395 protein-coding genes, 30 tRNA genes, 2 rRNA genes, 1 other RNA gene, 2 pseudogenes and 1 riboswitch (2 of these 431 cut by a window edge) are annotated in these 410,000 nt (G+C 61.7%); of the genes and pseudogenes, 244 read left to right on the top strand and 186 right to left on the bottom strand.

Features of this window, described 5'->3' with window-relative positions; genetic code table 11:
* The 4 genes from AHA_RS19915 to AHA_RS19900 form a co-directional block, all read left to right on the top strand.
* Positions 1 to 985: ribosomal RNA gene (locus tag AHA_RS19915) — 23S ribosomal RNA — on the top strand (it extends 1,904 nt beyond the left edge of the window).
* Positions 986 to 1,063: 78 nt separating this feature from the next.
* Positions 1,064 to 1,178: ribosomal RNA gene (rrf, locus tag AHA_RS19910) — 5S ribosomal RNA — on the top strand.
* 294 nt (positions 1,179 to 1,472) lie between these two features.
* Complete coding sequence (tmaR, locus tag AHA_RS19905; protein WP_016352207.1) at positions 1,473 to 1,790, top strand: PTS system regulator TmaR; 318 nt, start codon at positions 1,473 to 1,475, stop codon at positions 1,788 to 1,790.
* A gap of 216 nt (positions 1,791 to 2,006) precedes the next feature.
* Entirely contained in the window at positions 2,007 to 5,090 is a 3,084-nt protein-coding gene (locus AHA_RS19900) for a transglycosylase domain-containing protein (protein WP_011707626.1), read from the top strand.
* An 85-nt stretch (positions 5,091 to 5,175) separates the two neighbouring features.
* On the opposite strand, the gene yjgA is transcribed toward AHA_RS19900, so the two are convergent.
* Positions 5,176 to 5,700, bottom strand: coding sequence for a ribosome biogenesis factor YjgA (gene yjgA, locus AHA_RS19895; protein ID WP_010635921.1), 525 nt, complete (start codon positions 5,698 to 5,700; stop codon positions 5,176 to 5,178).
* 113 nt (positions 5,701 to 5,813) lie between these two features.
* Here yjgA and pmbA point away from each other — a divergent pair, with 113 nt between their 5' ends.
* On the top strand, positions 5,814 to 7,157 hold the full coding sequence (pmbA, locus tag AHA_RS19890) for a metalloprotease PmbA (protein ID WP_011707624.1): 1,344 nt from the start codon (positions 5,814 to 5,816) through the stop codon (positions 7,155 to 7,157).
* An 85-nt stretch (positions 7,158 to 7,242) separates the two neighbouring features.
* Here the strand turns inward: pmbA and murA are convergent, their stop codons facing one another.
* The 7 genes from murA to mlaF are packed head-to-tail and all read right to left on the bottom strand — an operon-like array spanning position 7,243 to position 11,763.
* On the bottom strand, positions 7,243 to 8,499 hold the full coding sequence (gene murA / locus AHA_RS19885) for a UDP-N-acetylglucosamine 1-carboxyvinyltransferase (protein WP_011707623.1): 1,257 nt from the start codon (positions 8,497 to 8,499) through the stop codon (positions 7,243 to 7,245).
* A gap of 17 nt (positions 8,500 to 8,516) precedes the next feature.
* On the bottom strand, positions 8,517 to 8,774 hold the full coding sequence (gene ibaG, locus AHA_RS19880; RefSeq protein WP_005306001.1) for a BolA family iron metabolism protein IbaG: 258 nt from the start codon (positions 8,772 to 8,774) through the stop codon (positions 8,517 to 8,519).
* Entirely contained in the window at positions 8,774 to 9,046 is a 273-nt protein-coding gene (locus tag AHA_RS19875; RefSeq protein ID WP_016352203.1) for an STAS domain-containing protein, read from the bottom strand. Before AHA_RS19875 ends, ibaG begins: the two co-directional genes overlap by 1 nt.
* The gene (gene mlaC, locus AHA_RS19870) at positions 9,043 to 9,675 is read right to left on the bottom strand and encodes a phospholipid-binding protein MlaC (RefSeq protein ID WP_011707621.1); all 633 of its coding nucleotides are present in this window, start codon (positions 9,673 to 9,675) and stop codon (positions 9,043 to 9,045) included. The genes AHA_RS19875 and mlaC overlap by 4 nt, the downstream gene beginning before the upstream one ends.
* Before the next feature lie 9 nt (positions 9,676 to 9,684).
* A complete protein-coding gene (gene mlaD, locus AHA_RS19865; RefSeq protein ID WP_011707620.1) occupies positions 9,685 to 10,176 on the bottom strand; it encodes an outer membrane lipid asymmetry maintenance protein MlaD in 492 nt (163 codons plus the stop codon).
* Between the two features lie 7 nt (positions 10,177 to 10,183).
* Complete coding sequence (gene mlaE / locus AHA_RS19860) at positions 10,184 to 10,963, bottom strand: lipid asymmetry maintenance ABC transporter permease subunit MlaE (RefSeq protein WP_011707619.1); 780 nt, start codon at positions 10,961 to 10,963, stop codon at positions 10,184 to 10,186.
* On the bottom strand, positions 10,963 to 11,763 hold the full coding sequence (gene mlaF / locus AHA_RS19855) for a phospholipid ABC transporter ATP-binding protein MlaF (protein WP_011707618.1): 801 nt from the start codon (positions 11,761 to 11,763) through the stop codon (positions 10,963 to 10,965). Before mlaF ends, mlaE begins: the two co-directional genes overlap by 1 nt.
* A 207-nt stretch (positions 11,764 to 11,970) precedes the next feature.
* Between mlaF and AHA_RS19850 the strand changes: the two genes are divergently transcribed.
* The 10 genes from AHA_RS19850 (at position 11,971) to npr (ending at position 18,785) form a co-directional block, all read left to right on the top strand.
* The gene (locus tag AHA_RS19850) at positions 11,971 to 12,966 is read left to right on the top strand and encodes a KpsF/GutQ family sugar-phosphate isomerase (RefSeq protein WP_011707617.1); all 996 of its coding nucleotides are present in this window, start codon (positions 11,971 to 11,973) and stop codon (positions 12,964 to 12,966) included.
* Positions 12,966 to 13,520, top strand: a complete 555-nt coding sequence (gene kdsC, locus AHA_RS19845) for a 3-deoxy-manno-octulosonate-8-phosphatase KdsC (RefSeq protein ID WP_011707616.1) — start codon at positions 12,966 to 12,968, stop codon at positions 13,518 to 13,520. The genes AHA_RS19850 and kdsC overlap by 1 nt, the downstream gene beginning before the upstream one ends.
* On the top strand, positions 13,517 to 14,077 hold the full coding sequence (gene lptC, locus AHA_RS19840; RefSeq protein WP_011707615.1) for an LPS export ABC transporter periplasmic protein LptC: 561 nt from the start codon (positions 13,517 to 13,519) through the stop codon (positions 14,075 to 14,077). Before kdsC ends, lptC begins: the two co-directional genes overlap by 4 nt.
* Positions 14,064 to 14,591, top strand: coding sequence for a lipopolysaccharide transport periplasmic protein LptA (gene lptA / locus AHA_RS19835; RefSeq protein WP_164927812.1), 528 nt, complete (start codon positions 14,064 to 14,066; stop codon positions 14,589 to 14,591). The genes lptC and lptA overlap by 14 nt, the downstream gene beginning before the upstream one ends.
* 3 nt (positions 14,592 to 14,594) lie before the next feature.
* Positions 14,595 to 15,320, top strand: a complete 726-nt coding sequence (lptB, locus tag AHA_RS19830; protein ID WP_011707613.1) for an LPS export ABC transporter ATP-binding protein — start codon at positions 14,595 to 14,597, stop codon at positions 15,318 to 15,320.
* Positions 15,321 to 15,385: 65 nt separating this feature from the next.
* A complete protein-coding gene (locus AHA_RS19825; protein ID WP_011707612.1) occupies positions 15,386 to 16,825 on the top strand; it encodes an RNA polymerase factor sigma-54 in 1,440 nt (479 codons plus the stop codon).
* A gap of 21 nt (positions 16,826 to 16,846) precedes the next feature.
* Complete coding sequence (hpf, locus tag AHA_RS19820; protein ID WP_005305957.1) at positions 16,847 to 17,134, top strand: ribosome hibernation promoting factor; 288 nt, start codon at positions 16,847 to 16,849, stop codon at positions 17,132 to 17,134.
* A gap of 2 nt (positions 17,135 to 17,136) precedes the next feature.
* A complete protein-coding gene (ptsN, locus tag AHA_RS19815; RefSeq protein WP_005305951.1) occupies positions 17,137 to 17,583 on the top strand; it encodes a PTS IIA-like nitrogen regulatory protein PtsN in 447 nt (148 codons plus the stop codon).
* Between the two features lie 42 nt (positions 17,584 to 17,625).
* The gene (rapZ, locus tag AHA_RS19810) at positions 17,626 to 18,492 is read left to right on the top strand and encodes an RNase adapter RapZ (protein WP_011707611.1); all 867 of its coding nucleotides are present in this window, start codon (positions 17,626 to 17,628) and stop codon (positions 18,490 to 18,492) included.
* A 20-nt stretch (positions 18,493 to 18,512) separates the two neighbouring features.
* Positions 18,513 to 18,785 (top strand): PTS phosphocarrier protein NPr, encoded by a 273-nt coding sequence (npr, locus tag AHA_RS19805; protein ID WP_005305943.1) that lies wholly within the window; start codon positions 18,513 to 18,515, stop codon positions 18,783 to 18,785.
* Between the two features lie 15 nt (positions 18,786 to 18,800).
* Here npr and AHA_RS19800 read toward each other — a convergent pair whose 3' ends face one another.
* The 12 genes from AHA_RS19800 to AHA_RS19745 all read right to left on the bottom strand — a co-directional run bounded on the left by AHA_RS19800 (position 18,801) and on the right by AHA_RS19745 (position 29,678).
* On the bottom strand, positions 18,801 to 20,705 hold the full coding sequence (locus AHA_RS19800) for a BglG family transcription antiterminator (RefSeq protein ID WP_011707610.1): 1,905 nt from the start codon (positions 20,703 to 20,705) through the stop codon (positions 18,801 to 18,803).
* A 104-nt stretch (positions 20,706 to 20,809) separates the two neighbouring features.
* Positions 20,810 to 21,550: a 2-dehydro-3-deoxy-phosphogluconate aldolase gene (gene dagF / locus AHA_RS19795; RefSeq protein ID WP_011707609.1), complete on the bottom strand. Its 741-nt coding sequence runs from the start codon at positions 21,548 to 21,550 to the stop codon at positions 20,810 to 20,812.
* Entirely contained in the window at positions 21,550 to 22,665 is a 1,116-nt protein-coding gene (locus tag AHA_RS19790; RefSeq protein WP_011707608.1) for a DgaE family pyridoxal phosphate-dependent ammonia lyase, read from the bottom strand. The genes dagF and AHA_RS19790 overlap by 1 nt, the downstream gene beginning before the upstream one ends.
* A complete protein-coding gene (locus tag AHA_RS19785; protein ID WP_011707607.1) occupies positions 22,649 to 23,788 on the bottom strand; it encodes an amidohydrolase/deacetylase family metallohydrolase in 1,140 nt (379 codons plus the stop codon). The genes AHA_RS19790 and AHA_RS19785 overlap by 17 nt, the downstream gene beginning before the upstream one ends.
* A 43-nt stretch (positions 23,789 to 23,831) precedes the next feature.
* A complete protein-coding gene (locus tag AHA_RS19780; protein WP_011707606.1) occupies positions 23,832 to 24,482 on the bottom strand; it encodes a DUF4310 family protein in 651 nt (216 codons plus the stop codon).
* Positions 24,483 to 24,493: 11 nt separating this feature from the next.
* A complete protein-coding gene (locus tag AHA_RS19775) occupies positions 24,494 to 25,270 on the bottom strand; it encodes a DUF4311 domain-containing protein (protein WP_016352193.1) in 777 nt (258 codons plus the stop codon).
* A gap of 40 nt (positions 25,271 to 25,310) precedes the next feature.
* Positions 25,311 to 25,607: a DUF4312 family protein gene (locus tag AHA_RS19770; protein WP_011707604.1), complete on the bottom strand. Its 297-nt coding sequence runs from the start codon at positions 25,605 to 25,607 to the stop codon at positions 25,311 to 25,313.
* Positions 25,607 to 25,972 carry a glycine-rich SFCGS family protein gene (locus AHA_RS19765; RefSeq protein WP_011707603.1) on the bottom strand — a complete coding sequence of 122 codons (366 nt, stop codon included), beginning with the start codon at positions 25,970 to 25,972 and terminating at the stop codon, positions 25,607 to 25,609. The genes AHA_RS19770 and AHA_RS19765 overlap by 1 nt, the downstream gene beginning before the upstream one ends.
* Positions 25,973 to 26,335, bottom strand: coding sequence for a transcriptional regulator (locus AHA_RS19760; RefSeq protein ID WP_011707602.1), 363 nt, complete (start codon positions 26,333 to 26,335; stop codon positions 25,973 to 25,975).
* Between the two features lie 308 nt (positions 26,336 to 26,643).
* Complete coding sequence (gene degS / locus AHA_RS19755; protein ID WP_011707601.1) at positions 26,644 to 27,765, bottom strand: outer membrane-stress sensor serine endopeptidase DegS; 1,122 nt, start codon at positions 27,763 to 27,765, stop codon at positions 26,644 to 26,646.
* Positions 27,766 to 27,854: 89 nt separating this feature from the next.
* Positions 27,855 to 29,216: a Do family serine endopeptidase gene (locus AHA_RS19750; RefSeq protein WP_011707600.1), complete on the bottom strand. Its 1,362-nt coding sequence runs from the start codon at positions 29,214 to 29,216 to the stop codon at positions 27,855 to 27,857.
* An 81-nt stretch (positions 29,217 to 29,297) separates the two neighbouring features.
* Positions 29,298 to 29,678 carry a YhcB family protein gene (locus AHA_RS19745; protein WP_011707599.1) on the bottom strand — a complete coding sequence of 127 codons (381 nt, stop codon included), beginning with the start codon at positions 29,676 to 29,678 and terminating at the stop codon, positions 29,298 to 29,300.
* A gap of 140 nt (positions 29,679 to 29,818) precedes the next feature.
* Between AHA_RS19745 and zapE the strand changes: the two genes are divergently transcribed.
* The 8 genes from zapE (at position 29,819) to AHA_RS19705 (ending at position 35,992) form a co-directional block, all read left to right on the top strand.
* A complete protein-coding gene (gene zapE / locus AHA_RS19740) occupies positions 29,819 to 30,913 on the top strand; it encodes a cell division protein ZapE (protein WP_011707598.1) in 1,095 nt (364 codons plus the stop codon).
* Between the two features lie 266 nt (positions 30,914 to 31,179).
* On the top strand, positions 31,180 to 31,608 hold the full coding sequence (rplM, locus tag AHA_RS19735) for a 50S ribosomal protein L13 (protein WP_005336289.1): 429 nt from the start codon (positions 31,180 to 31,182) through the stop codon (positions 31,606 to 31,608).
* Positions 31,609 to 31,623: 15 nt separating this feature from the next.
* A complete protein-coding gene (gene rpsI / locus AHA_RS19730; protein WP_005336286.1) occupies positions 31,624 to 32,016 on the top strand; it encodes a 30S ribosomal protein S9 in 393 nt (130 codons plus the stop codon).
* A gap of 295 nt (positions 32,017 to 32,311) precedes the next feature.
* Entirely contained in the window at positions 32,312 to 32,902 is a 591-nt protein-coding gene (gene petA / locus AHA_RS19725; protein ID WP_011707597.1) for a ubiquinol-cytochrome c reductase iron-sulfur subunit, read from the top strand.
* Between the two features lie 2 nt (positions 32,903 to 32,904).
* Positions 32,905 to 34,122: a cytochrome b gene (locus tag AHA_RS19720; RefSeq protein WP_011707596.1), complete on the top strand. Its 1,218-nt coding sequence runs from the start codon at positions 32,905 to 32,907 to the stop codon at positions 34,120 to 34,122.
* Positions 34,119 to 34,853, top strand: coding sequence for a cytochrome c1 (locus AHA_RS19715; RefSeq protein ID WP_011707595.1), 735 nt, complete (start codon positions 34,119 to 34,121; stop codon positions 34,851 to 34,853). Before AHA_RS19720 ends, AHA_RS19715 begins: the two co-directional genes overlap by 4 nt.
* A gap of 87 nt (positions 34,854 to 34,940) precedes the next feature.
* Positions 34,941 to 35,570, top strand: coding sequence for a stringent starvation protein SspA (sspA, locus tag AHA_RS19710; RefSeq protein ID WP_011707594.1), 630 nt, complete (start codon positions 34,941 to 34,943; stop codon positions 35,568 to 35,570).
* Complete coding sequence (locus AHA_RS19705) at positions 35,567 to 35,992, top strand: ClpXP protease specificity-enhancing factor (protein WP_017409380.1); 426 nt, start codon at positions 35,567 to 35,569, stop codon at positions 35,990 to 35,992. The genes sspA and AHA_RS19705 overlap by 4 nt, the downstream gene beginning before the upstream one ends.
* A 52-nt stretch (positions 35,993 to 36,044) precedes the next feature.
* Here AHA_RS19705 and dolP read toward each other — a convergent pair whose 3' ends face one another.
* Genes dolP through AHA_RS19685 form a run of 4 tightly spaced genes read right to left on the bottom strand, consistent with a single transcriptional unit; the run spans position 36,045 to position 39,328 of the window.
* The gene (dolP, locus tag AHA_RS19700) at positions 36,045 to 36,623 is read right to left on the bottom strand and encodes a division/outer membrane stress-associated lipid-binding lipoprotein (protein ID WP_077392297.1); all 579 of its coding nucleotides are present in this window, start codon (positions 36,621 to 36,623) and stop codon (positions 36,045 to 36,047) included.
* A gap of 4 nt (positions 36,624 to 36,627) precedes the next feature.
* Complete coding sequence (locus AHA_RS19695; RefSeq protein WP_011707591.1) at positions 36,628 to 37,218, bottom strand: D-sedoheptulose-7-phosphate isomerase; 591 nt, start codon at positions 37,216 to 37,218, stop codon at positions 36,628 to 36,630.
* Positions 37,219 to 37,227: 9 nt separating this feature from the next.
* On the bottom strand, positions 37,228 to 37,620 hold the full coding sequence (locus AHA_RS19690) for a YraN family protein (RefSeq protein WP_011707590.1): 393 nt from the start codon (positions 37,618 to 37,620) through the stop codon (positions 37,228 to 37,230).
* Positions 37,541 to 39,328, bottom strand: coding sequence for a penicillin-binding protein activator (locus AHA_RS19685; RefSeq protein ID WP_077392298.1), 1,788 nt, complete (start codon positions 39,326 to 39,328; stop codon positions 37,541 to 37,543). The genes AHA_RS19690 and AHA_RS19685 overlap by 80 nt, the downstream gene beginning before the upstream one ends.
* Before the next feature lie 199 nt (positions 39,329 to 39,527).
* Between AHA_RS19685 and rsmI the strand changes: the two genes are divergently transcribed.
* The 21 genes from rsmI (at position 39,528) to mutT (ending at position 63,498) form a co-directional block, all read left to right on the top strand.
* A complete protein-coding gene (rsmI, locus tag AHA_RS19680) occupies positions 39,528 to 40,361 on the top strand; it encodes a 16S rRNA (cytidine(1402)-2'-O)-methyltransferase (RefSeq protein ID WP_011707588.1) in 834 nt (277 codons plus the stop codon).
* 125 nt (positions 40,362 to 40,486) lie between these two features.
* Positions 40,487 to 40,873, top strand: an RNA gene (gene rnpB / locus AHA_RS19675) — RNase P RNA component class A.
* Between the two features lie 450 nt (positions 40,874 to 41,323).
* Positions 41,324 to 41,782, top strand: coding sequence for a division/cell wall cluster transcriptional repressor MraZ (mraZ, locus tag AHA_RS19670; RefSeq protein ID WP_005305730.1), 459 nt, complete (start codon positions 41,324 to 41,326; stop codon positions 41,780 to 41,782).
* A complete protein-coding gene (rsmH, locus tag AHA_RS19665) occupies positions 41,783 to 42,721 on the top strand; it encodes a 16S rRNA (cytosine(1402)-N(4))-methyltransferase RsmH (protein WP_011707587.1) in 939 nt (312 codons plus the stop codon).
* A gap of 3 nt (positions 42,722 to 42,724) precedes the next feature.
* Complete coding sequence (gene ftsL / locus AHA_RS19660) at positions 42,725 to 43,039, top strand: cell division protein FtsL (RefSeq protein WP_005305726.1); 315 nt, start codon at positions 42,725 to 42,727, stop codon at positions 43,037 to 43,039.
* On the top strand, positions 43,036 to 44,790 hold the full coding sequence (locus AHA_RS19655; protein ID WP_011707586.1) for a peptidoglycan glycosyltransferase FtsI: 1,755 nt from the start codon (positions 43,036 to 43,038) through the stop codon (positions 44,788 to 44,790). The genes ftsL and AHA_RS19655 overlap by 4 nt, the downstream gene beginning before the upstream one ends.
* Positions 44,771 to 46,255, top strand: a complete 1,485-nt coding sequence (gene murE / locus AHA_RS19650) for a UDP-N-acetylmuramoyl-L-alanyl-D-glutamate--2,6-diaminopimelate ligase (protein ID WP_011707585.1) — start codon at positions 44,771 to 44,773, stop codon at positions 46,253 to 46,255. Before AHA_RS19655 ends, murE begins: the two co-directional genes overlap by 20 nt.
* Positions 46,252 to 47,607, top strand: a complete 1,356-nt coding sequence (murF, locus tag AHA_RS19645) for a UDP-N-acetylmuramoyl-tripeptide--D-alanyl-D-alanine ligase (RefSeq protein WP_011707584.1) — start codon at positions 46,252 to 46,254, stop codon at positions 47,605 to 47,607. Before murE ends, murF begins: the two co-directional genes overlap by 4 nt.
* Entirely contained in the window at positions 47,601 to 48,683 is a 1,083-nt protein-coding gene (mraY, locus tag AHA_RS19640; protein WP_011707583.1) for a phospho-N-acetylmuramoyl-pentapeptide-transferase, read from the top strand. The genes murF and mraY overlap by 7 nt, the downstream gene beginning before the upstream one ends.
* A 3-nt stretch (positions 48,684 to 48,686) precedes the next feature.
* A complete protein-coding gene (gene murD / locus AHA_RS19635) occupies positions 48,687 to 49,970 on the top strand; it encodes a UDP-N-acetylmuramoyl-L-alanine--D-glutamate ligase (protein WP_011707582.1) in 1,284 nt (427 codons plus the stop codon).
* On the top strand, positions 49,967 to 51,148 hold the full coding sequence (gene ftsW / locus AHA_RS19630; protein ID WP_016352178.1) for a cell division protein FtsW: 1,182 nt from the start codon (positions 49,967 to 49,969) through the stop codon (positions 51,146 to 51,148). Before murD ends, ftsW begins: the two co-directional genes overlap by 4 nt.
* The gene (gene murG, locus AHA_RS19625) at positions 51,148 to 52,233 is read left to right on the top strand and encodes an undecaprenyldiphospho-muramoylpentapeptide beta-N-acetylglucosaminyltransferase (protein ID WP_011707580.1); all 1,086 of its coding nucleotides are present in this window, start codon (positions 51,148 to 51,150) and stop codon (positions 52,231 to 52,233) included. The genes ftsW and murG overlap by 1 nt, the downstream gene beginning before the upstream one ends.
* Entirely contained in the window at positions 52,230 to 53,684 is a 1,455-nt protein-coding gene (gene murC / locus AHA_RS19620) for a UDP-N-acetylmuramate--L-alanine ligase (protein ID WP_010635950.1), read from the top strand. The genes murG and murC overlap by 4 nt, the downstream gene beginning before the upstream one ends.
* A 97-nt stretch (positions 53,685 to 53,781) precedes the next feature.
* Positions 53,782 to 54,534 carry a cell division protein FtsQ/DivIB gene (locus AHA_RS19615; protein WP_017409434.1) on the top strand — a complete coding sequence of 251 codons (753 nt, stop codon included), beginning with the start codon at positions 53,782 to 53,784 and terminating at the stop codon, positions 54,532 to 54,534.
* The gene (gene ftsA, locus AHA_RS19610) at positions 54,515 to 55,774 is read left to right on the top strand and encodes a cell division protein FtsA (RefSeq protein WP_005305690.1); all 1,260 of its coding nucleotides are present in this window, start codon (positions 54,515 to 54,517) and stop codon (positions 55,772 to 55,774) included. Before AHA_RS19615 ends, ftsA begins: the two co-directional genes overlap by 20 nt.
* Positions 55,775 to 55,814: 40 nt before the next feature.
* Positions 55,815 to 56,966: a cell division protein FtsZ gene (gene ftsZ / locus AHA_RS19605; RefSeq protein WP_005305686.1), complete on the top strand. Its 1,152-nt coding sequence runs from the start codon at positions 55,815 to 55,817 to the stop codon at positions 56,964 to 56,966.
* 101 nt (positions 56,967 to 57,067) lie between these two features.
* Positions 57,068 to 57,991 carry a UDP-3-O-acyl-N-acetylglucosamine deacetylase gene (lpxC, locus tag AHA_RS19600; protein WP_011707578.1) on the top strand — a complete coding sequence of 308 codons (924 nt, stop codon included), beginning with the start codon at positions 57,068 to 57,070 and terminating at the stop codon, positions 57,989 to 57,991.
* 140 nt (positions 57,992 to 58,131) lie between these two features.
* Positions 58,132 to 59,037 (top strand): M23 family metallopeptidase, encoded by a 906-nt coding sequence (locus AHA_RS19595; RefSeq protein ID WP_011707577.1) that lies wholly within the window; start codon positions 58,132 to 58,134, stop codon positions 59,035 to 59,037.
* A gap of 59 nt (positions 59,038 to 59,096) precedes the next feature.
* Positions 59,097 to 61,817: a preprotein translocase subunit SecA gene (secA, locus tag AHA_RS19590; protein ID WP_011707576.1), complete on the top strand. Its 2,721-nt coding sequence runs from the start codon at positions 59,097 to 59,099 to the stop codon at positions 61,815 to 61,817.
* Between the two features lie 74 nt (positions 61,818 to 61,891).
* Complete coding sequence (locus AHA_RS19585) at positions 61,892 to 63,076, top strand: tetratricopeptide repeat protein (protein WP_011707575.1); 1,185 nt, start codon at positions 61,892 to 61,894, stop codon at positions 63,074 to 63,076.
* Positions 63,077 to 63,084: 8 nt separating this feature from the next.
* Positions 63,085 to 63,498, top strand: coding sequence for an 8-oxo-dGTP diphosphatase MutT (gene mutT / locus AHA_RS19580; protein ID WP_016352173.1), 414 nt, complete (start codon positions 63,085 to 63,087; stop codon positions 63,496 to 63,498).
* A 60-nt stretch (positions 63,499 to 63,558) separates the two neighbouring features.
* Here mutT and yacG read toward each other — a convergent pair whose 3' ends face one another.
* The 9 genes from yacG to AHA_RS19535 all read right to left on the bottom strand — a co-directional run bounded on the left by yacG (position 63,559) and on the right by AHA_RS19535 (position 71,256).
* A complete protein-coding gene (gene yacG / locus AHA_RS19575; RefSeq protein WP_005305661.1) occupies positions 63,559 to 63,753 on the bottom strand; it encodes a DNA gyrase inhibitor YacG in 195 nt (64 codons plus the stop codon).
* 9 nt (positions 63,754 to 63,762) lie between these two features.
* Positions 63,763 to 64,485 (bottom strand): cell division protein ZapD, encoded by a 723-nt coding sequence (gene zapD / locus AHA_RS19570; protein WP_024945431.1) that lies wholly within the window; start codon positions 64,483 to 64,485, stop codon positions 63,763 to 63,765.
* Positions 64,486 to 64,522: 37 nt separating this feature from the next.
* Positions 64,523 to 65,137, bottom strand: coding sequence for a dephospho-CoA kinase (coaE, locus tag AHA_RS19565; protein WP_011707572.1), 615 nt, complete (start codon positions 65,135 to 65,137; stop codon positions 64,523 to 64,525).
* A 19-nt stretch (positions 65,138 to 65,156) separates the two neighbouring features.
* Positions 65,157 to 66,029 (bottom strand): prepilin peptidase, encoded by an 873-nt coding sequence (locus AHA_RS19560; RefSeq protein WP_011707571.1) that lies wholly within the window; start codon positions 66,027 to 66,029, stop codon positions 65,157 to 65,159.
* 22 nt (positions 66,030 to 66,051) lie between these two features.
* Positions 66,052 to 67,293: a type II secretion system F family protein gene (locus AHA_RS19555; RefSeq protein WP_011707570.1), complete on the bottom strand. Its 1,242-nt coding sequence runs from the start codon at positions 67,291 to 67,293 to the stop codon at positions 66,052 to 66,054.
* Positions 67,294 to 67,408: 115 nt separating this feature from the next.
* Positions 67,409 to 69,124, bottom strand: a complete 1,716-nt coding sequence (gene tapB / locus AHA_RS19550; protein WP_011707569.1) for a PilB family type IVa pilus assembly ATPase TapB — start codon at positions 69,122 to 69,124, stop codon at positions 67,409 to 67,411.
* Positions 69,118 to 69,600 (bottom strand): type IVa pilus major pilin TapA, encoded by a 483-nt coding sequence (gene tapA, locus AHA_RS19545; protein WP_011707568.1) that lies wholly within the window; start codon positions 69,598 to 69,600, stop codon positions 69,118 to 69,120. The genes tapB and tapA overlap by 7 nt, the downstream gene beginning before the upstream one ends.
* A gap of 322 nt (positions 69,601 to 69,922) precedes the next feature.
* Positions 69,923 to 70,780, bottom strand: coding sequence for a carboxylating nicotinate-nucleotide diphosphorylase (gene nadC / locus AHA_RS19540; protein WP_011707567.1), 858 nt, complete (start codon positions 70,778 to 70,780; stop codon positions 69,923 to 69,925).
* Between the two features lie 5 nt (positions 70,781 to 70,785).
* On the bottom strand, positions 70,786 to 71,256 hold the full coding sequence (locus AHA_RS19535; protein ID WP_024944772.1) for a retropepsin-like aspartic protease family protein: 471 nt from the start codon (positions 71,254 to 71,256) through the stop codon (positions 70,786 to 70,788).
* Between the two features lie 147 nt (positions 71,257 to 71,403).
* Between AHA_RS19535 and ampD the strand changes: the two genes are divergently transcribed.
* The 5 genes from ampD to lpdA all read left to right on the top strand — a co-directional run bounded on the left by ampD (position 71,404) and on the right by lpdA (position 79,342).
* Positions 71,404 to 71,976 (top strand): 1,6-anhydro-N-acetylmuramyl-L-alanine amidase AmpD, encoded by a 573-nt coding sequence (gene ampD, locus AHA_RS19530; protein WP_011707565.1) that lies wholly within the window; start codon positions 71,404 to 71,406, stop codon positions 71,974 to 71,976.
* A 275-nt stretch (positions 71,977 to 72,251) separates the two neighbouring features.
* Positions 72,252 to 73,016 (top strand): pyruvate dehydrogenase complex transcriptional repressor PdhR, encoded by a 765-nt coding sequence (pdhR, locus tag AHA_RS19525; protein ID WP_011707564.1) that lies wholly within the window; start codon positions 72,252 to 72,254, stop codon positions 73,014 to 73,016.
* A 79-nt stretch (positions 73,017 to 73,095) separates the two neighbouring features.
* The gene (aceE, locus tag AHA_RS19520) at positions 73,096 to 75,756 is read left to right on the top strand and encodes a pyruvate dehydrogenase (acetyl-transferring), homodimeric type (RefSeq protein WP_011707563.1); all 2,661 of its coding nucleotides are present in this window, start codon (positions 73,096 to 73,098) and stop codon (positions 75,754 to 75,756) included.
* Positions 75,757 to 75,869: 113 nt separating this feature from the next.
* On the top strand, positions 75,870 to 77,765 hold the full coding sequence (aceF, locus tag AHA_RS19515; RefSeq protein ID WP_011707562.1) for a pyruvate dehydrogenase complex dihydrolipoyllysine-residue acetyltransferase: 1,896 nt from the start codon (positions 75,870 to 75,872) through the stop codon (positions 77,763 to 77,765).
* 149 nt (positions 77,766 to 77,914) lie between these two features.
* Positions 77,915 to 79,342 (top strand): dihydrolipoyl dehydrogenase, encoded by a 1,428-nt coding sequence (gene lpdA, locus AHA_RS19510; RefSeq protein WP_011707561.1) that lies wholly within the window; start codon positions 77,915 to 77,917, stop codon positions 79,340 to 79,342.
* A gap of 67 nt (positions 79,343 to 79,409) precedes the next feature.
* Here the strand turns inward: lpdA and AHA_RS19505 are convergent, their stop codons facing one another.
* The 3 genes from AHA_RS19505 to AHA_RS19495 form a co-directional block, all read right to left on the bottom strand.
* The gene (locus AHA_RS19505; protein ID WP_011707560.1) at positions 79,410 to 79,592 is read right to left on the bottom strand and encodes a hypothetical protein; all 183 of its coding nucleotides are present in this window, start codon (positions 79,590 to 79,592) and stop codon (positions 79,410 to 79,412) included.
* Positions 79,593 to 79,735: 143 nt separating this feature from the next.
* Positions 79,736 to 81,382 carry a methyl-accepting chemotaxis protein gene (locus AHA_RS19500; RefSeq protein WP_162901784.1) on the bottom strand — a complete coding sequence of 549 codons (1,647 nt, stop codon included), beginning with the start codon at positions 81,380 to 81,382 and terminating at the stop codon, positions 79,736 to 79,738.
* Between the two features lie 133 nt (positions 81,383 to 81,515).
* The gene (locus AHA_RS19495; RefSeq protein WP_164927754.1) at positions 81,516 to 83,423 is read right to left on the bottom strand and encodes a methyl-accepting chemotaxis protein; all 1,908 of its coding nucleotides are present in this window, start codon (positions 83,421 to 83,423) and stop codon (positions 81,516 to 81,518) included.
* Between the two features lie 237 nt (positions 83,424 to 83,660).
* On the opposite strand from AHA_RS19495, the gene AHA_RS19490 reads away from it, so the two are divergent.
* The 3 genes from AHA_RS19490 (at position 83,661) to AHA_RS19480 (ending at position 90,484) form a co-directional block, all read left to right on the top strand.
* Positions 83,661 to 85,919, top strand: coding sequence for a patatin-like phospholipase family protein (locus tag AHA_RS19490; protein WP_011707557.1), 2,259 nt, complete (start codon positions 83,661 to 83,663; stop codon positions 85,917 to 85,919).
* 228 nt (positions 85,920 to 86,147) lie between these two features.
* Positions 86,148 to 88,745, top strand: a complete 2,598-nt coding sequence (gene acnB / locus AHA_RS19485) for a bifunctional aconitate hydratase 2/2-methylisocitrate dehydratase (RefSeq protein WP_011707556.1) — start codon at positions 86,148 to 86,150, stop codon at positions 88,743 to 88,745.
* A 164-nt stretch (positions 88,746 to 88,909) separates the two neighbouring features.
* Positions 88,910 to 90,484: an EAL domain-containing protein gene (locus AHA_RS19480; protein WP_011707555.1), complete on the top strand. Its 1,575-nt coding sequence runs from the start codon at positions 88,910 to 88,912 to the stop codon at positions 90,482 to 90,484.
* A 4-nt stretch (positions 90,485 to 90,488) separates the two neighbouring features.
* On the opposite strand, the gene AHA_RS19475 is transcribed toward AHA_RS19480, so the two are convergent.
* A complete protein-coding gene (locus AHA_RS19475; RefSeq protein ID WP_011707554.1) occupies positions 90,489 to 91,397 on the bottom strand; it encodes a LysR family transcriptional regulator in 909 nt (302 codons plus the stop codon).
* 76 nt (positions 91,398 to 91,473) lie between these two features.
* Between AHA_RS19475 and AHA_RS19470 the strand changes: the two genes are divergently transcribed.
* The 4 genes from AHA_RS19470 (at position 91,474) to mdtD (ending at position 96,196) form a co-directional block, all read left to right on the top strand.
* Positions 91,474 to 92,091, top strand: coding sequence for a LysE family translocator (locus AHA_RS19470; RefSeq protein WP_011707553.1), 618 nt, complete (start codon positions 91,474 to 91,476; stop codon positions 92,089 to 92,091).
* Between the two features lie 123 nt (positions 92,092 to 92,214).
* Entirely contained in the window at positions 92,215 to 93,609 is a 1,395-nt protein-coding gene (locus AHA_RS19465) for a D-arabinono-1,4-lactone oxidase (RefSeq protein ID WP_011707552.1), read from the top strand.
* A 9-nt stretch (positions 93,610 to 93,618) separates the two neighbouring features.
* Positions 93,619 to 94,746 (top strand): CobW family GTP-binding protein, encoded by a 1,128-nt coding sequence (locus AHA_RS19460; RefSeq protein WP_164927753.1) that lies wholly within the window; start codon positions 93,619 to 93,621, stop codon positions 94,744 to 94,746.
* Positions 94,747 to 94,807: 61 nt separating this feature from the next.
* Positions 94,808 to 96,196: a multidrug transporter subunit MdtD gene (gene mdtD / locus AHA_RS19455; RefSeq protein ID WP_011707550.1), complete on the top strand. Its 1,389-nt coding sequence runs from the start codon at positions 94,808 to 94,810 to the stop codon at positions 96,194 to 96,196.
* Between the two features lie 9 nt (positions 96,197 to 96,205).
* Here mdtD and AHA_RS19450 read toward each other — a convergent pair whose 3' ends face one another.
* From AHA_RS19450 to folB, 3 genes are all read right to left on the bottom strand, one after another.
* Positions 96,206 to 96,688, bottom strand: a complete 483-nt coding sequence (locus AHA_RS19450; RefSeq protein ID WP_011707549.1) for a YbaK/EbsC family protein — start codon at positions 96,686 to 96,688, stop codon at positions 96,206 to 96,208.
* A 121-nt stretch (positions 96,689 to 96,809) separates the two neighbouring features.
* On the bottom strand, positions 96,810 to 97,319 hold the full coding sequence (folK, locus tag AHA_RS19445) for a 2-amino-4-hydroxy-6-hydroxymethyldihydropteridine diphosphokinase (RefSeq protein WP_011707548.1): 510 nt from the start codon (positions 97,317 to 97,319) through the stop codon (positions 96,810 to 96,812).
* Positions 97,319 to 97,690 (bottom strand): dihydroneopterin aldolase, encoded by a 372-nt coding sequence (gene folB / locus AHA_RS19440; protein WP_011707547.1) that lies wholly within the window; start codon positions 97,688 to 97,690, stop codon positions 97,319 to 97,321. The genes folK (AHA_RS19445) and folB overlap by 1 nt, the downstream gene beginning before the upstream one ends.
* 176 nt (positions 97,691 to 97,866) lie before the next feature.
* Between folB and plsY the strand changes: the two genes are divergently transcribed.
* The 6 genes from plsY (at position 97,867) to AHA_RS19410 (ending at position 100,582) form a co-directional block, all read left to right on the top strand.
* Positions 97,867 to 98,529, top strand: a complete 663-nt coding sequence (plsY, locus tag AHA_RS19435; protein WP_016352149.1) for a glycerol-3-phosphate 1-O-acyltransferase PlsY — start codon at positions 97,867 to 97,869, stop codon at positions 98,527 to 98,529.
* Positions 98,530 to 98,576: 47 nt separating this feature from the next.
* A tRNA-Phe gene (locus AHA_RS19430) sits at positions 98,577 to 98,652 on the top strand.
* A 52-nt stretch (positions 98,653 to 98,704) separates the two neighbouring features.
* A tRNA-Thr gene (locus AHA_RS19425) sits at positions 98,705 to 98,780 on the top strand.
* Positions 98,781 to 98,783: 3 nt separating this feature from the next.
* Positions 98,784 to 98,859: transfer RNA gene (locus AHA_RS19420), tRNA-Phe, on the top strand.
* Positions 98,860 to 98,904: 45 nt separating this feature from the next.
* Positions 98,905 to 98,980: transfer RNA gene (locus AHA_RS19415), tRNA-Asn, on the top strand.
* A 258-nt stretch (positions 98,981 to 99,238) separates the two neighbouring features.
* Positions 99,239 to 100,582 carry a potassium channel family protein gene (locus AHA_RS19410; protein ID WP_011707545.1) on the top strand — a complete coding sequence of 448 codons (1,344 nt, stop codon included), beginning with the start codon at positions 99,239 to 99,241 and terminating at the stop codon, positions 100,580 to 100,582.
* A 27-nt stretch (positions 100,583 to 100,609) separates the two neighbouring features.
* Here the strand turns inward: AHA_RS19410 and AHA_RS19405 are convergent, their stop codons facing one another.
* Positions 100,610 to 100,942: a hypothetical protein gene (locus AHA_RS19405; RefSeq protein WP_077392300.1), complete on the bottom strand. Its 333-nt coding sequence runs from the start codon at positions 100,940 to 100,942 to the stop codon at positions 100,610 to 100,612.
* Between the two features lie 112 nt (positions 100,943 to 101,054).
* On the opposite strand from AHA_RS19405, the gene AHA_RS19400 reads away from it, so the two are divergent.
* Positions 101,055 to 101,570 (top strand): ClbS/DfsB family four-helix bundle protein, encoded by a 516-nt coding sequence (locus AHA_RS19400; protein ID WP_011707544.1) that lies wholly within the window; start codon positions 101,055 to 101,057, stop codon positions 101,568 to 101,570.
* Between the two features lie 343 nt (positions 101,571 to 101,913).
* Complete coding sequence (locus AHA_RS19395) at positions 101,914 to 103,086, top strand: CD0519/CD1768 family membrane protein (RefSeq protein ID WP_029302089.1); 1,173 nt, start codon at positions 101,914 to 101,916, stop codon at positions 103,084 to 103,086.
* 60 nt (positions 103,087 to 103,146) lie between these two features.
* Here AHA_RS19395 and AHA_RS19390 read toward each other — a convergent pair whose 3' ends face one another.
* On the bottom strand, positions 103,147 to 104,160 hold the full coding sequence (locus AHA_RS19390; RefSeq protein WP_011707542.1) for a chemotaxis protein: 1,014 nt from the start codon (positions 104,158 to 104,160) through the stop codon (positions 103,147 to 103,149).
* Positions 104,161 to 104,366: 206 nt separating this feature from the next.
* Here AHA_RS19390 and AHA_RS19385 point away from each other — a divergent pair, with 206 nt between their 5' ends.
* The gene (locus tag AHA_RS19385) at positions 104,367 to 105,086 is read left to right on the top strand and encodes an SDR family NAD(P)-dependent oxidoreductase (RefSeq protein ID WP_011707541.1); all 720 of its coding nucleotides are present in this window, start codon (positions 104,367 to 104,369) and stop codon (positions 105,084 to 105,086) included.
* On the opposite strand, the gene AHA_RS19380 is transcribed toward AHA_RS19385, so the two are convergent.
* Both AHA_RS19380 and AHA_RS19375 read right to left on the bottom strand, forming a co-directional pair.
* Positions 105,073 to 107,139, bottom strand: coding sequence for a tRNA(Met) cytidine acetyltransferase TmcA (locus tag AHA_RS19380; protein ID WP_011707540.1), 2,067 nt, complete (start codon positions 107,137 to 107,139; stop codon positions 105,073 to 105,075). The genes AHA_RS19385 and AHA_RS19380 overlap by 14 nt on opposite strands.
* Entirely contained in the window at positions 107,136 to 107,447 is a 312-nt protein-coding gene (locus AHA_RS19375; RefSeq protein ID WP_011707539.1) for an HlyU family transcriptional regulator, read from the bottom strand. The genes AHA_RS19380 and AHA_RS19375 overlap by 4 nt, the downstream gene beginning before the upstream one ends.
* A gap of 137 nt (positions 107,448 to 107,584) precedes the next feature.
* Here AHA_RS19375 and AHA_RS19370 point away from each other — a divergent pair, with 137 nt between their 5' ends.
* From AHA_RS19370 to AHA_RS19355, 4 genes are all read left to right on the top strand, one after another.
* Positions 107,585 to 107,791, top strand: a complete 207-nt coding sequence (locus AHA_RS19370) for a bacterioferritin-associated ferredoxin (protein ID WP_016352142.1) — start codon at positions 107,585 to 107,587, stop codon at positions 107,789 to 107,791.
* A gap of 142 nt (positions 107,792 to 107,933) precedes the next feature.
* Entirely contained in the window at positions 107,934 to 108,413 is a 480-nt protein-coding gene (bfr, locus tag AHA_RS19365) for a bacterioferritin (protein WP_011707537.1), read from the top strand.
* A 202-nt stretch (positions 108,414 to 108,615) separates the two neighbouring features.
* On the top strand, positions 108,616 to 110,721 hold the full coding sequence (locus AHA_RS19360; RefSeq protein ID WP_011707536.1) for a DUF885 domain-containing protein: 2,106 nt from the start codon (positions 108,616 to 108,618) through the stop codon (positions 110,719 to 110,721).
* 88 nt (positions 110,722 to 110,809) lie between these two features.
* The gene (locus AHA_RS19355; protein WP_010635987.1) at positions 110,810 to 111,268 is read left to right on the top strand and encodes a methylglyoxal synthase; all 459 of its coding nucleotides are present in this window, start codon (positions 110,810 to 110,812) and stop codon (positions 111,266 to 111,268) included.
* Positions 111,269 to 111,328: 60 nt separating this feature from the next.
* Here the strand turns inward: AHA_RS19355 and AHA_RS19350 are convergent, their stop codons facing one another.
* Complete coding sequence (locus tag AHA_RS19350) at positions 111,329 to 111,916, bottom strand: superinfection exclusion B family protein (protein WP_010635988.1); 588 nt, start codon at positions 111,914 to 111,916, stop codon at positions 111,329 to 111,331.
* Between the two features lie 194 nt (positions 111,917 to 112,110).
* A riboswitch (yybP-ykoY riboswitch) is annotated at positions 112,111 to 112,218 on the top strand.
* An 88-nt stretch (positions 112,219 to 112,306) separates the two neighbouring features.
* On the opposite strand from AHA_RS19350, the gene AHA_RS19345 reads away from it, so the two are divergent.
* Complete coding sequence (locus tag AHA_RS19345) at positions 112,307 to 113,293, top strand: sodium:calcium antiporter (protein ID WP_043126998.1); 987 nt, start codon at positions 112,307 to 112,309, stop codon at positions 113,291 to 113,293.
* A gap of 90 nt (positions 113,294 to 113,383) precedes the next feature.
* Here the strand turns inward: AHA_RS19345 and ansB are convergent, their stop codons facing one another.
* The 3 genes from ansB to AHA_RS19330 form a co-directional block, all read right to left on the bottom strand.
* A complete protein-coding gene (gene ansB, locus AHA_RS19340) occupies positions 113,384 to 114,442 on the bottom strand; it encodes an L-asparaginase 2 (protein ID WP_011707533.1) in 1,059 nt (352 codons plus the stop codon).
* Between the two features lie 132 nt (positions 114,443 to 114,574).
* A complete protein-coding gene (locus AHA_RS19335; protein ID WP_011707532.1) occupies positions 114,575 to 114,769 on the bottom strand; it encodes a heavy-metal-associated domain-containing protein in 195 nt (64 codons plus the stop codon).
* 67 nt (positions 114,770 to 114,836) lie between these two features.
* Positions 114,837 to 115,787, bottom strand: coding sequence for an AEC family transporter (locus AHA_RS19330; protein WP_011707531.1), 951 nt, complete (start codon positions 115,785 to 115,787; stop codon positions 114,837 to 114,839).
* Positions 115,788 to 115,997: 210 nt separating this feature from the next.
* Between AHA_RS19330 and treR the strand changes: the two genes are divergently transcribed.
* The 4 genes from treR (at position 115,998) to AHA_RS19310 (ending at position 120,906) form a co-directional block, all read left to right on the top strand.
* Positions 115,998 to 116,945, top strand: a complete 948-nt coding sequence (gene treR / locus AHA_RS19325) for a trehalose operon repressor TreR (RefSeq protein ID WP_011707530.1) — start codon at positions 115,998 to 116,000, stop codon at positions 116,943 to 116,945.
* A gap of 191 nt (positions 116,946 to 117,136) precedes the next feature.
* Positions 117,137 to 118,567: a PTS trehalose transporter subunit IIBC gene (gene treB / locus AHA_RS19320; RefSeq protein WP_164927752.1), complete on the top strand. Its 1,431-nt coding sequence runs from the start codon at positions 117,137 to 117,139 to the stop codon at positions 118,565 to 118,567.
* Between the two features lie 68 nt (positions 118,568 to 118,635).
* On the top strand, positions 118,636 to 120,297 hold the full coding sequence (gene treC / locus AHA_RS19315; RefSeq protein ID WP_011707528.1) for an alpha,alpha-phosphotrehalase: 1,662 nt from the start codon (positions 118,636 to 118,638) through the stop codon (positions 120,295 to 120,297).
* 3 nt (positions 120,298 to 120,300) lie between these two features.
* A complete protein-coding gene (locus AHA_RS19310) occupies positions 120,301 to 120,906 on the top strand; it encodes a sugar O-acetyltransferase (RefSeq protein ID WP_011707527.1) in 606 nt (201 codons plus the stop codon).
* 118 nt (positions 120,907 to 121,024) lie between these two features.
* Here the strand turns inward: AHA_RS19310 and AHA_RS19305 are convergent, their stop codons facing one another.
* Positions 121,025 to 121,483: an Lrp/AsnC family transcriptional regulator gene (locus AHA_RS19305; protein WP_011707526.1), complete on the bottom strand. Its 459-nt coding sequence runs from the start codon at positions 121,481 to 121,483 to the stop codon at positions 121,025 to 121,027.
* Positions 121,484 to 121,586: 103 nt separating this feature from the next.
* On the opposite strand from AHA_RS19305, the gene AHA_RS19300 reads away from it, so the two are divergent.
* Positions 121,587 to 122,453 carry an EamA family transporter gene (locus AHA_RS19300; protein ID WP_165444140.1) on the top strand — a complete coding sequence of 289 codons (867 nt, stop codon included), beginning with the start codon at positions 121,587 to 121,589 and terminating at the stop codon, positions 122,451 to 122,453.
* Positions 122,454 to 122,788: 335 nt separating this feature from the next.
* On the top strand, positions 122,789 to 123,121 hold the full coding sequence (locus tag AHA_RS19295) for a hypothetical protein (protein WP_011707524.1): 333 nt from the start codon (positions 122,789 to 122,791) through the stop codon (positions 123,119 to 123,121).
* A 156-nt stretch (positions 123,122 to 123,277) separates the two neighbouring features.
* Here the strand turns inward: AHA_RS19295 and AHA_RS19290 are convergent, their stop codons facing one another.
* From AHA_RS19290 to nhaC, 7 genes are all read right to left on the bottom strand, one after another.
* Positions 123,278 to 124,708, bottom strand: a complete 1,431-nt coding sequence (locus AHA_RS19290; RefSeq protein ID WP_011707523.1) for a gamma-aminobutyraldehyde dehydrogenase — start codon at positions 124,706 to 124,708, stop codon at positions 123,278 to 123,280.
* Between the two features lie 29 nt (positions 124,709 to 124,737).
* The gene (locus tag AHA_RS19285) at positions 124,738 to 125,553 is read right to left on the bottom strand and encodes an ABC transporter permease (protein ID WP_011707522.1); all 816 of its coding nucleotides are present in this window, start codon (positions 125,551 to 125,553) and stop codon (positions 124,738 to 124,740) included.
* A 98-nt stretch (positions 125,554 to 125,651) separates the two neighbouring features.
* Positions 125,652 to 126,620 (bottom strand): ABC transporter permease, encoded by a 969-nt coding sequence (locus tag AHA_RS19280; RefSeq protein WP_011707521.1) that lies wholly within the window; start codon positions 126,618 to 126,620, stop codon positions 125,652 to 125,654.
* The gene (locus AHA_RS19275) at positions 126,617 to 127,630 is read right to left on the bottom strand and encodes an ABC transporter ATP-binding protein (protein ID WP_011707520.1); all 1,014 of its coding nucleotides are present in this window, start codon (positions 127,628 to 127,630) and stop codon (positions 126,617 to 126,619) included. The genes AHA_RS19280 and AHA_RS19275 overlap by 4 nt, the downstream gene beginning before the upstream one ends.
* 72 nt (positions 127,631 to 127,702) lie before the next feature.
* Positions 127,703 to 128,848 carry an ABC transporter substrate-binding protein gene (locus tag AHA_RS19270; RefSeq protein ID WP_011707519.1) on the bottom strand — a complete coding sequence of 382 codons (1,146 nt, stop codon included), beginning with the start codon at positions 128,846 to 128,848 and terminating at the stop codon, positions 127,703 to 127,705.
* A gap of 199 nt (positions 128,849 to 129,047) precedes the next feature.
* Positions 129,048 to 129,971 (bottom strand): LysR family transcriptional regulator, encoded by a 924-nt coding sequence (locus AHA_RS19265; RefSeq protein WP_011707518.1) that lies wholly within the window; start codon positions 129,969 to 129,971, stop codon positions 129,048 to 129,050.
* A gap of 105 nt (positions 129,972 to 130,076) precedes the next feature.
* A complete protein-coding gene (nhaC, locus tag AHA_RS19260) occupies positions 130,077 to 131,486 on the bottom strand; it encodes a Na+/H+ antiporter NhaC (protein WP_011707517.1) in 1,410 nt (469 codons plus the stop codon).
* A gap of 299 nt (positions 131,487 to 131,785) precedes the next feature.
* On the opposite strand from nhaC, the gene AHA_RS19255 reads away from it, so the two are divergent.
* Complete coding sequence (locus AHA_RS19255; RefSeq protein ID WP_011707516.1) at positions 131,786 to 131,995, top strand: hypothetical protein; 210 nt, start codon at positions 131,786 to 131,788, stop codon at positions 131,993 to 131,995.
* Here the strand turns inward: AHA_RS19255 and AHA_RS19250 are convergent.
* The 9 genes from AHA_RS19250 to rsmC form a co-directional block, all read right to left on the bottom strand.
* Positions 131,990 to 132,262 (bottom strand): late competence development ComFB family protein, encoded by a 273-nt coding sequence (locus AHA_RS19250; RefSeq protein WP_016352123.1) that lies wholly within the window; start codon positions 132,260 to 132,262, stop codon positions 131,990 to 131,992. The two genes, AHA_RS19255 and AHA_RS19250, sit on opposite strands and share 6 nt — an antisense overlap.
* Before the next feature lie 109 nt (positions 132,263 to 132,371).
* Positions 132,372 to 132,457: transfer RNA gene (locus AHA_RS19245), tRNA-Leu, on the bottom strand.
* A gap of 71 nt (positions 132,458 to 132,528) precedes the next feature.
* Positions 132,529 to 132,614, bottom strand: a tRNA-Leu gene (locus tag AHA_RS19240).
* 45 nt (positions 132,615 to 132,659) lie between these two features.
* A tRNA-Leu gene (locus AHA_RS19235) sits at positions 132,660 to 132,745 on the bottom strand.
* A 44-nt stretch (positions 132,746 to 132,789) separates the two neighbouring features.
* Positions 132,790 to 132,875: transfer RNA gene (locus AHA_RS19230), tRNA-Leu, on the bottom strand.
* Between the two features lie 55 nt (positions 132,876 to 132,930).
* Positions 132,931 to 133,016 (bottom strand) — tRNA-Leu (locus AHA_RS19225).
* A 116-nt stretch (positions 133,017 to 133,132) separates the two neighbouring features.
* The gene (gene glgA, locus AHA_RS19220) at positions 133,133 to 134,593 is read right to left on the bottom strand and encodes a glycogen synthase GlgA (RefSeq protein WP_011707514.1); all 1,461 of its coding nucleotides are present in this window, start codon (positions 134,591 to 134,593) and stop codon (positions 133,133 to 133,135) included.
* Positions 134,583 to 135,800: a glucose-1-phosphate adenylyltransferase gene (glgC, locus tag AHA_RS19215; RefSeq protein WP_011707513.1), complete on the bottom strand. Its 1,218-nt coding sequence runs from the start codon at positions 135,798 to 135,800 to the stop codon at positions 134,583 to 134,585. The genes glgA and glgC overlap by 11 nt, the downstream gene beginning before the upstream one ends.
* A gap of 149 nt (positions 135,801 to 135,949) precedes the next feature.
* The gene (rsmC, locus tag AHA_RS19210; RefSeq protein ID WP_011707512.1) at positions 135,950 to 136,978 is read right to left on the bottom strand and encodes a 16S rRNA (guanine(1207)-N(2))-methyltransferase RsmC; all 1,029 of its coding nucleotides are present in this window, start codon (positions 136,976 to 136,978) and stop codon (positions 135,950 to 135,952) included.
* 280 nt (positions 136,979 to 137,258) lie between these two features.
* On the opposite strand from rsmC, the gene dapA reads away from it, so the two are divergent.
* The 4 genes from dapA (at position 137,259) to AHA_RS19190 (ending at position 141,630) form a co-directional block, all read left to right on the top strand.
* Positions 137,259 to 138,131: a 4-hydroxy-tetrahydrodipicolinate synthase gene (gene dapA, locus AHA_RS19205; RefSeq protein ID WP_011707511.1), complete on the top strand. Its 873-nt coding sequence runs from the start codon at positions 137,259 to 137,261 to the stop codon at positions 138,129 to 138,131.
* Positions 138,132 to 138,225: 94 nt separating this feature from the next.
* A complete protein-coding gene (locus tag AHA_RS19200) occupies positions 138,226 to 139,866 on the top strand; it encodes a GGDEF domain-containing protein (RefSeq protein WP_011707510.1) in 1,641 nt (546 codons plus the stop codon).
* A gap of 4 nt (positions 139,867 to 139,870) precedes the next feature.
* The gene (locus AHA_RS19195; protein ID WP_011707509.1) at positions 139,871 to 140,974 is read left to right on the top strand and encodes an EAL and HDOD domain-containing protein; all 1,104 of its coding nucleotides are present in this window, start codon (positions 139,871 to 139,873) and stop codon (positions 140,972 to 140,974) included.
* Positions 140,975 to 141,039: 65 nt separating this feature from the next.
* The gene (locus tag AHA_RS19190; RefSeq protein ID WP_016352117.1) at positions 141,040 to 141,630 is read left to right on the top strand and encodes an HAD family hydrolase; all 591 of its coding nucleotides are present in this window, start codon (positions 141,040 to 141,042) and stop codon (positions 141,628 to 141,630) included.
* A gap of 139 nt (positions 141,631 to 141,769) precedes the next feature.
* Here the strand turns inward: AHA_RS19190 and hfq are convergent, their stop codons facing one another.
* Entirely contained in the window at positions 141,770 to 142,132 is a 363-nt protein-coding gene (gene hfq, locus AHA_RS19185) for an RNA chaperone Hfq (protein WP_011707507.1), read from the bottom strand.
* 177 nt (positions 142,133 to 142,309) lie between these two features.
* On the opposite strand from hfq, the gene AHA_RS19180 reads away from it, so the two are divergent.
* Genes AHA_RS19180 through AHA_RS19170 form a run of 3 tightly spaced genes read left to right on the top strand, consistent with a single transcriptional unit; the run spans position 142,310 to position 145,798 of the window.
* Complete coding sequence (locus tag AHA_RS19180) at positions 142,310 to 143,590, top strand: paraquat-inducible protein A (protein ID WP_011707506.1); 1,281 nt, start codon at positions 142,310 to 142,312, stop codon at positions 143,588 to 143,590.
* Positions 143,583 to 145,229: an intermembrane transport protein PqiB gene (pqiB, locus tag AHA_RS19175; protein WP_011707505.1), complete on the top strand. Its 1,647-nt coding sequence runs from the start codon at positions 143,583 to 143,585 to the stop codon at positions 145,227 to 145,229. Before AHA_RS19180 ends, pqiB begins: the two co-directional genes overlap by 8 nt.
* Positions 145,229 to 145,798: a PqiC family protein gene (locus tag AHA_RS19170; protein WP_011707504.1), complete on the top strand. Its 570-nt coding sequence runs from the start codon at positions 145,229 to 145,231 to the stop codon at positions 145,796 to 145,798. Before pqiB ends, AHA_RS19170 begins: the two co-directional genes overlap by 1 nt.
* Before the next feature lie 85 nt (positions 145,799 to 145,883).
* Here the strand turns inward: AHA_RS19170 and ompA are convergent, their stop codons facing one another.
* Positions 145,884 to 146,942, bottom strand: coding sequence for a porin OmpA (gene ompA, locus AHA_RS19165; protein ID WP_011707503.1), 1,059 nt, complete (start codon positions 146,940 to 146,942; stop codon positions 145,884 to 145,886).
* A gap of 233 nt (positions 146,943 to 147,175) precedes the next feature.
* On the opposite strand from ompA, the gene AHA_RS19160 reads away from it, so the two are divergent.
* Entirely contained in the window at positions 147,176 to 147,910 is a 735-nt protein-coding gene (locus tag AHA_RS19160) for a substrate-binding periplasmic protein (RefSeq protein ID WP_043127047.1), read from the top strand.
* A 60-nt stretch (positions 147,911 to 147,970) separates the two neighbouring features.
* Here the strand turns inward: AHA_RS19160 and AHA_RS19155 are convergent, their stop codons facing one another.
* Positions 147,971 to 148,987 carry an SGNH/GDSL hydrolase family protein gene (locus tag AHA_RS19155; RefSeq protein ID WP_039214012.1) on the bottom strand — a complete coding sequence of 339 codons (1,017 nt, stop codon included), beginning with the start codon at positions 148,985 to 148,987 and terminating at the stop codon, positions 147,971 to 147,973.
* 237 nt (positions 148,988 to 149,224) lie between these two features.
* Here AHA_RS19155 and AHA_RS19150 point away from each other — a divergent pair, with 237 nt between their 5' ends.
* Positions 149,225 to 149,605: a YgiW/YdeI family stress tolerance OB fold protein gene (locus AHA_RS19150; protein WP_011707500.1), complete on the top strand. Its 381-nt coding sequence runs from the start codon at positions 149,225 to 149,227 to the stop codon at positions 149,603 to 149,605.
* A gap of 66 nt (positions 149,606 to 149,671) precedes the next feature.
* Here the strand turns inward: AHA_RS19150 and mltC are convergent, their stop codons facing one another.
* The 5 genes from mltC to exeA all read right to left on the bottom strand — a co-directional run bounded on the left by mltC (position 149,672) and on the right by exeA (position 154,735).
* The gene (gene mltC / locus AHA_RS19145) at positions 149,672 to 150,772 is read right to left on the bottom strand and encodes a membrane-bound lytic murein transglycosylase MltC (RefSeq protein WP_005305423.1); all 1,101 of its coding nucleotides are present in this window, start codon (positions 150,770 to 150,772) and stop codon (positions 149,672 to 149,674) included.
* A gap of 93 nt (positions 150,773 to 150,865) precedes the next feature.
* Positions 150,866 to 151,138 carry an oxidative damage protection protein gene (locus tag AHA_RS19140; RefSeq protein WP_005305420.1) on the bottom strand — a complete coding sequence of 91 codons (273 nt, stop codon included), beginning with the start codon at positions 151,136 to 151,138 and terminating at the stop codon, positions 150,866 to 150,868.
* A gap of 8 nt (positions 151,139 to 151,146) precedes the next feature.
* Positions 151,147 to 152,208: an A/G-specific adenine glycosylase gene (gene mutY / locus AHA_RS19135; protein WP_011707498.1), complete on the bottom strand. Its 1,062-nt coding sequence runs from the start codon at positions 152,206 to 152,208 to the stop codon at positions 151,147 to 151,149.
* A 197-nt stretch (positions 152,209 to 152,405) separates the two neighbouring features.
* On the bottom strand, positions 152,406 to 153,089 hold the full coding sequence (gene exeB / locus AHA_RS19130) for a GspB family T2SS assembly factor variant ExeB (RefSeq protein WP_011707497.1): 684 nt from the start codon (positions 153,087 to 153,089) through the stop codon (positions 152,406 to 152,408).
* The gene (gene exeA, locus AHA_RS19125; RefSeq protein WP_164927751.1) at positions 153,089 to 154,735 is read right to left on the bottom strand and encodes a type II secretion system protein ExeA; all 1,647 of its coding nucleotides are present in this window, start codon (positions 154,733 to 154,735) and stop codon (positions 153,089 to 153,091) included. The genes exeB and exeA overlap by 1 nt, the downstream gene beginning before the upstream one ends.
* Positions 154,736 to 155,006: 271 nt before the next feature.
* On the opposite strand from exeA, the gene AHA_RS19120 reads away from it, so the two are divergent.
* Positions 155,007 to 156,245 carry a multifunctional CCA addition/repair protein gene (locus AHA_RS19120; protein ID WP_011707495.1) on the top strand — a complete coding sequence of 413 codons (1,239 nt, stop codon included), beginning with the start codon at positions 155,007 to 155,009 and terminating at the stop codon, positions 156,243 to 156,245.
* A gap of 86 nt (positions 156,246 to 156,331) precedes the next feature.
* On the opposite strand, the gene AHA_RS19115 is transcribed toward AHA_RS19120, so the two are convergent.
* From AHA_RS19115 to AHA_RS19100, 4 genes are all read right to left on the bottom strand, one after another.
* Entirely contained in the window at positions 156,332 to 157,210 is an 879-nt protein-coding gene (locus AHA_RS19115; RefSeq protein ID WP_011707494.1) for a type 2 periplasmic-binding domain-containing protein, read from the bottom strand.
* A 76-nt stretch (positions 157,211 to 157,286) separates the two neighbouring features.
* On the bottom strand, positions 157,287 to 158,201 hold the full coding sequence (locus tag AHA_RS19110) for a hypothetical protein (RefSeq protein WP_011707493.1): 915 nt from the start codon (positions 158,199 to 158,201) through the stop codon (positions 157,287 to 157,289).
* Between the two features lie 96 nt (positions 158,202 to 158,297).
* Entirely contained in the window at positions 158,298 to 158,987 is a 690-nt protein-coding gene (locus AHA_RS19105) for an LrgB family protein (RefSeq protein ID WP_011707492.1), read from the bottom strand.
* Positions 158,980 to 159,381 carry a CidA/LrgA family protein gene (locus AHA_RS19100; protein ID WP_011707491.1) on the bottom strand — a complete coding sequence of 134 codons (402 nt, stop codon included), beginning with the start codon at positions 159,379 to 159,381 and terminating at the stop codon, positions 158,980 to 158,982. Before AHA_RS19100 ends, AHA_RS19105 begins: the two co-directional genes overlap by 8 nt.
* Positions 159,382 to 159,508: 127 nt before the next feature.
* On the opposite strand from AHA_RS19100, the gene AHA_RS19095 reads away from it, so the two are divergent.
* The gene (locus tag AHA_RS19095; protein ID WP_011707490.1) at positions 159,509 to 160,402 is read left to right on the top strand and encodes a LysR family transcriptional regulator; all 894 of its coding nucleotides are present in this window, start codon (positions 159,509 to 159,511) and stop codon (positions 160,400 to 160,402) included.
* A 15-nt stretch (positions 160,403 to 160,417) separates the two neighbouring features.
* Here the strand turns inward: AHA_RS19095 and pdxR are convergent, their stop codons facing one another.
* Positions 160,418 to 161,854: a MocR-like pyridoxine biosynthesis transcription factor PdxR gene (gene pdxR, locus AHA_RS19090; RefSeq protein ID WP_011707489.1), complete on the bottom strand. Its 1,437-nt coding sequence runs from the start codon at positions 161,852 to 161,854 to the stop codon at positions 160,418 to 160,420.
* A gap of 128 nt (positions 161,855 to 161,982) precedes the next feature.
* Here pdxR and AHA_RS19085 point away from each other — a divergent pair, with 128 nt between their 5' ends.
* From AHA_RS19085 to AHA_RS19070, 4 genes are all read left to right on the top strand, one after another.
* Positions 161,983 to 162,450: an OsmC family protein gene (locus tag AHA_RS19085; protein WP_011707488.1), complete on the top strand. Its 468-nt coding sequence runs from the start codon at positions 161,983 to 161,985 to the stop codon at positions 162,448 to 162,450.
* A 17-nt stretch (positions 162,451 to 162,467) separates the two neighbouring features.
* Complete coding sequence (locus tag AHA_RS19080; protein WP_011707487.1) at positions 162,468 to 162,905, top strand: rhodanese-like domain-containing protein; 438 nt, start codon at positions 162,468 to 162,470, stop codon at positions 162,903 to 162,905.
* Positions 162,895 to 163,617, top strand: coding sequence for a GNAT family N-acetyltransferase (locus tag AHA_RS19075; RefSeq protein WP_011707486.1), 723 nt, complete (start codon positions 162,895 to 162,897; stop codon positions 163,615 to 163,617). The genes AHA_RS19080 and AHA_RS19075 overlap by 11 nt, the downstream gene beginning before the upstream one ends.
* 224 nt (positions 163,618 to 163,841) lie before the next feature.
* A complete protein-coding gene (locus AHA_RS19070) occupies positions 163,842 to 165,104 on the top strand; it encodes a DUF1479 domain-containing protein (RefSeq protein ID WP_011707485.1) in 1,263 nt (420 codons plus the stop codon).
* Positions 165,105 to 165,143: 39 nt separating this feature from the next.
* On the opposite strand, the gene ybaK is transcribed toward AHA_RS19070, so the two are convergent.
* The 3 genes from ybaK to AHA_RS19055 all read right to left on the bottom strand — a co-directional run bounded on the left by ybaK (position 165,144) and on the right by AHA_RS19055 (position 167,722).
* Complete coding sequence (gene ybaK / locus AHA_RS19065) at positions 165,144 to 165,605, bottom strand: Cys-tRNA(Pro) deacylase (RefSeq protein ID WP_011707484.1); 462 nt, start codon at positions 165,603 to 165,605, stop codon at positions 165,144 to 165,146.
* Positions 165,606 to 165,752: 147 nt separating this feature from the next.
* Entirely contained in the window at positions 165,753 to 167,018 is a 1,266-nt protein-coding gene (locus tag AHA_RS19060; RefSeq protein ID WP_011707483.1) for an inorganic phosphate transporter, read from the bottom strand.
* A gap of 23 nt (positions 167,019 to 167,041) precedes the next feature.
* On the bottom strand, positions 167,042 to 167,722 hold the full coding sequence (locus tag AHA_RS19055) for a TIGR00153 family protein (RefSeq protein ID WP_005305357.1): 681 nt from the start codon (positions 167,720 to 167,722) through the stop codon (positions 167,042 to 167,044).
* A 170-nt stretch (positions 167,723 to 167,892) separates the two neighbouring features.
* Between AHA_RS19055 and AHA_RS19050 the strand changes: the two genes are divergently transcribed.
* Positions 167,893 to 168,852, top strand: coding sequence for a CYTH domain-containing protein (locus AHA_RS19050; protein WP_011707481.1), 960 nt, complete (start codon positions 167,893 to 167,895; stop codon positions 168,850 to 168,852).
* Positions 168,853 to 168,961: 109 nt separating this feature from the next.
* Here AHA_RS19050 and AHA_RS19045 read toward each other — a convergent pair whose 3' ends face one another.
* Both AHA_RS19045 and lpxL read right to left on the bottom strand, forming a co-directional pair.
* Positions 168,962 to 169,429 carry an energy transducer TonB gene (locus tag AHA_RS19045; RefSeq protein ID WP_011707480.1) on the bottom strand — a complete coding sequence of 156 codons (468 nt, stop codon included), beginning with the start codon at positions 169,427 to 169,429 and terminating at the stop codon, positions 168,962 to 168,964.
* Between the two features lie 152 nt (positions 169,430 to 169,581).
* Complete coding sequence (gene lpxL, locus AHA_RS19040; protein WP_011707479.1) at positions 169,582 to 170,505, bottom strand: LpxL/LpxP family Kdo(2)-lipid IV(A) lauroyl/palmitoleoyl acyltransferase; 924 nt, start codon at positions 170,503 to 170,505, stop codon at positions 169,582 to 169,584.
* Between the two features lie 305 nt (positions 170,506 to 170,810).
* On the opposite strand from lpxL, the gene hldE reads away from it, so the two are divergent.
* Positions 170,811 to 172,238 carry a bifunctional D-glycero-beta-D-manno-heptose-7-phosphate kinase/D-glycero-beta-D-manno-heptose 1-phosphate adenylyltransferase HldE gene (hldE, locus tag AHA_RS19035; RefSeq protein WP_011707478.1) on the top strand — a complete coding sequence of 476 codons (1,428 nt, stop codon included), beginning with the start codon at positions 170,811 to 170,813 and terminating at the stop codon, positions 172,236 to 172,238.
* A gap of 103 nt (positions 172,239 to 172,341) precedes the next feature.
* Here the strand turns inward: hldE and tolC are convergent, their stop codons facing one another.
* Positions 172,342 to 173,667: an outer membrane channel protein TolC gene (gene tolC / locus AHA_RS19030; protein ID WP_024944694.1), complete on the bottom strand. Its 1,326-nt coding sequence runs from the start codon at positions 173,665 to 173,667 to the stop codon at positions 172,342 to 172,344.
* Between the two features lie 304 nt (positions 173,668 to 173,971).
* On the opposite strand from tolC, the gene nudF reads away from it, so the two are divergent.
* The 12 genes from nudF to AHA_RS18970 all read left to right on the top strand — a co-directional run bounded on the left by nudF (position 173,972) and on the right by AHA_RS18970 (position 186,301).
* Positions 173,972 to 174,613, top strand: a complete 642-nt coding sequence (gene nudF, locus AHA_RS19025) for an ADP-ribose diphosphatase (RefSeq protein ID WP_016352088.1) — start codon at positions 173,972 to 173,974, stop codon at positions 174,611 to 174,613.
* 46 nt (positions 174,614 to 174,659) lie between these two features.
* On the top strand, positions 174,660 to 175,061 hold the full coding sequence (locus AHA_RS19020; protein WP_198426826.1) for a DUF1249 domain-containing protein: 402 nt from the start codon (positions 174,660 to 174,662) through the stop codon (positions 175,059 to 175,061).
* 26 nt (positions 175,062 to 175,087) lie between these two features.
* The gene (gene cpdA / locus AHA_RS19015) at positions 175,088 to 175,906 is read left to right on the top strand and encodes a 3',5'-cyclic-AMP phosphodiesterase (RefSeq protein ID WP_011707475.1); all 819 of its coding nucleotides are present in this window, start codon (positions 175,088 to 175,090) and stop codon (positions 175,904 to 175,906) included.
* Between the two features lie 9 nt (positions 175,907 to 175,915).
* Positions 175,916 to 176,503 carry a YqiA/YcfP family alpha/beta fold hydrolase gene (locus tag AHA_RS19010; protein ID WP_011707474.1) on the top strand — a complete coding sequence of 196 codons (588 nt, stop codon included), beginning with the start codon at positions 175,916 to 175,918 and terminating at the stop codon, positions 176,501 to 176,503.
* A gap of 2 nt (positions 176,504 to 176,505) precedes the next feature.
* Complete coding sequence (locus tag AHA_RS19005) at positions 176,506 to 177,129, top strand: NUDIX hydrolase (RefSeq protein ID WP_011707473.1); 624 nt, start codon at positions 176,506 to 176,508, stop codon at positions 177,127 to 177,129.
* A 37-nt stretch (positions 177,130 to 177,166) separates the two neighbouring features.
* Positions 177,167 to 177,568 (top strand): GFA family protein, encoded by a 402-nt coding sequence (locus tag AHA_RS19000; protein ID WP_011707472.1) that lies wholly within the window; start codon positions 177,167 to 177,169, stop codon positions 177,566 to 177,568.
* Between the two features lie 66 nt (positions 177,569 to 177,634).
* Entirely contained in the window at positions 177,635 to 177,904 is a 270-nt protein-coding gene (locus AHA_RS18995; RefSeq protein ID WP_011707471.1) for a DUF1656 domain-containing protein, read from the top strand.
* Complete coding sequence (locus AHA_RS18990) at positions 177,897 to 178,763, top strand: efflux RND transporter periplasmic adaptor subunit (protein ID WP_011707470.1); 867 nt, start codon at positions 177,897 to 177,899, stop codon at positions 178,761 to 178,763. Before AHA_RS18995 ends, AHA_RS18990 begins: the two co-directional genes overlap by 8 nt.
* A gap of 1 nt (position 178,764) precedes the next feature.
* A complete protein-coding gene (locus tag AHA_RS18985; RefSeq protein ID WP_011707469.1) occupies positions 178,765 to 180,774 on the top strand; it encodes an FUSC family protein in 2,010 nt (669 codons plus the stop codon).
* Positions 180,775 to 180,888: 114 nt separating this feature from the next.
* Positions 180,889 to 182,784: a DNA topoisomerase IV subunit B gene (parE, locus tag AHA_RS18980; RefSeq protein WP_005305312.1), complete on the top strand. Its 1,896-nt coding sequence runs from the start codon at positions 180,889 to 180,891 to the stop codon at positions 182,782 to 182,784.
* A gap of 83 nt (positions 182,785 to 182,867) precedes the next feature.
* Positions 182,868 to 185,162: a DNA topoisomerase IV subunit A gene (gene parC, locus AHA_RS18975; RefSeq protein WP_011707468.1), complete on the top strand. Its 2,295-nt coding sequence runs from the start codon at positions 182,868 to 182,870 to the stop codon at positions 185,160 to 185,162.
* 122 nt (positions 185,163 to 185,284) lie between these two features.
* Positions 185,285 to 186,301, top strand: a complete 1,017-nt coding sequence (locus AHA_RS18970; protein WP_164927750.1) for an alpha/beta hydrolase family protein — start codon at positions 185,285 to 185,287, stop codon at positions 186,299 to 186,301.
* Between the two features lie 93 nt (positions 186,302 to 186,394).
* Here AHA_RS18970 and AHA_RS18965 read toward each other — a convergent pair whose 3' ends face one another.
* Positions 186,395 to 187,303 carry a LysR family transcriptional regulator gene (locus AHA_RS18965; RefSeq protein WP_011707466.1) on the bottom strand — a complete coding sequence of 303 codons (909 nt, stop codon included), beginning with the start codon at positions 187,301 to 187,303 and terminating at the stop codon, positions 186,395 to 186,397.
* A gap of 87 nt (positions 187,304 to 187,390) precedes the next feature.
* On the opposite strand from AHA_RS18965, the gene AHA_RS18960 reads away from it, so the two are divergent.
* The gene (locus AHA_RS18960) at positions 187,391 to 188,635 is read left to right on the top strand and encodes an MFS transporter (RefSeq protein WP_011707465.1); all 1,245 of its coding nucleotides are present in this window, start codon (positions 187,391 to 187,393) and stop codon (positions 188,633 to 188,635) included.
* Positions 188,636 to 188,827: 192 nt separating this feature from the next.
* Here the strand turns inward: AHA_RS18960 and AHA_RS18955 are convergent, their stop codons facing one another.
* From AHA_RS18955 to AHA_RS18905, 11 genes and pseudogenes are all read right to left on the bottom strand, one after another.
* Positions 188,828 to 189,202: a hypothetical protein gene (locus AHA_RS18955; protein WP_011707464.1), complete on the bottom strand. Its 375-nt coding sequence runs from the start codon at positions 189,200 to 189,202 to the stop codon at positions 188,828 to 188,830.
* Between the two features lie 58 nt (positions 189,203 to 189,260).
* Entirely contained in the window at positions 189,261 to 189,512 is a 252-nt protein-coding gene (locus AHA_RS18950) for a hypothetical protein (protein WP_026080289.1), read from the bottom strand.
* A gap of 236 nt (positions 189,513 to 189,748) precedes the next feature.
* Positions 189,749 to 190,651: a cold adaptation protein AtcC gene (gene atcC / locus AHA_RS18945; protein ID WP_011707462.1), complete on the bottom strand. Its 903-nt coding sequence runs from the start codon at positions 190,649 to 190,651 to the stop codon at positions 189,749 to 189,751.
* Between the two features lie 11 nt (positions 190,652 to 190,662).
* A complete protein-coding gene (gene atcB, locus AHA_RS18940) occupies positions 190,663 to 191,430 on the bottom strand; it encodes a cold adaptation protein AtcB (RefSeq protein WP_005343119.1) in 768 nt (255 codons plus the stop codon).
* 12 nt (positions 191,431 to 191,442) lie between these two features.
* On the bottom strand, positions 191,443 to 191,985 hold the full coding sequence (gene atcA, locus AHA_RS18935; RefSeq protein WP_011707461.1) for a cold adaptation protein AtcA: 543 nt from the start codon (positions 191,983 to 191,985) through the stop codon (positions 191,443 to 191,445).
* A 23-nt stretch (positions 191,986 to 192,008) separates the two neighbouring features.
* Positions 192,009 to 192,293: a cold adaptation protein ActJcold adaptation protein ActJ gene (gene atcJ, locus AHA_RS18930; protein ID WP_005305278.1), complete on the bottom strand. Its 285-nt coding sequence runs from the start codon at positions 192,291 to 192,293 to the stop codon at positions 192,009 to 192,011.
* 279 nt (positions 192,294 to 192,572) lie between these two features.
* Positions 192,573 to 193,100: a protein disulfide oxidoreductase gene (locus AHA_RS18925; RefSeq protein WP_115586426.1), complete on the bottom strand. Its 528-nt coding sequence runs from the start codon at positions 193,098 to 193,100 to the stop codon at positions 192,573 to 192,575.
* Between the two features lie 3 nt (positions 193,101 to 193,103).
* Positions 193,104 to 193,253: pseudogene (locus AHA_RS18920) on the bottom strand (copper resistance protein); the annotation flags it as partial.
* A gap of 14 nt (positions 193,254 to 193,267) precedes the next feature.
* Positions 193,268 to 194,023 (bottom strand): DsbA family protein, encoded by a 756-nt coding sequence (locus AHA_RS18915; protein ID WP_011707457.1) that lies wholly within the window; start codon positions 194,021 to 194,023, stop codon positions 193,268 to 193,270.
* Positions 194,024 to 194,033: 10 nt separating this feature from the next.
* The gene (locus tag AHA_RS18910) at positions 194,034 to 196,076 is read right to left on the bottom strand and encodes a protein-disulfide reductase DsbD family protein (RefSeq protein WP_164927749.1); all 2,043 of its coding nucleotides are present in this window, start codon (positions 196,074 to 196,076) and stop codon (positions 194,034 to 194,036) included.
* Positions 196,077 to 196,131: 55 nt separating this feature from the next.
* Complete coding sequence (locus tag AHA_RS18905) at positions 196,132 to 196,512, bottom strand: membrane protein (RefSeq protein ID WP_011707455.1); 381 nt, start codon at positions 196,510 to 196,512, stop codon at positions 196,132 to 196,134.
* A gap of 176 nt (positions 196,513 to 196,688) precedes the next feature.
* On the opposite strand from AHA_RS18905, the gene AHA_RS18900 reads away from it, so the two are divergent.
* The 4 genes from AHA_RS18900 (at position 196,689) to pspG (ending at position 198,757) form a co-directional block, all read left to right on the top strand.
* Positions 196,689 to 197,417 (top strand): 1-acylglycerol-3-phosphate O-acyltransferase, encoded by a 729-nt coding sequence (locus AHA_RS18900; RefSeq protein ID WP_011707454.1) that lies wholly within the window; start codon positions 196,689 to 196,691, stop codon positions 197,415 to 197,417.
* Between the two features lie 207 nt (positions 197,418 to 197,624).
* Entirely contained in the window at positions 197,625 to 198,287 is a 663-nt protein-coding gene (pspA, locus tag AHA_RS18895) for a phage shock protein PspA (protein ID WP_011707453.1), read from the top strand.
* 2 nt (positions 198,288 to 198,289) lie between these two features.
* On the top strand, positions 198,290 to 198,496 hold the full coding sequence (locus tag AHA_RS18890) for a PspC domain-containing protein (protein ID WP_011707452.1): 207 nt from the start codon (positions 198,290 to 198,292) through the stop codon (positions 198,494 to 198,496).
* A gap of 42 nt (positions 198,497 to 198,538) precedes the next feature.
* A complete protein-coding gene (gene pspG, locus AHA_RS18885; RefSeq protein WP_010636066.1) occupies positions 198,539 to 198,757 on the top strand; it encodes an envelope stress response protein PspG in 219 nt (72 codons plus the stop codon).
* 84 nt (positions 198,758 to 198,841) lie between these two features.
* On the opposite strand, the gene AHA_RS18880 is transcribed toward pspG, so the two are convergent.
* Complete coding sequence (locus AHA_RS18880) at positions 198,842 to 199,252, bottom strand: GIY-YIG nuclease family protein (protein ID WP_011707451.1); 411 nt, start codon at positions 199,250 to 199,252, stop codon at positions 198,842 to 198,844.
* 44 nt (positions 199,253 to 199,296) lie between these two features.
* On the opposite strand from AHA_RS18880, the gene AHA_RS18875 reads away from it, so the two are divergent.
* Positions 199,297 to 200,031 carry a substrate-binding periplasmic protein gene (locus AHA_RS18875; RefSeq protein ID WP_011707450.1) on the top strand — a complete coding sequence of 245 codons (735 nt, stop codon included), beginning with the start codon at positions 199,297 to 199,299 and terminating at the stop codon, positions 200,029 to 200,031.
* Here the strand turns inward: AHA_RS18875 and rarD are convergent.
* Entirely contained in the window at positions 200,013 to 200,915 is a 903-nt protein-coding gene (gene rarD / locus AHA_RS18870; RefSeq protein WP_011707449.1) for an EamA family transporter RarD, read from the bottom strand. The genes AHA_RS18875 and rarD overlap by 19 nt on opposite strands.
* Positions 200,916 to 201,017: 102 nt before the next feature.
* Between rarD and AHA_RS18865 the strand changes: the two genes are divergently transcribed.
* Positions 201,018 to 201,599: a uracil-DNA glycosylase family protein gene (locus tag AHA_RS18865; protein WP_011707448.1), complete on the top strand. Its 582-nt coding sequence runs from the start codon at positions 201,018 to 201,020 to the stop codon at positions 201,597 to 201,599.
* Positions 201,600 to 201,609: 10 nt separating this feature from the next.
* Here the strand turns inward: AHA_RS18865 and AHA_RS18860 are convergent, their stop codons facing one another.
* On the bottom strand, positions 201,610 to 202,467 hold the full coding sequence (locus AHA_RS18860) for a DMT family transporter (protein WP_011707447.1): 858 nt from the start codon (positions 202,465 to 202,467) through the stop codon (positions 201,610 to 201,612).
* A gap of 91 nt (positions 202,468 to 202,558) precedes the next feature.
* Between AHA_RS18860 and AHA_RS18855 the strand changes: the two genes are divergently transcribed.
* Positions 202,559 to 203,476 (top strand): LysR substrate-binding domain-containing protein, encoded by a 918-nt coding sequence (locus tag AHA_RS18855; protein ID WP_011707446.1) that lies wholly within the window; start codon positions 202,559 to 202,561, stop codon positions 203,474 to 203,476.
* Positions 203,477 to 203,566: 90 nt separating this feature from the next.
* Here the strand turns inward: AHA_RS18855 and znuB are convergent, their stop codons facing one another.
* Positions 203,567 to 204,346, bottom strand: coding sequence for a zinc ABC transporter permease subunit ZnuB (gene znuB, locus AHA_RS18850; protein ID WP_011707445.1), 780 nt, complete (start codon positions 204,344 to 204,346; stop codon positions 203,567 to 203,569).
* Positions 204,347 to 204,367: 21 nt separating this feature from the next.
* Entirely contained in the window at positions 204,368 to 205,132 is a 765-nt protein-coding gene (znuC, locus tag AHA_RS18845) for a zinc ABC transporter ATP-binding protein ZnuC (protein WP_011707444.1), read from the bottom strand.
* A gap of 94 nt (positions 205,133 to 205,226) precedes the next feature.
* Between znuC and znuA the strand changes: the two genes are divergently transcribed.
* Entirely contained in the window at positions 205,227 to 206,141 is a 915-nt protein-coding gene (znuA, locus tag AHA_RS18840) for a zinc ABC transporter substrate-binding protein ZnuA (RefSeq protein ID WP_011707443.1), read from the top strand.
* A gap of 85 nt (positions 206,142 to 206,226) precedes the next feature.
* The gene (locus AHA_RS18835; protein ID WP_011707442.1) at positions 206,227 to 206,901 is read left to right on the top strand and encodes a transglutaminase-like cysteine peptidase; all 675 of its coding nucleotides are present in this window, start codon (positions 206,227 to 206,229) and stop codon (positions 206,899 to 206,901) included.
* Here the strand turns inward: AHA_RS18835 and AHA_RS18830 are convergent.
* On the bottom strand, positions 206,896 to 207,837 hold the full coding sequence (locus tag AHA_RS18830; RefSeq protein WP_011707441.1) for a TAXI family TRAP transporter solute-binding subunit: 942 nt from the start codon (positions 207,835 to 207,837) through the stop codon (positions 206,896 to 206,898). The two genes, AHA_RS18835 and AHA_RS18830, sit on opposite strands and share 6 nt — an antisense overlap.
* Positions 207,837 to 209,129, bottom strand: coding sequence for a LapD/MoxY N-terminal periplasmic domain-containing protein (locus AHA_RS18825; RefSeq protein WP_011707440.1), 1,293 nt, complete (start codon positions 209,127 to 209,129; stop codon positions 207,837 to 207,839). The genes AHA_RS18830 and AHA_RS18825 overlap by 1 nt, the downstream gene beginning before the upstream one ends.
* 260 nt (positions 209,130 to 209,389) lie before the next feature.
* Here AHA_RS18825 and mepM point away from each other — a divergent pair, with 260 nt between their 5' ends.
* A complete protein-coding gene (gene mepM, locus AHA_RS18820) occupies positions 209,390 to 210,727 on the top strand; it encodes a murein DD-endopeptidase MepM (protein ID WP_011707439.1) in 1,338 nt (445 codons plus the stop codon).
* Between the two features lie 66 nt (positions 210,728 to 210,793).
* On the opposite strand, the gene AHA_RS18815 is transcribed toward mepM, so the two are convergent.
* Complete coding sequence (locus tag AHA_RS18815) at positions 210,794 to 211,738, bottom strand: D-2-hydroxyacid dehydrogenase (RefSeq protein WP_011707438.1); 945 nt, start codon at positions 211,736 to 211,738, stop codon at positions 210,794 to 210,796.
* Between the two features lie 162 nt (positions 211,739 to 211,900).
* Here AHA_RS18815 and AHA_RS18810 point away from each other — a divergent pair, with 162 nt between their 5' ends.
* Positions 211,901 to 212,482, top strand: coding sequence for a YjaG family protein (locus AHA_RS18810; protein WP_011707437.1), 582 nt, complete (start codon positions 211,901 to 211,903; stop codon positions 212,480 to 212,482).
* Positions 212,483 to 212,530: 48 nt separating this feature from the next.
* Here AHA_RS18810 and AHA_RS18805 read toward each other — a convergent pair whose 3' ends face one another.
* Positions 212,531 to 213,010, bottom strand: coding sequence for a MarR family winged helix-turn-helix transcriptional regulator (locus AHA_RS18805; protein ID WP_011707436.1), 480 nt, complete (start codon positions 213,008 to 213,010; stop codon positions 212,531 to 212,533).
* A 163-nt stretch (positions 213,011 to 213,173) separates the two neighbouring features.
* On the opposite strand from AHA_RS18805, the gene AHA_RS18800 reads away from it, so the two are divergent.
* Positions 213,174 to 213,701 (top strand): hypothetical protein, encoded by a 528-nt coding sequence (locus AHA_RS18800; RefSeq protein WP_011707435.1) that lies wholly within the window; start codon positions 213,174 to 213,176, stop codon positions 213,699 to 213,701.
* Positions 213,702 to 213,710: 9 nt separating this feature from the next.
* Complete coding sequence (locus AHA_RS18795) at positions 213,711 to 215,309, top strand: BCCT family transporter (RefSeq protein WP_011707434.1); 1,599 nt, start codon at positions 213,711 to 213,713, stop codon at positions 215,307 to 215,309.
* 93 nt (positions 215,310 to 215,402) lie between these two features.
* On the opposite strand, the gene mutS is transcribed toward AHA_RS18795, so the two are convergent.
* On the bottom strand, positions 215,403 to 217,985 hold the full coding sequence (mutS, locus tag AHA_RS18790) for a DNA mismatch repair protein MutS (RefSeq protein ID WP_011707433.1): 2,583 nt from the start codon (positions 217,983 to 217,985) through the stop codon (positions 215,403 to 215,405).
* Between the two features lie 234 nt (positions 217,986 to 218,219).
* Between mutS and pncC the strand changes: the two genes are divergently transcribed.
* From pncC to AHA_RS18730, 12 genes are all read left to right on the top strand, one after another.
* The gene (gene pncC, locus AHA_RS18785; RefSeq protein WP_011707432.1) at positions 218,220 to 218,711 is read left to right on the top strand and encodes a nicotinamide-nucleotide amidase; all 492 of its coding nucleotides are present in this window, start codon (positions 218,220 to 218,222) and stop codon (positions 218,709 to 218,711) included.
* 79 nt (positions 218,712 to 218,790) lie between these two features.
* Positions 218,791 to 219,855, top strand: coding sequence for a recombinase RecA (recA, locus tag AHA_RS18780; RefSeq protein ID WP_011707431.1), 1,065 nt, complete (start codon positions 218,791 to 218,793; stop codon positions 219,853 to 219,855).
* A 41-nt stretch (positions 219,856 to 219,896) separates the two neighbouring features.
* Entirely contained in the window at positions 219,897 to 220,397 is a 501-nt protein-coding gene (locus AHA_RS18775; protein ID WP_011707430.1) for a regulatory protein RecX, read from the top strand.
* 450 nt (positions 220,398 to 220,847) lie between these two features.
* Positions 220,848 to 223,472, top strand: a complete 2,625-nt coding sequence (alaS, locus tag AHA_RS18770; protein WP_011707429.1) for an alanine--tRNA ligase — start codon at positions 220,848 to 220,850, stop codon at positions 223,470 to 223,472.
* Positions 223,473 to 223,488: 16 nt separating this feature from the next.
* On the top strand, positions 223,489 to 224,736 hold the full coding sequence (locus AHA_RS18765) for an aspartate kinase (protein WP_011707428.1): 1,248 nt from the start codon (positions 223,489 to 223,491) through the stop codon (positions 224,734 to 224,736).
* Positions 224,737 to 224,829: 93 nt separating this feature from the next.
* Positions 224,830 to 225,018 (top strand): carbon storage regulator CsrA, encoded by a 189-nt coding sequence (gene csrA, locus AHA_RS18760; RefSeq protein ID WP_005305164.1) that lies wholly within the window; start codon positions 224,830 to 224,832, stop codon positions 225,016 to 225,018.
* 214 nt (positions 225,019 to 225,232) lie between these two features.
* A tRNA-Ser gene (locus AHA_RS18755) sits at positions 225,233 to 225,325 on the top strand.
* Positions 225,326 to 225,328: 3 nt separating this feature from the next.
* A tRNA-Arg gene (locus AHA_RS18750) sits at positions 225,329 to 225,405 on the top strand.
* 99 nt (positions 225,406 to 225,504) lie between these two features.
* A tRNA-Arg gene (locus AHA_RS18745) sits at positions 225,505 to 225,581 on the top strand.
* A gap of 26 nt (positions 225,582 to 225,607) precedes the next feature.
* A tRNA-Arg gene (locus AHA_RS18740) sits at positions 225,608 to 225,684 on the top strand.
* 28 nt (positions 225,685 to 225,712) lie between these two features.
* Positions 225,713 to 225,789 (top strand) — tRNA-Arg (locus AHA_RS18735).
* Between the two features lie 28 nt (positions 225,790 to 225,817).
* Positions 225,818 to 225,894 (top strand) — tRNA-Arg (locus tag AHA_RS18730).
* Positions 225,895 to 226,261: 367 nt separating this feature from the next.
* On the opposite strand, the gene pbpG is transcribed toward AHA_RS18730, so the two are convergent.
* From pbpG to pepA, 6 genes are all read right to left on the bottom strand, one after another.
* Positions 226,262 to 227,089, bottom strand: a complete 828-nt coding sequence (gene pbpG, locus AHA_RS18725; protein ID WP_011707427.1) for a D-alanyl-D-alanine endopeptidase — start codon at positions 227,087 to 227,089, stop codon at positions 226,262 to 226,264.
* Positions 227,090 to 227,228: 139 nt separating this feature from the next.
* The gene (locus AHA_RS18720; protein WP_011707426.1) at positions 227,229 to 227,894 is read right to left on the bottom strand and encodes a DedA family protein; all 666 of its coding nucleotides are present in this window, start codon (positions 227,892 to 227,894) and stop codon (positions 227,229 to 227,231) included.
* 18 nt (positions 227,895 to 227,912) lie between these two features.
* Positions 227,913 to 229,205, bottom strand: a complete 1,293-nt coding sequence (locus tag AHA_RS18715; protein WP_029302168.1) for a hemolysin family protein — start codon at positions 229,203 to 229,205, stop codon at positions 227,913 to 227,915.
* A gap of 186 nt (positions 229,206 to 229,391) precedes the next feature.
* Positions 229,392 to 232,244, bottom strand: a complete 2,853-nt coding sequence (locus tag AHA_RS18710) for a valine--tRNA ligase (RefSeq protein WP_147296088.1) — start codon at positions 232,242 to 232,244, stop codon at positions 229,392 to 229,394.
* Positions 232,245 to 232,309: 65 nt separating this feature from the next.
* On the bottom strand, positions 232,310 to 232,765 hold the full coding sequence (locus tag AHA_RS18705) for a DNA polymerase III subunit chi (RefSeq protein WP_011707423.1): 456 nt from the start codon (positions 232,763 to 232,765) through the stop codon (positions 232,310 to 232,312).
* Positions 232,766 to 232,927: 162 nt separating this feature from the next.
* Positions 232,928 to 234,436 carry a leucyl aminopeptidase gene (pepA, locus tag AHA_RS18700; protein WP_011707422.1) on the bottom strand — a complete coding sequence of 503 codons (1,509 nt, stop codon included), beginning with the start codon at positions 234,434 to 234,436 and terminating at the stop codon, positions 232,928 to 232,930.
* 172 nt (positions 234,437 to 234,608) lie between these two features.
* On the opposite strand from pepA, the gene lptF reads away from it, so the two are divergent.
* Positions 234,609 to 235,721 carry an LPS export ABC transporter permease LptF gene (gene lptF, locus AHA_RS18695; protein ID WP_005305138.1) on the top strand — a complete coding sequence of 371 codons (1,113 nt, stop codon included), beginning with the start codon at positions 234,609 to 234,611 and terminating at the stop codon, positions 235,719 to 235,721.
* 141 nt (positions 235,722 to 235,862) lie between these two features.
* Complete coding sequence (lptG, locus tag AHA_RS18690) at positions 235,863 to 236,933, top strand: LPS export ABC transporter permease LptG (protein WP_011707420.1); 1,071 nt, start codon at positions 235,863 to 235,865, stop codon at positions 236,931 to 236,933.
* Positions 236,934 to 237,087: 154 nt separating this feature from the next.
* Here the strand turns inward: lptG and AHA_RS18685 are convergent, their stop codons facing one another.
* A complete protein-coding gene (locus AHA_RS18685) occupies positions 237,088 to 237,609 on the bottom strand; it encodes an RDD family protein (RefSeq protein WP_164927748.1) in 522 nt (173 codons plus the stop codon).
* Between the two features lie 142 nt (positions 237,610 to 237,751).
* On the opposite strand from AHA_RS18685, the gene AHA_RS18680 reads away from it, so the two are divergent.
* The 3 genes from AHA_RS18680 to rlmD all read left to right on the top strand — a co-directional run bounded on the left by AHA_RS18680 (position 237,752) and on the right by rlmD (position 241,413).
* A tRNA-Leu gene (locus tag AHA_RS18680) sits at positions 237,752 to 237,837 on the top strand.
* Between the two features lie 452 nt (positions 237,838 to 238,289).
* On the top strand, positions 238,290 to 239,726 hold the full coding sequence (gene amt, locus AHA_RS18675; RefSeq protein WP_011707418.1) for an ammonium transporter: 1,437 nt from the start codon (positions 238,290 to 238,292) through the stop codon (positions 239,724 to 239,726).
* Positions 239,727 to 240,060: 334 nt separating this feature from the next.
* Positions 240,061 to 241,413 (top strand): 23S rRNA (uracil(1939)-C(5))-methyltransferase RlmD, encoded by a 1,353-nt coding sequence (gene rlmD, locus AHA_RS18670; protein WP_011707417.1) that lies wholly within the window; start codon positions 240,061 to 240,063, stop codon positions 241,411 to 241,413.
* Positions 241,414 to 241,778: 365 nt separating this feature from the next.
* Here rlmD and tppF read toward each other — a convergent pair whose 3' ends face one another.
* Positions 241,779 to 242,396 carry a type IVa pilus pseudopilin TppF gene (gene tppF, locus AHA_RS18660; protein ID WP_011707416.1) on the bottom strand — a complete coding sequence of 206 codons (618 nt, stop codon included), beginning with the start codon at positions 242,394 to 242,396 and terminating at the stop codon, positions 241,779 to 241,781.
* 40 nt (positions 242,397 to 242,436) lie between these two features.
* On the opposite strand from tppF, the gene AHA_RS18655 reads away from it, so the two are divergent.
* The 7 genes from AHA_RS18655 (at position 242,437) to deoD (ending at position 249,630) form a co-directional block, all read left to right on the top strand.
* Positions 242,437 to 243,225, top strand: coding sequence for a TatD family hydrolase (locus AHA_RS18655; protein ID WP_011707415.1), 789 nt, complete (start codon positions 242,437 to 242,439; stop codon positions 243,223 to 243,225).
* 213 nt (positions 243,226 to 243,438) lie between these two features.
* A complete protein-coding gene (locus tag AHA_RS18650; RefSeq protein WP_011707414.1) occupies positions 243,439 to 244,713 on the top strand; it encodes a NupC/NupG family nucleoside CNT transporter in 1,275 nt (424 codons plus the stop codon).
* Positions 244,714 to 244,836: 123 nt separating this feature from the next.
* Positions 244,837 to 245,007, top strand: coding sequence for a XapX domain-containing protein (locus AHA_RS18645; protein ID WP_005305103.1), 171 nt, complete (start codon positions 244,837 to 244,839; stop codon positions 245,005 to 245,007).
* A 391-nt stretch (positions 245,008 to 245,398) separates the two neighbouring features.
* Positions 245,399 to 246,172, top strand: a complete 774-nt coding sequence (deoC, locus tag AHA_RS18640) for a deoxyribose-phosphate aldolase (RefSeq protein ID WP_011707413.1) — start codon at positions 245,399 to 245,401, stop codon at positions 246,170 to 246,172.
* Positions 246,173 to 246,281: 109 nt separating this feature from the next.
* Complete coding sequence (deoA, locus tag AHA_RS18635; protein ID WP_011707412.1) at positions 246,282 to 247,613, top strand: thymidine phosphorylase; 1,332 nt, start codon at positions 246,282 to 246,284, stop codon at positions 247,611 to 247,613.
* A 14-nt stretch (positions 247,614 to 247,627) separates the two neighbouring features.
* On the top strand, positions 247,628 to 248,836 hold the full coding sequence (locus AHA_RS18630) for a phosphopentomutase (RefSeq protein WP_011707411.1): 1,209 nt from the start codon (positions 247,628 to 247,630) through the stop codon (positions 248,834 to 248,836).
* Between the two features lie 77 nt (positions 248,837 to 248,913).
* Positions 248,914 to 249,630 (top strand): purine-nucleoside phosphorylase, encoded by a 717-nt coding sequence (gene deoD / locus AHA_RS18625; protein ID WP_011707410.1) that lies wholly within the window; start codon positions 248,914 to 248,916, stop codon positions 249,628 to 249,630.
* A 69-nt stretch (positions 249,631 to 249,699) separates the two neighbouring features.
* Here deoD and AHA_RS18620 read toward each other — a convergent pair whose 3' ends face one another.
* Both AHA_RS18620 and AHA_RS18615 read right to left on the bottom strand, forming a co-directional pair.
* On the bottom strand, positions 249,700 to 251,946 hold the full coding sequence (locus AHA_RS18620; RefSeq protein WP_011707409.1) for a sensor domain-containing diguanylate cyclase: 2,247 nt from the start codon (positions 251,944 to 251,946) through the stop codon (positions 249,700 to 249,702).
* 53 nt (positions 251,947 to 251,999) lie between these two features.
* Positions 252,000 to 252,608, bottom strand: coding sequence for an AhpA/YtjB family protein (locus tag AHA_RS18615; RefSeq protein WP_016351986.1), 609 nt, complete (start codon positions 252,606 to 252,608; stop codon positions 252,000 to 252,002).
* A 120-nt stretch (positions 252,609 to 252,728) separates the two neighbouring features.
* On the opposite strand from AHA_RS18615, the gene serB reads away from it, so the two are divergent.
* Together serB and AHA_RS18605 are read left to right on the top strand one after the other, a co-directional pair.
* Positions 252,729 to 253,739, top strand: a complete 1,011-nt coding sequence (gene serB, locus AHA_RS18610) for a phosphoserine phosphatase SerB (protein ID WP_011707408.1) — start codon at positions 252,729 to 252,731, stop codon at positions 253,737 to 253,739.
* Positions 253,740 to 253,788: 49 nt separating this feature from the next.
* Positions 253,789 to 254,694, top strand: a complete 906-nt coding sequence (locus tag AHA_RS18605; RefSeq protein ID WP_011707407.1) for an alpha/beta fold hydrolase — start codon at positions 253,789 to 253,791, stop codon at positions 254,692 to 254,694.
* A gap of 128 nt (positions 254,695 to 254,822) precedes the next feature.
* Here the strand turns inward: AHA_RS18605 and AHA_RS18600 are convergent.
* Positions 254,823 to 257,095, bottom strand: a pseudogene (locus AHA_RS18600) (PilZ domain-containing protein).
* Between the two features lie 100 nt (positions 257,096 to 257,195).
* Between AHA_RS18600 and radA the strand changes: the two are divergent.
* Positions 257,196 to 258,560, top strand: coding sequence for a DNA repair protein RadA (radA, locus tag AHA_RS18595; protein ID WP_011707405.1), 1,365 nt, complete (start codon positions 257,196 to 257,198; stop codon positions 258,558 to 258,560).
* A gap of 71 nt (positions 258,561 to 258,631) precedes the next feature.
* Here the strand turns inward: radA and AHA_RS18590 are convergent, their stop codons facing one another.
* Together AHA_RS18590 and AHA_RS18585 are read right to left on the bottom strand one after the other, a co-directional pair.
* On the bottom strand, positions 258,632 to 259,012 hold the full coding sequence (locus tag AHA_RS18590; RefSeq protein ID WP_011707404.1) for a PilZ domain-containing protein: 381 nt from the start codon (positions 259,010 to 259,012) through the stop codon (positions 258,632 to 258,634).
* A 101-nt stretch (positions 259,013 to 259,113) separates the two neighbouring features.
* The gene (locus AHA_RS18585) at positions 259,114 to 259,596 is read right to left on the bottom strand and encodes an Rsd/AlgQ family anti-sigma factor (protein WP_011707403.1); all 483 of its coding nucleotides are present in this window, start codon (positions 259,594 to 259,596) and stop codon (positions 259,114 to 259,116) included.
* 97 nt (positions 259,597 to 259,693) lie between these two features.
* On the opposite strand from AHA_RS18585, the gene AHA_RS18580 reads away from it, so the two are divergent.
* From AHA_RS18580 to AHA_RS18570, 3 genes are all read left to right on the top strand, one after another.
* Positions 259,694 to 259,879, top strand: coding sequence for a hypothetical protein (locus AHA_RS18580; protein ID WP_130631666.1), 186 nt, complete (start codon positions 259,694 to 259,696; stop codon positions 259,877 to 259,879).
* A gap of 58 nt (positions 259,880 to 259,937) precedes the next feature.
* Positions 259,938 to 260,210, top strand: coding sequence for a nucleoid-associated protein HU-alpha (hupA, locus tag AHA_RS18575; RefSeq protein ID WP_005305063.1), 273 nt, complete (start codon positions 259,938 to 259,940; stop codon positions 260,208 to 260,210).
* A gap of 101 nt (positions 260,211 to 260,311) precedes the next feature.
* Positions 260,312 to 260,737 carry a hypothetical protein gene (locus AHA_RS18570; protein ID WP_011707401.1) on the top strand — a complete coding sequence of 142 codons (426 nt, stop codon included), beginning with the start codon at positions 260,312 to 260,314 and terminating at the stop codon, positions 260,735 to 260,737.
* A gap of 74 nt (positions 260,738 to 260,811) precedes the next feature.
* On the opposite strand, the gene AHA_RS21735 is transcribed toward AHA_RS18570, so the two are convergent.
* Positions 260,812 to 260,961: a hypothetical protein gene (locus AHA_RS21735; protein ID WP_011707400.1), complete on the bottom strand. Its 150-nt coding sequence runs from the start codon at positions 260,959 to 260,961 to the stop codon at positions 260,812 to 260,814.
* A gap of 2 nt (positions 260,962 to 260,963) precedes the next feature.
* Positions 260,964 to 261,950, bottom strand: coding sequence for a tRNA dihydrouridine(20/20a) synthase DusA (gene dusA, locus AHA_RS18565; RefSeq protein ID WP_011707399.1), 987 nt, complete (start codon positions 261,948 to 261,950; stop codon positions 260,964 to 260,966).
* Positions 261,951 to 262,088: 138 nt separating this feature from the next.
* Between dusA and zur the strand changes: the two genes are divergently transcribed.
* From zur to AHA_RS18550, 3 genes are read left to right on the top strand one after another with little or no spacing between them, the layout of a single operon-like run.
* Entirely contained in the window at positions 262,089 to 262,547 is a 459-nt protein-coding gene (gene zur, locus AHA_RS18560; RefSeq protein WP_011707398.1) for a zinc uptake transcriptional repressor Zur, read from the top strand.
* A complete protein-coding gene (locus AHA_RS18555; protein WP_011707397.1) occupies positions 262,537 to 262,998 on the top strand; it encodes a chemotaxis protein CheX in 462 nt (153 codons plus the stop codon). The genes zur and AHA_RS18555 overlap by 11 nt, the downstream gene beginning before the upstream one ends.
* Positions 262,999 to 263,002: 4 nt before the next feature.
* Positions 263,003 to 263,233: a hypothetical protein gene (locus AHA_RS18550; RefSeq protein WP_016351978.1), complete on the top strand. Its 231-nt coding sequence runs from the start codon at positions 263,003 to 263,005 to the stop codon at positions 263,231 to 263,233.
* A 70-nt stretch (positions 263,234 to 263,303) separates the two neighbouring features.
* On the opposite strand, the gene brnQ (AHA_RS18545) is transcribed toward AHA_RS18550, so the two are convergent.
* The 3 genes from brnQ (AHA_RS18545) to AHA_RS18535 form a co-directional block, all read right to left on the bottom strand.
* Entirely contained in the window at positions 263,304 to 264,581 is a 1,278-nt protein-coding gene (brnQ, locus tag AHA_RS18545; protein WP_237702015.1) for a branched-chain amino acid transport system II carrier protein, read from the bottom strand.
* Between the two features lie 393 nt (positions 264,582 to 264,974).
* Positions 264,975 to 266,282 carry a branched-chain amino acid transport system II carrier protein gene (brnQ, locus tag AHA_RS18540; RefSeq protein WP_011707394.1) on the bottom strand — a complete coding sequence of 436 codons (1,308 nt, stop codon included), beginning with the start codon at positions 266,280 to 266,282 and terminating at the stop codon, positions 264,975 to 264,977.
* 191 nt (positions 266,283 to 266,473) lie between these two features.
* Complete coding sequence (locus AHA_RS18535; protein ID WP_011707393.1) at positions 266,474 to 267,184, bottom strand: tRNA1(Val) (adenine(37)-N6)-methyltransferase; 711 nt, start codon at positions 267,182 to 267,184, stop codon at positions 266,474 to 266,476.
* Between the two features lie 128 nt (positions 267,185 to 267,312).
* Between AHA_RS18535 and srmB the strand changes: the two genes are divergently transcribed.
* A complete protein-coding gene (gene srmB, locus AHA_RS18530; protein WP_011707392.1) occupies positions 267,313 to 268,536 on the top strand; it encodes an ATP-dependent RNA helicase SrmB in 1,224 nt (407 codons plus the stop codon).
* Between the two features lie 176 nt (positions 268,537 to 268,712).
* On the opposite strand, the gene yaaA is transcribed toward srmB, so the two are convergent.
* From yaaA to tapT, 3 genes are read right to left on the bottom strand one after another with little or no spacing between them, the layout of a single operon-like run.
* Positions 268,713 to 269,486 carry a peroxide stress protein YaaA gene (gene yaaA, locus AHA_RS18525; protein ID WP_011707391.1) on the bottom strand — a complete coding sequence of 258 codons (774 nt, stop codon included), beginning with the start codon at positions 269,484 to 269,486 and terminating at the stop codon, positions 268,713 to 268,715.
* Positions 269,487 to 269,517: 31 nt separating this feature from the next.
* Positions 269,518 to 270,627, bottom strand: a complete 1,110-nt coding sequence (gene tapU, locus AHA_RS18520) for a type IVa pilus ATPase TapU (protein ID WP_011707390.1) — start codon at positions 270,625 to 270,627, stop codon at positions 269,518 to 269,520.
* 28 nt (positions 270,628 to 270,655) lie between these two features.
* Positions 270,656 to 271,690 (bottom strand): type IVa pilus ATPase TapT, encoded by a 1,035-nt coding sequence (tapT, locus tag AHA_RS18515; RefSeq protein ID WP_011707389.1) that lies wholly within the window; start codon positions 271,688 to 271,690, stop codon positions 270,656 to 270,658.
* A gap of 39 nt (positions 271,691 to 271,729) precedes the next feature.
* Between tapT and AHA_RS18510 the strand changes: the two genes are divergently transcribed.
* The 5 genes from AHA_RS18510 to AHA_RS18490 are packed head-to-tail and all read left to right on the top strand — an operon-like array spanning position 271,730 to position 274,643.
* Entirely contained in the window at positions 271,730 to 272,431 is a 702-nt protein-coding gene (locus tag AHA_RS18510; RefSeq protein ID WP_011707388.1) for a YggS family pyridoxal phosphate-dependent enzyme, read from the top strand.
* Between the two features lie 58 nt (positions 272,432 to 272,489).
* Positions 272,490 to 273,314: a pyrroline-5-carboxylate reductase gene (gene proC / locus AHA_RS18505; RefSeq protein WP_011707387.1), complete on the top strand. Its 825-nt coding sequence runs from the start codon at positions 272,490 to 272,492 to the stop codon at positions 273,312 to 273,314.
* A gap of 40 nt (positions 273,315 to 273,354) precedes the next feature.
* The gene (locus tag AHA_RS18500) at positions 273,355 to 273,906 is read left to right on the top strand and encodes a YggT family protein (protein WP_011707386.1); all 552 of its coding nucleotides are present in this window, start codon (positions 273,355 to 273,357) and stop codon (positions 273,904 to 273,906) included.
* A complete protein-coding gene (gene yggU / locus AHA_RS18495) occupies positions 273,906 to 274,205 on the top strand; it encodes a DUF167 family protein YggU (RefSeq protein WP_011707385.1) in 300 nt (99 codons plus the stop codon). The genes AHA_RS18500 and yggU overlap by 1 nt, the downstream gene beginning before the upstream one ends.
* Positions 274,206 to 274,223: 18 nt before the next feature.
* Positions 274,224 to 274,643 (top strand): DUF4426 domain-containing protein, encoded by a 420-nt coding sequence (locus tag AHA_RS18490; protein WP_011707384.1) that lies wholly within the window; start codon positions 274,224 to 274,226, stop codon positions 274,641 to 274,643.
* A 54-nt stretch (positions 274,644 to 274,697) separates the two neighbouring features.
* Here AHA_RS18490 and AHA_RS18485 read toward each other — a convergent pair whose 3' ends face one another.
* Both AHA_RS18485 and AHA_RS18480 read right to left on the bottom strand, forming a co-directional pair.
* On the bottom strand, positions 274,698 to 275,009 hold the full coding sequence (locus AHA_RS18485) for a hypothetical protein (protein ID WP_042064670.1): 312 nt from the start codon (positions 275,007 to 275,009) through the stop codon (positions 274,698 to 274,700).
* A 112-nt stretch (positions 275,010 to 275,121) separates the two neighbouring features.
* On the bottom strand, positions 275,122 to 276,726 hold the full coding sequence (locus tag AHA_RS18480) for a peptide ABC transporter substrate-binding protein (protein ID WP_011707382.1): 1,605 nt from the start codon (positions 276,724 to 276,726) through the stop codon (positions 275,122 to 275,124).
* Between the two features lie 172 nt (positions 276,727 to 276,898).
* Here AHA_RS18480 and AHA_RS18475 point away from each other — a divergent pair, with 172 nt between their 5' ends.
* Positions 276,899 to 277,606 (top strand): ParB-like protein, encoded by a 708-nt coding sequence (locus AHA_RS18475; RefSeq protein WP_011707381.1) that lies wholly within the window; start codon positions 276,899 to 276,901, stop codon positions 277,604 to 277,606.
* 51 nt (positions 277,607 to 277,657) lie between these two features.
* Here the strand turns inward: AHA_RS18475 and AHA_RS18470 are convergent, their stop codons facing one another.
* Entirely contained in the window at positions 277,658 to 278,323 is a 666-nt protein-coding gene (locus AHA_RS18470) for a CatB-related O-acetyltransferase (protein WP_011707380.1), read from the bottom strand.
* 290 nt (positions 278,324 to 278,613) lie between these two features.
* Between AHA_RS18470 and AHA_RS18465 the strand changes: the two genes are divergently transcribed.
* Complete coding sequence (locus tag AHA_RS18465; protein ID WP_011707379.1) at positions 278,614 to 279,042, top strand: DUF2753 domain-containing protein; 429 nt, start codon at positions 278,614 to 278,616, stop codon at positions 279,040 to 279,042.
* 3 nt (positions 279,043 to 279,045) lie between these two features.
* On the opposite strand, the gene AHA_RS18460 is transcribed toward AHA_RS18465, so the two are convergent.
* Positions 279,046 to 279,795, bottom strand: coding sequence for an enoyl-CoA hydratase-related protein (locus AHA_RS18460; RefSeq protein WP_164927747.1), 750 nt, complete (start codon positions 279,793 to 279,795; stop codon positions 279,046 to 279,048).
* A gap of 89 nt (positions 279,796 to 279,884) precedes the next feature.
* On the opposite strand from AHA_RS18460, the gene AHA_RS18455 reads away from it, so the two are divergent.
* The 3 genes from AHA_RS18455 to AHA_RS18445 all read left to right on the top strand — a co-directional run bounded on the left by AHA_RS18455 (position 279,885) and on the right by AHA_RS18445 (position 281,792).
* Complete coding sequence (locus AHA_RS18455; protein WP_011707377.1) at positions 279,885 to 280,325, top strand: copper chaperone PCu(A)C; 441 nt, start codon at positions 279,885 to 279,887, stop codon at positions 280,323 to 280,325.
* Between the two features lie 95 nt (positions 280,326 to 280,420).
* On the top strand, positions 280,421 to 281,050 hold the full coding sequence (locus AHA_RS18450; protein ID WP_011707376.1) for a TIGR04219 family outer membrane beta-barrel protein: 630 nt from the start codon (positions 280,421 to 280,423) through the stop codon (positions 281,048 to 281,050).
* Between the two features lie 64 nt (positions 281,051 to 281,114).
* On the top strand, positions 281,115 to 281,792 hold the full coding sequence (locus AHA_RS18445; protein ID WP_011707375.1) for an SDR family oxidoreductase: 678 nt from the start codon (positions 281,115 to 281,117) through the stop codon (positions 281,790 to 281,792).
* A gap of 86 nt (positions 281,793 to 281,878) precedes the next feature.
* Here the strand turns inward: AHA_RS18445 and AHA_RS18440 are convergent, their stop codons facing one another.
* Together AHA_RS18440 and AHA_RS18435 are read right to left on the bottom strand one after the other, a co-directional pair.
* Positions 281,879 to 283,603, bottom strand: a complete 1,725-nt coding sequence (locus tag AHA_RS18440) for a proline--tRNA ligase (RefSeq protein WP_011707374.1) — start codon at positions 283,601 to 283,603, stop codon at positions 281,879 to 281,881.
* Between the two features lie 135 nt (positions 283,604 to 283,738).
* Positions 283,739 to 285,748, bottom strand: coding sequence for a methyl-accepting chemotaxis protein (locus AHA_RS18435; protein WP_011707373.1), 2,010 nt, complete (start codon positions 285,746 to 285,748; stop codon positions 283,739 to 283,741).
* A gap of 238 nt (positions 285,749 to 285,986) precedes the next feature.
* Between AHA_RS18435 and ruvA the strand changes: the two genes are divergently transcribed.
* The 27 genes from ruvA (at position 285,987) to AHA_RS18300 (ending at position 298,989) form a co-directional block, all read left to right on the top strand.
* Positions 285,987 to 286,601 carry a Holliday junction branch migration protein RuvA gene (gene ruvA / locus AHA_RS18430; RefSeq protein ID WP_011707372.1) on the top strand — a complete coding sequence of 205 codons (615 nt, stop codon included), beginning with the start codon at positions 285,987 to 285,989 and terminating at the stop codon, positions 286,599 to 286,601.
* Between the two features lie 8 nt (positions 286,602 to 286,609).
* Positions 286,610 to 287,620 (top strand): Holliday junction branch migration DNA helicase RuvB, encoded by a 1,011-nt coding sequence (ruvB, locus tag AHA_RS18425; RefSeq protein ID WP_011707371.1) that lies wholly within the window; start codon positions 286,610 to 286,612, stop codon positions 287,618 to 287,620.
* Between the two features lie 936 nt (positions 287,621 to 288,556).
* Positions 288,557 to 290,113, top strand: a complete 1,557-nt coding sequence (gene cydA, locus AHA_RS18420) for a cytochrome ubiquinol oxidase subunit I (RefSeq protein WP_011707370.1) — start codon at positions 288,557 to 288,559, stop codon at positions 290,111 to 290,113.
* A 12-nt stretch (positions 290,114 to 290,125) separates the two neighbouring features.
* Positions 290,126 to 291,262: a cytochrome d ubiquinol oxidase subunit II gene (gene cydB / locus AHA_RS18415; protein WP_011707369.1), complete on the top strand. Its 1,137-nt coding sequence runs from the start codon at positions 290,126 to 290,128 to the stop codon at positions 291,260 to 291,262.
* 14 nt (positions 291,263 to 291,276) lie between these two features.
* The gene (gene cydX, locus AHA_RS18410) at positions 291,277 to 291,393 is read left to right on the top strand and encodes a cytochrome bd-I oxidase subunit CydX (RefSeq protein WP_005304933.1); all 117 of its coding nucleotides are present in this window, start codon (positions 291,277 to 291,279) and stop codon (positions 291,391 to 291,393) included.
* Positions 291,380 to 291,691, top strand: a complete 312-nt coding sequence (locus AHA_RS18405) for a cyd operon YbgE family protein (protein ID WP_039213707.1) — start codon at positions 291,380 to 291,382, stop codon at positions 291,689 to 291,691. The genes cydX and AHA_RS18405 overlap by 14 nt, the downstream gene beginning before the upstream one ends.
* A gap of 105 nt (positions 291,692 to 291,796) precedes the next feature.
* Positions 291,797 to 292,204: a tol-pal system-associated acyl-CoA thioesterase gene (gene ybgC, locus AHA_RS18400; RefSeq protein ID WP_011707367.1), complete on the top strand. Its 408-nt coding sequence runs from the start codon at positions 291,797 to 291,799 to the stop codon at positions 292,202 to 292,204.
* Entirely contained in the window at positions 292,194 to 292,883 is a 690-nt protein-coding gene (tolQ, locus tag AHA_RS18395; protein WP_011707366.1) for a protein TolQ, read from the top strand. Before ybgC ends, tolQ begins: the two co-directional genes overlap by 11 nt.
* A complete protein-coding gene (gene tolR / locus AHA_RS18390; protein WP_011707365.1) occupies positions 292,883 to 293,329 on the top strand; it encodes a protein TolR in 447 nt (148 codons plus the stop codon). The genes tolQ and tolR overlap by 1 nt, the downstream gene beginning before the upstream one ends.
* 5 nt (positions 293,330 to 293,334) lie before the next feature.
* Positions 293,335 to 294,498 (top strand): cell envelope integrity protein TolA, encoded by a 1,164-nt coding sequence (tolA, locus tag AHA_RS18385; RefSeq protein WP_011707364.1) that lies wholly within the window; start codon positions 293,335 to 293,337, stop codon positions 294,496 to 294,498.
* Between the two features lie 94 nt (positions 294,499 to 294,592).
* On the top strand, positions 294,593 to 295,918 hold the full coding sequence (tolB, locus tag AHA_RS18380) for a Tol-Pal system beta propeller repeat protein TolB (RefSeq protein ID WP_011707363.1): 1,326 nt from the start codon (positions 294,593 to 294,595) through the stop codon (positions 295,916 to 295,918).
* A gap of 49 nt (positions 295,919 to 295,967) precedes the next feature.
* The gene (gene pal / locus AHA_RS18375; RefSeq protein ID WP_005304908.1) at positions 295,968 to 296,492 is read left to right on the top strand and encodes a peptidoglycan-associated lipoprotein Pal; all 525 of its coding nucleotides are present in this window, start codon (positions 295,968 to 295,970) and stop codon (positions 296,490 to 296,492) included.
* A 158-nt stretch (positions 296,493 to 296,650) separates the two neighbouring features.
* Complete coding sequence (gene ybgF / locus AHA_RS18370; protein WP_162516510.1) at positions 296,651 to 297,454, top strand: tol-pal system protein YbgF; 804 nt, start codon at positions 296,651 to 296,653, stop codon at positions 297,452 to 297,454.
* A gap of 174 nt (positions 297,455 to 297,628) precedes the next feature.
* Positions 297,629 to 297,704, top strand: a tRNA-Lys gene (locus AHA_RS18365).
* 31 nt (positions 297,705 to 297,735) lie between these two features.
* Positions 297,736 to 297,811: transfer RNA gene (locus AHA_RS18360), tRNA-Val, on the top strand.
* A gap of 48 nt (positions 297,812 to 297,859) precedes the next feature.
* Positions 297,860 to 297,935, top strand: a tRNA-Lys gene (locus tag AHA_RS18355).
* 21 nt (positions 297,936 to 297,956) lie between these two features.
* Positions 297,957 to 298,032 (top strand) — tRNA-Val (locus tag AHA_RS18350).
* 23 nt (positions 298,033 to 298,055) lie between these two features.
* Positions 298,056 to 298,131: transfer RNA gene (locus tag AHA_RS18345), tRNA-Lys, on the top strand.
* Positions 298,132 to 298,148: 17 nt separating this feature from the next.
* Positions 298,149 to 298,224: transfer RNA gene (locus AHA_RS18340), tRNA-Val, on the top strand.
* A 22-nt stretch (positions 298,225 to 298,246) separates the two neighbouring features.
* Positions 298,247 to 298,322 (top strand) — tRNA-Lys (locus tag AHA_RS18335).
* Positions 298,323 to 298,338: 16 nt separating this feature from the next.
* Positions 298,339 to 298,414 (top strand) — tRNA-Val (locus AHA_RS18330).
* A gap of 24 nt (positions 298,415 to 298,438) precedes the next feature.
* Positions 298,439 to 298,514: transfer RNA gene (locus AHA_RS18325), tRNA-Lys, on the top strand.
* A gap of 16 nt (positions 298,515 to 298,530) precedes the next feature.
* Positions 298,531 to 298,606 (top strand) — tRNA-Val (locus AHA_RS18320).
* 23 nt (positions 298,607 to 298,629) lie between these two features.
* Positions 298,630 to 298,705, top strand: a tRNA-Lys gene (locus AHA_RS18315).
* Between the two features lie 17 nt (positions 298,706 to 298,722).
* Positions 298,723 to 298,798, top strand: a tRNA-Val gene (locus AHA_RS18310).
* Between the two features lie 22 nt (positions 298,799 to 298,820).
* Positions 298,821 to 298,896 (top strand) — tRNA-Lys (locus AHA_RS18305).
* 17 nt (positions 298,897 to 298,913) lie between these two features.
* A tRNA-Val gene (locus tag AHA_RS18300) sits at positions 298,914 to 298,989 on the top strand.
* Positions 298,990 to 299,039: 50 nt separating this feature from the next.
* Here AHA_RS18300 and AHA_RS18295 read toward each other — a convergent pair.
* Complete coding sequence (locus AHA_RS18295; RefSeq protein ID WP_011707361.1) at positions 299,040 to 301,145, bottom strand: methyl-accepting chemotaxis protein; 2,106 nt, start codon at positions 301,143 to 301,145, stop codon at positions 299,040 to 299,042.
* A gap of 140 nt (positions 301,146 to 301,285) precedes the next feature.
* On the opposite strand from AHA_RS18295, the gene nadA reads away from it, so the two are divergent.
* Positions 301,286 to 302,359 carry a quinolinate synthase NadA gene (nadA, locus tag AHA_RS18290; protein ID WP_164927746.1) on the top strand — a complete coding sequence of 358 codons (1,074 nt, stop codon included), beginning with the start codon at positions 301,286 to 301,288 and terminating at the stop codon, positions 302,357 to 302,359.
* Positions 302,360 to 302,428: 69 nt separating this feature from the next.
* Here the strand turns inward: nadA and AHA_RS18285 are convergent, their stop codons facing one another.
* Together AHA_RS18285 and gap are read right to left on the bottom strand one after the other, a co-directional pair.
* The gene (locus AHA_RS18285) at positions 302,429 to 303,295 is read right to left on the bottom strand and encodes a D-hexose-6-phosphate mutarotase (protein ID WP_011707359.1); all 867 of its coding nucleotides are present in this window, start codon (positions 303,293 to 303,295) and stop codon (positions 302,429 to 302,431) included.
* Between the two features lie 115 nt (positions 303,296 to 303,410).
* Positions 303,411 to 304,406 (bottom strand): type I glyceraldehyde-3-phosphate dehydrogenase, encoded by a 996-nt coding sequence (gap, locus tag AHA_RS18280; RefSeq protein ID WP_011707358.1) that lies wholly within the window; start codon positions 304,404 to 304,406, stop codon positions 303,411 to 303,413.
* 346 nt (positions 304,407 to 304,752) lie between these two features.
* Between gap and malQ the strand changes: the two genes are divergently transcribed.
* The 4 genes from malQ to msrB all read left to right on the top strand — a co-directional run bounded on the left by malQ (position 304,753) and on the right by msrB (position 311,792).
* The gene (gene malQ / locus AHA_RS18275; RefSeq protein ID WP_043127315.1) at positions 304,753 to 306,942 is read left to right on the top strand and encodes a 4-alpha-glucanotransferase; all 2,190 of its coding nucleotides are present in this window, start codon (positions 304,753 to 304,755) and stop codon (positions 306,940 to 306,942) included.
* An 82-nt stretch (positions 306,943 to 307,024) separates the two neighbouring features.
* Positions 307,025 to 309,202 carry a 1,4-alpha-glucan branching protein GlgB gene (glgB, locus tag AHA_RS18270; RefSeq protein ID WP_011707356.1) on the top strand — a complete coding sequence of 726 codons (2,178 nt, stop codon included), beginning with the start codon at positions 307,025 to 307,027 and terminating at the stop codon, positions 309,200 to 309,202.
* The gene (gene glgX, locus AHA_RS18265) at positions 309,202 to 311,343 is read left to right on the top strand and encodes a glycogen debranching protein GlgX (protein ID WP_011707355.1); all 2,142 of its coding nucleotides are present in this window, start codon (positions 309,202 to 309,204) and stop codon (positions 311,341 to 311,343) included. The genes glgB and glgX overlap by 1 nt, the downstream gene beginning before the upstream one ends.
* Before the next feature lie 56 nt (positions 311,344 to 311,399).
* Entirely contained in the window at positions 311,400 to 311,792 is a 393-nt protein-coding gene (gene msrB / locus AHA_RS18260; protein WP_011707354.1) for a peptide-methionine (R)-S-oxide reductase MsrB, read from the top strand.
* A gap of 80 nt (positions 311,793 to 311,872) precedes the next feature.
* Here the strand turns inward: msrB and chrA are convergent, their stop codons facing one another.
* The 4 genes from chrA to AHA_RS18240 all read right to left on the bottom strand — a co-directional run bounded on the left by chrA (position 311,873) and on the right by AHA_RS18240 (position 315,334).
* Positions 311,873 to 313,045 (bottom strand): chromate efflux transporter, encoded by a 1,173-nt coding sequence (gene chrA / locus AHA_RS18255; RefSeq protein ID WP_172583088.1) that lies wholly within the window; start codon positions 313,043 to 313,045, stop codon positions 311,873 to 311,875.
* A 205-nt stretch (positions 313,046 to 313,250) separates the two neighbouring features.
* Complete coding sequence (locus AHA_RS18250; protein WP_011707352.1) at positions 313,251 to 313,694, bottom strand: nucleotide triphosphate diphosphatase NUDT15; 444 nt, start codon at positions 313,692 to 313,694, stop codon at positions 313,251 to 313,253.
* Positions 313,695 to 313,800: 106 nt separating this feature from the next.
* Positions 313,801 to 314,805 carry an NADP-dependent oxidoreductase gene (locus AHA_RS18245; protein ID WP_011707351.1) on the bottom strand — a complete coding sequence of 335 codons (1,005 nt, stop codon included), beginning with the start codon at positions 314,803 to 314,805 and terminating at the stop codon, positions 313,801 to 313,803.
* A gap of 82 nt (positions 314,806 to 314,887) precedes the next feature.
* Positions 314,888 to 315,334, bottom strand: a complete 447-nt coding sequence (locus tag AHA_RS18240) for an organic hydroperoxide resistance protein (protein ID WP_164927745.1) — start codon at positions 315,332 to 315,334, stop codon at positions 314,888 to 314,890.
* Positions 315,335 to 315,476: 142 nt separating this feature from the next.
* Between AHA_RS18240 and AHA_RS18235 the strand changes: the two genes are divergently transcribed.
* The 3 genes from AHA_RS18235 to AHA_RS18225 all read left to right on the top strand — a co-directional run bounded on the left by AHA_RS18235 (position 315,477) and on the right by AHA_RS18225 (position 316,626).
* On the top strand, positions 315,477 to 315,902 hold the full coding sequence (locus tag AHA_RS18235; protein ID WP_016351946.1) for a MarR family winged helix-turn-helix transcriptional regulator: 426 nt from the start codon (positions 315,477 to 315,479) through the stop codon (positions 315,900 to 315,902).
* A 33-nt stretch (positions 315,903 to 315,935) separates the two neighbouring features.
* Positions 315,936 to 316,163 (top strand): hypothetical protein, encoded by a 228-nt coding sequence (locus tag AHA_RS18230; protein WP_011707348.1) that lies wholly within the window; start codon positions 315,936 to 315,938, stop codon positions 316,161 to 316,163.
* A gap of 145 nt (positions 316,164 to 316,308) precedes the next feature.
* Positions 316,309 to 316,626 carry a hypothetical protein gene (locus tag AHA_RS18225; RefSeq protein WP_005304873.1) on the top strand — a complete coding sequence of 106 codons (318 nt, stop codon included), beginning with the start codon at positions 316,309 to 316,311 and terminating at the stop codon, positions 316,624 to 316,626.
* Between the two features lie 89 nt (positions 316,627 to 316,715).
* Here the strand turns inward: AHA_RS18225 and AHA_RS18220 are convergent, their stop codons facing one another.
* Both AHA_RS18220 and AHA_RS18215 read right to left on the bottom strand, forming a co-directional pair.
* Complete coding sequence (locus AHA_RS18220; protein ID WP_005304871.1) at positions 316,716 to 317,192, bottom strand: Lrp/AsnC family transcriptional regulator; 477 nt, start codon at positions 317,190 to 317,192, stop codon at positions 316,716 to 316,718.
* Between the two features lie 308 nt (positions 317,193 to 317,500).
* A complete protein-coding gene (locus AHA_RS18215) occupies positions 317,501 to 318,121 on the bottom strand; it encodes a helix-turn-helix transcriptional regulator (RefSeq protein ID WP_011707347.1) in 621 nt (206 codons plus the stop codon).
* Positions 318,122 to 318,287: 166 nt separating this feature from the next.
* On the opposite strand from AHA_RS18215, the gene AHA_RS18210 reads away from it, so the two are divergent.
* Positions 318,288 to 319,529, top strand: coding sequence for an MFS transporter (locus AHA_RS18210; protein WP_011707346.1), 1,242 nt, complete (start codon positions 318,288 to 318,290; stop codon positions 319,527 to 319,529).
* A 302-nt stretch (positions 319,530 to 319,831) separates the two neighbouring features.
* Entirely contained in the window at positions 319,832 to 320,653 is an 822-nt protein-coding gene (locus tag AHA_RS18205; RefSeq protein WP_011707345.1) for a Cof-type HAD-IIB family hydrolase, read from the top strand.
* 52 nt (positions 320,654 to 320,705) lie between these two features.
* Here AHA_RS18205 and AHA_RS18200 read toward each other — a convergent pair whose 3' ends face one another.
* A complete protein-coding gene (locus tag AHA_RS18200) occupies positions 320,706 to 321,269 on the bottom strand; it encodes a DUF2799 domain-containing protein (RefSeq protein WP_011707344.1) in 564 nt (187 codons plus the stop codon).
* Between the two features lie 208 nt (positions 321,270 to 321,477).
* Between AHA_RS18200 and AHA_RS18195 the strand changes: the two genes are divergently transcribed.
* Both AHA_RS18195 and AHA_RS18190 read left to right on the top strand, forming a co-directional pair.
* Positions 321,478 to 322,317, top strand: a complete 840-nt coding sequence (locus AHA_RS18195; RefSeq protein ID WP_011707343.1) for an isopenicillin N synthase family dioxygenase — start codon at positions 321,478 to 321,480, stop codon at positions 322,315 to 322,317.
* A 214-nt stretch (positions 322,318 to 322,531) separates the two neighbouring features.
* Positions 322,532 to 323,845, top strand: coding sequence for a sodium-dependent transporter (locus tag AHA_RS18190; RefSeq protein ID WP_011707342.1), 1,314 nt, complete (start codon positions 322,532 to 322,534; stop codon positions 323,843 to 323,845).
* Here AHA_RS18190 and AHA_RS18185 read toward each other — a convergent pair whose 3' ends face one another.
* Positions 323,846 to 324,562 carry a substrate-binding periplasmic protein gene (locus tag AHA_RS18185; protein ID WP_164927744.1) on the bottom strand — a complete coding sequence of 239 codons (717 nt, stop codon included), beginning with the start codon at positions 324,560 to 324,562 and terminating at the stop codon, positions 323,846 to 323,848. It abuts the gene before it with no gap.
* 454 nt (positions 324,563 to 325,016) lie between these two features.
* Between AHA_RS18185 and AHA_RS18180 the strand changes: the two genes are divergently transcribed.
* Positions 325,017 to 326,330 carry a sodium-dependent transporter gene (locus AHA_RS18180; RefSeq protein WP_011707340.1) on the top strand — a complete coding sequence of 438 codons (1,314 nt, stop codon included), beginning with the start codon at positions 325,017 to 325,019 and terminating at the stop codon, positions 326,328 to 326,330.
* 20 nt (positions 326,331 to 326,350) lie between these two features.
* Here the strand turns inward: AHA_RS18180 and AHA_RS18175 are convergent, their stop codons facing one another.
* The 5 genes from AHA_RS18175 to AHA_RS18155 all read right to left on the bottom strand — a co-directional run bounded on the left by AHA_RS18175 (position 326,351) and on the right by AHA_RS18155 (position 332,825).
* Entirely contained in the window at positions 326,351 to 327,976 is a 1,626-nt protein-coding gene (locus tag AHA_RS18175) for a response regulator (RefSeq protein ID WP_011707339.1), read from the bottom strand.
* Between the two features lie 110 nt (positions 327,977 to 328,086).
* Positions 328,087 to 328,812 (bottom strand): DUF3142 domain-containing protein, encoded by a 726-nt coding sequence (locus AHA_RS18170; protein WP_011707337.1) that lies wholly within the window; start codon positions 328,810 to 328,812, stop codon positions 328,087 to 328,089.
* Positions 328,782 to 330,848 carry a hypothetical protein gene (locus AHA_RS18165; RefSeq protein WP_164927743.1) on the bottom strand — a complete coding sequence of 689 codons (2,067 nt, stop codon included), beginning with the start codon at positions 330,846 to 330,848 and terminating at the stop codon, positions 328,782 to 328,784. Before AHA_RS18165 ends, AHA_RS18170 begins: the two co-directional genes overlap by 31 nt.
* Positions 330,849 to 330,941: 93 nt before the next feature.
* The gene (locus tag AHA_RS18160) at positions 330,942 to 331,406 is read right to left on the bottom strand and encodes a hypothetical protein (protein WP_011707335.1); all 465 of its coding nucleotides are present in this window, start codon (positions 331,404 to 331,406) and stop codon (positions 330,942 to 330,944) included.
* Between the two features lie 42 nt (positions 331,407 to 331,448).
* Positions 331,449 to 332,825 carry an aminotransferase-like domain-containing protein gene (locus AHA_RS18155; RefSeq protein ID WP_139705912.1) on the bottom strand — a complete coding sequence of 459 codons (1,377 nt, stop codon included), beginning with the start codon at positions 332,823 to 332,825 and terminating at the stop codon, positions 331,449 to 331,451.
* 117 nt (positions 332,826 to 332,942) lie between these two features.
* Here AHA_RS18155 and AHA_RS18150 point away from each other — a divergent pair, with 117 nt between their 5' ends.
* From AHA_RS18150 to AHA_RS18100, 11 genes are all read left to right on the top strand, one after another.
* Positions 332,943 to 333,539 carry a LysE family translocator gene (locus tag AHA_RS18150; RefSeq protein WP_016351932.1) on the top strand — a complete coding sequence of 199 codons (597 nt, stop codon included), beginning with the start codon at positions 332,943 to 332,945 and terminating at the stop codon, positions 333,537 to 333,539.
* 124 nt (positions 333,540 to 333,663) lie between these two features.
* Positions 333,664 to 334,254: a LysE family translocator gene (locus AHA_RS18145; protein ID WP_011707333.1), complete on the top strand. Its 591-nt coding sequence runs from the start codon at positions 333,664 to 333,666 to the stop codon at positions 334,252 to 334,254.
* 144 nt (positions 334,255 to 334,398) lie between these two features.
* Entirely contained in the window at positions 334,399 to 335,091 is a 693-nt protein-coding gene (locus AHA_RS18140) for an aspartate/glutamate racemase family protein (protein ID WP_011707332.1), read from the top strand.
* Between the two features lie 256 nt (positions 335,092 to 335,347).
* A complete protein-coding gene (gene cueO, locus AHA_RS18135; protein WP_011707331.1) occupies positions 335,348 to 336,997 on the top strand; it encodes a multicopper oxidase CueO in 1,650 nt (549 codons plus the stop codon).
* Between the two features lie 160 nt (positions 336,998 to 337,157).
* Positions 337,158 to 338,264, top strand: coding sequence for a 1-acyl-sn-glycerol-3-phosphate acyltransferase (locus tag AHA_RS18130; protein ID WP_011707330.1), 1,107 nt, complete (start codon positions 337,158 to 337,160; stop codon positions 338,262 to 338,264).
* 310 nt (positions 338,265 to 338,574) lie between these two features.
* Positions 338,575 to 339,045, top strand: a complete 471-nt coding sequence (locus AHA_RS18125; RefSeq protein WP_011707329.1) for a YhcH/YjgK/YiaL family protein — start codon at positions 338,575 to 338,577, stop codon at positions 339,043 to 339,045.
* A 174-nt stretch (positions 339,046 to 339,219) separates the two neighbouring features.
* A complete protein-coding gene (locus tag AHA_RS18120; protein ID WP_011707328.1) occupies positions 339,220 to 340,419 on the top strand; it encodes an acetate kinase in 1,200 nt (399 codons plus the stop codon).
* Positions 340,420 to 340,552: 133 nt separating this feature from the next.
* A complete protein-coding gene (locus AHA_RS18115; protein ID WP_011707327.1) occupies positions 340,553 to 341,794 on the top strand; it encodes a mechanosensitive ion channel family protein in 1,242 nt (413 codons plus the stop codon).
* A 187-nt stretch (positions 341,795 to 341,981) separates the two neighbouring features.
* A complete protein-coding gene (locus AHA_RS18110; RefSeq protein ID WP_073351664.1) occupies positions 341,982 to 342,908 on the top strand; it encodes a L,D-transpeptidase family protein in 927 nt (308 codons plus the stop codon).
* Positions 342,909 to 343,196: 288 nt separating this feature from the next.
* Entirely contained in the window at positions 343,197 to 344,714 is a 1,518-nt protein-coding gene (gene putP / locus AHA_RS18105) for a sodium/proline symporter PutP (protein ID WP_011707325.1), read from the top strand.
* Positions 344,715 to 345,104: 390 nt separating this feature from the next.
* On the top strand, positions 345,105 to 346,124 hold the full coding sequence (locus tag AHA_RS18100) for a hypothetical protein (protein WP_237701921.1): 1,020 nt from the start codon (positions 345,105 to 345,107) through the stop codon (positions 346,122 to 346,124).
* Positions 346,125 to 346,157: 33 nt separating this feature from the next.
* On the opposite strand, the gene AHA_RS18095 is transcribed toward AHA_RS18100, so the two are convergent.
* From AHA_RS18095 to AHA_RS18080, 4 genes are all read right to left on the bottom strand, one after another.
* Positions 346,158 to 346,988, bottom strand: coding sequence for an alpha/beta fold hydrolase (locus AHA_RS18095; protein WP_011707323.1), 831 nt, complete (start codon positions 346,986 to 346,988; stop codon positions 346,158 to 346,160).
* A 309-nt stretch (positions 346,989 to 347,297) separates the two neighbouring features.
* Positions 347,298 to 349,127 carry an ATP-binding protein gene (locus AHA_RS18090; protein WP_011707322.1) on the bottom strand — a complete coding sequence of 610 codons (1,830 nt, stop codon included), beginning with the start codon at positions 349,125 to 349,127 and terminating at the stop codon, positions 347,298 to 347,300.
* A 75-nt stretch (positions 349,128 to 349,202) separates the two neighbouring features.
* On the bottom strand, positions 349,203 to 349,631 hold the full coding sequence (locus tag AHA_RS18085; RefSeq protein ID WP_011707321.1) for a VOC family protein: 429 nt from the start codon (positions 349,629 to 349,631) through the stop codon (positions 349,203 to 349,205).
* A 335-nt stretch (positions 349,632 to 349,966) separates the two neighbouring features.
* Positions 349,967 to 350,329 carry a DUF2061 domain-containing protein gene (locus AHA_RS18080; RefSeq protein ID WP_011707320.1) on the bottom strand — a complete coding sequence of 121 codons (363 nt, stop codon included), beginning with the start codon at positions 350,327 to 350,329 and terminating at the stop codon, positions 349,967 to 349,969.
* A gap of 186 nt (positions 350,330 to 350,515) precedes the next feature.
* Between AHA_RS18080 and AHA_RS18075 the strand changes: the two genes are divergently transcribed.
* A complete protein-coding gene (locus AHA_RS18075) occupies positions 350,516 to 350,722 on the top strand; it encodes a hypothetical protein (RefSeq protein ID WP_042066438.1) in 207 nt (68 codons plus the stop codon).
* Between the two features lie 96 nt (positions 350,723 to 350,818).
* On the opposite strand, the gene AHA_RS18070 is transcribed toward AHA_RS18075, so the two are convergent.
* Positions 350,819 to 351,418, bottom strand: coding sequence for an FMN-dependent NADH-azoreductase (locus AHA_RS18070; RefSeq protein ID WP_011707318.1), 600 nt, complete (start codon positions 351,416 to 351,418; stop codon positions 350,819 to 350,821).
* Positions 351,419 to 351,527: 109 nt separating this feature from the next.
* Between AHA_RS18070 and AHA_RS18065 the strand changes: the two genes are divergently transcribed.
* Entirely contained in the window at positions 351,528 to 352,457 is a 930-nt protein-coding gene (locus AHA_RS18065) for a LysR family transcriptional regulator (protein WP_011707317.1), read from the top strand.
* Between the two features lie 50 nt (positions 352,458 to 352,507).
* On the opposite strand, the gene AHA_RS18060 is transcribed toward AHA_RS18065, so the two are convergent.
* The 3 genes from AHA_RS18060 to AHA_RS18050 are packed head-to-tail and all read right to left on the bottom strand — an operon-like array spanning position 352,508 to position 355,720.
* Positions 352,508 to 353,362 carry a 23S rRNA (adenine(2030)-N(6))-methyltransferase RlmJ gene (locus tag AHA_RS18060; protein ID WP_011707316.1) on the bottom strand — a complete coding sequence of 285 codons (855 nt, stop codon included), beginning with the start codon at positions 353,360 to 353,362 and terminating at the stop codon, positions 352,508 to 352,510.
* Positions 353,356 to 353,817, bottom strand: a complete 462-nt coding sequence (locus AHA_RS18055) for a DUF2390 domain-containing protein (RefSeq protein WP_164927742.1) — start codon at positions 353,815 to 353,817, stop codon at positions 353,356 to 353,358. The genes AHA_RS18060 and AHA_RS18055 overlap by 7 nt, the downstream gene beginning before the upstream one ends.
* Positions 353,810 to 355,720 carry an ABC transporter ATP-binding protein gene (locus AHA_RS18050; protein WP_011707314.1) on the bottom strand — a complete coding sequence of 637 codons (1,911 nt, stop codon included), beginning with the start codon at positions 355,718 to 355,720 and terminating at the stop codon, positions 353,810 to 353,812. Before AHA_RS18050 ends, AHA_RS18055 begins: the two co-directional genes overlap by 8 nt.
* 153 nt (positions 355,721 to 355,873) lie before the next feature.
* Between AHA_RS18050 and AHA_RS18045 the strand changes: the two genes are divergently transcribed.
* Positions 355,874 to 356,284, top strand: coding sequence for a CBS domain-containing protein (locus AHA_RS18045; protein WP_011707313.1), 411 nt, complete (start codon positions 355,874 to 355,876; stop codon positions 356,282 to 356,284).
* Between the two features lie 82 nt (positions 356,285 to 356,366).
* Here the strand turns inward: AHA_RS18045 and AHA_RS18040 are convergent, their stop codons facing one another.
* Together AHA_RS18040 and AHA_RS18035 are read right to left on the bottom strand one after the other, a co-directional pair.
* Positions 356,367 to 356,822 (bottom strand): NfeD family protein, encoded by a 456-nt coding sequence (locus AHA_RS18040; protein ID WP_011707312.1) that lies wholly within the window; start codon positions 356,820 to 356,822, stop codon positions 356,367 to 356,369.
* Positions 356,819 to 357,739, bottom strand: coding sequence for an SPFH domain-containing protein (locus AHA_RS18035; protein WP_011707311.1), 921 nt, complete (start codon positions 357,737 to 357,739; stop codon positions 356,819 to 356,821). The genes AHA_RS18040 and AHA_RS18035 overlap by 4 nt, the downstream gene beginning before the upstream one ends.
* Before the next feature lie 197 nt (positions 357,740 to 357,936).
* Between AHA_RS18035 and cysG the strand changes: the two genes are divergently transcribed.
* The 5 genes from cysG (at position 357,937) to cysC (ending at position 364,287) form a co-directional block, all read left to right on the top strand.
* Positions 357,937 to 359,349 carry a siroheme synthase CysG gene (gene cysG / locus AHA_RS18030; RefSeq protein ID WP_011707310.1) on the top strand — a complete coding sequence of 471 codons (1,413 nt, stop codon included), beginning with the start codon at positions 357,937 to 357,939 and terminating at the stop codon, positions 359,347 to 359,349.
* A gap of 108 nt (positions 359,350 to 359,457) precedes the next feature.
* The gene (gene cysD, locus AHA_RS18025) at positions 359,458 to 360,366 is read left to right on the top strand and encodes a sulfate adenylyltransferase subunit CysD (protein WP_011707309.1); all 909 of its coding nucleotides are present in this window, start codon (positions 359,458 to 359,460) and stop codon (positions 360,364 to 360,366) included.
* Positions 360,367 to 360,390: 24 nt separating this feature from the next.
* Positions 360,391 to 361,818 carry a sulfate adenylyltransferase subunit CysN gene (gene cysN / locus AHA_RS18020; RefSeq protein WP_011707308.1) on the top strand — a complete coding sequence of 476 codons (1,428 nt, stop codon included), beginning with the start codon at positions 360,391 to 360,393 and terminating at the stop codon, positions 361,816 to 361,818.
* A gap of 4 nt (positions 361,819 to 361,822) precedes the next feature.
* Complete coding sequence (locus AHA_RS18015) at positions 361,823 to 363,547, top strand: SLC13 family permease (protein WP_011707307.1); 1,725 nt, start codon at positions 361,823 to 361,825, stop codon at positions 363,545 to 363,547.
* 146 nt (positions 363,548 to 363,693) lie between these two features.
* Complete coding sequence (gene cysC / locus AHA_RS18010; RefSeq protein ID WP_011707306.1) at positions 363,694 to 364,287, top strand: adenylyl-sulfate kinase; 594 nt, start codon at positions 363,694 to 363,696, stop codon at positions 364,285 to 364,287.
* An 80-nt stretch (positions 364,288 to 364,367) separates the two neighbouring features.
* Here cysC and AHA_RS18005 read toward each other — a convergent pair whose 3' ends face one another.
* From AHA_RS18005 to AHA_RS17950, 12 genes are all read right to left on the bottom strand, one after another.
* A complete protein-coding gene (locus AHA_RS18005; RefSeq protein WP_011707305.1) occupies positions 364,368 to 365,819 on the bottom strand; it encodes an AAA family ATPase in 1,452 nt (483 codons plus the stop codon).
* Positions 365,820 to 366,250: 431 nt separating this feature from the next.
* Positions 366,251 to 367,207 (bottom strand): alpha/beta hydrolase family protein, encoded by a 957-nt coding sequence (locus AHA_RS18000; RefSeq protein ID WP_164927741.1) that lies wholly within the window; start codon positions 367,205 to 367,207, stop codon positions 366,251 to 366,253.
* A 105-nt stretch (positions 367,208 to 367,312) separates the two neighbouring features.
* The gene (locus AHA_RS17995; RefSeq protein WP_115586425.1) at positions 367,313 to 367,711 is read right to left on the bottom strand and encodes a hypothetical protein; all 399 of its coding nucleotides are present in this window, start codon (positions 367,709 to 367,711) and stop codon (positions 367,313 to 367,315) included.
* Between the two features lie 483 nt (positions 367,712 to 368,194).
* Positions 368,195 to 369,823 (bottom strand): methyl-accepting chemotaxis protein, encoded by a 1,629-nt coding sequence (locus tag AHA_RS17990; protein WP_011707303.1) that lies wholly within the window; start codon positions 369,821 to 369,823, stop codon positions 368,195 to 368,197.
* 263 nt (positions 369,824 to 370,086) lie between these two features.
* On the bottom strand, positions 370,087 to 370,953 hold the full coding sequence (locus tag AHA_RS17985) for a TIGR03899 family protein (RefSeq protein ID WP_077392374.1): 867 nt from the start codon (positions 370,951 to 370,953) through the stop codon (positions 370,087 to 370,089).
* Between the two features lie 139 nt (positions 370,954 to 371,092).
* Entirely contained in the window at positions 371,093 to 371,572 is a 480-nt protein-coding gene (locus tag AHA_RS17980) for a DUF3299 domain-containing protein (protein WP_011707301.1), read from the bottom strand.
* Positions 371,573 to 371,601: 29 nt separating this feature from the next.
* On the bottom strand, positions 371,602 to 372,849 hold the full coding sequence (locus AHA_RS17975; protein WP_011707300.1) for an ABC transporter permease: 1,248 nt from the start codon (positions 372,847 to 372,849) through the stop codon (positions 371,602 to 371,604).
* The gene (locus AHA_RS17970; RefSeq protein ID WP_011707299.1) at positions 372,843 to 373,532 is read right to left on the bottom strand and encodes an ABC transporter ATP-binding protein; all 690 of its coding nucleotides are present in this window, start codon (positions 373,530 to 373,532) and stop codon (positions 372,843 to 372,845) included. The genes AHA_RS17975 and AHA_RS17970 overlap by 7 nt, the downstream gene beginning before the upstream one ends.
* A 4-nt stretch (positions 373,533 to 373,536) precedes the next feature.
* Positions 373,537 to 374,103: a DUF2796 domain-containing protein gene (locus tag AHA_RS17965; protein ID WP_011707298.1), complete on the bottom strand. Its 567-nt coding sequence runs from the start codon at positions 374,101 to 374,103 to the stop codon at positions 373,537 to 373,539.
* A 35-nt stretch (positions 374,104 to 374,138) separates the two neighbouring features.
* A complete protein-coding gene (locus AHA_RS17960) occupies positions 374,139 to 374,429 on the bottom strand; it encodes a hypothetical protein (RefSeq protein ID WP_011707297.1) in 291 nt (96 codons plus the stop codon).
* A gap of 44 nt (positions 374,430 to 374,473) precedes the next feature.
* Complete coding sequence (locus tag AHA_RS17955; RefSeq protein ID WP_011707296.1) at positions 374,474 to 375,016, bottom strand: YtfJ family protein; 543 nt, start codon at positions 375,014 to 375,016, stop codon at positions 374,474 to 374,476.
* 257 nt (positions 375,017 to 375,273) lie between these two features.
* Complete coding sequence (locus AHA_RS17950) at positions 375,274 to 376,152, bottom strand: hypothetical protein (RefSeq protein ID WP_011707295.1); 879 nt, start codon at positions 376,150 to 376,152, stop codon at positions 375,274 to 375,276.
* Between the two features lie 124 nt (positions 376,153 to 376,276).
* Between AHA_RS17950 and AHA_RS17945 the strand changes: the two genes are divergently transcribed.
* The gene (locus tag AHA_RS17945; RefSeq protein WP_164927740.1) at positions 376,277 to 376,639 is read left to right on the top strand and encodes a hypothetical protein; all 363 of its coding nucleotides are present in this window, start codon (positions 376,277 to 376,279) and stop codon (positions 376,637 to 376,639) included.
* A gap of 25 nt (positions 376,640 to 376,664) precedes the next feature.
* Here AHA_RS17945 and ppa read toward each other — a convergent pair whose 3' ends face one another.
* Positions 376,665 to 377,195: an inorganic diphosphatase gene (ppa, locus tag AHA_RS17940; RefSeq protein WP_011707292.1), complete on the bottom strand. Its 531-nt coding sequence runs from the start codon at positions 377,193 to 377,195 to the stop codon at positions 376,665 to 376,667.
* A gap of 178 nt (positions 377,196 to 377,373) precedes the next feature.
* Between ppa and mpl the strand changes: the two genes are divergently transcribed.
* The gene (gene mpl / locus AHA_RS17935; protein WP_011707291.1) at positions 377,374 to 378,744 is read left to right on the top strand and encodes a UDP-N-acetylmuramate:L-alanyl-gamma-D-glutamyl-meso-diaminopimelate ligase; all 1,371 of its coding nucleotides are present in this window, start codon (positions 377,374 to 377,376) and stop codon (positions 378,742 to 378,744) included.
* Entirely contained in the window at positions 378,741 to 379,352 is a 612-nt protein-coding gene (locus AHA_RS17930) for a flavin prenyltransferase UbiX (protein WP_011707290.1), read from the top strand. The genes mpl and AHA_RS17930 overlap by 4 nt, the downstream gene beginning before the upstream one ends.
* Before the next feature lie 74 nt (positions 379,353 to 379,426).
* Here AHA_RS17930 and AHA_RS17925 read toward each other — a convergent pair whose 3' ends face one another.
* Positions 379,427 to 380,041 carry a TetR/AcrR family transcriptional regulator gene (locus AHA_RS17925; protein WP_011707289.1) on the bottom strand — a complete coding sequence of 205 codons (615 nt, stop codon included), beginning with the start codon at positions 380,039 to 380,041 and terminating at the stop codon, positions 379,427 to 379,429.
* A gap of 200 nt (positions 380,042 to 380,241) precedes the next feature.
* Between AHA_RS17925 and hpt the strand changes: the two genes are divergently transcribed.
* The 8 genes from hpt (at position 380,242) to AHA_RS17885 (ending at position 386,020) form a co-directional block, all read left to right on the top strand.
* Positions 380,242 to 380,772 carry a hypoxanthine phosphoribosyltransferase gene (gene hpt / locus AHA_RS17920; protein ID WP_011707288.1) on the top strand — a complete coding sequence of 177 codons (531 nt, stop codon included), beginning with the start codon at positions 380,242 to 380,244 and terminating at the stop codon, positions 380,770 to 380,772.
* 111 nt (positions 380,773 to 380,883) lie between these two features.
* Positions 380,884 to 381,801, top strand: coding sequence for an ABC transporter ATP-binding protein (locus AHA_RS17915; RefSeq protein WP_011707287.1), 918 nt, complete (start codon positions 380,884 to 380,886; stop codon positions 381,799 to 381,801).
* A complete protein-coding gene (locus AHA_RS17910) occupies positions 381,798 to 382,571 on the top strand; it encodes an ABC transporter permease (protein ID WP_005304632.1) in 774 nt (257 codons plus the stop codon). The genes AHA_RS17915 and AHA_RS17910 overlap by 4 nt, the downstream gene beginning before the upstream one ends.
* A gap of 234 nt (positions 382,572 to 382,805) precedes the next feature.
* Complete coding sequence (locus AHA_RS17905; protein WP_115586423.1) at positions 382,806 to 383,957, top strand: double-cubane-cluster-containing anaerobic reductase; 1,152 nt, start codon at positions 382,806 to 382,808, stop codon at positions 383,955 to 383,957.
* 9 nt (positions 383,958 to 383,966) lie between these two features.
* Entirely contained in the window at positions 383,967 to 384,749 is a 783-nt protein-coding gene (locus AHA_RS17900) for an acyl-CoA dehydratase activase (protein ID WP_011707285.1), read from the top strand.
* Entirely contained in the window at positions 384,746 to 385,006 is a 261-nt protein-coding gene (locus tag AHA_RS17895) for a DUF3343 domain-containing protein (RefSeq protein ID WP_077392373.1), read from the top strand. Before AHA_RS17900 ends, AHA_RS17895 begins: the two co-directional genes overlap by 4 nt.
* 44 nt (positions 385,007 to 385,050) lie before the next feature.
* Complete coding sequence (locus AHA_RS17890) at positions 385,051 to 385,491, top strand: MauE/DoxX family redox-associated membrane protein (RefSeq protein WP_011707284.1); 441 nt, start codon at positions 385,051 to 385,053, stop codon at positions 385,489 to 385,491.
* Between the two features lies 1 nt (position 385,492).
* The gene (locus AHA_RS17885) at positions 385,493 to 386,020 is read left to right on the top strand and encodes a rhodanese-like domain-containing protein (protein WP_011707283.1); all 528 of its coding nucleotides are present in this window, start codon (positions 385,493 to 385,495) and stop codon (positions 386,018 to 386,020) included.
* 64 nt (positions 386,021 to 386,084) lie between these two features.
* Here the strand turns inward: AHA_RS17885 and panC are convergent, their stop codons facing one another.
* From panC to thpR, 8 genes are all read right to left on the bottom strand, one after another.
* Positions 386,085 to 386,942, bottom strand: a complete 858-nt coding sequence (gene panC, locus AHA_RS17880) for a pantoate--beta-alanine ligase (RefSeq protein ID WP_011707282.1) — start codon at positions 386,940 to 386,942, stop codon at positions 386,085 to 386,087.
* 187 nt (positions 386,943 to 387,129) lie between these two features.
* Entirely contained in the window at positions 387,130 to 387,924 is a 795-nt protein-coding gene (gene panB / locus AHA_RS17875; protein ID WP_011707281.1) for a 3-methyl-2-oxobutanoate hydroxymethyltransferase, read from the bottom strand.
* The gene (gene folK, locus AHA_RS17870) at positions 387,921 to 388,430 is read right to left on the bottom strand and encodes a 2-amino-4-hydroxy-6-hydroxymethyldihydropteridine diphosphokinase (RefSeq protein ID WP_011707280.1); all 510 of its coding nucleotides are present in this window, start codon (positions 388,428 to 388,430) and stop codon (positions 387,921 to 387,923) included. The genes panB and folK (AHA_RS17870) overlap by 4 nt, the downstream gene beginning before the upstream one ends.
* Before the next feature lie 11 nt (positions 388,431 to 388,441).
* Positions 388,442 to 389,941, bottom strand: a complete 1,500-nt coding sequence (gene pcnB / locus AHA_RS17865; RefSeq protein ID WP_011707279.1) for a polynucleotide adenylyltransferase PcnB — start codon at positions 389,939 to 389,941, stop codon at positions 388,442 to 388,444.
* A gap of 321 nt (positions 389,942 to 390,262) precedes the next feature.
* On the bottom strand, positions 390,263 to 391,171 hold the full coding sequence (gluQRS, locus tag AHA_RS17860) for a tRNA glutamyl-Q(34) synthetase GluQRS (RefSeq protein WP_164927739.1): 909 nt from the start codon (positions 391,169 to 391,171) through the stop codon (positions 390,263 to 390,265).
* A 113-nt stretch (positions 391,172 to 391,284) separates the two neighbouring features.
* A complete protein-coding gene (dksA, locus tag AHA_RS17855; protein ID WP_005304459.1) occupies positions 391,285 to 391,734 on the bottom strand; it encodes an RNA polymerase-binding protein DksA in 450 nt (149 codons plus the stop codon).
* Positions 391,735 to 391,853: 119 nt separating this feature from the next.
* Positions 391,854 to 392,597 carry a DNA/RNA nuclease SfsA gene (gene sfsA, locus AHA_RS17850; protein ID WP_011707277.1) on the bottom strand — a complete coding sequence of 248 codons (744 nt, stop codon included), beginning with the start codon at positions 392,595 to 392,597 and terminating at the stop codon, positions 391,854 to 391,856.
* Positions 392,598 to 392,639: 42 nt separating this feature from the next.
* Positions 392,640 to 393,167 carry an RNA 2',3'-cyclic phosphodiesterase gene (gene thpR, locus AHA_RS17845; protein WP_162517982.1) on the bottom strand — a complete coding sequence of 176 codons (528 nt, stop codon included), beginning with the start codon at positions 393,165 to 393,167 and terminating at the stop codon, positions 392,640 to 392,642.
* Between the two features lie 156 nt (positions 393,168 to 393,323).
* Here thpR and hrpB point away from each other — a divergent pair, with 156 nt between their 5' ends.
* The 3 genes from hrpB (at position 393,324) to gloA2 (ending at position 398,788) form a co-directional block, all read left to right on the top strand.
* The gene (hrpB, locus tag AHA_RS17840) at positions 393,324 to 395,771 is read left to right on the top strand and encodes an ATP-dependent helicase HrpB (RefSeq protein ID WP_077392372.1); all 2,448 of its coding nucleotides are present in this window, start codon (positions 393,324 to 393,326) and stop codon (positions 395,769 to 395,771) included.
* 251 nt (positions 395,772 to 396,022) lie between these two features.
* Complete coding sequence (gene mrcB / locus AHA_RS17835; protein WP_011707274.1) at positions 396,023 to 398,344, top strand: penicillin-binding protein 1B; 2,322 nt, start codon at positions 396,023 to 396,025, stop codon at positions 398,342 to 398,344.
* A gap of 42 nt (positions 398,345 to 398,386) precedes the next feature.
* Positions 398,387 to 398,788 (top strand): SMU1112c/YaeR family gloxylase I-like metalloprotein, encoded by a 402-nt coding sequence (gene gloA2, locus AHA_RS17830; RefSeq protein ID WP_011707273.1) that lies wholly within the window; start codon positions 398,387 to 398,389, stop codon positions 398,786 to 398,788.
* Between the two features lie 99 nt (positions 398,789 to 398,887).
* Here gloA2 and AHA_RS17825 read toward each other — a convergent pair whose 3' ends face one another.
* Positions 398,888 to 399,208, bottom strand: coding sequence for an SMR family transporter (locus tag AHA_RS17825; protein WP_011707272.1), 321 nt, complete (start codon positions 399,206 to 399,208; stop codon positions 398,888 to 398,890).
* Entirely contained in the window at positions 399,196 to 399,660 is a 465-nt protein-coding gene (locus tag AHA_RS17820) for an SMR family transporter (RefSeq protein ID WP_011707271.1), read from the bottom strand. The genes AHA_RS17825 and AHA_RS17820 overlap by 13 nt, the downstream gene beginning before the upstream one ends.
* 156 nt (positions 399,661 to 399,816) lie before the next feature.
* On the opposite strand from AHA_RS17820, the gene AHA_RS17815 reads away from it, so the two are divergent.
* Together AHA_RS17815 and AHA_RS17810 are read left to right on the top strand one after the other, a co-directional pair.
* Complete coding sequence (locus AHA_RS17815; protein ID WP_011707270.1) at positions 399,817 to 400,698, top strand: LysR family transcriptional regulator; 882 nt, start codon at positions 399,817 to 399,819, stop codon at positions 400,696 to 400,698.
* Positions 400,699 to 400,812: 114 nt separating this feature from the next.
* Positions 400,813 to 402,393: a DUF3369 domain-containing protein gene (locus AHA_RS17810; RefSeq protein ID WP_011707269.1), complete on the top strand. Its 1,581-nt coding sequence runs from the start codon at positions 400,813 to 400,815 to the stop codon at positions 402,391 to 402,393.
* A 75-nt stretch (positions 402,394 to 402,468) separates the two neighbouring features.
* Here AHA_RS17810 and AHA_RS17805 read toward each other — a convergent pair whose 3' ends face one another.
* The gene (locus AHA_RS17805) at positions 402,469 to 402,996 is read right to left on the bottom strand and encodes a DUF2937 family protein (protein WP_164927738.1); all 528 of its coding nucleotides are present in this window, start codon (positions 402,994 to 402,996) and stop codon (positions 402,469 to 402,471) included.
* Between the two features lie 175 nt (positions 402,997 to 403,171).
* Between AHA_RS17805 and AHA_RS17800 the strand changes: the two genes are divergently transcribed.
* Together AHA_RS17800 and AHA_RS17795 are read left to right on the top strand one after the other, a co-directional pair.
* On the top strand, positions 403,172 to 403,894 hold the full coding sequence (locus AHA_RS17800; protein WP_011707267.1) for a phosphatase PAP2 family protein: 723 nt from the start codon (positions 403,172 to 403,174) through the stop codon (positions 403,892 to 403,894).
* Positions 403,895 to 404,150: 256 nt separating this feature from the next.
* Entirely contained in the window at positions 404,151 to 405,053 is a 903-nt protein-coding gene (locus AHA_RS17795) for a sulfite exporter TauE/SafE family protein (RefSeq protein WP_011707266.1), read from the top strand.
* 60 nt (positions 405,054 to 405,113) lie between these two features.
* Here the strand turns inward: AHA_RS17795 and AHA_RS17790 are convergent, their stop codons facing one another.
* Positions 405,114 to 405,929, bottom strand: a complete 816-nt coding sequence (locus AHA_RS17790) for a hypothetical protein (protein WP_011707265.1) — start codon at positions 405,927 to 405,929, stop codon at positions 405,114 to 405,116.
* Positions 405,930 to 406,138: 209 nt separating this feature from the next.
* Positions 406,139 to 407,425, bottom strand: coding sequence for a glutamate-1-semialdehyde 2,1-aminomutase (hemL, locus tag AHA_RS17785; RefSeq protein WP_011707264.1), 1,287 nt, complete (start codon positions 407,423 to 407,425; stop codon positions 406,139 to 406,141).
* A gap of 222 nt (positions 407,426 to 407,647) precedes the next feature.
* Between hemL and clcA the strand changes: the two genes are divergently transcribed.
* The 3 genes from clcA to erpA form a co-directional block, all read left to right on the top strand.
* The gene (clcA, locus tag AHA_RS17780) at positions 407,648 to 409,042 is read left to right on the top strand and encodes a H(+)/Cl(-) exchange transporter ClcA (protein WP_011707263.1); all 1,395 of its coding nucleotides are present in this window, start codon (positions 407,648 to 407,650) and stop codon (positions 409,040 to 409,042) included.
* An 86-nt stretch (positions 409,043 to 409,128) separates the two neighbouring features.
* Positions 409,129 to 409,824, top strand: a complete 696-nt coding sequence (locus AHA_RS17775) for a DUF6776 family protein (protein ID WP_011707262.1) — start codon at positions 409,129 to 409,131, stop codon at positions 409,822 to 409,824.
* Between the two features lie 90 nt (positions 409,825 to 409,914).
* A protein-coding gene (gene erpA, locus AHA_RS17770) for an iron-sulfur cluster insertion protein ErpA (RefSeq protein ID WP_005304404.1) crosses the window boundary here: on the top strand, positions 409,915 to 410,000 show its beginning. The gene runs 265 nt beyond the window's last position; 86 of the gene's 351 nt are visible here — the first part of the coding sequence; it begins with the start codon at positions 409,915 to 409,917; its stop codon lies off the right edge, out of view.

The following is a 410,000-nucleotide window of genomic DNA, read 5'->3' as shown; positions in this document are numbered from 1 at the left end:
GGTCCTAAGGTAGCGAAATTCCTTGTCGGGTAAGTTCCGACCTGCACGAATGGTGTAACCATGGCCATGCTGTCTCCACCCGAGACTCAGTGAAATCGAATTCGCCGTGAAGATGCGGTGTACCCGCGGCTAGACGGAAAGACCCCGTGAACCTTTACTACAGCTTGGCACTGAACATTGAACCTACATGTGTAGGATAGGTGGGAGGCTTTGAAGGCGTGACGCCAGTTGCGCTGGAGCCGTCCTTGAAATACCACCCTTGTATGTTTGATGTTCTAACGCAGGCCCGTGAATCCGGGTCGCGGACAGTGCCTGGTGGGTAGTTTGACTGGGGCGGTCTCCTCCCAAAGAGTAACGGAGGAGCACGAAGGTTGGCTAATCCTGGTCGGACATCAGGAGGTTAGTGCAATGGCATAAGCCAGCTTAACTGCGAGACGGACAGGTCGAGCAGGTACGAAAGTAGGTCATAGTGATCCGGTGGTTCTGAATGGAAGGGCCATCGCTCAACGGATAAAAGGTACTCCGGGGATAACAGGCTGATACCGCCCAAGAGTTCATATCGACGGCGGTGTTTGGCACCTCGATGTCGGCTCATCACATCCTGGGGCTGAAGTCGGTCCCAAGGGTATGGCTGTTCGCCATTTAAAGTGGTACGCGAGCTGGGTTCAGAACGTCGTGAGACAGTTCGGTCCCTATCTGCCGTGGGCGTTGGATGATTGAAGGGAGTTGCTCCTAGTACGAGAGGACCGGAGTGAACGAACCTCTGGTGTTCGGGTTGTCACGCCAGTGGCACTGCCCGGTAGCTAAGTTCGGAATCGATAACCGCTGAAAGCATCTAAGCGGGAAGCGAGCCCTGAGATGAGTCATCCCTGACCCCTTGAGGGTCCTAAAGGGCCGTTGGAGACCACAACGTTGATAGGTGGGGTGTGTAAGCGCGGCGACGTGTTGAGCTAACCCATACTAATTACCCGTGAGGCTTAACCATACAACACCCAAGAAGTGTTTCGAGCCTTGTGACAAATACGAAACTACTTATGTCAGCTTTCTCAGATTGAAGAATTTGCCTGGCGGCCATAGCGCCGTGGAACCACCTGATCCCTTGCCGAACTCAGAAGTGAAACGCGGTAGCGCCGATGGTAGTGTGGCATTCGCCATGCGAGAGTAGGACACTGCCAGGCACCCAACACGAGAAACCCCGCTCAGATGAGCGGGGTTTTTTATTGCCTGAAATTCGTCTTATCTCACCCCTGATATGCGCCTTTGGATGGAGAGCCTGCACTGCTTTCCACCCTGTTGTTCACTCGGCTCTCTAGTGCCGAAACCCGGCGTGAGCCCTGCAATTAGGGTTGTATCTGCCTCATAACTCGGTAGAGTAAAGGCATCTTGGGTTGGCCCGTACTCTCTCATGCTGGTTTCTTTAGTACGGATGCAACTTGGCCTGCTTTTATCAACCTTACGTCAGTGGTATCGATATGGAACAAGTAAACAAGTCCACCTTCAGCGATGTACTGGAATATGTGCGTATGTCCCGTCGTCAGAACAAACTCAAGCGTGAAATTGCGGACAACGAGAAGAAGGTCCGTGACAACCAGAAGCGGGTGCTGCTGCTCGACAACCTGAGCGATTACATCAAACCGGGTATGAGCATCGATGAGGTGCAAGCCATCATCGCCAACATGCGGGCTGATTATGAAGAGCGTGTGGACGACCACATCATCAAGAATGCCGAGCTGTCCAAAGAGCGTAAAGAGCTGAGCACCAAGCTCAAGGCGATGAGTTCCAGCAAATAAGCCTGCTCACTGTCTTCTCAAAACACCGGCCATAGGCCGGTGTTTTGCTTTCTGCCATCAGCTCGGATCTCTCACTGCGCTGCAACAATCGGCTCCCCTTTTCATGATCGCCCTGTTACCATCACTACAAAGCGGTCAATAGTTTTCAAGCCATTGACTTGAAACGACTAAGCTTGAGTGAAACACAATAAATTGCGCAACCATGGTGGGGCTGATATGGGCGCATCAGAACAGACGGATTTGAACAAAGTGGCATCTCAGGATTCATCTGTCCCAAGCGCGGACGGCAAGTACAAGCGCAAGCGTCGTTCCTGGTGGCGCTGGTTGTTCTGCTTTTTCTTTTTGCTGTGCCTGGCTGCGGTGATTGCTCTGGTCGGTTATGAGATGCAGACTTCCCGCCTGCAGTCGCAGGAGATCTCCCGCTATGCGGCCAAGCTGACCTATCAGGTCGAACCGGGTCCCAGCAAGCAGATTGCCTTCCCCGAAGACGGTCCCTTCGACAAGCGGCTCGGCTATGTGCTGTTGCCCATGATGCAGGAGCGCTTGCTGCAACGGGGTTATCAGGTCAGCGAGCAGGTACATTTCTCCGATGCCTTGTATGACTATGCCAGTCGCGGCTTTTTCGTGCCTTATACCGAGAAGGTGCAAGCCGGCCTGACCCTGCACGACTGCCGGGCGGAGCCCTTCTATCAATTCAAGTATCCGACCCACTATTACCCGGATTTTGCCTCCATCCCGCCGCTGGTGATCCAGTCGCTCCTGTTCATCGAAAACCGTGACCTGCTCAGCAACGAGCAGCCGCTGGCGAACCCGGCTGTGGATTGGCCCCGTTTTGCCAAGGCGGCCATGTCCCAGGTCGGCAAGGCGCTCGATATGCAGGATCAGTCGGCCGGCGGCAGCACACTGGCGACTCAGGTCGAGAAGTATCGCCACTCGCCGGATGGCCTGACGCTGTCCCCCACCGAGAAGATCCGCCAGATGGCGTCTGCCAGTGTGCGGGCCTACCGGTTGGGACCCAAGACGCTGGAGGCGCGCAAACTGGTTGCCTGGGCCTATCTCAACTCGGTCCCGCTCTCTGCGGCTCCTGGCTATGGAGAAGTGCACGGCCTGGGGGATGGTCTCTGGGTATGGTTTGGCGCCAATGTGGACGAGGTAAACCGGCTGCTGGACCCTGCGCGCAACCAGGATGCCTCGCTGGCAGAGCAGGGCCTGGCGCTGCGCCAGGTGGTCTCGCTGATGATTGCCCATCGCCGACCCTCCTACTATCTGGCGCAGGGGCGTGATGCACTGGCGACCCTGACCGACAGCTATCTGCGGCTGTTCGTACAGGAGGGGATGATCACGCCGCCGTTGATGGAGGCCGCGCTGAAGGCCAAGATCTCGTTCCGTGATTTCCTGCAGTCCCCGGCGGTGACCAAGGTCAACAACAACAAGGGCCTGCAAGTTGCCCGCACCCGTTTGAGCCGTCAGCTCGGGGTGCAGCTCTACGATCTGGATCGACTCGATCTGACGGCCGACACCAGCCTCAACATGCCGCTGCAAAACGAGGTCTCTCGCTACCTGCAGCAGCTGGCCGACCCGACGTTTGCAGCCCAGGTGGGGCTGTTTGGTGAGCGCCTGCTCTCGCCGGAGAAGACGGGAGACGTGAAGTACAGCTTCACGCTGTTCGAGAAGTCCCCGCAGGGCTTCAAGGTGCGGGTGCAGACCGACAACACGGATCAGCCGTTCGACATCAACGAGGGCAGCAAGCTGGAGCTGGGGTCAACCGCCAAGCTGCGGGTGCTGACCACCTATCTGGAGATCGTCTCCGAGCTGCACGATAACTACGCGGACATGTCGGCCGAGAGCCTGCGCAAGATAGAGGTATCGGAGCAGGACAACATCAGCCGCTGGGCCGTCTCCTACCTGATGACCGCCAAGGACAAGAGCCTGCCACCCATGCTGGAGGCGGCGCTCGATCGCAAATACTCCGCCAGCCCGAACGAGGGATTCTTCACCGGCGGTGGCATGCACACCTTCAACAACTTCCGGCGTGAGGACAATGGCCGCATCCCGGCCATTCGCGACGCGCTGCGTGAATCCATCAACCTGCCGTTCGTGCGCCTGATGCGTGACATCGTTCGCTACAGCCTCTACCGGGAGGGCAACCGTGCCCAGTTGCTCAAGGATGACAAGGATCCGCGCCGTACCGAGTATCTGGCCAAGTTTGCGGATAAAGAGGGGCAGACCTATCTGCTGCGCTTCTGGCGCAAATACCGTGGCAAGACTGCGGATGAGCAGCTCGATACCTTCCTGGATGGTCTCAAGCCCAGCGCCGTGCGCCTGGCAGCCGTACACCGCTACCTGATGCCGGATGCGTCGCAGGAGACGTTCGCTGCCTTCCTGGCGAAGCGCCTGCCGCGGGAGAAGTTGAGCGATCGTCGTATCGAGCAGCTCTATACCAGCTATGGTCCCGGCAAGTATTCGCTGCCGGATCAAGGCTATATCGCCCGGGTGCACCCGCTGGAGCTGTGGCTGCTCTCCTATCTCAAGGAGTTCGACAAGGCGACCTTCGCCGATGCCGTCGAGGCGAGCCGGGACGAGCGGCAGGAGGTCTACAGCTGGCTGTTCAAGACCCGCCACCGTAGCGCCCGCGACAGCCGGATCCGCACCATGCTAGAGGTCGAGGCCTTCCTGGACATCCATCAACGCTGGGCCAGACTGGGCTACCCGTTCGATCACCTGGTACCATCGCTGGCAACGGCCCTGGGCAGCTCGGGCGATCGCCCTGCTGCGTTGGCCGAGCTGATGGGGATCATCCAGAACGGTGGCATTCGTGCGCCGACCCTGCGCATCGAGCATCTGTCGTTTGCCAAGGGCACGCCGTTCGAAACCGAGTTCCAGCCAGCGCAGACCGAGGGGACCCGGGTGCTGCCGGTCGAGGTGGCCACCGCGCTGCGCAACGCGCTGTCGAAGGTGGTGGAAGGGGGCACGGCTAGACGGATTGCCGGCGCCTTCGCCCTGCCGGATGGTACCGTGCTGCAGATGGGTGGCAAGACGGGGACGGGCGACAACCGGATTGAAACGGTCGGCCGCTACGGCAACGTGACCAGCTCGCTGGCTCGCAACCGGACCGCCACCTTCGTCTTCTATCTGGGAGAGGATCACTTCGGCACCCTGACGGCCTATGTGCCGGGCAGCCAGTCCGACAAGTTCCGCTTCACCTCCGCCCTGCCGGTGCAGGTGCTCAAGGGGATGGCCCCGCTGCTGATGCCGTATCTGCAGCCAGGCACTCATACCCAGTGCATGGCGGGCAGCTGACTGCTGCAGTGACACGAAAACGGGGCCATATCGGCCCCGTTTTATTTGTACTGTTCATCGCCGGTCGGCGACGGTGAGTCATCACTTACAGCAGATCTTCGATCTCGCCGCGCAGGTACTGGTACATCTCGCGATAGGCCACCGGCGGCTTGTTCAGCTCCCGCTCCTTGTTGGCGGTGCGGATCAGCTGGCGCAGCTTCTGGCGGTCCAGTTCGTGGAACTGGGACATCAGCTCGTTGAGGGCGCTGTCGCCTTCATTGATCAGTCGCTCACGCCACTGCTCCAGCCGGTGCAGGCGGGCGTTTACGGTGGAGTGGCGATTCTTGATGATGGAGAGCGCCTCGACGATGGGCTCCACATCGCGGCTGCGCATCAACCGGCCGATGAACTGCAGGTGGCGACGGAAAGACTCGTCCTTCTTCGGCTTGAGCTTGCGGCCCAGCTCGACCGCTTCGGCCAGCTCTTCATCCAGCGGGATCTTCTCCAGCTCGCTGTGGCTGAGGGAGACGATCTCTTCCCCCATTTTCTGCAAGGCTTCGGCATCGCGCTTGAGCTGGCTTTTACTGGGGCCCCAGTCTTCCCACTCGTTGTCGTCTTGATATTGACTCATCGGTCTCTTGATTCCTGTCATTCACGTTTGGTGGATATGTTACCAGCTTCTCCCGCTGGGCGCAGGGGTCTGATATGCTTAGCCCCTTTCCTTCCTTCATACAGATGTGAGTTATGGATCAGCAAGACCAAATCCGCCAGGATCAAGCCCATCTTGAAGCCGTAGTTGCCGAGGCCCTGGAGATTGCCAAGGGACTGGGCGCCGGGCTTGCCGAAGTCTCCATCAGCAAGCAGACCGGGTTGTCGGTGAACACCCGGGGTTGTGAACTGGAAAGCATCGAATTCAACAAGGACGGGGCGCTCGGCATCGCCGTCTATCGCGATGGCTGCAAGGGTTCCTCCTCCACCACGGATCTGAGCCCGTCGGCCATTCGTGCCGCCGTCGAAGCGGCCATGGAGATTGCCCGGCACACCTCGCCGGATGCCTGCGCCGGTCTGGCTGATGCCGAGCTGCTGGCCTGGGACGCCCCGGATCTGCAACTGTGTCATCCAATCGAGCTGGATCCGCAGCGCGGCATCGAACTGGCCATCGAGTGTGAACGACTGGCGTTGGGCCGCGATACCCGTATCAAGCACTCCGACGGTGCCGGTTTCTCCAGTCACCTCGGCATCAAGGTGTATGGCAACAGCCATGGCTTCGTCAAAGGCTACGCGGCATCGCGCAACTCTCTGAGCTGCGTGCTGATCGGCGAGCAGGACGGCGACATGCAGCGCGATTACGGCTACTCCTCCAGCCGTACCCTGGACGGGCTCTGGAGCCCGCAGCGGATCGCCGACGAGGCGGTGGAGCGCACCCTCTCTCGTCTGGGGGCCCGCAAGATCAGCACTCGCCACGCTCCCGTGCTGTTCCATCCCGATACGGCGGCCGGTCTGTGGGGTCATCTGGTGATGGCCATCAGCGGTGGCAATCTCTACCGCAAGTCGAGCTTTCTGCTGGACAAGCTGGGCAAGCAGATCCTGCCCGAGTGGCTCACCATCCAGGAGTTTCCCCACCTGCTGGGGGGGCTCGCCAGTACCCCGTTCGATGGCGAAGGTGTGCTGACACGCGACATGGACATAGTGCGCAATGGCGAGCTGATGAGCTGGCTGCTTACCTCCTACTCCGCCCGCAAGCTGGGGCTCACCACCACGGGCCACGCCGGCGGCATCCACAACTGGCAGGTCTCCAGCACCGGTCAGGATTTCAATGGCATGCTCAAGGAGATGGGCACCGGCCTGCTGGTGACTGAACTGATGGGGCAGGGGGTCAACATCGTCAATGGCGACTACTCCCGCGGCGCTGCCGGTTTCTGGGTGGAGAACGGCGAGATAGCCTATCCGGTCGAAGAGATCACCATCGCCGGCAATCTGGCCGAGATGTTCAGCCATATCGTGGCGGTGGGCAGCGACGAAGATGAGCGTTCCAGCCTCAAGACCGGCTCGGTGCTGGTCGAGAGCATGAAACTGGCCGGCCACTGATCCCGGCATCAGCGGATTGCAGCCATGAAAAAGGCCCCTCGCAGTGCGAGGGGCCTTTTTGTATCGGCGTGCGCAGGGGCGGCAATCAGCCCTTGATGCGCTCGATACGGCCGCCAAGGCCTTGCAGCTTGTGCTCGATGTCTTCGTAGCCACGGTCGATGTGGTAGATGCGATCGACGATGGTGGAGCCTTCGGCGACGAAGCCGGCCAGCACCAGACTGGCGGAGGCGCGCAGGTCGGTTGCCATCACCTGGGCACCCTTGAGCTGCTGGGTGTCGCGGCAGATGGCCACATTGCCCTGCAGTTCGATGTCGGCGCCCATCCGTACCAGCTCGGGTACGTGCATGAAGCGGTTCTCGAAGATGGTCTCGGTGACCATGCCGGTGCCCTTGGCCACCGCGTTCAGCACGGTGAACTGGGCCTGCATGTCGGTCGGGAAGGCCGGGTAGGGGGCGGTCTTGATGGTGACCGGCTTGAGGGTACGACCGGTCATGTCGAGAGTGATCCAGTCTTCCCCCTTCTCAATCAGGGCGCCAGCCTCTTCCAGCTTGACCAGTACCGCTTCCAGCAGGGTCGGGTCGGTCTTGCGGCAGGTGATCTTGCCGCCGGTGACCGCTGCACCCACCAGGAAGGTACCGGTTTCGATACGGTCTGGCTGGACGCTGTAGCTGCCGCCATGCAGACGCTCGACACCGTCGATGGTCAGGGTGTCGGTGCCCGCGCCCTGGATCTTGGCGCCCAGCGCGTTGAGGAAGTTGGCCAGATCGACCACTTCCGGCTCGCGCGCGGCGTTTTCGATCACGGTGCGGCCGTCAGCCAGGGTGGCGGCCATCATCAGGTTCTCGGTACCGGTGACGGAGACCATGTCCATCAGGATGTGAGCCCCCTTCAAGCGGCCGTCGACACGAGCCTTGATGTAACCATCCTCGATGGCAATCTTGGCACCCATCAGCTCCAGACCGTGCACGTGCAGGTTGACCGGACGGGCACCGATGGCGCAGCCGCCGGGCAGGGAGACGTCAGCCGCGCCAAAACGGGCGGCCAGCGGGCCCAGCGCCAGGATGGAGGCGCGCATGGTCTTCACCAGCTCGTAGGGGGCGACATGGTTGTTCACCGCACCGGTCAGCACGGTGACGTTGCCGTTCACCTTGGTGGTGGCACCCAGCATCTCTAGCAGCTTGATGGTGGTGCCCACGTCTTTCAGGCGCGGCACGTTGGAGAGGTGGATCTCCTCATCACACAGCAGGGTGGCGAACAGGATCGGCAGAGCGGCGTTCTTGGCGCCAGAGATGGTCACTTCGCCGTTGAGAGTACAACGACCATCGATCTTGAATTTGTCCATTTACGTTTGATACCAAATCAGGAGGGCAGTAGGAATTTACGTTCGCGTTTCCACTCGGCATCGGTAAAAGCCTTGATGGAGAGTGCGTGAATGGCGTTGCTGGCGATCTTGTCCATCAGCGGGGCATAGATGGCCTGTTGCTTCTTGACCCGGCTCATGCCGTCAAACATGTCGCCGACGGCGATCACTTGGTAGTGACTGCCGTCTCCTTTGACATGGACTTCGGACAATGGCAGAGCCTCGAGGAGTATCGCTTCAATTTCAGAGACTTGCATTATGCGTCCTCAGTTGTGAGCGGAGTTGACTGAAACAATCCGGCCACCCCGTAGAGGTTGGCCAGGGTATAAAAATCAGTGGAGGCGCCCACCAGTTGCGGTGTGGCGCCTCGTGCCAGAGCGGCTTTGGCCCATTTGACCAGCAGGGCAAGCCCTGCCGAATCCAGGGTGGTGACGTCGCCGAGCTCGATCTGGTCTTCCTGCCACCAGTCGGCTCGCCGTTGCCACAACTCAACGACCTGGGCTGCCTGCAGCTCGCCGCTCAGTCTCATTTCTTGAGTACCAGCGGCTTGGCATTGTGGGCGCGCAGCTGGGCGATCACCGCATCGATGCCGTTCTGGCGGATGAGGCCACCCAGCTCGTTCTGCTTGGCAGAGAGCAGGCTGATCCCTTCGGCAACCATGTCGAAGGCTTTCCATTCGCCGGTCTTGTTGTTCTTGCGCAGCTTGAACTCGAGGAAGATGTCCGGCTTGCCGGCCTCTTTCACGCTGACGTTGACGGCGGTGATGTTGCTGTCACCGGCGGCCTTGCCCGGCTCGACCTTGACGGTCTGCTTGTCGAAATGGGCCAGGGCGTCGGCGTAGGAGCTCACCATGTACTCGGTGAACACCTCGACGAAGGCGTCACGCTGGGCCGGAGTGGTCTGCTTGATCTGGTTGCCGAGCACCTTGTAGGCGGCGAAGCGGTTGTCCACGTAGGGCAGCAGCTCTTCGCGGATGATCACCCGCAGGTGGTCCGGATTGCTCTTCACCTGGGCCTGATCGGCCTTCAGGCGGGCGAAGGTCTGCTTGGCCGCCTGATCCACCAGGGCATAGGGATCGGTGGCATCGGTGGCTTGCGCGGTCAGGGAAAACAGCATGCTGGTCATCAGGCCCAGCAGCAGGGCGATCTTCTTGAACATGGTTACTCCTTACTTGCTGTCTGATTTTGTGTCGGAAGACTGGCTGTAGAGGAACTTGCCAATCAGGTCTTCCAGCACAATGGCGGATTTGGTGTCTTCAATCATGTCGCCATCCTTGAGCATGCTGGTGCCCATCTCCTCATCGGTAAAGCCGGGCATCAGGCCTATGTACTGCTCGCCGAGCAACCCCGAAGTCAGGATGGAGAGGGTACTGGTCTCGGAGAACTCACCGGCGCTCTTTTGCATCTGCAAAGAGACGATCGGCACCTGGCTCTTGGCGTCCAGAGTGATGTCGCTGACCCGACCGACGACCACGCCACCCACCTTGACCGGTGAGCGCACTTTCAGGCCGCCGATATTATCGAAATGGGCGCGCAGGGTATAGGTTTCTCCTTCCGGTTTGAAACTCAAACCTGCCACTTGCAGTGCCAACGCCAGAATGGCACCGATGCCGGCCAGCATGAAAGCGCCAACCAGGAATTCTACTTTGCTGAACTTCATCTTTACCTTATCCAAACATGACTGCGGTGAGTATAAAATCCAGGCCGAGCACGGCCAGGGAGGAGTGGACCACGGTACGGGTCGTGGCCTGACTGATCCCGGCCGAGGTCGGCTTGGCATCATAACCGTTAAAGAGCGCAATCCAGGTGACCACCAGGGCAAAGATCAGGCTCTTGATGGCCCCCTGCATGATGTCATCCTGCCAGTCGACGGAGGCCTGCATGGCGGACCAGAAGCTGCCTTCGTCCACCCCCAGCCAGTCCACGCCGACCAGCTTGCCGCCGAAGATGCCGATCAGGCTGAACATGAAGGCCAGCAGCGGCATGCTGATGACCCCGGCCCAGAAGCGCGGCGCGACCACCCGGCGCAGCGGATCCACCGCCATCATCTCCAGGCTGGAGAGCTGTTCGGTGGCCTTCATCAGGCCAATTTCGGCGGTGAGGGCCGAGCCGGCGCGGCCGGCAAACAGCAGCGCGGTCACCACGGGGCCCAGCTCCCGCAGCAGGGAGAGGGAGACCAGCGGCCCCAGGCTTTGCTCGGCACCGAAGTCCTTCAGTACGTTGTAGCCCTGCAACGAGAGCACCATGCCGATGAACAGGCCCGACACAAGAATGATGGCGACCGACTGTACCCCGACCACATACAACTGCTGCACCAGCAGCGGGAAGTGCTTGCGCGGCGCGGGTTTTCCCGCCAACGCGTGAAACAACATGATGGTGGCGCGGCCGATGGCGCTGATGAATCGCACCCCGCTTCGCCCCAGTTTGCTTACCTGGCTTGTCAACATCAGAGATCCTGTAGCAGGTCGCCTGCCGGAAAATGAAACGGAACAGGACCGTCGGGCAATCCTTTCAGGAACTGCTCGACCTCGGGATTGTGCTCCTCGCGCAGCTGGGCCGGCGTGCCGTGCGCCACCACCTTGCGGTTGGCGATGATATAGGCGTAGTCGGCAATGCTCAGCACCTCTTTCACGTCGTGGGTGACGATGACGGAGGTGATGCCGAGGGCATCGTTCATATCCTTGATGAGCTTCACCAGCACCGCCATGGTGATGGGATCCTGGCCGACGAACGGCTCGTCATACATGATGAGGTCCGGATCCAGGGCGATGGAGCGGGCCAGCGCCGCGCGCCGGGCCATGCCGCCGGAGAGCTCGGAAGGCATCAGTCTTGCCGCGCCGCGCAGGCCGACCGCCTGCAGCTTCATCATGACGATGGTGTGGATCAGCTCCTCGGGCAGGCCGGAGTGCTCGCGCAGCGGGAAGGCCACGTTGTCGTACACCGTCATGCCGGTAAACAAGGCGCCGCTCTGGAACAGCATGCTCATCCGCTTGCGTACCTCGTACAGGCGCGAGCGGGAGAGGGTGGGGATATCTTCCCCGTCAAACAGGATATGACCGGATTCGGGCTTGAGCTGGCCGCCGATCAACCGCAGCAAGGTGGTCTTGCCGATGCCGCTGGGGCCCATGACCGCAGTGACCTTGCCACGGGGAATGGTCAGGTTTATCCCGTCGTATAACAGCCGATCTCCGTGACTGAAGGTCAGGTCGGAGATGGTGATCAGGTCATCGTTCAAACAATTGTCCATCCGGTGTAAATGAAGAGCGAATTTTATGGGCTAGTCTAGGTCTAAGCAACAGCAAGGAACAACTATTGAACAGCCTGCCTGCCCAGACGCGCGACAGTTTTTTGTAACCAATTGTCTCTCTTTTCAGGTCGGGAAGTATCCGATTCGCTTATCTCGACAGACTTTTTTATAATCCCGCAGCAAATTTCAGCCCGGAGCTGTGCCTTTATGTCTGTAAAGTCTGAAAAAGTGTCTGAACTGTTCGATTTTCGTCGCAGCGCCCGTACCGTGCTGGACATCGAGAAACAAGCGATTGATGGACTCTACCAATACCTGAACGATGCCTTCGATCAGGCGTGCGAGATGATACTGCGCTGCAGTGGCAAGATAGTGGTCACCGGCATGGGCAAGTCAGGTCATGTCGGAAGCAAGATTGCGGCCACCCTGGCCAGCACCGGCACTCCCGCCTTCTTCCTCCATCCGGGTGAAGCCAGCCACGGCGATCTGGGGATGATTTCCGGCGGCGATCTCATCATCGCCATCTCCAACTCCGGCGAAAGCGACGAGATCCTGGCCCTGTTGCCGGTGCTCAAGCGCCGTGGTATCCCGCTCATCTGCATGACCGGCAACCCGGCCTCCACCATGGCGAAAGAAGCCAACGTGCACCTGTGCATCAAGGTAGAGAAAGAAGCCTGCCCGCTGGGGCTGGCGCCCACGTCCAGTACCACCGCGACCCTGGTGATGGGCGATGCGCTGGCGGTGGCCCTGCTGGAAGCCCGCGGCTTTACCGCCGACGATTTTGCCCTCTCTCACCCGGGCGGCTCCCTTGGCAAGCGACTGCTGCTGCGGGTCGGCGATCTGATGCACAGCGGCGAGCTGTTGCCCCAGGTGGGGATAGATGCCACCATCAGCCAGGCACTGCTGGAAGTGAGCCGCAAGGGACTCGGCATGACGGCCGTGGCCAATGCCGATGGCCGCCTGGCCGGCCTGTTCACCGACGGTGACCTGCGCCGCATTCTGGACCTGCAGGTGGATATCCACCACACCCCGATCAGCCGTGTGATGACCGTCAACTGTGTTACCGTGGGACCTGAGATGATGGCAGCCGAGGCCGTCAAACTGATGGAAACCAGAAAAATCAACGGATTACTGGTTGTGGATGGCGACAAGCGCCCGCTGGGTGCCTTCAACATGCACGACCTGCTGAAAGCCGGAGTAATTTGATGCAAAACGTACCGACCCTCTATGGTCCGGTGACGCGCAGCCAGTTTGAGAAGGCGGCACAGATCCGCCTGCTGGTGTGCGATGTGGACGGGGTGCTCTCCAACGGCCTCATCTACATGGGAAATGACGGCGAAGAGCTGAAGACCTTCTGTACCCGCGACGGTGCCGGCATGCGGGCGCTGCTCAACGCCGGGATCGAGATTGCCATCATCACCGGGCGCAACTCCCGCATCGTCAGCGATCGGATGAAGAGCCTGGGGGTGCAGCACCTGGTTCAGGGTGCGGATCAGAAGCTGCCCCACTTCGAGGCGCTGCTGAGCAAGCTGGCACTGACCCCCGAGCAGGCGGCCTACATCGGCGATGACACCATCGATCTGCCGGTGATGCAGGCCTGTGGTCTCGGCATCGCCGTGGCCGATGCCCATCCGCTGGTGCTGGCGCGGGCCGACATGGTGACCCGGCTGGCCGGCGGTGTTGGCGCGGTGCGCGAGGTGTGCGATCTCATTTTGCAGGCTCAGGGGCTGGGTGACTATCAGCCAGAGGCCTCGGTATGAGCAGACAGACCCTGTTGTTCGCCCTGCTGTTCCTGGTTGCGCTGGCTGCCTGGCAGCTCGGTGACATTGAGCTGGCGCCGGAGCCGACCACCAAGGTGGAGAATTATCAGCCGGACTTCACCGCCAAAAATCTGGTGACGACCCGCTTCGATGTCGAGGGGCGTCGCACCGAGCGGCTGGAGTCCCGCTATGCGGAGTACTACCAGATCCTCGAGCAGGCCACTTTTGACAAGCCGGTGGTCTACATGTTCGACAAGCAGGGTGAGGCCGAGTGGAAAGTCACCGCCGATACCGGCGTGCTCAACACCGATGACAACGTGATCCTGCGGGACAAGGTGCATCTGGACGGCTTGCTGCCCACCTCTTTCATCTCCACGCTGGATACCCCCTATCTGGAGCTGGATCTGGTGACCCAGAACGTGAGAAGCAATCAGCAGGTCAGCATAGTGGGTAAGGATTTCCAGACCGAGGGCGTCGGCCTGAAGGGTCATCTGGAACGCAAATATTTTGAATTACTGGATCAGGGCCATGCCATCTATTTCAATGAAAAACGCTAATCTGGCCCTCGCGGGCCTGCTGCTGTGCGGCACCGTGAGCGCCAAAGAGTCCGACTTTGCCGAGAAGGTCTATGTGGATGCGGTCAAGCAGGTGGCCGAGATGCAGGACAACCGTATCACCTTCGAGCAGGATGTGACCATTACTCAGGGCACCATCAAGATCAAGGCGGACAAGGTGGTGGTGATCCGCTCCGGCGAGAAGGGTGCCGAGGTGATGACGGCCTATGGCAAGCCTGCCACCTTCTTCCAGATCCTGGACAACGGCAAGCCGGTCAATGCCCATGGCAACAGCATCCGTTATGAGCTGAAGAACCGTCTGGTGACCATCACCGGCAACGGTCAGCTCAAGCAGGAAGACAGCCAGGTCAATGGCGACCTGATCCGTTACGACATCGTCAAACAGAAGATGATTGCCGAGAGCAAGACCCCGAACCAGCGGGTCAAGACGGTGTTCCTGCCGGATCAGGTAGAGAATTTCGACAAGCCGGCCGATCAGAAGAAGCAGGGAAAATAAACCATGGCAGTGTTGAAAGCAGCCGGCCTGCAAAAAAGTTACAAGCGCCGCATGGTAGTGAGCGATGTGAGCCTGGAAGTGGGGACCGGCCAGATCGTCGGGCTGTTAGGTCCGAACGGCGCCGGCAAGACCACCTCCTTCTACATGATCGTGGGGCTGGTGCAGAGCGATGCCGGCCTCATCACCATCGATGATCAGGACATCAGCCTGCAACCCATGCATATCCGTGCCCGCAACGGTATCGGCTATCTGCCGCAGGAGGCCTCCATCTTCCGTCGCCTGTCGGTGTTCGACAACCTGATGGGGGTCATGCAGACCCGCAAGGGGCTGAGCCGCGAAGAGCGGGAGGACAAGGTCCAGCAACTGCTGGAAGAGTTCAACATCACCCATATCCGTGACAGCCTGGGGCAGAGCCTGTCGGGCGGGGAGCGGCGCCGGGTCGAGATCGCCCGGGCACTGGCTGCCGAGCCGCGTTTTATCCTGCTGGATGAGCCCTTTGCCGGGGTCGACCCCATTTCTGTGATAGACATCAAGAAGATCATCCAGCATCTCAAAGATAGAGGCCTGGGTGTCTTGATCACCGACCACAACGTCAGAGAGACTCTGGACGTATGTGAGAAGGCCTATATCGTCAGCCACGGCAAGATGATTGCCGAAGGTGCACCGGCCGACATACTGGCCGACGAACAGGTCAAGCGCGTCTATTTGGGCGATCAATTCAGTCTATAGTAAGGGGGCATCTCTTCATTTCCTGTGACGACTGCCTCGCTGAACATAAGGATATCCCGACGTAGATGAAGCCGACATTACAGTTGCGTCTCGGCCAGTCCCTGACCATGACGCCGCAATTACAACAAGCGATTCGTCTGCTCCAGCTCTCCACTCTGGAACTCCAGCAGGAAATTCAGCAAGCGCTCGACAACAACCCCTTGCTGGAGCAAGAGGAAAATGATGTGCAGGAGACCAGCCCGGAAGAGCCGGTCGATGCCAGCCAACTCGACTCCAGCGATGCCATGTCTCAGGACAACATGCCGGACGAACTGCCGGTAGATACCACCTGGGAAGAGGTCTACTCGGCCGGCACGGCCCAGAGCGCGGGCCCGATCCACGACGGTGAAGACAGCATCTATCAGGGCGAAACCACCGAAAACCTGCAGGATTATCTGTTGTGGCAGATGCGCCTGACGCCGTTCAGCGACGTGGATGCCGCCATCGCCCTCGCCATCATCGACGCCATCGACGAATCCGGTTATCTGACGGTATCGCTGGAAGATATCCAGACTGCGGTAAGCAGCGAGGATGTCGAGGTGGAGCTCGATGAAGTGGAGGCGGTGCTCAAGCGAGTGCAGCACTTCGATCCGGTCGGCATTGCCGCCCGCTCGGTACAAGAGTGCCTGCTGATCCAGCTGGGCCAATACTCCCCCGACCTGCCCTGGCTCAACGAGGCCAAGGAGGTGATCCTCGAGCACATGGACTTGCTCGGCAATCGCGACTACCGCACCCTGGCGCGCAAGACCCGGCTCAAGGAGAGCGACCTCAAGGAGGTGCTGGATTTGATCCAGCAGCTGGAGCCGAGACCCGGCAACGGCGTCATCCAGAGCGAATCCCAGTACGTGATCCCGGATGTTTCCGTGGTCAAGAAGGGCAACAAGTGGGTGGTCGAGCTCAACCCGGACTCGGCCCCGCGCATCCGGGTCAACGAGACCTATGCCGCCATGGCCCGTCAGGCGCGCACCAGCCAGGATACCCAGTTCATCCGCTCCCACCTGCAGGAAGCCAAGTGGTTCATCAAGAGTCTGGAGAGCCGCAACGACACCCTGCTCAAGGTGGCCAGCTGTATCGTCGAGCAGCAGCAGGGCTTTTTCGAATACGGTGAAGAGGCCATGAAACCCATGGTGCTCAACGACATCGCCGAAGCGGTGGAGATGCACGAGTCAACCATCTCGCGGGTTACGACCCAGAAGTACATGCATACGCCGCGCGGCATCTTCGAACTGAAGTTTTTTTTCTCCAGTCATGTCAACACGGAGGGAGGAGGAGAGTGCTCATCGACCGCAATTCGCGCGCTCATCAAGAAGCTGGTCACGGCGGAGAATCCCGCCAAGCCGCTAAGTGATAGCAAGATCGCGGATTTGCTGGCCGAACAGGGTATTATGGTGGCGAGACGCACGATCGCAAAGTACCGTGAATCCTTGTTGATCCCGCCATCCAATCAGCGCAAACGCCTGGTTTAGGCAAAACAAAAGGAAGACGTTATGCAAATTAACCTGACCGGACACCATGTCGAGATCACCGAAGCTCTGCGTGATTATGTGAACAATAAATTTGCCAAACTCGAGCGTCACTTTGACCACATCAACAATGTTCATGTGGTGTTGAGCGTAGAAAAACTGAACCAGATCGCCGAAGCCAAGCTGCATGTCAGCGGGGGTGAGGTGTTCGCCAATTCGCAGCATGCCGACATGTACGCTGCGATTGATACCCTGCTGGACAAGCTGGATCGGCAGATCATCAAGCACAAAGATAAGTTAAATCAAAAATAACCATGCAACTTGAACACATACTGAGTCGGGACTGCACCAAAAGTGCGGTCCCTTGTACCAGCAAGAAACGCGCCCTGGAGATCATCAGCGAGTTAGCCGCTGAGCGCCTGGGGACCTCTCGTCAGGTGCTCTTCGAGTGCCTGCTGGCGCGAGAAAAAATGGGCAGTACCGGGATCGGTGCCGGTATCGCCATTCCCCACGGCCGGATTGGCGACGAGTTTCCGCCGACCGCCATCCTGATGACCTTCGCAGAGCCGATCCCCTTCGATTCCATCGACAATCAACCGGTTGACCTGCTGTTCGCCCTGCTGGTGCCGGAAAGCGAGTGCAAGCAGCACCTCAAGACCCTTTCCCTGATGGCATCCAAACTGGGCGACAAGGCGGTATGCCGCCAGTTGCGCCAGGCAACCAGCGACGAAGAACTCTATCAGATCATGACATCGGCCTGAGATGCAGGCCCTTGCAATGACGCCAAGCGGTGAGGGAACAAGATGCAATTAATAGTGGTGAGTGGGCGCTCCGGCTCGGGCAAGACAGTTGCCCTGCGTGTGCTGGAGGATCTCGGTTATTACTGCGTGGATAACCTGCCGGTCAACCTGCTGCCCCAGCTGATCGTCTCGGTCGAGAGCCAGTATGACAAGCTGGCGGTCAGCATCGACGTGCGCAACCTGCCGGCGAGCCCGGACAAGCTGGAAACCCTGCTGGCCCAGGTTCGCAACGAGGGGCGGGTGGAGTTCTCGAGCTTCTTCTTCGATGCGGAAAACTCCACCCTGCTCAAGCGCTACGGCGAGAGCCGCCGGCTGCACCCCTTGTCACGCAATCAGCTGTCGCTGGACGAGGCGATTCGGGAGGAGACCCACCTGCTGGCACCGCTCTCCTCGACGGCCGACCTGCGCATCGATACCACCAACCTCAGCATTCACGACCTGAGCGAGCTCATCAAGACCCGGGTGCTCGGCAAGAAGGAGAACGAGCTGGTGCTGGTGTTCGAGTCGTTCGGCTTCAAGTACGGCATTCCCAAGGATGCCGACTTCGTGTTCGACGCCCGCTTCCTGCCCAATCCGCACTGGATCCCCGAGCTCAAACCCTTCACCGGCAAGGATGAGCCGGTGGCCCGCTACCTCTCCAGCCAGCCCGACGTGATGCAGTTCATCCTGCAGATCGAGAATATGCTGGCGACCTGGTTGCCTCACCTGGAGCGCAACAATCGCAGCTATGTGACAGTCGGTATCGGTTGCACCGGCGGCCAGCACAGATCGGTGTTCATTGCCGAGCAGCTGGCCGGCGCCTTCCGCCTGCTGGGCAAGAACGTCCAGATCCGCCACCGCACCCTCGACAAGAGTGCACCGCAATTTTGATGGACCAATAGGAAGATCAGATGACCGTCTCAGCCTCGGTGGAAGTGAAAAACAAGCTGGGCATGCATGCCAGACCGGCCATGATGCTGTTCGAGCTGGTGCAGGGGTTCGATGCCCACGTGTTGCTGCGCAATGAAGAGGGGGTCGAGGCCGACGCGGACAGCGTGATCGGCCTGCTGATGCTGGACTCCGCCCAGGGCAAGCAGGTGGAAGTCCAGGTGGAGGGGCCCGAGGAAGTGGAGGCCCTGGCCGCCGTGGTGGCGCTGTTCACCTCGGGCTTCAACGAGGAGTAACGCACCTCGGCATGCTCAAGGTGCGCTGCGTGCCAGCGTCTTGAAGGCGGCAAAATCCCGACAAGCCAGCAGACTCCTGCTGGCTTTTTCGTTCATCAGCGCCAGGAACAGGTCATAGAGCCCCATGGCCTCTTCGTAGTCGGCCTTGGCGATGGCCAGCACGAAGACGAGGGTAGCGCTCTCGCCGTTGCCCCAGTCGATCCCCTGCGGGGCCAGCACGGTATAGACCAGGGTGCAGCGCGCCAGCAGACCGAGGGAGTGGGGCAGGGCGATGCCGTCCCCCAGCATGGTGGAGACGATCCGCTCCCGTTCCTGCAACGATCCCCGAAAGCCGCTTTCCACCAGATCTTCCACCTCCAGCTGGCTGCAGATGCGATCAAACAGCGCCGCCTGGCTGAGCGGTTCGGTGACCACCATGAAGTGGTCGGCATCGAAGTACTTGTCGAGCAGGTAGGGGCGGGTGCGATCGACCAGCACCAGTTTGCCGAGCTGCTCCAGCTGGTACTGGGTCGGGAAGGGGGCGACCTGCACCACGGGCACGTTCTTCTCGCCGGCCTTGACGGTGCTGATGACGAAGTCCTGCTCGATCCGCGCCAGCCCTTCGTAATCCCGCACCGACTCCAGCATGGTCAGCTGCAACTGGGGATACTCCCGCTTGATGCGGGCCTCCAGCACCCGGAAGGTGGCATTGCCCGCATCGCACAGCAGCAGCGCCTGGGGACGGCGGGTGTAACCGATGTCGTAGTGACGCTCCAGTCCGACCCCGATGTGGATCACCAGGTAGCCTATCTCGTGGTGGGTCAGCCGATAGGGAGTCTGCCTGATCCACTCCGAGATGGCCGCCAGCGTGATGTCGTAGGCGAGGGGGTAGTACTGCTTGATGTGGTCCGCCAGCGGATTGTGGCTGCCGATCTGGTATTTGACCCGCAGCAGCATGGCGCTGATATGAGTCTGCAGGTCGGCCCGCAGTTGCAGATCGCCGCGCAGGTCATAGGGGTAGTGCTGGTGGATGTAGGCCAGCAGATGTTCCACCAGCTGTTCGCTCTCGGCTGCCATGGCCGGGCTGAGCTGGGGGGCATCGGCGGTGAGGCGGGCCTGGATCTGGATGGCGAGACAGGCTATCTCCTCCTCCCCCGGCGGAGTCAGGGTCGGCAGCTCGCCATAGATGTCGCGGGCGACCGCCAGCAGAGGTGCCGTGAGATCCTCGCTGGTGAATTGGCGCAGCTCGTGGCCGGCCGCCTGGCGCAGCAGGGCGACGGCGCAGTAGATGGCGAGCTGCTGCAGACTCTCGTCGGCCAGGCGCAGCTGATGACGGCCGAGCTGTTCGTGGATGTGATTGCCCACTACCTCCAGCGTCTTGCTGGGACAGAGGTTGGGCAGCAGACTCTGCAGCGGGTTGCTGTGCAGCAGTTCCTGATAGAGCAGCTGGGTGAGGCAGGCGCGGATGGCCGTCTCGCCCCCCTGGATCCGCATCCCCTGCCTGGGTTTGCTGTCGATGGCGAGTCCGAAGTGGGCGAGCCGCTCCCGTACTTCCGCCATGTCCCCCTGCAGTGCCGCCCGGCTCAGATACCAGGTGTCCGCCAGCTCGTCGAGCTTGATACCCTGCTCCGCCGTCAGCAGCAGGATCTGCAGGTGCAGCACTCGCTCGCGGCTGGTGCGGGGCAGTCCGCTCTCCTGCTCCTGGGCTGCCAGCAGCGCCTCGAACAGCTCCTGATTGTAGATCTTGAGCTGGTAGCCGCTACCGCGCTGGTGGATCAGGTGGGCGCCCTGGGTGGCGATGATCTCGTTCAGGGTCGCCACGTCGGTGCGCACGGTGCGGGTGGAGACACTGAGGCGGCGGGCCAGCTCCTCCTGCGGCAGCGGTTCGGCGTGGAGCAGGGTGAGCAGTTGATGGAGTCTGGGGTGGGGCAGCTTGATCATGAGGGGGAAACGGACTCCTGTCGCGGAATGAAAAATCGATGTTAACAAGCGGGTCATTAACAAGCCAGGCACCGGTCAGTGATCGGACCGGTGCCTGAGGGCCGTCAGGCCAGCAGCCGCTTCACCGTGGCCAGCAGGGTGCGCACGTCCTCGGGACGGGTCTGACCGCTCGCGCTGTCGATGATGGAGCTGTAGATGTGGGGGATCACCTTCTCGACCCCGGCATCCAGCGCAATTCGCACTATCTCCTCAAAGTTGTCGAGATCGATGCCGCCGGTGGGCTCCAGCCAGAAGCTGTGGCGGGCACAGGCCTCGGCCACTGCCTGATATTCGGCGCGGCAGGTCAGCCCCCCCATGGGGAAGAACTTGACCGAGCTGCCGCCCATGTCCCTGAGCAGGGCGATGGCGGTGTCGATGGGGACGATGCCGTCCGGCTGCTGGCTGCTCAGGGGTCCGGTGGAGATCTTCACCATCCCTGGGGTGCCGGTGGGGGAGACAAGGCCATTGACGAGGGTGTCAGGCTGGCCGAGCAGCGCCCGGCTGGCGCCGACGCCGGTGAACACCTGATTGACGTGCTGGGGCTGCAGCTGGCGAGCCAGCTCGGCCACCATGGCAGACTGGCGCGGATCGCCGGCCCCCAGTCCGATGGAGAGGGCGTTGTCGATAAGCTGGGCGTAGGCCTGCATGTCAGCGACGGCGGAGGGCACATCCGGGTAGTTTTTGGAGAGCACGCCGACCAGCACGTGGCCCTCGGCGGCCTCATAAATGTCGACGGCATTCTGTCGGGAGCCGGCCAGTACGTTGAGGCAGACCCGAGCGCGGTAGTAATTGGGAGTCAAAGACATCAGTTGTTCTCCTGAACGAGGTGGGCAATGGCGGCATGGATCTGGTCGAGCTGGGGCACGGTGACGCTGCGCACGTCTATCTCGAGGTGCCCCTCGTTGGCCTTGTAGCCACGGCAGTAGATGGCAGGGGTGCCCTGCTGCAGACGGGCGACGACCTGCACTGTGGTCATGCCGATCTGCTGGTGGTCGAAGGCGATATCGGTGCGGGCGATGTCGCGCCCCGCGCTGTCCCACACCACCTTGGCGCTGACGCCGGGCAACTGGTTGAGGCGCTCGATGAAGGGGGTCATCTTGGCGACCATGGCGGCGCCGCTCTCCTTCTCCTTGGCCAGGTAGCGCTCGATGGCGTGGGTGAGGCCGAGGATCCCCTCCTTGCCCACCTTCATGGCACGGCCGATACCGTTGGCCTGCTGCTTGACCCACTCCACGTACTGGCGCTTGCCGAGTACCAGCCCGCTGGTGGGCCCTTCGATGGCCTTGGCGCCGCTGTAGATGACCAGATCCGCCCCCAGGTTGTAGTAGAGACGCAGATCTTCCTCGGCCGCGGCATCGACGATGAGCGGGAGCCCGTGAGCCTTGGCTACCTCGGCCGCCTCGGCCACCGACAGAATGCTCTTCTGCACGCAGTGGTGGGACTTGATGTAGAGGATTGCGGCGGTACTGGTATTGATGGCGGCGGCCAGCTGGGCGGCAGAGCACTCGTTGGCGTAGCCGGCCTCCACCACCTTGCCGCCACCCAGGTTGACCATGGTGCCGACCGGGGCGCCGAAGTTGACGTTGTGCCCCTTGGGCAGCACGATTTCGCTCGGCACATTGTGGGCATGGGCGTGCAACTGCTCGAGGCGGTAGGGGTCGCCGCGCACGATCACCGCGGCCACCGACTGGGCGATGCCGGCGCTGGCGCAGGAGACCACCACCGCATCTTCCACGTCCAGCAAGCCGGCCAGGTAGGCGCCGGTCTTGTTGACCAGATCCTTCACCTCGAAGTAATGGCCGAGGCCGAAGTTGACCGCATCGACCACCTCCTGCTCGGGGGTGGATACGCCGAGAATGGTCATGCGTCCGGAGGCGTTGATCACCGGTTTGAGCTGATATTTCTCATACACAGAAGGCATGGTGTGATTTCCCATAGTGAGTCAGAACCAGTTCGCCACCGACCAGGGCGGCGAGGGGCAGCAACTGCCGATCGCCATTGCGGGCGCCGGCTTCGGTATCGGTAAAGAGGGTGGGGCCGCTGCTCACCTCGAACAGGGTCAGGTCGGCAGCGGCGCCCACCTCGAGTCGCCCCTTGCCGGACAGGCGCAGGGCATCGGCGGCATGGTGGGTGACGCAGGCCAGCACCTGCTCCAGGGTCATGCCGATGGCGAGAAACTTCGACATCACGTGGGCCAGGCTGTAGACCGGCCCCTTGATGCGGTTCTTGCAGTAGATGTCGGAGCTGATGGTGCGGGGCAGGATCCCCTGGGCAATGGCCAGCTCCGCCACCTCGAAGCTGAAGCTGGCGCCGCCGTGACCGATGTCGAGCAAGAGTCCCCGCTGCATCGCCTCACGCACCGCCTGGCGCAGTTCACCGGCCGGGGTCAGGATGCGGTTGGGCTTGCCGTTGAAGCAGTGGGTCAGCAGATCGCCATCGCCCAGCAGGGCGACGATCTCGTCCAGATCCGGTGGCGTGTTGCCCACGTGTACCATCAGCGGCAGCCGACCGTGGGCCTGTTGCAGTGTCTTGGCCATGCGCAGCGGTTGCAGGCCGTTCTCACCCACCACGCTGCCGCTCATCCGCGCCTTGATGCCGACGATGAAGCCGGGGTGGCGGCGGATGGCCGCGGAGGCGAGATCCATGTCGAGGTCCCGGCTGTCGGCCAGCTCGTTCTGGCGCAGCAGGCCGATGCGGGAGATGTTGAGCAGGGCGTGCACCCGGGTCTTGCAGCCGGCGGCGAGACGCTGGAAGTCATCCACGTCGTCGGCCCCGGTACTGCCGGCGTCGATGACGGTGGTGACGCCGGACTCCACGCCCACCTTGTCCGGCTCATCGTGATAGATGGGGGAGGCGGGGTAGCAGTGAGTGTGGCCGTCGATCCAGCCGGCGCTCACATGTACCCGGCCGCCGAGATCCAGGGTCTGCTGCGCCGCTGCCGTCTCCGGCAGGGTGCCGATGGCGGCTATCTTGCCCTCCATGATGGCGATATCGACGAGCTGGCCATCTCCCTGGCGCCCCGCTCTGATGATGATGTCGTACATGCTAGATGGCCTCTCGAGTGCCGCCCCGCAGGGCGGCGGATGGTTATGCAAGTGCAACCGGGAAGAAGGTGCCGAGCAGCATGGCCCCCAGGATGGCACCGCCGGTGATGGGCTTGCCCCACACGTAGAACAGCAGCGCACCCAGCAGGGAACCGATACCGATCGGAATCGAGGCGCCCATGGCGGAGAGGATGATGAGGGGGCCGAGGAAGCGGCCCGAGCTGTTGCCAGCCCCCATCATGACGTCGGCGCCGTAGGTGGAGTTGCTCTGGTTGATGGTGAACTTGCGCGCCAGAATGATGACGTAGCCGATGGCCAGACCAATCCCCATGCCGGTCGCCAGGGAGGCACCGAAGTTCTCCACCGGATAGACGATGCCGGCCCCCAGCAGCAGGGCGGGCACGCCGAGACCGACCCCGGTCTGGATGGCGCCGCCGATATCCAGGATCCCCACCAGGGAGCCCTCGATGATGCGGGCAAACAGGAAGCTGGCGCCGAAGGCCGCCACCGCGCCATAGGCACCGGTATCCATGCCTGCTTTGAGCATGGCGACGAAGGCCACCTCGTTGAAGGCGCCGACCCCGTACAGGTAGAACATGTGGGTACCGGCGAAGACCCCGGCGGAGAGCAGGCCGACAAAGATGGGGAAGGACCAGTCGGCGTACCAGAAGTTGTTTTTCAGTTTCTCATCCACGGTGTGACCCCTTATTTGCCGCTCAGCAGGTTATGGACGTTTTCCAGCCACAGGGGAACACCCAGATGGAAGGACTCGATGAGTTTCATGTCGAAGCCGCGGAAGAAGCCGCTCAGCACGAACAGCAGGACGATGGCTGCCATCATCACCTTGGTGACATGGTTCCAGCCGCTCTCTTCCACGCCCTTGCCAATCAGGATGCCGAGCACCAGGCCCGGTACCGCGTTGCCCATGATGAGCTGGGCCAGACCGCCGAAGATGGTGGCCCAGAAACCGGACTTCTTGCCCGCCTCGATGGCGGCCAGCCAGAAGATCACCGGCATGACGGTGTTGACCAGCAGGTTGGCGGCCGGTACCAGCACCTTGACCGCGGTGACCTGCAGGGCAGCCGGTACGGCGGCGGCCGTGCTGTTGAGGAAGGCAACCACGATGGCACCTATGATGCCGCCGGCAATGGCCATCTTCTTCGGGTCGTGCAGGGTGGTGGCAAGATCCCGGTTCTTGAACAGCAGTGCCGCCGTGGCCCAGTGCGGAATGATGCGGTGGTCCACATCCTGGGTGAAAGCGCCGGCCGCCACGGTGGAGGCCCAGGCGTTGAAGAAGAAGCCCAGACCAAACGAGAAGTGGGAGGCGGGGTCCCCTTCGCAGGAGTTGAGCTCACCCAGGGTACGGAAGGCGCCCATGCCCTGTACGGTCGGCGCGTGGAACATCCGTGCTGCGCCGGCCCCCACCCCGACGCCTACCAGGCCGCCGATGATGAGTGACTTGATAAATATGATTAGAAACATCCAACGTATCCTTCTTGTGGGGTGGTACCTGCGGGCGGTGTCACACCAGGGTGAACGTTACTTGCTCGGCATCCAGGCTGGTGACCTTGACCGTGATCGCCAGCTGGACCCGGAATTCGCGGCGCTGGCGCGGCAGGAAGAAGAACAGGAACTTCTCCACCCGGGCCGACTCTTCGGCCTTGAGCACCTGCACCTCGAGCGGCTCGATGCGCAGCATCACCCGCGGGTTGTCCTTGAGCAGCGTTGGCTGCACCTGGCTGAGGGCGGCGGCGAACGCCTGCTGGCGAGTCGGCCCCTTGCCGCTGACCATGACCTGGGTGGTGAAGTCCTCTTTCATCAGGCGCGTCCGTGTTTCTTGGCGAAGGCTTCGATCAGCTTCTGACCCAGCTCTTCCTTGTCCATGAAGCCGAAGCCCAGCACCACGCAGCCTTCGTTGATGGCGGTCACGCCCTCTTCGATGGATCGCATGCCGTAGCGGCATTTGTAGCCGTACTTGGTCTGGGCCGTGATGGCACCGGCACCACCGCTGCCGCAGAAGGAGATGCCGAGATCCGCCTGCTCCTTGTTCATCACGTCACCGAGCTTCATGTCGGCGGCCATGCCGGGGATGATGGTCACGCTGGCGCCGGCGGTTTCCGCGCCTGCCCCCACTTTCTGGCCCTTGCCGAGTCGATCACCGATCACGAGTTTGATGGCTGTCATTTAGCTTTCTCCTTTCACTGAGCTGAGTTCGTTTTCTTTGGCAACTTCGAAATGGACGGACAGCAGATGGGCCTCTTCATAGGCCAGCTTGTCCAGCCAGGCGACGACCTGTTCGGCCAGGCGCAGGGAGAGGGGGGAGATCTCCTCGAACAGGCTGAGATCGACCTCCGGCAGCGATTCACCGCTGTAGGAGCGCCACACCATGGCTTTGACGTGGGAGGCCAGCATCTGCTGCTGTACCTCGTTGGGGCGGATGCCCTGCTCGCCGAGCAGGGTGTGGATGCGCGCCAGCGTGTGGTCGGTCTGGCGCAGCAACGCCGGGCTATCCGGGGTCAGGTTCTGGTCATGGGTCTCTGTGTGCAAGGTCTGCTCTCCAAGGCTGGCAGAAGGGATAGCGCTACCCTAAGCCGGCAGTAGAGGAGAGAGGAGGCACTGTTTTTCCGATTCGAAGCGGAAATTCCCGCACGCTTGGGCTGAAAACGGTGATTTTTGTGGGGTGGAGGGGCAAAGGGCTGCTATCGGGGCTGACTTTGTGTGATCGAGGGCGCACTTGGCCCGTCGAGCCGGGCCGAGCAGGCTTGCTGGAAACTGTGAGTCGCCTCACGGATGGGGGAGTATGGGGGAAGCAAACAGGGGCGGTTTACCGCCCCTGTCGAAGGGGATTGGCGGGATCAGCTGGCGGTGGCGGCGCTCGCGCTGGCCCGGTTCTGGTAGCGCAGATCCTCTTCGATGGTGACCTCCACCTCCAGCGGCTTGCCGTCACGGATCACCGAGATGGTGAGCTTGGTGCCCGGCCGGCTCTCGACGATCTTGTCCATGGCGGTGCGCACGCCGCTGATGGCCTCGCCGTTGATCTTGAGCAGCACGTCGCCCCGCTTCAGCCCGCCTCTGGTGGCCGGTCCGTTGGGATCCAGGCTCTCCACCACCAGGCCGCGCAGGTCGCCCAGGTTCATCATGCGGGCCACTATGGGGTTGATCTCGACGCTGGAGATGCCGAGGTAGCCGCGGATCACCCGACCGTTGGCGATCAGCTCATCCATGATGCGCTTGGCCAGCTTGTAGGGGATGGCGAAGCTGATGCCGTAGCTCTCCTGGTTGCCGTTGAGGTGGTAGGCGGCGGTGTTGATGCCCACCAGATCGCCGCGGGCATTGACCAGGGCGCCCCCCGAGTTGCCCTCATTGATGGCGGCGTCGGTCTGCAGCAGATCCTGCCGGCCGTTGCTGTCCGGGCCCATGCTGGAGAGGCCGATGCGGCCGGTGGCGCTGATGATGCCTTGAGTGATGGTCTGGCCGACGTTGTAGGGGTTGCCGATGGCGAGCACCACGTCGCCCACGTCGGGCAGGCGCTCCGGATCCTGTGGGATCACCGGCAGATTGTCCGACTCGATGTAGAGCACCGCCAGATCGGTCAGCTGATCGGAGCCGACCAGCTCGGCGCTGAATACCCGCCCATCCTGCAGCGCGACGATGATCTGGTCCGCATCGGCGATGACGTGATAGTTGGTCAGCACGTGGCCACGCTGGCTCATGATGACGCCGGAGCCGAGCCCCTGCGGCCTGAGTTCGGCCTGATTGCCCTGGTTGCGGGCAAAGCTGCGGGTATAGATGTTGACGACCGCCGGCCCGGCGCGGTGGGCGGCGTAGGAGAAACTCAGTTCACGGGCATTGGTGATGAGGCCGGGCAACTGGGCCCCGCCACGGAAATTGGGAAACAGCAGCAACAGAAGAGCCGCCACGGTGAGACCGAAGCCGACAGACTTGCCCAAGTAACTGACTAGAGGGGGGATTTTCATGTCATTCTCATCCGTACATACAGCGCGCAGAGAATAACACTATCGGTGGATAAAAATCACCCGCGGCGAGGGCCGCGGGTGAGAGGCAGTTAACGGATCACCAGATAGAGGGAGGATTCCCCGCGCTGGATGTTCAGCGCCAGCACATCCGGCTTGTTCTTCAACGCCTTGCTCAGCTCTTCCAGCGAGTTGATGCGCAGGCGGTTGACCCCGATGATGATGTCACCCTTCTGCAGGCCGGAAGCGGCGGCAGGCGAGCGTGGATCTATGTCGGCCACGGCCACACCGGTCACCGGCTCGGCGGTGGTGCTCAGCTTGGCCCCTTCCAGTGCCGGGTGCAGGGCGCTGGCCAGGATCTCGCTGTCATCCGCCTTCTTCAGCGTGACCTTGACGGTCTGCTCCTTGCCATCGCGGATGAGGCCCAGAGCGACCTGCTTGTCAGCCCCCATGGTGGCGATCTTGGCGCGCAGCTCACCAAACGAGCGGATGGCCTTGCCATCGATGCTGATGATGATATCGCCGGCCTTGATGCCCGCCTTGGCGGCGGCGGAATCAGGCATGACCTGGTTGACGAAGGCGCCATCTTTCTTGTTGTAGCCGAAGGTCTTGGCGATTTCGGAGGTAAGCTCGGTGCCGGTGATGCCCAGTTGGCCGCGGCGCACTTCACCGTATTTCACGATCTGCTCGGACAGGTCGCGCACCATGTTGGACGGAATGGCGAAGCCGATGCCGATGTTGCCGCCGTTCGGGCCCAGGATGGCGGTGTTGATGCCGATCAGCTCGCCGCGCAGGTTGAGCAGGGCGCCACCTGAGTTGCCGGAGTTGATGGCGGCATCGGTCTGGATGAAGTTTTCCAGATTTTCGATGTTGAGGCCGCTGCGGCCAAGCGCACTGACGATGCCGGAGGTGACGGTCTGGCCGAGGCCAAACGGGTTGCCGATGGCCAGTGCATAGTCACCGACCCGCAGCTCGTCGGAGTCGGCAAACTTGATCTGCACCAGATCCTCGGCCTTGATTTGCAGCAGCGCGATGTCGGACTGCTTGTCCTCGCCGATCTTCTTGGCGGCGTATTCACGGCCATCCTTCAGGTTGACCTTGATCTCGTCCGCCTCGTGCACCACGTGGGCGTTGGTGATCACGTAGCCCTTCTTGGCATCGATGATGACGCCGGAGCCCAGCGCCTGGAAGGGCTGCTCGCTCACCTGCTCGTCGGGCATGTTGGGGCCGAAGAAGAAACGGAACTGTTCCGGCAGACGCTGGCGGGTGATCTTCTTGCCGGAGACTGAAATGTTGACCACGGCAGGGGTGACCTGCTCGAGCACCGGCGCCAGGCTCGGCATCTCCTGATTGTTCGCCAGCAGAGAGGGCAGTGCAGCCTGTACAGGGGCCGCAGACATGGCGATACCGACACTGAGGGCTAACACACTGAGCACAGAAAGAGGTTTACGCATATGAAAAACAGCTCCCAGAAAAAGTTGCAATGCAATCGTCAAGGTCTGACCACGCTACCGCGCAATTAGTTCCGCAGGGAACTAACTGGACTGCTTGAGCAGACCGGAGGCCCCTGCATAGTCACGGGGTGGTACGCCCGGTTCTTCATTGGCCGGGACATCGCTGCTCTCGTCGAGCAGGGTTTCACGGAACAGCGGCTCCTGAGCCTTGGCCAGGAACTTGCTCTGCTCCGCCATATGGCGATAAAGGGTCTGGTACTGCTCGGCCAGCTGCTCCATCAGGGCGGCGCTGTCGGCGAAGTGGGTATTGATCTGGCCCTGGTAGCTTTCCAGTTCCTTGTGAGCCTTCTTCAGTTCTTGTTCCAGACGGCCGGCATCCCGGCTGCGCACTGTGAAGCGGCCGATGATGACACCGATAATCAAGGCGGCGACAGCCAGCAGGATCCCGTTTAACAGACTCATAGATGCTCCTTGTTACAGCTAAATCAATGTGGGTTGATGCGGCCAAAGCGGCCGCTACGCCTTGATGGCACTATACCGTGCACCCCGAGAGCGTGATACCATTTTGTCCTTCATTCAGGGACTTGAAGGCAATCGACAGGATGACCCCGCAGCAAAAGTATCAGCAGGATTTGCAGCGCCCCGGCTTCGTGGCCGACCCCGCCCAGGCGATGGCAGTGGCCCGTCTGGAGCGACTCTATCAGGATTTATGCCAAACCCCGACTCCGACCAGATCCCGCGGCCTGCTGGGCTGGCTACAAAAGCCGAAGCCTCGCACGCCCATCCTGGGTCTATATATGTGGGGCGGAGTGGGCAGAGGCAAGACCTGGCTGATGGATACTTTTTTCGACAGCTTGCCGGGAGAGCGCAAGCTGCGCATTCACTTCCACCGTTTCATGCACCGGGTGCACGATGAGCTCAAGGGGCTGACCGGTCAGGCCGATCCGCTCAAGCTGATCGCCAGCAAGCTGGCCGGCGAAACCGACGTCATCTGCTTCGACGAATTTTTCGTCTCCGACATCACCGACGCCATGTTATTGGGGACCCTGTTCCAGGAGTTGTTCGGCCATGGAGTGGTGCTGGTGGCGACCTCGAACATACCGCCGCAGGATTTGTATCGAAATGGTCTGCAGCGCGCCCGATTTCTACCGGCGATTGCGCTCATCGAGCGCCATTGCGAGATACTTAACGTGGACGGCGGCACCGATTATCGCCTGCGTACGTTGGAGCAGGCGGAGATTTATCACTTCCCGCTGGATCAGCAGGCAAAATCCAATCTGGATCGTTATTTTCGGCAGTTAACCGGGCTGGAAGAGGCCCGGGCGGGCAGTGTCGAGATCAATCACCGTCAGCTGGCGTCGCTGGGGATGGGAGAAGGTGTGCTCTATATGGAGTTTGAGCAACTTTGCTGTACTCCCCGCTCACAGGGCGATTACATCGAGCTGGCCCGGCTGTTTCACACCGTCCTGCTGGCCAATGTGCAGCCAATGGGGGCGGGCACGGATGACGCGGCGCGCCGCTTCATCGCCATGGTGGACGAGTTCTATGAGCGGCACGTCAAGCTGATCATATCGGCGGCGGTGCCCATGCAGGAACTCTATGGCAACGGGCTGCTGAATTTCGAGTTCAAACGTTGTCTTTCACGGCTTCAGGAAATGCAATCGCACGAATACCTTGCCAGAGTGCACCTTCCTTAGTCACAATACCGCGCCTGCCAGTCGGATGGGCATCTGCGGCAGGTAGGGCCGGGCGACATTTGCTAGCTTCATGGCAGTGAAATTAGCAGGTGATATTTAAGGCAACTTCACTTATAATCGCCCGGCCCACGTTACAGCTGTCGATAAGACAGCAACACTTTAAGCTTTACTTGTATTCGAAGGGGTACAGGTAGGCCATCGTTTGTTGTTTGTGGGAGAGCCCCCATAAGCAATTGGGTCTGTAACAGGTAATTGGGTTTAACTTAATGAAAACTTTCGTTGCCAAGCCAGAAACCGTAAAACGTGACTGGTACATTGTGGACGCAGAAGGTAAAACTCTGGGTCGTATCGCAACCGAGATCGCTGCTCGTCTGCGTGGTAAGCACAAAGCTGAGTACACTCCGCACGTTGACACCGGTGATTACATCATCGTTGTAAACGCTGAGAAGGTACACGTAACCGGTAAGAAATTTACCGACAAAATGTACCATGCTCACTCCGGTTTCCCGGGTGGTATCAAGTCCATCAGCTTCGACAAGCTGATTCAGCGTAAACCGGAAATGGTAATCGAAGCTGCCGTCAAAGGCATGCTGCCGAAGGGTCCGCTGGGCCGTGCCATGTTCCGTAAGCTGAAAGTTTACGCAGGCGCCGAGCACGCTCATGCTGCTCAGCAACCTCAAGTACTGGATATCTAACGGGAACTGGCAACAATGGCAGAAAATCAATACTACGGTACCGGCCGTCGCAAAAGCTCCACTGCTCGCGTATTTATCAAAGCGGGTAGCGGTAAAATCGTAATCAACCAGCGCTCCCTGGAGCAGTACTTCGGCCGTCCGACTGCCCGCATGGTAGTTCGTCAGCCGCTGGAACTGGTTGAGATGACCGAGAAACTGGACCTGTACATCACCGTTAACGGTGGTGGCATCTCCGGTCAAGCTGGTGCGATCCGCCACGGTATCACTCGTGCTCTGATGCAGTACGATGAAACCCTGCGTTCCGAACTGCGTAAAGCAGGCTTTGTTACTCGCGATGCCCGTAAGGTTGAGCGTAAGAAAGTCGGTCTGCACAAAGCTCGTAAGCGTCCGCAGTACTCCAAGCGTTAATTCGCTTTTGGTACGCACTCTCGCGAGTGTCAAAAAAGCCTGGCCATGTGCCAGGCTTTTTTTATTGGTAATATTACCAACGGTATTGCTAACACCACGTCACAAAAGACAAAAAATTGTGTATTTATTGTTTTTGACCTTCGCTTCTCTTTCTTGTCAAGTTGTTATCTTTTCTTTAAAATTCCCTCGGTTTTTCTGTGACAATTGTAACTCCGCTTCCGCCGCTGTTGTCACGGAAGAAAGGGGAACAGGGACACAATAAGAATGTGCGGAGTCCACATGGGAGAGTTTTTGGATGAGCAATGCGCCAGTTGATACCGGTCGCCGCAGATTTCTTACCTGGTCAACGGTCGCCGTTGGTGGGGTAGGAGCTGCTTTTACCGCAGTGCCGTTTATTAAGTCATGGAACCCGAGTGCCAAAGCCAAAGCGGCGGGTGCTCCGGTAGAAGTGGATATCAGTAAGTTGGAACCAGGCCAGCTCATCCGTGTTGAGTGGCGAGGCAAGCCGGTCTGGGTGGTGAAACGCACCAAGCAGACGCTGGATGCCCTGGCCGCGCACGACGACAAGTTGCGCGATCCGGCTTCCGACGAGCCCCAGCAACCCGACTATGCCCACAACGGTTACAGATCCATCAAGCCGGAGATCTTCGTGGCCGTCGGTATCTGCACTCATCTGGGCTGCTCCCCCTCCTATCTGCCGGACAGCTTTGGCGAGCAGGTGCAGGGCGTGACCTCAGGCTTCTTCTGCCCCTGTCATGGCTCCAAGTTCGACATGGCTGGTCGAGTGTTCCAGGGGGTGCCAGCACCCTTGAACCTGGTCATTCCGCCGTACAAATATCTTAGCGACACCACCATCCTGGTCGGTGCCGATGGCAAGGAGGCCTGACCATGTTTGCCAAACTGATGGGCTGGATTGACTACCGCTTTCCGCTCACTGCCATGTACAACGACCACATGGCCAAGTACCCGGCGCCCAAGAACCTGAACTTCTGGTACTTCTTTGGCTCGCTCGCCATGCTGGTGCTGGTCAACCAGATCATCACGGGTATCTGGCTGACCATGAACTACAACCCCTCCGCCGAAGGTGCCTTCGCCTCCGTGGAGTACATCATGCGGGATGTGGACTACGGCTGGTTGCTGCGCTACATGCACTCCACCGGCGCGTCTGCGTTCTTCATCGTGGTCTATCTGCACATGTTCCGCGGCATGATCTACGGCTCCTACCAGAAGCCGCGCGAGCTGCTATGGATCTTCGGCATGTTGATCTTCCTCTGCCTGATGGCGGAAGCCTTCATGGGCTATCTGCTGCCGTGGGGTCAGATGTCGTTCTGGGGTGCCCAGGTCATCATCTCGCTGTTTGGTGCCATTCCGGTCATCGGTGACGATCTGACCCTGTGGATCCGCGGTGACTACGTTATTTCCGGCGCTACCCTGAACCGCTTCTTCGCACTGCACGTCATCGCCCTGCCGCTGGTACTGGTGATGCTGGTTGCCATGCACATCCTGGCGTTGCACGAAGTGGGTTCCAACAACCCGGACGGCATCGACATCAAGAAGCACAAGGACGAGAACGGCTGGCCGCTGGATGCGGTGGCATTCCACCCCTACTTCACCGTCAAGGACATGATTGGGGTCGCTGGCTTCCTGTTTCTGTTCTGCGCCATCATCTTCTTCAAGCCGGACATGTGGGGTTATTTCCTCGAGAAGCCGAACTTTGAAGTAGCCAACGGTCTGAAGACCCCGGCGCACATTGCCCCGGTCTGGTATTTCACTCCCTTCTACGCCATCTTGCGGGCGGTGCCTGACAAGCTGCTGGGCGTCATCATGATGGGGCTCTCCATCGTGGTGCTGTTCCTGCTGCCCTGGCTGGATCGCTGCAAGGTACGTTCGGTGCGCTATCGCAGTACCCTGCACAAGCTGAACATCGCCCAGTTCGTGGTCTGCTTCATCATTCTCGGGGTGCTTGGCGTCTTGCCATCGACTCCAACCCTGACGCTGATCGCCCAGATCTGTACCCTGGGTTATTTCGGGTTCTTCGTCCTGTTGTTCTTCTACAGCAAGAATGAAAGCACCAAGCCGCTGCCGGAGAGGGTGACATTTAAATGAAAAGAATAATTTTTGCAGTGCTGACCCTGCTGCCGTCGCTGGTGTTTGCCAACACCGGGGCAGTGCACCTGGACAAGGCCAACTATGACCTGAACGACAAGGCGTCGTTGCAGCGTGGTGCGGCCACCTTCATGAACTACTGCTTTGGCTGTCACAGCACCCAGTACCAGCGTTACAACCGGGTGGCGGCAGACATCGGTATTCCGGAAGATCTGATGGCGGCCAACCTGATCGTCAATGGTGCCAAGATCGGCGATCTGATGGAAAACTCGGTACCGGACAAGGATGCGGCCAAATGGTTTGGCGCTCCGCCCCCCGATCTGACGCTGGTTGCCCGGGTACGTGGTGCCGACTGGATTTACACCTACCTGCGCTCCTTCTACGTGGATGAGACCCGTCCGTTTGGCGTGAACAACGTAGTATTCCCGTCCGTGGGCATGCCCCATGTGCTGGAGCCACTGCAAGGCACGCCCCGCGCCGAGTTCGCGACCCACACCGTCGACGGAGTGGAAGTACAGCAGGTTGTCAGTGTCAAATCTGACGGCAACGGTGAAATGAATAACGAAGAGTATGATCAGACGGTACTGGATCTGGTAAACTTCTTGGTCTACTCGGCTGAACCGGTACAACAGGAGCGCGAACGCATGGGCTTCTGGGTACTTGGCTTCATCGTGATCTTCTTCATCTTCACTGTGCTGTTGAAGAAGGAATTCTGGCGCGACGTTCACTAAGCGACCAGATCCGGGTAATATAATGCACGGCAATGAAGACCAAGAGGCTTCATTGCCGTTTCTGCTTTTTAATGACGGGAGGGTTCAATGGCTGTAGCTGCCAATAAGCGTTCGGTAATGACGCTGTTTTCCGGTGCCAACGATATGTTCAGCCATCAGGTGCGTATTGTCCTGGCGGAGAAGGGTGTTAGCGTAGATATCTGCCAGGTTGACCCAAGCAACCTGCCGGATGAGCTGGCCGAGCTGAACCCCTACAACACCGTACCGACCCTGGTCGATCGCGAGCTGGCGTTGTACACCTCACGCATCATCATGGAGTATCTGGACGAGCGCTTCCCGCACCCGCCCCTGATGCCGGTCTACCCTGTGGCCCGCGGCAACAGCCGTCTGATGATGCATCGCATCGAGCTGGACTGGTATTCTCTGGCCGACAAGATCATGGCGGGTACCGACGTGGATGCGGCGCGTGCCGAACTGCGGGACAACCTGCTGGCCATCGCGCCGATCTTCGGTGAAATGCCCTATTTCATGAGCGAAGAGTTTGGTCTGGTCGATTGCTACATGGCCCCGCTGCTGTGGCGTCTGCCGAGCCTTGGCATCGACTTCACCGGTCGTGGCGCCAAAGAGCTGAAGGCCTACATGGTTCGCCTGTTCGAGCGCGAGTCTTTCCAGGCTTCCCTGACTGAAGCCGAGCGCGAGATCCGTGCCGGCGTATGAGCATGGAACCGACAATGACACCCAGTCGCCCGTACCTGCTGCGGGCGTTCTTCGACTGGTTGCTGGACAATGACCTGACCCCGCATCTGGTGGTCAACGTCAACATCCCTCATGTGATGGTGCCGATGCAGTTTGTCCAGGATGGACAGATAGTGCTGAATATCGCACCCCGTGCGGTAGGGCAGTTCCACATGGACAATGAAGCCATCAGCTTCAGCGCCCGTTTTGGTGGTGTCTCCCAGCAGGTTTACATCCCGATGGCGGCCGTATTGGCCATCCATGCCCGGGAAAACGGCGTGGGAACCCTGTTCCCGCCTGAGCCGGGTTATGACCTCTGGCTGGAGCAAGCCGAAGCACCGGTGGAACCCGAGCCGGAACCGCCGCGTCCGAGCGGTCGTCCGACCCTGAAGGTCATCAAATAAAAAACGCAGCCAACTGGCTGCGTTTTTTTATGCCGAGCGTCGGTAGTCAGTGTTAGTTCTGGGCGAACTCGAAGGCCTTGATCACGCGCTTCACGCCGCTGACGTGGCGGGCGATCTCGACGGCGTGCTCCCCTTCCTGGCGAGTGACCAGGCCAATCAGGAATACCTCACCATTCTCGGTGACCACCTTGACCTTGGCACTGTCAAAATTCTTGGCGCCCAGCATGTCTGTCCGCACCTTGGAGGTGATCCAGGAGTCGTTGCTGCGAACCCCTATGCTGACCGGCTGGCCGAGGCGCAATTCGTTGTAGACGTGGCGCACACCCTCGATGCGGGCCACTATCTTGCCAGCTTCGAGCTTGTAAGCGTCAGAAGGTGTCTGGCCGACCAGCAGCACGCGGCCGTTGTTGCTGTAGACGCTGATCTTGCTGGCCGCGCTGAGCGGCTTGTTGTCAGCCAGCAGGTTGGCCGCTTTCAGCTCGATAGCCTGATCATCCCACTGGGCGCCCAGGGTGCGGCGATCGCCGGAGGCTTTGGCGGTGCCGGCGGCACCGCCTACCACTACGGCCGCGCAACCTTGCAGCAGCAGGGTGCCGGCCAGCAGGCCGAGCAGGAGTATTTGCTTGTTCATGGTTTCAATCTTCCTGTTGCGGGAAAAGAGTCTGGTCGATGAGATCACACAGGCAGTGCAGGGTCAACAGGTTCACTTCCAGAATGCGGGGGCGACGAGCCGACGGTACCCGGATCTCCACGTCGTTGGGGCCGAGCAGGCCAGCGATCTCGCCGCCGTCACCACCACCCAGCACCACTATGGTCATGTCGCGGGAGAGGGCGGCCTCGGCGGCCTTGATCAGGCTGCGGCTGTTGCCGGTGGTGGTGATGACCACCAGGATGTCGCTGGGCTGACCGAGCGCCCGGATCTGCTTGGCATACACCTCTTCAAAACCGTGGTCGGTGGCGATGGCGCTGATGGTGGCCATGTCAGGGGTCAGCGCCATGCCGGGCAGGGAAGGGCGCTCGGTTTCGTAGCAGTTGACCAATTCCGAGATGAACAGCTGGGCCAGCGCTGCGGAAGGACCGTTGCCGCATGCCATCACCTTGTGGCCATTGAGCAGGCAGATGGTCAGCATCTGGGCTGCGGTATGGATGGCATCCGGCAGCGCCTCGGCGGCGGCTATCTTGGTCTGGATGCTCTCGGTGTAGTTCTCTTTGATGCGGTCAGTCATGGGGTCCTCTTAAAATGCGTTCTGGATCCAGTCTGGCTGGTCGCCCTCGAACGCGATCACATCGAATCGGCAGGCCTGGCTGGCCTCGTTGATGGCATGTTGCTTGAAATAGTGGCGTGCTGCCAGCACGATCTTGTGCTGTTTGCACCGGGTGACCGAGGCGGCGGCGCCGCCATGGCTGGTCTGGGAGCGGTAACGGACCTCAACAAACACCAGGGTCTCCCCCTGGCGCATGATGAGATCGATCTCGCCGCCCCGGCAGCGGTAGTTGCGGGTCACCGGCTGCAGGCCGCGGGCCTGCAACCAGCGTTCCGCTAGCTGTTCAAAGTGCTGTCCCTTGCTCGGTGCTGACGGGAACAGGTTCTGCCACTGCTGGTGCATCCGTGCCAATAGACCCTTCATGGGGGGCTCCCTCGAGCTGAGGCATGGCACTGTCGCTGACCAGCTTGCCGTTCTGGTAGGTGGCCCAGTCCAGTACCCGCATTATGTTGCCGCTGGCATCCACGCTCAGCTGGCCGCTCATGCCCGGCTGCTGCATGGCATTGACCTTGCGCATCTGCTGCAGGTTTTCTGCCAGCGCCACGGCATCGTAGCCCAGCGCGAATAGGCGCAGCAGATCCCCCTGGGTTTGCGGCCAGAGCAGGGCGATCTGTTCGCGCTGCTTCTCGTAGCCCCCCAGCAGCAGCGGCATGTCGGAGATATGCATGCCGTTGAGCTCGGAGGCCACTTCGGTGGTGGCGCTGTCATAGCTGCGCGAGCTGCTGTAGATCGGCAGGCTGCCCATCGGATTGACCGAGATGTCCACATACGGCTTGATCATCCGGGTCTCCAGGCTGTTGGCGACCACATAGACCACGTCGATGCTGCGCGGCGCCGTGTCAGCAAGCTGTACCACTTCGCCGGCCCGGGCGGTGGAGCGACCGCTCAGGGCGTTCTTGACCATGCCCTGCACTTCGTTGCGAGCGCCGAAGGTGGCGACGACCGGCTTGTCCTGGCTCACGGTGGCCCAAGCCTGTTCAAACGCCTTGATGCTGCCATAGCCGATCCGGCCCTGGGCGGCGATCAGCAGCGGCTTGCGATAGCCCTGACCGTAGAGGTACTGGGCGGCCTGCGCTGCATCGGCGGCGGCGGAGAGGGAGAAGTAGAAGGTGTTGTCATTGACGATCGGCTTGTCCAGCTCGTTGAGAGCCAGTACCGGCACGGTCGGATTGGACTTGAGCAGCTCCTCGACCCGGTCTTTGAGCAGTGGGCCGATGATCATGTTGGCCCCTTCCTGAATCGCCTGTTTGTAGAGCTCGCCCATCGACTTGGTCTGGGTGTCGTAGAAGTTCAGGGTGAACTGGCCCTGATTCTCCTTGTAAGACATCAGCATGCCGTTGCGGATGGCGGCGCCCTGAGCCTCCAGATTGCCGGAGAGCGGCAGGAACACGGCGATCTGCTGCAGGGTATTGATGTTGCTGGTCGCCAGATCACCCAGACCCGCCGGCATGTCTTTCTGGGCCGGGTGGTTCGGGAAGGCCTGCTTCCAGCCAGCGAGCTGGCGTGCCAGCTGATTGGGCTGGGCGCCGAACTCGTTCACCAGCGCCGCCAGTCGCAGCCAGCCGGTAGTCACGTCGGGAGCCGGCGCCTCTTCCAGTGCCTGCAGGGTGGAGGGGGTCATGCTTTTGAGCAGTGACCAGATTTGCTGGTGATTGGTGGCCAACTCATTCTGGGCCAGATAGGGCTCCAGCAGGATCAGCGACTTGGCGGCACCGAACTTGTTGTTGATGTCCAGTTGCAGCACCACCCGCTGGCGATACCAGTCCTTCTGGGTATCGGCATCCAGCGCCACCTCGGGCTTGCCCTCCAGCAGGATCAGCGCCTGGTTGGCGTTGCCCTGGGCGAGCAGCAGGTGAGCCTGCAACAGTTGCAGCTGGGCTTTTTGCTCGGCGCTCTGGCCCTGCTTCTGCAGTTGCTGGAACAGGGCCGCGGCCGGTTTGGCCTGGCCGAGCGCCAGATAGCTGCGTGCCGCCATCACCTGCCAGGTGAAGGCTTCGGCCGGTTTGGCCGGGTCCACCTGCGCCAGATACCACTGGGCATTCTTGGTCAGATCCGAGAAGGCCGACGGCATGCCGGATTGTCCGGCTGATTGATTGGGCTCCGACGCACAGGCGGCAAGCAGTACTGCCGCGAGTAGGATGCCGAAGAGTCGTGATACACTTAGCTGCTTTGTAACCCGGTTCAAGTTCATTCCCCGACCAGTGTTGAAATTCTCCATAGTGTAAACGGGCCAATATGGCGACACAATTGTCGGGACACTCGGAGCTCCCATGAGTGACATCCCAACCCTGTACATAGTCCCCACCCCGATCGGCAATCTGGCTGATATTACCCAGCGTGCATTGGACATTTTACGCAGTGTCGATCTGGTGGCAGCCGAGGATACCCGCCATACCGGCATCCTGCTCAGCCACTATCAAATCTCGGTGCCCACCTTCGCGCTGCACGATCACAACGAGCAGCAGAAGGCTGATGTGTTGATCGGCCGGATAAAAGAGGGCAAGAGCGTGGCCCTGGTCTCCGATGCCGGTACGCCACTCATCAGCGACCCTGGTTATCACCTGGTCACCCGTTGTCGCGAAGCCGGGGTCAAGGTAGTGCCGCTGCCCGGCCCCTGTGCTGCCATCACGGCGCTTTCCGCGGCCGGGTTGCCCACCGACCGGTTTGCCTTCGAAGGTTTTTTGCCTGCCAAGAGCAAGGGGCGTGACGACCGTTTGCAGGCGGTGATCGAAGACACCCGTTCACTGGTGTTCTACGAATCCCCGCGTCGGGTACAGGACACGGTGGAAGCGATCGCCCGCATTCTCGGTGAACGCCAGGTGGTGGTGTGCCGCGAGCTGACCAAAACTTTCGAGTCGATCCACGGTCTGCCTGCCTCCGAGATGCTGGTCTGGCTGGGCGAGGACGAAAATCGCTGCCGCGGCGAGATCGTGCTGGTGGTTGCGGGCGCCAATAAAACGGAGGAGGAATTGCCGGCCGAGGCGATCCGTACTCTTGGGCTGCTGGTGGCCGAACTACCGCTCAAAAAAGCGGCAGCGCTCACCGCCGAGATCCACGGGGTCAAGAAGAACGCGCTCTACAAGTACGGCCTCGAACATTACTGAGGCGGATAAATGCAGGCAGGAGGCCAGCCTTGGCGTTGTCTGGCCTGGCTCCGAATGCGATTAACTCGGTCAAAACTCAATTGCAGGTTTACCCGAGGTGCCGGACAAGGCTATAATCCGCGCCCGGAGTTGGCTGGGCAATCGCTGCTTCGTCGTTGTGTCCCTCGGGACAGACGGGCGGAGGGGAGGAAAGTCCGGGCTTCATAGGGCAGGGTGCCAGGTAACGCCTGGGGGGCGTGAGCCTACGACCAGTGCAACAGAGAGCAAACCGCCGATGGCCCGCAAGGGATCAGGTAAGGGTGAAAGGGTGCGGTAAGAGCGCACCGCGCGACTGGCAACAGTTCGTGGCACGGTAAACTCCACCCGAAGCAAGACCAAATAGGCCCCTATTGGCGCGGCCCGCGTTGGGGGCGGGTAGGTTGCTTGAGCCAGCGAGCGATTGCTGGCCTAGAGGAATGATTGCTACCCGGGGCAACCCGGTACAGAACCCGGCTTACAGGCCGACTCCGACCTATTCCTGAAGAGCCTTGCGATTTATCGCGAGGCTCTTTTTTATTGGCGAGAAAATAGCAGCTTGTACCGAGAGATATATGCGTTGGTGAATAGTGAGATAGCAGTAAATATGCATATAAATCAGTTTGTTATCGTTTTTCTCATACACAATGCCTGAGTTATGTTGGTACCTGTGACTCTGAGCGGATCATATCGCTGCTTATTGGTTCACCCTGCTGAACTTTTAATTCTTCGCAATTAATCGGATTGCCGTAAACACAAATAACTTGTGGAAAATCAACTCATTTAATCCTCGCTGCTGAAACGCTGCGTCAATATGTTCCCCATGCCCGAGATCCTTGCTTGAAAAGCCCTCAGCACGTCCTTAAACTTCAAGGTGGGGAAAAGTGGATCAAAGTGGTTTTTATCGGGCGATTTGCCCCCTTTAACTCATTTTCAGGGACTGCAATTTGTTGCGTGGTGCGCATGCCATCAGCCTCGACAGCAAGGGGCGATTGGCGATTCCGACCAAGTACCGTGATTGGCTGCGCGACGAAAGCGAGGGCCAGCTGGTCTGCACCATCGATATTGCCCATCCCTGCTTGCTGCTTTACCCCCTGAACGAATGGGAAGAGATCGAGCGCAAGCTCAAGACGCTCTCCAGCATGAATCCCCTTGAGCGCCGCCTGCAGCGGCTGTTGCTCGGGCATGCGACCGAATGCGAGCTGGACGGCAATGGCCGTCTGCTGCTCAGCCAGCCACTGCGCAGCCACGCCGGGCTGGACAAGAAGATCATGCTGGTGGGCCAGCTCAACAAGTTTGAGCTGTGGGATGAAGCCCGCTGGCAACAACAGGTCAATGACGACATTCAGGGTCTGCCCGAAGATGACTGGGCAAGCTCGCCACGACTACAGGATTTCTCTTTATAAATGACCCAAGCCGCTGAACACATCACAGTGCTGCTGCACGAAGCCGTTGAAGGGCTGGCCATCAAGCCGGACGGCATCTACGTCGACGGTACGTTTGGCCGGGGTGGTCACTCTCGTCTCATTCTCCAGCAGCTTGGCCCCAACGGCCGGCTGATCGCCATCGACCGGGATCCTCAGGCCATTGCCGAAGCGGCCAAGATTCAGGATCCCCGGTTCGAAATCGTGCACGGCCCCTTCTCCGGCATTGCCTCCTATCTGGATGAACGCGGCCTGCTGGGCAAGGTAGACGGTTTCCTGCTGGATCTGGGGGTCTCTTCTCCCCAGCTGGACGATGCCGAGCGCGGTTTCAGCTTCATGAAGGACGGTCCGCTCGATATGCGGATGGATCCCACCTCCGGTCAGAGCGCCGCCGAATGGCTGGCTCGCGCCGATGTGGACGACATCGCTTGGGTGCTGAAGACCTTCGGCGAGGAACGTTTCGCCAAGAAGATCGCCCGCGCCATCGTGCACGATCGGGTGACCGAGCCCTATGTGCGCACTCGTCAACTGGCGGAGATGATTGCCCGCGTCAATCCGAGCAAGGAGAAGGGCAAGCACGCCGCCACCCGCAGCTTCCAGGCCATCCGCATCTACATCAACAGCGAGCTGGACGAGATCGAGACAGCGCTCAACGGCGCCCTGCAAGTGCTGGCTCCGGAAGGTCGTCTCTCCGTCATCAGCTTCCACTCGCTGGAAGATCGGCTGGTGAAGCATTTCATTCGCAAGCATGAGAAAGGCCCGGAAGTGCCGCACGGCATTCCGTTGACTGAGGCCCAGCTGGCCGGCGGTCGCAAATTGAAGTCGGTCGGCAAGGCGCTTAAGCCTTCCGAGCACGAGGTCAATGAAAACAGCCGATCCCGCAGCTCGGTGCTGCGGGTCGCCCAGCGGTTGGCGGAGTAAGCCATGAGCGAGGTGCGCGTTCATCTGGCCAGGGAGATCCTCGGCGATCTCTGGCGGCACAAGCTGCAGGTGGTGCTGGCCATCGCCGTGCTGATCACCGCCTTTGCGGTGATCCTGGTGACCAACATGACCCGCGGTCTGACGGCCAAGCAGAACGACCTGATGGCGGAGGAGGATCGGCTCAATATCGAATGGCGGCATCTGTTGCTGGAGCAGGGCACGCTGGCCGAGCACTCCCGGGTGGCGAGTCTGGCCATGGACAAGTTGCAGATGGCTCGCCCGCTGGTGACCACCGAGAAGGTAATTACACAACCATGAAACGCAAGGCTTCCGCCAAGGCCCAACCCAAGGTCAAAGCTCCGTCACTCTATCCGTGGCGCTTTCGCACGCTGGTGTTCTTCATCGGCATTGCGTTTGCCGGCTTGATCCTGCGACTGGCCTGGATCCAGGTGATCGACCCGGATCGGCTGCGTCAGGAAGGGGACATGCGTTCGCTGCGTACCACCGCCACTCAGGCGGTGCGCGGCATGATCACCGATCGCAACGGCGAGCAGCTGGCTGTGTCGGTTCCCGTGGAAGCCGTCTGGGCCGATCCCAAGACGGTGCACGAGTCTGGCGCCATCCATAACGAGCGGGCCTGGCTGGCCCTGTCCGCCGTGCTCAAGCTCGACATCAACACCCTCAAGCACCGCATCTCCAACCCGAGCAAGCGCTTCGTCTACCTGCAACGCCAGGTAACGCCGGCGGTGGCGGAATACATCAAGGGCCTCAAGCTGGGTGGCATCTATCTGCGCCCCGAGGCACGCCGTTTCTATCCGACCGGCGAGATCAGCGCCCACCTGGTGGGGGTAACCAACATCGACGGCAGCGGCATCGAGGGGATCGAGCGCAGCTATAACGAGTGGCTGACTGCAACCCCTGGCGAGATGCGGGTGCGCAAGGACAGACAGGGCCGGGTCATCGAGCGGCTTGGTCTGGTCAAAGAGGGCAAGAACGCCAACGACCTGCAACTGAGCATCGATCAACGGGTGCAGGCACTTGCCTATCGGGCGCTCAAGCGGGCCACCGACGAGAACAAGGCGACCTCCGGCTCCATGGTGATGCTGGACGTCAAGACCGGCGAAGTGCTCGCCATGGTCAACACCCCCTCCTACAACCCCAACAACCGCGGTCAGTACCAGAGTTTCCGGGTGCGCAACCGGGTGGTGACCGATACCTATGAACCGGGCTCCACCGTCAAGCCGCTGATCCTGCTCAGCGCCCTGCAGGCCGGCGTCACCAGCTGGAAGGACACCATTCCTGGCGGCCCTCTGTTCATCGGGGCCAAGCAGATCCGCGACGTGAGTATCCACAAGGCCACCAACCTGTACGACATCCTGCGCTACTCCTCCAACATCGGCATGTCGCGCATCGCGCTGCGGATGCCGGCGCAGGAGATGATCAACACCCTCAGCATGGTGGGCTTCGGGATGGATACCGGCAGCGGCCTGATGGGTGAGAGCAGCGGCATGCTGCCCCAGCGCCGGCGCTGGTCCGACATCGAACGGGCCACCCTGTCGTTCGGCTATGGCCTGCGGGTCACCCCGCTGCAGCTGGCCTCCGCCTATGCCACTTTGGCCAACAAGGGCAAGCGGGTGCCGCTCTCCATCGTCAAGGTGACCGAGCCTCCCAAGGGGGAGCAGGTCATCGATCACAACAACGCCACTGCCATGTTGCAGGCGCTGGAGTACGTGGTCAGCAATGCCATTCCCAAAGCACAGATCCCCGGTTACCGCGTCGGCGGCAAGAGTGGTACCGCCAAGGTCGCGGTTGCAGGTGGTTACGGCAAGGACTACATGGCCTGGTTCGCCGGTTTCGCCCCGGCCAGCAATCCCCGTTTCGTCATGGTCGTGGTGATCAACGAGCCCAAGGGTGACGCCTACTACGGTGGTGCCGTTGCGACACCGCCGTTTGCCGAAGCCATGGGCGGGGTACTGCAGCTCTTCAATATTCGTCCCGACGCGGTACCGCCTGCGGTGCCCACCAAACTTGCCCGTACGGAGGCTTCCAATGTTGTCCCGCGCACTTGATCAACTGATGCGCCCCTTTGGCATTACTGCCCCGGCGCTCGCGCTTACAGACATCCAGCTGGACAGTCGGCGGGTCGGGCCCGGTTGTCTCTTCGTAGCGATTCGCGGGCATCAGGTGGATGGCAGACGGTTTATCGAACAGGCGGTGGCTCAGGGAGCGACCGCCGTACTGTTTGAAGAGGACGGTGAATTCGTGGCACCGGCGCTGGGCGTGCCTTGTCTCGGGATCCCGGATCTGCCAGCCAGGCTCTCCGAGCTGGCCGGCTATTTCTACGACCAGCCGGCCAGCAAGCTGGATCTGGTGGGCATCACCGGCACCAACGGCAAGAGCACCACGGCGCTGCTGGTGGCCAACTGGTGCACCCTGCTGGGGGGCAAGGCCGGGGTGATGGGCACCATCGGCAACGGCCTGTTCGGCGAGCTGGTGGAAGCGGAAAACACCACCGGCAGCGCGGTGCAGGTGCAGGCCAATCTGGCCGCTCTGCAAGCGCAGGGGGCGGATCTGGTGGCGATGGAGGTGTCCAGCCACGGCCTGGTACAGCATCGCGTCGCGGCCCTGCCGTTTGCTGCCGCCGTATTCACCAACCTGAGCCGGGATCATCTGGACTATCACGGCACCATGGAGGCCTACGGCGCCGCCAAGGAAGAGCTGCTGAAACTGGTGGCCGAACCCTGCGCCGTGCTCAATGCCGACGACCGGTTGGGCCGCCAGTGGCTGGCTGCCTATCCGGCTGCCGTGGCGTTCAGCGTGCACGGCCCGGTGGCCGGTCACCCGGGGCGACAGCTGACGGCGCAGGATCCCCATTTCCACCAGCAAGGTTTTCGCACGCAGATTAACTCCAGCTGGGGGAATGGTGTATTATCCGCCCCCTTGCTCGGGCGCTTCAACGTCAGCAACGTGCTGGCCGCGATGGGCGCCATGCTGGTGCTCGGTTATGACTTCGACGAGCTGCTGGCCAGCGCGCCGCAACTGCAGCCGGTAACCGGCCGCATGGAGTGCTTCGGTGGCGGCAAGGCGCCGCTCGCCGTGGTCGATTATGCCCACACGCCGGATGCGCTGGAGAAGGCCTTGCAGGCCCTGCGGGTGCACTGTGAAGGACGGCTCTGGTGTCTGGTGGGTTGTGGTGGCGACAGGGATCGCGGCAAGCGGCCCATGATGGCCGCCATGGCCGAGCTGCATGCGGATCGCGTGATCCTGACCGATGACAATCCCCGTACCGAGGAGCCGGCCCGGATCATGGCCGACATGGTGGCGGGTCTTCGCGATCCCGGCGCCGTGCAGATCGAGCACGACAGGACCAAGGCAATCGAGCTGGCACTGAGCCAGGCGAGCAAACAGGACATCATCCTGGTGGCCGGTAAGGGTCATGAGGATTATCAGATCATTGGAACCGACAAGCGGCACTACAGCGACCGGGAAACCGTTGCGGCCGCCTTGCACACATTATTGGAGTCATTCGCATGATGACCCTCAGGCTTGCCGAGCTGGCGCAGGTACTCGATGCCCGTCTGATTGGTGAAGACGGAGCGATCACGGCTGTCAGCACCGACACCCGTACCCTGGGCGCAGGCGCGCTGTTTGTTGCGCTGCGCGGCGAGCGTTTCGATGCCCACGATTTCTGCGAGCAGGCCGTGGCCGCCGGAGCATCGGCCCTTCTGGTCGAGCGTGAACTGCCGTTGGCGATCCCCCAGCTGGTGGTGACCGACAGTCTCAAGGGACTGGGTCGCCTCGGTCGGTTGGTGCGCGAGCGGATCAACCCGAAAGTGCTGGCCATCACCGGCAGCTGTGGCAAGACCACTGTGAAGGAGATGGCGACCGCCATCCTGCGTCAGGAAGGGGACGTGCTGGCCACCGCCGGCAACTTCAACAACGAAGTGGGGGTGCCGCTGACCCTGCTGCGCCTCGAGCCGCAACACCGGTTTGCGGTGATGGAGCTGGGGGCCAACCACCCGGGCGAGATCGCCTGGACTACCTCGTTGGCCAAACCCGATGCCGCCATCATCAACAACGTGGCGGCCGCCCACCTGGAGGGCTTCGGCTCGCTGGAAGGGGTGTTTCACGCCAAGAGCGAAATCTTCGAGGGGCTGGGCGAGGGCGGAACCGCCATCGTCAATGCCGACAACGAATTCTGGCCAAAGTGGCAGGCCCGCGGGATCCACTGCGCCTTCTCCATCGAGGATCAGCGTCAGCCGTTCCACGCCAGAAACGTGGTGATCAACCAGCAGGGTTGTGCCGAGTTTGTCATGGTGACCCCGCAGGGTGAAATAAGCCTGACCCTGGCCATTCCGGGCCGCCATAACGTGGCGAACGCCCTGGCCGCCGCCGCTGGCACGCTGGCGCTCGGCGCCTCGCTCGCCTCGGTCAAGGCCGGGCTCGAGCTGATGGCACCGGTCAAGGGCCGTTTCTGCGTCCAGCGCTGGGGTGGTCTCACCCTGGTGGACGACACCTACAACGCCAGCGTGGAGTCCGTGCTGGCGGGCATCGATGCCCTGACCGCCATGAGTGGCTACAAGGTGCTGGTGTTCGGTGACATGAAGGAGTTGGGTGAGGAGTCCGCCGAGCAGCACGCCCGGGTCGGACGCCACGCCAGCGAGCGCGGCCTCGATGCCGTGCTGACCGTAGGGGAACAGAGTCGCCACACCGCAGATGCCGCGGCTGGCCGACATTTCGATAACAAGGCGTCGTTGTTTGAAGTGCTTGCGCAAATGATAAATACACATCAAGAAATCGCCATCCTGGTCAAGGGTGCCCGCGGCTCCCGCATGGAAGATATCGTCGAGATGGTCAAAGACCGTCAGGAGTCAGCCACATGCTAGTCTGGCTGGCGGAACTGCTCACCCCGCACTTCACCTTCTTCAACGTCTTCTCCTACCTGACGTTTCGCGCCATCCTGTCGATCATCACCGGCCTGGTGGTGGCGCTCTGGATGGGGCCGCGTCTCATCCGTCGCCTGCAGATCCTCAAATTCGGCCAGGTGATCCGCAATGACGGTCCCGAGTCGCACCTGAGCAAGAAAGGCACCCCGACCATGGGTGGCCTGATGATCATCGCCGCCATCTTCATCTCGGTGCTGCTCTGGTGCCGCCTCGACAACCCCTATGTCTGGCTGGTGCTGTTCGTACTGGGAGCCTATGGCGCCATCGGTTTCGCCGATGACTACCTCAAGGTGGTGCGCAAGAACACCGACGGCCTGATCGCCCGCTGGAAATATTTCTGGCAATCCGCCGTTGCGCTGGGGGTGGCCGTGTTCCTTTACGCCACCGCCACTCACGACGGTCAGACCCAGCTGGTGGTGCCCTTCCTCAAGGACGTGATGCCGCAACTCGGGCTGATGTTCATCGTACTGACCTACTTCGTCATCGTCGGCACCTCCAACGCGGTCAATCTCACGGATGGTCTGGATGGTCTGGCCATCATGCCGACCGTGATGGTGGCGGGGGGCTTCGCCTTCATCGCCTGGGCCACCGGCAACGTCAATTTCGCCAACTACCTGCATATTCCCTATGTGCCCTATACCTCCGAGCTGGTGATCGTCTGTACCGCCATCGTCGGGGCGGGTCTGGGTTTTCTCTGGTTCAACACCTATCCGGCCCAGGTGTTCATGGGGGACGTGGGCTCCCTGGCACTGGGTGGCGCGCTCGGCACCATCGCCGTGCTGGTGCGTCAGGAGTTTCTGCTGGTGATCATGGGCGGCGTCTTCGTGATGGAGACCGTCTCGGTGATCCTGCAGGTGGGGTCCTACAAGCTGCGCGGCGTGCGCATCTTCCGCATGGCTCCGATCCATCACCACTATGAGAAGAAGGGCTGGCCGGAGCCGCGCGTCATCGTGCGCTTCTGGATCATCACGCTCATGCTGGTGCTGCTCGGCCTCGCCACCTTGAAGGTGAGGTAAGCCATGGTCATCATCATCGGACTCGGCAAAACCGGACTCTCCTGCGTCGACTACTTCATCGGCCGTGGCGTGACGCCGTTGGTGATGGACACCCGCGCCAACCCGCCCGGCAAAGATCAACTGCCTGCCGAGGTGGAACTCATCCACGGGCTGGACGGCGAGCTGCTCAAGCAGGCGCACATGATAGTGGCGAGCCCGGGCATTGCCCTGGCAACGCCCGAACTGCAAGCCGCCGCCGAGTTCGGGGTGCGCATCGTCGGCGACATCGAGCTGTTCGTGCGCGAGGCCCAGGTGCCGGTGATCGCCATCACCGGCTCCAACGGCAAGAGCACGGTCACCACCCTGGTGGGCGAGATGATCGCCGAAGCCGGCCTCAAGGTCGGGGTGGGTGGCAACATCGGCACGCCGGCGCTCGAGCTGCTCAAGCAGCCGATGGATCTCTGCGTGCTGGAGCTCTCCAGCTTCCAGCTGGAGACCACCCACAGCCTGCGCGCCGCCGCCTCCGTGGTATTGAACCTCTCCGAAGATCATATGGATCGCTATCAGGGCATGGCCGACTATCGCGCCGCCAAGATGGAGATCCATCAGCACTCCCAGCACATCCTGATCAATCGCGACGATGCCCAGACCCTGCCCGACGTGGGTCAGGTGTGGCAGAGCTTCGGCCTTGACTGCAACGGCTATGGCCGCTGCGAGCTGGATGGCCGTCACTGGCTGACCCTGCACGGCGAGCCGTTGCTGGCGGTGGACGAGATGAAGATCGTCGGCGCCCACAACCAGGCCAACGCGCTGGCCGCCATGGCCCTGTGCGATGCGGTCGGCATCCCGCGCGAGCCGCAGTTGCGAGTACTGCGCCGTTTCGAGGGGCTGCCCCACCGTGCCCGCTTCGTGCGGGAGGTGAATGGGGTGCGCTGGATCAACGACTCCAAGGCCACCAACGTGGGGGCGACCCTGGCTGCCGTGGCCGGGGTGCGCGAGTCGGTGAAGGGCCGTCTGCTGCTGCTGGCCGGTGGCCAGGGCAAGGGCCAGGATTTCGGCCCGGTGCAGGCGCTGCTCGGCAGCCAGATCGATCACATGTACTGTTTCGGCCAGGATGCCGAGGTGCTGCTGGCGCTGGGCGAGCAGACCGAGCGGGTGGCGGATCTGGATGCCGCGGTCGCCAAGGCGGCCGCCGATGCCAGACCCGGCGACTGGGTGCTGCTGGCGCCGGCCTGCGCCAGCCTGGACCAATTCAAGTCTTTCGAAGCGCGCGGTGATCGTTTCACCGAGCTGGTACAGAAGTTATGAACGCCCTTCGCGCAGTCGCAGGCTTCTTGCAGCGCTGGCTGTTGCCGGCGCGCCCTGCCGGTCTCTATGACCGGCAGCTGGTCGTGCTGGCGCTGGCGCTGATGGCGGTGGGTCTGGTGATCGTCGCCTCCGCCTCGATCCCGGAGGGGATCGCCATCAACAACGATCCCTTCATGTTCGTGAAGCGTCACGGCCTGTTTCTGCTGATGGCGCTCGGCATCTCCTGGTTCGTGCTGCAGGTGCCGATGGCGCGCTGGCAGCACTACAACGGCCCCATGCTGCTGCTGGCCATCGTCATGCTGGTGCTGGTGTTGCTGGTGGGCCGCAGCGTCAACGGCTCGGTTCGCTGGTTGCCGCTGGGTCCGTTCAACCTGCAGCCGGCCGAGTTCGGCAAGCTGGCGCTGTTCGTCTATCTGGCGGGCTATCTGGTGCGCCGTCAGAGCGAGGTACGCGAGCGTTTCATCGGTTTCATGAAGCCGATGGCGGTGTTGTTCGTAGTGGCCATCCTGCTGCTGGCCCAGCCCGATCTGGGCTCGGTGGTGGTGATGTTCGTCACCTCGCTCGGCATGCTGTTCCTGGCCGGCGCCCGCCTGGTGCAGTTCATCGGTCTCATCCTGGTGGGGGTGAGCGCCGTGGTGACCCTGATCATCGCCGAGCCGTACCGGATGCGGCGGGTGACCTCTTTCCTCGACCCCTGGGCTGATCCGTTCGGCAGCGGCTACCAGCTGACCCAGTCGCTGATGGCCTTCGGCCGTGGCAGCTGGTTTGGCGAGGGGCTTGGCAACTCCATCCAGAAGATGGAGTACCTGCCGGAGGCGCACACCGACTTCGTGTTCGCCATCCTGGGTGAAGAGCTGGGCTATGTGGGCGTGCTGGGCGCGCTGTTTCTCATCTTTGCGCTGGCAATCAAGGCGCTCAAGCTGGGGCACCAGGCGCTGGTGGCTGAGCGACTGTATGAAGGTTATCTGGCCATCGGCATCGGCATCTGGTTCAGCTTCCAGACCTTCGTCAACGTGGGGGCTGCCAGCGGCATGATGCCGACCAAGGGGCTGACCCTGCCGCTGGTCAGTTATGGTGGTTCGAGCCTCATCATCATGATGGTGGCGGTGAGCATGTTGATTCGTATCGATTTCGAGTTGCGCCAGGCCAGTGCCCAGGCGCGCGTGCGGGAGGTTTAGTGAGCAAGACGCTGTTGGTGATGGCAGGCGGTACCGGGGGCCATGTGTTCCCCGGCTTGGCCGTGGCTGATCGCCTCAAGGCCCAGGGCTGGACCATTCACTGGCTCGGCACCGCCGACCGGATGGAGGCCGAGCTGGTGCCTGCCCATGGTTACCCCATCTCCTTCATCGATATCCAGGGGGTGCGTGGCAACGGCATCAAGCGTCTGCTGGTCGCGCCTTATCGCATCGTCAAGTCCGTGTTGCAGGCGCGGCGGGTGCTCAAGACCATTCGTCCCGACGTGGTGCTCGGCATGGGCGGCTTTGCCTCCGGCCCGGGTGGCGTGGCGGCCTGGCTGTCCGGTATCCCGCTGTTGCTGCACGAGCAGAATGCCGCGGCAGGCCTGACCAACAAGTTGCTGGCTCGCCTCGCCAAACGGGTGCTGATGGCATTTCCGGGCGCCTTCGCGCCGAGCCGTCGCACTGCCGTGGTGGGCAACCCGGTACGCCCCGAAGTGGTGGCGCTGCCGGATCCCCAGCTGCGCAGCGGGGCAGAACCACTGCGGCTGCTGATCGTCGGTGGCAGCCTGGGGGCCCGGGTGCTCAACGAACAGGTGCCGCCAGCGGTGGCGGCGGCCGGCGTGCCCATCGAGGTGCGTCACCAGTGCGGCAAGGGCAATCGGGATGCCGTGGCTGAAGCCTACGCCAAGCAGGGTGTTGCGGCCGAGGTGAGCGAATTTATCAAGGACATGGCCGGTGCCTATGCCTGGGCCGATCTGGTGGTGTGCCGGGCGGGGGCGCTGACCGTCTCCGAAGTGGCCGCCGCCGGGGTCGCCGCCATTTTTGTACCGCTGCCCCACGCAGTGGATGATCACCAGACCCGCAACGCCCTGACCCTGGTCGATGGCGGTGCGGCTGAATTCCTGCCCCAATCCGAGCTGACGACGGCCTCGCTGGCTGCCCGTCTCTCCTGGCTTGCCGGGCGCAGGGAAACCCTATTGAACATGGCCCAGGCCGCCCGTCGCGTGGCCATTACCGATGCCGCCGAGCGGGTTGCTGACGAGTGCAAACGCCTGGCGACCGGGCAGATTGAGAGAGAACTATGACCAAGGTTGAACTGGCAAAACTGCGTACCGTTATCCCTGAAATGCGCCGCGTGCGTCGCATCCACTTCATCGGCATCGGTGGTGCCGGGATGGGCGGTATCGCCGAAGTGCTTGCCAACGAAGGGTATCAGGTAACCGGCTCGGATCTGGCCCGCAATGCGGTGACCGAGCGACTCGAGTCCCTTGGCGCCCACATCTTCGTCGGCCACAGTGCCGAGCATGTGAACGAGGCGAGCGTGGTGGTGGTCTCCACCGCCATCAAGCAGGACAACCCCGAGCTGCTGGCCGCCCGCGAGCTGCGCATCCCCGTGGTGCGCCGCGCCGAGATGCTGGCCGAGCTGATGCGCTTCCGCCATGGCATCGCCATCGCCGGCACTCACGGCAAGACCACCACCACCAGCCTGGTGGCGAGCATCTATGCCGAAGCGGACCGGGATCCGACCTTCGTCATCGGTGGTTTGCTCAACAGCGCCGGCACCAATGCCCGCCTGGGCAGCAGCCGCTATCTGATTGCCGAGGCGGACGAGAGTGACGCCTCCTTCCTGCATCTGCAGCCGATGGTCTCCATCGTGACCAACATCGAAGCGGATCACATGGACACCTATGGTGGCGACTTCTCCAAGCTGAAGGCCACTTTCATCGACTTCCTGCACAACCTGCCGTTCTACGGGCTGGCCGTGGTGTGCGTGGATGACCCGGTGATCCGCGGCATGCTGCCGGAGATCGCCCGTCCCACCATCACCTACGGCCTGAGCGATGATGCCGACGTGCAGGTGCTGGACTTCGTGCAGACCAGCAACCGCAGTCGCTTCCGGGTGCGCCGCAAAGATGCCGGCGAGCTGGAGGTGACCCTCAATCTGCCCGGCATCCACAACGCGCTCAATGCCGCCGCGGCGATTGCGGTCGCCACCGAGGACGGGATCGGCGATGATGCCATCATCCGGGCGCTGGCCAAGTTTGAAGGGGTGGGTCGCCGCTTCCAGCAATATGGCGAGTTCGAGACAGGTCGCGGCAAGGCCATGCTGGTGGACGACTACGGTCACCACCCGAGCGAGGTCAAGGTCACCATCAACGCGGCTCGCGCCGGCTGGCCCGAGAAGCGGTTGGTGATGGTGTTCCAGCCGCACCGCTACACCCGCACCCGCGATCTCTACGAAGACTTCGCGGATGTGCTCTCCAAGGTGGACGTGCTGGTGATGCTGGAGGTCTATGCCGCCGGTGAAGAGCCCATTCCGGGCGCCGATGGCCGCGCCCTGTGCCGCTCCATCCGCTCACGTGGCAGTCTGGAGCCCATCTTTGTCGCGACGCCGGACGATGTGCCGGCGGTGCTGGCCGGGCTGGTGGGTGAGGGCGATCTGGTACTGACCCAGGGGGCAGGGAACGTCGGCGCACTGGCTCGCCGTCTCGGCGAGATGAAATTGAGCATCGAGAGCATGAAATCCGGCGCCTGAGGGCCCAATGAGTATTTTGACCGCCAAGCCGGGGCCTATATAATGGCGAACCGGTCTGCAAAGGGCCGGCATGGCGCGTTAAACGGGGATCGATCGGGTGGAGGCAAGGGCACAAGGGCGCACCAAGGGGGGCTTCATCGCCGGGGTGGGATTTTTCATCCTGGTCATGTGGGGCCTCTACCAGACCGCGCTGGATGTTAAAGATTGGCTGACGGATGCCAATCGGTTGCCCATGAGCGAGCTGTTGCTGCAGGGGCAACACCAGTATTTGCAAACCGATGAACTGCGCAGCGCCGTGCTGGATGGCGCCGAGTTGCGCAACTTCTTCGAGTTGGATGTAAACGAATTGCAGGCGCGGTTGAACGCCTTGCCTTGGGTGGCCCAGGTCTCGGTACGCAAGAAGTGGCCCAACAAGATCAAGGTCTACCTCACCGAACAGGCGGTCGCGGCCCGCTGGAATGGCAACCGCTTCGTCAACACCAAGGGTGAGGTGTTCAGTGCGCCGGACAGGGTGAAGACCCCTCTGATGCAGCTGTCGGGGCCAGAAGATCAGGCCGTCAAGGTGCTGGAGGCCAGCCGCCAATACGAGGCGCAGCTGGCGGCCAGAGGGTACAAGCTGCTGGGGGTGAATCTGACCCCTCGCCATGCCTGGGAACTGACCCTGGATGGCAACATTCAGCTGTTTTTGGGGCGCTCGGATATCGCGCTTCGACTGCAGCGGTTTATCGATGCCTTTCCGGTCATCGAACCTCGTGAGCGGGTTGCTTACGTGGATCTTCGATACGACACCGGAATGGCAGTTGGCTGGAAGAAGAACGAAGAGAAAGTGAATGACCAAAACCGCAGATAGAAATCTGATTGTCGGGCTGGATATCGGCACAACCAAGGTGGCGGTTCTGGTTGGCGAAGTGCTGCCAGACGGTGAGCTCAATGTCATCGGCATGGGCAGTCACGCCTCTCGCGGCATGGACAAGGGCGGGGTCAACGATCTTGATTCCGTGGTCAAGTCCCTGCGTCGCGCGGTGGAAGAGGCTGAAATGATGGCCGACTGCCAGATCAGCTCCGTCTATCTGGGGTTGTCCGGCAAGCATATCGACTGTCGCAATGAAACCGGCATGGTGCCCATCTCCGACGAAGAGGTGACCCAGGAAGACGTGGACAACGTCATCCACACCGCCAAGTCGGTACGGTTGTCCGATGAGCTCCGGGTGCTGCACGTGCTGCCCCAGGAGTTCGCCATCGACTACCAGGAAGGGATCAAGAACCCGGTCGGCCTCTCCGGCGTGCGGATGGCGGCCAAGGTGCACCTGATCACCTGCCACAACGACATGGCTCGCAACATCGAGAAATGTGTGGAGAAGGTGGGTCTGCGGGTGGATCAGCTGATCTTCTCCGCACTGGCGTCCAGCTACGCCGTGCTGACCGAAGACGAGAAAGAGCTGGGTGTCTGCGTGGTGGACATCGGTGGCGGCACCATGGACATGTCGCTGTTTACCGGCGGTGCCTTGCGTCACACCAAGGTGATCCCGTACGCCGGCAGCACGGTGACCAGCGACATCGCCTACGCCTTCGGCACTCCGCCGCTCGATGCGGAGGCGATCAAGGTGCGCTATGGCTGCGCCCTCGGCCGGCTGGTCAGCAAGGAAGACAATATTGAAGTACCCAGTGTCGGCGGTCGTCCGGCGCGCAGCCTGCAGCGGCAGACACTGGCTGAAGTGATTGAGCCCCGTTACACCGAGTTGCTCTCCATGGTGAATGATGAGCTGGTGCGGGTACAAAGCGAATTGAAAGCGCAGGGGGTCAAGCATCAGCTTGCAGCCGGTGTGGTCTTGACCGGCGGCGCTGCCCAGATCGAAGGCATTGTGGAGTGCGCAGAGCAGATCTTCCAGAGCCAGGTCCGGGTAGGGGAGCCCATGAATATCCGGGGATTGAGTGATTATGTGCAGGCGCCTGTGTACTCGACCGCGGTCGGGTTGCTGCAGTATGGCCGCACCCATCAATCCACCGGCAGTAGCAAGGAATATGCCGCCAAGGCAAGCGTAGGTGGGCTGGTCAAACGGGTCAGCAACTGGTTGCGTGGCGAGTTCTAAAAGATTTTGCTGAGTCAGGCAAATAAAGCGGAGAGACAACATGTTTGAATTTATGGATAGCCACACTGACGAAGCCGTCATTAAAGTGATTGGTGTGGGTGGCGGCGGCGGCAACGCGGTCGAGCACATGGTTCGTCAAAACATCGAAGGCGTTGAATTCATTACCGTCAACACCGACGCCCAGGCTCTGCGTAACTCCAGCGCCAACACAACCCTGCAGATCGGTGGTGGCATCACCAAGGGTCTGGGTGCCGGAGCCAATCCGGAAGTGGGTCGTGATGCGGCCATGGAAGATCGGGAAGCGCTGCGCGAGCTGCTGACTGGTTCCGACATGGTGTTCATCGCCGCCGGCATGGGTGGTGGTACCGGTACCGGTGCTGCACCGATCGTGGCCGAAGTGGCCCGTGAGATGGGTATCCTGACAGTTGCTGTCGTAACCAAGCCGTTCTCCTTCGAAGGGAAGAAGCGGATGGGCTTCGCGGCTCACGGCATCGAAGAGCTGTCCAAGAACGTCGACTCCCTGATCACCATCCCCAACGACAAGTTGCTGAAGGTGCTGGGCCGCGGCATCTCCCTGCTGGACGCCTTCAAGGCTGCCAACGACGTACTGCTTGGCGCGGTACAGGGCATTGCCGAGCTGATCACCCGTCCGGGCTTGATCAACGTCGACTTCGCGGACGTGCGTACCGTGATGCGTGAAATGGGCACCGCCATGATGGGTACCGGTTCCGCCTCCGGTGATGACCGCGCCGAAGAAGCGGCCGAGAAAGCCATCTCCAGCCCGTTGCTGGAAGACGTGGATCTGGCCGGTGCCCGTGGCATCCTGGTCAACATCACCGCCGGCATGGACATGACCATCGAAGAGTTCGAAACCGTGGGTAACGCGGTCAAGGCCTTCGCTTCCGAGAACGCCACCGTGGTGGTAGGTACCGTAATCGACCCGGAAATGCACGACGAACTGCGCGTGACCGTGGTTGCCACCGGTATCGGTGCCGAGCGCAAGCCGGACATCACGCTGGTGAAGAACAACATGGTCCAAGAGCGTCCGGCCCGTCAGCCCCTGATCAGCGAAGCCCTGCAGTCTCGCGTGATGGAAGAGGCCCCGGCCAAGGTGGTCAACGCCGAGCCGCAAGCTCGTCGTGAACCGGATTATCTCGATATTCCTGCGTTCCTGCGCAAGCAAGCCGACTAAGCCTCCAATGACGCTGGTTTGTTTGTTGCTTAAGGAATGTGCTAAGATGGCCCGGCAACGACCATCTGGTCAGGAATTTGAGCTGTTAAGCGGATACGCCCATGATTAGACAAAGAACCTTGAAAACGAGTGTCCAGGCCACCGGTGTCGGCCTGCATTCGGGCCGGAAAGTCACAATGACGTTCCGTCCGGCGCCTGTTAACACAGGGATCGTTTACTTGCGTACCGATCTGAATCCTGTGGTTGAGCTGCCAGCCAATGCCGATCAGGTGCGTGATACCGTGCTTTGTACCGCTCTGGTCAATGAAGCCGGTGTCCGAGTCTCTACCATTGAGCACCTCTCTGCCGCGCTGGCCGGGATGGGCATCGACAACCTCTATGTCGAGGTTGATGCGCCCGAGATCCCGGTGATGGACGGCAGTGCGCACCCCTTTATCTACCTGCTGCAAGAAGTCGGTATCCGTGAACAGAATGCGCCCAAGCAGTTTGTGCGGATCAAGCAGAGCATCCGGGTTGAAGACGGCGACAAGTGGGCGGAATTCCACCCCTATCGCAACGGCTTCAAGATGGATCTCGAGATCGACTTCCAGCATCCGGTATTTGAAGGACGCAATCAGCGTTGCGTGCTGGACTTCTCCGGTGCCTCTTTCGTGAAAGAGATCAGCCGTGCTCGTACGTTCGGTTTCATGCGTGACATCGAGTACCTGCGTTCCCAGAACCTGGCGCTGGGCGGAAGCCTGGAAAACGCCGTGGTGCTGGATGACTATCGGGTACTGAACGAAGATGGCCTGCGCTATGAAGATGAATTCGTCAAACACAAGATGTTGGATGCGATCGGTGACCTTTACATGTGTAACCGCAGCATCATTGGCGAATTCCGTGCCTACAAGACCGGCCATGCCCTGAACAACAAGCTGCTGCGTGCCTTGCTGGCCAAGCAGGAGGCCTGGGAACTGGTGACCTTCGAGGGTGAGGGCGACAAAGCGCCCATCGCTTACTACGATAACGGTCTGGTTCTGGCCTGATAGCTGTGCAACGGAACGTCGGTCCTCTCTCCGCACCGACGTTCCGTCATTTGTTTACTCCATTCCGTAATACCGATTATCTCCCGGTTTTATTTCCCGTGCGGGCCAATGGCCACACCTGACCGAGCAGACTGATTTCTATGAGCATTACCCTGATCCTCAATGGCAAGCAGCGACGCAAGTTGCACTTACCGAAACAACGTCTGGCCTGGGTCGGCGGTATCTTCTTCACTGTATTGGCCCTGAGTGGTGGCTGGCTCTGGCAGAGCTGGCATCAAACAATGGAGGCGCTGGAAGTCGCGCTGGCCATGGCCGAACAGCAAAAATCCACGCAAGGGGCTGACGAAGCCCGCGAACAGCTTGCCATGCTGGCCGCCCAGGTGGGCACCATGCAGGGGCAGCTGGGTCGTCTCAACGCGCTCGGCGAGCGGCTGACCGAAAAGGCCGACCTCGATCCCGAAGAGTTCAATTTCAAGGAGCTGCCCCCCATGGGCGGCCCCTCCTATGATGCGGATCTGGAAGTCAGCCTCAACGAGCTGCAGGACTCCATGAAGCATCTCAGCCAGCAGCTCAGCAGTCGTGAAGAGCAGCTGTCGGTACTTGAATCTTTCATCATGAATCACCATATAACCGATGCCGGCTTTATTTCCGGAACACCGGTCAAGCAGGAGCGGGTTTGGGTCTCCTCTGGCTTCGGTGGCCGGGTCGATCCGTTCAACGGTCGCGCCAAGATGCACAAAGGGGTGGATTTCCGTGGCAAGCCCGGCACCCCCATTCTGGCGACGGGCCCGGGCGTAGTGAGCTGGGCGGGCCGTCATCCGGAATTTGGCAACATGGTGGAGATCAACCACGGCAATGGTTTGGTGACCCGCTATGCCCACAACTCCAAGTTGCTGGTCGAAGTGGGCACCCTGGTCGATGAGGGCCAGAAAATTGCCTTGATGGGACGCACCGGTCGCGCGACCGGGGTCCATTTGCATTACGAAGTGTTGAAAGATGGTCGTCAGGTGGACCCCGCGCGTTTTCTCAATGCCAGACGGGGTTAGGTTTTTTTCTCCAGGTTCCAGTGACGGAACACTTATATAACCAGAAATAGTTGGTACCCATGATTAGCACACTGCTTACCAAGATTATCGGCAGCCGGAACGACAGAACGCTCAAGGCTCTGCGCAAAATTGTAAAACAGATCAATGCGATGGAGCCTCAGTTCGAAGCTCTGTCCGATGCACAGCTGCAGGCCAAGACGGCCGAGTATCGTCAGCGTCTGGAGCAGGGTGAGACACTGGAGCAGTTGCTGCCGGAGGCCTTTGCCACCGTGCGTGAAGCATCTCGCAGGGTGTTTGGCATGCGTCACTTCGACGTGCAGCTGATCGGTGGCATGGTGCTGAACTCCAACCGCATCGCCGAGATGAAGACAGGTGAAGGCAAGACCCTCACCGCGACCCTGCCGGCCTACCTGAACGCCCTGAGCGGTCGCGGCGTGCACGTGGTGACCGTGAACGACTATCTGGCCAAGCGTGACGCCGAGGCGAACCGCCCGCTGTTCGCCTTCCTCGGCATGACAGTCGACTGCAACGTGCCCGGCATGGACGCGTCCCAGAAGCGTGACGCCTACGCCGCTGACATCACCTACGGTACCAACAACGAATTCGGTTTCGACTACCTGCGCGACAACATGGCGTTCTCGCCCGAGCAGCGCGTGCAGCGTCCGCTCAACTATGCGCTGGTGGATGAGGTGGACTCGGTGCTCATCGATGAAGCCCGTACCCCGCTCATCATCTCCGGCCCGGCCGAAGACAGCTCCGAGCTCTATATCCGTGTCAACAAGCTGATCCCGCTGCTGGTCAAGCAGGACAAGGAAGACTCTGAAGAGTACACCGGCGACGGCCACTACACGGTGGACGAGAAGAACCGTCAGGCTTTGCTGACCGAAAACGGCCAGATCTTCGTCGAAGAGCTGCTCAAGAAAGAGGGGCTGCTGGCCGAGGATGACTCCCTGTTCTCCGCCACCAACATCAGCCTGCTGCACCACGTCAACGCCGGCCTGCGCGCTCATACCCTGTTTGAGCGCAACGTCGACTATATCGTCCAGAAGGACGAGATCGTCATCGTCGACGAGCACACCGGCCGTACCATGCCGGGCCGTCGCTGGTCCGATGGTCTGCATCAGGCGGTCGAAGCGAAGGAAGGGGTCAAGATCCAGAACGAGAACCAGACTCTGGCCTCCATCACCTTCCAGAACTACTTCCGTCTGTACGACAAGCTGGCGGGCATGACGGGGACTGCCGATACCGAAGCCTTTGAATTCCAGCAAATTTATGGCCTGGATACCGTGGTTATCCCGACCAACAAGCCGATGGTGCGCAAGGACATGGGCGATCTGGTCTACCTGACCGCCAACGAGAAGTATGCCGCCATCATCGAAGACATTCGCGGTTGCGTCGAACGCGGCCAGCCGGTACTGGTCGGTACCGTCTCCATCGAGAACTCCGAGCTGCTCTCCGGCATCCTGACCAAGGAGAACATCCCGCACAAGGTGCTGAACGCCAAGTTCCACGCCATGGAAGCGGAGATCGTCGCCCAGGCCGGTCAGACCGGCGCCGTCACCATCGCCACCAACATGGCCGGTCGTGGTACCGACATCGTGCTCGGCGGCAACTGGCAAGCGGAAATCGCCCAGCTGGAGAACCCGACCGAGGCACAAATCGCCGAGCTGAAAGCGGCCTGGCAGGTGCGTCACGATGCGGTACTGGCCGCTGGTGGTCTGCACATCATAGGTACCGAGCGCCACGAATCCCGTCGTATCGACAACCAGCTGCGCGGCCGTTCCGGTCGTCAGGGCGACCCGGGTTCCTCCCGTTTCTACCTCTCCATGGAAGATACCTTGATGCGGATCTTCGCCTCCGATCGCGTCACCGGCATGATGAAGAAGCTGGGGATGGAAGAGGGCGAGGCCATCGAGCACCCGTGGGTGACCAAGGCGATCGAAAATGCCCAGCGCAAGGTGGAGGGTCGCAACTTCGACATCCGCAAGAGCTTGCTGGAGTTTGACGACGTGGCCAACGACCAGCGCAAGGTGGTTTACGAGCAGCGCAATGAGCTGCTGGACACCAGCGATATCTCCGAGACCATCCACGTCATCCGTGACGATGTCTATGGCGCCATCATCGACGAGTACATCCCGCCCCAGTCCCTGGAAGAGATGTGGGACGTGCCGGGTCTGGAAGCCCGCCTGAAGTCCGACTTCGCGCTGGATCTGCCGTTGCAGCAGTGGCTGGCGGAAGACGACAAGCTCTATGAAGAGAAACTGCGCGAGCGCATCCTGGATGAAGCCACCAAACTCTATGCCCACAAGGAAGAGCTGGTCGGCAAGGAGGTGCTGCGCAACTTCGAGAAGGCGGTGATGCTGCAAACCCTGGACGGCCTGTGGAAAGAGCACTTGGCGGCCATGGATCACCTGCGTCAGGGCATCCATCTGCGCGGTTACGCCCAGAAAAACCCCAAGCAGGAGTACAAGCGCGAATCCTTCGATCTGTTCACCCAGATGCTGGAAACCCTCAAGCGCGACGTGGTCAGCATCCTGAGCCGGGTACAGGTGCAGGAGCGCGATGTGGAGGCGATGGAAGAGCAGCAGCGCCAGCAGGCCGAAGCCGCTCCCCGCACCTACACCCATGCCGCGGCCGACAACCAGCTGGCTGACGACGAGGCCCAGGCCGAAGCTGCCCCGGTTACCTTCGTGCGGGACGAGCAGAAGGTGGGACGCAATGACCCCTGCCCGTGTGGCTCAGGCAAAAAATACAAGCACTGCCACGGTCAGTTGACCTGATAGCGCAATGACGATGATGCACCGCCTCCGGGCGGTGCATTCATTTCCGGCAGGCAAAGAAGGAGAGCCGTGCGATGAGCAAGATGCCGACAGGATGGGATACTACTGCCCACAACAGCTGGCTGGCGGGCCAGCGTCAGGTTGCCATCCAGCAACTGCTGGCCCGGCTCAACGGCAGCGCGGCCAAGCCGATTGCCTTGCAGCTGCAGTTTGCCTATTACCTCTTTCTGTGCGATGACCCGGCTTCCGCGGCGCAGGTGCTGGAGATGGCCCACAAGGCCAAACCCGCCAATGACGAGGTGCTGCGCAACCTCTGCGCTTGCCTGTCGCGGGCCGGTCAGTACGAGCTGGCAGTGGCACGCTTGCAAACCTTGCAGCAGCGCGCCCCCGACGATTTCCATGCGCTGGACGCCCTCTGCGCCTCGCTGGCCAAGCTGGATCGCTACGATGAGGCCGCTCTGGCGGGAACCCGCTCACTGACCCTGAAGGCCCGGTCGGCGGGCAAGGCGCCACCATCCTGGGCATTGCCTACGGCAGAACCGGCCGTCTGGTTGGCCGATGGCAGTCGCAAACCGGATGTCATCGCTTTTTCCCTGTGGGGCAGTGCTCCCCGTTATCTGCGAGGAGCCATCGACAATGTGCTGGCGGCGGCCTATCTCTATCCGGGCTGGCAGGTGCGTTTCTACGTGGATGAGAGCGTGCCGGCCGAGTTGCTCGCTGCGCTGCGCGAACTGGGGGCAGAGCTCTTGTTGCAACCTGCCGGTCAGCCTTTGCGTCAGCGTCTGTGCTGGCGTTTCCAGGTGGCCAATGATCCACTGGTGGGGCGCTTTCTGGTGCGGGATGTGGATTCGGTGCCGGGCGTGCGCGAGCTGCTGGCGGTACAGGAGTGGCTTGCATCGACGCACTGGTTTCATATCATGCGCGACTGGTGGAGCCATACCGATCTGGTGCTGGCGGGGATGTGGGGCGGGGTGGCCGGCGTATTGCCGCCGTTGGCGCCCCTGCTCGAAGGCTATCAGCCCGATGTGATGGAGACGCCGAACATCGACCAATGGTTTTTGCGCGATCGGCTCTGGGGTTATCTCTCGCAGAGCTGTCTGGTGCACGATCGCTGCTTCACGCCGCCAGGTGCCATTCCCTGGCCGCAGCCCGCCCCTGGCGGGAGCGAACATGTGGGGCAGGATATCTTTACGGCACAAAGGGAGCCGCAGGCCCATCGGCTGGCGCCCTGGATTGCCCGTTTGCCGTGTTTACGTTGAGGACAATGATGGAACAGAAGAAACGGATCTGGGTGGCGGTCGGCGTCATCGAGAACGAACGGGGCGATATCTTTATCGCCAAGCGCTCCGCCGATCGCCATCAGGGGGATCGCTGGGAGTTTCCAGGCGGCAAGGTGGAAGCCGGGGAGGATCTGCTTACTGCGCTGGATCGCGAACTGTGGGAAGAGATCGGGATCCGGGTGCAGGATTGCGCCCCCTTCATGGAACTGCATCACGACTACCCGGACAAGCAGGTGCTGCTGGATATCTGGAAGGTGACCCGCTTTAGCGGCGAGCCGTTCGGCAAGGAGGGGCAGGAGTGTCGCTGGGTGCCGCTGGCCTCTCTGCACGAGTACCATTTCCCCGACGCCAATGGCCCGATCGTGACGCGCCTGCAGGCATCACTGGCCGCACAGGGCTGATGTGAGCCGCAGTGCATACCAAAATAAAAAGGGCCGTATCGGCCCTTTTTGATTGCTGGCTTACTGCCACTGCTCCCCTTCTTCGGGGTAGGGCAGCAGCTCCGGGTCTATTTCCCCCGGGATCCGCTTCTCCTCGTCGGCCCACTCGCCGAGATCGATCAGCTGGCAGCGCTTGCTGCAGAACGGCCGAAACGGACTTTGTGGGCCCCATTCCAGCTCGGTTTGGCAGGTCGGGCACTTTACTTTGGTCACCATGAATGCTCCTTAGCAGCAGGCAAGCTGGAAGGGAACATCACCGATCTGCTGCTCCGTGGTAGGCAGGAAACGCAGGGCGAACCGGTTCTTGTGGCCGCTCAGGGTGGGGTAGCACTGCTGGGTGCCGGTCAGACGGATGCGGATCAGCTCGGCGCTCTCGGCGGTATCCTGGAAGAAGCCGTTGACGGCAACCTGCTCGCTGAAGTTGCCGGACTCACGCCACAGCCGCAGCAGCAGGGAGATGGCGTTCATCAACAGATTGATGTCGCTCAGCCACAGCTGCATCTGCTGATGACGGGCGATGGCCGGGGTAGCGAGCCAGTGGTGCAGTTGCGGCACGTCGAAGGCGCACAATCCGCCCGGAATGGAGAAGCGTTGGCGAATGGAGCCGAGCAGCCGATCCTCTTTGAGGCGGGCACCGGGACGCGGGGCACTCAGCAGGTTGCGGGACAGCTGGGCGCTCTCCTGTTGCATCTGGCTGATCTGCTCCAGGTCAACATCGGGCAGGCTGGCCCAGTGGCTCAGGCGCTGGCCGAGGCGCTCCAGATCCTTGATCAGATCGGCGCGCAGGTCGCCGCGTTCCAGCAACTCCTGCAGGTCGAACAGACCCTTGAAAAAGGCGATATGTGCCCAGGACTGGTCGCTCTCCAGATTGTCGCGGATCTGGGAAAACAGGGACTCCAGACGAAGATAGGTCCGGCTTTTTTCATTGAGGGGAAAATCGTAAATCATGCCTAATCCTGGCCAGCCATAAACCGGCCTAGTGTACTCACAGTTGGCGGGCTTGTTGAGAGGCAAATGCCAGATATGTCTCGTGCAGCGCTAAAATTCGGCTCTTTATCGCCTCGGGCGTGCCATTCTGGTTGTCCAGCACATCGTCGGCTGCCGCCAGCCGTTCGGCCCGGCTCGCCTGGGCGGTCAGGATGGCTTGGGCCTGCTCGCGGCTCACGCCGTCCCGGCGGCAGGTACGCTCAATCTGGGTCGCTTCGTCCACGTCGATCACCAATACCCGATTGGCTAGGGCAGTGAGCCGGTTTTCCACCAGCAAGGGCACTACCAGCAAGCAATAGGGGGAGCGAGCGGCCGCACACTGGCGCTGCATCTCGGTGCGAATGAGGGGGTGGAGCAGAGCGTTGAGCCAGCCCTTGGCCTGCGGGTCAGTGAAGACCCGCTCACGCAGCCGACGGCGATTGAGCTGGCCAGCGGGGGTGATGACATCTGAGCCAAAATGGGCGGCGATGGTGGCCAGGGCAGGGGTACCGGGCTCGACTACCTCGCGGGCGATGACGTCCGCATCCACTACTTCGATGCCGAGCTCTGCAAATTGATTGGCAACCGTGGTCTTGCCGCTGCCAATTCCACCGGTGATTGCGACTACATACATGGGTCAGTGTTGCCTTTGATCAGAGAAACGTCGTGAGGTACCAGCGGGTGATGGTATCGCCCCACAGCAGCGCGATCCAGCCGGCGATGGCCAGATAGGGGCCGAAGGGGATGGGTTTGTTCTGATGATGGTTGCGCAGCAGAATGAGACCAATCCCGATGAAAGCGCCAACCAGCGACGAGAGCAGCAGCACGATGGGCAGTGCCTGCCAGCCGAGCCAGGCACCCAGCGCCGCCAGCAGCTTGAAGTCGCCATAGCCCATCCCTTCCTTGCCGGTCAGCAGCTTGAAGGCCCAGTAGAGGCTCCAGAGCACCAGATAGCCAGCCATGGCGCCGATCACCGCATCGGCCAGCGGTATAAATCCCCCTGCCAGGTTGAACAGCAGGCCGCCCCACAACAGTGGCAGGGTCAGCTGGTCCGGCAGCAGCATCTTGTCCAGATCGATGAAAGTGAGTGCCACCAGCACCCAGGTGAGCAGCAGGGCGGCCAGCAAGCCCCAGCCCGGTGCAAATGTCGCGGCGACGACCAGCGAGAGCAGGGCCGTCAGCAATTCCACCAGAGGATAACGGACCGAGATAGGGGCCTGGCATTCACGGCAGCGTCCCTTGAGCCAGAGCCAGCTGAGCAGGGGGATGTTCTCCATGGCCGTGATGGCGTGGCCGCAATGGGGGCAGGCAGAACGCGGCACCATCAGGTTGTAGCGTTCTTCCTGCTGCGGCAGTGTTTCCGGATTGAAATAGCCGAGATACTCGGCCTGCCACTCCCGCTCCAGCATGATGGGCAGGCGATGGATGACCACGTTGAGAAAACTGCCGATCATCAGAGAAAAGAGGAATACCAGCGAGAAATAGAGCCAGGGCAGGCTGTGAAAAACGTCAGTGATCAGCAACATGGAGTCTCGGATTGATGGGGGATCAGTGGATCACCGATCCCAGTTTGAAGATGGGCAGATACATGGCGACCACCATGCCGCCGACCAGAACCCCCAGCACTACCATGATGAGAGGCTCCAGCAGGCTGGTGAGGCCGTCGACCAGATCGTCCACCTCCTGCTCGAAGATGGTGGCGACCTTGGAGAGCATATCATCGATGGCGCCAGACTCCTCGCCGATCATCACCATCTGGATCACCATGTCCGGGAACAGATCGACGGTGCGCATGGCCACGTTGATCTGCATACCGGCCACCACCTCGTTGCGAATGGCCATGACGGCAGTACGGTAGACATAGTTGCCGGAGGCGCCTGCCGCAGAAACCAAGGCATCCACCAGTGGAATACCGGCAGAGAAGGTGGTGGAGAGGGTGCGGGCGAAACGGGCCATGGCGGCCTTGTGCAATATCATGCCGACCACGGGGATGGTCAGTATGAACTTGTCGGTGTTGTCCTTGACCTTCTGGGAGGCGCGCCAGGCGCGCACGTAGAGAAAGATGGCGAGCGCTATGCCGCCAAAGATCACATACCACCAGTTCTGCATGAAACGGGAGATGCCGATGACGAACTGGGTGAAGATGGGCAGTTCGGCGCCGAAACTCTTGAAGATGTCCTCGAACTGGGGAATGACAAACAGCAGCAGGATGGAGGTAACGACAATGGCCACCAATATGACCATTGTGGGGTAGAACATGGCTTTCTTGATCTTGGACTTGAGGGCTTCCGATTTCTCGCGATAGGTGGCGATACGATCGTAGATGGTCTCTAGGGCGCCGGACTGTTCGCCAGCCTCCACCAGATCGCAGTAGAGATCGTCAAAGTGACGGGGATGACGGCGCAGCGCTTCGGACATAGGCGTGCCGGTCTCCACATCGGCGGCAATCTGGCCCATGAGCTCGCGCATGGCCGCCTTCTCGTGGCTGCGAGCGATGATCTGCAGGCTTTGGACCAGAGGTACGCCGGCTGACAGCATGGTGGTGATCTGGCGGGAGACGACGGCGATGTCCATCGGCTTGATCTTGGCGCCGCCCTTGGAGAAGAGCCCCTGGCTCTTCTTGCTCACCTTGGTGACGTTGACACCCTGTTTGCGCAGTTCTGCCTTGACCGTGTTGATGCTGTCGGCCTGCAATTCGCCGGAGACCTTCTGGCCCTTGCGATTCACCCCGCTCCAGCGAAAAGCGAAGACTTTCTTGGGGGCATTCTGTTTCTGGGTTAGCGTTGCCATCACTGCGTCCTGCAATGGGGCTCGGGTTGCTCGTCATGAGGAGAAGCAGCCTCGGCCTGATGGAAATCGCCAGGGCCGGCGGCACCTGGATGAATCGGCTGAGCGATAGACTCTGTCAGTTGGTTGTTACCCGGTTTATCTCCGCGAGACTGGTCACCCCCAGGCGGGCCTTCTCAAGGCCGGAGGTACGCAAGGTACGCATGCCTTCCTTCTGGGCTATGGCGGCAATCTGCAGAGAGTTGGCCCCTTGCATGATCAATTTTGCGATGTTTTCAGACATTAGCATGATTTCGTAGATGCCGACCCGGCCCTTGTAGCCACCCGAGCACTCTTTGCAGCCAACCGGTTTGAACAGCCGCAAGCCAGCGGCCAGCTGCTGCTGGGTAAAACCCAGCTCAAGCAGCTCAGCCTCGGGTACGACTTCGGGGGCTTTGCAGTGATCGCACAGTTTGCGCGCCAGCCGCTGAGCCATGATCAGGGTGACCGAGGAGGCGATATTGAAGGCGGGCACCCCCATGTTCATCATCCGGGTCAGCGTTTCTGCCGCCGAGTTGGTGTGTAGGGTGGATAGCACCAGGTGGCCGGTCTGGGCGGCCTTGATGGCAATTTCAGCGGTCTCCAGATCCCGGATTTCACCCACCATGACCACATCGGGGTCTTGGCGCAAGAAAGAACGCAGGGCGCTGGCGAAGGTCAGCCCTGCCTTGGGATTGACTTGCACCTGATTGACGCCGGGCAGGTTGATCTCCACCGGATCTTCGGCGGTGGAGATATTGACCTCGGTGGTATTGAGAATATTGAGACCGGTATAGAGTGAAACCGTCTTGCCCGAACCGGTAGGGCCGGTCACCAGAATCATGCCCTGAGGCTTCGACAGGGCACGCAGGTATTGCGCCTTCTGGCGCTCGTCGAAACCGAGTTGCTCGATATTGAGGCGTGCGGCGGAGGAGTCGAGCAGACGGATAACGATCTTTTCGCCCCACATGGTGGGCAGGGTATTGACCCGCATATCCATCGACTTGTTGCGCGACAGCTTCAGCTTGATGCGGCCATCCTGTGGCAGTCGCCGCTCAGCGATATCGAGCCGTGCCATCACCTTGAGGCGAGCCGAGAAGCGGTTGGCTAGGTTGACCGGTGGGGTCGCTATCTCATGCAGAATACCGTCTATTCGAAAGCGGATGCGGTATTTGGTCTCATAGGGCTCGAAGTGAAGGTCAGAGGCACCGCGCTTGATGGCATCCATCATGATTTTGTTGATGTATTTGACGATGGGCGCGTCATCGTCAGCAGTGTTGACGCTCTCGTCGAGCCGTGATCCCTCGTCAGACACTTCCAGCTCGGAGATCTCGGATTCGTCGATGTCCTCCATGCCGAGGGCATCCTGATCGCTCTCCATCAGCTTGCTGATGGCAGTGGTGAGTTTGTTTTCCTCGACCAGCAGCGCCTCGGTATGTAACCCGAAGCTGAAGCCAAAATCCTCCAGTGCAGACACATTGGTCGGGTCTGACATAGCGATATAGAGGGTGTGCCCTTGGGTGTAGATGGGCAGGACGTGATGCTTTTCAATCAGCTTCTGATTGAGGTATTTCTGCGGGATCTCGGCCAGGTCGAAGGCGGCAAGATCCAACAGAGGTACCCCATACTCCAGCTCGCAGAAGTCAGCCAGTGCCTTGCTGTCTAGGATTTCGTTTTCGATCAGAAAGGTCACAAAGGGCTTGCGCTGGGCCTTGGCTTGGCTCAGATAGCGCTGTGAGTCGGACTCACTGAGCAGGGAAGAGGCGGCCAGGCTTAACGCCAGGCCGCTATTGGGGCTAGAGGTCATCGTTAGCACATGCTAGCAGCAGCACATGTACCGGTATCTCTTGTCCAGTTGACTTGCTTAGACGCTTCAACAGTTCCAACCATGACAAATGTTGGGTTGGCGGGTGTCAGGTTAGCAAAATCAGTACCGCTTGTTACGGTAATAGTGACGGTATTTGCACCAGTTGCAGCAGCGAGAGTTTTTGTATTGTCGGTGTCTATACGTGCTGCATTCGCATTAGCGATGGCACTTGCTAATGCACTATTTGCTGCGTCAATGCACGAACCGCCAGCAGTTGCGTTAGTAAGGTCTATTGCAGTTACATCAAGGCTTTGCACACATACTTCTACAGCTGTTTTCGCTGGGCCAGCGGCTGCAATTACCTCTGAGTATTTTGCGCGTAATGTATATGTTTGATACGCCGGCAGCGCGATGGCGGCCAGGATGGCGACGATCGCGACTACGATCATCAATTCGATAAGGGTAAAGCCTGATTGTTTCTTCATTTCAAATATCCTTTTTGTCCTTGGTTCCTGGGAAGTGCCGGTGGAAAACTATCCACACGTCAGTATCTTATCCGAGCTGTTTGACTTGGCAACAGAGGCCGGGGTCTTTGTTAACAATCTTTCTGTCATTTGCGAAAATTTTGATATAAATCATGGATGAAGAGTCCCTATCGACTCTTTTTTACTGGCGGGGATGGGTCCATCTCACACTCCTTTGCCGAGGGATCCTGCCTTAAAGAAAAGGCGCCCGTGGCGCCTTTTGCAAGTCCTTCATCTTGTTATATGTCAGCGACAAGATAGGGGCACGATGATGCCTCTGCGGCTAGATGAATCGCATCGAGAGATCCAGGGCGCGTACATGCTTGGTCAGGGCGCCGACCGAGATAAAATCGACGCCGGTCGCGGCATAGTCAGCTAGGGTATCTAGCGTAACGTTGCCAGATACCTCCAGCTTGGCCCGGCTCTGATTGAGGGCAACCGCCTCGCGCATCATGGGAATGTCGAAGTTATCCAGCATCACTATGTCGGCACCGGCAGCCAAGGCCTGCTCCAGCTCGACCAGGGATTCGACTTCTACCTCTACCGGTTTACCCGGGTTGAGACGGCGGGCTTCGCTGATTGCTTCAGCGATGCCGCCACAGGCGAGAATGTGATTCTCCTTGATGAGGTAAGCGTCGAACAGGCCGATCCTGTGGTTCTTGCCGCCGCCGCAGGTGACAGCGTACTTCTGGGCGCTGCGCAGTCCTGGCAGGGTCTTGCGGGTATCGAGCAGCCGACAATCGGTATCTGCCAGCTCGGCCACGTAGCGAGCGGTAAGAGAGGCCACTCCGGAGAGGGTCTGCACGAAGTTGAGGGCATTGCGCTCACCGGTCAGCAACACGCGGGCCGGGCCATGCAGGCGAAACAGTTCCTGATTGGGGGAGAGCACTTCGCCATCTTGTACCAGCCATTCAACTCTGACTTCGCCACCAAGCTGGACAAACACCTCATCGACCCAGGGCTGGCCGCAAAATACGCCAGCCTCGCGGGTGATGACCCTGGCGCTGGCGAGGCGATCCGCCGGGATCAGCTGAGCCGTGATGTCGGCGCTGGCATCCGGTTGATCCAACGGGGTGAGGGCATCGCCCAAGTCTTCGAGTAGTGCGGCGCGCACGGCGCGGCGGATGTCCTGTTGTAGCATGCCTTTTATTCCTGCAAAGGTCTGAGCAGCAACTGCCGCTCCTTTTGAACCAGCTCCAGCCGGCCGAGGGCGTTCATGCCTACCAGCACCTCGTCGCCAGCCGCTGCCGGATTGATGAAGATGGCCAGATCGTACAAGGTCAGTGGTCCCATCGCCAGCGTTTCGATGGTGCCGTTGCCGACCCGGATAAAGCCGGCTGCCGTATTCACCTGACTGCTGCCGCGGGCGGTCAGGCCAAGCCGTTCGGCAACCTGTTGTGGCACGGTAATGCGGGTCGCACCGGTATCGAGCAGCAGTTGCACCGGCTGACCGTTGATGGCACCCTCCAGACGATAGTGGCCGCTGGCATCGGCCTTGAGCAGCAGGTCGCCGCTGGCGGTCACCGACGGTTGTTCGCGGGCATGAAAATAGAGGGTCAGCAATCCCATCAGGGAGAGCCAGGCCAGCAACCAGAAGCGGCGTGCCATCGGGTGCATATCCTTTCCTGAGTCGAGCGGAAGATGGCTCAGCCTACCACAGTTGCCCGCTGTCATGAGGCGACTGCGATGAGCCTGAGAGGTGGATCGCCTTGTTGCCCGTCCAGTGTTGCCAGATGCGCCATCCCATTGCAGAGCGAGTAGACAATGACTCAGCCAAAAATAGTATTTTCCATTGATTCAGACGGTTGGTGTGAGCAAGCCCGCAAGGTGCCGTCACCGCACCACAACGAGCGGGCCACCCCGAACGATATCTCCCTGCTGGTGGTGCATGGCATCAGCCTGCCGCCTGGCGAGTTTGGCGGTCCCTTCATCGATGATCTTTTCCTTGGGCGGCTCGATCCCGACGCTCACCCCTATTTTGCCGGTATCCATCAGCTGCGGGTCTCGGCACATTGCCTGATCCGGCGCGACGGTGAGCTGGTGCAATATGTGCCGTTTGGTGCCAGAGCCTGGCATGCTGGGGTATCGAGCTGGCAGGGACGAGAGGCGTGCAACGACTTTTCCATCGGGATCGAGCTGGAAGGGACCGATGAGCACCCCTACACCGACGCACAATACGAGGCATTGGTTGGGCTCAGCCGAACCTTGTCCAGCCATTACCCCGCCATTACGGCGGATCGTATCGTCGGCCATTGCGACATAGCGCCGGGGCGCAAGACGGATCCGGGTGACAGTTTCGAATGGCCGCGCTACCGTCAGGCACTCAACTTTAAGTGATTATTCTAAAAATAAGTTTGTGTTTTTAAAACAATGGCTTGCCTTTATGGCAGGCCATTTTTGTTGGCTGTTGATCAAATGTTGCCTGTGAGCAATGTCAAAAATATTGGTCTGACCAATTTCTATGAGCTAAATCATAAATCCCTCTCTTTACCCCTTAAGTGGCAAGGTTGATTCTTGATTCAGATCATCTTTTGGGTGGACTTTTCCCATGCCCTCTGCTAATTTTCGCCCCATTCATGAAATTGGTAATACCAATTTAACAAAGCAGCCTCATGCCCTATCTCAAGATTACTCAACCCAAGTTGGCCGACGCCATTGTCGCCGAGCTGGAACAGATGATTCTGGAAGGCAGTTTGCAGCCGGGCCAGAAGTTGCCGCCTGAGCGGGAACTGGCCATCCAGTTTCAGGTGTCGCGCCCCTCGCTGCGCGAAGCCATCCAGCGCCTCGAGGCAAGAGGACTCTTGTATCGTCGTCAGGGCGGCGGCACTTACGTACAAAACGCCTTGAGCAAAGGGATTGCCGATCCCCTGTTCGAGCTGCTCAGCACTCACCCGGAAGCCCAGTATGACCTGCTGGAGTTTCGCCACGCACTGGAAGGCATCTGCGCCTACTATGCTGCGTTACGGGGTACGGACGCCGATTTCGAGCGCATCCGTCAGGTGCAGTCCGCCATCGAGGAGGCCGGCCAGCAAGGCTCGCTGGTCAGCGAATCCGCTGCCGTCACCCAGTTCTATCTGGCGGTGGCCGAGGCGTCCCACAACGTGGTGCTGCTGCATCTGCTGCGGGCCATGGGCCCCATGCTTGAGCAGAACATTTTACGCAATAACGAAATTCTGAATCGCCGTCCGGGAGTGGTCGCCAAGATCCGTCGCCATCGCGCGCATCTGATCGAGGCTATCCTGTCGGGGGCTCCGGAGCGGGCCAGGGCAGCTTGTCATGAGCACCTGGCCTTTATCGAGGACACCTTGTTGGATATGCAGAGGGAAGACAGCCGGATCCAGCGATCCATGCGTCGGATCCGTCAGCAGGAAAACTAATCCCACAAGGCTTTATTGTCGAATGCTTGCGCCCTTCGCCGTGCAATGCCGTGCAATCACAACAAAATAGGAACCAGCCATGTCTGATATCCTGAAGAACGATGTGGACCCGATAGAAACGCTGGAGTGGCTTGCCTCTCTGGAATCCCTGCTGCGTGAAGAGGGTCCCCAACGCGCTCAGTTCATCCTTGAACAGTTGGCCGAGAAAGCCCGCGCAAGCGGTGTGGACGTGGCTGCCAAGGCAAACCGCGATTACATCAACACCATCCCGTCCAGCGAAGAGCCGGACTACCCGGGCGACCTGGAGATGGAGCGCCGCATTCGCGCCATCATCCGCTGGAACGCCATGATGATCGTGCTGCGCGCTTCCAAGAAAGACCTGGACCTGGGTGGTCACATGTCTTCCTTCGCTTCTTCCGCGACCATCTACGAAGTCTGCTACAACCACTTCTTCCGCGCTCGCAGCGAGAAGGACGGTGGCGACCTGGTCTACTTCCAGGGTCACATCTCCCCGGGCATCTATGCTCGTGCCTTCGCTGAAGGTCGTCTGACCGAAGAGCAGCTGGACAACTTCCGTCAGGAAGTGGATGGCAAGGGTATCCCTTCCTACCCGCACCCGAAACTGATGCCGGACTTCTGGCAGTTCCCGACCGTCTCCATGGGTCTGGGCCCCATCGCCGCCATCTATCAGGCTCGCTTCCTGAAGTACCTGACCGACCGTGGCATCAAGGATTGCTCCGAGCAGACCGTTTACGCCTTCCTGGGTGATGGCGAGATGGACGAGCCGGAAGCCAAGGGCGCCCTGACCGTTGCCGTGCGTGAAAAGCTCGACAACCTGGTGTTCGTGGTCAACTGCAACCTGCAGCGTCTGGATGGCCCGGTTGTCGGCAACGGCAAGGTCATCAACGAGCTGGAAGGCCTGTTCTCCGGCGCTGGCTGGGACGTCACCAAGGTGATCTGGGGTCGCAAGTGGGATGAGCTGCTGAAGAAAGACACTTCCGGCAAGCTGATCCAGCTGATGAACGAGACCGTGGACGGTGACTACCAGACCATGAAGTCCCGTGATGGCGGCTACGTGCGCGAGCACTTCTTCAACCGTTACCCGGAAACTGCCGCGCTGGTCAAAGACATGACCGACGAGGAGATCTTCGCCCTGAACCGCGGTGGTCACGATCCTCGCAAACTGTTCGCCGCCTTCTCCAAGGCTGCGGCGACCAAGGGCAAGCCGACCGTGATCCTGGCCAAGACCATCAAGGGTTACGGCATGGGTGAAGCAGCCGAAGGCAAGAACATCGCTCACCAGGTCAAGAAGATGGATCTGGGCTCCGTGCGTCACCTGCGCGATCGTTTCAACCTGCCGGTCACCGACGAGCAGCTGGAAACCCTGCCGTACCTGAAGATCGAAGAGGGTACCGAAGAGCACAAGTACCTGCACGCCCGTCGTGCCGCGCTGAAGGGCTATGTACCGACCCGTCTGCGCGAGAGCACCACCAAGCTGGAAATCCCGGCGCTGGATGCTTTTGGTCCGCTGCTGGGTGAACAGGCGCGCGAAATCTCCACCACCATGGCGTTCGTGCGTTCCCTGAACGTGATGCTGAAAGACAAGTCCATCGGCAAGCGCATCGTCCCGATCCTGGCTGACGAAGCCCGTACCTTCGGTATGGAAGGTCTGTTCCGCCAGATCGGTATCTACAGCCCGCACGGTCAGCAGTACACCCCGCAAGACCGCGACATCGTTTCCTACTACAAGGAAGACAAGCAGGGTCAGGTTCTGCAAGACGGCATCAACGAGCTGGGCGCCATGTCCTCCTGGCTGGCTGCTGCGACCTCTTACAGCACCAACGATTGCCCGATGATCCCGTTCTACATCTACTACTCCATGTTCGGCTTCCAGCGGATCGGCGACATGGCGTGGGCAGCCGGTGACCAGCAAGCCCGTGGCTTCCTGCTGGGTGCGACCTCCGGTCGTACTACCCTGAACGGCGAAGGTCTGCAGCACGAAGATGGTCACAGCCACATCCTGGCCAACACCATCCCGAACTGCGTCTCCTACGACCCATCCTACGCCTATGAAGTAGCGGTGATCGTACAGGACGGTCTGCGTCGCATGTACGGTGAGAAGCCGGAGAACGTCTTCTACTACATCACCACCCTGAACGAGAACTACGCCATGCCGGCCATGCCGGAAGGCGCCGAGGAAGGCATCCGCAAGGGTATCTACAAGCTGGAAACCGTGGCCGGCACCAAGGCCAAGGTACAGCTGCTGGGTTGTGGCTCCATCCTGGGTCACGTGCGCACCGCCGCCCAGATCCTGGCCAGCGAGTACGGCATCGGCTCCGACGTGTTCAGCGTCACCTCCTTCAACGAGCTGGCTCGTGACGGTCAGGACGCGGATCGCTGGAACATGCTGCACCCGAACGCCGATGCTCGCGTACCGTACATCGCTCAGGTACTGGGCAGCGAAGCCACCATCGCCGCGACCGACTACATGAAGTCCTTCGCCGATCAGGTGCGTGCCTTCGTACCGACCGAGAACTACCGCGTGCTGGGTACCGACGGTTACGGCCGTTCCGACAGCCGTGCCAACCTGCGTCGTCACTTCGAAGTGAACGAATTCTACGTGGTGGTTGCTGCCCTGACCGAACTGGCCAAGCGCGGCGAGGTAGACAAGCAGGTTGTGGCTGACGCCATCGCCAAGTACGGCATCGATGCCGACAAGGTCAACCCGCTGTACGCGTAAGAGGATCAAGTGTCGTGCCGGGACTCGCTGCCCGGCACGACCTTGCAAAGGTTAACGCGAGAGACGCGTGACAGCAGTCGGTCACGCGGATGCACGCAAGAGGATAAAGCACAATGTCCAAACAGATTATGGTGCCGGATATCGGCGCCGATGAAGTTGAAGTCACCGAGATCATGGTGGCCGTGGGTGACAAGGTCGAACTCGATCAGTCCATCATCGCGGTAGAAGGTGACAAGGCCTCCATGGAAGTACCGGCCCCGTCCGCCGGTATCGTCAAAGAGATCCTGATCAAGGTGGGTGACAAGGTTGCCACCGGTTCCCAGATCATGATCTTCGAAGCCGAAGGTGCTGCCGCACCTGCGCCGGTTCAGGCGGCTGCACCGGTTGCAGCCGCACCGGCCGCCGCTCCTGCTGCTGCCGCTCGCAAAGACGTGCACGTGCCGGACATCGGTGACGACGAAGTGGACGTGACCGAGATCATGGTTGCCGTGGGCGACATGGTTGAAGCCGACCAGTCCATCATCGCCGTGGAAGGTGACAAGGCCTCCATGGAAGTGCCGGCACCGTTCGCCGGCCGCGTGGTCGAGATCAAGGTTGCCGCTGGCGCCAAGGTCTCTACCGGTTCCCTGGTGATGGTCTTTGAAGTGGCTGGCGCCGCTCCTGCCGTTGCTGCTGCACCGGCCCAGGCTGCCGCTCCCGTGGCTGCTGCCCCGGTTGCCGCCGCTGCCAAAGAGGTCAACGTACCGGATATCGGTGGCGACGAAGTCGAAGTCACCGAGATCATGGTCGCCGTGGGTGACAAGGTTGAAGCCGACCAGTCCCTGATCGCCGTGGAAGGTGACAAGGCCTCCATGGAAGTGCCTGCCCCGTTCGCCGGTGTGGTCAAAGAGATCAAGGTGAAGGCGGGTGACAAGGTCTCCACCGGTTCCCTGATCATGGTATTCGAAGTGGCTGGTGCTGCTCCGGCCGCCGCAGTTGCCCCGGTTGCTCAGGCTGTCGCCCCGGTCGCTGCTGCCCCTGTTGCAGCTGCTCCGACGCCGGTTGCCCAGGCTGCTGCCGCCTCCGACTTCGTTGCCAACGATGCCTACGTACACGCCTCTCCGGCCGTGCGCCGTCTGGCGCGCGAGTTCGGTGTCAACCTGGCCAAGGTGAAAGCCTCCGGTCGCAAGGGCCGCATCGTCAAAGAAGACGTGCAGGCTTACGTGAAGGATGCGGTCAAGCGCGCCGAGTCCGCTCCGGCTGCAGGTCAAGGCACTGGCAACGGCATGAGTGTGCTGGCGTGGCCGAAGGTCGATTTCAGCAAGTTCGGTGATGTGGAAGAGGTCGATCTGACCCGCATCCAGAAGATTTCCGGTCCGAACCTGCACCGCAACTGGGTCATGATCCCCCATGTCACCCAGTTCGACGAAGCGGATACCACCGAGCTGGAAGCGTTCCGCAAAGAGCAGAACGCGATGCTCGAGAAGCAGAAGGCAGACGTGAAGATCACCCCGCTGGTGTTCATCCTGAAAGCCGCCGCCAAGGCACTGGAAGCCCACCCGCGCTTCTGCAGCTCCCTGTCCGAAGATGGCAGCAAGCTGATCATGAAGAAGTACATCCACATCGGTGTGGCGGTGGATACCCCCAACGGTCTGGTTGTGCCCGTGGTGCGCGACGTCAACAAGAAGGGCATCATGGAGCTGTCTCGCGATCTGGCCGAGATCTCCAAGAAGGCCCGTGCCGGCAAGCTGACCGCTGCCGACATGCAGGGCGGTTGCTTCACCATCTCCAGCCTGGGTGGCATCGGCGGTACCAGCTTTACCCCGATCGTCAACGCGCCAGAAGTGGCCATCCTCGGTGTCTCCAAGTCCGAGATGAAGCCGAAGTGGAACGGCAAAGAGTTCGCGCCGCGCCTGATGCTGCCGCTGGCCCTGAGCTACGACCACCGCGTCATCGATGGTGCCGATGGAGCTCGCTTCATCACCACCATGAACGGCGTGCTGTCCGACATCCGTCGACTGGTCCTGTAAGTGAGAGGGCGGGCCCAGAGCCTGCCCTTTTTACTTCTCATTTCGTTAACAGGATTGTAAACTTGCCCCGTTTTTTTCACGGCTGCAGCCGCCTCGTTCTGGTTTAAGACTGCGCTGTCCGGGGATATAAGAACGACAAAGAGGTCATGATGAGTAAAGAAATCAAAACCCAGGTCGTAGTACTGGGTGCTGGCCCTGCCGGTTATTCCGCTGCCTTCCGTGCAGCCGATCTGGGTCTGGATACTATTATCGTCGAGCGTTACTCCACCCTGGGTGGCGTCTGCCTGAACGTGGGTTGCATCCCGTCCAAGGCGCTGCTGCACGTCGCCAAAGTCATTGAAGAAGCCAAGGCGCTGGCCGAGCACGGCATCGTCTTCGGTGCCCCGCAGACCGACATCGACAAGATCCGTCTGTGGAAAGAGAAAGTCATCAACCAGCTGACCGGCGGTCTGGCTGGCATGGCCAAGATGCGTAAAGTACAGGTTGTTAACGGCTTCGGTAAATTCACCGGCCCGAACACGCTCGAAGTGACCGGGGAAGACGGCAAGACCACAGTGACCTTCGACAACGCCATCATCGCTGCCGGTTCCCGTCCGGTGAAGCTGCCGTTCATCCCGCACGATGATCCGCGCGTATGGGACTCTACCGATGCGCTGGAGCTGACTACCGTTCCTGGCAAGTTGCTGGTTATCGGTGGCGGCATCATCGGCCTGGAGATGGGTACCGTGTACTCCTCCCTGGGTTCCGAGATCGACGTGGTGGAATTTGCCGACCAGCTGGTACCGGCTGCCGACAAAGACATCGTCAAGATCTACACCAAGCGCGTGGCCAAGAAGTTCAACATCATGCTGGAGACCAAGGTCACCGCAGTTGAAGCCCGTGAAGATGGCCTGTACGTTTCCTACGAAGGCAAGCATGCCCCGGCCGAGCCGGTGCGTTACGACAACGTGCTGGTTGCCGTAGGTCGTGTGCCGAACGGCAAGATGCTGGATGCCGAGAAGGCCGGCGTTGCCGTGACCGAACGCGGTTTCATCGAAGTGGACAAGCAGCTGCGTACCAACGTGGCGCACATCCACGCCATCGGTGACATCGTTGGTCAGCCGATGCTGGCTCACAAGGGTGTGCACGAAGGCCACGTGGCTGCCGAAGTCATCGCCGGCAAGAAGCACTACTTCGACCCGAAAGTGATCCCGTCCATCGCCTACACCGAGCCAGAGATGGCCTGGGTTGGTCTGACCGAGAAGGAAGCCAAGCAACAAGGGCTGAACTTCGAAGTCGCCACCTTCCCGTGGGCTGCTTCCGGTCGCGCCATCGCGTCCGACTGCTCCGACGGCATGACCAAGCTGATCTTCGACAAGGAGAGCGGCCGCGTCATCGGTGGTGCCATCGTGGGTACCAACGGTGGTGAACTGCTGGGTGAAATCGGTCTGGCCATCGAGATGGGTGCCGACGCCGAAGACATCGCGCTGACCATCCACGCTCACCCGACTCTGCACGAGTCCGTGGGTCTGGCTGCCGAAGTGTTCGAAGGCTCCATCACCGACCTGCCGAACGCCAAGGCCAAGAAGAAGAAGTAATTCGCTTCTGCCTGTAAAAAAGCCGCTCAATCGAGCGGCTTTTTGTTTTTCAGCGTCTGCTGGCGGTTTAGCAGCGCCCTTTCTTGGCCTGCCCAGGCGGACAGAAGGTACCGTAGCCCCCCCGATCCCCATCGCTGACCCGGATCCGGGTATCGTCCACGCTGACGTCGGCACCGTGTACCCGCACCGGCCCGCTGCTGCAGGCGCTGAGCAGACCGCTCAGCAAGATCATCACTACCAGCTTGCCCATAACTCCTCCTCTCATTTTCCTGATTATGGGGCATTTTCAGAGGCGGGTGGAGGCGGCACAAAGCCCCTGCGTCACGGCCTGCCGTGGTGGCGACAGAGGGCGCCGCAGCGCCCTCTGGCAAGTTGTGTCGAGGTAGCCAGAGGCTACAGGCGGAAGTGGCCGACCAGCTTGTCCAGCTCGCCGGAGAGCTGCTGTAGACCACGACTGGCATCGGTCAGCTGGTGCGCAATGTCGGCGGTCTCCATGGTGAGCTGGTTGATGTCCTCCACGTTGCGGTTGAGTTCGCCCACCACGCTCGACTGCTCTTCGGTGGCGGTAGCGACCTGGATGTTCATGTCGTTGATCTGGGTGATGTGGGCGGTTATCTGGCCGAGGGCGCCGTTGGCCTCGTCAGCCTGGGTCACGACGGCGAGGCTCTGGCTGCGGCCCTGGGTCATGGCACTGACGGCGCGGGCACTCTGTTCCTGCAGCCGGTTGATCATGCCCTGGATCTCGGCGGTGGAGGCGGCGGAGCGGTTGGCGAGGTTGCGCACCTCGTCGGCCACCACGGCGAAGCCGCGACCCTGCTCACCGGCGCGGGCGGCCTCGATGGCGGCGTTGAGTGCCAGCAGGTTGGTCTGCTCCGAGATGCTGCGGATGGTTTCCAGAATGCTGCCGATGGAGTCGGTCTGGGTCGCCAGCGACTCGATCACTCCGGCGACCTGTGCAATCTCGTCGGAGAGACCGACGATGCCGTGGCGCGCCTGGGCGACCACGCCGGCACCCGCATCCGCCTGTTCGTTGGCCTGTCTCGCCACTTCTGCGGCGAGGGAGGCGTTGCCGGCGATCTCGGTGACGGTGGCGCCCATCTGGTGGATGGCGGTGGCCACCTGCACGGTGCGGTCGCGCTGGGCGGTACAGTTCTGCTGGGTCAGCTGGGCCTTGGCGGCCACCTCGTCAGCCGTGGCGGCCAGTTGGTGGGAGTTGCGGGCCACCTGCTCGATGGCGCTGTGGATCTTGCTGACGAAGTGATTGAAGCTCACCGTGATCTCCGCCAGCTCGTCATGGCCGTTCAGTTGGGCACGGGAATCCAGCGCCAGGTGTTCGGCGGCATAGCCGATGTACTGCTGCAGGAAGCCGACCCGGCGCTTGAGGTTCATCAGGATGAGTACCGAGACCAGCAGCGAGATGAGGATGGCGCCGGTGATGATGCTGATCATCTGCAGCCGCCCGCTGGCATAGCTCTGTTCACCGAGCTGATGGCGCTGCTGGGCCTGCTGGATCAGGCCATCGAGCAGGGCGTTGGCATCCTTGCGCATGGTGCCGTAGGTGACGGTATAGCGATCCCGATAGATGCCCCTTGCCGCTTCCATGTCGCCCTGTTCCAGCGCCTGCAGCATGGGAGCCAGCTCGTTGCTCGCCATTCCCTCGAACTGGCTGAGCAGCTGCTGGGCATTGGCTTTGGCGGCGGGGTCGGTCTGGGCGGTGACGGCCTGTTGCATGGCCTGACGCATCTCGGGAATATCCTCCTCCCGGCTCTCCTTGACCCGGGTGATCACCCCCTTCGCATCCTTGAGGGAGGTATCCTGCAGCAGCATCATGTCGATGCCGACCCGCATGCGGGGAATGCGCGAGACCACCTCCGCCATGGCGCGCATGGGGGTGGCGGTGTTCTGGTAAAGCTCGGTGGATTGTTGCTGGATGGTGCCCATGCTCTTGAGGCTGGCACCGCCCACCAGCAGCAGGGCGAGACAGGGCACGGTGACAGCCAGGATCAGCTGCAATTTGAGCGTCAGTTTACCTTCTAGCATGGGGTTTCCTCGCTGATCATGACGATGTGAATTATCAGAGTATAAATCGACGGATTTGGCGCCAACTTGAGTTTTTGTTAACAAACGACCAACAAAAAGGGGCGCCATAGCGCCCCTTATGATGTCAGAAGTCTTAGAGCCGGAAGTTGCCGACCAGCTTGTCCAGTTCGCCGGAGAGGTGCTGCAGGCTGCGGCTCGACTCGGTCAGCTGGTGGGCGATGTCGGCGGTCTCCATGGTGAGCTGGTTGATGTCTTCCACGTTGCGGTTGATCTCACCCACCACGCTCGACTGCTCTTCGGTGGCGGTGGCGACCTGGATGTTCATGTCGCTGATCTGGGTGATGTGGGCGGTGATCTGGCCGAGCGCGCCGTTGGCCTCATCAGCCTGGGTCACCACTTCCAGACTCTGGTTGCGGCCCTGGGCCATGGCGCTGACGGCGCGGGCGCTCTGCTCCTGCAGCCGGTTGATCATGCCCTGGATCTCGGCGGTGGAGGCGGCAGAGCGGCTGGCGAGGTTGCGCACCTCGTCGGCCACCACCGCGAAGCCACGCCCTTGCTCCCCGGCGCGGGCGGCCTCGATGGCGGCGTTGAGCGCCAGCAGGTTGGTCTGCTCCGAGATGCTGCGGATGGTGTCGAGGATGCTGCCGATGGAGTCGGTCTGGCTGGCCAGCGACTCGATCACCCCGGCCACCTGCTCAATCTCGCCGGAGAGGCCGACGATACCGTGACGGGCCTGGGCTACCACCAGGGCGCCGGCGTCGGCCTGTTCGTTGGCCTGCTTGGCCACATCGGCCGCCAGCGAGGCATTGCCGGCGATTTCGCTCACGGTGGCGCCCATCTCGTGGATGGCGGTGGCCACCTGCACGGTGCGATCCCGCTGGGCGGTACAGTTGTGCTGGGTCAGCTGGGCCTTGGCGGCCACCTGGTTGGCAGTGGCAGCGAGCTGGCGAGAGTTGCTCGCCACCTGTTCGATGGAGCCGTGGATCTTGGCGACGAAGTTGTTGAAGCCGGTGGCCACCTGGGCCAGTTCATCCCGCCCCTCCACCTTGAGACGCTGGGTCAGATCGCCGTCGCCGCTGCCGAGTTCGCGGAACAGGCGGGCCAGCTGGTTGAGCGGGCGGCTGACCGAGCCGGCCAGTAGCATGCCGAGCAGCCCCATGCCGGCGGCGATGGCCAGGCTCACCAGCAGGATGTGCAGGCGGGCTCGGTCCAGCTCGGCATAGATCTCCGCTTCCGGCACCTGGGCCACCAGATACCAGTCGAGCAGCGGGATATAGCTGCTGGCCAGCACCACCGGCTGGCCGTCGATCTCGGCGTGGGTGGCGGCAAAGGGCTGATTGTTCAGCAGGTTGCCGCTGCCGCTTGCCAGCTGGGCCAGGCTGTCACGGTCGATGCGGCTGGCGTCGGGGTGCAGCTTCACCTTGCCGCTGCCGTCGGTCATGAACACGAAGCCGCTGTCGCCGATGCGGAAGTTGGCGAGCATGCTGACCATGCTGTCGAGGGACTTGGCAAGGCCGGCGAGGCCGCGGCCATTGAGCTGCTGGAAGTTGACGAACAGCTTCACCTCGCCGTTGGTCTCGCGAAAGATGCTGAGCATCAGGTCTTGCTGGCTCTTGGTGTAGCCATAGAACCAGGCATCCTGCTCCGGGGTGAGGTTGCGCAGGAAGCCATCCTGGTTGTAGTAGGCAGCGCTCTGGCGATCGGCGAAAGAGGCGGTGACCAGCCCGTACTGGGCTGCCATGTCCTTGAGCTGGTCGATCAGGATCGACTCCTGCTCCTTGGGCATGCCGCGGGCCACCCAGTCCAGCACGAAGCGATCGTTGGCCAGCTGTCTGGCGGCGCCGGCGACCGAGGTGAGATCCTTCTCGATCTCCTTGCCGATGCGCTGGGTCAGGTTGGGCAGCTCCTGCTCGAACATGCGGCTTTCGATCAGCTGCTGCGCCGAGCGCTGGCTGAAGTAGCCTACCAGCAGGCAGGAGAGCACCACGGCCAGGGTGACCGTGGCCAGGATTTTCTGTTTGAGTGTCAGGCTTGCAAGCATGGGAGTGACTCGGGTGAGTGAACACGGGATTGAGGACATATTAGCGGCAGCCCGGTGCCACCCTTGATAGGCCGACCCACTTTATTGATGGATTACGTTTGCGCTCACATCGCCGCATGGGCGGCCAGCGTCGCAATGCATGCCGATATCCCCTGCCAACTGTTGCGGTTCGCCGGCCGCCCCTTATAGTAGGCTTCACTGCCTAGCTGGCTCGCCCTGGATTCAATGGAAAATCATATGCGCATCTTTCGTCGAGGATGGAACCCCCTGTTCCTGATATTGCTGGCCTGTCTGCCGCTGATGGCAGCGGCCCAGTCCGAGCGGCCCAAAATTGCCCTGGTGCTCAGCGGCGGCGGCGCCAAGGGGGCGGCCCACATCGGCATCCTCAAGGTGCTGGAAGAGAAGCGCATCCCGGTCGACATCATAGTGGGCACCAGCATGGGCTCCTACGTGGCGGGCATGTACGCCATGGGGCTCAGCGCCGAAGAGGTGGAGCGCACCACCCTGGCCATCGACTGGAACAAGGGCTATCAGGACAAGGTGGGGCGCGACGAGCTCTCCCTGCGCAAGAAACAGCAGAGCGAACAGTATCAGCTGCGCACCGACATCGGCGTCAATGGCGACTCGGTCCAGTTCCCCGACGGCTTCTTCCAGGGCCAGTCCATGGCCAGCCTGCTGCGCCACGCCACCTCCAACCTGCCGGTGCAGAAGAGCTTCGACGATCTGCCCATTCCCTACCGCGCCATGGCCACCGACATGGAGACGGTGACCCCCTTCGTGCTGGACCACGGCAGCCTCGCCAAGGCGATGCAGGCGTCCATGTCCATTCCCGGCGCTCTCAAGCCGGTGGAGTGGGAGGGCCACATCCTGGCCGATGGCGGCACCGTCAACAACATGCCGGTGGACGTGGCCAAGGCGATGGGGGCCGACGTGGTGATCGCGGTGGACATCAGCGCCAAGCTGCGCACCCGCGAGTCCTTGAAGTCGGGGCTGGCCATGATCGATCAGCTCACCACTTACATGACCCAGGTCGGCACCGAGAAACAGAAGGCGCTGATGGGGCCCAGGGACGTATTGCTGACGCCTGAGTTCGGCAACATGGGCATCGCCGACTTCGCCCTGATGCCGGAGGGGATCAAGCTCGGGGAGCAGGTGGCCAACCGCGCCTCGGCCCAGCTCGATGCGCTTTCTCTCTCTCCCGCCGCCTATGCCGCCTATCGCAACCAGAAGCTGAGCCGGCGCGCCGAGCGCAGCGGCCAGCCCGCCTACTACATCGACAAGGTGGAGATCATCAACAAGTCCCGTCTCTCCGACGAGACGGTGCACGCCATGCTGAAGGTGCGGCCCGACAAGATCCAGACCAACGAGAGCCTGGAGGCGGGCATTCGCCGGCTCTATGCGCTGGAGTCGTTCGATCGCATCACCTACGAGGTGGAGGAGCGGGGCGGCGAGAACGTGCTGGTGGTTAACGCCAGCGAGAAGAACTGGGGGCCGGGCTACCTCAACTTCCAGTTTGGCTTCTCCGATGACTTCGAGAGCAGCTCCAACTACAACGTGGGCATGTCCTACACCCTCACCAACGTCAACGACTGGGGGGCCGAGTGGCTGACCGAGGCATCACTCGGTACCGCCAAGCACTTCAAGACCGACTTCTACACCCCGCTGGAGCCCTCCCAGACCTTTTTCGGCGAGGCGAGCCTGGCCTACGACAAGACCCAGCGTCGCATCTTCATTCCCGAAGAGACGCGGGCGGCGGACGGGGTGAGCTATGTCGACTCCGAGTACAACTTCACCAACGTCGATCTGGCGGTGGGCTGGAATCGCCAGCCCTGGAGCCGCCTCTCGCTTGGGTTGGAGGGGAAGGTGGGTGACATCGACGTGCGCAACGTGGCGGATGCCAAGGTGGATGCCTCCTCCTGGGGCCCCTATGTCCGCTTCGAGCACGACACCCTCGACAGCCGCTACTTCCCCTATCAGGGTGCCTATTGGGACATCAAGGGGGGGTACTCCTCCGTCCGGCTGGATGACAATGACACGCTCAACGAGCGCTATGAGGGGGTCAACTACCACCTGGCGATGGTCAAGCCCTGGTCCTGGGACAGGCACAGCCTGAACCTGTTGCTTGAAGGCGGGGGCTCCACCTCCCAGGAAGAGCTGCCGCTGTTCGTGCAGGATCTGGGTGGGTTGTTCCGCATGTCGGGCTTCCAGCGCTATCAGCTGAGCGGCCGCTACAGCCTGTTTGGCGGGCTGCGCTACATCTACCGGGTGGCGGACAACGACTTCGGCGCGCTGCGGGCGCCACTCTATCTGGGCGGCTCCCTCGAGCAGGGCGGGGTGTGGGACAAGGGCGAAGACATCAGCATGGAGAGCTCCTTCACCGCCGGCTCCGTCTACGTGGGGGTGGAGAGCTTCCTCGGCCCCATCTTCCTCGGCTACGGCATGGCGGAAGGGGGCAACGACATGTTCTATCTGCAATTGGGCAGCACATTCGAATAACGGCCAAATGCTGCCTTTTTGTTAACTTATTTCTGGTGTGCCATTTATCTGTTTGTAAAACACCAGCAACTTTAGATGGTTATGTTGTTTTGATGAATATCTGTACAGTCTTTGGATTTTAATTAGTCGTTAAAACTTATATAGTGGGGGGCACCCTACGGGTGTCCCGCAAGGACGATCGCCGCGAGCGTGGGCGAACCCCAAAAAAAGACCAAAGAGGAATTAGTCGTGCTTGAAACATACCGTAAACACGTCGCAGAACGTGCCGCCGAAGGCGTGGTTGCCAAACCTCTGGATGCAGAGCAGGTCGCCGCCCTGGTTGAGCTGCTCAAGAACCCGCCCGCCGGCGAACAAGACTTTCTGAAAGAGCTGTTGTCCTCCCGTATTCCCCCTGGTGTTGATGAAGCGGCCTATGTCAAAGCCGGCTTCCTCACCGCCGTCGCCAAGGGCGAAGCCCACTCTCCCATCCTGAGCGCTGCCGAAGCCGTCGAGCTGCTGGGCACCATGCAGGGTGGTTACAACATTCAGCCGCTGATCGACCTGCTGGACCACGGGACCCTGGCTCCTCTTGCCGCCAAGGGCCTCTCCCACACCCTGCTGATGTTCGACTCCTTCCACGACGTGGAAGAGAAGGCCAAAGCGGGCAATGCCCACGCCAAGCAGGTGATGCAATCCTGGGCCGACGCCGAGTGGTTCCTCTCCCGCCCTGAACTGGCCGAGAAGATCACCGTCACCGTGTTCAAGGTGACCGGCGAAACCAACACCGACGATCTGTCGCCGGCGCCAGACGCCTGGTCCCGCCCGGACATTCCGCTGCACGCGCTGGCCATGCTGAAGAACGCCCGTCCCGGCATCACCCCGGACAAGGATGGCGTCATCGGCCCCATCAAGACCATCAATGCGCTGAAAGAGAAAGGTTTCCCGCTGGCTTACGTGGGTGACGTGGTCGGTACCGGCTCTTCCCGCAAATCCGCCACCAACTCGGTGCTCTGGTTCATGGGCGACGACATTCCGCACGTGCCGAACAAGCGTGCCGGCGGTGTCTGTCTCGGCGGCAAGATTGCCCCGATCTTCTTCAACACCATGGAAGATGCCGGCGCTCTGCCCATCGAAGTGGACGTCTCCAAGCTGGAAATGGGCGATGTGATCGACATCTACCCGTTTGCCGGCAAGATCTGCAAGCACGGCACCGACCAGGTGCTGGCGCAGTTTGAACTGAAAACCGACGTGCTGATCGACGAAGTGCGCGCCGGTGGCCGTATCCCGCTGATCATCGGCCGTGGCCTGACCGACAAGGCCCGCGAAGCGCTGGGTCTGCCGTTCTCCACCGTGTTCCGCCGTCCGCAGCCGGTAGCCGATACCGGCAAAGGCTTCACCCTGGCCCAGAAGATGGTGGGCAAGGCGTGCGGCGTGAAGGGCATTCGCCCCGGCACCTACTGCGAGCCCAAGATGACCACGGTCGGCTCCCAGGACACCACGGGCCCGATGACCCGTGACGAACTGAAAGATTTGGCCTGCCTCGGCTTCTCTGCCGACCTGACCATGCAGTCTTTCTGCCACACCGCGGCCTATCCCAAGCCTATCGACGTGCAGACTCATCACACCCTGCCGGACTTCATCATGAACCGGGGCGGTGTCTCCCTGCGTCCGGGCGACGGCGTCATCCACTCCTGGCTGAACCGCATGCTGCTGCCGGATACCGTGGGTACCGGTGGTGACTCCCACACCCGCTTCCCCATCGGCATCTCCTTCCCGGCGGGCTCTGGTCTGGTGGCCTTTGCCGCCGCCACCGGCGTGATGCCGCTGGACATGCCGGAATCCGTGCTGGTGCGCTTCAAGGGCGAGCTGCAGCCGGGCATCACCTTGCGTGACCTGGTCCATGCCATCCCCTACGCCGCCATCCAGAAAGGGCTGCTGACCGTCGAGAAAGCGGGCAAGAAGAACATCTTCTCCGGCCGTATCCTCGAGATCGAAGGGCTGCCGACCCTGAAGGTGGAGCAGGCGTTCGAGCTGGCGGATGCCAGCGCCGAGCGTTCCGCCGCCGGTTGCACCATCAAGCTGGATAAAGAGCCGATCATCGAGTATCTGAAGTCCAACATCGTGATGCTGAAGTGGATGCTGTCCGAAGGCTACGGCGACGTGCGCACCATCACCCGCCGCATCAAGGGGATGGAAGAGTGGCTGGCCAACCCGGTGCTGATGGAAGCGGACAAGGATGCCGAGTACGCCGAAATCATCGAGATCGATCTGGCCACCATCAAGGAGCCGATCCTGTGTGCACCGAACGATCCGGACGATGCCCGTCTGCTGAGCGACGTGGCAGGCGACAAGATCGACGAGGTGTTCATCGGTTCCTGCATGACCAACATCGGCCACTTCCGCGCCGCCGGCAAACTGCTCGAGAAGTATCAGGGCGAGCTGCCGACCCGCATGTGGATCGCGCCACCCACCAAGATGGACAAGGATCAGCTGACCGAAGAGGGCTACTACGGCATCTTCGGCCGGGTCGGTGCCCGCATCGAGATCCCGGGTTGTTCCCTGTGCATGGGCAACCAGGCGCGGGTAGCGGAAGGGGCCTCCGTGGTCTCCACCTCCACCCGCAACTTCCCGAACCGTCTGGGCAAAGGTGCCAACGTCTATCTGGCCTCTGCCGAGCTGGCTGCGGTTGCCGCCATCATCGGCAAGATCCCGACCGTGGCCGAGTACCTGCAGTACGCCAAGACCCTGGACGCCACTGCGGCCGACACCTATCGCTACCTCAACTTCAACGAGATCGCCTCCTACACCAAGAAGGCCGATGCGGTGATCCTGCAGCAAGCGGTATAAGGGTCGGCGCCGCCATAGCGCTCCCGTGCTGATGCAAAGCCCCGGCCCGTGCCGGGGTTTTTGTTTGCATTCTCATCAGCTGCTGCTCGTTTTTTGCTCTCATTAGGGCCCGATTCAGCATCGGCTGTTAAGGTGGGCGGCCATGTTTGCTGTCTGGTCCCGCTATGCCGATATCACTGTCCAACCTGGATTTCTCCCGTCCCTGGCTGCGTCTGGGGTGTACCCTGCTGCTGTTCACGCTGCCCCTCGCACTCGGGTTGTGGATGCTCTACAACGGTCACCTGCAGATGCTGGATCGTCAGTCAGAGCGCTCGGCCCGGCAGGCGGTCACCCTGATGGAGACCATGCTGGCCCACGCCGAGAGCGCCAACCGTACCTTGCTGCCCTTCGTCGAACAGCCGTGCGAACAGGCCCTGTTCACCCTGCGTCAGCAGGTGGCGCTGGTGCCCTTCGTGCGTACCGTCAACCTGGTGGGGGAGCAGGGGATCTACTGCAACTCGCTGTTCGGTGCCATCCAGTGGCCGGATCGGGCGGAGAGTTACAGCGACGGACGGCTGCGGCTGCTGGCGGGCAATCAGGTGCGGGCCGATCACCCCCTGCTGGCGCTGCGTGACAGCGAGGGCAGGGGGGCCGCCTTCAGCACCATAGACGGCGATTACCTGCGCTTCATGCTGGTGCTGAGCGGGCGGCCCTGTACTCTGCTGCTGCACGTGGGCAAGCAGTGGCTGGATGAGCGGGGCGTGCTGAGCGAAGGGGGTCAGCCGTTGCCAACCCTGGCCAGCCATGAAGTCCGTTCCGACCGCTATCCGCTCTCGATCTATGCCGGACACGAGATCCCCTCGCTCTGGTCCTCCCTGTGGCAGGCCCGGCAGTGGGCCATTATGGTGTTGTTTGGACTCTGCTTCGGCTTTGCCCTGCTCATCTGGTGGTTGCTGGGACGACCCCGCTCTCCCGTGGTGGAACTGGCTCGCGCCCTGCGCAATCGGGAATTTGTGCCCTATTTGCAACCGCTGGTGGGGGCGGGGAGCGAGCGGGTGATGGGGGCCGAGGTGTTGATGCGCTGGCAGCACCCGACGGCCGGGCTGATCCGCCCCGATCTCTTTATTCCCCAGGCGGAGGCGAGCGGTCTGATCGTGCCGATGACCACCCTGCTGATGGAGGAGGTGGCTCGCGAGCTGAGCATGGAGCGCGACCTGGTACCCGACGGGTTTCACATCAGCTTCAACATCAGTGCCGCCCACTGCCGCGACATGGCGCTGCTTGCCGAGTGCCGGCGCTTCCTCGATCACTTCGCGCCGGGCCAGGTGGTACTGGTGCTGGAGCTGACCGAGCGGGAGCTGCTGGTGGCGGATCCCCAGACCCTGGCGCTGTTTCGCCAGCTCGACGAGATGGGGGTCAGGCTGGCCATGGACGATTTTGGCACCGGCCACTCCAGCCTGCACTACCTGCAGCAGTTCCATGTGGACTATCTCAAGATAGATCAGTCGTTTATTGGCAGGATCGGCACCGAATCCCTGTCCGAGCACATAGTCGACAACGTGATCGATCTGGGGACCCGACTCGGCCTTGCATTGGTTGCCGAAGGGGTGGAGACGCGCCAGCAGGCCGACTACCTGAAAAGCAAAGGTGTCGACTACCTGCAGGGCTATCTGTTTGGCCGCCCGCTGCCGCTGCGCGACTTTCAGGCTGCGTTGGACCAGCCGCAGGCCGAGCCCGCGACGCCGGCGGTCTCGGCCTGAGTCATCAGGTGAGGGATTGCAGCCACTCCGCCAGTCTGGCGTGGGCACTGCCGGGAGCGGGCGGGGCGGGGGCGAGCAGGTGGTAGCCGGTGCCGTCGGGGCAAAAGCCGAGCGGCGCCACCAGCAGGCCGGCCTCGATGTCGTCGCACACCTGCCGGTAGGGACCGATGGCGACCCCCAACCCGGCTACGGCCGCCTGCAGGCTGAAGTAGAAGTGCTCGAAGGTCTGCCCCGGCGCCTCCTCGCCGGCGGACTGGCCGGCGTGCTGCAACCACTCCTGCCAGGCTCCCGGCCGGGTCTTGGTGTGCAGGCGGGGGGCTGCAGGGCGCAGGGCCGGGCCGTTGGCTCCCGTGTCGAAGAACTGTGTCACCTTGCCCGGCTGGCAGACCGGCCCGGTCAGCTCCTCGAACAGCGGCTGGCTGTAGAGCTCGGCCGGCCACTGAAAGTCGTTGCGCCGGATGGCGAGATCGATGCCGCTGCCGAAGCTGAGGGCGCCGCCCCCTGCCATCAGGTGCACGTCCAGCTCGGGATGCAGGGCCTGGAAGGCGGGCCAGCGCGGGATCAGCCAACGCATCAGCAGGGTTGGCTCGCAGGAAATGACCAGAGACGACGGCCTTCCCTGCCGGCGCAGCGCCTGCGCCGTCTGGCGGATGCCGCCCAGCCCCTCCCTGACCGCCTGATAGAGCCGCTCGCCCGCCTCGGTCAGAAAGACCCGGCGCTGGCGCCGCTCGAACAGCATGACCCCCAGATCCTCTTCCAGCAGCCGTACCGCCCGGCTGACCGCGCCGTGGGTGAGGTGCAGCTCGTCGGCGGCGCGACTGAAGTGCTCGGTGCGGGCCGCCACCTCGAAACAGCGCAGCGCGGTCAGGGCCGGCAGCGACAGGCTTTTCTGTGAATCATTCTCACTGTTCATGTCAGAAGTTATCGTTCGTTATTGGTGCTATGGCCAAATAAAATAGCCGATATTCCATGTGATCAGGACTATTTTCATGACCGAACTGTTAGCCGTAGTAGCCATTACCTTCTTTGCCGTCATCAGCCCGGGACCCGACTTCGCCATGGTGTCGCGCAACAGCCTGCTGCTCTCTCGCCGCAGCGGGGTGCTGACGGCGCTCGGCATCGGCGCCGGGGTCTGCGTGCACGTCACCTACACCCTGCTTGGGGTGGGATTGCTGATCCAGCAGTCGCTCTGGCTGTTCAATCTCATCAAGCTGGCGGGGGCTGCCTACCTCATCTTCCTCGGCATCAAGATGCTGCGGGCCAAACCGGTGAGCGCCGAGGTGCTGGCCGAGCAGCCCGCCCTCTCCAGCCTGGGGGCGCTGCGCACCGGTTTTCTGACCAATGTGCTCAACCCCAAGACCACCATCTTCATCGTCAGCCTGTTCATGCAGGTGGTGCAGCCGCAGACGCCGCTGGCGGTCCAGCTCGGTTACGGCGCCTTCATCGTGCTGGCCCACGCCGTCTGGTTCAGCGCGGTGGCGATCTTCTTCTCCACCGACTCGGTACGGGGTCGGCTGCTGGCGGTGCGCCACTGGATCGATCGGGTGTTTGGCGGGCTGCTGGTGGGATTCGGCATGCTGCTGGCACTGACCCAGCAGACGCGCTGAGGTGAGGGGAGAGGCGCTCTCCCCTATTCACCCCCGACTGTAGGGGCTTGTTTTTCATGCCTTGTGGTCCGCTTTTCGGTAGAATTGGCGCTCATTTTGACGTCAATAAAGATGAGGGGCGGTATGACGGTCAGGTTCCAGGCATTTCACAGCATCAAGGCGATAGGTCAGCGGGAGGTGCTGTTCAACTGGTCCAGAACCAATCCGCTCGGCGCACTGGAGCAGGTGTGGCGTCCCAAGAATCGCGATGAACTGCAGCAACTGCTGCGGGAAAACCCCGAGCGCAAGCTGCGCCTCATCGGCTCCGGCCTCTCCTTCGAACCCATCCACAGCGTCTATGCCGAGGGCAGCCAGGCGCTGCTGGTGGACTTGCACCACCTGCGCGGTCAGCTGGCCAAAACGGTCGATACCGTGACCTATCAGGCGGGGACGCCCCTCGACACCGTCTACGCCGATCTCATCGCCATGGAGCGGATGTTGCCGGCGTCTCCCGGCGTCATCGGCATCCAGACCCTGGGCGGTGCGCTCAGCACCGGCACCCACGGCCAGGGGCTGCACCAGTCCGCCCTGTGCGATGCGGTGGCGGCCATGACAGTCATGCTGGCCAGTGGCGACATCATCCGTGTGGATCGCACCGACTCGCGCTTCGGCGCCTTCGTGATGGGCATGGGGATGCTCGGCATTTTGCTCGACGTCACCCTGCAGACCGTGCCGAATCGCATCATGCGCTGCACCAAGTTCACCACCGACTATCCCTTCCTGCTGGCGCACAATGAGCGGCTCAACCGCGAGCACGCCTTTGTGAAGAGCTGGTGGTTCGCCTGGACCGGCGAGAGCCACATCTGGCTGGTGGACCCGGCCTCCGAAGAAGAGGTGGCCCGCTACCGCGCTGGCGGCAGCGAGCCGCTGCTGCTGGAGGGCGACATCGACGCCCGCATGAATGCCACCATAGATGCGACTCTGCAGAAGATGGCCAAGGACACCAAGGATGAGGCGCTGGCCGGCGAGCACTTCGAGACGGTGCGCCGCTTCAAGGATGCCTCCGATCTGGTGGGCAACGTCTACCAGATCCTCTGCAAGGGGATCCCGGCGCCCCAGATCAACTGCGAGGTGGCGGTGCCGCTGCATCGGATGAACGAGGCACTGGAGACCCTGCAGGCGTGGCAGCAGGCCAACCCCGGCGTGCTGCACTATCCCTTTATCCTGCGCTGCACCGGCCCCTCCAAGGCCTGGCTCAGCGCCGCCTATGATCAGTCGGTCTGCTGGATCGGGTTTCTGGTCTATCTGGCGGCGGACGGCACCTTCGTCAACGGCTCCATGGAGCAGATGCGCGAACTGCAGCAACTGCTGGTGCCGCTTGGCGGCATCCCGCACTTCGGCAAGCACCTGGCGATGGATCTCTACGACTTCCCGGCGCTGCTGCCGCGCTGGCACGACTTCCTTGCCCTCAAGGGCGAGCTCGACCCCCACGGCCGCTTCGAAAACCGCTGGCTTGCCGACCTGTTTGCCAACCGGTAAGGATCTGACATGACCGATATGCAAGATACCCGTATCCCAGTGACCCTGCTGACCGGCTTTCTCGGCAGCGGCAAGACCACCTTGCTCAATCACTGGGTCAAGCAGCCCGAGCTTGGCGAGTGCGCGGTGCTGATCAACGAGTTCGGCTCGGTGGGGCTGGATCACCACCTGGTGCAGCAGGTGGACGAGCAGGTGGTGCTACTCGATTCCGGCTGCATCTGCTGCTCGGTGCAGGGCTCCCTGGTGGAGGCGCTGCAGGGGCTGTTTATGAAGGCCATTCAGCGCAAGATCAAACCGTTCAAGCGACTCATCATCGAGACCACTGGTCTTGCCGATCCGGCCCCCGTGCTGTTCACGTTGAGGGAGGAGGGCTTTATCGCCCAGCGTTACCGCTTCGACGGCACCGTCACCGTGGTGGATGCCGGTCATATCGAGCAGCAGTTGGCGGCTCAGTATGAAGCGGTGAAACAGGTGGCGCTGGCGGATCTGCTGGTAGTGAGCAAGGGGGATCTGGTGGATGGCGAGCAGCTGGAGCGGGTCGAAGCCCAGCTGGCGGCCCTGAACCCGGCGGCCCCCATCAAGCGAGTCAGCAACGGCGAGCTGTCGCCTGCGGTGCTGGAGAAGCTGGGGGCCTACAACGAGGCGGCCGGGCGCGACGTGCGCCAGCTGCTGGCCTGGCTGCGCACCGAAGCCCCGAAACAGGGGCTGGCCTCGCCGATGCAGCCGAAGATGAAGCCGTTCACCGCCAAGGTGGGCACGGCCGCGCCGACCCACTTCGAGCACGGCAATATCGAGAGTTTCGCCCTGCGCATCGGCGAGCCGCTCAAGCCGTCCCGCCTGCTGGCCGCCATCGATGCGGTGCAGGCGCAATACGGCGATGCGCTGCTGCGGCTCAAGGGCATATTGCAGCTGGAGGGAGAGAGCCAGCCGGTGGTGATCCACGGCGTCCACGGCCAGCTCTATCCGCTGCAGGCGCTGGGAGAGTGGCCGGAAGGCAAGGCCCAGTCCCGGCTGGTGTTCATCGTGAAGAGTCAGGACAAGGCGGGCATAGAGCGGTTGTTCCTGGATACGCTCAAGGCGCCCGAGCCCAGCCTGGAAGAGCAGCTCAGAGCCATGCTCGGCCAGCCTGATGCCTGATGTAATGAGATGACCCGCGCTTGTGCGGGTCTTTTTTTGTCTGAAGAGGAGGTGGCTGCAGATGCCCGATAGCACACACATGGTGACCCCTGCCCAGCGCAAATGGCTGCCGCCGCTCACGGCGGTCGGTTTCTTCATGCAGACGCTGGATGGCACCATCCTCAACACTGCCCTGCCGAGCATGGCCGAGACCCTAGGCGAGAGCCCGCTGCAGATGCAGTCGGTGATCATCGCCTACATGCTGACGGTGGCGCTGCTCATTCCCGCCTCCGGCTGGCTGGCGGACCGATTTGGCACCCGCCGCATCTATCTGGCCGCCATCCTGCTGTTTACCTTGGGGTCTTTGGCCTGTGCGGCCGCCAACTCCCTGCCGCTGCTGGTGGCGGCGCGGGTGCTGCAAGGGATCGGTGGCGCCCTGCTGATGCCGGTGGGCAGGCTGGCGGTACTGCGGGTTTACAGCAAGCACGAGCTGCTGCGGGTGATGTCGTTCGTCACCATCCCCGGCCTGGTGGGGCCGCTCATTGGCCCGGCACTGGGGGGCTGGCTGGTGGAAGTGGCGAGCTGGCACTGGGTGTTTCTCATCAACCTGCCGGTGGGGTTGCTCGGCTTTATCGCCAGCTGGTACTTCATGCCGGATCTACGCCAGAGCACGGCCAAGTTCGACTGGCAGGGGTTCGTGATGTTCAGCGCCGGCATGGTGCTGGTGTCGGTGGGCCTGCAGGGGCTGGGGGAGCACAGCATCTCCACCGGCTGGGCGCTGTTTGCCCTGCTGTTCGGGCTGGCCGCCATGGCGAGCTACTGGCTCTATGCCGCCAATGCCGAGGAGCCGCTGTTCGGGCTGGGGCTGTTCAAGACCAGCACCTTCGCCATCGGCATCTGGGGCAACCTGTTTGCCCGCCTCGGCAGCGGCGCCATGCCGTTTCTCACCCCGCTGTTTCTGCAACTGGGGCTCGGCTTCTCGCCGAGCAAGGCGGGGATGACCATGATCCCCACCGTGCTGGGGGCCATGCTGACCAAGACGCTGGTGAACAAGCTCATTCCGCGCATCGGCTATCGCCGCATCCTGATCGGCAACACCCTGGCGCTGGGGGTGATGATCGCCAGCTTCTCCCTCATCGACAACCAGCTCCCCTACGGGGTGCTGCTGGGCTGGCTGATGGTGTTCGGCGCCATCAACTCGCTGCAGTTCTCCGCCATGAACACCCTGACCCTGCAGGATCTCAGCCCGGAGTTTGCCAGCAGCGGCAACGGCCTGCTGTCGGTGGTGATGCAGCTCTCCATGAGCCTGGGGGTGGCCATCGCCGCCAGCCTGCTGGGGCTCTTCTCGGCCGGTTCGGCGGCGGCGGATGGTCAGTGGCTGGGAGGCTTTCACCTCACCTACCTCTGCATCGGCCTGATGTCGATGCTGGCGGCGCTGATCTTCGCCCAGCTGGCGCGGGACAAGCGCTGAGCCGCGGGCTCAGGGGGCCGGCAGGTAGCTCACCTTGCAGGGCAGCTGGGTCAGCAGCCCGGCCAGGTGGGCGGTTTCCAGCAGGAAGGTCTGCTCGGGGTGGCCCGGCGTCCAAGTAAAGGCGTGGTGGGTCATGAGCACGGGATCCACCAGCAGCGGGATGTCGGCGCGGGGCAGGAAGGGGCAGACCGCGCCCGGCAGGCAACCGATCTGGGCCTGCATCTCGTCGGCGGTGCAGATGGAGGGCTTGGCGCCGAGCGCCGCCTTGACCGCCTTGTTGTCGAGCCGGCCATCCCTGTGGGTCAGCAGCAGGGCGAAGCGGCCATCCTTGAACTTGAGAAACAGGGTCTTGCTGAATTCGGCCTGCCAGCCGAGGCGGGCTCTCACCTTTTCATCGGTGGCGTAGTCGAGGATGGGTTCGTGCTCGAAGCGCTGGTGGGGCAGCCCGGCCAGCAGCCGGCAGTTGAAGTCGTGAATGGTATCGAGTGGCATGGAGTTCTCCTGTGATGGCGGCCATCCTGCCACTTGCACCGGCGCAGGCCCAATCACGGTTTCTTATCCGTTATCAGCTCCGTCCATCAACAACAAGGGCACCGCGAGGTGCCCTTGTTGTTCAGTGGTGCTGCAATTCGCCCGCTGCCCAGTGAAAGGGGATGGGGCAGAGCCGTTGGGAGGCCTTGTCGTAACGCTCCCACAGCTCACCGAGAGTGCGCCCATCCAGCGGATGGCGCAGGGCGGGGGCCAGTTCGGCCAGCGGCCAGAGCACGAAGGCGTTGCTGAGGATCTCGCCACGCGGCAGCACCAGCGGCGTCTCGCAGACCAGCTCGCCATAGAGCAGCAGATCGAGATCCAGGGTGCGCGGGGCGAACTTCTTGGCATCCGGCTCGCGGCCGTGGGCAAACTCCATGGCGCGCAGTCGCTGGCACAGGGTCGCCAGCGGCAGCTCGGTATCGGCGCCCACCACCAAGTTGTAGAAGGGGCGGCCGTTGAAGCCCACCGCCTCGCTCTCGAACACCCGGGAGACCTGCAGTTCACCAAACTCGGCTTGCAGCGCATCGAGGCCGGCGCGGATATGACGCTCGCGCTCGATGTTGGATCCCAGGCTGATATAGATGCGGGTCATCAGTTGGCGCTCGCGGCCGGGGTGCGGTGACGCAGGATCTCGACGCCGACACCGGCGGCATTGGGGACGGCGCCCGGTTTGGTCAGGGTGACCTTGACCCACTGTACCCGTTCGTCGGCCAGCACCAGCATGGCGACCTGTTCGGCCATGGTTTCGACCAGCTCCACCACCTTGCTGGAGGCGTGATCACAGATCTTGCGAGAGAGGGTGGCGTAATCCAGTGCCAGCTTGATATCGTCGGTTGCGGCGGCGGGGCGGTTGTCGAACCCCATCTCGAGGTCGAAACAGAGCTTCTGGCGAATGCCTTTCTCCCACTCGTATACACCGATAGTGGTCAAAACCTCGAGTCCGCGAATAAACACCTTGTCCATGACAGTACTTCTTCTTTACTCTTGATGGGCTGTGATGACAGCGCAGGGATGCAGGCCTGGCCAGCGGATGAGTGCCGGCGGCCGGTTTGGGCGACACGCGTTGGGCAACCCCACGCCGGCGCCAGAGAATGTGGCCCGCATCATACCCCATTCATATCGTGGTAAAAACGACCAAGATGACGGCCCTGACGATTTTGATGATTATTCTGGCCTACCTGGGCGGCTCGCTGTCCAGTGCGGTGCTGGTTTCCCGCATCACGGGTCTGCCGGATCCCCGTGATCACGGCTCCCACAACCCGGGGGCCACCAATGTGCTGCGCCTCGGTGGCCGGCTGGCGGCCGTGGTGGTGCTGCTGCTCGATGTGCTCAAGGGCACGGCGCCCGTCTACCTCGCCTGGTATCTGCAGATCAAACCCGTCTACCTCGGCTTTATCGGGGTGGCTGCCTGTCTCGGCCACATGTATCCCATCTTCTTCCACTTTCGTGGCGGCAAGGGAGTGGCCACGGCGCTCGGCACCATGATGCCCATCGGCTTCACCATGGGGGGCGCGGTGATCGGCACCTGGTTGCTGGTGCTGCTGGTGAGCGGCTATTCGTCGCTGGCCTCCATCATTACCGTGTTGCTGACCCCGCTCTTTACCTACCTGCTCAAGCCGGAATACACGTTGCCGGTGTCGCTGCTCTCCTGCCTCATTCTGATCCGCCATCACGAGAACATTGCCCGCCTGCTGAAGGGGGAGGAACCCAGAGTCTGGGGCCGCCAGAACCGCGCCGAGCAGGAAGAAGTGCTGGAAATGGATGATCCTGAGCAAAAAAGAGACGAACGAGACAAAAAGTGAAATTTCCCGTTGACCACCTGCCTTAAAATCCGTTTAATAGCGCCCACGCCCAGATAGCTCAGTCGGTAGAGCAGGGGATTGAAAATCCCCGTGTCGGCGGTTCGATTCCGTCTCTGGGCACCAAATTTTGGTGCCATGAAATAAAAATTTGTTCATGCACAATGGTTTAAAGTGTGCCGGCTTAGCTCAGTAGGTAGAGCAACTGACTTGTAATCAGTAGGTCACCAGTTCGATTCCGGTAGCCGGCACCATTTGCCCAGATAGCTCAGTCGGTAGAGCAGGGGATTGAAAATCCCCGTGTCGGCGGTTCGATTCCGTCTCTGGGCACCACAATCAAGGCGATGAGATAGCGATATCTGGTCTCCGATAGTTAATTCCTCCTTAGTTCAGTCGGTAGAACGGCGGACTGTTAATCCGTATGTCACTGGTTCAAGTCCAGTAGGAGGAGCCAATTCAAAAGCCCAGCAGCAATGCTGGGCTTTTTCTTTGCCTGTGTGCCGCTGTCTGGCTCCACTGCGGACAATAAATGGGCCAACCGGCGCCAAGTTGTCGCATTGCTCACCCTGTCCCCTCCCCATCAGTGACTTCGTCGGCTCGGCTAGTATGATGGCTTGCTGAGTCCGTCTCCTGCCCGGTTCGGGTCATGCAGGCTTATCGGGTACCAGGCCCGGTGCAGGCAAACGGAACCGTTTTTTGAGCGAGGTCATCCATGAATGCAACAGAGCTTTGGCAGCTTTCCCCCGAACAGTTCAACGAGTGGCGCCGGGCCAACGACTATCCCCTGATCTGGGATCTGCTGGTGGCGTCGCTGCCCCATTTTGACGACTGGATGACGGAGCAGAAGATCGACAAGCAGGTGATCTTCCAGATCGGCATCGCCCGCTTCATCAGCTCCCGCTGCGTGCTGAGCCTGTGTCTCTACATGAGCGACGACAAGATCAGGCTCTATGAGACCGCCTCGAGCGCGCTGGAGTCCCTGCGCAAGAGCGGGCTGATCCGCGCCGAGACGCGCTTTGAACCCTACTGCATGTGGCTGGCCGGCAAGCACGGCAAGGACGAGGTGAAGCGGGTGCAGAGCCTGCTCTCGGTCTCCGAGAACAACAAGGGGGAGGCCCAGGTACTGGGCAAGCACCGCCTGCTCAACATCGGCGGCGCCGAGCTCAAAAGCCCCATCATCTCAGGCCGGCTGCTCGACTTCACCTGCCTGGACGAACTCTCGCTGGATGGCGCCGTCAACAACTCCAAGGTCTATCTGTGGCACTGCTCGGCCAAGGGGGTGAGGGTCAACGGCGGGGTGATCGGGCTCGATCTGTTCGACTCCCTGCTGTGGGATCACAGGGCCTGGGCCAAGAAGCGGGAGCTGGCGCTGGAGGACGGGGTGTTTCAGGACTTCACCATCGAATGCGAGGAGATCCGTTTTCACTCCTCCCGGGCGGTGCTGAAAAACTTCAACGTGCGGGCCAAGAACTTCGACGCCACCATGGAGCACACCAACCTGGACAAGGTGCAGGTGGCCTACAACGAGAATGGCCGGGTCGATCACAGCGAGGCCAGCAAGCTCTACCGCAATGCCAAGCGGCTCTTCTCCAGCGTGGGTGATACCGTCGATGCCGGCGAGTGTTACTACAAGGAGAAGCTGCACGAGATGAAGTCGCTGGCGAGCCCGAGGGAGCTGTTCAAGGAGTGCTGGCTGCGCAGCGGCTTGCTCAAGAAAGGTTGGCTCACCCTGCTGTGCTACCTGAAGTGCGCCGCCAAGTTCATCAGCTTCATCACTTGGGGCTTTGGCGAGCGGCCGATCCGCAGCCTGCTGTTGTCGATGGGGGTGATCCTGCTGGCGACCCTGACCTATTTTCTGGCGCCGGCCTCGGTCACCTACCACCACCTGGGCCGCTCGCTCTACTTCAGCATCGTCACCTTCGTGACCCTGGGCTATGGCGACATCTCCCAGACCTCCTCCCCGCTCCAGCTGCTGTCGGCCATCGAGGCTTTCTGCGGCATGTTTCTGACCGGGTTGTTCCTGGCGGGATTTGCCTCCAAGACCAAGCAGTATTGATGGGGCGTCGGCTACCGCTCTAGCGGGTCAGCCGGCTGGCGTGCTCTCCTGCATTTTGAGCCAGAAGGCCTCCTGGCAGGGGTTGTGGAACAGCTTGCGCGCAGGTGTGATGGGAATGGGGCTGGTGACCACCCGGTAGCTGATCCAGCACTCCGGACAGAGCTGCGGGGAGGGCTCTTCGTCCAGCTCCAGCTGGTGGCAGATGACCACGCCGTTGGCAAACCAGTAATGGGTCTGCCGGTGATGAGTCAGAGTGCCGCTCTCGTCCTGCTCGCTGTGCTGTTCACTCTGCTGGCGGACGATTATCGCCGGCCCCGCCTGGCGATGGATGGCCCTGATGTAGGTCACGAGGTCGTTCATGGTGCTGCTGGATGAGTAGATGGATGGCCGATGGGGCGAGCTTACCCGCGCCGGCCGTGGACGGCAATCTCGCCCGCCGCTTGTAGGGTGGCGGGCATTCAGGAGAAAAGTGATGGGGATCCCTGCTGACAAGGCCGAGCTGCTGCTCGCCATCGAGACGAACTTCGGCAAGCTGTTCAAGGCCTTGCAGGCCGTCCCCGAGGGCCTGACACAAGAGCCGGTGATGGAGGGGCACAGCAAGGGCACCCGCATGAGCGTGGCCAATCTGGTGGCCTACCTCATCGGCTGGAATGAGCTGGTGATCAAGTGGATCGAGCGGAATGCGGCGGGTCTGCCGGTGGATTTTCCCGAGACCGGCTTTAAATGGAACGAGCTGGGCGGGCTGGCGCACAAATTCTATCGGGACTATGAGAGTCTGACCTACCCGCAGCTGCTGACCCGGCTGGTGGCGGCCAGGGCCCGCATCGTCGAGCTGATCGGGCAGCGCAGCGACGATGAGCTGTATGGTCGCCCCTGGTATGAGCGCTGGCCGCTGGGACGGATGATCCAGTTCAATACCGCCTCGCCCTATCACAATGCCAACGGCCGGTTGCGCAAGTGGTTGAAGAGCGAAGGGGTGAAGCCGTAGAGCTCGTTGGCGGCGAGCACAGGCGAGGGGGTGGCAAGGCGCAGGTCTCCCCCCTTGTTTCGCTGGCAGGCCCCAGTTGTTATACTGCCGCCCCGTTTCGTCGCCGGGCTGGCCGTGGGCCGGCGTGCTGACGCGAGACGGGCAGACTGGACAGGATCGTCCGGCCACCCGTGTTTCCTCCCTGGTTCAGCCGCTGGCGCGGCGAAGCGTCAATCCGTATGACACGGGTTTGCAGCCGGCAGGAAGAGTCATTCAAGGAGCCCTTGTCGCAAGACAAGGGCTCCTGCTTTATGGGGGCCATAACAACAATACTCACCACACAGCGACAGATTTCAGGATTGGTATGGAAAATCAAGCAGTTAAAGATTCTCACCAGGGGGCGGCCTCCCTTCGCCGCTGGCTGGAGCCGGTATTGGTGCTGGTTATCCTCGGCAGCCTGTTTGGCTACCTCGGCAGCCAGATGGGCCTCTCCGCCCTGGTCAACACCCTGTTCAACACCGCTCACCAGCTGTTGCTCAACACAGTGCTCTTCATCATGGGCATTACCGTGCTGTCGGGCGCACTCAGCCAGCTGCTCAGCGAGTTCGGGGTGATCCGCCTGCTGGAGGTGCTGCTGGCACCGCTGATGAAGCCGGTGTTCCGGCTGCCGGGGCGCACCGCATTGGCGGCCCTGATGACCTTCTTCTCCGACAACCCGGCGGTGATCAGCCTCGCCAAGGACAGCCGTTTTCGCAAGGGCTTCACCCCCTGGCAGCTGGTGTCGCTCACCAACTTCGGCACCGCCTTCGGCATGGGGCTGATCGTGGTGACCTTCATGGCGACCCTGCAACTGCCGGGCGGCGAGTCCACCGCCAGCGCGGCGCTGATCGGTCTGCTCGGCGCCCTCATCGGCTCCGTGGTGTCTACCCGGCTGATGCAGCGGATGATCCGCCCGCTGGTGGGGGAGACCCCGATCACCGACGAGGTGGCGAGCGTGGGGGCCAAACCGGGTCTGAGCCAGGAAGCCGCCCCGACCTGGCTGCGGGTGCTCAACGCCCTGCTGGACGGTGGCAAGTCCGGGGTGGAGCTGGGGATGGCGGTGATCCCCGGGGTGCTCATCATCAGCACCTTCGTGATGCTGCTGACCTTCGGCCCGGGCGAGCAGGGCTACAGCGGTGAAGCCTTCCAGGGGGTGGCGCTGCTGCCGGTGCTGGCGGCCAAGGTGGGCTGGCTGTTCGAGCTGCTGTTCGGCTTCACCCACGCCGAGCTGGTGGCCTTCCCGGTCACCTCGCTGGGGGCGGTCGGGGCCGCCATGTCGCTGGTGCCTCCCTTCATCGGCAAGGGCTGGATCACCGGCAACGAGGTGGCGGTGTTCACCGCCATGGGCATGTGCTGGAGCGGCTTCTTGAGCACCCACACCGCCATGCTGGATGCGCTCGGCTATCGCCATCTCACCTCCCGCGCCATCGTGGCCCACACCATCGGCGGCCTGTGCGCCGGGGTGGCGGCTCACCAGCTCTATCTCTGGCTGGGGTGAGCCATCAAGCAGCAAAAGGGCGCCTCGGCGCCCTTTTGCTTGCGTGGCCGACCGGCGGCCTCACAGGTTGCCGGGTCTGGGGATGGGGATGCCGAGCAGGAAGTTGTCCATCATGCCGACCATGCGACCCAGCTCGGGTTTGGTGATGGTGTCGTTGGCTCCCAGCTGCAGCGCCTTGTGGCGGTTGTCATCGCTCATCAGCGACGAGAACATGACGATGGGGGTGGTCTTGAAGGCGGGGGTATCGCGCAGCCGCTTGAGCAGGTGCATGCCATCCATGCGGGGCATCTCCACGTCGGTGATGATGCCGCTGACGAACTCGGCCACCGGGATCTTCTCCTCCTGCGACAGGCGATCGAACTCCATCAGCATCTCCAGCCCGTCGCCCCCGTCCTTGGCGGTCACCACGTTGTAGCCTGCGGTGCGCAGGGTGGTCTCGATCATCTTGCGGATGAAGGCGGAGTCGTCCACCACCAGAATGGTTTTGGCCTGGCGCATGGCCATCATGCGATCGTCGATGATGACCTTGCGATCCTGGGTCACATCGTACTTCTCCATGCTCAGCTCAGGGTTGATGTCGGCGATGATCTTCTCGAAGTCGAGGATCATGATGAGGTTGCCGTCGCGCCTGACCACCGCCACCACGCAGTCATTCTCGCCCGCCTCCAGGAACTGGCTGGGGGACTCCACATCCTCCCAGGAGACCCGGTGGATCCTGCTGACGCTGTCGATGAGGAAGCCGTTTGCCATCTTGTTGAAGTCGGTGACGATGACCACCTTGTTGCTGTTGTCCGGGTTGGTGCGGATGCCGAGCCAGCCGGCCAGATCCACCAGCGGGATCAGCCGCTCGCGCAGGGAGAAGACCCCCACCATGTGACGCTGGGCATTGGGGTAGTCGGTGGTCTCCGGCACCCGGATCACCTCGCGCACCTTGGCGACGTTGATGCCGTAATAGGCTATTTTCTCGCGGCCATCGGGCAGCTGCTTCTTGAGGTGGAATTCGATGATCTCGAGCTCGTTGGTGCCGCTCTCGGTCAGGATGGATTTACGCTCTTCCCCGTCTTTGGACATCATGGTCACTCTCGTGCTTCTGGTTGCGCTGGCAGCACCCGCTGCGGTTTTCCCTCAGTATAGGAATGGATCCGCCGACGACGGCGGGATCCACACAAGATCGCCTCCATAACCGCTTGATCCCGCAGGCTGGAAGGCGCGTATCAGCCTATCAGGAAAAGCGCGGGGCGATGGAGAAGGCCATCACACTCGCCACAAGGGGGCTTGTCATGGAAGAGAGTGTCGTGGTGATCGGCGCCGGCGGGGGGCTGGGAAGCGCCCTGGTCGAGCACTGGCTGGCGGCGGGTGCCGCGCCCGTCATCGCCGTCAGTCGCCAGCCGCAACCGGCGGGGCTCAACAGCAGCAAGCTGCACTGGCTGCGCTGCGATTACAGTGATGAACAGCTGGCAGAGGTGGTGGCCCGCCTCGGCGAGCTTGCGCCGAGGCCACGCTGGCTGGTGATCTGCAACGGCCTGCTGCAGCAGGGAAGCATCCGGCCGGAGAAGCGGCTCGAGGCGCTCAACCTCGAGGCCATGACCCAGCTCTACCAGACCAACGCCCTGCTGCCGCTGCGCTGGATCAGCCAGCTGCTGCCGCTGCTGGGGTCGAGCCCTTGTACCCTGGCGGTGCTCAGCGCCCGGGTTGGTAGCATCGGCGACAACCGCGCCGGGGGCTGGTATGGCTATCGCGCCGCCAAGGCGGCTCTCAACATGCTGCTCAAGTGTGCCGCCATCGAGCTCGCCAGACGGGCGCCCGGTGTCAAGTTGCTGGCGTTTCATCCGGGCACGGTGGATACCGCGCTATCACGACCGTTTCACGGCAACCTGGCCGCCGGCAGCCTGCACAGCCCGCAACAGGCTGCCGCGCATCTGGTAACGCTGATGGCGCGGCTGACTCCGGATGGCGAGCTGAGCTACCTCGACTGGCGAGGCGAGCCTATCGAGTGGTAGCGGGCGGCAGCAGCCGGGCCAGCAGGCTGCGCAGCGCCTTGATGACCGCCGGCTTGCCTGCCAGTTGCAGCCTGGCCGCCAGCGCTCCCCAGTCGGCATATTGCCAGATGGTGGCGATCAGCAGTTGCCGCTCGGCGGGGTCAAGCTCTGCCAGTTGTGTCAGGTTGCCCGCCAGCCAGCGCTGCAGGCTGGGCTGGCACAGCTCGAACGGTTTGTGGTGGTGGGCAAAGCAGGCCAGCTCATCCTGATCAAAAGCATCGAGCCTGCTCAAGCTGGCCTCACCATCCCGCAGGCATTGCCACACCAGCTCGGATTCAAGATTTTTCAGCTCGCCCGCCAGCAGGGTGGGCAGCTGGCGCACGAAGCGTTGGTGCCAGTCGGTCAGCTCGGCGGCACAGGTCGGTTGCAGCGCCTTGAGCAGCAGGGCGGCGTGGCTGCCGCTGGCGGCATCTCGCTGCAGGCCGATGCGCAGCACCTTGAGCCCGGCCTTGCGCCAGAAGGGCAGCAGATCGGCGCTGGCCGAGAAGGCGGAGCCCAGATAGTCGAGCCCTGCCGCCTGATAATGCTGTTCGAGGTGGGCCAGCAGGAGCGACCCCAGCCCGTGGCGATGGAGCGCTGGATGAATGGCGATGCGCATCACCCGGGCGTAGCTGCGTGCGCCTGCGGTTTTGAAGCCGGCGTGCGCCAGCATCGATTGGGGCAGCAGGTGGCCGCGCGGGCGCCGTCGCCCGGCCCAGATCGCCTCGGCCAGCTCGTCTGCTATCTCTCCTTCCCGGGCCACCAGTGCCACCCCGAGCAGATGCGGACCCTGCTCCAGCAGGTGGATGTCGAGGGTTGGGCTCTCCAGCAGGTAACGCAGATCGCTCGGCGTGGTCTGGTAATGGGCCAGCACCAGCAGGCCGAATACCCGATGGAGCAGCCCCTCGTCGGCAGCCAGTGCATCCTGCTCGAGCCGGCGCCAGCCAGGCTGGGTGGGCGCTGGCGGCGTTTCGACCTCGGCGTTGAGGCCGAGCAGCCGGAACACCAGTGGCTCCAGCGGATCCCGGCTACTCCAGCGGATCGGCTCGGCCAGGTGGATCTCCTGCCAGCCGGGCGTCTCGCGATCGAGCACCCGTTTGAAGCGCAGGTGAAAACCGCGACCCGTGCCCTCGTAGCCGTGCTCTGTGGTGGCGAAGACGATGCGGCCGTGCCGGGCCAGCATGGCTTCCAGTAGCGGGGTGGGGATGGCGGCCGCTTCGTCCACCAGCAGCAGATCGGGCTGCAGCGGCTCGTGCACCAGCCGATCCGGCGAGCAGTAGCTGAGCCCTGCCAGCAGTTGTGGTACGTCTTCAAGGGCACGGGCGGCGTGGGCAAACAGGGTGGCGACCGTGGCCTGGGAGGGCGCCGTCACCACGATCTGCAGATCGGGTTGTTGGCGCAGCAGTTCGGCAGCGGCCAGCCCTAGCAGGCTGCTCTTGCCGCGACCCCGATCCGCACTCAATACCAGCGGGCGGCGGCGGTGACCGTGCAACACCTTGTGGATGGCGGGCAGGGCGCGGGCCTGATCACAGCTCAATGGCCGCGCTGGCCCAACCGGCTGCCATGGGGTCGTCGTGGCTGGTGGCGTCAGCTCAAGGGCTTTCTCGCCCGCCAGCAGCCGCACCAGCCGGGCGAGAAAGCCGTGACCCGCCAGCACGATGTCTTCCGGTTGTGCCACCAGCCGTACCCGGTCTGGATCCGGATACTCGGGCCATTGCGCTCTGGGGGGCGTCAGCAGCAGCAGCAGGCCGCCTGCCCGCAAGGTGCCCGCCAGCGCCCCGAATGCATCGGGGTGAAAACCGCTGAAAGTATTAAACACAAGCGTGTCGCACTCCTGACCGAGCCGCTGCAACGCCTTGGCCGCCGGTTGCGGGTGGTGCTCGCTCGGGCCGTCCCCCAGCCAGTAGCTGACGCCGCTCAGCAGCGTCTCGGCTCGGGCGATGCAATCGGCCTCATCACCTTCCAGCCAGATCAGCCGCCGTTCACCGGTGCGAGCCAGCACCTGGCGCAACTCGTCGAGCGCAGCCGGCATCATGAGGCGGTGCTGTCGGCCGGTTTGCGGGGCTCGAACATGCGATCCCCCATCTGGTCGATGAAGGTGTGTGCCTTCTGCACCATGAAGCGCTCTGCATCGGCGGGGTTGGCAAACAGATCGGAGCGGATGAAGCGGTGGGTCTGCAGCACGCCATCCAGCTCCTTGGTGATGCGGCCAGCCAGTCGATACTGACCCCCTTCGGCCATGGGCTCGGGATAGATGAGGTAGCCGGCGTATTCGGTGGGAGTGACTTCGGCGACCGCAGCGGGCTGGCCGCCAAACAGGGCAGTGAACAGTTTCTTGAGCATGATGTTTCCCTCAGTGACAGGGCATTGTCACCAAGGGGTTGATGGCTGGCAAGCGGGGGATCTTATTACCAATCGTTATTTGCACTACGAACCATTCTCATTTAGATTTCATGGCAATCCAGCATGAGGTAAACACTATGTACGTCTGTTTGTGCCGCGGCATCACAGATTCCCAGATCCGCAAGGCGGTACAGGCAGGCAAGACCGAGTTTCGCCAGCTCAAGCAGTCGCTCGAAGTGGGTGCCCAGTGTGGCAAGTGCGTGCGCATGACCATGGAGATCATCGCCGCCGAACTCGACAAAGCCGAGCTGGAACAGGCGCCGCTCTACTACGAGGTGGCCTGAGCAGGGCCTGTCGCCAGTAAAACCGGCCCGTCTTTTCAATCCCTTCCCGTAGGCGAGCTGGCTCGCCGGACCTTTTGTTGTCACTTTTCTGGACTAAGCTCTAAAGATCTCAGCCTCAGGCACGAACCAAGGAGCACTGTCGATGAAAGGAGATCCCAAGATCATTGCCCACCTCAACAAGGTGCTGGCCAATGAGCTGATAGCCATCAACCAATATTTTCTGCATGCCCGCATCTACGATGACTGGGGCCTCAAGGCGCTCGGTCACAAGGAGTATCACGAGTCCATCGATGAGATGAAACACGCCGACGAGCTGGTCAAGCGGGTGCTGTTTCTGGAAGGGCTGCCCAACTTGCAGGATCTGGGCAAGCTGCGCATCGGCGAGACGGTGGAGGAGATGCTGCGCTGCGACCTGTCGCTGGAGATGGATGCCATCCCGGACCTGAAGGTCGCCATCGCCTACGCCGAGTCGGTGCAGGATTACATCAGCCGCGACCTGTTCCAGGAGATCCTGGAAGACGAGGAGGAGCACGTGGACTGGCTGGAGACCCAGCTCGATCTCATCGATCGCATCGGGCTGGAGAACTATCAGCAGTCCCAGCTGCATCACGGCGGCTCCTGAATAGTTATGGCATGAAAAAACGATTAAAAAACCCGCTGCGGCGGGTTTTTTAATGTCTGGCTGCATAGCTTTTCATGAGACTTATCATCATGAAAAGTAAGCTTATTTTTGTTAATCAGGTCGCAAAAAAGTCCGCGGGAGAGATGCACTATTGGAACCCCTTATTGGGGACAAACAATAACAACGGTTAAAGGACTACACCATGCACTTCTTGCCCAACAAGCTGGCGCTGGCTTGCGCCATCGCACTCTCGCTCGCTGCCTGCAACGACAACAGCTCCAACGCCCCGGCGGATCCCGCCGCCACCAAGGCCTCTCTGATGCAGACCATGGACGAAGCCCTGCGCGAGGGCCAGGCGCTCGACCCCTACGGTTTTGCCATCGATGCCGCCAGCATCGCCAAGCGCAAGGCCCTCGACAGTTCCCTGCTCAAACGGCTGGATGCCCTGGACTCGAGCGTGCTGAGCGAACGGGACCGGTTGTTCTACGACATGATCCGCTGGGATCTGCAGATCAACCTGGCGGGTTACGATCTGCCCCAGTCCCAGATCCCGATCCATCACTTCCGCAACCGGGTGGTGGATCTGGCCGATGAGGTGGGGGCCGCCCCGGCCAGCGGCAGGGCCGCCCGCACCGTCGAGCGCGGCTTCGACTATTTCGAGCAGAGCTCGGCCGAGCGGGTCGCACCGGGGGATGCCGCCTGGCGGCGCGACCTCGATCGCCCGGCTGCGGCACCGGTTCCGGCGGGCAAGGAGAGGGCCGCCACCGCGCCACTGGCCTGGTATCAGGAGCACCTCACCTGGCTCAAGGCCTATGACGGCTACCTTGCCGAGGTGAAGCACCAGTTCGAACTGGGCAGCGCTCAGGGCAACACTCTGCCGGACGAGCTGGTGGACCGGCTGCTGGCCCAGCTCAACAGCAAGCTGGATGGGGAGGCGATCGCCGGTTCCTACCTTGGCTGGCAGCAACTGCCGGGAGAGGCGGACGAGGCGCAGCGCAGCGAGTACAAGGGGGTGCTGGACAGCATCAACGGCCGCTATCTGGCGCTGCGCGACTACCTGGATTACCAGCACGGCGGCGCCTATGCGGTGCGCCTTGGCAGCGGCGAGTGCGACGACGGTTTCTGCGGCATGACCAACGGGCGCGACTGGTATCGCTGGCTGCTGAAGAAGCACACCACCACCGACATGACGCCGGAGCAGGTGCATGCGCTGGGGCTGAGCGAGGTGGAGCGGATCTTCGGCGCCATGGTCAAGGTGTGCCATACCGTCGGCAAGTGTGACAGCGACGACGTGGCCCAGAGCAAGCAGAGCGGCCAGATCTACGCCTTCTTCCGCTATCTGAACGAGCCGGCCTTCTTCTATCAGAACCCGCTGGCGGTCTGGTCGGCCGGCCTCAACCCGGACAATGCCGCCGGGGCGACCCTGAGCGGACCGCAGCAGCAGGCGCTGGCCGAACACGAGCGGGCACTGCAGGAGTACAACGCCTTCAAGAGCAAGGCGGCGCTGGTGCTGCCAGACTTCTTCGATGCCGAGCGCACCATTCCCAAGCTGGATTACGAGGTGGTGCCCGTCTCCTATGCGGATGCGCCATACGGCGGGGTGGCCTGGTATCAGGACGGCAACCCGCAGACCGGCCGCAAGGGGCAGTTCTTCCTCAACACCTACTACCCCTATGGTCTGCAGAGCTGGAACATCAGCACCCTGCTGGCCCACGAGGCGGCGCCGGGCCACCACTTCCAGATCACCATCGCCCAGGAGCTGGCCGCCAAGGATCCCGACTTCCCGCAGTACGTGGCGAACGCCTCCTACACCGCCTATGCGGAGGGCTGGGCGCTCTACACCGAATACCTGGCGGATCACGACATGGGGCTCTATCAGGGGCGCGGTCTCTATGATCCGGCGGTGGGGGACGTGAAGGTCGAGGGATCGTCCGCCTTCAACAACCAGCTGCAGTACTTCGGCCGCCTCAACGAGGAGATGCTGAGGGCCATGCGGCTGGTGGTGGATACCGGCATCCACTGGTATGGCTGGAGCCACGACCAGGCCGTCAACTACATGAAGGAGAACTCGGCGCTGGGGGCGGGGGACATCAGCTCCGAGGTGCCGCGCTACATGGCCTATACCGGTCAGGCGACCTCCTACAAGGCAGGCCAGCTGGCGCTGATCCGGATGCGGGAGTCGGCCGAGCAGGCGCTGGGTGGAGGCTTTGACCTCAAGGCGTTCCACCACCATGTGCTGGAATACGGCATGCTGCCCATCTCGGTGCTGGAGCAGAAGAACAAGCAGTGGATTGAACAGTCGAAGTGATCACAGTTACGGCGCCCGGCAAGGCAACGGGCGCCGCTTTCGATTAGGATACGGCTCTATTCAAACAACACTGCTACGGATGATGTCCATGGAACAGATCGCCCGTGAGATGGCGGCCCACAAGCGAGTGGCGCTGGTGGCTCACGACAACATGAAGACCCCCCTGCTGAACTGGGTGATGCGGCGCAAGGAGGAGCTCAAGCTCCACCACCTCTACGCCACCGGTACCACCGGCACCATGCTCGGCAAGCAGGCACAACTGCCCATCACCTGTCTCTTCTCCGGCCCCATGGGGGGCGACCAGCAGCTCGGCGCCCTGATCGCCGAGGGCAAGATCGACGTGCTGATCTTCTTCTGGGATCCCCTCAATGCGGTGCCCCACGATCCGGACGTGAAGGCCTTGCTGCGCCTTGCGGCAGTCTGGAACATCCCGGTCGCCACCAACGAGGCGACCGCCGATTTCATCATGGACAGCCCCCACATGCGCCAGGCGTTCAGCGTGCAGATCCCGGACTACGCCGGCTATCTCAAGGCGAGAACCCAGTAACGGGGCAGAAACGACAGAGCCGGCCAAGGGGCCGGCTCTTTTTATTGGCGGGAACGAAGATCAGCGCTGGAAGCTTTTCTGAGCGAACTTGGGTCTGGCATTCATGATCTGCTCCACCTGCTCGTCGCTCATCTTGCCGCGCGACAGCCCCAATACCTTGTAGGTGAGCAGCGGCCGGGCCGGCAGGGCGATCATCAGGGCGCGGATCTGGTTCTCGTCCTCTTTCTCGCGCACCGGTTTGCCATAGGCATAGGTCAGTACACCGGCATCCATCAGGTTTTTGACGGCAGGCTCGGTGATCGGCAAGTTTATGACGCTTTTGCGTTGCAGCACGAACTCGCGCAGCACCGCCTTCTCGTTGAAGTCGAGAAAGGAGATCATCTGGGCCAGCTGATCCTGCTGGCGGCGGGACTGCCACTCGTCACAGGCCCACTCCCAGGCGATCAGGAAGCCCTGACTGCAGAAGTAGGAGATGGCGATCAGCATGCCGACGCCGAGCCAGGCGGCGTGTGTGGCGGCCCATTGGCTGACGGCCCCCTTCATCAAACCGGCCGGAAACAGCAGGATGATGCTGCAGCAGAGTAGCAGCCAGACCATCAGCCAGTTGAGGCGGTTCAGTTGATAGAAATGTTGGATCCACCGTTTCATCGTTCACCCTTCCCAAATCAGTGTGGACAGTAGTCATCTCATAGCAAACGGTGTGCCAAGGCGAAGCGTTCAGCGACAGGGGAGTGGATCCGGACGGCAAAGCCGGTGGTGGGACGGTTACATTCCCTTACAACTTGTTGAGCGAATGATCATTAGTTTGCCTTGTGAGGCGGCGCTCAACTTGGTAAAAAGCCCGCACTGTCATAGGGGAGTAGCAACCCGCCCGTGATCCGGGCAGGGCTCATGTCAACATTCTTGGATCCTCAGATCCATGGCATGGGCGGCGATGGTATCCATCGCTCTGCAAGACCTTTGGCCTCGATATGCAAGCCAGCCGGGCGAGCCGTATCGGGTCCATTGGTTGTTCTGCTCGCCTGGCGGTTACTCATCATGCTGATCACCCTGCTGTTATTTCTGCTCTCTGCCGTCACCATCTATCTGGCCTGCGAATATTTCGTCAACGGCATCGAATGGACCGGCCACCACTTCAAGTTCTCCCAGAGTGCCACCGGCTCCCTGCTGGCGGCCCTCGGCACGGCCCTGCCCGAGTGCATCGTCACCCTGACCGCATTGCTGATGGGGAATGCCCCCGCTCAGCAGCAGATCGGGATAGGCGCCGCCCTCGGCGGTCCGCTGGTACTCTCCACCATTGGCTATGCCGCCGTCGGCGTGACCCTGCTGCTGTGCATGAGCCGCGAGCACAGGGCAATCGATGGCGAGGTGCAGCGCGAGATAGGCCGCGATCAGGCCTGGTTCGTCGGCATCTTCCTGGTGGCGGTGGCCCTCGGCATGGTGGCCTTCACCGGTAAAACCTGGCTGGCCCCGCTGTTCGTGCTGGTGTATCTGGTCTATGTGCGGCGCGAGCTGAAACAGACCGACAGCCACGAGGTCGAGTTGCCAGAGCCCCTCAAGCTGGATCCGGGTGCCGAGATCCCGGCGCTCGGTAAGGTGCTGCTGCAAACCCTGGTGGCGCTGGTGGTGGTGGCGCTGGCGGCCCAGCTGTTCGTTCACCAGCTGGAGAGCATGGGCGAGCTGTTCGGCCTCTCGCCGGTGCTGGCGGCCCTGTTGCTGAGCCCGGTGGCGACCGAGATGCCCGAGCTGATGAACGTGCTGATCTGGGTGCGGCAGGGCAAGCACCGGCTGGCACTGGCCAATATCTCGGGGGCCATGATGATCCAGGGCACCATTCCCAAGGCGTTCTGCCTGTTGTTCACCCCCTGGCTGCTGGACAGCACCATGATGGTCTCCTCGCTGGTGACGCTGCTGGCGGTCGTGCTGTTGTGGTGGGGGTTCAGTCGGGAGCGGATGACGGCGGGCAGGCTCGCCTGGGTGGGGCTTATCTATCTTGGCTTCTGCGGCTGGCTGATGGCGAACTGAGGCACCAGCCGCATCGCATGCAAAAGGGCGGGATCTTGTCCCGCCCTTTTTGTTGTCATCACCCCATGCCGGCCGATGCCGGCAAGGAGGTCAGAACTGCTGGAACCAGCGCTGGATCTGGGCCGGATCCTTGCTCTGGGTGAGCGAGAGCATCAACAGGATCCGCGCTTTCTGCGGGTTGAGGGTCTCGGCGGCGACGAAGCCGTACTTGGCGTCATCGATCTCGGCATCCAGAGTGGTGGAACCGGTCGGCACGCGAGCGGAGCGCACTACCCGGATACCGTCCTTGCTCGCCTTGGCCAGGGTGTCGAACAGGGTGTGGTAGAGGTTGCCGTTGCCCACCCCGGCGCTGACGATGCCGTCGAACTTGGCATCCACCATCGCCTTGGCCGGCAGATCGGTGGCGTTGGCGTAGCTGTAGACGATGCCGACCTGCGGCAGCTTGTCGAGCTTGCTCACGTCAAACGGGGTCTTGCTGGTATGCAGACGGGCCGGGCTGCGCTGATAGTCGATCTTGCCGTTGTGGATGTAGCCGAGCGGGCCGAAGTTGGGGGAGGCGAAGGTCTGCACCCCGGTGGTGTTGGTCTTGGTGACGTCGCGGGCATCGAGCACGGTGTCGTTCATCGCCACCATGACGCCACGTCCCTTGGAGGCGGGGTCAGAGGCGGTCACCACGGCGTTGTAGAGGTTCATCGGACCGTCGGCGCTCATGGCGGTGGAGGGGCGCATGGCGCCGACCAGCACCACCGGCTTGTCGCTCTTGACGGTCAGGTTGAGGAAGTAGGCGGTCTCTTCCATGGTGTCGGTGCCGTGGGTGATGACGATACCGTCCACGTCATCCTTGGCCAGCAGCTCGTTGACCCGCTTGGCCAGTTTGAGCCACACCTCGTCGTTCATGTCCTGGGAGCCGATCTTGACCACCTGCTCACCCTGCACGTCGGCCACGTTCTTCATCTCGGGCACGGCGGCGATCAGCGTCTCGATGGCCACCTTACCGGCCTCGTAGTTGGACTGGGTGGCGGACTGTCCCGCCCCGGCAATGGTACCGCCGGTGGCCAGGATATGGACGTTGGGCAGGGCCATGGCCATCGGGGAGAGGGTCAGGCCGAGGACGGCGGCGAGCAGGGTCTTGCGGATCGGGAGAGTCATGCAGCAAATCCTTCTGAGGTGAGAAAAATTGCAGCAAGTTTGCGCTTTCTGTTGCCGGGGTTTGTGATGACTCTCACCAAAAAACAGCTGGGTACAGAATTTTAACCTGTTTTATACCTATATGGAGATAATTTAACTCGCCGAGAAGCCCTTGGCTTCGATCAGGGCGATCAGCTCGGCCTTGCTCAGTTCGCTCTCGATGACGGCCTTGCTGCTGGCAAAGTCGACGCTGGCGGTGCTGACGGCAGGCTGGGCCAGCAGGGCTTTTTGCAGGCTGGCGGCGCAGCCACCGCAGGACATGCCGGAGACGGTGAGTTCGATGGTCATGGGATAGCTCCTCTGTTGATAGGTAGTCAGCGTAAAGCTGCCGCCCGCGGCAAGGTCAAGCTGCTGGCTAGCCCATCAGCCCCAGATAGTTCATCAGGGCGGCGCCCAGGCTGGTGCTGACCAGCGAACCCAGCGTGGTGGTGGCGATGATGTTGGCTGCCAGCACGCTGTCGCCCCCCATGGCGCGGGTCATCACATAGCTGGCGGCGGCGGTGGGGGTGGAGCTGATGAGAAACAGGATGCCGAGCGCCTGCGGACTGAAGCCCAGTGCCCAGGCCCCCATTACCAGCAGCACCGGGATGCAGAACAGCCGGTTGACGGTGGCCCAGCCGGTCAGCAGGGCGCCCCCGCGCAGGGCCTTGAGGTTGAGGCTGGCACCGGTGCAGAGCAGGGCCAGCGGCAGGGTCATGTTGGCAAAGTAGTTACCGGTGGTGATCACCAGCTGGGGCAGCTCGATGCCGAGCAAGCCGAAGGGCAGGGCGGACAGAATGGCGATGATCAGCGGATTTTTGGCGATCCCCTTGAGGATCGGCTTGATGCCCTTGCTGCCCCCCAGGCTGCGGGTCAGGGTGATCACCGCGAGCACGTTGTAGAGCACGGTGACCGAGCCCACCAGCAGGGCGGCGGCGCCGATCCCTTCGGCGCCGTAGGCGTTCTGTACATAGGCCAGCCCCATGATCCCCATGTTGCCGCGAAAGCTGCCCTGCACGAAGATGCCGCGCTGGCGCCGCTCGGGGATGAAGCGGGCTGCCAACAGCTCCAGCACCAGAAAGCCGGTGAGGGTGCCGAGCAGGCCGTAGAGGATGAGCCAGGGGCTCGGCATGGTGGAAAAGTCGGTGCGCACCATGCTGAGGAACAACAGGGCGGGCAGGGTGACCTGGAATACCAGGCGGGAGGCGGACTCGACGAAGCTGTCGGGCAACAGACCCAGCTGCTTGAGCCAGATGCCGAGCAGCAGCACCACGCAGATGGGGCCCGTGATGGAGAGGGAGAAGTGCAGACTGGCCAGCAGAGTCATGATGGATCTCCTGTGCGATAGACGGGACCCGTGACGGAGAGAGATTGAAGCCGACTGGCGAATAGACCCATGATGCGCGTCCTGTGCGATGGCGAATGGCACGGCGTTCGCCGGGGCCAAAGGGGCATTCTAACGCCATGGGCTTGTATTCACAGGGGTTAATCACAACAATGTGGGCAATTCCACCGCCGAGCCCCTGTGAGCCACTTCATGGACAAAAAACTGACCATCCTCGATATCGCCCGACTCAGTGGTGTCGGCAAGTCGACCGTCTCCCGGGTGCTCAATCAGGATCCCAAGGTGAAGCAGGCGACCCGCGATCGGGTGGAGCAGATCATCGCCGAACACGGCTTCGTGCCGAGCAAGTCGGCGCGGGCCATGCGCAGCCAGAGCCAGCAGGTGGTGGGGATCATCGTCTCGCGGCTCGACTCCAGCTCGGAAAACCAGGCGGTGCGCGGCATGCTGGAGACCCTCTACCAGCGCGGTTACGACGCCGTGCTGATGGAGAGCAAGTTCTCCCCCGCCAAGGTGCAGGAGCATCTGGCTGTGCTGGAGCGGCGCGGGGTGGATGGCATCATTTTGTTCGCCTTCAACGACCTGGACTATGCCGCCATGGCGCCGCTCAGGGATAAGCTGGTGCTGGTGGCCCGCGATCATCCCGGCTTCTCCTCGGTCTGTTTCGACGACGCCGGGGCGGTGCACACCATGCTGGACCAGCTCGCCGCCCGCGGCATTCGCGACATCGCCTACCTGGGGGTGGATACCAGCGACCTCACCACCGGCCAGCGCCGGCTCGATGCCTACCTCGGCTACTGTGCCGAGCAGGGGCTGGCGGCGCGCAGCGCCCTCGGCGATCTCAGCCTGCAGAGCGGCTACCGGCTGGCAGGGGAGCTGCTCACCCCGACTACCGGCGCCCTGGTCTGCGCCAGCGACACCCTCGCCATCGGCGCGGCGAAATACTTGCAGGAGCAGGGGCGCAGCGAGGTGCTGGTGACCGGTCTTGGCAACAACCCCATGCTCAGCTTTCTCTTCCCCAACGCCCTCAGCCTGGATCTCGGCTACAAGGGGGCGGGCGAGCAGGCGGCCCGTCAGCTGCTCGGCCAGATCGAGCAGGATCTGCCCCCGCTGGCGACCATAGCCCCCAGCCACCCTCTGTGATTGCCATCACCTAGTCCTGCACAAAAACTGTGCTTTTTGTGAGCTCGGCCACGAAATGGGAACGTTCCCATTTTGATCTGGCAAGATTGTCGGCATGCTAAATGGGAACGATACCAAAAACGCTCGGGCCCACTGACTGGCCCAAAAGGGCGACGCAGACCAATATCAATGGAGTCACAGAGGGAAGACTCATGTCCAAGATCAACGCACAACACCTGGCCACGCTCATCGACAAGATCGGTGGCAAGGAGAACATCGCCACCGTCAGCCACTGCCTGACCCGGCTGCGCTTCGTCCTGAACGATCCGGCCAAGGCCGACAGCAAGGCCATCGAAACCATCCCGGCGGTGAAGGGGAGCTTCACCCAGGGTGGTCAGTTCCAGGTGGTCATCGGCAACGAGGTGGAGCAGTGGTACAAGGCGCTGACCGAAGAGATCGGTGTCAGCGGCGGCAGCAAGGAGGCCGCCAAGCAGGCGGCGCGCCAGAACATGAACCCGCTGGAGCGGGGCATCTCCCATCTGGCGGAGATCTTCGTGCCGCTGCTGCCCGCCATCATCACCGGCGGTCTGATCCTGGGCTTTCGCAACGTCATCGGCGACATCAAGATGTTCGACGACGGCACTCATTCCCTCATCGAGATCAGCCAGTTCTGGGCGCAGGTGCATGCCTTCCTCTGGCTGCTGGGCGAGGCGATCTTCCACTTCCTGCCGGTGGGCGTCTGCTGGTCTGCGGTCAAGAAGATGGGCGGCTCCGAGATCCTGGGTATCGTGCTCGGTATCACCCTGGTCTCCCCGCAACTGATGAACGCCTACGGCATCGGTCAGCAGACCCCCGAGGTGTGGGACTTCGGTCTGTTCGTCATCCAGAAGGTGGGTTATCAGGCCCAGGTCATTCCGGCCCTGCTGGCGGGGGTATTCCTGGCCTGGGTGGAGACCAACCTCAAGCGCATCATTCCGGCCTATCTCTATCTGGTGATCGTCCCCTTCATCTCCCTGCTGCTGGCGGTGATCGTGGCCCACGCCTTTATCGGCCCGTTCGGTCGTTGGCTGGGTGACGGCGTCGGCTTTGCTGCCAAGGCGGCCATGACAGGTTCGTTTGCCCCCATCGGTGCCGCCCTGTTCGGCTTCCTCTACGCGCCACTGGTCATCACCGGCATCCACCACACCACCAACGCGGTGGATCTGCAGCTGATGCAGAGCATGGGTGGCACCCCGATCTGGCCGCTGATCGCCCTCTCCAACATCGCTCAGGCGTCTGCGGTCGTCGGCATCATTCTGATCAGCCGCAAGGAGAACGAGCGGGAGATCTCGGTGCCTGCCGCCATCTCCGCCTACCTTGGGGTGACCGAGCCGGCCATGTACGGCATCAACCTCAAGTACAAGTTCCCCATGCTGTGCGCCATGGTGGGCTCCAGCCTTGCGGCCCTCATCTGCGGTTTCGCCGGGGTGATGGCCAACGGCATCGGGGTAGGGGGCCTGCCGGGTATCCTCTCCATCCAGCCGCAATACTGGGCCGTTTACTCCCTCGCCATGCTGGTGGCCATCGTAGTGCCTGTGGTGCTGACCCTGCTGGTCTACAAGCGCCAGCAGGCGGCCGGCAAGCTGGCCCAGGCCAGCGCCTGATCCCACGCATCAGGGCGACCCGCAGGGGTCGCCCTCTCCCTTTTTCATTCGAGACAAGAGCAAGACCCATGAGCCAAACACCCTGGTGGCAGAGCGCCGTGATTTACCAGATTTACCCCAAGAGCTTTCAGGATTCCGCTGCCCGTGGCACCGGCGATCTCAAGGGGATCATGGCCCGCCTCGACTATCTCAAGACCCTCGGTGTCGATGCCCTCTGGCTGACTCCGGTGTACGTCTCCCCGCAGGTGGACAACGGCTACGACATCGCCGACTACCTTGCCATCGATCCCGCCTACGGCACCATGGCCGATTTCGAGGCGCTGCTGGCCGCCGCCCACGCGCGCGACATCCGCATCGTGATGGATATCGTGGTGAACCACACCTCCACCGAGCACGCCTGGTTCAAGTCGGCGCTGGGGGATAAAAACAGCCCCTACCGCGACTACTACATCTGGCGCGATCCGGTGGATGGCGGTGTGCCCAACAACTGGCAATCCAAGTTTGGCGGCAGTGCCTGGGAGTTCGATGAGCTCACCGGTCAGTACTACCTGCACCTGTTTGCCCGCGAGCAGGCGGATCTCAATTGGGAGAACCCGGCGGTACGTGCCGAGGTGAAAAACATCATCCACTTCTGGGCCAAGAAGGGGGTGGACGGGTTCCGGCTCGATGTCATCAACCTCATCTCCAAGGATCAGGCGTTCCCGAATGACGAGATAGGCGATGGCCGCCGTTTCTACACCGACGGGCCGCGCATCCACGAATTTTTACAGGATGTGAGCCGCGAGGTGTTTGCCCCGGTCGGCGCCATGACGGTGGGGGAGATGTCCTCTACTTCGCTGGAGCACTGCCAGCGTTACGGCGCACTGGATGGCTCCGAGCTCTCCATGGTGTTCAACTTCCACCACCTCAAGGTGGATTACCCCAACGGCGACAAGTGGACCAAGGCGCCGTTCGATTTCCTCGAGCTCAAGCGCATCTTCAACCACTGGCAGAGTGGCATGCACGGCAAGGGGTGGTCGGCGCTGTTCTGGTGTAACCACGATCAGCCGCGCATCGTCTCCCGCTTCGGTGACGAGGGTGAACAGCGGGTAGTGGCCGCCAAGATGCTGGCCAGCACGCTGCATGGCCTGCAGGGCACCCCCTACATCTATCAGGGGGAGGAGATCGGCATGACTAACCCCGGCTATCAGCGCATCGATGACTATCAGGATGTGGAGAGCCGCAACATCTTCGCCATCAAGCAGGCCGAGGGGATGAGCGAGGCCGAGATCCTGGCCATTCTCGGCGCCAAGTCCCGCGACAACTCGCGCACCCCGATGCAGTGGAGCGCTGCGGCCAACGCCGGCTTCACCAGCGGAACGCCCTGGCTCAAGCCTGCCGCCAACTACCCGCTGATCAACGCCGAGGCGGCGCTGGCCGACCAGCACTCGGTGTTCTGGCACTACCGGGATCTGATCCGCCTGCGCAAGGCGCACCCCATCTTCACCCAGGGGGATTATCAGGAGCTGCTGGCAGGGCATCCGCAGATCTGGGCCTATGTCCGCCGCGCCAACGGCCAGACCCTGCTGGTGGTGAGCAACTTCTACGGCGAGCCGGCCACCTTCGCCCTGCCGGACGAGCTGGCCACCGGCAAGGGGCGCCTGCTGCTTGGCAACTACCCAGATAGCCCGGCCCGGCCGCAGTCCTGTATGCTGCGCCCTTATGAATCCCTGATCTGGCTGGTGGAGTAGGCGATGAACGAGGTGATGACGAAGACGGCGGTGCGTGGCGCCGAGTGGCAGAAGATGGTAGCGGGGGAGCCTTATGATGCGGGGGACCCTGAGCTGAAAGCGGCGCGCGAGCGTTGCCGCCGGCTCTATCACACCTTCAACACCAGCTGGCAGGAGAAACCGGTGCGGGATGCCCTGCTCCATGAACTGCTGGGCGGCCGTGGCCAAGCGTGCGCCATCAACCCGCCGTTCTTTTGCGACTATGGCGCCAACATCTTCGTCGGCGAGAACTTCTACGCCAACGTGGGCTGCACCATCCTCGACGTGTGCGAGGTGCATATCGGCGACAACGTGCTGCTGGCGCCCGGGGTGCAGATCTACACTGCCGCTCATCCGGTGGCGGTGGTGCCGCGCATCAAGGGGGTGGAGTTCGGCAAGCCGGTGCGGATCGGTCACAACGTCTGGATCGGTGGCAGCGTCGTCATCTGTCCCGGCGTCACCATAGGGGACAACAGCGTCATCGGCGCGGGATCTGTGGTGACCAAGGATGTGCCGGCGGGCGTGGTGGCGGCCGGCAACCCCTGCAAGGTGTTGCGGCCGATGACGGCGGAGGAGCTGACGGCGGTCTGACCCAGCCGGGGCGGGCAATCCCGCCCCGGTTTATATCTGGCGCCGCGCTCAAGGCGCCATCTTTCATCTCATTTCTTCCCAAGGACGTGCCGACCGAACCGGGCAGTGCGTTCTCACTTCAGGCAGGCAGCAAGGCTCCGCAGCGTTTGTGCTGTTTCATGACCACCAGGGTCTTGAAGCTGCGCACCTGCTCCCTGGCATGCAGCACCCGCCGGGTAAACAGGTCGTAGCTCTGCATGTCCCGTGCGGCGACCTGCAGCACGAAGTCCTGCTCCCCCGTGACGTACCAGAGGTCCATGACCTCCGGTTCCCCTTGCAGGCTGGAAATCATCTCATCGACGATGCGGCCGTGATCCCGCTCCAGCGTCACGAGCACCAGCATGGTGATGGGCCAGCCCATGGTGGCCGGTGCCACCAGCGCCACCTCCCGCTCGATGAGTTCAGCCTCCCGCAGCGCCCGCACGCGGCGGTAACAGGCCGGTGCCGAGAGGCCGACCCGGTGGGCCAGCTCGGGGATCGGCAGGCGGGCATCCTGCTGCAATTCGGCGAGGATGAGCAGATCGAATTTGTCGGTCATGGGGAGAGAGATAAAAATTATCGAATAGGGCCAGTTTTAGACCGAAATTACGGGCGTCGCCAGATATATTTTACTTCTCATTGTCTGCTCAGGTTTGAACAAGATGCCGCCGAACACCACTGCTTTCTCCTCCCTGCTGGCGGTCATCCTCGCCATGCTGTCGATTACCCTCGGCGCCTCGCTGGCCAAGTCCCTGTTTCCCCTGATCGGGGCCGCCGGTACCACCTTGTTCCGGCTGGGATGTGCCGCCCTGATCCTCTCGCTGGTGTTTCGCATCTGGCGGATGCCCCTCGAGCGGCGCACCCTGCTCGGGGCCATCCCCTATGGGCTGTCGCTCGGGGCCATGAACCTGCTCTTCTATCTGGCGATCGAGCGGATCCCCCTCGGTGTGGCGCTGGCCATCGAGTTCATCGGCCCCTTGACGGTAGCGCTGCTCGGCTCGCGCCATCGGGCAGACTTCCTCTGGCTGGCGCTGGCCATCGTCGGCCTGCTGTTGTTGCTGCCGCTGCGGGCGGCCGAACAGACCCTCGATCCCCTGGGGGCGGCGTTGGCGCTCGGCGCCGGGGTGTTCTGGGGGCTCTATATGCTGACCGGCAAGCGGGCCGGTGCCCTGCTGGGAGCGCAGGCGCCGGCGCTGGGCATGTGGGTGGGGACCTTGCTGGTGCTGCCCTTCGGCCTCGGTGGTGCGAGCGAGGCCACCTTCACCCTGCCCGTGGTGCTGACCATCGTGGGGGTAGGGCTGCTCTCCAGCGCGATTCCCTACTCCCTCGAGATGTTTGCCCTGCGCCGGCTGCCGCTCAAGAGCTACGGCATTCTGACCAGCGGTGAACCCGCCATGGGGGCCCTGATGGGGTTGCTGTTGCTGGGGGAACAGTTGCCCCCGACCCAGTGGCTGGGGATAGCGGCGATCATCGCCGCCTCCATGGGCACCACCTGGCAAGGCGGGCGCCGGCGCACCGAGCCAGCGTGATCTGCCGGGCCCGTACGGCAGCCGGATTATCCTCATGACCTCGCCGGTGAGGGTCTGCCGTTCGCTGAACCCGGGATGTACAGCCACTTCAGATTTTTTGAACATCTAGGCCAGTTTATCTCGCTAACAATGGCGGGCCTGGATGTTTAATATTCACTCAACGCTTAGGCAGGAACGCCAAGCGGCCAAATAACTGGTCGTTCAAGGCTGTGGCACTCTCAAACAGGGTGCCGGATGTCGGTGAAAGAACAACACACTATTTGAATAACCTCTTGCAAGGATGCATTGATTCGGGCCCGTCGGCCCAGGCAATGACATAAAAACCAAGAGAGTGAATGAACATGAAAAACGTAATCAAGATGCTGGCCGTTGCAGGCCTGATGACCGCAGGTTTCGCCCAGGCTTCCGTTCCGGCTGGCTTCAACGCCGCCCCGGGCGTGCTGTTTGTGAACTGGCACGCGACCGCCGCCGTTGAAGGCAAGGCCAACCCCATGCTGGAAGTGCGTGACGAGTCTGGCGACGTGGTTGCCTCCGTCCATGCCAACCTGATGGGCACCCAGCAAGTGCAGATCCCGAGCCGCACCCAGGGCAACCTGACCGTGAGCCTGGGTGATCAGAGCAGCGACTACCGCATTCCGTTCGGTATCGGCAGCGGCAAGCAGCGCTAAGCCGACGACGCCCTGGCGCGATGGCCGCAGACCGCACCGGCTCGACCGGTACCGTCCCCGGCCATGATCGCCACAGCGGCGTGAAGATGCAGAGTGCTCAGAGAGAAGGCCCCGCCATGCGGGGCCTTCTGCTTTTCGTCTTCGGCTGTTCGGGTTTCACAGCTTGAGCATGATGTGGCGCGGCACCGTGTAGTCCTCCAGCGCGTAGAGGGAGAGATCCTTGCCGTAGCCGGACATCTTCATGCCGCCGTGGGGCATCTCGGAGGTGAGCATGAAGTGGGTGTTGATCCAGGTGCAGCCGTATTGCAGGTGGCTGGCCACCTTGCTGGCAAGGCCGAGATCCCGGGTCCAGACCGAGCTGGCGAGGCCGTAGTCCGAGTCGTTGGCCCACTGCACCACCTGCTCGGCGTCGCTGAAGCGGGTCACTGACACCACCGGGCCGAACACCTCCCGGCGCACGATTTCATCCTCCTGACGGGCATGGGCGATCAGGGTCGGCTCGAAGAAGAAGCCGTTGCCCGGGCGGATCTTGCCCCCCGCCGTCACCTCCACGTGACCGCTGCTCTGGGCCCGCTCCACGAAGCTGGCCGCCCGGTTGCGCTGCCGGTCCGAGATGAGCGGCCCCATCTCCACCCCCTCCTCGCGCGGACCACCCACCTTGATGGAGGCGACCGCATCCGTCATGGCGGCGACAAACTTGTCGTAGATCTTGCCCTGAGCGTAGATGCGGCAGGCGGCGGTGCAATCCTGGCCGGCGTTGTAGAAACCGAAGGTGCGAATGCCCGCCACCACGGCCTCCAGATCTGCATCGTCGAAGATGATGACCGGCGCCTTGCCACCCAGCTCCAGATGGGTGCGTTTCATGGTGCGGGCGGCGCTCTGCAGGATCTTCTGGCCGGTGGCGATGTCACCGGTGAGCGACACCATGCGCACCAGCGGGTGTTCTACCAGCGGCGCCCCCACGCTCTCGCCCCGGCCGCAGACGATGTTGATGACGCCGCGCGGGAAGAGCTCGCTGGCGAGCTCCGCCAGGCGCAGGGCGGTGAGCGGGGTCTGCTCGGAGGGCTTGAGCACCACCGTATTGCCGGCGGCGAGCACGGGGGCCATCTTCCAGGCCGCCATCATCAGCGGATAGTTCCAGGGGGCAATGCTGCCCACCACCCCGATGGGGTCGCGGCGGATCATGCTGGTGTGCCCCTCGATGTACTCCCCCGCCAGCGGCCCTTGCAGGCAGCGGGCGGCGCCGGCGAAGAAGCGGAAGCAGTCAACCACCGCCGGCAGCTCGTCATTGAGCACCGCCAGATAGGGCTTGCCGCAGTTGAGGGATTCGAGCGCCGCAAACTCCTCGGCGTGGCGCTCGATGGCATCGGCCAGGCGCAGCAGCAGGGTACTGCGCTGGGCCGGGGTGGTGCGGCTCCACTGGGCGAAGGCGCGCTGGGCGCCGTTCACCGCCCGGTTCACCTGCTCGAACGACGCCTCTGGCACCGAGGCGAGAAGTTCCCCGGTGGCCGGGTTGAGGATGGGTTCGGCCTGGCCGTCACCGGTGACGAACTGACCGTCGATCAAGAGTTGGGTAGAGAGTTTCATGGTTGCATCCTTGCGCACGCGTTGAGTCGTTATTTGCCACTGCCGGCGACGTCCTGGCCGTCGCGGGTGAGGTAGTAGGCAAGCAGAATGGGAATGGTGGTGAAGGCCACTATGATGAGCGCCACCACGTTGGTGACCGGCCTGTCCCGTGGCCGGATCAGCTCCTGATACATCCAGATCGGCAGCGTGGTCTGCTGGCCGGCGGTGAAGGTGGTGACGATCACCTCGTCAAAGCTGAGGGCGAACGCCAGCATGCCCCCCGCCAGCAGGGCGGTGGCGAGGTTGGGCAGGATCACGTAGCGCAGGGTCTGGAAGCCGTCGGCTCCGAGATCCATCGACGCTTCGATGAGGCTCTGGTTGGTGCGGCGAAAGCGCGCCAGGGCATTGTTGTAGACCACCACCACGCAGAAGGTGGCGTGACCGATGACGATGGTCCAGAAGCTGAAGGGGATCTCCATCACCCCGTAGGCGGAGCGCAGCGCGATGCCGGTGACGATGCCGGGCAGGGCGATGGGCAGCACCAGCAAGAGTGACACCACCTCCTGGCCGAAGAAACGGCTGCGGGCGATGGCCCCCGCCGCCAGAGTGCCGAGCACCATGGCGGCCAGTGTCGCCAGCCCCGCTACCTCCAGCGACAGCTGGATGGCGCGCCACACGTCGGGGCGGTTGAGGGTCACCTCGAACCACTTGAGGGTGAGCCCGGGCGGCGGGAACTGGTAGCTCTTGCTCTCGCTGGTGAAGGCGTAGAGGAAGATGAACAGGATCGGAAAGTGCAGGAACAAGAGACCGCCGATGGCCGCGTACTTGAGCAGGCCGGAGGGCTGGTTGCCATGGTCCCGTTTCATGGAGGTATTAGAGCGCATCGAAGGCCCCCAAGCGTTTTGCTGTCGTCAGGTGAATAGCCATGATCCGAGAACGCGTGTGGATGAGTGACTCATGGGTATCAAAGCGCATTGAAGGCTCCCAAGCGTTTCGCGATGGTGAGGTAGATGGCGATGATGAGGATCGGCACCAGCGAGAAGGCGGCTGCGAAGGGCAGGTTGCCCGCCGTGCCCTGCTGCATGTAGACCACCTGACCTATGTACATGGTGGAGTTGCCTATGATGCCGGGGATGATGTAGTCCCCCAGCGTCAGGGAGAAGGTGAAGATGGAGCCCGCCACCACGCCGGGCAGGGCCAGCGGCAGGATCAGGGTGCGAAAGGTCTGGGCCGGGGTGGCGCCGAGATCGCCACTCGCCTCAAGCAGGGAGCGCGGGATCCGCTCCACCGCCGCCTGGATGGGCAGGATCATGAAGGGCAGCCAGACGTAGACGAACACGATGAAGGTGCCGATGCGCGAGAACGACAGCGACGGCCCCCCGATCACCGGCAGCGAGAGGATGGCGTCCAGCAGCCAGTCCAGTCCCAGAGTATCTGCCAGCCAGCTGATGACCCCCTCCTTGGCCAGGATCAGCTTCCAGGCGTAGACCCGCACCAGATAGCTGGACCAGAGCGGCAGCATGATGCCGACGTAGAACAGGGCCCGGGTCTTGCCGCTGGTGTAGCGCGCCATGTAGTAGGCCACCGGAAAACCGAGCAGGGCGCAGGCCAGGGTCACCAGCAGCGACATGCCGACGGTGCGCAGGATCACGTCCAGGTTCTCCGCCCGCAGCAGGGCGACGAAGTTCTGCAGTCCCAGCTCGTGGCGGATCTGGCCGCTGAACTCGTCCAGTCCGAAGAAGGCGTTGGAGAGCAGCATCAGCAGGGAGCCGACATAGATGATGCCGAGCCAGAGCAGCGGTGGCCCCAGCAGGATGGCCAGCAGCAGGCCTGGCCGCCCGTAGAGCAGGGTGGAAAGGCGCCGCAGCGGCCGATAGGAGAGGGGGGCAGTGGGTTGGCTCATGGCAAGGCTCGCACTGTGGGGGGCGCTCATGGTTGAGCTCCCTGAGGGGCGGTGTGCAGGTGATGGATCGCCTGCTCCGGCCAGCTGAGGCTGACCCGGGCGCCACGGGGCAGGCGGGCCTGGCCCTCGTTGGGGTGGTTGACGATAAGCTCGAGCTGCTCGCCGAGATCGACCCGGTAGCGCACGAAGGGGCCGAGGTACTCAACCTCGCGCACTTCCCCGGACCAGCCCGGTGTGCCGGCCTCGGCGAGCCGGATCCGCTCCGGGCGCACCATCATCTGCTGAGCATCGCCGCACAGCCGGCGGGCCTGCTCCCCCTCGAACAGGTTGACGGTGCCGACGAAGCGAGCAACGAAGGGGGTGGCGGGGGCGTCGTAGATGGTATCCGGCGCGGCGATCTGCTCGATCTTGCCCTGATTGAAGATGCAGATCCGGTCGCTCATGGAGAGCGCCTCCTGCTGGTCGTGGGTGACGAAGATGAAGGTGATGCCGAGCTGGCGCTGCAAGGCTTTCAGTTCGAGCTGCATCTGCTCGCGCAGCTTGAGGTCGAGCGCCCCGAGCGGTTCGTCCAGCAGCAGGATGCGCGGCTGGTTGATCAGTGCCCGGGCGATGGCGATGCGTTGGCGCTGGCCGCCGGAGAGCTGGCCCGGCTTGCGGTTGCCGACGCCGGGCAGGCGCACCAGCTCCAGCATCTCGTCCACCTTGCGGTAACGCTCCGCCTTGGCGACGCCCTTGAGCATCAGGCCGTAGCCGATGTTGTCGCGCACATCCATGTTGGGAAACAGGGCGTAGTCCTGAAACACGGTATTGAGGTTACGATCGTAGGGGGGCACGGTGGAGCAGGGCTCGCCGAACAGCCGGATCTCCCCCTCGCTCGGGTATTCGAAGCCCGCGATCATCCGCAGGCAGGTGGTCTTGCCGGAACCGCTCGGCCCCAGCAGGGTGAAAAACTCGCCGGCCGGGATCTGGAAGGAGATGTCATCGACCGCCTTCACCTCGCCATAGTGGCGGCTGACCCGGTCAAATTGTACGGCATTCATGGGGCGTCCTTGTCTGTGTGGGAAGCGGGCCGGACTCCTGTCCGGCCCCATATCGGCATTTACTGAGGCACCTCAGCGACCACCCAGGATGGCGATATAGTCCGAGACCCAGCGGTAGTAAGGCACGCAGGTTCCCTGGCTCTTGCACTGGGTGACGGGGGTACGCCAGAAGCGCACCCGATCGAAGTTGTCGATGCCGTTGGTCTTGCACCCCTCTTTCCCGAGCAGGGCATTGCCCTCACAGGCGGCTGGCACCACAGGCACGGAGCCGAACCAGGAGGCGAGATCCCCCTGCAGCTTGTTGTTGAGGGAGTGCTCCAGCCACTTGTAGGCACAGGTGAGGTTCTTCGCCTCGCTGTGTACCATGCTGGTGTCGGCCCAGCCGGTGACGCCCTCCTTGGGCACCGTCGTGGCGATGGGCTGCTTGTCGGCGATCAGGGTATTGGCCTGGAACGGCCAGGAGCCGGAGGCCACCACCCCCTCGTTCTTGAAGTCGTCGATCTGGACGAAGGCGTCGTGCCAGTAGCGTCCCACCAGCTGACGCTGCTGGCGCAAGAGGTCGAGGGCGGCCTTGTACTGATCCTCGTTCAGCTCGTAAGGATCCTTGATGCCGAGCGCGGGCTGGTGGCTCATCAGATAGAGGGCGGCATCGGCGATGTGGATGGGGCCGTCAAACGCCTGCACCCGGCCCTTGTTGGACTTGCCGTCCGGCAGGGTCTGCTCCTCGAACACCACGCTCCAGGAGTCAGGTGCCTTGGGGAACACCTTGGTGTTGTACATCAAGATGTTGCCGCCCCACTGGTAGGGCACGCCGTAGTGCTTGCCGTCTACCGTGTGCCATGGGGCATTCTGCAGGCGGGGGTCTATCTTGCCGTAGCTCGGAATGAGCGCCAGGTTCAGTGCCTGCACCTTGCCGCCGGCGATGAGGCGCAGGCTGGCGTCGCCGGAGGCGGTCACCAGATCGAAGCCCCCCTCGTTCATCAGCGCCACCATCTCGTCCGAGGTGGCGGCCGTCTTGACGTTGACCTTGCAGCCGGTCTCTTTCTCGAAGCCGGTGACCCAGTCGTAGTTCTTGTCGGTCTCGCCGCGCTCCACGTAGCCGGCCCAGGCCACGATGTTGAGCTGGCCTTCACCCTTGCCGAGGGTAGTGGGGGCCGCCTGGACCTGGCCTGCCAGCAGGGCGGGGATCAGGGCCAGGGTGAGGGGGGTCAGTTTCATCTTGCTCTCCTTGCTGGGGCGGGCATGGTTGTGATGCCACGCTGACAATTAACATCCTGTTAACCAGCCATGAGCGTAGGAGAAGCCGTGAGCAATGAGAATTTCAATTTTTAACGCCAGAGGTATCTGCTAAATCGATATCGAGTGCAGATGAATCTGAATTTCTGTGGCAGATACCACGACAGTGCAAGGGGCAGGTTCAGCGGGCGAGGGGCTGACGGGCCCGCAGCCGGCTCTGATCCCGCACTATGTCGATGAACTCGCGGGCAGTCCACTCCAGCCGCGAGCCACGCCGCCACACCAGGCCGATGTCGATGGCGGGAATGGGCTCCTTGATGGCGCGGGCCTCGACCCGCTCCTGCTCCAGCGACCAGGGGCGGTAGGCAAAGTCCGGCAGCAGGGCGAGCCCGAGCTGGCTCGCCACCAGGCTGCGTACCGCTTCCACCGAGGCGGTACGCAGCACGATGCGCGGCGCTATGCCGTAGCGGCGCAGGCCGCCGCCGATGATCTGGTCCAGCTGGTCGGCGGTCAGCGAAATCATGGGCTCCTCGCCGAGCGCTTTGAGGGAGAGGGTCGACTCGGCGCAGAGCGGGTGGTTGGCGGCGAGCCAGACCCGCAGCGGCGAGCGGGTCAGCAGCTCGGTATCGAACGCCTCCTGGCGGATGGTGCGGTTGGTCATCAGGATCCCCACGTCCACCTCGCCGTTGACGATCTGGTGTTCGAGATAGGGCTGCTCGTCCTCTTTCACCTCGATCTGCACCGCCGGGAAGGCGCGGCGAAAGCGGCCGAGCGCTTCCGACAGGTAGTAGCCGGCCACCAGCGTGGTCACGCCTATGGTGAGCCGCCCCTGATCCTGCTGGGCCACCGCCTTGAGGGACTGGCCGGCTTCGGTCATGGCGCCGAGGATGCGCCGGGCGTGCAGCAGAAACTGGTGACCCTGGGTGGTGAGGCTGACGCCGCGCGGATTGCGCTCGAACAGGGCGGCGCCGAGCTCGGTCTCCAGCTCGCGGATGGCGCTGGTGACCGCCGACTGGGAGATGTGCAGCTCGGCGGCGGCGCGGCTGACCGAGAAGCTGTCGGCCACCGCCACGAAATAGCGGATCTGGCGAAAGGTGAAATTCATCTGGGCGTCCTGCCGCATGCGATCAAGGTGACTGCCAGCTTAACCTTGAATCGCGGCCAGACAAAAGGCGCCGTGCTGGCGCCTTTGTCATGGTTTTTCCGGCGGTTAGCGGGAGCTGGCCGCCTCGATCACCGGGATCCGGTTCACCGCCTTGCCGAGATAGGCGAGAGTGATGGTCACAATGATGCAGGTGAAGCTGAGCCACATGTAGGGCAGGTAGTCGAGGGTCGCCACCCCCAGTACCCCGGCCATGAAGATGCCGTTGTCGCTCCAGGGCACCATGCCGCAGGTGAGGGTGCCGCCGAACTCGGCGTTGCGGGAGAGGTTCTTGCGTGCCAGTCCCAGCCGGTCGTAGTTCTTGGCCATGATCTTGGGGGTCAGGATCAGCGACACATACATGGCCGAGCCGAACACGTTGGCCAGGAAGGCGGTGCCTATGGTGTGGGTGGTCAGGCTGCCGGCACCCTTGATGCGCTTCTCGAAGGCACTGGCGATCACTTCCAGGATGCCGACTTTCTCCAGCAGGCCGCCAAATCCCAAGCCGAAGATGATGACGGCCACCGAGCCCAGCATGGACTCCATGCCACCGCGGCCCAGGATGTTGTCGATGAAGTCGACGCCGGAGGTGATGGCAAACGGGCTGTAGGCGGAGTGCATCGCCTTGACCGGATCCATGTCCTGGAACAGGATGGCCCAGATCAGACCCAGCAGGGCACCGAAGCTGATCACCGGGAAGGCGGGCTTGCGGTTGGCCAACAGGCCCAGCACCAGCACCACCGGGACTATGGCCAGCGGGGTGATGTTGAACTGCTTGTCGAGCGCTTCCATCACCAGGTTGACCTGCTCCAGGCTGACGTTGCCGGAGTACTGCATGCCGACCACGGTGAACAGGGCGGCGGTGATGACATAGGAGAACAGGCTGATGGGCAGCATCCCCTTGATGTGTTCCATCACGTCGACGTTGGACATGGTCGAGGCCAGCACCACGGAGTCGGAGAGCGGGGAGAGCTTGTCACCGAAGTAGACGCCGGAGAGCACGGCCCCCGCCACCAGCGGGGCGGGCACGCCGAGGCTGTGGCCGATCCCCATCATGGCGATGCCGGCAGTGGCAGCCGAGCCCCAGGAGGTGCCGGTGGCCAGCGAGGTCAGCGAACAGATAATCAGGGTCGCCAGCAGGAAGATGGACGGGTGAATCACCTTGAGGCCGAAGTAGATGATGCTGGGGACGATGCCGCCGGCAATCCAGGTGCCGACCAGAGCACCGACGGAGACCAGGATCAGGATGGCCCCCATCCCCTTGGCGACGCCGTCTACGGCCGCCTGCTCCAGAGATTTGTAATCATGGCCGAGCTTGATGCCGAGCCCCATGATGACGAACCAGGCGATGAACAGTGCCAACTGGATTGGCAGGTCGAGCACGCTGGTGAAGGAGAAGGCCAGGGCCAGGAAAATAGCCAGGCAGGCAAACACTTGCGACATGCCCGGCAATCGGATGTGGTTTTGTTGGTTTTGCATAGATACTTCCTAAACTCTTGCTCGCCAAGGTCAGTCCCTCTCGTCCTGTGGATACACGTATCCCGAGGGGCCCACCCAAAAAGAGGCCGCAATCTACCACAAACCTGGGGGGGCAAATCCCAACTGATTTAGCAAAAATGCAGTTTTGATTGAAAAACTTACAAATTAGTTGATCTCATAACCCGTTTTTGAGTGCTCTGTTTGCCCCGATGGGACATTCGACTCCGATAGAAAAGTCCGATTGCATACTCCTAAAATACAAATGATGATTGTTATCAACTGTTGAAGGGGAGTGTGTCATGAGATGGATAGTGAGAGCCATGCTGCTGATCGGGCTGCTGGCGATCCTGATCTGGGGTCAGGACAAGGCGTACGGTATGTGGAGCCTGGGCTTCTTGCTGGCCGCCTGGGTCATGCTGGAACCCAGGCTGAGGCCTGCGCTGATCCTGCTGCCGGTGGCCGGTATGACGGGAGTCGCGGCCCTGATCTGGCAACAGCCCTGGTTATGACGAGGTAGCCGGGGCGCTTTGCACCTTTTCTTGCGCCAGCTTGAGCGACTCGATGACGTTTTTCTCCATCTCGGTACGCTTGGCATCGGTCAGGAAGTAGATCATGTCGACGTCGTGACGAATGTAGTGGGAGGGCAGCTGGTTCAGGGTCAGGCAGCAGAGATCGGCCATCTGGTTGGCACTCAGCTTCTGGTTGAGCCCCTGTCTCTCAATCTCCTTGAGCACCAGATGCTCGTAGAAGTTGTGAATGTCGGTATCCAGTATCATATGCGTTCCTTGGCATGACGATGGGCGGTGAGTCGTCAAAAGCATAGTCATAACAAGGGGTAAAAACAAAAGGCCCATCACTTTCGTGATGGGCCTTTTGCATAATGAATGGTGCGAAGAGAGGGACTCGAACCCTCACATCCGTGGGACACTAACACCTGAAGCTAGCGCGTCTACCAATTCCGCCACCTTCGCACACTGATTTTCTCCAGCTGGTTTTTAAATGCGGTTGGAGCGCATTTTCTGCGTTTTACATGCCAGAAGCATGGTGCGAAGAGAGGGACTCGAACCCTCACACCCGGGGGGCACTAACACCTGAAGCTAGCGCGTCTACCAATTCCGCCACCTTCGCACATCGGGTTTCCAGTCTGGTTTTACATGCTGTCTGGATAAAGCATGGTGCGAAGAGAGGGACTCGAACCCTCACATCCGTGGGACACTAACACCTGAAGCTAGCGCGTCTACCAATTCCGCCACCTTCGCACATTGTGTTACCAGTTTTGATTTACATGCTGTCTGGAGAAGCATGGTGCGAAGAGAGGGACTCGAACCCTCACACCCGGGGGGCACTAACACCTGAAGCTAGCGCGTCTACCAATTCCGCCACCTTCGCACATTCGGGTTATCAGTCTGGATTGACATGCTGTCTGATAAAGCATGTTGCAGTATGGTGCGAAGAGAGGGACTCGAACCCTCACATCCGTGGGACACTAACACCTGAAGCTAGCGCGTCTACCAATTCCGCCACCTTCGCATCACTGCGGTGGGGGATTCTATAGAGTTTTGAAGGAGCGTCAACAGCCAAAGGGGACTTTTTTCGCTGTTGACGTTCAAAGCAGCATCAAGGGGACAAAACTTCAGCAATCTGCCTCAGTGGCGGGCCAGTGCGTCCTGATACATCTGCTCGTACTGAGTGACCGAATCCGGCCAGTTGAAGCGGGTGTTCATGGCATTGCGCTGTACCCGGGCAAACTGCTCGGGATCCTGCAGGTAGTAGAGCAGGCTGCGGCGCATGGCATCGAGCAAGATGTTGGCGGTCGGATCGTTGAAGCAGAAGCCGGTGGCTTGCTCCGGGTCGGCATCCCAGTCCACCACCGTATCTTTCAGGCCGCCGACGGCCCGCACCAGCGGCAGGGTGCCATAGGCCAGGCTGTACATCTGGTTGAGTCCGCACGGTTCGAACAGGGAGGGCATCAGGAAGAAGTCGGCACCCGCTTCCACCAGATGAGCGAGCCGGTCGTCATAGGTGTTGATGAAGGCGAGCCGGTCCGGGAATTGTTGCGCCAGGGTCTGCAGCTGGGCTGCGAGGGAGGGATCTCCCGAGCCGACGATCACCACCTGCACCTTGTGATGCAGAAACTTGTCCAGCACCGGCAGCAGCAGGTGAACACCCTTCTGCTCGGTCAGCCGGCACACCATGCCATAGATGGGCAGATCCACCACCGGCAGGCCGGTCTCCTGTTGCAGACTCTGCTTGCAGATGTGCTTGCCGGCGAGATTGTCGACGTCATAAGTGGCCGGCAGGAAGTCGTCGAACGCCGGATCCCAGTCCTGATAGTCACAGCCGTTGAGGATGCCGCGCAGATCCGCCGCCCGCTGCTGGAAGATGCTGGCCATGCCGTGGGCGCCCAGGTGAGTCAGCAATTCGCTGGCATAGTTGGGGCTGACCGCGTTGATCTTGTCGGCATAGAGCACGCCGCACTTGAGCAGGTTGACATGGCCATAGTCGTAACTGATGCGCTGTTCGTAGTCGGCAATCTCGGGCACGGCCCAGAACTGCTGGCGCTCGAATACCCCCTGAAAGGCCGCGTTGTGAATGCTGATCACGCTGCGGGTGTGCTGGAAGAAGGGGTTGTGGGCGTGACGGGTTTTCAGCAGCAGCGGCAGCAGGCCGGTGTGCCAGTCGTTGCAGTGCACTATGTCGGGGGCAAAGGCGAGCTGCTCGCTGGCGTGCAGCGCAGCCGCAGCCAGAAAGGCGAAGCGCTCGCCGTTGTCCGGATAGGCCTGGTTGTTCTCGGCGTAGAGCTGGGGGCGATCGAAGTACTGCGGGCAGTCGAGCAGATAGACGCAGACTCCCTCCAGATCCATCTGATAGATGCGATAGCCGATGTCCGGCAGGCCCGGGTGGGTTGGCAGCCAGCGCGAGACCAGCAGTTTGGCCTCATCCCGTCGCTTTATCGTCTTGTAGAAGGGCAGCATGATCCTGACATCATGCCCCTTCTGGGCCAGGTACAGCGGCAGGGCTCTGGCCACGTCAGCCAGGCCCCCGGTCTTCACAAGCCCCTCAACTTCCGAGGCAACGAACAGGATTTTCAGTGGGTTAATAGCCAACTCTTGCTCCCTTAGGTACCACGACGATACCGCCTTCGGACACGGTAAATCGTTCTCTGTCATGGTCCAGATTTTCACCGATCACGGTGCCGGGCGCAATTTCAACGTTCTTGTCGATGATGGCGCGGCGAATGGAGCAGCCCTCGCCGATCTTCACGTCCCCGAGCAGAACCGACTCGCTGATGTGGCTGCAAGGCCCCACGTTGCAGCGAAAACCCAGGATGGAGCGCTGGATCTGGCTGCCCTGAATGAAGCAGCCGCCGGAGATCAAGGAGTTGGCGATCTTCACCTTGCAGTCGTCGGTATCGACGAAGGTGGCGGGCGGCAGCGGCGGGTAGTGGGTATGCAGCGGCCACTTGCGGTTGTAGAGAGAGAAGGGAGCATCGTCGGCCACCAGGTCCATGTGCGCCTGCCAGTAGGAGTCCAGCGTCCCCACGTCGCGCCAGTAGACGTTGGGCTTCTCGCCCGGAATGACGTTGGTGCTGTAGTCATAGACATAGACGGGGGCGCGCGGGAACAGGCTGGGGATGATGTCCTTGCCGAAATCGTGGCTGGAGTTCTCCTCGGCGGCATCGCGCTTGAGTTCGCGATAGAGCGCCTCGGTCTCGAAGATGTAGTTGCCCATGGAGACCAGCGCCTGGGTGGGATCTCCGGGGATGTGCTTGGGCCGCTTGGGCTTCTCTTCGAAGCCGATCATCCGGCCCTCCTGATCCACCTCGATCACCCCGAAGGCGCTCGCCTCCTCGATGGGCATGCGCAGGGCGGCGACGGTCAGGGCGGCGGCCTTCTGCTTGTGGAAGGTCACCATTTGGCTCACGTCCATCTTGTAGATGTGGTCGGAGCCGAAGATGCAGACGTGCTCGGGGTCGGAAATCTCGATGAAACGCAGGTTCTGGTAGATGGCGTCGGCGGTGCCGTCATACCAGCGTTTGCCCATCCGCATCTGGGCCGGAATCGGGTCAATGAAGCGGTCCGTGATGCCGACGATGTTCCAGCCCTTCTTCATGTGCAGATAGAGGGACTGGGACTTGAATTGGGTCAATACGTAGATGCGCAGGAAGTCGGCGTTGACGAAGTTGTTGAGGACGAAGTCGATCAGTCGGTAGCTGCCGCCGAAGGGAACCGAGGGCTTGCTGCGGGTGGTGGTGAGTGGCTGGAGGCGAGTACCTTCGCCGCCGGCCAGGATCATGGTGAGTATGCCTGCCATCGTATTTCTCTCCCTGAATTCATACTATGAAAAGGTTTTCAGCTTGATGCAAAAAAACACCCCTAAAGGGGTGGTTTGAGGTGTAACAATTACCTTATCAGATCCCGTATGGGGCTCTCTACCTGTTTCCGGTGACTGGTTACACTTATTTACACTTTGCTCAGATAGACCTTGAATTTGGCATCGCTGCTGATCACTTCAGTCCGTTTGAAGTGCGTCTCCAGTATAGGCTGATATCGCAGGAAGGCGTTGGCAACTATCGTCAGCGAGCCCTGGGACTGCAGATGATCCGGCGCCTTGGCCAGGAAGGTCTCGGTGGCCGCGTAGAAGGTCTTGAGGCCGGCGTGGAACGGCGGATTGGAGACGATCCGGCCAAATTTCCCCTGGATGTCGGAATAGACGTCGGATGCCCACACCTCGCCCTGCAGACCGTTGATGGCCAGGGTGCGGCGGCTGGACTCCAGCGCCAGCGCGTTGATGTCCACCATGGTGACTTTGAGCCCGGGATTGCGCTTGGCCAGCACCGAGCCAATCACCCCGGCGCCGCAGCCGAAATCGAGCAGCGATCCCTGCATGGCTGGCAGGCTGGCCAGCAGCATCTGGCTGCCGAGATCCAGTTCGGATGCACTGAACACACCGGGCAGGGCCAGCACGGTCAGTTCGGTGTCGCCGGCCTGGCATTGATAGCGACCAAACCAGCTATCCAGCTCGAACGGTTCAACCGGTTTGCTCAGCTCGCCGTGATAGAGGGAGCAGCGGCGCGCCGAGTCGCGTTTGACCGGCTTGTCGCCATAGGGGGCCAGCAGCTTGTCGGCCCCATTGATGCCGCCGCGGTTTTCACCGGCGAGGAACAGCTCGGCACCGGCTTCCAGCAGCGGGGTCATCATGGCCAGCAGATACTGGGCCTCGGCCTTGGCCTTGGGCATCAGCAGCAGCAGGGCATCGAAACGGGGGGCGCCGCCGAGCTGATGGTCGAACAGGATGGCATCCCCCAGCGCGGCCTGCTGGCTGCGGTAGTAGCAGTAATCCGTGGTAAAGACGGTGAGGGAGTGGGTCAGGGTCGCCAGCTGGCGCGGATAGTCATCCTCCAGCGCGCCGCACACCAGCAGCCGCTTGCCGACAAAGAGGGCTTGGTTTCGTTCCAGCATCTGGCTGACGGCACTGATCGGGCTGCTCATCGGGTCTCTCCACGCAATTTTGGGCGGCCATTATACATAGCCGCTTTCGCCTTGACATTTATGCCGTGTTCCCGAAATATGCCCAGACACCATTTTTTGAGCAGAGATGACGCAATGCGGTTCAACGGGTTGAAACGAAAGCATAAAAAAAGCCTGACATTCGGGCCTGCCGACGTTCGCGCGTAACCTCTCATCCCTGAGCAGATTCAAACCCCGGTTGCGCACATCGTACCGGGGTTTTTTATTGCCACATTCATGAGTCAACGGAGAAGGAAATTCCATGTTCAAAGGTTCAATCGTCGCCCTGATCACCCCCTTTCGACAGGGCAAGCTGGATGAAGAGGCGCTGGCGCGTCTGGTGGAGTGGCATATCGAGCAGGGTACCCACGGCATAGTGCCGGTGGGCACCACGGGCGAGAGCCCGACCCTGACTCATGACGAACACTGCCGGGTGGTGGAGCTGGTGGTCAAGCTGGTGGCGGGCCGCATTCCGGTGATTGCCGGGGCCGGCTCCAACAACCCGGTCGAGGCGATCGAGTACACCCGTCATGCCGAGCAGGCGGGAGCCGATGCCACCCTGCACGTGGCCGGTTACTACAACCGTCCAAATCAGGAGGGGCTCTACCACCACTTCAAGGCTGTGCACGACGCCACCAGCAAGCCGATCATCGTCTACAACATCCCGCCGCGCGCCATCGTCGACGTGCAGCCGGCCACCCTGGCCCGACTGGCCGAGCTGCCGCGCATTGCCGGGGTGAAAGACGCCACCGGCGATCTGGCCCGCCCCTGGACCGAACGCCAGCTGATCAAGAAGCCGTTTGCCTGGCTGTCCGGTGAAGATGCGACCGCAGTGGCCTACAACATCGGCGGCGGTCAGGGCTGCATCTCGGTGACTGCCAACGTGGCGCCCAAGCTGGTGGCCGAAGTGCAGAACCTCACGCTGGCCGGCCAGTGGCAAGCCGCGCGTGAGCTGCAAGACAAGCTGATTCCGCTCCATCAGGCGATGTTTGCCGAGCCGAGCCCCGCCGGTGCCAAGTATGCGGTCTCCCTGCTGGGCTTTTGCAGTGAGGAGTGCCGCCTGCCGGTGATGCCGCTGTCCGAGGCGACGCGCACCCGTATTCGTGACGCGATGCAGGCATTGAATCTGTTATAAAAAGTGGGCTCTGGATCGCGCTTTTGACTGGCTAGTCAATTAAAGTGAAATGTTTGTCGATATACTCGCTTGGATACAACCAAGGATGACAGGCATGCAGGAATGGGATCCAGAGCACTTCACCAGTTTTGAACATCTCTGTGAAGTGACGCTGGCGGCAGTCAGGGAAAAAACCGAAGCCGAACAGATCTACTTGTGGCTGCGGGCGCCCGAGTCCCAGCTATACAGCTTTCAGCTCGAACAGGGGCTGGTCTGCCTGACTGCCGACGCCCTTGCTACGCTCCAGCTGCCAATCGTTTTCATCGAACATGCCCTCGACAAGGGACAGCTGGTGGTGGAGCAGCTAGCCCACCCTCACGATATCTGGGAGACGGTGGAGCCGCAGACGACACGCTTGCGCGCCTGTTTCCCGCTCAAACGCCACAAGGGGCTGGAGGCGGTGGTCTATCTGGAGACCCGCCGCCGCCTCGATCGTCTCTCCCGTCGCCAGCAACAGAGCATTCAGCTGCTGATGCACTATCTTGCCGCCGAGCTGGAGAGCCGGTTGCTCGCCAGTCAGATCGATCTGGAGCGGGATCAGCGGCGGCATACCCAGGCCGACCTCATCCGCAGCCAGGCGCTGCAAGGCTCCTTCCTCAGCATGCTGCAGGCGCTGCATCAGGTGGGGGTTCAGCTCTCCCGCTGCGACAGCGAGCATCAACTGCTGCGCGAGGCCGTGGTGCTGGCCCGCCAGGAGCTGCAGTTCGATCGCATCGCCATCTTCCTGGTCGACGCCGAGTTCAAGACCATGCACGGCACCTGGGGTACCAACGAGGCGGGCGAGCTGATCGACGAACATCACTTCATCAGTCCCATTCCCGATCACCCCACGGTGCAGGAGGCGCTGCGCCGCAAGGACTATGTGCTGGTGCTGGAGGATGCGCCGCTCTACTACGAAAAGCAGGAGGTGGGTCGCGGCTGGAACGCCATGGTGTCACTGTGGGATGGCGCCACCCCGATTGGCTGGATTGCGGCCGACAACCTACTGTGGCGTCGACCACTCAAGGCCTATCAGAGCGAGATCTTCAAGCAGTATGCGGCCATGCTCTCCCAGTTGCTGATCCGCCAGCGTACCCAGGAGGCGCTTGAGCGTTTCAATCGTGAACTGGAGCAGCGGGTCAGCGAGCGCACCATGCAGTTGGCGGAGACCAACCGGGCACTGGAGGAGGCCAACAAGCGCCTGTCGCTGCTGTCGCTGGAGGATCCGTTGACCGGCATCGCCAACCGCCGCCACTGGGATCTCACCATGCAGCGGGAGTGGGAGTGGGCGCGCCGCCATCAGAACCTGCTGGCGGTGCTGATGATCGATGTGGATGAGTTCAAGTCCTACAACGACCACTTCGGCCATGCCAAGGGGGACCAATGTCTGCAGCAGGTCGCCCGTCTGCTGCAGGAGGCGGAGCGGCGGCGCACCAACCTGGTGGCACGCTATGGTGGCGAGGAGTTCGTGATCCTGTTGTGTGGTCCGCAACCCGGCGAAGCGGAGCGATTGGCGGAACAGATTCACCAGGGGCTCAGCGAATTAAAGATCCTGCATCCGGCCTCCCGAGTTGCTGATTTCATTACGGTTAGCATAGGCTTTAGCTATCTGGTTCCCTCGCTGGATGGAACATGGCAGAGCTTGACCGAACAGGCTGATCAGGCGCTCTATCATGCCAAATCGCAGGGGAGGGCGTGTACGCTAGCCTATCGGTGAGCCCATGTTGTTACGTCGCTACCCCATCTTCAACCGCCGCCTCGCCCTCGTCGCCTATGGCATCGACTATCAGCTTGCCGACCCGTCCGAATGGACGCTGCTGGCGGCCCAGTGCCGGTTGCTGGCACAGGGGCGACAATACCTGCTGCCCTTCACCCACGAGCAGCTCGATGAACTGCGTCCCCTGCTGTTCGATCAGGACACCATACCGCTGGTCGAGGCTTCCGCCGATCGGTTGCCCGCCTCCTTCCCCGTGCTGGAGCAGTGGCGCGACTACCGGCGCCGGCTGGCGGTGCACGGTGCCCAGCGCGAGCCACGCTGGTTCAACGCCTCCCGGCTGCTGGTGTTCTGGATGGGCGAAGAGGGGATCCGCCAGCCGACCGAGCACAAGCGGATGGCGCTCGACATCGAGACCTGGGGAGACTTCCTGCCGCTCAAGGAGGCGGGGGTCGACTTCTTCGCCGGCGGTTTTCTCGCCCGCCCCGAGCTGGTCAACCAGCGCGCCGCCCAGCCGGACATGAAGCTGGTGCAGGAGATACTGCAACTGATCTGCCGCGAGGAGTTCTCTTTTGCCCGGGTGGCTACCCTGCTGGAGCAGGATGCCTGGTTGCCGGGGCAGTTGCTGAGTTATGTCAACGCCCCCGGTTTCGATCACGCCAGCCCCATCGTCTCGGTCACCCGGGCGCTCTCCTATCTGGGGGAGCAGGAGATCCGCAAGTTCGTGCTCATCTACGGGCTGGCCAGGGTCAGCCAGCACATGCCGGAGGCCTGCACCCGCATGGCCATCGCCCGTGGCCGCTTCTGCGAGCTGATCGCCCTGAATGCGCTCGGCAAGGCGGCCGCCAGCTGGGCCTTTCTGGTGGGGTTGGTACTGGATGGCTCGCTGCTCTCCGAGCAGCTCAAGGCCCACCTGCCCAAGGACGTGAGGCGGGCGCTGGAGTCTCGCGAGGGGCCGCTCTTTCATCTGTTCCAGCTGGTGAAGAGCTATGAACAGGGAGATTGGCCCTTGCTGGCCCAGCTGGCGCCCACTTATCAGCTGGAGCCCGCCAGACTGACGCCCATCTATTTTCAGGCACAAATGTGGGGGCAAGCGTTTCTCGCCACCTAGGTCGTGGCGAGCGGGGATGGCTCTGGCTAGAATGGGGACCCTTTGTTCAGAGACAGACTCCGCACATGACCCTATCCGGATTTCAAGGCCTGGTATTTGACCTCGACGGCACCCTGGTGGACTCCATGCCGCTGCACCTCGCCGCCTGGGCGCACACGGCCCGCGAATTTGGCTTTCACTTCGATGCCGACTGGTTCTATGAGCTGGGCGGCATGCCGAGCCGCAAAATCGCCCTGCTGGTGGCCGAGCAGCAACAGATCGCCCTGGATCCGCTCATCGTGACCCGCTGCAAGACCGAACACTACGTGGCCAACCTGCACAAGGCGACCGTCTTCCCGGCCATGCTGGAACTGGTTGAGCGCTATCATGGCCGCATCCCGATGGGGATCGGTACCGGCTCGCCCCGCATCAATGCCGAGGCCGTGCTGCGCAACACCGGGCTGGACCGCTACTTCCCCGTGGTGGTGACCGCCGACGATGTGGAGCTGCACAAGCCTCATCCCGATACGTTTCTGCTGGTCGCACGTCGGCTGGGGGTCGAGCCGGCAGGCTGTCTGGTATTCGAGGATACGGGGATCGGCGTGCAGGCTGGTCAGGCTGCGGGGATGCAGACCTGCATGGTCAGGGATGGCCGACCGGTCGACTTGCAGTATTGAAGGGAAGAGAGAGAAAACGGATGGTTCTACTCGGAGGAAGAGTGGAGTCCATTCTCATACGGGACAGACATGATACATGAGAATGGACTCGGTCACCCTTTGACGCAGCAATGGCGTCGGGGTGACCCAGGCAAGTGCATTACTGCTCGCTGCTACCGCCGCCCTGGTTGTCGTCGTAACGACCGGGCGCGCCATGGGGGCGCGGCGCCATGGAGACGCGGGGTTTGCGGGCACGCTGGATGCTGACCTGCGGCCGGCCGGAGTGCATGGCGATGGTGGAAATCTTGGCCTTGTAGACCAGCTGCTGATTGCCGTGGGCATCGGTCAACAGCACGCTGTACTGGTCGAAACCGCTGATGGTCCCCTCCAGCTTGATGCCGCTCACCAGGAAGATGGCGACCTGACTGCGATTCTTGCGCAACCAGTTGAGGGCAGAATCTTGCCCGTTCCCGAGGGAGAAGGCTTGCTCAATCGTGGAGTAGCTTGGGGATTCAGTTGTCATAAATTATTGTCCCGCGGAAAAAAAGTGGCGTTTGATTGTGCTAAATGGTCACTTGCTTGTCAAAGTCATTCTCACACCTGACCCGGATGGTGCAACGACAGGGCTGGTCGGCGCGGGCCGCTGCTGTAATAATTGGCGGCTCTGGCCCCGTGGCGGGCCTCATGCTGGGGTTTCATCTTGCATCCGGTTTCACACCAACACCAACCCACCTATACCCATGACGCCACCGCGTGCGAAGAGTGCGACCTGCTGGTGCCGGCCACCACGCTGGCCGTGGGGGAGGCGAGCAGCTGCCCGCGTTGCGGTCACACCCTGAGCCGTCATCTGCCGGAGCAGGAGCGCAGGCCCATCGCCTATGGCTTTGCGGCCATCATCATGTTTGTGCTCTCCAACTCCTTTACCTTCATGTCCTTCTCCGCCAAGGGGGTGGGGCAGGAGATGACCTTTCTGCAGTGCATCACCACTCTGGTGGATCAGGGCTACCTGTTCCTCGGGGCTGTGCTGAGCCTGACCCTGATCGGCCTGCCGCTGGTCTATATCGGTTCCATCATGCTGGTGCTGTGGCGGGTCGACAAGGATCTGCACAGCAACGCCCTGCGCTCCCTCGGCCGGCTGCTGTGCCGGATCAAGCCCTGGCTGATGGTGGATGTGTTCCTCATCGGGGTGCTCATCTCGCTGGTCAAGCTGATGGGGATGGCCGACATCAAGATGGGCCTGTCGTTCTGGGCGTTCGTCGGCTACACGGTGCTGCTGATCAAGATGATCTCGTCGCTGGACCGGATGTGGCTGTGGCAACGATTGTTCGGGCCGAGCGAGCTGCACGGGCTGACGGTGGAGGATGACGAAGCCAGCGCCATGACCTCCGGGCTGGTGGGCTGCCACATCTGTGGCGCCCTAAGCGAGGCCGGTGCCGACAGTTGCAAACGGTGCGGCGATCATCTGCACAGCCGCAAACCGGGTGGGCTGAACCGGACCTGGGCGCTGCTCTTCACCTCGGTGATCCTCTACATACCGGCCAACCTCTATCCCATCATGGACACCGTCTTCCTCGGGGATGACAGCCCCTCCACCATTCTCGGCGGGGTGGTGCTGCTGTGGGCCATGGGCTCCTATCCCATTGCCGCGGTGATTTTTTTCGCCAGCGTGGTGGTGCCGCTGGTCAAGATCCTGGCGCTGCTGTGGCTCTGCTACATGGTGCAGCGCGGCCAGGGGGCATCGCCCCTTGGCAAGCTCAAGCTTTATCGCATGACTGAATTCGTGGGACGCTGGTCGATGATCGACGTCTTCGTGGTGGCCATCCTGGCGGGCCTGATCCGGCTCGACAACCTGATGACCATCTATCCGGGCCCTGCGGCCGTCGCTTTTGCGGGTGTGGTGCTGATCACCATGGTGGCAGCCATGAGCTTCGATTCCCGCCTGATCTGGGATTTACAACAAGGAGAACGCGAACGTGAGTGAGCGTAAGAAAAGGTGGAAACCCGGCTCTGATTTTCTGAGCTCGGCCGCCGCTATCTGGATGGTGCCGCTGCTGGCGCTGTTCATCGGGATCTGGATGCTGTTCCAGCACTGGTATTCACAAGGTCCCAGTTTCACCCTGACGGTGGCGACGGCCGAAGGCATAGTGGCGGGCAAGACGGTGATCCGCTCCCGCGAGGTGGAAGTAGGCCGCATCGAGGCGGTGGAGCTCAGCGAGGACTACAGCCATGCGGTGCTGAAGGCCCGTTTGACCAATGCCGCCGCCGGCATGCTCAAGAAGGACAGCCAGTTCTGGGTGGTCAAGCCCAGGGTCGGCCGGGAGGGGGTCTCCGGCCTCGGTACCCTGCTCTCCGGCGCCTACATCGAACTGGCACCCGGCAAGAAGGGCAAGGCCCGCGACGAGTACGCCATGCTGGACAAGCCGCCACTGGCCTCCCAGGACGCCAAGGGGCTGCGATTATCGCTGAGCAGCCGCGACACCCGGGCACTCGGGGTCGGCTCGCCCATCAACTATCAGGGCTTCACCATAGGCCAGGTGGAAGAGGCGAAGTTCCTGCCCGAGAAGAGCGAGATGCAGTATCAGATCTTCATCAACGCCCCCTATGACGTGCTGGTGAGCAGCAACTCCCGCTTCTGGATGACCCCGGGTTTCGAGGTCTCCATGAGCAGCGAGGGGATGAAGGTGAAGATGGATTCGCTGGAGAGCCTGCTGGACGGCGGCATCACCATGGGGCTGCCGCCCGGCTGGGCGCCCGGCGAGCCGGTCAAGCAGATGGATGACTTCACCCTGTTCCAGGACCAGGCCAGCGTACTGGCCGGTAGCCTGGATCAGTTCATCGACTACGTGTTCCTGTTCGAGGACAGCGTCGGTGGCCTGCATCCGGGCGCAGCGGTGGAGTATCGCGGCATCCGGGTCGGCACCGTCATCTCGGCCCCCTATCTCATCGACGAGAAAGGGGTGCAGATGTTCCAGAGCCGGCAGATCCCGGTACTGGCGCGGATCGAGGTGCAGCGCCTCTCCCACCGTTATGCCAATGCGGAGAAGGAGCAGTGGCGGGCGCTGTTCGGCCGGCAGTTCAAGGAGGGGTTGCGAGCGACGCTCAAGACCTCCAGCCTGCTGACCGGGGGCAAGGTGGTGGATCTGAACTTCTATCCGGATGCGCCCAGGTTCCAGCCCACCAAGCTGGCGGGCTATCAGGTGTTCCCGACCGTACAGGCCGGGCTGGATCAGATTGAGCGCAAGGTGAACCAGATCCTCGACAAATTCGTCGACATGGACACCGCCAAGACGCTGAACCAGGTCAACCACACCCTGGTGACCCTGGAGCAGACCCTGAAGAACGTCAGCGCGGTGAGCGCCAATCTGGACAAGTTCACCGGTCAGAGCGCGACCCAGCAGTTGCCGGCGTCCCTCAACGACAGCCTGAAGCAGTTGCAGAGCACGCTGCAGGAGTACGATGCCAACTCCCAGACCAACCAGGATCTGCGGCAGTCGGTGCAGTCGCTCAACCAGCTGATGCGCGAGTTGCAGCCGCTGGTGCATTCGCTCAACGAGCAGCCGAGCTCGTTGATTTTCGATCGGGCTCGCCCCCGTGATCCCGAGCCCAAGCGAGGTCAATGATGAAGAAACAGATGATGGCGCTGGCCTTGCTGGGCCTGTTGGCGGGTTGCAGTTCTGCGCCGACGCAGCTGCACTACTACTCCCTCGACGCCGAGGCGCAGCAACCGGCCGCAGTGGTGGCTCAGCCGCAGCACCAGCTGGTGCTCAAGCCGGTGTCCCTCTCCGGCCAGCTGGATCGGATGAGCCTGGTCTATCAGCTGGAGGGCAAGGAGTTGCACTTCGCCGAGTATCACCGCTGGGCGGGGTCGCTGGATGCCCAGCTCGATCAGCTGACTCTGAACGGCCTCTCCAGTCGCTTGCCGGGTTGGGTGGTGCGGCAGGATGGTGCCCGTAAGGGGCCGGTGCTGACCATTTCGGTGGAGCGCTTCCAGGGCCGCCACGACGGGCGCGCCGTGCTGAGCGGCCGCTGGCGCCTGCTGACCGAAGAGGGCACGGTACTGCGTGACGTCCCCTTCCAGCAGGTGCGGGTGCTGCCGGCCGATGGCTACGGCACTCTGGTGAGCGAGCTGGGAGCTGGCTGGCAGCAACTGCTCGACCAGATTGCGGCAGAGGTGCGCAAGGGCGCCTGACGCTGTGCCGCTGCACGACCCAAAATGGAACGGGAGGCCTTGGCCTCCCGTTTTTTCATTCGTGGCTGTCAGCCACGCTTGAGGATCACTGCTGAACTTCCGAGATCCCTTCGACCTTGACCTCAACCCGGCGATCCGGGGCCAGGCAGACGATCAGCTCTTTCTTGGACTTGCTGGTGCAGCTGTCGCCGGTGACCGGATTGCCCTTGCCGCGACCTTCCACGTTGACCTTGCCTGCCGGCAGGCCCTTGCCGACCAGATAGTCGGCGACGGTCCGAGCGCGCTGCTCGGAGAGCTTCTGGTTGTAGGCATCGGAGCCGATGCGGTCGGTATAGCCGATCACGGTGGCGACGCCATCCTTGGGTCTGGCCTGCTCAATCTGGCTGTAGAGGTTATCCAGCGCCTGGCCGGCGGCCGGCTTGAGGGTGGCCTTGTTGAAGTCGAACAGCACGTCCGAGCTCAGGGTGAACTGCTTGTCGACCACTACCGGCTCGGGCGCCGGGGCCGGCACCGGTGCGGCCACCACGGGGGCTACCTGACCGAAGCGATAGACCACGCCGACCGCCAGCAGGCCGTTGTCGAGTTCGGCCCCGGTCTTGTCGAGCGCCTTGTCGCCGAGCGGGGTGGTGTACTGGTATTCGAGACGGGCGGCCCAGTCGCGGTTGAAGGCGTATTCGGCGCCCAGGGCACCGACGAAGGCGGCGCCGTTGTCATTGTCCAGCTGCTTGCTGTCGGTCCAGGCGTAGGCGCCACCCAGGCGGGTATAGAGATCCAGGCTCTCGCTGACCGGCAGGCCGATCTTCATGGTGAGCTGGGCCAGCTGGGCCTTGATCTCGTCCCGGCTGATGTCGGTGGGGATCAGCTTGTCGGTCGCCGTGTACTTGTATTTGCCGAGCCAGTCATAACCGAGCTCGACACCGAGGTTCTGGTTGATTTGATAGCCGAGGAAGGCGCCGGCACCGACGTCATTCTTGTCCTCTTCGCTGATGGCGTAGTCGTCCTTGATAGCCTGGTTGTGATCGACGCCATAGAAGTTGGACCAACCCAGCTTGGCACCGCCATACCAGGTGTTGTCCTGTCCGGCTGCCTGGGCGTTGGCCGCAAGCAAGCCTGAAACCAGCAAGGTAATCAGTGTTTTATTCATGTTGAGCCTCTGCAATTTCATATTGTTGGGGGGAGGTTGATAGGGTCGCCTCTCCTTATGGGTCGGGGCTTATAGCACAGCCACAACAGATTAAGGGTAGTCGCTTTAAGCAGGTTCTCAACCAACTGATATAAAACATAATGTGATTACCATTGCCGCAATTTGCCGCGGAAGTTTGCGCTCTGGCGAGGGAGCGCAATAGTTAACCGAGGCGGATTTGCTGCGAGGTCGGCATGAACATCAGATGGATATGGCTGTGCTGGGCATTGTGGCTGGCGCCGGGCTGGGCGGCCGAGACCCTGCAGGTGGTGACCGAGGACTATGCGCCCTACAACTATCTGGAGGAGGCTGACGTCAAAGGGCTGGGCACCGAGGTGGTGGAGGCCATGCTGGAGCAGGCCGGCTTCGAATACACGCTGGATATCTACCCCTGGGCGCGGGCCATCTCGCTGGCGCGCAGCCGCCCCAACGTGCTCATCTACAGCATCAGCCGCTTCCCCGAGCGCGAGGCACAGTTCCAGTGGATCGGGGCGATAGCGCAGATCAATTTTCACGTCTTCGCCCTGGCCAAGCGGGACGACATCAAGCCGTTCAGCCAGCTGTCGCAGGCACGGGCCTGGTCCATCGGTACGGTGCGCAACGATGCGCTGGAGCAGTACCTGATCGGCCGCAAGTTCTCCAACCTGCAACGCAACAACAACCACGAGGCCAACATGCTCAAACTGCTGATGGGGCGCATCGATCTCTGGCCGGTATCGCAGGAGACGGCCAACTACTACGTGCGCCAGGCGGGCTATGGGCCGGAGGCCCTCAAGATAGTGCACGACATCGAGGATTTTACCGGAGGCGATCTGTACGTGGCGGCGAGTCTGAAGACGCCGCCCGAGGTGATCAAGCGACTGCAGGAGGCGCTGGCCACCATCAAGCAGAACGGCATCTACGACGGCATCGTCAAGCGCTACCGCTGAGCGGTGGGCCCGCCGGGGCAGCACAACAAAAAAGGGCCGACTGTCGTCGGCCCTTTTTCATCAGTGGGCGAGGAACTCGTATTGAGCCTCGATGAAGGCACCGGCACGCTCGCTCAGGGCGGCGTGCACGACGGTGGTAGGGTGCACCTGATCCCAGAACATCTTGCCTTCGCAGTCGAGGGTGCTGGCGCTGCGCCGCACCATGGGGCTGGCAACGGCCTGGGCCAGCAGCGGGTTGCCGGCGATGGCGAGCCGCTCCTGCGGGTTGAAGGCGGAGAGGCTGCTGTCGCTGGCGACACTGGCTGCACTGCGGGAGGCAAACGGCTTCCACACATAGCCGCCGCCGTAGCAGGCGTTCTCGGTGTCGCTCAGGCCGAAGTTCTGCGGCTCGCGCAGCATCTCGGCGAACTGCTTGTCGATCTCGAACAGCTTGACGATGCCGGTGGGGGCCAGCTGGCGTGCCAGGTTCAGCAGCAGCTGGTTGTGGTAGGCGGAGACATGGCTGGCCGCCTCGACCACCTTCTGGCTGCGGGCCGAGGGGTTCTGGCCCAGATCCGGCAGGTTGAACAACAGAATCTGCTTGGCGCCGTTCAATACCATGCGGTTGGCCGCATCGCTGATGGCGTCGCGCACCCGCTTGGCATCCTGTTCAGTGTTCCAGCCATAGGCCAGGTAATCGTTGGCGCCGACCCAGAGGATCACCAGATCATCGGGCTTGAAGCTGTCCTTTTGCAGGAACTGGGTCACCTCGTAATCCAGGTTGTTGATGACCTGATACTTGGGATTCCAGGAGATCTTGTTGTAGGCCACCGCGGTGGCGCCCCCTTCCGCCTCGTTGGCGATGGTGAGCCCCGGGAACTGCTGGGTCAGCTGCTCCAGCCAGACCGGCCCGTTGGAGAAGCGACCCTGATAGTAGGGAGGGCTGGAGGGGAGGTAACCGCGCATCTTGCTGTACATCTTGCCGGTATCGGAGAGGCTATCGCCAAACATCACGATCCGGGAGAAGGCGGGGCGACTGTCGGCTGCCTGAACTGTCAGCGCGAAGAGTCCCAATAAACACACAAACCATTTCTTCATCTTGTTGTTCTCATTGGTTGGAAGCAGGTGGTGCCTGCAGACTGTTCCTCGATAGGCAAAGGTGCTGGGAAGCTGTTTTGCCATCTTGCAGGGTATCTAGCCGAATTTAATTTCGCAGTATGCGGTATGGATTAAATCGATTACGGTCACACCGCTGTCCCCCAGATGGGGAGGCTTCACGTTTGTTTCACGCACCGGTCGGCACACTGCTCCCGTACCCAATGACAGGAGCATGAAATGAACAAGGCAAGCGTAATCGGTCTGTTGACCCTGATGTCCATCTCTTCTTTCGCCATGGCGGCCTATACCGGCCCGCAGGAGCAGAACAAGGTGTCCGTCGCGCAGTTGAAGGATCTGGCCGATGACAGCTGGGCCACCCTGGAAGGGAAGCTGGTCAAGCACCTGGGCGGCGAGAACTACATGTTCCGCGACGCCAGTGGCGAGGTGGAAGTGGAAGTGGATCAGGATGTGTGGCGCGGCACCGAGGTGGGCCCGGACGATCTGATCCGCATCCGTGGCGAGGTGGACCACAGCTGGAACAAGACCGAAGTGGAGGTAGAGAGCCTGGAGAAGGTGGGCGCCGCCCCGCAGAGCAAGGGCGGTTTCATCGCCAAGTAAGGCCTGACCCCCTACGCCAGACGTAACAAGGGCGCCTCCATGAGGCGCCCTTTTGTCTTGGTCTGCTTAGCCGGTACGGGCCAGCGTGCGCTTGAAGCCCTTCTCGGCCTGATTGACCTTGTAGAGATAGCGCCTGGCTTCCGCCTTGGGGTGCTGCTCGGTCAGGATCTGGTACACCGCCTCGGGCGAGAGCTGGTTGATCATGCCTGGCGCCGCCTTGCGGTCGCTGGAGAAGGTGTTGAGCACCCCGCCGGCGCCGCCGTTGTAGGCGGAGATGACGGCGTAGCGACGCGAGCGCGGATCCTGGATGTCCACCAGATAGACGGTCTGCAGCAGGTGCAGGTAGGCGGTCCCGACATCGATGTTGTAGGCCGGGTTGAACAGATCCTCACGGGTCGGCTGGCCGCTCTTGCCCTTGACCCGCACGTAGACGTCCCGCCCGGCGGTGGCCGGGATCACCTGCATCAGGCCGTAGGCGTTGGCATGGCTGACCGCATAGGGGTTGAAGCTGCTCTCGGTCTTGATCACCGCGTAGATCAGGCTCTCGGCCACCCCGTACTTGCGGGAGGCTTCGCGGATCAGGCTGGCGTACTTGTAGCCCCGTCGGTCCTCGTGGTTGGCCACCATGGGGATGTCGACGAAGAAGATGGTGCGAATGCCGAGGGTGCGCTTCTTCATCGCCGTGTTGAGCAGGTAGTCGGCATAGCGCTCGGCGCGCCAGTCGAAGCGGATCGGCTGGCCCTGGTTGTCCAGCACCTGGCCGTAGAGGAAGGGCTCGCCGCCGGGCAGGATCTCGGCGTCGGAGTAAAGATCCACTTCCGCCGGATCGTCCGGGGTGAGCAGGGTCTCGATGATGGCGCGGCGCAGGTGGGAGCGCGGGTCGATGCCGGAGACGGTCTCGACCATGATGTGGCCGCTGGAGAAGTCGATGTGGGCCCGGCTCTTGTACTGATCCGTGTATTTGACGTAGTCAAACTTGCCCGCAAACAGCGCCTCACGCCCCCATATCTCGTTCACGTTGTGGGAGAGCGCGCTGATCATGTGTTCGAAACCGCGGATGTCCTTGCCGTTGACGAGATCGTCATCCTCGTTGCCATTGGGCTTGGGGGAGGATGAGCAGGCAGAGAGAAACAGCAGGGTGCACAGCAGCCAGAAAATTCGGCCCATAGAGTCCTCAAACTGGGCGGCGGGCCGCCCGTCACTTCCGTCGTTGCCGTGAGTCGGCGGGGCCGGCCTGCGCAGGCCGGCCCCGTTCACGGGTTATTTGCTGGGCGGGGTATAACCGTCGATGGCCACTTCACCCGCTTCGAACAGGTAGTTCACCATCTCTTTCTCCAGCAGCTGGCGATGCTCGAGGTTCATCATGTTCAACTTCTTCTCGTTGATCAGCATCACCTGCTTCTTCTGCCACTCGGTCCAGGCTTCCTTGCTGATGTTGTCAAAAATGCGCTTGCCGAGTTCACCGGGGTAGAGCTGGAAATCGAGACCCGGGCCCTCTTTCTTCAGGCGCTGGCAAAATACGGTACGGCTCATGTTGACCTCTATGGTTGTAAGTCCGGATAGGCGAGCAGACGGGCCGTGGCGGCCGCCAGACCCACCTCTGCAGGATGGCGTAAGTTATACCAGAGTCGGTTATCCGCTTCCATGAGCAGGGGGGCCGGCGGCGCGTCGGTTTCGAGCAGCATGGGCCGGATATCGAGGTGAAAGTGGCTGAATGTATGGCGAAAACCGGCCAGTTCGCGGGGTTCGCTACCGGTCAGGCCGAGCCGCTGCAACAGCCCCGCCACCTCGGCGTCCGACTCCACCTGGGGGAAGCAGTAGAGCCCGCCCCAGATCCCTTGCGGCGGCCGCTTCTCCAGCAGCAGCTGATCGCCGTGGCGGATGAGCAGCATGATGCCGGTACGGGCCGGGATGCTCTTCTTGGGCTTGCTGTTGGGGTAGGCGGTGGGGTTGCCCTGCGACAGCCCCTGGCAATCCTCCCGCACCGGGCAACGCTCGCAAGCGGGCTTGCTGCGGGTGCAGACGGTGGCACCCATGTCCATCATGGCCTGGTTGTAGTGGGCCACCCCGAGCTTGGGGGTGAAGCGGGTGGCCAGCTCCCACAGATCGTTCTCCACCTGCTTCTGGCCGGGCCAGCCGGGCAGGGCCAGCCAGCGGGTGAGCACCCGCTTCACGTTGCCATCCAGAATGGCGTGGGGCTGGCCAAGGGAGAGGGAGAGCACGGCGCCCGCGGTGGAGCGGCCGATCCCCGGCAGCGCCATCACCTCCTCCAGCCGCTCCGGGAAGAGGCCGCCATGGAGGTCGCGGATCTGCTGGGCCGCCTTGTGCAGGTTGCGGGCGCGGGCGTAATAGCCGAGCCCGGTCCAGTGGTGCAGCACCTCGTCGATGGGGGCGTCGGCCAGTGCCAGCACGTCGGGAAAGCGGGCCATGAAGCGCTGATAGTAGGGAATGACCGTAGCGACCTGGGTCTGCTGCAGCATGATTTCCGAGACCCAGACCCGGTAGGGGGTCTTCTCCTGTTGCCAGGGCAGGGTCTTGCGGCCGTGGAGCTGATACCAGTCCAGGATCCTGGTGGCGAAGGTCGCGTTATCTGAGTTGTTCACATTATGCTCATGTTATTGATTTAAAACTAAATTGACTAACGTGTAGCGGTCTTGGCGCTGACACCAGTGCAACGCCCGGTTGGCGAAGGTGGTGTTGTTCGGATTGCTCACGTTGTTCTCATGTTATTGATTAAAAAGGGGAGCTCTCAGGCTCCCTCTTGAAATGGTGGCCAGCCTCGGGCTGGCAGGGGCGCGCTTCAGCCGCGCCAGTCCTGCAGCGCCTTGAGGCTGACGTTCTGGCCGCCCACCTGCAGGATGATGTAATCCTGGGCGATGGCGAGCAAGGTGACGCCGGGGGCGACCTCGCTGCCTTCCCGGTAGGTGCGCCCGTTCAGGGTCACGGCCCGGTTGGCCGGATTGGAGGAGAAGACGTGGGCACCGTAGGCCAGCGGCGGCACCTGCTGGCGGAGTGCCGGCGGCAGGGCGCTGAGTGGCGTGGCCTGCAGTTCGGCCGGCACCTGTGGTGGCGCGCTCTGCTGCTGCAACGGGGTGCTGTTGAGGGCATTGAGGATGCGCTCGGCCAGCCCCTGGCTGCTGTCGGCGGGCGCCGGTGCGGCTTGGGCATCGGTTTTGGGGATGACCACGGGTTCGGGCGGCGGCGGTGGCAGCGGACGGGTGATCATCGGCCTGGGCTCGACTCGCACGAAGGGTGGCGTCACCACCTCCTTCACCTCCACCGTCTTCTCGATGGGGCGGTTGTTGAGCAGGTGCCAGCCGTAGTTGGCGGCGGCCCCCATCACCAGCGCCAGCGGGGCCAGCAGCCACCAGATCCAGCGCCTGGGTTGTTCCTCTTCCTGGCTGACCGGCAGCCCCATCGCCGGGATGTGCGGGGTGAACTGGGGCTGGTCGGCTCGCCGCAGCGCCTTGAGCAGGGTGGACATCAGGAAGCCTCCTCCGACAGTGTGTTGATGGCATCGTCATCCTCTGCCGGGTCCAGCCTGGCCGGCTTGCTGGCCCGCTGGGCTGGGTCTTCCAGCTTCGGCATGGGTTCGCCAGCCATCACGTTGAGGCGCAGCAGGGTGTTGCTGCCGGCGATGCCGTCCGGGTTCAGGCCCTGGGCGCGCTGGAACTGCTGCAGCTTGGTCTTGAGCTCGGCATCGAAGCGGCGGACCTTGCGATCCGGCTGCTGCAGGGCCCGGCTGAGGGCGTTGTCGAGCCACTGTACCTGGCTGGGGCCGGCGTTGTTGCCGATCAGGGTGACACCGCCCTTGGGCATGCGCCACAGCAGGGTATAGCTGCCACCCCAGTAATCGCTCAGCCACTGCCTGTCCACCTGCCAGCTCTGGTTGCCGATGAGCAGGTTGGCCTTGTCGGGGCCGAGGTTGACCAGGGTGGCGTAATAGGTGCCGCCGGTCTCGTCGGTCAGGCTGACGAGGGCGGGATACTGCAGGGCCTGCAGATCGGCCAGGGAGGCCTCGCCCTCCTGGCAGCGCAGGCCGGCGCGCGGCGCGTTGTCGCAGGTCGCCTCTTCCAGCTCGGTCTGGTAGCCCCACACCTTGTAGAGATTCTGCATGGCGCTGTCCGGTTCCAGCGCCTGATTGATGGCGCGGGTCAGCTGCTCCTGCTGCTCCGGGGTGTCGTCCACCTTGACCGGCACCTCCACCGTGACCACCGGGCGGGTCGGGAAGAAACCGAAGAACTGCCAGCCCCACCAGCCAGTGGCCACCAGCAAGGCGCCGACCAGCGCCACCATCAAGCCGGACTGCCAGGTGCCCTCGTCACGGATGCCGCTCACCTCGAAGGCCGCCAGGCTGATGTCACCGTGCACTATCTTGTGGCTGCCGCGGGCAAAGGCGGCGATCAGGGCGCGATCGCAGATGAGGTTGATGAGGCGCGGGATGCCGCCGGAGAGGCGGTGCAGGGTCTGGATCGCTCTGGGGGTGAAGATGGGTTGCACGCAACCAGCCACCTGCAGGCGAAAGCGAACATAGGCGTCCACGTCCTGGCAGGAGAGCGGCAGCAGGTGGTAGCGGGCGGTGATGCGCTGGGCCAGCTGGCGCAGCAGGGGCTGGCGCAGCATCTGCTGCAGCTCGGGCTGGCCGATGAGCACCACCTGCAGCAGCTTCTTCTCGTCGGTCTCCAGGTTGGTGAGCAGGCGCAGCTGTTCCAGCACGCCGGGCAGCAGGTGCTGGGCTTCGTCCACCAGTACCACGCTGCGCTTGCCTGCCGCCAGATTGGCCAGCAGGTGATCGCGAATGAGGTCGAACAGCTGCTTGAGGCCGGCATCCTGGCCATAGGCCAGCTGGAACTCGTCGCAGATGGCGGCCAGCAGATCTCGTTCGGTCAGGGATGGATTGAGGATGTAGGCGATCTCGGTCTCGGCCGGCAACTGCTGCAACAGGCAGCGGGAGACGGTGGTCTTGCCGGTGCCCACTTCCCCGGTCAGCAGCACGAAGCCGCCCCCATCCTGCAACCCGTAGTTGAGGTGGGCGAGGGCTTCCCCGTGGCGTTCACTCATGTAGAGGTATTTGGGATTGGGCGAGATGGAGAACGGGTGCTCCGACAGACCGAAGAACTGTGTGTACATAAGGATCCATTCCGTTGTTATGGGCGGCAGGTTAAAGCCTCCCCAAAGGGATGTCAAAGACCCGGATGCCATAAGGGGGGCCAGCGCGCACCCTGATTTGCCGGCGGGAGAAAGGGCGCCGCCGGGTTGGTTGGCGAGGCGGGTGGCGAGGGGCGTTTTACCTCTCATTGGGCCGTCATGGGCTCGTCCCGCCGACGGGGCCATGGGGCAGCCATAGTCTCCACCGGCCAAACCGGTATAATCGGGACAGGTTTATCAAGGGAGACACAGCTTGCAGACTTATCTGGTTGGGGGCGCGGTGCGGGATCGCCTGCTGGGATTGCCGCAGGGCGACAGGGATCACCTGGTGGTCGGGGCGACCGTGGAACAGATGCTGGCACTGGGCTTTACCCAGGTGGGCCGCGATTTTCCCGTGTTCCTGCACCCCAAGACCCAGCAGGAGTACGCGCTGGCCCGCACCGAGCGCAAGCAGGGCCGCGGTTATACTGGCTTCGTCTGCCACGCCTCGCCGGAGGTGACGCTGGAGCAGGACCTGCTGCGCCGGGATCTCACCGTCAACGCCATCGCCGAGGATGAGGCGGGGCAACTGCACGATCCCTATGGCGGCATCGAGGATCTGAAACAACGGCTGCTGCGCCACGTCTCCCCCGCCTTTGCCGAAGATCCGCTGCGCATTTTGCGGGTGGCCCGCTTCGCCGCCCGCTTCCACGCCCAGGGCTTCGTGGTGGCCCCCGAGACGCTGGCGCTGATGCGCGAGATGACCGAGGCCGGCGAGCTGGCTCACCTGACCCCGGAGCGGGTCTGGAAGGAGCTGGAGAAGGTGCTGCTGGGACCGACTCCGCAGGTGTTCTTCGAGGTGTTGCGCGAGTGCGGCGCCCTGGCGGCGCTGTTCCCCGAGCTGGATGCCCTGTTCGGGGTGCCTGCCCCCGCCAAGTGGCACCCGGAGATCGATACCGGCATCCACACCATGATGGTGTTGGCACAGGCCTGCCGGCTTTCGCCCGAACTGGCGGTGCGCTTCGCGGCGCTGTGCCACGACTTTGGCAAGGGGCTGACCCCGCCGGAGTTCTGGCCGAGCCACCACGGCCACGGCCAGAAGGGCTTGCCGCTCATCCGCGATTTCTGCGAGCGGTTCCGGGCACCGAACGAGTGCCGCGATCTGGCGCTGCTGGTGAGCGACCTGCACACCCATATCCACATCGCCTTCGAGCTGAAGCCCGCGACCCTGCTCAAGGTGTTCGACAAGGCCGATGCCTGGCGCAGGCCGGAGCGCTTCGCCCAGTTGCTGGACGCCTGCCGCGCCGACTTCCACGGCCGCACCGGCTTCGAGGAGCGGGTCTATGCCGAGCCCGACTATGTGGCGCGGGCGCTGGCGGCGGCCCAGGCCGTGCCGGTGAAGGAGATAGTGGCGGCCGGGTTCAAGGGGGAGGCTATTCGCGAGCAGCTGGCCAAGCGGCGGCTCGACGCCATCAGCCGGGTGCGTGATGAGTGGACCTTCCTCGAGGATTGACGAGGCAGGAGACGAAACATGGACAAAAAAGCCCGGGTCACTGACCCGGGCTTTTTCATTGCTGCGCCTGCACGGCAGGCAAGTGGCTATTCACCTGGGCCGAAGCGCCCCTGCACGGGGTCGTAGAAGTAGTCCTGATAGTTGAAGTCGATCCCCTCGATGTAGGGATTCTCCAGCCGGAACAGCCGGCGGGTATGGAGGTGGGCGAAGCTCAGGGAGGGTTTGAAGGTCTTCAGCCAGAGCGCCTGCAGGGAGCCGTCGCGCCAGGCGGCCTTGAGCCCCTGCTGTACCCGGGCGATGGCCTGTTGGTTGCTGTTGTGGGTGAAGAAGACCCTGGGCAGCGGATAGTAGAGCGCCACGTTCTCATCCATCACCAGCCCGGGGACATCACTGTGATTCAGTTTCTCCTGGGGCAACTCGTTGATCCCGCGGCAGAAGAGTGCGAAACGGCCACGCGCCACCATCTTGAACAGCTGCTCGTAGCCCTCCACCTCCTGCACCTTGAAACCGGCCCGCTGCAGGATCTGCACGTCGAGCCAGCCCTTGCCCTGACCGATGTCGAAGCGCTTGAGTCCCTCCAGGCTGGTCACTCCGGCGACGGCGCTCTGCTGCTCGGGGCTGACGAAGCAGATGCGGTAGCTGACGATGCCGAGGTGGATGGGAAAGCGCACGTAGTCGATGCCGCTCATGTCCCGGTCGGAGCGGTAACTGTCCATGGCGAACAGGTTGGGGTAGTCATTGAAGCGCAGGCTGACCCACATCCGGGCCAGGGTCATGGGGGGCGCGGCCTGCATCCGGTAGTCGCCGTGGCTGGCGCGAGTCTTCTCCAGCGCCAGGCGCAGCAGCTCGCGATCATAGGTGCTTCTGGGGTCGTGCTCGCTCTCCGGACTCATGTAGGTGAACAGGGTCGGGCTGGCCAGCACGGGCAGGGCCAGCAGCAGGGCAAGCAGCGGGGTCCAGTGCATCATGAGCTCCTGTGAAAGGCTGAGACTCCTCTGAGTGTAGTGGCTCTCCCCGGCGGCGGGCGGGGAGCCGCCGGAGTCACTGCTTGCCGCTGGCCGGCTCGCCGGGCCCGAAGCGCTGGGTGAGGGGATCGTAAAGATAGGGCTGGTAATCGAAGTCGAGCCCCTGCAGCAAGGGGTTGTCCAGCCTGAACAGCAGCCGCTGGTCCAGCCTGGCGAAATCCAGCGCCGGCTTGAAGGTCTTGAGCCAGAGCGCCTGCAGGGAGCCGTCCTGCCAGGCCAGCTGCAGGCCGGCCCGAACCCGGCGCAGGGCGTGCTGGTTGTCCTTGTGGCTGTAGAAGAGGTGGATGAAGGGGTAGTAGAGCGCCAGATGCTGGTCGACCGTCAATTGCCCCAGATCCCGGTGCGTATCCAGTTCGGTCAGCAGCTCGTTGGCCCCCCGGCAGAACAGATCCACCCGGCCGCGCACCACCAGCTTGAACAGCCGCTCGTAACCCTCCACCTCCTGCACCTTGAAGCCGGCACTGCGCAGTATGTCGGCATCCTGCCAGCCGCGGCCCTGGCCATGGCTGAACTGCTGCAGCTCGTGCAGGGTGTGTACTTGGGCCACGGCCTGCTGCTGCTTGGGGCTGACGAAGCAGATGCGATAGCCGAGGATGCCGAGATCCACCGGAAAGCGGACATAGTCGAGGTCGTGGCTCCCCTCCGGGCGCGGGAAGCTGTCGATGGCCAGCAGGTTGGGGTAGAGGTTGTACTGCAGCACCTGACGCAGCCGGGTCCGGCTCATGGGCGGGGCCGGTCGCAGCTCGTAGTCGCCGAAGCTGTCGCGGGTCTTCTCCAGCGCCAGTTGCAGCAGCTGCTGGCCGTAGAGGGTGCGCAGGTCCCGCTCACTCTCGGGGCTGACGTGGGTCACTATGTCCAGGGCCGGCAGAAGGGGGGAGAAGAACAGGCTGCCGGCCAGCAGCCCGAGGATCATCACTCTGTGGTTCATCATACCGCTCACTGCTGTCACATTGAGTTGAGTGTAGCGGCTGTGGCGCCAAGGCTGGGTGCCTGGGCCCGGGAAACCCGGCTTTTACCGACGCGCAGGTTACCAGAACAGCTGGCCGAGCAGGGGGGCCAGCAGCACGGTCACCATGCCGGCGATCATCATCACCATGCTGGAGACCACTCCCTCTTCATTACCCATCTGATAGGCCTTGGCGGTGCCGGCGCCGTGGGCCGAGGCACCAAACCCCGCCCCCTTGCCGAGTCGGCTGCGAATGGCCAGCAGGGTGAGCACGCTTTCACCGACCGCCATGCCGATGACGCCGGTCAGCACCACGAACAGGGCAGTAAGATCGGTCTGGCCGCCGATGGCGCGGGTCGCCTCCACCGCAAACGGGGTGGTAATGGAGCGCATCGCCAGACTGCGCTGCAGCATGTCGGAGAGATCGAGCCAGCGGGCCAGCAGCACGGTACTGCCCACCGCCATCACCACCGAGGCGACCACCCCCACCGACAACGACAGCCAGTGGCGGCGAATGAGCTGGCGGTTCTCGTAGACCGGCACCGCGAAGGCGACGGTGGCTGGCCCCAGCAGCCACAGCAGCCAGTGGGATTCGGCCATGTAGTCCTGATAGGGGATGTGGAACAGCATCACCACCGCCACCAGCAGGGTGGGGGCCAGCAGCAGAGGCATCAGGGGCAGGATGCGCTTCTTGCCGTAGAGCCACTTGCTGGCGTAGTAGAACAGCAGGGTGAGGGCGAAGCAGAGCAGGCCGAGCAAGGTATCAGACATGACGACGACTCCGGCGGGCCAGTTTCAACTCGAGGCGATAGACCCGGTCCACCACCAGCGCCGTGGTGCCGAGCACCAGTATGGTGCTGAGCAGCAGTACCACCATGATGCGCCACCCCTCCTGCAGCAGCAGATCCTGATAGTTGACCACCGCCACCACCGCCGGCACGAAGAACAGCAGCATCTCGGCCAGCAACCAGCGGGCGCCGGCGCTGAACCAGTGGGTCTTGACCACGCCGAGCAGGATCAAGGCCAGCAGGGCCAGCATGCCGGTGAGGTTGGCAGGCAGCGGCAGATGGAAGGTACGTACCGCCAGATCCGCCAGCAGCCAGATGGCGGCCAGCAGGGCGATTTGGAAGGGGGTCTGGAACCAGCGAATGCAGAGGGCTTTCATGATCTAGGTCTTTCTGTGAACTTGCTCACAGTATAGAGAGAGGCCAAACCTGCAAAAAATGAATTTAAATTATCAAAATCATGCCAAAGAGGCATGATCAGGTTTTGCCGTCCGCCAGGAGAGAGCCATGGACATCCGCGCCCTGCGTTACTTTGTCGAACTGGTGCGGGAACAGAGCTTCACCCGCGCCTCCGAGAAGCTGTTCGTCACCCAGCCCACCATCAGCAAGATGATCCGCAACATGGAGGAGGAGCTGGGTCAGCCCCTGTTGAGCCGTGCGGGACGCCGTTTCACCCTGACCGACAGCGGCCGGGTGCTGTTCAACCGGGCCCAGACCATTCTGGCCGAGATGCAGCAGCTGGAAGCGGAGCTCGCCGATCTGCAGAGTCTGCAATTCGGCCGGCTGGCGCTCGGCATTCCGCCCATGGTGGGTCACGTCTATGCCGATCTGATCCGCGCCTACCGCAGTCGCTACCCCAAGGTCGAGCTCTCCATCGTCGAGTACGGCGGCCGGCGTATCGAGCAGGCGGTGCTGGAAGGGGAGCTGGATCTCGCCATTACCATGCTGCCGACCAAGGAGGGGGGCGCCCTCAGTGCGCTGGAGCTGGACCAGTACCCGATCCAGGTGGTGCTGCCCGACCTGCCGCGCTGGCGCGACTGCCCTGAAATCCGGCTGGAGGCGCTCTGCGACGAGCCCTTCTTGCTCTACACCCAGGCCTTCACCCTGAGCGAGCGGCTGGAGCAGGCGTGCCGAGTGGCCGGCTTCGAGCCCCAGGTGGCGGCGCGCAGCAGCCAGTGGGACTTTCTCACCGCCATGGTGCGCAGCGGCATGGGGGTCGCCTTTTTGCCCGAGCCCATCTGCCGGCGGCTGGCGCCGGACGGACTGGTGTTGCGGCCGCTGGTGCCCGAGCTGAGCTGGCGGCTCGGGGTGATCTGGCCGAGCGAGCGCTACCTCTCCCGCACCGCCGAGGCCTGGCTGGCGCTCTGCCGCGAGCAGGGGCAAACCGGCCCCCAAGGCTGAGCGGGCGGGCTGCCTTCAGCGGGTAGAGCGGGTAGCCAGCAGGCTGCCCAGCTGGCGGCAGAGACGGCGCAGGGCCTGGTTGTCGAGGGAGGCAAAGCCGAGCAGCCACCCCTCCTGCGTCGGTGGGCCCAGGTAGAACTGGCCGAGGGGGCGCAGCCCCAGCCCCTGTGCGTTGGCGGCCTCTGTCCAGCGCGCCTCGCCGCCGGGGGGCAGCAGCACGGCGCACTGCAGGCCGGCCCCGCTGTGAATGGGGGTGAGGGCGGGGCAGTGGCTGGCCAGCTCGGCCAGCAGCAGGTCGCGGCGGCTCTGGTAGACCAGCCGGCTCTGGCGCAGGTGGGTGGCGAAGTGGCCGGCGCGGATGAAGTCGGCGGTCACCGCCTGCAGCAGCTGGTTGCTGTGGCCGTCGACCGCGGCCCTGGCCCGACAGAAGGACTCCATCAACGGCCTGGGCAGCACCAGGTAGGCGAGGCGCAGCGAGCCGAACAACACCTTGCTGAAGGTGCCCACGTAGAGCACCCGTCCCTGACCATCCAGCCCCTGCAGGGCGGGGAGCGGCCGTTGATCGTACTGGTACTCGCCGTCGTAGTCGTCTTCCAGGATCCAGGCGCCGTGCCGCTCGGCCTCGGCCAGCAGCGCCATCCGCCGCGGCAGGCTCATGGGCACGCCGAGTGGATACTGGTGGGCGGGCGTGGTGTAGATGAGCCGTGGCGCCGGGTGTTCCCCCTGCGGGTTGAGCCCCTCTTCATCCACCGGCACCGGGTGCACCCGGGCGCCGGCACTCTCCATGGCGGTGCGGGCCCCGGGGTAGCCGGGATCCTCCACCCAGACGGTATCGCCGGCATCGATCAGCAGCTGGGTCGCCAGCAGGATCCCCTGCTGGGAGCTGGTGAGGATCAGGAGCTGGTCCGGCTCGCATACCACGCCGCGCGACTGCACCAGATAGCTGCTGATGGCGCTGCGCAGCGCCTCCAGCCCCTGCGGCTCCCCGTAATTCATCCAGTCGCCGGCGTGCCGGCGCCACTGCTGCTGCATCAACCGGCCCCACAGGGCCTGCGGGAAGAGGCGGGGATCCGGCTGGCTGGAGGCAAAGGAGCGACCCACCTCGGGCACGTCGTGACAGGCACCGCTGTCGGCCATCTCCTGGCCTCGGCGCGACAGACCGGCCGCCGACTGGGGCGGGCGCGGAGTCGGGGAGACCGCGGCCAGTGCCACGAAGCTGCCGGCCCCCACCTTGCGCACCAGATAGCCCTCTGCCTCCAGCCGGCCATAGGCCAGCTCCACCGTGCTGCGGGAGACCCCCAGATCGGCGGCCAGCATGCGGCTGGCGGGCAGCCGGCTGTGCTGGGGCAGGTGGCCGGCCAGCATGGCCGAGCGCAGGGTGCGGACCAGCTGTTCGTGCAGCGGCAGATCGCTGGCTTGCTGGGTGGCAAACAGGGTGGGCAGGGCAGGCATGGGGATCTCCCGGGCGCTAATTGGTCTGCTCATATTGGCAAAATTGGTCGGCGTGGCAAGGCCATTATGTCGCTACATTGAGGCTCAAGGTTCGGGATTCACAACTATTGGCAATGAAAGGAGTCTGCATGTCGGAGTACAGCGCCACCATCAGCTGGCAGCGCGGGGCCAGCGAGCCCTTCGTCGATCAAGGTTACAGCCGGGCCCACTGGTGGGAGTTCGACGGCGGCGTCAGGGTGCCCGCCTCCTCGTCTCCCCACGTGGTGCCGCTGCCCTGGTCGGTGGCTGAAAACGTCGACCCGGAAGAGGCCTTCGTCGCGGCGATCTCCAGCTGCCACATGCTCACCTTCCTCTGGCTGGCGGCCAGGGCGGGCTACCTGGTGGAGAGCTACCGGGACGAGGCGGTGGGCATCATGGAAGCCAATGCCCGTGGTCGTCAGGCCATCACCCGGGTCACCTTGCAGCCGCTGGTGCAGTTCGGCGGTGAACGTCAGCCGGATCTGGCCGCGCTCGAGCAGTTGCACCACCAGGCACACGAGGAGTGTTTCATCGCCAACTCGGTCACCACCGACATCACCACCCGGATCCGGGTTTGAGTACAAGGAGCGTCACTATGAGTCATGTATTGAGCAGCGGGTGGGCCAGTGCCGAACAAGCCCGCCTCTTCTTCGAGGCCCAGCTGGCCTTTCGCACCGATCCGGCGGATCTGGCCGCCGATCTGCTGGCCGGCGAAGAGCGGATCGTCGTCATCGACACCCGCTCCGCCGGTCACTATGCCGAGGGACACATCCCCGGTGCCATCAGCTTTCCCCACGCCACCATGAACCCGGCCACTACGGCCGCGCTGGCGCGGGACAAGGTCTATGTCTGCTATTGCGACGGCATCGGCTGCAACGGCTCGACCCGGGGTGCCTGCAAGCTGGCGGCGCTCGGTTTTCAGGTCAAGGAGCTGATCGGCGGTCTGCACTGGTGGCGGCAGGACGGCTTTGCCGTCGCCACCGGTAGCGAACCGGGCGTCCTGCAAACGGGAGGGATTGCCTGTGGCTGCTGACATCCATCTGAACGAGTTCGGCCAGCCGGTCGGTGCGCCGCTGCCCGACTGGCGGGGCGCCGAGTTCCCGCCCCGTCGCCCCCTCAACGGCTGGGGTTGCCGGCTGGCGCCGCTGGATCCTGAGCGTCATGGCCCCGGCCTGTGGCAGGCCTTCAGCGCCGACAGCGGGGCCATGTGGACCTACCTGACCACAGGCCCTTACGCAACAGAGGCTGACATGCTGGTCTGGCTGCGAGAGTGCGCCGCCAAGAGCGACCCCCAGTTCTACACCATCTTCGACGAGCATGGTGAACAGCCGCTGGGGCTGGCCAGCTACCTGCGCATCGACCCCCTGGCTGGCAGCATCGAGGTGGGCTGGCTGCACTTTTCCCCCGCCTTGCAGCGCTCGCGGTTGGCGACGGCGGCGATGGCGCTGATGATGGCCAATGCTTTTGCCCTCGGCTATCGGCGTTACGAATGGAAGTGCAATGCCTTCAACCAGCCCTCCTGGCAGGCGGCGCTGCGCCTTGGTTTCAGCTACGAGGGGACCTTTCGCCAGAGCCGGGTGGACAAGGGGCGCACGCGCGATACCGCCTGGTTCTCGGTGATCGACAGCGAGTTTCCGGCGCTGCAGGCCTGCTTTGCGCGCTGGCTGGCGCCTGACAACTTCGATGCACAGGGGCACCAGCGCCTGCGCCTCTCGACCCTCACGGCCGCCTTGCGCGGCGCTTGAATAAACCAGGGCGGCCATGGCCGCCCTGTTGCTTTTGCCGTCTTGTCTGCTCGCTGCTGATCTCCCTTCGCTTCTCTCTCTGCACTGCTTCTTCGCTGCGTCTTCACTGCCCGGGTGCGGAGAGGATTGTATTAACATTTCTTTAATGTATCTTGTTTTTGAAATTGAATGTTATTTCGAACGAAAGCTGCTTGCTGGCTTTCGTCCATTATCCAGGAGGCAAGATGAGCGTCACTCATACCCAGTTGCCCGCCGATCACAAGGCGGCCATCCGTCAGATGAAACAAGCCCTGCGCGCCCAACTCGGCGACGTGGAGGCGGTCTTTGCCGAGGTCAGCCGCCGCATCGAGGCGCGGGTGGCCGAGGTGGAAGCGTTGCGAGCCCGTGGTGAGCCGGTGTGGCCAGAGCTGGATTACCGAGCGCTGGCGGCGGGCCAGGTGAGCGAGGCCGAGCGTGCAGCCATACGGCGGCGCGGCTGCCTGGTGATCCGCGGGCACTTTGCTCGCGAACGGGCGCTGGCCTGGGATCGCGACATGCTCGACTACCTGGATCTCAACCGTTTTGATGAGCTGTATCGCGGTCCCGGCGACAGTTTCTTCGGCTCCCTTGCCGCATCGCGCCCCGAGATCTATCCCATCTACTGGTCACGGGCCCAGATGGAGGCGCGCCAGAGCGACGAGATGGCAACCGTGCAGTCGTTCCTGAACCGTCTGTGGCAGTTCGAGCGGCCGGATGGGACACCCTGGTTCGACCCGGACGTGAGCATCATCTATCCCGATCGCATTCGCCGCCGTCCGCCCGGCACCTGTTCTCGCGGGCTGGGTGCCCATACCGACTCGGGGGCCCTCGAGCGCTGGTTGCTGCCGGCCTACCAGCAGGTGTTTGCGTCGATTTTTCGGGGGGACATAGCCGCCTACGATCCCTGGGATGCGGCCCATCGCACCGAGGTCGAGGAGTACAGTGTGGAGAACACCACCAAGTGCTCGGTATTTCGTACCTTCCAGGGGTGGACGGCGCTCTCCGACATGTTGCCGGGGCAGGGATTGCTGCACGTGGTGCCGATCCCAGAGGCGATGGCCTATGTGCTGCTGCGGCCGCTGCAGCCGGACGTGCCGGAGGATGAGTTGTGTGGTGTCGCGCCGGGCAAGGTGCTGCCGGTCTCCGAGACCTGGCACCCGCTGTTGCTGCGGGCGATGAGCTCGATCCCGGCGGTGACCGCAGGGGACTCGGTCTGGTGGCACTGCGACCTGATCCACGGCGTGGCGCCGGTGGAGCAGCAGCAGGGGTGGGGCAACGTCATGTATATTCCGGCGGCGCCCCGTTGCGAGAAGAACATGGCCTATGCCCGCCTGGTGCGGCAGGCGCTGGAGCAGGGTGCTTCGCCTGGCGACTTCCCCCGCGAGGATTACGAGGCCGACTGGCAGGGGCGCTTCACCCTGGCCGATCTGAACGACCATGGCCGCCGCGCACTGGACATGCTCCCGTAAACGAGGCTGGCCTGCACAGTAGCAGGCCCGCTCACGCCTTTATTCCCCGATGGGGGCGGCGATCCACTGCATCAGGCGCAGCATGTCAGCAGGCGCCACCCCCACCGAGAGGCCGCGCTTGCCACCGCTCACCAGAATCTCGTCAAACTGCATGGCCGAGTCGTCGAGCACGGTGGGCAAGAGCTTCTTCTGGGCCAGCGGACTGATGCCACCGACCTTGTAGCCGGTCAGCTTCTCCGCCTCTGCCGGCTTCATCATCTCCACCTTCTTGAGGCCGGTGGCCTTGGCCAGCTGCTTGAGGCTGCACAGGCCGGACGAGGGGACGATGGCCACCACCGCCTGCTTGTCGTGATGGGCGATCAGGGTCTTGAACACCTGAGCTTCCGGCAGGCCGAGCTGGGTCGCGGCATGCTTGCCGAAGTCGTCGTGGGCTTCGCACTCGTAGGGGTAGAGCTTGTGGGGGATCTTGAGCTTCTTCAGCAGGTTGATGGCTGGCGTCATGATGGGTGCCTTGAGTCGAAACAAGGCCAAACAGTCTGCGCCTGTGGGGCGGGTGATGCAAGTTGCTCGCGTCCCCAAGGGGTGGATGAGCGCGCCGAGATAAAAAAAGCCCGGGTCAATGACCCGGGCTTTTCACTGCAGCGCGCCTCAGGAGAAGCAGATCTGCAGCACGTAGAAGATGGCGATGGCCAGGATGGCGCCCGCCGGCAGGGTGATGACCCAGGAGACCACGATGTTGCGCAGCACACCCAGGTTCAGCGCCGCGATGCCGCGCGCCAGACCCACGCCCATGACCGCACCGACCAGGGTCTGGGTGGTGGAGATGGGCAGACCGGTGCCGGAGGCGATCACCACGGTGGCGGCGGTGGCCAGCTGGGCGGCGAAGCCGCGGCTCGGGGTCAGGTGAGTGATGCCGGTACCGACGGTGGCCATCACCTTCTCGCCCATGGTGGCCAGACCGATGACGATGCCGATGCCGCCGAGCGGCAGGATCCACCAGGCGATGTGGGAGTTGCCGCCGATCTCGCCGCCGGCGGCCACGATGGAGGCGACCGCGGAGAGCGGACCTATGGCGTTGGCCACGTCGTTGGAGCCGTGGGCGAAAGCCATGGCACAGGCGGTGATGATCATCAGGATGCCGAACACCTTCTCCACGTTGGCGAAGTGCATCTTGCTGTCATCCTGCGGGTTGTATTGCTGGCCACGAATGTAGAGCCAGCCGGCAAACGCCACCGCGATGGAGATGGCGATGGAGAGCAGGATGCCCTCGCCGTCGGTCAGGTGCAGACCGACGTGGGTCAGTCCCTTCTTGATGGTCACCAGGCAGATCACCAGCGCGGTCAGGAACATGTAGAAGGGCACGTAGCGCTTGGCGTTGTTGAGGGGATCATCGGTGTTGAAGATGAGCTTCTGCACGCTGATGAACATGAAGTAGGCGATGACGCCCGAGATGGCCGGAGTGACTACCCAGGAGCCGACGATGCCGCCGAACTTGCTCCACTGCACCGCTTCCGGGCCAATGCTCACCACGGCGAAACCGACGATGGCACCGATGATGGAGTGGGTGGTGGAGACGGGCCAGCCGAAGTAGGAGGCCAGGATCAACCAGGCGCCCGCAGCCAGCAGGGAGGCTATCATGCCGAGCACCAGCAGATCCGGCGTATCGGCAAAGGCGTTGCTGTCGATGATGCCGTTGCGGATGGTAGCGGTCACTTCGCCGCCTGCCAGATAGGCACCGGCAAACTCGAAGATCATGGCGATGATGATGGCCTGACGGATGGTCAGGGATTTGGTGCCGACCGACGTGCCCATGGCGTTGGCGACGTCATTCGCGCCGATACCCCAGGCCATCAAAAAGCCGAACAAGGCCGCCACGAGCACCAGGGTGGTGCCGTAATTCGCGATAATGTCCATTCAGTGTTTACCCAGTCAGTCGATTACGAACGAGCCAGCATCAGTTCCAGACGGGCGCCAACGCGCTCGGCCTGATCTGCCAGGTCACCTACCCATTCGAGGATCTTGTAGAGGAACATAACGTCGATCGGATTGTATTTCTGCTCAACGGCTTGCAGCTGTTGGCGCAGCCCGATCTGCATGGTGTCAGTATCGTCCTCGATAAGATCCAGCTGGTGGATCATCTCGGCAACCATTTCAACTTCACGTCCTTTAAAGCCGGTTTCGAGCAGCTCATCGAGTTCTCCGATGGCTTTCTCGGCTTGGGCGGTCGCATCGATACAGCGTTTGAGATAGGCCATGAAATCGGCACGCATCTCGGAGGGGAATTCCATTTTGCGGCCAAGCATGCGGCCGGAAATATCCTTGGCACGGTTGGCAATCTTGTCCTGCTGGGTCAGCAGTTCGAGCAGGTCGGTACGGGCAACCGGCAGGAACAGGCCGCGAGGCAGTTTCAGACGGATTTCACGCTTGAGGATGTCCGCTTCTTTTTCCAGCTGGGCAATCTGCTGCCGGATCTTCTCGGCATCTTCCCAACGGTCTTCGGCAACGGCATCAAAGAAGGGAACCAACTGCTGGGAGCACTGGTGAACCTTGACGATATGCTTCTGCAGCGGCTTGATGGGGGACTTGGCAAAAAGCCCCAAAATAGTATTTACTGGCATGGCCAAACCTGTGTCGGTGAAAAAACACTCGATACGATTTTATGAGGGGCGCATGGTAACCGAACTGCGCCATCAATAAAACCGTGAATTAATCCTGATGTATCGCAGGCATTATATCCTCGCGCTTAGCATCACGCCCCCCCAAAGTTGCCTGCCAGCCCGGAATGACTATGCAAACTGAGATCGAGATAAAGTTTTTTGTCTCCCGAGATATTCGACAGCCTTTTTTCAACCTTCTGAATTCACTGGAAATTATATCCAACTCTCAAGCCGAGCTCGGCAATGTCTATTTTGATACGCCAGCGCTGGATTTGCGCCGCCTGGAGATGGGATTGCGGATCCGTCGCAGCGATGATTTCGCCGAGCAGACGATTAAATGTCGGGGCCAGGCAGTGGGCGGATTGCATGCCAGACCCGAATACAATGCCCCGGTTGCTGGCGATATGCCCACGCTTGACGCTTTTCCTGACGAGATTTGGCCGAGTCTTTCTGCTCGTGATGCAATCCAGGGCGCCCTGGTGGCCCAGTTTCGTACCGACTTCCTGCGCCGCCACTGGTTGATCGCCTTCGAGGGAGCCGAGATCGAGCTGGCCTGGGATCAGGGGGAGATCGTCGGCGTACTCGGCAAGAGCCGCATCGACGAGCTGGAGCTTGAGCTCAAATCCGGCGAGGCGAGCGCCCTGTTCGGCTTGGCAGAAGAGCTGGCCGGGCTTGGCGGCCTGCGGCTCGGGGCTCAGTCCAAGGCCCAGCGTGGTTATCGGCTGGCTGGGCTCGGCAAGCCACTGGCGCTGCAAGCCTTGCCTGCACTGACCGACCTGAGTGCGGCCGAGCGTATCGCCCTCGGCCTGCAGCACTGGCAGCATCACGAGCAGTACTGGCTTGAGCAGACAGACGCCGAGGCACAGGGGCTGGCGTTGCAGCAGCTGCGCCTGGGCATGGACCTGATTGTCGAGGCTGCCGGCAGGTTGCCGGCAGCGGACTGGCTTGACGACCTGACCCGGCTCGAGCCGCGGCTGGCCTCGGTCGCCGGGCAGGCCGACTGGCAGCAGGCGTTGCCGGCACTGTTCCTTCAGGCCAACTATGTGCGGCTGCAACTGGCCATCGCCGCCTGGCTGCACCGGCAAGGGTGATGAGCCGCGCGCTGCAGCGCCTGCAATGCAAAAAGGTGAGCCTGGCTCACCTTTTTCTTTAGCTGTCTCTGGGCCAGCGGGGCTGGCAATGGAGGCCTGCGTGGCTGATTCAGACCTGGGTGTAGATCAGCCCGGTGCTGCGCACCACGTCTTCCCCCTGGCAGCGCAGTTCCAGTTCGCTGGTGTCGCAGGGCTGGCCGTTGTGCTCGATGCAGAATTCGAAGCGGGTGCGGGATTTTACCGGAATGTGCTGCGAGTTGGTGGGGGTGGCCTGCCATTGCCACTGCTGCAACACGGCGATGGCGGCGTCGCTGAACTGCGGGTCGCTGCTGTCCAGCACCCGGATCTGTTCGGCCCGTCCCGCCGGGTTGATCACGTACTCGAGCGAGCTGCAACCGGTCTGCCCGGCCAGGATGGCCTCTTTGGGGTAGCGGGACTCCATCCGGGTGAGCGGACTCCACTGGGCGTTCACTTCCTTGAGATCGCTTAAGGGGAGGGAGGTCAGATGGACGCTGTGGGTCTGCTGGCTGCAGCCGGTCAATGCGCACAGGGCGCCCAGCAAAAGAGTGGCTTTCATGTTCGCTTCCCTTCGTTATTGGTATTGCTGGCGGGCCTGGGCCCGCCGCTCGGCAGGGCCATTAATAAAATATTCAGCCACGAATGAAAACCCTTTACCGGCGACAGGCTAGAAAAAACCGCCTTTCGGCGGCTTTTTCGGTTTTTTCCCACTCAGTAATAGCCCGCATCGTCCGGGTTGGGTCTGGTCTTGAAGCGGCGGTGCAGCCACATGTACTGCTCCGGCGCCTTGCGCACGGCGGCTTCTATCTCGCGGTTGGCGCGGGCCGCATCGACCAGGTCGTCGCCGCTCGGATAGTCGGCAAGCGGCGCCCCGATATGCAGGGTGTAACCCTCGCTGGTACGGATGTTGTAGCAGGGCAGGGTGACGGTGTTCTTCACCCGCGCCAGGGTGGCGGTGCCGGTGATGGTGGCGGCCTGCTCCACCGCGAAGTAGGGCACGAACACGCTGGCATGGCTGCCGTAGTCATGATCCGGCGCATACCAGAGCGCATCGCCGTTGCGCAGCGCCTTGATCATCCCTTTCACGTCCATCCGGTCCACCAGGTATTTGTTGGAGGCGCAGCGACCGTGGTACTGGGCATACTCCAGCACCGGGTTGGTGTTGGGACGGTAGACGCCGACCCCGGGCCGCACCAGGCCGAAGCAGCGGGCGTTGAGTTCCAGCGTGAGGAAATGGCAGGAGAGCAGCAGCATGCCCTGACCCTTCTCCATGGCGGCGATGACGTGCTCTTCCCCTTCTACCTTCATCAGGTTGCGCATCCGCCAATCCGGCCAGAACCAGGCCATGCCGACTTCGAAGATGGCGCAGCCCACGCTCTCGAAATTCTGTTTGAGCAGTTTCTCGCGCTCATCCTTGGTCAGCTCGGGCATCGCCAGTTCCAGATTGCGGCGGGCAATCTTGACGCGGGATTTCAGCAGCTTGCGGGCCAGACTGCCGAGCTGGCATCCCAGCCACATCTGGCTGCGCCAGGGCAGCAGCACCAGCAGCCAGAGCAGGCTGAGGCCGAACCAGCTGGCCCAGTAGCGGGGATGAAACAGGCGGGGTTCGAGGCGGGGAGCATTGTCGTGGGCCATGAAAAGTCTCTTGTTCGCAATCGCCATGCACCAGGCAAGCCCGGTCGAATAAGGGGAGGCGATAAAGGCACGTGGGGATCCTGGACGGATCGTTTTATTCGCAAGCGGGGATTCTAGCCGAAAAGCGGGGTCGGGGGCGAATGGCTATGTGCTGGTCAGAGGGGCTGATGGTGGTTCACTGGCGTGACGGGAATCGTCACTACCGGTTTCTTTAAATGGAAACCGCAGGTTTGCTTTTTCTCCCTCAAATAAAAGAGTGTGATAAAATCGGCGACTGATTTTTCAGGTTTTGAGAGTCGATACAGATGAAGATCACCCTGCCCGAGTTTGAAAAAGCCCGCGTTCTGGTCGTTGGCGATGTCATGTTGGACCGTTATTGGCATGGCCCCACCGGCCGGATCTCGCCCGAGGCACCGGTGCCCGTGGTCAAGGTCGAACACATTGAGGAGCGCCCGGGTGGCGCCGCCAACGTGGCGCTCAACTCCGCCGCGCTGGGCGCCCACGCCGTGCTGCTGGGGCTGACCGGTCAGGATGAGGCCGCCGATGCCCTGGCTGGCCAGATGGCCGGCGTCAAGGTCGCCTGTGACTTCGTTCGTCTGGCCGACTATCCGACCATCACCAAGCTGCGCGTGTTGTCGCGCAACCAGCAGCTGCTGCGTCTGGACTTTGAAGAGGCCTTCCACGATGTGGACTCCACCCTGCTGATGGGCAAGGTCGAGCAGGCACTGCCGCACAGCGACGTGATGATCCTCTCCGACTACGGCAAGGGCGCCCTCAACGACGTGCCCAGCATGATCCAGCGCGCCCGCGCCGCCGGGATCCCGGTGCTGGTCGATCCCAAGGGGACCGATTTCGAGAAGTACCGCGGCGCCACCCTGCTGACCCCCAACATGTCCGAGTTCGAGGCCGTGGTGGGCAAAGTGAAGAGTGAAGAGGAGCTGGTTGCCAAGGGGCTGGAGCTGGTCAAGCGCTTCGAGCTGGAGGCCCTGCTGGTCACCCGTTCCGAGAACGGCATGACCCTGATCCGCGAAGGCCAACCCGAGCTGCACCTGCCGGCCCAGGCCCACGAGGTGTATGACGTGACCGGTGCCGGTGATACCGTCATCTCCACCCTGGCCACCTCGCTGGCCGCCGGCAAGAGCCTGGACGAAGCCTGTGCTCTGGCCAACACCGCCGCCGGCATCGTGGTCGGCAAGCTGGGGACCTCCACCGTCAGCCCGGTCGAGCTGGCCAACGCCCTCTACACCGAGCAGGAAACCGGCTTTGGCGTCATGTCCGAAGCCCAGCTCAAGATTGCCGTGCAGGCCGCCCGTCTGCGTGGCGAGAAGGTAGTGATGACCAATGGCTGCTTCGACATTCTGCATGCCGGTCACGTCTCCTATCTGGCCAATGCCGGCAAGCTGGGGGATCGCCTGATCGTGGCGGTCAACACCGACGAGTCGGTGCGCCGCCTCAAGGGGCCGGGTCGTCCGGTCAATCCGACCGAGCGCCGGATGGCCGTGCTGGCCGCACTGGGTGCCGTGGACTGGGTGGTGCCCTTCGCCGAGGACACCCCGCAGCGGCTGATCGCCGAGGTGCTGCCGGACCTGCTGGTCAAGGGCGGCGACTACAAGCCGGAAGAGATTGCCGGTTACGCCGAGGTGACCGCCAACGGCGGCGAGGTGCGGGTCCTCAACTTCGAGGATGGCTGCTCCACCAGCGACATCATCAAGACCATCCGCGAACGCGGCTAATACTGCCGGCCCCGTTTATCCGGGGCCATCGCCAGCAAGCGACGACACCCGGATAACAAAAAGGCGACCATAAGGTCGCCTTTTTCATTGCCGATAACGACTATCAGACTTTGGTCTTGGCTTTTGCAGTGGCAGGCATCAGACCCTGGTTTACTTCTACCAGATCCTGCGCTTCCAGCACACCGGCAGCCTGTTTCAGGCTCAGGATATTGAGGATGTAGTTGTAACGGGCTTCGGAGAGCTTCTGCTTGGCCTCGTACAGCTTGCGGGTGGAGTCCAGCACGTCAACGATGGTACGGGTACCCACTTCGTAACCCGCTTCGGTCGCCTTCAAGGCACTGTCGGCGGAGATGACGGACTGGCTGTAGGCGCGTACCGAGCCGATGCTGGCGTTCACGTTGTTGTAGGAGGAACGCACCGTGCTCTGCACCGAGCGGAAGTTCTTCTCCAGCAGTTCGCTGGCCGCCACGTAGTTGTACTGAGCCTGCTTCACTTTGGAGCTAGTGGCGCCACCGCTGTAGAGCGGCAGCTTGAAGGTCAAGCCGATGTTGGCCTGATTGTCATTGCCGCCCGGCATGCTATCCAGCTTGTAATCGGTATTGCTGGTTTGCAGTCCGGCACCCAGATCCAGAGTCGGCTCATGGCCGGTCTTGGCCAGATCAATTTGCTCCTTGGCGATGTCCTTGCCGATGCGGGCACTGTGCAGTTGCAGGTTCTTGTCCAGCGCCAGCTCCAGCCACTTGTCGGAGCCGAAGGCGGTCTTCTGCGGGCTGAAGCGATCGGTGTTGAGCACGTCCAGCTGACGGTGATCGATACCGGTCAGCTCACGCAGGGTCTCGTAGCTGTTGTCCAGCGAGTTCTCGGCGTTGATCTCGTCCGCCAGCGCCTGGTCACGAGAGGCCTCGGCTTCGTGGACGTCGGTGATGGCGGTCAGGCCCACTTCGAAACGCTGCTGGGTCTGTTCCAGCTGACGCTCTACTGCAACCTTGTTGGCGCGCACGAACTCCAGGGTGTCCATCGCCTTGAGCACGTTGAAATAGGCCTGGGCAGTACGCAGCATCAGGCTCTGGATCTCGAGGTTGTAGGCGACATCAGACTGGGTTGCCTGCTTCTCGCTGATATCCAGATTGACCCAGTTGCTGCGACGATAGAGGGACTGCGACAGCGTCACTTCACCCTTGGCGTTGTTGTTGCTCTGGGTATCGTTCTTGTTCTTCAGATAATTGAGTCCGGCACCCAGATCGATCTGTGGCAGCAGAGGGGCACGGGTTTCGTTGATCTTCTCGAAGGCCTGATCGCGAACGGCTTTGGACTGCAGCAACTGCGGGTCTTTGATCTGGGCTTGCTGGTAGATGTCGAGCAGGTTTTCGGCATGGGCACCGGCACTGACGCCCAGCAACACCATGACGGACAAAAGTGTTCTTTTCATAGATCGATTTAACCTTATGTAGTAACCCAAACTGGTTGCTGGAGAGGGCAAATATTGTCACCGACCAAGCTTGATTGCAGCTTAATCACTCTACTATAAGCAAAATTTTATGATAACTGTCTCTTTTCCAGCGACAGGAACGTCAAGAACGAGGGTGAGTTTTCTCCCCCTCGTGCCTAGCCAAATGTCCTGTGGCTGCTAAAATCCGTCCCTCATCTCCGACGGGAGTGAGTGAATGAATGTTCATTCATGTTCCCGGATTTTATGGCCTAACCGAGCCAAGTCAAGCTGGCGGGAGTCTCGTATGTCGCAGCAAGCCTTGCCCCAAACCCGTCACTACTCTGCCGATGACGTGAAAATTATCGATAAATCAGCAGGATATAACGGGTTCTTCAAAGTGAACGTCTATCGTCTGCAGCACAGGTTATTTGCAGGGGGCTGGAACGAGCCCATCGTCCGCGAGCTGTTCGAGCGCGGCCATGCCGCCGCCCTGTTGCCCTACGACCCGGTGCGCGACCAGATCGTGCTGGTGGAGCAGTTTCGGATCGGCGCCATCGAGACCAGCGCCACCCCCTGGCTGCTGGAGCTGGTGGCCGGCATCATAGACCCGGGTGAGGTCGCTGAAGAGGTGGTGCGGCGCGAAGCGGTGGAAGAGGCGGGCATCGAGGTCGGCCGCTGCGAGCACGCCATCAGCTATCTGGTGAGCCCGGGCGGCAGCACCGAGCGTATCGAGGTCTATGTGGGCGAGGTGGATGCCAGCAAGGCCGAGGGGATCCACGGTCTGGCGGAAGAGGGGGAAGACATCCGGGTCCACGTGGTGAGCCGCGAGCAGGCCTATGCCTGGCTCAAAGAGGGGCGCATCGACAACGCCGCCTCCGTCATCGCCCTGCAGTGGCTGGCTCTCAATCACGGCGAGCTGCGTGCCCGCTGGCTGGCGGGGCGCTAAGGTGGCGCTCGTTCATACCCAGGCCAAGCGCTATGTGCCTGATTTGATGTCCTTGCAGCGTACCTGCGAGGTCAACTACATGACCCTGATGAAACTGCTGCCCCCGGGCGGCAGTGTCGGCGCCGAACGCCGCTATCAGGTGGGCAACGGCCTGCAGTTTCAGCTCACGGTGAGCGAGGAGAGTCGCTTCACCAGCCAGGTGATCCTGGCCCAGCACAACCCGGAATTGCCGAGTTATTTGCAGGCCCGGATAGAGATTCGTTTGTATCATGACGTGCGGATGGCGGAAGTGTGTGCGGCGCAACAGATTTCAAGGTTGCAACCACGTTATGATTATCCCAATAAAAATATGCACCAGCGGGATGAAAAGGAGCAGGTAAACCTGTTTCTGGCCGATTGGCTAAAATTTTGTCTCAGACATGGTACCAGCCTGATAAACATCCTCTAGTTGAACTCATAAAAAGAAGCGTGATTTTGGAAACAGAGCTACCCCAGGCGCAGGACGGCAGTGTGCGCCTGTTGCAAATTACCGACACCCACCTCTTCGCGAGTGCCGAGGGGCGGCTATTGGCCGTGCGCACTGCCGAGAGCCTGGCTGCCGTGCTGGAACGGGTGCAGGCCAATGACCATCCGTTCGATCTGATCCTCGCTACCGGGGATCTCTCCCAGGATCACAGTCCGGAGTCCTACCAGCGCTTCGCCTCCATGATGGCGCCGCTGGCGCGCCCCATCTACTGGCTGCCCGGCAACCACGACGACGGCCCCCTGATGACCGAATACCTGCATGCGGCCGGCATCAGCGAGGCCAAGCAGCTGGTAGGCGAGCACTGGCAGGTGATCCTGCTGGACACCCAGGTGCGCGGCAAACCCCACGGGGTGCTGGGGGATCACCAGCTGGCGGCGCTGGATCAGGCGCTGCGCCAGCATCCCGAGCGTCATGCCCTGATCGCCCTGCACCATCAGGCGGTGCCGGTGGGCTGTGCCTGGCTCGATCAGCACAATCTCAAGAATGCCGACGACCTGTTTGCCGTGCTGGCCCGCCACCCGCAGCAGAAGACCATTCTGTTCGGCCATGTCCACCAGGAGTTTGACGAGGTGCACCGCGGGGTGAGGCTGATCGCCAGCCCCTCCACCTGCATCCAGTTCAAACCGCTCTCTGATGGCTTCGCGCTGGACGAATCCGGCCCGGGCTGGCGCTACCTCACCCTCTACCCGGATGGCCGTATCGCCAGCCAGGTGTGGCGTCTGCCGGTGGGGCAGTTCGTGCCCGACCCCAATGCCACCGGTTATTGAGGAGTTGAGATGAAGCCCGTTCTCCTCTACCTGCACGGTTTCAACTCCTCGCCCGGTTCTGCCAAGGCGCAGCAGATGGCTGCCTGGGTGGCTGAACACAGACCCGATATCGAGGTGGTGATCCCGGCCCAGCCCAACACGCCGGCGGCGGCCTGGGCGGCCATCGAGCAGACCATTGCCGATCTGCAGAGCCGTTATGGCAACGAATTCAAGCTTGGCGCCGTGGGCAGCTCCCTCGGCGGCTTTATGGCGACCCGGGTCAGCGAGCGCTACGGCTGCCACGCCGCCCTGATCAACCCGGCGGTACGCCCGCACGAGCTGCTCTGCGACTACCTCGGCCCCCAGACCAACCCCTACACGGGGGAGCAGTATCAACTGCTGCCTGAACACATGAATGAGCTGCGGGCGCTGGCGGTGCCGGTGAGCGCCCCCGAGCGACTCTGGGTGCTGCAACAGCAGGAAGACGAGGTGCTCGACTATCGCAAGGCGCTGGACGAATACCGCTTTGCCCGTCTCTCGCTGGAGTGCGGTGGCGATCACGCCTTCGTGGCGTTCGAACGCTACCCCGCCCAGATCGTCCGCTTCCTCGGGCTCTAGCCATGCAGCCGCCGTTGGCCACCTTTCTGGAACAGGTGCTGGCCACGGCGCAGGCTGGGCTCACCTACTCCAAAGATCCCTTCGACATCGGCCGCTTCGAGGCGCTGCGAGCGGCCACGGTGGCGCTCATCGCCAGCCAGAGCGAGCTGGCACCGGAAGCCATCAGCGGCTGGATCGCCCTCGATCGCGGTTATCCCACCCCCAAGCTCGATGTGCGGGCCTTCATTCAGAACGATGCAGGCCATATCCTGCTGGTGCAGGAGCGCAGCGACGGCTGCTGGACCCTGCCAGGGGGCTGGTGCGACATCGGTGACTCGCCGGCGGAGGCCGTGGTGCGCGAAGTGGTGGAGGAGACCGGCCTGGCGTGTCGGGCCGTGCAACTGCTGGCGCTGTTCGACAAGCTCAAGCACCCTCATCCACCCCAGCTGCCCCACGCTCACAAGGCGTTCTTTCTGTGCGAGGCGACCGGCGGCCAGCTGCTGGGTGAAACCGATGAAACCAAAGGGGCGGGGTACTTCCCCATCGACGACTTACCCCCGCTCTCCCGCCATCGGGTGGTGGCGTCCCAGCTGCGCACCCTCCATGAGCACTTGCTACAGGGGCGGCGGGATACTCTGTTCGATTGATTGGCCCGGAACCTGAGCCCGTCTGCAAGGAGGCAGCATGATCAAGCGCATCGGCAATACCCCCATTCAGGAGCGGCACAAGGCCAGCTGTCACTGCGGCGCCGTGGTGCTGGAGCTGACCCTGCCGGACGGCGTGGTGGATCCGCGCCGCTGCGACTGCTCGCTCTGCCGGCGCCGGGGCGCCATCGTCGCCTCGGTGCCGCTGGCCGGCATCCGCATCCTGCAAGGGGAGGATGTGCTGCGCTGCTACCAGTTCAATACCCGCACCGCCAAACACTACTTCTGCAGCATCTGTGGCATCTACACCCACCATCAGCGCCGCTCCAATCCGGCCCAATATGGTTACAATCTCGCCTGCCTCGAAGGCGTCAATCCATTCGAGCTGGGCGAGGTTCCGCTGCTCGACGGCATCAACCATCCGGCGGATCGGCTGGTCTGACCGACAGGGTCTCATCTGCTCCTGTAGCGCCTTGCGGGGCTGTGATAGTCTTGCCAGACCCGCCACATGGCGGGCCGTGAGTCCGCATTATCTCGCTTGCCAACAGGGAGCCCGCTTGTGACAACTTCAGCACTGCCGGATCTGATCCTGGGCGCCTCTCTCTACTTTCCGCCCCTGTTCAAAGCGGTTCTGCTCGGCCTGCTCGGCTGGCTGCCGGTGCACCACCTGCTGCGTGACTGGCTCTACGGCGGGGATGTCTGGCATCCCCTGCTGATGGATCTCTCCCTGTTTATCCTCGCCGTCAGCGGCGCCCTATGGATATTGCTACATGGCTAAATCACCCCTCGCGACCCTCAAATACTTCTCTACCCTGCTGGTCTGCGCGCTGGCGCTGGCGGCGGGCTGGTGGCTGTGGAACTACTACATGCAGGGGCCCTGGACCCGGGATGGTAAGGTGCGGGCCGAGCTGGTCAGCATCACCCCCGAGGTGTCGGGCAAGATCATCAAGATAGCGGTGAAGGACAACCAGCTGGTCAAGGCGGGGGAGGAAATCTTTACCCTGGATCCCGAGCCCTACCGGATCGCGCTGGACAACGCCCTGGCGGCGCTGGCCAAGGCCAAATCGGATCTCGACAAGGCGGAGCACGAGGCGAGCCGGCGCAGCGGCCTGTCGCGCAGCGTCATCTCCGCCGAGGCGGTGGACGAGGCCCGCCTCAATGCCCAGGCGATGAAGGCGGCCTACCAGGTGGCCCAGGCCAATCTGGAGCAGGCCAGATGGTCGCTGGCCAAGACCCGGGTACATGCCGCGAGCGACGGCTACATCACCAACCTGCAGACCCGGGTCGGCAACTATGCCAGCGCCGGCGTGCCGCTGGTGGCGCTGGTGGACATCCACTCCTTCTACGTGCAGGGCTACTTCGAGGAGACCAAGCTCAGGCACATAGCGCCGGGCAAACCGGCCGAGGTGGTGCTCTACAGCGGGGAGCAGCGGCTGCGCGGCGAAGTGGAGAGCATAGGGCGCGCCATCCACGATCAGAGCGTGGAGGGGGCCGACAACCTGCTGCTGGACGTCAAACCCAACGTACCCTGGGTGCGGCTGGCCCAGCGGGTGCCGGTGCGGATCAAGCTGCTGGAGGTGCCGCCCGAACTGACGCTGATTGCAGGCACTACCTGCACCATCACCATAGGGGAGTAAGGTGGCCGCCTCGCTCTGGCGCCAGACCCCCTGGGGCAAGGCCAATGGCGGCCAGTGGCGCTACGCCCTGCGCAACAGCCTGGCGATGTGCCTGTCGCTCTGGCTGGCCTTCGTGCTGGAGCTGGACTCCCCCTACTGGGCGATGACCTCAGCCGCCGTGGTGAGCTTTCCCACCGTGGGCGGCGTCATCAGCAAGAGTCTGGGGCGGGTGGTGGGCAGCATCATCGGTGCCATGGCGGCAGTGGTGATCACCGGCCTTGGCATCAGCGATCCCTGGCTGTTCAGCTTCCTCATCGCGCTCTGGCTGGCGCTCTGCACCTACATCTCCAACCACCATCAGAACAACGTCTCCTACGCCTTTGCGCTGGCGGGCTACACCGCCGCCATCATCGCCTTCTCCTGCGTCAACGTGACCGATCCGCAGCACATCTTTGACATCGCCCAGGCCCGGGTGAGCGAGGTGATCATCGGCATCCTCTGCGGCGGCCTGTTGATGATGATCCTGCCCAGCACCTCGGATGGCGAGACCCTGCTGCAGTCGCTGCACAAGACCCAGGCCCGTCTGCTGGAGCATGCCCAGCTGCTCTGGCTGGGGGAGGCGAGCCCGGAGGTGCGCACCGCCCACGAGGGGCTGATCGGCCAGATCCTCACCATGAACGTGCTGCGCATCCAGGCAGTCTGGAGCCATCACAGGCTGCGCCGCCACAACCGGCTGCTCAACTTTCTGCTGCATCGCCAGCTGCGCCTCATCAGCCTCATCTCCAGCCAGCGCCGCATGCTGCACAACTGGCCGACGCAACCGGAGGGGCTGCAGGCGTTGCTGGAGCGGCTGCTGGTCGAGCTGGGCCAGCCCGGCTGCGACAAGTACTGCATCGCCCGGCTGCTGGCCCCGTTGGTGTCAATGGCGGCCAGTGACTATCGGCTGCACACCTTCTGGCGACGGCTGCGTCACTTCTGCTGGAGTTATCTGGAGTGTCAGCGCTGGCTGGATCGGCTGGCCCGCTACGACGACCAGGAGTGGCCGGCGCCGCCGCGCCACTCTTCGCTCACCAGCCACACCGACACGCTGGAGGCGGCCTACAACGGCGGGCGCACCTTCCTCTGCGTGCTGCTGGGCTGCGCCTTCTGGATCCACAGCCAGTGGGATGCGGGCAGCTCGGCGCTGACCCTGCTCTCCATCTGCTGCGTGCTCTACTCGGCCACCCCGGCGCCCGCCAAGGGGGCCAACACCATGCTCAAGGCGATCCTGCTGCTGAGCCTCATCTGCTTCGCGGTCAAGTTCGGCCTGATGATCCGGCTCGACGACTTCTGGCTCTTCTGCGCCCTGCTGTTCCCCGTGCTCATCACCATGCAGCTGTTCAAGCAGCAACAGCCCAGGCAGGCGGTGTTGTGGGGCCAGCTCATCGTGCTGCTCGGCTCCTTTCTCGCCATCACCAATCCGCCGAGCTACGACTACCTGCAGTACATCAACGGCAGCCTGGGGCAGGCGCTGGGGGTGATGAGCGCCGGACTGGCGTTCCAGCTGCTGCGACCGAGCTCGGATCGGCGCAAAAGCCGCCGCCTTATCCGCTCCCTGCGCCGCCACTTCATGGATCAGCTGGAGCCGGCCCCGCGCCAGAGCGAGAGCCAGTTCGAATCGCTCATCTACCACTGCATCAGCCAGCTCAGCCAGAGCCAGGATCAGACCGCCCGCCTCTGGGTGCTGCGCTGGGGCGTGGTGCTGCTCAACTGCAGCCACATCGTCTGGCAGTTGCGCCAGTGGCGCGGCGAGGAGCAGCCCCTCTACCTGGTGCGCGACAACTGCATCCGCTCTCTGCAGGGGATCCTCACCGAGCAGGGGGTGCAGCACGCTTCTCTGGATCGCACCCTGGCCGAGCTGCAGCGGATCAGCGCGGCCCTGGCCTACCACAGGGAACCGACGGCGCGGGAGCTGGCCGGCATGGTGTGGCGGCTGTACAGCTCTCTCTCCCAGTTGCAGCAGGCGCTGCCGGTAGCGGCCGAGGCACGCTGAACGGGCCGGCGGGGCGACTTACCCCGTCCGGATCAAGCTTTGCCGCCGCCGGGTTTGTCCAATACCCTCCCAACGAGTAAGATTCTCCCCAAACGTCAATTCGCAAGGCCCTCCATGTCTACTCAATACAATGCGGATGCCATTGAGGTCCTCAATGGCCTTGAACCGGTGCGTCGCCGCCCCGGCATGTATACCGACACCACCCGGCCCAACCACCTCGGCCAGGAGGTCATCGACAACAGCGTCGACGAGGCGCTGGCGGGTCACGCCCGTACCCTGGAGGTGACCCTGTATGAAGATCAGTCCCTCGAGGTGATCGACGACGGTCGCGGCATGCCGGTCGACATCCACCCGGAAGAAGGGGTGTGCGGGGTGGAGCTGATCCTCTGCAAGCTGCACGCGGGCGGCAAGTTCTCCAACAAGAACTACCAGTTCTCCGGCGGTCTGCACGGGGTGGGCATCTCGGTGGTGAACGCCCTCTCCGAGCGGGTCGAGGTGACGGTGCGCCGTGACGGCCAGGTCTACGACATCGCCTTCGAGAAGGGCGAGAAGGTGCAGGAGCTGACCATCACCGGCACCTGCGGGCGCCGCAACACCGGCACCCGGGTGCGCTTCTGGCCGGAAGCCCACTACTTCGATTCGCCCAGGTTCTCGGTCTCCAAGCTGGAGCACCTGCTCAAGGCCAAGGCAGTGCTCTGCCCGGGTCTCACCATCAAGTTCCTCGACAAGAACACCGGCATCAAGCTGGAGTGGTGCTATGAAGATGGCCTCAAGGATTACCTGGTCGACGCGGTCAAGCAGTTCACCTGCCTGCCGGAGCAGCCCTTCGTCGGCGCCTTCAGCACCGAGCAGTCGGCGGTGGACTGGGCCCTCTGCTGGTTGCCGGAAGGGGGCGAATGCCTCGCCGAATCTTATGTGAACCTGATCCCCACCGCCCAGGGCGGCACCCACGTCAACGGTCTGCGCCAGGGCCTACTCGACGCCATGCGCGAGTTCTGCGAGTTCCGCAACCTGCTGCCGCGCGGGGTCAAGCTCACTCCGGAAGATATCTGGGATCGCTGCGCCTACATCCTCTCCATCAAGATGCAGGATCCGCAGTTTGCCGGCCAGACCAAGGAGCGGCTCTCCTCCCGTCAGAGCTCGGCGTTCGTCTCCGGCGTGGTGAAGGATGCCTTCAGCCTCTATCTGAACAGCAACACCGAGCTGGCCGAACAGCTGGCCGAGCTCTGCATCTCCAGCGCCCAGCGCCGGATGCGCGCCGCCAAGACGGTGGTGCGCAAGAAGATAACCCAGGGCCCGGCGCTGCCCGGCAAGCTCACCGACTGCGGCTGCGCCGACCCCATGCAGGGGGAGCTGTTCCTGGTGGAGGGTGACTCCGCGGGCGGCAGTGCCAAGCAGGCGCGGGATCGCGAGTTTCAGGCCATCATGCCGCTGCGCGGCAAGATCCTGAACACCTGGGAGGTGGAGGCCGGTCAGGTGCTCGCCTCGCAAGAAGTGCACGACATTTCGGTGGCCATCGGGCTCGACCCGGACTCGGACGATCTCTCCGGCCTGCGTTACGGCAAGGTGTGCATCCTGGCGGATGCGGACTCGGACGGTCTGCACATCGCCACCCTGCTCTGCGCCCTGTTCGTGAAACACTTCCGCGCGCTGGTCAATCAGGGCCACGTCTATGTGGCCATGCCGCCCCTCTACCGGATCGATATCGGCAAGGAGGTCTACTACGCCCTCGACGAGGACGAGAAGAACGGCGTGCTGCAGCGGGTCGAAGCCGAGAAGAAGAAGGGCAAGGTGATGGTGACCCGATTCAAGGGCTTGGGTGAGATGAACCCGAAACAGCTGCGGGAAACCACCATGGATCCCAACACTCGCCGTCTGGTGCAGCTCACCATGGGGCCAGAGGCTGAGGGGGATGAGACCCTGCAGCTGATGGACATGCTGCTGGCCAAGAAGCGGGCGAGTGATCGCCGCGAGTGGCTGGAAGAGAAGGGCAACCTCGCCATCATCTAAGCCGTCGGCCGGCCCTGTCGGGGCCGGCAAGCATTTAGCCGGAGTCGCCCTGTGGCGGCTCCCAAACCGAAAGAGATAATCACATGAGTGATGCTATCGAGCTCAGTCTGGACGGGGTCGAGCGCCAGCCAATGCGCACCTTTACCGAGCAGGCTTACTTGAACTACTCCATGTACGTCATCATGGATCGTGCCTTGCCGCACATCGGTGACGGCCTCAAGCCCGTGCAGCGGCGCATCATCTACGCCATGAGCGAGCTGGGTCTGTCGGCGCTGTCCAAGCACAAGAAATCCGCCCGTACCGTGGGTGACGTGCTGGGTAAGTACCACCCCCACGGCGACAGCGCCTGTTACGAAGCCATGGTGCTGATGGCGCAGCCCTTCTCCTACCGTTACCCGCTGGTGGACGGTCAGGGCAACTGGGGGGCGCCGGACGATCCGAAATCCTTCGCCGCCATGCGTTATACAGAGGCGCGGCTGTCGCGCTTCTCCGAGCTGCTGCTCTCCGAGCTGGGCCAGGGTACGGTGGAGTGGACGCCGAACTTCGACGGCACCATGAAAGAGCCCGTGGTGCTGCCCGCCCGCCTGCCGCACATCCTGCTCAACGGGGTGACCGGCATCGCGGTGGGCATGGCGACCGATATCCCGCCCCACAACGCGCGGGAAGTGGCCCACGCCTGCGTGGAGCTCTTGGACAACCCCAATGCCGGCCTGGATGCGCTGATGGCCCATGTGCAGGGGCCGGACTACCCGACCAACGCCGAGATCATCACGCCCCGCGACGACATCCGCAAAATCTACGAGACCGGCAAGGGCTCCATCAAGCAGCGGGCGGTGTGGAACGAGGAGGATGGCGACATCGTTATCACCGCGCTGCCTCATCAGGCCTCAGGCGCCAAGATCATGGAGCAGATTGCCGCCCAGATGGTGGCCAAAAAGCTGCCCATGGTCACCGATCTGCGCGATGAGTCGGACCACGAAAACCCGACCCGTCTGGTGATCGTGCCGCGCTCCAACCGGGTGGACGTGGAGGGGCTGATGGCCCACCTGTTCGCCACCACGGACTTGGAGAAGAACTACCGGGTCAACCTCAACATCCTGGGTCTGGACAATCGGCCTCAGGTGAAAGACCTCAAGACCATCCTTACCGAGTGGCTGAGCTTCCGCCGTGAGACGGTGCGCCGCCGCCTGCAGTATCGCCTCGACAAAGTGTTGGCCCGCCTGCACATCCTCGAAGGCTTGCTCATCGCCTACCTCAACATCGACGAGGTGATCGAGATCATCCGTACCGAAGAGGAGCCGGGCCGGGTGATGATGGAGCGCTTCAACATCAGCGAGGCCCAGGCCGAGGCGATCCTTGAGCTGAAACTGCGCCACCTGGCCAAGCTCGAAGAGTTCAAGCTGCGCGCTGAACAGAACGAACTGGCCGAAGAACGCGACAAGCTGGAACTGATCCTGGGTTCCGAGCGCCGTCTCAGCACCCTGCTGAAGAAAGAGATCCTGGCGGACGCCGAGAAGTACGGTGACGATCGCCGCACCCCGCTGGTGGAGCGCGCCACCGCCGTGGCCCTGACCGAGAAGGAGCTTACCCCGAGCGAGCCGGTCACCGTGATCCTCTCTGACAAGGGCTGGGTGCGCGCCGCCAAGGGCCACGACGTGGATGTGGAGGGCCTCTCCTACAAGGCGGGGGACAACTACCTCGCCCACGCTCATGGCCGCAGCAACCAGCAGGCGGTGTTCCTCTCCACCCTGGGGAGAACCTACTCGCTGGAGGCCCACACTCTGCCCTCCGCCCGCAGTCAGGGCGAGCCGCTCACCGGTCGCTTCGCGCTGGGGGCTGGTGAAGAGGTACGCCATCTGGTGATGGGGAACGAAGGCGAGCCGTACCTGATCTGTTCCGACGCCGGTTACGGCTTCGTCTGCAAATATGACGACCTCATTGGCAAGAACAAGAACGGCAAGGCGCTGCTGACCGTGCCGGAGGGGGGGCTGGTGATGGCACCCCAGAAGATAGGCGCGCCCGACACCGATCTCTGCATGGCCATCTCCAACGAAGGGCGCATGCTGCTGTTCCCGCTCAACACCTTGCCGGTGCTCGGCAAGGGCAAGGGCAACAAGCTCATCAGCATTCCGTCGGCTCGCGTGAAGGCGCGGGAGGAGTTTGTGGTGATGGCCGCCGTCATCCCGCAGGGCCAGTCGGTGACCCTGTTTGCCGGCAAGCGCAAGCTGACCCTCAAGCCAGCTGACCTTGACTACTACCGCGGCGAGCGCGGCCGCCGTGGTGCCAAACTGCCTCGTGGTCTGCAGCGGGTTGATCGCATCGAGATTGAAACCGTCGCCGGCGCAGAACCGGCAGCCGGGGAAAATCAGGAAGGGTAGTCAACGGATCTATACAAGATGGGAGCGAATTATTCGCTCCCATTTTTTTGTGAAAAATGACTCCTCATGGGGATAGTGGTAGCGTGTCGTCCCAATGTCGATTGGATCAGAAAGGATATCTGATGAGGCTTCTTTTTCGTTATTTTTTACTTTGTGCAATATGTACGTGCAGTGCCTTGCCATCCTTCGTCGTATCGGCTGAATATACAGGGTTTAAGCGTCTCATAGTGACTGATCCTGTAGGTGAAAAGCCTATGGATGCCGTATATTTCTATCCCGGTGTGGCCGCAGAAAAAACACCAAGTACGATAGGCCCTTATCAAATAGCGGCACAAAAGGCGCTGAATATAGTACCAGGCCGCTATCCAGTCATAGTGATCTCACATGGCAACGCCGGTAGTTTATGGAGTCATCATGACCTTGCCACGACTCTGGCTCGGCAGGGAAATATTGTTATTACCCTCACGCATCCTGGTGATAACTACAAGGATCAGACAGGGGCAGGGGCCATTAGTTCCTGGTATGGTCGTCCATTACAAATATCTGCCGTTATTACTGCTGCGACCAATGATGTTGAACTAGCTAAATATATTGATAAAGATAAGATAGCATTTATTGGTTTCTCTGCCGGTGGAGCAACAGGATTGTTGTTGAGAGGAGGAGATATTGATGCAGGACGCTATGAGAATTATTGTCGTAAATATGACATGAGTGCCATATGTTCAAACAAAGGGGTAATGATAAATGACCATCCTGGTCTAGTTGTGCACCCCGATTCTAGGATAAAGGCATGGGTTTTCATGGCTCCGGTGAGCATGGCATTCGCTCCCGGCTCACTCAGAAGAGTGATTGCCCCTACCCTTATTTTTACTGGTGATAAGGATGAAGAGCTTTCTTGGAAAGAAAATGCCAGAGACCTGGCCACCACGTTGGCTGCAGAAAAAGAATTTCAGGTAATACACAATGCCGGTCATTTTGTTTTTCTCTCTCCATGCTCTGCTCAATTAAATAAACTGGCACCAGCTATTTGTAATGATGCACCAGGAGTAAACAGAGATGATATACACACGATAATTAACGGTAAAATTTCTGAATTTCTCAGCAGAGCGTGGCTTAAAGTGAAAGAGCCGCGGGTCTGATGGGAAAGAGTAATCAGCGTTCGAGAACGATGGCCGGCGGGTTTTGGTATCTTGCAAAGCCGATGTGACCAACTGAGGCTTTACCGGTATTAGTTACTGATAATTCATGATGTTTCGCCGTATAAAGTCAATAAATACGCGCGTTTTAGCCGGTAGATATTGGCGATTTGCATAAACAGCAAACAACTGCAATGGGGCGGCGGGTAACTCAAATTCAATCTCAACCAGGTTGCCATCATCAATAAACTCCTGGCAAGAGACCTTGGCCAGAATGGCAAACCCGACCCCGGCTATTGCTGCCTTTAACGCCAGTTCGCCACTATTGACCCGGTAATGTTCATTGACCTGAACGGTGGAAAATTCAGCGCTGGGCAGGGTGAACTGCCAAGGCATTCCCTTCAGGGCGCTTACCGTGGTGATGCAGGGAAGGTCTTGTAGCTGTGTCGTGTGGCTGGGAAGCCCGCACTGCTGAATAAGAGCAGGAGAGCCAACCACGGTACAGGGAATGGTGGTCAGATGGCTGGCGATATAATCGCTGTCATCTAGCTTTCCTCTGTGAATGATGACGGCTATATCCAGATCTTCTCTTAATGTCTCAAATCCTGACAGGTTGGTAATACAGCTGATCTTTATTTCGGGATGCTGACAGGCAAAGTCCGCTATCGCTGTACCAAGCAGTCTGGGGCCGGCTTCATTGGGAATGCACAGGCGCAGTGGCCCTTTCAGCTGAATCTGCTGTGATGTCAATTCAGCCTCGGTTTGCTCCAGTGATTCCAGCAAGGGTTTTACTCGGGTATAGAGCAGCTGGCCCGCCTGAGTGAGCTTCATATGCCGAGTACTGCGTTCAATAAGCTGGAGTGACAGTCTCTCTTCCAGCTGAGCAATGCTTCTGCTGATGTTTGAGGTAGGTATTTCAAGGGTTTTGGATGCGCCGACAAAACTGCCTTGTTCAACCACGGCAATAAATATCCTTGATGAGGTAAAGTCCAGGCCGGTGCGCATCTATTGTCCCTGATATGATAACAGTCAGTGCCATTCTAAAGGATAAAAATAGATGATGGTAGTGGGTATGCTGTCTGTCTCCAAATATTGAGCATGAACACTATGATGTCAGAAAAAAACAAGGTAGGTAAGACACCTCATTTTAATGGTGCTGTGATGGATGTGAGTAGCGTTTGGCTGGCTGCCTTTATCCAATTGGTGAGTGCACTGGACTTTATGATGATCATGCCGCTTGGGCCTGATTTATCTCGTGCGCTGGATATCAGTCCAACCTATATAGGATATTTGGGGGGAGGATATGCACTGGCCGCCGCATTATCATCTTTATTATGTGCCAGATATATTGATCGATTTGATAGAAAACAGGTGGCATTGCTCTCATTGCTGGGCGTTACACTATCCACCTGGGCCTGCACCTTGGCGTGGAATATGGAAAGCCTGTTCTTTACCCGTTTGTTGGCGGGCATATTTGCCGGTCCGGCAACGTCGATAGCAATGGCGATCGTCGTGGATGCGACGCCAGTACCACAACGTGGTCGAGCGATGGCGCTAGTGATGGGGGCTTTCTCGTTGTCAGCCATTGCTGGTGTGCCCTTGGGATTGGCGCTGGCCATGTTGAAAGGGTGGAGCGCACCTTTTTATGTCGTCGGTGGATTGGGCTTGTGCGTCAGTGTGATGGTATCTATGAGGCTGCCAAATATGACTGCCCACTTGGGGCAACACCAAAAGGTTTTTTCAATCACGGGTATGTTGAAACGCGCTGTGGTGTGGCATGCATTTATGGCAATTGGGTTGGCCATTTTCAGTACCTTCCTTATTGTTCCGAACATGGCAGCCTATTTTCAGTTCAATCTCGGTGTGCCTCGCAGCGATATGAGTCAGTACTATGTCATGGGCGGTGTTCTCAGCGTGATCGCGATGCAGTTGGGTGGTTATTTGATGGACCGCGTTGGCGCAGTGCGTATCACGTTGTGGGCAGGGGGATTGATTATCGCCATTGTCTGGGATGGTTTCTTGGGTTCCCCCTTGTTGCCGACCATGATCATTTTTACCTTGTTTATGGTGGTGACATCGACACGGACTATCACGGCTGCTGCTGTTAATAGCCAGGTCGCAGAGCCCGGGGAACGAGCAGGGTTTATGTCATTGCAGAATGTGTTCCAGCATATATTCAGCGGTTCGGCCGCCGTCGTCTCTTCGATGCTGTTGACGGATGTCGATGGTCATCTGGGCAATATGGCTACCCTGGCCTGGCTGGTGATAGCGCTGACGCTGGTGCAACCCGTCTTTCTTTATCGGCTGCTTAAACGGTTATGTGTGGTGACCGCTTAGCGTCATGTTTGATGCATGACGAGGCGGCAGGGTCACAGGCTTGATTGGCGAAGCGTGAACAGATGAGCGTGAAAGCCAGTCGCGGCAATATGTTTGGCGATTCCCTTTTGCCCCTCTCTCGTTTGGAGAGGGGCAGCGTGAAGAAAAATAACAGTTGGGCGCCATCAACAAGGCGAATTGTACCGCCGCCAATCAGTTGTCGAAATTCCACTGTATGGGCAGCTCAAGATCGAATATCAGCTGATCTCCGTCGAGACGAAAGGCCACGCTGGTCTGGTGCTGGTCATATTCATCGATCAGCTGGCAGCTCTCGGCGAAGTTGGATTCGTAACCGAGGCGCGCACTGCCGCCGGTGTGAGCCCCGTCGAGTTCCACCCCCAGTACTCGCAGTGGCTCTTTCTGACTGAGCTTGACCCGGCTGTCACCCACATCCACCAGCCGCTCCAGCAGGGGGAAGAAATCCTGCTTGTGGGTCTCTATCGCCCGGGCGATGGCCTGCTCCAGTTCGGCGTGGTTGGTAAGGGGGCCATTCAGGGGGTAGCGGGTCTGTATCCTTTCCTGGGTCATAAATTGTTCCTCTCGGGGGTTGCCGGCGGGCGCTTCTCCCTTGGCTGCGATGGGGCGCTCAGGCGGGGATGCGGCCATTGCGCACCAGGGCCCGGCGGATGTTCTTGCACATTTTGCCGAAGCGCTGGATCTCGTCGAAGGAGGGCGGAATGCCGCGGTCGATCTGATATTGCCAGTAGCAGAGATCCGTATCCACCAGCTCCATCAGCTTTTTGGGACAGCCGATGCAGGTGTTGTCCGGCCCGCATTTGAAGGTATCCGGTTGATAGAGCGGAAATTCCGCCTTCACGGCGTCGATGATCTGCTGCATTGCGGTAATGCGGTCCGGCTTTCTGTTCACGGCTCGTTCCCCGGCTCTGGTATGGGGGAGTCATTATATCCCTGACAAAAGCATGGCCAATGACGCTTACGGGGTAGTTTTCTGCCAAGGGCGGCGGCCATGACAAGGGTTTCTGCTGTCAGCGGGATGCCGGATAGCACAACGCCCGGCAAGCCGGGCGTTGTGGGAGGAGAGGCAAGTGCCATCCTGCAAGGGTGCATGGCCCCTTAGAAGTCGTGATAGAGCGGCCAGCCGAGCAGCGGGTGCTTGAGCCCGGCGCGCATCTCGATGTTGTCGAGCTTCTCCGGCGAGGCGTTCTCTTTTTGCAGCAGCTGGTACTGGCGCACAAAGCCGAGGGTGTGCAGCAGGTTCGGCACAAAGCCCGGGCTCAGCTCCTGACGCAGGGCGGCGGCCATGTCGGCGGGTAGCGCGCTCAGCATCAGAGCGAGCTGGGCGGCGAGGTAGTCGGTGTCATACCAGCCCTCGTCGAGCTCAACCTCTCGCGCAAGTCGGCGCTTGAGATCCTGCTTCACCTTGAGCGGGGCGGCGCCACTGCCCTTGCCGCAGAGGATGCGGTAGAGCAGGGCCTCGGCCAGCTTGTCCTCCATGGTGGGGTGGTCGCTCTCGCAGGCGAAGAAGTGCTGGTCGATGAGTTCCATCAGGCGGCTCTTGTTGTGCTCGGTCAGCGCCTTCTCGTACTCCTGCCACCCTTGCCACTCCTCCACATCGGGCGGGCTCGAGATCTTGTCCAAGAGCCGCGCATCCACGTCACCGTAGAGGCTGTTGCCAACCTGCTTGGGGCTGACGGTGATGAGCATCGACCAGCCCTTCTGGAACGGCTTGATGGGGCCTTCCGGCGCCTGCAGCAGCGCCAGCGCCTTGGCCGGATCCCGCGCCGAGAGCTCCTGCAGGCCGAGGCTCACCACGCCGATGACGTCGTGGGCGGCCTGCTCCAGCAGGTGCATCTTGTACTTGTTGTAGTACTTGTCGGCGAATTTGAGGCTCATCAGCACCGCCTTGCCCTTGATGGCGGCCAGCTGTTGCTCGGTCAAACGTTCATTGTCGCGGCCAAAGCGCAGCACCTGGGTCAGAAAGGGACCCTGGTTGGCATCGCGAATGACTAACTGCATGAATGGGCTCCTTAATCCAGAAAGCTGAACATGTCGTCGACGTCGCCGTACTCGTCTTCCTCGACCTTGTTCTTCTCTTTGGCCTGCATCACCAGCTCGGCGGCAAACTTGTTGATGATGCCGTCCCAGCTGGAGTGCTCATTGCGCAGCAGCGCCTTGATGGCTTTCTCCACCTCGGGGGCCAGCTCGCGAATGAGCATCAACAGGCTTCTCGGGTCATCCAGCGCATAGTCGTGGACATCCTCGCTCTGCTGGCGCTCGCTGTAGCGCAGGGACTCTTCAAGATCTTCCTCTTCGGCGTGCAGCACGTCGCGATAGCCTTCGTCCTCTTCATAGCGATCGCCACGATAGAACTCGATAAAGGGGATGGCGAGGTAGAAGAGACCGGCCGGATCTTCGGCCACGCACTCGAGGATCTCGCGCTGCTTGGCCTCGCTATCCTGGGTGCGGATCAGGTAGTTGAGGAAGTCGAAGGTGTGCTGTTGCAGCTCGTCGGCGTTGTTCTTGATCGCCTCTTCCCAATAGAGCGGCTGCTGGCAGACGATGTCGCGGATCCGCTCCGGGGTCATCAGCTCGGAGATGATGGAGGGGAAGGAGATGTCGTGCTGGCCGTTAATCTGGGTCAGGGTAACGATATCAATGTTTTCAATCACTTCTGCCAGCTGGTCGTCAGACATGGTCTTGGCGATCAGCTCGAACTTCTCGCTGGCCTGCTTCGGCTCGATAACGGCCAGCTCTTTGATCTCGATGGCGGTAATTTCTATCAGACTGTTGCTCATGCCTTGCCCCAATTAGAAACGGACTTCGTCGTACATATCCTGATCGCCGTCGTCATCACCATAGCGGTCGCTGCCGCCATGGTAGTCGGCGTCGGCATCTTCCCCGTCTTCATCCTCTTCGTCGCGCAGCTCATAGTCGTCATCGCCGCGGTGGCTGCCGCGCGGCAGCGGGTTGTCGAGCAGGAACAGCACGGCGCAGGCTTCCATCAGCTGATCTTCGCTCTGGGCCCGCACCGCCTTGACCAGCGGCAGGACGGCGTTGTTGAAGCCGACGCTCACCTTGAACTCGTCCCAGGAAGGCTGCTCGCCGCTGGCGAGCCACTTGTTCCACTGCGACTTGGCCTTGGGCGGGAACTGCACCCGGCCATAGAGGGCGAGCGGCAGGTATTCGGGCATGAACTCCAGCATGCTCATGTCGGCCAGCAGCAGGGCCTTCATCTGGTCGGTGAACTGCTCGAGTCCCTTGGGGTCGTCCTGATCCCGGTAGGATTCGATGTTTTCACTGGCATCGCTTTGCAGGGCCTTGAGCCGTGCCTGGTCCCATTTATTTTGCATAGTCGCTCTTCTTGCCTGGTGGCTCAGGGGTAGAACTGGTCCCACATCTCCTGCATGGCAGCAGCGGGATCGGTCACGATGACGTTGTTGAAATCCTTGATAAAGGCGGCCCGCTGTTTCGGATCGGACAGCACTTCATAAGCCTGCTTTACCTGGTGCAGCTTGAGGGCTGCCTGCTCTTTCTCTTCTTCGCTCGCCCCGTGCAGCTTGTCGGGGTGGTACTGGTTCGACAGCCGTCGATAGGCTTTTTTGATGTCGTTTTCACTGGCGTTGGACTTGACGCCCAACACCCGGAAGTAGTTGTTCATGACGGATCCTGCCTCACTGGCATCGTGGAATTGACCCTGCGCTGGCCTGGCGGCGGGGCTCTTGGCAAACCAGGCTCGGCAAAAACCCGACATTTTAACGCAAACAGGCCGCCATCGCCATGGATTGGAAGCGAACAGATGGGCGTGCTGGTGGCGTCGTGCGGGGCCTCGTCAGGGGCGGTTTGGGGTCGTTTGTGACTATTTTGTCAGTTCCATGTCGACCCATGTGTGACAGGGGTTGAAAAAACGCCCGGACTGGCCGGGCGTCGAGGTCAGGGGTCAGCGCAGGCTGGCCCACAGCAGGCGGGCCTTGAGCCCGAGCCATGAGCTCCAGCCGGTGGTGCTGCTCACCAGCTTCCCATCCTTGATGATGAGGAAGGTGGGGGTGACCCCCACCTGCCAGCGAGCGGCCAGATCCCCCCGCTCATCGTTGTGGGTGGGAAAGGCGAGCCCCTTCTTCGCCATCCCGGCGCGCAACTGGTCATCGCTGCCAGAGCGCAGCGCCACCGTCAGCACGTTTTCACCCTGCTGCCAGAGCTGCTCCACCGTGGGGGTGGTGAAGCGGCAGACGCCACACCAGCTGGCCCAGTAGTAGACCAGCAGCGGCTTGCCGCGGCTCTGCTCGGCCAGGCTGGTGGTGGTGCCATCCTGCAGGGTGAAGGGGGCCTCCATGGCCCCCGCCGGCAGGGTGGGGCCGCGCCACAGATCCAGCAGGGTGGAGATGACCAGCGCCATCAGCAGCAGCCAGAGCGCCTCCTTGCCCCAGCGGCGCCAGCGGGGTGGTTTTACGACTGCATCTTCCGCCATGGCTTAGCTCCGCTTGGCCAGCTCGGCCTTCACCAGCTGCTCCAGCTCGTCATAGGGCACGGCGCCCGGCACCAGCTGGTTGCCGATCAGCGTTGCCGGGGTGCCCTGCACGCCAAGGAGGGTGCCGATGCGAAGTCGGTGTGGTCGCAGCTCCATCAATGGCCTCCTCATGCCCGCTTGGCCAGCTCGGCTTTGACCAGCTGCTCCAGCTCGTCATAGGGCACGGCGCCCGGTACCAGCTGGTTGCCGATGAGCGTTGCCGGGGTGCCCTGCACACCAAGAAGGGTGCCGATGCGAAGGCTGTTGCGCAGCTCCTCGGTGGCCTTGGCATCGGGCTTGAGGGCCGTGTTGCCGGTGGCCGCCAGCGCCTTGTTGATGTCCGCCTCGGTCAGCATCCCCTGCTTGCTCATCAGCTTGTCGTGCAGGGCGAGGAAGCGGGCCGGCTCCTGCTGCCACAGGGTGAGGCTGTACTGGGCCGCCTTGGCGGAGCTCTGTCCCTTGAACGGCAGCAGCTTGATCACCAGCCCCAGATCGTCGGGATAGGCCTTGAGCAGCTTGGTCAGCTGGGGGTCGAACTGCTTGCAGTAGGGGCAGTTGTAGTCGGTGAACAGCACCAGGGTCAGCTTGGGATCCTTGGCGCCAAGGCGCGGGCTGGTGGCGCTGTTGAACAGCACATCCTGATTGCCCTTGATGAAGTCGCCGAGCTGGGCCTCCTGGGCGGCGGCGTTCTGCTTCTCCCAGGATTCGGCCGCCTCGTCGAGGATCTTGGGGTTGGCGACCAGGGTCTCGCGAATGAGCTCCTTGATGCGAGCCTCCTGCTCCGGGGTGAAGGGCGCCGCGTGCAGCAAGGGGGCGCAGAGGGTGCCGGCAACGAGGGCGGTGCAGAGGGTCAGGGTGCGCAGTTTCAGGGTACGCAGGGTCATGGGATTCTCCTTAAAAATGGGGGGCATCGGCCTGGACGAGGCCGGCCTGATGCAACACGTCGAGCAAGTCGGCCTTGTCCAGCAGGGGTGAGAGGATCTCTCCCTCTGGCAGGCCGGGCCCGTAGATCTGGTTGAAGGGGACGGCGGCCGCGCCGCGCTGGCGCAGGAAGGCGGAGATGGCATCGCTCGGCCGGCTCCAGTCGCCACGCAGGGCCACCACGTCCGGGGCCGACAGGGCGCTCTGCACCTCGTCACGCAGCAGCACGTTGTACTTGTTGGCCTTGCAGGTGACGCACCAGTCGGCGGTGACGTCGATGAAGACCCGCTTGCGCTGGGCCAGCGCATCGACGATGGCCTGTTCGGAGAGCGGCTGCCAGGCAATGCGATCGACGCTGCCAGACCCCTGCGCCGTGAGGGCGCCACCCAGCAGCAGGGCGCCGCCGATGAGTGCCGAGAGGGAGAGGGCCAGCGTGAAACCGCGCATGCCATAACGCCAGAGGATGCCAATCAGCAGCACCAGCAGCATGGCGGCCATCAGCCAGCCAGTGGCCGTGCTGCCCAGATGGTTGCCAAGCAGGCTCGCCAGCCAGAGGCTGGAGCCCAGCATCATCAAGCCGAGCAGGATGCGCAGTCGCCCCATCCAGCGGCCCGGTTTGGGCAGCCAGAGGGCGAGGCGCGGCAGGGCCGCCACCAGCAGCCAGGGCAGGCTCATGCCAAGGCCGAGCGCCGTGAAGATGAGCCAGAGCTGGCCGAGCGGCGCCGCCAGCGCAAAGGCCACCGCGGTGCCGAGGAAGGGGGCCGAGCAGGGGGTTGCCAACAGGGTGGCGAAGCTCCCCTGCAGGAAGTGGCCACCGAGCCCTTTGCCGCCGCTGGTGGCGAGGCGAGTGCTGAGATTGCTGGGCAGGCGGATTTCGAACAGCCCCAGCAGGTTGGCGCAAAACAGCAGGGTCACCGCCACCATGAAGCCGATGAAACCGGCGCTCTGGAACTGGATCCCCCAGCCGACGGCGCCCTGGGTCGCGCGCAGCAGGCTGCTCATGGCCGCCAGCACCCAGAAGGAGGCAATGATCCCGGCACTGGCGGCGAGGAACTGCTTGCGCACCTGTCGCTGTTCGCTCTCCTGCTGCTGCAGCACGGTACCCAGTTTCAGAGCCAGCACCGGCAGCACGCAGGGCATCAGGTTGAGGATGAGACCGCCGAGCAGCGCCGCCCCCAGCAGCCAGATGAGAGGCTGGCCTGGGGCCGGCAGGGCGAGGGGATCGGCGATGGTGGCGCGGGTCTGCCAGGCCTCATCGCCGCTGCCGAGCAACAGGCTGAGGGGTTGGCCACGCAAGTCAGGGGCATCCCCCTGCCAGCCATCGCTGACCGGGACCCGGGCGATCAGGGTGTTGCCGCTCACCTCGAGCGCGGGCTTGCCGAACTCGGCCCCCTCCAGCGCATCGATGAAGAGCGCAGGCGCCTGCCAGCCCTCTGCCCGCTCGGCGCGCAGCTGCAGCTGGTTGTGCTGGTAGCCGAGCTCGACCCGGGTGTCGGCGGGCAGTGTCTGCGGCAAGGTGCTCATGGTCTGGGCCCAGCCGAAGTCGAAACCGGCCGGCGTCTGTCCATCCACCGCCAGGGTGAAGGGGTAGTCGGTCAGGATGCAGACGTTGCTGCAGGTGGAGAGGCGCAAGGTGCCCTTGAGCGGCTGCCCGGCCGGGTAGTCGAGGCTCAGGGGGAAGCGCACCTGTTGCTGATAACCCTGGGTGCTGAGCCCGGCCACCTCGAAGGGGCGCGGCGTGGGCCAGTGCCACTGGAAGTCGCCGACCGGCTGATCCCACAGGATCTGGGGTGCTATGCCCCCTTCACCCGGGCTGCGCCAGTAGGTTTTCCAGCCGGACTCGAGGGCCACCTCGAGCAGGATGCGGGTATGGTCAGGGGCGCTGCGGTCGGCTTGCAGCCTGACCTTGGCGTGATCGTTCTGGGGGCTGGTGAGCCAGCCCGTATCGCTGGCCAATCCGCTGGATTGCCACAGCAGGCAGCCCAGCAGCAGGCTCGCCTTGAAGAGAGTTGACATAGATGTTGTCTCGCAAAAAATGAATGACAGCAGGCTCAAAAAAGCGCGGCTGAACTCATTCCCGCCAGACACAGAGGGTGAGGTGAAGTCGTCGTTCGGGGGGCGACACGGCCCGTGGTGGCGGCAGTGGCGGCGTGTAGCGCCAGAGCGGGGCCAGCAGCGCGATGAGCAGGGCCACCGCAAAGAACAGCTGCTCGAGGCAGAGCAGGGTGGTGGCGCTCAGCCACTTGCCGTTGAGCTGGCAGCTGTTGGGCTGCGGGCTGGCGGGCGTGCTCTTGTCAGCCTGGTCGTCGGCCGTGACGAAGGAGGGCAGGGCCTGACAGCTGAGAGCGTGATCGAGCAGGGCCAGCCGGGCCAGCGGCTGGGCAGCGCAATTGAGCACCAGCAGGCAGACCAGCAGCAGGAGTCGTTTCGCCACGCGTTGTTGGTGAATCATGCTCGCCCCGTTCATCAAGATGGCCACATCCTAACGGCCAACGCCGGGTGGGGCAAGCCGCCGTCCGTTTTAAGGCAGAGGGGCGGGCAGCAGGGGTGGTCGGTTCTGTTTGGCGAACGCTTGTTCGCTAAAAGGGGGACCAGTATACTGCGCCGAGTCAAAATCCGAGGTGTTCGATGCTCAAACTTGCCCGTGTGCTGCTGCTTGGTCTGCTGCTCATCTTCTGGTTCCTGTTCGGTCTGCTGCTTTGCCTGGTGCGTCCGCGCCATCCCAACAACGTCTATGTCTTCGCCCGCATGTACCATGCTGTCTGCCCGCTGATCGGCCTCAAGGTCCGGGTGACGGTGGCCGACGAGGTCAAATCGGTGGGGCCGGCGGTCTACGTCTGCAACCACCAGAGCAACTACGACATCTTCACCGTGACCGGCGCGGTGCAGCCCGGCGTGGTGGCGGTGGGCAAGAAGAGCCTGCTGTGGTTGCCCTTCTTCGGCCTCATCTTCTGGCTCTCCGGCAACGTGCTGATCGACCGCTCCAACCGCTCCCGCGCCATCGGCACTATCGGCCAGGTGGTGGAGCGCATCAAGAATCGCGGCACTTCCATCTGGATGTTCCCGGAGGGGACCCGCTCCAAGGGGCGCGGCCTGCTGCCGTTCAAGGCGGGGGCCTTCCACACCGCGGTACAGGCCGAGGTGCCGGTGGTGCCCATCGTTTGCTCCAGCTACTTCGGCCAGATCGATCTCAACCGCTGGGACAACGGCGAGGTGCTGCTGGAAGTGATGGCCCCGGTCTGCAGCAAGGAGCACGGCGCCGCCGGTATTCGCGATCTCTCCGACAACTGCCGTGCCCGGATGGAGGCGAAGCTGGCGGAGCTGGACAGCCAGCTCGGTCATCCCCGGGCCGCCTGAGTACGCCGCTGATTGCATGAGGGAGCCACCGGCTCCCTTTTTTATTGGTGAAAATCACCACTAGATCGGTATTTTTCGCCACCAAGACGATATTGAAAATACCTGATAAAACCTCATCTATATGTAAATAAAGGAAAAATCATCTTGGCACGGCTCTTGTAATGTTATGGGAAGAGATAGCCATCCCCATGAACAAGGAACCAGACCATGAGCGTATTTAGCCGCCTGACCGACGTGATCAATGCCAACCTACACAGCCTGCTCGACAAGAGCGAAGAGCCGGAGAAGATGCTGCGGCTGATGATCGAAGAGATGGAGCAGGTCCAGGTCGAGATGAGAACCCAGGCCGCCCGCGTCATTGCCGAACAGAAGCAGCTGGAGCGCCATCAACAGGCGTTGCAACACCAGATCCTGGAGTGGTCGGCCAAGGCCGAACTCGCCATCCAGAAGGGGCGCGAGGACCTGGCCCGGGCCGCGCTGACCGAGAAGCTGGCCGAGGTCAAAAAATGCGAACAGCTGGAGCAGGACAAGGCGCGGGTCGCCGAGGTGCTGGCCCAGCTCACCGCCGACAGCGAGCGGCTGGCCGCCAAGCTGACCGAGGCGCGCGAGAAGCAGAAGCTGCTGACTCTGCGCGAGCAGACCGCCCACAGCCGGCTGCGGGCCCGTGCCCAGGTAGACAATCAGCGCATGCACGAGCTGATGGCCCGTTTTGACGGCTTTCAGGGCCGGGTCGATCAGCTGGAAGCCCAGCTGGAGGCGGCAACCCTGGGGCAGAACCCCTCGCTGGAGGCCCAGTTCCGCGAGCTGGAGCTGAACGACGAGATTGAGCGTGAACTGGCCCGGCTGAAGGATCAGAAGGTGGAGGCATAACCATGACGCCCTGGCCGAAGGACCTTGCCCATCGCAAGTTGACCGGGGTCTGCGCCGGCATCGCCAACGGGCTGGGGCTCTCCAGGGTGACGGTGCGGGTTGCGGCCCTGATGGCGCTGATCCTGATACCGCCCCTGGCGCTGGCCGCCTATCTGCTGGCGGTATTGATCATGCCGCCCCGTCGTGAATTGAAGCGCTGGCTGGATTGACCCCGGGTCACTCAGCCGCATTAACCCAGTGAGGAGCAACACATGCTGGAATTTATCGTCTTGATGCTGGTTCTGGTCGGCATGGCGCTGGCCGGGTTCACCGTGCTGGCCATGCTGCTGGTGAGCGGCGTCTTCGTGCTGTTTGGCGCCCTGGCCGGCATGTTTGCCCTCATCATCAAGCTGGCGCCCTGGTTGCTGGTGCTGCTGGTGGTGTGCTGGTTCATCAGCAGCCGGCGCAAGCAGGCTAATACCTACCGTTGACACTCCCTGTTACCGGATCCTTCCTTGGCCGCTGCATACCGCGGCCTTTTTTGTGTCTGCTGTTCAGCCGCCGGCACAAGCTGGTTAATCAACCTGCCGTTGACACTCCCTGTTATCGGATCCTTCCTTGGCCGCTGCGTACCGCGGCCTTTTTTGTGTCTGGGCGGTGGCGAGCCAGGACTGACTGCAGGCGAGCCAGCGCTCCGGCTGGGTGAGCAGCTGCTCCTTGAAGGCCTTGCTCTGTTGCTTGAGCCGGTATTCGAGGCGCAGCGCCGCCCCTTTCTCGCCGACGGCCTGCTGCCACGCCAGTGTCAGCGGCCCCTTGCCACGCAGGGCGCGGGACCCCTTGCCGCTCTGATGCTGGCGCAGGCGGCGGAGCGGGTCCGTGCTGATCCCGGTATAGAGCAGGCCGCTGGCGGTGCGCACCATGTAAATGAACCAGTGGCTGGCGGGTGGAGTGGCAACCGGTTCGGCGCCGGGAGCGGGTTCTCTCATTCGATCTCTCTGTGCCACACTCAAGAGCAGCTCAAGGAGGTGCGATGCGAGCGTGGTGGTGGTTGTGGTGTTTGCTGTCGATATCGGCTCATGGCGAGACGCTGCGTCTCTACGACTATCATCAGCACCCCCCCTTCATGACCGGGGAGCAGACCGGTCTGAGCCGGGATCTGGTCAAGTATCTCAATGAAAAGCTTGGTGGAGAACCCAGGCTGGAACTTTGGCTGGTGAATCGGGCCAGACTGGCGCTGGAAATGTCGGATCCTGGCTTCGACGGTCTGGTGGCCTGGGTCAATCCCGCCTGGGTGGGGGATCCCCAGCGCGAGCTCTACCTCTGGACCTTTCCCATCATGCGCGATACCAACGAGCTCATCTCCAGCGTCGCCAGGCCGGTCACTTATCGCGGGCCCGACTCACTCAAGGGGATGACCTTCGGCGGCATTGAGGGGTATCGCTATCAGGGCATCGACGAGGCGGCGGTCAGAGGCGATCTGGTGCGGGTCGATGCCAAGAAGGTCAAGACCAACTTCAGCCTGCTGGTGCGCGGTCGCATCGACGTGACCCTGGTGCCGGGCTCGGCGCTCACCTTCTTCACCCATGACCCGGCCTTCGAGGGCAAGCTGTTCGTCTCGCCCTTTGCCCAGTCCAGCTATACCCGCCACATTCTGTTGCCAAAATCCCGCAGCGCACTGTACTCCCGACTGAACGACATCGCCGAGCAGATGGACCGGGATCCCAAGTGGCACGCCATCCTGGAGTCCTATCGTGGCAGGCCCTGAGCAGGGTTGCCGGCCCCGCGCCTGAGTTTGTGCAGCGGCAGCAGGCTCACCAGCAGGCCGGCCCAGACGAAGGCAAACCCCACCGATTTCACCGGATCCGGCGTCTCGCCAAACCAGAAGATGGCGAGCAGGAAGGCGAGGCTGGGCTCTATGTACTGCAACAGACCCACCGTGCTCATGCGGGTGCGCATCATGCCGTAGCAGAACAGCCCCACCGGCAGCAGGGTGGCGGGGGCGCTGCCCATCAGCAGCAGTCGCTCGGTCCAGTCACCGGCCACGAACTGGCTGGCGCCGCTCACCGCCAGAGCGCCGATGATCAGCAGGGCGACGGGCAGCTGCACCAGCGCCTCGAGGTAGAGGCTGACGCCGGCGTCATAGTGGACCTTCTTCTTGAGCAGACCGTAGAGGGCGAAGTTGGCCCCCATGATGAGAGAGAACCAGGGCAGCTGGCCGTAAGAAAAGAGCATGTAGGCCAGCCCGGCCAGTGCCAGCGCCACCGCCAGGTGTTTTTGCGGGGTGAGCTTCTCTTTGAGGAACAACACGGCAAACACGATGTTGAACAGCGGCGTCATGAAGAAGGCGAGGCTGGTGGCCAGCACCTGGCCGGTGGTGAGGCACCAGGTGAACATGCACCAGCTGATGGACATGACGGGGCCGGCCAGCAGGATGAGACCGAGCTGGCGCGGTTCGCTGCGCAGTCGCGCCCAGGGTACCCGGTAGCCGATGAGGAGGAACAGAAGGCCCAGCAGCACCGCCGACCAGAGTACCCGGTGGGAGAGCAGTTCCCACATGTTGACCGCGGGCATGAACTGGTAATAGAGGGGCAACATGCCCCACAGCACGAATGAGAGGGCCGCGCTGCCGGTGCCCATCCAGTTCTTCATCTCGCTCCGTTTATTAAATTAAACAAGTGTGGCTGCATGATAAGTATCTGCTGAATCTTTCACAAGCAGGATCCGGCGGAAAACTCTGCTACTATCGGGCCCATGAACCGACTCGACAGTTTGTTTGAACAGATCCGTGCCTGCCGCCTGTGCGAGGCACACTTGCCGCTTGGGCCCAGACCGGTGATCCGTGGCAGCGAGCGCGCCCGTCTGCTGATCATCGGCCAGGCGCCCGGCACCCGGGTGCATGCCAGCGGCATCCCCTGGGACGATCCCTCCGGCGATCGCCTGCGCCAGTGGCTCGGGGTGGACAAGGCCACCTTTTACGATGAATCCCGTATCGCCATCATGCCGATGGGGCTCTGTTATCCCGGCAAGGGCAAGTCAGGAGATCTGCCACCGCGCCCCGAATGTGCACCCACCTGGCACGACAAGGTGCTGATGCTGCTACCCAACATCGAGCTGACCCTGCTGATCGGCCAGTATGCGCAAGCCTACTACCTGCGGGATGCGGCGAAAGGGTCGCTGACCGAGACGGTACGCAGCTGGGCGGACTACGGCCCGGCCTGGTTGCCGCTGCCGCACCCGTCACCGCGCAACACCTTCTGGCTCAAGAAGAACCTCTGGTTCGAGCAGGATGTGATCTCCCATCTGCAACAAAGGGTCGCCCCACTGCTGGGGTGACCCTCGTTGGCTAGAGCGCCGGTTCGACCTGTGGTTTGGGCTTGCTGCGGGCCATGGCGATGAGCGGCAGTATGATGCACAGGCACCCCAGCAGCAGCGGCAGGCCCGGCTGCTCATCGAACAGCCACACCCCGATGGCGACCGCCATCAGCAGGCCGGTGTACTCCGCCGAGGCGATCTTGCTCGCCTCCGCCTTGCGATAGGCCACCACGCACAATCCCGCATAGACCATGATCAGCGCCGAAGAGCCGAAGGCGGGCCACCACATCTGCCACTGCCAGTCGCCCCCTTCCCACCAGGCCAGCGCCATGATGAAGGGCATGCTCAACACGTTGGTAAAGAACAGGGTCTGGGCGATGGGCTGCTGGAGCGGGATCCGCTTGATCAGCAGATTGTTGAGCGCCATGGAGAGCGCCACCCCGAGCGCCGCCAGCGCCGCCCAGTTCACCTCGGTGGGACGCAGCACGATCAGCACCCCGACAAAGCCGATGAAGGCGGTCAGCACCTTCTGGCGCGAGATCGCTTCCCCCGCCAGCCACACCGCCAGCGGCACCATCATCAGCGGCGCCGCATAGAAGAGGGCGTTGGCGGTGGCCAGCGGCAGCCGGGTGAGGGCGATCACCATCAGGCAGACGCCGACCGCCCAGATATGGGCCCGCAGCAGATGCCACTTGAGCGCCACCGGCGGGTTGCGACGCCATGACCAGAGCAGCCAGGGTGCCAGCAGGATGGCGGCGGAGAGCTGGCGGAAGAAGACGAACTGGAACACCGGCTGGTCCGGCTCCAGCACCTTGACCAACGCGTCGGAAAAGACCGCCACCATATTGCCCAGCACCAGATAAAGGATGCCGATCCCCACTGCATTCATACCACCTCCCATGTTTGATGAGGGAAGGGTAGCCCGCGTGCCGTTATCCAGTAAAATGATAAAAAATCACCATGCATGAGAATTTTGGATAATGAAGCTGCCTCCCCTGCGTGCCGTTCAATACTTCGAAGTGGTTGCCCGCCTGCTCAGCTTTTCTCGCGCCGCGGTTGAGCTCAACGTCAGCCAGAGCGCGGTCAGCCACCAGATCCGCTTGCTGGAGGATTTTCTGGGCGAGCGATTGCTGCTGCGCCAGGGCCGGCTGCTGTCGTTGACGGCGCAGGGGGAGGTCTATTTCGAGGGGATCTCCGCCGGGCTCGGCCAGATTGCCCAGAGCAGCGAGCAGTTGCGCGGTGGTGGCGAAATGCGGATCCGGCTCGCTGTCTACAGCTCGTTTGCGGTGAAGTGGCTGATCCCGCGCCTGGCGGGGCTGCGCCAGCTCTATCCCGAGCTGGATCTCAGCCTGGAGATGGTGGCGGAGGATCCTGAACTCTCCGATCGGGTGGCGGACTGCTTCATCACTGTCTCCCCTAAGGGGCCTGGCTATATGCACGATCTGCTCTATCGGGAGCGGCTGATGCCGGTGTGCAGCCGGCGGCTGTGGCAGCAGGTGGAGGGTGAGTGGCCTGCGGCCCTGTGGCAACTGCCGCTGCTCTCCATCCAGGCGATCTACAAGGAGAAGGGGGAGGATTGGCGGCGCTGGGCCGACGTGGGCGGGCTGACGATCGCCCCCGAGGCGAGGATGCACCATTTCAGCCACATTCTGCTGGCACTGGAGGCGGCCAACTGGGATCAGGGGGTGGCGCTCATCAACGACTATATGCTGCAGCCGGAGGATCCCGGTCTGGTACGACTGCCGCTGCATGCACTCGAGACCGGGGACAACTTCTATTTCGTCTGCAAGCGTTCGCGTGTCCATGAGCCCGCCATCAGCCGGCTGCGCCAGTGGCTCTGGCAGGAGGCGCAAGCCAGCCTGCGTCCCGGCGAGAATGAACCGCTCAGGCGGGTGTGAATCGGCTCAGCACGAGCTGCTTGGTGGCGGAGATCCAGCGAAGGGCCGAGAGATGGAGTGGCCTGACGGCAAGGCTCAGGCCACTTGGGTTCAGGCTTTCTTGAACTGGCTCAGGATAAACAGGCTGGTGGCGCAGACCACCACCGAAGGGCCGGCCGGGGTGTCCTGATACCAGGAGAGCAGCAGTCCGCCGAGCACGGCAAGGCAGCCGATGAGAGCGGCAAAGCCGGCCATTTGTTCAGGCGTCCGGCTGAATCGGCGGGCCGTTGCCGCAGGGATGATCAGCAAGGAGGTGATGATCAGCGCCCCGACAAACTTCATCGCCACCGCGATCACCAAGCCAATCAGCAGCATCAGCACGCAGCGCAGTACATCGACCCTTACCCCTTCCACCCGGGCCAGCTCTTCCGAGATGGTCATGGAGAGAAGGGGATCCCACAGCCGCCACAGGGTGAGCAGCACCAGGGCGCCGCCGCCATAGATCCAGAGCAGGTCCATCGGTTGTACCGAGAGCAGGTCGCCGAACAGGTAGGCCATCAGATCTACCCGCACGTTGTCCATGAAGCTCAAGGTGACCAGGCCGAGCGACAGGGCGCTGTGGGCCAGGATGCCGAGTAGGGTGTCGGTGGCCACCTGCTGGTTGCGGCTCATGATCACCAGCAGCATCGCCATGGCGAGGCAGCAGACCACCACCGCCAGGGTGAGATCGACCTGCAGCAGGATGCCGAGCGCGATGCCGAACAGGCAGGCGTGGGAGAGGGTGTCGCCAAAATAGGCCATCTTGCGCCACACCACAAAGCTGCCGAGGGGGCCGGCCAGCAGGGCGATGCCGAGGCCGGCCGCGAGGGCGTATAACAGAAAGCTGTCCACTTGATGATCCTGTCGGGTACGTTATTGATTGCGGGAGGGCAGGCGAATGACGGGGACCTGCGGTTCATGATGATGGTGTTCGCCGTCGCAGTGGTGATGGTGGGTGTAGACCGCCAGCACCTCCTGCTCCGGTCGGCCGAACAGACGGGCAAATTCGGGGTGGCGAGCCACGCTCTCCGGTTCGCCGTGACAGCAGACGTGGCGGTTGAGGCAGATCACCTCGTGGGTGCTGGCCATCACCAGATGCAGGTCGTGGGAAACCATCAGCACGGCGCAGTTGAACTCGGCGGCCAGCTGGCTGATGAGGGCGTAGAGCTCGATCTGGCCGTTGATGTCCACCCCTTGCACCGGCTCGTCCAGCACCAGCAGCTCGGGTTTGACCAGCAGGGCGCGGGCCAGCAGCACCCGCTGCATCTCGCCGCCGGAGAGTTTCTGCATCCGGTTGTCCAAAAGATCTTCCGCACCGACCCGGTTCAGCGCCTCCTCGATGGAGAGGCGGCCATTCTTGCCGAGCTGCAAGAAGCGGCGCACCGTCAGCGGCAGGGTGGGATCCAGATAGAGGCGCTGGGGCACATAGCCGACCCGCAGGTCGCGGCTGCGGGTGATTTGGCCCGAATCCGGCGTGAGCAGGCCCAGTACCAGCTTGCTCAGGGTACTCTTGCCCGCCCCGTTGGGGCCGACCAGGGTCGTGATTTTGCCTTTGTTCAGGGTAAAGGAGACCTTGTCGAGCACGGATCGTCCATCAAATGAAAGACAGACCTCTTTCAGCTCCACCAGTTGGGTCATGACAGCTCCGGGGTTTACAGCCTGTGAGAGTTATAATATAACAATAACGTTGGTTTGTTATATTATCACACACACACTTCCTGACGAGACCTCTATGCGAATTCTTGCCCTGATCACTGCCCTGCTGGCGGTGAGTCTGCCTGTCCGTGCCCTCGAGGTGCTGACCACCATCAAGCCGTTGGGTTTCATCGCGGCCGCCATCACCGACGGCGTAAGCGAGCCCAAGGTGCTGCTGCCGACCGGCGCCTCGCCCCATGATTTCTCCCTGCGCCCCTCCGACATTCGCAGCATCAATGAGGCCGATCTGGTGGTCTGGGTCGGTCCCGAGCTGGAAGGCTTCATGGCCAAGCCGCTGGCCAAGCATCCCCATGTGTTGACCCTGACCCGGGTCGAAGGGATGCCGCTGTTCGATTACAGCAAGCAGGCCGGTCACGAAGAACATGCTGACGAGGGGCATGAAGGTCATGATCACGACGGTCATGAGGGGCACCACCACGAGGGCGTCGATCCCCACATCTGGCTGGGACCGACCCAGGCGCTGGTCATCGCCAATGCCCTGAGCGAAACCCTGAGCGCTCAGGATCCGGCCAACGCCGAGCGTTATCGCGCCAACCTGCTGGCGTTCAAGGCCAAGGTGGAGGCCAAGGACAAGGTGATTGCCGAGCAGATGAAAGCGGTGAATCAGAAGGGCTACTTCGTATTTCACGAGGCCTATGGCTACTGGGAGCGCCACTACGGCATGAGCTCCAAGGGCCATTTTACCGTGAGCCCGGAGCGACGCCCCGGTGCCAAGACCCTGGTGGAGATCCGCAAGGCGCTGGAAGAGAAAAAGGCGAGCTGCATCTATGCCGAGCCGCAATTTTCGCCGGCGGTGATCGAGTCGGTGGCCCGCAATACCGGAGCCAAGGTGCTGCTGCTGGACGAAGTGGGTGAGCAGGTGCCGCTCGGCCCGGATGGCTATCCCCGGTTCATGCAGCAGCTGGCCGACGCTTTCGCCGAGTGCCGCTGACAGACCCACCGAGCCGTCGTGCTCATCGATGGGGTGAGCGCAGCCAACTATACTGACTTCCAGCATCTGACAGGGAGTGTCTTGTATGAAATGGCTGCTCGTTTCCACCTGCACGTTGGCACTATGCTGTGCCAGCGTGCAGGCATCCCGCCTCTCCGAATACATCGCCAGCCCCGAGTTACGGGCAAAATTGCAGGAAGTGTATGGTGGTCGTGCCATTCAGCGGGCCGAGGCATTCTCTCGTCTGCTCACGCCCAGGGCCGGTACCACGGATCAGCAGAAGATCGAGCTGGTGAACAACTACTTCAACAACCTGACCTACAGCGATGATCCCAGGTTGTGGGGAGAAGCGGATTACTGGGCCAATCCGCTGGAGTTTATCGGCGCCCGCGGTGGCGACTGCGAGGATTACAGCATCTCCAAGTACTACACCCTGATGGAGCTGGGGGTGGACGAGAAGAAGCTGCGGCTGGCCTACGTCAAGGCGGTGCGTTACAACCAGTTCCACATGGTGACGCTCTACTTTTCGACCCCCAAGTCGGATCCGCTGGTACTCGACAACATCAACAGCCGGATCCTGCCCGGCAGCAAGCGAACCGACCTTATCCCCGTTTACAGCTTTGATGCCAAAAGCATCTGGATCATGAAGTCCCGCCGTGAAGGGACGCTGGCAGGCAGTGCCGACAGGTTGGCGCAGTGGACGTCGATGAAGACCCGGTTCTCCAGCGAGCAACTGCGCTCCCCCCGCCGCGAGCTATAGCTTGCCCGCGGTTTTCAACTCCTCGAAATATTTGGCCGCGCCCGGATGCTGGTCGATGCTCAGCACCGGGCCGGTTTTATTGCGTGCCTGGTGGAACAGGTTGGCGTAGCCGTAGGTCTGCTCATTGAACTTGGTTTGCTGGGTCAGCATGGCCTTGGTCAGGCGGTACACATCGGCTTCCGGCGTGCTGGCGGTGGTCACCAGGGTGGCCGCGATGGCAAAGGTCGGCGTCGCCTTGAGGTTGCCCGGGTAGATGCGCGCTGGCACCTGGCTGCGTTGGTAATACTTCACCCCCTTGAGCAGCTGATCCCGGGTTTCCCCCTCGATCGGCAGAAAACGCACGGCGCAGCGTTTGGCTGTATCCAGCACGATGCGGTTGGGGTGGCCCATCACCAGGCCATAGGCATCGATCTGCTTGCTGCAGAGCGACTCGGCCAGATTGGCCACGCTCTTGAGATCGAGATCCTGCTCCTTGGTGCCCAGCACGTTGAACAGGGCGAGCGCCGTCTGGCGGGTGCCTGAGCTCTTGAGCCCCATGTCGATGGGGGCCAGCTTGAGCTGCTCCAGGCTGGTGATATCGCCGTCGGCCCGCACCACTATGGTGAAAGGTTCGGCGTGGGTGGCGAAGATGGCTCTGAGCTCTGGCTGCGGCTGACTGGCATACGGACCCAGGCCGTGACTGGCCTGGTAAAGCCAGTCAGACTGCACCAGCGCATAGCGGGTCTCGCCACTTTTCAGCTGGCGCAGATTTTCGATGGAGCCCGAGGTCGCCTGCAGCTTGCACTGCAACCCGGCATCGCTCTTGTTGGCCAGTCGGCAGAACTCTTTGGCGATCTGGTGATAGATCCCCTGCTCACCGCCGGTAGCGATGGTCATAGTGTCGGCCAGCAGCGGCAGTGGGCACAGCAGAGCGAGCAACAATCCGGTCTTGTTCATCATGCCTCCTTGCTGGCGTAGCCATCGATGCCCCAGTTGCGCAGGGTATCGATATCCTGAATGTCGCCAGCCTCCGCCAGCAGGGTGTAGCCCGCGCTGTGCAGGCACTGAGCCACCAGATTCCAATAGAGCGGGGCCTGGCTTGGCTGGCAGCTGATGAAGACAGGGTAGATGGGGTCGAGCTGATTGAAGGTCTCGTTGGTCATCGGGATGGCGCTGAAGGCCATCTCCACGCCCTGTTCTTGCAAGGCGGCCAGCCGCTCCTGGGCAAGGGGCGGCACATGTTCCTGATCCCAGCGCCAGTCGAGGGTCTTGCCTCTGCCCTTGGCAAGCAAGGGGGAAAATTGCGCCCAGTCAGCGTGACCGAGCAGGCTGAGCGGCAGTTGCAGCCCCTCGACCGTGTGGTGCAACCAGAGATCGAGCAGGTGCCGGATCTCGTCCGGCGAGCTGTCCAGCGAGGGGGTGACCTCTGGAATGAGGCGGCTGTAGAGGCGAATGCTGCCCTGGGTCGAGAAGAAATGCTGTTGCAGCAGGCCTTCTCCTGCCTCAGTCAGGGTTTGCAGCGGCTGATTTGATATGGCGACCTGTTTGCTGAGCTGGCTTATCTTGAGCCGCTGTTGCAGCAGATCCCGTTTGCGTTCGGACACCAGCTGGTTGACCGAGGCAACCAACTCCTTGAGATCCTGCAGCCAGGGGGAGGCCAGATTGCCGCTGAATTGGCGCTTGCGGATCTTCACCAACTGCTGGTTGATCTGCTCGAGCGGGCGCAGCAGCCGGTTGCAGACCCAGGAGATCACTAGGGTGAATACCAGCAGACCGGCCAGCAGTGCCGTGCCGGTACGGCTGATGGCATTCCACAGGTGCTGGTAGGCATAACCCGTGTGTCCTTCCAGGGTGAGGGTGCCCAGCATGCGCCAGCCATCGGTCAGCTCCTGCTCAATTTTTACCGGCGGCATGTCGATAACAGAGGGAAGCCAGGTCGGCACGTTTTGCTGCGCCGTGTGGAAGACCTTCTGAAACAGCACCTGGCCATCGGGATCCAGCAGGGTGACTGCGCTGACGAAGCCGCCGTCGAACATGGCGTTGACGATGGTTTCGGCCAGTACCTTGTCATCGTTGAGCAGGGTGCCCTGCAGCACCAGGCCGAGGGCCGTGATGGCGGTTTCCAGATTGGCAGACATCTGATCGAGGATGGACTGGCGTACCGTGGTGACCTCCAGCATGAACAGCAGGATGGCCCCGGCCAGGAACAAGATCAGGATGATTCGATTTAACAGTTTCGCTAACGACATATCCACTCCATGGAAAAGTTATCGCAACATGCTGAAACCTTGGGTCTGATGCGAGCGGACCCGGCTCTTAAAAATAGGAAAAAAATGGTTAAAAAAGACGATCATTTCTGCCCATAAAGGAATGTTATGCATAAAATGTGAGGTTCATGCAGATTGCTATGAACTAATTGTGAGTATTTAGGTCAAACAATCAGTTTTATACGGTTTCATAACAAACAAACTGACCACTAACACCCTTAGATCTAATGACAGGATAGCGGATGAAACGTCTCCGTCCCTTGGTAGCGCAGGCTGCCAATTGGGAACCCCCGGTTCCCCGCAAACACTTTTACGCCATGCTATTGCTGACCGCCATGACGCTGTCAGCGGTAGCCATATTGCCAGCACCGGGTGACATCCTGGAGCGGCCATTGCGTCTGGAGTTGCCGATCGCCACCAACGGCACCGCAACCAACGAAGACAATACGGACTTCAACGACATCCCGGATCACGAGCTGGTGGAAGCCGCGACCCCGGAAGATGACATCCCGACCGATGCCACCCCCCAGTGGCAGGATTATCGGGTACGAAACGGCGAAAACCTGACCACCATCTTCAACAACCTGGGTCTCTCCACCACTACCCTCTACAAGGTGCTGGATGCCGATACCAAGAACAATCTGGCACGTCTCAAGCCCGGTCAAACCATCGAGCTGCTGATCGATCAGGACAACATACTGCAGCAGATGAAGATTCGTCTGAACATCAAGCAGACCCTGATCCTGGAGCGCACCGACGACACCTACAGCGCCAACATGCTCAACGAAGAGGTGGAGTGGCAGAAGAAGGGGTATGACGGGGTCATCAACGGCAGTTTTTACGTCAGTGCCCGCAATGCGGGGATCCCGGCAAACCACATCCAGAAGATTGCCAACCTGTTCCAGTGGCGGCTCAACTTCGCCAAGGATCTGAAAAAGGGCGACAAGTTCAAGGTGCTGGTACGCCAGGAAACGGTCGAGGGCAAGAGCACCGGCAATACCCAGTTGCTGGGGGTGGAAGTGTTCAGTCAGGGCCAGAGTGTGTCTGCCTGGTTGTCTGAAGATGGCAACTACTACGATGGTCAGGGCAACAGCCTGGAGCGCGGCTTCCGCCGTTATCCGACTCACAGCCGCTACCGGGTCAGCTCCAGCTTCAACCCGAACCGCCGTCACCCGATCACCGGCCAGGTACGCCCCCACGAGGGCACCGACTTTGCCCTGCCGGTCGGCACTCCCGTGATGGCAACCGGCGACGGCGTGGTGCTGAAGGCGACCAACCACCCGCTGGCCGGCACCTATGTGGTGATCAAGCACGGTCGTACCCTGATGACCCGCTACCTGCACCTGAGCAAGCTGCTGGTCAAGCCGGGCCAGAAGGTGAAAATGGGTGACAAGATTGCGCTCTCCGGCAACACCGGTCGTTCCACCGGTGCCCACCTGCACTACGAGGTGCGGATCAACAACCGTCCGGTCGATGCCATGAAGGTCAAGCTGCCGATGGCGGAACCGCTCTCCGGCAAGGAGAAGCGCCAGTTCCTCGCCAAGGTGAAGAGCTATCGCAAGGAGATGGAGGCCGGTTGATGCCTCTCTCGCCGAAACAAAAAGGCCCCGCCACTCTGGCGGGGCCTTTTTATTGGCTGATGGCCATCAATAGCCCTTGTCGAAGTCTATCTTGCCGTCCAGCGGCTGGCCGTCGATGAAGCGGATGTAGTTGCGCACGAAGATCTGGGCCACATCCTCGGGGAAGCTGTAGGCGCTGTTGTGCGGCGTGATGATGAGATTGGGCTGGCCCCAGAGCGGGCTGTCGGCGGGCAGCGGCTCCTGTGCGAACACGTCCAGCACTGCCATGCCCAGCTTGCCGGTGCGCAGCGCCGTGAGCAGGTCACCTTCGTGGATGGCGTTGCCGCGCCCCACGTTGAACAGGATGGCGCCCGCTTTGCAGTGTTCGAAACGGGGAGCGGTGAAGAGGTGATGCGTCTCGCGGGTGGCGGGCAGGACGCTGACGATGACGTCGGCCTGTGCCAGCACCTTGTTGAGGGCCGGCAGCTGATACACCTGATCGAAACCGGCCCGCTCGCGGCCGCTGCGGCTGATGCCAAGCACCTTCATGCCAAAATGCTTGCCGGTGTGGGCAATGTGCTGGCCTATGCTGCCGGTGCCCAAGATAAGCAGGGTGCGTCCCTTGAGGCCGTGATAGGGGTGGCTTTGCCACAGTCGCTGCTTCTGTTGCTCCCGATAGAGCGGCAGCTGGCGCATCAGGCTGAGCAGATGGCCGAACACGTATTCGCTCATCAGCGGGCCGAAGATGCCGCGTACGTTGGTGAGCTGATAGTCGCGGCGGCAGCTGGCATCCAGCAGCACGTCGACCCCGGCGTAGGTGGACTGCAGCCAGCTGAGCTTGCCGGCCTTGGCCAGCAGCGGCTTGGCCCGTGCCGGTTCTGCCATCAGGATGTGGGCTTCACCGATCAATTTCTCGGCCTCGCCCTGGTTGTCGGCCCGCAGAATGCGCAAATGGGGGAGGTGGGCCGCCTTGAGTAGGCGCTCGTAGTGAGCATTGTCCTGGCTGAGCAAAAGAAGGGTACGTTGACTCATACTCTTGTTCCTTATCAGATTTGCGGCGCGGGAGAGAGGCCGCTCTTTCCTCATCTTACCCGAGTTGACCGGCCAACATAGCCGACCAGGCCGCTTTTTCGTTTTCGCGCGGCCCCTCGTGGGCTACAATCTGCCCCACATTTTGCAAAGGATCCGACTCCAGTGTTTGGTGACAAGTTTTATAAGCGACTGGCCGAGCTACAGCCTTGGCAACAGACCGTCTACACCCTGGCGCTGGCAGAGCGCATGTACCCCAACTATGCGCTGTTTTCCCAGGCCTCCGGTTTCGGGGATGCGAAGGCATTTCGCCATGCCCTGGATCAGATGTGGAATTACCTGACGGTGAAGGGTTCCCGCGTCAATCTGGGGGCGATCCTGGAGGCGTTTGAAGTCTATATTCCCGAGCCTGGCAAATTCGAGTCCTACGGTGCCTATCCGGCGCTGGATGCCTGCGTGGCGCTGGGCTGTGCCTACAACTCGGTGATCTGCCGGGTGGGTGAAGAGGCCAACGATGCCAGCCACGCGTCGGTGGGCACCGTGGCCGGTTTCATCGAGATGCTGGAAGAGCGCGACCTCACCGACGAGGAGCTATACGAGCACGAATACATGGAAGCCGAGCTGGAGTTCCAGGTCGAGCTGCTCAAGCGGGTTGCCCATGAGCGCGACAGCGACCGCATTCTGGCGATCCGCACCTTTGCGGCCCAGGATGGCGTCTCCAATATCGGCATCAGCCTGGAAGAGTGATCCCACTCTCCCCGGCCCATAAAAAAAGCTCCCGATTGGGAGCTTTTTTTATGCCCGCTCCTCGGTGAGGGGCCGGACACTCAGCACCGGGGCCGCGTCTATCTCGTCGGCATTCATCATGGCCGAGATGCGCTGCAGGGAAGAGAGCAACAGGGTCTGTTCCCAGACCTCAAGTGCCTGAAAGCGCTGGATGAAGCGCTCCTGCAGCGGGGTGGGCGCCTGGGCCAGCAGGGCGCGGCCTGCGTCAGTCAGCGTCGCATGCACCTTGCGCTTGTCGGTTTCGCTGCGGATGCGCTGCACCAGCTGGCGGCTCTCGAGGCGGTCCATGATGGTGGTGGCGGTGGCCTGACTCATGTTGGTGTGATCCGCCAGCTGGCGCATGGAGATCTGGCCCAGCTCGTCGATCCCTTTGAGCAGCAAGAGCTGGGGCGAGGTCAGGCCGGCCTCCTTGATCAAGCGCTTGGAGTGCATGTCGATGGCACGAATTATCTGGCGCAGGGCGACCAGCACTTCATCATGTTTTTCCATGGGGAACGAATCGTCGAGGGGCTGTTGAGAGGCGCAAAATTCTCCGCCTAATTCGTCACAAGGTCAATATGGTTTTTACTGTAATGATTTTTGCTCTAATTATTTTTGTGTTAGGTTAGCGGGCATTTCCCGAATTTTGACCCGACCTTTGAGGAGCAAGATGATGAGTGACGAACTGGACATCAAGTCGCTGGCGGCCGACCTTCGGGTGGTCAGAGTGCGTTATGAACTGCCTGATACCTCGGCTTTCGTGCGTTACCAGCCTGCCTATGACGAAGACCCCAACAACCTCAAGGTGCACCACTACGATGGTGAGCTGCCCCTCTCCTGCAGCGAGACTGGTTCTTTCAACCTAAAGGAGTTGGTGAATGAATTGCGTTACGCCTATGTGCTGGTGCACCTCTTCCCGGACGAGAGCGCGATGAACTTCTATCTGACCGGGCTTGATACCGGTCTGGCCCAGCTGGAGTTCATCGGCGGCTCCTACGACTTCAACCGGCTCTGGATCACCAGCGGCATTTCCAATCTGGGCGTGCCCATGGCCATCTTCCTCGGCAAGCGTCATGCGGTGAATGGCCAGCCTTCGGTCAGCCTGGTGGACCACCGGGTGCAGACGGCCGGCAAGCTGGTCTACCGCGCCATCGGTGGTGCCGGCGATCACGTGGGTGAAGACTTTTTCAACAACGACTAAGGAGGCCAGATGAGAGCAAGCAAAGGGCTATTCAAAGGCCTCAATCCGACCATGGCCATGACGGCGCTCACCGTCATCACCCTGTTCCTGCTGTTCGGGGTGTTCGTCCCCGAAACGGCCGCCAGCTGGTTTGTCGGCGCCAAGGATCAGATCATTGCCGGGTTCAAGTGGTACTACATTCTGGTGGTCGCCCTGTTCCTGTTCTTCGCTGTCTACCTGATGTTCAGCCGCTTTGGCAGCATCCGGCTGGGTGACGACGACCAGGTACCGGAGTTCGGCTACTTCGCCTGGTTCGCCATGCTGTTCAGCGCCGGCATGGGCATAGGCCTGGTGTTCTGGAGCATCGCCGAGCCGATGAACCACCTGCAGGGCAACCCCTTCATCACCGAAGGGATGACCCCTGAGGCGGCCCAGATCGCCATGCGCCTCACCTTCTTCCATTGGGGCCTGCACCCCTGGGCCATCTACGTGATCGTCGGCCTGTCGCTCGCCTTCTTCAGCTATCGGCGCAAGCTGCCACTGGCTATCCGCTCCGTGCTCTATCCGCTGCTCGGCGATCGCATCTACGGCTTCTGGGGCCATGCCGCCGACGTGCTGGCGGTGTTCGGTACCGTGTTCGGGGTGGCCACCTCCCTTGGCCTGGGGGTCTCCCAGATGAACACAGGGCTCAACCAGATGTTCGGCATGGAAGTATCGCAAGCGAACCAGCTCTGGCTCATCGGCGGCATCAGCCTGATCGCCACCTTGTCGGCGGTCTCCGGGGTCGGGCGGGGGGTCAAGCTGCTCTCCGAGCTCAATATCTGGCTGAGCGTGTTTGTGCTGGGCCTCTTTCTGGTGCTGGGGCCGACCACCTACATCCTCAACGCCTATGTGCAGAACATCGGTGATTACCTGCAAAACATCGTCAAGCTGAGCTTCTGGACCAATACCGAGGCCAACGGCACCTCGGCCTGGCAGTCGAGCTGGACCGCCTTCTACTGGGGCTGGTGGATTGCGTGGGCGCCGTTTGTCGGCATGTTCATCGCCCGCATCTCCAAGGGGCGTACCATCCGCGAATTCGTGCTCGGCGTGCTGCTGGTGCCCTCGCTGCTCGGCATGTTCTGGCTCACCGTGTTCGGCGGTACCGCCATGAATCTGGAGCTGTTCGGCGGTGGCGGCGTGGTGGCCGCGGTCAATCAGGACGTGACCCTGGCGCTCTACCAGACGGTGGAACTGCTGCACTGGGAGACCTTCGGCTGGATCGCCAAGGGCGTGCTGACCCTGCTGATCTGTACCTACTTCATCACCTCCAGTGACTCGGGCACCCTGGTGATCACGACCCTGCTCTCCATCGGCGATCAGGATCCTCCCGTGCTGCACCGCGCCATCTGGGGGCTGGGTCAGGGGCTGGTGGCCGCCATCCTGCTGGTCTCCGGCGGGCTGGCCGCCCTGCAGGCCGCCAGCATCATAGCGGCGCTACCCTTCTCGGTGATCATGCTGGCCATGTGCTACTCGCTGATGCTGGGGCTCAAGCAGGAGAGCCAGCACCAGTTCGAATACCGGCAAAAGCTCAAGCGTCACGACGGTTCAACCCACATGAGCCTGCTGGAGCGGATCGGGCCTGCCTGACCTGGCTTCATCCTGTTGAGGCCGCCATCAAGCAGCCAAACAAAAGGGGAACCTCGCGGTTCCCCTTTTTCATGGCTGATCAGCTGCCGCTGGTCACAGCATCTGTTTGAGGCGATAGAGCAGATCAAGCGCCTGCCGCGGGGTGAGCTCGTCCGGGCGCACCGCTTCCAGCTCATCAACTACCGGATGGCTCTGGGGCGCCATGGCCACCGGGGCCGGGCGAGATTCGCCAGCGGCCACCGGGGTGGCGCTTTCCAGCTCGTGCAGTTTGTGGCGGGCCTGCTGGATCACCGATTTCGGCACCCCCGCCAGCGCCGCCACCTGCAGCCCGTAGGAGCGGCTGGCCGCTCCCTCCTGCACCGCGTGCATAAAGGCGATGGTGTCACCGTGTTCCACCGCATCGAGGTGGACGTTGGCCAGCCCTTCCATCAGCTCCGGCAGACGGGTCAGCTCGAAGTAGTGGGTGGCGAACAGGGTGTAGGCGCCAATCTTGCTCGCCAGTTGCTCGGCACAGGCCCACGCCAGCGAGAGACCGTCGTAGGTGCTGGTGCCGCGGCCAATCTCGTCCATCAGCACCAGACTGCGGGCGGTGGCGTTGTTGAGGATGTTGGCGGTCTCGGTCATCTCCACCATGAAGGTGGATCTTCCCGATGCCAGGTCATCCGACGCCCCGATGCGGGTGAAGATGCGGTCGATGGGGCCGATACGGGCGCTGTCGGCCGGCACGAAGGCACCGATGTGGGCCAGCAGCACGATCAGCGCGGTCTGGCGCATGTAGGTGGATTTACCACCCATGTTGGGGCCGGTGATGATCAGCATGCGACGACTGCGTTGCAGGTTTATCGGGTTGGCGATAAAGGGGTCGGTCATCACCTGCTCCACCACCGGATGGCGGCCCGCCTCGATCAGGATCTGATCCTCGTCGATGAGCGTCGGGCAGCGGTAGTCCAGGGTCTCGGCCCGCTCGGCCAGGTTGGCCAGCACGTCCAGCTCCGCCAGTGCGGCGGCGGACTCCTGCAGATCGCCGAGGTGGGGCAGCAGGGCATCGAGCAGCTCTTCGTAAAGGCGTTTTTCCAGCGCCAGCGCCTGAGCCTGGGCGGTGAGTACCTTGTCCTCGTACTTTTTCAGCTCGTCGATGATGTAGCGTTCGTTGTTCTTGAGGGTCTGGCGGCGGATGTAGTGGGCCGGCACCAGGTGGCTGTTGGCTCGGCTCACCTCGATGTAGAAGCCGTGCACCTTGTTGTAGCCCACCTTGAGGGTGTTGATGCCGGTCAGCAGCCGCTCGCGCTCCTCGATGCGGGCCAGACTGGCGGTGGCGCCGTTGGCCAGATCCCGCAGCTCGTCCAGCTCCTGGTTGAAGCCGTCGCGGATGACGCCGCCATCGCGGATCAGCACCGGCGGCACTTCCATCACGGCGCGCTCCAGCAGATCCAGCAGCTCGGGGAAGGTGCTGGCGCGCTCGCGCAGCTGCTGCACCGCCTCATGCTCGCTCTCCGCCAGCAGGCGCTGCAGCTCCGGCAACTGGGCGAAGGCCTGTCGCAGCCGGGTCAAATCGCGCGGACGGGCCGAGCGCAGGGCCAGGCGCGCCAGCACCCGCTCCACGTCGCCGACCTGGCGCAACAGGCCACCCAGCTCGTCATAGAGGTTCTGCTCGATGAGCTCCTTGATGGTGCTCTGGCGGCCTTTGAGGATCACCTGATCGCGGATCGGCTGGTGGATCCAGCGCTTGAGCAAGCGGCTGCCCATGGGGGTGGCGGTGCAGTCCAGCACGGCGGAGAGGGTGTTGTCGTGACCACCGGCCAGATTCTGGGTCAGCTCCAGATTGCGGCGGGTGGCGGCATCCATGATGACCGCATGGTCAGGCTGCTCGAGGCGCACGCTGCGAATGTGGGGCAGGGCGGTGCGCTGGGTGTCTTTCACGTATTGCATGAGGCAGCCGGCGGCGCACAGGGCGGTCTCGCTCTGCTCGACGCCAAAGCCCACCAGATCCTGGGTGCCGAACTGTTGGCACAAGAGCTTGCGGGCGGTGCCCAGCTCAAACTCCCACTCCGGGCGGCGGCGCAGACCGCGGCGACCTTCGACGTGATGCAGGAAGGTGAAGGATTCGGGGTAGAGCAGCTCCGCCGGGTTGGTGCGCTGCAGTTCCGCCAGCAGGGTCTCTTCCTTCTCGAACTGGTTGATGAAGAAGCGGCCGGAGCCGATGTCCATGGTGCCGTAGCCGAAGCGGCGACCATCGTGGTAGACGGCGGCGATCAGGTTGTCCTGCCGTTCGCTGAGCAGCGCCTCGTCGGAGACGGTACCCGGGGTGATGATGCGAATGACCTTGCGCTCCACCGGCCCCTTGCTGGTGGCGGGATCCCCTACCTGTTCGCAGATGGCGGCCGACTCACCGAGCTGCACCAGCTTGGCCAGATAACCCTCGATGGCGTGATAGGGAACGCCCGCCATCGGGATGGGGCTGCCGGCCGACTGGCCGCGCTTGGTCAGGGAGATGTCGAGCAGCTGGGAGGCCTTGCGGGCATCGTCGTAAAACAGCTCGTAGAAGTCGCCCATCCGGTAGAACAGCAGGATCTCCGGGTTCTCGGCCTTGAGGGTCAGATACTGCTGCATCATGGGCGTGTGGGCGCTGAGATTGGCGCCAGGCGCGGTGCCGGTAGCTTGGTGTTGTGCGGTCATGTGCGATTCCAGAAGGGGCCTCTGCGGGCCAGTGTCTGCGGTGATGAGCCTTGAACTTGATGGTGCCATTCTACACATAAGCAGCGCGGCGGGGGAGGTCGGGTTCCGGGGTTGTCTCTGGCTGAGCGGGTCTTGGTGCTGCACATCGATGTCGGTGGGGGTCTGCCCGGCGGTTGCGGGCGGCAGTGACGGGATCGCATAATGTGCCTCTTCAACGAATCAGCAGGAGCCGTGATGAAACTGGATGCAGAGATAGAGCACCTCGCCATCGAGCTGGGCCGAGCCCTCGTTCAGCGTGGTTGGCTGGCGGCGACCGCCGAATCTTGCACCGGTGGCGGGGTGGCGACTGCCATCACCGACATCGCGGGCAGCTCAGGCTGGTTCGACCGTGGTTTTGTCACCTACACCAACGAAGCCAAGCAGCAGATGCTGGGGGTGAGCGGCGAGAGCCTTGAACAGCATGGCGCGGTGAGCGAAGCCGTGGTGCTGGAGATGGCCCGCGGTGCGCTGGCGCACTCATCTGCCGCCATCAGTGTTGCCATCAGCGGCATCGCCGGCCCCGGCGGTGCGACACCGGGCAAACCGGTCGGCACCGTCTGGTTTGCCTGGGCGGACCGCTCCGGCCGTCATCACTCCCTGCTGGCCCGCTTCGACGGGGATCGCCGACAGGTACGCCAGCAGGCGGTGAGACAAGCCTTGTCGGGTTTGTTGGCCCTGCTCAGATAAATTGGGCTTGATACTGTATGAATAGACAGTATACTTAGCCCAACTTCATTTTTACTCACGATTTCCAGCGGAGATTGGCATGGATCAGAACAAACAGAAGGCACTGGCGGCTGCGCTGGGTCAAATCGAAAAGCAGTTTGGCAAAGGCTCCATCATGCGTCTGGGCGACAGCAAGACCATGGATATCGAAGCCATCTCCACCGGCTCCCTCTCCCTGGACGTGGCGCTGGGCATCGGTGGCCTGCCGTGCGGTCGTATCGTCGAGATCTATGGCCCGGAATCTTCCGGTAAAACCACGCTGACTCTGCAGGTGATCGCCGAAGCGCAGAAGAAGGGCAAGACCTGTGCCTTCGTCGATGCGGAGCACGCACTCGACCCCATCTATGCCGCCAAGCTGGGCGTCAACGTCGACGACCTGCTGATCTCCCAGCCGGATACCGGTGAACAGGCGCTGGAAATCTGCGACATGCTGGTGCGCTCCAACGCCGTTGACGTCATCATCGTCGACTCCGTGGCAGCCCTGACCCCGAAAGCGGAAATCGAAGGCGAGATGGGGGATTCCCACGTCGGCCTGCAGGCCCGTCTGATGTCCCAGGCGCTGCGCAAACTGACCGCCAACATCAAGAATGCCAACTGCCTGTGCATCTTCATCAACCAGATCCGGATGAAGATCGGCGTCATGTTCGGCAGCCCGGAGACCACCACGGGTGGTAACGCGCTCAAGTTCTACGCCTCCGTTCGTCTGGATATCCGTCGCATCGGCGCCATCAAGGAAGGTGACGAAGTGGTCGGTAACGAGACCCGCGTCAAAGTGGTCAAGAACAAGGTGGCCCCGCCCTTCAAGCAGGCCGAGTTCCAGATTTTCTATGGCGCCGGCATCTCCAAAGAGGGCGAGCTGGTGGATCTGGGCGTCAAGCACAAGCTGATCGACAAGGCCGGTGCCTGGTACAGCTACAACGGCGAGAAGATCGGTCAGGGCAAGGCCAACGTCATGAAGCTGTTCGCCGAGAACAAGGCGATGGCGGGTGAAGTGGAAGCCCGCCTGCGCGAGCTGCTGCTCTCCGGTGCCGTACCTGTCGATGACAAGGCTGCGCCGGTTGAGGCAGAAGAGTTCGATGCCGAAAGCGAACAAGAGTTCGAATAAGGAACAAAGGAAGGCCGGGTTGATACCCGGCCTTGTTATTTATGGTTGATGAATCTGCTGACAAACCGGTCGAACTTACCTTTGAAGAGCAACTGGCGGCGGCCCGCGCCTTTGCCATGCGCAGTCTTGCTCGCCGCGAAAGCGCCGAGTCCGAGCTGGCCAGACGGCTGCGCCAGCAGGGCTATCAGGAAGAGGTGATCGAGGCGGTCGTCGATTATTGCCGGGGTTACAACTGGGTCAACGACGAGCGCTATGGCGCCATGGCGGTAAGAGCCGGAGCGGCCAAGGGGCACGGTCCCATCAAGATCCGTTTCGAGCTGCGCCGCAAGGGGCTGGATGACAACCAGATTGACGCCGCCTTCGAGCAGCCGGAGCTGGACTGGTTTGAACTCGCCCTGGCGCTGTTGGCGCGGCGAGCCAACGTGGCCGACCTTGCCGATTTCAAACTGCGGATGAAATGGCTCAAATATCTGCTGGGACGCGGCTTTACCCAGGAGCAGGGACGCTATGCGTTGAGCGCCTTGCAGGAGCGCGAGCTGTAAGCACTCCGTTTCTGTTCTTCTGCAAGCTGTTTCAGCCTATTGATGGCCTGCAGAGTTGATGGTGGCGTACTTGCTTCCTAGCCCCCGCACCCAAGATTGTCATAGCGCAGTTCTGCATCTCGCATGATGCCTGTTGCTTGGGTTGTCTGTTTCGTCTTTCCCGTCGTCGCCATGGACATGGTGGCATGCCCTTTGCCGCTGGTGTCTGTGGATTCAACAACTTGCATCCTGGTGGCAGACGCGGTGGGAGGCTCCTCGGTGACAAGCCGATTTTCCGCTGCCATCGGCCAGAACCGTGACTGAAAACGCCCCGCTTTGTCTCCCTGTTCTCTCAGTCCCCATTTATGCGCGCTTTTTCACCCGTGGCGGCCCTGTCCGTTTTACTTTACCCCGCAGAAAACTTACATTAATGCGGTTAAAAGTCCGTATTCGAATCAAGCAGGATTTTCCATGTATATGTCCACGTCAGAGATTCGCACCGCGTTTCTCGAGTATTTCCGTTCCCAGGGGCACCAGGTTGTCTCCTCCAGCTCGCTGGTACCGCATAACGACCCGACCCTGTTGTTTACCAACGCGGGTATGAACCAGTTCAAGGACGTGTTCCTTGGCGCAGACAAGCGTGCCTACAATCGCGCGACGACTTCCCAGCGTTGCGTGCGTGCCGGTGGTAAGCACAACGATCTGGAAAACGTCGGCTATACCGCTCGTCACCACACCTTCTTCGAAATGCTGGGCAACTTCAGCTTTGGCGACTACTTCAAGCAGGATGCCATCAAGTTTGCATGGGGTTTCCTGACCGAGGTGCTGCAACTGCCGAAAGAGCGCCTGCTGGTGACCGTCTACGCGACTGACGATGAAGCTTTCGACATCTGGGAAAAAGAGGTCGGTGTGCCGGCCGATCGCATCGTACGCATCGGTGACAACAAGGGCGCTCCGTACGCTTCCGATAACTTCTGGGCCATGGGCGATACCGGTCCGTGCGGTCCTTGCACCGAGATCTTCTATGACCACGGCGATCACATCTGGGGTGGCCGTCCCGGCTCACCGGAAGAGGATGGCGACCGTTTCATCGAGATCTGGAACGTGGTGTTCATGCAGTTCAACCGTCAGGCTGACGGCACCATGGAACCGTTGCCCCGTCCGTCCGTGGATACCGGCATGGGTCTGGAGCGTATCTCCGCCATCATGCAGGGTGTGCACTCCAACTACGAAATCGATATCTTCCAGGCGCTGATCAAGAAGGCGGCCGAGATTGTCGGCACCTCCGATCTGAGCAACCAGTCCCTGCGCGTCATCGCTGACCACATCCGCTCCTGCGCCTTCCTGGTGGCAGATGGCGTGATGCCGTCCAACGAAGGTCGTGGCTACGTGCTGCGTCGCATCATCCGCCGCGCCGTGCGTCACGGTCGCAAGCTGGGTGCCACCGAAGTGTTCTTCTACAAACTGGCAGCCGAGCTGGCGGCACAGATGAAGGATGTCGCCGCCGAGCTGATCGCCCAGCTGCCGCTGGTCGAGCGCGTGCTGCGCATCGAGGAAGAGCAGTTTGTCCGCACTCTGGACAGAGGCCTGCTGTTGCTGGAAGACGTGCTGGCCAATCTCGGCGATGCCAAGGTCATTCCGGGCGAAGTGGTGTTCAAGCTGTATGACACTTACGGCTTCCCGGCCGACCTGACTGCCGACGTGGTGCGCGAGCGCGAGATCGGCATCGACGAAGAGGGCTTCAAGGCCGAGATGGAGAAGCAGCGTGCTCGCGCCAAAGAGGCTTCCAGCTTCGGCGTGAACTACAACGAGATGCTCAAGCTCGACTTCGAGACCCCCTTCACCGGTTACAAGACCCTGACCGAACGCACCCGTGTGGTCGGCATCTACAAGGGCGTGGACGAGGTGAGCGGTCTTATCGCCGGTGACGAAGCGGTCATTGTGCTGGAGCAGACCCCCTTCTACGCTGAGTCCGGCGGCCAGATCGGCGACAGCGGCACCCTGAAAGTGGATGACGGCATCTTTGCCGTGACCGATACCGTCAAAGCGGGCAAGGCGATCATCCACAAGGGTTACATGGAGCTGGGCACCCTGGAGAAAGGGGCCGAGGTCGAAGCCGTGGTCGATGGCGAGCGTCGCCAGGCCATCGCTCTGAACCACTCCGTGACCCACCTGCTGCACGCGGCCCTGCGTCAGGCGCTGGGTGAGCACGTGACCCAGAAAGGCTCTCTGGTGGGTGCAGAGCGCATGCGCTTTGACTTCTCCCACTTCGAGGGGATGACCATGGCGACCATTCGCCGGGTCGAGGAGCTGGTCAACAACCAGATCCGCGCCAACCACGAAATCACCACACAGCTGATGGATCTGGAAGCCGCCAAGTCGGCCGGCGCCATGGCGCTGTTTGGCGAGAAATACGAAGACGACGTGCGTGTGGTGCGCATGGGCGACTACTCCACCGAGCTGTGCGGCGGAACTCACGCCAAGCGCACCGGTGACATCGGCTTCTTCAAGATCATCGCCGAGAGCGGCATTGCCGCCGGTGTGCGCCGTATCGAAGCGGTGACCGGCAAGGCCGCCATCGACTTCATGCATCAGGTCGGCGAGCAGATTGAAGAAGCTGCCGCACTGGTGAAAGGCGACCAGTTCTGCATCGCCGACAAGGTGCGTCAGGTACTGGACAAGGCCAAGATGATGGAACGCGAGCTGGAGCAGCTCAAGGCCAAGCTGGCTGCTCAGGCCGGTAACGACCTGCTGGGTCAGGTCATCGAGATCAAGGGTCAGAAGGTGCTGGTTGCAGCGCTGGAAGGGGCCGATCCGAAATCCCTGCGCGGCATGCTGGACGAACTGAAGAACCAGATGAAGTCCGGTGTCGTGCTGCTGGCCACCAGTGGCGAGGGCAAGGTCAACCTGATCGCGGGCGTCACCAACGACCTGACCGGCAAGGTCAAGGCCGGTGAGCTGGTCAATCTGGTCGCCCAGCAGGTGGGTGGCAAGGGCGGCGGTCGTCCCGACATGGCCCAGGCGGGTGGTACCCAGCCCGAGGCAGTGCCGGCAGCCCTGCAATCCGTACACTCCTGGCTGGAAGAGCGCCTGTAATCGGGCGAGGTGATCTGTGGCACTCTATGTACAGAAGTACGGCGGCACCTCGGTCGGCACGCTGGAGCGGATCGAGGCGGTAGCTGAGCGGGTCGAGCAGACCCGCGCCCAGGGACATGACGTGGTGGTGGTTGTCTCCGCCATGTCGGGCGAAACCAACCGGTTGCTGGGCATGGCCCAGCAGCTGGATCCTGATGCCAACCGGCGCGAGATGGATGTGCTGGTCTCCACTGGTGAACAGGTCACCATAGCGCTGCTGGCGATCGCGTTGAACAAACGCGGTTGTCCTGCGGTCTCAATGACCGGCGATCAGGTTCGCATTCATACCGATTCCGCCTATGGCAAGGCGCGCATCACTCACATCGACACCGAGCAGGTTCAGGCTGAACTGGGCGCGGGCAAGGTGGTGGTGATCGCCGGCTTCCAGGGGCGTGACGAGCACAATGCCATCACGACGCTGGGCCGCGGTGGCTCTGACACCACGGCGGTTGCCGTGGCGGCGGCCATCAAGGCCGATGAATGCCAGATCTTTACCGATGTGGATGGGGTCTATACCACGGATCCGCGCATCGAGCCCAAGGCACGCCGTCTCGATACCATCACCTTCGAGGAGATGCTGGAGATGGCCAGTCTCGGCGCCAAGGTGCTGCAGATCCGTTCGGTGGAGTTCGCGGGCAAGTACCGCGTACCGCTGCGAGTGCTGTCGAGCTTTGTCGATGGAGAGGGAACCTTAATCACATATGGAGGTGAGAGGATGGAAGCTCCCCTAGTATCCGGGATAGCGTTCAATCGCAACGAGGCGAGCCTGACCATTCTGGGTGTGCCGGACAGGCCCACCGTGGCCGCGCAGATCCTGAATCCGATCAGCGACGCCAACATTGATGTCGACATGATAGTGCAGAACACGCTGGGCGATGGGACCGCCGACTTCACCTTCACGGTGAATCGCGATGACTATCGCCGGGCGCGCGCCCTGCTGGAGGAGACCGCCAGCGAGCTGGGGGCCGCCTGCGTGCAGGGCAACGGTGAGATCGCCAAGGTTTCCATCGTCGGAGTCGGGATGTGGAACCATCCTGGCGTCGCCCGCACCATGTTCAAGGTATTGGGCGAGGAGGGGATCAACATGCAGTTGATTTCCACCTCTGAAATCAAGATATCCGTGGTGATTGACGAGAAGTACCTGGAGCTGGCAGTGCGTGCCTTGCACTCCGCTTTTGGGCTGGATCAGGAGCCTCATGAGCAGCCCTTGGGAAACAATCCCTGATTGATTTAGTTTCAACCATTTACCATATCGGTATCTTTGTAAGATAATGTCGCATATCGATATAAATACAAAACAGGATACAGGAGCAAGCGAATGCTTATTTTGACTCGTCGTGTAGGGGAAACCCTGATGATTGGTGACGAAGTGACTGTCACCGTACTGGGCGTGAAAGGCAATCAGGTTCGTATCGGTGTGAACGCACCGAAAGAGGTCTCCGTACACCGCGAAGAGATCTACCAGCGCATCCAGGCCGAGAAAGTTCCGGGCCAATCCGGCTTCTAAGCGGCGTTAATGGCTGTGACAAGGCGACACCTCATGTGTCGCCTTTTGTTTTTCCGGGGTGCTGAAAATCATGTCGCAGGGAGTAAAAGAGCGGGATAAGTGTCGATATTGCTTGAATATTCCACGCTTTGACCAAATGCTGAGCGAACGCGCTTTTTTCTCCAAAAAAGTGTTTGACTAAAAATCCCTGTGAAGTATTATCAGCCCCGCAAACGGAGAGGTGGCCGAGAGGCTGAAGGCGCTCCCCTGCTAAGGGAGTATGCGGCTTATACCCGCATCGGGGGTTCGAATCCCCCCTTCTCCGCCATTTGCGCCCGTAGCTCAGCTGGATAGAGTACCTGGCTACGAACCAGGTGGTCAGAGGTTCGAATCCTCTCGGGCGCACCATATTAGACTCACGATGAGTCATGTACTGGCAATCAGCAAGCCGGTACACCTGAAAAAGGCTTACTGTTGAGTAAGCTTTTTTTATCGCTTTAAATCAGGGCGCCCGTAGCTCAGCTGGATAGAGTACCTGGCTACGAACCAGGTGGTCAGAGGTTCGAATCCTCTCGGGCGCACCATTTAAAGCAAAATCAAAATTTTATGAGCGCCCGTAGCTCAGCTGGATAGAGTACCTGGCTACGAACCAGGTGGTCAGAGGTTCGAATCCTCTCGGGCGCACCATTTTGAAAGCAGTACCAAAAGTTTGTGAGCGCCCGTAGCTCAGCTGGATAGAGTACCTGGCTACGAACCAGGTGGTCAGAGGTTCGAATCCTCTCGGGCGCACCATATTGAAAGCAGTACCAAAAGTTGATGAGCGCCCGTAGCTCAGCTGGATAGAGTACCTGGCTACGAACCAGGTGGTCAGAGGTTCGAATCCTCTCGGGCGCACCATATAGAAGACAGCCTCGACCTCGGTCGGGGCTGTTTTTTTATATGGCCATGTCACCGGAAGGGCTGACACGGCTCAGCTCTTGGTCTCCTCCCGTTTGGCTCGACAGCCGTCATCCGTCTTGGCCTCAGGCCAACAACCGCGTGACGAAGGCTTCTATGCCCGCATAACGCGCTACCCTGTCGCGAACCATTGCCCATCTCCTTTACCCGCTCTCATGCTCGCGCCATCGCGTCGTATAGCCGTCTTTTGGCCTGAGGCAATCCTCCATCCTCTTTTGTGATTACTGTCCCCAGATGGGCGCAGAGGCGGTTTGCGGGCAATAAAAAAGGATGCCGCAGCATCCTTTTTCATCCCCGTGGAGCGGGATCAGCTTTTCAGCCACTTGCGAATGCGGTTGGCATCGCCGACCGGGGTGCGTTTGCCCACCGAGTTGAGCAGCACGATGGCCAGCTCGCGGTTGTCCGGCTTGGCGCGCATCAGCAGGCAACGGCCGGCCTCGTCGGTAAAACCGGTCTTGGAGAGGCGCACATCCCAGTCCGGGTTCTTCACCAGCGGGTTGGTGTTGTTGAACATCAGGCTGTAGGCAGGGGTGCGAAAGCGCATGTCCTTGCTGGTGTCCTGGGTGAACTCGCGGATCAACGGCTGGCGATAGGCGGCGGCGATGAGCTTGGCCAGATCCTGGGCGGTGGAGACGTTGCGAGTCGACAGGCCGGTGGAGTCATAGAAGCGGCTGTTGCGCATGCCCAGCTGCTTGGCCTTGTTGTTCATGGCCCGCACGAAGGCAGGGCGTCCACCGGGATAGTGACGGGCCAGCGCCGAGGCCATGCGGTTCTCCGACGACATCAGTGCCAGGTGCAGGGCATCGCGGCGTGATACCTGAGTGCCCATGCGCACCCGCGAATAGGTGTGCTTGATGGCGTCTCTGTCGTTCTGATCGATGGTCAGGGTCTGGCCGAGATCCTGGCGGGCATCCAGCACCACCAGTGCCGTCATCAGCTTGGTGATCGAGGCGATGGGGCGCACCCGGGTGGCATTCTTCTGGTACAGGGTCTTGCCCGTACCGACATCCATCACCAGCGCGCTGCTCGATTGCAGCTGCAGTTTGGCCGGGTTGGGGGCAGCCAATGCTGCTGGCAATCCCAGCAGTCCAACCAATGCATAAACCAGCGCCATAGCGCTAACCCGACACCGCATACTACCGACTCCATTCACGTCGAAAAAAAAGGCGCTAGATTCACTCATTTTTACCCTCGCTTGACAAGAGCGCCAGCGGGTAAATCGCCATTATTTAGCTAAAAAAAGGGCCATCTTGCGATGGCCCTGTGTATTTGTCTCAATCCCGCGGTGCACTGGCTTTGCGTTTGCTCAGCCAGCGCCAGATCAGCGCGATGAGACCGCCGACCAGCAGCACGATCGGCAGGCAGAGAATGATGCTGAGGAACTGGGACTGATACTCGGACGCCAGCTTGGTGTGGCTCAGGAAGTAGCCAAAGCCGACCAGCGGGCAGATCCACATGATGGAGCTGACCAGATTGACGATGAGAAAGCGCCCCTGCGGCAGTTCGGTCGCGCCGACGATATAGGGGTAGGCGGTGCGCACGAAGGCGATGTAGCGGGCGGTGATCAGGGTCACGATGCCGTATTTGTCCAGCAGGTAGTACACCTTCTGCTGGTGCCTCTCTTCCACATGGGACAGCAGCCGGTGGTAGAGCTGGGTGTGGCCCAGGAAACGCCCCTGCATGTAGCCGAGCCAGGTGCCGACGAAGGTGGCCAGGATCAGCAGCGGGATCACCCCAAGGGAGAGCACGTCCTGATAGATGAGCACGCCGGTCAGGATCAACAGGCTGTCGCCGGGCAGAAAGGCGGTGGGGATGAAGCCGTTCTCCAGCACCAGAAACGTCAATAACACGCCGCAGACCATGAAGGCCATCTTGGGATCGGATAGCGTCACCAGATCCTGATGCATAAAGGCGTGAGCCAGTTGGTAAAACTGCTCCATAGTTGCAAACTCCGCAGGTTAGCTGGGTTGATCAAGCAAGGGCATGGCCAGCACCTTGTCGATGCGCAGACCATCCATGTCAACAATTTCCAGTTGCCACTGTTCCAGCGTGACCAGATCTCCGGTCTGGGGAACGCGGCCAAGGAGCAGCATGATAAGCCCTCCGAGGGTGTGATAGTGATGTTTTTCTTCTTCCGGTAGCCGAACCAGTCCCAGACAGTCCTTCAGCTCCGGCAGCGGAATGAGGCCGTCGAGCAGCCAGCTGCCGTCGGTACGCTGGAATGCCCAGTTGTCGTCGCCGTCCTCCTGCTGGAAGTCGCCGGCCAGGGTCTCCAGCAGATCCTGCTGGGTGACCAGCCCCTGCAGCTCGCCATATTCGTCCACCACCAGCACCATGTGTTCGGAGTGGGTGCGGAAGTGGTTGAGCAGCTCGAGGCCGTTGAGGGTCTCCGGCAGCAGGCTGCCATCCTGGGTCAGCGCCGCCAGATCGATGGGCTCTCCCTTGATGTAGGCGTGCAGCACCTTGCTGACGTTGATGATGCCCACCAGTTCCGACAGGCTGCCGTCACAGACCGGGAAGAAACTGTGGCGATACTCCACCAGTCGCTGCAGGTTCACCTCCAGCGGCAGGGCGAGGTCGAGATAACGGATGTCGCTGCGCGGCACCATCAGTGACGAGAGGCTGCGCTCGTCGAGTCGGAACACATTGCGCAGCATGGTGTGTTCATGATCCTCGATGATCCCGGCCTCCGAGCCCTCCACCAGCATGGCGTGGATCTCCTCCTGGGTCACGTTGGCGCCGCCGTCCTGGCTGACGCGCAGGATGCGCAGGCTGGCCTTGGTGGAAGCCGACAGCAGCCAGACGAAGGGGCGGGTGAGGGCCGCCAGCCACATCATGGGGCGGGCCACCAGACAGGCGATGCGCTCGGCGCTGAGCTGGCCGAGCCGCTTGGGCACCAGCTCGCCGATGACGATGGAGAGATAGGTGACCACCACGATGACCAATACGGTGGCGAGCAGGCTGCTGCTCTTGGGGGCCATGCCCCACTCCTGCAGCCAGAGCGCCAGTGGCTGGGCCAGCAGGGATTCGCCGTAGATACCGTTGAGCAGACCGATACTGGTGATGCCGATCTGCACCGCGGAGAGAAAATGGGTCGGATCTTCACTCAGTTTGAGGGCGATGGCGGCAGAGCGGCTCCCTTCGCTGACCATCTTGCTGAGGCGGGCCTTGCGCGCGGTGACGATGGCGATTTCCGACATGGCGAAGACGCCATTAAGCAAAATCAATCCAAACAGGATCAATATTTCCATACTGCAACAGCACTCCGAGTAGAAAAGATCGCTGGCAGTGTAATGAATTTGGGGGCGATGCGCTTGTGAAAGCGGGTGATTTGGCTCGCTAATTTTGCATGAAGAAGCGCAAAAAGCGCGGGGTGGCGGCGGGCGGGCAATAAAAAGCCCCCTGCAGGAGGGGGCTTCTACCAAGTCAAATCCGGCTTACAGCGCGGCGATCTCGGCCTGCTGGGCTTCCAGCTTGGTCAGCTGGAGACGGTAATCTTCCAGCTTCTCGCGCTCCTTGATGATGACCGCTTCCGGCGCCTTGGCGACGAAGGCTTCGTTGCCGAGCTTGCCTTCGATGCGGCCGCACTCGCCCACCAGACGGGCAACCTCTTTGGCCAGACGAGCCAGCTCGGCATCCTTGTCGATGAGACCGGCCATCGGGATCATCAGCTCGGTGGCACCGATCAATTTTTTGACCGACAGCGGGGCGGCTTCACCGTCCGCCAGTACGCGGATGGATTCCAGACGGGCCAGCGACTTGAGGAAGGCCTCGTTGTCGGCTGCGCGCTGGGCATCCTTGGCATCGCACTGGAGCAGCACGTTGAGCGGCACGCTCGGCGCCACGTTCATCTCGGCGCGGATGTTGCGGATGCTGACGATGAACTCCTTCACCCACTCCTGATCCGCCATCGCGGCTTCGTCCACCTTGGCGGCGTCGAATTCCGGGAAGGCCTGAATCATGATGGTGTCGGCGTGCACGCCGGCCAGCGGGGCGACCGATTTCCAGATGGTCTCGGTGATGAACGGGATGATCGGGTGTGCCAGGCGCAGCAGGGTCTCGAGGACGCTGACGAGGGTGTGGCGGGCAGCGCGCTGCTCGGCCTCGGAACCCTTGGTCAGTACCGGCTTGGTCAGCTCCAGATACCAGTCACAGAACTGGTTCCAGATAAATTCGTACAACACGCCTGCCGCGATGTCGAAGCGGTAGGTATCGAGGGCGGTGCGGAAGTCGCGGATGGCCACTTGCAGCTGGGACTGGATCCAGCGATCCGCCAGGCTGAACTGCATCTCGCCACCGTTGAAGCCACAATCCTGATCTTCGGTGTTCATCAGCACATAGCGGGAGGCGTTCCACAGCTTGTTGCAGAAGTTGTTGTAGCCATCCAGGCGCTTCATGTCCCAGTTGATGTCACGACCGGTAGAGGCCAGCGCCGCCAGGGTGAAGCGCAGGGCGTCGGTGCCGTGGGCCTCGATCCCTTCCGGGAACTGCTTGGCGGTACGCTTGCCGATCTTCTCGGCCATCTGCGGCTGCATCATGTTGCCGGTGCGCTTCTCCAGCAGATCTTCCAGCGAGATACCGTCGATCATGTCGAGCGGATCCAGCACGTTGCCCTTGGACTTGGACATCTTCTGGCCTTCTTCGTCACGGATAAGGCCGGTGATGTAGACGGTCTTGAACGGGACTTGCGGCTGGCCGTTTTCGTCCTTGATGAAGTGCATGGTCATCATGATCATCCGGGCAATCCAGAAGAAGATGATGTCGAAGCCGCTCATCAGCACGTCGGTCGGGTGGAAAGTCTTGAGCGCCTCGGTGTTGTTCGGCCAGCCCAGGGTGGAAAAGGTCCACAGGGCGGAGCTGAACCAGGTGTCGAGCACGTCTTCGTCCTGACGCAGGGTGGTCACGGATGGGATGCTGTGCTTGGCGCGCACTTCATCTTCGTTGCGGCCCACGTAGACGTTGCCGGCATCGTCATACCAGGCCGGGATGCGGTGACCCCACCACAGCTGACGGGAGACGCACCAGTCCTGAATGTCGCGCATCCAGGAGAAGTACATGTTTTCGTACTGTTTCGGCACGAACTGGATGCGGCCATCTTCCACCGCCTCGATGGCTGTTTTGGCCATCGGCGCCACGCGCACGTACCACTGGTCGGTCAGCATCGGCTCGATGGGCACGCCACCGCGATCGCCGTAAGGCTGCTGCAGCACGTGATCCTTGATCTCGGCCAAGAGGCCCAGCTCGTCCAGCTTGGCGACGATGGCCTTGCGAGCCGCGAAACGCTCCATCCCGGCGAACTCGGTCGGCAGGGCGGCGTCATAGGCGGTGCTGGGGTTGCCGTTGCTGTCGACCACTTCGGCCTCGGCACGCACGTGGGCGTCCAGGGTGAAGATGTTGATCATCGGCAGGTTGTGGCGCTTGCCCACTTCGTTGTCGTTGAAGTCGTGGGCCGGGGTGATCTTCACGCAGCCGGTGCCCTTCTCCATGTCGGCGTGCTCGTCGGCGACGATGGGGATCAGACGGTTCACCAGCGGCAGCAGAATGTGCTGACCGATCAGCGCCTTGTAGCGCGGGTCTTCCGGGTTTACCGCAACGGCGGTATCACCCAGCATGGTTTCCGGGCGGGTGGTGGCGACGATCAGGTGATCCTGGCCTTCGGCAGTCTTGGCGCCGTTGGCCAGCGGGTAGCGCAGGTGCCACATGTGGCCCTTGATCTCGCGGTTTTCCACTTCCAGATCGGAGATGGCGGTGTTGAGCTTGGGATCCCAGTTCACCAGACGCTTGCCACGGTACATCAGGCCATCTTCGTAAAGACGGACGAACACTTCCTGCACGGCGGCAGAGAGGCCTTCATCCATGGTGAAGCGCTCGCGCTCCCAATCCACGGAGTCACCCAGACGGCGCATCTGGCGGGTGATGGTACCGCCGGACTCTTCCTTCCACTGCCAGATCTTGTCGATGAAGGCTTCCCGGCCGTAATCGTGGCGGGTCTTGCCCTCTTCTGCGGCGATCTTGCGCTCAACCACCATCTGGGTGGCGATACCGGCGTGGTCGGTACCCGCCTGCCACAGGGTGTTCTTGCCCTGCATGCGGTTGTAGCGGATCAGGGTATCCATCAGGGTTTGCTGGAAGGCGTGACCCATGTGCAGGCTGCCGGTGACGTTCGGCGGCGGGATCATGATGCAGAAGGAGTCTTTGCTGGTGTCGCCGTGGGGCTTGAAGTAACCCTGGGCTTCCCAGTGCTGATAGAGCGCCTGTTCGATGGCGTTGTGATTAAAAGTCTTTTCCATGGTCTCGCCGTATTCTGGATGGATGGATTCTGGTGTTGATTCGTCGTGGATCGAGGGTGGCACAGTCAGGGCTGCGCCGGATCCGGTGCGGCAAGGACGGGCTGATCCCTCATCTCGAGGGCGTGGCCTGCCTGGCGATAGTGCTTGTAGCGCTCGCGGGCTTGCTGCTTTTGCGTTTCGTCAGTGGGGACAAAATCTACCACTTGAGCGAAGTGTCCTGCAAACAAAGGTGTCTGTTTGGCCAGATTGATGAGGCGGGCATAGCGCCGCCGTGGCGGCTGATGACCGATCTCCACCGGTGCCTGACCGCTCTCGCCCTGCAACTGGTGCGGCACGAAGCGCTCCGGCGGCAGCTGCCACAGCAGTTCGTCGAGGCGCAGGGCTTGCGCTTCGTCGTCGCACAGCAGGTAGAGATGACCCGCCCCCCAGCTATCGGCTACGAGCTGGCAGGCGAGGCGTTCGACGGCCGAAGCCTGCGCGTCATCCTGCTCGCTCATCAGGTAAAAGGTCACTTGGCTCATCAGGTTGATCCCGTTTGCGGTGACGGACTATTGACCGCCGGTAAGGACGGGCAGGGGATATTCCTGCCAACCCTCAATGAAACAAGGAAGAGGCGGGCCTCTTCCTTGTGATTCAGGGTAACGCCATCCCGTTTGATGCACGCATCGAACGGGATAAAAGGGTTACTCCTTCTCTTCGATGACCACCCCTGACCGGTTCAGCAGGAACTGGGTCAGCAGGGGCACCGGACGCCCGGTGGAGCCTTTCTCCTTGCCACTCTTCCAGGCGGTCCCGGCGATATCCAGGTGGGCCCAGTTGTACTTCTTGGTGAAGCGTGACAGGAAGGCGGCGGCGGTGATGGTACCGGCCGGGCGGCCACCAATGTTGGCCATGTCGGCAAACGGACTCTCCAGCTGTTCCTGATACTCGTCGAACAGCGGCAGGCGCCAGGCGCGATCACCCGCCTGCTCGGAGGCGTTGAGCAGCTCGTGGGCCAGCGGGTTGTGGTTGGCCAAGAGACCCGTGGTGTGGTGACCCAGGGCGATGATGCAGGCACCGGTCAAAGTGGCCACGTCAATTACGGTTTCCGGATCAAAGCGATCCACGTAGGTCAGTGCATCGCACAGCACCAGGCGGCCTTCCGCATCGGTGTTGAGCACTTCGATGGTCTGACCGGACATGGAGGTGAGGATGTCGCCCGGGCGATAGGCGTTGCCACCCGGCATGTTCTCGCAGCCCGCCAGCACGCCGATGACGTTGATCGGCAGCTGCAGCTGGGCCAGGGCGTGCATGGTACCGAGCACGGAGGCGGCGCCGCCCATGTCGTACTTCATCTCGTCCATGCCCTCGGCCGGCTTGATGGAGATGCCGCCGGAGTCGAAGGTCAGTCCCTTACCGACCAGCACGATGGGCTTGGCATCCGGATGACCCTTGTACTCGATGATGGCCATCATGGCTTCGTTGTCGGAGCCGCGGGCCACCGCCAGATAGGAGTTCATGCCGAGTTCGGCCATCTCCTGCTCGCCGATCACCTTGGTGGTGATGTTGTCGAAGGCATCGGCCAGACGACGGGCCTGGGAGGCGAGATAGGCCGGATTGCAGACATTGGGCGGCATGTTGGCCACGTCGCGACAGACGCGCACCCCTTTCGCCACGGCCAGGCCGTGAGCGATGGCTTTTTCACCAATGGTCAGTTCCCGACGCGTCGGCACGTTGAATACCAGCTTGCGCAGCGGACGGCGCGGCTCGGCCTTGTTGGTCTTGAACTGGTCGAAACTGTAGAGGCCCGCCTTGGTGGTTTCCACCGCCTGGCGCACCTTCCAATAGGTATCCCGTCCCTTGACGTGCAGCTCGGTCAGGAAGCAGACCGCTTCCATGGAGCCGGTTTCGTTGAGGGTGGTGATGGTCTTGTTGATGATCTGCTTGTACTGGCGTTCGTCGAGTTCCCGCTCCTTGCCGCAACCGACCAGCAGCACGCGCTCGCTGAGCACGCCCGGTACTTGATGCAGCAACAGCATCTGGCCTGGTTTCCCTTCCAGGTCGCCACGGCGCAGCAGCGAACTGATGTAGCCATCGCTGATCTTGTCCAGTTGTTCGGCAACCGGAGAGAGGCGACGCGGCTCGAATACGCCGACCACGACGCAGGCACTGCGTTGCTTCTCAGGACTGCCACTCTTTACACTGAACTCCATGGAATCTCCTACATCCTAAAGACAAAAGGCACCTTTTATTGAATAATGCGGTGCTTGTTGGGGTATCAGAGGCGGAGCGAACAGGCACTGGCTCCGCAGTTCAAACTGGTAAAAATCCAATATACGGCCCTATTTTTCAGGCATTCGACTAAAAACACAAGTTTACTTGGGAATGACTGTGATCGTTTTCCGATATTTGTTCAGGGAAACCCTGAAAACCCAGCTGGCGGTATTATTCGTGCTGCTGCTCATCTTCGTCAGCCAGCAATTCATCCAGATCATCGGCGATGCCGCCGATGGTGAGGTGCCGACGCGCCTGGTCTCCACCCTGCTGCTGCTCAACCTGCCCAACATGGCCCTGTTGATGCTGCCCATCAGCCTGTTTTTGGCCATCTTGTTCGCTCACGGGCGCCTCTACGCCGAAAGCGAGATGACAGTGATGCATGCGGTGGGTTTCAGCCACCGTTTCGTGATGCGCAGCGCCATGGTGCTGGCCTTGCTGACGGCGGCCGTCGCCGCCTTCAACACCGGCTGGGTGGCCCCGCAGGCCAAGGAGCGCGAGTACCAGGTGATCGACGAGTTCAAGGCCGATCCGGGGATCTCCTTCCTGCAGGCCGGCCGCTTCATGGAGCTCGACAAGGGGCGCCTGGTGGCCTACATCCAGGATCTCAACGACAAGGGCTCCAAACTGCAGAAAATCTTCGTGTTGCAGCGCTCCCAGGACGGCAAGCCGCCGTCGGTGGTGGTGGCGACCGAAGGGGTGGTCACGGTCGACAGCAACGGTCTGCAGTGGCTGACCCTGAAGGATGGCTCCCGCTACGAGGGACACTTCAATACCCGCCAGTTCCAGATCTCCGAATTCGACGAGTACAGCCTGGTGATCCGCCAGCAGGAGATGGAGCGCTCCAACCGCAAGGCGGCGGCCAAACCGACCATGGAGCTGCTGGGTACCCAGGACAACCAGCTGATGGCCGAATTGCAGTGGCGCCTGTCGCTGCCGCTCTCCATTCTGGTGCTGACCTTTCTGGTGGTGCCGCTGGCGCGGGTCAACCCCCGTCAGGGCCGCTATGCCAAGCTGTTGCCGGCCATCCTGCTCTACCTCTCCTACTTCCTGCTGCTCAGTGCCGCCCGCTCTGCCATCGACAGCGGCCGGCTACCGCACTGGCCCGGCATGTTCCTGGTGCCGCTGGTCTATCTGCTGCTGATCGGGTTGCCGCTCAACCTGCAGGGCACCAGCTGGTGGAACGGGGTCAAGACCCTCTATTTCAAGAGAAAATCGGCATGATGTTGCCATCTGGGAGTCTCTACTGATGTTTGGCATTCTCGATAGACATGGCGACCGGGTCATTTTGATGTCGCCCCCGTTCCATGCGTCTGTATTTGAGGAAAAAATCAGCATGATGCTGCAACAGGGGGGTCTCTGCTGATGTTTGGCATTCTCGATAGATATATCGGCCGGGTTATTTTCATGTCGGTCCTGCTGTGCGAACTGACCCTGGTCGGGCTGGCGGCGCTCATCAAGTACGTGGAGCAGCTGAAGTCGGTAGGGGAAGGCAACTACGACATGCTCAGCGCCCTCTACTATGTGCTGCTCTCCATGCCGAAAGAGGCGGTGCTCTTCTTCCCGCTGGCGGCCCTGCTGGGTGGCCTCATCGGTCTGGGCCAGCTGGCGACCAGCTCCGAGCTGGTGGTGATGCAGGCGGCGGGCCGCTCCAAGATCAGTATCGTGATGGCGGCGCTCAAGACCGCCATCCCGCTGATGATCCTGGTGGGGCTGATGGGAGAGTACGTGGCCCCCATCGCCAAGCGGATGGCGGACGACATCAAGGCGGGCGCCCTGTCTGAGGGGCGGCTGACCGTGTCGGCTTACGGGGTGTGGGCCCGCGATGGCAACAACTTCGTCAATATCAACGGGGTGCGCAACGATGGCGCCCTGACCGGCATCACCCTTTACCGTTTCACTCCGGAGCGCAAGCTGATCGATATCCTGCAGGCGCAGGAAGGGGTGTTCGAGCAGCATCACTGGCTGCTCAAGCAGGTACAGGTGACCCGCTTCGATGACCCCAGGCAGATCATGAGCGAGACTCAGCCCCAGATGGAGTGGAGCTCAGAGCTAACGCCCAAACAGCTGGGGGTGGTGAGCATCGATCCTGAAAACCTGCCGGTGGCGGGACTGCTGGATTACATCGGCTATCTGGATGCCAACAAGCAGGATGCCGGGCGCTACAAACTGGAAATGTGGCGCAAGCTGCTGTCACCGCTCTCGGTGGTGGCCATGATCCTGCTGGCCTCCTCCTTCATCTTCGGCCCGCTGCGCTCGGTCAGCATGGGGGCGCGGATGCTGATGGGGATCATGACCGGCTTTGCCGTCTACGTCAGCGATCGGGTGTTCGGCCCCATCAGCCTGGTGTATGCGGTACCGCCGATCCTGGCGGCCATCGCGCCGAGCCTGCTGTTTGGCGGTATCTCCTTCTATATCCTGAGCCGCAAGCAGTAGCGGCCTGAAGGGCGGTGGCGCTGCTGACAAAAAGCGGCCATCGCTCCTGCTGCACTGCTGTTCGGCGGTATCTCCTTCTATATCCTGAGCCGCAAGCGTATCGGCCAGCAAAAAGGGCACCCTCGGGGTGCCCTTTTCCGTTGCTGCCACAGGATCAGCGATTGAGCTGTTCCAGGTTCTCTTGCTTGCCGAGCACCACCACTTCGCATTCGGACCAGATGTCCTGAAACGCGCGGGGTGACTTGTGGTTGAACAGGCAGAGCAGGTTGCCGAGGCCGAAGGCCGCCGTGGCCAGCCGGATCAGGGCCTGGGTGATGCGGATATTGCTGCCGTCGGTATTCTGGATGCGCAGACGCCAGGCCCGCATGCCGATGGTCTGGCCGGCACGGGTCCAGAACCAGGTGTAGAAACCGCAGATGATGAAGGCGAGCCAGGCGCTGTAGATGGGGCTGGTCAGCAGCCAGGCGGCGTCCTTGCCTTCCGGCACGGTCGCCATGCCGGTTGCCAGCAGCAAGTGTGCCACCCCCATCCCGATAAAGCCGGCGATGATCAGCAAGGAGATGACCACCAGATAGTCATAGAGCAGGGCGCCGAGCCGGCGCAGCAGGCCGGCGGAAGGGTAGCGCGCAGTCGCGGGAGGGGTCGGTGTCGGTTGGACGGATTTACGCTTGGCCATCGTTTTTATTCCATTAATATGATGCGGGCATTCTATGTAACTGACCCAGCCTCGGCAAGGCGTTGAATAAATGAGCAAACAACTGTGAGGCAAGAAAAACACCTTGCATGCCCAAGCGCCATTCGTATAATCCCTCGCAGTTGCCCGGGTGGCGAAATCGGTAGACGCAGCGGATTCAAAATCCGCCGGTGAATAACCGTGTCGGTTCGAGTCCGACCCCGGGCACCATCAAATTCAAAAACAAAAGGCCATCAGCAATGATGGCCTTTTGTTTTTCCTCTTTTCCCCTTTCTCATCGCTCCTCCGTTCTCTGGCTGATATCGACAAGCCGGCTACTCGCCGATGTCCGCATGGCGTCCCTCTGCGCTATTTCGGTGCGGCAGTATGTGTGTGCACAGCGGAAGTGCGCACTTGCTCAAGTTAGCGCGTCCCGTGCGCCAATCTGGTGCGTCACTTCGCTGTAGTAAGCATAATTCATTGATTTAAATCTATTTATCAAATTGGCCTGTTTTGTGCTTTGAAGCATTTATGTCGCCATGATGCCGCTCATCCGAGGAATGATGGGCGGGGCGGTCACCAGTGTGTAGCGAATGTGGATGTACGTGAATCGTCGGTTTCGATGTTCATATCAGGAAATGGACCCGGCCGGGAGCCGGGACGACAGGGAAGGAGATGGCTGTATGCTCAAGAGACTCGTGATGACTGGCCTGTTGGCGCTTGCCGCCTTGTTGGCCGCCCCCAGTTGGGCTGAAGAGGTGGTGGCCGCCTCGGCCGAGGTTGTGCAGGCTGCTGCACCGGCAGTAGTGACCATCAACAAGGGGGACAATACCTGGATGCTGCTGTCGGCAGCCCTGGTGATCCTGATGTCCATTCCGGGCCTGGCCCTGTTTTATGGCGGCCTGGTGCGCAGCAAGAACATGCTGAGCATGCTGATGCAGGTGTTCACCCTGTTCTCGCTGATCTGCGTGCTGTGGATCCTCTACGGCTATTCACTGGCCTTTACCGAGGGCAACAGCGTTTATGGCTCCTTCAGCAAGGCGCTGCTCAAGGGGGTGACCCCCGACTCCATCGCCGCCACCTTCAGCAAGGGGGTCGGTATCAGCGAGTTCATCTATGTGGTGTTCCAGGGCGCCTTTGCCGCCATCACCTGCGGTCTGATCGTGGGGGCCTTCGCCGAGCGTATCAAGTTTGCCGCCGTGCTGCTGTTCTCGGTGATCTGGTTCACCTTCGCCTATATCCCGCTGGCCCACATGGTGTGGTACTGGGCGGGTCCGGATGCCTATACCACGGCCGATGCCGCGGCAGCCGCCACCGCGACCGCCGGCTATCTGTTCCAGCACGGTGCGCTGGATTTTGCGGGTGGCACAGTGGTGCACATCAACGCGGCGGTGGCCGGTCTGGTCGGTGCCTACCTGGTGGGCAAACGCCTGGGCTATGGCCGTGACCCCATGACCCCGCACAGCCTCACCATGACCATGATCGGGGCCTCTCTGCTCTGGTTCGGCTGGTTCGGTTTCAACGCCGGCTCCGCGCTGGAAGCCAACGGCACGGCGGCGCTGGCCTTCATCAATACCTGGGTGGCTCCGGCGGCGGCGGCCCTCTCCTGGACCTTGGCCGAGTGGGTGATGAAGGGTCGTCCCTCCCTGCTGGGCGCGGCTTCCGGCGCCGTCTCCGGGCTGGTGGTGATCACGCCGGCGGCCGGCTTCGTCGGAGTGGGTGGCGGTCTGGTGATGGGCCTCATCAGCGGTGTTGCCGGGTTGTGGGGGGTCCACGGTCTCAAGCGGCTGCTGGGCGCCGATGACAGTCTGGACGTGTTCGGCGTGCACGGGGTGTGCGGCATCCTGGGGGCGCTGCTGACCGGCGTCTTCGCCAGCCCGGATCTGGGCGGTACCGGGGTGTGGGACTACGTCACCAACCAGGTGGCGGAGGGCTACTCCATCCTGGCGCAGGTCAAAATTCAGGCCATCGGGGTCGGCGTGACCATCCTCTGGTCCGGCATCATCTCGGTGGTGGCCTACAAGCTGGTGGATCTGCTGATCGGCCTACGAGTGAAAGAAGACGCGGAGCGGGAGGGGCTGGATGTCACCACCCACGGCGAGAAGGCCTACAGCCTGTAATCCGTCATCTGTTAGTCAGCAATATTGCCGCCGGCCATGCCGGCGGCTTTTTTATGTCCGCCCACCAGGCCGAGCATCCTGTTTGATGTCTGGCCGGCGGCGATGATGGCCCGTCCGTGGTCACCATGCCCTCTTATAAGGACAACCCCAAAATTGCGCCGGGGGATTCCGGCTTTTTCGGCAGATAACGCCAGGCGGGGCAATGTCCTCGGTCTTGTTGCTGTTTTATGCCTGCAATTTGGCCGGATCTCCGCTAAACTCTGCCACCTTTTCTTGATGGGGCTGGCCGGGCCGGTTCCATCACCCCTCTTTATATGTACTTTTGGAGCCGCTCATGCCGTTAGTGGGACATCAACACCAGATCGAGATCCTGGAACTGACCGACAAAGGAGATGGCAAAGGACGCCTGTTCGACCGCCCCCTGTTTGTCGAAGGTTTGCTGCCCGGTGAGCAGGCGCTGGTGGAGCTGACCGAGGTCAAGCCCAACTATCTGCACGGCAAGGTGACCGAGCTGCTCCAGCCCTCCGCCGATCGGGTCGCCGACTTCTGCCCCAACACCGAATGCGGTGGCTGCCAGGTGCGCCCGCTGGCCTATCCGGCCCAGCTCAAACTCAAGCAGGCGCTGGTGGAGAATGCGCTGGAACAGGCCGGGCTGGGTGATACCACCGTCAGGACGATCCTCGGCATGGACAGCCCGTTTGCCTATCGCAACAAGGCCCAATATGCGGTGCGCGGTTGCGACGCCGGCGCCGAGATCGGCTTTTATCGCAAACACTCCCATGACCTCATCACCGCCGATGACTGCGCGGTGCAGGACTCGCTGCACGTCGAGCTGAACGCCCGGGTGCGTAACTGGATGCGCGAGCACGACATCGCCGCCTATGACGAGGTGAACCACACAGGCTGTGTGCGCAACCTGATGACCCGCAAGGGCTTCAAGAGCGGCGAGCTGATGGTGGTGCTGGTGACTCTGGGCGAGGAGTTGCCGTTCGAAGCCGAACTGCTGGCGAGCTTAAGCGAGCTGCCGGTGACCACCCTGGTGCAGAACATCAACGAGGAGCGCACCAACCGTATCCTGGGCGCCACCAACCGGGTGCTGCTGGGCGAAGGGGTGATCCGCGACAAGATCCACGAGCTCGAGTTCGAGATCTCGCCGCTCTCCTTCTTCCAGAACAACCCGAGCCAGACCGATGTGCTCTACTCCAGCGCCCTCGAGTATGCGGAACTGACCGGCAACGAGACGGTGTTCGACATCTATTGCGGTATTGGCACCATCTCCCTGTTCCTGGCCGGCAAGGCTGCCAAGGTGGTGGGGATCGAGTCGGTGGAGAGCGCCATCAGCGATGCCCGTCGCAACGCCGCCCTCAACGGCATCGAGCACACCGAATTCCATGTCGGCAAGGCCGAACAGCTGATGCCCGAGCTACACGCTCAGGGTGTGACTGCCGATGTGGTGGTGATGGATCCGCCGCGCAAGGGCTGTGATAAGGCCGTGCTGCAGACCCTGGTCGCCATGGCGCCGCGCCGGTTGGTCTATGTCTCCTGCAACCCGCAGACCCTGGCTCGCGATCTCGCCTGGCTGGTCAAGCAGGGCTTCGTGCTGGATGAGGTGCAGCCGGTCGACATGTTCCCGCACTCCATGCACGTGGAAGCGGTTGCCCGCCTGAGCCTGCCGGCCAAGGCCTGATCGCCGGTGGACATGTGTATGCACGTAGAGGCCGTTGCTCGACTGAGCCTGCCCACCCAGGCGTGAATTGAATTAGCCAGATGGCTCTGATAAAAACGACTCCAAATGGAGTCGTTTTTTTATACCTGTCATTCCGGTATCGAGTCGTGACATTAGCGGATTCGGAGCAGATCGGTAGAAACGGCAAGGGTGCGACAGAGACGAGGAACAGACCATGAAAGGCATCTTGTTACGCTGGCTGGCTCGCTACGATGGTTGGTGCGAGGAGTGGGGACTCACACCGGAGAACCGGCGCTGCTGCGTGCCGGTGCGCCGCGAGCAGGATGACGCGCCGCAGACGGAGCAGCAGGGCGAGTCGGAATCGCTCACTGGAAATTGCGGGTCACAGCACCAGTGACGCTGTTGTAGTCGAAGGAGAGGCCCGCGGGATAGGCCGGGAAGCGGCCAATGGAGTCGCGCAGGGTATAGCGGCAGTTGCTGTGCGGCTCCCCATCCGCATCTACCTGGTTGGCAGGCAGTTCGCTGGACAGGTAGTCGGCGTTGAGCTGGATCTCGGGATCCTGATCGACCGAGGCGACGGTATAGCTGCTGTCCAGCAGTCCCTGAAACAGCAGGCGGCAGTCTGACTGGTTGCTCACCGAGATGTAGTCACCCTGACCTGCGACATAGGGCTCATCTATCCCTTTGCGGCCCTGATCTTCGTCGGTGCCGGCGGGCCAGCCATAGCGGTTGATGTCGAGATTGCGCTGCCCCATGCTGCCGAGATTGTAGAGCGCCTGATCCTGCGCCTTGACCGCCCAGCCGGCATGGGCCAGCTGCACCGCGCTGGCAAAGCTGGTGGCGGTGGTGGCGACCGTACTCTTGAGTGCATCATCCTTGAGATTGATGAAACGGGGCAGGGCGGTGACGGCCAGGATCCCCAGCACTATGATGACCAGCACCAGTTCTATCAGGGTAAAGCCGTGGCTTGTGCGTTTCATCATGATATGGACCCATTAATTACGACAAACAGGTGAGAGCGACATGCAACTGATCGACACCCATTGCCATCTCGATTTTCCGGTCTTCGATCCCGATCGGGCGGCGCTGCTGGCCGAGTGCCGCCAGCTGGGGGTGAGCGAGTATATCATTCCCGCCGTGGGAGAGGAAAACTGGGGCCGGGTGATGGCGCTGGCGGCAGAGCACGACGGTATTTCCTATGCCCTGGGTGTGCATCCCTGGTATGTGGGGGGGCAGACTCCGGCGGTATTGACCCGGCTGCGGCGACTGCTGGCCGAGCGTCCACGCGGGCTGGTGGCGGTGGGGGAGTGCGGGCTGGATCTGCGCTCTCATGTGCCGCAGGAGGGGCAACTCGAGATGTTCGAGGCCCAGATCGCGCTGGCCATGGAGCATGAGCTGCCCTTGATCGTCCATTCGGTGCGCGCCAACGACACGGTTGCCAAGATCCTCAGGCGCCTGCGTCCGGCCAGAGGGGGCGTCATCCACGCCTTCAGCGGTTCTCTGCAGCAGGCAGAGACGTTCTGGCAACTGGGATTTCGGCTCGGTATCGGCGGGGTCATCAGCTTCGAGCGGGCCAACAAGACCCGGGAGGCGGTGCGCGACATGCCGCTGGAATCCTTGCTGCTGGAAACCGACGCTCCCGACATGCCGCTGCAGGGTCAACAGGGGGCGCCCAACACCCCCGCCAACCTGCCAAAAATTGCGCAACTGCTGGCCGATTTGCGGCAACAACCGCTGGCCCATGTTGCTTCGGTGTTACGTGAATCCACTTTGCAGGCTTTCCAACTGGGCAAGTTACAAATTAACAGCTGATTAACTATTGATAGCGGCATGATAAAAAACGGGGTAAGTAAAAATCGTTTGCGGTCTAATTTGACGACCCCTAGCGCATTTCATGCTTATAAAATGTGACCAGCATTCTACTTTGTCGCACCGTAATTAGTATAATGCGCACCCTTGATTGATGGCTTTGAGATACAAGTTGTTAACAAGCTGGAAGGTGCTACTAAAGAGGAAGTGTTAATAATGAATTTGATAATGGGTCTGGTAGGGATGGCAACGCTCGTCCTTATCGCGGTGCTGTTCTCCAGTAATCGCAAAGCAATAAAAATTCGCACCGTTGTCGGTGCCTTTGCAATTCAAGCTGGACTGGGTGCATTCGTGCTGTACGTCCCGGTTGGCCGAGATATTCTGGTGGGTGTATCCGATGCCGTTTCCAGCGTCATCGGTTATGGCCAAAACGGTATCGAATTCCTGTTCGGTGGTCTGGTCAGCAACAAGATGTTCGAAGTATTCGGTGGCGGCGGCTTTATCTTCGCCTTCCGCGTATTGCCGGTCATCATCTTCTTCTCCTCGCTGATCGCCGTTCTTTATTATCTGGGCATCATGCAGTGGGTCATCAAACTGCTGGGTGGTGGCCTGCAAAAAGTACTGGGCACTTCCCGTACCGAATCCCTCTCTGCCACTGCCAACATCTTCGTGGGTCAGACTGAAGCCCCGCTGGTGGTGCGTCCCTTCATCTCCAAGATGACTGACTCCGAGCTGTTTGCCGTCATGTGTGGTGGTCTGGCCTCCGTTGCCGGTTCCGTACTGGCTGGCTATGCCTCCATGGGCGTCAAGATGGAATACCTGATCGCCGCCTCCTTCATGGCCGCTCCGGGTGGTCTGCTGTTCGCCAAGCTGCTGGTGCCGGAAACCGAGACCCCGAGCTACGACGAGAACAATGCCGATGGCGAGCTGGAAGACAAGCCTGCCAACGTGATCGATGCCGCTGCCGCCGGTGCTTCCGCCGGTCTGCAACTGGCCCTGAACGTCGGTGCCATGCTGCTGGCCTTCATCGGTCTGATCGCCATGATCAACGGCATCTTCTCCGGTGTGGGTGGCTGGTTCGGTTATCCGCAGCTCTCCCTGGAACTGCTGCTGGGCTGGATCTTCTCCCCGCTGGCCTTCCTGATCGGGGTGCCCTGGAGCGAAGCCATCGTGGCCGGTTCCTTCATCGGTCAGAAACTGGTGGTCAACGAGTTCGTGGCCTACCTGAACTTTGCCCCGTATCTGAAAGATGAAGTGCTGATCAATGGCGTGGCCATGTCCGACCACACCAAGGCCATCATCTCCTTCGCCCTGTGCGGCTTCGCCAACCTGTCCTCCGTCGCCATCCTGCTGGGCGGTCTGGGCTCCATGGCACCGAACCGTCGTGGCACCATTGCCAAATTTGGTCTGAAAGCCGTACTGGCTGGCTCTCTGTCCAACCTGATGTCTGCGACCATCGCAGGCTTCTTCCTGGCGCTGTCCGGCATGTAATATCGCCTGACTGTCAGGGTAAAGACGAACGCCACAGCGAGAAGCTGTGGCGTTCGCGTTTGGGGCGGTGACAACCGTTTTCCTTTCTAAACTAATAATAAAATGAGTCAAATCGGAGGTTATATGAATGAAGTGCTACTGGCGATGGCGGCCGGCTTTATCGTTGGCTTGTTGTTTTCTTTCCTCAAATTGCCGATCCCGGCCCCGCCCGTATTGTCCGGGGTAATGGGGATCGTCGGAGTCTATCTGGGGGGGCTGGCATACTCCTGGATACTCACTCGCTTCTTCTCTTAACGCACTTTTCAGTACCGGATTTGCCAGATGTGAGGTACCTCTGAAAATGGCAAATCCGGCTTGCAAACAAGGGGTATCTCGGCTGAAATAGGCATTGCCAGCAGGGTGCTGGCATTGACTAATGCCCGATGAAATCGGGTGTTGGCGGTCAAATGGAATTGATTGGGAAGTCGGGTCAGACCTTGTCTGCCTTTCTCAAGTCTTCATGGAACCAAGTCCGCACTTTTGTAAGAAAGTGACAGGGCTCTTGCCTTATTTGCAGCCTCATTGCCTGTGCAATTGTGCTGCAATTCCATTCCCGTTTCTTTGGGAGTCGTGTCTTGCCGGTTGCGTTGCGACAGGCGGACCCATGCCCTGGAATCCGGACTAAATCGAGACTTTGGAGAACAGAATGACTGATCTGAAACTGGCCGCCCAGCGCGCCCTGAACCTGATGGACCTGACCACTCTGAACGATGACGACACCGATCAGAAGGTGATCGACCTGTGCCGCAAGGCCAAGTCGCCGGCCGGCCTGACCGCCGCCGTCTGCATCTATCCCCGTTTCATCCCCATCGCTCGCAAGACCCTGCGTGAAATCGGCGCCGCCGACGTGCGCATTGCGACCGTGACCAACTTCCCGCACGGCAACGACGACATCGAGATCGCCGTGGCCGAAACCCGCGCCGCCGTGGCCTACGGTGCTGATGAAGTGGACGTGGTGTTCCCGTACCGCGCCTTCATGGCCGGCAATGAACAGGTCGGCTTCGATCTGGTCAAAGCTTGTAAGGAAGCCTGTGGTAGCCAAGCCCTGCTGAAAGTGATCATCGAAACTGGCGAGCTGAAAGAAGAGGCGCTGATCCGCCGTGCTTCTGAAATCTCCATCGACGCCGGTGCCGACTTCATCAAAACCTCCACCGGCAAGGTGCCGGTCAATGCGACCCCGGAAGCGGCGCGCATCATGATGGAAGTGATCAAGGCCAAGAACCCGAAAGTCGGCTTCAAGCCGGCCGGTGGCGTGAAAGACGCCGCCGTGGCGGGTCAGTACCTGGCCATGGCCGAAGAGATCCTGGGCAAGGACTGGGTATCCGCCCGCACCTTCCGCTTTGGTGCATCCAGCCTGCTGGCCAGCCTGCTGGCCACACTGGGGCATGGCGACAAGCCGGCCAACACCAGCGGTTACTAATAGGTTGATGAGAGGGCGGACCTGGTCCGCCCTGTTTCGCCCCCACCATGCGGTGTGCGGGCAAGGATTCAGGCTTGTGTAACGCCAGCAATGGCGGAGGGAATGAAAGATGTTTTTGCCTCAAGAAATTATTCGCAAGAAGCGCAACGGTGAAGCGCTCAGTACCCAAGAGATTCAATTCTTCGTTCAGGGCATTACCAACAACACCATCGGCGAGGGCCAGATTGCGGCGCTGGCGATGGCGGTCTACTTCAAAGACATGACCATGGATGAGCGGGTTGCCCTGACCTGCGCCATGCGCGATTCCGGCATGGTGCTGACCTGGGACCACCTCAATCTGGGTGGCCCGATCGTCGACAAGCACTCCACCGGCGGTGTGGGTGACGTCGTCTCCCTGATGCTCGGCCCGATGGTTGCCGCCTGCGGCGGTTTCGTGCCGATGATCTCCGGCCGTGGCCTGGGCCACACCGGCGGTACCCTCGACAAGCTGGATGCCATTCCTGGCTACCAGACCTCGGTCGACAACGATCGTTTCCTGAAAGTGGTGAAAGAGGCTGGTGTCGCCATCATCGGCCAGACCGGCGATCTCGCCCCGGCCGACAAGCGTATCTATGCGGTACGGGACATCACTGCCACCGTCGAATCCATTGCCATGATCACCGGCTCCATCCTCTCCAAAAAGCTCGCCTCCGGGCTGGAAGCGCTGGTGATGGATGTGAAAGTGGGCTCCGGTGCCTTCATGCCGACCTTTGAAGCCTCCGAAGAGCTGGCCAAGAGCATAGTCGCGGTGGCCAACGGCGCTGGCTGTCGCACTTCAGCACTCTTGACCGACATGAACCAGGTGCTGGCCTCCAGCGCCGGCAACGCGGTGGAAGTGCGCGAAGCGGTGCGCTACCTGACCGGTGAATACCGCAACCCGCGCATTCACGCCGTCACCATGGCACTGTGTGCCGAGATGCTGATCTCCGCCGGCCTGGCCAGCGATGACGGCGAGGCCCGCCGCAAGCTGCAGGCGGTGCTCGACAATGGCAAGGCGGCCGAGATCTTCGGTCGCATGGTGACCGGCCTCGGCGGCCCGAGCGACTTCATGGAGCGCTACGATCACCACCTGCCGAAGGCCGCCATCGTGCGCCCTGTCTATGCTGCCAACAGCGGTTTCGTGACCGCCATGGACACCCGTGAACTGGGTCTGGCCGTGGTTGCCATGGGCGGTGGTCGTCGCGCTGCCGGTGACAAACTTGATTATGCGGTCGGTCTGACCGACTTTATCCGCCTGGGTCAAAGTGTCGAGGCAGACAAGCCGCTCGCCCTGATCCACGCTCAAACTGAAGAGCAATTCGCTCAGGCTGCCAGCATGGTGCAGGCCGCCGTCAAGATCGGTGACACCCGACCAGAGGCATTGCCCGAGGTCTACCGTCGCATCGGTCTGGCTGATTTGTAACAAGGGGAAGTCCCATGAAACGTACCTTTATTCTGATGATGGACTCTTTCGGTATTGGCGCTGCCGCCGACGCCGACAAGTTCGGAGATGTGGGCGCCAATACCCTTGGCCATATCGCCAAGGCCTGCGCCGCCGGTGAGATCGAAGGCCGTGGCGCTCTCAATCTGCCGAACCTCAGCAAGCTGGGGCTGGGTCACGCGGGCGAACTCGCCAGCGGCACCTTCCCGGCCGGCCTGAACAAGGACATCGACGTGGTCGGCGCCTACGGCTTTGCCCAGGAGCTCTCCTCCGGCAAGGATACCCCGTCCGGTCACTGGGAGATCGCCGGCGTGCCCGTGCTGTTCGAGTGGGGTTATTTCCATGACCACCACAACAGCTTCCCGCAGGAGCTGCTGGATGCCATCGTCGAGAAGGCCGGTCTGCCGGGCTACCTCGGCAACTGCCACGCCTCCGGTACCCAGGTGCTGGATGATCTGGGCGAAGAGCACATGCGTACCGGCAAGCCGATCCTTTACACCTCCGCCGACTCCGTGTTCCAGATCGCCTGCCACGAAGAGACCTACGGCCTCGAGAAGCTCTATGAGCTGTGCCACATCGTGCGCGAGCTGCTGGAGCCCTACAACATCGGCCGCGTCATCGCGCGTCCGTTCGTGGGCAGCGGCAAGGGCAACTTCAAGCGCACCGGCAACCGCCACGACTACTCCGTGCTGCCGCCGGCACCGACCGTGCTGGACTACATGAAGGAAGCGGGCGGCCAGGTGGTTTCCATCGGCAAGATCGCCGACATCTATGCCCAGCAGGGCATCACCAAGCAGGTGAAGGGGACCGGTCTGACCGAGCTGTGGGATCGTACTCTGGAAGAGGTCAAAGCGGCCGGTGACCAGACCATCGTCTTCACCAACTTCGTCGACTTCGACTCCTCCTACGGTCACCGTCGCGACGTGAAGGGTTATGCCGATGCGCTGGAGTATTTCGACTCCCGCCTGCCGGAGCTGTTCGAGTTGCTGGAAGATGGCGACGTGGTGGTGCTGACCGCCGACCACGGCTGCGATCCGACCTGGGGTGGTACCGATCACACCCGCGAGTACATCCCGGTTCTGTTCTACGGCAAGCCGGTCAAGGCCGGCTCCGTCGGTCGTCGCGAGACCTTCGCCGACATCGGCCAGAGCATTGCGGCGTACCACGGTCTGCCCAAACTGGCATACGGTACCAGCTTCCTGTAATTTACCCGCCCGCCGCCTCGGCGGCGGGCAACCAATAAAGACAATAAAACTCAACCTAGTGTGAAGGAATCAAGAGAATGGCAACTCCTCATATCAATGCGAAAGATGGCGCCTTTGCTGATACCGTGCTGATGCCGGGCGACCCCCTGCGCGCCAAGTACATCGCCGAGACTTTCCTGGAGAACGTCGAGCAGGTGTGCGACGTGCGCAACATGTTCGGTTTCACCGGCACCTACAAGGGTCGTCGCATCTCCATCATGGGTCACGGCATGGGCATCCCGTCTTGCTCCATCTATGCAAAAGAGCTGATCACCGATTACGGTGTGAAGACCCTGATCCGCGTTGGCTCCTGCGGTGCCGTGCGTGAAGACGTGAAACTGCGTGACGTGGTGATCGGCATGGGTGCCTGCACCGACTCCAAAGTGAACCGTCTGCGCTTCAAGGATCACGACTTCGCCGCCATCGCCGACTTCGATCTGGTTGCCAATGCCGTACAGGCCGCCAAGAACAAAGGCGTCGCCGTGCGCGTGGGCAACATCTTCTCCGCCGACCTGTTCTACACCCCGGACCCCTCCATGTTCGACGTCATGGAAAAGTACGGCATCCTGGGTGTCGAGATGGAAGCCGCCGGCATCTACGGCGTGGCTGCAGAGTACGGTGCCAAGGCACTGACCATCTGCACCGTCTCCGACCATATCCGTACCGGTGAGCAGACCACCTCCGAAGAGCGTCAGCTGACCTTCAACGACATGATCGAAATCGCGCTGGATTCCGTCCTGCTGGGCGACAACTAATCCCCCTCGCGCATGAATAATGACAACGGCGGCCCTCGGGCCGCCGTTTTGCATTGCAAGGATGGCAGATCAGAGGTCGAGGGCGAAGCGTCCCTTGCCGGCCTGCTTGGCTTGGTACATGGCACTGTCGGCCCGGTGCAGCAGATCGTCGATGTGGCAATACTGGCCCGAGTGACAGAGAGCACCGCCAATGCTGCCGGCGAGGGGCAACAGGTGGCCGGCCACATCGGCCGGCACCGCCATGGCCGCCAGCAGCCGCTCGCACAGGGCGGGCAGCTCCAGCTCCGGCTGGCGCAGGGCCGGCAGTATGATGGTGAACTCGTCGCCAGCCAGGCGCGCCACCATGTCGCCGGGGCGCACCTCGGCACTCAGCACGCTGGCGAAGCGCTGTAGCAGAGCGTCGCCGACGTGATGGCCGAGCTGATCGTTGATGCGCTTGAAGCCGTCGAGATCGAGAAACAGCAGACCCAGGGTCTCGGCGTTCTGGCGTACCCGTTCCAGCTCCCGGGAGAGGCGCAGGGTGAAGGCGCGCCGATTGGGCAGGCCGGTGAGGGGGTCGTGGGCCGCCTCGTGCTCCAGCTGGTTCTGCAGCGCCTTGAACTCGGTGATGTCGCTGCCGAGGATGTAGACGCCCGGTTCATCGCCCCGGCTCGGGATCATGGTGATCCTGAGATCGCGCGGGCCGATGGGCAGCTCGAAACGGTTCTCGAAGCTCACCTGCTCGCCGGCGAGGGCCCGCTCCAGATGGGCGATAGCCCGGCCGTAAGCAGCGTCACCGATCACCTCCCGCACGCTCATCTCCCGCATCAGCTCGGCATCGAGCCCGAAGTAGCGGCAGTAGGCCTGGTTGGCGAATAGGTAGCGCCCCTCGGGCGAGACCATGCTGATGGTGACCGGCAGGCCGTCGGTGATGGCCCGCAGCCTGGCCCGTCCGCGCTCAATCTCGGCCAGCACCTGGCGGCGGGCCGTGATGTCGTGCAAAAACAGGGCGATGCGCACCTTGCCGTCGAACTGGTAGCGCTCGGCAATCACCTCCACCGGGATGCGCCGGCCGTCGTGGGTGCCGATCTCGCACTCCAGCCGGCGCGCAGCACTCTGGGGATGGGTCAGCTGGGCCAGCAGGGGGTGAGCGCTGCCGAGCAGGGCGGGCAGGGTACGCCCCAGCATCTCTTCGGGGTGCCAGCCCAGCAGGGTGGTGGAGGCCGGATTCCAGCCGGTGATGACCAGCGCCTCGTCGAGTTCGAGAAAGGCGTTGCTGGTGTGTTCCAGCATGTGCTGCAGGCGGCGCTGCTCCTGCCACAGGCGCTGCTGCATGGCGCCGCGCTCCTGCATCTCGCGATGCAACTGCTCCACCGTGCTCGACAGCTCGCGGGTGCGCTCACGGACCTGCCGCTCGAGCCCCTGCTGCAGTTGCAGCAGCTCGGCTTCGGCCTGCTTGCGCTCGGTGAGATCGGCGAACACGGCGATCAGGTGCGGCGCCATGGTGCGGCTATGGCACAGGGTCACGCTGAGTTGGACCCAGCACTGGCTGCCGTCGGCCCGGATCATCCGCTTCTCCAGCCGGTAGTCCTGCCGTTGCCCTGCGAGCAGGGCGTTGAACAGGGGCAGCTCGCGCGGCAGATCCTCGGGATGGGTCATGGCGTGCCAGGTGCGGCTCAGCATCGCCTGCTCGCTGTAGCCGAGCAGCCGCTCCAGCCCCGGGTTGGCCCGCAGCCACTTGCCTTCGAGAGAGGAGAGGGCCATGCCCACCGACGACTGGTTGAAGGTGAGGGTGAACAGGTGATCCTTGTCCTCCAGCACCTGATTGAGGCTGCGCACCTGATGGCGTCGCTCCAGATCGTGCAGGGTGTTCTCCACCAGGCGGCCGAAGTCGTCGAGATCGCGGCAGGCCTCTTCGTCGAGGTGGCGCGGTGCATGATCCACCAGACAGAGGGTACCGAGCACCACGCCATCCAGCGCCCGCAGTGGGCGGCCGGCATAGAAGACCACGTGCGGCTCTTCGGTCACCAGCGGGTTGTCGGCAAACCGCGGGTCGAGCCGGGCATCCGGCACCTGCATGATGTCGGGACGCAGGATGGCGTGGCCGCAAAAGGAGTGCTCCCGGCTGATCTCGCACAGGGCGACGCCGGTGCGGGCAAGAAACCACTGTCGGTTCACGTCGGTCAGCGAGACCATGGCGATGGGCAGCGAGAAATGGCGGGTAATGAGCCGGGTCAGGCGATCCAGCTGATCGATGGGCTCGCGGTCAAGCAGGCCGAGGATGCGGAGTCGTTCCAGTCGACTCTCTTCATCCAGCGGCAGTGAGGGGGCAATCATACAGCGCTCCTGCTGGTGGCATTGCCAGTTTCGGGTCGGGGGATCGCGCCGCCTTATTGCGGCTCGACCGGTTTGCTTTTCTTCTTGTGCTTGCGCACCCGCATGTAGTTGCGACGGATCCCGTAGGAGATCAGCAACCCGGCCAGCAGGGCGACCAGCAGCATCAGCCGCTGCTTCTCCTGTACCACCTTGAGCCGGGTATCCTTGTCCGCCAGCATCTGCTGCTCTTCCAGCGTAATGCGCAGATACCCCAGGGTCTGCTCCCCATCCAGGATCTCCTGCACAAACTGGATGCGCCCCTTGCCCTGCTCCGGTACCGACTTGTTGCTGTCACCGATGGGCAGCAGGCTGTCCAGCGGCACCGCATTGTCCGACTGGGCGAGGGGGATGCCGCGGGCATCGTAGAGGGTGACGTCGAGGATCTCGGGCTCGGCGGCCAGATCCTGGGCCAGCCGCTCCAGCTCGCTGTTCTTGTCCTCCTTGAGCCAGCGCTTCATGTCGCGGGCGGCATAGGCCACCAGCGCCTGGGCCCGGTTGCGTGCCTCGCTGTGCAGCGAAGCCTGGCTCTCACCCTGCATGTGGATGAGTACCGCGAGCACCCAGAGCCCGAGCAGGACGCCGGCACCGAGACTGAGCACTCGTTTGATGGGGAGATGACGCAAGCGTTGAGCCTTTTGCTGACAAGGGGTGGCGGGATCTTGGCGCTTGCCTGTACAAAAAGCAATACGCTACTCTGGGCCAGCATTGTTAACCCCATGATCACCAAGGAAGGCGTTATCCCTATGTTGTTGTCCCAATTGCCCGCAGAGATTTCAGAGTGGTCCGAGTGCCTGTCCGGCGCCCCCTGGTGGGAGGCGACGCCGCAGGCGCTGCTGCCTGCCGCCAGTGCGCTGGATGGCGGCTGGCTGGTGCTGTTCGGGCGCGCGCTGGCCGGTCATCATCTCGGGCGTCTGGCCGGGCTTCTGGCGCAGCACGAGTTGCAGGCCAGGCTCTATCCGCCTGCCATGCCGGCCGGGGTGCCTCTGCTGCTGCTGGGCACGGATCGCTTCTCACCCGCTCTGGTACAGGCGCTCAAGGGGGAGGAGTGGGACATCGATCTGTGTCATCTGTCGGCCCTGCCCAGTCTGGCGGAGCCCGGTTTGCTGGTGATGGACATGGACTCCACCGCCATCCGCATCGAGTGCATCGACGAGATTGCCCGGTTGGCCGGGGTCGGTGAGCAGGTGGCGGCGGTCACGGCAGCCGCCATGCAGGGCCAGCTGGAGTTTGCCGACAGCCTGCGGGCCAGGGTCGCCCTGCTGGAGGGGGCGCCGGTCACCCTTCTCGACCAGGTGGCGGCCAACATGCCCTGGATGCCGGGCCTGCAGTTGATGGTCGATACCCTCAAGCAGGCTGGCTGGAAGGTAGCGATCGCCTCCGGTGGCTTCACCCGTTTTGCCGGCCAGTTGCAGCGGGAGCTGGGGCTGGACGCCATCTTCGCCAACGAGCTGGCGGTGGAAGGGCAACAGCTGACCGGCAAGGTGAGCGGGCGCATCGTCGATGCCGCCGTCAAGGCCGAGGTCTTGCAGCTGCTGGCGCAGGAGTACGGCATCGCCGCTGGCCAGACCGTGGCCGTCGGCGATGGCGCCAACGATCTCAAGATGATGGGGGTGGCCGGGCTCGGCATCGCCATCCACGCCAAGCCGCTGGTGCGGGCGCAGGCGGCGGCCACCCTCAATCACCACGATCTGGAAGGGGTGATCTGCCTGCTCGGCGCGCTGGCCTGCCGCCAGCAGCGCTGGGATCGCCGCTAGTCCCGGCGCCTCGGCAAGACCCCCACGTCACGGAGGACGTAGTCTCAAAATGGAACTGTTACAGCAATCCCTGTTTATTCCCTGCGGCGCACATCGGCTGCACGTGCGCCACATTCAGCCGCGGGTTGCGGTACATGGCGAGCCGATCCTGATGGTGCACGGCGCCATCGAGAACGGCCGCATCTTCTACACCGAATCGGGCAAGGGGCTGGCCTGCTTTCTGGCCCGCCACGGCTATCAGGTCTATGTGGCCGACCTGCGGGGACGGGGGCTCAGCACGCCGGCCATCGCCGAGCAGGCCGAACATGGCCAGCATGAGCTTATCACCGAGGATCTGCCGGCCCTGCACCGCTGGATTGCCGCCCGCCATGCCGGCTTCAAGCTGCACTGGATGGCTCACTCCTGGGGCGGTGTCATCATGGCGTCGACCCTGGTACGTTTCCCCGAGTTGGCGGAGCAGGTGGCCAGCCTGGTGTTCTTTGGCACCAAGCGCGGCGTGTCGGTACAAAATCCGGAGCGCTGGCTGAAAGTGGATCTGATCTGGAACCGGCTGGCCCCCTGGCTGGCCAGGCGCAACGGCTTTCTGGCCGCGCGCAGTTTGAAGATCGGGGCGGATGACGAGCCGCTGCGTTACCTGCAGGAGACCATCCCCTGGGTCAAATGCGGCCCCTGGCAGGATCCCAGCGATGGGTTCGCCTATGACGAGGCGGCCGCCAGGGTCAACTGGCCACCGCTCTGGATGATCTCGGCCAAGGCGGACAAGGTACTGGGTCACCCGACCGACGTGCGCCGCTTCAGCGCCGAGATGGGCTCGGCCGCACGCCATACCCGCCTCGGCCGGGACAACGGCAACCGGCTCGATTACGACCACATCAACATGTTGACCGCTCCTCAGGCGCAGGAAGATCACTTCCCGCAGATCCTGGAATGGCTGCTCAACCCGCAGGCGGCCTGACACAGACCGGGCTGGTGGCGCCGGTTATCCGGTGTACTGATGGATAAACAAACCATGGCGGGCCAGAGGCCCGCCATGGTTTTATTGCCTGCCCGACAGGTTGAGGACCGTGGTTTGCAGGGGCCTGCTCAATTGACGGGCGCCGTGATGCCGAGCCGGAACAGGGTCGCCTGGCTGGTATCGGTCAGCTCACCCACCCCGACTACGCTCCACAGCTCCTCTTCCAGCTTCTTGGCCTTGTGAATGGCGAACTTGGCGATGTAGTCCAGCTCGTTGGCGATGAAGTTGGTGTCGGGGCGGCCGGTGCGGGAGATGCCCACCAGCACCGAGTAGAACTCCCCCTGGCGCAGCGCCTGTTCGATGAAGCTGCGCTTCTCCGCCACATTCTTGAAGCTGCTGGCGAGCCGGCTGGTGAAGATGGGCAGGCCGGCCGCCGTCTGCAGGCTGGCGATGTAGACCTCCTCCTCCTGGGGCTGATCCTCCCGCTCGATGGCCCGCAGCGGGTTCATGATGAGCTGTTTGAGCAATTCGCCCTGGAACAGGGGATAGAGGTTGTCCTGGTCACCCTGCTCGGCACAGGCTTTCAGCAACCGTGACAGGCTGCGCGCCTGCGGGGCATGACCGATGGAGGCCGGCCTCGGGGCGCCCTTGAGCTTGTTGATGTAGACCGGGGTGCTGAAAATGTGGTGGGTGTAAATGTTGCGCAGCGCCCGCGCCATGCCGCGATAGCGGCGCTGCTCCTGGGCTGCCTTGAGCTTGTTCTGGTTGCTCTCGATCAGCAGCTTGAAGAACTGGCGACCGGTGTGGCGCTCCGGATCGCCCTCGATGCACAGGTGCAGCACGGTGCGGGTCAGGTTGATGCTGACCAGCCGGTAGGGTAAACGCTGCAGATCCATGCTCTTGGAGAGCTCCTGCAGGCGCGGCCATTGTGCTTGATGGCCACGGCCGTCTTGTGGATGTAGCGGGCCTCCTTGCGCAGCTGGACATAGTGCAGCGTCTCGATCTCGAAGGGGGCGGCACTGCTGTCGTGGCCGAAACGTTGCAGTTCGTTGGCATTGTGCTGGGCGCTGGCATCGTACTGGAACTCTTCCCGCTGGCTGTCGAGGCCGACATCCTGCAGCAGGCCGACATAGCTTATCTGCTTGAGCCGCTCCTGCAGCAGCATGTCTTGCAGCTGGGGGCTCTCCTTGCTCTGCTGGCTGGCCAGATCGGCCTCGTGCAGGTCACAGCGCTCCAGGCTGAATTTGTAGACCCGCCAGCTGGGGCGACGGGCGCCGACCTGGAAGAAGAGCGACATCAGCCCGCTCTGCAACAGCTCTTCCCGGGTGGCGGAGAAGAAGTAGAGGTGACTGCGTACCGAGTGGGTGAAGCAGTAGATCAGGGTCTCTTTCAATTCACCCGCCGCCGGCAGCAGGGCCTGCATGCGGGTGGCGGAAAACAGGCTGGCGAGCATGTCGCGGTTCTTGGCATCGCGCCAGTATTCGAGGATGTGCTGGTTGTTTTCTGTGCGCAGGGCGATCTCGAGGCTGGGGCTGTCGCCCGAACCGAAAAACAGTGGCATGCCGGTCATGCGCGGCAGATAGAACTGCTCATACCCCTTGATGATGGCGGCGGAGAGCAGATAGTCGACGCTGACCCGATAGCGGCTCTTGTTGCTCTCGATGAACTCGCTCAGGAACTGGTCGAAGCCGGGGTGTTCGCCGGTTTTGACCAGCCTGAGCCAGAACTTGCCCTCCTTGCTCTCTTCCCCGAGGATCTGGTAGCTGACCGAATGGTGCAGGACCGGGTTGGCATGATCCCGCTCCAGCCCGGTGAAGAACACCTCGACCTGGGCGCCGGTCTGGTAGTTGGGCAGATAGGGCACCGAGACCCGGATCCCGCCGAGGGAGAGGTCGGAGCTTTTGGCAAACAGCTTGTCGCCATCGGCAAACTTGATGAGCACGGGGGAGCTGAAGTGCATCCGCTCCTGGCGTCGGCCATAGTAGCTGGCAAAGGCGATGGGGTTGACGTCGTACTGGCGAAACGGGCTGGCAGGGGGCTGCAGAGGGCCATCGCTCTTGCCATGGTGGTGCTTCTGCCAGTATTGCAGTGCCTCGTAGACTCCCAGGGTGTAATCGTCTTTGTAGAGATAGCACTGGGACTGGAACAGACCGATGGCCTCGGCTGGCATGAAGTGGGTGATCCCGTCGGATTCATGGACCAGACACTCGTCACCCAGTTCGTCCCGCATGTCGATCACGCGACGGCAGGGGGTGCATCTGCGCTTGATCTCCATCTTGATCAGAAAACGGCTGTTGCTGTTTTCGTTCTGGGTCAGGCGATTGAAGATGTCATCGAAATCCTTTTCTCTGAGCAGGGGGATGAGCTGTTCAATTAGGTGCTGTTGTTGTTCTGAATCCATGTGTTCCTGCCACGGAAAGTCACTTTTCCGATTCTGGGTTTGATCTGTCGGTCGCAAACAAGTATATCAAGCAGGAATTCATCCTGTCCCCGAGTTATCCATGGCCAAAAACAAAACTGCCTATGTTTGTACCGAATGTGGCGCCGACTTCACACGCTGGCAGGGCCAGTGCAGTGAGTGCAAGGAGTGGAACACCATCAGCGAGGTGCGCCTCGGCTCGGTGACCCCGGGCAAGAGTGCCCGTTATACCGGTTATGCCGGCGCCATCGGCAGCCAGGTGCAGACGCTGGCGGAGATCGCCACCACCGAGATCCCACGCTTCTCTTCCGGTTTCAAGGAGTTGGACCGGGTCCTGGGGGGCGGGGTGGTGCCGGGCTCGGCGATCCTGATCGGTGGCAACCCGGGGGCGGGCAAGTCGACCCTGCTGCTGCAGACCATGTGCGGTCTGGCGGAGCGGATGAAGACCCTCTATGTCACCGGCGAGGAGTCGCTGCAACAGGTGGCGATGCGGGCCTCGCGCCTCGGACTGCCGACCGACAAGCTGCGCATGCTGTCTGAGACCTCGGTCGAGCAGATCTGCCTGATTGCTCAGCAGGAGCAGCCGCAGATCATGGTCATCGACTCCATCCAGGTGATGCATGTGGCGGATGTGCAGTCGGCGCCGGGTTCCGTGTCTCAGGTGCGGGAAGCCGCCGCCCTGCTGACCCGCTATGCCAAACAGAATCATGTCGCCATCTTCATGGTGGGCCACGTGACCAAGGATGGCACTCTGGCCGGCCCCAAGGTACTGGAGCACTGCATCGACTGCTCCGTGTTGCTCGATGGTGGCCACGACTCCCGCTTCCGGACCCTGCGCTCCCACAAGAACCGCTTCGGGGCGGTCAACGAGCTCGGTGTCTTCGCCATGACCGGGCAGGGGATGCGGGAGGTGAGCAACCCTTCCGCCATCTTCCTCAGCCGCGGTGAAGAGCAGGCGCCGGGGTCGGTGGTGATGGTGATCTGGGAGGGGACACGGCCCCTGTTGGTGGAACTGCAGGCGCTGGTGGATTACTCCCAGCTCTCCAACCCGCGCCGGGTGGCAGTGGGGATGGATCACAACCGTCTTGCCATGTTGCTGGCGGTGCTGCACCGCCACGGCGGCCTGCAGATGGCGGATCAGGATGTCTTCATCAACGTGGTTGGCGGGGTCAAGGTCGAAGAGACCAGCGCGGATCTGGCTCTGCTGCTCTCCATGGTCTCCAGTTTCCGGGATCAATCCCTGCCCAAGGATCTGGTGGTGTTCGGGGAAGTGGGGCTGTCCGGTGAGATCCGGCCCGTGCCTTCAGGGCAGGAGCGGTTGCAGGAAGCCGCCAAGCATGGTTTTCGCCGGGCCATAGTGCCGCACGCCAATGCGCCCAAGCATCCCATCGAAGGCATGGAAGTGGTGCCGGTCAAGAAACTGGCCGATGCCCTGGAGGCCTTGTAATCGGCATGGTGGCCGCAGGCAGGCAATAAAAAGGAGCGCAATGGCGCTCCTTTTTACATCGGGTATATCGCTCAGGGGTGAGGGTGTTCGAGATGTTCGCTCAGCAGCTGCTCCAGCTCCCGGTGCAGCAAGTCTTCATCGCCGACGTTGAGCTCGATCATCCGCTTGAGGTGGGTAGCGCTGTCGATGTCGATGTGATGGCAGTAGAATCCCAGCTTCTTGCTGGCTTCATGGGTCAGCATGACCTGCATCTTGATCTCGATGTCGCTGCCGCTCAGCACGAAGCTGAGTGAATACTCTTTGTTGTCGTGGCTTTCCCAGTCATCGGGCCGGATCAACAGGGCGCCCTGCAGGGAGATATCCACCAGCTGGGTCCGCCATTTCTTATCTCCCTGGACGAGGTCGGCCATGGTCAAGTAGAGGATCCGTGAAAAACGGCGACGCTCGGACATTCTCATCTCCTGTCAGCAATAGGAATTGGAGCTAAAGGTCATGACATAGAGTGTAATGCACCTTGCACATCAGGATCTTGAACTGGCTCCGAAATTGGATATCAAACCTGCTGGGCGCTGAGTGACTCCACGACCTGCAGTGCCTTGATCAGCCGATCTTCCTGCTTGAAACGATCTTCCAGCACGGGGCCCAGCTGATTCAGATCCTCATCCAGCAACAGCAACTGGGCCTCATCGGCATTGCTGTACTTGTCGTTGAACTCCAGCGCAAACTCGGTGCAAGCCCGGATATGGGGATAGATGCGTTTCGCCAGTTCCAGCTTGTCGCCGCTGGCTTGTTCGAAGGCGGTCACCACGTGGTTGTAGATCTCGAAGTGTCCGGCGCTGACGTAGTCGACCAGGCGTTCACAGAAGCCTTGCAGTTCCACATGGCCGGGCAGCGAACGCTGCTTGGTGCGGGCGGGGGTCAGTCCGGCAAGCCGCATGTATTCGACCAGCAATGCCTGCCTGGCATCCAGCCAGTCGTCGATAGCTCTGTGCTTTCCTGCCAATGCGCGTTTGGTTTGTTCCAGTTCAGTTAACATAGTCCCTCCGTGGGGCATAGGCATGGAGTGCTATCGTAACGGGCCTCCGGCCTTTTTATTGACTGACGACACCCTCCTATAACTAGGGAAAATCCAGTTGACCGTCAATAGGGGCATGGGGATATTGTTACATCGGGTGGCGTTTTGGTTACAAGGCACCATCATTTGCTCTCCTCTTCCCGTCAATTACGATCACGAAGGGGCGAGATATGTGACTATTTCCGCAGATCTTGATGAAAACCCCAGCATTCAAGCCAATCCGGCTGATAAAGCCTTTGCCTGAGTGTTTTTTTTTGAATAGAGTGGCCCGGTGCTAAATGCCCGATCATAAAGGAAATGTTATGAACAAAGCTCAACTTGTCGATGCAATTGCAGCCAAAGCAGATCTGAGCAAAGCTCAGGCCAAAGTCGCTCTGGAAGAGATCATCAATGGTATTACCCAGAGCCTGAAAGAAGGTGATGCTGTGCAGTTGGTGGGTTTTGGCACCTTCAAGGTGAACCATCGTGCTGGCCGTACCGGTCGCAATCCGCAAACTGGTAAAGAGATCCAGATTGCAGCCGCGAATGTGCCGTCCTTTGTGGCAGGCAAGGCGCTCAAAGACGCCGTCAAGTAATCCCCAAAAACCCGGCGCCAGCCGGGTTTTTTATTGCCATCGTCAGCGGAAATTGTTTCAGATACACTCAAGATATGGCGTGCGCCGTAGTGAGGTGGATGATGGAACAGAAAAATGCCATTCGGCAGGTTGCCGTACCTTGGGCTCCGTCCCGCCAACTCCCCCCGGGCCTGGTTGTGGCCGAACTTCATCAGGATATCTGGAGCGACTCCCTCACCATCATGCTGGGCAGGGCTCGCAGCATCGATCTGCCGCCGCAGATCCTCTGTCGGGTCTATTTTCGCCATATTTACGCGGTGCGGGTAATGGAGGATTGCGATCTGGCGGAGGGCAAGGATAGCCATGCCATCGAGGAGCAGATCCAGCTCATCACCCCGTCCCGGTTTGCCAGCTGGTTCCATCAGGAGTCGGACGGCCTGCACCTGGACGAGGATCTGCAGCACTACCGCATTTCGACCTGGGATTATTGCGCCGATGTGCTGACGTCCAGAGCGCCCGAGCTGCAGTTCGTGGACAAAGGCGATTAGCGAGGCTGAAGAGACAATAAAAAACCGGCAACACTGGGTGTTGCCGGTTTTTTATTGGTCGACGCGGGGTGAACTCAGCCGAGCAGCTGATCCCGATGCAGCCCCAGCACGATGAGCAAGCCGAGGAAGTAAAAGGCGCTGAGTTTGATGCCAAGAATGGCGAGCAGGCCGGCGCAGAGCCGGACGATGGCCTTGTGCAGCCAGGAGCCGGTGAAACGGTACATGGTTACTCCGCCGCCTCCGTGGTGGCGAATTCCGGCACCTTGGCCATTGCATCCAGCACTACCTGGATATCCGCTCCCGGCTTGCAGGCGTTTTCACTCAGATGGCGGCGCCAGGCGCGGGCTCCCTGCATGTTCTGGAACAGCCCCAGCATGTGGCGGGTCATGTGGGAGAGATAGTTGCCCTTGGCCAGCTCCTGCTCGATATAGGGCAGCATCATCCGCACCACCTCATGGCGGCTCGGCACGGCATTGTTCTGGCCGAATACCAGATTGTCCACCTGCGCCAGAATGTAGGGGTTCTGATAGGCTTCGCGCCCCATCATGACACCATCCAGGTGCTGCAGGTGTTCGAGGGTCTGCTCCATGGAGGTGACGCCGCCGTTGATGGCGATGGTTAGATCCGGGTAATCCTGCTTGACCCGATAGACACGGGGATAATCGAGCGGCGGGATCTCGCGGTTTTCCTTGGGGCTCAGGCCGCTCAGCCACGCCTTGCGGGCATGGACGATGAAGGTGTCGCAACCGGCATCGCGCACCTGTTCGATGAAGGCCTGCAGAAATTCGTAGGAGTCCTGATCGTCGATACCGATACGGGTCTTTACCGTCACTGGGATATCGACCACATCGCGCATCGCTTTGACGCAGTCAGCCACCAGTGCGGGTTCGCCCATCAGGCATGCGCCAAAGCGGCCGTTTTGCACTCGATCGGAGGGACAGCCGACGTTGATGTTCACCTCGTCATAGCCGCGTTCCTCGGCCAGCTTGGCGCAGCGTGCGAGATCGGCCGGATTGCTGCCACCCAGCTGCAGGGAGATGGGGTGCTCCTGCTCGCTGTAACCCAGATAATCGCCCTTGCCGTGGATGATGGCGCCGGTGGTCACCATCTCGGTATAAAGCAAGGTCTGGCGAGTCATCAGACGATGGAAATAACGGCAATGCCGATCGGTCCAGTCCAGCATGGGGGCGATGGAAAAACGCTGCGCCTGCATAAAAATCATCCGGGTTGGCTAAACAAAGGGGGCGGATTTTACCACAACGTGAGGCAGCCCCAGAAAATGAATTTTGTCACCGCGTCAAAGGGGGCCCTGTGATAGTATCCGGCTAATAAAAAGGGTAATTGCGTGATCATGAATCAAGACCAACTTTTACAACGAGCCGAACGACTCTGCGAACAACGCGGGATCCGCTTCACCCCTACCCGGCGTCAGGTATTCAGGCTGCTGGCTGCCCACGGCAATGCCATCAGCGCCTATGATCTGTTGGCCCAGTTGCAGCAGACCGAGGCCCATGCCAAGCCGCCAACCGTTTATCGGGCGCTGGATTTTCTGCTCGAACAGGGCTTTGCCCACAAGGTGGAGTCGCTCAACGCCTTCATTTTCTGCTGTCACTTCGATCATGCCCACCCGATGCAACTGCTCATCTGCGATCGGTGTGGCGAGGTGGTCGAGTTGCATGACTCGGCGATCGATGGCGCGTTTTCCGAGCAAGCCCACTTGCATGGCTTTACTATTACCAATAAGACAATAGAGGCACATGGCCAATGTGCTCGCTGTACGCCCACCGTAGGAAGTCAACATGAAGGCTGATTTTGTAAACCCGTTCCTGCTCTCCCTGCTCAATGTGCTTTCTACCATGGCACAGCTCGAGCTCAAGCCGGGCAAACCCAAACGCAAGATGGACGAGCTGGCGCGCGGCGATGTCTCCGGTCTCATCGGCATGGTCGGCCCGCAGACCCGCGGCTCGCTCTCTATCAGCTTCGAGAAGGGGTTGGCGCTGGAGATCATGCGCCGGATGCTGGGCGAGGCACCGGCCACCATCAATGAAGAAGTGACCGACATGGTGGGCGAGATCACCAACATGGTGACCGGCGGCGCCAAGCGCATGCTGGGGGAGAAGGGGTATGAGTTCGACATGGCGACCCCCATCATCGTCTCCGGCCCCAACCACACCATCACTCATCGTGCCGATGGCACCAAGATCATGATGCCGTTCGAATCAGATTTTGGTCGTGCCACCATCGAGATCTGTTTCGAGTAATCCTATGTGGAAAGCGCTGAAATGGTTCTTCATCGGTTGGGCCCTGCTGCTCATCCTGTCTGACCTCCAGATCACCACCTCGCTCTACAAGTACGAAGACAACCGGGTGGTGGTGAACTTTCCGCGCTGGCAGGCAGACCAGCCCTGGGGCACCTTTGAGTGGCATGCCGGGCGGGTGGAGACCCATTGGTATGGTCTGGCAGGCAGACCCAAGCAGGTAGACCCGCTGCTGTAGCAGCCAGGGTGACAGATGCAATGCAAGAGGCCAGCTAATGCTGGCCTCTTGTCGTTGGTCGCCCGGTTGATCAGGCCGCTTCGGCGGCCAGATCGTCGCGGGGGCGCAGCAGCATGCCGAAGCCGCAGGTCAGCAGGGTGGGGAGCAGCCAGGCCAGTCCCTTGTCGAACAGCGGCAGGAAGGCGAACGCATCCATCTGCATGCCGGCCGCGCCCAGCCCGTCCAGACAGCCGAACAGAAAAGCCACCAGCAGCACGGCGCGAAACGCCAGTCGTGGCCGTCCAAAATAACCCTGTACAAAGGTCACCAGCACCAGTGCGATGGCGACCGGGTAGATGGCGACCAGCACCGGGATGGAGAGGCTGATGAGCTGGCTCAGCCCGACGTTGGCCACCAGGATGGAGACACACCCCATCAGCAGTACCCACTTGCGGTATGTCCAGCCGGCCAGACCGTGGAAGTAGTCGGCACTGGCGCAGAGCAGGCCGACCGCGCTGGTGAAGCAGGCCAGGGTGATGATGGCGGCCAGGATCAACTGGCCGTAGTGGCCGAACAGGCTCAGTACATAGGCGTTGACGATGGCGCCGCCATTGTCGACGTTGGTGACCACGCCCGCCGCGCTGTTGCCCAGATAGAACAGGGAGATGTAGACCGCCGAGAGGCCAACTGCCGAGATGAGGCCCGCGATGGTCAGGTACTTGAACTGGCTCGGGTAGTCCTCGATGCCCCTGCGTTGCAGCAGACCGATGATGAGTGCACCGAACATCAGCGAGCCGAGGGTATCCATGGTGTTGTACCCCTCCAGCATCCCCTTGATGAGCGGCGTATCCGTGTAGTCGCCGCTGGCCTCTGGCAGGGTACCTTGCGGGTCAACCAAGACTCCGACCGCCAGGATCAACAACATCACCATCAAGACAGGCGTCATGTACTTGCCCACCGCATCGAGCAGCCTGCCCCGATCCAGCGATACCAGGATCACCAGCGCGAAGAAGAGCAGGCTGTAGAGCAGCAGCCCGTGCTGGCCAGCTTCGCCAAGCCAGGGTTTGAGCCCCATTTCATAAGCCACCAGCCCGGTGCGGGGAGTGGCAAAGGCCGGCCCCATGATGATGTAGATAGCGATGGCCAGCGCCGTGGCCGCCCAGGTCGGCAGATAGCGGGTCATTGCCGTCCAGCCGCTGCTGCCTTGTCCGGCGCTGCCTCTGGCAACGGCGACCAGCGTCAGCAGAGGGAGACCCACCGCTGTCAGCAGAAAGCCGACCATGGCTGGCATCAAATGTTCACCGGCCATAAAGCCGGCGAGCGGTGGAAAAATGATGTTGCCTGCCCCCAGATAGAAAGCAAACGTCATAAAACCCAGTCCGAATACGTCGGACAACTTCAGTGATTTCGTCAAACCTGACCTCATCTGCCTTATCAGCTTGTTCTTGTTGATTGCACCCACTGCCTGGCAGATAACCGGATAACAATGCTTCCCTCTCCTCCACGATGAGCACATCGGCGAAGGAGCACTCTTCTGAGCATAAAGAAGAGAAATTTGATCTCAATCACACATTAATATCTTGAAACAATTTAATTGGCCAGAATAAATCACCGATTAGCCAGCGGTTGGCAGCAGTGAAGGAGGTAGACATGGCGGCAGGGGGCTGGCCGCAGGAAAGGGGTAACGGGTGGTAAAAGGCTGTTGGCAGACAAACAAAAGAGCCTGCGCAAGGCAGGCTCTTTGAGATGGACGGGAGTGAAATCAGGCAGCTTCGGCAGCCAGTTTCTCGCCGGAGCGAACAGCCATGCCGAGGCCACAGGCCAGCAGGGTCGGCAGCAGCCAGGCCAGGCCCTTGTCGAACAGCGGCAGGAAGGCAAATGCATCCATCTTCATGCCGGCGGCGCCCAGACCATCCAGGCAGCCGAACAGGAAGGCGACCATCAGCACGGCGCGGAACACCAGGCGCGGACGACCGAAGTAACCCTTCAGGAAGGTGACCAGCACCAGTGCCACGGCAACCGGGTAGATGGCGACCAGCACCGGGATGGAGAGGCTGATGAGCTGGCTCAGGCCCACGTTGGCGACCACGGCGCAGATGACCCCCAGCAACACCACCAGCTTCTTGTAGCTCATGCCGGTCAAGTTGTGGAAGAAGTCGGAACAGGCGGAGATCAGGCCCACGGCGGTGGTGAAACAGGCCAGGGTGATGATGGCGGCCAGGATGAACTGACCCGGCTGCCCGAACAGGCTCAACACGTAGGCGTTGACGATGGCGCCGCCGTTGCTGATGTCGGTGGCGACGCCGGCTGCGGTGTTGCCCAGCTGGAACAGGGAGACGTAGACCACGGACAGACCGATGGCGGAGATGATGCCGGCAATGGCCAGGTACTTGAACTGGCTCTGGTAGTCATGAATGCCTTTCTGGCGCAGCAGGTCGACGATCAGGGCTCCGAACATCAGGGACGCCAGGGTGTCCATGGTGTTGTAGCCTTCCAGGATCCCTTTCACGAAGGGGCCGTTCTGATAGTCACCGGAAGAGGCAGGCATGTCACCTTGCGGGGCGACGAACACGCCGATGGCCAGGGTCAGCAGCAACAGCATCAGCACCGGGGTCAGGTATTTGCCGATGGCATCCATCAGCTTGCCCTGATTCATGGAGACCAGGATGGCCACGCCGAAAAACAGCACAGTGTAGGCAGCCAGACCGGCCTGACCCATGTCACCGATGAAAGGCTTGAGGCCCATTTCGTAGGCCACCAGCCCGGTACGGGGAGCGGCGAAGGCCGGACCGATGATGATGTAGATGGCGACGGCCAGTGCGGTGGCGACGCCGGCCGGCAGCAGCTTGGTCATGCCGGCCCAGCCGTTGCCTGCCTTGGCGACGGCGATGATGGTTATGAGGGGCAGGCCGACGGCAGTGACCAGGAAACCCAGCATGGCGAGAGAGAGGTGCTCACCTGCCATGTAACCGGCCAGCGGCGGGAAGATGATGTTGCCGGCGCCCAGATAGAAGGCGAAGGTCATGAAGCCCAATCCGAGCACGTCGGACAATGTGAGTGATTTCGTCAAGTTCAACCTCGTCTGTCTTGTAAACTATTGCTTGTTATAGTTTTTTATTGGTCAGTGACCGATATTGTTCAGGGGTAAAAAAAAGGAGCCCCGCTTGTTTTTTCATCGCAACCAGTGGTTTGAGCTGGTCTTGAGCGGGCGCTCGTTTAGAAGCCAGCATAATGGCGTGAAAAAATAGTTCAAGACGAAATTTACATCTTCAAATAGAAGGGGCTGGTTAGTTGGATGTATCTGTCGGAATAGGTTCCATCAGCAGAATGGATCACAATTTCACCCTGCTCACACTTGTTTAATCCTCTGCCAAGTCGCAATAAAACACGATTTGCCTCTTTTCCAGCTCTGGTGATAACAGCTGTATAACAAACGGCGTGCAGATCATAATCCGCCGAGATGCATAAAATTTCATCGGCCATGGCCGTTGGCACGACCAGCGCAACCTCGCCGTTGGGGGCCAATAGTCGGTCACAGGCGGCCAGCAGATCCCGGCTGTCGAGGCCGCCGGTATGACGTGCCAGTGCCCTGGCCGGATCGCGAAATGACTGGCCCGCCACGAAGTAGGGCGGGTTGGAGACGATGAGATCGTAAGGGGTGGCCTGATAGGTTTGAATGGCACTCTCGATGACGGTGACCCGCTCATGCCAGGGGGAGGCTGCCGCATTCTCGCGAGCCTGCCGGGCTGCATTGCTATCCAGCTCTACCGCATCGATGCGGCAGTCGGCAGGGCTGCGCTGGGCCAGCATCAGGGCGATGAGGCCGCTGCCGCTGCCAATGTCGAGCACCCGGCGGGCGTTGGTGACAGGTGCCCAGGCGCCGAGCAGGATGCCATCGGTGCCGACTTTCATGGCGCAGCGATCGTGATCGACGTGAAATTGCTTGAAGGTAAAACCGCTGTTTCGTCCCATCCGACTCCCGTCCTGTGCCAGCGCCGCAGAAAATGGTCGGCGATTATAGCGACTAAGCCACAGTCGCCATAGGAGCCGACGACATAATCGCCTATAATCTGCGGTTTCCTTAATGACCGAGTATTGCCATGAGCCAGTCCTTTGATGATTTCGACCTGAATCCAGCCCTCAACCGGGCCTTGGCCGAGATGGGTTTCTCCCGCCCCACCACCATTCAGCAGATGGTGCTGGAGCCAGCCCTGGACGGCCGCGATATTCTGGCATCCGCGCCGACCGGTACCGGCAAGACCGCTGCCTTCCTGCTGCCCGCCCTGCAGCATCTGCTGGACTTCCCGCGCCGCAAGCCGGGCCCGTGCCGCATGCTGGTGCTGACCCCGACCCGCGAGCTGGCGCTGCAGGTCACCGCTCACGCCAAGGCGCTTGCAGCCCACACCAACCTCAGCATCGAGACCATCATTGGCGGCGTCAGCCATGAAGAGCAACTGCCGGCCCTGACCAAAACCACCGACATCGTGGTGGCCACCCCGGGCCGGCTGCTCGAGTACATCGAGAAAGAGGAGTTCGAGAGCCACGACATCGAGGTACTGGTGCTGGACGAGGCGGACCGCATGCTGGACATGGGATTCATCAAGGATGTGAACCGCATCGTGGAAGAGGCGCGTTATCGCAAGCACACCATGCTGTTCTCCGCCACCCTGGAAGGGGCCGGTCTCGAGAAGTTCGCCAACGATATCCTGAAGGAGCCGGTGGAGCTGCACGCCGAGCCGCCCCGCAGCGAACGTCGCCCCATCACCCAGTGGGTGCACCTAGCCGACGATGCCGCTCACAAGCTGGCCCTGCTGGTGCACATCCTGAAAGATCCCGAGACCCAGAAAGCCATCATCTTCGTCAAGACCCGTGAGCGGCTGGCGGAGCTGTCCGGTCAGCTGCAGGCGGCTGGCGTCTCCTGCGCCTGGATCCGCGGCGAGATGGAGCAGAGCAAGCGCATCGAGTCGATCCGCAAGTTCCATGAAGGGGAAGTGCCCTTCCTCATCGCCACCGACGTGGCCGCCCGCGGCATCGACCTGCCCAACGTCAGCCATGTCATCAACTATGACATGCCCTACGGCGCCGATGTCTACGTCCACCGGATCGGCCGCACCGGCCGTGCCGGCAACCGTGGTTGCGCCATCAGCCTGGTGGAAGCCCACGACATGGCGATGGTCGCCAAGATCGAGCGTTACACCGAAGAGCGCCTCAAGCGTCGGGTGATCGACGAACTGCGCCCCAAACACAAGGAAGCGCGGGTGCCGGTGAAGAAGAAAAAGCCGAAGGACGACAAGAAGAAGTCGGCCAAGAAGAAAAAGAAGTAAGCCTGCCCGCCACAACGGCCATCTCCGGATGGCCGTTGTGCTATCTGCTGCCCACTCGACGGGGGCCAGAAAAGAAAAAAGCCGACGTATAAACGTCGGCCAATAAAAAGTGCTTACAACAGAGGATTCACCTATTCAGACTTGGGGATCCTGAATTTGGTTCCCTCGGGTTGTAATTAATTTTCAGCGCGTTTGAACATCAGGGTATTGGCGTCGGACTCTTCCGCTACGAAGTAGTAGCCATCGGCGTTGAACCCGGTCAGCTGCTCCACCTTGGTGAGTCTGTGCTTGATGATGTGACGGGCCATCATGCCGCGCGCCTTCTTGGCGTAGAAGCTGATGATCTTGAACTGGCCGTTCTTCTCGTCCTTGAACACCGGCGTGATGATGCGCCCCTGCAGGGCCTTGGGACGTACCGACTTGAAGTACTCGTCGGAGGCGAGATTGATCAGCACCTCGTCTCCCTGAGCGGCCAGCGCCTTATTCAGGTGGGCGGTGATGATGTCGCCCCAGAACTGGTAGAGGTCCTTGCCACGCCCGTTGTCGAGGCGGATCCCCATCTCCAGCCGGTAAGGCATCATCAGATCGAGCGGACGCAGCACCCCGTAGAGACCGGAGAGCATGCGCAAGTGTGCCTGGGCGAAGTCGAGATCTGCCTCGCTGAAATCCTCCACCGCCAGCCCAGTGTAGACATCCCCCTTGAAGGCCAGCAGCGCCTGGCGGGCGTTGGCCGGGCTGAAGTCGGGTTGCCAGTCGGCAAAGCGGGCGGCATTGAGGCCGGCCAGCTTGTCGCTGATCTTCATCAGGCTGGCGATCTGGTCCGGGCTCAGCTGGCGGGCCCGGCCGATCAGCTCGGCGGAGTGGTCCAGCAGCTCGGGTTGGGTGAAACGGGAAGTCACCAGCGGCGACTCGTAGTCCAGCGTCTTGGCCGGGGAAACCACAATCAGCATAACGATCCTTTATAGCGGTGACGCACGCCCCTCATTCATCCAGGGTGACGTTGTCGAGAGTGCCTGCACCCAGCTGCTCGCGCCCCGACAGCTTGATCAGCAGTCGCAGGTCGTTGGCCGAGTCGGCATGGGCAAGGGCCTCACTGTAGCCAATTTGGCCGGCACAGAACAGGGCGAACAGCGCCTGATCGAAGGTCTGCATGCCGAGCTCGGTGGACTTGGTCATCACCTCCTTGAGCCGGTGCATCTCCCCCTTGCGGATGATATCGGTGATGAGCGGGGTGTTGAGCAGCACCTCGAAGGCCGCACAGCGACGGCGACCGTCCAGGCTGGGCAGCAGTTGCTGGGCCACGATGGCACGCAGGTTGAAGGAGAGATCGAACAGGAACTGGCGGTGCTTCTCCTGAGGGACCAGGTGCAGGATGCGGTCCAGCGCCTGGTTGGCATTGTTGGCGTGCAGGGTGGCGAGGCAGAGGTGGCCAGTCTCGGCAAACTGCAGGGCAAACTCCATGGTCTCCTGGCTGCGGATTTCACCGATCAGGATCACGTCAGGGGCCTGGCGCAGCGAGCTTTTCAGCGCCACGTCGAACGACGCTGTGTCTATGCCCACCTCGCGCTGGGTGATCAGGCTGCGGCCGTGCTGATGCACGAACTCCACCGGATCTTCCACCGTCAGGATGTGGCCGTCCACATGCTGGTTGCGATAGCCGATCATGGCCGCCTGGGTGGTGGATTTGCCGGCGCCGGTGGCACCGACGAACAGCACTAACCCGCGCTTGGCCAGGGCGATCTCCTGCAGGATGGGGGGCAGCGCCAGCTCGTCGAAGGTGGGGATGCGGGTCTCGATACGGCGCAGCACCATGCCCGGCAGCTCCTGCTGCCAGAAGGCGCTGACCCGAAAGCGGCCAAGCTCCTCGCGGTGGATGGCGTAGTTGGCCTCCTTGGTATGCAGATAGCGCTCGAAGTGCTCCTGGCTCAGGGTCTCCTTGACCAGCGCCAGCGCCCTTGCCTTGTCGAGGGGGGCTTCTGCCAGCGACTGCAGATGGCCGTTGACCTTGAGGGTCGGCGGCGTGCCGACCGTGATGAACAGATCCGAGCCTTTGCGGGCGACCAGCTCGGTCAGCAGGACATCCAGATTCATAACGACTCCTTCCCTAGATTCGTCGTGGTTAGATGGTGTTGGGATCAACCGCCTTGGCCTTGGCATCCAGCGCCGCCACTACGCCGCGGCTTACCAATTGCTTGAGGCTCTGGTCCATGGTCTGCATGCCGTGGGTCATCCCGGTCTGGATCACCGAGTAGAGCTGGGCAATCTTGTCTTCCCGGATGAGGTTACGCACGGCGGGAATACCCATCATGATCTCGTGGGCCGCCACCCGGCCGCCACCGATGCGCTTGAGCAGGGTCTGGGAGATGACCGCCCGCAGCGACTCGGAGAGCATGGAGCGCACCATGTCTTTTTCCGCACCGGGGAAGACGTCGATGATCCGGTCGATGGTCTTGGCGGCCGACGAGGTGTGCAGGGTGCCGAACACCAGGTGGCCGGTTTCGGCCGCGGTCATGGCGAGGCGAATGGTCTCCAGGTCACGCATCTCGCCCACCAGGATGATGTCCGGGTCTTCCCGCAGCGCCGAGCGCAGGGCGTTGCTGAAGCTCTTGGTATCGCGGTGTACTTCCCGCTGGTTCACCAGGCAGCGCTTGTTCTCGTGCACGAATTCGATGGGATCCTCGATGGTGAGGATGTGGTGATGAAAGTTCTCGTTGATGTAGTTGACCATGGCCGCCAGGGTGGTGGATTTACCCGAGCCGGTCGGGCCGGTCACCAGCACCAGGCCGCGCGGGTATTCGGCAATCTTGCGAAAGATCTCCGGGGCGTCCAGATCTTCGAGGCTCAGCACCGTGCTGGGGATGGTCCGAAATACCGCGCCGGAGCCGCGCGCCTGCTGGAAGGCGTTGACCCGGAAGCGGGCGAGGTTCGGCACCTCGAACGAGAAGTCCACCTCGAAGTTCTCTTCCAGTTCCTTGCGCTGGTGGTCGTTCATGATGTCGTAGATGAGGGCGTGCACTTCCCGGTGTTCCAGGGCGGGCAAATTGATCTTGCGAACCTCGCCATCAACCCTGATCATCGGGGGAACCCCGGCCGAGAGGTGTAGATCCGAGGCTTTATGTTTTACACTGAAAGCCAATAACTCTGTGATATCCATAGATTTGTCATTCTCCCATCACAAGATCACTAACGAAACATGAACCAGATTGCCGAGCACCTGCTTCAGGTCAAGGAACGTATTGTACAAGCCGCCAGTCGCGCGGGCCGAAGCCGCGATCACATCCAGCTGCTGGCGGTCAGCAAGACCAAACCGCTGGAGGCCGTTTGCGAGGCCTATGCCGCCGGCCAGCGCCGCTTTGGCGAATCCTACGCCCAGGAAGCGGCGACCAAGATAGATACCCTGCGTGAGCAAGGGGCCTGTGCAGACATAGAGTGGCACTTTATCGGCCCGCTGCAATCGAACAAATCCAAGCTGGTGGCCGAGCGCTTCGACTGGGTGCAGAGCGTGGACAGAGAGAAGCTGATCGAACGCCTGAACAATCAGCGCCCGAGTGGGCTCGCGCCGCTAAATGTCTGTCTGCAAATCAATATTAGCGGAGAGAGCAGCAAATCCGGAACGTCGGAGCAAGAGATTTTCCGCCTGGCCGAACTGGTTTCCCGCTGTGAACGGCTGCGGCTGCGCGGCCTGATGGCGATTCCGGAGCACACCAGCGACGAGGCGGTGCTGGCCGCTCAGATGGTGCGCATGCAGACTCTGTTCACCGAGCTTGCGCAACAATACCCGGGCGTCGACACCCTCTCGATGGGGATGACCGAGGATCTCGAACTGGCGATCGGCCACGGCAGCACCATGGTGCGGATCGGTACCGCCATCTTCGGTGCCCGCGACTATTCATGAGCAAGGCCCGGGATGCGATGCATCGGGCAGTGCTTTTTTCAGGTAACAGGAGCGTTTGATGCAGCATAGAATCCTCGCCTTTATCGGGGCGGGCAACATGAGCCGCAGTATCATTGCCGGTCTGGTTCAGGCGGGCTATCCGGCCGACCGGATCATCGCCGCCAACCCCAGTCGGCCCAAGCTGGATGCGCTGGCCAACGACTACGGCATCCGCATCACCCAGGACAACGCCGAGGCAGTCCGGGCGGCGGAGGTGGTCGTGCTGGCGGTCAAGCCGCAGCTGATGGCCGCCATGCTGAGCGCGCTGGTGGAACAGCTGGGCACGCTGGAGGGCAAGCTGCTCATCTCCATCGCCGCCGGCATCAAGGTGGCGCGGCTGGCCGAGATGGCGGGCGGCCATGGCCGGATCATCCGCACCATGCCGAACACCCCCTCTCTGCTGGGGCTGGGGATGACCGGGCTGTACGCCCCGCCCGGCATCGAGCAGGCTGACCGCGCGCTGGCCGAGCAGATGATGCAGGCGGTGGGCAAAACCCTCTGGGTGGAGCAGGAGTCCGCCATCAACGGCGTCATCGCCGCGGCCGGCAGTGCACCTGCTTATTTCTTCCTGTTCATGCAGGCCATCGCCGAGGAGGCCGAGGCCATGGGCTTCTCCCCCGAGCAGGCCCGCCTGCTAGTGCAGCAGACCGCCCTTGGTGCGGCCGCCATGGTCGAGCAGAATCCCGAGCTGTCGCTGCAGACCCTGCGCGAGCAGGTGACCAGCAAGGGCGGCACCACCGCCGAGGCGATCAAGACTTTCCAGCAGCAGGGACTGATGCCGTTGACGGCACACGCCATGCAGGCGGCCGTTGCCCGGGCCGGCGAAATGGAAACCCTGTTCTGAACCCGATTTCTCTTACTCTCTGTCTCAACCTGGAGCCCAGATGAACACTGCTTACTTTCTGATTAACACGATTTTTGACCTCTATCTCATGGTGGTGCTGTTGCGCGTCTGGCTGCAGTGGGCCCGCGCAGACTTCTACAACCCCATGAGCCAGATGGTGGTCAAGCTGACCAATCCGCTGGTGGTGCCGCTGCGCCGGGTCATTCCCGGGTTTGGCGGGCTGGACATGGCCTCTGTGCTGCTGGCCATCATCATCGCCTTCGCCAAGCTGGCGTTGCTCAAGAGCATGAACGTGCTGCTGGCCGACTGGCTCACCCTCAGCCTGTTTGCCGGCCTCACCGTGCTGAAGAAGGCCGGCTCCATGATTTTCTGGGTGCTGCTGATCCGCGCCATCCTGAGCTGGGTCAGCCAGGGTCGCAACCCCATCGAATACGTGATGCACCAGCTGACCGAGCCTTTCCTGGCCCCCATCCGCCGCATTCTGCCGGCACTGGGCGGGCTGGATCTCTCCGTGCTGGTCGCCTTTATCGGGCTGCAGGCCATAAACTATCTGTTGGGCGATCTGTTCGGCCAGCTGTGGTGGGTGATTTGATGGCAGCCGTCCTGCGGGAAGGGGATGAGCTGATAATGCATCTGATGATCCAGCCCAAGGCGAGTCGGGATCAGATCGTCGGATTGCATGGAGAAGAGTTGAAAGTGGCCATCACGGCGCCGCCGGTGGATGGCCAGGCCAACAGCCACTTGATCAAGTATCTGGCCAAGCAGTTCAAGGTGGCCAAGGGGCAGGTTCGTATCGTGCGGGGGGAGCTGGGACGGCACAAGACGGTCGCCATCGAGGCGCCCAGGCAGATCCCCGCCGAGGTCAGTGCCCTGCTGGACAATCAGGGTTAACACGAGAAGGATGACACCATGAAAACAGCCTGGATAAGCTGCCTGCTGGCACTGCTGCTGACCTTGCCCCTGCGGGCCGAACAGATGAAGGAACTGGGCCCCTGGCAGGTGCACTACAGCGCCTTCAACTCCAGCTTCCTCACCCCCGAGGTGGCCAAGGCCTACGGCTTGGAGCGCAGCCGCTACAACGGCATCGTCAACATTGCGGTGCAGAACAAGCAGGGGGTCGCCCAGGCGGTGGGGATCAGCGGCGAGGCCAAGAACCTCACCGGCACCATCCGCAACCTGAGCTTCCAGGAGGTCAAGGAGGGGGATGCCATCTACTATCTGGCGGTGCTGCCCTACCGCAACGAGGATACCTACCAGTTCACCCTGAAGATCATGGGGGAGGGACAGCAGCAGACGCTGACTTTCCAGCAGACCTTCTACGTCGATTGATATCGGTACCTGTCATGCCCAGAAAAAGCCCCGAACGCAGGTTCGGGGCTTTTTTCATGACGGCGAGTCGGCCGGCGGGGTGAAGTCGTGGATCTCCCCGATCCGCGGGGTGAAGCGGGGATCCTGATCCCGGTTGTGTTCCACCCACTCCATGGCCTGACAGAAGCTCTCCCGCTTCGAGAACTCGCTGCGCACCTGATCGATGGCCCGCTCCGCGCTGCGCCGCTCCATCTTGCTGGCCTTGCGGTCGCTGAACTGCTTGTGCTGGGCCAGCATCCACTCGGTGAAGGCCTGGCGGCATTGTGCCTCGCTGGCCGCCTGGACGGGCAGGGCCGCCAGCAGGGCGATCATCAATAAATAGCGCATAACAACATCGGTGACTGAGGGGTGTGGTTGTCTGAAAGGGCGGCATTCTATGCCGAAAACTTGAGCATGAACAGGGGAAGAGAGGGAGCCGGCATGGCCGGCCCCCACAGGGTCAGTGTTTGACGAGGTAGAGTTGGCGGCTGTAGGCCACGTCTTCCGGATTGTTGATGGGATAGCCCTTGAGCCAGGGCTTGATCAGCCGGGCGTTGGTGTACTGATAGATGGGGGCGATGGGCGCCTCGTCCTGCAGTATGGTTTCGGCCTCATCGAACAGGCGGGCCCGTTCACGGGGATCCTGGCTGTTGGCAGCCTTGGCCAGCAGGGCATCGTAGCCGGCGTTGGCGAAACGGGCCATGTTGCCGCTGTGGTGGGAGCCCCACAGGCCGAGGAAGGCGGACGGGTCGTTGTAGTCGGCCACCCAGGAGGAGCGGATCACCTCGAACTCCCCGCTCTGGCGGCTGTCGAGATAGGTTTTCCACTCCTGGTTGGTGAGCTCGACCCGGGCTCCCAGCTTCTGTTTCCACAGGTTGGCGATGGCCAGCGCCATCTTCTTGTGTACCTCGGCCGTGTTGTAGAGCAGGGTCAGCTTGAGCGGGTTGGTCGGGCCGTAGCCCGCCTCCTTGAGCAGGGCTCTGGCCTTGTCGTCCAGCTCCTGCTGACTGCTGCTGGAGAGCAGGTTGGCCTTGGGCTCGAAGCCGGCAACCACGTCCGGGGTGAAGTGATAGGCAGGTTTTTCTCCGGTGCCCAGGATCTTGCTGGCGATGAGGCCACGGTCGATGGTGTAGGAGAGCGCCTTGCGCACCCGTACGTCGTTGAGGGGGGCGCGCTGGGTATTGAAGGCGTAGTAGTAGGTGCCGAGCTGATCCGGGGTATAGACCTCGCCCGGGATCTGCTGCATCAGCTTGTGATACTGCTCCTTGGGGAAGGATTCGGTGATGTGCAGGTCGCCGGCCAGGTAGCGGTTGGTGGCCGCGCTCTCTTGGTTGATGGGTACGAAGGTGACCTTGGTCAGCACGGTATGGGCGCGATCCCAGTAGTAGGGGTTGGGGGTCAGCTCCAGCTTCTCGTTCACCACCCGGTGACTCAGCACGAAGGCGCCGTTGCCGACCAGCTTGCCGGGCTGGGTCCACTGGTTGCCGTATTGCTCCATGCTGGCGCGATGCAGCGGCGACAGGCTGGGGTGGGTCAGCAGGCTCAGGAAGTAGGGCACCGGCTGGGAGAGAGTCACCTGCAGGGTATGCTGGTCGAGGGCCTTCACTCCGAGCTCTGCGGGGGGCAGCTTGCCGGCCACGATCTCATCCACCTTGTCGAAGCGGGCCAGCTGGGCAAACCATGCAAAGGTGGCGGCCTCTTTGGGATCGACCAGTTTGCGCCAGCCGTAGACGAAGTCGGCGGCCTGCACGGGATCGCCGTTGGACCAGCGGGCATCCGGTCGCAGATGGAAGGTGAAGCGCTGATTGCCCTGGTTGTCCCAGCTGGCAGCGACCCCAGGCTGCACCTTGCCGTCCGGTCCCTGGGTCAGCAGCCCCTCGTAGAGATCCCGCAGTACCTGCAACTCGGGCAGGCCGACCAGCTTGAGCGGGCTCAGGCTCGCCGGTTCGTCTTTCAGGTGACGCACGACGGCCTGTTCGGCAGCGAGCTGGGTGCCGGGTGGAACATCGGCAGCCTGGACACAGGCACAGCCCAGCAGGGCCAGCAGGGGACTCCATCCTTTCATGGTTGATCCTTCAAATAGTGTGAAGCTGGGTGAAAACTCGGCGAGAAGTGATCGCCGACAGACGGGAAATCATGATATCCCGTTTGCTGGTCAGACCGCCAGTATGAGTCCCTTGGATGAGGGGACTCCCCGGCATCTTATTTGACCCGCCATTCGGGCAGAGGAGTGAGCAATGAGAACATGGATCCTGTTGGCCCTGGCCATCAGTCAGGGGGCCTGGGCACTGGCGCCGTGTGAGCGCGAGAGTCAGGTTGGCAGCTGGTGCGAGGTGAACATAGATCAGCTGCATCCGACCCAGGGCGGCGTGGGCCAGATCCAGGTCGACAACACCCAGGCCGAGCTGGCGGGCAAGAGTGCAAAGCAGCTCGACAAGCTGATGAAAAAGAAAGAGATCCCCATCGTCATTGCGCCCGATGGCGGTTACTGGCTGGTGGACAGGCACCATCTGACCAAGGCGCTGTGGCAGTCTGGTGTGAAGCAGGTGCGGGTCAAGGTGATCGCCAGGTTGCAGGACAAGGAGAACTTTTGGAGCCAGATGCAGTGCAACCACTGGGCCTGGCTCAAGGATGAAAAGGGCGGTGCACTGACGCCGCAGCAACTGCCGGCCCACATCGGTGAACTGCCGGATTACCCCTACCGGACGGTGGCCGGGCTGCTGCAGGATGCGGGCTATTTCGACAAGCGTGAGCAGGTCTACTTCGTCGAGTTTGCCTGGGCCAGCTGGCTCGGCCAGCAGATGGACTGGCTGCCGGTCGACAGCGCCAACCTGGCGGATCGCCTCTATCAGGCCAAGCGGCTGGCGTGCAGCAGCAAGGCGGCGGATCTGCCCGGTTATCCCGGCAAGCAGTGCCGGGTCAATCAGTCGCGCAGCGGCAACTGAGGGGATAGCCGCTATCAAAACAACTGCGGGGGGCCAATGCCCCCCGCTTCGTCATGATGGTTGCCGGGCCTGCTGCCAGTGCGCGGCGGCCTGTTCCAGCAGGGTCACTTCGCCTTGCTGGATCAGCGGCAACAAGGCCTGCACCTGGGCATCCGGCCACTCCCACCAGGCCAGCACCTGCAAGCGGGCGATCTCCTCCTCAGCAAAACGCATCCTGATAACCTTGGCCGGCGTGCCTGCCACCATGGCATAGGGCGGCACATCCTGATTGACCAAGGCGCGCGCCGCTATGATGGCCCCGTCGCCGAGGGTAACCCCCGGCATGATCATGGCGTCCATGCCGATCCAGACGTCGTTGCCGATGTGGGTGTCGCCGGCAGGGCGATAGCTGCGCTGGAGGGCGTCGAGATCGGCAAACGGATAGGTGCTGATGAAGTCGGCATTGTGGGTGTGGTTGCCGCCCATCAGGATCTTCACCCCGGCGGCTATTTGCACATAGTCGCCGATATGCAGCTGATCGATGTGCCAGAGCGGCTCCCAGCCGGTCTCTGGGCTGCGGCTGAAACTGTCGCCGTGCAGATAGCGCACGGCGGCCTCTTCAAACGGGCCGTCCCAGGCGCCGGAGTAGTAGCTGTGGCGCCCCTTCAGGTGGATGTTGGGGTTGCTTACCGTCAGGTGCAGGTACTCGACCTGCGACCAGTGTTGGCAGGGTTTCATGATTGTCTCCTCGTTCAAATGGATAGGGTGGATGACGCGAGGAGCGCAGCTAATAGATCCAGACCAGCAGGCGGGGCACGCACAGGGTCGAGCAGCCCAGATCCTGGGGTAAACGGGGTCGCAGCATGGAGTGTGCGGGTCCTGAAGAGTGGATCGGCATGGTAAGTCATATGGGGATGGGGGCCAAGCCAAGCATCGTTATCTGGTCAAAACCTGCACGAAATATCGGGTTGATATTCATTCTCAACTGGGCATGATAAAAGTCCCACCCATCAACTTGGGAGATCGGCATGACCCATCAAATCTGGCAGCGTTACATGCTGGAGGCTGAAAACGCACTGGGCGCGGGCGCGCTCGGCACCGCCATCTGCCTCTATCAGCAGGCCCTCGCCGAGGTGTATGAATTGAGTGACGGCGAGCTGGACGAGTTGGCCAGCATGCGGGTGGCGACCTGCCACCGGCTGGCCGATTTCTGGCGCGCCATGGAGGAGCCGGCCTACGAGCTGCGCTACCTCAAGCTGGCCTCCGAGCTGGTGACGGCATTGGTGCCCCAGTGCCCGAACCAGGAGTGCGAATCCCTCATCAGCGAACTGGGTTGCTGTCGGGCGGCGCTGCTCTCTTTCCTCAAGCGCCACCCCAATCCCGACATCGCCCGCTTGATCCAGCTGCAGGATCAGGTGCAGGGCTGCGAGCTGATCGGCCGCTTTCGCCTCAACTGAGGATCATTTACGGCCTTTGAGGCGCTGGGCGATCCGCGTTTGTGCCTCTTCCCCCTGCAGGGCGAGGGAGAAGGCGCGCGCCTCCAGATCGATGACGAAGTGCACCGCCTGCCTGAGCTCCTGCTTGAGCAGCGCCTTGCTCTTTTGCAGTGCCTTCGGCGCCTTGGCCGCCAGTTTCAAACCCTGCTCCCGGGCAAAGGGGAGCAGGGCTGCGGCCGCCAACACCCGGTTGGCGAGCCCCAGCCGCAGTGCCTCGTCGGCATCGATGGCTTCGGCCAGCAGCAACAGCTCCGCCGCCTTCAAGTGACCCACGCTGCGCGGCAGCAACAGGCTGGAAGCAAACTCCGGCACCAGCCCCAGCTCGACGAAGGGCAGTTGCAGGCGGGCATTGTCGGCCAGATAGACCAGATCGCAGTGCAGCAGCAGGGTGGTGCCAATCCCCACCGCCGCACCGCCGACCGCGGCGATCACCGGTTTCGGGAAGTCGGCCAGGGTGTGCAGGAACTGCAAGATGGGGTCGTCAGCCACCAGGGTCTCTTTCCCCACGAAATCGGCCAGATCATTGCCGGCGGTAAAGCAGTCGCTCTGCCCCTGGATGAGCAGGGCGTGAATGGCGTCATCTTCCGTCGCTTGTCGCAAGGCGTCGGTGAGCGCACGATACATGGCGGTATTGAGAGCATTGCGCTTGTCGGGACGATTGAGGGTCAGGGTGAGCAAGCCATCCTGCTGCTCGACAATGATAATGGGGTCCATGTCTAAATCCTTGTTATTGCTGGCTGTCAAAAGCTTACTGCTGCGGTAATCTTTGCTGCGTTTAACAACATCATAAAAGGATTTCAACCATGTTTAAACGTGCGTTCTATTCCCTGCTGGCCCTGGGGCTGGCTGCTCCCGCCCTGGCCAAGGTCGAGGCCGTCGACGGCTATGTGCGCCTGCTGCCGCCGGGCTCGCCCAACACCGCCGCCTTTCTGGTGCTGAAGAATGATGCCGATCAGCCGGTCAAGCTGGTGGCTGCCGCCTCGCCCGAGGTGGGCCGCGCCGAACTGCACACCCATCTGCACGAGAACGGTGTGATGAAGATGCGCCAGGTCGAGAGCATTGAGGTGCCGGCCAAGGGGGAAGTGGCGCTCAAACCCGGCAGCTTTCACATCATGCTGTTCGAGGTGCGCGAGCTCTCCCAGGGCACCCCTTTCCCGCTGACATTGACCATGGATGATGGCCAGAAGCTGGAGTTGAGCCTGCCGGTGAAGCCGATTGAACCCATGGCAGGCATGCAGCACTGACATTAATGGACGCTTGTTCAGTTTTTTACACTGTGTATTCCCGTCGCACTGGGTAAAATGATGGCCTTTCCAGTCCATAGATAGAGAGTGACGTGATGAAGAAGACCTTGATTGCCGGTTGCGTACTGGCCCTGTTCAGCCAGGCTGCTATGGCTGCCGATGACTGGCGTTTCGCTGCCGGTACCGATGTATGGAATGCTCAGGGCAGCGGCCAGATCAACGGTGTCGGGGCCAACGGCAGCTACGACGAGAACTACAACTGGAGCGGCTACCTGCAACTGGAGCACGGCATCATCCTGCTGCCCAACGCCAAGTTCGAGATCTCCGATTTCGGTACCAGCGGCGGCGCCCTCAACAACGATCTGATGGCGTATGACCTGAGCCTCTACTATCGCCTGTTCAACAACGACCTGTTCCAGATCGATCTGGGTCTGACCGGTCGTCGCTACGATGGTGATTTCAACACCCAGCACTACTCCTATGACAAGGATGTGCTGATGGCCTACACCGGCGCCGAAGTGCGCATCCCGGGTACCGGCTTTGCCGCCTTCGGCGATGCCCGCGTGCAGGATGCCGACAACTACGACTACCGTCTGGGTGGCTCCTACAAGTTCGCGACCGTACCGCTCAAGGTACGTGCCGGCTGGCGTGATGCGAGCATGGACTTCGATCGTGTTGACCAGCGGGTCGACGGCTGGTTCATCGGTGGCGAATTCACCTTCTAATTCCGGCAACGGCTGATGACGATGGCCCCATCATCCCGATGGCGGCATCCGACGAGGAAAGAGCATGGGTCATATCATAGTGACGGGGGCGGGGTCCGGTCTGGGCCGGGCGCTCACCATAGGTCTGGTTGAACGCGGTCATCAGGTCTCCATGATGGGGCGTCGTTATCAGAGGCTGCAGGAGCAGGAGGAGTTGCTCGGCAAGGCGGTGATCGGCATCGCCGCCGATCTGGCACACCACGAGGAAGTGGATGTGGCGTTTGCCGCTGCGGTGGAGTGGGGTGGCCTGCCCGAGCTGGTGCTGCACTGTGCCGGCGTGGGCGAGTTCGGCCCGGTCGGTGTCTATACCGCCGAGCAGATCCGACGGGTGGTGGAGAGCAACCTCATCTCCACCATTCTGGTGGCCCAGCAGACGGTGCGGCTCATCGGCGACAAGGGCGGCGTGCTGGCCAACGTGCTCTCCTCCGCCGCCCAGGTGGGCAAGGCCAACGAGAGCCTCTACTGCGCCTCCAAATGGGGCATGCGCGGTTTTCTGGAGTCGTTGCGGGCAGAGCTGAAAGGCTCGCCGCTGCGGCTGGTGAACCTCTATCCGAGCGGGATCCGCAGTGAATTCTGGGACAACTCGGATCACGTGGACAGCAGCGGCTTCATGACCCCGGAAGACGCCGCCGCCTACATGCTGGATGCGCTGGAAGCTAGAAGCAGCTGCCATGTGACCGATCTCTTCATCGGTCGCAACTAGCTGCGGCCAGTCTCGCCTCTGCCCTGCGGCAGAAAACAAAAAGCGCGCCAAATGGCGCGCTTTTTTATGGGGGCTAGGGGGCGTAATTAACGGCCCAGCTTGGCCTTGAGCAGGGCAACGATCTCGCTGATCGCCACTTCCTGCTTCTCGCCGGTGCGGCGGCACTTGTACTCCACCACGCCGTTGTCCAGACCGCGATCGCCGATAACGATGGCGTGCGGCACACCCAGCAGCTCCATGTCGGCGAACATCACGCCCGGGCGCTCTTTACGGTCATCGAACAGCACATCCACACCGGCGGCCTTCAGCTCGGCGTAGAACTGCTGTGCCTGCTCGGCCACACGCTCGGATTTATGCATGTTCATCGGCACGATGGCCACTTCGAACGGGGCGATGGCTTCCGGCCAGATGATGCCGTACTGGTCGTTGTTCTGCTCGATGGCGGCAGCCACCAGGCGGGAAACCCCGATACCGTAGCAACCCATCTCCATGGTGACGGACTTGCCGCCCTCGTTCAGCACGCTCGCCTTCATGGCTTCGGAGTACTTGGTACCCAGCTGGAAGATGTGTCCCACTTCGATGCCGCGCTTGAGCAGCAGTTTGCCCTGGCCGCACGGGCTCGGGTCGCCTTCTACTACGTTACGCAGGTCGGCAACTTCGTAAGAGGCGATGTCGCGATCCCAGTTGGCACCGGTCAGGTGGAAGCCGGTCTCGTTGGCGCCACAGACGAAGTCCGCCAGATGGGCGGCGCTGCGATCGGCGATGATGCGACCGGCAAAGCCAACCGGGCCGATGGAGCCTGCGTCGCAACCGGCGGCAGCCTTGATCTGCTCGTCGTTGGCGAAGGTCAGCGGGTTGGCAACGCCGGCCAGCTTCTCGGCCTTGATTTCGTTCAGCTCGTGATCGCCACGCAGAACCAGCGCGATGACGGCCTGGTTGCCGTGCTCGTCCTCTTCGCCCAGCACCAGCAGGGTCTTGGCGATGGCGGCCGGTGCCACGTTCAGGAAGGCGGCCACTTCGTCGATGGTGTGGACGGCCGGGGTGGCGACCTTGGTCAGGGCCGCGGTGGCGGCAGGGCGCTCGCCAGCCGGCGCCAGCGCTTCGGCCATCTCGATGTTGGCGGCGTAATCTGATGTATCGGAGAAGGCGATCAGATCTTCACCGCTCTCGGCCAGCACCTGGAATTCGTGGGAGCCGGTACCACCGATGGAGCCGGTATCGGCCTGCACCGGACGGAAGTTCAGCCCCATGCGGGTGAAGGCGGCGCAGTAGGCGGCGTGCATCCGCTCGTAGGTTTCGATCAGCGAAGCCTTGTCGATGTGGAAGGAGTAGGCGTCCTTCATCAGGAATTCGCGACCGCGCATCACGCCGAAGCGGGGACGCACTTCATCGCGGAACTTGGTCTGGATCTGGTAGAGGTTGAGCGGCAGCTGCTTGTAGCTGTTCACTTCGTAACGCACCAGCGAGGTGATCACCTCTTCGTGGGTCGGACCCAGCACGAAGGGACGGTTGTGACGGTCGGTCAGACGGCACAGCTCGGGACCGTAGTCATCCCAGCGGCCGGACTCCTGCCACAGCTCGGCGGGTTGCACCACCGGCATGGAGACTTCGATGGCACCAGCATTGTTCATCTCTTCGCGAACAATGTTCTCGATTTTTTTCAGAACCCGCAGACCGGACGGCAGCCAGGCATACATGCCGGAGGCCAGTTTGCGGATCATGCCGGCGCGCAGCATCAGCTGGTGGCTGACGATCTCGGCATCGGACGGGGTTTCCTTGAGAGTGGAAAGCAGATATTGGCTGGTACGCATCGCGGTAGACCTTAGCTAAGACGGGCGGCTGGGCCCTGGATAATTTCAAGAGCGGAATTTTAACAGGCCGGACCCTGCGGCCCAAGGGCTAAATTCGTACGACGGGAGAAAGCGGGGGCATAGCCCCCGCGTTGGTCAGACCCGAAATTGCGACAGCAGGCGCTGTTGCAGCAGGCTGGCCTGATGCAGGGAGGAGGCGAGCTGCAGGCACTCCTGCGCCTCCTGCTCACCGGTCTGGGCCTGCAGGCTGATGCCGGAGACCTTGTCCGAGGTGTGGCTGAGGGTATGGGATAGCTGGCCGGTGGCATCGGCCACCTGTTGCACCATGTCCGCCAGATGGTCGATGGCCTCTTCCACCTTGAACAGGATCTGCCTGGTGTTGTCAGAGTCCTCCATGCCGGATTCCACCGTCTTCAGATTGCGCTGCATCATCAGATAGGCTTTCTCGGTCTGTTGCTGGATGTTGTTGATCACCTCGGTTATTTCGGCGCTGGAGGAGGCGGTACGATTGGCCAGGGTACGCACCTCGTCTGCCACCACGGCAAAGCCGCGCCCCATTTCGCCGGCCCGGGCCGCCTCGATGGCGGCGTTGAGCGCCAGCAGGTTGGTCTGCTCCGAAATGCTGCTGATGGTGGAGATTATCTGGCCAATCTGGCTGGCCTGCTCCTTGAGGGCGTTGATGGCGTTGGCGCACTCGCCTACTTCCACCACTACCCGCTGCATGCCGTTGCTGGCGGAGGTCACGTACTGGCTGCTCTCGGCGGTGAGCTGGCGCACCTCGTTGGCGTTTTGGGCCGCCAGGCTGCAGTTGTCCGAGATGGAGGTGGCGACCTGAACCATCTGCTCGCTGTCGTGGTGCAGTGCCTGGGCGTGTTCGGCGGTCTGGCGGCTGCTCTGGCTGATGGCTTCGACCCGGTTGACCGAGGTGTGGACGTGCTCGCTGATGTGCTGGTTGTTGTCCATGGTGGAGCTGATCATCTTCTGCAGTTTCTCGATGAAGCGATCCACGCTGCCGGCCAGCGAGCCAATCTCGTCGTCGCGCTTGAGATTGATGCGGGCATTGAGGTCGCCTTCTCCTGCCGCGATATCCTGCATGCGTTGATTGACCTGCAGCAGGGGTTTGACGATGGTGCGCACCAGCCAGAAGCCGCACAGGGTCACGAGCAGCAGGCTCAACAGCAGCCCCCCCAGCAGCAGGTTCTTGGTGTGGCTGATGATGCTGTTGAGCTGGTTGACCTGATCTTCGACCGTGGCGTCCCCCTTGGCTTCGACCTCGACCAGTTGCTGCTTGAGCTGGTCGGCGCTGCGTTCATAGTTGACCAGTTGACCCTGATACTCGCCCAGTGCCGCCATCCACTGCACCATCAGCCGCTGCACCTCGGTTTGCAAGGTGCGGTACTGGGTTGCCAGCGACTGGCCGGCAAATTCCCCTTCGCCGGGCACATCAAACATGCCGCTGCCCAGCATGGCGTCGACCGCTTCCTGGTAGAAGCGGGTTGCCTCCTTCATCTCGGCCTGGATGGCGGGAGTCGGCCCCTCGCTCTGCATCTTCTCCAGTGCATAGAGCTGGCGCAGGAAGCCGATGTTGGCCTCCATGCCGCCATCGGCAGCATGCCAGCGGGTGGCCAGACCACCATTCCAGCTGATGGCCTGATCCGGCGACTGGGTCAGGCTCTCGACCGCGCCGTCCCCCACCACCTCAAGCTGGGTCGAGAGGCGGGACATGCGCTCCGAGCTGGCGCGCAGCGCTTGATCGACGCTGGTAAAGGCCCGGTAGAGTGCCAGCAACTGCTCCTGTTGCTGCTGATAGGTCAAATGCTGCTGCTCCATCGCGCTGATGGCGGTGGCGTCGATCAACCGGCCTTCCCCCACCCGGCGCATGGCATCGGCGGTGGCCGCTCTGGCGCGTTGCAGCTCCGGCTCGTCGAGCGGCATGCCTCTGAGCATCTTCTGGATGTAGAGCGACTGGTTGCCGAGCTCGATGGATCCTTCCATGGCGCCATCGGCAGTCTGCCAGGCGGCGCCCAATACATAGGAGAGCAGATCCGCCAGTCGCTGGCTGCCATACCAGCCGACGATGCCCATCCCCAGCGTGCAGCTGAGCAGAATGGTCAGCCCGAGATTCGATGTGGTGACAATTTTCATGATGCAGGACCTTCCTTGGCTCCGAACAAACCCAATTCAGTGTTTTATCAATGGCGGGAATCCGCCATTCCCGATGAAAAATAAAGTTGTTGCCATGCCCGGATCCAAGCATGACTGGCAACAGGCAAACGTGCCGAGAATCCGCCCCACTCCTCACCGCCCTATGCTGGATACTTATCCAGTTATTCTTTATGCTATGAGCCAATTTACAGATAGCTGGTTTGGCGAGGAGAGAGCCGTGATTGGTCGCTTGAGAGGCGTTGTCATTGAGAAACAACCCCCCGAGGTACTGCTGGAGGTCGGGGGTGTGGGCTATGAGGTACAGATGCCCATGAGCTGCTTCTATGATCTGCCCGAGATCGGCAAGGAGGCGACCATCCACACCCACTTCGTGGTGCGGGAAGATGCCCAGCTGCTCTACGGCTTCAACCACAAGCAGGAACGGGCGCTGTTTCGCGAACTGATCAAGACCAACGGGGTCGGTCCCAAGCTGGCGCTGGCCATCCTCTCCGGCATGACCGCCACTCAGTTCGTGCTGAGCGTCGAGCGCGAAGAGATTAGCTCCTTGGTCAAGTTGCCTGGAGTGGGCAAGAAGACCGCCGAGCGGCTGGTGGTGGAGATGAAGGACAGGCTCAAGGGCTGGGTCAGTCACGATCTCTTCTCGCCGGCCGAGATCACCCTGCCTGCCAGAGAGAGTGCCCTGCGGGCGCCGGATTCGAGCGAAGAGGCGGCCAGCGCGCTGGTGGCGCTTGGCTACAAGCCGCAGCAGGCCAGCCAGATCGTCAGCAAGGTCGCTGCCGATGGCATGTCGGTGGAAGATATCATCCGTGAAGCACTGCGCAGCCTGGTGTGAGGTAGACAATGATTGAAGCGGATCGTCTCATCTCCGCCTCCGGCGGGCGAGAAGAGGAAGTCATCGATCGGGCCATCCGGCCCAAGCTGCTGGCCGATTACACCGGTCAGGATCCCGTCTGCGAGCAGATGGAGATCTTCATCGCGGCGGCGCGCCAGCGTGGCGAGGCGCTCGATCACCTGTTGATCTTCGGCCCGCCGGGGCTTGGCAAGACGACGCTGGCCAACATCGTGGCCAACGAGATGGGGGTCAACATCAAGACCACTTCCGGCCCGGTGCTGGAGAAGGCCGGCGATCTGGCGGCGCTGCTCACCAACCTCGAACCGAACGACGTGCTGTTCATCGACGAGATCCACCGCCTCAGTCCGGTGGTGGAGGAGGTGCTTTATCCGGCGATGGAGGATTACCAGCTCGACATCATGATCGGGGAGGGGCCAGCCGCCCGTTCCATCAAGCTCGATCTGCCCCCCTTCACCCTGATCGGTGCCACTACCCGGGCTGGCTCTCTCACCAGTCCGCTGCGGGATCGTTTCGGCATAGTGCAACGGCTCGAGTTCTACAACGTCAAGGATCTGACCGACATCGTCGCGCGCAGCGCCCGTTGCCTCGGGCTCGACATGACGGAAGACGGTGCACTGGAGGTGGCGCGTCGTTCGCGCGGTACGCCGCGAATTGCTAACCGTTTGTTGCGCCGGGTGCGCGATTTTGCCCAGGTGAAATCTGACGGCCGCATCGATGGACCCATAGCGGCCCGAGCCATGGACATGCTGGACGTGGATAATGAAGGCTTCGACTTCATGGACCGCAAGTTATTGTTGGCTGTGATAGACAAGTTTCTGGGCGGGCCGGTGGGGCTCGACAACCTGGCGGCTGCCATCGGGGAGGAGAAGGACACTATCGAGGATGTACTCGAGCCTTATCTGATCCAGCAGGGCTATCTGCAACGTACACCCAGAGGGCGGATCGCGACACCAAGAGCTTATGCGCATTTTGGCCTGCAACGGCCAGATGAAGGGTGAAAATAGCTGATTGAACAAAAAACCGCCGCCAGAGGCGGTTTTTTGTTATCCGGGCAAAAAAAAGCCCACTGCGGATGCGGTGGGCAAAGACAATTCAGGATGGATGTTCACAGACAGTGAGTGCGTCTGGAGACAGACCGGTAAAAAAACAGAGGAGCCGTCGCGAGGCCTCAGAGTCGGTTCATTTGATAGAGCTGCACGAACGAAAGCTTGTAGTAACGGATGGTTTTAGCAACAAACTTTTTCATCTTTGATTCCAATAAACAGGTTCGAAATGTTCATCGAATACGTACCGGGAACCCAGATTGACCGGCCTGTATCCAAGGGTATGCCCTCACTGCGAGGCGCATTGTAGGAGCTCTATCGGACTCGGACAAACAAGAAAAATTACCTATCTCAGATTAGATTAACTAATCATTTTGCCGGCTTGTGGAATTAGCATGAACATGCGTTTTTAGTGGTTTTTAATTAGTTTTATTCGGACCCGGCACAGCCACAGGAAACATTATGAAAACGACCTTGTCAGTTGTTTTTTAACAGAACCATTACTAATTGGTGATAAATATAAATTTGATTTAAATCAATGATTTGCGATCTTTGTTTTTTTGTGACGCAGCTCTCTAAAATAAATCTCGTCGGTCGTGAAAATGCCTTTAAAAGGCATGTATTCATGATGGTTTTACATTGATTTCAATCAAATAAAGGTGATATAAAACGCAGGTCATTATGGGCGGGAATAAAGCAAGCTGGATTGTTTTGCGATTGTTAAACATTAGCTTTTTTTGTTCCATATTATTGCCTTGTTGTTAATGTGGTGGCAGTCGAATCCGGTCGTCAGTGCAAAACTGGAACATGACCGATAATTCGGGGACTTCCAACGGAAGCTTTGTCCTTAAAACTTAAAATAGCCGTGCCAATAATCGGTGAGGAAACATCATGATTGCTGAGCATGTGGTAGACCTATCGCGGTTCCAATTCGCTGCGACGGCCCTTTATCACTTCCTGTTTGTGCCCCTGACGCTCGGAATGGCCTTCATTCTGGCGATCATGGAGTCTGTCTATGTGATGACCAACAACCCTGTCTACCGGGACATGACCAAGTTCTGGGGCAAGTTGTTTGGTATCAACTTTGCCCTTGGGGTCACCACAGGGCTGACCATGGAGTTTCAGTTCGGTACCAACTGGGCTTACTACTCCCACTACGTCGGCGATATCTTCGGGGCCCCGCTGGCCATCGAAGGCTTGATGGCCTTCTTCCTGGAATCCACCTTCGTCGGTATGTTCTTCTTCGGTTGGGATCGCCTCTCCAAGCGCCAGCACCTGGCTGCGACCTGGCTGATGGCTCTCGGGACCAACCTCTCCGCCCTCTGGATCCTGGTGGCTAACGGCTGGATGCAGAACCCGGTCGGTGCCGAGTTCAACTTCGAATCCATGCGGATGGAGATGGTGAGCTTCGCCGAGCTGGTGTTCAACCCGGTTGCCCAGGTCAAGTTCGTGCATACCGTCGCGGCCGGCTACACCACGGGCGCCATGTTCGTGCTGGGTATCTCTTCCTACTACCTGCTGAAGAATCGTGATGTGGCTTTTGCCCGTCGCTCCTTCGCCATCGCAGCCGCTTTCGGCATGGCTTCCATCCTCTCCGTGCTGATCCTCGGTGACGAGTCCGGTTACGAGACCGGTGAAGTGCAGAAGGTGAAACTGGCGGCCATCGAGGCCGAATGGAACACCGAGCCGGCACCTGCCTCCTTTACCCTGTTCGGCATTCCGAATCAGGAAGAGATGCGCACCGACTACGCCATCAAAATCCCTTATGCGCTCGGCATCATCGCCACCCGTTCCCTGGATGGTCAGGTCACTGGCCTCAAGGATCTGAAGAGCGAGCATGAGCTGCGCGTGCGCAACGGCATGACCGCCTACGACCTGCTGACCAAGCTGCAATCCGGCGACAAGTCCGACGATACCCGTGCCCGCTTCGATGAAGTGAAGCAGGATCTGGGCTACGGTCTGCTGCTCAAGCGCTACACCAACAACGTCACCGATGCCACCGACGAACAGATCAAGGCTGCCGTGGATGACTCCATCCCGCAGGTTGCGCCGCTGTTCTTTGCCTTCCGCATCATGGTTGCCTGCGGCATGCTGATGCTGCTGCTGATCGGCCTGGCCTTCTATGACAGCACCCGTCACAAGATCGGCGAGCGCAAATGGCTGCTCAAGGCGCTGCTGTACGGTATCCCCTTGCCCTGGATCGCCATCGAGTGTGGCTGGTTCGTCGCTGAGTATGGCCGTCAGCCCTGGACCATCGCCGAAGTGCTGCCGACCTCCGTCTCTGCATCCAATGTGCCGGCGTCCGAGATCTGGTTCTCCCTGATCGGGATCTGCCTGTTCTATACCGTACTGCTGATCATCGAGATGTACCTGATGTTCAAGTACGCGCGTCTGGGCCCAAGCAGCCTGAAGACGGGCAAGTACCACTTCGAACAGAGCAAGGCATAAGGAGAGTAACCCATGTTTGATTACGAAATGTTGCGTCTGGTCTGGTGGGTGCTGGTCGGTGTCTTGCTGATCGGTTTCGCCATCACCGACGGCTTCGATATGGGGGTGGGCGCACTGCTCCCCTTCGTCGGCAAGAAGGATGTCGAGCGTCGGGTGATGCTCAACACCATGGGCCCGCACTGGGAAGGCAACCAGGTATGGCTGGTGACTGCCGGTGGTGCCCTGTTTGCCGCCTGGCCCATGGTCTATGCCGCAGCCTTCTCCGGCTTCTACATCGCCATGATCCTGACGCTGATGGCCCTGTTCTTCCGCCCGGTCGGCTTCAAGTACCGCTCCCTGCGTGAAGACGCCAAGTGGCGCAGCAACTGGGACTGGGCGCTGTTCGTAGGTAGTGCGGTGCCGCCCATCGTGTTTGGCGTGGCATTCGGCAACCTGCTGCAGGGCGTACCGTTCGACTTCAACCAGTTCATGATGCTGACCTATCACGGCAACTTCTTCGGTCTGCTCAATCCGTTCGGCCTGCTGGCCGGCCTGGTGAGCCTGTTCATGCTGGTCACTCAGGGTGCGACCTGGCTGATGATGAAGACCGACGGTGAAGTGCTGGCCCGCTCCCGCACTGCCGCCATGATCTGCTCGCTGCTGACTCTGGTGCTGTTCGGTCTGGCCGGTTTCTGGGTCAGCGGCATGGAAGGCTATGTGGTGGTCAAGGCAGCCGCGACCGATGCCGTTTCCAATCCGATGAACAAGGAAGTGGTGCGTCAGGCCGGAGCCTGGATGAACAACTACAGCCTCTATCCCTGGATGGTTGCAGCACCTGTGCTGGGTCTGGCCATGAGCCTGCTGACCGCGCTGTTCGCCAAACTGAACAAGGGCTGGCTGGCGTTCACTACCTCCTCCCTGGCGGTTGCCGGCGTGATCCTGACTGCAGGCTTCTCCATGTTCCCGTTCGTGATGCCTTCCAGTCTTGAGCCGTCACTGAGCCTGACCATGTGGGATGCCACAGCCTCCTTCAACACCCTCAAGGTGATGACGGTGGCGGCTGCCATCTTCGTACCGATTGTGCTGGGTTATACCCTGTGGACCTACATCAAGATGTTCGGCCGGGTGACCAGCAAGCACATCGAAGACAACCAACAATCGCTCTACTAAGAAGGTGCCCTGATATGTGGTATTTCACCTGGATCCTGGGTCTGTTGCTGGCTTGCGCATTCGGCATCATCAATGCGCTCTGGCTGGAGCATACCGAGAACATGGATCGCCAGATCGATGAGAACAAGTGATCGACTCGCCCGGTTGGCCGCTCCCTTGGAGCGCCAACCCTGGCAGGGGTTGATGCTGTTGGCGGCGGCCCTGTTGGCCGTCGCCATTTTACAGGCTCCCAACCTGGTGGCCGCCAATACCAGCGAGCACGGGCTCTGGCTCGCGCCCTGGCTGATGTGGGCGGTCTGTTGTGGCGTCATGCACGGGCTGGGATTTCATCCCCGCAGCCTCATCGGCCGTGTGCTGTTTTGCCCCTGGCTCGCCTGGCCCAGTTTGTTATATGGGCTCTGGTTGACCCAAGGCTATTTCCTTTCATAAAAAACGGGGGGAGGCAGGATTTCCCTGCTTCCCCCTGCTTCTTTCCTATTCAGCCCTGCGCTATGATAGCCCCCCATCTGACTGTCGAATGGATCACAGATTGTTATGGGGGAAGTCTCTGAGTTTCCGGTACGGGTCTACTACGAAGACACCGATGCTGGGGGCATCGTCTACAACGCCAATTATCTCAAGTTTATGGAACGTGCTCGCACCGAGTTCCTGCGCTGCGGCGGCATCGAACAGGATGTCATGCTGCGCGACGGGTTCGCGTTTGTGGTGAGTCGAACAGAGATCGATTTCCGCTCGGCGGCCCGATTTAATGAGCTTTTGACTGTATTAACGCAAGTGACTGAAGTGAAACGCGCCTCCATGCGTTTTTCACAACGGATACTGGCGGCTGATGGACGACTGATCACCCAGGCCATGGTACAGATAGCCTGTGTCAGTCATCCGCATATGAAACCTGTTGCAATACCTGAAAATGTGAAGGGAGTGCTGTTAAGTGCACGCTGAAATTTCGTTTATTGGCCTGTTTTGGCAAGCCAGCCTGCTGGTAAAACTGGTCATGATGACCCTGATGGGTATGTCGGTAGTTTCCTGGGCGCTGATCATCCAGCGTTCCAAGGCCATCAAGGCAGCCAATCTCGCATCGGAGCAATTTGAAGACAGATTCTGGTCCGGGGTCGATCTGAACCGTCTCTACCAGGAGTCCTCCTCCCGTCGCGACGACATCGAAGGCATGGAAGACATCTTCTACTCCGGCTTCAAGGAGTACGCCCGTCTGCTCAAGGCCGGTGCCCGTGGTCAGGATGCGGTGATGGACGGTACTTACCGCGCCATGCGGGTCTCCCTTTCCCGCGCCGTGGACGAACTGGAATCCAACCTGCCGGTGCTGGCGACCATCGGCTCCATCAGCCCCTACATCGGTCTGTTTGGTACCGTCTGGGGGATCATGAACGCCTTTATCGCCCTGGGTCAGGTGCAACAGGCCACCCTGCAGATGGTGGCACCCGGTATCGCGGAAGCGCTGATCGCCACCGCCATGGGTCTGTTTGCCGCCATCCCGGCCGTTATCTTCTACAACCGCTTCTCCAACAAGGTCGAGCGGCTGGAAAACGCCTACGCCAACTTCATGGACGAGTTCACCACCATTCTGAACCGTCAAATTGCTCAGCAGCAGGGTGATCAGTAATGCAAACCTATCAGCGGATCCGGCGCAAGAAGGTGGCCGAGATCAACGTGGTTCCCTATATCGACGTCATGCTGGTGCTGCTTATCATCTTCATGGCGGTGACGCCCGTGATCACGCAAGGGGTCAAGGTTGACCTGCCGCAGGCGGAATCCGAGCAGTTGCCGGAAGATGCCAAGCCGCCCTTCATCGTCAGCGTCAACACCGAAGGCGAGTATGTCATCAAGGCCGGTGAGGCCGATGACGAGCCGGTGCCTGCCGGTACTCCCGAGGCGATGCAGCAATACATCACCGAGAAGGCCATGGGCTATCTGGCCATCAACCAGAACGCCCCCGTGGTGGTCGCCGGCGACAAGTCGGTGCGCTACGAAGAGGTGATCCTGCTGATGGTGGCCCTCAAGAAAGCGGGTGTGCCTCAGGTCGGCCTGATGACGGATCCGGTGAACTGACGGAGATGGATGTGAAGCGTGGTATTTCCGGTTATCTCATCGCGTCGCTTCTGCTGCACCTGATCATCGGCATCATCCTGTTTGTCGGGCTCGATTTCAGCAAGCCGAAGCGACCCGAGTCGAAGGGGCAGATCGTCAATGCCGTCATGCTCGACGAGAATTTCCTCAACGAGCAGGCCAAGCAGATCCAGCAGCAGAAGTCTCAGCCCAAGCCGCAGAAGGTAGAGAAAGAGAAGGATAAGGAAGACACGGACATCGCCAAGCGCGAGCTGGCCCAGCAGCAGGAGCGGCTGCGTATCGCCGAGACCAAGCGCAAGGAGGCCGAAGAGGCCACCCGCAAGGCCGAGGCTGAAAAGCAGAAGAAGGTAGCCGAGCAGAAGCAGGCGGAAGAGAAGGCCCAGAAGGCCGAGGAAGCCCGCAAGCTGGAAGAGCAGAAAGCCAAGAAGGTGGAAGCCGAGCGCAAGGCCGCGGAAGAAGAGAGCAAGGCGCTGGCGCTGAAGAAGAAAAAGGAACAAGAGAAGAAAGAGGCTGAAGAGAAGCAGGCCAAGGCGGACGCAGCCAAGAAGGCTGAAGCCGAGAAGAAGGCCAAGCAGGAGGCTGAGAAGAAAGCCAAGGCCGAAGCGGACAAGAAAGCCAAGGCGGAGGCCGAGAAAAAGGCCAAGGCCGAAGCCGACAAGAAAGCCAAGGAGGCCAAGGAAGAGGCCGCTAAGAAGGCAAAAGCTGACGCAGAGAAGAAAGCCAAGGCGGAGGCCGACAAGCAGGCCAAGATCGCGGCAGAGCGCAAGCGCAAGGCGGCCGAGGAGGCCAAGCTGCAAAAAGAGATGGAAGACATGATGCAGCAGCAGCTGGCGGCTGAGGCCAATGCCCGCAGTCAGGCGGCATCTGCTGCAGCGCAGGGCGAGGTCGACAAATACGCGGCACTCATCAAGGCGACTGTTGAGCGATATATGATTTTGGATCCCACCATGCGGGGCAAAACATGTACTATCGGCGTACGTCTTGCGAGCACTGGCTTTGTCATCTCGGTAGATAACGGCCAGGGTGACCCGGCGGTATGTCGTTCCGGCAAGGCGGCCGTATTGAAGGCCAACCAACTGCCGGTGCCGAAGGATCCTGCGGCGTTCGAGATGTTGAAGGAGTTCAACCTCAAGTTGGAACCGAGCATCTAAGGCCTGGGTAAGGTAAATCGTGTAGCGTGGTTGGCAGCATCTTGCCGAGAAAGGAAGTTAATCTCTCATTTTTTTGGAACCGAGTATTTAAGCCATGATAAGAAAAGTGTTTTTTGCTTTGGTTGGCTGTTTGTTGCTGGGCCAGAGCGCCCAGGCGGCCTTGGACATCGTCATCACTGGCGGTATCGACAGTGCCCGACCCATTGCGGTCGCCCCCTTCAAGTGGGAAGGCAATGGCCAGCTGCCGCAGGACATCGCGGAAGTGGTCTCCAACGACCTGATGCGCAGCGGCAAGTTCAAGCCGCTGGCTCGTGGCCAGATGCCGCAGACGCCGAGCACCAGCGGCGAAATCAACTTCGCACCCTGGGCTTCGCAAGGGGTCGAGGCCGTGGTGGTCGGTTCCATTGCTGCTGTCGGCGACGGTACCTACAAGATCAACTTCGAGTTGGTTGACGTGCTGAAGGGCCAGCTGGCCAAGGCGCAAGGTGGCGAGAGCAACGGCTACATCCTGGACAGCCGCATGGCGACCATCCCGGGTGCCCAGATGCGTCAGTTCGCTCACCGCATCTCCGACATCGTCTATGAGCGTCTGACCGGCGAGCGTGGGGCCTTCCTGACTCGTCTGGCCTATGTCTCCGTCCAGCAGGGCACCCAGTTCCCGTATCAGCTGCGCATCGCCGACTACGACGGCTACAACGAGAAGACCCTGCTGCGCTCCCGCGAGCCGCTGATGTCCCCGGCCTGGTCGCCGGATGGCAGCAAGCTGGCCTACGTGAGTTTCGAGAACCAGAAGTCCGAGATCTACGTGCAGGATATCTACACCCAGCAACGCAGCCTGATCACCAGTTTCCGCGGGATCAACGGCGCGCCTGAGTGGTCTCCGGATGGTCGTCGTCTGGCTATCGTTCTCTCCAAGGATGGTTCACCGAACCTCTATGTGGTTGATGTCGCTAGCAAGCAGCTGACCCGCGTCACAACCAGCCGGGTGATCGACACCGAACCCTCCTGGATGCCGGACGGGCAAAATTTGTTGTTCACCTCTGAACGTGGTGGCAAACCCCAGATTTATAGCGTAAATTTGGCGACTGGTATGACTCGCCGGATGACTTGGGAAGGTGAATCCAACCAGGGCGCATCCATCACTCCTGATGGCAAAATCATGGTGATGGTGACTCGTGTTCAGGGGCAGTACCGTATTGCCCGCCAGGACATGGAAAACAATGCCCTGCTGGTCCTTACCCAGAGTGCGCTGGATGAGTCGCCAAGTGTGGCTCCCAATGGCAGCATGATCATTTATGCCACCATCTATCAGGGTCGTAAGAGTCTCGCGTTGGTGTCGACTGATGGTCGCTTCAAGGCTGTGCTTCCGACCAGTAGCGGTGAAATTCGTGCACCAGCTTGGTCGCCCTTCTTGAATTGATAAAAATCCAATTGTTTTTTGTTTTGTTATAAAGGTTTAAGGAAATAGCATGCAACTCAATAAACTGCTCAAGGGTTTGGCCATCGCACTGCCACTGTTCACCCTGGCCGCTTGTAGCTCTTCTTCTGATTCTGACGCCGCTGGCGCTGAGTCAGGTATGACCGACGGCATGGGCGGTGTACAAACCGGCGGCGCCAACGGCATGTTGTCCCCGGAAGAGCAGATGCGTCAGAAGTTCGAAGCGCTGCAACGTGACAACGTGATCTACTTCCCGTTCGACGGTTACGATATCCAGGGTCAGTACGCTGATCTGCTGGATGCCCACGCCAGCTACCTGCGCGAGCGCCCGAGCGTTAAGGTCCTGATCGAAGGTCACGCCGACGAGCGCGGTACTCCGGAGTACAACATTGCCCTGGGCGAGCGTCGTGCCAAGGCCGTTGCCAAGTATCTGCAAACCCTGGGTGTGCAGGCCGAGCAGCTCTCCATCGTCAGCTATGGCGAAGAGAAGCCGCTGGACATGTCCCACACCGAGGATGCCTTTGCCAAAAACCGCCGTGCGGTTCTGGTTTACTAAGGTTTAAACCGAACGAAGTTCGTTTATATGCAAGCGGCCATTTCGATGGCCGTTTTATTTGCACTAAACGCCAAGGTTTGATCCGAATGAAATCTGTATAAGCGAGCGACGATGGCGCTGGCCGTTTTATTTGCCCTAAACGCTAAGGTTTGATCCGAATGAAATCTGTGTACAAGCAAGCTGTTGTTGCGCTGGCCGTATTGGTTGCTCTGAATGCGCAGGCGGCGGCTCCCGTCAGCGATCTGAGCGGTGACTCGGGTGGCGGTGTTGTCCTTAGCGGCAACAACGGCGCCATCGTGCCCACCGGCAGCCTGGAAGACAGAGTTGCCCTGCTGGAGCGCACCCTCAATGCCCGTCTGCGGCTGCAAGCCGAATTGCAGCAGCAGGTCGACTCCCTGCAGGGGGAGGTCTCCGAGCTGCGCGGTCAGCTGGAACAGCAGACCTACCAGATGGAACAGTCGCAAGAGCGTCAGCGTCAGCTCTATCAGGAGCTCGACAAGGTGGCCAACAGTCAGCCTGCTGCTACGCCAGCAGCCCCGGCAGCCGCCGCTGCGAGCGCGACACCGGCAGCCAACTACTCGACCAACCTGAATGAGAACCAGGCCTATGATGCGGCCGTGAACATGGTGCTCAAGGAGAAGAACTACGACAAGGCCATCCCCGCCTTCGAAGGGTTCATCAAACAGTATCCAAGCTCGAGCTATGTCCCCAATGCCCATTACTGGCTGGGCCAGCTGTTGTTCAACAAGGGTGACCGGACCGGCGCTGCTGCCCAGTTCACCACGGTGGCAACCAAGTTCAGCAAGTCGCCCAAGCGAGCCGATGCGCTGTTGAAGCTGGGCATGCTGGCACAGCTTGATGGCAAGAAGGCGGAAGCGAAGAACTTCTATGAGCAGGTGATCAAGGGTTACCCGAACACCTCGCCGGCCCAACTGGCCAAGCAGAGTTTGAGCAAGCTGTAACATTGCTGCATGTCACTGTTTTCGTAACAGTCTTGTAAATACAGCCCCGCTTTGTATGCGCAATGAACAAACAGATTGAATTTAAGATTTTTCTATTGCGCCAGGATGATAAATCCGTAATATAGGCCGCCGTCAGAGCCGGTGCAGTATTGCAGTCGGTCCTGGTCGTGGTGAGGGTCGTTAGCTCAGTCGGTAGAGCAGTTGACTTTTAATCAATTGGTCGCTGGTTCGAATCCAGCACGACCCACCATTCTCTCCACCAGGTGGAGACAGCATTCCCAGGTCGCTTAGCTCAGCTGGGAGAGCACCTCCCTTACAAGGAGGGGGTCACTGGTTCGATCCCAGTAGCGACCACCAGTTTTAAACTGTTTGCCAAGGCAAGCAGTGTGCCAGGCAAGTCGGTGTGGGTCGTTAGCTCAGTCGGTAGAGCAGTTGACTCTTAATCAATTGGTCGTAGGTTCGATCCCTACACGACCCACCAATCTGGCCACAAGAATTCCCAGGTCGTTTAGCTCAGCTGGGAGAGCACCTCCCTTACAAGGAGGGGGTCACTGGTTCGAGCCCAGTAACGACCACCAAGTTTGTAAAAAATGATTTAGATGGGTCGTTAGCTCAGTCGGTAGAGCAGTTGACTTTTAATCAATTGGTCGCTGGTTCGAATCCAGCACGACCCACCATTATTTCAAGAATCCCAGGTCGTTTAGCTCAGCTGGGAGAGCACCTCCCTTACAAGGAGGGGGTCACTGGTTCGATCCCAGTAACGACCACCAAGTTTGTAAAAATGATTTAGATGGGTCGTTAGCTCAGTCGGTAGAGCAGTTGACTTTTAATCAATTGGTCGCTGGTTCGAATCCAGCACGACCCACCATCATTTCAGAATCCCAGGTCGTTTAGCTCAGCTGGGAGAGCACCTCCCTTACAAGGAGGGGGTCACTGGTTCGATCCCAGTAACGACCACCAAGTTTGTAAAAAAATGATTTAGATGGGTCGTTAGCTCAGTCGGTAGAGCAGTTGACTTTTAATCAATTGGTCGCTGGTTCGAATCCAGCACGACCCACCATCATTTCAGAATCCCAGGTCGTTTAGCTCAGCTGGGAGAGCACCTCCCTTACAAGGAGGGGGTCACTGGTTCGATCCCAGTAACGACCACCAAGTTTGTAAAAAATGATTTAGATGGGTCGTTAGCTCAGTCGGTAGAGCAGTTGACTTTTAATCAATTGGTCGCTGGTTCGAATCCAGCACGACCCACCATCATTTCAAGAATCCCAGGTCGTTTAGCTCAGCTGGGAGAGCACCTCCCTTACAAGGAGGGGGTCACTGGTTCGATCCCAGTAACGACCACCAAGTTTGTAAAAATGATTTAGATGGGTCGTTAGCTCAGTCGGTAGAGCAGTTGACTTTTAATCAATTGGTCGCTGGTTCGAATCCAGCACGACCCACCATCATTTCAAGAATCCCAGGTCGTTTAGCTCAGCTGGGAGAGCACCTCCCTTACAAGGAGGGGGTCACTGGTTCGATCCCAGTAACGACCACCAGATTGAAAAAGCCCGCAGCAATGCGGGCTTTTTTTTATGGCCGTTCGGCGTCAGGTTCTCAGTCGATCGAGTTGGGTGGCCAGTGCCGTGGCAGCCTGCTCCAGCTGCTCGCTCAGGTGATGGCTGGCGTTGGCCTCCTGCCCCAGGGTGGTGGCGGCGTCGCCGATCCGCATCAGATTCTGGTTGATGGTGTCGCTGACGGCGCTCTGCTGTTCGGCCGCCGTGGCCACCTGGCTGATGTGATCGTGGATCTGCTGGATCTGGGTGACCACCTGATTGAGGGCCTCAAAGGCCTGCTCCGTCCCTTCCACCGTGCTGGCCGAGCGAGTGATGCCGGTACTCATCAACTGCTGGCTGCTGTTGACCTCGGTCTGCAGGCTGCCGATGAGCTGACCTATCTCGTCGGTGGACTCCCGGGTCTTGTTGGCCAGCGCCCGCACTTCGTCTGCTACCACGGCAAAGCCGCGCCCCATGTCGCCGGCCCGTGCCGCCTCGATGGCCGCATTGAGCGCCAGCAGGTTGGTCTGCTCGGCAATGGCCCTGATCACGTCGAGAATGCGGCTGATGTTGGTGCTGCGCTGAGCCACCTGGGCGACCGCCTTGTCGGCGAGGTGCATGTCTTCAACCAGGGTGTGGATCTCGGTGCGGGCCCGGCTCAGGGTCTGTTGGGCCGTGCTGATGTGATGGGTGGCCGTTTCCGACTCCTGGGCTGCCTGCTCGGCATAGCCCGCTACGCTGACCGCCGTGGTGCTCATCTGATGCATGGCACTGACCACGCTCTCCAGCTCCAGACTCTGCTCGTCCAGACTGCTGCGCATGGTGTCGGCCGTCTGCTTCATGCCCTGGGCCTGCTGGTGCACCTGCTGGCCGATCTGCTTGCTGCCCTGCACCATGCCGCGCAACTTGCCGAGGAAGGTGTTGAGGTGGCCGCCCAGCTCGATCAGCTCCTGGTGGGTGTCTATCCTCATCTGCTGGGTCAGGTCGCCCTCGTTGCTGGAGAGGTGGGACACATGGCGGCTGATGAGGGAGAGGGGGGCCGTGATGGTCTGGATGAACCAGATGAGCAGCGCCAGCGCCAGCAGGGTGATGACGACGATGGCGATCAGCTGTTGCTGCTGGGTGGCCTGCAGCAAGTCGCCAAGCTGGTTGCTGATGGTGTTGGCCTGGCTGAGTGCCAGCGCCTTGGGCACCTTGAGCATCAGCCACCACTGGGTATCGGCGGCGTCGATCCTGACCGGCTGTTGCAGGATGAAGTCGGTCTCGGTGTCCTGCTCCTGGCCGGTGGGGGCGGTGAGACCGGCTTCCGTCAGCGGCCGTCCCAGCTTGTCGGCGTGACGGTTGCTGCCGACGATGAGGCCCATCTTGCTGACCAGAGTGACCTCGGCCTGGTTGTCATACAGGCTCTTGCCGAGGTTCTCTGCCAATTGCTGGAAGATGGGCAGGTTCATGTCGACGCCGGTGATGCCGACAAACTTGCCGGCTTTCAGAACGGGCACCGTCAGGCTGGTCATCAGCATCTTGTTGCCGGGGCTTATCTCGTAGAGGTAGGGCTCCATCAGACAGGGGCGCAGGGTGTCGCGGCCACACAGGTACCATTCGCTGTTGCGGATGCCGAACTCGTTGACCGAGGTGTCGTATTTGGCGGCACTGGTGGCGGCATCCACTGGCTGCTGGCTGATTTGGCCACCCTGGTCGCGGGTGAAATAAATCTCCAGGCTGCCCTTGCCGACGACGGAGTGGGAGGCGCCGGCTTGCCAGCTGGCATCCTGGCCGTCGTACCCGTCGGGTTCAAACTGGGCATAGATGGAACTGATGCCGCCCGCTTGCTGCAGTCGGCTGTGAAGCAGCGTCTCGACCTGGGGGCGGCTCAGCAGCCTGTCCGGCTGCGCCATGCTGCCTTCCAGCTGGGCCGCCATGCCCAGCGGCACCTGATAGGACTGCTGCAGCAGGTCGGCGATCTGCACCGCATAGCGTTCGGCCTGGAACTGCAGGGTACGGGAAACTTCCTGCTCCAGCGCCTGGCGGGTCTGGCTGACGATGCTGCTGCGCAGGGTGTTCAGCGAGGAGGACTGCATCAGAGTCATGGCGAGGCCGCTGGCGAGAAACAGCCCCATGGTGAGCAGTAGCAGCTTGGTTTTGAGGGAACGTTGTTTCATTCGACAACTCCTTTGGCAAGAATGACAACGAATTACTTGAGTATATTCGGACACTTGCGCAGCACCGGATTTGTTGATGGGTTTGTGCGCGGCTTCTGGTTATAATTTTTGCCTTTCCAAGCGTTGATGGAACAGTCGCAATGAGCAATGCACTGAACAATGTCCCGCCGGTAGTCGAGATGGACTATCCGTTTCCGGCCAAGCCCCTTCCCCTGAGCGCCGAGCAGAAGACGACCCTGATCGCAGACATCAAGGCACTGCTCAAGGAGCGCAAGGCGGTGCTGGTCGCCCACTACTACACGGATCCCGAGATCCAGGCGCTGGCGGAGGAGACCGGTGGTTTCGTCGGCGATTCCCTCGAGATGGCCCGCTTTGGCCGTGATCATGAGGCGCAGACCCTGATCGTCGCCGGGGTGCGCTTCATGGGAGAGACCTCCAAGATCCTGAGCCCCCACAAGCGAGTCCTGATGCCGACGCTGGAGGCCGAGTGCTCGCTTGATCTGGGCTGCCCCATCGAGCAGTTCTCCGCCTTCTGTGACGCCCATCCCGACCATATCGTGGTGGTCTATGCCAATACTTCGGCGGCGGTCAAGGCGCGGGCGGACTGGGTGGTCACCTCCAGCATCGCGCTGGAGATCGTCGAACATCTGGACAGCCAGGGTCACAAGATCATCTGGGGCCCGGACCGTCACCTCGGTGCCTACATCGAGAAGAAGACTGGCGCCGAGATGTTGCGCTGGCAGGGTCACTGCATAGTCCACGACGAGTTCAAGGCCCGTGCCCTGCGTGAGCTGAAGGAGCAGAATCCGGATGCCGCCGTGCTGGTCCACCCGGAGTCCCCTGCCTCGGTGATCGAGCTGGCCGATGCGGTGGGCTCTACCAGCCAGCTGATCAAGGCGGCCAAGGAGCTGCTCCAGCAGAAGCTCATCGTGGCGACCGATCGCGGCATCTTCTACAAGATGCAGCAGGCCTGCCCGGAGAAAGAGATGGTGGAGGCGCCGACCGGTGGCGATGGCGCGACCTGCCGCAGTTGCGCCCACTGCCCCTGGATGGCGATGAACGGTCTGGTGGCCATCAAGGAGGCCCTCACCGATGGCGCCGAGCGCCACGAGATCCTGGTGGACGAGGATCTGCGGGTGAAGGCCTTGATCCCGCTCGACCGCATGCTCAACTTCGCCGCCGAGCTCAGGCTCAAGACCCAGGGCAATGCCTGATTACCAAGACAAAGAGATGCAAAGAGGGCTCCCGCGGGAGCCCTCTTTATTTATCTGTTCAGCGTATTGTCAGATGATCACGGTGGAGAAGCTGTGCTCTTCATCCGGTGCGACGGTCACGCCTGCCTCGCTGGCGATGGCGGCTTCGACGCAGAGCATGGTGCGATAACCATCATCGCTCATGTCGGCCATGGCGTGGGCGCCTTCCAGCCAGGGGGTCCAGACCACCACGCTGTCGTGGTTGCCGCTGACCACCCGGGTCTCGCGTTCGCCATCCTGGATGCTGACGTGGGCCGCAGGCTGCCAATAGACCCGATCCAGCGGGCCGTTCAGGGTCAGAGGACCCTGCTGCTGGCCATTCTGGCCGGTCAGTTTGTCGGCATAGGGCTCGCCAAGGCCGCTGACGCTCACTGACTTCGGTGAACTTATCTGCAGGTAGGTGTGCAGGGCACCGCTGTAGACGAGCGGCGCTTTGCCGGTGTTGCGGGTGGTCAGTACCAGGGCCAGCTCCTTGCCGACCAGCACGTCCAGCTCCAGCTCGAAGGCATGAGGCCAGAGCTGACGGGTTGCCTCGTTGTCACGCAGAGACAGGTGGACGAGCGTGCCGTCACCGTGATCGGAGACACCGTCCAGCGTCCACAGGCTGGTGCGGGCAAAGCCGTGGGAGGGCTTGCCGCTGCCGACGCGGGCAGGGGCCGGACCAAACCAGGGCCAGCAGAGGGGAATGCCGCCGCGGATGGGTTTGCTGCCATCCAGTACCGCCTTGTCGCTGAGCCAGATGGAGGCGGGTTCATCGTGACGCTGGTAGCTCAGCACGTGGGCGCCAAACAGGCTGATTTCTGCCTTGGCGTAGCCGTTGTCGACGGTCAGCAGGGGTTGGCCAGCCGGGTGGTGGCTGAGGGTACAGTGGGCAGTCAGAGAGCGTGTCGGTTGCATGAGGACTCCTGTGCTCGCGCACATTCAGAAGAGAGGGTTGGAAAAATCCCGGTCCAGAATACAAAAAGGCGGCCAATGGCCGCCTTTTTCAAGCTACTTGATTGCGTATCCCAAATTACTTGGAGATGTGAGCGATCAGGTCCAGAACTTTGCTGGAGTAGCCCATTTCGTTGTCGTACCAGGATACAACTTTAACGAATTTGTCGTTCAGCTGGATACCAGCCTTGGCGTCGAATACGGAGGTCTGACGCTCACCCAGGAAGTCGGTAGAAACCACTTCGTCTTCGGTGTAGCCCAGAACGCCCTTCATGGCACCTTCGGAAGCCGCTTTCATCGCTTCGCAGATTTCTGCGTAGGTGGCAGCTTTCTTCAGGTTGACGGTCAGGTCAACAACAGACACGTCCGGAGTCGGAACACGGAAAGCCATACCGGTCAGCAGACCTTTCAGTTCCGGGATAACCACGCCAACAGCCTTGGCAGCACCGGTAGAGGACGGGATGATGTTCTGAGCCGCACCGCGGCCACCGCGCCAGTCTTTGGCAGACGGACCATCAACGGTCTTCTGGGTAGCAGTGGTAGCGTGAACGGTGGTCATCAGGCCGGACTCGATACCGAAGGTATCGTTCAGAACCTTGGCGATCGGAGCCAGGCAGTTGGTGGTGCAGGAAGCGTTGGAAACGATATCCTGGCCAGCATAGGTAGCGTCGTTAACGCCCATTACGAACATCGGGGTAGCGTCTTTGGACGGACCGGTCAGAACGACTTTCTTGGCGCCGGCAGCGATGTGCTTGCGAGCAGTCTCGTCGGTCAGGAACAGACCGGTAGCTTCGGCAACAACGTCAACACCGATTTCGCCCCATTTCAGGTTGGCCGGGTCACGCTCAGCGGTAACACGTACGGTTTTGCCGTTGACAACCAGGTTGCCGTCTTTGACTTCAACGGTGCCCTTGAAGCGGCCGTGAGTGGAGTCGTACTTCAGCATGTAGGCCATGTAGTCAACGTCGATCAGATCGTTGATACCAACCACTTCGATGTCAGAACGCTCAGCGGCCAGACGGAAGACGAAACGGCCGATGCGGCCAAAACCGTTAATACCTACTTTGATAGTCATAATTGGTTACCTAACTGTTCAGTAGTCAAAGAAAATTCCGTTTGTAAATTTACTAGAACTCCCCCGTGAGTCAACCAACAATCTGTCTGAAATTGCGCTATATCATGAAAAACTGTGAAATTTATTTTCTGTTTATGTAACTGACTACCAGCTTTTGTCGAAATAACTATCTATCTCCTGGCGGTGCGGTTATCAACAATAGTGCCTGCTCGGTCACACAACCAGCCAGGCAGATGTGTAAAAATGTGCGCGGTTTAGCATGGCCCATAGAGCCACTGTTCAAGTACCACCCATAAAAATTAATCAAAATAGTATAGATAGAATCCACAGCGGGAATTCTCAAACTATGACCACCCTGATTGAACAGCTGGCTGCCGCCAAAGGTATCGCCAGCGAGTATGTTGATGCCTGGGGCCACCCGGCTCAGGTATCCGAAGAGAGCAAGGCCGCCATGCTGGGCGCCATGGGTTACCGCGTCGATGACGAGGCCGCCCTGACCGAGCAGCTTGAGCAGGAGCACCGCCAGCACTGGCTGCGTGCGCTGGATCCCGTGATGGTGGTCCGCAGCGGCGAGCCCATTACCCTCGAAGTTCGTCTGCCCATCGAATTCGTCAACGACGCCCTCAGCTGGCAGCTCAAGCTGGAGCAGGGCGGCCTGTTGTCCGGTCAGCTCACCCCCATCGACGGCGAGCTGGTCGGCGTGGCCGAATTCGAAGAGATGGAGTGCCAGGCCTATCGCGTGGCCCTGGCTGTGCAGCCCGAGCTGGGTTATCACGATCTGATCCTGCTGGAGGAGGGCAACGACGAGCCGCTCGCCAGCATGCGCCTCATCGTTGCGCCCAAGGCGTGCTACAAGCAGCCTCCCATCGCCAATGGCCGCAAGGTGTGGGGCCCGAGTGTGCAGCTCTACTGCCTGCGCAGCCGCCACAACTGGGGCATCGGCGATTTCAGCGATCTGGGCCAACTGGTCGAGAAGATGGCCGCCTGGGGCGCTCACTTCGTCGGTCTCAACCCGATTCATGCCCTCTATCCGGCCAACCCGGAGAGCGCCAGCCCCTACAGCCCCTCGTCCCGCCGCTGGCTCAACGTGGCCTACATCGATGTGGAAGCGGTGCCCGAATTTCTGGCCAATGCCCGGCTCAAGGCCGAGGTGGCGAACCCCGCCTTCCAGCAGCACTTGAGCGAGCTGCGCGCCAAGGGCAACGTGGATTACACCGGCGTTGTCGAGACCAAACTCGGCATGCTGCGTCAGGTGTTCGACCAGGCCAGCCTGAGCGCCGAGCGTCAGGCTGCCTTCGATGCCTTCGTTGCCGCCGGCGGCGACAGCCTGCAGCAACAGGCCGCCTTCGATGCCCTGCAAGCCCACTTCTACGCCAAAGGCGAGAATGCCTGGGGCTGGCCGGTGTGGCCGGAGCCGTTCCGTGATTACCACAATCCCGAAGTGGCGGCCTGGATGGCCGAGCACCGCCAGGATGTGAATTTCTACCTCTATCTGCAGTTCCTGGCCGACGAGCAGCTGGCCCGGGCCGACGCCCGTGCCAAGGCGGCCGGCATGGTGATGGGGATCTACCGCGATCTGGCGGTGGGCGTCTCCGAAGGCTCCACCGAGATCTGGGCCAACCGGGATCTCTACTGCCCGAAAGCCTCGGTCGGTGCGCCGCCCGATATTCTGGGTCCGCTCGGCCAGAACTGGGGCCTGCCCCCCATGAACCCGAACCAGCTGTTCGAGGCGGCCTACCAGCCGATGGTGGATCTGTTCCGTGCCAACATGCGCTCCTGCGGCGCGCTGCGCATCGACCACGTGATGGCCTTGCTGCGCCTGTGGTGGGTGCCGCCCGGAGAGTCGGCCGCCAAGGGCGCCTACATCTATTACCCGGTCAACGACCTGCTCGGCATCCTGGCCCTCGAGTCCCACCGCAACCAGTGTCTGCTGATCGGCGAGGATCTGGGTACCGTGCCGGAGGGGATCGACGTGACCCTGAAAGAGAACGGCGTCCACTCCTACAAGGTGTTCTTCTTCGAGCGCTCCAAGGCCGATGGCGGCTTCATCTCTCCGGCTCACTACGCCGAGCAGGCGATGTCGGCGTTGACCACCCACGACATGCCGACCCTCAAGGGCTTCTGGCATTGTGACGATCTGGCGTTGGGACGTGAGCTGGGCTTGTATCCGGATGAAGACGTACTCAAGACCCTGTATGCTGATCGCCACCAGGCCAAGCAGCGGATCCTCGACAGCCTGCACGGCCACGGGGTGATCTCCGGTAACATCAGCCACGACGTGAACTGGGTCGGCATGAACACCGAGCTCAACCACGGTCTGCAACTGCACATGTCTCGCGGCAGCTGCGCCCTGTTCAGTACCCAGCTGGAGGATTGGCTGGAGATGGACAAGCCGGTCAACGTGCCGGGCACCAGTTACGAGTACCCGAACTGGCGCCGCAAGCTGTCTACCGATCTGGAGGATATTTTTGCCAATGAGGCGCTCAAGGCGCTGGCAGGCAAGATGAGCCAGGCCCGTGACGAGGCCAGTCGTTGAGCCACTGCCGACAAAACGTGACTCACTTACATCCGCTTCGGCCCAGGCCGGAGCGGATGCTCAGCTATGAAAGGAAATCTCGATGCTCGTTGAACGTTTGGTTGCAGCCCGCTGTTCCGATCCCTTCTCCCACTTAGGCCTGCAGGCCAATCCGGATGGGCCCGGCCTCAAGCTGACCGTCTGGTTACCCGATGCCCAGGCCGTACGGGTCAGGGATCTCAAGTCGGGCAAGATTGTTGCCACCCTGGCGCCCACCGATGATTCGGGCCTCTTTGAAACTGTTTTCACCCGCCGTAAAAATCCCTTCCCCTACCAGTTGCTTGCCGACTACCCAGATGCCAGCGTCGAGGTCATCGATCCCTACCAGTTCCAGGATGCGGGCTGGGCCGGGTTGGCGGAACTCACCTACCAGCCGGAAAACCTCTACCACACGCTCGGTGCCCAGCTGCGCACCGTGGCGCATCTGGACCAGCAAGTGGAGGGGGTGCGTTTTGCAGTCTATGCGCCGAGCGCCACTGCGGTGAGCCTGATCGGCGATTTCAACTTCTGGGATGGCCGCCGTCACCCGATGCAGCGCAGCCAGTGCGGTCACTGGGTGCTGTTCGTGCCGGGCCTCAAGGCCGGGGATCGCTATAAATTCGAACTGAAAGACCCGGCGGGCAACCGGCTGCCGCACAAGAGCGACCCAGTCGGTTTCTACTGCGAGCAGTACCCCTCGTTCGCCTCCGTGGTCTATGACCACGACCAGTACCAGTGGCAGGATGCCGCCTGGCGCGAGAGCCAGCTCAACGACAAGCGCGAGCAGCCGCTTTCCATCTACGAGCTGCACGTGGGCTCCTGGAAGCGTCACCCCAACGGCGACAGCCTGAGCTGGCGCGAACTGGCGGTGGAACTGGTGGATTACGTCAAGGGGATGGAATACACCCACATCGAGTTGCTGCCGGTCTCCGAGCACCCGTTCAGTGGCTCCTGGGGCTACCAGCCGGTGGGCATGTTCTCGCCCACCAGCCGTTACGGCACGGCTGATGATTTCAAATACTTCGTGGATCAGTGCCACCAGGCCGGTATTGGCGTCATCCTCGACTGGGTGCCTGCCCACTTCCCGTCCGATGCCCACGGGCTGGCCCGCTTCGACGGCACCCCGCTCTACGAGTACGAGGATCCGCGCCGTGGCTGGCACCCGGACTGGAACTCCTACATCTATGACTTCGGTCGCAATACGGTGCGCCAGTTCCTGGTGGCCAGCGCCCTGTTCTGGCTCGACAAGTTCCACGTCGACGGCCTGCGGGTGGATGCGGTCGCCTCCATGCTCTATCTGGACTATTCGCGCAACGCCGGCGAGTGGGTGCCCAACGTCGATGGCGGCAACCACAACTACGAGGCGATCAGCCTGCTCAAGTGGACCAACGAAGAGGTGTACGGCAAGTACCCCCACGCCATGACCATCGCCGAGGAGTCCACCGCCTTTGCCGGGGTCTCCCGTCCCACCTTCCTGGGGGGCCTGGGCTTTGGCTTCAAGTGGAATATGGGCTGGATGCACGACACCCTCACCTACATGCAGAAAGAGCCCATTCACCGTCGCTACCACCACAACGACATGACCTTCTCCATGGTGTACCACTATGACGAGAACTTCATTTTGTCGCTCTCCCACGACGAGGTGGTGCACGGCAAGCACTCCATGCTCTACAAGATGCCGGGTGACGAGTGGCAGCAGGCGGCCAACCTGCGCGCCTACATGGGCTTCATGTATGCCCATCCCGGCAAGAAGCTCAACTTCATGGGCACCGAGATCGCCCAGAGCAACGAGTGGAATCACGATGCCCAGCTGCCCTGGCACCTGCTGCAGTATCCCAAGCACGGTGGCCAGCAGCGGCTGATCCACGATCTCAACCACCTCTACCGTCATGAACCTGCCTTGTATCAGGCGGATTATGAGCAAAACGGCTTCCGCTGGCTGGATCACAACGACGCTGACAACAGCATCTTTGCCTGGCTGCGGGCCGACAAGCAGGGGGCCAACCCGCTGGTGGTAGCCTGCAACTTCACGCCGGTGCCGCGGCTTGCCTATCGGCTCGGGGTGCCGGCGGCCGGTCACTACCGGGTGGTGCTCAACACCGACAGCGAGCATTACTGGGGCAGCAACTATGATGTGGGTCTGGTCTTCGTCGCCGAGCCGACCCCCTGGCAGGGGATGATGCACAGCATAGTGCTGGATCTGCCGCCGCTCGCGACCTTGTTCATCAAACAGGAGTCTTGATGTTCGCAATGGAAAAGGGGCAGGACCATCCGCTGGGGGCCCTGCTCGACGAGACAGGTTGTCACTTCTGCGTCTGGGCGCCGCAATCGGACAAGGTGGAGCTCTGCCTGTTCGACGAGCAGGAGCGGGAGCTGGCTCGCCTCGAGCTGCCCGGCCGGCGCGGCCAGTACCGCTTCGGCCATGTGCGCGGTGTCAAGGCCGGTCAGCGCTACGGCTACCGGGTGTACGGCACGTCGCAGGAGGGGATGCTGTTCGACCCGGACAAGCTGCTGATCGACCCCTACGCCAAGGCGCTCAGTCGCCCGACCCACTGGGATGATGCCCTCTATCAGGGTGACAGTGCGGCCATGGTGGCCAAATCCGTGGTGGTGGATGATGCCTTCGACTGGCAGGGGGTGGGTAAGCCCGCCATCGAGCCGGCCCGCACCGTCATCTATGAAACCCACGTCAAGGGCTTCACCCGCCAGCATCAGGGGGTGCCGAGCGAGCTGCGCGGCACCTATCTGGGCATCTGCCACCCGCTCATCATCGAACACTTGAAGTCCCTCGGCATCACTTCGGTGCAGTTGATGCCGGTGGCGGCCTTCATGTCCGAGCCCAGGCTCGAGCAGCTGGGGCTGACCAACTACTGGGGTTACAACCCCATCGCCTTCTTCGCCCCCGAGCCGCGCTATGCGGCGCAGGAGGCGGTGACCGAGTTCAAGACCATGGTGCGCGAGCTGCACAAGGCCGGGCTCGAGGTGATCCTGGATGTGGTCTACAACCACACCGCGGAGTCGGGTTTCGACGGCCCCATGCTCTCCTTCAAGGGCTTTGACAACGCCGGTTACTACGCCTTCGAGGCGGGCGCCCACGGCCCCGACTACACTCGTCACGCCAACGTCACCGGCTGCGGCAACAGTGTCAATCTGGATCACCCCAACAGCCTGCGGCTGGTGCTCGATGCCCTGCGTTACTGGGTCACCGAGATGCAGGTGGATGGCTTTCGCTTCGATCTGGCGGTCACCCTGGCGCGGGAGGCGGGCGAGTTCGACCCCATGGGGGCCTTCTTCAAGGCCATGATGGCGGATCCCGTGCTGGCACGGGTCAAGCTCATCGCCGAGCCCTGGGATATCGGCCCGTTCGGCTACCGGCTCGGGCAGTTCCCGAGCCAGTGGCTGGAGATCAACGACCGCTACCGCGACACGGTGCGCGCCTTCTGGCGCGGCGATGCGGGCAAGATGGGGGACTTTGCCACCCGGTTGGTCGGCTCACGGGATCTGTTCCCGAAGAACTGGCGCTCCCCCCATACCAGCGTCAACTACCTCTGCTATCACGACGGCTTCACCCTGGAGGATCTGGTCTCCTACAACCAGCGCCATAACCAGGCCAACGGCGAAGACAACCGCGACGGCCACGGCAACAACCTCTCCAACAACCACGGGGTGGAGGGGCCGACCCTGGATCCGCGGGTCAACAATCTGCGCCAGCAGCAGAAGCGCAACCTGATCGCCACCCTGCTGCTGTCGCAAGGCACCCCGCACTTCCTCGCCGGCGACGAGATGGGCCGCAGCCAGCTTGGCAACAACAACGCCTACTGTCAGGACAACCAGATCAGCTGGGTCAACTGGCAGTGGCGGCCGGAGGATGAGCGGCTGCTCGCCTTCACCCAGCAGATGCTGGCGCTGCGGGCGGAGTCCACCGTCTTCTCCAACCTGCAACTGAGCGACGACAGCTGGAACGGTGCTCCCAGCAGCTGCCACCAGGTCAACTGGTATCACCCGGACGGCCATCAGCTCACCGATCAGGACTGGCACGCCCCCATGGGGCAGGCGTTCGCCATGGACATCGGCATGATCGGCTGCGGCGGGGAGCGCTGGTACGTGCTGTTCAACGCCAGCGACTACGACATCCAGTTCCGTCTGCCGCCGCCGGGGGAGGGGCTGGAGTGGATCCAGACCATCGACACCGCCACCAACGACGGGCTGCCGTTCCTGCCTGACGACATCAAGCGGCAGGTGGCGGTGGGCCGGGCCCATTCCCTCAAGCTGCTGGAGCGGGTCGCCCTGAGTGCGGTGGCGCTGGCCGAGGAGGGAGTGGTCGCCACCCCGGATGTTGCCGTCGTGTTGCCAACCGGATCACAGTTCCCGCTGGCGGGGTAGAGCGCGGCGCCCTGACTGGGTATGCTGGGCACCGATATTCACGGCAAGGAGTCAGTATGAGCGGCAACACCCCCAACCCCGAGCAGTGGCGCCGGCAGTTGAGCGCCGAGCAGTATCACGTCTGCTGGGAGAAGGGCACGGAGCGTCCCTACAGCGGCGCCCTGCTCCACAACCGCAAGAGCGGCGACTACCTGTGCGTCTGCTGCAAGCAGGTGCTGTTCCACTCGGATGCCAAGTTTGACTCGGGCTGCGGCTGGCCCTCGTTCGATCGGGCCATCGAGGGGACCGTGACCTACACCGAGGATGGCAGCCACGGCATGAAGCGGGTGGAGATCACCTGCAGCCAGTGCGGCTCCCACCTCGGCCACGTCTTCCCGGACGGGCCGACCGAAACCGGTCAGCGCTACTGCGTCAACAGCCTGAGTCTGGATTTCGATCCCGAGTCCTGAGTCTGGCGCCCGGCATCCATGCAAAAACGGCCCCCTGCCTTGGCAGGGGGCCGTTTCTTTGTGGCCGCAGCCAGGGCGTATCAGGCAAGCAGCAGGGTGGCGACCACCAGCAGGGTAGCCAGCGCCAGAATCGGCAGCTTGAGTCCCCGCAGCAGGTAGAAGCCGATGGCGGCCAGTGCCAGGTCGCTGGGTGCCAGCACGGCGCTCTGCCAGACCGGCTGATAGAGCGCCGCCAGCAGCAGACCCACCACGGCGGCGTTGATGCCGGCCACGGCGCCGGCGAGGCGAGGGCGGGCCAGCCAGCTCTGCCAGCAGGGGCCCATGGCCCACAGCAGCAAAAAGCCGGGCAGGAACAGCGCCAGGGTCGCCAGCAGGGCGCCGCCCACCGGGCTGGTCGGCAGCAACTGGGCGCCGAGATAGGTCGCCAGGGTGAACATGGGGCCGGGCACCAGCTGGGCCAGGCTGTAGCCGGTCAGAAACTGCTGCTGATTGAGGCTGTGGCCCACGCTCTCCGCCAGCAGGGGCAGCACCACGTGGCCGCCGCCAAACACCAGGCTGCCGGCCCGATAGAAGTCGGCGACCAGCTGGCCGACGGGGCCTCCCAGCAGTGGCAGGCCGACAAACAGCAGGGCAAACAGCAGCAGGGTAGGCCAGTGGGGTTGGTGCACAGGGATGGACTGAGCCGCTGAGGACTGTGGGCCTGGTGTTTGCGGCGCGCCGATGCGGGCACAGAGCAGGGCAGCGCCCGCCAGCATGACGAGCTGGGTGAGCAGGCCGGGCTGCCACCAGAGGGCGGCCGCGGTGGCGACCATGATCCCCTGATTGCGCGTCGTCTTGCAGAACTGGCGGCTCATGGTGAGCACCGCATCGGCGACCACCACCAGCGCCAACAGCTTGAGGCCGTGCAGGGCGGCATCGAGCCAGACGTTGTTGCCGAGCTGGCCCAGACCGATCGCGGCGGCCAGCAACAGCAGGAAGGAGGGGAGGGTGAAACCGGCAAAGGCGGCCAGTGCCCCAGCGAGCCCGGCTCGCTGGCGGCCGATGGCAAAGCCGAGCTGGCTGGAGGCGGGGCCCGGCAGCAGCTGACAGAGGGCCAGCAACTGGGCGAATTCGGCCTGAGTCAGCCAGCCAAGCCGCTCGACGAAGGTGCGCTGGAAGTAGCCGATATGGGCGGCCGGCCCGCCAAAACTGATGCAGCCCAGCCAGAGAAATTGCATGAATACCTGTCCCACCTCGTCGCTCCCTTTGCGCATTCCATCAGACGGTGGAGATGATATGACAATGGGATGACTTTTTGATGACTATCGGGGTGGATTGCGGGCGGGCTCACGGGGACGCCAGCACTGGCTGGGGAGGCGGTGGGGCCCGTCGTGGTGGGACGGGCCGCTGTACGGGCTATTTTGCGTGGGAGGGGGCGGTCGGCATATAGCAACGGCCGGCCAGCCTGTAGGCGATGGCTTATGGCGCCGGGTGGCTTGAGGTCGGCAGGTAGCAACGATTCGCCAGCCAGCAGGCGATGGACTGGCGGCTGGCATCGAAGTGGGGCTCTGGCAGATTGCGCGGGTCGCACCAGACCCAGCCTTCGCACTTCTCCGGCTCCAGCAGCTGGGGCTCTCCCTCTACCTCGGCCAGCAGGGTGACCGAGACATAGTGCAGGCCGCTCTCACGCCAGGTCTCCAGGTTGTTGGTGACGGCGATGACGCTGGGGTTGCTGATCTGAAAACCCGTCTCCTCGGCCACCTCCCGGATCGCTGCCGATTCGAACGTCTCTCCCAGCTCCAGATGGCCGCCGGCGATGGACCAGTAGGGGGCGTGGCTGCCCTTGCGTTTGCCAAGCAGCACCTGGCCCTGGCGGTTGGTGAGGATTACGCCGACACCGACGCGGGGATAGGGGGTAGACATATGAGCTCCTTGCAAAGACGAGACAGACCATAAAAAACGGGCCCACCTTAGGGCGGATGGGCCCGTCATGCAAGCAGTCTGCGGCGTCAGGCGCCAGTGCTGCGGATCACGCCAGCTTGACCAGCATCTTGCCGGTGTTGCGCCCTTCGAACAGCCCGATGAAGGCCTGCGGCATGCTGGCGAGCCCCTGATAGACGGTCTCTTCGGCCTGCAGGGTGCCGGCGTCGAAGGCCGGGGTCACCTCGGCCAGAAACTCCCCGTAGTGCTGCCAGTGATCGAACACGATCAGCCCCTGCATGGTGAGGCGCTTGCGGATTACCTGGGAGAGGTTGCGCGGGCCGCTCGCCTCGCTCTGGCCATTGTACTGCTCGATGAGGCCGCACATCACGATGCGACCGTGCACCACCATGTGGTTGAGGGCGGCGTCCAGCATGGCGCCCCCCACGTTCTCGAAGTAGACGTGGATCCCCTCCGGTACCAGCCGGGCCAGCTCGGCATCGAGATCCGGGGTCTCACGGTAGTTGATCACCTCGTCGGCCCCCAGGCTCTTGAGGTAGGCCACCTTGTCGGCCGACCCGGTGGAGCCGATGACGCGGGCCCCCGCCCGTTTGGCAAGCTGCACCACCATGGAACCGACGGCGCCGGAGGCGGCCGACACCAGCACGGTTTCCCCGGCCTGCAGTTTGGCGATGCGGTTGAGCCCGGTCCAGGCGGTCATGCCCGGCATGCCGAGGGCGCCGAGAAAGAGCTGGGGTGGCAGGCGGGTGTCGGGCAGTCTGGTCAGCTGGGCGCTATTGGCGACGAAGCGATCGCGCCAGCCCAGCATGCTGCTCACCCGGTCGCCCACCGCGAAGTCCGGGTGACGGGAGGCTTCAACCACGCCGATGGCGCCGCCATCGAGGGGGCCGTTGAGGGGGAAGGGGGGCACATAGCTCTTGGCTTCGCTCATGCGACCGCGCATGTAGGGATCCACCGACAGCCACTGGTTGGCTACCCGCACCTCTCCTTCTTGCAGCTCGGGCAGAGCCACCTCGGTCAGGGTGAAATCGGCCAGACTGGGCAGGCCGACCGGGCGACGCAGCAGCTGGATCTGATGGCTGGACTGATTCATGGTTTTTTCTCCAGTGTGAGGGGGGTTGGCAACCTGCGGGTCGCCAGCATGGCTATTTCCAAGGGGTTGAGGCTGAACGGGTTCACGCCGTTTCATCCAGCGGGGCGCCGTTGAGCAGCAGACGGGTGACCACATTGCCCCGCATGGCGTTGGAGAAGGGGCAGGTCTGGTGGGCCAGCCGCACTATCTGCTCGGCCTGCGCCGCCTGTTCAGGTTGGGTCGTGGCGAGCGCTACGTCCAGCGTGATGGCGAAGTTGAAGCGGCCATCGTCCAGCGCCAGCAACTCGACTCCGGCGGTGACGGGAGCACTGGAGAGGGGCGCACCGAGTTTGTGGGCCACGTGGATCAGCGCATTGGAGAAGCAGGCGGCATAACCGGCGGCCAGCAGCTGCTCCGGGTTGTTGCCCTTGCCGTTGCCGCCGAGGGCGGTTGGCAGGGCCAGTGCCAGCTGCAGGCTGTTGTCCAGGGTGTGAACCTCACCGTTGCGGCCGGCCTGGGCGATGGCTTGAGTGCGATAGAGCGTCTTCATGTCGGGGTCTCTGATTTTGTTTGTGTGCAAAGTAAATCCAGACTAATCCCGAAAATGCGGGCTGACAACTATTTTGTGTGCAAATTATTCAACCCCCGATTTTCCTGGGGTATACTGGCCCCAGTCGTTAGCGAGGTGCCCCATGAGTGAATTGAAAAAGCAGGTCTGTTTTGCCCTCTACAGCGCCTCCAACGCGGTGATGCGGGCCTATCGGCCGCTGCTGGACAAGCTGGATCTCACCTACACCCAGTATCTGGTGATGCTGTCGCTGTGGGCGCGGGACGAGGTCAGCCTCAAGGAGATCGGCCAGGAAACCGGGCTGGATGCGGGCACCCTGACCCCCATCGTCAAGCGGCTGGAGAGCAAGGGCTGGTTGACCCGCACCGTCTCCAGCGAGGATGAGCGGCAAAAATGCATTGGCCTGACCGAGGCGGGGCGTCAGCTGCAGCAGGAGGTGAGGGAATGCTGTCTGGCGGACAACTTGCGCAATCAGGTGGATCTGGCCGATGCTGAACTGGCCCAGCTCAAGCAGCTCTGCGATCGCATCTCGGCCCAGCTGGGGCGTTGAGTCGGCCCATCCATCCAGTCTGAGGATCCACCCATGAAACTCCTGTTGCCCCTGTTTGTCCTGCTGCTGACCGCCTGCAGTTCTGGCTCCCATGCCCCTTCGATGGCCATCGACGATGCCGATGCCTGGCAGGCTATCTGCAAGGACGGCACCCGGGTGCGGGCCGTGGTGGAGGAGGGGATCTGCGCGGATCATCGCGGTGTTGCCATGTGGACGAATAAGCCAAGAGCCGCACGGATGGCAGAGGAAGCCGCCAAATAGTGTGATCCAGGCGCCATAAAATGACACAACCGGCCGACTGGCCGGTTTTTTTCGCGATCCCGTCGGCACTTTGCCATCTTGTTCATGGTGCGCTCAGTTTTCTCTTCCCATACTGGCCCTACAGTTCCAAAAGAGGAGAGACGAGATGCAATCATCGTTGGTTGGGCTCTCCATTCTGTGGGGGCTGGCCAGTTTTGGTGTTCAGGGGGATTTCATCGAGAGCCGTGATTCCGTTGCGCCATCCTGGCAAGCCGAGTCCAGAGTGGAGATGGAAGGTTATCTGATCGAGTCGCTGGGTGAAGATCGCTGGCTGTTCGACAACGGCAGCGAGAGCCTGCTGGTCTCCCTGCCCCAGGGGCAGTGGGTGCCGACCGGCGAGCGGCTGCGGGTCAGCGGCGAGCCCCAGCAGGAGCAGGCCGGCTGGCTGTTGCAGGTGCAGGATGTCAGCCAGGTAGCGGTCTGAGTGCAGGCTGCTGACTACAGATAAAAGAAGAGGAGGCCAGTGGCCTCCTCTTCTTTTATCCGGTCTGGCCCGCCGATCAGGGCCGGCGGTCAGCCCAGATGGTTGAGCGGCAGCGCCGTCTTGTGCTTGATCCGGCGCAGCACGAAGCTGGAGCGCACCCCGGTCACCCCCGGAATGTGGGTCAGCTTGTCCAGCAGGAAGTGCTGGTAGTGTTCCATGTCCCGCACCACCACCTTGAGCTGGTAGTCGGCGTCGTTGCCGGTGATGAGGTCACACTCCAGCACTTCGGGCAGCTCACTGATGGCGCGGTCAAAATTTTCGAACCGCTCCGGGGTGTGCCGGTCCATGGAGATGTGAATGTAGGCGGTGAGGGTCAGCCCCAGCTGGCGGGCGTTGAGCAGGGTGACGTGGGTGTCGATGAGACCGGCATCCTCCAGCGCCTTGACCCGGCGGGAGCAGGGGGAGGGGGAGAGCCCGACCAGCTCGGCCAGCTCCAGGTTGCTGATGCGGCCATTCTCCTGCATCAACTCCAGAATATGCCTGTCTATGCGATCAAGTTTCAGCATTCTCCGTTCCTCGTTGCAATTACTAATTCACTTTTCCTAGATTAAGGGTGAACTATTGCAAAAACAACTGAAAATACATGCTACTTCGCAACCACTCACCGGGCCGGCAGGGATACCATGGTTACATCTTCCGGTGGCAAGACAGAAACCCAACCCGGTCTCTGTGGTGAAGGACCTTACCGGGTCAACAACCCCATCAGCCGTCTCACCTTATCGGGAAACGACGGGCTGGAACGAGAGCATCCCCTCCCCGAAGGCAACAAAGCAGGCATCCCGGCGCCTGCTTTGTTGTTTCTGGCGTTCGTGGATCAGGGCTGCGGCCTGATGCGATAGAGGCAGCGGTGATCCCCCTCCAGCAGATACTGCTCCCGCTCCACCCCGGCCGGTGCCAGCAAGCGGCGAAACATCTCCAGCTCGCTGCGACAAAAACCCCGGCAAGCCCGCGCCGCCGCGCAGATGGGGCAGTGGCTCTCCCACAACAGCCAGCTGCCATCCTCTTCCTGGCGAAAATCCGCCATATAGCCCTCTCGCGTGCGCTGCGCCGTCAGTGCCGCCAGCCGGTCGGCCAGCGCCGGCTGGGTCAGCTCGGCCTGATAGCGGGCCAGCTGCTGCTGCTCTCGCTGGGCGATCAGCCGCTCCATGCCCACCTCGCCAAACAGCTGCTGGATGTTGTCGATAAGCTGCAGCGTCAGTTCGCTGTGGCTGTCGGGGAAGCGTTGCCAGGCCTGCTCGGTGAGGTGCCACAACCGTACTGGTCGACCGCGTCCGCGGGCCTCGTCGTTGAAACTCACCCAGCCGTCGGCCTCCAGCGTCATCAGGTGTTGGCGAGCCCCCATGGAGGTCATCTGCAACTGCTCTCCCAGCTCGGCGGCGCTCTGTGGCCCGTGGCTCTTGAGCAGAAACAGTATCTTGTCGGTGCTGGCATTCATGGCAAGGCTCTCATCGTCGGCAGGTGCGGCCGCTTGCGTGGCAGCGGTTCTGACATGGATAAGAGCATTATGGGGAGGGTGATTTTTTAAATCAACAATTCGCTTTACTTAATCAGGTTTGATTGCCAACATAAATAAACCAATAACTTTATTTAATGGGGCGAACATGGAAGGGATCAAGGGGCAGGCCAGCCTGTGGGTATTGGTGATGACGGTGACGCTGGCGGTGGCGGGCTTCAGCCTGCCGTCTCCGGTGCTGGCGCCGTTGTTGCTGGATCCGGCCCAGGGCATGCTGACGCCGGCAGCGTCGGACTGGAGCCGCAAGGTGTGGCTGGGGGTCATCATGGGGCTCTATCCACTGTTTCAACTGGTAGGGGCCCCCTGGCTCGGCAAGCTTTCCGATCGCCATGGCCGCAAGCCGGTGCTGACCCTCTGTCTGGTGGGCGTGCTGGTGGGCTACGCCCTGATGGCGCTGGGGATCGCCTGGCGTTCCTTGCCGCTGCTGTTGCTGAGCCGGGTGGTGGAGGGCTTCTTCAACGGTGACATCGCCATCGTGCAGGCCATGGCGGCCGACATGAGCACCGCTAAAACCAAGGCGCGCAGTTTCGCCTGGATCAACATCGGCATGAACCTGGGCTGGGTGGTGGGCCCCATGATCGGCGGTTATGCCGCCGTGGTGTCCGGCGATTACAGCCTGGCGGCCTGGCTGGCGGTGGCCATGACCCTGGTCAACCTGCTGCTGGTGCTCTGGCTGCTGCCCAATCGGCCGGCAGCGGCCCGCAGTGAGCAGCCGGCACCGGCCCTATCTTCCCGCCAGTTGCTGCTGCAACCGGCGCTGCTGCCCTACTTCGTGCTGACCCTGCTTAGCTACGGCGCGGTGCAGCTCTACTTCACCTATTTCAACGTCTGGCTGGTGGAGCGGCTGGCCTGGGATCCGGTGCAGCTGGCGCAGGCCGCCGTGCTGGTGAGCGTGCCCATGATCCTGGGATCCTGGCTGGGCTCACGCCTGGCTCGTCATTGGCGTGGCAGCAGTCTGGGGGTGGTCGGCCATCTGGTGATGGCGGCGGGCATGCTGATGTTCGTGCTGCCCGGCCACTGGTGGGGGCTGGCACTCACCTTTATCCCCACCGGCATCGGCATGAGCCTGGGAGAGCTGGCGACCTCGGTGGCGGTCTCCAACCGCAGCCATGCCGAGCAGCAGGGGCAGGCGATGGGGCTCTATCGCGGGCTGGCGGTGGGCAGCGAGATCCTGGCGGTGGTGGTCGGCAGTCTGGTGCTGTTGGCGGGCACCGAGTGGCCCTTCTATCTGGCGGCGCTGTGCAGCCTGCTCTGTGCCATCGGCTTCTATGGCCTGCGCCGGGCGGCGGATCGGCGGCAGCGGCTAGACGTTCAGGTGGAAGCCGGTTGACGGGATCACAGAACGACGCGAAGGGGGCAACCGGCACTTGCATCGTGGCGCCGACTCTGGGACGGTATGGCTCTTTGCCTTGCTTGCCCGCTCGCCCGGTGCTCCCTTGCTCCATCATGCACCTTGCGATACTCAGCCTTTGGCGGTGGCATGAATCGTTATCAGGCCATTACGTTGAAAGCGGGTTGGTATGGCGCCGCATTCGTTTCGACATGTTGGCGGTGACATGAGTCGTTTTCAGGCCGTTGCACTGGAAGCGGGACTGTATGGCACCCCAGCCGTTTCGACATTTTGGAGGTGATATGAGTCGTTTTCAGGCCATTGCGTTGGATATGGACGGTACCCTGCTGACCCGGGATCACAAGATCTCGTCCGCCACTCGGGCCGCGCTGGCCCAGGCGCGGGCCCACGGCATCAAGGTGCTGCTGGTGACGGGGCGCCACTTCATGACGGCCCGTCCTTTCCATCACGAGCTGGCCCTCGACACCCCCATCATCTGCAGCAACGGCGCCTACCTCTATGATCCGGTGCAGGAGCAGATCCAGGTCGGGGATCCGCTGGCGGTGGCCCCCCTCAGCCGGCTGCTGGCGGAGGTGCAAGCGCACCAGATGGGGGCGCTGTTCCATCTCGACGAGGGGATCGGCTACCTCGGCTGCGAGGAGCATGTGACCCGGATGCGCCGCTGGTCGGCGAGCCAGCCGGATCATCTCAAGATCTCCCTGCTGCCGGCGGAGGATCTGGCGAGCTGGCTCAGCCGGCCGGTCTGGAAGCTGGAGCTGTTCAACCAGGATCCCGCCCTGCTCCATCACTTCATGGCAGAGGTGGTCGAACAGTTGCCCTTTACCCGCGACTGGGCGGCGCCCTATGCGGTGGAGCTGGTGCAACCCGGTTGCAGCAAGGGCAACCGGCTGGCCCAGTGGGCGGCGAGCGAGGGGATCACGATGGAGAACGTGGTGGCGTTTGGCGACAACAACAACGACATCAGCATGTTCGAGCAGGTGGGGCTGGCGGTGGCCATGGGCAACGCGGCATCACAGATCCAGGCGCTGGCGGATCGGGTCACCGCCGATCACAACGAAGACGGCATCGCGCTGGCGCTGCAGCGCTGGGTTCTGCCCGCCTAAGGGGAAGATACACAGAAACAAAAAGGGGCCATGTCGGCCCCTTTTTTGTTTGTCAGTTCCCGAAGGAGAACTGGATCACCCGATCCGGGAAGCGGATCCGGTTGTAGTCACGGCGCAGCCCCTCGTAGTGACGGATGGCGCGCTCGCGCTGGGCACGGTAGTAGTCGCGCTGCTTGCTGTCGTTCTCGTTGCGGATCTGGCGCTCCAGCGTCTCGATGTCGCGCTCGGTCCGCTCCATGTCGCTCTTGAGGTCGCTGAGCTGTTTCTCCACCAGGTACTCCTGGCGGCCGCGATCGTACTGGGTCAGGAAGCTGGCATCGTTGGGACAGACGCCCTGATACTCGGCGCCGGACTTGCCCTTGCTGTAGGCGAGTTCCGGAATGCAGTAGAGCTCCAGCCCCTTGGCATAACCCCGCTTCCACTCCGCTTCGTCCACCTTGAGGCCGTATTCGCCGCAGGTCGAGACGTAGTCACGGGTGGCGGCCCGGGTCTTGCCCTGCTCGCCGTCCTGATAACCCAGGTTGTACCAGCTCATGGTGCGGCACTCTTCTTCCGACAGCGAGCTGCAACCGGCGAGCAGGAAAGGCAGGGTCAGCAACAGGATCTTGGGGGACATGGACAACGGGCTCCGAGAGGGATGATGGGGGCATTCTAGAGAGGATGCCGGGGCAGGACAAGGGATGAAAAACGGTGCTGGCTGGCGCCTTTTTTTGAGCGGTTTGTCACTATTTGCGCGGGCTGGCGACGTGGCGACCCGCGCCCTTTCCTTGTTGTCGGTCACGGGGTAAACTGCGCCATCTTTTAACTGGCGCGTAACAAAAACAATGAAAGTCCTGACCGTCGATTACCGCTCGCCCGATGCGGCGCAGCGCTTCACCGAATCCCTGCGGACCACCGGCTTCGGGGTACTGACCAATCACCCCATCCCGAAAGAGCTGGTGCAGTCCATCTATGACAACTGGTATCGCTTCTTCATGAGCGAGCAGAAGCAGGACTTCCTGTTCAATCGCGAGACCCAGGACGGCTACTTCCCGCCGTCGGTGTCCGAGGTGGCCAAGGGCCACAGTCAGAAGGACATCAAGGAGTATTTCCACCTCTACCCCTGGGGCCAGATGCCGGCCGAGCTGAAAGAGCAGGCGATGGAGTACTACCGCCTTGCCAACAACCTGGCGGCCGAGCTGCTGGGTTGGGTCGAGCAGTACACCCCGAGCGACATCGCCGCCCACTACAGCTGCCCGCTCTCCTCCATGATCGAAGAGAGCCAGAAGACCCTGCTGCGGGTGCTGCACTACCCGCCGTTCGACGGCACCGAGGAGCCGGGTGCCATCCGCGCCGCCGCCCATGAAGACATCAACCTGCTGACCATACTGCCCGCCGCCAACGAGCCGGGCCTGCAGGTGAAGGGTTCCGACGGTGAGTGGATGGACGTGCCGTGCGATTTTGGCACCCTCATCATCAACATCGGTGACATGCTGCAGGAAGCCTCCCACGGCTATTACCCCTCCACCACCCACCGCGTCATCAACCCGACCGGCGGCAGCGCCGCTAAGTCCCGCATCTCCCTGCCGCTGTTCCTCCACCCGCGCCCGGACGTAGTGCTCTCCGAGCGTCACACCGCCCACAGCTACCTGATGGAGCGGCTGCGGGAGCTGGGGGTGATCTAGTCCCCGAAGCAGGTTCACCACCCTGTAAAACCGGAGCAAAATTGCTCCGGTTTTTATTTGTTGGCAGGATTGCGCGTTAAATAGAATTTAATTAGGCAATGATGCCAATAATACGCGTTTTATCCAGATAAGCGGCGTTGTGATTGCGCAGCCCCCCCCGTACTCTGAGCGTCATTTTGGGCCCTTTGTGGCGGGCCCCACGGTTGGAGTTCTTATGAAGCAGTCCCAATGGTCATCCCGGCTCGGTTATATCCTGGCCGCCGCCGGTTCCGCAGTCGGTCTCGGCGCTATCTGGAAGTTCCCCTATGTGACGGCCGCCAACGGCGGCGGCGCCTTCCTGCTGGTGTTTCTGCTGTTCAGCTTCACCCTGGGGGTGGCGGTGCTGATGGGGGAGACCTTGCTCGGCAGCCTGAGCCGGCGCGGGGTGGTGGGAGCCTTCGGTGCACTGATGGGCAAGCGCTGGCGCTGGGTCGGCGCCATGGGGCTGCTCAGCAGCCTGCTCATCTACAGCTTCTACAGCGTGGTGGGCGGCTGGACCCTGGGCTACACCGGCATGGCACTGGCGGGCAGTCTGCAGCACGGCGACGGCGCGGCCCTCACCGCCCGCTTCAACGACTATGTGGGGGATCCGCTCTGGCCGGTGCTGACCCACCTGCTGTTTGCCGGGCTCACCTGGTGGTTCGTGCAGGGGGGCGTGCAGAAGGGGGTGGAGCGCACCCTGCGCTGGATGATGCCGGCCCTGTTCATCATGATCCTGATGCTGGTGGCCTTCGGCCTTACCTTGCCCAACGCCATGGCCGGGGTACGCCACTTCCTGATGCCGGATTTCAGCAAGCTCGGCATGTCCGGCGTGCTCGACGCCATGGGACTGGCATTCTTCTCCCTCTCCATCGGCCTGGGCATTCACACCACCTATGGCGCCTACCTGCCCTCCAGTGACGGGGTCGGCCGCTCCAGCCTCTGGGTAGTGCTGCTGGCAAGCCTCATCGCCGTGCTGGCGGGCTTGATGATCTTCCCGGTGCTGGCGGCGACCGGCATCGATCCCGCCTCCGGTCCGGGGCTCACCTTCATGACCATGCCGGCGGTGTTCCAGCAGTTGCCGTTCGGCCAGGGGCTGGCGGTGGTGTTCTTCGCCTTGCTGGTGGTGGCGGCGCTGTCATCGGCCATCTCGCTGCTGGAACACCTGCAGTGTTTCGTCAGCGAGAGCCTGGGCTGGTCACGGCGGGCCGCCTGCGGCCTCATCACCGCGCTGGTGATGGCAGGGGGGATTCCGGTCAGCCTGTCGTTCGGGCCCTGGGCGCAGGTGACCCTGTTTGGCAAGAACATCTTCGAGCTGCTCGATTTCGTCACCTCCAACCTGATGATGCCCATGTTCGGCTTGGCGCTCACCCTGCTGCTGGGTTGGAAACTGGGTCGTCAGGCGCTGCCCGCCGGGCTGGCGCTGCACTGGCGTACCCTGGTGATGGGTTGCTGGCGCTGGCTGGCGCCGCTGCTGATCGGCGGCATCCTGGTGCGCGGGCTGGTGTAATCAGGGTTGGCGGATGGGCTGCTGCGCCTGCTGGTGCCGGTCTCTGACCTTGTCGATGGCCGCCTGCCAGCGGGCGATCACGGCGTCATCCTCGCTCTTCGAGAAGACGATGTAGAGCCAGTTCTCCTGCAGCAGCAGCCCGGAGTTCACCACGCTGCGGGGGGAGAACTTCATCTTGGCCAGGATGGCCGGCATGATCTGCTCCCCCATGGGGAAGGCGTCTATCTTGCCGAGCATCAGTCGTTCGATGGCGTCTTCTATGGTCTGGCAGCGCACCAGGTTGGTGTAGCCCTCGCGGGTGAGCAGCTCGTCATCGGCATTGCCGAGCAGCACGCCGACCCGCGCCAGCTGGCGCAGCTGAGCCAGATCGGTCAGTGGCTGGCTGCCCCTGGTCTGGTAGATCACCACCCGGTTCAGAAACAGCGGCCCTACCCACTTGAACTGGGGCTCCCGCTGGGGCGTGCGCAGAATGACGAACAGGGCGAAGCCGGGCTCGACCCGGGTCAGCGCCAGCGCCCGCTTCAAGGGATAGATCTTGATGGGGTAGTCGACCCCCATCTCCTGCTGGGCCTCCTGCACCAGTTGCACCGCCAGCCCGCCGAGCTTGCCGTCGCTGGTGTGGGTAAAGGGGGGCAGCTCGTGGCTGAGCAGGGTCAGCGGGGGTTGCGTGGCCTGCGCCAGTCCGGGCAACAGTAGCCAGGGCAGCAGCCATTTCATCCAGTATCCGGTCAGGTGCGTCACGTCGGTACATCCATGTTGCGCAAGGGAGTGGCAGGGCAGGTCGGTCCCATCGGTCATGTCGACCCCGTCCAAGCTAAGACTATTATCGTTCAAGGCCGTGGGCGAGGAGGCTACGGCGCTGATTTTTGGCGCCGGCCGGGTGAAAACAAGATTTTTTTGGCCACATGAAAAAAAGTTTGGCCATGTTGTGTCAATTTTTCTTTCCATGGTTTAGGCTGTGATCCCTTTTCAGCATTCAGATCAGATTATTCATGTCACGTCGCGTTGCCCTGTTCGGTCGATTTTTTAGCTCGCAAGAGAGGTGACCTTGCACGCGCAGTTTGTCTGAATGTTCATTGCAAAGGTCGCCACCAGGCGGCCTTTTTTGTTGCCCCGCCCAGCGCGGTTACCCATGGAGTATCGATGTGATGTTGTCTTGCCCGGAGGTTGTATGAGCCAGGTTCAGTGGTCTTCCCGTATCGGTCATGTGCTGGCAGCCGCCGGTTCGGCGATCGGCCTTGGCGCCATCTGGAAGTTTCCCTATGTGACGGCCACCAACGGCGGCGGTGCCTTCCTGCTGATGTTTCTGCTGTTCAGCTTCACCCTGGGGGTGGCCGTGCTGGTGGGTGAGACCCTGCTCGGCAGTCGCAGCCAGCGCGGGGTGCTCGGTGCCTTCCACAAGCTGGTGGGGCCGAACTGGCGCTGGATGGGGTATATGGGGATCCTGTGTGGCTTCTTCATCTACAGCTTCTACAGCGTGGTGGGCGGCTGGACCGTGGGTTACGCGGCGCTGGCGGTGAGCGGGCAGCTCAACCTGAGCGAGGGCGCGGCGCTGACCGCCTTGTTCAACGGCTATGTCAGCCACCCCTGGTGGCCGGTGTTGACCCATCTGGTGTTTGCCGGGCTCACCTGGTGGTTCGTGCAGGGGGGCCTGCAGAAGGGGGTGGAGCGGGCGCTGCGCTGGATGATGCCAGCCCTATTCGTGATGATGATGCTGCTGGTGGTGACTGGCCTCTCCATGCCCGGCGCCATGGCCGGGGTGCGCCAGTTCCTGCTGCCGGACTTTTCCATGCTGACCGGCCAGGGCGTGCTGGACGCGCTGGGACTGGCCTTCTTCTCCCTCTCCATCGGGCTTGGCGTGCACACCACTTATGGCGCCTATCTGCCCAGCAGCGAGGGCGTGCTGCGCTCCGGCGTCTGGGTCGTGACGCTGGCGAGCCTTATCTCGGTGCTGGCGGGGTTGATGATCTTCCCGGTGCTGGCCTCTACCGGTATTGACCCGACTGCCGGGCCAGGGCTCACCTTTATGACCATGCCGGCGGTGTTCAACCATCTGCCGTTCGGCCAGGGGCTGGCGGTGGTGTTCTTCCTGCTGCTCTTGGTGGCGGCGCTCTCCTCCTCCATCTCCATGCTGGAGCACCTGGTGCGCTTCACCACCGAGGAGTGGGGCTGGTCGCGGCGCGGTGCCTGCCGGGTGCTGACCCTGCTGATCATGGCGTCCGGCATTCCGGTCAGCCTGTCGTTCGGGCCCTGGAGCGAGCTGACCCTGTTCGGCAAGACCATCTTCGATCTGCTGGACTACCTCACCTCCAACCTGATGATGCCGCTGTTCGGCCTGGTGCTGACCCTGCTGCTGGGCTGGCGACTGGGTGAGTCCGTGCTGCCTGATGGCCTGTCGCCGCTGCTGCGTGGCTGCCTGCTCTGGTGCTGGCGGCTGGTGGCGCCGCTGCTGATCGCCGGCATCCTGGTGCGCGGGCTGCTGTAACCTCGCCCGGCTGACCGGGCCTAGTTGGGGGGCGTGGTAGGTAGGCGGGGATTGAGGTGGGAGCGGATCTGCAGCAGGGTCTTGTGGTACTCCTCGGCGTGGTGCTCCATGAAGGAGGCGCTGTGGTTGAGGCGTCGCTCCAGCCGATCCACCAGCAGGGCCACCCTGGGGGCGGCCATGCCGGCCGGCCAGCACAGTTGCAGCAGCTCCAGCAGTTGCCAGGCATCGCCGGGCAGGGCGGGGAACTCCTCCTGCAGGGTCAGCGCATACTGCACGGCCAGCTGGTGCTGGCCCGCCGCGCTGGCCCGCTGCCGCTCCTGGCGCAGGTAGGTCAGCCGCAGCTCGCGCCGCTCCAGCTGTTTCATGAAATCGCCGATGACCTGCTTGAACAGCTGCTGCACCAGCGGGGCCGGGGCGACCCTGGCCTGATACTGGCTGAGCTGGCTCAGGTAGCGCTGGGCGTGGTGGGGCAGGCCGCAGAACTGGCTGACGGCAAAGCCGAGCAGCTGGTTGAGGTGGTGATCCCGTGCGCTCTCCGGTGGGTGCTTGGCGAGCAGTACCAGGGCCTCGTCGAAGCGGTAGTCCAGGCTCAGCATCAGCGCCTTGAGCAGGGCCTCCTCGTGGGCCCGCAGGGTCACCGCCTGGCTGAGGTAGCGATACTCCTGCTGCAAGGCACTGATCCGGGCGGCGCTCGGGTAGTGCCAGAGCACCGCCAGGCTGGCATTGAGGATGAAGTTATCGATGGACACCCGGAATTTGTGATCGCCGAAGAAGCGCAGGCTGAGGGCGTTGGCCTGCTCCAGCGCCTTGCCCTCGTCCTTGAGCAGCAGCGCCAGCAGAATGGCCGCCTGGCGCCACTCCGGTTGCCAGGCCTGCTTTTGCAGCAGCAGGGTGAGCACGTCCCAGGCTCCTTCCCACTGCCGCTCGTGCAGCAGACAGGCCAGCGCCAGTTCCAGTTGCAGGGGGGCTGGCAGCCGTTCCCGGTTGCGGGCCAGATCCTTGCGCGCACTTTCCAGTTTGTTCAGCCCCAGCAGAGCGTGGATCAACCCCTTGCGCGGCCACCAGGCATCGTGCTCCGTGGTGCAGACCGCGTAGTGCTGGGCGGCGTGAAAGTGATCCTGCTGCTGCAGCAGCATGTAGCCCTTGATCCGGTCCAGCAGCGGCCCCAGCTCCCGGTACTTCTGCTGTTGATAGAGCAGGTCCTCGCACAGGGCGCAGCTGACCTGCCACTCCCTGAGCTTCATCGGGGCGGGCAGGGTGCGGGTCAGCCCGGTCAGCTGCACCAGTTCGCGCAGACTGGCGGTGAGCTGATCGGCGGTGAACGGCATGGGCAGCAGCAACGGAAAGTAGAGGTCGGAAGGGGGAAACTGCAGCTGATCGTGATCCTCGTCCAGCAGCAGCAGCACGCAGCCCGGTTCGAGCAGACCCAGATAGTGGGCCTCCTGCAGCAAGCGCACCCCCTCACGGGCCTGATGGTGGTACTGGCGGCAGATGACCACATCGAACGACTGCTGGCGCAGCAGGGTAGGCAGGGTCGCCAGCTCCTTGCAGTGGGTCAGCTGGGCCGGGGTGATCCCCTGCTCATTCAGTCCTCGGGAGAGGGCCGTGCTGAGCATGGCATCATCTTCGATCAGGAGGATCTGCATCCTTGGCGCTCCTTGGCTGGTTCAGGGTACGGACAAGTATGGCATGTTGCCGGAGTCAAAGAGCTACCACGCTCGACGCCAGCCTGGGGGCGGTCAATTCCTCCCCGGCGTTAGGCACCTGGCGGGTTGATGAGAAACACCACCGCACCGCGATAGGCAGCCGAATCGGCCAGTCTGCTCTCCCACGTTGGATCCCACTCGCCTCCCTGCACCAGCCCTACCTTGAAAGGCAGGGTCAGCCGCGTCAGCGCCTGCAAGTAGCGGGCGTAGCCCGGCTCGGTGCGGCGGCCGCGATAGGTCTGTACCACCAGCTCGTCGACCACGCCGGCAAGGGCGTTGAGGGTCGTCACATCGCCGGTGCGGGTCCAGTCCAGCAGGCCGGTGATGCTGATGGCGCAGTCGGCGGGCAGCTGGCGACGGAGCTGGCGCAGGAAGTCGCCATAGTCCGCCAGCCGGTGGGTGCGGGCATCAAAATCGATCTGGACGCCGCGCACCCCATTGCCCTTGCGCTGCCAGGCCGCCAGCTGGTTGGTCAGGTTCTTGAGCAGGGCCTCATCCCAGTCGAGCCGCTCTACCCGGTAGGCGAGCCAGAGCTCCTTTACCGGCAGCTTGCTCGGCGCTATGCCCTGCCCCTGAAAGCGCACGGGCTGGCGCGCATCGAGCGGGCCTATCTCCCCCTGATGCAGATAGAGCCGCTCGGCCTGTTGCAGCACCGGCTGGGGCCTGACCCCGGCCCACAGCCAGAACTGGCGGTAGTGGCTCGCCTCGACGGCGGCGCTGGTCTCGGCGCCCAGCAGCGCCAGCATCACCAGTAATATTTGAGCTGCTTGGCCCACTGGCTCGTTCCGTACTGGCGTTTGAGGGTGTTGAACCAGCCCTTGCGCTGGCTTAGGGGGATCTCCTGGCTGCCGCAGCTGTTGTTGCCGCTCGGGGCGTAACAGTTGATGGCGCGGTAGAGGGCGTAGGCCTTCTCCTCCTTGGCGGCCTTGGGGCTGGTGATCACCTGTTGATACCAGTCGAGCCGGCTGCGCTGCTGGCCGGCAAACAGATCCCGGCTGCCCGCCAGGGTGTCGGCGCCCGGCCGCTGCAGGAGCGGATCCCAGTCCAGCCCCTGGCTCAGGAAAAACTCGCCGAGGCAGTTGAGTGCCTTGGGGGATTTGGGGTTGTCCGCCAGGGTGGTGACCACCGCCGTGAGCGCCGGGCACTGATACTCCTGGCTCCCTTGCCAGTCAAACGGGGCGGCCAGCGGGGCCAGCGCCAGATCCTGCAGGAAGCCCCGGTAGTCGCCGTGGGTCAGCTGCTTGTAGCGCAGGGTGTGGCCGGCGCGCTGGCGCAGGGTGTCGGAGGCCTGCTCATCCTGCACCATGCGGCGCAGCAGCGGGGCCGGTGCCACGTACTCCAGCAGCGGAATGCGGTAGTGATCGCTCTGGATGGGGCTCTCCTTGGCGAACACCTGCTCCAGCCGGCCGGCCCGCTCCAGGGTCATGGCCAGCGCCAGCTGCAGCAGCTGATCCTGCAAGGGGGTGGGCTGGCTGGCGAGCAGGGCGCGCCACTGCTGCTCCGCCTCGGGCAGCGCCTGACTGGCCGCCAGCGCCATGCCCTTGAGCACCTGCTGGCTGAACGCCAGGTTGTCGAGTGGTCCCTTGCCGAGGGCGGGAGCGGCGGCGATGACGGCGGCATAATCCTTGGCCAGATAGTAGCGCTCGGCCTGCTGCAGGTAGGAGAGCCAGGCCGGGTTGCTGGCAAACTGGGCGCTCTGCTGGACCAGCTCGCCGGATTGCAGCGGTTGCCACTCGTCCCAACTCTCATGCAAACGCAGCCGGCGCAAATCCTGCACCAGGGTCAGCTGCGGCATGGCGGCTGAGCCGGTGAAGCCGGGCTGCATCAGCAGCTTGAGGTCTATTTCGTTGAGCAGCTCCGGGTTGCCCGGCTGGCGGCTCGCCTGCTGGAACAGGCCGGCCAGCGCCGCCTCATCCCCCTTGAACCAGGCGAGCCGGCGCAGCAGTCCGTTGGCGGAGTCGAGATAGCGCCCCTCTGGGTAGCGGCTGCGATAGTCGACGATGAACTGCTCGGCGCGTTGCACGGCGGCCTGGTCAATCTGGTTGCGATCCAGTGTGCCCCAGTCATCGAAGGCGCTTTGCTGGGACTGGTTGAGGGCGACCCGGATCCGCATGTAACCCGCCGTCTCTTTCAGCCAGGGCTGATCCTGCCCGGCGAGGGCGGCAAACAGCGCATCGGCCTGGGCGAACTCCCCCTGATAGAAGAGTCGGCTGGCAGCCAGGTAGTCGGCAAAGCCCTGGCCGGCGGCCGACAGCGGCGTGGCCTTGTCCTCCGGCGCCGTGGCCGTTTCGGCCTGCTGGGCGCACTGGCCCAGCATGGCCAGCCGCTGGCGGGCCAGCTGGCTGCGCTCGTCGGCACCCAGCGCCGGGGTGTCGACCAGCGCCTGCAGGAAGGCTTCGGCCGCGATGGGGTTGTTGCTGATGCAGCGCCCCTCGCTCCAGCCGGCGGCCCGCTCCAGGGCGGCCTGGGTGGTGCTCTGCTCGATACCGAGACCGGCGGCCAGCGCCAGCAGGGGATCCGGCCCGGCGGGGGCCGGCTCGGCTTGGGTCGGGTTGGGTAGGGCCGGGTTGAGCAGATCCTCGATGGCGAAGGGCAGCGGCAGCGGCGCCTTGGGCAGCGAGAAGGCCTGCTCATCGGCCAGCAGCAGCGCCAGGTTGGTGCGGGTGTCGTTGTCGGGGGAGAGGAACGGCAGCCCGTTCAGGTGGCACTGGGCGGCGGTCAGTTGCAGGGTGAGCGGCGTCTCGCAGCCATCCGGGCCGCAGGCCAGGGCGGGCAGGCCGCACAGGGCCAGCCACAGGGGAGTCAGTTTCATGGGCGCTTCCAGCAGGAGTCGGGATGCTGGCACGCTACAAGATGGCTTCGCCCCTTTCAACTGACCATAGGGGCAGGTCGGCCGGCGGCGGGCCTATTGCAGACCGGGCCCTTTGGCCGAAAAGGGGCAGTCGCGCTGCTGGATCAGTTGCTCCCCCGAGCCTGCCGCCCCCTGCCAGTGCAGGGCGAGCTGGCCGAGGCGGCCCAGGTGGCGCAGCTCGAATTCGTAGCGCAGACAGGGCTCGGCGAGGGGCAGGCTGGCCATGCCGACCGGCAGCCGGTAGTCGTAGCGCAGCAGGGGGCCGTCTGTCAGCGTGCTGCGGCTGGGCAGCAGCCCTTCCGCCGTGGGGACGGGGGCGCTCAGCCGGCGGCGCAGGCTGAGGGGGGCGTCGATCGCCTTCTGGTAGTGCAGGCCGTTCATGGCCGCCAGCTCCTCCTCCAGCCGCTGCAACTCCCCCTCCAGCCCGCTCAGCGCGGCCCCCAGCTGCTGATGGCCGGGCGTGGCGCAACCCCCCAGCAGCAGGGTGAGGAGCAACAAGGGGGCGCGGGTCGGGTGCATGGGCTCTCCTTTGAGCGCACGGATGGGCTGGGCCGGGGCTGACTATAGCAGGGTATTGGTGGGCGGCGCGGCGCGCAGCAGGCCGGCGAGCCGCTCCAGCCCCTCGGCGACGCGGGCGTCGGTGGCCGGCTGGCTCAGGCTCAGCCGCACACCCTGCGGGGCGGCGAACTGGCCGGCGGCGAAGTGTTCCCCGCTCGCCACGCCGACGTCAAGGGCGTTGGCGGCCTCGGCAAACTCCTGGCTGCGCCAGGGTTCCGGCAGCGGCAGCCAGGCGTGCATGGAGCCCGCCTGCCAGCAGGCCCCCGGCAGCAGGTGGCGCAGCAGCTCGCCGCGACGTGCCAGGATCTGCCGCTGCTGCTCTACAAGAGGCATGATCTGGCGCTGGCTCACCAGCTTGCAGGCCAGCTCGATGAGCAGCGGGCTCACCATCCAGCTCGACAGTCGCATCGCCTGGGCGAAGGCGCCGCGCAGGGCCGGCGGGGTCAGCACGAAGCCGACCCGCAGGCCGCCGCAGGCGATCTTGGCCAGGCTGCCCAGATAGATGACCCGCTCCGGCGCCAGATTGACCAGCGGTGTCACCGGTTGCTGGGGCAGCAGGCCGTTGACGTCGTCCTCGATGATCAGCAGGTCGTGGCGACGGGCGATGGCGACGATGGCCTCGCGCCGCGCCAGGCTCATGGTGGCGGTGGTGGGATTTTGCAGGGTGGGGGTGAGGTAGAGCAGCTTGGCCCGACGGGTGCGACAGGCCGCCTCCAGCGCGTCGGGCAGCAGCCCCTCTGCGTCCATCGCCAGCCCCACCACCTGGTTCTTCAGCTGACGGGCGTTGCCCAGCATGCCGGGATAGCTGAGCCCTTCGCAGAACAGGGTCTCCCCCACGCAGCCGGTGGCCAGCAGGGAGAGCATGATGCCGTGCTGGGCGCCGTGGCTGAACAGCAGATACTCCTCACTGCCCGCCACTCCCTGCTCGGCAAGCCAGTCGATGAACAGCTGGCGCTGGCTCGGCTGGCCCGCCTCCTTGTCATAACCGAGCAGGGCGTTGAGATCCCCGTCCGCCACTTCCGCCAGCATGGGGCGGATGATGGCGGCCCGATCCAGCTGCACCGGCAGGTTCTGCCACAACTCGATGCGGTGTCCCTCCTCCTTGCGGATCACCCAGGCGTTGGCCGGATCCTCATGATCCCCCTTGACCCAGGTGCCGTGCCCCACCCGGGCGGCCAGCAGCCCGCGCCGCTCCGCCTCGCCATAGGCGCGGGTGACGGTGCCGACGGTGACCCCCAGCTTGTCCGCCAGCGCCCTGTGGGTGGGCAGCCGGGTCTCGGGCGGCAGGGAGCCGTCCTGAATGGCCTGCTCGATGGCCTTCACCAGCTTGAGGTAGAGGGGGCCGGCGAAGGGGGTGAGGTCCGGGGTCCAAATTGTCATGGTGACAATAAATCCATTGATCGAAATGTATCGGCAATATAGCGTGATTTTGAACCCGATAACAACCAAAAGTGGCACATTGTATCGATACAATGTGCGCAGTTCAGGAGTACAAAGATGACGATCGAATGGTATGCCACCCTGTTTGGCTTTGCGTTGCTCACCTGTGGCACGCCGGGCCCCAACAACCTCATGCTGACCGCCTCCGGCGCCAACTTCGGGGTGCGTCGCACCCTGCCCCATCTGATCGGTGTCGTGGTGGGACAACCCGTCCTGCAACTGGTGCTGGCGCTGGGGCTCTACCCCCTGTTCGAGCGCTGGCCGCTGCTCAAGCTGAGCCTGCAGGTGCTGGGCAGCCTCTATTTGTTGTGGCTGGCATGGCGCATCGCGGTGGCCGGTGCCCCCGGCGATCCGGAACGACGTTCGCGCCCGCTGACCCTGCTGGAGGGGCTGGGCTTCCAGTTTCTCAACCCCAAGGCCTGGATGATGGGGATCTCCGCCATCAGTCTGTTCAGTCTGCCGGGCAGTGCTTACTGGCCGAGTCTGTGGGGCATCATGGCCGTCTTCCCCATGGCGGGATTGCCAGTCTGCTTTGCCTGGGTGCTGTTCGGTCATCAGCTCAGCCGCTGGATCAACTCTGACAGAGGCTGGCGCCGGCTCAACGGCAGCCTGGGGGCGCTGACCGCGCTCTGCGTGGTGATGCTCTGGTACTGAGTGCTGCCAGGGGCCGCATAAAGATGCGAAGAAAGTGCATCTGCGGCCTTGTCTGACGGGCACCGGCTCTGCATATTAGAAGGCTTGTCGCCGAGTCGGCGCCCTGCATCATCAAGAGGTTGAGATGGATCTGAACTGGTTGCTTCCCCTGGCGGGCTTTGCCCTGATCACTTGCGGCACGCCGGGCCCCAACAACATGCTGCTCACCAGCGCCGGTGCGGCCCAGGGCTTTCGCCGCAGCGTGCCCCTGCTGGTGGGGGTGGTGGGGGGGATCAACTTGATGATCCTGGCCACGGCGCTGGGGCTGGGGGTGATGTTCGAGCAACTGCCGCTGCTGCACGACGGGCTCAAGCTCATCGGTTCGGCCTACCTGCTCTGGCTGGCCTGGAAGGTGGCGACCGCCAGCGGCCCGGCCGAGGGCAACCGGCCGCTGATCCCGGCCCATCAGGGGGCCATGCTGCAGTTGCTCAACCCCAAGGCGTGGATGATGGCGCTCTCCGCCATCAGCGGCTTCACCCTGGCGGGGGAGGCCTACTGGCCCTCCGCCATCTGGGTGCTCGGCATCTTCTTCGTGACCGGCCTCTATACCGGGGCCTTCTGGGTGCTGTTCGGTGCCCAGGTACGCCGGCTCATTCGCACCACCAGAGGCTGGCGTCGTTTCAATCTCGGCATGGGGGTCGCCACGGCGGCCTGCGTGCTGATGATCTGGATTTAGTCCGGGCCTGCGCCCGGGCCTTTACCGGCTGTCTTGTTGGCCCTGCGGGGCCTTTTTTATTCACGGGGCGGTGCGATGACGCGCCCCGCCCTCCGGTTGATGTGCACAATCGGTGTACACGATCGGTTTGCACAAGGAGGTCCCATGAAATGTATCGGTCTGCTGGGTGGCATGAGCTGGGAGTCCACCGTCAGCTACTATCAGGCGCTCAACCGGGGCGTGCGCGAGCGGCTCGGTGGCTTGCACTCGGCGCGGGTGCTGCTGAGCAGCGTCGACTTTGCCGAGATAGAGCGGCTGCAGCACATCGGCGACTGGCCCGCCACCGCCCGTCTGCTGGCGGCCGAGGCGCAGGCCATCCAGGCCGGCGGCGCCGACTTTCTGCTGATCGGCACCAACACCATGCACAAGGTGGCGCCCGAGATTGAGGCCGCCATCGACATCCCGCTGCTCCATATTGCCGATGCCACCGCGCGTCAGCTGCAAGCGGACGGGATCCAAAAGGTCGGTCTGCTCGGCACCCGCTTCACCATGGAGCAGGATTTCTACAAGGGGCGCTTGCAGGACAAATTCGGACTGGAGGTGCTGGTGCCCGGCGAGGCGCAGCGGGAGCGGGTACACCGCATCATCTATGACGAGCTGTGCCTCGGCGACATTCGCGACGCATCGCGGGCCGAGTACTTGGCCATCATCAGCGCGCTGGCCGACGCGGGAGCCCAGGCGGTGATCCTCGGCTGCACCGAGATAGCCCTGTTGGTGGGGGAGGCCGAGGCCGCGGTGCCGCTCTACGACACCACTGCCATTCACGCCGAGGCGGCGGTAACCCTGGCGCTGGCTTGACGACCACAGGGGCCTGCTGGCAAGCAGGTGGGGCAGATAGTGGGTTGGAATATGCCGCACCACGGTGCCGCTCTACGACACAACCATGGCGATCCACGCCGAGGCGGCGGTGAGCCTGGCGTTGGCTTGACGACCATGGCTCTGCTGGCAAGCGGATAAGCCAGAAATTGTCCGGCCGCCGGCTCGGCAGGGCTTGACCTTGCCGCAGGGTTGCTGCTTAGGCTGAAGGTCCGCTTTGGCCAACGAGGAGTGACTCATGCAGCGTCGCGATTTTCTCAAATTCTCCACCGCCGTCGGTATCGCCGGCGCCCTGCCCTGGTGGGGCCGGGCGGTTGCCGCCGAGCGGCCTGCCCTGCCGATTCCTGCGCTGCTGGAGGCGGATGCCAGCGGCGTGTTCCAGCTCAGGGCCCAGCCGGGCCAGATGCAGTGGCGACGCCAGCCGACCCATAGCTGGGGCTACAACGGCAACCTGCTCGGCCCCACTCTGCGTGCCCGTCAGGGGCAGGCGGTGCGAGTCCGGGTCGCCAACCAGCTGGCGGAGACCACCACGGTGCACTGGCACGGGCTGGAGGTGCCCGGCACCGCCGATGGCGGCCCGCAGGCCAGCATCCCTGCCGGCAAAGAGTGGCAGGCGGCGTTTCGCATCGAGCAGCCGGCGGCCACCTGCTGGTATCACCCCCACACCCACGGGCAGACCGGCCATCAGGTGGCCATGGGGCTGGCCGGGCTCTTCATCCTCGACGACGAGGAGAGCCTGCGGCTGCCGCTGCCCCAGCGCTGGGGGGTGGACGACATCCCGCTGGTGCTGCAGGACAAGCGGCTCGATGGGCGGGATCAGGTGGACTACCAGCTGGACGTGATGAGCGCCGCGGTCGGCTGGTTCGGCGATCTGATGCTGACCAATGGCGCCGTCTATCCGACCCACGAAGCGCCTCGCGGCTGGCTGCGGTTGCGGCTGCTCAACGGCTGCAATGCCCGCTCCCTCAGGCTGGCGACCAGTGACGGCCGCCCCTTGTATGTGATCGGCAGCGATGGCGGCCTGCTGGCGGAGCCGGTGGCGCTGAGCGAGCTGGCGTTGCTGCCGGGGGAGCGCTTCGAGGTGATGGTGGATGCCCGCAACGGCAAGGCGTTCGACCTGCTCACCCTGCCGGTACGCCAGATGGGGATGACCCTGGCGCCGTTCGATGCGGCCCTGCCGCTGCTGCGGATCCGGCCCTCCCTGATCGAGGGCAAGGGACGCTTGCCGGACAGCCTGGCCCGGCTGCCAGCGCTGCCCGCCACTCAAGGCTTGCCGAGCCGCACCCTGACCCTGTCGATGGATCCCGAGCTGGATCGGCAGGGGATGCAGGCGCTGATGAGCCGCTATGGCCACGGCGCCATGGCGGGCATGAGCATGGCCCACGGCGATACGGGCGCCATGGCCGGGATGAAGATGGACGGGCAGGGCGACGGGATGGCCGGGATGGATCATGGCGACATGGCCATGCCAGCGGGCGAGATGCAGCACGACACCATGGCCGGGATGCAGGAGGACAAGGGCAGTGCCAGGCCGCTGGATCTGCACGGCGGCAACCGCATCAACGGTCAGGCCTTCGCCATGAACGACCCGCAGTTTGCGGTCAAGCGCGGCCGCACCGAGCGCTGGATCATCTCGGGGGAGGGGGACATGATGCTGCACCCCTTCCATATCCATGGCACCCGCTTCCGGATCCTCAGCGAGAACGGTCAGCCGGTGGCCCCGCATCGCGCCGGCTGGAAGGACATCGTCAAGGTGGAGGGCGGGCGCAGCGAGGTGCTGGTGCGTTTCGATCACACGGCGCCCAAGGAGCGGGCCTACATGGCCCACTGCCATCTGCTGGAGCACGAAGATACCGGCATGATGCTCTCGTTCACGGTGGAAGAGTAAAAAAGAATGGCCCGAACGGGGCCATTTGTTCATTTCACTGGTCAGATCTCACTATCTACGCACGCCACATACCCCTCGGCATAAAAGCGTGTAAAATTGCGCCCTGAATTTTCCGGCCAGCGCGCGCTGGCCGCGACTCCTTACCTGCAAGGCTGACACTGTGACTGAAGTAGATAGATTCGCGGACATTCGCCCCTACCGCGATGAGGAAGTGCCGGCAGCCATCGAACGGCTGATCCGGGATGATGAATTTGTCGGCGCCATCGCCAAGTATCGTTTCGGCTCCCTGATGAGCTGGCTGGGCTGGGCCATCCGCCCGCTGATCCGCCAGTTCCTGCGCTACAAGTGGTCCAAGGTGACCACCATCCATCAGGTGCAGATGGGGGTGACCCGCTACATGAGCCGGATGATCGCCACCTCCACCCAGGGGGTGACCTTCTCCGGGCTCGAACACCTGAAGAAGGAGCAGGGCTACCTGTTCGTCTCCAACCACAGGGACATCGCCATGGATCCGGCGTTCGTCAACTGGGGGCTGCACACCCACGGGTTCGATACCGTACGCATTGCCATCGGCGACAACCTGCTGCGCAAACCCTGCGCCACCGAGCTGATGAAGCTCAACAAGAGCTTCATCGTCAAGCGCTCCGCCAAGGGGCCGCGGGAGATGATGAAGGCGCTCGGCGAGCTGTCGGCCTACATCGGCCAGTCGGTGCACGAAGGTCACTCCATCTGGATCGCCCAGAAGGAAGGGCGCGCCAAGAACGGCGATGACAAGACAGATCCGGCCATCCTCAAGATGTTCTACGTGGACGGCAAGAAGCAGAAGATCGAGTTCGTCGACTACATGCGCAGCCTCAATATCGTGCCGGTCAGCATCAGCTACGAGCTGGATCCCACCGACAAGGCCAAGGCGCGCGAGCTGTACGAGAAGTCGGTCAACGGCAGCTACGAGAAGGGCGAGTTCGAGGACATCGAGAGCATCGTCGCCGGCATCGTCGGCCAGAAGGGGCGAGTACACGTCTCCTTCGGCGCCCCCATCACCGAGGGCTTCAGCGATCCGGACGAACTGGCCGCACTGATCGACAAGGCGATCTGGGGCAACTACCGCCTCTTCCCGGGCAACTACCTGGCTGCAGATGTGTCTGGCAAGGCCAACACCATCGAGCAGGCTGCCTTCCTGAGCCGTCAGTCGGAGGTGCCGGAAGAGCACAAGGCCATCTGGCGCGCCATGTACGCCAAGCCGGTGGAGAACGCCGGCAAGGCTTGAATGGCACCGGTTATCACCGGGTGATGCGAAAAAAACGGGAGCAGATGCTCCCGTTTTTGCGTCTGGTCAAAGTCGACGGTGCTGGAGTAGTGAATAATATTGTTTCAGCTGGTACGATCACTGGGCGAACGCGCTTGCGCCTCTTGGCAAGCCGCAGATGAGTGTGTAACAGTGCACTCATCCCGCTTGATACGAGCAAATGCTCTATCTCTGTCTGCACGGATTGCAGGCGGTGTGACACAAGGACCTCAACAGGGTCCTTTTTCATTTTGCGGCTAAGATGTCGCCTGAATACACCTAAGGAAGCGCCATGATCACCGGCAGTCTGAACACCCTGCAGCGCACGCCGCTGCCCGCCCCGCTGGACCGCATCATGGTCGAGGTGGTGCAAAGCGTCGAACAGTGGCTGCAGGCGCCGCTCGGCAAGCAGGAGATCGACGGTCTCACGCTGTTCTGCCTGGTGAGCGAAGAGCTGACCGAGCCGGCCGCGGATCGCCGTGGCGAGTTCCATCAGCAGTATCTGGACATCCAGCTGCTGCTGCGTGGCGAAGAGTGGATCGGGGTCGGGCCCCATGGCTATGTTGCCGAAGGCGCCGATCATCCCCATCCCGACCTCTGGTTCGTCGAGGACGAACAGACCAGTTATCTGGCGTTGCAGCCCGGCGACTTCGCCATCTTCTGGCCGGGAGAACTGCATCGCCCCCTCTGCACCCCCAACCAGCCGGCTCAGGTGAAGAAGCTGGTGGTCAAGGTGCACCGGGATCTGCTGGCCGGCCTGTGACCGCTGGCGCAGCCTGGCTGAGACGAGTGCCCGGAATCATCCGGATTTGCACTTAACATATTGAAAAATTGGGCGCACTTTCCTGCGACCATAAGCCCCCGGCAGGGGAATCCCATCCACTTTGGATGACACGACACTGTCGGCATAAAGCCGAAGCACAGGAAGATGTAGAACATGAGCAAGTTGGTATTGATCCTTAACTGCGGTAGCTCTTCCCTGAAATTTGCCGTAATGGACGCCGAAACAGGTGAGGACATGCTGTCCGGCCTGGCCGAATGCTTCAATCTGGATGATGCACGTATCAAATGGAAACTCCACGGGGTCAAGGGCGAAGCCATGCTGGGCGCGGGCGCCGCGCACCAGGAGGCCCTCGACCACATCGTGGGTCACATCCTGCCGCAGGATCCGACTCTGGCCGAGCAGCTGGTGGCCATCGGTCACCGCATCGTGCACGGTGGCGAGCAGTTCTCCCGTTCTGTTCGCATTGATGACGGCGTGATTGCCGGCATCGAAGCCGCCATTCCGTTCGCCCCCCTGCACAACCCGGCGCACCTCATCGGCATCCGTGCCGCGCTCAAGGTGTTCCCGGCGCTGGCAGAGAAGAACGTGGCCGTGTTCGACACCGCCTTCCACCAGACCCTGCCACAGGAAGCCTACCTCTACGCGCTGCCCTACAAGCTCTACAAAGAGAACGGCATCCGTCGTTACGGCGCCCACGGCACCTCCCACCGCTTCATCGCGGAAGAGACCGCCAAGGCGCTGGGCAAGCCGCTGGCAGAGCTCAACATCATCAACTGCCACCTGGGTAACGGCGCCTCCGTCTGCGCCATCCGTGGCGGCGAATCCGTCGACACCTCCATGGGCCTGACCCCGCTGGAAGGGCTGGCGATGGGCACCCGCTCCGGCGACATAGACCCCGCTGTAGTCTTCTTTATGCACGACCAGCTCGGTTACAGCGTGGAGCAGATCAACCACACCCTGACCCGCGAGTCCGGCCTGCTGGGCATGACCGAGGCGAGCAGCGACTGCCGCTACGTCACCACCAACTACGCCACCGACGCCGGTGCCAAGCGCGCGCTGGACGTGTTCACCTACCGGGTGGCCAAGTATGTCGGCGCCTACGCTGCCGCCATGGATGGTCGTCTGGACGCCCTGGTGTTCACCGGCGGTATCGGTGAAAACGCCGCCATGGTGCGCGAGATGGTGCTGGCCCGTCTGGCCCTGTTCGGCTTCAAGATCGACAAGGAAGCCAACAACGCCGCGGTGCTGGGCGGTGAAGGCCCCATCACGGCCGAAGGCAGCCGCCTGGCGCTGGTGATGCCCACCAACGAAGAGCTGGTTATCGCCCGCGATGCCCTGAGCCTGGTCGGCTAACGCCCCCTCGCTCCCAGACAACGCCCGGCCCCTGCCGGGCGTTGTCGTTTGTGGCGGCCGTGGCGCCGGCTGTCATTTGACATGGGGTGGCAGATACGTACCCTGACCGCAGTTTCACGCACAGGAGGATGGGATGAAGGAGATGTTTTTTCGCTGGCTGGCCGGGCTCGGGCTGGAGGTAACCGGCATGATGGGGCTGGTGATCGCTCTGGGCTTTATCGTGCTCACCTCGCTGCTGCTGCACATGCTGCTGCACCGGGTGCTGCTGGTGCGGCTGGTGGGGGTGCTCGGCAAGACCAAGCAGGTGTGGCTGCCGCCCCAGCTGCAACAGCGGCTGTTCTACCGGCTCGCCTTCGTGCTGCAGGGGGCCGTGCTGCTCGGCCAGGCCGAGATCTGGCTGCCGCGCAACTCCGACAGCCTGCAACTGATCGAGATGGTGGCCCAGCTCTGGATCCTGCTGTTCCTGCTGCTCTCCCTGTTTGCCCTGCTCGACTGCATGCTGTCGGTGAGCCGCTACACCCGGCTCGGGCGGGATCTGCCCCTGCGCGGTATCTTCCAGGGGGTGAAACTGGTGGGCAGCATCCTGGTGGGCATCCTGATGATCGCCCTGCTGCTCGGCAAGTCGCCGCTGTTCCTGTTCAGCGGTCTGGGTGCCATGACCGCGGTGTTGATGTTGGTGTTCAAGGATCCCATCCTCGGGCTGGTGGCCGGCATCCAGCTCTCCGCCAACCGCATGCTGAGCGTCGGTGACTGGCTGCAGATGGACAAGTACGGCGCCGATGGCGAGGTGACCGACATCGGCCTCACCACGGTCAAGGTGTCGAACTGGGACAAGACCATCACCACCATCCCCACCTATGCCCTCATCTCCGACTCCTTCAAGAACTGGCAGGGGATGACGGAGTCGGGTGGCCGGCGCATCAAGCGCAGTGTCAACATCGACATGACCAGCGTGCGTTTCCTGACGGCGGACGAGCAGCTGCAGCTCAAGCAGGCCCAGCTACTGGCGCCCTATCTGAGCCGCAAGGAGCAGGAGCTGAGCGCCTACAACCAGCAGTTGAGCGACGCCATCAGCTGCCCCATCAACGGTCGTCACCTCACCAACCTCGGTACCCTGCGCGCCTATCTGGACGCCTACCTGCGCGCCCACCCCGGCATTCGCAAGGACATGACCCTGATGGTGCGCCAGCTGGCACCGACCTCGGACGGCCTGCCGCTGGAGATCTACTGCTTCACGGCGACCACCGCCTGGGCCGATTACGAAGGGATCCAGGCCGACATTTTCGACCACATCTTTGCCATCATTGAGCAATTTCATCTGCGGTTGCACCAATCTCCCACAGGTTACGATATGCGCGCCTGGCAAAAGGGGTAAACGACCGACCGGCAGGGGCTGGCGGCGGATAAAAAAAGCGATATTAATCGCCGACCCGCCGCCACTTGTCAGTTGAAATTTGTCCGGCAGAGGAGAAAAATGGCGGCCTTCTCTTCGCCCCCCGGATCGCCCGCCGCTCCCGGGTCAGCCCAGAGTCTTGAACCACGTCATCCATTACAGGAAAGTTATGAAGCTCCTCCACAATACTGCGGCCGCGCTGTGCTGCAGCCTCCTCTTGGGCGCCGCGCCTGCGCTCGCTGTTGAATACGCCCTGCCTGCGGCCAACAGCCGCCTAGTGGGTGAAAATCTGGAATACGTGGTCCCGGCCGAAGAAAACGGCCAGCCGCTGGAGGCCGCCGCCGCCAAATTCCAGCTGGGGCTGACCAACATGCTGGAGGCCAACCCCAAGGCGGATCCCCTGCTGCTGCAGACCGGCGAGAAGCTGATCGTGCCGCACCAGCTGATCCTGCCGGATGCGCCCCGTGAAGGCATCGTGCTGAACGTGGCCGAGATGCGCCTCTACTACTACCCGAAAGGCAAGAAGGTGGTGGAAGTGCTGCCCATCGGCATCGGCCAGCTCGGCACCGACACCCCGGAAAACTGGGTGACCAGCGTGCAGCGCAAGAAGGCGGGCCCGACCTGGACCCCGACCGCCAAGATGCATGCCGAATATGCCGCCCGTGGTGAAAGCCTGCCGGCGGTGTGGCCGGCCGGCCCGGACAACCCCATGGGGCTGTTCGCGCTCTACATCGGCAAGATGTACGCCATCCACGGCACCAACGCCCAGTTCGGCATCGGTCTGCGGGTGAGCCACGGCTGCGTGCGCCTGCGCAACGACGACATCGAATACCTGTTCAAGAAGGTACCGGTCGGTACCCGCGTCCAGTTCGTCAACCAGCCGATCAAGGCCAGCGTCGAGCCGGATGGCCGCCGCTACCTGGAAGTGCATCAGCCGCTCTCCCGCAATCAGGAGGAGTTCAACTCCAGCCTGCCTGCGCCGCTGCCGATGACCCCGGCGGTGACCCGCTTCATCGCCCACGCCGACAGCGACTCCCAGCTGGTCAAGCAGGCGCTGGAGCAGCGCAGCGGCATGCCGATCGCGATCAATCGCTGATTGGTGCTTGCCAACATGGCCCCGACCTCTGGTCGGGGCTTTTTTTTGCGGTCGTGGCGGAGCTGTGCCACTGCTCGTGCCCGGCGGATAAGCAGTTGCTGCGTCAGGATAAAATCTGGCGGAACGGGGCAAAGCTGGTCTGTTGGTTAAAGATGAAACGTTTATATTGTGTTTTCTGTTTGTTAAAAAAGGTTGAGGTCATGGGATCTGCTGATTAAGCTAGGGCGGTTTTTTTAAGGAAGAGCCCGCCGTCAGAACGGGTACACACGTCACATAACGGAGTTTTGAATGACAGCCAGCACACCCATGCTCATCACCTTTCTGGTGTACATCCTCGGGATGGTCCTGATCGGCTTTATCGCCTATCGCGCCACCCGCAACTTTGACGACTACATTCTCGGCGGCCGCCGGATGGGGAGCTGGGTGACCGCCCTCTCCGCCGGCGCCTCCGACATGAGCGGCTGGCTCCTGATGGGCCTGCCGGGCGCCGTCTTCATCGGCGGTATCTCCGAGAGCTGGATCGCCATCGGCCTCACTCTGGGGGCCTATCTCAACTGGCGCTGGGTCGCCGGCCGGCTGCGGGTGCATACCGAGAAGAACCGCAATGCCCTGACCCTGCCGGACTACTTCACCTACCGCTTCGAGGACAAGAGCCGGGTGCTGCGCATCCTCTCCGCCCTGGTGATCCTGCTGTTCTTCACCATCTACTGCGCCTCCGGCGTGGTGGCCGGTGCCCGCCTGTTCGAGAGCACCTTCGGCATGAGCTATGACACCGCCCTCTGGGTCGGCGCCGCGGCCACCATCACCTACACCTTCTTCGGCGGCTTCCTCGCGGTGAGCTGGACCGATACGGTGCAGGCCACCCTGATGATCTTCGCCCTGATCCTCACCCCGGTGTTCGTCATCATCGCGGTGGGCGGCATCGACACCGCCATGGTGCAGGTGGCGGCGCAGAACGCCAGCAACCTCGACATGTTCAAGAACCTGGACTTCATCGCCATCATCTCGCTGATGGCCTGGGGCCTGGGCTACTTCGGTCAGCCCCACATCCTGGCGCGCTTCATGGCGGCGGATTCCCACCACTCCATGGCCAATGCCCGCCGCATCAGCATGACCTGGATGGTGCTGTGCCTGGGCGGCGCCGTGGCCATCGGCTTCTTCGGCCTGGCCTACTTCTCCACCTTCACCGAGCAGGCGGCCGGCGTCACCGGCAACCCGGAGCGGGTCTTCATCGAGCTCTCCAAGATCCTATTCAACCCCTGGATAGCCGGCGTGCTGCTCTCCGCCATCCTGGCGGCGGTGATGAGTACCCTCAGTTGCCAGCTGCTGGTCTGCTCCAGCGCCATCACCGAGGATCTCTACAAGCCGTTCCTGCGCAAGAACGCCTCCCAGCAGGAGCTGGTGTGGGTCGGTCGTGCCATGGTGCTGGTGATCGCGCTCATCGCCATCGCCGTCGCGATGAACCCGGAAAACCGGGTGCTGGGGCTGGTGAGCTACGCCTGGGCCGGCTTTGGCGCGGCCTTCGGCCCCGTGGTGCTGCTCTCCGTGCTCTGGTCGCGAATGACCCGCAACGGCGCTCTGGCGGGCATGCTGGTGGGTGCCCTGACCGTCATCGTCTGGAAGCAGTTCGGCTGGCTGGGGCTCTATGAAATCATCCCGGGCTTCCTCTTCTCCGGACTCGCCATCGTGGTGTTCAGCCTGCTGGACAAGGCCCCCTCCAAGGCCATGCTGGAGCGCTTCGACGACGCCGAGCGCGAGTTCCAGACCCCGCCGGATGCGCTGGGTCAGCCGGTTACGGTCAACTGAGTCGGCTATTGCAGATAACAAAAAGCCCCGCGATGCGGGGCTTTTTTGCCAGTACAAGCGACAGATCCGTATCGAAGACGCTCTAGATGCCAAAGATCCTTTCTGCGGTCTGAAAGAAGTTAAAAACCGGGCTTAATTGCTTGTCTTGCTCGTGTTTGGGTTGGCATGATGAAAGCCGGAACCGTATGGTTCCTTTTTCATCTGTTGATTGCCCATTTCTGCGAGAGAAAATTTCAATATGCCCACTCTGATGAGTGGGCAGCGTGAGGATGGACAATAGCCACAACACAGGAGAGAAGGGTGATAGCAAGGTTTTGGCTGGGGTTGGGTTGTTTGTTGCTAGCTATGGTTACGCAGGCCAGTGAGGTGTATCAGGGCAAGGTAGGACGAATGCCGGTAGTGATGACCCTTGATACGTCATCAGATGGTACGGTCAGTGGGCGTTACTTCTACCGCAAGTACCGAAAGGATATTCCCCTGTCGGGTAAGTGGGAGGGTAAGACCCTGCAGCTCTCAGAATTGTGGGATAACAGTGAACCCGAAAAGATCGCCATGCTCCTCGAGCGCTCCGGTAATGGCCTTCAGGGAACATGGGCCGGGAAGAAGCCTATTTCTGTGGTATTGAAGGTGGTCGATAGCAGCGCCATTGATATACAGGATCCGGTTCTTGTCAGCTGGCGTAAGCGTGATCTTTATGAACTCATGCGACTTGAAGGACTTTCACTAAAACCGGGCAAGCGAGAGTCATTTCAGGGTTATAGCTTGCAATGGCTGCAAGAGCCGCAAAGCAAAATTGCGTATTTTCGCATTACGTCAGGGCTACCTGCTGAGCCGCTTGGGAAACTCAATCATGTGCTGGCAGAGCGTCAGTGGAGCGAGGTCGCCAGTTATTTTCAGTGTATGAGTACCCCTATGGGTGGGGAATTCGACCAGATGGTTACGCCCCGTTTCATCAGTCCGAACTTGCTCAGCGCCAGTATCTTTACCGGCTATTTTTGCGGTGGTGCACACCCTGACTTTGGTGATTCGCCATTAAACATTAATCTTGCCACCGGAGAGATGCTGACACTCGAAGACCTGCTCTGGGTTGGTAGTGGAGCTCCAGTAAAGTTCGATAGTCGGTCGTATGACCCTGCAGCATCTGAGTACAAGGAGAAGTATCTGGCCCCTTGGCTCGTAAACGAGTTTCGGCGGCTCTACCCCAATGATATGGTTCCCGATGCGGAAGAGTGCAATTACGCAGATCCGTCAGTCTGGGAGTATGCCTCTTGGTATATGACAGAGAAGGGAATAGTGTTGGACCCTTCTTTTCCCCGTGTCGAGCGTAACTGCGAGCTGACCGAGTGGAGCATACTACCCTGGTCGGTTATCAAGCAGCACCCGGGGCGATTACCGCAGCTGATGCCTTGATGAAAAAACCGGAACCCTTGGGTTCCGGTTTTCTTATGCCGGTTGTTTGAACCAGCGCTGCAACTGCTGCACAAACAGCGCGGGCTGCTCGATGGGGTAGAGATGGCCAACATCCGCCACCTGCAGGCGCTGGCAGGCGGGAATGGCGTTGCTAAGGGCCTCGCACACTTGCGCAAACAGTGCTCTGGTCTGTGCGCCCTGTACGATGCAGGTGGGCACGCTGAGTGCGGCAAGGCGCGACGGCGACCAATCCGGCCGCTCGCTCTGTCTCAGCTGCTTGGGCAGGCTGGCGGCCTCCGCCAGCTGGGCCTGCTGCCACTTGAGGGGTTGCGCGGCAAAGTAGCCCGGGCGGCCCCCCGAGCCATCGATCAGGGTGGCCACCGCCCCTTGCAACTGCCCAGCTTCAACCTGACCAAACACAGGGCCGAACATGGCGCCGGCATCGGCCATAAAGGCGGCGAGCCCCTGCTCATCCAGCGCCCCCGGGCAGCCCGGCTCCACCAGATAGAGGCTTCGGACGTGTTCCGGTGCTTGCAAGGCGGCTGTCAGCGCCACATCCGCGCCATAAGACCAGCCGACCAGATAGACAGGCCCGCACGCCAGCTGTGCCAGCAGTGTGAGCAGTGTGAGCAGATCGCCGGCATGGGTCTCAAGGCCGAAAGGCCCCTCTTTGCCCGCTTCGCCGAAGTGGCGCAGGGTGGGGGCATAGACGGTGTAGTGCTGTGAGAGCTGCTCGATATGTTCGAGCCAGAGGGTATGGTTGGCCAACGCGCCATGGATCAGCAGCAGCGGCTCACCGGAACCGGCCTGCAGGCAGGGCATTGGGCTGCTATTGATGATAAATGTGTGAGTCTGTGACTGCATATCAACGCCTCCTCGGCGTGTCGTAGAAGTGGGGGTATATATAACAATGGCGAGGAGGACGGTTATTTAAGTTACTTGCCATTTCATTATAAAAATATTTATTTATCGGCGGAAACCTATAGTTTCAGCTTGTGATGATGTCGATGAGTTTCATACCGGCTCAAAGTGTAAACATAAAGCAGGTAAGGGGGGCAATTTTTTGGTGTGCGATGATATAAAGTATGGTTCGCTATTGCAAATATGGGGGAAGTTTGATTCAGACACCGGCTTTAGGCCGGTATCTGGTAGTTATAGTATCGTTCATGAATGTTAAATGTCGATATCTAATTGACATCTGGATCTTACTTGATTAATGAAAACTCCTAAACTAGGAGACATTTTTTGGCTGAACATGCTTTCCCAAGCATCCTCCCAATTATCGTTCAAAGAAAAAGTTCTTTTATTTGTTTTTACATTTATTACCTTGCTGAAAAGCCATGGTTGATTTAGAAGTCTGGCATCTCTTAATGCTCTGGATACATTGTTTGAGAATTTTGGTTTATTAGATGGTGTTAGGTATTTATTTATTGCTGATGTCATATCTGCACCTGTCGATGTAGGTATTCCCCTCACAGCTTGTATTACGAGCGCCATAAAAATCAAAGGTATATACTCAGTGCCAAGTGATGACAAAGTGTTTATGTTTTTAGGGACGACAGATTGAATTACCTTTTCTATATTGACTATCTTTCCATCGATAACTTTAAGTTCATCCCAAAGTACTCCGCTAGTTTTCCTCCACGCTGCGGCAGAACCTTTTCTTTCTGGTATTTGCTCAATGATATCTCGGTCTTTCAAGCGGAGAAATACAGATTTCATTTTGTTTTCGCTCTTTATTCCTGTAATCTCTCGGCCGATTTTATTGGTTATCTCCTCGTGTTCACGCAGATAATCTATTACTAACTCCTCTGGTGAGGCAAGAGACTGATGATATATGAATACTAGAACTGAATCATCTGTCTCAACTATTTCTGGAGCTTTCAATCTTAATAGGTTCATTGCTCTGAATGCAGTATTTAATCCCTCTCCTACATCTTTGTTTGGCGGCTCCGGAAATTTGTTTATTAATCTAACTAGGGTTGGGTTTCTTGCGCTTTGAGTATCCAAAATATTTTTTGTTGTAACATGTCCAGGTAATTTTCCTGGGCTTTCAATTTCAACTCTGTTATCAAAAATACGAATTTGAACATCAGCTGCAATACTGTAGTCTCTATGCAATACAGCATTGGTTATTATTTCGTGTATTGTTTCATGTGGGTATGTGATTGAAATAAGACTCTTGTCGCCTAATCTTTTAATGTTTTCAATTATTTTCTTTGTCTTATCTACAGCTTGGTAAATTAAGTTATAGGCATCTCCTTCAACTGTTAATGGTACTCCATCTAGAAACTCCCTGCCAATATCCTCTTCGCGAGTTTTATATCGCATGATTTTAATACTGCATCTTTTGGCTAAGTATATGGCTGGTTCATCACAAAAAAGAAGTACTCCTACAACCTTAGCTTGCTCATCGCGAATAAGCTCTTGATTCTCTAAATACTTTATAGGCTCTGAGTGTGGAATTATATTTATCATGAAGTTGGTGATGGATTTACTTTCTTTTAATTTTTTATGATTAACATCGATCCATTCATCTTCAAAGGTAAATATACCTTTGTCAAATTTTAATTTAGCAATATCCTCATCTTTTTCTATCTTAATTTTCCCTGCGTTTTGCCTTACAAATATTTCTCCTTTTGTAGATTTAACAATGTGCTTAATCTTTTTTACAATAATGTGTAGAACGTACCCTGTTTCATTCTCACAGCTTAAAAACTCAAATGTAAGGTGGTTTCCAAAAGGATGTGCATTGAAAAGGACATGAACAACGTCATTTGCAGCTTCTTGATCAGCATAACCATTCCACCGTCTTAAACCTGTTCTAGAATCTTCTTCAATACCAAGATATATATCCCCACCTCCTGAGTTTGCAAAAGCAGATACAGTTTCAGATAATTTTGCTGGTTTAATTTCTTTAGCCTTTACATCAGTAAGATAGCCTTCCTCTATATTTATAATGTTTTCTGCTTGGTTATTATCAATTTCAAATGCATTAATCATTTTTCAACTCGTCCTTTGATTCTTTATTGTTTAATTCATTGTTTACTGCCCTTGCTAAAGATGGATAATCATTTGTTAGTAAGTAATGACCACTGATTCCGCGTTACGTTTTGCCTCGCCGTGATACACCGCTTCGATATTATTGCCGTCCGGATCGAGGACGAATGCGGCGTAATAGCCGGGGTGATAATTGCGCTCGCCGGGGGCGCCGTTGTCCTGGCCCCCATTGGCCAGCGCTGCCTGATAGAAGCGATCCACCATGGCCCTGTCTTGTGCCTGAAAGGCGAGATGATGGCGGCCGGTCAATGTCCCCAGCGCCGCCGGGCTGTCGATAGCGGTGACAAACAGCTCGTCTGCCCAGAAGTAACCCTCACCGGTGCCGCCTATGGGAATGTCGAGGGCTGCCAGTGCGGCTGTGTAAAAACGCTGGCTGGCAGCCAGGTCTTTCACCACCAGCTGGAGATGGTCGATCAGCCGACCGCGATGCAATGTTTGTGTTTCCATACACCACCTTGCTTTGCATGTTGTGGATGAGTCGCCGGCCGACTCCTTGCCGTGATCGGCAGGAATTGGCAAGCCGATGACATGGCTACCGCCCCTGAATTTCAGCCTCCAGTCTGCTGCTTTGTAACCAACGGGGATGGCGGAAAGGGCTCATGGGTGACTCCGACGAGGCTTGGATTGCCATTCGGGTATGGTAGCGAGAGAGGGGCGCAGGGGAAGGGCGAGGTGATAAATGTTGGGGCGGGATCAACAAATTGGTCAGTACGGCAAGGGGTGGCCCCTTGCCGGGGGGAGAGAAGCTGGTCCAAGCGTGGGGAAGGGCCGCAGCCCCTCCCTCAGGCCAGTGCCAGCTGCTGACGGGCGCGCCACAGCCGCTCGTGGAAGAAGAAAACGACGGTGTTGATGGCAGGCTCGATCATCGCCATCACGCCGCCGGTGAGCAGCTCGCCGCTCAGCAGGTAGGCGACGCCGAAGGCCACCGAGAAGTGCACCAGGGCGAAGCTGCTGGTCTTGGCCTGCAGGCTGTGGCGGGGCTTGAGCTTGTGCCAGCCGAGATCGTGGAAGTAGAAGGCGACCGTGTTGACGGCGGGCTCTATCAGAGCGATCAGGCTGGCGGTGAGCAGTTCACCGGTCAGCAGGTAAGCCACGGTGAAGGCCACGGTGAAGTGCAAAACGGCAAAGCTGATGGTCTTTTTCATGATGGCGGCTCCCTCTGGTGATGAACAGAGTATCCCCTGAAATCACATTAAATGAAAACTATTCTCATCTAATGGTTGGATAGGGAGGGCCTATCAAGTGAGAATGCCCTCACCGGATTGGGAGTTGCCTGGGGCCACAGCGGCGCTAGAGTGAGCCTTTGCCATGAAAAAGGAGCTTTCATGCATATGAATATCAACGCCACCCTGTTGGGGCAGTTCATCCTGTTGCTGATGATCATCGTCGGCGTCGTGGCCTGGCGACTGGCGCGCCGCAAGAGCGAGCATCCGGTGCTGATCACAGTGCTGTGCATGTTGCTCAGCCTGGCCCCGCCTTTCGCCCTGCTGGCGCTGCTCATTCTGGCGCTCTGGCGGGATCTCCCGGGCAAAACGTGAGGTTGGCTGGCATGGAAAAAGCCCCGTGACGGGGCTTTTTTATTTGGCGTTTCCCGCGTAGCTGCCGGTTGGGGCGGCAAGAGGCGGGGGAGGGGCTCACCGGCTGAGGGTGGCGATCCGCTCATGGGCCTGGCGCATGCCCTGCTCCGCCCCGTGGGGGTGCAGGTCCATCCCTTCCGCGTAGACGAACTCCACCTGCACGATGCCCATCAGGCCGAGCACGGACTCGAGGTAGGGGGTGACCGCATCCGTTGTCTGGCCCTGATGTACGCCGCCGCGGCTGCTGAACACCAGGGCTTTTACCCCCTCCACCAGCCCCATGGGGTAGCTGTCGGTGTAGCGAAAGGTGACCCTGGCTCGCGCCACCAGATCGAACCAGTTCTTGAGCGGGGTCGGCACGTTGAGGTTGTACATGGGGGCGCCGATCAGCAGCAGGTCGGCGGCCTTGAGTTCGGCAATCAGTTGGTCCGACAGCGCCACCGCCTGGCGGATGGCCTCGTTGGCCGGTTCGGCTCCCCGCAGGGCGTGAAACAGTGCGCTGTCCAGTGGCGGCAGGGTGAGGGCGGGCAGGTCGCGTACCACCACCTGGTCCTGGTGGCCTTGCTCCCGGCGCGCTTGCAGAAAGCGCTCCATCAACTGGTTGGTGCGGGATGCGGGGCCGTTGAGGCTGGATTGCAGCAGCAGGATCTGACTCATGAGGTGAACTCCATCTGACAAAGTGTGGGGATGGAGGGAGCTTATCAGTCATTTTTTTCCGCAGTGCTGATACTATTTCGCCATATTGGTTCCACAAGGTATGCAATAGATGGCAAACAGCCTCAATGGCCTCGATCTGTTCGCCAGCGTGGTGGAGGCGGGCAGTTTTGCCCAGGCCGCCGAGCGGCTTCACCTCACCCGCTCGGCGGTGGGCAAGGGGATTGCCCGGCTCGAGCAGCGTCTCGGCGTCCAGCTGTTTCACCGCACCACCCGCAGCCAGAGCCTGACCGAGGAGGGGGCGCTGTTCCATCGTCACTGCCTGCGGGCGCTGGAGGAGGTGCGCCTCGGCGAGGCGGCGCTGGCCAGCAACAAGCTGACCCTCAACGGCAGCCTCAAGGTCTCCATGCCGGTGCTGTTCGGCCAGCTGTGCGTGGCGCCCCTGCTGCTGGAGCTGGCGCAGGCTCATCCCGGGCTGGCGCTGTCGCTGTCGTTCAGCGATCGCAAGGTGGATCTGGTGGAGGAGGGGCTCGATCTGGTGATCCGCAACGGGGAGCCGCCAGACAGCCTGGATCTGGCGGCGCACCGGCTCGGCGAGCACGGCATGACGCTCTGCGCCGCGCCCAGCTATCTGGCCGAGCGGGGCGAACCGATGATGCTGGCGGATCTGGCCGAGCACGAGGGCATCGCCTATCTGCGGCAGGGGCGGGTACTGGCGTGGCAGTGGCAGCTGGATGGCCAGTGGCAATCGGTGCGGCCGACGGGGCGCCTGCAGTTTGACGATCTGCACGCCATCACCCAGGCAGCCATCGCGGGCTTTGGCTTGGCCTGGTTGCCGAGCTGGCTGGCGCGCCCACACCTTGAGCGGGGCGAACTGTGCGAAGTGCTGGGCTCGCTCAAGGGCAGGCGTTATCCCATCAATGCCCTCTGGCCTCACAGCCCGCACCTGCCGCTCAAGACCAGAATGGCCATCGACTGGTTGGCGAGCCGGCTGCCGGCGCGGCTTGCCAGCGTGGCAGGGGTTGGCAGCCATGACCAATAAAAAGGGCCTGCAGTGGCAGGCCCTTGGCGGTGTGCGAGTGATGCAAGGCGTTACGCTTCAACCTTGTTGAGCCACTCGACCTTGTACTGGGCGCCGGCACCCTGGGCCAGCTTGGCGCAGAGGGGTTTCAAGAAGGCTTCAATCTGCTCATCCAGCATCCAGGGCGGGCTGATTATGAGCATGCCTGAGCCGTTCATGCCCCAATCTTTGGTCTGACCGGCCACTTCCAGCTCGGCCACCAGGACGTTGCCGAAGTTCTCGCGCTTGATGGCGCGCAGCATGTCGCGGGACTTGTCCGCCTCTTCCCCCAGAATGGGATACCAGAGGGCATAGATGCCGGTGGCCCAGCGTTTTTGCGCCTTTTTCAGGGTATCGACTACCGCGAAGTAATCTTCCTTGAGCTCATAGGGCGGGTCGATCAGCACCAGGCCGCGGCGCGGGGTGGGCGGCAGCAGGGCCACCAGCCCCTCGAAGCCGTCCCTATGGTGCACGGCGACGCGGGGGTCGTAACCCATGTTGGCGCGCAGATCGTCCACCTCGTTGTTGTGCAGCTCCATCAGTGCCAGCTTGTCCTGCTCGCGGGCGAGGCGGCGCGACAGCTCCGGCGAGCCGGGGTAGTAGCGCAACTGACCATCGCTGTTCATCTCCTCGATGACGCCGAGATAGGGGGCCATGGCAGACCACTGGGTCCGCTCGTCCCACAGCCGGCCGATGCCGTCAGCATACTCCGCCTTTTTCTGCGGCCAGTCGCCGCACAGGTCGTAGAGACCGCCACCGGCATGGGTGTCCAGCACGATGAAGGGTTTCTCCTTCTTCTTGAGGGACTCGATGATCAGGGCCTGAACGGCGTGTTTCAGCACGTCGGCGTGGTTGCCGGCGTGAAAGGCGTGGCGATAACTCAGCATATTAGGTCTCTGAGGGGGCCCTGCTGGGCCCCCAGTAACAATAGATAGTTCAACAGGTTGCGGCTGTTGCCGCGAAACAGGGTGAGGCTGCGCAGGGTCTGCAGCAGCACCCCTTGTTGCAGCCGCTCCAGCTCCAGCTCGTGGGCCAGCATGGCCTGATACTCCTGCTCGCCGAGCCGCGCCTTGGCGCTCGAACGCAGGGTGCGCCAGGGGCCGAGCACCGCCTCGGTCTGCACCAGCGCCGGTTGCAGGTCGGTCAGATCGACCGGGATCCCGCACTGATCCAGCCGGTGCAACAACAGGGCCAGATTGACGTTGCCCCCCTGCGCCTGCACGCTGAGCCAGTCCTGGCTGCGCGCGCCATAGACCTCGCCACTCCACTGCCAGAAGTCGAGCGGGCCCGGCAGTTCGTGGGGGGCGATCCGCTCGCTCGCCATCAGCTGTTCGTCACGCAAGGAAGGCCTGCTCCATGGTTTCTAGCTCCTCACTGAGGCTCATCCACTCCAGCTCCACCCCTTCCAGCTCCTCCTTGATGGGGCCCTGGGACTTGAGCAGTTCGGAGAGCTTCTGCTTGGCGCTCTCTTCATAGATGGCGGGATCGGCCAGCTGCTCTTCCACCGCGGCCAGCTTGGCCTGCAGTTTCTCCATGCTGGTTTCGAGCTTCTCCAGCTTCTGGCGCAGCGGCCGGGTCGCTTGCCGGAATTCCGCCTCGCGCCGCTTCTGATCCTTGCGCGCCACCGCCGAGTTGGCGGAGACAGGGCCGTCGTCCGGTTTGGCGTTGGCCTCTTTCTCCTGTTCGCCAAGCCACTTGTGGTAGTCGTCCAGATCGCCGTCGAACGGCTCGACCCGGCCACCGTGCACCAGATAGAAGTCATCTGTGGTGGTTCGCAGCAGGTGCCGGTCGTGGGAGACCACCACCATGGCGCCCTCGAAGCCTTGCAGCGCCATGGTCAGGGCGTGGCGCATCTCCAGATCCAGGTGGTTGGTCGGTTCATCCAGCAGCAAGAGGTTGGGCTTTTGCCAGGTGATGAGGGCCAGCACCAGCCGCGCCTTCTCGCCGCCGGAGAAGGGGGCTACCTTGTCGAGCGCCTTGTCACCGTGAAAGCCAAAGCTGCCAAGGTAGTTGCGCAGCTCCTGCTCGGTCTTGTCCGGCGCGAGGCGCACCAGGTGATCGAGGGGCGAGTCGTCCAGGCGCAGGGTCTCCAGCTGATGCTGGGCGAAGTAGCCGATGCTGACCCCGGCGCTCACCTCGAGCTTGCCGGAGAGCGGCGGGTTGGAGCCAGACAGCATCTTGATGAAGGTGGATTTGCCGGCGCCGTTGCGACCGAGCAGGCCGATGCGCGAACCCGGCACCAGGTTGAGTTTGATCTTCTCCAGGATCACCTTGTCGCCGTAACCGGCAGAGAGGTTCTCCATGGCAATCAGCGGGGTCGGCAGGGCCGACGGCTCGCGAAACTCGAAGCTGAACTCGGAATCGGCGTGGGCGGGCAGGATCTTCTCCATCCGCTCCATCGCTTTGAGCCGGCTCTGGGCTTGACGGGCCTTGGAGGCCTTGTAGCGGAAGCGGTCCACATACGCCTGCATGTGGGACATCTCGCGCTGCTGCTTCTCGTACATGGACTGCTGCTGGGCCAGGTGTTCGGCGCGCTGCAGTTCGAAGTCGGAGTAGCCGCCGGTGTATTCGTTGAGTTTGCCGTTCTCGATGTGGATGATGCGGCTGATGACCGAATCGAGGAAGTCGCGGTCATGGGAGATCAGTACCAGCGTGCCCTGATAGGCTTTGAGCCACTTCTCCAGCCAGATGACGGCGTCGAGATCCAGGTGGTTGGTCGGTTCATCGAGCAGCAGCAGATCGGAGCGGCAGAGCAGCGCCTGGGCGAGGTTCAGGCGCATGCGCCAGCCACCGGAGAAGCTGCGCACCGGCGAACTCAGCTGTTCGTCGCTGAAACCGAGGCCGTGCAGCAGTTCGGCGGCGCGGGCACGAATGCTGTAGGCGCCTATGGTGTCGAGCCGGCCGTGCAGCTCGGCCACCAGCAGCCCGTTGTCATCCTGCTCGGCCTGGGCCAGCTGGGCCTCCAGGGCGCGGAACTCCTTGTCGCCGTCGATCACGTAGTCGAGGGCGGAGCAGTCCAGCGCCGGGGTCTCCTGCGCCACGCCGGCAATCTGCCAGCCGGCGGGCAGGCTGAAGGTGCCGCTGTCGATGGCCAGCTCGCCCCGTACCAGTGCAAAAAAGGTGGACTTGCCACAGCCGTTCTTGCCCACCAGACCCACCTTGTGGCCGGGATGAATGGTGGCGGATGCGTTGTCCAGCAGCTTGCGGCCGCCGCGGATCAGTTCGATTTGACTGGCAACTATCATGGATTGGTCTGCTTGGCTCAAATGGAGGAGAAAAACTGGCGCGGATCTTACGTGAAACGGCGCAGATTTGCACTTGAGGCGGGGGGCAACCACTGGCTGGGGGGGCAAAAACATGCCATAACAGAGCAATCAGTCAGGGTTGGGGAGGTTAGCATGCTTATCAGGGACATCATGACGACCCGGGTCGCCACCGTTTCCATGGATGACCGGCTCAATGTCATCAAGGAGATCTTCGAGCAGGCTCACTTTCGCCACCTGCTGGTGCTGGAAGAGGAGGAGCTGGTGGGGGTCATTTCAGACCGGGATCTGTTCCGCGCCATCAGCCCCTATCTGGACTCCGAGGCCGAGATGAGCCGCGACACCGAGACCCTCAACCGGCGCGCCCACCAGATCATGAGCCGCCACCCCATCACCATCGCTCCCCAGCTGACGGTGCGGGACGGGGTCAAGATGATGCTGGAGAAGAACGTCTCCTGCCTGCCGGTGCTGGAAAACGGCGCCCTGGTCGGCATCATCAGCTGGAAGGATCTGCTGCGCGCCGCCCTCGACAGCGACGCCTTCTAGCCACGCCGGCACAGCTTGCAAGACAGCGAAAAGGGCTCCGAGGAGCCCTTTGTCGTTGGCGGTCATGGCGCCTTGCCCTGTGTCAGGGCAGCGGCTCTACCAGCAGGATATGGGAGTCATGCCCCGTCACCCGCACCTTGCTGCCGGCGCTCAGCGGCTGGTTGCAGCGCACCGTCCAGGCGGTGTCGTCCAGGTGTACCCGGCTCATCCCCTGAGTCACGTCATCCAGCAGCACCAGCTCGCGGCCCAGATAGCCCTGCATCCGCTCGTTGATGGGAGCGGCGGCATCCCGGCTGGAGCGATCCCGGCGGTGCTGCCAGCGCCACCAGGCCCAGGTGGTGAGCAGGGATTGCAGGCCAAACAGCAGCAGCTGCGCCTGCCAGCCGAAGGGCCAGACCAGCAGCAGCAGGCCCACTTCCAGCGCGGCGATGCCGGTCCAGAGCAGAAAGCCCACCGAGCCCAGCACCTCGATGGCCAGCAGCGCGAAGCCGAGCCCCAGCCAGTGCCAGTGGGTCAGCCCCTCGAACAGGGCTGTCATGACTTGCCGCCCTTGCCATCCTTGAACAGCTCGGCCATGCCGGCCACGGCACCGATCAGGCTGCCCGCCTCCAGCGGCATCATCACCACCTTGCTGTTGGGGCCTTCGCCGATGCGGGCCAGCGCCTCGGTGTATTTCTGGGCCACAAAGTAGTTGATGGCCTGCAGATCCCCTTCGGCGATGGCTTTGGAGACCATGTGGGTCGCCTTGGCTTCCGCCTCGGCGGCCCGCTCGCGCGCTTCGGCGGCGAGGAAGGCGGCTTGACGTTCACCTTCGGCCTTGAGGATCTGGGACTGCTTCTCCCCTTCCGCTTTCAGGATCTTGGACTGGCGCACCCCTTCGGCCTCCAGCACCTCGGCCCGTTTCTGGCGCTCGGCCTTCATCTGGGCGTTCATGGCTTCGACCAGTGCCAGCGGCGGACGTACATCCTTGATTTCGATCCGGGTCACCTTGATGCCCCAGGGGGCGGTGGCGGCATCCATGGTGCGCAGCAGCTTCTCGTTGATGGTGTCGCGCTGGGAGAGCATCTCGTCCAGCTCCATGGCGCCGAGCACGGTCCGCATGTTGGTCATGGTGAGATTGCGGATGGCGCTGGTGAGATCGTTGACCTCATAGCCCGCCTTGCGGGCATCCACCACCTGCACGAAGCTGATGGCATCGATGGTGACGTTGGCGTTGTCGCGGGAGATCACCTCCTGCGCCGGGATGTCCAGCACCTGCTCCATCATGATGATCTTGTGGCCGACCCTGTCCACATAAGGGATCAGCAGGTTGAGGCCCGGCACCAGAGTGCGGGTGTAGCGGCCGAAGCGCTCCACGGTCCAGTTGTAGCCCTGTGGCACTATCTTGATGCCGGCGCTCAGGGTCGCGAGCACCAGAAACACGAAGATCCCCAGCACAATCAATGACTCATTCATTATTAAGCTCCTTATGAAACACTTTCACTAGCCTATGGCCTTGCGCCTGGCACCACAAGCGCCTTGCTTCGCCTTTGTCATCATACGGCTTTGTTAATTACTAAAACGCATTAAAAAGCATTTTTTATTATTTTGAGGGATAAGCAGCCCTGCCTATAGTCGCCCCATATTAGTCGTGTTCCGAGGGATGGGCCGAAATGGATTATTTGCCGATGTTTGCCAAATTGGACGGTCGCCCGGTGCTGCTGGTAGGAGGGGGCGAAGTGGCCCTGCGCAAGGCGCGCCTGCTGCTGGCGGCCGGTGCCAGGCTGACCCTGGTCTCCCCCGAACTGGAACCCGACTTCCACCAATTTGCCGATCGCTTCACCCATCTGGCGGAGCGCTTCACCCCGGCCCACCTGACCGGCCAGATCCTGGTGGTGGCCGCTACCGACGATCTCGAGGTGAACGCCCTGGTCTATCAGAGCGCCAACCAGCTCGGCCTGTTCGTCAACGTGGTGGACGACCCCAAGCGCTCCAGCTTCATCTTCCCTTCCATCATCGATCGCAGCCCCATCATGGTGGCCGTCTCCAGCGGCGGCAAGGCGCCGGTGCTGGTGCGTCTGCTGCGCGAGCGGCTCGAGAGCCTGCTGCCCCGCCATCTCGGCGCTCTGGCCGAGCTCTCCGGCCGGGTACGCGATCAGGCCAAGCGGGTGCTCTCCTCGATTTCCGACCGTCGCCGCTTCTGGGAACGCGCCTTTGCCTCCAACACCCTGGCCGGTCTGATTGAGAAAGAGGATTGGCAGGGGGCCGAGCAGTGGCTGAACGATGGCCTCGACCAGGCGAAAAACGAAGTGGGCGAGGTGGTGCTGGTGGGGGCGGGCCCCGGCGATCCGGGCCTGTTGACCCTCAAGGCGCTGCAACAGATTCAGCAGGCCGAAGTGGTGCTCTACGACCAGCTGGTCTCGCCCGAGATCCTCGATCTGGTGCGCCGCGACGCCACCCTGGTGTCGGTCGGCAAGAAGGCCGGCGCCCACAGCGTGCCGCAGGAGGAGACCAATCGCCTGCTGGTGGAATACGCCAAAGCGGGCAACCGGGTGGTGCGACTCAAGGGAGGCGATCCCTTCATGTTCGGCCGTGGCGGCGAAGAGCTGGAAGTGCTGGCCGAGGAGGGCATCCCCTTCTCGGTGGTGCCTGGCATCACGGCGGCTGCCGGTGCCACCGCCTATGCCGGCATTCCGCTTACTCACCGCGACCATGCCCAGAGCGCCGTCTTCATTACCGGCCATTGTCAGATCGATGGCAAGGAGCCCGACTGGCAGCAGCTCGCCGCGACCAGCCAGACCTTGGTCATCTACATGGGGCTGATGCGCTCCGAGCATATCCAGCAGCAACTGGTGAGCCATGGCCGCAGCAGCGCCACCCCCATCGCCATCATCGAGCGTGGCACCACCGCCCGCCAGCGGGTACTTACCGGTACCTTGGCGGATCTGGCCGAACTGGCCGCCCAGGCGGTGAGCCCGTCCCTTATCGTCATCGGTGAAGTGGTGGCCCTGCGCGAGCGGCTCGCCTGGTTTGGCGAGGGGCAACAGCAGGGCACCTGCGACCTCAAGCTGGTGAGCCTGGCCTGAGCGCTGGCGGCGATATCCATCGATTTGACGGTGCGGCCATGGCGGCACCGACCTGAACCAACACCGCGCCCTGACCAGGCGCGTTAGCAATGAACCGAGGACCCAGACATGGACCGTGAAAGACTGACCCACTTGCAGCAGCTGGAAGCCGAGAGCATCCATATCATCCGCGAGGTGGCTGCCGAATTTGAAAACCCGGTGATGATGTACTCCATCGGCAAGGACTCCTCCGTCATGCTGCACCTGGCCCGCAAGGCCTTCTATCCGGGCAAGATCCCGTTCCCCTTGCTGCACGTCGATACCGACTGGAAGTTCAAGGAGATGATCAAGTTCCGCGACGAGACCGCCAGGAAGTACGGGCTGGATCTGATCGTCCACAAGAACCCGGACGGCCTCGCCATGGGCATCAATCCCTTCGTGCACGGCAGCGGCAAGCACACCGACATCATGAAGACCGAGGGGCTCAAGCAGGCGCTCAACAAATACGGCTTCGACGCCGCCTTCGGTGGTGCCCGCCGGGACGAGGAGAAGTCTCGTGCCAAGGAGCGGGTCTACTCCTTCCGCGACAAGTCTCATCGCTGGGATCCGAAAAACCAGCGCCCGGAGCTGTGGCGCGTCTACAACAGCCAGGTCAACAAGGGGGAGAGCATCCGGGTGTTCCCGCTCTCCAACTGGACCGAGCTGGACATCTGGCAATACATCTACCTCGAGAACATCGACATAGTGCCGCTCTATTTCGCGGCCATGCGCCCCGTGGTGGAGCGCAACGGCATCAAGATCATGGTGGATGACGAGCGCATGCCCATCGGCCCTGAAGATGAAGTGAAGCAGGAGCTGGTGCGCTTCCGCACCCTCGGCTGCTACCCGCTGACCGGTGCCATCGAATCCGCTGCCACCACCCTGCCGGAGATCATCGAAGAGATGCTGCTCACCACCTCGAGCGAGCGGCAAGGGCGGCTCATCGACCACGATCAGGCCGGCTCCATGGAGCAGAAGAAGCGTCAGGGCTATTTCTAAAAAAATGTTCTAAGGAATCGCAACATGAACAACCACATTCAGACCGCCATCAGCGAACAGGGCATTGAAGCCTACCTGCACGCCCAGCAACACAAGAGCCTGCTGCGCTTTCTCACCTGCGGCAGCGTGGACGACGGCAAGAGCACCCTCATCGGCCGCCTGCTGCACGACTCCCAGCAGATCTATGAAGATCAGCTCAAAGCGCTGGAGTCCGACAGCCAGAAGCTCGGCACCACCGGCGAGAAGCTGGACCTAGCGCTGTTGGTAGACGGCCTGCAGGCCGAGCGCGAGCAGGGCATCACCATCGACGTGGCCTACCGCTATTTCTCCACCGCCAAGCGCAAATTCATCATCTCGGATACCCCGGGCCACGAGCAGTACACCCGCAACATGGCCACCGGCGCCTCCACCTGCGATCTGGCCATCATCCTGATCGACGCCCGCAAGGGGGTGCTGGATCAGACTCGTCGTCACAGCTTTATCGCCAGCCTCTTGGGCATCAAGCAGTTCGTGGTGGCGGTCAACAAGATGGATCTGGTGGAGTTCAGCCAGGAGGTGTTCGAGCGCATCAGTGCCGAATACCGCGAATTTGCCAAGAAGCTCAGCGTCGACACCATCCACATCGTGCCGGTCTCGGCGCTGGACGGTGACAACGTGGTCAACCCGAGCGACAAGCTGGCCTGGTATCAGGGCGAGACCCTGCTCTCATTGCTGGAGTCTGCCGAAGTGGAACGCGAGCTGGAGCGTCACCCGGTGCGCCTGCCGGTGCAGTACGTCAACCGCCCCAACCTCGATTTTCGCGGCTTCGCGGGGACGCTGGCCTCCGGCATCCTGCGAGTCGGTGACAAGCTGGCGGTGCTGCCGTCGGGCAAGGAGAGCACGGTCACTCGCATCGTCACCTTCGACGGCGATCTCGACTACGCCCTGCCGGGTCAGGCCATCACGGTCACCTTTGCCGACGAAATCGACATCAGCCGTGGCGATTTGCTGGTGGATGCCGCCAGAAAGCCGCTGGTGACCCAGAACCTGCTGGCCCACATCGTCTGGATGGGGGAGGAGTCCCTGCAACCGGGCCGGGTCTACGACGTCAAGCTGGCCACCAAGAAGAGTCGCGGCCAGGTGGAGGCCATCCGCCACCGCATCGAGATCAACAAGCTCGATGAGCTGGATGCGAGCGAACTCAAGCTCAACGAAATAGGCCTGTGCGAGCTGAGCCTGACCGACCCGGTGGCGTTCGACCCGTATCAGGAGATCCGCGATACCGGCAGCTTCATCCTGATCGACCGGCTGACCAACGTCACCGTCGGTGCCGGCATGATAGTGGAAGGCTTGGCCGCGAAAGTGGCAACAGGGCACTACAGCGAGTTCGAAGTGGAGCTCAATGCCCTGGTGCGCAAGCACTTCCCCCACTGGCAGGCGCTGACCATCAGCAACGACGCAAGCAAGGAATAAGCCCATGACCTGGCAACAATCCCTGGTGCTGGGTCTGCTGGCTGCCCTCGTCGCCCTGCTGATCCAGGGCAAACTCCGGCCGGCGCTGCTCTTCTCGGGCGCCGTGCTCATCACCTATCTGAGCGGCCTGGCGGACATCAACGCCGTGGTGGCGGGCTACACCAACAGCGCCCTGCTGACCCTGGTGCTGTTGCTGCTGGTCTCGCTCGCGGTGGAAAAGACCCGGGTCATGAGCTGGTTCGCCAACCTGGTGGGCACCGGCTCCTTCAACAAGGTGCTGGTGAAGGTGTGGTTCTCCACCGCATTCCTGTCGGCCTTCGTCAACAACACCGCCGTGGTGGCCTCCATGCTGGGTGCGGTCAAACGCAACCCCAACCATGCGCCGTCCCGGCTGCTGCTGCCCATGTGCTTCGCGGCGACCTTTGGCGGCGTGCTGACCCTGATCGGCACCTCCACCAACCTCATCGTCAACAGCTTCCTCATCAAGATGGGGGCCAAGCCGCTCGGCATGTTCGACTTCTTCATGGTAGGGGCGGGGACCCTGCTGACCGGCCTGGTCGCCGTGCTGCTGTTTGCCCGCCACCTGCCGGAGCAGGACACCGAGATGAGCCGCGAATCCGGCTACTTTCTCGAGGCCAAGGTGGGCCCCGGCTCGCCCATGGCCGGGTGTAGCGTCAAGGAGAACGGCCTGCGCAGCCTGAAAAGCCTCTATCTTGCCGAGATCATCCGTGGCAACCAGGTGATCTGCCCGGTACAGCCGGAACACGAGCTGCACGAAGGGGACATGCTGCTGTTTTGCGGCGACGTGGAGAGCGTCGGCGTGCTGCAGGAGCTCAAGGGGCTGGATCTCTACGGTCAGCACCGGCTCAACGGCCAGCACCTGGTGGAGGTGATCGTCAGCCACAGCTCGCGGCTGGTGGGGCAGACCATCAAGGATGCAGAGTTTCGTACCCACTTCGATGCGGTAGTGCTGGCGGTGCGCCGGGGCGAGACCCAGCTCACTGGCGGCCTCGGCCAGATTGAACTGCACGCAGGGGACACTCTGCTGCTGGCGCCCGGCCCCAAGTTTGCGGGCAACAAGTCCCTCTCCCGCGAGTTCGTGGTAGTGAGCGGGCTGGAGGCCTCCACCCGGCTCGATGCCACGCGCAGCGCCGCCGTGGTGGGCGGTTTTCTCGGGGTGCTGGCGCTGTCGGTGTTCGACCTGGTGCCGCTGTTCAAGGGGCTGCTGGTGATGCTGGTGGTGCTGCTGTTCTCCCGCATCCTGACCCTGGACGAGATCCGCCGCCGTTTTCCGCTGGATATCTGGCTGGTGGTGGGCGGGGCGCTGGCCATCGCCGATCAGCTGGAAAAAAGCGGGCTGGCCCGGGTCATCGCCGACTGGCTGATGGGGGAGTTCAACGGTGCCAGCCCTCTGATCGCCTTTATCGGCATCTACCTGTTTACCCTGGTGCTGACCGAGCTGATGAGCAACAACGCCGCCGCGGCGCTGGCCTTTCCCATGGGTTACCAGCTGGCGCTCAGCATGGATGTCTCCACCATGCCGTTCATTCTGGCGGTGCTGTTCGGGGCCAGCTCCAGCTTTATCCTGCCCTACGGCTACCAGACCAACTTGATGGTCTATGCGGCGGGCAACTACAAGATGCCGGACTACCTCAAGCTGGCCCTGCCGGTATCCCTGGCCTACAGCCTCGGGGTGATCGTCATGGTACCCCTGCTGTTTCCGTTTTAAGGCGGAGCAACTGGGGGCCTGGTGGCAGGCAGGGAATAGGAATACACGACGACCATGGCCCCGTCAGTGGCGAGTGGCCAGAGGCTGAGCTCAAGGAGCCAGACCGTTTCAGCATTGAGGCGCGAGCGCCAAGCAAGGAGTTTTGGATGAGCAATATCGTGTGGCATGCCCATGCTGTCGACAAACAGAGCCGGGCAGAGCAGAAGGGACAAAAGCCGCTGGTGATCTGGTTCACCGGGCTCTCCGGGGCGGGCAAGTCCACCCTGGCGGGGGCCCTGGAGCAGGCGCTGGCCGCCTCGGGCAAGCACACCTATCTGCTGGATGGGGACAATGTGCGCCACGGCCTCTGCGGCGATCTCGGCTTCGATGACGCCGCCCGTCAGGAGAATATCCGCCGGGTCGGCGAGGTGGCAAAACTGATGGTGGATGCGGGCCTTATCGTGCTCACCGCCTTTATCTCGCCGTTCCGTGCCGAGCGGGAGCTGGTGCGCAATCTCGTGGGTGAAGGGGAGTTTGTCGAGGTGTTTGTGGATGCGCCCCTTAGCGTGTGTGAAGAGCGCGATCCCAAGGGGCTCTACAAGAAGGCTAGGGCAGGGGAAATTCGCAACTTTACCGGTATCGACTCCGCCTATGAGGCACCGGAGCAGCCGGAAATCCATCTGCTTAATGCCGGCAAGCCGGTTGCTGCATTGGTGGATGAGCTGCTGACTGCTCTAAGGCTGCGGGTGTTGATTGACTAAGGTCGGTTGTCCATACAGAGCAGTGATATAAGGGAGGGGGGGGCATTTCCCCCCTCCTATTTATTGCGTTCTAACTATGTTTATTCACCTAATAGTGCGAGAGTTGCATCTCGGCCAATAAGTTTTGGAAGATCAAAATCTCCATCGGGAAGATTAGAAATGTCAAGAGAGCCGATGGACTGACCAACAACAACCTCCCACGGTTTTCCGCTTCCGCAAATAGCACAGATTAACTGTCGGATTGTTTTTATCTTAGTATTTACAAGCCGAGTTGGTGAGTCTATTAATTCCTGAATCTTCTCGCTATCTTTGTGTTTTTCATTTTCTTTTAGCCAAGATGTAGCAGTGTATTTAAACTCTTCCCAAGTTTTACCTAATACAGAAAGGCATTGGTCTGAAAGTAATAAGTTCTCGATCGCATAACATTGAAGTCGATATCTAATCACTGATTTGATATTGGTCAGTGGTCCTGAAACTCCATCGCCATCACGAAGAGAAAATGCTTTTGGTTCATCATAAAGACTATCAATTAGATCTGCTGTAAATTTCTCTAGTTCCGTTTGCTGGTTCACCGAGCTAGCAATGACAGGAAAGATTTTTAATCTTCCTTGTGAACTTCGAGATGCTTGCTGCCATACCCTTTCATCATCTTCCCCCTCAAGAATTAGCATGACGTCTTGACTTAGACTTAATGACAGAGGATGTCCGAAAAATGGTGCGATTTTCTTTAGTTGATTACTTATTTCAACAAATGAAACATTATTTGAATTGAATTCTTTAGTGCCAATTGATGTGTGTTCTGACTGAGAAAGAGAACATATTAGGGGAGTGCTATGAGTTGCGAGAATAACTGCCACCTTTTTTCTTCTTACTTCATTTAGCCCTTCTACTAAATTTATTAAAAACGTTGCTAGCCTGGCTTGGAGATCTGGGTGCAAGTGAACATCAGGCTCATCCAATAATAGTAGATTGAACTTCTCTTCTTTAAGATTATCAAAGAAATACATCATTTCGACTGCGAGAGAAACCGATTCAGACTCTCCGCTACTGATTTGATCTGGCTGAACTTCTTCACCATTAATATTTCTAAATACAAAGTTCGAGCCCTCCTGGCAAATTTCCAGATTTGAAAGTAATCTGTTAATAGAGTCTAATCGCTCTGTGCGAAAGTTCTTAGTTTGATCAAGCCTTATTTCAGGGTTGTCCTGCAGTTTTCTTAAATATGCTGTTTCAACCTCCCGAAGTAGGTTTGCAGAAGCTGCCTTAAAGTTAGCAGCTTGATTCATTCTTCGCGCATAGCCAATCCAGTTTGGATCACTTTCCATGTTGGTCATAATGTTTCCATCTCGCTTGAAAACACCTGCGCGCTCTGGGCTTATATACCTCACGTTAAACTCACTGTTTCCCATAAAGTATTGGTCTATTGCTCGAAGAAACCTACTTTTACCGGCACCATTTCTCCCTAGTAGTATATTTATACTTTTTAGGTTATTAGCTCTTACTTCACCGATGTCTAAAGTATCTCGTATCATATATAACTCTTGGTTTGTATGTGAATATACTGGTAATTAGATGGAAAGCGGTACGGATTTGACAATCTAGCCTTCCATGAAACTCTGTTCAATAAATAGAAGTATTAATTTAAATTATAATCTTATTCGACTATCTCTGATATAGTGACTTACTCGCTTGGATTATTCTTTTCGCTATACCTTTCCGCAGAGAAAAACATAGATAATAAAATAAGGACTATCACCATTTTGAGTAATACCTAGCGTGTAGCCACTCGTGTGCCGGTTTCATCAGGCAACGCTACCGCCCCTGAATTCCAGCCTCGAGCTTGCTGCGCTTTCCCTGCGATATGGCTCCGGTCTGGCTCATGGATAACTCCGACGAGAGGTAAATTAATTAACTGCTTGTCGTTAGTCTAAAGCGGAGATTGACCCGCCAGCTCCATCCTACCTCAATCAGCTGACGCTGGGTTATTGGTTGGGTTACCTAGCTTCGACTTTAACCACATATTCATATCGCTAACGACCTCTTTACGCAGGTTTTTCCCGTCACTGTCCTTCAATCCATGATCGAGTTTTTCGTAACGCCGATATTCAATATTGTTTTTCCCTAGGTCTTTAAGGCGCTGCCACAATTCATCTGTTTTTTGCGGTGATACCGACGTGTCTCTCCCTCCCTGAACGATCAGCAAAGGAGATTTTACGTTTTGCAGGGTATCAAGCTGATCGAGGGAGAGCATCTGCTGCCACCAATGATAACCATGTCCGCTCACCTCAAGCTCAAATGGTTTGCTGTTGAGAACATGCTCGGCAAACCCTTTAAAATCGTCGATATCTTTTCTCGCCGCTGCGGTTTTTTTATGCTCTGCAGCGATGCTGTGTGAGACGTCATCGATAAACCAGCGGCCACCGCCATTAAAGGCGATGGTAGCATCGATATAGTCAACATCAGCGGTCACCAAGTTGGCGATAACGGCCCCTTCGCTGCCGCCCAAGAGGATAAATGTCTTGTATTGCCCATTTTTTCGAACGGTATCGAGTACCACCTTAATATCCGCGACTCGCTGCGCAGGGCTGTCCTTTTCAAGATACTGAGCAGGACAATCCTTGCGTGCCGGATCGGTACTGTATTCTAATTTGCTGTCAATGCCGTACTTTTCGACCAGCAGAATATCAGCTTCTGGCCAAACATTTTTATAGTCAGAGTGTATCGAGTCTATGTTAAGCACGCTGTTGCAATCAGAGCCTTGCAGGATCAACAGCAGTGTATCTGTGTCATGGGCATGTTGGACAAGATAATAGGATATAGACGAACCATCATCCCTGCTCGCAGTGCGAGTCATGATCTCCTCAGAGTTCACCGAACTCGTCAAAAAGAGAAAACCAAAAAATATTAATAGAACTTTCATGTTGAATATGATGGTTGTGGTTTTTTAATGATTGATACTAAGACAAGTGTGGCAATGATATGCTATCAATATTATCGGTTTGTCTATGTAGGAATATTGAATGGTTTAAATTTCATAGGCTAAACCTTGCTTATTCCTAAGCGTCAATTGATAGGCGTGGTCTCGCATTAAAAACATCATCAACTCAATATCCTTAAGTTGAGATAATTTGATAGGATGCGCTTCCCATCGAGGTGGGGGATGACCGGCATCGTTACAATGAATAAGATATATTCGTTGTTTGCTCCGATACAGGGCAAAAAAATTCATACCACATTGCTTAGCTATAGATAAATAAGGTTCAAAAGAAATTTCATACAGATTCATTTCATCATATTCAGGTGAGCTTATATAACGAGACATCTCGTAATATGTATCAGGTAAGTTCGCATCTTGGCTTATTGAATCAAATAACTTGATAACTTCTTGAGTATGAGAAAGCTTTATTATTGGTTTTCTTTTCAAACTTTTCCCCCTTTGGTCGTGATCTTCCCAACATTCAGGCAAGGCTACCGCCCCTGAATTTCAGCCTCCAGTCTGCTGCGCGTTCCCTGCGGTGTTGCTCTGGTCTGGTACATGGCTGCTCCGACAAGAGGGGGTCTGATGGCCATGTTACCGAACGGAGCCGGTTAGGGAAGGGGGAGTGGGTGATTTCTCGGGCAGGATCAATAAATTGAGCTGCCATCGGGTGGTGGTCGGGCGATGTGGGGAGCTCAGCGCCCTTGTTTGCTCAATGCTCGCTGCGTATCTGGACAGGGAATGAACTGCGGGGCCATCACGCTGTTGAGTGAGATGTAGTGCAGAAGCCAGGGGGAGGGCATCAAGGCTGGGGCCGTGATGGCGTGGGCGTCTCCATTCGGTCAGCTCTGCATGCCCCACCAGAGATAAATGGGCCCGCTGCCGGTGACGACAGGGGCCTTTTTTTGTTGTTAGCGCACGCTCTTGAGGTCAGCGGGCCAGCACTACTTGGCCGCTGGGTCTGGGGTTGTCGAATTGATGGGGGACGGGCTGCTGCTGGAACTGGCGTACCAGCCGATCCAGGTCACTCAGCTGTCGCACCAGCTGGTTGATGCCGTGGACGGCATGCTGACTACCTTGGCTTGAGTCATCGGCCAGGGTCTTGATGCTGAGCACGTTGCGATCGATATCGGCAGTGACCTGGGATTGTTCCTGCACGGCCTGGGCTATCTGGCTGCTGCCGGAGGCGACCTGCTGCAACATGCTGTTGATCTGCTGCAGTATGGTGCCGGTGGCGGAGGCCTTCTGCTGGCAACTGGCGGAGAGCGCGCCCCCTTTCTCCATCGCCAGTTCGGCATTGCCTGCACTGGCCTGCAGCAGGGTGATCATCTTCTGGATTTCGCCGGTGGAGGACTGGGTCTTGATGGCCAAGGATCTGATCTCGTCCGCCACCACCGAGAAGCCGCGGCCCGCCTCGCCGGCCCGGGCTGCCTCGATGGCTGCATTGAGGGCGAGCAGATTGGTCTGGTTGGCGATGCTGTTGATGACATCGAGAATGCCGTCGATGTCCCGGCACTGTGCCGCCAGAGTGTGGATCACCGTTTTTGAAGTGGTCAGCTCGCTGTGCATCCCCTCGACCGCCCCTATGGTCTCCTGCACGCTGCGGTTGCCTTCCCGGAACAGCTCGGCGGTTTCATCGAGCAGGCCGGAGGCGGCGGTGGAGCTGTGGGAGACCTCGTGGATCGACTCGGCCATCTGGGTGATGGCGGTGGCGACCTGATTGGTCTCGGCCTGTTGTTGCTGCAGGTTGCTGGTGATGGACTCGGCATTGCGCAGATCGCCTTCGGCCGAGCGCAGGATCCGGCTGCAGGTCTGCTGGGTGCGCGCCAGCACGGCGTTGAACTCGGCCTGATTCATCAGCATGGCGAGCTCGATGGCGGCGATGTTGTCCACCTTGTTGGTGTAGAGCAGCTGCATCAGCGGGTTGTCGAAACGGCTGCGGGCCATCTTGTCGAGCTTGCCGAGGCGACGGGCCAAGGCATGGGTGATCATGGCTGCCAGCAGCAGCGGTATGGCCGCTAGGGCCAGCTGCCAGAGCGCAGCCTGCTGATACCCCAGCGCAACCATGGTCGTCAGGCTCAGCAGCAGGCAGAGCCCGATCGCCAGCGTGTGGGAGAAGGTCGGCAGCCGGAGCGCCAGCGGGGCCTTGTCAGCGCGCAGCCCGGCATAGATGCGCTCGGCCCGCTGCTTGATCTCCTCACTGGGGGCGGTACGCACCGATTGATACTCCACCACCTTGCCTTGGGCATCCTTGATCGGTGTGACGAAGGCGCTGACCCAGTAGTGATCGCCATTCTTGCAGCGATTCTTCACCGGCCCCATCCAGCTTTTGCCGGCCCGAATATGGTGCCAGAGATCGGCGAAGGCCTGCTTGGGCATATCCGGGTGGCGCACCAGGTTGTGGTGCTCCCCTTGCAGCTCCTCCAGATTGAAGCCGGCGATATGGCAAAACTCGTCGTTGGCATAGGTGATGCGGCTCTCCAGATCCGTGGTGGAGATCAGGCTCTGGTGCTCCGGATAGAGGCGTTCGCGCTGGGTAACGGGTTGATTGATTCTCATGGTGGCTCCGGAACAAGGTTGCTGGAAAGATGCATGGCAAATGCAAGTCATGAGCCAGCACGCAGAGATTGATGATTATTTTGTGAATAGCGGGTGATGAAGGTGAAACGAGTCAGCTTGGCTCAGCCAGGAGGGCCATCATCGGCAGCACAATGGAGAAGGATTCGCATTTCGAGAACCGTTTTGGCAACGGCAGGCCACTATTTCGCAAGATGCTGCGGCGGTGTGCGAAACGACGGAGCCCGGGGGCGGGCTCCAGGGGATCAGGGGGCAGGGTCGGCCGGGGCAGGCTCAGGCCCGGCGGGCGGGGTCCGCATCATGGTCTCGATCTGCAGCCCTTGCACCAGCACGGTTTTCAGATCCTGCAGGTACTCCTCCAGCGGTGGCTCTTGCAGCAGCTGGGCGAGCTCGTTGCCGACCGGGGTCAGCCGGTAGTAGAGCAGGGTGATGTTGGCCTGCTTGCGCTGCAGGCGCCAGCGCTGATCGCCGAACTCCAGCTCCACCCCGTCGGCGGGCAGCGGGCCGGATTCCAGCTCGCCCCGGTGCAGCAAGCCGAGTTCGAACAGCTGCAGCAGGGCGTTGTAGGGGATGCGGTACTTGCCAAGGCCGAGCCGGGTCACCCGGGCGCGGCTGAGCAGGCTGGCTCCCTTGTGCAGCCCCAGCAGCAGGCGCTGCTCGTCGCTGCCCACGTAGTGGCAGGAGAGGGAGCAGATGCGCTGGAACAGCTGGGCCTCGCGCTGGGTCATCTCCTTCAAGGTGGAGAGCGCGCGGATGGAGAAGCGGCCTGGGGTGGCGATCTCGATGGCGAAGATGCGGCCCCACAGCTGCTGCATCGGCACCATGCTGATGTCTTCCGCCAGTTGCAGGAAGCGGGTCAGCCAGTCGCTGTCCATCTCGCCGCCGGCGGCCGTCTCCTCGCAGTGGCGGGAGGCCATCACCATGATGGCTTCCAGGTTGCGCTGGCGGGCGGCCTGATCCGCCAGCTGGCGAAAGGTGGCGCGCTGTTCGAAGGTGCTGTCGCTGTTGCGGGTGAGCATGCCGTCGATACCGCGGCTGCGGGCCAGGCGCAGGGTCTGCTCCTGGCTGCTCAGGATGGAACTCTCTTTCTTGGGCGGGGGCAGGTCAGCCATGCTGGCTCCGTGATCGCAAGGTCTAGCCTTGAATGTTACTCCAACCGGGATGGCGGGCAATCCCTCAGGCAGGGGCTGGCCGGGATCTGGTCGTCGCGGATAACAAAACGGCCTCCCGAGGGAGGCCGTGTGTGCCTGGTTACTGCTCTTCGTAGACGCTCACCTCGACCGCCTCCATGGAGTAGGAGGCGGTGGCCATCTCGTGGCTGGAGCTGACTGTGCGCATCTTGCCTTTCACCCAGATAGCGTCCCACAGATCGTCCACCGGCGCTCCCTTGGGGTAGCTCACGTAGACCACCTGGTTGGTGGGCGGGGGCGGCACATGGATGCAGGCGCCGAAGTAGGGCACCAGCAGGAAGGCGGTGATCTTCTTGGCATCCCCCTCCAGCGGCACCACGAAGCCCGGGATGCGCACCTCTTGGTTGTCCAGCTTCTGGTTGACCCCGCCCACCGGCTGCGGCACCGAAGCAAGGTTGCCGTCGTGGCTCACCTGGGGAGGCGGCAGCAGTTTTTCACCGGCGGGAATGAGCACATCCCAGTCGATGGTCTTGTACTCCACGGCCATGGCCGGCAGCGCCAGCAGGGCGGCCAGCAGCGCCACAATTTTCCACTTCATCATCTGTCCTTCTCGTTTTTATGGGCGTCTGGCTAGACGCGAATGCTCATGCCGTCGCTCAGGCTGTAGCGATAAGCGCGGGCCGCGGGCAACAGGCCGATCACCATGCCGGCCAGCCAGACCAGCCCCAGCAGCAGCCATTCGTGGGCGCTCGGCAGCCCCAGGCTCAATTGCAGGCCATAGTGGCTGAGCAGCCAGGGGGTGGCAAGCCCCTGCCCCAGGTAGAGCACCGCCACCCCGAGCGCGATGCCGGCGGTGGTGAGGGCCATCGCCTCCAGCGCCAGCAGCAGGAACAGGTGAGCGGGGCCGGCGCCGAGGGATCGCAAGATGGCAAGCTCCCGGCGCCGCTCGTTGAGACCGGCCAGCAGGGTGGTCAGCATGCCGATGAGGCCCGCCACCACCACGAAACCGGCGATCACCGACAGCGCCGTCTCCGCCACGCTCATCAGGCTCCACAGCTCCTGCAGGGCGGCCCCCGGCAGGATCGCCATCAGCGGCTCGCCCCGGTAGGTGTTGACGCTGCGCTGCAGCTGGAACGCCAATATCCGGTTGCTGAGCCCTACCATAAAGGCGGTGATGGTCTTGGGAGTGAGATCCTGGGCCAGCGCCTGCTCGGCAGTCACGTTCTTGCTGTGACGGCCGGTGTCCCAGCCCAGATGGATCGCCTCGATGCCGGCCAGCGGCACATGGATGGTGCGATCGATGGGGGTACCGGTCGGTGCCAGGATCCCCACCACCTTGAATGGCAGGTTGTCGTGCTGGCTGAACGAGGTGTTGCCGGCCCCGTGGGCGATGACGATGGACTGCCCCAGGTGATAACCGAGCTTCTCTGCCACCTGGGCGCCGAGCACCGCCTCGAACGGCGTGTCGAACGCTCGCCCTTCACGCAGCTCCAGCGCCTGCTGCTGGCCGTACTTCAGGTGGGTGAAGTAGTCGCCATTGGTGCCAAGCACGCGAAACCCCTTGTGGGAGTCGCCAAGGGAAAGCGGGATGGTCCAGGCGATGCCGCGCTGGTTCTTGATGGCCTGATAGGCATCCCAGCCCACGTTGTTGGTGGGATTGCCGATGCGAAACACCGAGTAGAGCAGCAGGTTCACCTGGCCGGAGCGGGCACCGACGATGAGATCCGTGCCCGACACCGTATTGGCGAAGCTCTCGCGGGCCTGGTTGCGCACCCGCTCCACCCCGAGCAGCAGGGTGACGCTGATGGCGACGGCCAGCAGGGTGAGCCCGGCGGTGAGGCGACGGGCCCAGAGGCTTTGCAGGGCGAGTTTTAGCATGCGGCCCTCCTGTTCAGTTGTTGCAGGTTTTCCACCCGCGGGAAGAGCGGTTCGAGGTAGGGGTCGTGGCTGACGAAGACCAGGGTCGAACCCTGCTTGTTGCACTCCTCGAACAACAGCTTGATGAAGGCGGCCCGATTGTCGGTATCGAGGGCCGAGGTGGGCTCGTCGGCGATCACCAGCGGCGGTGAGCCGATCAGCGCGCGGGCGGCGGCCACCCGTTGCTGCTGGCCGATGCTGAGGGCATGGACGGGCCTGTGCAGCGCCTCCTCGGGCAGTTGCAATTCCCGCAGCAGGCGGCGCGCCTCATCGGCCGGGCTGCCTTGCAGCCGGGCCCGCTTCTCGGGGGAGAAGGTGAGGGCGCTGGTGACGTTGTCCTGCACGGATAAAAACGGCAGCAGGTTGAACTGCTGGAAGATGTAACCCAGATTGGCCGCCCGGAAGTTGTCGCGGGCACGGCCAGAGAGCCGGGCCAGCGGCTGGCCCAGCACCTCCAGGGTGCCGTGGTTGGCGGTCTGGATCCCGGCCAGCAGGCCGAGCAGGGTCGACTTGCCCGAACCGGACGGTCCCTTGATGAACACCCGCTCTCCCTCGCTGATGGTGAGAGCGGGCAGATCGAGTACAACCTCGTGACCCGGCCAGGCAAAGGCCAGATCGCGGATCTCAACCACGGCATTTTTCATGGCGTTACCAGCTCAGTTTGTTGGCGGAGGGGGTCAGCTCGCCTGCCGTCTGGCCGCTGGGCAGGATGCCCTGCACGCTCAGCTTCTCCAGGCTCGGATAGACGCTGAACAGGGTCGCTTCAAGGCCGGTGAGTTTGGCCGGGGTGGCGCAGGTGTAGGTGTACATGGCGCCCATGTCGGCGTGACCGGCGTCGTCGTGCTGGTGTTCGTCGTGTTTGCCGTCAGACTGCTGGTGGTCATGATCATGATCTTCCTTGGCGGCCTGCAGCTCCTGCTGGGTTAGCTTGCAGCCGGCGGCTGGGTCGAAGCGAAACAGGGCATCGGGTTGCTTGAGTTGAGCCATGGCCTTGGCGTATTGCGCCTTCTCCTCGTCGCTCTTGGCGGCGTGCTCGAAGCCCACCAGATCGGCGGCGGGGGCCTGCAGCTCGATCATCAGCTGGTTGCCATCGAGCACCAGGTTGAGGTGACCGTGGCCGTGCTCGTGGGCGCCGTGGCCGTGACTGTCGTGTTCATCGTGGTTTGCCTGCACGCCAAACGCGGCGGCCGCCAGTAACAGGGTGACTGCTTTCATCGTTAATCCTTTGAAAAGTTTATTGAAAAATGGATTTAGCCGGATAAGCGATGAAGCAGTGGCGGCGCGCGAATACGGCACTGGCCTGACGGGGTGGCATGAGGTTTGGGCAAGGCGGCATCAACGAGCGTGCCGATGATCACTTGTGAAGATGGGATGACCAGGGTTGGGGTGAGTGCCAGCTTGCCATCCAGATGCAGGGCGCAGAGGACGCAGGCGTGGTTGTGGCCGGGCAGGTCGGCTTCCAGCGGATGTTGTGCCAGCACCGGTTGCAACCACAACCAGCCCAGCAGCAGCAACCAGATTTTCAGCTTGGTACGACCCATAGACCCCTATCAAAGGGGCGCCATCAGCGCCCCTTCTCTCTGACTTAGAGATGGGACTTGATGAGCCCCATCACGGTAGCGATATTGTTGGCATCGAGCTGGCCATCTTTGGCAAACAGCACCTTGCCTTCTTTGTCCAGCAGGATGATGGCCGAGCTTTCCGGCGCCAGATCCCAAGCGTTGCGGGCCATGCCCTTGGCATCCAGCACCATGGCGGACCAGGGGAATTCCTTCTTGCTGTCCTCGGCACTGCTCTTCACAAAGCCGGAGGTGCCCCAGATGGCGTCATTGCTGTTGATGATGGTGACGGTCTGGTACTTGTCGTGGGGCAGCTTGGCCGCCTTGATCGCTTCGATCATGGGGGCGTTGAGCTCCTTGGCGCTGGAACGACCGGCGATGTGCTGGATCAGAAAGACCTTGCCGGCCAGCACCTTGCTTTGCCAGGGCTGATAGCTGATCTCTTTCTCTTTCAGAACCAGTTCACCCTTGTCGCTGATGTTGACCAGCGGCACCTGGGCTGACTCCTTGATGTTGTGAGCCAGAGCCAGCGTTGGCAGCAGCGCCAGAGTAAGTACGAGATGTTTCATCCTGATGACACTCCTTTTGTTATGTTATAACGATTTTTGCATTGAGGGAATGGGGCAGTACTCATCCTAAACTGATCGGATCTGTTTAAGAAGTGTTAAATAAACGTGTGATTGGCCCGCTTGCCTACCCGCCAGCACGGGGCCTGGCTGGCAAAGGCGGCTAGGATGGCACGCAGTCGATAAAAATCAATTGCTTATCAACTGGTTTGAGGAGTCTGGCTGCGGCCTGCAGCCAGACGGGAGGTGAGGGGGAGGGCTCAGTAGAGCGGTTCGCTCACCAGCGGGATCTTGGCCATGGTCATCTGTTGGGCCAGCAGGGGCGAGCCGGTCAGCAGAACGTGGCGCTGGTTGCCGATCACCACGGTATCCCCTTTCAGGCCGCTGTCGGCGGTGATGGCGAGCCAGGCTGGCGAGACGCTGCCGATGCTGATGTTCGGGTAGATGATGCTGAGCATGTACTGGGGGGCCAACTCGGCCAGCAGGCTGGCCATCAGCAATGCCTTCTCATCGCTGTCTGCCTTGTTGCTCTGCAAGGCTTGCAGCGGCGGCGCGAAGTGGTCCATCTGCTCGGGCGGGGTGGGAATAGCGCTCAGCCACTCCTGCAGCAGGCCGACGCTGGTGGCCAGATCCTTGGCCAGGAACTGTTTTGCCAATGGCCTCAGGTCGCCCTTGAACTGGTAGAACAGCTGCGAATAGTTGGGACGCACGCAGGGCAGCTTGCGATTGGCGGGATGAACGCAGGGCACCACCCGCATCTGATAGAAGGCATCGTCCTGATATTGCTGATAGGCCTGCCAGAACAGGGTCGACTCCATGCTGTCGTCGTGCAGGGTGAAGGCCTGCTCCAGATTGCGAAACTTGGTGGCGGTCTCCGGGCTGGTCTGATTGATCAGATTGATGCTGTTGTAGAGCCGCGGACTGATGTAGGAGTAGAGGGTCTCCAGCGGATAGTTGAGGGAAGCATCGAGCAGGCTCATCTCGTGGCGGCTGGCGGAGATGACCCGCTCATCCGTGTTCAGCAGCAGATGCTTCTGCTGGCCGTCGGCTGATTGCCACTGCCAGCTCAGGGTGACCTCGTTGGCCCCGGCCATGGACGCGAACACTAGACTCAACAACAGACCTTGTGCCAGTTTCATGATGTGCATCCTGCTCGGGGTGATAATAAACAACTAGGTGAGCTGGCCGATTTTGGATGAGTCTGGCATTTGTGATTTTGATAACAGATTGATCGGGCTTTTAATTTAATTCTGGAAATAAGTCATGCAGGAAACCGTCATGAAGCGAATCACACCGTTGTTGCTGCTGTTGGCCACCTTGCCGGCCGCGGCGGGGCCGGTCATCGTCAACCAGGGGATGTCCAGTGCGGATACCTTTGCCCTGCGGGACAAGCTGGCGCGGGAGCATGAGTGGCAGGAGTGGCTGCGTTTCCAGCAGGCCATCAAGTGGCTGGAGGTGCTGCCGGTGAACTGCGAGCTGATGAGCGATCAGGATGGCAGCTATCGCTGCGGGGGAGACTACTACCGATCCTATCGACAGGATGGGCGCGACATCTATATCCAGGGGGAGCCTGCGGGTGTGACGCCGGGTCAGCGCCCGCAACAACCCATAAAAAAGGCGCCTTGAGGCGCCTTTTTCACGAGAGATACGCTTACTTGGCAGCGTAACGCTCGGCAGAGCTGATGATCTCAGCTTCGGCGGCGGCCTTGTCGCCCCAGCCTTCAACCTTGACCCACTTGCCTGCTTCCAGCTCTTTGTAGCGCTCGAAGAAGTGCTGGATCTGGGCGCGCAGCAGCTCGGGCAGATCGTTCACATCCTTGATGTGATCGTACTGCTTGGTCAGCTTGGAGTGCGGAACGGCCACGATCTTGGCATCTTCACCGGATTCGTCGGTCATCTTCAGCACGCCAACCGGGCGGCAGCGAATGACGGAGCCGGCCAGCAGCGGGTAGGGAGTCGGCACCAGCACGTCGACCGGATCACCATCCAGAGACAGGGTGGCGTTCACGTAACCGTAGTTGCACGGGTAGAACATCGGGGTAGACATGAAGCGATCAACGAAGATGGCACCGCTGTCCTTGTCGACTTCGTATTTGATCGGGTCGGCATTCTGCGGGATTTCGATGATGACGTAGATGTCGTCGGGCAGGCTCTTGCCAGCCGGGACCAGGTTCAGGCTCATGACGTTTCCTTTGAGTGTTGGAGTCAAGTTTGCAGGCCGATATTATAGCGATGTCGCGTCAAATGACCATATTTCAGGGCCACTGCGACAGAGTTGGTGGATACCGCACAGCTTGGGTCTGCCAAATTGCCGTCACCTTGCTAGAATGCGCACTCCCTTTACTGGAAAAGGCAGCGGTATGCACATTCACATCCTCGGGATCTGCGGCACCTTCATGGGTGGTCTGGCGGTGTTGGCAAAACAGCTTGGTTACCGGGTGACCGGTTCGGATGCCAACGTCTATCCCCCCATGAGTACTCAGCTCGAGCAACAGGGCATCGAACTGACCGAAGGCTATGACCCTTCCCAGCTCGATCCGGCGCCGGATCTGGTGGTGGTCGGCAATGCCATGAGCCGCGGCAACCCCTGTGTGGAGTATGTGCTGGACCGCAATCTGCCCTACATCTCCGGCCCCCAGTGGCTGCTGGAACACGTGCTGCAGGATCGCTGGGTACTGGCCGTCGCTGGCACCCACGGCAAGACCACCACCGCCAGCATGCTGGCCTGGGTGCTCGAATACGCCAAGCTGGAGCCCGGCTTCCTCATCGGCGGCGTGCCCGGCAACTTCCCGGTCTCCGCCCGCCTCGGCTCCGCCCCCTTCTTCGTCATCGAGGCGGACGAATATGACTGCGCCTTCTTCGACAAGCGCTCCAAGTTCGTCCACTACCACCCGCGCACCCTGGTGATGAACAACCTGGAGTTCGACCACGCGGATATCTTCCCGGATCTCGCCGCCATCCAGCGCCAGTTCCACCACCTGATGCGCACCGTGCCGAGCAACGGCCGGGTGCTCTTCCCCAAGGGGGACGAGAACCTCGCTGCCGTGCGCAAGATGGGCTGCTGGAGCGAAGTGGAGCTGGTGGGTCAGGACGACGCCCAGTGGAAGGCGGTCAAGCTGGCCGACGACGGCTCCGCCTTCGAGGTGTGGCTGGACGGGGTGAAGCAGGGCGAGGTGCACTGGGAGTGCATCGGTGAGCACAACGTCAACAACGGCCTGATGGCCATCGCCGCTGCCCGCCATGCTGGCGTGATGGTGGAGCACGGCATTGCGGCCCTCTGCCAGTTCAAGTCCCCCAAACGGCGGATGGAGCTCAAAGGCGAGGTGGCCGGCATCAGCGTCTATGACGACTTCGCCCATCACCCCACTGCCATCGAGACCACCCTCGGCGGACTGCGCGCCAAGGTGGGCAAGGCCCGCATCCTGGCGGTGCTGGAGCCCCGCTCCAACACCATGAAGCTGGGGGTGCACAAGGAAGAGCTGGCCGGCTGTTTCGATGGCGCCGACGAGGTGTTCTTCTTCCAGCCCCCCAACATCGGCTGGGATCTCGGCGAGGTGACCGCCCACATGACCCGACCGGCCAAGGTGTTCAACGATCTGGAGACCCTGATCAACCGGTTGGTGGCCGAGTGCCGCGATGGCGATCATATTCTGATCATGAGCAACGGTGGCTTCGGCGGCATTCATGACAAGCTGATCGCCCGCCTCAAGGACTATCACGGCCAGCTATGAACAAAGCGATCACCTTGGCGCTGACCGGCGCCTCCGGCGCCCCTTATGCCCTGCGCCTGCTGGAATGCCTGGTGCAGGCGGATTATCGGGTCTACCTGCTCGCCTCCTCGGCGGCTCGTGTGGTGCTCAAGACCGAACAGCAGCAGGAGTGGCCCGGCTCGCCCAAAGAGCTCTCTGCCTATCTCTGTCGTCAATATGGCGCCAGCGAGGGGCAGATAGTGGCCTGCGGCAAGGAGGAGTGGTTCTCGCCGGTGGCTTCCGGTTCGGCGGCGCCCAGGCAGATGGTGGTCTGTCCCTGCTCCATGGGGACCGTGTCGGCCATTGCCAACGGCACCTCCGACAACCTGCTGGAGCGGGCGGCGGACGTGGTGATCAAGGAGCGCGGCCAGCTCATTCTGGTACCCCGCGAGAGCCCCTTCTCGGCGATCCACCTGGAGAACATGCTGAAACTGGCGCGGCTCGGGGTGACCATCATGCCGGCGGCGCCGGGCTTCTATCATGAGCCAAAGAGCATCGCGGATCTGGTGGACTTCATGGTGGCGAGGATCCTCGACCATCTGGGGATCGAGCACGATCTGACTCGCCGCTGGGGCTACGCCAAAGGGTGAGCTGAGGGATAGTGGACAAACAAAAGCGGCGCCGACCTGAACAGTTCGGCGCCGCTTTATTTTGACGGAGCGGGTTAGGCTGCCTGGATCGGGGCCGTCACGTACTTGAACAGAAAATCGGTCACTTCTTCCCGGTCCGGGCGTTGTGGCTGATTGATCATCTGCATCATGACGTAACCAAAACCGGTCAGGGAGCGGGCCAAGTCCTGGGCGGACAGCACGCTCTGGATCTCGCCGGCATCCATGGCGCGTTGCAGGTGGGGTGCAATGCGCTCCAGTGCCTTGTCCAGCAGCTTGGCGTAACGGGGCCAGACCTCTTCCCGCACCGATGAGCTCCACTCCAGCCAGATGCTGGCGTGGTCAGGCTGATCGTAGGCGGCGTCGACAAACAGCTTCACGTGGCGGCGAATACTGTCGCTGACCGGGCCCTGGCCGGTGTAGGCCTGTTCCAGCATCTGATGCACGAAACGTTCGATCTCGGCCAACACTTCATCCACCAGCTCTTCACGGGTGTTGAAATAGTTGAACACGGTAGCAACCGAGACCTTGGCCTGTTCTGCGATTTCGGCGTGACCCGCACGGCCAATGCCGCGACGGGAGAACACCTCGATGGCACATTCCATCAATTGATTGCGTCGGGCCTCCGGCGAAAGCCGGGTTCGACGTCTTATTTCTGCGCGTGGTTCCATAGTTTTTTCATCTAATAGTTATTGATTATGGTGTTTATAGTATTGTCACCGATAATGCCCGAGGGCCTGCTAACTCTATCAATTAAAATAAGCCGATAAAAGCATCACGTATGCCTGACGCCCTTCGGCTTGAATGGTAGAATCATCGGTTTTGACGTTAATGAACGGCCAAATTCGCTTTGGCCATTATGGAGTAAGTGATGAAACACACTGTCGAGGTGATGATCTCCGAGGCTGAAGTCGCCGCCCGGATCGCCAAATTGGGTGAAGAGATCACCGCCCGTTATCAGGGCTCTGACGAAGTGGTCATGATCGGCCTGCTGCGTGGTTCCTGCATCTTCCTGGCCGACCTGTGCCGCCAGACCCAGCTGCCCATCACCCTGGATTTTATGACCGCCTCCAGCTATGGCTCCGGCATGCACAGCACCCGTGACGTGCGCATCCTCAAAGATCTGGATGACGACATCAAAGGGAAGGACGTGGTGATCGTCGAAGACATCATCGATACCGGCTACACCCTCAACAAGGTGCGCGAGATCCTCTCTCTGCGCGAGCCGAAATCCCTGGCCATCTGCACCCTGCTGGACAAGCCGTCCCGCCGCGAAGTGCAGGTTCCGGTAGACTGGATCGGTTTCTCCATTCCCGATGAATTCGTGGTGGGCTGCGGCATCGACTATGCCCAGAAGTACCGCAATCTGAAGTTCATCGGCAAGGTAGTACCGCAAGAGTAAGCAAGGTTCAGGAATATCACGGGCGAGGTGGCAGAGCGCCATTTTCTGTCTGCAGGCGGCCTTGGCCGCCTTTTCTGTCTCGAGATGGGATGCGCCATCACAGGGGTTGCAATGAACGCACTGGAAATCAGCGGCCTGAAAAAGACCTATCAGGGGGGCGTCGAAGCCCTTAAAGGCATCGATCTCACCGTCAAGCAGGGGGATTTCTTCGCGCTGCTCGGCCCCAACGGGGCGGGCAAGTCCACCACCATCGGCATCATCAGCTCGCTGGTGAACAAGAGCGCCGGCAAGGTGAAGGTGTTCGGCCATGACATCGACACTCACCTGGAAGAGGCCAAGGCCCAGCTCGGGCTGGTGCCGCAGGAGTTCAACTTCAGCCAGTTCGAGAAGGTGATCCAGATAGTCACCCATCAGGCCGGCTTCTATGGCGTGCCGCGGGCCGAGGCCAAGATCCGTGCCGAGAAGTATCTGCGTCAGCTCGACCTGTGGGACAAGCGCGACATGCCGGCCCGCACTCTCTCCGGTGGCATGAAACGCCGGCTGATGATCGCCCGCGCCCTGATGCACGAACCCAGGCTGTTGATCCTCGACGAACCGACCGCCGGGGTGGACATCGAAATCCGCCGTTCCATGTGGAGTTTCCTCAAGGCTCTCAACGAGCAGGGCGTCACCATCATCCTCACCACCCACTATCTGGAAGAGGCCGAGATGCTGTGCCGCAACATCGGCATCATCGACAAGGGCCGCCTGATCGAGAACACCAGCATGAAGAATCTGCTGGGCAAGCTGGGCCGCGAGACCTTCATGTTGGATCTGGCGCCGGGCTCCGCCGTGCCGAACGTACCCGAGTTCAACGGTCGCATGCAGGACGAACGCACCCTGGAGGTGGATCTGGACAAGAGCCAGTCTCTCAACAGCCTGTTCGAGCAATTGTCGAGCCAGCAGGTGCAGGTATTGAGCATGCGCAACAAGGCCAACCGGCTGGAAGAGCTGTTCGTCACCCTGGTCGAGGAGGGGAGAAAAGCATGAACCTGACCACTTACTACATCGCCTTCAAGAGCATTCTGGCCAAGGAGATTAGCCGCTTCACCCGGATCTGGATCCAGACCCTGGTGCCGCCCGCCATCACCATGAGCCTCTACTTCGTCATCTTTGGCAACCTCATCGGCGGCCGCATCGGTGACATGGGGGGCTTCAGCTACATGGAGTTCATCGTGCCCGGCCTCATCATGATGTCGGTGATCACCAACTCCTACTCCAACGTCGCCTCCTCCTTCTTCAGCGCCAAGTTCCAGCGCAACGTGGAGGAGCTGCTGGTAGCGCCGGTGCCCAACTACGTCATCATCGCCGGCTACGTGGGCGGTGGCGTGGCGCGTGGCCTCTGCGTCGGTCTCATCGTCACCCTGGTGTCGCTGTTCTTCGTGCCGCTGCAGATCCACCACCTGTTCAGCGTCTGCTTCACCGTGCTGTTGACCGCCATCCTCTTCTCGCTGGGCGGCCTCATCAATGCTGTGTTTGCCAAGACCTTCGACGACATCAGCATCATCCCCACCTTCGTGCTGACGCCGCTCACCTATCTCGGCGGGGTGTTCTACTCCATCAGCCTGTTGCCGCCTTTCTGGCAGGGGGTCTCCCAGGTGAACCCGATCATCTACATGGTGAACGCGTTCCGTTACGGCTTCCTCGGGATCTCCGACGTGCCGCTCGGCACCGCCTACCTCATCATCATCGGCTTCATCGTGGCTCTCTACGGTCTGGCCTGGTGGCTCATCTCGCGCGGCACCGGGCTGCGCCACTGATGCAATGCAACGGGCACCCTGGGGTGCCCGTTTTTTTGCCGCCTCTTTTACCTCTCCTGCGCTGGCCCCCTCTCGAACAGGGTCAATAACCGCTCTCTTATCAAGGTTTTATCCGGCACCTTGTGATCCACCGCAATTTTCAGATTACCCCCAAAGGTATAATTTCCGCGGTTGGAAGGTCTGCACCATGGAGGCCCTCCGTCTCTTCTTTTTCTCACCAGGGCAGGATCGCCTATGTCACTGATCACCGAGTTGCCAGCCATTTTCGACAGTTTTTCAGATGCCCGCCGTCAGGGCTTTCTGGCCGTGATGGCACTTAAGGAGCGACAGATCCCCCTGGTCGGCACCTACTGCACCTTCATGCCGCAGGAGGTGGCGATGGCCGCCGGTGCCGTGGTGGTATCGCTCTGCTCCACCAGCGACGAGACCATCGAGGAGGCCGAGAAAGACTTGCCCCGCAACCTCTGCCCGCTGATCAAGAGCAGCTACGGTTTCGGCAAGACCGACAAGTGCCCCTACTTCTATTTCTCCGATCTGGTGGTGGGGGAAACCACCTGCGACGGCAAGAAGAAGATGTACGAGTACATGGCCGAGTTCAAACCGGTGCATGTGATGCAGTTGCCCAACCGTGCCGATGACGAGGCCTCCCGTACCCTGTGGCGCAGCGAAATCGTCCGCTTCAAGGAGTTGCTGGAGCAGCAGTTCGGCAACCCCATCAGCGAGCAGGCATTGCGCGATGCCATCGTGCTGAAGAACCGCGAGCGCCGTGCGCTGGCCGACTTCTACCGGCTGGGCCAGCTCAATCCACCAGCGCTGAGCGGCACCGATATCCTCAAGGTGGTCTATGGCGCCACCTTCCGCTTCGACAAGGAGCAGCTCATCAGCGAGCTGCAGGAGATGACCCGCCGCATCAAGGCCGAGTATGCCGAGGGCAAGCGGCTCGATGCCCGTCCGCGCATCCTCATCACCGGCTGCCCCATCGGTGGCGCCGCTGACAAGGTGGTGCGTCTCATCGAGGAGCACGGCGGCTGGGTGGTGGGCTACGAGAACTGCACCGGCGCCAAGGCGACCGAGCAGTGCGTCAGCGAGGAGGGCGACTTGTTCGATGCCCTGACCGACAAGTATCTGGCCATCGGCTGCTCCTGCATCTCCCCCAACCACCAGCGCATGAAGCTGCTGAGCCAGATGGTGGAGGAGTATCAGGCGGACGGGGTGATCGACGTGATCCTGCAGGCCTGTCACACCTATGCGGTGGAGTCGCTCGCCATCAAGCGCCACGTGCGCGATCGCCACGGCATTCCCTACATGGCGGTGGAGACCGACTACTCCAGCGCCGACAAGGGACAACTGGCCACCCGGCTGGCGGCCTTTATCGAAATGCTGTGAGGAGGTGCCGTGTCACTCACCATCGGGATTGACTCGGGCTCTACCGCGACCAAGGGGATCCTGTTCGACCACAAGGATGGCGGGCGCATCGTCCACCGCTTTCTGGTGCCGACCCCCTTTCGTCCGCTGGCCGCCATCGAGCAAGGCTGGGAGACGCTCTCGGCCGCGCTGCCAGAGCGCCCCCACCTGACCCTGACCGGTTATGGCCGCGATCTGGCGTCGTTCGCCGATCGGCGGGTCACCGAGATCTCCTGCCACGGGCTGGGGGCGCGCCTGCTTTGCCCGTCGGTACACACCGTCATCGACATCGGCGGCCAGGACAGCAAGGTGATCCAGCTCGATGGCGAGGGCAACCTCACCGACTTTCTGATGAACGACAAGTGCGCCGCCGGTACCGGCCGCTTTCTCGAGGTGATCACCCGCACCCTGGGGGCGCGGGTCGAGCAGCTCGACGAGCTGCTGCAAGGAGCCGAGCCCCACGACATCAGCAGCATGTGCACCGTGTTTGCCGAGTCGGAGGCGATCAGCCTGCGCTCGGCGGGCATTCCGGCCGAGTCGATCCTGGCCGGCATCGTCCGATCCATGGCCCGGCGCAGTGCCAACTTCATCGGCCGCCTCGGCGCCAGACCGACGGTGCTCTTTACCGGCGGCGTCAGCCACTGCGCCACCTTCCGCCACTATCTGGCGCAAGGATTGGGCTGCGACGTGGCCACCCACCCGGACGCCCAGTTTGCCGGTGCGCTGGGGGCGGCCCTGTTCGGCGCGCGTGCCCGCACAGGAGGCAAATCATGAACGCAGAGTTCCTCTACCTGTTCCACTCCACCCTCGGCACGCTCAGGCTGCGCAAGCGGCTGGAGCAGCAGCCCCACGCCTTTCGGGTCTGCGACGTACCGCGCCGGCTCAGTGCCGGCTGCGGCCTCGCCATCCGCCTGCACTGCCCGCCCGAGGAGTGGCAGCAGTGGTGCCAGCGCGGCGAAACTGCTGCCGTTTTTCGTTGTGACGAAGACGGTGAGTATTGCGAACTGGCCCGCTATCCGGCCGCCGGCTAGGGCATGGTGACGCCTGCTCGGGGAGTTGGCAGTGGAGGGCATGGATGATAAAGAACTGTCCCGTGGTTGTTTATCTGCGGGTGCTGGCCAGGCTGGCGCTGGGGGGATTCTTCGTCGCTTCCGCCGGGTTCAAGCTGGCAGCGCCGGAGCTGTTCGCCGAGCAGATCGGCGCCTTCGGCCTGCTCTGGTCGCCGTTCATTCCCCTTGCCGTCTGGGGGCTTGTCGGGCTGGAGCTCTGCGCCGGGCTCGCGGTGATTGCCAACCGACGCTGGGGGCTCTGGTTGGTGGTGGCCCTCTTGGCCCTGTTTATTCCGGTGTTGGGCTATGGCATCGCCATCGGGCTCGACATCTCTTGCGGCTGTCTTGGCAGGGCTGATCTCAGTTCGCTGCCACAGGCCCTCTTGCGGGATCTGCTGCTGTTGACGCTTGCGGGCGCCTTGCTGCGCCACTCCCGCCCCGTTTTTACCGTTCCAAAGGAGCAGTGACATGATGAGATTGCAATCCCGCACCCTGATGGCCTCGCTGATTGCGGCCAGCTTTGCCCTCAGTGGCTGTGGCGACAACCAGTTCGAGCAGGAGACCAAGCTGGAGCAGGCGGCGGTACAGCTCTCCCAGGAGACCCAGCAGGGGGGCTATCAGCTGCTGACCGTGGCGGAGCTGAAAACCCGGATGGATAAAGGCGAGGCGCTGGTGATCATCGACACCATGCCGTTCGAGGACTCCTACAAGAAGGAGCACATCCAGGGGGCCAAGAATTTTGCCTTCGTGAAGGAGGCCAAGTCCGGCGATGACTGGAGCCAGATCGTCGAGGGGAGCGGCACGCCCGAGCAGCTGCTGGCTCTGCTGGGGGACGACAAGACCCGTCCGGTGGTGTTCTACTGCGGCTTCGTCAAGTGTGGCCGTAGCCACAACGGGGCCGCCTGGGCGGTCACCCAGGGCTATCAGCAGGTCTATCGGGTGCCGGGCGGCATCTTCGCCTGGAAAGGGGCGGGTTACCCGGTTACCGCCGAGTAGGCAGGACACGCTCAGAAACAACAAAGCCCGCACATGCGGGCTTTGTTGTCAGTGGCGCTGCGGCTCAGGAGCGGGCCAGCGTCACCACCCGGTTGTCGATGAGGCGGGCCTTGCCGAGATACGCCGCCATCAGGATCACCAGCTGCTCGCTCTGGTCGGTGGCCGCTTCCAGGGTGGCGGCATCGACGATGTCGATGGCGTCGGTCCGAAAACCGGCCTTGTCGAGGCGCTGGCTGGCCTGGGCCACCAGGGAGGGCAGGTGATGGTCACCCGCTTCAATCTGCTCGGCGATCCAGTTCATGGTGCGCGCCAGCTCAGGGGCCAGGGCCCGCTCGGCGGTGGTCAGGTAGCCGTTGCGCGAGGAGAGCGCCAGCCCGTCCTCGGCCCGCACGGTGGGCACGCCGACGATCTGGATGGGCATCGCCATGTCGGCCACCATCTTGCGAATGAGCGCCAGCTGCTGGTAATCCTTCTGGCCGAAGCAGGCCACATCCGGCTGCACCAGATTGAACAGCTTGGTCACCACGGTGCTGACGCCGCGGAAGTGACCCGGACGCAGCGCCCCTTCCAGCAGACCGGAGAGGCCCGGCACCTCGACGAAGGTGTGACTGGCGAGCCCCTGCGGATACATGATCTCCGGGGTCGGCGTGAACACCATGTCCACCCCGGCCGTTTCCAGCGCGGCGCAGTCCTGCTCCAGGGTGCGCGGGTAGTTGGCGAGATCCTCGGCCTTGTCGAACTGCATCGGGTTGACGAAGATGCTGGTCACCACCTTATCGGCGTGGTGGTGTGCCTCTTTCACCAGGGTCAGATGGCCCTGATGCAGGTTGCCCATGGTGGGCACGAATGCGATTGTGAGCCCTTCACGGCGCCATTGGCCGATCTGTTCACGCAGAGCGGCGGGATTGTTAACGACCAACATCAGCAGTTCACCTTCGAAAAGATCAAAGAGAGGCGGGCGGTATGGGCCCGCATGGGTAAGAGAGGAGTGTCAACGGGCAGCATCATCGGTAGGTCACCTTGGGGTGAGTCATCAAGAGACGGGTTGCTCAGTCAGCACCAGAGGGCGAAGCGGGGGCGCAGGCCCCCGCTCTCGTCACGCTATCGGATCAGTTGAAGCAGTGTTCCGGGCCCGGGAAGGTGCCTTCGCTCACCTGCTTCACATAGAGCCGGATGGCGGCGCGCATGTCGCCGGTCTCGGCCAGGAAGTTCTTGGTGAACTTGGGCACATAGCCGGAGGTGATGCCGAAGGCATCGTGCATCACCAGGATCTGGCCGTCGGTGGCGGGACCGGCACCGATGCCGATCACCGGAATGCGCAGCGCCTTGCTGATGCGCTCGGCCAGCGAAGTGGGCACGCACTCGAGCACCAGCAACTGGATGCCGGCAGCCTGCAGTTCGAGGGCCTGACGGTAGATCTCCTGAGCCTGGAACTCGTCGCGTCCCTGCACCTTGAAGCCGCCGAATACGTGCACGGATTGCGGGGTGAGGCCGAGGTGGCCACACACCGGCACGCCGTTGCGGGTCAGGTGGCGAATGGAGTCGCACAGCCAGTCGCCCCCTTCCATTTTCACCATGCGGGCACCGGCCGCCATCAGCCGGGCGGCGTTCTGATAGGTCTGCTCCGGGGTGGCATAGCTCATGAACGGCATGTCGGTCACCACCAGTGCATTGGTGGTGCCGCGCACCACGCAACGGGTGTGATAGACCATCTCATCCATGCTGACGCCCAGGGTATCCTGACCCCCCTGCAGCACCATGCCCAGCGAGTCGCCGATGAGCAGCACGTGGGCGCCCTCGTCGTCGAACAGCTTGGCAAAGGTGGCATCATAGGCGGTGATGGCGGTGATTCGTTGGCCTTCCTGCTTCATCTTCAGCAGGTTGGTGGTGGTGATCTTGCTCATAGAGGCTCCTGTTCGTCTGCACCGGGGGCAATGATGGCAAGATCATTGTGCGGGCAGCGGGCAACCAGTTCTGCGAGTGGGGTGCCGCAAGGCAGTACCAGAGCGGGTGCAATCTCGGCCAGGGGCAGCAGCACGAACTCCCGCTCCTTCATGCCGTAATGGGGAACGATGAGGCGTTCATGCCTGATGATCTGATCGCCAAACAGCAGCAGATCGAGATCCAGGGTTCTTGGCCCCCATCGCTCATCCTTGCGCACACGTCCTTGTTCCAGCTCGATGCTTTGTAGTTGATCCAGCAGCGCCAGCGGCGTCAGCCGGGTGTTGAGCCGGGCCACGGCATTGACGTAGTCCGGCTGGTCAGCAGGGCCCATGGGGCGGCTGCTGTAAAACGACGAGGCCTGCACCAGCACGGATCCCGGCAACCTTGCCAGAGCGGCGACGGCGCGACGAGCCTGACCGAGCGGGTCAGACAGGTTGGAACCAATGGCGATGAAGACCTCGGTCATCACGTCAGTTGTCACTCGGCCGCTTTCGGTTTGCGGCGACGGGGGCGACGACGGTTGCGGCTGTTGCTGCTGCGCTTCTCGCCATCGTTGCTGCGCGCCTCACCGGCCTGACCGCGCTCACCGCTTGCCGGGCGGCGGGTCGCCTCCCGTTGCAGCTGCGGGCGCACGTCCGGATTGGATTCCACGTAGCGTTCCCACCAGCTGGCCAGCTCGCCCAGACCGCGCTCGACCCGGTTGCGCAGCAACAGGAAGTCAAACGCCGCGCGGAACTTGGGATGCTCCATGGCCCGCTCGGGATGGCGGCCCTGACGGCGGGTCAGCCGCTGCTGCAGGGCCCAGATGTCGCGTACATCGGTGGTGAAGCGGCGCGGGACGGCGATGATCCGCACCTGGTTGTCGAGCACCTCGTTGATCGCCAGCATGAAGGCGTCATACCAGGGCAGGCCGCTCTCGTTCTCCAGCACCCGGCCACGGGCCTCGACACAGCCCCACAGCAGGGTGGCGTAGAGGAAGGCGGGGGTGACGCGCTTGTCTTCCCGGACCCGGGTGTCGGTATCGATCAGCGCCTGCTCGATGAACTGCTCGTAGGGCGAGTTGCCGTGCGGGGTAAACAGCGCCGCTACCTGCGGGAACAGCTGCTGGAACAGGCCGTATTCGCGCAGCAGCTTGTAGGTGGCCAGGCCATCGCCAGCCAGGAACAGCTTGAGGGTTTCCTCAAACAGGCGGGCCGCCGGAATATCCTGCAGCAGTGGTGCCAGCTCCTTGATGGGGGCGGCGGTGCGCGGGCTGATGGTCATGTCCAGCTTGGCGGCGAAGCGCACGGCGCGCAGCATCCGCACCGGATCTTCGCGGTAACGGGTCTCGGGATCGCCAATGAGCTCCAGCTTGCGCTCGGCCAAGTCTTCCAGCCCGCCCTCGAAATCGTGCAGGGTGAAATCCTTGGCACTGTAGTAGAGGGCGTTGACGGTAAAGTCGCGACGCTCGGCATCCTCTACGATGGTGCCGTAGACGTTGTCGCGCAGCAGCATCCCTTCATCGGATTGGGCCGACACATGTTTGCTGGTATTGACCTGATGGTGGTGACCGCGGAAGGTGGCCACTTCGATCACGTCACGACCAAAGACGATGTGGGCCAGCCGGAAACGGCGGCCGATCAGGCGGCAGTTGCTGAACAGTGACTTGATCTGCTCCGGCGTCGCATCGGTGGCGATGTCGAAATCCTTGGGCGTCTTCCCGAGCAGCAGATCCCGGACTCCGCCGCCGACCAGGTAGGCTTCGTAGCCGCCCTTGTTCAGGCGATAGAGCACCTTGAGTGCATTCTCGCTGATCTCTTTGCGCGAAATCGGGTGCTGGTCACGGCTCAAGGTACGACGTTGTCCGGCGACACGGGCCGGAATGGGGGACTCCGCCGACTGCTCGCCGTCTTCCTTGCCGAGCACTTTGCGGCAAAAGTTTGCGATCTGGGAAAAAATGGTACACCTCGTTATGACTTCAAATTGACGGGAGGCCAAAAAAATAGCGGCCTATCATAGCTCACGCCTGCACAAATGAAAAACCATGTGGCTACTTCAGCTCATTTGAATCAAACCGAGCCAAAAAATAGCGGTCTACCTGCGCATAGCTCACGCCTAACCAAATGAAAAACCGTGCTGGCAATTGATCTCGTTTGAGAGGGCGCGGCCGGGAAAAATAGCGGTCTATTCCCATCGCTCACGCCTAACCAAATGAAAAACCGTGCTGGTAATTGATCTCGTTTGAAGCGGATCATCCCGGTAAAATCACGGCCAACAGCGGCGATTTACGTTCAATCAAACCAAAATTGCCTGCGCGATTCAGTAATCAGCCAGCTGGATCTTCTCGCTGGCAGGCACCCGGGCCAGCTGCCAGTGGGCTATGCCCCAGTCGATGATCTCGTCCACCCGGCTCGCCATCAGCTCGGGGGGCGGGCACTGGCCGAGAAAGTGCAGCGCCTGCCACAGGGCCGGGCGCACCTCGTCCTGTGCCAGCGCCGGCGCGTGGTTCTGCTTGGAGAGCTTGTTGCCATCGGCCTGCACCGCCAGCGGCAGATGCACCCAGGCGGGCACGGGGGCGCCCAGGGTCTGGTAGAGGGCGATCTGGCGCACCGTCGGCTCCAGCAGATCGGCACCGCGCACTATCTCGGTGATGCCGCAATCCATGTCGTCCACCACCACCGCCAGGTTGTAGGCATAGAGCCCATCGCGCCGGCGCACGATGAAATCTTCCTCGGCCAGCGCCGCCGGCACCGCAATGCGGCCCTGCAGCCCATCCTCGAAATCGTACACCGGGTGGTGCTGGCGCACGCGGGCGGCACAACCCTCCGCCGTGAGACCAAGGGGGCGGCAGTGACCGTTGTAAAAGCCGCCGCTCGCCATGATTTCGCGCCGGGTACAGCGACACCAGTAGAGATCGCCGGCCCGGTAGAGCTGGTCAATGATCTCGTCATAGCGGCCGTGGCGCCGGCTCTGGTACATCACCTCGCCATCCCACTGCAGGCCATGGGCCTCCAGCGTCTGCAAAATGAGCGGGGCGGCCCCCGCCATCTCCCGCGGTGGATCGATATCTTCGATGCGCACCAGCCAGCGCCCCTGCCGTGCCCTGGCCTGCAGGAAACTGCCGAGCGCCGCGATCAGGGAACCGAAGTGAAGCGGGCCTGAGGGGGAGGGGGCAAAGCGGCCGATATAAGGGCGGGTCTGGGATGAAGGGGTGGTATTCACGGGCATGCGGATTCGGGAAAACGGGACATTGAGGCTGCATTCTGGGACGGCCAGGCCAAAAGCTCAATAAAAAAGGGAGCCCGCGAGCTCCCTTTTTTCTGTTATGCCAGAGGTCGGTATCAACCGGCCATCTGTTTTTCCTTGATTTCAGCCAGGGTCTTGCAGTCGACACAGAGGTCGGCGGTGGGTCTGGCTTCCAGACGGCGGATACCGATCTCGATACCGCAGTGTTCGCAGTAACCGAAGTCATCGTCTTCGAGCAGCAGCAAGGTTTTCTCGATCTTCTTGATCAGCTTGCGCTCACGGTCGCGGGTACGCAGTTCAAGAGCGAACTCTTCTTCTTGCGCGGCGCGATCCACGGGATCCGGAAAGTTGGCAGCCTCATCCTTCATATGGTCAACGGTGCGGTCAACTTCCTGCATCAGTTGGTTGCGCCAGGCTCCCAGGATCTTGCGAAAATGTGCCTTTTGTTGGTCATTCATGTACTCCTCACCCGGTTTTTCCTGGTAAGGCGCCACACCCGCAATGGCCAGGGGGCCCAGAGATTTCCTGTTTTCGCCTGTTGGCATGCCCTGTCTCCTAATTCAGCACGCTACCCGTGCCATCCATAAATTGAGGGCGACATCTATAGCAGAAGGGTAACTTGGAGGCAAACAAGCCGTACCAATAATGTTACCCACTCCAACATTTATTCGCTGCCCTCGGGTAGCAGGTGACAAGATTCAAACGGGATAAAATCTTGGGCCACCATGCTCTGCACCCCAACATGGGGTCGATAGCATAAAATTTCAACCCCTGCCGTAATTGCTTGCTCAATAAGCAGACTATAGTGCGGATCTATATGCGCTGCCGGGCGCATTCTCACGATTCCGGAGTGCAAAACCATAAATAACAGCACGGCTCTGTGGCCTGCCGCCTTCATGGCCATTAATTCACGCAAGTGCTTGGCGCCACGGGTGGTGACCGCATCGGGGAAGTAGCCCATGCCGGCTTGCTCCCGCTCGTCGAGCAGGGTCACCGATTTCACCTCGATATAACAGGCCGGCCGGTGGTCATCCTCCAGCAGCAGATCGATGCGACTGTTCTCTTCGCCGTATTTCACCTCGGTGCGCAGCCTGGCATAGCCGCGCAGCGGGGCGAGGGCATCCTGCTCGATCAGCTCGCGAGCCAGCTGGTTGGCGCGGGCCGTGTTGACGCAAATGAAGTGACCGGCCGGGCTCTCGGCGATCTCCCAGCTATGGGGCAGCTTGCGTTTGGGGTTGCTTGATGTGGAGTACCAGACCCGGGTGCCCGGCTCGGCGCAGCCGGTCATGGCGCCGGTATTGGCGCAGTGGATGGTGATCACCTCGCCGTTGTCGAGCTGCACGTCGGTCAGGAAGCGCTTGTAACGGGAGACAAGCTGCCCGGATTGCAGGGGGGGATCGAAGATCATGGTATGGCTCTCTTAATCAATGAGTCTGGGCATGGCCGCCGGTCAGGATGCCATTTTCTCTCTGGCCCGCAGCGGCCAGCAGGCGAGGGGCTCGTAGCGCACCCCGTCCGGGGTGGAGAGGGATTGATAGAGGCAGAAGCGGTCGGCCTGCAGCACGAAATCGGGGGCGGGCAGCAGCGCCGGCGGTTCGCTCGCCTTGCGCGACAGGGTGACGTGGGGGCGATAGCCCTGCTCGCCGTTGCCAAGCCCCAGCTTCTCGCCGTGGCGACGCAGCGCCCTGGCCAGCACGGTGAGCTCGTTGGGCCACTCCGTCGGGCCGACCCAGGCGGCCTTGGCGCGGCCGAACCAGCCGGTTTCATTGAGCGCTATGGTGAGCGGCGGGCAGTGCTGGCGCTCGACGGCGGCCATCAGGCGGGTGGTGGTGAGCGGATCCGCTTCGCCGAGGAAGGCCAGCGTCAGGTGGAGATTGGCGGCGGGCACCGGTTGACCCGGCCAGGGCAGCTGGTCGCGCCAGGCGACGAGATCGGGTGCCAGCGCCTCGGCGGGCAGGGCAAAGAAGAGTTTGGCCATTCGGGTGAGCATGCCTCTTTAATGCAGACAGGGTGGCCCATTCTAGGGCAGCCACTGCATCCTGTCTCGCCGGCCGACATCCGCTCACGGTGGCCGGCCAGGCTGTGGCAGAATAGGCGCCGCTTTACGACTTGCAACAAGAAGGTGCAGATCCCTTTGTCTTCCCTCCCCATAGTGTCGGTGCTGCCCGCACTCTTTGCCGCCATCGACAACCATACCAGCGTGATCCTGCAGGCGCCGCCCGGTGCGGGCAAATCGACCCTGCTGCCGCTGGAGCTGGTGCGTCAGAACCGGCTGCCCGGTCGCATCATCATGCTGGAGCCCAGACGTCTCGCAGCGCGCAACATCGCCGGCTTTCTGGCGCGTCAGCTCGGGGAGAAGGTGGGCGAGCGCATCGGCCTGCGGGTGCGTGGCGAGAGCCGCACCAGCGCAGCCACCCGGCTCGAGATCGTCACCGAAGGGGTGCTGACCCGGATGCTGCAGCAGGATCCCGAGCTCACCGGCGTCTCCCTGGTCATCTTCGATGAGTTCCACGAGCGCAGCCTGCACGCCGATACCGCGCTGGCCTTCGCCATCGAGAGCCAGCAGGGGCTGCGCGATGACCTCAAGCTGCTGGTGATGTCTGCCACCCTGGATGGCATGGCGCTGGAGATCCTGTTGCCGGAGGCCCCGGTGGTTCGCTCCGAGGGGCGCGGTTTTCCCATCGACTACCACTATCGCCCCGCCAATCGCCAGCAGTGGCTGGAGCCCCAGGTCGGCGCCGTGGTGCTGGAGGCGTTGGCTGCCCACGCCGGCAGCCTGCTGGTGTTCCTGCCGGGCCAGGGGGAGATCGAGCGGCTGGCGCAGTGGCTGGAAGGGCGGCTGCCGGACGAGGTGACCCTCGCCCCCCTCTACGGCCGCCTCGACATGGCGGCCCAGCAGGCGGCCATCGAGCCGGCACCTGCGGGGCGCCGTAAGCTGGTGCTCACCACCAATGTGGCGGAGACCTCGCTCACCATCGAGGGGATCTCCGTAGTGGTCGACAGCGGGCTGGAGCGGCGCGCCTCCTTCGACATCAAGAGCGGCGTCACCCGGCTGGAGACCCGCCCCATCGCCAAAGCCTCCGCCACCCAGCGGGCGGGTCGTGCCGGTCGTCTCGGCCCCGGTGTCTGCTACCGGCTCTGGAGCAGCGAGGTGCAGGAGCGCCTCGCCGAGCAGAGCCCGCCCGACATCCTCACCCAGGAGCTGACGGGCCTGCTGCTGGACGCCGCCCAGTGGGGGGCCAAGGTCGAAGAGCTGCCGCTGCTGGACATGCCGCCGGCCGCCGCCGTCGCCAGTGCCCAGCGGCTGCTGGTGAGTCTCGGCGCCATGAAGCCGGAGGGTGAGCAACAACTTACCCCGGCTGGCCGCGCCATGGCGGCCTTCGGTACCCATCCTCGCCTCGCCCGCATGTTGCTGCGCGCCCGCGAGCTGGAGGCCGAGGGTCTGACAGGGATTGTCGCCGATGCGGCTTTCCTGGTGGCGCTGCTGGAAGAAGATCTGCGAGGATCGGAGCGCCTCTCCGTGCTGTTCCACCGCCGCCAGGGGGCCCTGCGCCAGAGTGCGGCCCGCTGGTTCGAGCGGCTCGGCACTCGCCCCGCCAGTGCGCAGGGGCAATGGCTGGGGCTGCTGTGCGCCCTCGCCTGGCCCGATCGCATCGGCAAGCTGCGCAGCGGCAGCCGCTATCAGCTCAGTGGCGGGGTGAGCTGCGATCTGGTAGAAGGTCACCCCTGTCAGGGGCAGGGGGCGCTCATTGCCATCGAGATGGGCCAGAACGAGCGCGGCAGCCGCATCTTCATCGCCGAACCGATAGAGCTTGATGAACTGGTGCGCCAGCTGCCCGAGTTGGTGAGCGAGCGCCAGTGGTTCGACTGGGACGAGCGTGAGGAGCGGGTGCGGGCCGAACGCCAGCAGGTGCTCGGCGAGCTGGTGCTGAGCCAGCGGCCGCTGACGGATCTCTCCGATGAACAGAAGGGGCGTTGCCTGCTGCAGGGTATCCGGCGCAAGGGGCTGCATGTGCTGCCCTGGGATGACGCCAGCGAGGGGCTGCTGGCCCGATTGCGCTGCGCCCGTGACTGGTTGCCCGACGAAGGGTGGCCGGCCATGGACGAGGCGAGCCTGCTGGCCGACCTGGAGCAGTGGCTGCTGCCGGCGGTGAGCGGCATGACCCGGCTGGAGCAGTTGAAAAAGCTCGATATGAGCGACATCCTGCGCCAGTCGCTGCCCTGGCCATTGCCCAAGCGGCTGGACGAGGCGCTGCCCGGCCACTTTACCGCGCCGACCGGCAGCCGGGTGCGGATCCGCTATCAGCTGGGCCAGGCGCCGGTGATCCCGGTGCGCATTCAGGAGATGTTCGGCCAGGCCGCGACCCCGTGCGTGGCCGATGGCCGGGTGGCGCTGGTGGTGGAGCTGCTCTCCCCGGCTCAGCGGCCGCTGCAGATCACCGCCGATCTGGCCGCCTTCTGGGCCGGCTCCTACGAGCTGGTGAAGAAAGAGATGAAGGGACGCTACCCCCGCCACTACTGGCCGGACAATCCGCTGGAGGCGATGCCGACCAGGGTCACCAAGAAGAAGATGGGGATGTAGGTTGGTGCAGGGAATAACGTAGCCCTACTCCAGCAGATGACCCTCACCCTGGCCCTCTCCCAGAGGGAAAGGGAACTGATCGAGGTTGGTGTTTGCTCCCTTCTCCCCTTGTGGGAGAAGGGCCGGAGATGAGGGGGGGAGGCATCCATCTGTCTGGCGGAGCGAACCCGGAATCCAGATCCAATTGGTTAAGCCCGATCGGACGTTCGCGAACGCGACATAACAAGTAGAAAGGAAAGCAAAGAGGATTTATGGCAACGCAACGACGCAAGCGCACCCCCAAGAAGGCGGCGCCCAAACGCACCATCTGGCGCACGCTGTTCTGGCTGGGCTTCAAGCTATCCCTGGTGGGAGCGGCCTTCATGGTGGTGTTTGGCATCTACCTCGATACCAAGGTGCGTGAACGCTTCGACGGCGAGAAGTGGCAGTTGCCGGTGATGGTCTACAGCCGGCCGCTGGAACTCTATCCCAGCCAGCGCCTCTCCCAGGCCCAGATGCTGCGCGAGCTCAACATGCTGAGCTACAAGCAGGTGCGCCAGCCCCATACCCCGGGCGAGTATGCAGTGAGCGGCAACCGCATCGAGCTTATCCGCCGGCCATTCGAATTCCATGACGGGGCCGATGCCGCCCGCGGCCTGCGCCTCACCTTCAACGGTGCGCGGCTGGAGGGGATCCAGTCGCTGGAGAACCAGCGTCAGCTCGGCTACGCCCAGATGGACCCGGTGCTGCTCGATCGCCTCAACACCGAGGATCGGGAGGACCGTCTGCTGGTGCGCATCGCCGAGGTGCCGGACAGCCTGCTGATCACCCTGCTCACCACCGAGGATCGCGACTTCTACCAGCACGGCGGCGTCTCGCCGGTGGCCATCATGCGCGCCATGGCGGCCAACCTGCTGGCGGGTCGCACCGTGCAGGGCGGCAGTACCCTGACTCAGCAGCTGGCCAAGAACTTCTTCCTGACCCGGGAACGCAGCCTGTGGCGCAAGGCACAGGAAGCCTACATGGCGGTGCTGATCGACTATCGCTACAGCAAGGACGAGATCCTGGAGGCCTATCTCAACGAGGTCTATCTGGGGCAGAACTTCTCCCAGGGGGTCTATGGCTTCGGGCTCGCCTCCTACTTCTACTTCGGCATTCCGGTCAACGAGCTGGACATCGATCAGGTGGCCCTGCTGGTGGGCATGGTGAAGGGGCCCTCCTATTACGATCCCTGGCGCTTCCCGGAGCGGGCCAAGGCGCGTCGTGATCTGGTGCTCAAGCTGCTGATGGATCACGGCAGCCTGCAACCGGCCGAGTATGAGCTCGCGAGCAAACAGCCGCTCGGCATCATTACCCGCGGCCAGATGAGCTATGGCCGCACCCCGGCCTTCATGGGCCTGCTCAAGCGGGAGATCCAGAGCCGCTTCGGCCCGGATCTGCTCAAGCAGTCCGGCCTCAAGATCTTCACCAGTCTGGATCCCATCGCCCAGCACGCCGCCGAGCAGGCGGTAGAGTCGGGTCTGGCCCAGATCGAGAAGCTGCGCGGCAAGAAGAAGCTGGAGGCGGCCATGGTGGTCTCCGATTGGCACAAGGGCGAGGTGGTGGCCATGGTGGGCGGCCGGGATCCGCGCTACGCCGGCTTCAACCGGGCGCTGGATGCCCGTCGCCAGATAGGCTCGCTGGTCAAGCCCGCGGTCTACCTGACCGGCCTCTCCAACGGCCTGACCCTGGGCACGCCGCTCAAGGACCAGCCGATCCGCATTCGCGGCAAGGATGGCCAGATCTGGACCCCGCAAAACTACGACCGCAAGTTCCGCCAGAGCGTGCCGCTGATGGATGCGCTGGCCAGCTCCCTCAACGTGCCGACTGTCAATCTGGGGCTGCAGGTGGGGCTGGACAAGGTGGTGGACACCCTGCACAAGCTGGGGGTGGAGCAGGAGATCCAGCCCTATCCCTCGCTGGTGCTGGGGGCGGTGGCGCTCTCGCCGATGGAGGTGAACCAGATGTACCTGCCCATCGCCAACCAGGGGCTGACCCAGCCGCTGTCGGCGATCCGGGCGGTGGTCAACAGCGACGGCAGCAAGCTCTATCAGCATGACGAAGCGGCCAAGCGGGTGACCGACGAGCAGGCCAGCTGGCTGACCCTGTTCGCCATGACCAAGACGGTGAGCCAGGGCACGGCGCGGGCGCTCGGTGCCAAGTTCCCCGGCGCCACCATGGCGGCCAAGACGGGCACCACCAACGAGTTGCGCGACTCCTGGTTCACCGGGCTCGACAACAACGAGCTGGTCAGCATCTGGGTCGGACGCGACGACAACACCCCGGCCGGCCTGACCGGTGCCAGCGGTGCCTTGCAGCTGTTCAGCGGTTATATGAGCCAGCGCGGGGTCAACAGCCTGGCCATGAACATGCCGCAAGGGGTGAGCTGGGCCAGCTTCTCCCGCGCCAGCGGCACCCGGGTCACCAGCGACTGCCCCGGCAGTCTGCAGGTGCCGGCCAAGCTGGCCGAGCTGGCCGAGCCCATGGGCTGCGCCAGCCCGGTGTCCAGCCCGGCCAATGCGCTGGACAACTGGTTCAACGGTTTCTTCAACTGACCGCAGCGGGCAGCTCAGGCTGCCCGCTTGCCCGGAGTGCTCATGTCACATCCCCTGTTTGATGCCATCCACCACGTGGCCATCATCGCCAGCGATTATGCGCGCTCGCGCCACTTCTACCACCAGGTGCTGGGGCTGCCCATCATTGCCGAGACGCTGCGTGAGGAGCGCCAGTCGTGGAAGCTGGATCTGGCGCTGCCGGACGGCAGCCAGCTGGAGCTGTTCAGCTTCCCGGCGCCGCCGCCGCGCCCCTCCCGGCCGGAGGCGTGCGGCTTGCGCCACTTGGCCTTTCGGGTCGCTGAGCTCGACCGGGTCATCGCCCATCTGCAGGGCCATGGTGTCGAGGTAGAGCCGGTGCGGGTGGACGAGCTGACCGGCAAGCGCTTTACCTTCTTCGCCGACCCCGACGGCTTGCCGCTGGAGCTCTACGAAGCGAGCCGCTGAGGCAGATCTGCCGCGAGCCCGCATTGCCCCATAAAGAAAAGAAGCCGCCCGGTTAGCCGGGCGGCTTCTTGTCATGGCGAGCAGTGCGTGACGGGGCGATCAGGCGGTGGTGAGCAGGGTGACCGCGACGGCCATCACCAGCATGCCGACCCAGCCGATGGGCTTGAGCCGCTCGCCAAACAGCAGCAAGCCACCGAGGGCGGTGCCCAGGATGCCGATGGCACCCCAGGTGGCATAGGCCACGGCCAGATCGATCTTGCCGGTGCTCACCGCTTCCGACAGCAGGGTGAAGGCACACAGCACCAGCAGGATGCCGAGAAATCCCCAGCCTTTGTGACGAAAACCAACCGAACGGTTGATCGCCATGTTGGCGCCGATATCCAGCAGGGCTGCCCCCAGTACGATGATCAACGGGTGCATACAGCCTCCTTGGCAGCGCCAAGGCTGCGAGCACTGCCAGTACCTGCGGCCGGTTTGTCATGGGCTGTGGCAAGGCGGCGGATGCTGCCGGTGCCTGCGGTCGGTTCGTCATGGGTTTCACCCATTGTCACCAGAACAATACCCACTATGGCCAGCGCCAGTCCGATCAACTCCTGAGCATTCAGGTGGTAGTCGAGGAACAGCACGGAGACGACGGTGATCAGTGCGATCCCCAGTCCCTCCCAGAGCGCGAAGGCAATACCAATGGAGATTGTTTTGGCGGCTTTGGCCAACAACAGATAAGAGAAGGAGATGAGCAGCCACATCGGCAGATAGTTGAGCCAGCCGGCCTCGTTCTCCGGGATCATGGCCATGCTGGAGGTCCCGGCGACCTCGGTCAGGATGGCGCCCGTCAGGAAGATGCGGGCCAGAAGCATGCGATTGAATAACATAAAATGTCCTTTTGTTGCTGCGACGGGGCCATGATAGCTGCAGCTCGCTCAGGCGGCAGAATCGCTGAGCGTCGACAATTCAGACGCTGACGGTTTGCCTTGCGAGAAGGGGGCAAGGTAAGGTGAATATCGGATACCCTGCTCACGACCCAGATCATGAAGCTCTACCAGATACAACTCTTTGTGGAATCAGCCAGCAGTGGCTCCATTGCCAATACGGCGCGCCGGCTTGGCAAGAGTCGCAGCGCCGTCAGCACGGCGATAGCGGCGCTAGAGGTTGAGCTTGGCGTCGAACTTTTTGAACGAGGCGCCAACCAGAGCCGATTGACCGAGATCGGCGAGCAGGTGCTGGATGACTGCAAGCGGCTGCTGCAGGCCGCCAACAGCCTCAAACTCAAGTGCGAACACTACGCCTCCGGCGCCGAGGTGGCGCTGCGGGTGGCGCGGGATGACGCCATTCCCGAGGCGGTGTGGCGGGAGATGCTGGGGGCGCTGCGCCACCAGTTTCCCGGCACCAGCATCTCGCTGGTGCTGGCCTCGCCACCGGAGCTGCCCGCGCTGGTGGAGGAGGGGTTTGTCGACGCCGCCTTCGGCCTCATCACCGAGGAGCAGGAGCGCAGCGGCCTCAACATCGAGGTGCTCAACCCGATCCGCACCCTGATGGTGGTGGCCCCGAGCCACCCGCTGGCCAGCCTGAAGCGGGTATTGCAGCAGGATCTGACCGGTCATACCCAGGTCACCCTCTCCTATGTGGACGAATTTTCGGTCAAGAGCCTGCTGCCCATCGGCGGCCACCACATCGGGCTGTCGAGCTTCGAGCTGATGCGCGATGCGGTGCTCGATGGCCTCGGCTGGGCCGTGCTGCCGTCGCCGCTGATCCAGAGCCAGCTGCGGCAAGGGGAGCTGCTGACCTTGAAGCACAAATTCAGCCTGCAGTGGCGCGACTACGGCGTCTATCTGTCGGAAAATGCCTATCACGGCAAGGTGTTGGCCTGGCTGAGGAAGGCAATCCAGGCCTATCTCGAACCGTTCGAATAAGCCGGCCGGCGCTGGGCGGGCACGAGGGGGGCAAGTGCAGGGGCTTGTGATCCATCACTGCCTGATGGTACATACTGTCAGTACCCTCATGCAGCGCCTGGAGGCGTGAACGATATGAGCAGTGCCCAAGACAAGGACGAGCTCTGGCTGGATGACGACATCATCGAGCTGGATGACGATGAGGCCGTGGTAACCAAAGCGATCAACCCCTGGCAGGTGTTGATCGTCGATGATGAGCCGGATATTCATCATGCCACCCGGCTGGCACTTTCCAACATTCAGTACAAATCCCGCCCGCTTGAACTGCTCAACGCCTACAGCGGCGCCGAAGCGGCCCGCATGCTGCTGGCCAACCCGCGCATCGCCCTGATCCTGCTGGACGTGGTGATGGAGACCGAGGATGCCGGCCTGCGGCTGGTGCACCAGATCCGCAACGAGATGCACAACAGCCTGGTGCGCATCGTGCTGCGCACCGGCCAGCCGGGGCAGGCCCCGGAGCAGCGGGTGATCCTCGACTACGACATCAACGACTACAAGACCAAGACCGAACTGACGGTGCAGAAGCTCTACACCACCGTCATCGCCTCCCTGCGCTCCTACGAGACCCTCTGCGCCATCGACAAGAGCCGGCAGGGGCTCGGCAAGATCCTGGAGGGGGCGGGGGATCTCTATCATCTGCACTCGCTGCGGGAATTTGCCTCCGGCGTGCTCAAGCAGATCAGCGCCATTCTCGACGTGGGCACTGAAGGCGCCATCTGCGCCGAACGCCGCCCCGGCTCGCAGGAGCTGGAGATCCTGGCGGCCACCGGCGACTATGAATCCCTGCTGAGCGATGTGCCGCTCAGCGCCTTCCCGGCCCTGCACAATTCGGTGATGAGTGCGCTGGCCAACCGTTGCAACCGCTTCGAACATCCCCAGGATGCGCTCTATATCGCGGCCCAGAACGGGCGCGAGTTCGTGCTCAATTTCACCCCCACCCAGCCGCTCGACCCGCTCGAGTGCGATCTGCTGGACGTGTTTTGTCAGCGGATCTCGGCGGCGTACGACAACCTCTATCTCTACAACCAGTTGCTGCGTGCCCAGGAGGCGACCGTGGTGGCGCTGGCGGCGCTGGCGGAGTTCCGCGATTCGGATACCGGCGATCACGTGCTGCGGGTGCAGAAGCTCTCCGATGCCATCGTGGCCGAGCTGCAGCAGGCGGGGGCCTATCCCGATGAGCTGACACCGGGTTTCGTCGACATGATCGGCATGGCCAGCATACTGCACGACGTGGGCAAGGTGGGCACGCCGGACCACATCCTGCACAAGCCGGGCCGGTTCGAACCGGATGAACGGCTCATCATGGAGCAGCACGCGGACATCGGTGCCAGCATCTTGCACAAGGCGGGGGAGATGGTGGAGGGCACCAGCTACCTGTCGCTGGGAGCCGAGATTGCTCGCGGCCACCATGAACACTTCGATGGCAAGGGTTACCCGGAGCAGCTGGCCGGCCAGCAGATCCCGCTGTCGGCTCGCATCGTGGCCGTGGTCGACGTGTTCGATGCCCTGCTCAGCAAGCGTCCCTACAAGGAGCCTTGGTCGCTGGCCCAGACCATGGAATACATCCTGTCACGCTCCGGCAGCCAGTTTGATCCCCAGGTGGTGCAGGCGCTCCAGCGTTTGGTCAGCCAGTCGCGGCTGCCATACGAGCTGTGACACCGACCGGAAACAACAAAGGGGCCACTGGCCCCTTTGTTGTTTCCGGCTGCCTGCGCCACCGCGTCGGTTTCGTCAGCGCGGCGTGTAGCGTGTGCGGGGCTGCTGCCGGCGAAACGGCAACAGCACCAGGCTGAGCAGCAGATCGCCAAGCAGGGCTGCCAGCAGGCCTGCCGCCATGCCGCAGACGATGGCGGCCTCCTTGAACGGCACCACGTAGCTGTAGTTTTGCAGGGTATCCTGCCAGAGCTGGGGCTCGGCGCGCAGTAGCAGGTGGGAGAGTTGCCGGTACCAGGGATGGTGCTTGTAGACGCTCTCCTGCTGCAGGGTCTGGCGCTGGCTGACCAGTAGCTGCAGGCTGGCAGCATCTTTGGCGAATACCGGATCCGGGTTGGTGCGGTAGTGGTTGACCAGGGCCGTCAGATCGCCGTTGAAATGCTGGTCCGCCGTCTCCTGAAAAGGGGCCAGGCTGAGGCTGGCCTGTTGCAGGCGGGCATCCAGCCGCTGGTAGTAGAGGTCGATCAGACCCGGGATCTGCACGCCGGCCAGCAGGCCCAGGGCAAACAGCATCATCCGAAGGTAGCTGCGCATAACACTCGTCATCTCGCGAAATAGAGGGACTCCATACTAGCCGCAAGGCTGCAACAGGCCAAGCCGGCAGGGGACGCACCGGCTTTCCGGATAGGAGGCATGACTCTTTCCTCCCTCGTTTGTGTGATTCACGTCACGCTTTTTATGCTTTAAAATACGGCCCCATTTTTCGGGGAGGAGAGTCCGTATGCGCAAATTTATACCCTGTTATCTGTTGGGTGGTCTCATCGCCATCAGTTGGGCCGCTCTGCCCGATCATGGCCCCTGGGATCAGTGGGATCTCGCCGTCTTCCATCTGGTCAATGGCTGGCTGGGTCAGGCTCAGTGGTGGGCCGATCTGGTGGCCGTGACCAACAACCGGCTGTTCGATCTGGCGGTACTCTCCTGCATGGGGCTGATCCTCTCTCGCTGCTTCTGGCGTGCGGACGAGCAGGGACGCCGCCGGCTGGTGGCCATGGGGATCGTCATGCTGCTGGGAGCCCTGCTGATCAACCAGTTCGGTCATCTGCTGCCGGTCAGCCGGCCCAGCCCGACCCTGACGGTGGCGGACGCGCTGCGGGTGACCCAGCTCAGCGGGATCCCGACCAAGGACTCCTCCAGCGACAGCTTCCCCGGCGATCACGCCCTGTTCCTGATGATCTTCGCCGGCTTTGCCCTGCGCCATCTGCCGCGCTGGGCCGGGGTGACCGCGCTGCTGATGGTGCCGTTGTTCTCGGCGCCCCGCATCCTCTCCGGCGCTCACTGGCTGACGGATGTCTATGTGGGGGCCCTGTCGCTGACCCTGCTCTGCTTGCCGCTGCTGCTGTTGACCGGGCTGTCGGATGCGCTGATCGGCTGGATCGCCCAGCGACTGCCACGTCTGCCGGGCTGGCAGTGGCTGGCGGGCAAAACGCCGGCGAGTCAGCAATAAAAAAGAAGGTCGGTGCATACCGGCCTTCTTTTTGGCTACTTCCCGCCGGTGACTGTGGTCGTCGCGAAATGACCATGACTACCACCGGTGGCCCCAGGCCTGCTGGCCCTCATAGACAAGTATTAGCAGATTCGTTCGGGCGTGCTCGTCATGACTTTCTCCAGATAATCGTTTGCATGGGCTGAATGCTTGATCCTGACCAAGATTTTTTATTTTTGCTGCCTTAGAATCGCCGCCCGTTGCTGGAGAACTCTGTATGTTAATTAATCTTTTGCGCCTGATATTCATCATCTGCGCCCTGGTGTTCATCTTCATGCTGGTACGGGCCTGGTGGCACAAACGGCAACAGGGGGAGCTGGAATCGACCCCCTTCTGGCCGGTGGCGGCCATCGGTTTTGTTGCCAATTTTCTCGATACCCTGGGGGTTGGCAGCTTCGCGGTGAAGACCGCCTGCTACAAGCAGTTCAAGCTGATCGACGATCGGCTGCTGCCGGGCACCCTCAACGGTCAGTGCGTGTTGCCGACGGTTACTCAGTCGTTGATCTTCATCGGCGCCGTGCAGGTAGATCCGCTCACCCTCATCGGCATGATGGTGGCCGCGGCCGCCGGGGCAGCCTGGGGGGCGCGCCACGTCGCCTCGTTCGATCGCCAGACCATCCGGCTGGTGATGGCGGTCTCCCTGCTGGTGGTGGCCGGCCTCATCTTCGCGGGCCTGCTTGGGCTGTTCCCCCTCGGCGGCGATGCCATGGGGCTGACCGGTTACAAGCTCGGGATCGCGCTGCTCGGCAACTTCATCTTCGGCGTGCTGATGAACGTGGGCATCGGCCTGTTCGCCCCCTGCATGACCCTGGTCTATCTGCTCGGCATGAATCCGCTGGCGGCGTTTCCCATCATGATGGGCTCCACCGCCGTGCTCAGCGTCTTCTCGGCGGGCACCTTCATCCGCAAGGGGGCCTTCGATGCCAAGGCGGTGCTGGCGGTGGCCATTTTCGGCCCTGTCGGCGTGGTGCTGGCGGCCATGCTGGTCAAATCCATGGACATGGCGATGCTCAAATGGCTGGTGGCCTTCATCGTCATCTATACCTCCTGGACCATGTACGCCTCCTGGCGGGCGGCACGGCGGGCGCCACCACCCCGGCTGGCAGGCGTCACTGGTTAGCCAGTTCGGCGCGAGTCGGTGCTGGCCGTGGAGTATTGACGTGATTACAGGCCTTCAGCGTTATCTATACCTCCTGGACCATGCCCGCTTCTTGGCGGGCGGCGCGGCGGGCACTGCAACTCCGGCTGGCAGAGGTCGCAGGCTGGCCTGCACCAGCGCCGCTTCGGCCCTGGCCCCCAGAAACACATAGAGCCCGAGGGCCAGCAGCAGCCCCACGGCACACCCCATCACACCCACCGCCGGCCAGAGCAGTTCGCTCTGGCCTAATGATCCCTTGAACAGCAACAGCAACCCCTCGATGGAGACCGCGATCAAGATGGCGGCGATGAAGCGGGTAATGGTGCGGCGAATGGCGCTGTGGCGAAAGATGTCCTTATGCAGCAGCACCTCCTCTTCCAGAATGGTTTTGCCCAAGTCGAATACTGCCAGCGCCAGGGTCAGGAAGATGATGGCACTGAAGGCCCCCAGCCGGTTCTGCTGCGCCCCGCACAGCAGCAGATAGAGCTGCTCCAGCCCGTGCCAGATGAGCGTCGCGACGATCAGAAACAGCGCCAGACTCAGTACCACATAAACCCCCTTGAACCAGGGCATGGCCCGACGTCGTTCCCTGTCCCCCATCAGCCAGGCGATGAGCTGGTTCAGACAGAGGGTCAGCTCACGGCCCTGGCCTCTCACGATTAGATGCAAACGGGCTTGCGGCGCCGGTACCGGCGGCAGGATCCCGAGTGGTTCCCGGCTGGGTGCCTGGTTCAGGATAAAGGGATAACTGCTGAGTGAATCGGGCGATGCCGTGAGCAGTCCCAGCAGCAGGGGGGCCAGTTCGGCTTCGTACTCCTGATAGCGTCGCAGCACATCGATGGGGCTCATTTCCGCCATATACACCTCGCTCAAACGGGCTTGCATTCAACTTGCTGGGTGCAAATTGTGGGCCGGTTTTATGACGGGCAGAGGGGCGGGATATGCACCGTTTGGTGACAGTGCTGTGCCATTCGCACAAAGTCTGCACCAACATCGGGCGTACCGAGGGAGATTGAAGCTGCAATAAAAAAGGGCCCGTGAAGGGCCCTTTTGCGACAAGCGGCGGCTTAGCCAGCTAGCTTGGCGAAGCTGCGCTCGGCGGCGGCCAGGGTGTGTTCAATCTCCTTGTCGCCGTGCGCCAGCGACAGGAAGCCCGCCTCGTAGGCGCTCGGCGCCAGGTAGACGCCCTCTTCCAGCATCAGATGATAGAAGCGCTTGAAGCGTTCCATGTCGCAGCGGGTCACCTGCTCGTAGCGGGTGACCTCGGGCTCGTCGGTGAAGAAGAAGCCGAACATGCCGCCGACGTAGTTGATGGCGAGCGGGATGCCGTGCTTGGCAGCAGCGGCTTTCAGCCCTTCGGCGACACGGGCGGTCTTGGCGCTCAGCTGCTCATAGAGGCCCGGCTCCAGCAGCAGATCCAGCATGGTGAGGCCGGCAGCCATGGCCACCGGGTTGCCGGAGAGAGTGCCGGCCTGATAGACGGGGCCGGTCGGGGCGATGTGCTGCATCACCTTCTTCTTGCCGCCGAAGGCGCCGACCGGCATACCGGCACCAATGATCTTGCCGAGGGTGGTGAGATCCGGGTCGATGTTGTAGTGGCCCTGGGCGCCGCGCAGGGAAACGCGGAAGCCGGTCATCACCTCGTCCAGGATCAGCAGGGCGCCGGCCTCGTCACAGATGGCGCGCAGCCCTTCCAGAAAGCCGGGTACCGGCGGGATGCAGTTCATGTTGCCGGCCACCGGCTCGACGATGATGCAGGCGATCTCGCTGCCGTATTGGGTGAAGGCTTCGCACACCGAGTCCAGATCGTTGAACACGCAGGTGAGGGTGTGCTTGGCAAAGTCGGCCGGTACGCCCGGGCTGTTGGGCTGACCCAGGGTCAGCGCGCCGGAGCCGGCCTTGACCAGCAGGGAGTCGGCGTGACCGTGGTAGCAGCCTTCGAATTTGACGATCTTGTCGCGACCGGTGTAGCCGCGGGCCAGCCGGATGGCGCTCATGGTCGCCTCGGTGCCGGAGTTGACCATCCGCACCTGCTCCATGGAGGGGACGATCTGGCGCACCTTCTCGGCCATCAGCACTTCGATCTCGGTCGGTGCGCCGTAGCTCAGCCCTTTCTCCACCGCCTTGATGACGGCGGCCTTGATGGCCGGGTGGTTGTGACCCAGTAGCATGGGGCCCCAGGAACCGATGTAATCCACATAGGCCTGGCCATCCACGTCATAGAGGTAGGCGCCATCGGCGTGATCGATAAAGCGGGGTGTGCCGCCGACCCCATTGAAGGCGCGGACCGGTGAGTTGACGCCGCCCGGAATGGTCTGGCGGGCCTGTTCAAACAGCTGATCTGATTTTGACATGGATCATCCTTAATGGGATTTTGGTCGTCACACAGGCGCAGGTGGCCGATTGCGGCTCGGCAGTCAGGGGACGCTGGAGTATGCTTGCGCTCTTGACCCCGGCCAAGGACTGCCCCGTGTTAAATGAAACGGGCCGACTATAGCAGAAAGGCCCGGTGCTGGGCAGCCGGACAGCAGGCCGGATGATCGTCACCTCCGTCAGCAAACGAATGTGGTTTTTTCATGTCGCAACAAGCTCTCTCCTCCTCCGAACCGCTCTCACCTCCCCGCGGCCCCGTCCTGCGGCGGATCATTCATCAAGACAAGATGCCCCTGCTGGTGCTGCTGTTGGCGGCGCTGGTCGGCACCTTGGCCGGGTTGGTCTGCGGACTGTTCGAGTCCGGCGTGCACTGGCTGGCACAGCAGCGTGTCGACCTGCTGGCCGATCGCCCCTGGTGGCAGCTCGGCCTGCTCGGCTTTGGTTTCAGCGCCTTGCTGGGTTGCATTGGCTATTTCCTGACCCATGCCTTTGCGCCCGAGGCGGGTGGTTCCGGCATTCCCGAGATTGAGGGGGCCATGGACGAGCTGCGCCCGGTACGCTGGTGGCGGGTGTTGCCGGTCAAGTTCTTCGGTGGCATCTGCACCCTGAGCTCCGGCATGGTGCTGGGGCGGGAAGGACCGTCGGTACAGATCGGCGGCAACCTCGGCAAGATGGTGGCGGATATCTTCCGGCTGCCCAAGGAGCATGGCCACGCCCTGCTGGCAGCCGGGGCGGCCGGTGGTCTGGCCGCGGCCTTCAATGCGCCGCTGGCGGGGATCCTGTTCGTGATGGAGGAGATGCGCCCGCAGTTTCGCTACTCCTTTCTGGCCATCAAGGCGGTGGGCATCTCCGCCATCATGGCGACCCTGATGCTGCAGAACATGAAGGGGCAGGGGGCGGTGATCAGCTTGCCTCACTACGATGCGCCTGCCCTCAGGGCGCTCTGGCTGTTCCTCTTCATGGGAGCCGCTTTCGGCGTGCTGGGTTTCGTCTTCAACAAGCTGGTGCTGGCCTGTCAGGATGGTTATCTGGCGTTGCATCAAAACAAACGCCACCGTTTCGTGGCCATCGGGACGCTGGTGGCGGGGACCTTCGGCGTGCTGTCGCTGGTTGCCCCGGCGGTGACCGGCGGCGGTACCGAGCTCATCCCCCATCTGATGGGCGGAGAGTATGCGATGGCCACCCTGTTCCTCATCTTCTCCATCCGGCTGGTGGCCACCCTGGTCTGTTTCTGCTCCGGCGCACCGGGCGGGGTGTTTGCCCCGACCCTGGCGCTGGGCACCCTGTTCGGGGTGGTGTTTGGCCACCTGTTTCATGCGGCCTTCCCGGAGCTGGGCATCGAGCCCGGCGCCTTTGCCATTGCCGGTATGGGCGCGCTGTTTGCCGCTACCGTGCGTGCTCCCATCACGGGGATCGTGCTGGTGACCGAGATGACTGACAACTATCAGCTGATCCTGCCCATGATGATCACCACGGTCGGTGCGACCCTGGTGGCGCAGTGGTTGGGTGGCCGCCCGATTTATTCCCAGATCCTCGAGCGAACTTTACGGCTCGCTGCGCGTCAAAAGCGGGGAGAAAGCGGCGTCACCGCCGGTTAACCCTTTGTCTGCCGGCCTGAATCTGCTTGAGTCGCGTATAGTGAAGGGAGCGTGGCCGCAGTATGCGCAGTAACAAAAGAGGCCTTATGTCCCAGATAGTGAAGTGGTTGGCAGTGCTGATGGTGGGGGCGCTCATCGGCTATTTCGTCGGTAATCGCCAGGAGCTGGCCCAGAGCAGCCTGCTGACGGTGCAGCAGGAGACGCTGGAGCGCCAAGGCAAGGCCATTGGCCAGCTCAAGAGCGAGCTCGGCATCAAGGAGACGCTGCTGGCTACCCAGAAGGCGGCGTTCGAGCAGTTGCAGCAGACGCTCAAGGATCAGGAGGGCCTGGTACAGGAGCAGAAGCGCCAGCTGGCCTTCTTCGAGCGGATCATGCGTCCCACCGGCGAGCAGGTGGGGGTGGTGATCGACAACCTTACCCTGCAGGAGACCAGTATCCCCGGCCGCTATCACTATCGGCTGGTGCTGACCCAGCCCGCCAAGAAGCGCGAGCTGTTTCGTGGTCAGGTACAGATAAAGGTGGAAGGCAGTCAGGGCGACAAGCCCAGAACCCTCGGCAGCCGTGAGCTGGGTATGAAGTTGGGGGAGGGGCGCTATGCGTTGCGTTACTTCCAGCTGCTGGAAGGCAACTGGCAGTTGCCGGAAGGGTTTGTACCGGATCGGGTGCGGGTCACCATCAGCAAGGATGGTCGGCAACCGGCTCAGGAACTGCTGGCTGAATGGGGCGAGGTAATCAAGCCGCTGGTGGTCGCTCCACCGGCACCTGTGCCGGCCGCACAGTAAGAAGCTTGGTGAATACTTGAACTGAATGGTCGGGTATTGGATAATTTCGCGGTTTCCATGTTTGTGGATTTAACGGTTGTGAGGTCAGTAATGAGTGCAGTAGCAGAAGCCCCGTTGCCCATCCAGATGACGGATGCGGCAGCCAACAAGGTGAAGACCCTGATCACCGAAGAAGA

Source organism: Aeromonas hydrophila subsp. hydrophila ATCC 7966 (genome assembly GCF_000014805.1).
GTDB lineage: Bacteria > Pseudomonadota > Gammaproteobacteria > Enterobacterales > Aeromonadaceae > Aeromonas > Aeromonas hydrophila.
The sequence above is the reverse complement of the archived record's forward strand: the minus strand, read 5'-3'. Positions and strand labels throughout refer to the sequence as shown.

Coding starts and splice junctions, on each gene's coding strand:
- tmaR (WP_016352207.1), top strand. CDS start 1,473: ATGGAACAAGTAAACAAGTCCACCTTCAGCGATGTACTGGAATATGTG.
- AHA_RS19900 (WP_011707626.1), top strand. CDS start 2,007: ATGGGCGCATCAGAACAGACGGATTTGAACAAAGTGGCATCTCAGGAT.
- yjgA (WP_010635921.1), bottom strand. CDS start 5,700: ATGAGTCAATATCAAGACGACAACGAGTGGGAAGACTGGGGCCCCAGT.
- pmbA (WP_011707624.1), top strand. CDS start 5,814: ATGGATCAGCAAGACCAAATCCGCCAGGATCAAGCCCATCTTGAAGCC.
- murA (WP_011707623.1), bottom strand. CDS start 8,499: ATGGACAAATTCAAGATCGATGGTCGTTGTACTCTCAACGGCGAAGTG.
- ibaG (WP_005306001.1), bottom strand. CDS start 8,774: ATGCAAGTCTCTGAAATTGAAGCGATACTCCTCGAGGCTCTGCCATTG.
- AHA_RS19875 (WP_016352203.1), bottom strand. CDS start 9,046: ATGAGACTGAGCGGCGAGCTGCAGGCAGCCCAGGTCGTTGAGTTGTGG.
- mlaC (WP_011707621.1), bottom strand. CDS start 9,675: ATGTTCAAGAAGATCGCCCTGCTGCTGGGCCTGATGACCAGCATGCTG.
- mlaD (WP_011707620.1), bottom strand. CDS start 10,176: ATGAAGTTCAGCAAAGTAGAATTCCTGGTTGGCGCTTTCATGCTGGCC.
- mlaE (WP_011707619.1), bottom strand. CDS start 10,963: ATGTTGACAAGCCAGGTAAGCAAACTGGGGCGAAGCGGGGTGCGATTC.
- mlaF (WP_011707618.1), bottom strand. CDS start 11,763: ATGGACAATTGTTTGAACGATGACCTGATCACCATCTCCGACCTGACC.
- AHA_RS19850 (WP_011707617.1), top strand. CDS start 11,971: ATGTCTGTAAAGTCTGAAAAAGTGTCTGAACTGTTCGATTTTCGTCGC.
- kdsC (WP_011707616.1), top strand. CDS start 12,966: ATGCAAAACGTACCGACCCTCTATGGTCCGGTGACGCGCAGCCAGTTT.
- lptC (WP_011707615.1), top strand. CDS start 13,517: ATGAGCAGACAGACCCTGTTGTTCGCCCTGCTGTTCCTGGTTGCGCTG.
- lptA (WP_164927812.1), top strand. CDS start 14,064: ATGAAAAACGCTAATCTGGCCCTCGCGGGCCTGCTGCTGTGCGGCACC.
- lptB (WP_011707613.1), top strand. CDS start 14,595: ATGGCAGTGTTGAAAGCAGCCGGCCTGCAAAAAAGTTACAAGCGCCGC.
- AHA_RS19825 (WP_011707612.1), top strand. CDS start 15,386: ATGAAGCCGACATTACAGTTGCGTCTCGGCCAGTCCCTGACCATGACG.
- hpf (WP_005305957.1), top strand. CDS start 16,847: ATGCAAATTAACCTGACCGGACACCATGTCGAGATCACCGAAGCTCTG.
- ptsN (WP_005305951.1), top strand. CDS start 17,137: ATGCAACTTGAACACATACTGAGTCGGGACTGCACCAAAAGTGCGGTC.
- rapZ (WP_011707611.1), top strand. CDS start 17,626: ATGCAATTAATAGTGGTGAGTGGGCGCTCCGGCTCGGGCAAGACAGTT.
- npr (WP_005305943.1), top strand. CDS start 18,513: ATGACCGTCTCAGCCTCGGTGGAAGTGAAAAACAAGCTGGGCATGCAT.
- AHA_RS19800 (WP_011707610.1), bottom strand. CDS start 20,705: ATGATCAAGCTGCCCCACCCCAGACTCCATCAACTGCTCACCCTGCTC.
- dagF (WP_011707609.1), bottom strand. CDS start 21,550: ATGTCTTTGACTCCCAATTACTACCGCGCTCGGGTCTGCCTCAACGTA.
- AHA_RS19790 (WP_011707608.1), bottom strand. CDS start 22,665: ATGCCTTCTGTGTATGAGAAATATCAGCTCAAACCGGTGATCAACGCC.
- AHA_RS19785 (WP_011707607.1), bottom strand. CDS start 23,788: ATGTACGACATCATCATCAGAGCGGGGCGCCAGGGAGATGGCCAGCTC.
- AHA_RS19775 (WP_016352193.1), bottom strand. CDS start 25,270: ATGTTTCTAATCATATTTATCAAGTCACTCATCATCGGCGGCCTGGTA.
- AHA_RS19770 (WP_011707604.1), bottom strand. CDS start 25,607: ATGAAAGAGGACTTCACCACCCAGGTCATGGTCAGCGGCAAGGGGCCG.
- AHA_RS19765 (WP_011707603.1), bottom strand. CDS start 25,972: ATGACAGCCATCAAACTCGTGATCGGTGATCGACTCGGCAAGGGCCAG.
- degS (WP_011707601.1), bottom strand. CDS start 27,765: ATGAAAATCCCCCCTCTAGTCAGTTACTTGGGCAAGTCTGTCGGCTTC.
- AHA_RS19750 (WP_011707600.1), bottom strand. CDS start 29,216: ATGCGTAAACCTCTTTCTGTGCTCAGTGTGTTAGCCCTCAGTGTCGGT.
- AHA_RS19745 (WP_011707599.1), bottom strand. CDS start 29,678: ATGAGTCTGTTAAACGGGATCCTGCTGGCTGTCGCCGCCTTGATTATC.
- zapE (WP_011707598.1), top strand. CDS start 29,819: ATGACCCCGCAGCAAAAGTATCAGCAGGATTTGCAGCGCCCCGGCTTC.
- rplM (WP_005336289.1), top strand. CDS start 31,180: ATGAAAACTTTCGTTGCCAAGCCAGAAACCGTAAAACGTGACTGGTAC.
- rpsI (WP_005336286.1), top strand. CDS start 31,624: ATGGCAGAAAATCAATACTACGGTACCGGCCGTCGCAAAAGCTCCACT.
- petA (WP_011707597.1), top strand. CDS start 32,312: ATGAGCAATGCGCCAGTTGATACCGGTCGCCGCAGATTTCTTACCTGG.
- AHA_RS19720 (WP_011707596.1), top strand. CDS start 32,905: ATGTTTGCCAAACTGATGGGCTGGATTGACTACCGCTTTCCGCTCACT.
- AHA_RS19715 (WP_011707595.1), top strand. CDS start 34,119: ATGAAAAGAATAATTTTTGCAGTGCTGACCCTGCTGCCGTCGCTGGTG.
- sspA (WP_011707594.1), top strand. CDS start 34,941: ATGGCTGTAGCTGCCAATAAGCGTTCGGTAATGACGCTGTTTTCCGGT.
- AHA_RS19705 (WP_017409380.1), top strand. CDS start 35,567: ATGAGCATGGAACCGACAATGACACCCAGTCGCCCGTACCTGCTGCGG.
- dolP (WP_077392297.1), bottom strand. CDS start 36,623: ATGAACAAGCAAATACTCCTGCTCGGCCTGCTGGCCGGCACCCTGCTG.
- AHA_RS19695 (WP_011707591.1), bottom strand. CDS start 37,218: ATGACTGACCGCATCAAAGAGAACTACACCGAGAGCATCCAGACCAAG.
- AHA_RS19690 (WP_011707590.1), bottom strand. CDS start 37,620: ATGAAGGGTCTATTGGCACGGATGCACCAGCAGTGGCAGAACCTGTTC.
- AHA_RS19685 (WP_077392298.1), bottom strand. CDS start 39,328: ATGCCGTCGGCCTTCTCGGATCTGACCAAGAATGCCCAGTGGTATCTG.
- rsmI (WP_011707588.1), top strand. CDS start 39,528: ATGAGTGACATCCCAACCCTGTACATAGTCCCCACCCCGATCGGCAAT.
- rsmH (WP_011707587.1), top strand. CDS start 41,783: ATGACCCAAGCCGCTGAACACATCACAGTGCTGCTGCACGAAGCCGTT.
- ftsL (WP_005305726.1), top strand. CDS start 42,725: ATGAGCGAGGTGCGCGTTCATCTGGCCAGGGAGATCCTCGGCGATCTC.
- AHA_RS19655 (WP_011707586.1), top strand. CDS start 43,036: ATGAAACGCAAGGCTTCCGCCAAGGCCCAACCCAAGGTCAAAGCTCCG.
- murE (WP_011707585.1), top strand. CDS start 44,771: ATGTTGTCCCGCGCACTTGATCAACTGATGCGCCCCTTTGGCATTACT.
- murF (WP_011707584.1), top strand. CDS start 46,252: ATGATGACCCTCAGGCTTGCCGAGCTGGCGCAGGTACTCGATGCCCGT.
- mraY (WP_011707583.1), top strand. CDS start 47,601: ATGCTAGTCTGGCTGGCGGAACTGCTCACCCCGCACTTCACCTTCTTC.
- murD (WP_011707582.1), top strand. CDS start 48,687: ATGGTCATCATCATCGGACTCGGCAAAACCGGACTCTCCTGCGTCGAC.
- ftsW (WP_016352178.1), top strand. CDS start 49,967: ATGAACGCCCTTCGCGCAGTCGCAGGCTTCTTGCAGCGCTGGCTGTTG.
- murC (WP_010635950.1), top strand. CDS start 52,230: ATGACCAAGGTTGAACTGGCAAAACTGCGTACCGTTATCCCTGAAATG.
- ftsA (WP_005305690.1), top strand. CDS start 54,515: ATGACCAAAACCGCAGATAGAAATCTGATTGTCGGGCTGGATATCGGC.
- ftsZ (WP_005305686.1), top strand. CDS start 55,815: ATGTTTGAATTTATGGATAGCCACACTGACGAAGCCGTCATTAAAGTG.
- lpxC (WP_011707578.1), top strand. CDS start 57,068: ATGATTAGACAAAGAACCTTGAAAACGAGTGTCCAGGCCACCGGTGTC.
- AHA_RS19595 (WP_011707577.1), top strand. CDS start 58,132: ATGAGCATTACCCTGATCCTCAATGGCAAGCAGCGACGCAAGTTGCAC.
- secA (WP_011707576.1), top strand. CDS start 59,097: ATGATTAGCACACTGCTTACCAAGATTATCGGCAGCCGGAACGACAGA.
- AHA_RS19585 (WP_011707575.1), top strand. CDS start 61,892: ATGAGCAAGATGCCGACAGGATGGGATACTACTGCCCACAACAGCTGG.
- mutT (WP_016352173.1), top strand. CDS start 63,085: ATGGAACAGAAGAAACGGATCTGGGTGGCGGTCGGCGTCATCGAGAAC.
- yacG (WP_005305661.1), bottom strand. CDS start 63,753: ATGGTGACCAAAGTAAAGTGCCCGACCTGCCAAACCGAGCTGGAATGG.
- zapD (WP_024945431.1), bottom strand. CDS start 64,485: ATGATTTACGATTTTCCCCTCAATGAAAAAAGCCGGACCTATCTTCGT.
- coaE (WP_011707572.1), bottom strand. CDS start 65,137: ATGTATGTAGTCGCAATCACCGGTGGAATTGGCAGCGGCAAGACCACG.
- AHA_RS19560 (WP_011707571.1), bottom strand. CDS start 66,029: ATGTTGCTGATCACTGACGTTTTTCACAGCCTGCCCTGGCTCTATTTC.
- AHA_RS19555 (WP_011707570.1), bottom strand. CDS start 67,293: ATGGCAACGCTAACCCAGAAACAGAATGCCCCCAAGAAAGTCTTCGCT.
- tapA (WP_011707568.1), bottom strand. CDS start 69,600: ATGAAGAAACAATCAGGCTTTACCCTTATCGAATTGATGATCGTAGTC.
- nadC (WP_011707567.1), bottom strand. CDS start 70,780: ATGCTACAACAGGACATCCGCCGCGCCGTGCGCGCCGCACTACTCGAA.
- AHA_RS19535 (WP_024944772.1), bottom strand. CDS start 71,256: ATGCACCCGATGGCACGCCGCTTCTGGTTGCTGGCCTGGCTCTCCCTG.
- ampD (WP_011707565.1), top strand. CDS start 71,404: ATGACTCAGCCAAAAATAGTATTTTCCATTGATTCAGACGGTTGGTGT.
- pdhR (WP_011707564.1), top strand. CDS start 72,252: ATGCCCTATCTCAAGATTACTCAACCCAAGTTGGCCGACGCCATTGTC.
- aceE (WP_011707563.1), top strand. CDS start 73,096: ATGTCTGATATCCTGAAGAACGATGTGGACCCGATAGAAACGCTGGAG.
- aceF (WP_011707562.1), top strand. CDS start 75,870: ATGTCCAAACAGATTATGGTGCCGGATATCGGCGCCGATGAAGTTGAA.
- lpdA (WP_011707561.1), top strand. CDS start 77,915: ATGAGTAAAGAAATCAAAACCCAGGTCGTAGTACTGGGTGCTGGCCCT.
- AHA_RS19505 (WP_011707560.1), bottom strand. CDS start 79,592: ATGGGCAAGCTGGTAGTGATGATCTTGCTGAGCGGTCTGCTCAGCGCC.
- AHA_RS19500 (WP_162901784.1), bottom strand. CDS start 81,382: ATGCTAGAAGGTAAACTGACGCTCAAATTGCAGCTGATCCTGGCTGTC.
- AHA_RS19495 (WP_164927754.1), bottom strand. CDS start 83,423: ATGCTTGCAAGCCTGACACTCAAACAGAAAATCCTGGCCACGGTCACC.
- AHA_RS19490 (WP_011707557.1), top strand. CDS start 83,661: ATGCGCATCTTTCGTCGAGGATGGAACCCCCTGTTCCTGATATTGCTG.
- AHA_RS19480 (WP_011707555.1), top strand. CDS start 88,910: ATGCCGATATCACTGTCCAACCTGGATTTCTCCCGTCCCTGGCTGCGT.
- AHA_RS19475 (WP_011707554.1), bottom strand. CDS start 91,397: ATGAACAGTGAGAATGATTCACAGAAAAGCCTGTCGCTGCCGGCCCTG.
- AHA_RS19470 (WP_011707553.1), top strand. CDS start 91,474: ATGACCGAACTGTTAGCCGTAGTAGCCATTACCTTCTTTGCCGTCATC.
- AHA_RS19465 (WP_011707552.1), top strand. CDS start 92,215: ATGACGGTCAGGTTCCAGGCATTTCACAGCATCAAGGCGATAGGTCAG.
- AHA_RS19460 (WP_164927753.1), top strand. CDS start 93,619: ATGACCGATATGCAAGATACCCGTATCCCAGTGACCCTGCTGACCGGC.
- mdtD (WP_011707550.1), top strand. CDS start 94,808: ATGCCCGATAGCACACACATGGTGACCCCTGCCCAGCGCAAATGGCTG.
- AHA_RS19450 (WP_011707549.1), bottom strand. CDS start 96,688: ATGCCACTCGATACCATTCACGACTTCAACTGCCGGCTGCTGGCCGGG.
- folK (WP_011707548.1), bottom strand. CDS start 97,319: ATGACCCGCATCTATATCAGCCTGGGATCCAACATCGAGCGCGAGCGT.
- folB (WP_011707547.1), bottom strand. CDS start 97,690: ATGGACAAGGTGTTTATTCGCGGACTCGAGGTTTTGACCACTATCGGT.
- plsY (WP_016352149.1), top strand. CDS start 97,867: ATGACGGCCCTGACGATTTTGATGATTATTCTGGCCTACCTGGGCGGC.
- AHA_RS19410 (WP_011707545.1), top strand. CDS start 99,239: ATGAATGCAACAGAGCTTTGGCAGCTTTCCCCCGAACAGTTCAACGAG.
- AHA_RS19405 (WP_077392300.1), bottom strand. CDS start 100,942: ATGAACGACCTCGTGACCTACATCAGGGCCATCCATCGCCAGGCGGGG.
- AHA_RS19400 (WP_011707544.1), top strand. CDS start 101,055: ATGGGGATCCCTGCTGACAAGGCCGAGCTGCTGCTCGCCATCGAGACG.
- AHA_RS19395 (WP_029302089.1), top strand. CDS start 101,914: ATGGAAAATCAAGCAGTTAAAGATTCTCACCAGGGGGCGGCCTCCCTT.
- AHA_RS19390 (WP_011707542.1), bottom strand. CDS start 104,160: ATGATGTCCAAAGACGGGGAAGAGCGTAAATCCATCCTGACCGAGAGC.
- AHA_RS19385 (WP_011707541.1), top strand. CDS start 104,367: ATGGAAGAGAGTGTCGTGGTGATCGGCGCCGGCGGGGGGCTGGGAAGC.
- AHA_RS19380 (WP_011707540.1), bottom strand. CDS start 107,139: ATGATGCCGGCTGCGCTCGACGAGTTGCGCCAGGTGCTGGCTCGCACC.
- AHA_RS19375 (WP_011707539.1), bottom strand. CDS start 107,447: ATGCTCAAGAAACTGTTCACTGCCCTGTTTGGCGGCCAGCCCGCTGCG.
- AHA_RS19370 (WP_016352142.1), top strand. CDS start 107,585: ATGTACGTCTGTTTGTGCCGCGGCATCACAGATTCCCAGATCCGCAAG.
- bfr (WP_011707537.1), top strand. CDS start 107,934: ATGAAAGGAGATCCCAAGATCATTGCCCACCTCAACAAGGTGCTGGCC.
- AHA_RS19360 (WP_011707536.1), top strand. CDS start 108,616: ATGCACTTCTTGCCCAACAAGCTGGCGCTGGCTTGCGCCATCGCACTC.
- AHA_RS19355 (WP_010635987.1), top strand. CDS start 110,810: ATGGAACAGATCGCCCGTGAGATGGCGGCCCACAAGCGAGTGGCGCTG.
- AHA_RS19350 (WP_010635988.1), bottom strand. CDS start 111,916: ATGAAACGGTGGATCCAACATTTCTATCAACTGAACCGCCTCAACTGG.
- AHA_RS19345 (WP_043126998.1), top strand. CDS start 112,307: ATGCTGATCACCCTGCTGTTATTTCTGCTCTCTGCCGTCACCATCTAT.
- ansB (WP_011707533.1), bottom strand. CDS start 114,442: ATGACTCTCCCGATCCGCAAGACCCTGCTCGCCGCCGTCCTCGGCCTG.
- AHA_RS19335 (WP_011707532.1), bottom strand. CDS start 114,769: ATGACCATCGAACTCACCGTCTCCGGCATGTCCTGCGGTGGCTGCGCC.
- AHA_RS19330 (WP_011707531.1), bottom strand. CDS start 115,787: ATGACTCTGCTGGCCAGTCTGCACTTCTCCCTCTCCATCACGGGCCCC.
- treR (WP_011707530.1), top strand. CDS start 115,998: ATGGACAAAAAACTGACCATCCTCGATATCGCCCGACTCAGTGGTGTC.
- treB (WP_164927752.1), top strand. CDS start 117,137: ATGTCCAAGATCAACGCACAACACCTGGCCACGCTCATCGACAAGATC.
- treC (WP_011707528.1), top strand. CDS start 118,636: ATGAGCCAAACACCCTGGTGGCAGAGCGCCGTGATTTACCAGATTTAC.
- AHA_RS19310 (WP_011707527.1), top strand. CDS start 120,301: ATGAACGAGGTGATGACGAAGACGGCGGTGCGTGGCGCCGAGTGGCAG.
- AHA_RS19305 (WP_011707526.1), bottom strand. CDS start 121,483: ATGACCGACAAATTCGATCTGCTCATCCTCGCCGAATTGCAGCAGGAT.
- AHA_RS19300 (WP_165444140.1), top strand. CDS start 121,587: ATGCCGCCGAACACCACTGCTTTCTCCTCCCTGCTGGCGGTCATCCTC.
- AHA_RS19295 (WP_011707524.1), top strand. CDS start 122,789: ATGAACATGAAAAACGTAATCAAGATGCTGGCCGTTGCAGGCCTGATG.
- AHA_RS19290 (WP_011707523.1), bottom strand. CDS start 124,708: ATGAAACTCTCTACCCAACTCTTGATCGACGGTCAGTTCGTCACCGGT.
- AHA_RS19285 (WP_011707522.1), bottom strand. CDS start 125,553: ATGAAACGGGACCATGGCAACCAGCCCTCCGGCCTGCTCAAGTACGCG.
- AHA_RS19280 (WP_011707521.1), bottom strand. CDS start 126,620: ATGAGCGCCCCCCACAGTGCGAGCCTTGCCATGAGCCAACCCACTGCC.
- AHA_RS19275 (WP_011707520.1), bottom strand. CDS start 127,630: ATGAATGCCGTACAATTTGACCGGGTCAGCCGCCACTATGGCGAGGTG.
- AHA_RS19270 (WP_011707519.1), bottom strand. CDS start 128,848: ATGAAACTGACCCCCCTCACCCTGGCCCTGATCCCCGCCCTGCTGGCA.
- AHA_RS19265 (WP_011707518.1), bottom strand. CDS start 129,971: ATGAATTTCACCTTTCGCCAGATCCGCTATTTCGTGGCGGTGGCCGAC.
- nhaC (WP_011707517.1), bottom strand. CDS start 131,486: ATGCAAAACCAACAAAACCACATCCGATTGCCGGGCATGTCGCAAGTG.
- AHA_RS19255 (WP_011707516.1), top strand. CDS start 131,786: ATGAGATGGATAGTGAGAGCCATGCTGCTGATCGGGCTGCTGGCGATC.
- AHA_RS19250 (WP_016352123.1), bottom strand. CDS start 132,262: ATGATACTGGATACCGACATTCACAACTTCTACGAGCATCTGGTGCTC.
- glgC (WP_011707513.1), bottom strand. CDS start 135,800: ATGGCAGGCATACTCACCATGATCCTGGCCGGCGGCGAAGGTACTCGC.
- rsmC (WP_011707512.1), bottom strand. CDS start 136,978: ATGAGCAGCCCGATCAGTGCCGTCAGCCAGATGCTGGAACGAAACCAA.
- dapA (WP_011707511.1), top strand. CDS start 137,259: ATGTTCAAAGGTTCAATCGTCGCCCTGATCACCCCCTTTCGACAGGGC.
- AHA_RS19200 (WP_011707510.1), top strand. CDS start 138,226: ATGCAGGAATGGGATCCAGAGCACTTCACCAGTTTTGAACATCTCTGT.
- AHA_RS19195 (WP_011707509.1), top strand. CDS start 139,871: ATGTTGTTACGTCGCTACCCCATCTTCAACCGCCGCCTCGCCCTCGTC.
- AHA_RS19190 (WP_016352117.1), top strand. CDS start 141,040: ATGACCCTATCCGGATTTCAAGGCCTGGTATTTGACCTCGACGGCACC.
- hfq (WP_011707507.1), bottom strand. CDS start 142,132: ATGACAACTGAATCCCCAAGCTACTCCACGATTGAGCAAGCCTTCTCC.
- AHA_RS19170 (WP_011707504.1), top strand. CDS start 145,229: ATGAAGAAACAGATGATGGCGCTGGCCTTGCTGGGCCTGTTGGCGGGT.
- ompA (WP_011707503.1), bottom strand. CDS start 146,942: ATGAATAAAACACTGATTACCTTGCTGGTTTCAGGCTTGCTTGCGGCC.
- AHA_RS19160 (WP_043127047.1), top strand. CDS start 147,176: ATGAACATCAGATGGATATGGCTGTGCTGGGCATTGTGGCTGGCGCCG.
- AHA_RS19155 (WP_039214012.1), bottom strand. CDS start 148,987: ATGAAGAAATGGTTTGTGTGTTTATTGGGACTCTTCGCGCTGACAGTT.
- AHA_RS19150 (WP_011707500.1), top strand. CDS start 149,225: ATGAACAAGGCAAGCGTAATCGGTCTGTTGACCCTGATGTCCATCTCT.
- mltC (WP_005305423.1), bottom strand. CDS start 150,772: ATGGGCCGAATTTTCTGGCTGCTGTGCACCCTGCTGTTTCTCTCTGCC.
- AHA_RS19140 (WP_005305420.1), bottom strand. CDS start 151,138: ATGAGCCGTACCGTATTTTGCCAGCGCCTGAAGAAAGAGGGCCCGGGT.
- exeB (WP_011707497.1), bottom strand. CDS start 153,089: ATGTCCACCCTGCTCAAGGCGCTGCGGCGAGCCGACCAGCCCCAGTTC.
- exeA (WP_164927751.1), bottom strand. CDS start 154,735: ATGTACACACAGTTCTTCGGTCTGTCGGAGCACCCGTTCTCCATCTCG.
- AHA_RS19115 (WP_011707494.1), bottom strand. CDS start 157,210: ATGCACTGGACCCCGCTGCTTGCCCTGCTGCTGGCCCTGCCCGTGCTG.
- AHA_RS19110 (WP_011707493.1), bottom strand. CDS start 158,201: ATGATGAACCACAGAGTGATGATCCTCGGGCTGCTGGCCGGCAGCCTG.
- AHA_RS19105 (WP_011707492.1), bottom strand. CDS start 158,987: ATGTCTGATACCTTGCTCGGCCTGCTCTGCTTCGCCCTCACCCTGCTG.
- AHA_RS19100 (WP_011707491.1), bottom strand. CDS start 159,381: ATGAAAGCCCTCTGCATTCGCTGGTTCCAGACCCCCTTCCAAATCGCC.
- AHA_RS19095 (WP_011707490.1), top strand. CDS start 159,509: ATGGACATCCGCGCCCTGCGTTACTTTGTCGAACTGGTGCGGGAACAG.
- pdxR (WP_011707489.1), bottom strand. CDS start 161,854: ATGCCTGCCCTGCCCACCCTGTTTGCCACCCAGCAAGCCAGCGATCTG.
- AHA_RS19085 (WP_011707488.1), top strand. CDS start 161,983: ATGTCGGAGTACAGCGCCACCATCAGCTGGCAGCGCGGGGCCAGCGAG.
- AHA_RS19080 (WP_011707487.1), top strand. CDS start 162,468: ATGAGTCATGTATTGAGCAGCGGGTGGGCCAGTGCCGAACAAGCCCGC.
- AHA_RS19070 (WP_011707485.1), top strand. CDS start 163,842: ATGAGCGTCACTCATACCCAGTTGCCCGCCGATCACAAGGCGGCCATC.
- ybaK (WP_011707484.1), bottom strand. CDS start 165,605: ATGACGCCAGCCATCAACCTGCTGAAGAAGCTCAAGATCCCCCACAAG.
- AHA_RS19060 (WP_011707483.1), bottom strand. CDS start 167,018: ATGGACATTATCGCGAATTACGGCACCACCCTGGTGCTCGTGGCGGCC.
- AHA_RS19055 (WP_005305357.1), bottom strand. CDS start 167,722: ATGCCAGTAAATACTATTTTGGGGCTTTTTGCCAAGTCCCCCATCAAG.
- AHA_RS19050 (WP_011707481.1), top strand. CDS start 167,893: ATGCAAACTGAGATCGAGATAAAGTTTTTTGTCTCCCGAGATATTCGA.
- AHA_RS19045 (WP_011707480.1), bottom strand. CDS start 169,429: ATGAAAGCCACTCTTTTGCTGGGCGCCCTGTGCGCATTGACCGGCTGC.
- lpxL (WP_011707479.1), bottom strand. CDS start 170,505: ATGGCCCACGACAATGCTCCCCGCCTCGAACCCCGCCTGTTTCATCCC.
- hldE (WP_011707478.1), top strand. CDS start 170,811: ATGAAGATCACCCTGCCCGAGTTTGAAAAAGCCCGCGTTCTGGTCGTT.
- tolC (WP_024944694.1), bottom strand. CDS start 173,667: ATGAAAAGAACACTTTTGTCCGTCATGGTGTTGCTGGGCGTCAGTGCC.
- nudF (WP_016352088.1), top strand. CDS start 173,972: ATGTCGCAGCAAGCCTTGCCCCAAACCCGTCACTACTCTGCCGATGAC.
- AHA_RS19020 (WP_198426826.1), top strand. CDS start 174,660: ATGTCCTTGCAGCGTACCTGCGAGGTCAACTACATGACCCTGATGAAA.
- AHA_RS19010 (WP_011707474.1), top strand. CDS start 175,916: ATGAAGCCCGTTCTCCTCTACCTGCACGGTTTCAACTCCTCGCCCGGT.
- AHA_RS19005 (WP_011707473.1), top strand. CDS start 176,506: ATGCAGCCGCCGTTGGCCACCTTTCTGGAACAGGTGCTGGCCACGGCG.
- AHA_RS19000 (WP_011707472.1), top strand. CDS start 177,167: ATGATCAAGCGCATCGGCAATACCCCCATTCAGGAGCGGCACAAGGCC.
- AHA_RS18995 (WP_011707471.1), top strand. CDS start 177,635: ATGGCGGGCCGTGAGTCCGCATTATCTCGCTTGCCAACAGGGAGCCCG.
- AHA_RS18990 (WP_011707470.1), top strand. CDS start 177,897: ATGGCTAAATCACCCCTCGCGACCCTCAAATACTTCTCTACCCTGCTG.
- parE (WP_005305312.1), top strand. CDS start 180,889: ATGTCTACTCAATACAATGCGGATGCCATTGAGGTCCTCAATGGCCTT.
- parC (WP_011707468.1), top strand. CDS start 182,868: ATGAGTGATGCTATCGAGCTCAGTCTGGACGGGGTCGAGCGCCAGCCA.
- AHA_RS18970 (WP_164927750.1), top strand. CDS start 185,285: ATGAGGCTTCTTTTTCGTTATTTTTTACTTTGTGCAATATGTACGTGC.
- AHA_RS18965 (WP_011707466.1), bottom strand. CDS start 187,303: ATGCGCACCGGCCTGGACTTTACCTCATCAAGGATATTTATTGCCGTG.
- AHA_RS18955 (WP_011707464.1), bottom strand. CDS start 189,202: ATGACCCAGGAAAGGATACAGACCCGCTACCCCCTGAATGGCCCCCTT.
- AHA_RS18950 (WP_026080289.1), bottom strand. CDS start 189,512: ATGCAGCAGATCATCGACGCCGTGAAGGCGGAATTTCCGCTCTATCAA.
- atcC (WP_011707462.1), bottom strand. CDS start 190,651: ATGCAGTTAGTCATTCGCGATGCCAACCAGGGTCCCTTTCTGACCCAG.
- atcB (WP_005343119.1), bottom strand. CDS start 191,430: ATGAGCAACAGTCTGATAGAAATTACCGCCATCGAGATCAAAGAGCTG.
- atcA (WP_011707461.1), bottom strand. CDS start 191,985: ATGCAAAATAAATGGGACCAGGCACGGCTCAAGGCCCTGCAAAGCGAT.
- atcJ (WP_005305278.1), bottom strand. CDS start 192,293: ATGAACAACTACTTCCGGGTGTTGGGCGTCAAGTCCAACGCCAGTGAA.
- AHA_RS18925 (WP_115586426.1), bottom strand. CDS start 193,100: ATGGCGGAAGATGCAGTCGTAAAACCACCCCGCTGGCGCCGCTGGGGC.
- AHA_RS18915 (WP_011707457.1), bottom strand. CDS start 194,023: ATGACCCTGCGTACCCTGAAACTGCGCACCCTGACCCTCTGCACCGCC.
- AHA_RS18910 (WP_164927749.1), bottom strand. CDS start 196,076: ATGTCAACTCTCTTCAAGGCGAGCCTGCTGCTGGGCTGCCTGCTGTGG.
- AHA_RS18905 (WP_011707455.1), bottom strand. CDS start 196,512: ATGATTCACCAACAACGCGTGGCGAAACGACTCCTGCTGCTGGTCTGC.
- AHA_RS18900 (WP_011707454.1), top strand. CDS start 196,689: ATGCTCAAACTTGCCCGTGTGCTGCTGCTTGGTCTGCTGCTCATCTTC.
- pspA (WP_011707453.1), top strand. CDS start 197,625: ATGAGCGTATTTAGCCGCCTGACCGACGTGATCAATGCCAACCTACAC.
- AHA_RS18890 (WP_011707452.1), top strand. CDS start 198,290: ATGACGCCCTGGCCGAAGGACCTTGCCCATCGCAAGTTGACCGGGGTC.
- pspG (WP_010636066.1), top strand. CDS start 198,539: ATGCTGGAATTTATCGTCTTGATGCTGGTTCTGGTCGGCATGGCGCTG.
- AHA_RS18880 (WP_011707451.1), bottom strand. CDS start 199,252: ATGAGAGAACCCGCTCCCGGCGCCGAACCGGTTGCCACTCCACCCGCC.
- AHA_RS18875 (WP_011707450.1), top strand. CDS start 199,297: ATGCGAGCGTGGTGGTGGTTGTGGTGTTTGCTGTCGATATCGGCTCAT.
- rarD (WP_011707449.1), bottom strand. CDS start 200,915: ATGAAGAACTGGATGGGCACCGGCAGCGCGGCCCTCTCATTCGTGCTG.
- AHA_RS18865 (WP_011707448.1), top strand. CDS start 201,018: ATGAACCGACTCGACAGTTTGTTTGAACAGATCCGTGCCTGCCGCCTG.
- AHA_RS18860 (WP_011707447.1), bottom strand. CDS start 202,467: ATGAATGCAGTGGGGATCGGCATCCTTTATCTGGTGCTGGGCAATATG.
- AHA_RS18855 (WP_011707446.1), top strand. CDS start 202,559: ATGAAGCTGCCTCCCCTGCGTGCCGTTCAATACTTCGAAGTGGTTGCC.
- znuC (WP_011707444.1), bottom strand. CDS start 205,132: ATGACCCAACTGGTGGAGCTGAAAGAGGTCTGTCTTTCATTTGATGGA.
- znuA (WP_011707443.1), top strand. CDS start 205,227: ATGCGAATTCTTGCCCTGATCACTGCCCTGCTGGCGGTGAGTCTGCCT.
- AHA_RS18835 (WP_011707442.1), top strand. CDS start 206,227: ATGAAATGGCTGCTCGTTTCCACCTGCACGTTGGCACTATGCTGTGCC.
- AHA_RS18830 (WP_011707441.1), bottom strand. CDS start 207,837: ATGAACAAGACCGGATTGTTGCTCGCTCTGCTGTGCCCACTGCCGCTG.
- AHA_RS18825 (WP_011707440.1), bottom strand. CDS start 209,129: ATGTCGTTAGCGAAACTGTTAAATCGAATCATCCTGATCTTGTTCCTG.
- mepM (WP_011707439.1), top strand. CDS start 209,390: ATGAAACGTCTCCGTCCCTTGGTAGCGCAGGCTGCCAATTGGGAACCC.
- AHA_RS18815 (WP_011707438.1), bottom strand. CDS start 211,738: ATGAGTCAACGTACCCTTCTTTTGCTCAGCCAGGACAATGCTCACTAC.
- AHA_RS18805 (WP_011707436.1), bottom strand. CDS start 213,010: ATGGAAAAACATGATGAAGTGCTGGTCGCCCTGCGCCAGATAATTCGT.
- AHA_RS18800 (WP_011707435.1), top strand. CDS start 213,174: ATGAGTGACGAACTGGACATCAAGTCGCTGGCGGCCGACCTTCGGGTG.
- AHA_RS18795 (WP_011707434.1), top strand. CDS start 213,711: ATGAGAGCAAGCAAAGGGCTATTCAAAGGCCTCAATCCGACCATGGCC.
- mutS (WP_011707433.1), bottom strand. CDS start 217,985: ATGACCGCACAACACCAAGCTACCGGCACCGCGCCTGGCGCCAATCTC.
- pncC (WP_011707432.1), top strand. CDS start 218,220: ATGAAACTGGATGCAGAGATAGAGCACCTCGCCATCGAGCTGGGCCGA.
- recA (WP_011707431.1), top strand. CDS start 218,791: ATGGATCAGAACAAACAGAAGGCACTGGCGGCTGCGCTGGGTCAAATC.
- AHA_RS18775 (WP_011707430.1), top strand. CDS start 219,897: ATGGTTGATGAATCTGCTGACAAACCGGTCGAACTTACCTTTGAAGAG.
- alaS (WP_011707429.1), top strand. CDS start 220,848: ATGTATATGTCCACGTCAGAGATTCGCACCGCGTTTCTCGAGTATTTC.
- csrA (WP_005305164.1), top strand. CDS start 224,830: ATGCTTATTTTGACTCGTCGTGTAGGGGAAACCCTGATGATTGGTGAC.
- pbpG (WP_011707427.1), bottom strand. CDS start 227,089: ATGCGGTGTCGGGTTAGCGCTATGGCGCTGGTTTATGCATTGGTTGGA.
- AHA_RS18720 (WP_011707426.1), bottom strand. CDS start 227,894: ATGGAGCAGTTTTACCAACTGGCTCACGCCTTTATGCATCAGGATCTG.
- AHA_RS18715 (WP_029302168.1), bottom strand. CDS start 229,205: ATGGAAATATTGATCCTGTTTGGATTGATTTTGCTTAATGGCGTCTTC.
- AHA_RS18710 (WP_147296088.1), bottom strand. CDS start 232,244: ATGGAAAAGACTTTTAATCACAACGCCATCGAACAGGCGCTCTATCAG.
- AHA_RS18705 (WP_011707423.1), bottom strand. CDS start 232,765: ATGAGCCAAGTGACCTTTTACCTGATGAGCGAGCAGGATGACGCGCAG.
- pepA (WP_011707422.1), bottom strand. CDS start 234,436: ATGGAGTTCAGTGTAAAGAGTGGCAGTCCTGAGAAGCAACGCAGTGCC.
- lptF (WP_005305138.1), top strand. CDS start 234,609: ATGACTGTGATCGTTTTCCGATATTTGTTCAGGGAAACCCTGAAAACC.
- lptG (WP_011707420.1), top strand. CDS start 235,863: ATGTTTGGCATTCTCGATAGATATATCGGCCGGGTTATTTTCATGTCG.
- AHA_RS18685 (WP_164927748.1), bottom strand. CDS start 237,609: ATGGCCAAGCGTAAATCCGTCCAACCGACACCGACCCCTCCCGCGACT.
- amt (WP_011707418.1), top strand. CDS start 238,290: ATGCTCAAGAGACTCGTGATGACTGGCCTGTTGGCGCTTGCCGCCTTG.
- rlmD (WP_011707417.1), top strand. CDS start 240,061: ATGCCGTTAGTGGGACATCAACACCAGATCGAGATCCTGGAACTGACC.
- tppF (WP_011707416.1), bottom strand. CDS start 242,396: ATGATGAAACGCACAAGCCACGGCTTTACCCTGATAGAACTGGTGCTG.
- AHA_RS18655 (WP_011707415.1), top strand. CDS start 242,437: ATGCAACTGATCGACACCCATTGCCATCTCGATTTTCCGGTCTTCGAT.
- AHA_RS18650 (WP_011707414.1), top strand. CDS start 243,439: ATGAATTTGATAATGGGTCTGGTAGGGATGGCAACGCTCGTCCTTATC.
- AHA_RS18645 (WP_005305103.1), top strand. CDS start 244,837: ATGAATGAAGTGCTACTGGCGATGGCGGCCGGCTTTATCGTTGGCTTG.
- deoC (WP_011707413.1), top strand. CDS start 245,399: ATGACTGATCTGAAACTGGCCGCCCAGCGCGCCCTGAACCTGATGGAC.
- deoA (WP_011707412.1), top strand. CDS start 246,282: ATGTTTTTGCCTCAAGAAATTATTCGCAAGAAGCGCAACGGTGAAGCG.
- AHA_RS18630 (WP_011707411.1), top strand. CDS start 247,628: ATGAAACGTACCTTTATTCTGATGATGGACTCTTTCGGTATTGGCGCT.
- deoD (WP_011707410.1), top strand. CDS start 248,914: ATGGCAACTCCTCATATCAATGCGAAAGATGGCGCCTTTGCTGATACC.
- AHA_RS18620 (WP_011707409.1), bottom strand. CDS start 251,946: ATGATTGCCCCCTCACTGCCGCTGGATGAAGAGAGTCGACTGGAACGA.
- serB (WP_011707408.1), top strand. CDS start 252,729: ATGTTGTTGTCCCAATTGCCCGCAGAGATTTCAGAGTGGTCCGAGTGC.
- AHA_RS18605 (WP_011707407.1), top strand. CDS start 253,789: ATGGAACTGTTACAGCAATCCCTGTTTATTCCCTGCGGCGCACATCGG.
- radA (WP_011707405.1), top strand. CDS start 257,196: ATGGCCAAAAACAAAACTGCCTATGTTTGTACCGAATGTGGCGCCGAC.
- AHA_RS18590 (WP_011707404.1), bottom strand. CDS start 259,012: ATGTCCGAGCGTCGCCGTTTTTCACGGATCCTCTACTTGACCATGGCC.
- AHA_RS18585 (WP_011707403.1), bottom strand. CDS start 259,596: ATGTTAACTGAACTGGAACAAACCAAACGCGCATTGGCAGGAAAGCAC.
- hupA (WP_005305063.1), top strand. CDS start 259,938: ATGAACAAAGCTCAACTTGTCGATGCAATTGCAGCCAAAGCAGATCTG.
- AHA_RS18570 (WP_011707401.1), top strand. CDS start 260,312: ATGGAACAGAAAAATGCCATTCGGCAGGTTGCCGTACCTTGGGCTCCG.
- AHA_RS21735 (WP_011707400.1), bottom strand. CDS start 260,961: ATGTACCGTTTCACCGGCTCCTGGCTGCACAAGGCCATCGTCCGGCTC.
- dusA (WP_011707399.1), bottom strand. CDS start 261,950: ATGCAGGCGCAGCGTTTTTCCATCGCCCCCATGCTGGACTGGACCGAT.
- zur (WP_011707398.1), top strand. CDS start 262,089: ATGAATCAAGACCAACTTTTACAACGAGCCGAACGACTCTGCGAACAA.
- AHA_RS18555 (WP_011707397.1), top strand. CDS start 262,537: ATGAAGGCTGATTTTGTAAACCCGTTCCTGCTCTCCCTGCTCAATGTG.
- AHA_RS18550 (WP_016351978.1), top strand. CDS start 263,003: ATGTGGAAAGCGCTGAAATGGTTCTTCATCGGTTGGGCCCTGCTGCTC.
- brnQ (WP_237702015.1), bottom strand. CDS start 264,581: ATGACGTTTGCTTTCTATCTGGGGGCAGGCAACATCATTTTTCCACCG.
- AHA_RS18535 (WP_011707393.1), bottom strand. CDS start 267,184: ATGGGACGAAACAGCGGTTTTACCTTCAAGCAATTTCACGTCGATCAC.
- srmB (WP_011707392.1), top strand. CDS start 267,313: ATGAGCCAGTCCTTTGATGATTTCGACCTGAATCCAGCCCTCAACCGG.
- yaaA (WP_011707391.1), bottom strand. CDS start 269,486: ATGCTGATTGTGGTTTCCCCGGCCAAGACGCTGGACTACGAGTCGCCG.
- tapU (WP_011707390.1), bottom strand. CDS start 270,627: ATGAATCTGGATGTCCTGCTGACCGAGCTGGTCGCCCGCAAAGGCTCG.
- tapT (WP_011707389.1), bottom strand. CDS start 271,690: ATGGATATCACAGAGTTATTGGCTTTCAGTGTAAAACATAAAGCCTCG.
- AHA_RS18510 (WP_011707388.1), top strand. CDS start 271,730: ATGAACCAGATTGCCGAGCACCTGCTTCAGGTCAAGGAACGTATTGTA.
- proC (WP_011707387.1), top strand. CDS start 272,490: ATGCAGCATAGAATCCTCGCCTTTATCGGGGCGGGCAACATGAGCCGC.
- AHA_RS18500 (WP_011707386.1), top strand. CDS start 273,355: ATGAACACTGCTTACTTTCTGATTAACACGATTTTTGACCTCTATCTC.
- yggU (WP_011707385.1), top strand. CDS start 273,906: ATGGCAGCCGTCCTGCGGGAAGGGGATGAGCTGATAATGCATCTGATG.
- AHA_RS18490 (WP_011707384.1), top strand. CDS start 274,224: ATGAAAACAGCCTGGATAAGCTGCCTGCTGGCACTGCTGCTGACCTTG.
- AHA_RS18485 (WP_042064670.1), bottom strand. CDS start 275,009: ATGCGCTATTTATTGATGATCGCCCTGCTGGCGGCCCTGCCCGTCCAG.
- AHA_RS18480 (WP_011707382.1), bottom strand. CDS start 276,726: ATGAAAGGATGGAGTCCCCTGCTGGCCCTGCTGGGCTGTGCCTGTGTC.
- AHA_RS18475 (WP_011707381.1), top strand. CDS start 276,899: ATGAGAACATGGATCCTGTTGGCCCTGGCCATCAGTCAGGGGGCCTGG.
- AHA_RS18470 (WP_011707380.1), bottom strand. CDS start 278,323: ATGAAACCCTGCCAACACTGGTCGCAGGTCGAGTACCTGCACCTGACG.
- AHA_RS18465 (WP_011707379.1), top strand. CDS start 278,614: ATGACCCATCAAATCTGGCAGCGTTACATGCTGGAGGCTGAAAACGCA.
- AHA_RS18460 (WP_164927747.1), bottom strand. CDS start 279,795: ATGGACCCCATTATCATTGTCGAGCAGCAGGATGGCTTGCTCACCCTG.
- AHA_RS18455 (WP_011707377.1), top strand. CDS start 279,885: ATGTTTAAACGTGCGTTCTATTCCCTGCTGGCCCTGGGGCTGGCTGCT.
- AHA_RS18450 (WP_011707376.1), top strand. CDS start 280,421: ATGAAGAAGACCTTGATTGCCGGTTGCGTACTGGCCCTGTTCAGCCAG.
- AHA_RS18445 (WP_011707375.1), top strand. CDS start 281,115: ATGGGTCATATCATAGTGACGGGGGCGGGGTCCGGTCTGGGCCGGGCG.
- AHA_RS18440 (WP_011707374.1), bottom strand. CDS start 283,603: ATGCGTACCAGCCAATATCTGCTTTCCACTCTCAAGGAAACCCCGTCC.
- AHA_RS18435 (WP_011707373.1), bottom strand. CDS start 285,748: ATGAAAATTGTCACCACATCGAATCTCGGGCTGACCATTCTGCTCAGC.
- ruvB (WP_011707371.1), top strand. CDS start 286,610: ATGATTGAAGCGGATCGTCTCATCTCCGCCTCCGGCGGGCGAGAAGAG.
- cydA (WP_011707370.1), top strand. CDS start 288,557: ATGATTGCTGAGCATGTGGTAGACCTATCGCGGTTCCAATTCGCTGCG.
- cydB (WP_011707369.1), top strand. CDS start 290,126: ATGTTTGATTACGAAATGTTGCGTCTGGTCTGGTGGGTGCTGGTCGGT.
- cydX (WP_005304933.1), top strand. CDS start 291,277: ATGTGGTATTTCACCTGGATCCTGGGTCTGTTGCTGGCTTGCGCATTC.
- AHA_RS18405 (WP_039213707.1), top strand. CDS start 291,380: ATGAGAACAAGTGATCGACTCGCCCGGTTGGCCGCTCCCTTGGAGCGC.
- ybgC (WP_011707367.1), top strand. CDS start 291,797: ATGGGGGAAGTCTCTGAGTTTCCGGTACGGGTCTACTACGAAGACACC.
- tolR (WP_011707365.1), top strand. CDS start 292,883: ATGCAAACCTATCAGCGGATCCGGCGCAAGAAGGTGGCCGAGATCAAC.
- tolA (WP_011707364.1), top strand. CDS start 293,335: ATGGATGTGAAGCGTGGTATTTCCGGTTATCTCATCGCGTCGCTTCTG.
- tolB (WP_011707363.1), top strand. CDS start 294,593: ATGATAAGAAAAGTGTTTTTTGCTTTGGTTGGCTGTTTGTTGCTGGGC.
- pal (WP_005304908.1), top strand. CDS start 295,968: ATGCAACTCAATAAACTGCTCAAGGGTTTGGCCATCGCACTGCCACTG.
- ybgF (WP_162516510.1), top strand. CDS start 296,651: ATGAAATCTGTGTACAAGCAAGCTGTTGTTGCGCTGGCCGTATTGGTT.
- AHA_RS18295 (WP_011707361.1), bottom strand. CDS start 301,145: ATGAAACAACGTTCCCTCAAAACCAAGCTGCTACTGCTCACCATGGGG.
- nadA (WP_164927746.1), top strand. CDS start 301,286: ATGAGCAATGCACTGAACAATGTCCCGCCGGTAGTCGAGATGGACTAT.
- AHA_RS18285 (WP_011707359.1), bottom strand. CDS start 303,295: ATGCAACCGACACGCTCTCTGACTGCCCACTGTACCCTCAGCCACCAC.
- gap (WP_011707358.1), bottom strand. CDS start 304,406: ATGACTATCAAAGTAGGTATTAACGGTTTTGGCCGCATCGGCCGTTTC.
- malQ (WP_043127315.1), top strand. CDS start 304,753: ATGACCACCCTGATTGAACAGCTGGCTGCCGCCAAAGGTATCGCCAGC.
- glgB (WP_011707356.1), top strand. CDS start 307,025: ATGCTCGTTGAACGTTTGGTTGCAGCCCGCTGTTCCGATCCCTTCTCC.
- glgX (WP_011707355.1), top strand. CDS start 309,202: ATGTTCGCAATGGAAAAGGGGCAGGACCATCCGCTGGGGGCCCTGCTC.
- msrB (WP_011707354.1), top strand. CDS start 311,400: ATGAGCGGCAACACCCCCAACCCCGAGCAGTGGCGCCGGCAGTTGAGC.
- chrA (WP_172583088.1), bottom strand. CDS start 313,045: ATGCGCAAAGGGAGCGACGAGGTGGGACAGGTATTCATGCAATTTCTC.
- AHA_RS18250 (WP_011707352.1), bottom strand. CDS start 313,694: ATGTCTACCCCCTATCCCCGCGTCGGTGTCGGCGTAATCCTCACCAAC.
- AHA_RS18245 (WP_011707351.1), bottom strand. CDS start 314,805: ATGAATCAGTCCAGCCATCAGATCCAGCTGCTGCGTCGCCCGGTCGGC.
- AHA_RS18240 (WP_164927745.1), bottom strand. CDS start 315,334: ATGAAGACGCTCTATCGCACTCAAGCCATCGCCCAGGCCGGCCGCAAC.
- AHA_RS18235 (WP_016351946.1), top strand. CDS start 315,477: ATGAGTGAATTGAAAAAGCAGGTCTGTTTTGCCCTCTACAGCGCCTCC.
- AHA_RS18230 (WP_011707348.1), top strand. CDS start 315,936: ATGAAACTCCTGTTGCCCCTGTTTGTCCTGCTGCTGACCGCCTGCAGT.
- AHA_RS18225 (WP_005304873.1), top strand. CDS start 316,309: ATGCAATCATCGTTGGTTGGGCTCTCCATTCTGTGGGGGCTGGCCAGT.
- AHA_RS18220 (WP_005304871.1), bottom strand. CDS start 317,192: ATGCTGAAACTTGATCGCATAGACAGGCATATTCTGGAGTTGATGCAG.
- AHA_RS18215 (WP_011707347.1), bottom strand. CDS start 318,121: ATGAATGCCAGCACCGACAAGATACTGTTTCTGCTCAAGAGCCACGGG.
- AHA_RS18210 (WP_011707346.1), top strand. CDS start 318,288: ATGGAAGGGATCAAGGGGCAGGCCAGCCTGTGGGTATTGGTGATGACG.
- AHA_RS18205 (WP_011707345.1), top strand. CDS start 319,832: ATGAGTCGTTTTCAGGCCATTGCGTTGGATATGGACGGTACCCTGCTG.
- AHA_RS18200 (WP_011707344.1), bottom strand. CDS start 321,269: ATGTCCCCCAAGATCCTGTTGCTGACCCTGCCTTTCCTGCTCGCCGGT.
- AHA_RS18195 (WP_011707343.1), top strand. CDS start 321,478: ATGAAAGTCCTGACCGTCGATTACCGCTCGCCCGATGCGGCGCAGCGC.
- AHA_RS18190 (WP_011707342.1), top strand. CDS start 322,532: ATGAAGCAGTCCCAATGGTCATCCCGGCTCGGTTATATCCTGGCCGCC.
- AHA_RS18185 (WP_164927744.1), bottom strand. CDS start 324,562: ATGAAATGGCTGCTGCCCTGGCTACTGTTGCCCGGACTGGCGCAGGCC.
- AHA_RS18180 (WP_011707340.1), top strand. CDS start 325,017: ATGAGCCAGGTTCAGTGGTCTTCCCGTATCGGTCATGTGCTGGCAGCC.
- AHA_RS18175 (WP_011707339.1), bottom strand. CDS start 327,976: ATGCAGATCCTCCTGATCGAAGATGATGCCATGCTCAGCACGGCCCTC.
- AHA_RS18165 (WP_164927743.1), bottom strand. CDS start 330,848: ATGAAACTGACTCCCCTGTGGCTGGCCCTGTGCGGCCTGCCCGCCCTG.
- AHA_RS18160 (WP_011707335.1), bottom strand. CDS start 331,406: ATGCACCCGACCCGCGCCCCCTTGTTGCTCCTCACCCTGCTGCTGGGG.
- AHA_RS18155 (WP_139705912.1), bottom strand. CDS start 332,825: ATGACAATTTGGACCCCGGACCTCACCCCCTTCGCCGGCCCCCTCTAC.
- AHA_RS18150 (WP_016351932.1), top strand. CDS start 332,943: ATGACGATCGAATGGTATGCCACCCTGTTTGGCTTTGCGTTGCTCACC.
- AHA_RS18145 (WP_011707333.1), top strand. CDS start 333,664: ATGGATCTGAACTGGTTGCTTCCCCTGGCGGGCTTTGCCCTGATCACT.
- AHA_RS18140 (WP_011707332.1), top strand. CDS start 334,399: ATGAAATGTATCGGTCTGCTGGGTGGCATGAGCTGGGAGTCCACCGTC.
- cueO (WP_011707331.1), top strand. CDS start 335,348: ATGCAGCGTCGCGATTTTCTCAAATTCTCCACCGCCGTCGGTATCGCC.
- AHA_RS18125 (WP_011707329.1), top strand. CDS start 338,575: ATGATCACCGGCAGTCTGAACACCCTGCAGCGCACGCCGCTGCCCGCC.
- AHA_RS18120 (WP_011707328.1), top strand. CDS start 339,220: ATGAGCAAGTTGGTATTGATCCTTAACTGCGGTAGCTCTTCCCTGAAA.
- AHA_RS18115 (WP_011707327.1), top strand. CDS start 340,553: ATGAAGGAGATGTTTTTTCGCTGGCTGGCCGGGCTCGGGCTGGAGGTA.
- AHA_RS18110 (WP_073351664.1), top strand. CDS start 341,982: ATGAAGCTCCTCCACAATACTGCGGCCGCGCTGTGCTGCAGCCTCCTC.
- putP (WP_011707325.1), top strand. CDS start 343,197: ATGACAGCCAGCACACCCATGCTCATCACCTTTCTGGTGTACATCCTC.
- AHA_RS18100 (WP_237701921.1), top strand. CDS start 345,105: ATGCCGGTAGTGATGACCCTTGATACGTCATCAGATGGTACGGTCAGT.
- AHA_RS18095 (WP_011707323.1), bottom strand. CDS start 346,988: ATGCAGTCACAGACTCACACATTTATCATCAATAGCAGCCCAATGCCC.
- AHA_RS18090 (WP_011707322.1), bottom strand. CDS start 349,127: ATGATTAATGCATTTGAAATTGATAATAACCAAGCAGAAAACATTATA.
- AHA_RS18085 (WP_011707321.1), bottom strand. CDS start 349,631: ATGGAAACACAAACATTGCATCGCGGTCGGCTGATCGACCATCTCCAG.
- AHA_RS18080 (WP_011707320.1), bottom strand. CDS start 350,329: ATGAAAAAGACCATCAGCTTTGCCGTTTTGCACTTCACCGTGGCCTTC.
- AHA_RS18075 (WP_042066438.1), top strand. CDS start 350,516: ATGAATATCAACGCCACCCTGTTGGGGCAGTTCATCCTGTTGCTGATG.
- AHA_RS18070 (WP_011707318.1), bottom strand. CDS start 351,418: ATGAGTCAGATCCTGCTGCTGCAATCCAGCCTCAACGGCCCCGCATCC.
- AHA_RS18065 (WP_011707317.1), top strand. CDS start 351,528: ATGGCAAACAGCCTCAATGGCCTCGATCTGTTCGCCAGCGTGGTGGAG.
- AHA_RS18060 (WP_011707316.1), bottom strand. CDS start 353,362: ATGCTGAGTTATCGCCACGCCTTTCACGCCGGCAACCACGCCGACGTG.
- AHA_RS18050 (WP_011707314.1), bottom strand. CDS start 355,720: ATGATAGTTGCCAGTCAAATCGAACTGATCCGCGGCGGCCGCAAGCTG.
- AHA_RS18045 (WP_011707313.1), top strand. CDS start 355,874: ATGCTTATCAGGGACATCATGACGACCCGGGTCGCCACCGTTTCCATG.
- AHA_RS18040 (WP_011707312.1), bottom strand. CDS start 356,822: ATGACAGCCCTGTTCGAGGGGCTGACCCACTGGCACTGGCTGGGGCTC.
- AHA_RS18035 (WP_011707311.1), bottom strand. CDS start 357,739: ATGAATGAGTCATTGATTGTGCTGGGGATCTTCGTGTTTCTGGTGCTC.
- cysG (WP_011707310.1), top strand. CDS start 357,937: ATGGATTATTTGCCGATGTTTGCCAAATTGGACGGTCGCCCGGTGCTG.
- cysD (WP_011707309.1), top strand. CDS start 359,458: ATGGACCGTGAAAGACTGACCCACTTGCAGCAGCTGGAAGCCGAGAGC.
- cysN (WP_011707308.1), top strand. CDS start 360,391: ATGAACAACCACATTCAGACCGCCATCAGCGAACAGGGCATTGAAGCC.
- AHA_RS18015 (WP_011707307.1), top strand. CDS start 361,823: ATGACCTGGCAACAATCCCTGGTGCTGGGTCTGCTGGCTGCCCTCGTC.
- cysC (WP_011707306.1), top strand. CDS start 363,694: ATGAGCAATATCGTGTGGCATGCCCATGCTGTCGACAAACAGAGCCGG.
- AHA_RS18005 (WP_011707305.1), bottom strand. CDS start 365,819: ATGATACGAGATACTTTAGACATCGGTGAAGTAAGAGCTAATAACCTA.
- AHA_RS18000 (WP_164927741.1), bottom strand. CDS start 367,207: ATGAAAGTTCTATTAATATTTTTTGGTTTTCTCTTTTTGACGAGTTCG.
- AHA_RS17990 (WP_011707303.1), bottom strand. CDS start 369,823: ATGAGAATCAATCAACCCGTTACCCAGCGCGAACGCCTCTATCCGGAG.
- AHA_RS17985 (WP_077392374.1), bottom strand. CDS start 370,953: ATGGCTGACCTGCCCCCGCCCAAGAAAGAGAGTTCCATCCTGAGCAGC.
- AHA_RS17980 (WP_011707301.1), bottom strand. CDS start 371,572: ATGATGAAGTGGAAAATTGTGGCGCTGCTGGCCGCCCTGCTGGCGCTG.
- AHA_RS17975 (WP_011707300.1), bottom strand. CDS start 372,849: ATGCTAAAACTCGCCCTGCAAAGCCTCTGGGCCCGTCGCCTCACCGCC.
- AHA_RS17970 (WP_011707299.1), bottom strand. CDS start 373,532: ATGAAAAATGCCGTGGTTGAGATCCGCGATCTGGCCTTTGCCTGGCCG.
- AHA_RS17965 (WP_011707298.1), bottom strand. CDS start 374,103: ATGAAAGCAGTCACCCTGTTACTGGCGGCCGCCGCGTTTGGCGTGCAG.
- AHA_RS17960 (WP_011707297.1), bottom strand. CDS start 374,429: ATGGGTCGTACCAAGCTGAAAATCTGGTTGCTGCTGCTGGGCTGGTTG.
- AHA_RS17955 (WP_011707296.1), bottom strand. CDS start 375,016: ATGAAACATCTCGTACTTACTCTGGCGCTGCTGCCAACGCTGGCTCTG.
- AHA_RS17950 (WP_011707295.1), bottom strand. CDS start 376,152: ATGAAACTGGCACAAGGTCTGTTGTTGAGTCTAGTGTTCGCGTCCATG.
- AHA_RS17945 (WP_164927740.1), top strand. CDS start 376,277: ATGCAGGAAACCGTCATGAAGCGAATCACACCGTTGTTGCTGCTGTTG.
- ppa (WP_011707292.1), bottom strand. CDS start 377,195: ATGAGCCTGAACCTGGTCCCGGCTGGCAAGAGCCTGCCCGACGACATC.
- mpl (WP_011707291.1), top strand. CDS start 377,374: ATGCACATTCACATCCTCGGGATCTGCGGCACCTTCATGGGTGGTCTG.
- AHA_RS17930 (WP_011707290.1), top strand. CDS start 378,741: ATGAACAAAGCGATCACCTTGGCGCTGACCGGCGCCTCCGGCGCCCCT.
- AHA_RS17925 (WP_011707289.1), bottom strand. CDS start 380,041: ATGGAACCACGCGCAGAAATAAGACGTCGAACCCGGCTTTCGCCGGAG.
- hpt (WP_011707288.1), top strand. CDS start 380,242: ATGAAACACACTGTCGAGGTGATGATCTCCGAGGCTGAAGTCGCCGCC.
- AHA_RS17915 (WP_011707287.1), top strand. CDS start 380,884: ATGAACGCACTGGAAATCAGCGGCCTGAAAAAGACCTATCAGGGGGGC.
- AHA_RS17910 (WP_005304632.1), top strand. CDS start 381,798: ATGAACCTGACCACTTACTACATCGCCTTCAAGAGCATTCTGGCCAAG.
- AHA_RS17905 (WP_115586423.1), top strand. CDS start 382,806: ATGTCACTGATCACCGAGTTGCCAGCCATTTTCGACAGTTTTTCAGAT.
- AHA_RS17895 (WP_077392373.1), top strand. CDS start 384,746: ATGAACGCAGAGTTCCTCTACCTGTTCCACTCCACCCTCGGCACGCTC.
- AHA_RS17890 (WP_011707284.1), top strand. CDS start 385,051: ATGATAAAGAACTGTCCCGTGGTTGTTTATCTGCGGGTGCTGGCCAGG.
- AHA_RS17885 (WP_011707283.1), top strand. CDS start 385,493: ATGATGAGATTGCAATCCCGCACCCTGATGGCCTCGCTGATTGCGGCC.
- panC (WP_011707282.1), bottom strand. CDS start 386,942: ATGTTGGTCGTTAACAATCCCGCCGCTCTGCGTGAACAGATCGGCCAA.
- panB (WP_011707281.1), bottom strand. CDS start 387,924: ATGAGCAAGATCACCACCACCAACCTGCTGAAGATGAAGCAGGAAGGC.
- folK (WP_011707280.1), bottom strand. CDS start 388,430: ATGACCGAGGTCTTCATCGCCATTGGTTCCAACCTGTCTGACCCGCTC.
- gluQRS (WP_164927739.1), bottom strand. CDS start 391,171: ATGCCCGTGAATACCACCCCTTCATCCCAGACCCGCCCTTATATCGGC.
- dksA (WP_005304459.1), bottom strand. CDS start 391,734: ATGCCAACAGGCGAAAACAGGAAATCTCTGGGCCCCCTGGCCATTGCG.
- sfsA (WP_011707277.1), bottom strand. CDS start 392,597: ATGATCTTCGATCCCCCCCTGCAATCCGGGCAGCTTGTCTCCCGTTAC.
- thpR (WP_162517982.1), bottom strand. CDS start 393,167: ATGGCCAAACTCTTCTTTGCCCTGCCCGCCGAGGCGCTGGCACCCGAT.
- mrcB (WP_011707274.1), top strand. CDS start 396,023: ATGGCAACGCAACGACGCAAGCGCACCCCCAAGAAGGCGGCGCCCAAA.
- gloA2 (WP_011707273.1), top strand. CDS start 398,387: ATGTCACATCCCCTGTTTGATGCCATCCACCACGTGGCCATCATCGCC.
- AHA_RS17825 (WP_011707272.1), bottom strand. CDS start 399,208: ATGCACCCGTTGATCATCGTACTGGGGGCAGCCCTGCTGGATATCGGC.
- AHA_RS17820 (WP_011707271.1), bottom strand. CDS start 399,660: ATGTTATTCAATCGCATGCTTCTGGCCCGCATCTTCCTGACGGGCGCC.
- AHA_RS17815 (WP_011707270.1), top strand. CDS start 399,817: ATGAAGCTCTACCAGATACAACTCTTTGTGGAATCAGCCAGCAGTGGC.
- AHA_RS17810 (WP_011707269.1), top strand. CDS start 400,813: ATGAGCAGTGCCCAAGACAAGGACGAGCTCTGGCTGGATGACGACATC.
- AHA_RS17805 (WP_164927738.1), bottom strand. CDS start 402,996: ATGACGAGTGTTATGCGCAGCTACCTTCGGATGATGCTGTTTGCCCTG.
- AHA_RS17800 (WP_011707267.1), top strand. CDS start 403,172: ATGCGCAAATTTATACCCTGTTATCTGTTGGGTGGTCTCATCGCCATC.
- AHA_RS17795 (WP_011707266.1), top strand. CDS start 404,151: ATGTTAATTAATCTTTTGCGCCTGATATTCATCATCTGCGCCCTGGTG.
- AHA_RS17790 (WP_011707265.1), bottom strand. CDS start 405,929: ATGGCGGAAATGAGCCCCATCGATGTGCTGCGACGCTATCAGGAGTAC.
- hemL (WP_011707264.1), bottom strand. CDS start 407,425: ATGTCAAAATCAGATCAGCTGTTTGAACAGGCCCGCCAGACCATTCCG.
- clcA (WP_011707263.1), top strand. CDS start 407,648: ATGTCGCAACAAGCTCTCTCCTCCTCCGAACCGCTCTCACCTCCCCGC.
- AHA_RS17775 (WP_011707262.1), top strand. CDS start 409,129: ATGTCCCAGATAGTGAAGTGGTTGGCAGTGCTGATGGTGGGGGCGCTC.